Annotated in this window: 501 protein-coding genes, 2 tRNA genes and 31 pseudogenes (2 of these 534 running past the window's edge); 199 read left to right on the plus strand and 335 right to left on the minus strand. The window is 49.8% G+C overall.

Annotated elements, in window-relative coordinates; genetic code table 11:
• The 3 genes in view from MKQ70_RS21320 to MKQ70_RS21330 are tightly spaced (at most 24 nt apart) and all read left to right on the plus strand, a layout consistent with a single transcriptional unit that may run on beyond the window.
• Window positions 1–715 carry the 3' portion of a DUF4843 domain-containing protein gene (locus tag MKQ70_RS21320; RefSeq protein ID WP_248074212.1) on the plus strand. 179 nt of this gene lie to the left of the window's left edge, so the window shows 715 of its 894 coding nt (coding positions 180–894); its start codon lies beyond the left edge, outside the window; it ends in the stop codon at window positions 713–715.
• Window positions 716–739: 24 nt separating this feature from the next.
• Window positions 740–1,288, plus strand: a complete 549-nt coding sequence (locus MKQ70_RS21325) for a PKD-like family lipoprotein (protein WP_248074214.1) — start codon at window positions 740–742, stop codon at window positions 1,286–1,288.
• Window positions 1,273–2,286, plus strand: coding sequence for a hypothetical protein (locus MKQ70_RS21330; protein ID WP_248074216.1), 1,014 nt, complete (start codon window positions 1,273–1,275; stop codon window positions 2,284–2,286). Before MKQ70_RS21325 ends, MKQ70_RS21330 begins: the two co-directional genes overlap by 16 nt.
• Before the next feature lie 188 nt (window positions 2,287–2,474).
• On the opposite strand, the gene MKQ70_RS21335 is transcribed toward MKQ70_RS21330, so the two are convergent.
• Genes MKQ70_RS21335 through MKQ70_RS21345 form a run of 3 tightly spaced genes read right to left on the minus strand, consistent with a single transcriptional unit; the run spans window position 2,475 to window position 6,863 of the window.
• Window positions 2,475–3,779, minus strand: a complete 1,305-nt coding sequence (locus tag MKQ70_RS21335) for an amidohydrolase family protein (protein WP_248074218.1) — start codon at window positions 3,777–3,779, stop codon at window positions 2,475–2,477.
• 19 nt (window positions 3,780–3,798) lie between these two features.
• Window positions 3,799–5,652: an amidohydrolase gene (locus MKQ70_RS21340; RefSeq protein ID WP_248074220.1), complete on the minus strand. Its 1,854-nt coding sequence runs from the start codon at window positions 5,650–5,652 to the stop codon at window positions 3,799–3,801.
• Complete coding sequence (locus MKQ70_RS21345) at window positions 5,646–6,863, minus strand: amidohydrolase family protein (protein WP_248074222.1); 1,218 nt, start codon at window positions 6,861–6,863, stop codon at window positions 5,646–5,648. The genes MKQ70_RS21340 and MKQ70_RS21345 overlap by 7 nt, the downstream gene beginning before the upstream one ends.
• Before the next feature lie 142 nt (window positions 6,864–7,005).
• Here MKQ70_RS21345 and MKQ70_RS21350 point away from each other — a divergent pair, with 142 nt between their 5' ends.
• From MKQ70_RS21350 to MKQ70_RS21440, 19 genes are all read left to right on the plus strand, one after another.
• Window positions 7,006–7,353, plus strand: coding sequence for a hypothetical protein (locus MKQ70_RS21350; RefSeq protein WP_248074224.1), 348 nt, complete (start codon window positions 7,006–7,008; stop codon window positions 7,351–7,353).
• Window positions 7,354–7,517: 164 nt separating this feature from the next.
• A complete protein-coding gene (locus MKQ70_RS21355; protein WP_248074225.1) occupies window positions 7,518–8,093 on the plus strand; it encodes an RNA polymerase sigma factor in 576 nt (191 codons plus the stop codon).
• Between the two features lie 56 nt (window positions 8,094–8,149).
• Window positions 8,150–9,259: a FecR family protein gene (locus tag MKQ70_RS21360; RefSeq protein ID WP_248074227.1), complete on the plus strand. Its 1,110-nt coding sequence runs from the start codon at window positions 8,150–8,152 to the stop codon at window positions 9,257–9,259.
• Window positions 9,260–9,335: 76 nt separating this feature from the next.
• Entirely contained in the window at window positions 9,336–9,551 is a 216-nt protein-coding gene (locus MKQ70_RS21365; protein ID WP_248074229.1) for a hypothetical protein, read from the plus strand.
• 8 nt (window positions 9,552–9,559) lie between these two features.
• Window positions 9,560–10,306, plus strand: a complete 747-nt coding sequence (locus MKQ70_RS21370) for a carboxypeptidase-like regulatory domain-containing protein (RefSeq protein WP_248074231.1) — start codon at window positions 9,560–9,562, stop codon at window positions 10,304–10,306.
• A 5-nt stretch (window positions 10,307–10,311) separates the two neighbouring features.
• Complete coding sequence (locus MKQ70_RS21375) at window positions 10,312–11,937, plus strand: TonB-dependent receptor domain-containing protein (protein WP_248074233.1); 1,626 nt, start codon at window positions 10,312–10,314, stop codon at window positions 11,935–11,937.
• Window positions 11,828–12,571, plus strand: coding sequence for a SusC/RagA family TonB-linked outer membrane protein (locus MKQ70_RS21380; protein WP_248074234.1), 744 nt, complete (start codon window positions 11,828–11,830; stop codon window positions 12,569–12,571). Before MKQ70_RS21375 ends, MKQ70_RS21380 begins: the two co-directional genes overlap by 110 nt.
• Window positions 12,572–12,576: 5 nt before the next feature.
• Complete coding sequence (locus MKQ70_RS21385; protein WP_248074236.1) at window positions 12,577–12,966, plus strand: hypothetical protein; 390 nt, start codon at window positions 12,577–12,579, stop codon at window positions 12,964–12,966.
• Window positions 12,951–14,075, plus strand: coding sequence for a RagB/SusD family nutrient uptake outer membrane protein (locus MKQ70_RS21390; protein WP_248074237.1), 1,125 nt, complete (start codon window positions 12,951–12,953; stop codon window positions 14,073–14,075). The genes MKQ70_RS21385 and MKQ70_RS21390 overlap by 16 nt, the downstream gene beginning before the upstream one ends.
• 213 nt (window positions 14,076–14,288) lie before the next feature.
• Window positions 14,289–15,557 (plus strand): Gfo/Idh/MocA family oxidoreductase, encoded by a 1,269-nt coding sequence (locus MKQ70_RS21395; RefSeq protein WP_248074239.1) that lies wholly within the window; start codon window positions 14,289–14,291, stop codon window positions 15,555–15,557.
• Window positions 15,558–15,607: 50 nt separating this feature from the next.
• Complete coding sequence (locus tag MKQ70_RS21400) at window positions 15,608–15,814, plus strand: hypothetical protein (protein WP_248074240.1); 207 nt, start codon at window positions 15,608–15,610, stop codon at window positions 15,812–15,814.
• Window positions 15,789–16,061 (plus strand): hypothetical protein, encoded by a 273-nt coding sequence (locus MKQ70_RS21405; RefSeq protein WP_248074241.1) that lies wholly within the window; start codon window positions 15,789–15,791, stop codon window positions 16,059–16,061. Before MKQ70_RS21400 ends, MKQ70_RS21405 begins: the two co-directional genes overlap by 26 nt.
• The gene (locus tag MKQ70_RS21410) at window positions 16,061–17,206 is read left to right on the plus strand and encodes a HEAT repeat domain-containing protein (protein ID WP_504909772.1); all 1,146 of its coding nucleotides are present in this window, start codon (window positions 16,061–16,063) and stop codon (window positions 17,204–17,206) included. The genes MKQ70_RS21405 and MKQ70_RS21410 overlap by 1 nt, the downstream gene beginning before the upstream one ends.
• A gap of 26 nt (window positions 17,207–17,232) precedes the next feature.
• Window positions 17,233–17,574, plus strand: coding sequence for a hypothetical protein (locus tag MKQ70_RS21415; RefSeq protein ID WP_248074244.1), 342 nt, complete (start codon window positions 17,233–17,235; stop codon window positions 17,572–17,574).
• Window positions 17,493–18,947, plus strand: a complete 1,455-nt coding sequence (locus tag MKQ70_RS21420; protein ID WP_248074246.1) for a 3-keto-disaccharide hydrolase — start codon at window positions 17,493–17,495, stop codon at window positions 18,945–18,947. Before MKQ70_RS21415 ends, MKQ70_RS21420 begins: the two co-directional genes overlap by 82 nt.
• Before the next feature lie 103 nt (window positions 18,948–19,050).
• Window positions 19,051–19,902, plus strand: a complete 852-nt coding sequence (locus tag MKQ70_RS21425; protein WP_248074248.1) for a glycerate kinase type-2 family protein — start codon at window positions 19,051–19,053, stop codon at window positions 19,900–19,902.
• The gene (locus MKQ70_RS21430; protein WP_248074249.1) at window positions 19,845–20,294 is read left to right on the plus strand and encodes an MOFRL family protein; all 450 of its coding nucleotides are present in this window, start codon (window positions 19,845–19,847) and stop codon (window positions 20,292–20,294) included. The genes MKQ70_RS21425 and MKQ70_RS21430 overlap by 58 nt, the downstream gene beginning before the upstream one ends.
• Before the next feature lie 100 nt (window positions 20,295–20,394).
• Window positions 20,395–21,567, plus strand: coding sequence for a mannonate dehydratase (gene uxuA / locus MKQ70_RS21435; protein ID WP_248074251.1), 1,173 nt, complete (start codon window positions 20,395–20,397; stop codon window positions 21,565–21,567).
• Window positions 21,568–21,815: 248 nt separating this feature from the next.
• On the plus strand, window positions 21,816–22,124 hold the full coding sequence (locus MKQ70_RS21440) for a hypothetical protein (protein ID WP_248074252.1): 309 nt from the start codon (window positions 21,816–21,818) through the stop codon (window positions 22,122–22,124).
• Between the two features lie 132 nt (window positions 22,125–22,256).
• On the opposite strand, the gene MKQ70_RS21445 is transcribed toward MKQ70_RS21440, so the two are convergent.
• From MKQ70_RS21445 to MKQ70_RS21465, 5 genes are read right to left on the minus strand one after another with little or no spacing between them, the layout of a single operon-like run.
• Window positions 22,257–22,520, minus strand: a complete 264-nt coding sequence (locus tag MKQ70_RS21445) for a TolC family protein (protein WP_248074254.1) — start codon at window positions 22,518–22,520, stop codon at window positions 22,257–22,259.
• An 11-nt stretch (window positions 22,521–22,531) separates the two neighbouring features.
• On the minus strand, window positions 22,532–23,545 hold the full coding sequence (locus MKQ70_RS21450) for a TolC family protein (protein ID WP_248074255.1): 1,014 nt from the start codon (window positions 23,543–23,545) through the stop codon (window positions 22,532–22,534).
• A 25-nt stretch (window positions 23,546–23,570) separates the two neighbouring features.
• Window positions 23,571–24,875, minus strand: coding sequence for a DHA2 family efflux MFS transporter permease subunit (locus tag MKQ70_RS21455; RefSeq protein WP_248074257.1), 1,305 nt, complete (start codon window positions 24,873–24,875; stop codon window positions 23,571–23,573).
• A complete protein-coding gene (locus tag MKQ70_RS21460; protein ID WP_248074258.1) occupies window positions 24,815–25,150 on the minus strand; it encodes a hypothetical protein in 336 nt (111 codons plus the stop codon). Before MKQ70_RS21460 ends, MKQ70_RS21455 begins: the two co-directional genes overlap by 61 nt.
• Before the next feature lie 4 nt (window positions 25,151–25,154).
• Window positions 25,155–26,198, minus strand: a complete 1,044-nt coding sequence (locus MKQ70_RS21465) for an HlyD family secretion protein (protein WP_248074259.1) — start codon at window positions 26,196–26,198, stop codon at window positions 25,155–25,157.
• Between the two features lie 175 nt (window positions 26,199–26,373).
• Between MKQ70_RS21465 and MKQ70_RS21470 the strand changes: the two genes are divergently transcribed.
• The gene (locus tag MKQ70_RS21470; RefSeq protein ID WP_248074260.1) at window positions 26,374–26,688 is read left to right on the plus strand and encodes a hypothetical protein; all 315 of its coding nucleotides are present in this window, start codon (window positions 26,374–26,376) and stop codon (window positions 26,686–26,688) included.
• Window positions 26,689–26,941: 253 nt separating this feature from the next.
• On the opposite strand, the gene MKQ70_RS21475 is transcribed toward MKQ70_RS21470, so the two are convergent.
• A complete protein-coding gene (locus MKQ70_RS21475; protein WP_248074261.1) occupies window positions 26,942–29,587 on the minus strand; it encodes a CHAT domain-containing protein in 2,646 nt (881 codons plus the stop codon).
• A gap of 42 nt (window positions 29,588–29,629) precedes the next feature.
• A pseudogene (locus MKQ70_RS43305) lies at window positions 29,630–31,623 on the minus strand (PKD domain-containing protein).
• Between the two features lie 300 nt (window positions 31,624–31,923).
• On the opposite strand from MKQ70_RS43305, the gene MKQ70_RS21490 reads away from it, so the two are divergent.
• Both MKQ70_RS21490 and MKQ70_RS21495 read left to right on the plus strand, forming a co-directional pair.
• The gene (locus tag MKQ70_RS21490) at window positions 31,924–32,508 is read left to right on the plus strand and encodes an RNA polymerase sigma factor (RefSeq protein WP_248074264.1); all 585 of its coding nucleotides are present in this window, start codon (window positions 31,924–31,926) and stop codon (window positions 32,506–32,508) included.
• Window positions 32,505–33,044: an anti-sigma factor gene (locus MKQ70_RS21495; protein WP_248074266.1), complete on the plus strand. Its 540-nt coding sequence runs from the start codon at window positions 32,505–32,507 to the stop codon at window positions 33,042–33,044. The genes MKQ70_RS21490 and MKQ70_RS21495 overlap by 4 nt, the downstream gene beginning before the upstream one ends.
• Window positions 33,045–33,191: 147 nt before the next feature.
• Here the strand turns inward: MKQ70_RS21495 and MKQ70_RS41365 are convergent.
• The 10 genes and pseudogenes from MKQ70_RS41365 to MKQ70_RS21555 form a co-directional block, all read right to left on the minus strand.
• Window positions 33,192–34,519 (minus strand): annotated as a pseudogene (locus MKQ70_RS41365) (glucoamylase family protein).
• 66 nt (window positions 34,520–34,585) lie between these two features.
• Window positions 34,586–36,091 carry a RagB/SusD family nutrient uptake outer membrane protein gene (locus MKQ70_RS21510; RefSeq protein WP_248074269.1) on the minus strand — a complete coding sequence of 502 codons (1,506 nt, stop codon included), beginning with the start codon at window positions 36,089–36,091 and terminating at the stop codon, window positions 34,586–34,588.
• A 69-nt stretch (window positions 36,092–36,160) separates the two neighbouring features.
• Window positions 36,161–38,689 (minus strand): SusC/RagA family TonB-linked outer membrane protein, encoded by a 2,529-nt coding sequence (locus MKQ70_RS21515; RefSeq protein ID WP_248074272.1) that lies wholly within the window; start codon window positions 38,687–38,689, stop codon window positions 36,161–36,163.
• Between the two features lie 47 nt (window positions 38,690–38,736).
• Window positions 38,737–39,111, minus strand: a complete 375-nt coding sequence (locus MKQ70_RS21520) for a carboxypeptidase-like regulatory domain-containing protein (RefSeq protein ID WP_248074274.1) — start codon at window positions 39,109–39,111, stop codon at window positions 38,737–38,739.
• A gap of 274 nt (window positions 39,112–39,385) precedes the next feature.
• Window positions 39,386–41,647: a family 20 glycosylhydrolase gene (locus MKQ70_RS21525; protein ID WP_248074276.1), complete on the minus strand. Its 2,262-nt coding sequence runs from the start codon at window positions 41,645–41,647 to the stop codon at window positions 39,386–39,388.
• A gap of 106 nt (window positions 41,648–41,753) precedes the next feature.
• A pseudogene (locus MKQ70_RS21530) lies at window positions 41,754–42,913 on the minus strand (alpha-L-fucosidase).
• A complete protein-coding gene (locus MKQ70_RS21540) occupies window positions 42,801–43,118 on the minus strand; it encodes an alpha-L-fucosidase (RefSeq protein ID WP_248074281.1) in 318 nt (105 codons plus the stop codon). Before MKQ70_RS21540 ends, MKQ70_RS21530 begins: the two are co-directional and overlap by 113 nt.
• Before the next feature lie 157 nt (window positions 43,119–43,275).
• The gene (locus MKQ70_RS21545; RefSeq protein ID WP_248074282.1) at window positions 43,276–43,704 is read right to left on the minus strand and encodes a hypothetical protein; all 429 of its coding nucleotides are present in this window, start codon (window positions 43,702–43,704) and stop codon (window positions 43,276–43,278) included.
• Window positions 43,689–45,380 (minus strand): alpha-galactosidase, encoded by a 1,692-nt coding sequence (locus MKQ70_RS21550; RefSeq protein WP_248074283.1) that lies wholly within the window; start codon window positions 45,378–45,380, stop codon window positions 43,689–43,691. The genes MKQ70_RS21545 and MKQ70_RS21550 overlap by 16 nt, the downstream gene beginning before the upstream one ends.
• 55 nt (window positions 45,381–45,435) lie before the next feature.
• Window positions 45,436–46,857 carry an alpha-L-fucosidase gene (locus tag MKQ70_RS21555; RefSeq protein ID WP_248074285.1) on the minus strand — a complete coding sequence of 474 codons (1,422 nt, stop codon included), beginning with the start codon at window positions 46,855–46,857 and terminating at the stop codon, window positions 45,436–45,438.
• Between the two features lie 560 nt (window positions 46,858–47,417).
• Between MKQ70_RS21555 and MKQ70_RS21560 the strand changes: the two genes are divergently transcribed.
• The 6 genes from MKQ70_RS21560 to MKQ70_RS21585 all read left to right on the plus strand — a co-directional run bounded on the left by MKQ70_RS21560 (window position 47,418) and on the right by MKQ70_RS21585 (window position 50,823).
• A complete protein-coding gene (locus MKQ70_RS21560) occupies window positions 47,418–47,903 on the plus strand; it encodes a LacI family DNA-binding transcriptional regulator (RefSeq protein WP_248074286.1) in 486 nt (161 codons plus the stop codon).
• Entirely contained in the window at window positions 47,900–48,241 is a 342-nt protein-coding gene (locus tag MKQ70_RS21565; RefSeq protein WP_248074288.1) for a substrate-binding domain-containing protein, read from the plus strand. Before MKQ70_RS21560 ends, MKQ70_RS21565 begins: the two co-directional genes overlap by 4 nt.
• Before the next feature lie 19 nt (window positions 48,242–48,260).
• Window positions 48,261–48,422: a hypothetical protein gene (locus tag MKQ70_RS21570; RefSeq protein WP_248074290.1), complete on the plus strand. Its 162-nt coding sequence runs from the start codon at window positions 48,261–48,263 to the stop codon at window positions 48,420–48,422.
• Window positions 48,423–49,023: 601 nt separating this feature from the next.
• Window positions 49,024–49,386, plus strand: coding sequence for a GIY-YIG nuclease family protein (locus tag MKQ70_RS21575; protein WP_248074292.1), 363 nt, complete (start codon window positions 49,024–49,026; stop codon window positions 49,384–49,386).
• 608 nt (window positions 49,387–49,994) lie between these two features.
• Complete coding sequence (locus MKQ70_RS21580) at window positions 49,995–50,249, plus strand: HTH domain-containing protein (RefSeq protein WP_248074293.1); 255 nt, start codon at window positions 49,995–49,997, stop codon at window positions 50,247–50,249.
• A gap of 367 nt (window positions 50,250–50,616) precedes the next feature.
• The gene (locus MKQ70_RS21585; protein ID WP_248074295.1) at window positions 50,617–50,823 is read left to right on the plus strand and encodes a hypothetical protein; all 207 of its coding nucleotides are present in this window, start codon (window positions 50,617–50,619) and stop codon (window positions 50,821–50,823) included.
• A 235-nt stretch (window positions 50,824–51,058) separates the two neighbouring features.
• Here the strand turns inward: MKQ70_RS21585 and MKQ70_RS21590 are convergent, their stop codons facing one another.
• The 5 genes from MKQ70_RS21590 to MKQ70_RS21610 are packed head-to-tail and all read right to left on the minus strand — an operon-like array spanning window position 51,059 to window position 54,342.
• Window positions 51,059–51,601 (minus strand): c-type cytochrome, encoded by a 543-nt coding sequence (locus tag MKQ70_RS21590; protein ID WP_248074297.1) that lies wholly within the window; start codon window positions 51,599–51,601, stop codon window positions 51,059–51,061.
• Window positions 51,591–51,995, minus strand: a complete 405-nt coding sequence (locus MKQ70_RS21595) for an SCO family protein (RefSeq protein ID WP_308199113.1) — start codon at window positions 51,993–51,995, stop codon at window positions 51,591–51,593. Before MKQ70_RS21595 ends, MKQ70_RS21590 begins: the two co-directional genes overlap by 11 nt.
• A 28-nt stretch (window positions 51,996–52,023) precedes the next feature.
• Window positions 52,024–52,194, minus strand: a complete 171-nt coding sequence (locus tag MKQ70_RS21600) for a hypothetical protein (protein WP_248074301.1) — start codon at window positions 52,192–52,194, stop codon at window positions 52,024–52,026.
• 22 nt (window positions 52,195–52,216) lie between these two features.
• Window positions 52,217–53,887, minus strand: coding sequence for a cbb3-type cytochrome c oxidase subunit I (locus tag MKQ70_RS21605; RefSeq protein ID WP_248074303.1), 1,671 nt, complete (start codon window positions 53,885–53,887; stop codon window positions 52,217–52,219).
• 5 nt (window positions 53,888–53,892) lie between these two features.
• On the minus strand, window positions 53,893–54,342 hold the full coding sequence (locus MKQ70_RS21610; RefSeq protein WP_248074305.1) for a cytochrome c oxidase subunit II: 450 nt from the start codon (window positions 54,340–54,342) through the stop codon (window positions 53,893–53,895).
• A 283-nt stretch (window positions 54,343–54,625) separates the two neighbouring features.
• Here MKQ70_RS21610 and MKQ70_RS21615 point away from each other — a divergent pair, with 283 nt between their 5' ends.
• From MKQ70_RS21615 to MKQ70_RS21625, 3 genes are read left to right on the plus strand one after another with little or no spacing between them, the layout of a single operon-like run.
• The gene (locus MKQ70_RS21615) at window positions 54,626–55,792 is read left to right on the plus strand and encodes a PAS domain S-box protein (RefSeq protein WP_248074307.1); all 1,167 of its coding nucleotides are present in this window, start codon (window positions 54,626–54,628) and stop codon (window positions 55,790–55,792) included.
• The gene (locus MKQ70_RS21620; RefSeq protein ID WP_248074309.1) at window positions 55,789–56,181 is read left to right on the plus strand and encodes a sensor histidine kinase; all 393 of its coding nucleotides are present in this window, start codon (window positions 55,789–55,791) and stop codon (window positions 56,179–56,181) included. The genes MKQ70_RS21615 and MKQ70_RS21620 overlap by 4 nt, the downstream gene beginning before the upstream one ends.
• Window positions 56,182–56,187: 6 nt before the next feature.
• On the plus strand, window positions 56,188–57,249 hold the full coding sequence (locus tag MKQ70_RS21625; protein ID WP_248074311.1) for a response regulator: 1,062 nt from the start codon (window positions 56,188–56,190) through the stop codon (window positions 57,247–57,249).
• Here the strand turns inward: MKQ70_RS21625 and MKQ70_RS39105 are convergent.
• From MKQ70_RS39105 to bglX, 11 genes and pseudogenes are all read right to left on the minus strand, one after another.
• Complete coding sequence (locus tag MKQ70_RS39105) at window positions 57,246–57,722, minus strand: SusD/RagB family nutrient-binding outer membrane lipoprotein (RefSeq protein WP_282456643.1); 477 nt, start codon at window positions 57,720–57,722, stop codon at window positions 57,246–57,248. The genes MKQ70_RS21625 and MKQ70_RS39105 overlap by 4 nt on opposite strands.
• A complete protein-coding gene (locus tag MKQ70_RS21630; protein ID WP_282456644.1) occupies window positions 57,698–58,699 on the minus strand; it encodes a SusD/RagB family nutrient-binding outer membrane lipoprotein in 1,002 nt (333 codons plus the stop codon). The genes MKQ70_RS39105 and MKQ70_RS21630 overlap by 25 nt, the downstream gene beginning before the upstream one ends.
• A gap of 9 nt (window positions 58,700–58,708) precedes the next feature.
• A complete protein-coding gene (locus MKQ70_RS21635) occupies window positions 58,709–59,269 on the minus strand; it encodes a hypothetical protein (protein ID WP_248074313.1) in 561 nt (186 codons plus the stop codon).
• On the minus strand, window positions 59,266–60,000 hold the full coding sequence (locus MKQ70_RS21640; protein WP_248074315.1) for a TonB-dependent receptor domain-containing protein: 735 nt from the start codon (window positions 59,998–60,000) through the stop codon (window positions 59,266–59,268). The genes MKQ70_RS21635 and MKQ70_RS21640 overlap by 4 nt, the downstream gene beginning before the upstream one ends.
• Window positions 60,001–60,016: 16 nt before the next feature.
• Window positions 60,017–60,289 (minus strand): hypothetical protein, encoded by a 273-nt coding sequence (locus MKQ70_RS21645; RefSeq protein WP_248074317.1) that lies wholly within the window; start codon window positions 60,287–60,289, stop codon window positions 60,017–60,019.
• On the minus strand, window positions 60,286–61,971 hold the full coding sequence (locus MKQ70_RS21650) for a TonB-dependent receptor plug domain-containing protein (RefSeq protein WP_248074318.1): 1,686 nt from the start codon (window positions 61,969–61,971) through the stop codon (window positions 60,286–60,288). Before MKQ70_RS21650 ends, MKQ70_RS21645 begins: the two co-directional genes overlap by 4 nt.
• 101 nt (window positions 61,972–62,072) lie before the next feature.
• On the minus strand, window positions 62,073–62,450 hold the full coding sequence (locus MKQ70_RS41370) for a DUF4974 domain-containing protein (RefSeq protein ID WP_372490133.1): 378 nt from the start codon (window positions 62,448–62,450) through the stop codon (window positions 62,073–62,075).
• A gap of 27 nt (window positions 62,451–62,477) precedes the next feature.
• Window positions 62,478–62,869 (minus strand): annotated as a pseudogene (locus tag MKQ70_RS41375) (FecR family protein); the annotation flags it as partial.
• Window positions 62,870–63,055: 186 nt separating this feature from the next.
• Entirely contained in the window at window positions 63,056–63,670 is a 615-nt protein-coding gene (locus tag MKQ70_RS21665; protein ID WP_248074323.1) for an RNA polymerase sigma factor, read from the minus strand.
• A 365-nt stretch (window positions 63,671–64,035) separates the two neighbouring features.
• Window positions 64,036–64,220: pseudogene (locus MKQ70_RS41380) on the minus strand (fibronectin type III-like domain-contianing protein); the annotation flags it as partial.
• A gap of 44 nt (window positions 64,221–64,264) precedes the next feature.
• Window positions 64,265–66,214, minus strand: coding sequence for a beta-glucosidase BglX (gene bglX / locus MKQ70_RS21675; RefSeq protein WP_248074324.1), 1,950 nt, complete (start codon window positions 66,212–66,214; stop codon window positions 64,265–64,267).
• 94 nt (window positions 66,215–66,308) lie between these two features.
• Here bglX and MKQ70_RS41385 point away from each other — a divergent pair, with 94 nt between their 5' ends.
• Window positions 66,309–66,551, plus strand: coding sequence for a hypothetical protein (locus MKQ70_RS41385; RefSeq protein WP_248074325.1), 243 nt, complete (start codon window positions 66,309–66,311; stop codon window positions 66,549–66,551).
• A complete protein-coding gene (locus MKQ70_RS21685; protein ID WP_248081551.1) occupies window positions 66,533–67,213 on the plus strand; it encodes a bestrophin family protein in 681 nt (226 codons plus the stop codon). Before MKQ70_RS41385 ends, MKQ70_RS21685 begins: the two co-directional genes overlap by 19 nt.
• 2 nt (window positions 67,214–67,215) lie before the next feature.
• Here MKQ70_RS21685 and MKQ70_RS21690 read toward each other — a convergent pair whose 3' ends face one another.
• From MKQ70_RS21690 to MKQ70_RS39135, 11 genes are all read right to left on the minus strand, one after another.
• On the minus strand, window positions 67,216–68,610 hold the full coding sequence (locus tag MKQ70_RS21690) for a sialate O-acetylesterase (protein ID WP_248074326.1): 1,395 nt from the start codon (window positions 68,608–68,610) through the stop codon (window positions 67,216–67,218).
• Between the two features lie 129 nt (window positions 68,611–68,739).
• On the minus strand, window positions 68,740–69,576 hold the full coding sequence (locus tag MKQ70_RS21695; protein WP_248074327.1) for an alpha/beta hydrolase fold domain-containing protein: 837 nt from the start codon (window positions 69,574–69,576) through the stop codon (window positions 68,740–68,742).
• 43 nt (window positions 69,577–69,619) lie between these two features.
• Window positions 69,620–70,804, minus strand: a complete 1,185-nt coding sequence (locus MKQ70_RS21700; protein WP_248074328.1) for a n-acyl-d-glucosamine 2-epimerase — start codon at window positions 70,802–70,804, stop codon at window positions 69,620–69,622.
• Window positions 70,801–71,733: a DUF4434 domain-containing protein gene (locus MKQ70_RS21705; RefSeq protein ID WP_248074329.1), complete on the minus strand. Its 933-nt coding sequence runs from the start codon at window positions 71,731–71,733 to the stop codon at window positions 70,801–70,803. The genes MKQ70_RS21700 and MKQ70_RS21705 overlap by 4 nt, the downstream gene beginning before the upstream one ends.
• Window positions 71,730–72,398 (minus strand): GDSL-type esterase/lipase family protein, encoded by a 669-nt coding sequence (locus tag MKQ70_RS21710; protein WP_248074331.1) that lies wholly within the window; start codon window positions 72,396–72,398, stop codon window positions 71,730–71,732. The genes MKQ70_RS21705 and MKQ70_RS21710 overlap by 4 nt, the downstream gene beginning before the upstream one ends.
• Window positions 72,395–73,021 carry an SLC5/6 family protein gene (locus tag MKQ70_RS21715; RefSeq protein ID WP_248074332.1) on the minus strand — a complete coding sequence of 209 codons (627 nt, stop codon included), beginning with the start codon at window positions 73,019–73,021 and terminating at the stop codon, window positions 72,395–72,397. Before MKQ70_RS21715 ends, MKQ70_RS21710 begins: the two co-directional genes overlap by 4 nt.
• A 38-nt stretch (window positions 73,022–73,059) precedes the next feature.
• Window positions 73,060–74,244, minus strand: coding sequence for a sodium:solute symporter family transporter (locus tag MKQ70_RS21720; RefSeq protein ID WP_248074333.1), 1,185 nt, complete (start codon window positions 74,242–74,244; stop codon window positions 73,060–73,062).
• 24 nt (window positions 74,245–74,268) lie between these two features.
• The gene (locus tag MKQ70_RS21725; RefSeq protein WP_248074334.1) at window positions 74,269–75,591 is read right to left on the minus strand and encodes a DUF5009 domain-containing protein; all 1,323 of its coding nucleotides are present in this window, start codon (window positions 75,589–75,591) and stop codon (window positions 74,269–74,271) included.
• Entirely contained in the window at window positions 75,591–76,187 is a 597-nt protein-coding gene (locus tag MKQ70_RS39125) for an FAD-dependent oxidoreductase (RefSeq protein ID WP_308199115.1), read from the minus strand. The genes MKQ70_RS21725 and MKQ70_RS39125 overlap by 1 nt, the downstream gene beginning before the upstream one ends.
• 11 nt (window positions 76,188–76,198) lie before the next feature.
• Entirely contained in the window at window positions 76,199–76,867 is a 669-nt protein-coding gene (locus MKQ70_RS39130) for an FAD-dependent oxidoreductase (protein ID WP_282456645.1), read from the minus strand.
• Window positions 76,798–77,427, minus strand: a complete 630-nt coding sequence (locus tag MKQ70_RS39135; protein ID WP_282456646.1) for an FAD-dependent oxidoreductase — start codon at window positions 77,425–77,427, stop codon at window positions 76,798–76,800. The genes MKQ70_RS39130 and MKQ70_RS39135 overlap by 70 nt, the downstream gene beginning before the upstream one ends.
• 770 nt (window positions 77,428–78,197) lie before the next feature.
• Between MKQ70_RS39135 and MKQ70_RS21735 the strand changes: the two genes are divergently transcribed.
• The gene (locus MKQ70_RS21735; protein ID WP_248074335.1) at window positions 78,198–79,226 is read left to right on the plus strand and encodes an ROK family protein; all 1,029 of its coding nucleotides are present in this window, start codon (window positions 78,198–78,200) and stop codon (window positions 79,224–79,226) included.
• A gap of 1 nt (window position 79,227) precedes the next feature.
• Here the strand turns inward: MKQ70_RS21735 and MKQ70_RS21740 are convergent, their stop codons facing one another.
• From MKQ70_RS21740 to MKQ70_RS21765, 6 genes are all read right to left on the minus strand, one after another.
• Window positions 79,228–80,487, minus strand: a complete 1,260-nt coding sequence (locus tag MKQ70_RS21740) for a hypothetical protein (protein ID WP_248074336.1) — start codon at window positions 80,485–80,487, stop codon at window positions 79,228–79,230.
• Window positions 80,448–81,056 (minus strand): hypothetical protein, encoded by a 609-nt coding sequence (locus MKQ70_RS21745; RefSeq protein WP_248074337.1) that lies wholly within the window; start codon window positions 81,054–81,056, stop codon window positions 80,448–80,450. Before MKQ70_RS21745 ends, MKQ70_RS21740 begins: the two co-directional genes overlap by 40 nt.
• A 161-nt stretch (window positions 81,057–81,217) precedes the next feature.
• On the minus strand, window positions 81,218–81,397 hold the full coding sequence (locus tag MKQ70_RS21750; RefSeq protein ID WP_248074338.1) for a hypothetical protein: 180 nt from the start codon (window positions 81,395–81,397) through the stop codon (window positions 81,218–81,220).
• A gap of 49 nt (window positions 81,398–81,446) precedes the next feature.
• Entirely contained in the window at window positions 81,447–82,340 is an 894-nt protein-coding gene (locus MKQ70_RS21755) for a DUF5009 domain-containing protein (RefSeq protein WP_308199513.1), read from the minus strand.
• A gap of 132 nt (window positions 82,341–82,472) precedes the next feature.
• A complete protein-coding gene (locus MKQ70_RS21760) occupies window positions 82,473–83,150 on the minus strand; it encodes an energy transducer TonB (protein ID WP_248074341.1) in 678 nt (225 codons plus the stop codon).
• A complete protein-coding gene (locus tag MKQ70_RS21765; protein ID WP_248074343.1) occupies window positions 83,147–83,311 on the minus strand; it encodes a hypothetical protein in 165 nt (54 codons plus the stop codon). Before MKQ70_RS21765 ends, MKQ70_RS21760 begins: the two co-directional genes overlap by 4 nt.
• Before the next feature lie 218 nt (window positions 83,312–83,529).
• Between MKQ70_RS21765 and MKQ70_RS39140 the strand changes: the two genes are divergently transcribed.
• Window positions 83,530–83,883, plus strand: coding sequence for a dihydrofolate reductase family protein (locus tag MKQ70_RS39140; protein WP_282456647.1), 354 nt, complete (start codon window positions 83,530–83,532; stop codon window positions 83,881–83,883).
• Between the two features lie 41 nt (window positions 83,884–83,924).
• Complete coding sequence (locus MKQ70_RS39145) at window positions 83,925–84,137, plus strand: dihydrofolate reductase family protein (protein WP_308199117.1); 213 nt, start codon at window positions 83,925–83,927, stop codon at window positions 84,135–84,137.
• A 40-nt stretch (window positions 84,138–84,177) separates the two neighbouring features.
• Here MKQ70_RS39145 and MKQ70_RS39150 read toward each other — a convergent pair whose 3' ends face one another.
• The 16 genes from MKQ70_RS39150 to MKQ70_RS21830 all read right to left on the minus strand — a co-directional run bounded on the left by MKQ70_RS39150 (window position 84,178) and on the right by MKQ70_RS21830 (window position 93,940).
• A complete protein-coding gene (locus tag MKQ70_RS39150; RefSeq protein ID WP_282457523.1) occupies window positions 84,178–84,486 on the minus strand; it encodes a 6-phosphogluconolactonase in 309 nt (102 codons plus the stop codon).
• A complete protein-coding gene (locus tag MKQ70_RS39155) occupies window positions 84,414–84,728 on the minus strand; it encodes a 6-phosphogluconolactonase (protein ID WP_282456648.1) in 315 nt (104 codons plus the stop codon). The genes MKQ70_RS39150 and MKQ70_RS39155 overlap by 73 nt, the downstream gene beginning before the upstream one ends.
• Complete coding sequence (locus MKQ70_RS21780; protein ID WP_248074345.1) at window positions 84,725–84,901, minus strand: hypothetical protein; 177 nt, start codon at window positions 84,899–84,901, stop codon at window positions 84,725–84,727. The genes MKQ70_RS39155 and MKQ70_RS21780 overlap by 4 nt, the downstream gene beginning before the upstream one ends.
• 54 nt (window positions 84,902–84,955) lie before the next feature.
• The gene (locus MKQ70_RS21785; RefSeq protein ID WP_248074347.1) at window positions 84,956–85,231 is read right to left on the minus strand and encodes a hypothetical protein; all 276 of its coding nucleotides are present in this window, start codon (window positions 85,229–85,231) and stop codon (window positions 84,956–84,958) included.
• Window positions 85,188–86,192, minus strand: a complete 1,005-nt coding sequence (gene zwf / locus MKQ70_RS21790; protein ID WP_282456649.1) for a glucose-6-phosphate dehydrogenase — start codon at window positions 86,190–86,192, stop codon at window positions 85,188–85,190. Before zwf ends, MKQ70_RS21785 begins: the two co-directional genes overlap by 44 nt.
• A gap of 11 nt (window positions 86,193–86,203) precedes the next feature.
• A complete protein-coding gene (locus MKQ70_RS39160) occupies window positions 86,204–86,464 on the minus strand; it encodes a hypothetical protein (RefSeq protein WP_282456651.1) in 261 nt (86 codons plus the stop codon).
• A gap of 20 nt (window positions 86,465–86,484) precedes the next feature.
• Window positions 86,485–87,144 (minus strand): NADP(+)-dependent, decarboxylating phosphogluconate dehydrogenase, encoded by a 660-nt coding sequence (locus tag MKQ70_RS39165; protein ID WP_282456653.1) that lies wholly within the window; start codon window positions 87,142–87,144, stop codon window positions 86,485–86,487.
• Entirely contained in the window at window positions 87,075–87,728 is a 654-nt protein-coding gene (locus MKQ70_RS39170; protein ID WP_308199119.1) for an NAD(P)-binding domain-containing protein, read from the minus strand. The genes MKQ70_RS39165 and MKQ70_RS39170 overlap by 70 nt, the downstream gene beginning before the upstream one ends.
• Window positions 87,695–87,937 carry an NAD(P)-binding domain-containing protein gene (locus MKQ70_RS41390; protein WP_308199120.1) on the minus strand — a complete coding sequence of 81 codons (243 nt, stop codon included), beginning with the start codon at window positions 87,935–87,937 and terminating at the stop codon, window positions 87,695–87,697. Before MKQ70_RS41390 ends, MKQ70_RS39170 begins: the two co-directional genes overlap by 34 nt.
• 107 nt (window positions 87,938–88,044) lie before the next feature.
• Complete coding sequence (locus tag MKQ70_RS21800) at window positions 88,045–88,554, minus strand: nucleotidyltransferase (protein WP_248074348.1); 510 nt, start codon at window positions 88,552–88,554, stop codon at window positions 88,045–88,047.
• Between the two features lie 221 nt (window positions 88,555–88,775).
• Window positions 88,776–89,927, minus strand: coding sequence for a methionine aminotransferase (locus MKQ70_RS21805; protein ID WP_248074350.1), 1,152 nt, complete (start codon window positions 89,925–89,927; stop codon window positions 88,776–88,778).
• Between the two features lie 63 nt (window positions 89,928–89,990).
• Window positions 89,991–90,482 carry a S1 RNA-binding domain-containing protein gene (locus MKQ70_RS21810; protein WP_248081553.1) on the minus strand — a complete coding sequence of 164 codons (492 nt, stop codon included), beginning with the start codon at window positions 90,480–90,482 and terminating at the stop codon, window positions 89,991–89,993.
• Entirely contained in the window at window positions 90,482–90,823 is a 342-nt protein-coding gene (locus MKQ70_RS21815; RefSeq protein WP_248074352.1) for a S1-like domain-containing RNA-binding protein, read from the minus strand. Before MKQ70_RS21815 ends, MKQ70_RS21810 begins: the two co-directional genes overlap by 1 nt.
• Window positions 90,807–91,727: an SAM hydrolase/SAM-dependent halogenase family protein gene (locus MKQ70_RS21820; protein ID WP_248074355.1), complete on the minus strand. Its 921-nt coding sequence runs from the start codon at window positions 91,725–91,727 to the stop codon at window positions 90,807–90,809. The genes MKQ70_RS21815 and MKQ70_RS21820 overlap by 17 nt, the downstream gene beginning before the upstream one ends.
• A complete protein-coding gene (locus MKQ70_RS21825; RefSeq protein WP_248074356.1) occupies window positions 91,724–93,010 on the minus strand; it encodes an MFS transporter in 1,287 nt (428 codons plus the stop codon). Before MKQ70_RS21825 ends, MKQ70_RS21820 begins: the two co-directional genes overlap by 4 nt.
• A 33-nt stretch (window positions 93,011–93,043) precedes the next feature.
• On the minus strand, window positions 93,044–93,940 hold the full coding sequence (locus MKQ70_RS21830; RefSeq protein ID WP_248074358.1) for an aldo/keto reductase: 897 nt from the start codon (window positions 93,938–93,940) through the stop codon (window positions 93,044–93,046).
• Window positions 93,941–94,587: 647 nt separating this feature from the next.
• Here MKQ70_RS21830 and MKQ70_RS21835 point away from each other — a divergent pair.
• Window positions 94,588–95,610, plus strand: a complete 1,023-nt coding sequence (locus MKQ70_RS21835; protein ID WP_248074360.1) for a transposase — start codon at window positions 94,588–94,590, stop codon at window positions 95,608–95,610.
• 91 nt (window positions 95,611–95,701) lie between these two features.
• Here MKQ70_RS21835 and MKQ70_RS21840 read toward each other — a convergent pair whose 3' ends face one another.
• The 22 genes and pseudogenes from MKQ70_RS21840 to MKQ70_RS21935 form a co-directional block, all read right to left on the minus strand.
• Complete coding sequence (locus MKQ70_RS21840) at window positions 95,702–96,226, minus strand: endonuclease/exonuclease/phosphatase family protein (protein WP_372490134.1); 525 nt, start codon at window positions 96,224–96,226, stop codon at window positions 95,702–95,704.
• Window positions 96,227–96,231: 5 nt separating this feature from the next.
• Window positions 96,232–96,501 (minus strand): endonuclease/exonuclease/phosphatase family protein, encoded by a 270-nt coding sequence (locus MKQ70_RS21845; protein WP_248074364.1) that lies wholly within the window; start codon window positions 96,499–96,501, stop codon window positions 96,232–96,234.
• A gap of 14 nt (window positions 96,502–96,515) precedes the next feature.
• Entirely contained in the window at window positions 96,516–98,114 is a 1,599-nt protein-coding gene (locus MKQ70_RS21850) for a hypothetical protein (RefSeq protein ID WP_248074365.1), read from the minus strand.
• A gap of 10 nt (window positions 98,115–98,124) precedes the next feature.
• Entirely contained in the window at window positions 98,125–98,556 is a 432-nt protein-coding gene (locus MKQ70_RS21855) for an endonuclease/exonuclease/phosphatase family protein (RefSeq protein WP_248074367.1), read from the minus strand.
• Window positions 98,499–98,999 carry an endonuclease/exonuclease/phosphatase family protein gene (locus MKQ70_RS21860; RefSeq protein ID WP_248074368.1) on the minus strand — a complete coding sequence of 167 codons (501 nt, stop codon included), beginning with the start codon at window positions 98,997–98,999 and terminating at the stop codon, window positions 98,499–98,501. Before MKQ70_RS21860 ends, MKQ70_RS21855 begins: the two co-directional genes overlap by 58 nt.
• Window positions 98,996–99,202 carry a RagB/SusD family nutrient uptake outer membrane protein gene (locus tag MKQ70_RS39180; protein WP_308199121.1) on the minus strand — a complete coding sequence of 69 codons (207 nt, stop codon included), beginning with the start codon at window positions 99,200–99,202 and terminating at the stop codon, window positions 98,996–98,998. The genes MKQ70_RS21860 and MKQ70_RS39180 overlap by 4 nt, the downstream gene beginning before the upstream one ends.
• Window positions 99,181–100,758, minus strand: a complete 1,578-nt coding sequence (locus tag MKQ70_RS21865; protein ID WP_282456655.1) for a RagB/SusD family nutrient uptake outer membrane protein — start codon at window positions 100,756–100,758, stop codon at window positions 99,181–99,183. Before MKQ70_RS21865 ends, MKQ70_RS39180 begins: the two co-directional genes overlap by 22 nt.
• Window positions 100,759–100,768: 10 nt before the next feature.
• Complete coding sequence (locus MKQ70_RS21870; protein WP_308199514.1) at window positions 100,769–103,708, minus strand: SusC/RagA family TonB-linked outer membrane protein; 2,940 nt, start codon at window positions 103,706–103,708, stop codon at window positions 100,769–100,771.
• A complete protein-coding gene (locus MKQ70_RS21875) occupies window positions 103,663–104,010 on the minus strand; it encodes a carboxypeptidase-like regulatory domain-containing protein (RefSeq protein WP_248074370.1) in 348 nt (115 codons plus the stop codon). The genes MKQ70_RS21870 and MKQ70_RS21875 overlap by 46 nt, the downstream gene beginning before the upstream one ends.
• Before the next feature lie 131 nt (window positions 104,011–104,141).
• A complete protein-coding gene (locus MKQ70_RS21880; protein ID WP_248074372.1) occupies window positions 104,142–104,462 on the minus strand; it encodes a DUF4974 domain-containing protein in 321 nt (106 codons plus the stop codon).
• Window positions 104,438–104,695, minus strand: coding sequence for a FecR family protein (locus tag MKQ70_RS21885; protein ID WP_248074374.1), 258 nt, complete (start codon window positions 104,693–104,695; stop codon window positions 104,438–104,440). Before MKQ70_RS21885 ends, MKQ70_RS21880 begins: the two co-directional genes overlap by 25 nt.
• Window positions 104,676–105,158: a FecR family protein gene (locus tag MKQ70_RS21890; RefSeq protein ID WP_248074376.1), complete on the minus strand. Its 483-nt coding sequence runs from the start codon at window positions 105,156–105,158 to the stop codon at window positions 104,676–104,678. Before MKQ70_RS21890 ends, MKQ70_RS21885 begins: the two co-directional genes overlap by 20 nt.
• A gap of 11 nt (window positions 105,159–105,169) precedes the next feature.
• Window positions 105,170–105,721, minus strand: a complete 552-nt coding sequence (locus MKQ70_RS21895; RefSeq protein ID WP_248074378.1) for a sigma-70 family RNA polymerase sigma factor — start codon at window positions 105,719–105,721, stop codon at window positions 105,170–105,172.
• A gap of 330 nt (window positions 105,722–106,051) precedes the next feature.
• Window positions 106,052–106,534, minus strand: a complete 483-nt coding sequence (locus tag MKQ70_RS21900) for a discoidin domain-containing protein (protein WP_504909776.1) — start codon at window positions 106,532–106,534, stop codon at window positions 106,052–106,054.
• A gap of 45 nt (window positions 106,535–106,579) precedes the next feature.
• Window positions 106,580–107,772: pseudogene (locus MKQ70_RS39185) on the minus strand (glycoside hydrolase family 127 protein); the annotation flags it as partial.
• On the minus strand, window positions 107,699–108,436 hold the full coding sequence (locus MKQ70_RS39190) for a beta-L-arabinofuranosidase domain-containing protein (protein ID WP_282456657.1): 738 nt from the start codon (window positions 108,434–108,436) through the stop codon (window positions 107,699–107,701). The pseudogene MKQ70_RS39185 and the gene MKQ70_RS39190, both read right to left, overlap by 74 nt.
• 161 nt (window positions 108,437–108,597) lie before the next feature.
• Window positions 108,598–110,634, minus strand: a complete 2,037-nt coding sequence (locus MKQ70_RS21910) for a T9SS type B sorting domain-containing protein (RefSeq protein ID WP_248074381.1) — start codon at window positions 110,632–110,634, stop codon at window positions 108,598–108,600.
• 68 nt (window positions 110,635–110,702) lie between these two features.
• On the minus strand, window positions 110,703–112,034 hold the full coding sequence (locus MKQ70_RS41395; protein WP_248074383.1) for a T9SS type A sorting domain-containing protein: 1,332 nt from the start codon (window positions 112,032–112,034) through the stop codon (window positions 110,703–110,705).
• A gap of 265 nt (window positions 112,035–112,299) precedes the next feature.
• Window positions 112,300–112,998, minus strand: coding sequence for a hypothetical protein (locus MKQ70_RS21920; protein WP_248074385.1), 699 nt, complete (start codon window positions 112,996–112,998; stop codon window positions 112,300–112,302).
• A gap of 86 nt (window positions 112,999–113,084) precedes the next feature.
• The gene (locus MKQ70_RS21925) at window positions 113,085–114,203 is read right to left on the minus strand and encodes a hypothetical protein (RefSeq protein WP_248074386.1); all 1,119 of its coding nucleotides are present in this window, start codon (window positions 114,201–114,203) and stop codon (window positions 113,085–113,087) included.
• Between the two features lie 35 nt (window positions 114,204–114,238).
• Window positions 114,239–114,718: a phage tail-like protein gene (locus tag MKQ70_RS21930; RefSeq protein WP_248074387.1), complete on the minus strand. Its 480-nt coding sequence runs from the start codon at window positions 114,716–114,718 to the stop codon at window positions 114,239–114,241.
• Between the two features lie 113 nt (window positions 114,719–114,831).
• Complete coding sequence (locus MKQ70_RS21935) at window positions 114,832–116,724, minus strand: hypothetical protein (RefSeq protein WP_248074389.1); 1,893 nt, start codon at window positions 116,722–116,724, stop codon at window positions 114,832–114,834.
• A 521-nt stretch (window positions 116,725–117,245) separates the two neighbouring features.
• Between MKQ70_RS21935 and MKQ70_RS21940 the strand changes: the two genes are divergently transcribed.
• The 11 genes and pseudogenes from MKQ70_RS21940 to MKQ70_RS21985 all read left to right on the plus strand — a co-directional run bounded on the left by MKQ70_RS21940 (window position 117,246) and on the right by MKQ70_RS21985 (window position 123,514).
• A complete protein-coding gene (locus MKQ70_RS21940) occupies window positions 117,246–117,689 on the plus strand; it encodes a VOC family protein (protein ID WP_248074391.1) in 444 nt (147 codons plus the stop codon).
• A gap of 117 nt (window positions 117,690–117,806) precedes the next feature.
• Entirely contained in the window at window positions 117,807–118,109 is a 303-nt protein-coding gene (gene ureA / locus MKQ70_RS21945) for an urease subunit gamma (protein ID WP_248074393.1), read from the plus strand.
• An 84-nt stretch (window positions 118,110–118,193) separates the two neighbouring features.
• Window positions 118,194–118,498: pseudogene (gene ureB / locus MKQ70_RS21950) on the plus strand (urease subunit beta).
• Entirely contained in the window at window positions 118,495–119,289 is a 795-nt protein-coding gene (locus tag MKQ70_RS39200) for an urease subunit alpha (protein ID WP_282456659.1), read from the plus strand. Before ureB ends, MKQ70_RS39200 begins: the two are co-directional and overlap by 4 nt.
• A pseudogene (locus tag MKQ70_RS39210) lies at window positions 119,286–120,085 on the plus strand (urease subunit alpha). The gene MKQ70_RS39200 and the pseudogene MKQ70_RS39210 overlap by 4 nt, the downstream one beginning before the upstream one ends.
• A 138-nt stretch (window positions 120,086–120,223) precedes the next feature.
• Complete coding sequence (ureE, locus tag MKQ70_RS21960) at window positions 120,224–120,721, plus strand: urease accessory protein UreE (RefSeq protein ID WP_248074395.1); 498 nt, start codon at window positions 120,224–120,226, stop codon at window positions 120,719–120,721.
• The gene (locus MKQ70_RS21965; RefSeq protein WP_248074396.1) at window positions 120,718–121,383 is read left to right on the plus strand and encodes an urease accessory protein UreF; all 666 of its coding nucleotides are present in this window, start codon (window positions 120,718–120,720) and stop codon (window positions 121,381–121,383) included. Before ureE ends, MKQ70_RS21965 begins: the two co-directional genes overlap by 4 nt.
• 12 nt (window positions 121,384–121,395) lie before the next feature.
• A complete protein-coding gene (ureG, locus tag MKQ70_RS21970; RefSeq protein WP_282456661.1) occupies window positions 121,396–122,094 on the plus strand; it encodes an urease accessory protein UreG in 699 nt (232 codons plus the stop codon).
• A complete protein-coding gene (locus MKQ70_RS21975; protein ID WP_248074398.1) occupies window positions 122,012–122,821 on the plus strand; it encodes an urease accessory protein UreD in 810 nt (269 codons plus the stop codon). Before ureG ends, MKQ70_RS21975 begins: the two co-directional genes overlap by 83 nt.
• Complete coding sequence (locus tag MKQ70_RS21980) at window positions 122,811–123,290, plus strand: hypothetical protein (RefSeq protein ID WP_248074400.1); 480 nt, start codon at window positions 122,811–122,813, stop codon at window positions 123,288–123,290. The genes MKQ70_RS21975 and MKQ70_RS21980 overlap by 11 nt, the downstream gene beginning before the upstream one ends.
• The gene (locus MKQ70_RS21985; protein WP_248074402.1) at window positions 123,287–123,514 is read left to right on the plus strand and encodes a hypothetical protein; all 228 of its coding nucleotides are present in this window, start codon (window positions 123,287–123,289) and stop codon (window positions 123,512–123,514) included. Before MKQ70_RS21980 ends, MKQ70_RS21985 begins: the two co-directional genes overlap by 4 nt.
• A 46-nt stretch (window positions 123,515–123,560) precedes the next feature.
• Here MKQ70_RS21985 and MKQ70_RS21990 read toward each other — a convergent pair whose 3' ends face one another.
• The 9 genes from MKQ70_RS21990 to MKQ70_RS22025 all read right to left on the minus strand — a co-directional run bounded on the left by MKQ70_RS21990 (window position 123,561) and on the right by MKQ70_RS22025 (window position 134,891).
• Window positions 123,561–124,535, minus strand: a complete 975-nt coding sequence (locus MKQ70_RS21990) for a right-handed parallel beta-helix repeat-containing protein (protein WP_282457529.1) — start codon at window positions 124,533–124,535, stop codon at window positions 123,561–123,563.
• Window positions 124,536–124,552: 17 nt separating this feature from the next.
• Entirely contained in the window at window positions 124,553–125,092 is a 540-nt protein-coding gene (locus tag MKQ70_RS21995; protein ID WP_248074404.1) for a hypothetical protein, read from the minus strand.
• 69 nt (window positions 125,093–125,161) lie between these two features.
• Window positions 125,162–126,883 (minus strand): RagB/SusD family nutrient uptake outer membrane protein, encoded by a 1,722-nt coding sequence (locus tag MKQ70_RS22000; protein ID WP_248074406.1) that lies wholly within the window; start codon window positions 126,881–126,883, stop codon window positions 125,162–125,164.
• A 14-nt stretch (window positions 126,884–126,897) separates the two neighbouring features.
• Complete coding sequence (locus MKQ70_RS22005; protein WP_248074407.1) at window positions 126,898–127,194, minus strand: hypothetical protein; 297 nt, start codon at window positions 127,192–127,194, stop codon at window positions 126,898–126,900.
• A complete protein-coding gene (locus MKQ70_RS39215) occupies window positions 127,188–128,849 on the minus strand; it encodes a SusC/RagA family TonB-linked outer membrane protein (RefSeq protein WP_308199124.1) in 1,662 nt (553 codons plus the stop codon). Before MKQ70_RS39215 ends, MKQ70_RS22005 begins: the two co-directional genes overlap by 7 nt.
• A 38-nt stretch (window positions 128,850–128,887) precedes the next feature.
• Window positions 128,888–129,985, minus strand: a complete 1,098-nt coding sequence (locus MKQ70_RS39220; RefSeq protein WP_282456662.1) for a SusC/RagA family TonB-linked outer membrane protein — start codon at window positions 129,983–129,985, stop codon at window positions 128,888–128,890.
• Window positions 129,986–130,029: 44 nt separating this feature from the next.
• Entirely contained in the window at window positions 130,030–131,643 is a 1,614-nt protein-coding gene (locus tag MKQ70_RS22015; protein WP_248074408.1) for a RagB/SusD family nutrient uptake outer membrane protein, read from the minus strand.
• Between the two features lie 138 nt (window positions 131,644–131,781).
• The gene (locus MKQ70_RS22020) at window positions 131,782–134,259 is read right to left on the minus strand and encodes a SusC/RagA family TonB-linked outer membrane protein (protein WP_248074409.1); all 2,478 of its coding nucleotides are present in this window, start codon (window positions 134,257–134,259) and stop codon (window positions 131,782–131,784) included.
• Window positions 134,175–134,891 (minus strand): hypothetical protein, encoded by a 717-nt coding sequence (locus MKQ70_RS22025; protein ID WP_248074410.1) that lies wholly within the window; start codon window positions 134,889–134,891, stop codon window positions 134,175–134,177. The genes MKQ70_RS22020 and MKQ70_RS22025 overlap by 85 nt, the downstream gene beginning before the upstream one ends.
• Before the next feature lie 607 nt (window positions 134,892–135,498).
• Between MKQ70_RS22025 and MKQ70_RS22030 the strand changes: the two genes are divergently transcribed.
• The 6 genes and pseudogenes from MKQ70_RS22030 (at window position 135,499) to MKQ70_RS22055 (ending at window position 140,219) form a co-directional block, all read left to right on the plus strand.
• Window positions 135,499–135,804 carry a DUF1905 domain-containing protein gene (locus MKQ70_RS22030; protein ID WP_248074411.1) on the plus strand — a complete coding sequence of 102 codons (306 nt, stop codon included), beginning with the start codon at window positions 135,499–135,501 and terminating at the stop codon, window positions 135,802–135,804.
• The gene (locus MKQ70_RS22035; protein ID WP_248074412.1) at window positions 135,804–136,019 is read left to right on the plus strand and encodes a YdeI/OmpD-associated family protein; all 216 of its coding nucleotides are present in this window, start codon (window positions 135,804–135,806) and stop codon (window positions 136,017–136,019) included. The genes MKQ70_RS22030 and MKQ70_RS22035 overlap by 1 nt, the downstream gene beginning before the upstream one ends.
• 999 nt (window positions 136,020–137,018) lie before the next feature.
• A pseudogene (locus MKQ70_RS22040) lies at window positions 137,019–138,040 on the plus strand (IS110 family RNA-guided transposase).
• A gap of 125 nt (window positions 138,041–138,165) precedes the next feature.
• The gene (locus tag MKQ70_RS22045; protein ID WP_248074414.1) at window positions 138,166–138,324 is read left to right on the plus strand and encodes a hypothetical protein; all 159 of its coding nucleotides are present in this window, start codon (window positions 138,166–138,168) and stop codon (window positions 138,322–138,324) included.
• Window positions 138,321–139,250: a hypothetical protein gene (locus MKQ70_RS22050; RefSeq protein ID WP_248074415.1), complete on the plus strand. Its 930-nt coding sequence runs from the start codon at window positions 138,321–138,323 to the stop codon at window positions 139,248–139,250. Before MKQ70_RS22045 ends, MKQ70_RS22050 begins: the two co-directional genes overlap by 4 nt.
• Before the next feature lie 129 nt (window positions 139,251–139,379).
• A complete protein-coding gene (locus MKQ70_RS22055; protein ID WP_248074416.1) occupies window positions 139,380–140,219 on the plus strand; it encodes a hypothetical protein in 840 nt (279 codons plus the stop codon).
• Window positions 140,220–140,290: 71 nt separating this feature from the next.
• On the opposite strand, the gene MKQ70_RS39225 is transcribed toward MKQ70_RS22055, so the two are convergent.
• From MKQ70_RS39225 to MKQ70_RS22070, 4 genes and pseudogenes are all read right to left on the minus strand, one after another.
• Entirely contained in the window at window positions 140,291–140,782 is a 492-nt protein-coding gene (locus MKQ70_RS39225) for an alpha-L-rhamnosidase-related protein (RefSeq protein WP_308199126.1), read from the minus strand.
• Window positions 140,752–141,561 (minus strand): alpha-L-rhamnosidase-related protein, encoded by an 810-nt coding sequence (locus tag MKQ70_RS39230; protein ID WP_308199517.1) that lies wholly within the window; start codon window positions 141,559–141,561, stop codon window positions 140,752–140,754. The genes MKQ70_RS39225 and MKQ70_RS39230 overlap by 31 nt, the downstream gene beginning before the upstream one ends.
• A 57-nt stretch (window positions 141,562–141,618) precedes the next feature.
• Window positions 141,619–142,397, minus strand: a pseudogene (locus MKQ70_RS39235) (family 78 glycoside hydrolase catalytic domain); the annotation flags it as partial.
• Window positions 142,298–142,912, minus strand: a complete 615-nt coding sequence (locus tag MKQ70_RS22070) for a glycoside hydrolase family 78 protein (protein ID WP_248074417.1) — start codon at window positions 142,910–142,912, stop codon at window positions 142,298–142,300. The pseudogene MKQ70_RS39235 and the gene MKQ70_RS22070, both read right to left, overlap by 100 nt.
• 156 nt (window positions 142,913–143,068) lie before the next feature.
• Here MKQ70_RS22070 and MKQ70_RS22075 point away from each other — a divergent pair, with 156 nt between their 5' ends.
• Entirely contained in the window at window positions 143,069–143,266 is a 198-nt protein-coding gene (locus MKQ70_RS22075) for a hypothetical protein (RefSeq protein WP_248074419.1), read from the plus strand.
• Window positions 143,263–144,000: a helix-turn-helix domain-containing protein gene (locus MKQ70_RS22080; protein WP_248074421.1), complete on the plus strand. Its 738-nt coding sequence runs from the start codon at window positions 143,263–143,265 to the stop codon at window positions 143,998–144,000. Before MKQ70_RS22075 ends, MKQ70_RS22080 begins: the two co-directional genes overlap by 4 nt.
• Before the next feature lie 53 nt (window positions 144,001–144,053).
• Here the strand turns inward: MKQ70_RS22080 and MKQ70_RS22085 are convergent, their stop codons facing one another.
• The 9 genes from MKQ70_RS22085 to MKQ70_RS22125 all read right to left on the minus strand — a co-directional run bounded on the left by MKQ70_RS22085 (window position 144,054) and on the right by MKQ70_RS22125 (window position 155,175).
• On the minus strand, window positions 144,054–145,778 hold the full coding sequence (locus MKQ70_RS22085; RefSeq protein ID WP_248074423.1) for a RagB/SusD family nutrient uptake outer membrane protein: 1,725 nt from the start codon (window positions 145,776–145,778) through the stop codon (window positions 144,054–144,056).
• Between the two features lie 246 nt (window positions 145,779–146,024).
• Entirely contained in the window at window positions 146,025–148,274 is a 2,250-nt protein-coding gene (locus MKQ70_RS22090) for a SusC/RagA family TonB-linked outer membrane protein (protein WP_248074425.1), read from the minus strand.
• Window positions 148,274–148,612, minus strand: a complete 339-nt coding sequence (locus MKQ70_RS22095; protein ID WP_248074426.1) for a TonB-dependent receptor plug domain-containing protein — start codon at window positions 148,610–148,612, stop codon at window positions 148,274–148,276. The genes MKQ70_RS22090 and MKQ70_RS22095 overlap by 1 nt, the downstream gene beginning before the upstream one ends.
• A 20-nt stretch (window positions 148,613–148,632) precedes the next feature.
• On the minus strand, window positions 148,633–149,013 hold the full coding sequence (locus MKQ70_RS22100; protein WP_248074427.1) for a carboxypeptidase-like regulatory domain-containing protein: 381 nt from the start codon (window positions 149,011–149,013) through the stop codon (window positions 148,633–148,635).
• A 63-nt stretch (window positions 149,014–149,076) separates the two neighbouring features.
• Window positions 149,077–149,508 carry a discoidin domain-containing protein gene (locus MKQ70_RS22105; protein ID WP_248074428.1) on the minus strand — a complete coding sequence of 144 codons (432 nt, stop codon included), beginning with the start codon at window positions 149,506–149,508 and terminating at the stop codon, window positions 149,077–149,079.
• 889 nt (window positions 149,509–150,397) lie between these two features.
• On the minus strand, window positions 150,398–151,924 hold the full coding sequence (locus tag MKQ70_RS22110) for a RagB/SusD family nutrient uptake outer membrane protein (protein ID WP_248074429.1): 1,527 nt from the start codon (window positions 151,922–151,924) through the stop codon (window positions 150,398–150,400).
• A 19-nt stretch (window positions 151,925–151,943) separates the two neighbouring features.
• The gene (locus MKQ70_RS22115; RefSeq protein WP_248074430.1) at window positions 151,944–152,612 is read right to left on the minus strand and encodes a hypothetical protein; all 669 of its coding nucleotides are present in this window, start codon (window positions 152,610–152,612) and stop codon (window positions 151,944–151,946) included.
• 11 nt (window positions 152,613–152,623) lie between these two features.
• Window positions 152,624–154,825: a SusC/RagA family TonB-linked outer membrane protein gene (locus tag MKQ70_RS22120; protein WP_282457537.1), complete on the minus strand. Its 2,202-nt coding sequence runs from the start codon at window positions 154,823–154,825 to the stop codon at window positions 152,624–152,626.
• On the minus strand, window positions 154,822–155,175 hold the full coding sequence (locus tag MKQ70_RS22125) for a carboxypeptidase-like regulatory domain-containing protein (protein WP_248074431.1): 354 nt from the start codon (window positions 155,173–155,175) through the stop codon (window positions 154,822–154,824). The genes MKQ70_RS22120 and MKQ70_RS22125 overlap by 4 nt, the downstream gene beginning before the upstream one ends.
• Window positions 155,176–155,841: 666 nt before the next feature.
• Here MKQ70_RS22125 and mnmE point away from each other — a divergent pair.
• From mnmE to MKQ70_RS22185, 12 genes are all read left to right on the plus strand, one after another.
• Window positions 155,842–157,224 carry a tRNA uridine-5-carboxymethylaminomethyl(34) synthesis GTPase MnmE gene (gene mnmE / locus MKQ70_RS22130; protein ID WP_248074432.1) on the plus strand — a complete coding sequence of 461 codons (1,383 nt, stop codon included), beginning with the start codon at window positions 155,842–155,844 and terminating at the stop codon, window positions 157,222–157,224.
• Window positions 157,225–157,489: 265 nt separating this feature from the next.
• A complete protein-coding gene (locus MKQ70_RS22135) occupies window positions 157,490–157,885 on the plus strand; it encodes a helix-turn-helix transcriptional regulator (RefSeq protein ID WP_248074433.1) in 396 nt (131 codons plus the stop codon).
• Window positions 157,882–159,045: a tyrosine-type recombinase/integrase gene (locus MKQ70_RS22140; RefSeq protein ID WP_248074434.1), complete on the plus strand. Its 1,164-nt coding sequence runs from the start codon at window positions 157,882–157,884 to the stop codon at window positions 159,043–159,045. The genes MKQ70_RS22135 and MKQ70_RS22140 overlap by 4 nt, the downstream gene beginning before the upstream one ends.
• Window positions 159,046–159,049: 4 nt before the next feature.
• Window positions 159,050–159,316: a helix-turn-helix domain-containing protein gene (locus MKQ70_RS22145; RefSeq protein WP_248074435.1), complete on the plus strand. Its 267-nt coding sequence runs from the start codon at window positions 159,050–159,052 to the stop codon at window positions 159,314–159,316.
• A 116-nt stretch (window positions 159,317–159,432) separates the two neighbouring features.
• Window positions 159,433–159,762: a hypothetical protein gene (locus MKQ70_RS22150; RefSeq protein WP_248074436.1), complete on the plus strand. Its 330-nt coding sequence runs from the start codon at window positions 159,433–159,435 to the stop codon at window positions 159,760–159,762.
• Entirely contained in the window at window positions 159,689–160,315 is a 627-nt protein-coding gene (locus MKQ70_RS22155) for a hypothetical protein (protein ID WP_248074437.1), read from the plus strand. The genes MKQ70_RS22150 and MKQ70_RS22155 overlap by 74 nt, the downstream gene beginning before the upstream one ends.
• A gap of 218 nt (window positions 160,316–160,533) precedes the next feature.
• The gene (locus tag MKQ70_RS22160; protein ID WP_248074438.1) at window positions 160,534–160,854 is read left to right on the plus strand and encodes a helix-turn-helix transcriptional regulator; all 321 of its coding nucleotides are present in this window, start codon (window positions 160,534–160,536) and stop codon (window positions 160,852–160,854) included.
• Window positions 160,855–161,187: 333 nt separating this feature from the next.
• On the plus strand, window positions 161,188–161,811 hold the full coding sequence (locus MKQ70_RS22165; RefSeq protein WP_504909777.1) for a DUF8464 domain-containing protein: 624 nt from the start codon (window positions 161,188–161,190) through the stop codon (window positions 161,809–161,811).
• 30 nt (window positions 161,812–161,841) lie between these two features.
• Window positions 161,842–162,150, plus strand: a complete 309-nt coding sequence (locus tag MKQ70_RS22170) for a hypothetical protein (RefSeq protein WP_248074440.1) — start codon at window positions 161,842–161,844, stop codon at window positions 162,148–162,150.
• A gap of 170 nt (window positions 162,151–162,320) precedes the next feature.
• Window positions 162,321–162,629 carry a plasmid mobilization protein gene (locus MKQ70_RS22175; RefSeq protein ID WP_248081563.1) on the plus strand — a complete coding sequence of 103 codons (309 nt, stop codon included), beginning with the start codon at window positions 162,321–162,323 and terminating at the stop codon, window positions 162,627–162,629.
• The gene (locus tag MKQ70_RS22180) at window positions 162,619–163,566 is read left to right on the plus strand and encodes a relaxase/mobilization nuclease domain-containing protein (protein WP_248074441.1); all 948 of its coding nucleotides are present in this window, start codon (window positions 162,619–162,621) and stop codon (window positions 163,564–163,566) included. The genes MKQ70_RS22175 and MKQ70_RS22180 overlap by 11 nt, the downstream gene beginning before the upstream one ends.
• Before the next feature lie 11 nt (window positions 163,567–163,577).
• Window positions 163,578–164,147 carry a hypothetical protein gene (locus MKQ70_RS22185; RefSeq protein WP_248074442.1) on the plus strand — a complete coding sequence of 190 codons (570 nt, stop codon included), beginning with the start codon at window positions 163,578–163,580 and terminating at the stop codon, window positions 164,145–164,147.
• A 433-nt stretch (window positions 164,148–164,580) separates the two neighbouring features.
• On the opposite strand, the gene MKQ70_RS22190 is transcribed toward MKQ70_RS22185, so the two are convergent.
• Both MKQ70_RS22190 and MKQ70_RS22195 read right to left on the minus strand, forming a co-directional pair.
• Window positions 164,581–165,057 carry an antitoxin Xre/MbcA/ParS toxin-binding domain-containing protein gene (locus MKQ70_RS22190; protein WP_248074443.1) on the minus strand — a complete coding sequence of 159 codons (477 nt, stop codon included), beginning with the start codon at window positions 165,055–165,057 and terminating at the stop codon, window positions 164,581–164,583.
• A gap of 6 nt (window positions 165,058–165,063) precedes the next feature.
• Complete coding sequence (locus tag MKQ70_RS22195; protein ID WP_248074444.1) at window positions 165,064–165,282, minus strand: hypothetical protein; 219 nt, start codon at window positions 165,280–165,282, stop codon at window positions 165,064–165,066.
• 543 nt (window positions 165,283–165,825) lie between these two features.
• Here MKQ70_RS22195 and MKQ70_RS22200 point away from each other — a divergent pair.
• From MKQ70_RS22200 to catB, 11 genes and pseudogenes are all read left to right on the plus strand, one after another.
• Window positions 165,826–166,266 carry a helix-turn-helix domain-containing protein gene (locus tag MKQ70_RS22200; protein WP_248074445.1) on the plus strand — a complete coding sequence of 147 codons (441 nt, stop codon included), beginning with the start codon at window positions 165,826–165,828 and terminating at the stop codon, window positions 166,264–166,266.
• Window positions 166,267–166,396: 130 nt separating this feature from the next.
• Window positions 166,397–168,547 carry a PD-(D/E)XK nuclease domain-containing protein gene (locus MKQ70_RS22205; RefSeq protein WP_248074446.1) on the plus strand — a complete coding sequence of 717 codons (2,151 nt, stop codon included), beginning with the start codon at window positions 166,397–166,399 and terminating at the stop codon, window positions 168,545–168,547.
• Window positions 168,548–168,556: 9 nt separating this feature from the next.
• Entirely contained in the window at window positions 168,557–170,062 is a 1,506-nt protein-coding gene (locus tag MKQ70_RS22210) for an RNA-directed DNA polymerase (RefSeq protein ID WP_248074447.1), read from the plus strand.
• 32 nt (window positions 170,063–170,094) lie between these two features.
• On the plus strand, window positions 170,095–170,910 hold the full coding sequence (locus tag MKQ70_RS22215) for a hypothetical protein (RefSeq protein ID WP_248074448.1): 816 nt from the start codon (window positions 170,095–170,097) through the stop codon (window positions 170,908–170,910).
• Complete coding sequence (locus tag MKQ70_RS22220; RefSeq protein ID WP_248074449.1) at window positions 170,841–171,281, plus strand: hypothetical protein; 441 nt, start codon at window positions 170,841–170,843, stop codon at window positions 171,279–171,281. Before MKQ70_RS22215 ends, MKQ70_RS22220 begins: the two co-directional genes overlap by 70 nt.
• Window positions 171,242–171,721 carry a hypothetical protein gene (locus tag MKQ70_RS22225; RefSeq protein WP_248074450.1) on the plus strand — a complete coding sequence of 160 codons (480 nt, stop codon included), beginning with the start codon at window positions 171,242–171,244 and terminating at the stop codon, window positions 171,719–171,721. Before MKQ70_RS22220 ends, MKQ70_RS22225 begins: the two co-directional genes overlap by 40 nt.
• A gap of 131 nt (window positions 171,722–171,852) precedes the next feature.
• The gene (locus MKQ70_RS22230; RefSeq protein WP_248074451.1) at window positions 171,853–172,665 is read left to right on the plus strand and encodes a carbon-nitrogen hydrolase family protein; all 813 of its coding nucleotides are present in this window, start codon (window positions 171,853–171,855) and stop codon (window positions 172,663–172,665) included.
• 80 nt (window positions 172,666–172,745) lie between these two features.
• Complete coding sequence (locus MKQ70_RS22235; protein WP_248074452.1) at window positions 172,746–174,761, plus strand: NACHT domain-containing protein; 2,016 nt, start codon at window positions 172,746–172,748, stop codon at window positions 174,759–174,761.
• 104 nt (window positions 174,762–174,865) lie between these two features.
• Window positions 174,866–176,467 (plus strand): hypothetical protein, encoded by a 1,602-nt coding sequence (locus MKQ70_RS22240; RefSeq protein ID WP_248074453.1) that lies wholly within the window; start codon window positions 174,866–174,868, stop codon window positions 176,465–176,467.
• A 129-nt stretch (window positions 176,468–176,596) separates the two neighbouring features.
• Window positions 176,597–176,875 (plus strand): DUF6922 domain-containing protein, encoded by a 279-nt coding sequence (locus MKQ70_RS22245; RefSeq protein WP_248074454.1) that lies wholly within the window; start codon window positions 176,597–176,599, stop codon window positions 176,873–176,875.
• A gap of 663 nt (window positions 176,876–177,538) precedes the next feature.
• Window positions 177,539–178,164: pseudogene (gene catB / locus MKQ70_RS22250) on the plus strand (type B chloramphenicol O-acetyltransferase).
• A 135-nt stretch (window positions 178,165–178,299) separates the two neighbouring features.
• Here catB and MKQ70_RS22255 read toward each other — a convergent pair.
• Both MKQ70_RS22255 and MKQ70_RS22260 read right to left on the minus strand, forming a co-directional pair.
• Window positions 178,300–178,512 carry a hypothetical protein gene (locus MKQ70_RS22255; RefSeq protein ID WP_248074455.1) on the minus strand — a complete coding sequence of 71 codons (213 nt, stop codon included), beginning with the start codon at window positions 178,510–178,512 and terminating at the stop codon, window positions 178,300–178,302.
• A 7-nt stretch (window positions 178,513–178,519) separates the two neighbouring features.
• Complete coding sequence (locus MKQ70_RS22260) at window positions 178,520–179,014, minus strand: class I SAM-dependent methyltransferase (protein WP_248074456.1); 495 nt, start codon at window positions 179,012–179,014, stop codon at window positions 178,520–178,522.
• A gap of 228 nt (window positions 179,015–179,242) precedes the next feature.
• Between MKQ70_RS22260 and arr the strand changes: the two genes are divergently transcribed.
• Complete coding sequence (gene arr, locus MKQ70_RS22265; protein WP_248074457.1) at window positions 179,243–179,680, plus strand: NAD(+)--rifampin ADP-ribosyltransferase; 438 nt, start codon at window positions 179,243–179,245, stop codon at window positions 179,678–179,680.
• Between the two features lie 129 nt (window positions 179,681–179,809).
• On the opposite strand, the gene MKQ70_RS22270 is transcribed toward arr, so the two are convergent.
• The 7 genes from MKQ70_RS22270 to MKQ70_RS22300 form a co-directional block, all read right to left on the minus strand.
• Window positions 179,810–180,943: a beta-L-arabinofuranosidase domain-containing protein gene (locus tag MKQ70_RS22270; RefSeq protein WP_248074458.1), complete on the minus strand. Its 1,134-nt coding sequence runs from the start codon at window positions 180,941–180,943 to the stop codon at window positions 179,810–179,812.
• Window positions 180,856–181,806, minus strand: coding sequence for a beta-L-arabinofuranosidase domain-containing protein (locus tag MKQ70_RS22275; RefSeq protein ID WP_248074459.1), 951 nt, complete (start codon window positions 181,804–181,806; stop codon window positions 180,856–180,858). Before MKQ70_RS22275 ends, MKQ70_RS22270 begins: the two co-directional genes overlap by 88 nt.
• 126 nt (window positions 181,807–181,932) lie before the next feature.
• On the minus strand, window positions 181,933–182,994 hold the full coding sequence (locus MKQ70_RS22280) for a RagB/SusD family nutrient uptake outer membrane protein (RefSeq protein ID WP_248074460.1): 1,062 nt from the start codon (window positions 182,992–182,994) through the stop codon (window positions 181,933–181,935).
• A 65-nt stretch (window positions 182,995–183,059) separates the two neighbouring features.
• The gene (locus MKQ70_RS22285) at window positions 183,060–183,524 is read right to left on the minus strand and encodes a hypothetical protein (protein WP_248074461.1); all 465 of its coding nucleotides are present in this window, start codon (window positions 183,522–183,524) and stop codon (window positions 183,060–183,062) included.
• Between the two features lie 12 nt (window positions 183,525–183,536).
• Window positions 183,537–185,069 (minus strand): TonB-dependent receptor domain-containing protein, encoded by a 1,533-nt coding sequence (locus MKQ70_RS22290; protein ID WP_308199518.1) that lies wholly within the window; start codon window positions 185,067–185,069, stop codon window positions 183,537–183,539.
• Window positions 185,018–185,485, minus strand: a complete 468-nt coding sequence (locus MKQ70_RS22295; RefSeq protein WP_248074462.1) for a hypothetical protein — start codon at window positions 185,483–185,485, stop codon at window positions 185,018–185,020. The genes MKQ70_RS22290 and MKQ70_RS22295 overlap by 52 nt, the downstream gene beginning before the upstream one ends.
• Window positions 185,449–186,558 (minus strand): carboxypeptidase-like regulatory domain-containing protein, encoded by a 1,110-nt coding sequence (locus MKQ70_RS22300; protein WP_248074463.1) that lies wholly within the window; start codon window positions 186,556–186,558, stop codon window positions 185,449–185,451. The genes MKQ70_RS22295 and MKQ70_RS22300 overlap by 37 nt, the downstream gene beginning before the upstream one ends.
• Before the next feature lie 219 nt (window positions 186,559–186,777).
• On the opposite strand from MKQ70_RS22300, the gene MKQ70_RS22305 reads away from it, so the two are divergent.
• The 7 genes and pseudogenes from MKQ70_RS22305 (at window position 186,778) to MKQ70_RS22335 (ending at window position 190,800) form a co-directional block, all read left to right on the plus strand.
• Entirely contained in the window at window positions 186,778–187,590 is an 813-nt protein-coding gene (locus MKQ70_RS22305) for a ligand-binding sensor domain-containing protein (protein ID WP_248074464.1), read from the plus strand.
• Window positions 187,500–188,414, plus strand: coding sequence for a ligand-binding sensor domain-containing protein (locus tag MKQ70_RS22310; RefSeq protein ID WP_248074465.1), 915 nt, complete (start codon window positions 187,500–187,502; stop codon window positions 188,412–188,414). Before MKQ70_RS22305 ends, MKQ70_RS22310 begins: the two co-directional genes overlap by 91 nt.
• Before the next feature lie 23 nt (window positions 188,415–188,437).
• Window positions 188,438–189,301, plus strand: a complete 864-nt coding sequence (locus MKQ70_RS22315; protein WP_248074466.1) for a triple tyrosine motif-containing protein — start codon at window positions 188,438–188,440, stop codon at window positions 189,299–189,301.
• Window positions 189,255–189,877, plus strand: a pseudogene (locus MKQ70_RS22320) (sensor histidine kinase). The gene MKQ70_RS22315 and the pseudogene MKQ70_RS22320 overlap by 47 nt, the downstream one beginning before the upstream one ends.
• A gap of 7 nt (window positions 189,878–189,884) precedes the next feature.
• On the plus strand, window positions 189,885–190,286 hold the full coding sequence (locus tag MKQ70_RS22325) for a response regulator transcription factor (protein ID WP_248074468.1): 402 nt from the start codon (window positions 189,885–189,887) through the stop codon (window positions 190,284–190,286).
• A 14-nt stretch (window positions 190,287–190,300) separates the two neighbouring features.
• Entirely contained in the window at window positions 190,301–190,627 is a 327-nt protein-coding gene (locus tag MKQ70_RS22330) for an HTH domain-containing protein (RefSeq protein ID WP_248074469.1), read from the plus strand.
• Window positions 190,540–190,800 carry an AraC family transcriptional regulator gene (locus MKQ70_RS22335; RefSeq protein WP_248074470.1) on the plus strand — a complete coding sequence of 87 codons (261 nt, stop codon included), beginning with the start codon at window positions 190,540–190,542 and terminating at the stop codon, window positions 190,798–190,800. Before MKQ70_RS22330 ends, MKQ70_RS22335 begins: the two co-directional genes overlap by 88 nt.
• On the opposite strand, the gene MKQ70_RS22340 is transcribed toward MKQ70_RS22335, so the two are convergent.
• The 16 genes from MKQ70_RS22340 to MKQ70_RS22410 form a co-directional block, all read right to left on the minus strand.
• Window positions 190,732–191,946 (minus strand): DUF4091 domain-containing protein, encoded by a 1,215-nt coding sequence (locus tag MKQ70_RS22340; RefSeq protein ID WP_248074471.1) that lies wholly within the window; start codon window positions 191,944–191,946, stop codon window positions 190,732–190,734. The two genes, MKQ70_RS22335 and MKQ70_RS22340, sit on opposite strands and share 69 nt — an antisense overlap.
• Before the next feature lie 20 nt (window positions 191,947–191,966).
• Window positions 191,967–192,344 (minus strand): hypothetical protein, encoded by a 378-nt coding sequence (locus tag MKQ70_RS22345; RefSeq protein WP_248074472.1) that lies wholly within the window; start codon window positions 192,342–192,344, stop codon window positions 191,967–191,969.
• A 534-nt stretch (window positions 192,345–192,878) separates the two neighbouring features.
• The gene (locus MKQ70_RS22350; RefSeq protein ID WP_248074473.1) at window positions 192,879–194,060 is read right to left on the minus strand and encodes a TlpA family protein disulfide reductase; all 1,182 of its coding nucleotides are present in this window, start codon (window positions 194,058–194,060) and stop codon (window positions 192,879–192,881) included.
• Between the two features lie 217 nt (window positions 194,061–194,277).
• Complete coding sequence (locus MKQ70_RS22355; RefSeq protein ID WP_248074474.1) at window positions 194,278–195,300, minus strand: TlpA disulfide reductase family protein; 1,023 nt, start codon at window positions 195,298–195,300, stop codon at window positions 194,278–194,280.
• A 14-nt stretch (window positions 195,301–195,314) separates the two neighbouring features.
• The gene (locus MKQ70_RS41400) at window positions 195,315–196,292 is read right to left on the minus strand and encodes a RagB/SusD family nutrient uptake outer membrane protein (protein WP_248074475.1); all 978 of its coding nucleotides are present in this window, start codon (window positions 196,290–196,292) and stop codon (window positions 195,315–195,317) included.
• Window positions 196,289–196,840, minus strand: a complete 552-nt coding sequence (locus tag MKQ70_RS22365; RefSeq protein ID WP_248074476.1) for a RagB/SusD family nutrient uptake outer membrane protein — start codon at window positions 196,838–196,840, stop codon at window positions 196,289–196,291. Before MKQ70_RS22365 ends, MKQ70_RS41400 begins: the two co-directional genes overlap by 4 nt.
• Window positions 196,841–196,852: 12 nt before the next feature.
• Window positions 196,853–200,308 carry a SusC/RagA family TonB-linked outer membrane protein gene (locus tag MKQ70_RS22370; RefSeq protein WP_248081567.1) on the minus strand — a complete coding sequence of 1,152 codons (3,456 nt, stop codon included), beginning with the start codon at window positions 200,306–200,308 and terminating at the stop codon, window positions 196,853–196,855.
• 204 nt (window positions 200,309–200,512) lie between these two features.
• Complete coding sequence (locus MKQ70_RS22375) at window positions 200,513–201,262, minus strand: FecR family protein (RefSeq protein ID WP_248074477.1); 750 nt, start codon at window positions 201,260–201,262, stop codon at window positions 200,513–200,515.
• A 59-nt stretch (window positions 201,263–201,321) separates the two neighbouring features.
• Window positions 201,322–201,657 (minus strand): hypothetical protein, encoded by a 336-nt coding sequence (locus MKQ70_RS22380; RefSeq protein ID WP_248074478.1) that lies wholly within the window; start codon window positions 201,655–201,657, stop codon window positions 201,322–201,324.
• A 72-nt stretch (window positions 201,658–201,729) separates the two neighbouring features.
• A complete protein-coding gene (locus MKQ70_RS22385; RefSeq protein ID WP_248074479.1) occupies window positions 201,730–202,323 on the minus strand; it encodes an RNA polymerase sigma factor in 594 nt (197 codons plus the stop codon).
• A 102-nt stretch (window positions 202,324–202,425) separates the two neighbouring features.
• Window positions 202,426–202,512, minus strand: a complete 87-nt coding sequence (locus MKQ70_RS42545) for an energy transducer TonB (protein WP_372490135.1) — start codon at window positions 202,510–202,512, stop codon at window positions 202,426–202,428.
• 8 nt (window positions 202,513–202,520) lie between these two features.
• Window positions 202,521–203,264 (minus strand): energy transducer TonB, encoded by a 744-nt coding sequence (locus MKQ70_RS22390; protein ID WP_248074480.1) that lies wholly within the window; start codon window positions 203,262–203,264, stop codon window positions 202,521–202,523.
• A 37-nt stretch (window positions 203,265–203,301) separates the two neighbouring features.
• Entirely contained in the window at window positions 203,302–203,892 is a 591-nt protein-coding gene (locus MKQ70_RS22395; protein WP_248074481.1) for an ExbD/TolR family protein, read from the minus strand.
• Between the two features lie 133 nt (window positions 203,893–204,025).
• Window positions 204,026–204,520, minus strand: a complete 495-nt coding sequence (locus MKQ70_RS22400) for a biopolymer transporter ExbD (RefSeq protein ID WP_248074482.1) — start codon at window positions 204,518–204,520, stop codon at window positions 204,026–204,028.
• Between the two features lie 159 nt (window positions 204,521–204,679).
• Window positions 204,680–205,147: a MotA/TolQ/ExbB proton channel family protein gene (locus MKQ70_RS22405; protein WP_282457541.1), complete on the minus strand. Its 468-nt coding sequence runs from the start codon at window positions 205,145–205,147 to the stop codon at window positions 204,680–204,682.
• An 8-nt stretch (window positions 205,148–205,155) separates the two neighbouring features.
• Window positions 205,156–205,422: a hypothetical protein gene (locus MKQ70_RS22410; RefSeq protein ID WP_248074484.1), complete on the minus strand. Its 267-nt coding sequence runs from the start codon at window positions 205,420–205,422 to the stop codon at window positions 205,156–205,158.
• A gap of 832 nt (window positions 205,423–206,254) precedes the next feature.
• Between MKQ70_RS22410 and MKQ70_RS22415 the strand changes: the two genes are divergently transcribed.
• Complete coding sequence (locus MKQ70_RS22415) at window positions 206,255–208,822, plus strand: zinc-dependent metalloprotease (RefSeq protein WP_248074485.1); 2,568 nt, start codon at window positions 206,255–206,257, stop codon at window positions 208,820–208,822.
• A gap of 144 nt (window positions 208,823–208,966) precedes the next feature.
• Here MKQ70_RS22415 and MKQ70_RS22420 read toward each other — a convergent pair whose 3' ends face one another.
• Together MKQ70_RS22420 and MKQ70_RS22425 are read right to left on the minus strand one after the other, a co-directional pair.
• Window positions 208,967–209,446 (minus strand): diacylglycerol/lipid kinase family protein, encoded by a 480-nt coding sequence (locus tag MKQ70_RS22420; RefSeq protein WP_248074486.1) that lies wholly within the window; start codon window positions 209,444–209,446, stop codon window positions 208,967–208,969.
• A complete protein-coding gene (locus MKQ70_RS22425) occupies window positions 209,443–209,832 on the minus strand; it encodes a diacylglycerol kinase family protein (protein WP_248074487.1) in 390 nt (129 codons plus the stop codon). Before MKQ70_RS22425 ends, MKQ70_RS22420 begins: the two co-directional genes overlap by 4 nt.
• A 71-nt stretch (window positions 209,833–209,903) precedes the next feature.
• Here MKQ70_RS22425 and MKQ70_RS22430 point away from each other — a divergent pair, with 71 nt between their 5' ends.
• The 4 genes from MKQ70_RS22430 to MKQ70_RS22445 all read left to right on the plus strand — a co-directional run bounded on the left by MKQ70_RS22430 (window position 209,904) and on the right by MKQ70_RS22445 (window position 212,677).
• Window positions 209,904–210,935: a LacI family DNA-binding transcriptional regulator gene (locus MKQ70_RS22430; RefSeq protein ID WP_248074488.1), complete on the plus strand. Its 1,032-nt coding sequence runs from the start codon at window positions 209,904–209,906 to the stop codon at window positions 210,933–210,935.
• A gap of 62 nt (window positions 210,936–210,997) precedes the next feature.
• Window positions 210,998–211,513: a hypothetical protein gene (locus tag MKQ70_RS22435; protein ID WP_248074489.1), complete on the plus strand. Its 516-nt coding sequence runs from the start codon at window positions 210,998–211,000 to the stop codon at window positions 211,511–211,513.
• Entirely contained in the window at window positions 211,480–211,833 is a 354-nt protein-coding gene (locus MKQ70_RS22440) for a hypothetical protein (protein WP_248074490.1), read from the plus strand. The genes MKQ70_RS22435 and MKQ70_RS22440 overlap by 34 nt, the downstream gene beginning before the upstream one ends.
• Before the next feature lie 31 nt (window positions 211,834–211,864).
• Complete coding sequence (locus MKQ70_RS22445) at window positions 211,865–212,677, plus strand: hypothetical protein (protein ID WP_248074491.1); 813 nt, start codon at window positions 211,865–211,867, stop codon at window positions 212,675–212,677.
• A gap of 77 nt (window positions 212,678–212,754) precedes the next feature.
• Here the strand turns inward: MKQ70_RS22445 and MKQ70_RS22450 are convergent, their stop codons facing one another.
• The 5 genes from MKQ70_RS22450 to MKQ70_RS22470 all read right to left on the minus strand — a co-directional run bounded on the left by MKQ70_RS22450 (window position 212,755) and on the right by MKQ70_RS22470 (window position 216,704).
• Entirely contained in the window at window positions 212,755–214,191 is a 1,437-nt protein-coding gene (locus MKQ70_RS22450; protein WP_248074492.1) for an alpha-L-fucosidase, read from the minus strand.
• Between the two features lie 83 nt (window positions 214,192–214,274).
• Window positions 214,275–214,628 carry a glycoside hydrolase family 2 protein gene (locus MKQ70_RS22455; protein WP_248074493.1) on the minus strand — a complete coding sequence of 118 codons (354 nt, stop codon included), beginning with the start codon at window positions 214,626–214,628 and terminating at the stop codon, window positions 214,275–214,277.
• On the minus strand, window positions 214,562–215,128 hold the full coding sequence (locus tag MKQ70_RS22460) for a hypothetical protein (RefSeq protein ID WP_248074494.1): 567 nt from the start codon (window positions 215,126–215,128) through the stop codon (window positions 214,562–214,564). The genes MKQ70_RS22455 and MKQ70_RS22460 overlap by 67 nt, the downstream gene beginning before the upstream one ends.
• Window positions 215,125–216,006 carry a glycoside hydrolase family 2 protein gene (locus MKQ70_RS22465; protein WP_248074495.1) on the minus strand — a complete coding sequence of 294 codons (882 nt, stop codon included), beginning with the start codon at window positions 216,004–216,006 and terminating at the stop codon, window positions 215,125–215,127. Before MKQ70_RS22465 ends, MKQ70_RS22460 begins: the two co-directional genes overlap by 4 nt.
• Window positions 215,931–216,704 carry a glycosyl hydrolase 2 galactose-binding domain-containing protein gene (locus tag MKQ70_RS22470; protein WP_248074496.1) on the minus strand — a complete coding sequence of 258 codons (774 nt, stop codon included), beginning with the start codon at window positions 216,702–216,704 and terminating at the stop codon, window positions 215,931–215,933. The genes MKQ70_RS22465 and MKQ70_RS22470 overlap by 76 nt, the downstream gene beginning before the upstream one ends.
• A 125-nt stretch (window positions 216,705–216,829) precedes the next feature.
• Here MKQ70_RS22470 and MKQ70_RS22475 point away from each other — a divergent pair, with 125 nt between their 5' ends.
• The 3 genes from MKQ70_RS22475 to MKQ70_RS22485 all read left to right on the plus strand — a co-directional run bounded on the left by MKQ70_RS22475 (window position 216,830) and on the right by MKQ70_RS22485 (window position 218,380).
• On the plus strand, window positions 216,830–217,000 hold the full coding sequence (locus tag MKQ70_RS22475; RefSeq protein ID WP_248074497.1) for a DUF6728 family protein: 171 nt from the start codon (window positions 216,830–216,832) through the stop codon (window positions 216,998–217,000).
• Between the two features lie 358 nt (window positions 217,001–217,358).
• Window positions 217,359–217,610: an IS110 family transposase gene (locus MKQ70_RS22480; protein WP_248074498.1), complete on the plus strand. Its 252-nt coding sequence runs from the start codon at window positions 217,359–217,361 to the stop codon at window positions 217,608–217,610.
• A 2-nt stretch (window positions 217,611–217,612) separates the two neighbouring features.
• A complete protein-coding gene (locus MKQ70_RS22485) occupies window positions 217,613–218,380 on the plus strand; it encodes a transposase (protein WP_248065901.1) in 768 nt (255 codons plus the stop codon).
• Window positions 218,381–218,426: 46 nt separating this feature from the next.
• On the opposite strand, the gene lpxB is transcribed toward MKQ70_RS22485, so the two are convergent.
• The 11 genes and pseudogenes from lpxB to metG (MKQ70_RS22535) form a co-directional block, all read right to left on the minus strand.
• A complete protein-coding gene (gene lpxB / locus MKQ70_RS22490) occupies window positions 218,427–219,530 on the minus strand; it encodes a lipid-A-disaccharide synthase (protein ID WP_248074499.1) in 1,104 nt (367 codons plus the stop codon).
• A 15-nt stretch (window positions 219,531–219,545) separates the two neighbouring features.
• Window positions 219,546–219,878 (minus strand): hypothetical protein, encoded by a 333-nt coding sequence (locus tag MKQ70_RS22495; protein WP_248074500.1) that lies wholly within the window; start codon window positions 219,876–219,878, stop codon window positions 219,546–219,548.
• A complete protein-coding gene (gene surE / locus MKQ70_RS22500; RefSeq protein ID WP_248074501.1) occupies window positions 219,866–220,636 on the minus strand; it encodes a 5'/3'-nucleotidase SurE in 771 nt (256 codons plus the stop codon). Before surE ends, MKQ70_RS22495 begins: the two co-directional genes overlap by 13 nt.
• A 154-nt stretch (window positions 220,637–220,790) precedes the next feature.
• Window positions 220,791–221,570, minus strand: a complete 780-nt coding sequence (locus tag MKQ70_RS22505) for an ABC transporter permease (RefSeq protein ID WP_248074502.1) — start codon at window positions 221,568–221,570, stop codon at window positions 220,791–220,793.
• Between the two features lie 5 nt (window positions 221,571–221,575).
• Window positions 221,576–222,232 (minus strand): ABC transporter ATP-binding protein, encoded by a 657-nt coding sequence (locus MKQ70_RS39250; RefSeq protein ID WP_372490136.1) that lies wholly within the window; start codon window positions 222,230–222,232, stop codon window positions 221,576–221,578.
• Complete coding sequence (locus tag MKQ70_RS39255) at window positions 222,121–222,462, minus strand: ATP-binding cassette domain-containing protein (RefSeq protein ID WP_372490019.1); 342 nt, start codon at window positions 222,460–222,462, stop codon at window positions 222,121–222,123. Before MKQ70_RS39255 ends, MKQ70_RS39250 begins: the two co-directional genes overlap by 112 nt.
• Window positions 222,463–222,555: 93 nt before the next feature.
• Window positions 222,556–223,446 (minus strand): enoyl-CoA hydratase/isomerase family protein, encoded by an 891-nt coding sequence (locus MKQ70_RS22515; protein WP_248074503.1) that lies wholly within the window; start codon window positions 223,444–223,446, stop codon window positions 222,556–222,558.
• Window positions 223,447–223,517: 71 nt separating this feature from the next.
• Window positions 223,518–224,954 carry a 3-hydroxyacyl-CoA dehydrogenase family protein gene (locus tag MKQ70_RS22520; protein WP_248074504.1) on the minus strand — a complete coding sequence of 479 codons (1,437 nt, stop codon included), beginning with the start codon at window positions 224,952–224,954 and terminating at the stop codon, window positions 223,518–223,520.
• Window positions 224,955–225,120: 166 nt separating this feature from the next.
• On the minus strand, window positions 225,121–225,570 hold the full coding sequence (gene metG / locus MKQ70_RS22525) for a methionine--tRNA ligase subunit beta (protein WP_248074505.1): 450 nt from the start codon (window positions 225,568–225,570) through the stop codon (window positions 225,121–225,123).
• 17 nt (window positions 225,571–225,587) lie between these two features.
• Window positions 225,588–225,767 (minus strand): hypothetical protein, encoded by a 180-nt coding sequence (locus MKQ70_RS22530; RefSeq protein WP_248074506.1) that lies wholly within the window; start codon window positions 225,765–225,767, stop codon window positions 225,588–225,590.
• Between the two features lie 58 nt (window positions 225,768–225,825).
• Window positions 225,826–227,211, minus strand: a pseudogene (gene metG / locus MKQ70_RS22535) (methionine--tRNA ligase); the annotation flags it as partial.
• Between the two features lie 168 nt (window positions 227,212–227,379).
• On the opposite strand from metG (MKQ70_RS22535), the gene MKQ70_RS22545 reads away from it, so the two are divergent.
• Entirely contained in the window at window positions 227,380–227,910 is a 531-nt protein-coding gene (locus MKQ70_RS22545) for a S66 peptidase family protein (protein WP_248074508.1), read from the plus strand.
• A gap of 73 nt (window positions 227,911–227,983) precedes the next feature.
• Window positions 227,984–228,289: a hypothetical protein gene (locus MKQ70_RS22550; protein WP_248074509.1), complete on the plus strand. Its 306-nt coding sequence runs from the start codon at window positions 227,984–227,986 to the stop codon at window positions 228,287–228,289.
• A gap of 53 nt (window positions 228,290–228,342) precedes the next feature.
• On the opposite strand, the gene MKQ70_RS22555 is transcribed toward MKQ70_RS22550, so the two are convergent.
• The 6 genes from MKQ70_RS22555 to MKQ70_RS22580 all read right to left on the minus strand — a co-directional run bounded on the left by MKQ70_RS22555 (window position 228,343) and on the right by MKQ70_RS22580 (window position 232,122).
• Window positions 228,343–228,609 carry an alpha/beta hydrolase family protein gene (locus tag MKQ70_RS22555; RefSeq protein WP_248074510.1) on the minus strand — a complete coding sequence of 89 codons (267 nt, stop codon included), beginning with the start codon at window positions 228,607–228,609 and terminating at the stop codon, window positions 228,343–228,345.
• Window positions 228,603–229,157 carry an alpha/beta hydrolase gene (locus MKQ70_RS22560; protein WP_248074511.1) on the minus strand — a complete coding sequence of 185 codons (555 nt, stop codon included), beginning with the start codon at window positions 229,155–229,157 and terminating at the stop codon, window positions 228,603–228,605. The genes MKQ70_RS22555 and MKQ70_RS22560 overlap by 7 nt, the downstream gene beginning before the upstream one ends.
• Window positions 229,158–229,222: 65 nt before the next feature.
• Window positions 229,223–229,951: an alpha/beta hydrolase gene (locus MKQ70_RS22565; protein ID WP_248074512.1), complete on the minus strand. Its 729-nt coding sequence runs from the start codon at window positions 229,949–229,951 to the stop codon at window positions 229,223–229,225.
• Between the two features lie 5 nt (window positions 229,952–229,956).
• Window positions 229,957–230,757, minus strand: coding sequence for a HesA/MoeB/ThiF family protein (locus MKQ70_RS22570; RefSeq protein WP_308199519.1), 801 nt, complete (start codon window positions 230,755–230,757; stop codon window positions 229,957–229,959).
• 37 nt (window positions 230,758–230,794) lie between these two features.
• On the minus strand, window positions 230,795–231,568 hold the full coding sequence (locus tag MKQ70_RS22575; RefSeq protein ID WP_248074514.1) for a sensor histidine kinase: 774 nt from the start codon (window positions 231,566–231,568) through the stop codon (window positions 230,795–230,797).
• Window positions 231,565–232,122: a hypothetical protein gene (locus MKQ70_RS22580; RefSeq protein ID WP_248074515.1), complete on the minus strand. Its 558-nt coding sequence runs from the start codon at window positions 232,120–232,122 to the stop codon at window positions 231,565–231,567. The genes MKQ70_RS22575 and MKQ70_RS22580 overlap by 4 nt, the downstream gene beginning before the upstream one ends.
• Before the next feature lie 486 nt (window positions 232,123–232,608).
• Here MKQ70_RS22580 and MKQ70_RS22585 point away from each other — a divergent pair.
• Window positions 232,609–233,159, plus strand: a pseudogene (locus MKQ70_RS22585) (YqgE/AlgH family protein).
• Between the two features lie 319 nt (window positions 233,160–233,478).
• Here the strand turns inward: MKQ70_RS22585 and MKQ70_RS41405 are convergent.
• The 4 genes from MKQ70_RS41405 to MKQ70_RS43315 are packed head-to-tail and all read right to left on the minus strand — an operon-like array spanning window position 233,479 to window position 235,284.
• Complete coding sequence (locus MKQ70_RS41405) at window positions 233,479–233,790, minus strand: F0F1 ATP synthase subunit delta/epsilon (RefSeq protein ID WP_308199520.1); 312 nt, start codon at window positions 233,788–233,790, stop codon at window positions 233,479–233,481.
• Complete coding sequence (locus MKQ70_RS43310; protein ID WP_443657955.1) at window positions 233,787–234,098, minus strand: ATP synthase beta subunit C-terminal domain-containing protein; 312 nt, start codon at window positions 234,096–234,098, stop codon at window positions 233,787–233,789. Before MKQ70_RS43310 ends, MKQ70_RS41405 begins: the two co-directional genes overlap by 4 nt.
• 2 nt (window positions 234,099–234,100) lie before the next feature.
• A complete protein-coding gene (gene atpD, locus MKQ70_RS22595) occupies window positions 234,101–235,168 on the minus strand; it encodes a F0F1 ATP synthase subunit beta (RefSeq protein WP_308199521.1) in 1,068 nt (355 codons plus the stop codon).
• Window positions 235,075–235,284 (minus strand): hypothetical protein, encoded by a 210-nt coding sequence (locus MKQ70_RS43315; protein WP_282456668.1) that lies wholly within the window; start codon window positions 235,282–235,284, stop codon window positions 235,075–235,077. The genes atpD and MKQ70_RS43315 overlap by 94 nt, the downstream gene beginning before the upstream one ends.
• Window positions 235,285–235,640: 356 nt before the next feature.
• Here MKQ70_RS43315 and MKQ70_RS22600 point away from each other — a divergent pair, with 356 nt between their 5' ends.
• Window positions 235,641–236,771, plus strand: coding sequence for a purple acid phosphatase family protein (locus MKQ70_RS22600; RefSeq protein WP_248074516.1), 1,131 nt, complete (start codon window positions 235,641–235,643; stop codon window positions 236,769–236,771).
• Between the two features lie 153 nt (window positions 236,772–236,924).
• Here the strand turns inward: MKQ70_RS22600 and MKQ70_RS22605 are convergent, their stop codons facing one another.
• Entirely contained in the window at window positions 236,925–237,449 is a 525-nt protein-coding gene (locus MKQ70_RS22605; protein WP_248074517.1) for a GNAT family N-acetyltransferase, read from the minus strand.
• Window positions 237,450–237,512: 63 nt separating this feature from the next.
• Between MKQ70_RS22605 and MKQ70_RS22610 the strand changes: the two genes are divergently transcribed.
• The gene (locus MKQ70_RS22610; RefSeq protein WP_248074518.1) at window positions 237,513–237,989 is read left to right on the plus strand and encodes a DUF4920 domain-containing protein; all 477 of its coding nucleotides are present in this window, start codon (window positions 237,513–237,515) and stop codon (window positions 237,987–237,989) included.
• Window positions 237,990–238,045: 56 nt separating this feature from the next.
• On the opposite strand, the gene MKQ70_RS22615 is transcribed toward MKQ70_RS22610, so the two are convergent.
• The 4 genes from MKQ70_RS22615 to MKQ70_RS22630 all read right to left on the minus strand — a co-directional run bounded on the left by MKQ70_RS22615 (window position 238,046) and on the right by MKQ70_RS22630 (window position 242,865).
• Entirely contained in the window at window positions 238,046–238,654 is a 609-nt protein-coding gene (locus tag MKQ70_RS22615) for a hypothetical protein (RefSeq protein WP_248074519.1), read from the minus strand.
• 81 nt (window positions 238,655–238,735) lie between these two features.
• Window positions 238,736–240,220 carry a TolC family protein gene (locus MKQ70_RS22620; RefSeq protein WP_248074520.1) on the minus strand — a complete coding sequence of 495 codons (1,485 nt, stop codon included), beginning with the start codon at window positions 240,218–240,220 and terminating at the stop codon, window positions 238,736–238,738.
• Window positions 240,202–241,587 carry an ABC transporter permease gene (locus MKQ70_RS22625; protein ID WP_248074521.1) on the minus strand — a complete coding sequence of 462 codons (1,386 nt, stop codon included), beginning with the start codon at window positions 241,585–241,587 and terminating at the stop codon, window positions 240,202–240,204. The genes MKQ70_RS22620 and MKQ70_RS22625 overlap by 19 nt, the downstream gene beginning before the upstream one ends.
• A 24-nt stretch (window positions 241,588–241,611) precedes the next feature.
• Window positions 241,612–242,865, minus strand: coding sequence for an efflux RND transporter periplasmic adaptor subunit (locus MKQ70_RS22630; protein ID WP_248074522.1), 1,254 nt, complete (start codon window positions 242,863–242,865; stop codon window positions 241,612–241,614).
• Between the two features lie 296 nt (window positions 242,866–243,161).
• On the opposite strand from MKQ70_RS22630, the gene MKQ70_RS22635 reads away from it, so the two are divergent.
• The 11 genes and pseudogenes from MKQ70_RS22635 to MKQ70_RS22690 all read left to right on the plus strand — a co-directional run bounded on the left by MKQ70_RS22635 (window position 243,162) and on the right by MKQ70_RS22690 (window position 252,387).
• Window positions 243,162–244,310, plus strand: a complete 1,149-nt coding sequence (locus MKQ70_RS22635) for a DNA polymerase III subunit gamma/tau (protein ID WP_248074523.1) — start codon at window positions 243,162–243,164, stop codon at window positions 244,308–244,310.
• Window positions 244,311–244,348: 38 nt separating this feature from the next.
• Complete coding sequence (locus MKQ70_RS22640) at window positions 244,349–245,038, plus strand: DUF8439 domain-containing protein (protein ID WP_248074524.1); 690 nt, start codon at window positions 244,349–244,351, stop codon at window positions 245,036–245,038.
• Window positions 245,039–245,121: 83 nt separating this feature from the next.
• Window positions 245,122–246,192: a biotin/lipoyl-containing protein gene (locus MKQ70_RS22645; protein WP_248074525.1), complete on the plus strand. Its 1,071-nt coding sequence runs from the start codon at window positions 245,122–245,124 to the stop codon at window positions 246,190–246,192.
• Between the two features lie 2 nt (window positions 246,193–246,194).
• Window positions 246,195–246,779, plus strand: coding sequence for a 2-oxo acid dehydrogenase subunit E2 (locus MKQ70_RS22650; RefSeq protein WP_248074526.1), 585 nt, complete (start codon window positions 246,195–246,197; stop codon window positions 246,777–246,779).
• 79 nt (window positions 246,780–246,858) lie between these two features.
• Entirely contained in the window at window positions 246,859–247,359 is a 501-nt protein-coding gene (locus tag MKQ70_RS22655) for a hypothetical protein (RefSeq protein ID WP_248074527.1), read from the plus strand.
• Window positions 247,360–247,551: 192 nt separating this feature from the next.
• A pseudogene (locus tag MKQ70_RS41410) lies at window positions 247,552–248,915 on the plus strand (flotillin family protein).
• Between the two features lie 231 nt (window positions 248,916–249,146).
• A complete protein-coding gene (locus tag MKQ70_RS22670) occupies window positions 249,147–249,533 on the plus strand; it encodes a VOC family protein (protein ID WP_248074530.1) in 387 nt (128 codons plus the stop codon).
• A 310-nt stretch (window positions 249,534–249,843) separates the two neighbouring features.
• Complete coding sequence (locus tag MKQ70_RS22675) at window positions 249,844–250,350, plus strand: GbsR/MarR family transcriptional regulator (RefSeq protein ID WP_248074531.1); 507 nt, start codon at window positions 249,844–249,846, stop codon at window positions 250,348–250,350.
• Between the two features lie 62 nt (window positions 250,351–250,412).
• The gene (locus tag MKQ70_RS22680) at window positions 250,413–251,354 is read left to right on the plus strand and encodes a TIGR01777 family oxidoreductase (protein WP_248074532.1); all 942 of its coding nucleotides are present in this window, start codon (window positions 250,413–250,415) and stop codon (window positions 251,352–251,354) included.
• Window positions 251,355–251,364: 10 nt separating this feature from the next.
• Complete coding sequence (locus MKQ70_RS22685) at window positions 251,365–251,733, plus strand: CoA-binding protein (protein ID WP_248074533.1); 369 nt, start codon at window positions 251,365–251,367, stop codon at window positions 251,731–251,733.
• 183 nt (window positions 251,734–251,916) lie between these two features.
• Window positions 251,917–252,387, plus strand: coding sequence for a ribonuclease H-like YkuK family protein (locus MKQ70_RS22690; protein WP_248074534.1), 471 nt, complete (start codon window positions 251,917–251,919; stop codon window positions 252,385–252,387).
• Between the two features lie 70 nt (window positions 252,388–252,457).
• Here the strand turns inward: MKQ70_RS22690 and yihA are convergent, their stop codons facing one another.
• A complete protein-coding gene (yihA, locus tag MKQ70_RS22695; RefSeq protein ID WP_248074535.1) occupies window positions 252,458–253,066 on the minus strand; it encodes a ribosome biogenesis GTP-binding protein YihA/YsxC in 609 nt (202 codons plus the stop codon).
• 93 nt (window positions 253,067–253,159) lie between these two features.
• On the opposite strand from yihA, the gene ubiE reads away from it, so the two are divergent.
• The 8 genes and pseudogenes from ubiE (at window position 253,160) to MKQ70_RS22735 (ending at window position 259,137) form a co-directional block, all read left to right on the plus strand.
• Window positions 253,160–253,906 (plus strand): bifunctional demethylmenaquinone methyltransferase/2-methoxy-6-polyprenyl-1,4-benzoquinol methylase UbiE, encoded by a 747-nt coding sequence (ubiE, locus tag MKQ70_RS22700; RefSeq protein ID WP_248074536.1) that lies wholly within the window; start codon window positions 253,160–253,162, stop codon window positions 253,904–253,906.
• A 50-nt stretch (window positions 253,907–253,956) separates the two neighbouring features.
• Window positions 253,957–254,379 carry an outer membrane beta-barrel protein gene (locus MKQ70_RS22705; RefSeq protein ID WP_248074537.1) on the plus strand — a complete coding sequence of 141 codons (423 nt, stop codon included), beginning with the start codon at window positions 253,957–253,959 and terminating at the stop codon, window positions 254,377–254,379.
• Between the two features lie 22 nt (window positions 254,380–254,401).
• Window positions 254,402–254,572 carry a hypothetical protein gene (locus MKQ70_RS22710; RefSeq protein ID WP_248074538.1) on the plus strand — a complete coding sequence of 57 codons (171 nt, stop codon included), beginning with the start codon at window positions 254,402–254,404 and terminating at the stop codon, window positions 254,570–254,572.
• A 36-nt stretch (window positions 254,573–254,608) separates the two neighbouring features.
• Window positions 254,609–254,986: an amidohydrolase family protein gene (locus MKQ70_RS22715; RefSeq protein WP_248074539.1), complete on the plus strand. Its 378-nt coding sequence runs from the start codon at window positions 254,609–254,611 to the stop codon at window positions 254,984–254,986.
• Window positions 254,977–255,951, plus strand: coding sequence for an amidohydrolase family protein (locus MKQ70_RS22720; protein WP_248074540.1), 975 nt, complete (start codon window positions 254,977–254,979; stop codon window positions 255,949–255,951). Before MKQ70_RS22715 ends, MKQ70_RS22720 begins: the two co-directional genes overlap by 10 nt.
• Window positions 255,952–256,083: 132 nt before the next feature.
• The gene (locus MKQ70_RS22725) at window positions 256,084–256,539 is read left to right on the plus strand and encodes a hypothetical protein (protein WP_248074541.1); all 456 of its coding nucleotides are present in this window, start codon (window positions 256,084–256,086) and stop codon (window positions 256,537–256,539) included.
• A 344-nt stretch (window positions 256,540–256,883) separates the two neighbouring features.
• Window positions 256,884–257,416 (plus strand): annotated as a pseudogene (locus tag MKQ70_RS22730) (MutS-related protein).
• 176 nt (window positions 257,417–257,592) lie between these two features.
• Complete coding sequence (locus tag MKQ70_RS22735) at window positions 257,593–259,137, plus strand: YifB family Mg chelatase-like AAA ATPase (protein WP_248074542.1); 1,545 nt, start codon at window positions 257,593–257,595, stop codon at window positions 259,135–259,137.
• An 816-nt stretch (window positions 259,138–259,953) separates the two neighbouring features.
• On the opposite strand, the gene MKQ70_RS22740 is transcribed toward MKQ70_RS22735, so the two are convergent.
• From MKQ70_RS22740 to MKQ70_RS22750, 3 genes are read right to left on the minus strand one after another with little or no spacing between them, the layout of a single operon-like run.
• Entirely contained in the window at window positions 259,954–260,946 is a 993-nt protein-coding gene (locus MKQ70_RS22740) for a translation factor GTPase family protein (RefSeq protein ID WP_248074543.1), read from the minus strand.
• Window positions 260,943–261,299: a hypothetical protein gene (locus MKQ70_RS22745; RefSeq protein WP_248074544.1), complete on the minus strand. Its 357-nt coding sequence runs from the start codon at window positions 261,297–261,299 to the stop codon at window positions 260,943–260,945. Before MKQ70_RS22745 ends, MKQ70_RS22740 begins: the two co-directional genes overlap by 4 nt.
• Window positions 261,268–261,999, minus strand: coding sequence for a GTP-binding protein (locus MKQ70_RS22750; protein ID WP_248074545.1), 732 nt, complete (start codon window positions 261,997–261,999; stop codon window positions 261,268–261,270). Before MKQ70_RS22750 ends, MKQ70_RS22745 begins: the two co-directional genes overlap by 32 nt.
• Before the next feature lie 563 nt (window positions 262,000–262,562).
• Between MKQ70_RS22750 and MKQ70_RS41415 the strand changes: the two genes are divergently transcribed.
• Both MKQ70_RS41415 and MKQ70_RS22760 read left to right on the plus strand, forming a co-directional pair.
• Complete coding sequence (locus MKQ70_RS41415; RefSeq protein WP_248074546.1) at window positions 262,563–264,065, plus strand: ABC transporter ATP-binding protein; 1,503 nt, start codon at window positions 262,563–262,565, stop codon at window positions 264,063–264,065.
• Window positions 264,066–264,149: 84 nt separating this feature from the next.
• Window positions 264,150–264,566 (plus strand): DUF983 domain-containing protein, encoded by a 417-nt coding sequence (locus MKQ70_RS22760; RefSeq protein ID WP_248074547.1) that lies wholly within the window; start codon window positions 264,150–264,152, stop codon window positions 264,564–264,566.
• Window positions 264,567–264,864: 298 nt separating this feature from the next.
• On the opposite strand, the gene MKQ70_RS22765 is transcribed toward MKQ70_RS22760, so the two are convergent.
• From MKQ70_RS22765 to MKQ70_RS22830, 15 genes are all read right to left on the minus strand, one after another.
• The gene (locus MKQ70_RS22765) at window positions 264,865–267,297 is read right to left on the minus strand and encodes a TonB-dependent receptor (protein WP_248074548.1); all 2,433 of its coding nucleotides are present in this window, start codon (window positions 267,295–267,297) and stop codon (window positions 264,865–264,867) included.
• A gap of 84 nt (window positions 267,298–267,381) precedes the next feature.
• Window positions 267,382–267,723, minus strand: a complete 342-nt coding sequence (locus MKQ70_RS22770; protein ID WP_248074549.1) for a hypothetical protein — start codon at window positions 267,721–267,723, stop codon at window positions 267,382–267,384.
• A gap of 167 nt (window positions 267,724–267,890) precedes the next feature.
• Entirely contained in the window at window positions 267,891–268,235 is a 345-nt protein-coding gene (locus MKQ70_RS22775; protein ID WP_248074550.1) for a T9SS type A sorting domain-containing protein, read from the minus strand.
• Window positions 268,229–269,326 carry a DUF1501 domain-containing protein gene (locus MKQ70_RS22780; protein ID WP_248074551.1) on the minus strand — a complete coding sequence of 366 codons (1,098 nt, stop codon included), beginning with the start codon at window positions 269,324–269,326 and terminating at the stop codon, window positions 268,229–268,231. Before MKQ70_RS22780 ends, MKQ70_RS22775 begins: the two co-directional genes overlap by 7 nt.
• Before the next feature lie 167 nt (window positions 269,327–269,493).
• The gene (locus MKQ70_RS22785) at window positions 269,494–270,762 is read right to left on the minus strand and encodes a DUF1800 domain-containing protein (protein WP_248081572.1); all 1,269 of its coding nucleotides are present in this window, start codon (window positions 270,760–270,762) and stop codon (window positions 269,494–269,496) included.
• A complete protein-coding gene (locus MKQ70_RS22790; RefSeq protein ID WP_248074552.1) occupies window positions 270,762–271,091 on the minus strand; it encodes a hypothetical protein in 330 nt (109 codons plus the stop codon). Before MKQ70_RS22790 ends, MKQ70_RS22785 begins: the two co-directional genes overlap by 1 nt.
• A gap of 311 nt (window positions 271,092–271,402) precedes the next feature.
• Complete coding sequence (locus MKQ70_RS39285) at window positions 271,403–271,948, minus strand: thiolase family protein (protein WP_308199522.1); 546 nt, start codon at window positions 271,946–271,948, stop codon at window positions 271,403–271,405.
• Window positions 271,942–272,577, minus strand: coding sequence for a thiolase family protein (locus MKQ70_RS39290; protein ID WP_282456671.1), 636 nt, complete (start codon window positions 272,575–272,577; stop codon window positions 271,942–271,944). Before MKQ70_RS39290 ends, MKQ70_RS39285 begins: the two co-directional genes overlap by 7 nt.
• A gap of 102 nt (window positions 272,578–272,679) precedes the next feature.
• Window positions 272,680–273,438, minus strand: coding sequence for a DUF4249 family protein (locus tag MKQ70_RS22800; protein ID WP_248074553.1), 759 nt, complete (start codon window positions 273,436–273,438; stop codon window positions 272,680–272,682).
• A 14-nt stretch (window positions 273,439–273,452) separates the two neighbouring features.
• Window positions 273,453–275,561 (minus strand): TonB-dependent receptor plug domain-containing protein, encoded by a 2,109-nt coding sequence (locus MKQ70_RS22805; RefSeq protein WP_248074554.1) that lies wholly within the window; start codon window positions 275,559–275,561, stop codon window positions 273,453–273,455.
• Between the two features lie 65 nt (window positions 275,562–275,626).
• Window positions 275,627–276,097 (minus strand): STN and carboxypeptidase regulatory-like domain-containing protein, encoded by a 471-nt coding sequence (locus tag MKQ70_RS22810; protein ID WP_248074555.1) that lies wholly within the window; start codon window positions 276,095–276,097, stop codon window positions 275,627–275,629.
• Between the two features lie 24 nt (window positions 276,098–276,121).
• Window positions 276,122–276,457, minus strand: coding sequence for a DUF4974 domain-containing protein (locus MKQ70_RS22815; RefSeq protein ID WP_248074556.1), 336 nt, complete (start codon window positions 276,455–276,457; stop codon window positions 276,122–276,124).
• 130 nt (window positions 276,458–276,587) lie between these two features.
• Complete coding sequence (locus tag MKQ70_RS22820; RefSeq protein ID WP_248074557.1) at window positions 276,588–276,758, minus strand: FecR domain-containing protein; 171 nt, start codon at window positions 276,756–276,758, stop codon at window positions 276,588–276,590.
• Window positions 276,752–277,009 carry a hypothetical protein gene (locus MKQ70_RS22825; RefSeq protein WP_248074558.1) on the minus strand — a complete coding sequence of 86 codons (258 nt, stop codon included), beginning with the start codon at window positions 277,007–277,009 and terminating at the stop codon, window positions 276,752–276,754. The genes MKQ70_RS22820 and MKQ70_RS22825 overlap by 7 nt, the downstream gene beginning before the upstream one ends.
• Window positions 277,010–277,149: 140 nt before the next feature.
• A complete protein-coding gene (locus MKQ70_RS22830; protein ID WP_248074559.1) occupies window positions 277,150–277,668 on the minus strand; it encodes an RNA polymerase sigma-70 factor in 519 nt (172 codons plus the stop codon).
• A 98-nt stretch (window positions 277,669–277,766) separates the two neighbouring features.
• On the opposite strand from MKQ70_RS22830, the gene MKQ70_RS42555 reads away from it, so the two are divergent.
• From MKQ70_RS42555 to MKQ70_RS22855, 9 genes are all read left to right on the plus strand, one after another.
• Entirely contained in the window at window positions 277,767–278,234 is a 468-nt protein-coding gene (locus MKQ70_RS42555; protein WP_372490020.1) for a dihydroorotate dehydrogenase, read from the plus strand.
• The gene (locus MKQ70_RS42560) at window positions 278,158–278,691 is read left to right on the plus strand and encodes a dihydroorotate dehydrogenase (RefSeq protein ID WP_372490021.1); all 534 of its coding nucleotides are present in this window, start codon (window positions 278,158–278,160) and stop codon (window positions 278,689–278,691) included. The genes MKQ70_RS42555 and MKQ70_RS42560 overlap by 77 nt, the downstream gene beginning before the upstream one ends.
• A gap of 35 nt (window positions 278,692–278,726) precedes the next feature.
• Window positions 278,727–278,855 (plus strand): hypothetical protein, encoded by a 129-nt coding sequence (locus MKQ70_RS39295; RefSeq protein ID WP_282457556.1) that lies wholly within the window; start codon window positions 278,727–278,729, stop codon window positions 278,853–278,855.
• The gene (locus MKQ70_RS22840) at window positions 278,840–279,613 is read left to right on the plus strand and encodes a TerC family protein (protein WP_248074560.1); all 774 of its coding nucleotides are present in this window, start codon (window positions 278,840–278,842) and stop codon (window positions 279,611–279,613) included. Before MKQ70_RS39295 ends, MKQ70_RS22840 begins: the two co-directional genes overlap by 16 nt.
• Before the next feature lie 291 nt (window positions 279,614–279,904).
• Window positions 279,905–280,129, plus strand: a complete 225-nt coding sequence (locus MKQ70_RS39300; protein WP_282456673.1) for a F0F1 ATP synthase subunit gamma — start codon at window positions 279,905–279,907, stop codon at window positions 280,127–280,129.
• Between the two features lie 14 nt (window positions 280,130–280,143).
• Window positions 280,144–280,302 (plus strand): F0F1 ATP synthase subunit gamma, encoded by a 159-nt coding sequence (locus MKQ70_RS39305; protein WP_308199133.1) that lies wholly within the window; start codon window positions 280,144–280,146, stop codon window positions 280,300–280,302.
• Window positions 280,303–280,315: 13 nt separating this feature from the next.
• Entirely contained in the window at window positions 280,316–280,789 is a 474-nt protein-coding gene (locus tag MKQ70_RS39310; RefSeq protein ID WP_308199134.1) for a F0F1 ATP synthase subunit gamma, read from the plus strand.
• A 135-nt stretch (window positions 280,790–280,924) separates the two neighbouring features.
• Window positions 280,925–281,455: an SMC-Scp complex subunit ScpB gene (scpB, locus tag MKQ70_RS22850; RefSeq protein WP_248074561.1), complete on the plus strand. Its 531-nt coding sequence runs from the start codon at window positions 280,925–280,927 to the stop codon at window positions 281,453–281,455.
• Window positions 281,456–281,478: 23 nt separating this feature from the next.
• Window positions 281,479–282,078: a hypothetical protein gene (locus MKQ70_RS22855; protein ID WP_248074562.1), complete on the plus strand. Its 600-nt coding sequence runs from the start codon at window positions 281,479–281,481 to the stop codon at window positions 282,076–282,078.
• Window positions 282,079–282,130: 52 nt separating this feature from the next.
• On the opposite strand, the gene MKQ70_RS22860 is transcribed toward MKQ70_RS22855, so the two are convergent.
• Complete coding sequence (locus tag MKQ70_RS22860) at window positions 282,131–282,973, minus strand: endonuclease/exonuclease/phosphatase family protein (RefSeq protein ID WP_248074563.1); 843 nt, start codon at window positions 282,971–282,973, stop codon at window positions 282,131–282,133.
• Between the two features lie 124 nt (window positions 282,974–283,097).
• Here MKQ70_RS22860 and MKQ70_RS22865 point away from each other — a divergent pair, with 124 nt between their 5' ends.
• From MKQ70_RS22865 to MKQ70_RS22880, 4 genes are read left to right on the plus strand one after another with little or no spacing between them, the layout of a single operon-like run.
• A complete protein-coding gene (locus MKQ70_RS22865) occupies window positions 283,098–283,244 on the plus strand; it encodes a lysophospholipid acyltransferase family protein (protein ID WP_248074564.1) in 147 nt (48 codons plus the stop codon).
• The gene (locus tag MKQ70_RS22870) at window positions 283,241–283,492 is read left to right on the plus strand and encodes a lysophospholipid acyltransferase family protein (RefSeq protein WP_248074565.1); all 252 of its coding nucleotides are present in this window, start codon (window positions 283,241–283,243) and stop codon (window positions 283,490–283,492) included. Before MKQ70_RS22865 ends, MKQ70_RS22870 begins: the two co-directional genes overlap by 4 nt.
• Window positions 283,408–284,004: a 1-acyl-sn-glycerol-3-phosphate acyltransferase gene (locus MKQ70_RS42565; RefSeq protein ID WP_372490022.1), complete on the plus strand. Its 597-nt coding sequence runs from the start codon at window positions 283,408–283,410 to the stop codon at window positions 284,002–284,004. Before MKQ70_RS22870 ends, MKQ70_RS42565 begins: the two co-directional genes overlap by 85 nt.
• The gene (locus MKQ70_RS22880; RefSeq protein WP_248074567.1) at window positions 283,904–284,257 is read left to right on the plus strand and encodes a hypothetical protein; all 354 of its coding nucleotides are present in this window, start codon (window positions 283,904–283,906) and stop codon (window positions 284,255–284,257) included. Before MKQ70_RS42565 ends, MKQ70_RS22880 begins: the two co-directional genes overlap by 101 nt.
• A 38-nt stretch (window positions 284,258–284,295) precedes the next feature.
• On the opposite strand, the gene MKQ70_RS22885 is transcribed toward MKQ70_RS22880, so the two are convergent.
• The 9 genes and pseudogenes from MKQ70_RS22885 to MKQ70_RS22930 all read right to left on the minus strand — a co-directional run bounded on the left by MKQ70_RS22885 (window position 284,296) and on the right by MKQ70_RS22930 (window position 291,802).
• Window positions 284,296–284,664 carry a VOC family protein gene (locus MKQ70_RS22885; RefSeq protein ID WP_248074568.1) on the minus strand — a complete coding sequence of 123 codons (369 nt, stop codon included), beginning with the start codon at window positions 284,662–284,664 and terminating at the stop codon, window positions 284,296–284,298.
• Between the two features lie 5 nt (window positions 284,665–284,669).
• The gene (locus MKQ70_RS22890; protein WP_248074569.1) at window positions 284,670–285,368 is read right to left on the minus strand and encodes a VOC family protein; all 699 of its coding nucleotides are present in this window, start codon (window positions 285,366–285,368) and stop codon (window positions 284,670–284,672) included.
• A 27-nt stretch (window positions 285,369–285,395) separates the two neighbouring features.
• On the minus strand, window positions 285,396–286,193 hold the full coding sequence (locus tag MKQ70_RS22895; protein WP_248074570.1) for an SDR family oxidoreductase: 798 nt from the start codon (window positions 286,191–286,193) through the stop codon (window positions 285,396–285,398).
• Window positions 286,194–286,268: 75 nt separating this feature from the next.
• Window positions 286,269–286,859: a 3-keto-disaccharide hydrolase gene (locus tag MKQ70_RS22900; RefSeq protein ID WP_248074571.1), complete on the minus strand. Its 591-nt coding sequence runs from the start codon at window positions 286,857–286,859 to the stop codon at window positions 286,269–286,271.
• 97 nt (window positions 286,860–286,956) lie between these two features.
• Window positions 286,957–288,518 (minus strand): annotated as a pseudogene (gene rny / locus MKQ70_RS22905) (ribonuclease Y).
• A 150-nt stretch (window positions 288,519–288,668) separates the two neighbouring features.
• Entirely contained in the window at window positions 288,669–288,962 is a 294-nt protein-coding gene (locus MKQ70_RS22915; RefSeq protein WP_248074574.1) for a cell division protein ZapA, read from the minus strand.
• A gap of 84 nt (window positions 288,963–289,046) precedes the next feature.
• Window positions 289,047–289,349, minus strand: coding sequence for a hypothetical protein (locus MKQ70_RS22920; RefSeq protein ID WP_248074575.1), 303 nt, complete (start codon window positions 289,347–289,349; stop codon window positions 289,047–289,049).
• Window positions 289,350–289,352: 3 nt separating this feature from the next.
• Window positions 289,353–291,464: a phenylalanine--tRNA ligase subunit beta gene (gene pheT / locus MKQ70_RS22925; protein WP_248081574.1), complete on the minus strand. Its 2,112-nt coding sequence runs from the start codon at window positions 291,462–291,464 to the stop codon at window positions 289,353–289,355.
• Window positions 291,461–291,802 carry a hypothetical protein gene (locus tag MKQ70_RS22930; RefSeq protein WP_282456674.1) on the minus strand — a complete coding sequence of 114 codons (342 nt, stop codon included), beginning with the start codon at window positions 291,800–291,802 and terminating at the stop codon, window positions 291,461–291,463. Before MKQ70_RS22930 ends, pheT begins: the two co-directional genes overlap by 4 nt.
• A gap of 517 nt (window positions 291,803–292,319) precedes the next feature.
• Between MKQ70_RS22930 and MKQ70_RS22935 the strand changes: the two genes are divergently transcribed.
• From MKQ70_RS22935 to MKQ70_RS22950, 4 genes are all read left to right on the plus strand, one after another.
• Complete coding sequence (locus MKQ70_RS22935) at window positions 292,320–292,874, plus strand: replicative DNA helicase (protein ID WP_248074576.1); 555 nt, start codon at window positions 292,320–292,322, stop codon at window positions 292,872–292,874.
• Window positions 292,868–293,896, plus strand: coding sequence for a replicative DNA helicase (locus MKQ70_RS22940; protein WP_248081576.1), 1,029 nt, complete (start codon window positions 292,868–292,870; stop codon window positions 293,894–293,896). Before MKQ70_RS22935 ends, MKQ70_RS22940 begins: the two co-directional genes overlap by 7 nt.
• Window positions 293,897–293,978: 82 nt before the next feature.
• Window positions 293,979–295,331 carry an MATE family efflux transporter gene (locus MKQ70_RS22945; RefSeq protein ID WP_248074577.1) on the plus strand — a complete coding sequence of 451 codons (1,353 nt, stop codon included), beginning with the start codon at window positions 293,979–293,981 and terminating at the stop codon, window positions 295,329–295,331.
• Between the two features lie 9 nt (window positions 295,332–295,340).
• Window positions 295,341–296,042, plus strand: a complete 702-nt coding sequence (locus MKQ70_RS22950; RefSeq protein ID WP_248074578.1) for an RsmE family RNA methyltransferase — start codon at window positions 295,341–295,343, stop codon at window positions 296,040–296,042.
• Between the two features lie 96 nt (window positions 296,043–296,138).
• Here MKQ70_RS22950 and MKQ70_RS22955 read toward each other — a convergent pair whose 3' ends face one another.
• The 6 genes from MKQ70_RS22955 to MKQ70_RS22980 all read right to left on the minus strand — a co-directional run bounded on the left by MKQ70_RS22955 (window position 296,139) and on the right by MKQ70_RS22980 (window position 300,910).
• Window positions 296,139–297,143 (minus strand): helix-turn-helix transcriptional regulator, encoded by a 1,005-nt coding sequence (locus MKQ70_RS22955; RefSeq protein ID WP_248074579.1) that lies wholly within the window; start codon window positions 297,141–297,143, stop codon window positions 296,139–296,141.
• 135 nt (window positions 297,144–297,278) lie between these two features.
• Entirely contained in the window at window positions 297,279–298,418 is a 1,140-nt protein-coding gene (locus tag MKQ70_RS22960) for a FecR family protein (RefSeq protein ID WP_248074580.1), read from the minus strand.
• Between the two features lie 309 nt (window positions 298,419–298,727).
• Window positions 298,728–299,012, minus strand: coding sequence for a sigma factor-like helix-turn-helix DNA-binding protein (locus MKQ70_RS22965; RefSeq protein WP_248074581.1), 285 nt, complete (start codon window positions 299,010–299,012; stop codon window positions 298,728–298,730).
• Window positions 299,013–299,017: 5 nt separating this feature from the next.
• Window positions 299,018–299,266, minus strand: coding sequence for an RNA polymerase sigma factor (locus MKQ70_RS22970; RefSeq protein ID WP_248074582.1), 249 nt, complete (start codon window positions 299,264–299,266; stop codon window positions 299,018–299,020).
• Window positions 299,267–299,955: 689 nt separating this feature from the next.
• A complete protein-coding gene (locus MKQ70_RS22975; protein ID WP_248074583.1) occupies window positions 299,956–300,450 on the minus strand; it encodes a hypothetical protein in 495 nt (164 codons plus the stop codon).
• A gap of 208 nt (window positions 300,451–300,658) precedes the next feature.
• Entirely contained in the window at window positions 300,659–300,910 is a 252-nt protein-coding gene (locus MKQ70_RS22980) for a hypothetical protein (protein ID WP_248074584.1), read from the minus strand.
• A gap of 316 nt (window positions 300,911–301,226) precedes the next feature.
• Here MKQ70_RS22980 and MKQ70_RS22985 point away from each other — a divergent pair, with 316 nt between their 5' ends.
• From MKQ70_RS22985 to MKQ70_RS23010, 8 genes and pseudogenes are all read left to right on the plus strand, one after another.
• Window positions 301,227–302,489: a TonB-dependent receptor plug domain-containing protein gene (locus tag MKQ70_RS22985; RefSeq protein WP_248074585.1), complete on the plus strand. Its 1,263-nt coding sequence runs from the start codon at window positions 301,227–301,229 to the stop codon at window positions 302,487–302,489.
• Between the two features lie 648 nt (window positions 302,490–303,137).
• Window positions 303,138–303,569 carry a TonB-dependent receptor gene (locus MKQ70_RS22990; RefSeq protein WP_248074586.1) on the plus strand — a complete coding sequence of 144 codons (432 nt, stop codon included), beginning with the start codon at window positions 303,138–303,140 and terminating at the stop codon, window positions 303,567–303,569.
• A complete protein-coding gene (locus MKQ70_RS22995; protein ID WP_248074587.1) occupies window positions 303,530–304,468 on the plus strand; it encodes a SusC/RagA family TonB-linked outer membrane protein in 939 nt (312 codons plus the stop codon). Before MKQ70_RS22990 ends, MKQ70_RS22995 begins: the two co-directional genes overlap by 40 nt.
• Window positions 304,469–304,482: 14 nt before the next feature.
• The gene (locus tag MKQ70_RS43870; protein ID WP_248074588.1) at window positions 304,483–305,034 is read left to right on the plus strand and encodes a RagB/SusD family nutrient uptake outer membrane protein; all 552 of its coding nucleotides are present in this window, start codon (window positions 304,483–304,485) and stop codon (window positions 305,032–305,034) included.
• A gap of 26 nt (window positions 305,035–305,060) precedes the next feature.
• A complete protein-coding gene (locus MKQ70_RS43875) occupies window positions 305,061–305,417 on the plus strand; it encodes a hypothetical protein (protein WP_504909781.1) in 357 nt (118 codons plus the stop codon).
• A 10-nt stretch (window positions 305,418–305,427) separates the two neighbouring features.
• Window positions 305,428–305,778 (plus strand): annotated as a pseudogene (locus tag MKQ70_RS23005) (RagB/SusD family nutrient uptake outer membrane protein); the annotation flags it as partial.
• Window positions 305,779–305,825: 47 nt separating this feature from the next.
• Window positions 305,826–305,912 (plus strand): RagB/SusD family nutrient uptake outer membrane protein, encoded by an 87-nt coding sequence (locus MKQ70_RS42575; protein ID WP_372490138.1) that lies wholly within the window; start codon window positions 305,826–305,828, stop codon window positions 305,910–305,912.
• 213 nt (window positions 305,913–306,125) lie between these two features.
• Window positions 306,126–307,301: pseudogene (locus MKQ70_RS23010) on the plus strand (TlpA family protein disulfide reductase); the annotation flags it as partial.
• A 58-nt stretch (window positions 307,302–307,359) separates the two neighbouring features.
• Here MKQ70_RS23010 and MKQ70_RS23015 read toward each other — a convergent pair.
• The 8 genes from MKQ70_RS23015 to MKQ70_RS23050 all read right to left on the minus strand — a co-directional run bounded on the left by MKQ70_RS23015 (window position 307,360) and on the right by MKQ70_RS23050 (window position 314,191).
• Window positions 307,360–307,599 carry a DUF6520 family protein gene (locus MKQ70_RS23015; protein ID WP_248074590.1) on the minus strand — a complete coding sequence of 80 codons (240 nt, stop codon included), beginning with the start codon at window positions 307,597–307,599 and terminating at the stop codon, window positions 307,360–307,362.
• A gap of 267 nt (window positions 307,600–307,866) precedes the next feature.
• Window positions 307,867–308,181, minus strand: a complete 315-nt coding sequence (locus MKQ70_RS42580) for a MauE/DoxX family redox-associated membrane protein (protein ID WP_372490023.1) — start codon at window positions 308,179–308,181, stop codon at window positions 307,867–307,869.
• A 28-nt stretch (window positions 308,182–308,209) separates the two neighbouring features.
• The gene (locus MKQ70_RS23025) at window positions 308,210–308,950 is read right to left on the minus strand and encodes a hypothetical protein (RefSeq protein WP_248074592.1); all 741 of its coding nucleotides are present in this window, start codon (window positions 308,948–308,950) and stop codon (window positions 308,210–308,212) included.
• Between the two features lie 153 nt (window positions 308,951–309,103).
• Window positions 309,104–309,517 (minus strand): hypothetical protein, encoded by a 414-nt coding sequence (locus MKQ70_RS23030; protein WP_248074593.1) that lies wholly within the window; start codon window positions 309,515–309,517, stop codon window positions 309,104–309,106.
• Between the two features lie 90 nt (window positions 309,518–309,607).
• Complete coding sequence (locus MKQ70_RS23035; RefSeq protein WP_248074594.1) at window positions 309,608–310,210, minus strand: hypothetical protein; 603 nt, start codon at window positions 310,208–310,210, stop codon at window positions 309,608–309,610.
• A 2-nt stretch (window positions 310,211–310,212) separates the two neighbouring features.
• Window positions 310,213–311,319, minus strand: coding sequence for an NAD(P)-binding protein (locus tag MKQ70_RS23040; protein ID WP_248074595.1), 1,107 nt, complete (start codon window positions 311,317–311,319; stop codon window positions 310,213–310,215).
• 296 nt (window positions 311,320–311,615) lie between these two features.
• On the minus strand, window positions 311,616–312,602 hold the full coding sequence (locus MKQ70_RS23045) for a helix-turn-helix domain-containing protein (protein WP_248074596.1): 987 nt from the start codon (window positions 312,600–312,602) through the stop codon (window positions 311,616–311,618).
• 230 nt (window positions 312,603–312,832) lie between these two features.
• Window positions 312,833–314,191: a 3-keto-disaccharide hydrolase gene (locus MKQ70_RS23050; protein ID WP_248074597.1), complete on the minus strand. Its 1,359-nt coding sequence runs from the start codon at window positions 314,189–314,191 to the stop codon at window positions 312,833–312,835.
• Window positions 314,192–314,504: 313 nt separating this feature from the next.
• On the opposite strand from MKQ70_RS23050, the pseudogene MKQ70_RS23055 reads away from it, so the two are divergent.
• A pseudogene (locus MKQ70_RS23055) lies at window positions 314,505–315,028 on the plus strand (DJ-1/PfpI family protein).
• A gap of 68 nt (window positions 315,029–315,096) precedes the next feature.
• Here the strand turns inward: MKQ70_RS23055 and MKQ70_RS23060 are convergent.
• From MKQ70_RS23060 to MKQ70_RS23085, 6 genes are all read right to left on the minus strand, one after another.
• Window positions 315,097–315,264, minus strand: a complete 168-nt coding sequence (locus MKQ70_RS23060; RefSeq protein WP_248074598.1) for a hypothetical protein — start codon at window positions 315,262–315,264, stop codon at window positions 315,097–315,099.
• Window positions 315,264–315,566, minus strand: a complete 303-nt coding sequence (locus MKQ70_RS23065) for a hypothetical protein (RefSeq protein ID WP_248074599.1) — start codon at window positions 315,564–315,566, stop codon at window positions 315,264–315,266. Before MKQ70_RS23065 ends, MKQ70_RS23060 begins: the two co-directional genes overlap by 1 nt.
• 23 nt (window positions 315,567–315,589) lie before the next feature.
• Entirely contained in the window at window positions 315,590–316,465 is an 876-nt protein-coding gene (locus MKQ70_RS23070; protein ID WP_248074600.1) for an alkaline phosphatase family protein, read from the minus strand.
• 22 nt (window positions 316,466–316,487) lie between these two features.
• Window positions 316,488–317,081 carry a hypothetical protein gene (locus tag MKQ70_RS23075; protein ID WP_248074601.1) on the minus strand — a complete coding sequence of 198 codons (594 nt, stop codon included), beginning with the start codon at window positions 317,079–317,081 and terminating at the stop codon, window positions 316,488–316,490.
• Window positions 317,066–317,695: a metabolite traffic protein EboE gene (gene eboE / locus MKQ70_RS23080; RefSeq protein ID WP_248074602.1), complete on the minus strand. Its 630-nt coding sequence runs from the start codon at window positions 317,693–317,695 to the stop codon at window positions 317,066–317,068. The genes MKQ70_RS23075 and eboE overlap by 16 nt, the downstream gene beginning before the upstream one ends.
• Before the next feature lie 87 nt (window positions 317,696–317,782).
• The gene (locus MKQ70_RS23085; RefSeq protein WP_248074603.1) at window positions 317,783–318,937 is read right to left on the minus strand and encodes a 3-dehydroquinate synthase; all 1,155 of its coding nucleotides are present in this window, start codon (window positions 318,935–318,937) and stop codon (window positions 317,783–317,785) included.
• A gap of 706 nt (window positions 318,938–319,643) precedes the next feature.
• On the opposite strand from MKQ70_RS23085, the gene MKQ70_RS23090 reads away from it, so the two are divergent.
• Genes MKQ70_RS23090 through MKQ70_RS23100 form a run of 3 tightly spaced genes read left to right on the plus strand, consistent with a single transcriptional unit; the run spans window position 319,644 to window position 322,248 of the window.
• Window positions 319,644–320,477 (plus strand): tetratricopeptide repeat protein, encoded by an 834-nt coding sequence (locus MKQ70_RS23090; protein ID WP_248074604.1) that lies wholly within the window; start codon window positions 319,644–319,646, stop codon window positions 320,475–320,477.
• Window positions 320,465–321,613, plus strand: a complete 1,149-nt coding sequence (locus tag MKQ70_RS23095) for a sensor histidine kinase (protein ID WP_248074605.1) — start codon at window positions 320,465–320,467, stop codon at window positions 321,611–321,613. Before MKQ70_RS23090 ends, MKQ70_RS23095 begins: the two co-directional genes overlap by 13 nt.
• The gene (locus tag MKQ70_RS23100; protein ID WP_248074606.1) at window positions 321,610–322,248 is read left to right on the plus strand and encodes a response regulator; all 639 of its coding nucleotides are present in this window, start codon (window positions 321,610–321,612) and stop codon (window positions 322,246–322,248) included. Before MKQ70_RS23095 ends, MKQ70_RS23100 begins: the two co-directional genes overlap by 4 nt.
• Before the next feature lie 60 nt (window positions 322,249–322,308).
• Here MKQ70_RS23100 and eboC read toward each other — a convergent pair whose 3' ends face one another.
• Genes eboC through MKQ70_RS23115 form a run of 3 tightly spaced genes read right to left on the minus strand, consistent with a single transcriptional unit; the run spans window position 322,309 to window position 324,896 of the window.
• Window positions 322,309–323,238 carry a UbiA-like protein EboC gene (gene eboC / locus MKQ70_RS23105; RefSeq protein ID WP_248074607.1) on the minus strand — a complete coding sequence of 310 codons (930 nt, stop codon included), beginning with the start codon at window positions 323,236–323,238 and terminating at the stop codon, window positions 322,309–322,311.
• Between the two features lie 17 nt (window positions 323,239–323,255).
• On the minus strand, window positions 323,256–324,242 hold the full coding sequence (locus tag MKQ70_RS23110) for a TatD family hydrolase (RefSeq protein ID WP_248074608.1): 987 nt from the start codon (window positions 324,240–324,242) through the stop codon (window positions 323,256–323,258).
• 39 nt (window positions 324,243–324,281) lie between these two features.
• Complete coding sequence (locus tag MKQ70_RS23115) at window positions 324,282–324,896, minus strand: EboA domain-containing protein (protein WP_248074609.1); 615 nt, start codon at window positions 324,894–324,896, stop codon at window positions 324,282–324,284.
• 927 nt (window positions 324,897–325,823) lie between these two features.
• Between MKQ70_RS23115 and MKQ70_RS23120 the strand changes: the two genes are divergently transcribed.
• The 3 genes from MKQ70_RS23120 to MKQ70_RS23130 all read left to right on the plus strand — a co-directional run bounded on the left by MKQ70_RS23120 (window position 325,824) and on the right by MKQ70_RS23130 (window position 327,198).
• On the plus strand, window positions 325,824–326,207 hold the full coding sequence (locus MKQ70_RS23120; RefSeq protein WP_282456675.1) for a transmembrane 220 family protein: 384 nt from the start codon (window positions 325,824–325,826) through the stop codon (window positions 326,205–326,207).
• Between the two features lie 107 nt (window positions 326,208–326,314).
• On the plus strand, window positions 326,315–326,923 hold the full coding sequence (locus MKQ70_RS23125; RefSeq protein ID WP_248074611.1) for a hypothetical protein: 609 nt from the start codon (window positions 326,315–326,317) through the stop codon (window positions 326,921–326,923).
• Complete coding sequence (locus tag MKQ70_RS23130) at window positions 326,920–327,198, plus strand: hypothetical protein (protein WP_248074612.1); 279 nt, start codon at window positions 326,920–326,922, stop codon at window positions 327,196–327,198. Before MKQ70_RS23125 ends, MKQ70_RS23130 begins: the two co-directional genes overlap by 4 nt.
• A 59-nt stretch (window positions 327,199–327,257) precedes the next feature.
• Here MKQ70_RS23130 and MKQ70_RS23135 read toward each other — a convergent pair whose 3' ends face one another.
• The 8 genes and pseudogenes from MKQ70_RS23135 to MKQ70_RS23165 form a co-directional block, all read right to left on the minus strand.
• Window positions 327,258–328,493 carry a glycoside hydrolase family 88 protein gene (locus tag MKQ70_RS23135; RefSeq protein ID WP_248074613.1) on the minus strand — a complete coding sequence of 412 codons (1,236 nt, stop codon included), beginning with the start codon at window positions 328,491–328,493 and terminating at the stop codon, window positions 327,258–327,260.
• Window positions 328,494–328,677: 184 nt separating this feature from the next.
• Window positions 328,678–329,409: a DUF5017 domain-containing protein gene (locus MKQ70_RS23140; RefSeq protein ID WP_248074614.1), complete on the minus strand. Its 732-nt coding sequence runs from the start codon at window positions 329,407–329,409 to the stop codon at window positions 328,678–328,680.
• A gap of 22 nt (window positions 329,410–329,431) precedes the next feature.
• Window positions 329,432–330,661: a RagB/SusD family nutrient uptake outer membrane protein gene (locus MKQ70_RS23145; protein WP_248074615.1), complete on the minus strand. Its 1,230-nt coding sequence runs from the start codon at window positions 330,659–330,661 to the stop codon at window positions 329,432–329,434.
• A gap of 1 nt (window position 330,662) precedes the next feature.
• Complete coding sequence (locus tag MKQ70_RS23150) at window positions 330,663–331,457, minus strand: RagB/SusD family nutrient uptake outer membrane protein (protein ID WP_248074616.1); 795 nt, start codon at window positions 331,455–331,457, stop codon at window positions 330,663–330,665.
• A gap of 10 nt (window positions 331,458–331,467) precedes the next feature.
• Window positions 331,468–333,102 (minus strand): annotated as a pseudogene (locus MKQ70_RS23155) (SusC/RagA family TonB-linked outer membrane protein); the annotation flags it as partial.
• A 159-nt stretch (window positions 333,103–333,261) separates the two neighbouring features.
• Entirely contained in the window at window positions 333,262–333,864 is a 603-nt protein-coding gene (locus MKQ70_RS23160; RefSeq protein ID WP_248074617.1) for a hypothetical protein, read from the minus strand.
• 87 nt (window positions 333,865–333,951) lie between these two features.
• Window positions 333,952–334,092 (minus strand): annotated as a pseudogene (locus MKQ70_RS42585) (TonB-dependent receptor plug domain-containing protein); the annotation flags it as partial.
• Window positions 334,083–334,658 carry a carboxypeptidase-like regulatory domain-containing protein gene (locus tag MKQ70_RS23165; RefSeq protein WP_308199139.1) on the minus strand — a complete coding sequence of 192 codons (576 nt, stop codon included), beginning with the start codon at window positions 334,656–334,658 and terminating at the stop codon, window positions 334,083–334,085. The pseudogene MKQ70_RS42585 and the gene MKQ70_RS23165, both read right to left, overlap by 10 nt.
• A gap of 251 nt (window positions 334,659–334,909) precedes the next feature.
• On the opposite strand from MKQ70_RS23165, the gene MKQ70_RS23170 reads away from it, so the two are divergent.
• From MKQ70_RS23170 to MKQ70_RS23190, 5 genes are all read left to right on the plus strand, one after another.
• Complete coding sequence (locus MKQ70_RS23170; RefSeq protein ID WP_248074619.1) at window positions 334,910–335,344, plus strand: ligand-binding sensor domain-containing protein; 435 nt, start codon at window positions 334,910–334,912, stop codon at window positions 335,342–335,344.
• 11 nt (window positions 335,345–335,355) lie between these two features.
• The gene (locus tag MKQ70_RS23175) at window positions 335,356–335,955 is read left to right on the plus strand and encodes a ligand-binding sensor domain-containing protein (protein WP_248074620.1); all 600 of its coding nucleotides are present in this window, start codon (window positions 335,356–335,358) and stop codon (window positions 335,953–335,955) included.
• Window positions 335,952–338,807, plus strand: coding sequence for a hybrid sensor histidine kinase/response regulator transcription factor (locus MKQ70_RS23180; protein ID WP_248074621.1), 2,856 nt, complete (start codon window positions 335,952–335,954; stop codon window positions 338,805–338,807). Before MKQ70_RS23175 ends, MKQ70_RS23180 begins: the two co-directional genes overlap by 4 nt.
• Before the next feature lie 76 nt (window positions 338,808–338,883).
• The gene (locus tag MKQ70_RS23185; protein ID WP_248074622.1) at window positions 338,884–339,792 is read left to right on the plus strand and encodes a hypothetical protein; all 909 of its coding nucleotides are present in this window, start codon (window positions 338,884–338,886) and stop codon (window positions 339,790–339,792) included.
• Between the two features lie 79 nt (window positions 339,793–339,871).
• Complete coding sequence (locus MKQ70_RS23190) at window positions 339,872–340,879, plus strand: polysaccharide lyase family 8 super-sandwich domain-containing protein (RefSeq protein WP_248074623.1); 1,008 nt, start codon at window positions 339,872–339,874, stop codon at window positions 340,877–340,879.
• 63 nt (window positions 340,880–340,942) lie between these two features.
• On the opposite strand, the gene MKQ70_RS23195 is transcribed toward MKQ70_RS23190, so the two are convergent.
• The 10 genes and pseudogenes from MKQ70_RS23195 to MKQ70_RS23240 all read right to left on the minus strand — a co-directional run bounded on the left by MKQ70_RS23195 (window position 340,943) and on the right by MKQ70_RS23240 (window position 350,080).
• Complete coding sequence (locus MKQ70_RS23195; protein WP_248074624.1) at window positions 340,943–341,995, minus strand: c-type cytochrome; 1,053 nt, start codon at window positions 341,993–341,995, stop codon at window positions 340,943–340,945.
• A 32-nt stretch (window positions 341,996–342,027) separates the two neighbouring features.
• A complete protein-coding gene (locus MKQ70_RS23200) occupies window positions 342,028–343,521 on the minus strand; it encodes a PQQ-dependent sugar dehydrogenase (RefSeq protein ID WP_372490139.1) in 1,494 nt (497 codons plus the stop codon).
• Between the two features lie 174 nt (window positions 343,522–343,695).
• Window positions 343,696–344,360 (minus strand): annotated as a pseudogene (locus MKQ70_RS23205) (ThuA domain-containing protein); the annotation flags it as partial.
• Window positions 344,361–344,384: 24 nt separating this feature from the next.
• A complete protein-coding gene (locus MKQ70_RS23210; RefSeq protein WP_248074627.1) occupies window positions 344,385–345,125 on the minus strand; it encodes a ThuA domain-containing protein in 741 nt (246 codons plus the stop codon).
• Window positions 345,126–345,241: 116 nt separating this feature from the next.
• Window positions 345,242–345,964 (minus strand): 3-keto-disaccharide hydrolase, encoded by a 723-nt coding sequence (locus tag MKQ70_RS23215; protein WP_248074628.1) that lies wholly within the window; start codon window positions 345,962–345,964, stop codon window positions 345,242–345,244.
• Window positions 345,965–346,053: 89 nt separating this feature from the next.
• Complete coding sequence (locus tag MKQ70_RS23220) at window positions 346,054–346,449, minus strand: c-type cytochrome (RefSeq protein ID WP_248074629.1); 396 nt, start codon at window positions 346,447–346,449, stop codon at window positions 346,054–346,056.
• A gap of 104 nt (window positions 346,450–346,553) precedes the next feature.
• Window positions 346,554–347,606, minus strand: coding sequence for a sugar phosphate isomerase/epimerase family protein (locus MKQ70_RS23225; protein ID WP_248074630.1), 1,053 nt, complete (start codon window positions 347,604–347,606; stop codon window positions 346,554–346,556).
• A 161-nt stretch (window positions 347,607–347,767) separates the two neighbouring features.
• The gene (locus tag MKQ70_RS23230; protein WP_248074631.1) at window positions 347,768–348,784 is read right to left on the minus strand and encodes a Gfo/Idh/MocA family protein; all 1,017 of its coding nucleotides are present in this window, start codon (window positions 348,782–348,784) and stop codon (window positions 347,768–347,770) included.
• A 19-nt stretch (window positions 348,785–348,803) separates the two neighbouring features.
• Entirely contained in the window at window positions 348,804–349,574 is a 771-nt protein-coding gene (locus tag MKQ70_RS23235; RefSeq protein ID WP_248074632.1) for an MFS transporter, read from the minus strand.
• 5 nt (window positions 349,575–349,579) lie between these two features.
• On the minus strand, window positions 349,580–350,080 hold the full coding sequence (locus tag MKQ70_RS23240; protein WP_248074633.1) for an MFS transporter: 501 nt from the start codon (window positions 350,078–350,080) through the stop codon (window positions 349,580–349,582).
• 519 nt (window positions 350,081–350,599) lie between these two features.
• On the opposite strand from MKQ70_RS23240, the gene MKQ70_RS23245 reads away from it, so the two are divergent.
• From MKQ70_RS23245 to MKQ70_RS23270, 6 genes are all read left to right on the plus strand, one after another.
• Window positions 350,600–350,938, plus strand: a complete 339-nt coding sequence (locus tag MKQ70_RS23245; RefSeq protein ID WP_248074634.1) for a hypothetical protein — start codon at window positions 350,600–350,602, stop codon at window positions 350,936–350,938.
• A 177-nt stretch (window positions 350,939–351,115) separates the two neighbouring features.
• Complete coding sequence (gene secA, locus MKQ70_RS23250; protein ID WP_282456677.1) at window positions 351,116–353,626, plus strand: preprotein translocase subunit SecA; 2,511 nt, start codon at window positions 351,116–351,118, stop codon at window positions 353,624–353,626.
• On the plus strand, window positions 353,617–354,438 hold the full coding sequence (locus MKQ70_RS39315) for an SEC-C metal-binding domain-containing protein (protein ID WP_308199142.1): 822 nt from the start codon (window positions 353,617–353,619) through the stop codon (window positions 354,436–354,438). The genes secA and MKQ70_RS39315 overlap by 10 nt, the downstream gene beginning before the upstream one ends.
• Entirely contained in the window at window positions 354,438–355,106 is a 669-nt protein-coding gene (gene deoC / locus MKQ70_RS23260; protein ID WP_248074635.1) for a deoxyribose-phosphate aldolase, read from the plus strand. The genes MKQ70_RS39315 and deoC overlap by 1 nt, the downstream gene beginning before the upstream one ends.
• Before the next feature lie 11 nt (window positions 355,107–355,117).
• Window positions 355,118–355,564 carry an SPOR domain-containing protein gene (locus MKQ70_RS23265; RefSeq protein WP_248074636.1) on the plus strand — a complete coding sequence of 149 codons (447 nt, stop codon included), beginning with the start codon at window positions 355,118–355,120 and terminating at the stop codon, window positions 355,562–355,564.
• A complete protein-coding gene (locus tag MKQ70_RS23270; RefSeq protein ID WP_248074637.1) occupies window positions 355,548–356,723 on the plus strand; it encodes a M20 metallopeptidase family protein in 1,176 nt (391 codons plus the stop codon). Before MKQ70_RS23265 ends, MKQ70_RS23270 begins: the two co-directional genes overlap by 17 nt.
• 123 nt (window positions 356,724–356,846) lie before the next feature.
• Here MKQ70_RS23270 and MKQ70_RS23275 read toward each other — a convergent pair whose 3' ends face one another.
• The 9 genes from MKQ70_RS23275 to glyA form a co-directional block, all read right to left on the minus strand.
• Window positions 356,847–357,629 (minus strand): TlpA family protein disulfide reductase, encoded by a 783-nt coding sequence (locus MKQ70_RS23275; protein WP_248074638.1) that lies wholly within the window; start codon window positions 357,627–357,629, stop codon window positions 356,847–356,849.
• Between the two features lie 199 nt (window positions 357,630–357,828).
• Window positions 357,829–358,119, minus strand: coding sequence for a hypothetical protein (locus tag MKQ70_RS23280; protein WP_248074639.1), 291 nt, complete (start codon window positions 358,117–358,119; stop codon window positions 357,829–357,831).
• Complete coding sequence (locus tag MKQ70_RS23285) at window positions 358,116–358,301, minus strand: hypothetical protein (protein ID WP_248074640.1); 186 nt, start codon at window positions 358,299–358,301, stop codon at window positions 358,116–358,118. The genes MKQ70_RS23280 and MKQ70_RS23285 overlap by 4 nt, the downstream gene beginning before the upstream one ends.
• A 22-nt stretch (window positions 358,302–358,323) precedes the next feature.
• Window positions 358,324–359,079, minus strand: a complete 756-nt coding sequence (locus tag MKQ70_RS23290) for a GIN domain-containing protein (RefSeq protein WP_248074641.1) — start codon at window positions 359,077–359,079, stop codon at window positions 358,324–358,326.
• 2 nt (window positions 359,080–359,081) lie between these two features.
• On the minus strand, window positions 359,082–359,459 hold the full coding sequence (locus MKQ70_RS23295; RefSeq protein ID WP_248074642.1) for a GntR family transcriptional regulator: 378 nt from the start codon (window positions 359,457–359,459) through the stop codon (window positions 359,082–359,084).
• A gap of 7 nt (window positions 359,460–359,466) precedes the next feature.
• The gene (locus MKQ70_RS23300) at window positions 359,467–360,327 is read right to left on the minus strand and encodes a hypothetical protein (protein ID WP_248074643.1); all 861 of its coding nucleotides are present in this window, start codon (window positions 360,325–360,327) and stop codon (window positions 359,467–359,469) included.
• A gap of 9 nt (window positions 360,328–360,336) precedes the next feature.
• Window positions 360,337–360,768 carry an ATP-binding cassette domain-containing protein gene (locus MKQ70_RS23305; RefSeq protein WP_248074644.1) on the minus strand — a complete coding sequence of 144 codons (432 nt, stop codon included), beginning with the start codon at window positions 360,766–360,768 and terminating at the stop codon, window positions 360,337–360,339.
• The gene (locus MKQ70_RS23310; RefSeq protein ID WP_248074645.1) at window positions 360,765–361,172 is read right to left on the minus strand and encodes an ATP-binding cassette domain-containing protein; all 408 of its coding nucleotides are present in this window, start codon (window positions 361,170–361,172) and stop codon (window positions 360,765–360,767) included. Before MKQ70_RS23310 ends, MKQ70_RS23305 begins: the two co-directional genes overlap by 4 nt.
• A gap of 270 nt (window positions 361,173–361,442) precedes the next feature.
• Entirely contained in the window at window positions 361,443–362,615 is a 1,173-nt protein-coding gene (gene glyA / locus MKQ70_RS23315; protein WP_282456679.1) for a serine hydroxymethyltransferase, read from the minus strand.
• A gap of 317 nt (window positions 362,616–362,932) precedes the next feature.
• Between glyA and MKQ70_RS23320 the strand changes: the two genes are divergently transcribed.
• Window positions 362,933–363,925 carry a sugar phosphate nucleotidyltransferase gene (locus MKQ70_RS23320; protein ID WP_248074646.1) on the plus strand — a complete coding sequence of 331 codons (993 nt, stop codon included), beginning with the start codon at window positions 362,933–362,935 and terminating at the stop codon, window positions 363,923–363,925.
• Between the two features lie 69 nt (window positions 363,926–363,994).
• Window positions 363,995–364,936: an NAD(P)H-dependent flavin oxidoreductase gene (locus MKQ70_RS23325; protein WP_248074648.1), complete on the plus strand. Its 942-nt coding sequence runs from the start codon at window positions 363,995–363,997 to the stop codon at window positions 364,934–364,936.
• Between the two features lie 89 nt (window positions 364,937–365,025).
• Here MKQ70_RS23325 and MKQ70_RS23330 read toward each other — a convergent pair whose 3' ends face one another.
• The 13 genes from MKQ70_RS23330 to MKQ70_RS23390 all read right to left on the minus strand — a co-directional run bounded on the left by MKQ70_RS23330 (window position 365,026) and on the right by MKQ70_RS23390 (window position 375,384).
• Complete coding sequence (locus tag MKQ70_RS23330; protein ID WP_248074649.1) at window positions 365,026–365,643, minus strand: peroxiredoxin family protein; 618 nt, start codon at window positions 365,641–365,643, stop codon at window positions 365,026–365,028.
• On the minus strand, window positions 365,592–365,819 hold the full coding sequence (locus MKQ70_RS23335) for a hypothetical protein (protein ID WP_248074651.1): 228 nt from the start codon (window positions 365,817–365,819) through the stop codon (window positions 365,592–365,594). Before MKQ70_RS23335 ends, MKQ70_RS23330 begins: the two co-directional genes overlap by 52 nt.
• A 32-nt stretch (window positions 365,820–365,851) precedes the next feature.
• Window positions 365,852–366,166 carry a DUF4369 domain-containing protein gene (locus tag MKQ70_RS23340; protein WP_248074653.1) on the minus strand — a complete coding sequence of 105 codons (315 nt, stop codon included), beginning with the start codon at window positions 366,164–366,166 and terminating at the stop codon, window positions 365,852–365,854.
• 27 nt (window positions 366,167–366,193) lie between these two features.
• On the minus strand, window positions 366,194–367,210 hold the full coding sequence (locus tag MKQ70_RS23345) for a hypothetical protein (protein ID WP_248074655.1): 1,017 nt from the start codon (window positions 367,208–367,210) through the stop codon (window positions 366,194–366,196).
• A complete protein-coding gene (locus MKQ70_RS23350; RefSeq protein WP_248074657.1) occupies window positions 367,210–367,602 on the minus strand; it encodes a PKD-like family lipoprotein in 393 nt (130 codons plus the stop codon). Before MKQ70_RS23350 ends, MKQ70_RS23345 begins: the two co-directional genes overlap by 1 nt.
• Before the next feature lie 18 nt (window positions 367,603–367,620).
• Window positions 367,621–368,466 carry a DUF4843 domain-containing protein gene (locus MKQ70_RS23355; protein WP_248074658.1) on the minus strand — a complete coding sequence of 282 codons (846 nt, stop codon included), beginning with the start codon at window positions 368,464–368,466 and terminating at the stop codon, window positions 367,621–367,623.
• A gap of 14 nt (window positions 368,467–368,480) precedes the next feature.
• Entirely contained in the window at window positions 368,481–368,657 is a 177-nt protein-coding gene (locus MKQ70_RS23360) for a hypothetical protein (protein WP_248074660.1), read from the minus strand.
• Window positions 368,658–368,728: 71 nt separating this feature from the next.
• Window positions 368,729–369,520, minus strand: coding sequence for a hypothetical protein (locus tag MKQ70_RS23365; RefSeq protein WP_248074662.1), 792 nt, complete (start codon window positions 369,518–369,520; stop codon window positions 368,729–368,731).
• Between the two features lie 50 nt (window positions 369,521–369,570).
• Complete coding sequence (locus tag MKQ70_RS23370) at window positions 369,571–369,951, minus strand: RagB/SusD family nutrient uptake outer membrane protein (RefSeq protein WP_248074664.1); 381 nt, start codon at window positions 369,949–369,951, stop codon at window positions 369,571–369,573.
• Window positions 369,952–369,962: 11 nt separating this feature from the next.
• Complete coding sequence (locus MKQ70_RS23375) at window positions 369,963–371,699, minus strand: TonB-dependent receptor domain-containing protein (RefSeq protein ID WP_248074666.1); 1,737 nt, start codon at window positions 371,697–371,699, stop codon at window positions 369,963–369,965.
• Window positions 371,700–371,704: 5 nt separating this feature from the next.
• Window positions 371,705–373,477: a carboxypeptidase-like regulatory domain-containing protein gene (locus tag MKQ70_RS23380; protein ID WP_248074668.1), complete on the minus strand. Its 1,773-nt coding sequence runs from the start codon at window positions 373,475–373,477 to the stop codon at window positions 371,705–371,707.
• Window positions 373,478–373,661: 184 nt separating this feature from the next.
• Entirely contained in the window at window positions 373,662–374,711 is a 1,050-nt protein-coding gene (locus MKQ70_RS23385) for a FecR family protein (RefSeq protein ID WP_248074670.1), read from the minus strand.
• 91 nt (window positions 374,712–374,802) lie between these two features.
• Window positions 374,803–375,384, minus strand: a complete 582-nt coding sequence (locus MKQ70_RS23390; RefSeq protein ID WP_248074673.1) for an RNA polymerase sigma factor — start codon at window positions 375,382–375,384, stop codon at window positions 374,803–374,805.
• 163 nt (window positions 375,385–375,547) lie between these two features.
• On the opposite strand from MKQ70_RS23390, the gene MKQ70_RS39320 reads away from it, so the two are divergent.
• The 11 genes from MKQ70_RS39320 (at window position 375,548) to MKQ70_RS23440 (ending at window position 383,542) form a co-directional block, all read left to right on the plus strand.
• Window positions 375,548–375,676 carry a hypothetical protein gene (locus tag MKQ70_RS39320; RefSeq protein ID WP_282456680.1) on the plus strand — a complete coding sequence of 43 codons (129 nt, stop codon included), beginning with the start codon at window positions 375,548–375,550 and terminating at the stop codon, window positions 375,674–375,676.
• Window positions 375,677–375,723: 47 nt separating this feature from the next.
• Window positions 375,724–376,425 (plus strand): MBL fold metallo-hydrolase, encoded by a 702-nt coding sequence (locus MKQ70_RS23395; RefSeq protein ID WP_372490024.1) that lies wholly within the window; start codon window positions 375,724–375,726, stop codon window positions 376,423–376,425.
• 46 nt (window positions 376,426–376,471) lie between these two features.
• The gene (locus MKQ70_RS23400; RefSeq protein ID WP_248074675.1) at window positions 376,472–377,359 is read left to right on the plus strand and encodes an AraC family transcriptional regulator; all 888 of its coding nucleotides are present in this window, start codon (window positions 376,472–376,474) and stop codon (window positions 377,357–377,359) included.
• Between the two features lie 109 nt (window positions 377,360–377,468).
• On the plus strand, window positions 377,469–377,879 hold the full coding sequence (locus MKQ70_RS23405) for a hypothetical protein (protein ID WP_248074677.1): 411 nt from the start codon (window positions 377,469–377,471) through the stop codon (window positions 377,877–377,879).
• A gap of 2 nt (window positions 377,880–377,881) precedes the next feature.
• Window positions 377,882–378,187 (plus strand): DUF3817 domain-containing protein, encoded by a 306-nt coding sequence (locus MKQ70_RS23410; protein ID WP_248074678.1) that lies wholly within the window; start codon window positions 377,882–377,884, stop codon window positions 378,185–378,187.
• A 615-nt stretch (window positions 378,188–378,802) separates the two neighbouring features.
• The gene (locus MKQ70_RS23415) at window positions 378,803–379,162 is read left to right on the plus strand and encodes a carboxypeptidase-like regulatory domain-containing protein (protein ID WP_248074680.1); all 360 of its coding nucleotides are present in this window, start codon (window positions 378,803–378,805) and stop codon (window positions 379,160–379,162) included.
• Between the two features lie 41 nt (window positions 379,163–379,203).
• Window positions 379,204–380,769, plus strand: coding sequence for a SusC/RagA family TonB-linked outer membrane protein (locus MKQ70_RS23420; protein ID WP_248074682.1), 1,566 nt, complete (start codon window positions 379,204–379,206; stop codon window positions 380,767–380,769).
• A gap of 29 nt (window positions 380,770–380,798) precedes the next feature.
• Complete coding sequence (locus MKQ70_RS23425) at window positions 380,799–381,464, plus strand: TonB-dependent receptor domain-containing protein (RefSeq protein WP_248081584.1); 666 nt, start codon at window positions 380,799–380,801, stop codon at window positions 381,462–381,464.
• A 188-nt stretch (window positions 381,465–381,652) separates the two neighbouring features.
• Window positions 381,653–381,805 (plus strand): hypothetical protein, encoded by a 153-nt coding sequence (locus tag MKQ70_RS23430; protein ID WP_248074683.1) that lies wholly within the window; start codon window positions 381,653–381,655, stop codon window positions 381,803–381,805.
• The gene (locus tag MKQ70_RS23435; RefSeq protein ID WP_248074685.1) at window positions 381,771–382,076 is read left to right on the plus strand and encodes a hypothetical protein; all 306 of its coding nucleotides are present in this window, start codon (window positions 381,771–381,773) and stop codon (window positions 382,074–382,076) included. Before MKQ70_RS23430 ends, MKQ70_RS23435 begins: the two co-directional genes overlap by 35 nt.
• Entirely contained in the window at window positions 382,073–383,542 is a 1,470-nt protein-coding gene (locus MKQ70_RS23440) for a RagB/SusD family nutrient uptake outer membrane protein (protein ID WP_248074688.1), read from the plus strand. Before MKQ70_RS23435 ends, MKQ70_RS23440 begins: the two co-directional genes overlap by 4 nt.
• A gap of 58 nt (window positions 383,543–383,600) precedes the next feature.
• Here the strand turns inward: MKQ70_RS23440 and MKQ70_RS23445 are convergent, their stop codons facing one another.
• From MKQ70_RS23445 to dnaA, 5 genes and pseudogenes are all read right to left on the minus strand, one after another.
• Entirely contained in the window at window positions 383,601–383,801 is a 201-nt protein-coding gene (locus tag MKQ70_RS23445) for a hypothetical protein (RefSeq protein WP_248074690.1), read from the minus strand.
• Window positions 383,802–383,857: 56 nt separating this feature from the next.
• Window positions 383,858–384,574, minus strand: a complete 717-nt coding sequence (locus MKQ70_RS23450) for a terpene synthase family protein (RefSeq protein WP_248074692.1) — start codon at window positions 384,572–384,574, stop codon at window positions 383,858–383,860.
• Window positions 384,575–384,755: 181 nt separating this feature from the next.
• Window positions 384,756–384,830 (minus strand) — tRNA-Pro (locus MKQ70_RS23455).
• Window positions 384,831–384,850: 20 nt separating this feature from the next.
• Window positions 384,851–384,939 (minus strand) — tRNA-Ser (locus MKQ70_RS23460).
• Window positions 384,940–385,075: 136 nt separating this feature from the next.
• A pseudogene (dnaA, locus tag MKQ70_RS23465) lies at window positions 385,076–386,508 on the minus strand (chromosomal replication initiator protein DnaA).
• A gap of 601 nt (window positions 386,509–387,109) precedes the next feature.
• Between dnaA and MKQ70_RS41420 the strand changes: the two are divergent.
• The 10 genes and pseudogenes from MKQ70_RS41420 to MKQ70_RS23520 form a co-directional block, all read left to right on the plus strand.
• A pseudogene (locus MKQ70_RS41420) lies at window positions 387,110–387,220 on the plus strand (DUF3127 domain-containing protein); the annotation flags it as partial.
• A 28-nt stretch (window positions 387,221–387,248) separates the two neighbouring features.
• Window positions 387,249–387,596 carry a hypothetical protein gene (locus MKQ70_RS41425; protein WP_248081888.1) on the plus strand — a complete coding sequence of 116 codons (348 nt, stop codon included), beginning with the start codon at window positions 387,249–387,251 and terminating at the stop codon, window positions 387,594–387,596.
• Between the two features lie 24 nt (window positions 387,597–387,620).
• Window positions 387,621–388,277 (plus strand): FAD-binding protein, encoded by a 657-nt coding sequence (locus MKQ70_RS23485; protein ID WP_248074699.1) that lies wholly within the window; start codon window positions 387,621–387,623, stop codon window positions 388,275–388,277.
• Complete coding sequence (locus tag MKQ70_RS23490) at window positions 388,223–389,188, plus strand: NAD(P)/FAD-dependent oxidoreductase (protein WP_248074700.1); 966 nt, start codon at window positions 388,223–388,225, stop codon at window positions 389,186–389,188. Before MKQ70_RS23485 ends, MKQ70_RS23490 begins: the two co-directional genes overlap by 55 nt.
• Window positions 389,189–389,269: 81 nt before the next feature.
• Window positions 389,270–390,175, plus strand: a complete 906-nt coding sequence (locus MKQ70_RS23495; protein WP_248074701.1) for an ABC transporter ATP-binding protein — start codon at window positions 389,270–389,272, stop codon at window positions 390,173–390,175.
• A gap of 122 nt (window positions 390,176–390,297) precedes the next feature.
• On the plus strand, window positions 390,298–391,488 hold the full coding sequence (locus MKQ70_RS23500; RefSeq protein ID WP_248074702.1) for an ABC transporter permease: 1,191 nt from the start codon (window positions 390,298–390,300) through the stop codon (window positions 391,486–391,488).
• Between the two features lie 479 nt (window positions 391,489–391,967).
• Window positions 391,968–392,360 carry an acyl-CoA thioesterase gene (locus MKQ70_RS23505; protein ID WP_248074703.1) on the plus strand — a complete coding sequence of 131 codons (393 nt, stop codon included), beginning with the start codon at window positions 391,968–391,970 and terminating at the stop codon, window positions 392,358–392,360.
• A gap of 126 nt (window positions 392,361–392,486) precedes the next feature.
• On the plus strand, window positions 392,487–393,197 hold the full coding sequence (locus MKQ70_RS23510; RefSeq protein WP_248074704.1) for an RNA ligase family protein: 711 nt from the start codon (window positions 392,487–392,489) through the stop codon (window positions 393,195–393,197).
• Window positions 393,181–394,290 carry an AAA family ATPase gene (locus MKQ70_RS23515; RefSeq protein ID WP_248074705.1) on the plus strand — a complete coding sequence of 370 codons (1,110 nt, stop codon included), beginning with the start codon at window positions 393,181–393,183 and terminating at the stop codon, window positions 394,288–394,290. The genes MKQ70_RS23510 and MKQ70_RS23515 overlap by 17 nt, the downstream gene beginning before the upstream one ends.
• Window positions 394,291–394,534: 244 nt before the next feature.
• Window positions 394,535–395,479 (plus strand): mechanosensitive ion channel family protein, encoded by a 945-nt coding sequence (locus MKQ70_RS23520; protein ID WP_248074706.1) that lies wholly within the window; start codon window positions 394,535–394,537, stop codon window positions 395,477–395,479.
• A 3-nt stretch (window positions 395,480–395,482) separates the two neighbouring features.
• On the opposite strand, the gene MKQ70_RS23525 is transcribed toward MKQ70_RS23520, so the two are convergent.
• The 4 genes and pseudogenes from MKQ70_RS23525 to MKQ70_RS41435 form a co-directional block, all read right to left on the minus strand.
• Complete coding sequence (locus tag MKQ70_RS23525; protein WP_248074707.1) at window positions 395,483–396,064, minus strand: hypothetical protein; 582 nt, start codon at window positions 396,062–396,064, stop codon at window positions 395,483–395,485.
• 154 nt (window positions 396,065–396,218) lie between these two features.
• Window positions 396,219–396,926: a dipeptidase PepE gene (gene pepE / locus MKQ70_RS23530; RefSeq protein WP_248074708.1), complete on the minus strand. Its 708-nt coding sequence runs from the start codon at window positions 396,924–396,926 to the stop codon at window positions 396,219–396,221.
• Between the two features lie 6 nt (window positions 396,927–396,932).
• Window positions 396,933–397,603: pseudogene (locus MKQ70_RS41430) on the minus strand (tRNA dihydrouridine synthase).
• A 94-nt stretch (window positions 397,604–397,697) separates the two neighbouring features.
• A complete protein-coding gene (locus tag MKQ70_RS41435; RefSeq protein WP_308199144.1) occupies window positions 397,698–397,967 on the minus strand; it encodes a tRNA-dihydrouridine synthase in 270 nt (89 codons plus the stop codon).
• A gap of 231 nt (window positions 397,968–398,198) precedes the next feature.
• Here MKQ70_RS41435 and MKQ70_RS23540 point away from each other — a divergent pair, with 231 nt between their 5' ends.
• Window positions 398,199–398,798 (plus strand): alpha-L-arabinofuranosidase family protein, encoded by a 600-nt coding sequence (locus MKQ70_RS23540; protein WP_248074709.1) that lies wholly within the window; start codon window positions 398,199–398,201, stop codon window positions 398,796–398,798.
• Complete coding sequence (locus MKQ70_RS41440) at window positions 398,762–399,691, plus strand: alpha-L-arabinofuranosidase C-terminal domain-containing protein (RefSeq protein WP_248074711.1); 930 nt, start codon at window positions 398,762–398,764, stop codon at window positions 399,689–399,691. Before MKQ70_RS23540 ends, MKQ70_RS41440 begins: the two co-directional genes overlap by 37 nt.
• Before the next feature lie 115 nt (window positions 399,692–399,806).
• Here MKQ70_RS41440 and MKQ70_RS23550 read toward each other — a convergent pair whose 3' ends face one another.
• From MKQ70_RS23550 to MKQ70_RS23560, 3 genes are read right to left on the minus strand one after another with little or no spacing between them, the layout of a single operon-like run.
• Window positions 399,807–400,208 carry a hypothetical protein gene (locus MKQ70_RS23550; RefSeq protein WP_248074712.1) on the minus strand — a complete coding sequence of 134 codons (402 nt, stop codon included), beginning with the start codon at window positions 400,206–400,208 and terminating at the stop codon, window positions 399,807–399,809.
• Window positions 400,209–400,218: 10 nt separating this feature from the next.
• Entirely contained in the window at window positions 400,219–400,752 is a 534-nt protein-coding gene (locus tag MKQ70_RS23555) for a YceI family protein (protein ID WP_248074713.1), read from the minus strand.
• Between the two features lie 20 nt (window positions 400,753–400,772).
• The gene (locus MKQ70_RS23560; RefSeq protein WP_248074714.1) at window positions 400,773–401,342 is read right to left on the minus strand and encodes a YceI family protein; all 570 of its coding nucleotides are present in this window, start codon (window positions 401,340–401,342) and stop codon (window positions 400,773–400,775) included.
• 246 nt (window positions 401,343–401,588) lie between these two features.
• Between MKQ70_RS23560 and MKQ70_RS23565 the strand changes: the two genes are divergently transcribed.
• Window positions 401,589–401,870 carry a winged helix-turn-helix transcriptional regulator gene (locus tag MKQ70_RS23565; protein WP_248074715.1) on the plus strand — a complete coding sequence of 94 codons (282 nt, stop codon included), beginning with the start codon at window positions 401,589–401,591 and terminating at the stop codon, window positions 401,868–401,870.
• A gap of 290 nt (window positions 401,871–402,160) precedes the next feature.
• Here the strand turns inward: MKQ70_RS23565 and MKQ70_RS23575 are convergent.
• A pseudogene (locus MKQ70_RS23575) lies at window positions 402,161–404,316 on the minus strand (M13 family metallopeptidase).
• Between MKQ70_RS23575 and MKQ70_RS23580 the strand changes: the two are divergent.
• Window positions 404,310–404,744 (plus strand): hypothetical protein, encoded by a 435-nt coding sequence (locus tag MKQ70_RS23580; RefSeq protein WP_248074716.1) that lies wholly within the window; start codon window positions 404,310–404,312, stop codon window positions 404,742–404,744. The pseudogene MKQ70_RS23575 and the gene MKQ70_RS23580 sit on opposite strands and share 7 nt — an antisense overlap.
• A 28-nt stretch (window positions 404,745–404,772) precedes the next feature.
• On the opposite strand, the pseudogene MKQ70_RS42590 reads toward MKQ70_RS23580, so the two are convergent.
• Window positions 404,773–404,841, minus strand: a pseudogene (locus MKQ70_RS42590) (PEP-CTERM sorting domain-containing protein); the annotation flags it as partial.
• Between the two features lie 25 nt (window positions 404,842–404,866).
• Between MKQ70_RS42590 and MKQ70_RS23585 the strand changes: the two are divergent.
• Complete coding sequence (locus MKQ70_RS23585) at window positions 404,867–406,138, plus strand: replication-associated recombination protein A (protein ID WP_248074717.1); 1,272 nt, start codon at window positions 404,867–404,869, stop codon at window positions 406,136–406,138.
• On the opposite strand, the gene MKQ70_RS23590 is transcribed toward MKQ70_RS23585, so the two are convergent.
• The 7 genes from MKQ70_RS23590 to MKQ70_RS23620 all read right to left on the minus strand — a co-directional run bounded on the left by MKQ70_RS23590 (window position 406,132) and on the right by MKQ70_RS23620 (window position 415,702).
• Window positions 406,132–406,266: a hypothetical protein gene (locus MKQ70_RS23590; protein WP_248074718.1), complete on the minus strand. Its 135-nt coding sequence runs from the start codon at window positions 406,264–406,266 to the stop codon at window positions 406,132–406,134. The two genes, MKQ70_RS23585 and MKQ70_RS23590, sit on opposite strands and share 7 nt — an antisense overlap.
• Complete coding sequence (locus MKQ70_RS23595) at window positions 406,263–407,468, minus strand: penicillin-binding protein 1C (RefSeq protein WP_248074719.1); 1,206 nt, start codon at window positions 407,466–407,468, stop codon at window positions 406,263–406,265. Before MKQ70_RS23595 ends, MKQ70_RS23590 begins: the two co-directional genes overlap by 4 nt.
• Window positions 407,469–407,490: 22 nt before the next feature.
• Window positions 407,491–408,471, minus strand: a complete 981-nt coding sequence (locus MKQ70_RS23600; protein WP_248074721.1) for a transglycosylase domain-containing protein — start codon at window positions 408,469–408,471, stop codon at window positions 407,491–407,493.
• A gap of 108 nt (window positions 408,472–408,579) precedes the next feature.
• Window positions 408,580–410,874, minus strand: a complete 2,295-nt coding sequence (locus tag MKQ70_RS23605; protein WP_248074722.1) for an alpha-2-macroglobulin family protein — start codon at window positions 410,872–410,874, stop codon at window positions 408,580–408,582.
• Window positions 410,859–413,468: an alpha-2-macroglobulin family protein gene (locus tag MKQ70_RS23610; protein ID WP_248074724.1), complete on the minus strand. Its 2,610-nt coding sequence runs from the start codon at window positions 413,466–413,468 to the stop codon at window positions 410,859–410,861. Before MKQ70_RS23610 ends, MKQ70_RS23605 begins: the two co-directional genes overlap by 16 nt.
• Window positions 413,469–413,485: 17 nt before the next feature.
• Entirely contained in the window at window positions 413,486–414,145 is a 660-nt protein-coding gene (locus MKQ70_RS23615) for a hypothetical protein (protein ID WP_248074725.1), read from the minus strand.
• Window positions 414,146–414,211: 66 nt separating this feature from the next.
• The gene (locus MKQ70_RS23620; protein WP_248074727.1) at window positions 414,212–415,702 is read right to left on the minus strand and encodes an ATP-binding cassette domain-containing protein; all 1,491 of its coding nucleotides are present in this window, start codon (window positions 415,700–415,702) and stop codon (window positions 414,212–414,214) included.
• 111 nt (window positions 415,703–415,813) lie between these two features.
• Between MKQ70_RS23620 and MKQ70_RS23625 the strand changes: the two genes are divergently transcribed.
• Both MKQ70_RS23625 and MKQ70_RS42595 read left to right on the plus strand, forming a co-directional pair.
• Window positions 415,814–416,167 (plus strand): GNAT family N-acetyltransferase, encoded by a 354-nt coding sequence (locus MKQ70_RS23625; protein ID WP_248074729.1) that lies wholly within the window; start codon window positions 415,814–415,816, stop codon window positions 416,165–416,167.
• Window positions 416,164–416,256 carry a GNAT family N-acetyltransferase gene (locus MKQ70_RS42595; RefSeq protein ID WP_372490140.1) on the plus strand — a complete coding sequence of 31 codons (93 nt, stop codon included), beginning with the start codon at window positions 416,164–416,166 and terminating at the stop codon, window positions 416,254–416,256. The genes MKQ70_RS23625 and MKQ70_RS42595 overlap by 4 nt, the downstream gene beginning before the upstream one ends.
• Before the next feature lie 38 nt (window positions 416,257–416,294).
• Here the strand turns inward: MKQ70_RS42595 and MKQ70_RS23630 are convergent, their stop codons facing one another.
• The 47 genes and pseudogenes from MKQ70_RS23630 to MKQ70_RS23840 form a co-directional block, all read right to left on the minus strand.
• The gene (locus MKQ70_RS23630; RefSeq protein ID WP_248074731.1) at window positions 416,295–417,014 is read right to left on the minus strand and encodes a DUF6048 family protein; all 720 of its coding nucleotides are present in this window, start codon (window positions 417,012–417,014) and stop codon (window positions 416,295–416,297) included.
• Window positions 416,986–417,321 carry a DUF6452 family protein gene (locus tag MKQ70_RS23635; protein WP_248074732.1) on the minus strand — a complete coding sequence of 112 codons (336 nt, stop codon included), beginning with the start codon at window positions 417,319–417,321 and terminating at the stop codon, window positions 416,986–416,988. The genes MKQ70_RS23630 and MKQ70_RS23635 overlap by 29 nt, the downstream gene beginning before the upstream one ends.
• Window positions 417,291–417,473, minus strand: coding sequence for a hypothetical protein (locus tag MKQ70_RS23640; RefSeq protein ID WP_248074733.1), 183 nt, complete (start codon window positions 417,471–417,473; stop codon window positions 417,291–417,293). Before MKQ70_RS23640 ends, MKQ70_RS23635 begins: the two co-directional genes overlap by 31 nt.
• A 26-nt stretch (window positions 417,474–417,499) precedes the next feature.
• Window positions 417,500–420,377 (minus strand): annotated as a pseudogene (uvrA, locus tag MKQ70_RS42600) (excinuclease ABC subunit UvrA).
• Window positions 420,378–420,513: 136 nt separating this feature from the next.
• Window positions 420,514–420,648 (minus strand): hypothetical protein, encoded by a 135-nt coding sequence (locus tag MKQ70_RS39335; RefSeq protein ID WP_282456683.1) that lies wholly within the window; start codon window positions 420,646–420,648, stop codon window positions 420,514–420,516.
• On the minus strand, window positions 420,638–421,888 hold the full coding sequence (locus MKQ70_RS23660; protein WP_248074737.1) for a purple acid phosphatase family protein: 1,251 nt from the start codon (window positions 421,886–421,888) through the stop codon (window positions 420,638–420,640). The genes MKQ70_RS39335 and MKQ70_RS23660 overlap by 11 nt, the downstream gene beginning before the upstream one ends.
• A gap of 24 nt (window positions 421,889–421,912) precedes the next feature.
• Complete coding sequence (locus MKQ70_RS23665; protein ID WP_248074738.1) at window positions 421,913–423,739, minus strand: TonB-dependent receptor domain-containing protein; 1,827 nt, start codon at window positions 423,737–423,739, stop codon at window positions 421,913–421,915.
• A complete protein-coding gene (locus tag MKQ70_RS23670; protein WP_248074739.1) occupies window positions 423,670–424,938 on the minus strand; it encodes a TonB-dependent receptor in 1,269 nt (422 codons plus the stop codon). Before MKQ70_RS23670 ends, MKQ70_RS23665 begins: the two co-directional genes overlap by 70 nt.
• 10 nt (window positions 424,939–424,948) lie before the next feature.
• Window positions 424,949–425,941, minus strand: coding sequence for a FecR family protein (locus MKQ70_RS23675; RefSeq protein WP_248074741.1), 993 nt, complete (start codon window positions 425,939–425,941; stop codon window positions 424,949–424,951).
• On the minus strand, window positions 425,941–426,156 hold the full coding sequence (locus MKQ70_RS42605) for an RNA polymerase sigma factor (RefSeq protein WP_372490141.1): 216 nt from the start codon (window positions 426,154–426,156) through the stop codon (window positions 425,941–425,943). Before MKQ70_RS42605 ends, MKQ70_RS23675 begins: the two co-directional genes overlap by 1 nt.
• Complete coding sequence (locus tag MKQ70_RS23680) at window positions 426,153–426,503, minus strand: sigma factor (RefSeq protein ID WP_248074742.1); 351 nt, start codon at window positions 426,501–426,503, stop codon at window positions 426,153–426,155. Before MKQ70_RS23680 ends, MKQ70_RS42605 begins: the two co-directional genes overlap by 4 nt.
• 259 nt (window positions 426,504–426,762) lie before the next feature.
• On the minus strand, window positions 426,763–427,401 hold the full coding sequence (locus tag MKQ70_RS23685) for a RagB/SusD family nutrient uptake outer membrane protein (protein ID WP_248074744.1): 639 nt from the start codon (window positions 427,399–427,401) through the stop codon (window positions 426,763–426,765).
• Window positions 427,292–428,359 (minus strand): RagB/SusD family nutrient uptake outer membrane protein, encoded by a 1,068-nt coding sequence (locus tag MKQ70_RS23690; RefSeq protein ID WP_248074746.1) that lies wholly within the window; start codon window positions 428,357–428,359, stop codon window positions 427,292–427,294. The genes MKQ70_RS23685 and MKQ70_RS23690 overlap by 110 nt, the downstream gene beginning before the upstream one ends.
• A gap of 23 nt (window positions 428,360–428,382) precedes the next feature.
• Window positions 428,383–429,345 carry a SusC/RagA family TonB-linked outer membrane protein gene (locus tag MKQ70_RS23695; protein WP_248074748.1) on the minus strand — a complete coding sequence of 321 codons (963 nt, stop codon included), beginning with the start codon at window positions 429,343–429,345 and terminating at the stop codon, window positions 428,383–428,385.
• Window positions 429,312–430,484, minus strand: a complete 1,173-nt coding sequence (locus MKQ70_RS23700) for a SusC/RagA family TonB-linked outer membrane protein (RefSeq protein WP_248074750.1) — start codon at window positions 430,482–430,484, stop codon at window positions 429,312–429,314. The genes MKQ70_RS23695 and MKQ70_RS23700 overlap by 34 nt, the downstream gene beginning before the upstream one ends.
• Window positions 430,484–431,182, minus strand: a complete 699-nt coding sequence (locus MKQ70_RS23705; RefSeq protein WP_248074751.1) for a TonB-dependent receptor plug domain-containing protein — start codon at window positions 431,180–431,182, stop codon at window positions 430,484–430,486. The genes MKQ70_RS23700 and MKQ70_RS23705 overlap by 1 nt, the downstream gene beginning before the upstream one ends.
• On the minus strand, window positions 431,182–431,574 hold the full coding sequence (locus tag MKQ70_RS23710; protein WP_248074752.1) for an STN domain-containing protein: 393 nt from the start codon (window positions 431,572–431,574) through the stop codon (window positions 431,182–431,184). Before MKQ70_RS23710 ends, MKQ70_RS23705 begins: the two co-directional genes overlap by 1 nt.
• Window positions 431,575–431,811: 237 nt before the next feature.
• On the minus strand, window positions 431,812–432,957 hold the full coding sequence (locus MKQ70_RS23715) for a FecR family protein (protein WP_248074753.1): 1,146 nt from the start codon (window positions 432,955–432,957) through the stop codon (window positions 431,812–431,814).
• 76 nt (window positions 432,958–433,033) lie between these two features.
• Complete coding sequence (locus tag MKQ70_RS23720; RefSeq protein ID WP_248074754.1) at window positions 433,034–433,624, minus strand: RNA polymerase sigma factor; 591 nt, start codon at window positions 433,622–433,624, stop codon at window positions 433,034–433,036.
• Window positions 433,625–433,858: 234 nt separating this feature from the next.
• The gene (locus MKQ70_RS23725; protein WP_248074755.1) at window positions 433,859–434,644 is read right to left on the minus strand and encodes a hypothetical protein; all 786 of its coding nucleotides are present in this window, start codon (window positions 434,642–434,644) and stop codon (window positions 433,859–433,861) included.
• A gap of 239 nt (window positions 434,645–434,883) precedes the next feature.
• The gene (gene fabF / locus MKQ70_RS23730) at window positions 434,884–436,146 is read right to left on the minus strand and encodes a beta-ketoacyl-ACP synthase II (protein WP_248074756.1); all 1,263 of its coding nucleotides are present in this window, start codon (window positions 436,144–436,146) and stop codon (window positions 434,884–434,886) included.
• A 169-nt stretch (window positions 436,147–436,315) separates the two neighbouring features.
• Window positions 436,316–437,269 (minus strand): MBOAT family O-acyltransferase, encoded by a 954-nt coding sequence (locus MKQ70_RS23735; protein WP_248074758.1) that lies wholly within the window; start codon window positions 437,267–437,269, stop codon window positions 436,316–436,318.
• The gene (locus MKQ70_RS23740) at window positions 437,187–437,804 is read right to left on the minus strand and encodes an MBOAT family O-acyltransferase (protein WP_248074760.1); all 618 of its coding nucleotides are present in this window, start codon (window positions 437,802–437,804) and stop codon (window positions 437,187–437,189) included. The genes MKQ70_RS23735 and MKQ70_RS23740 overlap by 83 nt, the downstream gene beginning before the upstream one ends.
• Before the next feature lie 6 nt (window positions 437,805–437,810).
• A complete protein-coding gene (locus tag MKQ70_RS23745; protein WP_248074761.1) occupies window positions 437,811–438,074 on the minus strand; it encodes an SGNH/GDSL hydrolase family protein in 264 nt (87 codons plus the stop codon).
• Window positions 438,071–438,565 (minus strand): GDSL-type esterase/lipase family protein, encoded by a 495-nt coding sequence (locus MKQ70_RS23750; RefSeq protein WP_248081588.1) that lies wholly within the window; start codon window positions 438,563–438,565, stop codon window positions 438,071–438,073. Before MKQ70_RS23750 ends, MKQ70_RS23745 begins: the two co-directional genes overlap by 4 nt.
• Window positions 438,558–439,067 (minus strand): hypothetical protein, encoded by a 510-nt coding sequence (locus tag MKQ70_RS23755; protein ID WP_248074762.1) that lies wholly within the window; start codon window positions 439,065–439,067, stop codon window positions 438,558–438,560. Before MKQ70_RS23755 ends, MKQ70_RS23750 begins: the two co-directional genes overlap by 8 nt.
• A complete protein-coding gene (locus MKQ70_RS23760; protein WP_248074763.1) occupies window positions 439,045–440,436 on the minus strand; it encodes a GDSL-type esterase/lipase family protein in 1,392 nt (463 codons plus the stop codon). Before MKQ70_RS23760 ends, MKQ70_RS23755 begins: the two co-directional genes overlap by 23 nt.
• 77 nt (window positions 440,437–440,513) lie before the next feature.
• On the minus strand, window positions 440,514–441,035 hold the full coding sequence (locus MKQ70_RS23765) for a glucosaminidase domain-containing protein (RefSeq protein WP_248074764.1): 522 nt from the start codon (window positions 441,033–441,035) through the stop codon (window positions 440,514–440,516).
• A 681-nt stretch (window positions 441,036–441,716) separates the two neighbouring features.
• Window positions 441,717–442,097, minus strand: coding sequence for an amino acid--tRNA ligase-related protein (locus MKQ70_RS43320; protein WP_308199147.1), 381 nt, complete (start codon window positions 442,095–442,097; stop codon window positions 441,717–441,719).
• A complete protein-coding gene (locus MKQ70_RS43325; protein WP_443657560.1) occupies window positions 442,094–442,813 on the minus strand; it encodes an amino acid--tRNA ligase-related protein in 720 nt (239 codons plus the stop codon). Before MKQ70_RS43325 ends, MKQ70_RS43320 begins: the two co-directional genes overlap by 4 nt.
• Window positions 442,761–443,252, minus strand: coding sequence for an amino acid--tRNA ligase-related protein (locus MKQ70_RS43330; protein WP_443657562.1), 492 nt, complete (start codon window positions 443,250–443,252; stop codon window positions 442,761–442,763). The genes MKQ70_RS43325 and MKQ70_RS43330 overlap by 53 nt, the downstream gene beginning before the upstream one ends.
• A complete protein-coding gene (locus MKQ70_RS43335) occupies window positions 443,249–443,461 on the minus strand; it encodes an OB-fold nucleic acid binding domain-containing protein (RefSeq protein WP_248074765.1) in 213 nt (70 codons plus the stop codon). The genes MKQ70_RS43330 and MKQ70_RS43335 overlap by 4 nt, the downstream gene beginning before the upstream one ends.
• 85 nt (window positions 443,462–443,546) lie before the next feature.
• Window positions 443,547–444,596 carry an NAD(P)/FAD-dependent oxidoreductase gene (locus tag MKQ70_RS23780; protein WP_248074766.1) on the minus strand — a complete coding sequence of 350 codons (1,050 nt, stop codon included), beginning with the start codon at window positions 444,594–444,596 and terminating at the stop codon, window positions 443,547–443,549.
• A gap of 184 nt (window positions 444,597–444,780) precedes the next feature.
• Window positions 444,781–445,044: an alpha-2-macroglobulin family protein gene (locus tag MKQ70_RS23785; protein WP_248074768.1), complete on the minus strand. Its 264-nt coding sequence runs from the start codon at window positions 445,042–445,044 to the stop codon at window positions 444,781–444,783.
• A 9-nt stretch (window positions 445,045–445,053) separates the two neighbouring features.
• Window positions 445,054–447,102 (minus strand): alpha-2-macroglobulin family protein, encoded by a 2,049-nt coding sequence (locus tag MKQ70_RS23790; RefSeq protein ID WP_248074770.1) that lies wholly within the window; start codon window positions 447,100–447,102, stop codon window positions 445,054–445,056.
• Between the two features lie 20 nt (window positions 447,103–447,122).
• Window positions 447,123–449,450, minus strand: a complete 2,328-nt coding sequence (locus tag MKQ70_RS23795; protein ID WP_248074771.1) for an MG2 domain-containing protein — start codon at window positions 449,448–449,450, stop codon at window positions 447,123–447,125.
• Between the two features lie 160 nt (window positions 449,451–449,610).
• Window positions 449,611–450,675, minus strand: coding sequence for a hypothetical protein (locus tag MKQ70_RS23800; protein WP_248074773.1), 1,065 nt, complete (start codon window positions 450,673–450,675; stop codon window positions 449,611–449,613).
• Between the two features lie 186 nt (window positions 450,676–450,861).
• Window positions 450,862–451,302 carry a hypothetical protein gene (locus MKQ70_RS43340; protein WP_443657959.1) on the minus strand — a complete coding sequence of 147 codons (441 nt, stop codon included), beginning with the start codon at window positions 451,300–451,302 and terminating at the stop codon, window positions 450,862–450,864.
• 116 nt (window positions 451,303–451,418) lie between these two features.
• Window positions 451,419–451,610, minus strand: a pseudogene (locus MKQ70_RS43345) (succinate--CoA ligase subunit alpha); the annotation flags it as partial.
• A complete protein-coding gene (locus tag MKQ70_RS43350; RefSeq protein ID WP_282456684.1) occupies window positions 451,579–451,740 on the minus strand; it encodes a hypothetical protein in 162 nt (53 codons plus the stop codon). The pseudogene MKQ70_RS43345 and the gene MKQ70_RS43350, both read right to left, overlap by 32 nt.
• An 85-nt stretch (window positions 451,741–451,825) precedes the next feature.
• Window positions 451,826–452,230, minus strand: coding sequence for an ATP-binding cassette domain-containing protein (locus tag MKQ70_RS23810; protein ID WP_248074775.1), 405 nt, complete (start codon window positions 452,228–452,230; stop codon window positions 451,826–451,828).
• Window positions 452,231–452,384: 154 nt separating this feature from the next.
• Window positions 452,385–452,663 (minus strand): ATP-binding cassette domain-containing protein, encoded by a 279-nt coding sequence (locus MKQ70_RS23815; RefSeq protein WP_248074776.1) that lies wholly within the window; start codon window positions 452,661–452,663, stop codon window positions 452,385–452,387.
• 14 nt (window positions 452,664–452,677) lie between these two features.
• A pseudogene (locus tag MKQ70_RS42615) lies at window positions 452,678–452,972 on the minus strand (MlaE family ABC transporter permease).
• Window positions 452,973–453,004: 32 nt separating this feature from the next.
• Window positions 453,005–453,220, minus strand: coding sequence for an ABC transporter permease (locus MKQ70_RS23825; protein WP_282457575.1), 216 nt, complete (start codon window positions 453,218–453,220; stop codon window positions 453,005–453,007).
• Window positions 453,221–453,243: 23 nt separating this feature from the next.
• Window positions 453,244–453,417 (minus strand): ABC transporter permease family protein, encoded by a 174-nt coding sequence (locus MKQ70_RS23830; protein WP_244842438.1) that lies wholly within the window; start codon window positions 453,415–453,417, stop codon window positions 453,244–453,246.
• A 95-nt stretch (window positions 453,418–453,512) separates the two neighbouring features.
• Window positions 453,513–454,544 carry a hypothetical protein gene (locus MKQ70_RS23835; protein WP_248074778.1) on the minus strand — a complete coding sequence of 344 codons (1,032 nt, stop codon included), beginning with the start codon at window positions 454,542–454,544 and terminating at the stop codon, window positions 453,513–453,515.
• Window positions 454,545–454,647: 103 nt separating this feature from the next.
• Window positions 454,648–456,960: an NADP-dependent malic enzyme gene (locus MKQ70_RS23840; protein ID WP_248074780.1), complete on the minus strand. Its 2,313-nt coding sequence runs from the start codon at window positions 456,958–456,960 to the stop codon at window positions 454,648–454,650.
• A 110-nt stretch (window positions 456,961–457,070) separates the two neighbouring features.
• Here MKQ70_RS23840 and MKQ70_RS23845 point away from each other — a divergent pair, with 110 nt between their 5' ends.
• Both MKQ70_RS23845 and MKQ70_RS23850 read left to right on the plus strand, forming a co-directional pair.
• A complete protein-coding gene (locus tag MKQ70_RS23845; protein ID WP_248074781.1) occupies window positions 457,071–457,520 on the plus strand; it encodes a DUF4293 domain-containing protein in 450 nt (149 codons plus the stop codon).
• 23 nt (window positions 457,521–457,543) lie between these two features.
• Window positions 457,544–457,777 carry a hypothetical protein gene (locus tag MKQ70_RS23850; protein ID WP_248074783.1) on the plus strand — a complete coding sequence of 78 codons (234 nt, stop codon included), beginning with the start codon at window positions 457,544–457,546 and terminating at the stop codon, window positions 457,775–457,777.
• A 5-nt stretch (window positions 457,778–457,782) separates the two neighbouring features.
• Here MKQ70_RS23850 and MKQ70_RS23855 read toward each other — a convergent pair whose 3' ends face one another.
• Both MKQ70_RS23855 and MKQ70_RS23860 read right to left on the minus strand, forming a co-directional pair.
• Window positions 457,783–458,106 (minus strand): hypothetical protein, encoded by a 324-nt coding sequence (locus tag MKQ70_RS23855; RefSeq protein WP_248074785.1) that lies wholly within the window; start codon window positions 458,104–458,106, stop codon window positions 457,783–457,785.
• On the minus strand, window positions 458,106–458,273 hold the 3' portion of the coding sequence (locus tag MKQ70_RS23860) for a hypothetical protein (protein WP_248074787.1). It continues 87 nt past the right edge of the window; the window shows 168 of its 255 coding nt (coding positions 88–255); its start codon lies beyond the right edge, outside the window; its stop codon occupies window positions 458,106–458,108. Before MKQ70_RS23860 ends, MKQ70_RS23855 begins: the two co-directional genes overlap by 1 nt.

The following is a 458,273-nucleotide window of genomic DNA, read 5'->3' on the forward strand; positions in this document are numbered from 1 at the left end:
CAAATCGGATACCGCCATGAACTTCGCGGCTTCTAAAATGGATGCCGCCCTCAACGACACCATGTGGGGCAACTTCGGCCTGTTCTACTCCGACGATGCCACCGCCTGCGAATTCATGATGCCGTTCCGCATTACCGGCGATACTTCCGCCGTTGACCGTAAATTCAAACTCCGCGTAATCGATACAGCTACTAATACGCCCGCAGCCGATTTCAGCATCGATCCGGAAAAATGTATCGTGAAAGCCGGTAAAACAGAAGCGCTTATCCCCATCAGCTTCAAACGTACCCAGGCCATGAAATCCGCCTACCAGTACGTAACCGTGGAGCTGGAAGCAGGCTTTGACTTTTCTGTGGAGTATAACCAGTACCTGATCTCCGGCAAGAACTTTAAGAATACGCTGCGCCGCACTTTCGGCATGTTGGACCAATACCCCGCGCCTACCTGGTGGAGGGGCAACAACAGCTATGGCGCCAGCATGTTCGGCAAGTTCTCCAAAACGAAATTCCTGCATATGGTAGATTACTTCGGCATTCCTGAAGATGGCTGGTCAGGCCTCGCAGTAGCACAGGTTTCCGGGTATGCGCAGTTATTTAATTGTCACCTGAAAAGAATGATTACTGCTGGAACGCCTGTGATGGACAAAGATGATCTCACGGGGGAAGTAACGCAGATGTCTGCCGGTACCAGCGCTTCTTCCGTTTGTGATCTCTAGTTTTTAACTGTTTAATTTATCTGCATGAAAAAGAATAACCTGTTATATATCATATGCACGCTGGCAGTGGGCATGTGTTCTCTAAACGCCTGCTACAAGCCCACGACCAATTACGACTTTCACGACATCAACGAAATACGCGTAGACTCTTTTGGTTCCTACCTGGAAGTAGTGCAATTCGATACGCTCACCGTTACTCCGCACATCACAGCTTCCATGGACCCGTCTGTGCTCGACGATACTACCCGCTATACCTATGAATGGCTCGCCGGCAAACCTGGTGTTACCTATACTGCGCACCAGCTGGGCAACAAACGCAACCTGAAAGTAAGACTCAACATTCCCGTTGGTTCTTACCGCCTGTATTTTACCATGAAGGACAAATTAACCGGCCAGATCGCGAACATGCGCAGCGTGCGCCTGGATGTTACGAGCAAAACCTTCGAAGGCTGGCTTATCCTGTCCGACGTACAGGGTAACGCCGCCCTTGATTTCGTGAACTGGAATTCGAACGGCACCAAAACGATTGTGCGCAATCTGCTCGACAACTCCCCGATTTGCCCAAGCCGCTGAAAGGTCCGCGCAATGTGGCCTACGTGTATTGCCCGAACCCGAACATCGTGCCCACGCCTACCCACAACGCATCTGCCGGTACGCTCGACCGCGAATGGATTTACGTGACCACCGACCAGGGTGCATGGAAGTTTCGCAACGATTATCTTACTACACAATGGCGCTGGAACTCCTTCCGCGAGTGCCTGTTCCCGGTAGACAGCAGCAGCTTTAAACCGGCGTTCTTCGGTACCAACTCCGGCGGTTACGCCACCAACGGCAACCTGTTGATGACCATGCCCAACGGCGACATCTACGAAAGGACCTGGACAGCCTGGTACGTGATCAAAAGCAACCAGGTACAGGGCGAGGCAAACTCATTCCGCGCAGCGCCATTCATTGGCAAATATTATACATCTAGCGGTAACACCGTGCTATTCGATATGGATAAAAAACGTTTCGTACGCACCTCGCCCGGCTCGTTCTTCTGCACCATCATTCCTAATCCCGCTACCGATCCGAAATTCGATTTCAGCAATGTGGGCATGGATATGTTATACATGCGTACATCACCGTACGGACTTACGTTCGCGGTCATGAAAGACGCTGCCGGCGACATATGGCTGCTCACTTTCGATGCGCGCAGTACCGTGGTGCAGGACAAAAAAGTGAAACTGACTGGTACCGACATCAAGCTGGCAGAAGCATTTACTGTAGATAAAAACTATGGTACGCTCTTTTACAAAGTAGGCAACAAGCTGTACGCCACGCACAAAGACCTGCCAGATGTGAGCTATGAAATCCTGAACACCGGCAGCCGGCAGATCTCGTTCGTAGACCAGCACATCTTTACTATTAACCGCGGTCAGGGCGCGAATGGCGGCTATATTAACGGTGGTGCTGCCACGCCGGGCAATCCGCAGGATTACGTGGCCAACTACCGGCGATCGGCACCTACGATCCTGCCGATCCCAAAACTACCGGTAAACTGGAACTTTATTACCCTACCGATTTCATGAACGGCCATGCCGCCCTCACCAAAAAGGATGAATACGGCGGATTCGGAAAAATCGTGAGCGTATCGTTCCGCGAAAGACCAACCAACTAAATGCAAAAAAGCCACCCGCAATACCGGGTGGCTTTTTCTTTGAGCGAGCTCCTACAGCGCTTTTCAGTCGCCGTTGATCACACTTTCAGCAGCAAACCGCTACTGAAGGTTATACTTATGTTTATAACGCTCGTACAATTGTTTATGCTTGTTATCCAGGCTGATTTCTCTTCCCTGGATGTAGGCTTTTACCACGTGGTTCGTTTTCATGTCCGGGACGTCGCCAAGGCTTACTACGATGTTGGCGTCCTTGCCCACTTCCAGTGTACCGGTTTTATCGGCGATACCCAGGATTTTTGCGGCGTTAAGTGTTACGGCGCTCAACGCTTCTTCCTTGCTAAGTCCATAAGCGGCAGCGGTACCAGCCAGGAACGGCAGGTTACGTTGTTGCCAGAAGCCTTCATTGCTCAGGCAAAACAGTACACCTGCTTTCTGCAGCTGTGCGGCGGTTTTATAGGGCTGATCCACGTCGTCGTCCTGCGTTACAGGAAGGGCGTGCGGCTGACCTAATACTACCGGTACATTGTTTTGTTTCAGCAGGTCGGCCACCAGCCAGGAATCTGCGCCCCCAACGATCACCACATCAAACCCAAACTCTTTGGCCAAATCCATACCTACCAGGATTTCCTTTACCAGGTCGCAGTGAATGAATAACTTCTGTTTTTTGTCAAACAGCCCCTTTACGGCTTCGTATTTCAGGTTCGTTTCGGCGTGTTTGTCGAGGCTCAGGTAAGCCTTTGCATCACGGAAAAACGCTTTTACCGTTTCAATACGGTCCAGGGCGGCCTTTACCGGGTCGGGGCCGGCGTTGGGCAAACCGCTGGGACCGAACGCGCTGGTACGCGCCATCAGTCGCGGCATAAAGAAATGCAGGCCGTTGTCGGTTTTATAAGCCGCATCTTCCCAGTTCCGGGCATCGAGCTGTACCACGGAGGAACTGCCTGTGATCATACCGCCCTGCGGTACGGTTTGCGCCAGCAGCACACCGTTGGAACGGAGCGTGTTGATCACCTTGGAATCGGTGTTATACGATATCAGCGAACGGATGGAAGGATTGATCACACCTACTTCATCATAGTCGTTCGTAGAGCGAACGGCTTCCACTTCCGTGAGCCCCAGGTTACTATCCGGGACGATCAGTCCGGGGAATATATGTTGCCCTTTTACGTCGAACACTTTAACTCCATCCTGTGGGATGGGCACATTAGCGCCAACGGCAATGATTTTACCGTTTTCAAAGGCGATGGTACCGTCTTGCACCACCTGTCCGTTACCCACGTGAATAGTGGCATGCGTCAGGTAAATGCGGCCTTGCTGGGCCGGGGCCGGGTATACCGTTTCCTGCGCCTTCAGCTGACCGGCGGCGAAAGTGAGGCCCATGATATATAAGAATACTTTTTTCATTGGTCTTCGTTGTTTGCGTTTACAATTCGGCTTTGCTGTCGCTCAGGATATGGTGTACGTGACCGGCCTGCAGATCTTCGCAATGATAGATCTCTTCGCGGGTGGGTGTTGGGCGCTGTGTCGGAGCGCCTTTCTTTTTATCACCGAGCATTTTGCCAATCAGGCGGGCCCTTTCTTCTGCAATGCGGGTGCGCAGTTGTTTATCCTGCTCCCGATCGAAGTACACGATACCGTCTACGATCGTTTTTTCCGCCATCGTGTAAATGCTTAGCGGGTGTTCGTTCCACAATACCAGGTCGGCATCTTTGCCCACTTTGATACTGCCGGTTTTATCGGCAATATGCAGCAGTTTGGCCGGGTTGAGGGTCACCATTTTCAATGCGGCTTCTTCGTCCATATCACCATAAGTAATGCTCTTGGCAGCTTCCTGGTTCAGGCGACGGGCCATTTCGGCATCATCAGAGTTGATGGCCGTGGTCACCCCTACGCGCTGCATGATGTTCGCATTATAGGGGATCGCATCCTGCACTTCCATTTTATACGCCCACCAGTCAGCGAACGTAGAACCGCCGGCGCCGTGCTCCTTCATCTTATCAGCTACTTTATAACCTTCGAGAATGTGCGTAAATGTGTTGATCTTAAAACCAAAACGGTCGGCTGTTTTCAGCAGCATGTTAATTTCGCTCTGCACGTAAGAGTGACAGGTGATGAAACGTTTCTTATTGAGAATTTCCACCAGTGCGTCCAGTTCCAGGTCGCGGCGTTTACCGGCGCCCTGTTTTTCATAGTCTCTCGCGCGTGTAAATGCATCGGCCAACACCTGCTCTACGCCCATACGGGTTTGTGGGAAACGGGTGGTCTGGCTTTCGCCCCAGTTAGATTGTTTTACGTTTTCGCCCAACGCAAATTTGATGAACTGGTCGGAGCCTGCGTATTTCAGCTCTTCTGCATTTGCACCCCAACGCAGCTTGATCAGCTGCGATTGGCCACCGATCGTATTGGCGGAACCATGCAGCAGATGCGAAGCAGTTACACCGCCGCTCAGCTGTCGGTAAATGTTCACATCGTCCGGGTTCACTACATCGGCTATCCGTACTTCGGAAGTAACTGACTGTGTACCTTCATTCACCCCGCGCGAAATCGCAATGTGCGAGTGTTCGTCGATGATACCTGCCGTCAGGTGTTTACCCGTTCCGTCAATCACCCTGGCACCGCCGGCGCTCAGGTTCTTGCCGATTTGTGCGATCTTGCCGCCGCGTACCAGTACGTCTGTATTTTCGAGTTTACCTTCTTTCTCGTTGGTCCAGACGGTAGCATTTTTGATGAGGATCACCTCCTGTTTCGGCGCGGTTTCCCAGCCATACCCTACAAACGGATAGTATACCGATCCGAGTTGCAGCGCTTCTTTCTTTTTCGCAGAATCAGATTTGGCCGCAAGTGGTTTGGAAAGTGCAGCTGTCCAGGTTACGGCCCTATCGGTGGTGTCCAGCCCGGTACCGCTCCAGCCTCCCTGACCGATAATACCGCTCAGGCGCAACTGTCCGCCGTCGCCTTTCTTCAGCGGAAGGCTCAGTTTTACCAGTTGCCCGGTTAAAGTGATTTTACCGTTTAGCGTATCTTTCTGCAAGACAGATACAGCGGGCGCTGCAGCCGTTCCTTTCACTTCTATATTTAAACGCTGGCCATTGGTGAGCGTAAGCGCGTAAGTACCGCGAACATCGCTCCAGCCATCGTTTTTAATTTCGTAGCGGTTACCTTGTACCCAGTTCTGGTAAATCACGGTGTTTTCTCCGAAGATAGGGCCGGAGGTTACCAGGAAGTTTGCCAGTTTGCCGGCATCGAGGCAGCCTACCTTATCGCTGATCTTCAGCAATGAAGCAGGCGTTTGGGTGAGCGCTTCAGGGCGCGTTTCTCTGTAAGACCATATTCGATAGCTTTACGTACCGCGGCGAGAAAGGTTTTTACATCACGCAGATCGGCGCTGGTGAGGGCGAAGGGAATGTTTGCTTTTTCAAACACTCCGGGTTCGGTGGGAGCAAGTTCCCAATGCTTCATATCGGCCAGGGCCACGAAACGTGCGTCGTTAGGGTCTTCCATGTCCATAGCGACCGGGAAGTTCAGGCCCAGGATGAAAGCAGCTTTCGTAGCGGCCATCTCTTTTACGCGCTGGTACTCATTGTTACCCGACTTAATAATAAACTGTACCCCGAATTCGTCACCTATTTTATCGGCACGTAACACGTTCCATTTATCGTTGGCTTCAAATATCTGCGGATATTGCTGATTATCGTTCCAGGCCTTCAGGCTCAGGTTCACCCCTTCCTTGACGGGAGCGGTTTTATACCATTGCGCATCGAGAAAGGACTGGCGGAGCAGCGCAATGCTGCCCATCAGCGAGCTAGGATAGTCCTGGGTAGACGTTCCTTTATCAAAAGAAAGATGATTGGATGCTTTTTCCTTTACGATCACTTTGTTTTCGCGATCGTTAGCCAGTGTTACCACCACACCTGTGCCGCGGGCAATGCCATCGGCCTGGTGCGAGAGTACGGTGCCAAAGCCCTGTTCACGCAGGTTCTTCGCCTTTTCTTCGTTTACCGCGAAAAGATCCACGGCATTCACTTCGCTCCTGATGGCCTGGTTCCAGCCATAGGCCCCTTTGGTATTGGAAATAAACTGCGGGGCGCCATCGCGGCCGCGGAAACCGCCTGCGCGCGTGGGCGTGTTCATCCCGTAGTCGCTATAAATATCAACAAAAGAAGGATAAATGTACTTCCCCTGGCAGTCGATCACCACGGCATCCTTCGGAACGGCAGCCCCGGCGCCCGCGGCGACGATTTTACCGTCGCGGATGACCAGGGTGGCGTTTTGAAGGGTGGTTTGCGCGTCTTTTACTAATGTGGCGTGGGTAAAGGCGTAACAGGCCTCCCGGGGTTCAGACAAACCGTTCACCGGAAAAGTTACCTGCGCCTGCGCTGCGCCGGCCAGTAACAGGCCGCACAGCCCCAGCGCCAGCCGGGCAATAGACCGCTGACCGCTCCCGAACGGAAGACGGTTCTTCTCATAAAATAAAGGTCCAGCTTTCATGCAGTTATAATTGTTTATTTAGATTTTGATGATAAGTCGGCAGCAAATAGGCATAAAGTGTTAAATTTAGTAAAACATTAAGCGTAACGCCTAACGTTTAAGTAATAAATTTTACGAATGGTATAAAGCAAATACAGGTTTTATGAAAAACAAGTACTATCCGGGACTCCTTGCCGCCATTATCCTCGTATTATCCTCCCTGCCGGGCTTTGCGCAGGACACTTCCAAAGGCCGCTGGAGCGCCAGCGCCAAGGCCGATAAACTCAGCGAAAAGATAGATAAGGAACTGCACCTCAGTAAGGAACAGGACAAACAGATTCACGCCATTAACCAGGACATCAGCCTGCGCCGCGATGCGATCAAGCGCGATACTACTATCAGTAAAAAACAAAACTGGCTGCGATCAACACCACGGATACAGAACGCAGTCAACGCTTTAAGACAGTACTCACCCCCACCCAGTATAAAAAGTGGAATGATTGGGAAATGAAGAAGAAAGAGAAACTGGAAGCCAAAATGGATAAAAAACAGGAAAAGAAGCTGGCCAAACAACAATCATGATACAGCCGCCCCTAGTTACATGTTAATTTTACTTTACCCGCTTGCAATTGTGAGGCCTTTTTATTTATATTGTCTGACAATCACGATGGATCTATGTTGGAGCTGTTCCGCGACGATGCTGTATTATGGCGTGGAGTTATCCGGGGCGAACAAGAAGCATTCCGCCAGCTGTACGAGGCTTACGCGGACCTTCTGTACGCCCATGGTCTCCGTTACATGAGCGATGCGGCCACTGTCAAAGACTGCATCCATGACCTTTTTATTGATCTGCATACTTACCACGCCTCCCTGGCGCCGGAAGTAAACATCCGCTTTTACCTGCTTCGCTCTTTCCGCCGCAAATTACATGCGGCCGCCAATAAAGCGTCCGGGAACATCGACCTGGCAGCTAACTTCCAGCTTACTTTTACAGATGATATAGAAAAGATGCTTATCCGCGGCGAGCAGGAGCGGGAAACCGTACAATTGCTGGTACGGAAACTGAACGAGCTGCCTGCCCGACAAAAAGAACTCATCTACCTGAAATTCCACTGCGACCTGGAATATGAAGAAATTGCCGTACTGATGGGCATTTCCACCGCTACCTGCCGCACTCTTTCCTACCGCGCCATCAAACAATTACGGGAAGAAATGGCCGGCGCTCCCCTCTCCCTGCTCAGCCTTTTTTAATGGGTACTCCACTTTTTTAAAAAATAGTTTGATTTCAGCGTCTATAAAAGCATCGTTTGTTGCTCTTTATTGTAAACCGCTTCTATGCAGCGCAAAAACAACAACTGGCATGGCTGAAAAAACTATTGGGTCTGCGCGACGCAGACAGCAGCCAGTTATTGTCAATACTTTCCGCTGCGGGTAACGAAAAGCTGCCGGAGGATGAAAAAGCCGCATTATGGACGCGCATCGAAGCAGGCATGAAACAGCCTGTAAAAAGACGCATCCGGCCGATGTTCTGGAAAGCAGCGGCCGCGGTGATCCTGACCGCCGGAGCCACCTGGCTGTTATGGCCTTCTTCGCCAACGCAACAGGCACTCGTAGCCTATGCCATGAGCCTGCCGGCCGACAGCAACCTCACCGAAACCCAACTGTCACTGGGCGCGCAACGCAACATATTGCTCCCCGGCAAACAAACACAACTGCGGTACTCGGACAGCGGAGCGGTACAATCGGGCGATGCGCGGTATGTACAGGATAACCAGCACGCCTTTAATACATTGAACGTGCCTTTCGGCCGCATTGCAAAGGTAACCCTGCAGGATGGTACCCAGGTATGGCTCAACGCCGGCTCCCGGCTGGTATACCCGGCCACCTTCTCCAACCACGCGAGAGAGGTCTATGTTAGCGGCGAAGCTTATTTTGAAGTGGCCGCCAACAATGCACAACCTTTTAAAGTTTATACCGGCGATGTGACCGTTAACGTACTTGGCACCAGTTTTAACGTAAGTGCCTACGAACAGGAAGCACAGGCCATCACCCTGGTAGCCGGCAAAGTGAATGTGGAAGCGGGCGCCACGCAAGTGACACTTACACCGGGCGAGCAGGTCAGTTATGCTGCACAACAACAGCCCAACAAAATAAGCGGGACTAATACAGATGCATATACGTCATGGAAAGATGGGATCATTATTGCAGATCATACGCCACTGCATGCGATACTTAAAAAACTATCGCGCTATTACAACCATACAATCATTGTAAACGGCCAGTCCGGCGGAGATACTTTCTCCGGTCGCCTGGATCTGCAAAAGAGTCTGGACGAGGTACTGAATACCATCGGCCAGACGACAGACATGGACATCAACCGGCAGGCGGGACGAATCATTTTAGAAAGTAAACGCTAATCAGTACACATATCAACCAATTACGGCAGTCGATACTGCCGGCGGGATTGCTATTTCATGTTAAAAATAAAAAGCTATGAACAAAATTTACGCGCGTAAAAGTCGGCTCTTTTTCGCCCTGCTGACGGGCTGCAGCCTGCTGTTCGTTACCGCCCGCGCCGCCACGCAGTCAGACGACATCAGCGTGAGCGTAAAAGACGTGAGTCTTGCCGAGCTATTCAAGAAAATACAGTCGCAAAGCAAATGGCTCATCTTTTATAAGGATGAAGCCGTAGCCCGCGAAAAAAGGTAACGCTGTACATGGTGGAGAAGCCGATAGCAACAGTGTTGGACAAAGCCCTCGCCAACACTGCGCTCACTTATAAAATATCCGGCAACCAGGTATCTATCGTTACCGACCCCGATAAAAGCACGGGCCCGCTCCGCGAGGAAAACGATACGCTGATGACCATCAAAGGCCGCATTTTCGATTCGCACGAGCCGCCTACCGGCCTGCCAGGTGTTACTATACAGGTAAAGAACAGCCGCAACGGCGTGCTGGGCGACCCGGATGGCTACTTCAGCATTAAAGCGAAAAAGAATGACGTACTGCTTTTTACGTTGATGGGATATAAAAGTGAAGAATATCTCGTTACCAAATCAAATAGTAACCTCATTATCGCTTTAAAAGATAATGTAGCAAAACTGGATGAAGTCGTGGTAACAGGCTTGAGCGAGCAGCAGAAAAAGCATATCGCCAGCTCGTTAAGCACGCTCGATATTGGTTCGCAGATTGCCGGAAAACCGGTAACGAAGTTATCCCAGGCATTGCAGGGTGGCATTACTGGCATCAACGTATCGCAGGGATCGGGTTTACCCGGTGGCGATGCAGCCATGGTAAAGATCCGCGGCCTCAGCACCATTACCACCAATTCTGACCCGCTGGTATTGGTAGATGGCGTTCCCATGGACATGAACAATATTGACCCGGTAACGGTAGAAAGTGTGACAGTACTGAAGACGCCGCCGCTGCCGCCAGCTATGGATCCAGGGGCGCCAATGGGGTAATCGTTGTGACCACCAAACGTGGTACACCCGGAAAGGTGAGCGTGATGTACGACGGATATTACGGCTATCAAAGTCCGTCTTACTTGTCATCACTCGTCAATGCACCCAACTACATGCGCTTGTATAATGAAGCACTGGTAAACGATAACAAACCTACCATTTTTCCAGATTCGGTGATTGCCAATACGGAGTCGGGCGTTGACCCAATCAAATATCCGGACACAGACTGGCAGGATGTGATTGTATCGAAGTATTCACCGATCACGAGCCATTCGCTGTCTGTATCCGGCGGCAATAACGTGGCGCGCTTTGCCTTTACCGGTAACTATTTATACCAGGACGGTATGATCCCCGTCACCTGGTCAAAGCGACTGAACCTGCGCGCCAACACCTCCATCACCCTCAGTAAAAATTTTCTCGTGAACCTGGACATGGCCACCATCCGCCTGCAGCGCAGGGAGCCTGGTAGGCCGAGCGGCAGCGGCGGTAACCGCATGCTGGAAGATGTGTTCCGCGTACCACCCACTATCCTGCCCAAATACCCGGATAAAAATGGTTCGGAAATTTACGGGCAGTATGTAGACATCGTGAATCCACTGGCCTATGCGGAGAAAGGTGGGTACCGGCAGTGGCTGAGCGATATGGCCAGTATCAACATACAACCAAAATGGGAACTGTTTCCCGGTTTCAACCTGAAGGGACAATTCAGCTACCGCGTGAACAGCGATGTAGTCAATGAACGCCGCGACAACTTTAACTTTTTCGATTACTATACCGAAAAATTAACGCGTACCTGGTCTGTAAGCCGCGTGAATACGCCTTCCCGCTCTTCCTACTACTTTCTTGCCGGTAATGCCGACTATACTTTTACCCGCAATAATCACTACTTCTATGCAATGGCAGGTTACTCCATGGAGCAGACCAACGCGGAAGGATGGGATGTATTTTCCATGGTATCGGGTTATGCAAAGCTGAACTATTCTTATGATGATAAATACCTGCTGGAAGCCACGGTGCGTGCAGACGGGTCCTCCCGCTTCGGTCCGGGTAACAAGTTTGGCTATTTCCCCTCGGCAGCCGTGGGCTGGAATGTGCACAAAGAAGCATTCCTGGCAGACAGCCGCGTGATCAACAACCTGAAACTGCGTGCCAGTTATGGCTTGCTTGGCAACGAAAACATCGGCTATTATAAATACCAGACGCTGATCAACGCAACAACCGGCCTGGAAGAAATTAACGGTAACGCAAATATCAGCTGGGAAACCGTGAACATGCTGGACATCGGTTTTGACCTCGGCCTGTTCCCCGGCAACCGCCTGGAACTAACGTTCGACTACTACAACAAAATCACCAACGACCTGATTATTACGCCGCCCATCTCTTATGTGGCCGGTCTGGCCAAGGTTCCGGTGAACGCAGGAAAAGTAAAAAACAACGGCTGGGAACTGGCGATCAACTATACGGAGAAACTGGGAAAAGACCTGTCGCTGACTTTGCGGCCGGGTGTATGGTACAACAAGAATGAAATCCACGGAACTGGTGGGTGGCCCCTATGTTACCGCTTCTACGAACAGCATGTACAGCTACGCACAAAAAGTAGGCTACAACATCAGCGCCATCTACGGTTATAAAACAGATGGACTGTTGCAGGCCAGCGACTTTGCGGCAGACGGCACACCGCTGATACCGGTGATCAGCAAAGCACAACCCGGCGACATTAAATACGTGGATTTCAACAACGATAAAATTATTGACGGTAACGACCAGACCATTATCGGTAATGCTGTTCCCAAACTGAACTTCTCCGCAGATATCGCGGTGCGTTATAAAAACTTTGACCTGGAAGTACTGTTGCAGGGAACGGGACAGAGCGATGCAGTATTACTCGGCATGCTGGCCAACCCGCTGGACATGAGCTTCGATGGCGGTATTCCCACGACTTACTACTCGACCCGCTACTGGCAGCCAACACGTACAGACGCCCGTTTTCCGCGCATCACAACCTCGCCGGCAAACAGTAAACTCACCTCCGACTTCTGGTTCGAGAATGCAGCTTACATGCGCATTAAATTCGCGCAATTTGGCTACAACCTCGCATCAAATAGTTTAAAAAGAGTAGGCATCAGCAACATCCGGTTGTACCTGAATGCTCAAAACCCGTACACATTCTCTTCCTTAAAAATCATGGATCCCGAATCGAGGGGAAACCAGTGGACGTACCCGGTGATGCAGATGTACACGATAGGCGCTAACGTTAAATTCTAAGCAACATGAAAAAGAATCTTCTCTATATATTGACAGGAATAATGGTAGCCGCCACCTTCGGCAGCTGCGAAAAATTCCTGACGCATGATAGTCCCACCGGCGTATCCGACGACCTCTGGTGGAAAACCGAAGCTAATGCGACCAACGCATTAGGTACCGTATATGCAGGTATGCCCGATGGCACCAAAGGCCGTAACGTCATGCTGGTATCGAGCCTGAGTGATGAAACCGTGGCCCGCCAGGATTCCCGCGGTGCTTACGAACTATATGGCAAAGGTTTGCAGGATGCCAACTGGGGTGTGGCACTTACGATCTGGCAGGACGATTACATTGACATCCGCCGTGCCTGCCGTTTCTGGAGAACGTGGATGGTTGCTTTATGGACAGTGCCCTGAAAGCACGCTATAAATATGAAGCCCGTGCGCTGCGTGCCTATTACCATATGGAACTGTTGCTCTATTTCGGTGGTATTCCTATTGTTACCAAGTCGTTACCGCAGGCCGAAAACCTGCAGGCGCGTAATACAGAGCAGGAAGTGTATGATTTTATCCGCAGCGAACTGCTCGAATGCGGCGAAAACCTGCCTGCCGAATATACCAACGCGGAAGCCTGGCGCATCAATGCCGGCGCGTGTTACGCATTCCTGATGCGCATGGCGATGTTTTACCGCAAGTACGATGTAGCCCGCGATGCTGCGAAGAAAGTGATCGACCTGAATGTATTCCAGCTGTATAAGGCCAGCAATCCGGCAAACAGTTATACCGACCTTTTCAGTTACAACGGGGAATTGAACAAGGAACGCATCTTCTTCCGCGACGGTGGCTCCAGCACCGCCTGGACGACCTTCGTACCGCAGGGCATCGGTGGTAAAACGGTGACTTCGCCTACTATCAACGTGGTGAACAACTACGAAACCAAACAAGGCAAATCCATTTATGAACTGGGACCGGATTCACTGGCTATTTATATGAAGGACCCGTTGTACAAAAACAACCGCGATCCGCGTATGACGGCCTCTATCCTGTTTCCCGGGCAGAAATTCATTGACAACAACTACGTACTGCAACCGTTTTTAGCCGATCCGGCGAACCAGGACCAGCTGGGCATTCAAAACTCCACAGCCACCGGCTTCTGGATAAAAAAATATGTAGATGCGAAAGACAGGAACGCGAAGGGCGGTACGCTTGACTTCATGTTCATCCGTTATGCGGAGGTGCTGCTCAGTTACGCCGAAGCGCTGATCGAAAACAACGAATGGCAGCACCCTGACGTGGTAAAGTACATCAACGAAGTACGCAGCCGCGCGCAGATGCCGCCGGTGGACGTAACCGTATACAACAACCAGGCTATGCTGCGCAAACTGATCCGCCGCGAAAGACAGGCGGAACTGGCCTTTGAAGGACAGCGGTTTTTCGACATCCGTCGATGGGAAATTCTGGACAGCGTGATGAACGGACAGGTATACGGCGCCTACAACACGGCAACCAATACCCAGTGCCGGTAGAGATCCGCTCCTGCGACATTCAGCGCGACGTACGTTTCCCCATTCCATTAGCCGAAACACTTTCTAATAAAAACCTGAAACAGAATCCTTTTTACTAAGGTGTAAAAAACAGGGATAAAGGGTAAACAGCCGGGGAAAGATAATTGTATCTTGTTCCCGGGTTGTTTGCCCTTTATTGTGCTTTCTATTTCCACATCTTTTTCAAACTAATCGATGGAAACTAAAACTAATCACTCCAGGAGATCTTTCCTGAAAAACTCGCTGGGGGCCGTTGCGGCATTTACCATTGTGCCACGCCACGTATTGGGGCGGGGGTATATTGCACCCAGCGATCAATTAACCAAAGGCATTATCGGTGTTGGATCGATGGGCCGCGGACACATTAAATATGCCGGTACCCGGGTAGTGGCTATTTGTGATGTAGACAAAGGCCATCTCAAGACTGCCCTCGGCATGCTGGAAAAAGGCGTTAAAACATTTTCCGATTACCGGGAACTGATCCAGCTGCCGGAAGTAGACATCGTACACATTGCCACGCCGCCCCACTGGCACGGTATTATGGCAGCCGATGCCGCGCGCGCCGGCAAGGACATCTGGTGCGAGAAACCCATGACCCGTACCATCGGCGAAGGCAAACGCGTAATGGAAGCCGTACAACAACACGGCCGCATTTTCCGCCTCAACACCTGGTTCCGTTTCGAAGACCGTTTTTACGGCATGGGCACTACCGTAAAGCCCATCCGCAAACTGGTGGAAAGCGGCCTGCTGGGATGGCCGCTGAAAGTAACCGTTGGCAAACACACCGGGTTCGACTGGAAGTTTTACTGGGTGGGCAAAACCAATCTGCCTACGCAAAGCGTGCCCGCAGACCTGGACTACGATATGTGGTTAGGACCCGCGCCTTATCGTCCCTACACCTCACACCGCGTACACCAGACCTTCCGTGGTTACTGGGATTATGATGGCGGTGGCCTGGGCGACATGGGCCAGCACTACCTCGACCCTGTTCAATATATCCTGGGAAAAGATGACGAGAGCCCTGTTTCGGTAGAAGTGGATGCCCCGCAGCAACACCCGGACGCAGTAGGCACCTGGAGAAGGATCACCTACACCTATGCCGATGGCTGCCAGATCATCCTGGATGGTGAAGGCACAGATGATAAAGCGGCGTACATCGAAGGGCCAAAAGGCAAACTGTACCCGGGCTTTAAATCCGATATTCCCGAGCTGGAAAAGAAACTGGCTGCGTTCCCAGATCCGCAACCGCAGATGACGGACTTTGTCGCCGCCGTAAAAGGTCGCCACAAGTTTGCACTGAACGAGTCGAACGGACACCGCTCCGCTACTATTGTAAATATGGGCAAGATCGCTTTACAGCTCGGCCGCTCCCTGAAGTTCGACCCCATTAAACAGGAGTTTGTGGGCGACGAAGGCGCCAACCGGTTGATTGATCAGCCGATGCGCGGTCCCTGGACGATTTAACAGCTATCTACCCACTTCTATTCCATCAAGATGAAAAAATATTCCTTTATATGATAGCAGGTTGCCTCGCCGCGGGCAGCCTGAAAGCACAGGCGCCTAAAGATCAGCGCGCACTGAGCACCCGTATCGCGGACCTGCTGCAGCAATTGCCCTCGGCAGGGAAAGACCGGCTGAATGCTAACATGCAGGAGATCAGCGCTGGGCGAACCGGGCATCACCGAACTGGTAACGATGCTGTCGCCCGAAGGCAAAGGTGACAATACGCGCCTGCAATACGCGATCGGCGGTTATGCCGGTTATATTATGCAGCCGGGCAAAGAACAGGAACGCGCTGCTGCAGTGCGCGCTTACACGAAAGCGCTGCCAAAGTTATCGAACGATGAGCTGCGCGACTTCCTGATCGGACAGTTGCAACTGATCGGCAACGACGAGGCGGTGGCACCTTTATCCACCTACTTAAAAAGCGAACGCCTGGCGGATCCGCTGCGCGTGCACTGGCAGTAATTAACACCCCTGCCGCTCAAAAGGCGCTAGTAGATGCATTAGCCTCCGCGAAAGGCAAAACGCTTGTTACCCTGGCAGAAGCCCTGGGCGATTGCCGTAGTGCCGCTGCTGTAACAGAACTCAACAAGTTGGCCACCAGCAATAATCAGCAACTCCGCAAAGTAGCCCTGTATTCCCTGGCACGGATCGGCGCCCCCGAATCGGCGGATATACTGGCAATGCAGGCAGCACAAAGCGGATATACATTCGACTATACGAATGCTACGGCATCCTATTTGTCTTACCTCCAAAAAACCGCGGACATTAAACGCTTGCAGGAATTATGGCGTACCACGAACAAACCGGGGCAGGTGCACACGCACACTGCTGCCTTTACGTTACTGGCCACGTTGCAACCGGATAAAAACAAACTGCGTTTCCCGACAGAATTGACGCATGCCAATGCACAATACCGTGCAGCCGCAATGAAGGTGGCGGCTAACTACAAAACAGACGAGTACGTAGAGCTGTACACCTTTATCTATAAAAAGGCGAACACGGATGTTAAAGCAGGCCTCCTGTCATTACTTGCCGCCACCGGCAATAAAGCGGCCATCCCCGTTATTACAGCAGCTATTAAAGACAAGGCGGTGCAGCTCCCTGCTATTGAAGCAGCGGGCCGTACGGGCGACGGCACAGTGGTACCCGCATTACTCGACGCCATGAAAAGCAATGACACCATTGTCATTGATGCGGCGAAACAGGCATTAATGACGATCAAAAGCGAGCAACTGCCATCACAGGTAGCAGCGGCGTTACCGGCAGCGACACCAGCTGCACAGGTGGCATTGATCAACGTATTAGGTGCACGCAGAGCGGGGGCACAGGTGCCGGCGATATGGCCTTTGCTGAAAAGCAACGATGCGAAAGTGAGCAAAGCAGCTTACCAGGCAGTAGCCGTTTCGGCAGATGCATCGCAATTGCCACAGTTGTTTGCGGCCCTGGCCGAAATAACCGCACCCGGCCAGCAACTGACCGGTATACAGCGTGGTATCGCAAACGCTTTAGCTACCACCCCTCAAAATGAAGCGGTAACACGCGTAGCGGCAGAAATGAAAAAGCGCCGGCCGACAGGCGCGGTAACTACCTGCCCATCTTATCGCTGATCGGCGGTAAAGAGGCGTTGAACATCGTGATCGATGCCTACCGAAGCGGTGGCACCAAACCAGGTGCCCTGGCTGCCCTGGCCACCTGGAAAGATGGTTCCGCGATCTACCCGCTGATTGAAGTAATGCGTAAAGACCAGGATGGTGCAATAGTGATAGATGGTACGATCAACATGATCAGTACTTCCGGCTGGACCGCCGAACAGAAGTTCCTTGCCCTTCGTGAAATCATGGAGCTGACTAAGACCAATGCACAGCGAAGTAAAATACTGAAGGAAATTGATAAGTGCAAAACCTTCCCGGCATTGATCTTTGCCGGTCAATACTGGATAACAATGCACTGCAGGCGGATGCAGCGAACGTGGTGATGGATATTGCATTGTCCAATAAAAACTTTAACGGCGCTAACGTGAAAGCGATGTTGGAAAAGGCTTCCAAACTGCTGAAAGGTGGCGATGCCGATTACCAGCGTGAAGCTATCCGCAAACACCTGGCGGAAATGCCTGCCGGTGAAGGTCCTGTAGCGATCTTTAACGGTAAAGACCTCAGCGGCTGGAAAGGGCTGGTGGGTAACCCCATCACCCGGGCTAAAATGACGCCGAAACAACTGGCCGCTGCACAGCAAAAAGCAGATAGCGCAATGGTTAGCGGCTGGAGTGCAAAAGATGGACTGCTCGTGTTTAACGGCCACGGCGACAACCTTTGCACCACCAAACCTTATGGCGATTTCGAGATGTTCGTCGACTGGAAAATCACGCCGGAAGGCGATGCGGGTATTTACCTGCGTGGCACGCCACAGGTGCAGATCTGGGACACATCACGTGTGAGCGTGGGTGCACAGGTAGGTTCCGGCGGATTGTACAATAACCAGAAGAATCCTTCCAAACCGCTGAAGGTAGCAGACAATGCCATCGGGGAATGGAACAACTTCCACATCATCATGCAGGGCGATCGCGTAACCGTATACCTCAATGGCGTACTGGTGACCGATAATACCATCCTCGAAAACTACTGGGACCGCAACCTGCCCATCTTCCCCGAAGAACAGCTGGAGTTGCAGGCGCACGGTACCTATGTAGCTTACCGCGACATCTACGTACGCGAGCTGCCCCGGCCAAAACCGTATTCGCTGACCGCGCAGGAAAAACGCGATGGTTATGAAATACTGTTTGACGGTACGAACATGCATAAATGGACAGGTAATACCACCGATTATGTAATGGAGAACGGCGACATGGTGATTTATCCTAAGAACGGCGGCAAAGGCAACCTGTATACTAAAAAGGAATACGCCAATTTCATCTACCGTTTCGAGTTCCAATTAACGCCCGGCGCCAACAACGGCCTCGGTATCCGTACACCGATGGAGGGCGACGCGGCCTACGTGGGGATGGAATTACAGATACTGGACAACGAAGCAGAGATTTATAAGAAACTGCAACCTTATCAGTATCATGGCTCTGTATACGGCATCATTCCCGCAAAGCGTGGTTACCTCAAACCTGTAGGTGAATGGAATTACGAAGAAGTAATTGCCGACGGCAACCGCATCAAAGTAATCCTGAACGGCACTGTGATTCTCGATGGCGATATTGCCGAAGCGAGCAAGAACAACACCGAACCCGCTGACCATAAGAAACATCCGGGCCTGCTGAACAAAAGCGGCCATATTGGTTTCCTCGGTCATGGTGCGGAGGTGCGTTTCAGAAATATCCGCATCAAAGAATTGCCGTCAAAGTAAAATAGATTAACTTAGTAGGAACGGGCTCGCTTTTTTGCGGGCCCGTTTTTTTTGGAGGTGTATACATGGCATTCAGGCTAACATATTCTTTTTACCTTTAACCATGCACCACGCCATCGCCATCTTCCACGCCGCCATCGCAGCCGTTCAACCGCAACGGATCATACCGCAATACATCCAATGGCGAAACGGCTTATTCATCAATAATAAACCTGTGCCGCTGAAAGGCCGCCTGTTCCTCGCAGCCGCCGGTAAAGCCGCCGCTGCCATGGCATTGGAAACAGAGCGCGTGATCGGCCCGCACCTCACTGCCGGACTGGCAATCACCAAACACGAACATGGTCTGCCGTTACAGTATTGCCGCCTGATAGAAGCCGGCCACCCCCTGCCGGATGAGCACAGTGTGGAAGCCGCGGAGGCATTGCAATCCATGTTGCAAAACCTGCAGCAGGAAGATGTGGTCATCTGCCTGTTATCCGGTGGCGCATCGGCTTTGGTGACCGACCTCCCGGATAATATGGATCTGCATCAGCTGCGGGATATCTCCGATCAGTTGATTAAAAGCGGTGCGGATATACAGGAGATCAATACGATTCGTAAACACCTGTCGCGCATCAAGGGCGGCGGACTGGCCCACATCGTGTACCCGGCGCGGTTATATGTGATCGTATTATCGGATGTGGTGGGCGACCGGTTGGACGTAATCGCCTCCGGGCCGGCGGCGCCGGATACCTCTACCCTGGCCGATGCGCAGCACATTGCGCAGCAATATGGGCTACTACAGCTGCCTTTACACGAAACACCGAAACCCGGTGATCCCATCTTCACCAACGTGGAACACCTGTTAGCCGGCTCAAATGACTTGGCACTGCAAGCAGCGCAACAAAAGCGGAAGCCATGGGCTATCATGCCCATATCCTCACCGCCGCGGCTACCGGAAGTACAGAAACGTTAAGTAGCGAGCTGTTGCGAACGGCCATGGAGTACAATGGCCCACTACCCGCCTGTTTGTTAATGGGCGGCGAAAGTACCGTTATTGTAAAAGGTACGGGCAAAGGTGGCCGGAATCAGCAATTCGCGTTACAGGCGGGGCTAAAACTGCGACAGCCGAACATTACGATTCTTTCCGGCGGTACCGATGGCACAGACGGTCCCACCGATGCAGCGGGCGCAATGGTGAACATGGAAATTATGAACGAAGCCGCAGCGATGGGTAAAAATGCCCGGGAGGCATTATCCAACAACGACGCCTACACCTTTTTCGACGGTACAAAAGGGCTTATACGCACCGGTCCTACGCAAACGAACGTGATGGATATCATGCTGGCGCTGATCACAGACAGATGACCGGTTTCCTGCTTTTTCGGGGCAAGACCTTGGTATTATCAGTTTTGATCCTATTTTTGGGGTTTAAAGCCTTTTTTAAAGCGTTAAACTGTTTTTTAGCATGTTGAGAATGGAACAAACCTGGCGCTGGTTCGGCCCCAACGATCCCGTAAGCCTCGCAGATATAAGACAGGCGGGAGCGACTGGTATCGTGACCGCGCTGCACCATATCCCTAACGGAACCGTATGGACGAAAGAAGAAATAACCAAACGTAAGGACGAGATTGAAGCCGCCGGGCTTACCTGGTCGGTAGTGGAAAGCATTCCGGTACACGAGGAAATTAAAACCCAGACCGGTCGTTTTAAAGAACACATTAAAACTTACCAGCAGAGCATCCGCAACCTCGCGGCCTGCGGCATTTATACTGTTACGTACAACTTTATGCCCGTATTGGACTGGACGCGCACCGACCTCGCCTACGAGGTGGAAGATGGTTCCAAAGCGCTGCGGTTCGATAAGGCCGCCTTCATGGCTTTCGACCTGTTCATGTTACAAAGGCCGGGTGCGGAAAATGATTATCCCGAAGAGGAAATTTCCCGCGCCAAAGAACTGTTCGACAGTATGACGGACGAGGACAAAACCAAACTGCAACGCAATATCATCGCCGGCTTACCGGGTTCCGAAGAAAGCTTTACGCTCCAGGAATTCCAGCAGGCGCTCGATAAATATAAAGACATTGACGCCATCAAGTTGAAACTGCACCTCTTTTACTTCCTGCAACAGATTGTGCCGGTAGCGGAAGAAGTGGGCGTTAAACTGGCGATCCATCCGGACGATCCTCCCTTCCCGATCCTGGGCCTGCCCCGCGTGGTAAGCACCGAACAGGATGCGCGCGAGTTACTGGCAACGATCATATCGCCCGCCAACGGCCTGTGTTTCTGCACCGGTTCCTACGGCGTACGGCCCGATAACGACCTGCCGGGTATGGTAGAACGCCTGGGTGATCACATCCACTTTATCCACCTGCGCTCCACCAAACGCGATGCGCTGGGCAACTTTTACGAAGCCAACCACCTCGAAGGCGATGTGGACATGTATGCCGTGATAAAAGCCATCGTACAAACCATGCAACGCCGCGCCGTATCCATCCCGATGCGCCCGGACCATGGCCACCAGATGCTGGACGACCTGCACAAAAAGACCAACCCTGGCTACAGCGCCATCGGCCGTTTGCGCGGACTGGCAGAATTACGCGGCCTGGAACTGGGCATTGTACGCAACTTATCGAAGTAAAGAATACCGCATAAAAAGAAAGGCTGACCAGTTGATGGTCAGCCTTTCTTTTTTATTTAACCGGCAGCGACCCAGGACAAGACCTCGCGTAAGCATCTTTAGACCATTCTTCGTTCATCCTAGGTTCATCCTAGGTTCAAGCTAGGCTCAACTTAGGTACACGAACCTATCATTAACGAACGATTAACGAACAATCAACGAAGGATAAACGTAGTATGCTTAAACCATCAAAAAACCTTTCATATACTATGGCTATATCCACGAATGTATTGTTGCTGGGACTCTCCGGTTCTATTGCCGACCAGCTTACGGTGAAAAACTACAATGGCAAGGCAGTGGTCTCCAAAAAGGTGGGACCGCGCGTAAAGCCGGCTACGGAAAAGCAGGAAGACAATGAAGATTTGTTTAAAGTGGCCAACGAAGTGGTGAAGGAACGCTACGCCGATTTGCAGAAGCGCTATGAGGCGCAAATGAGGTTGAAGGTACCGCCGGGCCGGTCGTTGTACCGAGCCATGTTGAAGGAGTTTTATAAGAAAGAGGCGGCGGAGTATAAATAGTTTGCCCGATGGGATTTAGGCTGAAGTGAGTGACCAACGGCAGCCGGGGGAAGCAACCGCTGTTGGCCAAAAAAGAAGAAGCCCCGGCTAAAAAAGCCGGGGCCATAAAACACACTACGAAAACAAAACAACCTATTTCCAGAATTGATTGCCGTTCAGATGTAACAACTCCAAGCTAGAGATCGACAGCTGATATTGATATTGGATTTTAGACAATTGGGCTTCCAGTAGGGAAGTTTGCGCATTCTGCAGGTCGAGGTAAGTGATCACCCCGTTTTTGTAGCGGGACTGCGCCAGTTGCACGGCCCTGTCAGCCTGACGGAGCAACACGTCTGCTGTCTGCAGTTTTTCGCGGCTGGTCTGGATGTCGGAGTTTTGTTGAGCCACTTCCTTCATCACATTATCTTTTACGCCGGCGGTATTCCATTTGGCGGCTTCCAGTTGTTTGGAGGCGATGCTTTCCGGAGTTTGTTGCGTTTGCCATTATAGATAGGAATGGCGAGGCTTACACCAGCATTATAGTTCCATTTCGGCGTGTTCACATCCGGCAGGAAACCATTTTTAACGCCGGTACCAGCGTCCAGGTACAGTGAAGGGGTGAAATCACGTTTTACGGATTTCAGTTCCATTTCTGCTACCCTTTCTTTTTCCAGCGACGTTTTAATAGCGGCATTCTCGCTCAGTGTAGTGCTGTCGGCCATCACCTGCTGCGGGGTGGCGGGCCAGCTGAAATCGGCCTTAATACCGCTCTGATCGGCCACACCGGTGAGGTACTGCAAATTGGCTACCTGGCGTTCCAGCTGGTTGCGGTACTCAATTTTACGGTTGCGGTAGTTCTCCAGTTTCACCTGGGTGTTCAGCAGTTCAAGGTCGATCGCGTCGCCGTTTTTCAAACGTTGCTGTACAATCTTTTCAGTTTCTTCCAGCAGTTTGATATTAGCGTCCTGCACATCGATGTTATTGCGCAGGTAAGCGATGTTCAGGTATACCGCTGCCACCTGGTAAGCCAGTTGTTCTTTGGCTTCATCGGTTTGCATGCTCAGCAGGTTTTGCTGCGCCTGTGAGCGGGCTATTTCACTGCCGCTTTTACCAAAATCGAGCAGCAACTGACGGCCGCTGATGTTAGCATTCACATTTTCAGAAGGGAACGGTTGAAAGGCAGCACCGCCAAAATCCAGTTTAGGAGCGGGATACAGATGCGTATAAGACACATTGCCTTGCACCTGCGGCATGCGTTGCGTTTTAGTAAGATCCGTCTGATCGGCGGCAATACGTTGCTGTGTTTGCAGCGCCTTGATCTGTTTGTAATGCTCGAACGACTGGTTCACCAGCTGTTGCAGATCTGCCGGCGTTTGCTGCGCATGCAGTGCGGCAAAGCCAGTACCGGCAAGCATCAATATGGAAAGAAATATCTTTTTCATTTGTTTTAATCTTTAAGATCACTTGTTAGTGTGCATGTTCTGCGGCTTCTTTCATGGCGGCCGCGCTCACGCTTTTCTTTTTCACAAAAAACATGATGGGCAGGATGCACACGAAGAAAATGCCTACAATCCTGAATGCATCGAGATAAGTGAGAATGTACGCGTGTTTTTCAACGGTATTGTTGAGCATACCCCAGGCAGCTTTCATGGCGTCGATGGCGTTGACGCCTTTGGCCATTAAAGCATTGGCGTACTGGTTTACGCGTTCCATCGCCGTTGGATTGTCTGCATTTACATATGTGCGCAACTGATCGCGGTGAAGTGCGAAGTTATTGGCCACGTATGTGTTCATGTAAGCGATACCGAACGCACCGCCCAACTGGCGGAGCATGTTGTTAATCGCGATACCATGCGGCATTTCGTGCGGCTTCAATCCGGATACGGCCTGGTTGGTCAGCGGTACGCTTAATGTAGCGGAGCCTAAACCACGCAGCATCAGCGGCCAGAAGAAGAAGGCCACGCCGGCTTCGGAGCTGGCAGAAGACATCCAGAAACAGAAGATCGCGAACATCATGAAACCGGCGGTGATCAGGTATTTCGGCGGCACACCGCGTTGTATCTGTTTACCAACGATCGGCATCGCTACCGCTGCGAGCAATGCACCCGGCAGCAACGATTCGCCCGTCAGCACCGCGGTATAGCCCATTACACGCTGCATCCACACCGGGTATACGAACATCGAACAGTAAATACCCATCCCCATCACAAACGTGAGTACCGTAGTAATGGCCAGCGTCCGGTTCTTGAGTACCTTGAGGTGAATGGCCGGGTGATCCGTTGTTAACTCCCACCACAGGAAGGTGATAAACGATACGAAGGTAACGATTGTTAACACCACGATGTGTTTGGCCTGGAACCAGTCTTCCGACTGCCCTTTCTCGAGGATGTACTGCAAAGAGCCCACCCAGGTCATAAGCGTTAGAATGCCGATGTAGTCGATCTTGATGGCCTTCCGGTCGATATTGTATTCGTGTGGCTGCTTGTCAATGTAGTTAAACACGAGGAAAGCGGCGATAATACCCACGGGTACGTTGATATCGAAGATCAGCGACCAGTGGAAATTTTCCACGATATAACCACCTAAAGTGGGACCGATGGTAGGGCCGATAATTACACCCATCCCGAAAATGGCCGAAGCCGTTGGTCTTTCGCTGACTTCGAACGTATCGAAGAGGATCGACTGGGACGTAGAAAGTAAGGCGCCACCACCTATGCCCTGTATGAAGCGATATGCCACAAGTTCCCAGAGAGAGTGTGCATTACCGCACATGAAGGAGGATACCGTGAATATAATGATGGAAAAAAGTAGTAGTTCTTCCGGCCGAAATAACTGGCCAGGAAGCCTGTCATCGGGATAACGATCACGTTCGCAATTGCGTAGGCGGTCACTATCCGGGACGCATCTTCAATAGTAGCCCCAAGGTTACCACTGATCTGCGAAAGGGCCACGTTCACAATCGTAGTGTCTATCAGCTCCAGCATGGTAGCTGATATCACCGTTGCAACGATGATCCATTTTTTGAAACCTTTGGGTTTAAGTGACATACTATTAATGTTTTATAGCTACTTCTACACTGAGACCGGCGCGGAGTTTAGCCGCATATTTGTCTGCATCTTCGAGCAGGATCTTCACAGGCACGCGCTGTACGATCTTTACGAAGTTGCCGGTCGCATTATCGGGAGGCAGCAGTGAGAATTTAGCGCCGGTAGCCTGGGAAATCTCCATTACTTTACCGATCAGTTTGTCGGGGTAGCCGTCGATTTCAACCTCCGCTTCCTGGCCAAGCTGGATGTTGGGGATTTGCGTTTCCTTGAAGTTGGCAACTACATAGAAACCATTGCCATCGATCACGGTAAACAGGTTCTGACCCGCCTGTACGAACTGACCTGCTTCGATCGGCTTTTTACCGATTTTACCATTGGCAGGAGCCAGGATGTGGGTATAGGTCAGCTTGAGGGCCGCCTGGTCCACCGCCGCTTTTTTGCTGGCGAGGATAGCTTCCGCCTGTTTGATTTTGCTGGCGGCTACAGAAATGCCGGCCTTAGACAGTTCGATCTGGTCCAGGGCAGCCTGGTACGTTTTATCGTTGGTCAGGGAGTTCGCTTTGGTATCGTCGAGCTGACGGTTGGTGATGGCTTGGTCGTTAAACAAGGCCTGGTCACGGCGGAGGTCGGCGGTAGATTTATCTTTCTTAACTAAAGCTACCTGCGCATTGGTCTGCGACATTTTCAGGGTAGCGCTGGCGTTGGTCATGGATGCCTTCGCTGTTTCGAGGTCTGCTTCCGCCTGTGCGTAGTCCGCCTGGGCTTGTTGCAACGCAATTTTATACTCTTCGTCGTCAATTACCACCAGGGTATCACCTCTTTTAACGGCACCGTAATCCCGGATATTCAGGGATTTGATGTAACCGGCCACGCGGGCGATTACAGGGGCAGCATGCCCTTCGATCTGGGCGTTGTCCGTGGTTTCGTGGTGCCTGGCGTACATCCAGGTTTTAACGCCGTAAATCGCGCCAACTACCAGGATTCCGATAAATACGATGCGCATGATCAATTTCCCTTTACGGGGAGTCGCATTGTTTGCTGTTTCCATTGTGCTTAAATTTCTGTGTGTGTGTTTTGAGAACACAAAAGTAAACCTAGTTTACCAATTGGACAAACTAGTTGACTATATTTTAATTTAATTTTAATTTTGTGGTGGACAGGGCACTTCTTATGTTGCGCTGCCAAATGGTAAATAGTATATTGACAAATGATAAGGAGGAATTATGGCATCAACCCGCGATGAAAAGTTACAGGCAATGATTTCCCGGCGCAGCAAGTCGCTGATTAAGCTGGTGAGCCTGGTAAAAAAGGACATGGAGATCAAGCTCATGGAGCGCCTGCATTCGCTTGGTTATGAGAACTTTAAGATGGGCGACATGGTTTGCCTCGCGAACGTACAGCTGGATGGCACCATTAACAACGAGCTGGCTAAAAAGGCGAAGATTACCAAGCAGGCTATGAGTAAGGTCGTAAAAACCTGGAGAACGAGGGTTACATCTACACCCGTAAGCACGAAACAGACAACAGGGCATCGGTAATTTATCTCACGGACCGGGGTAAAGACACGGCGATCGCCGCATCAGAATGCATGTGGGAAGTGCAGGCCAACTATACCGAAATCATCGGTGAGGATAATGCAGAAAAACTCCGGGAAATACTGACGAAACTGTTGACCGGACTGGATATGAAACCATAACTGACACAACATTCCCGTTATTCCGCCCTTTGCTTCAACCTGTCGTTATTTTATGATAAATGCACCGTACATGCGTTGTACGGGAGGGGGATGTTTTACCCCCGCCTGCGGAAAATGAACCACCACGACAACCCACCTGCCAATAGCGATAACGCGATCGCTTCGATCCACAACCTGGTATGATGGCCCCGGGCCGGTAAAATCACCACGGGATGATGATGCCCTGCATAGGTGAGTGCCGACCAGTAATAAGGAAGATTTAATAATTGACTTCCATGATCCTGCAACAGCCAGTCGGTCTTCGCATCGTGCAGGGCCTGCAATGGGCTTTCGGAAGATGAGAGCCGTTCATAGAAACGGCCGGTAATAGCCGCCCCGGCTTCATCGTGCACATTCCAGAGCCCGGCCACAATACCGCCTGCGCCGGAAGCGGCAAACTCCCTGGCCAGGCTGATAATGCCCTCTCCCTCGGCCAACATGCCATCGCCGGTACGGCAGGCGCTCAACACCACCAGGCGCGGATGAAATTGAACGCCATATAACTCGAAAAGGAAGAATTGCCCGTCTGCCAGCTCAAGCAATGGCAGGTTGCCCTGTAACGCCGCGTGGGTACCCAGGTGCAGGACCGCGGCTTTTGGAAAACCACTGCGGAAATTAGCCAGCGAGGCCTCCTTTTCGCGGAAGAAGTCACCTTTCGCCACATTGCTCACCGCCTTAAACTCCTCTTCCACCGCGGGAATGGGCGGCCCGTTCTTCGTGCCGCGCGCAATGAAATAACCGGTTACGCCCGCCATACCACTATCCGGCTGCTGCTGTTGCTGCTGCCAGGTTTCTAAAGAGTAAGCCAGTCCGATCGGTATTTGATGCAACAAATACGGCCAGCGCGATACGTTGGGAATGTAGTGCCTGTCGGTTACCAGCGCGTCGAAAGGCAGGTAGCCCAACCAGCCATCGGGGATTACGAGGCAGCGCTTTGCCACGACCGGCTTCTGCCAAAGTTGTTGATACAGTTGATAGGCCGATTTGTAATACTGGTCCGGTGCATTCACCATGGCCTGCGGGCCATTGCGGAAATACGTGGTGACGAAATCTTTTACCTGTTGTTGCACCCGCGCGCCGCTGTCTAATCGTTGCAGGTGCTGAATGCCTTTATTATTAAAGTCGATGATAAAGATAAAACGGTTACCGGCGAAGAATTCCTTTACTGCGGTGCCTTCCGGCAAGTCTGCCAGCGGCAGCCGCTTTGCACGTTGGTAAAGCATCGGGTATTTTACTTTGATCTTATCCTGCAGGAGCGATAACTCGTAGGCGACCTCTTTTTGCTCGGGACTGCTGCTACGTCCGGCCAGCGCGGCTTCCCGCTCATAGTAGGCTATCGCCTGCTGCAATTGCCGTTGCCTCACGAGCAGCGAATCTTTGGATTGCAGGCGGCTGTATTGAAGATTTGTCCACAATTCCTCCATCAGCGTTTGCGACTTTGTCATTTCAGCTATGTCCAGTAAAGTCATGGCATATGCGTTGTCATGTGTTTGCCGGTACAAATCGAACGCCAGCTCCATCGCCGTTTCTGCACGGCCGCGGCTTTGTTGTTGATGCAACATCCGGGTAGCGCGGCTGAAAAACTCCCTTCTCAATCTTCGTTCTACCATAAACGTGCGCAGCATGTATTGCAACGCCTGCTCCTTTTGCCCCTGTTGCAATAACGCACGGGCCTTGCCCTCCAGGCCATCTATCAACATAAACTCACCATACAGGCTGGCGGAATCGGGTAACTGGCCCGCTACATACGATGGCAGTAACAAGGCTAACGCCTGGTCGAATTGCCGCATCGCCGGCGCGAACTGCGACAACTGTAAGTAACTGTTACCCGTCTTCACCATCAACCGTGCACGCTCCCGTTTGCGGCCGCGGTCCAATACCTGTAACGCCTTTTGATAAGCTGCCAGCGCTTGCTGCGGCTGGTGTTCGCTATCTGCAATATCGCCCGACACCTGGTAGGCGGAGCTTAACCAATACTTTGTGTTCTCCTCGGGACGCGCGGTCGTTAATACCTTGATGGCCTGCTGCACCTGCTGTTTCGCACTATCGGCATGATGTGTTTCGTGAAAGATGGCCGCCAGTGTGGCATGCAATAATCCTGCGATACTGCTACCCGCGGGAGCGCTTTGCAAGCCGGACCGCGCGTAACGTTTGGCCTCTTCGTACTGCTCCTGCATCTGTGCGGCTACGGCCATATTACTACAGGCGCCCGCGATAGCACGATCGTCTTTACGTTCACGGGCAATGCGCAGGCTTTTATCATGAATGAACTGTGCACGTTCATAATCGCCTAACCGGGTGTAATTATTACCCAGCGGCATGAGGATAAACTCGGCCACGTCCGTGCCCGGCAGCGGATCGTCATAATAGTAACGGTACGCGGTTTCGTAAGCCTGTATAGAAGGAATGATGTGGCCGGTGTAAAGTTGATAATACCCCTGGTAAGTATGCAGATCGAGCCAGGCGAGGCGTTCGTCGGGATTACGCGGCGTACGCCAGGCGGCCGATTGCGTGGCCATGAGGAAAGGCAGGCGTTGAGCGGGTTGTTTTACGGCGTAATCCATACGGGCGTAAAGCCATTCTTCCAGGTTATCCTGTTGTTGAAAGTCTGCCAGCTGTCGTTGCAAGGCAAGGCTGTCCTGCCCCGATACCGGGAAAGCATACACGCAGCAAAGCAGCAACAACAGATGACGGATATACATGTATTAATCTTTAACCCGCCGGGCGGCAATGGTTAAAGATAACTAAAATCTCCATGTAGCATACAGGAACAAGTATTGGTGCGTGCCTTCGAAATAATAGTAATACCGCGCACCAAAAGCCGGTCCCACCCGCGCCAAACCGAGGTTGATATCCGCGAAAGCCGCACCGTTATGTGCTTCGAACTTTCGTTTCGTCGCCGGCGCATCATATTGTGCCTCCACCGTTTTGGGATCGTTTACCCCGGATTCACGCAGGGTGGCCACCTTACGCTCATACTCACTGGAAGTGGTCGTTATGCTCCAGGAAGCACCAGCGCCTACGCCTACAAAACGGTTCAGATTATAACGGAGGTGTAGCGGTACTACATCCAGCAATGTGGCGGATTTAACCGTGTAATAGCGATCGCCCGTAGCCACGTAACGGCGCTGGTTCACCACCGTATCGTACTGGCGGTTATCCGAACGGGTGGGGATCGTTTGTTGTTGCCGGACATTAAAATAAATCTCCGGCTGAAAATAAGGCCGGTAGGGTGAGTATTGTGAAACAGCGACGCCGAGCACCATATCCTTCGTTTGCCGGCTCACACTATCCTTCGCGTAACCAATTCTATATCCGGCCATCCCGATAAGCGATATCCCCGGCAGCCAGCGGCCCACCGAGCGGTTGGTGATCACGGGTTTATTGCGGTCGAATATGATGCTGGCCTGACTCTTAAACGGCAGCTTTTTTAATTCTTTCTGAAAACGGATACGGTACCTGATAAAGCCTTTGGTAGAATCCGCGTCGTTTACGCCTTCCTGCTGCATGCCGGGCAGGTAAATATTGCGGAATACGAAGAACACACTATCTCGGCGGATAATCGTATCGAGGCAACTCTGTCCCTCATACGCGCTATCGCACATCACACATTTGGGCGAGTAGTCTACGATCTCTATCGTTTCGGAATTTAACCGTGAAGGCACGGTAATACCCACCTGCACCCGTTTCGCCGGCCCTTTACCGGTATTCTGGAACTGCACATTGTAGGTTAACTCTTTACTTTTTCTGATGAAGCGATAGTTGAGCAGCTTGTTGCGCAGGCGCATCCTGTTAGGATCGTGCGAAGCAACGATCTGCATTTCCATATCGAATTTCTCCGGGGAAGCGCAATATCGTCGGGTACAAAAATGGCGCTGATCGTGACCGTTGCATTTGTATCCTTAATCATTTCCGGCGTAGTGCGTAAGGTGAGGAAGAGAAACTGCTCCTGCCCTTTCTCCAGTTCCTCAAAACGCCAGGCGGCCTGCTCCCGGAACAGCGCCTGCGTTTGCGACAACATGGTTGTAAATTCCGTTTTGCGTGCGGGATCGGCTAATATATTCGCTGCGGGGCCATTCACGGCATACACTTCCTGCTGCTCCAGTTCTGCCGCCGGCAACATAGCTAACAGCGAATCCATACCGGTCTTTTTCTCGCGGTGATGGGTACGCGCATCTTCCAGTTTAAAATTATCGCGCTTAAATTCCTTTTCATTATAAAAGACCAGCAGCGAGCCGCTCGCTTTTGCCACCTTACTTTCCAGCGGATTACGATATCCGAGGATAGCCACCATATCTTCACCCGGACGTGGCATGCGGTTGATCTTCATTTCCACTACCCCGCCGTTTTTAAAGAAGCCCGATCCATTACCGGCATCGGCGACCATGCCCTTGGTTTTCACCTTCACCCGACGGGGTTTGCTGGTCGGCGGCCTTCCGTCATCATAGTTATTCGTGGCCCACAGGCGCAGGTGATAGTCGCCGGTATCTTTATAATAGTGAATGGGATCTTTTTCAAAGCTGAAGGTACCATCGCCAAACTCCCAGTAATAGGTATAAAACGGCGCGGGCGCACCTGCTATCTTCCTCAAAGGACGCAGTGTTGCTTTCATACTGGCTTTATTATCCACCTGTTCCACGTCAATTTTCGCGGGCAGCGTATCCGAAGGTAATTGCGCACGCACCTGCTGCACGCAGCTCAAGGATATGAAGAGGGATAGTATACGGAGGTACGACATACTGCCGGGGATTTTGAGTTAAAATAATACATTTCCGCGAAATAATCCTACTGCCGGAAAAAGGGAAACACCGGCGCATGGCCGGTTTCCCTTTATTTATTACCCTGTGACTATGTTAATTACTGGCCTTTCCCTAATCATATTCAATCCCAGCAGCAACATAATGCAACTGAAAAAAGTAAATCCTATCAGTTCCATATGCGAGAATGTTTGTTACAGGATCATATCAATGGTTGCGGGGAAATGTTACCCCCTTTTTATAAAAAGGTTTATCTATCTTCGCCGGATAGATTTTGGCCGATGTCAGTTCCCAAAACAATACACGAAGATCAGCATTACCTGCAGGCGCTCGTTGACAACGACACACTGGTAATAGGCGAGATTTACCGGCGGTTTTCCCCGCGGGTAAGGCAGTTTATTGAGCAGAACAATGGTTCCGCCGATGATGCGGCGGATATTTTCCAGGAGGCGCTGGTAGACATTTACAACCAGGTACGCTTTAAAGACCTCGTCCTCACTTGTCCTTTTGAACCTTTTTTATTGTTGATATGTAAAAGAAAATGGCTGAACGAGCTAAAGAAAAAAGGCCGTAAGGGGGTAACAATTGATATAGACGAGCAATTTAATATTGGCGAAGATACTTTCCGCCAGGCAGAACTTTCCTGGACCGAAGGCGAAAAAGCAAAACTGTTCCGTACCATGTTCCTTAAACTGGGCGAGCGCTGTCAGCAAATCATCAGCCTGTCGCTGAGCGATAAATCGCAGGAAGAAGTAGCCGCTTTGCTGGGAGTAACGTACGGTTACCTGCGCAAAAAGAAATCGGAGTGCATGGCCACGCTCATTGCTTCCGTTAACGACAATCTCTCTAAATGGGGACTGAAATGAATGCTTTAGATCACGAACTGATAGACCTTTATTTAGCCGGCGAAATGGACGGTGAAGCACTGCAGCAGTTCGAACAACGGCTGTCGAGCGAACCTTCATTGCGCAAAGCCTCGGATACACAGCGCGAGCTGATTGTATCGCTGCGCCGCGACCTGTACCCCGATGCCAACCAGGCCGCTTTCCTGCGCACGCTGGAAAAACACCGTCACGATATTACGCACATCCCGCACATGAAAGCGCAGCGTGTACCCGGTTGGGTTATTGCAGCAGCTTCTGTTGCGGCCATCATTGCGGGCACGTTATTCCTTTCGCCCTGGCAGAAAAATCTATATAAAGAATTTGTTTCCATCAGCATGAACGCTCCCGTAGAACGTGGCGCCAACGAGCGCGCCGAACTACAGGAAGCCGCAGCCCTGTTCAACGACAGTGAATACGCGGCCGCCATCCCCTGCTGGACCGTGCACTGGCAGCAGACTCCACCGATGCGTATGCCCGCTTCTACCGCGGCGTTTCGTTACTCGAAATCAATAAAATAAAAGAGGCACGCATCGATCTGAAACAGATATACGAAGGCAACTCACTGTTCAAGTATGATGGTGCGTTTTACATGGCGCTCACCTACCTGAAAAGCGACGACAAAGTGCAATGCCGCACCTGGCTGAACAAAATACCCGCGGACGCGGCTAATTACCAGCGGGCGCAGCACCTCCCGGAGGCGCTGTAGGCTTGCCGGGCCAGGTAAAGTTTAAGCGCTGCAGCCCACGTTGCACGTCGGGTTCGCGCATAAACAGTTTCCATAACAAGCCACTGCGGTAGTTTTCGATCATCACGACAATAGGTCCCTGGTCAATAGCGAGGTATTGATTATCGTACCAATTATGGGTTTCGGAAAAGGCATCGTAGAAGCCGTAGGTGCCCCATATCTTTCCCCTAAATCATAGTAAAAGTGTTTTAAGGCCTCCATGGAATATTCGGGTGTGTAAGGAAAGGCCGATAAGGCGGCCGTGGGTGTAATAACCCCAAGGTCATTGGTAGGCGAATGCGCATTGTAAAACTCATGGTTATCGCTGGCCGTGAGCCCCCAGCAGTTAGCGCCGTAGCCTTTATACTTCTTCGGGTTCTCGATACAGTACTGGCGGTTAATCAACGTATGATTCACATTCTGCTCCCAATAATCTGCATACTGATCTTTTAACCCACGAGGGTCCAGCCCGAGGAAAGAGTAATGGGTAAAGAACAGCGGCCCGCCATAATCGAATCCCAGCGGCAGTTTAATACCGTAAAACGAGCGACCGTTATAAAAGAAATTACTCATGGCCCAGCCACGATGATACGCATGCGGCGATATCGCGAAGTTGGGTGATGAGGCCGCGAGCACATAGGCAATCAGGCATTCGTTGTAGCCTTTGATCTGGTGATTCATGGCCCAGCCGTTATTGGGCGACCAGTGCCAGTACAATACTTCCTGTCCGTCGCGGGTATACCAGTTCCATTCCGCATCATTCCACAGCCAGGTGATACGGCTGCGGAGTTCTTCTTCCTTCGGTGTTTTACGGTCAAAGTATTGCCGTACGGTTAACAATCCACGGAACATAAACGCACTTTCCACCACATCGCCGCCGTCATCTTTACGGCCAAAAGGAATTGTTTGGCCTGTAGCGCCGTTCATCCAGTGCGGCCAGATGCCGTGATAATGGTTCGCCTTCTCCGGGAACTTCACGATTTTCAGGAGCCTGTCCAGCCCCTGCTCCCGTGTAATAAACTTACGTTCTATGCCCACGAGAATAGCCATCACCCCGAAGCCGGAACCGCCGATGGTCACCACTTCCGGGGTGGGCGTACGTTCGGGCGCCAGTCCGGATACGGGATGCGCGAACTTCCAGAAGTAATCGAAGGTGCGTTGCTGTACCAGCGTGAGTAATGCGGAATCGCTTAACGTGGCGGGCCGTTTCTGTGCGAAAACATGCAGGCTGCACAACAAGCCCATGCAGATCAAAATATACCTGTTCATATCTTTTAGGTTGATAAAATGGCCGCACCGTGGCCGGCGCAGCCATTTCAATATAACAAAGCCAAATCAATTATACCCGTTATTCTGTCCCAGCCGGTTACCACTCAGCTCGCGCTGATCTTCGGGAATGGGAAACAGTTCATGTTTACCGTCCTGGAATGCCTTGCCGGCAGCGCGCATGATTACACCCGCGCGGCCCTGGCGTACAATGTCAAAGAAACGATCGCACTCCATCGCCAGTTCTACCCGGCGTTCGTCCCATATTTTTGTACGCAGCGTCGCCTGTGTGCCGGTGAAATTACCCAGCCCCGCACGCCGCCGCACCATGTTCAGTTTATTCTGCGCTTCGGCGATATTGCCTAACTCATTGGCCGCTTCGGCATAAATAAGCAATACATCGCTGTACCGCAGCACCCGGTGGTTTTTAGGCATGCGGTCCGGCACACCGCAATAGGGCTCCTGAGTGCGACTGTGATATGCTTTATAGTTGTAACGGTCGTTCTCCACCGAATCGCGCCCGGGAATGCGGAAGCCGTCCCACAACACCGTACCACCTGCCGGTACGGTAATGATCGTTGCCGCGGCGCGTTTGTCGCCCACCTCGTATGCAGCAACCAGATTAGCCGATGGATTATTGAAACCGAAGCCGAGGTCCGTCCACCCGCGTTTTCCACCCGCACGCGGGCCCTGGCACACAGAATAGATATTGATCGCGGCGTTACAGGCAGCGTTAACGCCGGTTTGCACTTCAAATAACGATTCGGAAGAATTAGCGCCGGCTACCCGCCAGATGTTAGCGTAGTTAGACAAGGTATCGTACAAGCCGGAATTGATCACCGCCTGCGACATATCGAACGCGCCCTGCCAGTTTTTACGATAGAGGTACACTTTCGCCAGCAGCCCCTGTGCAGCGCCTTTCGTTGCACGACCTACCTGCGTAGCGCCTTTCAGCGGCAGGTTGTTCACGGCAAACGTGAGGTCTTCTATGATCATATTGTAAATCGTATCTACCGAAGCCCGCGTCTGGAACTGATCAGAATTGGCTTCATCTGCATTCGGCACGCGATCTATTTTAGGTACGCCGCCAAAAAAACGCACGAGATTGAAATAGAAATGCGCCCGCAGGAAACGTACTTCGCCGAGCAGGGCGTTCTTTTTCGCATCATCGAGCGGACTTAAAGGAATTTTATCCAATGCCTGGTTAGCACGTGCAATGGCCTGGTAGTGACCCTTCCACACATTGCTCACTACGCCGTTGCGGGAATCGAGCGTAAAATTATCAATATCCTTCGCGGCCTGGTAATCATCCGGCGTGCTGCCTTTATCCGCGTTATCAGAGGCAATTTCCGTCATGATAATAAACTGGAAGCTGTTGATATCGGGTTCGAATCCGCCTATCCACATAATGTTATACACCCCGTTCACGAGGTCCTGTGCGGCATTGGGATTGTTCCTGATCTCTTCCTCCGTAACCGCTCCCTGCGGCGCAATGTTCAGGAATTTTTTACCACAACCGGTAGCGAGAGCGGCCAGCGTCAGCGTATATAGTGTAAGTCGAAAGTTCCTTTTCATGATCATGGGTTTTAAAATGTAACATTTACGCCGAATGCATACGTCCTGGTAGTGGGATATGCGTTTAACTCAATACCTGATTCGAGCGGACTGCCGGGCAACTCCGGACTGAAGCCGCTGAAACGTTTCAGGGTAAACAAATTCTGCGAGGTGAGGTAAAAACAGGTTGCTCATACGCATGCGTTCCAGCGTGGCTTTCGGCAACGTGTAACCGATGGTCAGGTTATTCAACCTGAAAAAACTACCGGACTCCACGAAGTAATCCGATGCGGGCGTATTGCCTTCTATCAGCCGCGGATCACTGTTGGAAGGCCTGTCGGCCCGCCAGCGATGATCAGCGTAATCGGATTCAATATTATCCGTTACCTGGTAGCGGAACGCTTTTTTACCATTGTACACCTTGTTGCCGGCATTACCGTAGAAGTCTGCCGAAAAATCCCAGCTCTGATAATTAAACCCAAGATTAATACCATAATACATTTTAGGCTGGTAAGAACCTACGAAATACTTATCTGCCGAAGTGATCGAGCCATCACCATCTTTATCCCTGTACTTGAGATCACCGGGCTGGGCGTTCGGCTGTATCACTATGCCATCTTTATTCTTGTAGTTATCTATTTCTTCCTGGGTCTGGAAGATGCCATCGGTGCGGTATACGTAGAAGCTGCCGATCGGCTCACCATTATCAGTAAGGGTGGTAGACCCCTGCTGTCCTACACCACCGCGTGGCAGCGGCTGGCCGGCATTAAGCCCCGTTACTTTATTCTTATTAAAGGTGATATTACCGCCGATCGTATAACTCACATCTTCGCTGATATTATCTTTCCACTGCGCGGTAAACTCCCAGCCTTTGTTGGTAAAGGAGCCTGCATTCGTTACATACTCATTATCAGGATCACCGAGAATGCCGGGCAGTTTTACGAGCACCAGCGCATCGATGGTACGTTTGTCGTAGTAGTTGATCTCACCGGTGAGGCGGCGGCCCAGGGTGGAGAACTCCAGCCCGAAGTCATATTCTTCGGTAGTTTCCCAACGCAGGTTGGCGTTTTTAATATCACTGATGGCGGAACCGAGTACGAGACCATTGTCGAACACATATGGTACACCGGTATTGGCGGTAACGATGTAGGAATTGGACGCAATATTATCGTTACCAATACGGCCCCAGCTGGCGCGGAGTTTCAGGAAGTCGAACGCGCCTTTATCTTTCATAAAAGATTCTTCGGACAACACCCAGCCCAAACCTGCGGCCGGGAACCAGCCTACGCGGTTATTCTCCGGGAACCGCGAAGATGCATCGCGGCGGATGGAAGCAGATACTAAATATCTGTCCGCAAAAGCATAATTAACACGCCCTAACACCGACGCACGCGCATATTTGTCACCGCCACCGTTATTGGTGGAAGTATTGGGATCGCCGGTGACGAGGTACCACTGATCGCGCGTGGGCGGTACGCCCCGACGCACCCCTTCTACATAATCGCTGCTGTATTTCTGGGCCGTATAGCCGCCCAGCAGTGTAAGGCGATGCTTGCCGAACAACTCCTCATATGTGGCCGTATTATCCCACAACCAGTTTGTCACATTCTCCTTTCGCCCGGTGAGGGTGCTGAGGTCGTTGCGCTGGTTACCACCGGTTTCTATAAAAGTGACGGCATCATTCAGATAAGCATAATTATACACGCGCCGGGTGTAAAAGCTCTGGTCTACACTAAAGGCAGAGCGCAGCTTCAGCGATTTGATCGGCGAGTATTCCAGGTAAGCCGTACCCTGCAAACGTGTTTCGGCGGCGCGGTTATTCACCTTATCAATATTAAGAATGGGATTACCCACATTGCCAAACGCGGAGGTGTTACCATACTTGCCATCTACCTTACCAGGCACCACCGGTGCGGCGCGATAGGCGTTGTTGAAGATGGCGCCGTTATCAATGGTATCGGAGTTGGCGCGCATAAAGGAAAACTGCGTACCAAATTTCAATTCTTTAGTAAGATTGAATTCGTTATTCGAGCGGATCGAAAAGCGGTCGTATTTGTTGCCGATCACGATACCTTCATCGTAGAGGTAGCCGACGTTGAAGTAGTAAGTCATTTTTTCACTGCCGCCGCCCACGCTGATGTTGTGACTATGTTGCAGCGCATTGCGGAGCACCTCATCAAACCAATCTGTGTTGGTATTGCCGGAGGGAATAACCGTACCGGGCGACACCTCTGTTAAAAAGCCGGTGTACTGCGACCTGTTCGCCATCTTCACCAGGTTGGACGCCTGGCGGAAACCTATGTTGCCCGCGTAACTCACTTCCATTTTACCCGAGCGGCCTTTCTTCGTAGTGATAATAATTACGCCATTGGCAGCGCGCACCCCGTAAATAGCGGAGGCGGCCGCATCCTTCAGTACATCCATCGATACGATATCGCTGGTACTGATGTTGCGGATATCGCTGGTAAAAACGCCATCTACCACGTACAGCGGTTCCGCGCCTGCGAGCATACTTCCCGTACCGCGTATGCGTACCAACGGTTGCGAACCGGGGCCGCCATAGTTGATGATTTGCACACCAGCCAACTTACCTTGTGCTCCCTGCGTGGCCGTCAACACAGGTTGTTTAGCCAGTTCCTTCCCCTGGATATTGGCTACGGAGCCCGTCAGGTCTTTTTACGCTGGGTGCCATAGCCCACGACAACTACCTGTTCCAGCTGACTGGAAGATACTTTGAGCGTAACATTGATTTCGGTTTGTGTGCCTACGGCGATCTCCTGCGGATCGTAGCCGAGATAAGTGATGGCGAGAACGGCCGTGCTGCCCGGAACGGTCAGCGTATACGTGCCATCTGCCCCGGTGACTGTGCCGGTGTTGGTGTCTTTAACCCTTACGGTAACGCCTACCAGCGGCGTGCCGTCCGTGTCCACCACACGGCCTTTCACAGGTACGGACTGCGCCGTACCGACTACTGAAAGGTGTAGCAACAGCAATAGCAGCAGGGTACAAACGGAGTGTTTTGTTGTAACATTGAAGTGCATAACGATCGATTTATCGCGTTTAAAGAAAAAACTGCGTAGTAGGGGTATGGGGAAATATAAGACGTGAAGCGCGCGGAACGGATGCGCAGCAGTGTTCTATTGCCGGTCTTTCTTCGGGTAAATTGGAGTCATTTGTTTTTGGGTACTGCCGTTTTTCGTCCGTGGTATTACATGGTTTCTTATAAACTGAAGTTACAGAATTATCGCCGAATGACGAAAGAAAGGCCGGAACAACAGCTGTTCCGGCCCTTAAACAAGTAATATCAGCAAGTTTTTATCGGAATAAAACTTCATTCGGCACGGCTTGTTTCGGTACACCCGGACCCTCATACAATACTTTCAGGTATTCGGCCTGGTAAGTATCATAATAGTAGATAATGAAAGGATGATAACCCGCTTTGAGGGCTACCTGTCCGTACGCCTCCTGTTGCGGGTGCGTGCCTTCATTGTCGACGATCAATTTATCGCCGATGAACATCGCGCTGCCATCGCTGGATTGCAGGTAGAAAGTATATACACCATCTTTCGCGGCATAAAAATGCCCTTCGAAACTTACACCAAAGCTATTATCCTTAAACTGGTCGGGCAGCTCGAAATGGGTTACCCAGCCCTGCCTGAGGGCAGCGGCGGTTTTAAGCGCCTTTATGCTGTTCGCGTCTTCGTAATATTTGTAGAACATGCCCTGTATCACCACTTCGGGCTTTACACCGGCCAGCAGGGGCTGTTTACTCACGCGGATGGTTTTCACCTGGCTGAGGCGGCCATCGGGCAGTATTTCACGGGCATTCACTACGGCGTCGCGGGTAAAGGAAAGGCCATTTTTATACAGCAACGAACGTTTATCCGGCTCCGTGAGATCGGTGGTATAACGGATCTCCCCGTCTTTATGCGGCGCCTGCAGGTTGATCCGGATGGAATCGGTAAATACGTAGTTGGACAATTTGCTCACCACATCGGGTTTGCGGTAGTTAATGTTGTTTTTGTCGAGCCAGGGATAATAAGCGGACATACGGCTGGTGAAGTCGCCAAAGTCTTTCTGAGCGGGGACCGTCCACGCATTTTCGGCCAGTGCGAACAGGCGGGGGAACGTGCGGTACTGGATATCGGCCAGTGTTTGGGTTTGCTCTGTCCACAGGTTAGCCTGCAAGCCGAGCACCATGCTTTTCTGGTAATCGTTAAAGTCGCTGAGGCTATTATCGAAGTTGTAAAGATCTTCGAGATACAGGCGGGTGCCAAAACCTATCGGCTCAAAACCTTTGCCCTGGGGATAGTCGAAATACGACAGGTTTTTCGGGGAGATGATCACCTTATGCCCTTCCGAAGCCGACTGCATCGCGGGCTTCAGTCCGCGCCAGGCCATCACCGTGGCGTCGGGACTTAATCCGCCTTCCCGGATCTCGTCCCAGCCGATCAGCTTTTTATTTTTTGCCTGCAACATCTTTTCTATCCTTTTGATAAAGTAAGATTGCAGATCGTGTTCGTTGTGCAACCCCTCGTCCTTGATACGCTGCTGGCATTTGGGACATACGGCCCACTTGTCTTTCGGCGCCTCATCTCCGCCAATATGGATATACGGCGCGGGAAACAGCCCTGCTACTTCCGTCAGCACATCATCAATAAACTGGAAAGATTTTTCATTACCCGCGCAATAGATGTACTCGCGGAACTTGGGGCCTCCACCGGTAGGCAGCACTTTCGGAAAACCGTCGAAACAGGCCAGTTCAGGATAAGGCACCATGGCAGACAATGCATGCGCCGGCATCTCAATTTCCGGGATCACCGTAATGTACCGCTCGGCCGCATAAGCCACGATCTCTTTCACATCGGCCTGGGTATAAAAACCGCCATACTTCGCGGGCTCTCCTTCCCTGGAAGGCTCCTGGTTGCGCCAGGCCGTACCGAGCCTGTCTGGCCGGAAACCACCCACGGAAGTCAGTTTCGGATATTTCTTTATTTCGATCCTCCAGCCCTCATCATCAACGAGGTGCCAGTGGAAAGTGTTCATTTTCAATAAGGCCAGGTAGTCGATGTACTGCTTCACCACTTCCTTCGGGAAATAGTGGCGCGATACATCGAGCATAAACCCGCGCCATTCGAACTGCGGACGGTCGTAGATGGCTACGCCGCGCAGACTGTTGCCTTCGGCAATGGCGAGTTGACGCAGCGACTGTATACCGTGAAATAAACCCGCGGGTTTGGCAGCTAAGAGGCTTACACCATCGGCACCCACGTTCAGGGTGTACCCTTCTTCCCCCAAAGAGTCCACCGGTTCCAGGGCCAGTGTAATAGCACCTTTGGCGGCAGTGGCCGCAACGGGAACGGCTTTGCCGGTTTCCTGCTTCAGGATGTTAGACAGGTAGGCGGACAGGTTTTTCAAATCGGGTGAGGCGGTGGCTGGCACCACGATAGTGGCTGCGCCCAGGTTAAAGTTGCCGGCCGACGGCTTTACGGACAACGGTTTCGGGATAATCGATTGCGCGGCCGCAGACTGTGCAACGGTGGCAGCGACCAGCAATCCCAATAGGTTTTTCTTCATATAGCTAAAGTATAAAATATTTTCATCATATTAATAAAAGAAAAGACGCCTGTCCGGGCAGCCGCTATCGGCTTGGGGGCAGGCGTCGTATGTAAGTGGTTCAATACTAATCTTGTAAAATCAACTCGATCACGGGCACCTCCGGGTTCGGTTTCAACACCGGCAGGCTGAGACTTACATCTTTAGACACATCCTGGTCCGTCCAGCGGTTAGAGGGCGTACCCATTTTAATCTCGGAGCCATCATGCAGGAACTGCGCATACTTTATTTTGCCCTTGTACCCGGGCAGGATAAAACTTTGCAGCGGATAATCGAGCAAATGCACGTACAGGCGTTTGGTGGTAGGATTGTACGTGAGCAGGGTATTATCTGGCCGTTTAAAAGTTTCCGGCGCCTGCGTACAACCATAAATCGCACGGCTGTTAAACTTCATCCAATCCCCCATCGACTTCAGCGATTGCTGCGCACGTTCATCGAACATGCCGCGGGCAGTTGGCCCCACGTTCAATAACAGGTTACCACCTTTACTCACCGATTCTGCCAGCAGTACGATCAGCTGTTTGGCGTCTTTCCAGGTTGTTTCATCGCGATAATAACCCCAGCTGCCGGAAAAGGTCTGGCAGGTTTCCCAGGCAATACGTTTGCCATTCAGCGTAGGCCAGCCCGGCACCTTTACCTGTTCGGGTGTCTGGAAATCCCGGGCATCATCGTACTCCTTCAGATCGAGGCGATCGTTTACCAGTATCTGGGGCTGCAGTTTGCGCACCATTTTAATAAGGTCAACGGAGTTCCAGTCTTCATGCCCTTTACCGTTTTTACCGGGGAAAGAGAAGTCCAGCCACAGGATGTCGATCTTACCATAGTTGCTCATCAGCTCGCGCACCTGGTTATGCAGGTAGGTGCGGTATTTAGCCATATCTTTCCCCTGGTTGAGGCGGTCGTATTCGGCATCATCCTTCGCCCGTTGCGGGTGATTACGGTCAATGGTGTAATCCGGGTGATGCCAGTCGATCAACGAATAATAGAAGCCCACCTTTAACCCTTCCGCGCGGAAAGCGTCCGGTATTCCTTAACAAGGTCGCGTTTGGCAGCTGTTTTCGTAGCCTTATAATCCGTGAACTTAGAGTCGAACAGGCAGAAACCTTCATGGTGTTTAGTGGTGAGCACCGCATATTTCATCCCGGCAGCCTTTGCCATCTTCGCCCATTCCCCTGGGGTCGTAAAGATCGGGATTGAAATTATCGAAGTACTTCTGGTAATCGGCATCGGTAATCATCTCGCGGTTTTTGATCCACTCGTGGCGGGCGGGCAGGGCATATAAACCCCAGTGAATGAACATACCGAAGCGGTCGTTGGTCCACCAGGCCATGCGTTTTTCCTTTTGCTCGGGTGTTTCGGAGAAGAGCTTTTTCTCCTGGGCGGAAGCTGCTGTACTAACGAGCAGCAGCAGCCATACATAGATCCGTTTCATAACGTGCAGTTTGGGTTTAAGGTTGATAACGCAAATTAGCAATCGGTTGCATTAAAGACTCATGCTATTTTACCGGTCATTAGCGGTATTTGAGCAATAAAGCGGTCAGTCGGATGGTTCAGTGATGGTTGGGTGATGGTTCAGTGACGGTTCGGTACTACTCCAAGACGAGCCATGTATACCCTTGCGCAGGCAGGGTCACCTTTACCCGCACGCCATAATCACGGTCTGTAACATAGGTTTGGGGCTTACCCTCCCGTTCGCGGATCGCCACTGTTTTATGCAGACCGGTATAGTAAACGGGGAGTGTAATCTCCCGCGTAATCGTCTCTCTTAAAGGATTGTACAACATCGCCAGTCCCTTCTGCTCACCATCCGGCTGCACGTGAAGGATACCATCCCAGTCGCGGCCGTCGGCGCGGCGAAGGTGGATGATGTCTGCATTCAGGACGGGCCGGTACTTTTTATACCAGTTGATGACTTGCCGGACGAGCAGCTTCGTACTATCCGTATCGTACAGGCGGGGACCGCGGTAACAGGCCTGGATGCCGGCGCCATAGTACTGCATCATTAGTTTTTCATACATATCGCGGTGTTCATGCAAGGGTTCGATCGTAGCGGCTGCTCCCCCCCCTGGTACTGCGACAGGGGTACAAAACCCCAGCCCATGGCCGGCGTCTTTTCCCAGGTACCGTCATAAATGTTCTGGCGGTTAAGGATCAACTGTTCGGCGCGCGGTAAAGAGAAATTCACTTCGCGATAGCCGAGCGCGATCTTATGCGTCCCATCGAGGAAGTACCAGTCCGGCGCGTTAATATACACGCCAGCTTCGCTGATGCGGCGATAAAAAGCCTTTTGCAACTCCATCTGGGCCCACTGCGAATCATCCAGACCGCGATGGCCGGGGTGTGTGGTGGATGCACAAATATCGCCGGGGTACGGACCATCGTTCTCAAAAATATCGAAGCCGGTAGTCTTAATAAAGTATTCGATCTTTTGCAGGTAAGCCATCCCCCATTTACTACCGAGGCAGGGCGCATGGCCGAAGAAAGCGCCGCCCGGCTTCCCGGTTTTGGGATCAATCACATCATCTTCATCGCTGATGCGGCGGCTCGAAAACAGGGAGTAGCCGCCCAGCAGGATCCCTTTCGCATGCGCATAATCCGCCAGCTGTTTAAACTTATTGATGTTCGCCGCAGCCGTATCTTCCATGTTCAGCCCGCTGCCAAAACTGAGGATCACGCCCTCGTAGCCCGTTGCCGCGCATTGATCTACAATACCCCTTACTTTTTCCGGATCGGTGCTGACCAGGTGCATGAAGATCGGGTTACGCGTAGTCCACGGTGCAATGGTGCGGTACAGGCGCCGTTGCGCCAAACCATTGCGCTCCCGGTCGTAGCTATCCAGCAGCAGTTCGTTGGTGCGTATCGACGTAAAAACACTGTCGTTCGCCAAAGCGCGATGGATACCGCGGTCGGCGTATACCTCGAGCAGACAGGGCGTCGTCAGGTTGTAATTCACCTGCGAAGTATAAGTACTATCAGCGTTCCAGTGCGTGGTCTGGTCGCTGAGACTTGCCTTCATCGCATTGTTAAACGCATAATTACTTTCCACGTATAATTGATGCGGCACTTTCATTTGCTTCAGCCCGCCTACTACCGCGGACTCCTCTTCGGTTGCCGCCAGTATTTCGTTCACCACCTGGTTTACCATCAATGTTTTACCACTGCGGTTTTCAATACTCAGCCACTTGCAAAGTGCGGGTATCCCGTCATACAATTCATAATGAACTTTAACCGTAATGCCCGCCAGCCCGGGATGCCGGTAAGTAAACTCCAGTTCGCGGCCTTTCGGCTGCTGCCTTGTTTTTACATAAGCGGTCAAAGGTTTTTCCAGGTGAGATACATATACAAAATCATCCGGGCCGCGCTGTAACTGACCAAGCCATTCGGGCAACAGGTAAGCCTTCTGGCGTTGGCCAGAGAGTCCGCCTACATTATAGGTGCGACCATCCAGCGTGACCCTGGCTTCGGGTTGTATGGCGCGGAGCAGCTGATCGCCGTTGCTGACGTTACGGTAGTCGGTACACGCCGCGTTGGGCTGCAGTACGAAACTGCGGCTCAACAGGCCGTTGGTGAGGGTGAGCTGCTGCCCGGTCACCTTCACCGTAGCTGTGTACCCACGATTATCGATCAGCCAGTCTTTACGCTGCGCAGTAACCGTCAGTGACAGCAACAGCAGGAAGGAAGTCAGTTGTTTCATCGTACTAAATATAAAAAACGCCCCCGATATTTGCTGTCGGGGGCGGTCGCTATCATCAGGTCAATGCATCTTTATATTGCTTCGAATTATCACCACCACTGGTTTCGATAATGATCACCGGAGGTGTTGCAAACAGTTTACCCGGCAATGTCAGCTGGTATTGATCCTTCGCCACTTCCTTTACAGTCACCGGTTTGCCGCCCTCTTTAAAGTAGGCTTTCACGATCGTGGTTTTAGCCGGAACCTTTATTTTTAAGACACCGCTGACAGGCACATTAAAGACGATCGCGTTCACTTTGCTTTCTTTCCCCCTGCGCGTAAAGTAGCCCCAATCCTGCTTATCCCAGCCGGCATAGTCACAGCCTACAATCGCGTCGCTGTTTTTGGCCATCCATTTACCAATATAATCAGCAATGTTGTGTTCCTCTTTACGGAACGTACCGTCGCCACCCGGACCAAAGTTCAGCAGGAAGTTACCGCCCATAGAAGTGGTGTGCACCAGCATCTCGAGCAGTTCAACCGGCGTTTTAACGTGACTGATGCTCCAGTCTTTATGATAGCCCCATTGGTTCTCGGGCACTGTCATACACGCCTCCCAGTCCCACTGCGTCACCTTAAGTTCAGTAGCCGGTGGCAAACGGCGTTCGTAGCCGCTTTCATAGTCCCCCATTAACTTACCATTACTATCGCGGTGGCGTGCGCCCAGGTCATCGGCGCGCAGGCGGCTGTTGACCACTACACCGGGACGAATTTTCTTGAGCATCATCTCCATTTCATAAGTCCATTTGCCATTCTTTTTGATGGAATTATCCCAGGTGCCGTCAAACCAGAAACCTTTGACTGTCGGGTAGTTCTCCGCCAGTTCGCGGAGCTGGTTCTCTTCGAACTTCAGCAGGCGCACCATGGCCATACTATCCGCTTCGGACTTAATATCGTAGCGCCAGTCGGGGTGATGCCAGTCTAGCACGGAGTAATAAAAATTAACGTCGATGCCTTCGGCGTTATAAGCATCTACCAGCTCCTTTAAAATATCTTTCTTATAAGGTGTGTTGGCGATATTGAACTCAGTAAACTTACTCGGGAACAGGCAAAAACCTTCGTGGTGTTTGGTAGTGATGGTCATGTATTTCACACCCATTCCTTTCGCCATTTTCGCCCAGGCTTTCGCATTAAAACCTTTCGGGTTGAACTGGTACATAAGCGAATCCCAGGTAGTGGTGGGAATACGGGCGCTGGACTTCAGGAACTCGGCGGCATAGTTGTATGTCTTACCGTTCCACACGCCACCCGGAATGGCATAGAGGCCCCAGTGGATGAATTGCCCAAACCGGTTGCTCCGCCACTTCTGCATGGCTTCATCGGTACGTTTACCTTCATATTGGGCGCCATACTTCAGTGGAATGGGCGCGGCATTCTTTTGCGCGAAAACGGTTTGCGCCAGCAATAAGCAGGCGATCAAAAAGCTGTTTTTGAACATTTCGTAATTATTTATTGTGTTTCGTTAAGCCGCTGTGCGGCGCAATGGTATGCTAATAATAGATCACGCGAACAAAATACATCAATGCGTTCAAATAAGTGGCCATACTGGATGAGCGGTGCAGTGTAACATAGATCAAAAAGTACCCGGCGTAAATAGAATGAAGCCACCGCCTGGACAAGCAGCTGCGATTGATGTGACTACTCTTATGTGAACCTTTTACATACGGATTTGCCGTATCAATAACTTTAACTGATGCAAGATACAGGTGTTTGCATCACTGCTACAATAGCCATGCACGTATTGCGTGGGCAGACCGTTGGAAACACGCGACTACATCGATATACCAAATTTTTCCGCCGGGATAATTCCCGTTAAAAAAACATCGGAAAGGGTTAATATCTGATACAAAACAATAAAAAAGTGATAGTCAATACTATTTAAAAGCAGGATCAAGCAGGGGCGTGCTGCTAACGCTTTAGCGGAAGCAGGAAAAAAGTTTAGGAACACTGCGAAATTGATACTATTTTGGTAACTCACTTCTTACAATATTGTGATCTATGGAAAAGAAGGCACCCACCATCAAAGAGATGGCGCGCACGCTTGGCATATCCGTGTCTGCCGTATCCAAAGCGCTGAATAACCATCCCAGTATAGGGCTGTACACAAAAGAGCGGGTAGAGCGGCTTGCCCAGAAGCTGAATTATGTGCCCAACCAGGCAGCTATTTACTTCAAACAAAAAAAGACCTGCACCATCGGCGTTATTCTGCCACACCTCACTGACCACTTTTACACGAACATCCTTTGCGGCGCTGAAATTGAAGCGATGAAAAACCATTACAACCTCATCATGTGCCAGTCGTACGATTCATTGAGCCGCGAAAAAGAGCTGGTGGCGTTTATGCAGAAAAACCGGGTGGACGGCGTGCTGGTTGCGGCGAGCAAAGAGACCGTCAACTTTAACCACTTCCGGCATTGGAGTCGTGGAACATTCCGGTGGTGCACATGGCGCGGCAACCGCGGCACCACGACTGTTACTGTGTGATCAGCAATGTGCGCGACGGTGCGCAGCAGGCCGTGAATTACTTTATCGAACATGGTCACCGGCGCATTGCGCACCTGAACGGACCTGAAACAATGACTACGAGCCGCGAGCGGCACAGCGGTTACCCGGATGCACATCGCGCACACCAATTGCCGATTCACCCGGAACTGATCAAACACACTGACTTTAGTCGTGATCGCAACAAAGCCATCATCGACAGCTGGATGCAGCAGGATGAATTCCCGACGGCGATACTCGCGTTTAAAGACCTGATCGTGTTAGAGATCATGTCGCTGTTAAAACAATACTATCCTGATAAAAAGACCAGGTGCAGGTAATCGGCTTGGTAATCACCAGTTGCTGCAGTACATGGATCATCCGCCCTGCGCATCTATCGAGGAGCAGCCGGCGATGATTGGCGGGAAGGCAACGAGCTTATTATTAACACTGATGCAGCTTCCGGACGAGAAGCCATCGTACCATACCATCGCGCTCGATTGCAACCTTGTAAAGTATTAACAAGTAATTTACGATACGCAGCGTAAAAATTCAGTTATATATCAGTAGGTTAGAAGAAAATACCTCGCCTCACCCAAACATTAATTAACAATAAATTAACAAATAGATATTAGCATTTAGATTAACTTGTGGTTCTACTTTATAAATTTCACTGCATTTACATGAATACCTGAAACAGCCATCTACGCGATGGCTTTTTTTGCCTTCACTTCAGGATGATATCATACCAATTCAAAAAACTTTAGGGTCATTATAGGCTATCTACCGGTTAACAATCGATTAACAAACCCATGCGGCAATTATCTGTATTATTGTTTGCCGGTTCGCCGGCAACATGCTGTTCTCCAAGTTAACTATTACATTATTGCAACCATTCGCTGCCGGCAGATGGTTGCTTTTTTGGCGAGCCCGCTGCAATGTAATAGCGTAGTGGCTGAAGAGCGAAACTATTAACCGTTATACCCGTACATACTGATATCAACCAAATGAACTGCCGGTAACCGGCATAAGGCGACACTGCAAAGAGAGGGTCACAACAATTTTTTGAAGCAAGATAGCAGTCTGCCGCCCCGTACTTAGCGAAGGCAAAACTTACAATAGCATGCAAATCAACATCCGAAAGGAAATGACCTATGGCTCAAACGACAAGGCTATACCAGCATTTGCCCGCCACTTTTATGTGTATATCATGACGGACGAGGCACACTCCCTCCTGTTTGTGGGACTGACCAACAACCTGTTCCGCGATGTGCAGCTGCACCGCAACGGACAAATGGAAGGATTGCCGCAGGATAAACGTATGCATAAACTGGTATACCTCGAGTATCACGAAGAACTTTCAGAAGGCATCTGGCGCAGAAATGAAATATTCAACGATACGCTGATCAACCAGGTAAGCCTGATCGTACAGGCTAACCCCGCCTGGGAAGATCTTACGCCAGGACTGGAAGAACCGGTTCAGTAGAAGGCTGTTTACGACTGCGAAGGTGTTGCAGGCTGTTTGTGTAATTTCAGCAGGTGAAATCAAAACGCAGCAGCCAATATTAAGCGAGATTAAAAAAAAGGTGGCCGCATAAAAGGCCGCGTCTATATTATAAAAGCTTGAGACAAAAACACGCCGGGTTAACTGTATACAAGGCTGCATTAAATAGTAGTGAACACGTTACGTGTCTGATCGCTGAATACAGGTAACCGGCCGCATATTTTTATGAAGTTAGTAACCCATATTCCATTAACCGCGGGGTTGTCGCACAAACAGCCCATGGCTCCCATTTGCAAAACACAGTTCCATCATACAATGCATTGTTTTTTTCACCCCGTTTATCCGCAATGCGCCTATGCGTGCTGCAGATATTCATTTTAAAAGGACACACATGACACATCGTAAACTTCATCCGAAATGTAACCCGGCCTATAATGGACCACCGGCCACTGACAGTATGTACAAAATGATCTTCCATCACCAGCAACCGATGCGCCTTACGTGCCTGTTACCAGTCGCACCGCGTTTTATCGAGGTAGATCCGGGCGTTATGACAAAACTATTTTTAGACCATTATTAACCCCCTTTATATGCCCAAGCGTTATTTCGACAGACTCCAGACGATCGATTACCTGATCCGAATCAAAGGCACCGGCAAACCGGCGCAATTGGCCAAACGGCTCCGCATTTCTGAACGTACCTTGTACGAATTCCTCAAAATGATGAGAGAACTCGGTGCGCCCATTGAATACGACCGTTATAAGGAAAGTTATTACTATTCCGAAAAAGGCGGATTCAGCATCCAGTTTAATAAAACTGTAGGGGCCGTAAGCGTTACGCCATAACAGGCCCCGCTTATATTTCTTTTTATATTACTGCAAGGGCAGGCAACCCCTGCTCTTGCAGTGTTAACCCGCATGTCGTTAACAAACGTTTAACGCCAAATAACTCGATATACGCGTTACTTTACAACCGTTACAACACACCCCGATTTAGCCTTTGAATGTGCATAGTGCAGGCTTCCACCGCCTGTTATTCAAATTACTTTACTTACACAAACGTCTGCGGCCGGCAACGGACCGGAGCCTCTAATATTTATGTTCATGTATAGCAATCCGATTGGAATTACCCCCAAAAAAGCGTGCATTACTGTGTAAGAAAAAGGCAGGTGACCTGCCTTTTTCCACGCTTCTGTTTATTAAATCCTTTTCTATGAATTCACAGCATCCGAGGACCGAACTTCACATTGCACATACCCGGCAGGAATTAAACGCGGTATTGCAGCAATTAGTGGATAGGCTGCAGGCCGGCAACCAGGACTTCATCTGCTACACCGGCGAACCGGACAGCTTCCTGCTGGAGTTAAAATGTATTCCTTTCCACCTGCGGCGCAATGAAAATATTTACCCGGAAAATTAGTTTACAAACAATCTATGATGCGAATATGCAAGCGGGCTCTATTCCGGAGTCCGCCTGTGTTTATGAGGAAAAATTATAAAAAACGCGGCGCGGGTAAATACCCGCGCCGTTCTTATTGGTCACATGTTTGACTAAAATATATACACAATGTCAGAACTTTTCCAAGCACTGGTATGGGTAGAAACCCATACCCCATTAATAGCCACGGAAGCCGCGGCTAACGTTTAAGCATAAACTATTTATCATTTTGCATTTCCCGCTCCACGTCTTTCACACGCACCATCATCAACATCACCAGCACCAACAGGGCTACCACGGCAATAAAGCCGGTAATGTAACCGTAGTCGCTCAGCATCAGCGGGCGGTACGCCAGCGGCCTTACCCCTGGCTTGTAAGTTATCACATCCACATTGCCGGCTGTAGCCGTCTTTGTTTCTGATTTAATATATTCCACCAGGCTTGCCACCTGGTCGGCCGTAATGTCCCGGTGATCGGGCATAGGCGTATTATTAAATTCCGCGAACAGCGCCTGCGCATCTTTATCTCCGCTGGAAATCAGTGACTGGGAAGATTGCACAAACTTCGTGATCCACTCCATGCTGCGACGGTCGCCTACACCGGCGAGTGCCGGGCCTACCACGCGCTTGTTGATGTTATGACAGGCGGCGCAACGGCCTTTGAAAATAAGCGCACCTTCTTCTTTGGAGGGCGGGGCAGCTGCGTAACCCTGTACGGCCAATCCCATCAGCAGCAGTAAATACCATATTTTACGGTTCATTTCTAAGTTGTTTAAGGTCGTGAATAAGCTCGTCTACCTGGTTAGCATTGGTGCCTTCGTAATATCCGCGCACCCTGCCCTGCTTGTCCAGCAGCACCAGCTGGTCGCTGTGAATAAAATCGGTCGGGCCGCCATCGCCCTCTGAAGCAGTAAGGTGGTAAGCGTTACGCGCCAGGCGGTACAGCGCGGGCTTATCGCCCGTCAGCAGCTGCCAGCGAATGCCGTAGCGTTTCGCGTAATCCCGCAGCACCTCCGGTTGGTCGTGTGCCGGATCAACTGTAAACGACAGCATCTGTATTTCTTTATCACCCCCGAAAGCCTCCTGCACGCGCAATAATTGCCTGGTCATTTTGGGGCATATTACCGGGCAACTGGTAAAGAAGAAGTTACCCACGGTAACACGCTGGTATTGGTTACGGTAATTAAAAAGGCTGCGCGTGCTGATCGATGAAAACGTAAGCGGAATCGAACTGCACCTGGCTGTACACCGGCAACCGGCCCAACCTGCTTTCGTAGGTCCGCACGCCCAGCCAGGCGGTAAGCGGCAGTACGAGCACCAGCATCGTCCATAATCCTATTTTATTACGTTTCATATGACTAGTTTTTAGGTTGATATTAAAGTCCGGGTAACGGGTTGTGCGGCAGGTGCGGCGGAGCGCCGGGACCGCTATTGCTTAACACATCTACCAGGGCAGGAACATAAGCGATGAGAATGATTACGATCATCACAATGATCCAGGGCCTGAAACCATTGAACAAAGGCACCATTTTTTCATCATGATAAGCCTCGCTCACCGGCAGGTCCAGTCCCGCTGTTTCGGCCTTTTTACCGAAGAAGGTGCCGAAGAACACCACGAAGTACAGCATACCGGCGATAAACATGATGGTACCACCAGCCAGCGCCAACATCGTGGAAGGTACCCACTGCGGCGTGTACAGTTCGTGTTGCGGGTTCAGGTAGGTCATACCCAGGTTGGTGCGGCGCGGTTCACCCATCAATCCTCCCCACATCAAACCGAAAGAAAAAATCAGTACCCCAACCATCCATAGATATGGAATGATCACATTTATTTTCGGCATAAATATTTTACGGCCGCGTAAGGTAGCGATCAGGTGAAGGCTCATCGCGATCATGGCGAGAAACACAGGTCCCGCTACGGTCATATGGAAGTGGCCGGGCAAAAAGGCCGTATTGTGTACCACGTTATTCAGTGCATAACTGGAGTTCACGATACCGGTAAAGCCACCGAAGATGAACAGGATCAGTCCCGCGATCATATACCCAAAGAGATAACGGTTGCTATCGAGGTAAGGCAGTTTGCCAAACCAGCCCAGCAGGCCTTTCGCGCCACGCTGGCGGCCGGCATATTCCAGGGAAGCTGACAAAGTAAACGCCGTAATAAAACTCGGGATCGCTACGCCGAAAGTCAGAATGGTAGATAACCATTTAGTAGTGCTGCTGATGTTCGGATCGCTGAACTGGTGGTGTACACCAACGGGTACAGACAGCAGCAGGAATCCAAACAGCGCAATACGGCCGGCCAGATCAGAGTACAGTTTACCACCGGCCAGTTTCGGCAACATAGTATAGAACATAATGTAAGCCGGCAACAGCCAGAAGTACACCAGGGCGTGCCCAAAGAACCAGAAAAGCGTACGCGCCAGGGTTACATTTACGGTTGGGTTCCAACCCATTGCCCAGGGCAGCAGCAGTACCAGTACTTCATAAGCAACGGCTAATGTACACACGAACCAGATGATGAAGTTGACCAGGGTGCCCAGTACCGCCAGCGGCACTTTCACGCCGGGATTTTCTCTCTTCCATTCGCGGTAGATGCGCAGCCAGTCGAACAAAGGTATCCGGGAACCAACGATGAGCAGGGCAGTACCGAGGTAAAAACAGGGGTGTCCTTTCAGCGGCGGATAAAATGTATACAACACAGAGGCTTTACCGGCCAGGATAGCCCAGGCAGCCATCAACGTACCGAACACCATAAGACCAAGGGATAACCAGGACAGTTGTTTATTCGGTTCTTTCTTCATGTAAAAGAGCATCGTAGCGTGACCGAAAGCCACGGCAAAAAACGTAGTGAGCACGATCGCATTGATCACACCGTGTGCGGTGAGGCCCCGGTAGTAATCCAGTTTTACCGCGGAACTCTGGTGAATTACCCCGGCGCGGTAAACCACCTGCATGAGGCCATGGTAAATGCCGAGTATAAGTAAGGTAATCGGAACGAACAACTCTATGATGATCACATTCCGTAATGAACGACTAACATTCATATCAATCAAGGTTTAGGAAAATCAACAATAATTTCTGCCTGCATATTCTGGTGGCCCGTACCACAGTACTCATGACAGGTAATTTTGTACACGCCCGGCTCGGGGAACTTCACGGTAGTTTTGGAAATACCACCGTAAACGGCCATCATGTTCACATTGCGCTCGGCGATGTTAAACCCGTGCACCACATCTTTGGAGGTCACATAGAAGTCTACCTCGCTGCCCGGAGGCACGGTAATGGATGCGGGTTCAAAACTCCACATCTGCGCCACGGCGAATACCTGGTAGGTTTTAGCGTCGATTTTAGTGACCCGGGGCTCGGTGTAGGCCTTGTCGTAAGGAATACATTCTGTTACCCACCTTCTTTTTGCCGGTAACATACAGTATGCAAAAAGGAAGACTACGATGAGCAGCCCGGAGATCCGTAATACTTTTATTTCGAATTTATCCAGCATAAAAAGATGAGTTTAAGCGCGTTCAAGCATGATATTGTAGATGTAAAACCAGATGCCTACACACAGCAGTGCCAGCAGGATAAAGAAGGCAATGCTTCCTTTTGGTGTAAATTTTTCAGTCTCTTGATTCATGGTGACAGGATTTATCACAAAACTACCTGTCCCCCGCCGCCCCCACATGAGTGACATAACCGTGACGCATGAGAGTCATCAAAGACAGAAATGACTTAAGTCAGGTTCCGGTCCCCGACATTTGTTAACTTGCGGCATATATTAATATCACATGTTTCGTTTCGGGCAGCAGCAAATAATGGCCATTGCAGTATTTATACTGATCATTGCCACCTACCTACTGGTATGGCGGCCGGACTATAATTTCTTTGACGGCGGGTTGATGACGGCCATTTTGCTCACCATGTTCGTTAAAAGAGACGCCGCTACTCACTGGATGGGCGCCGCCGCCATTATCGTGGTGATCGTGATCGCCTGCCTGCCCCACCGCAACCCAGACTATGCCGAGGTATTCATCGAACACTTCTTCTCCCTGATATTAGTCGTGAGCACGACCCTGCTTACTTTATTCGTAAAAAGGCTGTACCGCACGCTGGAAGCCGATGAAAATCAGCTGGACGCGCTGTTCCGCAACGCCACCGAAGGCATCCTGCTTACCAACAGCAAAGGCCGCATCGTATTGGCCAATCCCGAAGTGGAAAGGCTGTTCGGCTATTCCGCGGCCGAACTGCTGGGAAAGGACATTGAGGTACTGATCCCGAAACGATATGCACATTCACATGTACAGGACCGTAACAAGTACATGGCTCATCCCGTTTCCCGGCCTATGGGGCACGGGTTTAACCTGTTCGGACTGCGGAAAGACGGGAGCGAGTTCCCCGTGGAAGTGAGCCTGAGCCACTTCCGCCAGGCTTCTGAAGACTTTGTACTCGCTTTTGTCATTGACATCACCACCCGTAAAAAAGCGGAAGATGAGCAACTGCAACAACAGAAACAACTGGAGCATATGGCGGAAGAAATGCACCTGCTGAACCAGGAACTGGAACGCAAGGTCGAGTCGCGCACCAACAACCTGCACGAAGCCATGAAGCAGCTGGAATCGTCGCAAACAGAACTGCAGGACGCCCTGTACAAGGAAAAAGAACTGGGCGAAATCAAATCCCGCTTTGTGTCGATGGCCTCGCACGAGTTTCGCACCCCGCTCAGCGCTATTCTTTCTTCTGCCGCACTGATCAACAAATACACCACCACCGGCGACCAGGAAAAGCGCGAGAAACACGTGCACAAAATCCGCGAATCGGTAAAACACCTCAACGAGCTGTTGGAAGACTTCCTCTCCCTGGGAAGAATTGAGGAAGGCAAAGTGCAAACAACTGCTTCGTTCTGGACCTGCAAACTTTTATCACCGAAACGGCGGAGGAAGTACAGGGACTATTGAAACCCGGGCAGGTATTACACCGGCAACTGCGTGGCACCACAGGATTTGTTACCGACAAACGCCTTCTTAAACATATATTCGTAAACCTGCTCACCAATGCTTCCAAGTTTTCGCCGGCCGATACGCCGATCGAATGGCGCATATGGGCGGAAGACGGCCGTATATTCGCAGCCGTTACCGACAAAGGCATGGGCATACCGGACGAAGACAAACCTTACCTGTTCAGCAGCTTTTTCCGCGCGCGGAACGTTACGAACATACAGGGAACCGGCCTTGGCCTCCATATTGTGAAAAGATATGTAGACATGCTGGAGGGCGATATTGAAGTAGACAGCCGCCACGGCGAAGGCACCACGATCCGACTTAGTTTTCCAAACCATACAACGTAAGCACCAATGGCCACGATTTTAGTAGTAGACGACCACCAGGACATCCGTGAAAATGTAGCAGAAATACTTTCCCTCGCCGGTTACCAGGCACTGGAAGCAGAAAACGGTAAACGTGCTTTGGAGATAGCCCGTACGCAAAAGCCAGACCTCATCGTGTGCGATATCATGATGCCCGAACTCGACGGCTACGGCGTACTACACCTCATGCGTAAAAACGTGGACACGGAACACATTCCCTTTATTTTCCTGACAGCCAAAACAGAGCGCAGTGATTTCCGCAAGGGCATGGAAATGGGGGCCGACGATTACATAACGAAGCCTTTTGAAGACGTGGAACTGCTTACCGCCGTGGAAACCCGGCTAAAAAAGCAACAGCTGTTACAGGAAAAACTGAATGCAGCGGAAAAGCAATCCGTTACCGCCATCCTGCAGGAATGGCAACAGTCGGGGCTTTTACAGCTGGACATGGATCATTACCATACCATTGCACTCACGAAAAAACAACCGGTTTACCGCGAAGGAAAATATCCGCAGTACCTCTATTTTGTAAAAAGCGGCAAGGTAAAAACCTACCGTCAGAATGACGACGGTAAAGAATATATCACCAACTTATACAGCGCCGGCGACTACTTTGGCTATGTGGCATTAATTGAAGATCATATTTATGATGAAAATGCCGAAGCGCTGGAAAACTCGGAAATCGTACAGATACCGAAAGATATTTTCCTGCAGCAACTGCTCAACGATATCCGCGCAGCCCGTGTATTCATCCGCCACATTGCCCTCGATGTAAAGGAGAAAGAAGACCGTTTGTTGCAACTCGCCTACGACTCGCTCCGGAAACGCGTAGCCAGCGGCCTGGTAGCCATCCACGACAAACTGCACCGTGAACAGGGTCCGGATGCGCTGATAGAGTTATCGCGTGATGACATTGCTCATTATGTGGGAACAGCGACGGAATCTCTCATCCGCACACTGAGCGACTTTAAATCAGAGAAGCTGATAGAAATGCAGGGCACCCGCATCCGCATTCTGCAGGCCGAGCAATTGCGCCGTTTACTTTATTAGCCACATACGGGTGGTTTGTTCATCGCCCCCATCTGTGTTGTCGCTTTGTTATACTCAATGGAGTTATTGAGAATTTCACTGAGCGGATACATGTAACGTAATGGAATACTGCGCTGTGCGGCGAGCGGTCCCGGTGTGAACGAAGGATATCCCGTACGGCGCTGGTCCATCCAGCCCTCCGCCCCTACAAACAATTGTGCCAGCCATTTCTGATGGATCAACTGGCGAAGCGTACCATCGTATTTTACAAGGGACTGCCCGTTATAAGTAACGGTAGGTGCCGTTACGTTATAATAGTTCATCGATTGGCGAATGCCCTCGTAATAGCAACTTTCCGCGGTCAACCCAGGTACGGCGATCTTGCCGGCCTGCAAACCTTCCGCCAGGATAAAATACATTTCCCAGCTCCCGATCAGCATAGCTTTGAACTGATCGTCCGCAGCGCGGTTCATCGCTGGTGCGAAGCGCGACATGCAATTATTCCCCCATTATATTGTGCTGGTTGTGAAATAGCGTTGGGCACACCTACATAATCGTTTTTATCTACCGTGGCGCTGGCCTTGTCCTCCACCTTATCGATCCACACCGCCAGGCGGGGATCTTTGCAGGCTAGCAGCATATCCACCAGTTCCTTCGCCGGTTTACGCTTATCAAATTCATCATAACCAAATGCCTGGTCGCTGCCGGGCCAGCTGTTTTCGATACTGGTGCCGAGGTATTTAACAGACGCATTGTATTCCGGCGCATCGATCAGCGGGTAACGCACCGGATCATTGAGCATGCTTTGCATGTCGGACCAGGCAGGCGGGTAGTTTTTCGAACAACGCAGCAGCATGCGCAAACGCAGCGTATTTGCGAAGCGGCGCCATTTCATCACATCACCGTTAAACAGCACATCATATTCTGCATCAATAACCGGCAACGTTCCCATGAGCGCCTCGTTACAGGCTTTTAACTCTTTCATGATATCAGGATAAATGTTCTCCTGTTTATCAAAAGCAGGATGAATATTATCGTTGTAACGCGCTTCAAGCGCCTGTGAATAAGGGACATCGCCCCACAGGTCGGTGAGCCAGGCGTAGTTAAAAGCGCGTAATATGCGGGCGAGTACTACATATTGAGGTTGATGGTGTTGCTCTGCCTGACCGGCCATTAAGCGGATCGTCATCAGCCGTGTATAGTTGGGGGTCCAGTCGCGCGGTCCCCAGGCGAATTTATCCATCGTTTCGTTGCGCACCATCGTTACATAACGCGCAGCAGAGGCGGGATGTTTGTATATAGACTCCTCCTGGTAAGCATAAGCAGTGCGGGTAATGGCGGTAGATAATAAATACACCGCGTCCACATCCTCTTTGGCGCCAGGATCCGTATTGATATCATCAAAGTTTTTCGTGCAGCCTGTAAATAACAGGCAGCTCAGCAAACACAGTATGAGCGGTCTTGCGATCATGCTTAAAAGTTAATATCCAGCTTCAGGCCGTACGAGCGGATCGCCGGTAACGTCCGGTATTGATGCCGAGGTTATACCTTCCCCGGAAATTTTATTCGATGTTTCAGGATCGTAACCATTGCCGGCGGCCGTCCAGCTGAACAGGTTACGCGCAGTAAATGTTACGCCCGCCCGCTCCACAAAGCGGAACGGGGTTTTCCAGCTATAACCCAGCGATAATTCACGCAGCTTCACATAGGTGGCGCTGTATGAATTGCGCGCAGGGTAATCCCAATAATAGTTCGGATAGTACGATTCCGGGCCGATCACTACGTCATTCTTCCGAAACGTACCGTCGGGGTTCTGAATCCAGCCATCGAGTAACATGCCATCGTTACGTGGGCGGCCCTGGTCATCGGTCCAGGCGATGCCACCTTTATCCGCACCACGACCAGCCAGCGTATTTACTACGCGGCCGTCGGATTGCAGGTTGTTCGCTGTATAAGAATAAAACACGCCACCCTGGCGGTAATCGACCAGGAAATCAAGGTCAAATCCACGCCAGTTAAAGCTATTGGAGAATCCCATCATAAAGTTGGGATTATAGTTGCCATAGTATTGGAAGTTATCACCCAGCAATTGGTATTCGCCGTTATCGGATAACCAGGCCTCGCCCTTATGGGGGCCATCGGGAAGCAGCCGGTATACTTCTCCGTACATACTGCCCATGCGCCCCCCACGCGGGCGAGCACTTTGGTCCACTCGCCACCGGAGAGGTAAATTTCGCCTTCGAGCAATTCGGGCGCGAGGGAAATTACCTTTTCGCGGCTTAAGGTATAGTTCACGATCGTATGCCAGGTGAGCAAACCTTTCACCGGTGTGCCGGTTAGCTGTACCTCAATACCCGATGTACGGATGTTGCCTGCATTGATGATTTTCTCCGTTACACCGGAAGAACTGGCGGTAGGAATGGGAATAATCTGGTTGCGGTTGGCGTTGCGGTAATAACTCACATCTACCCCTAACCTGTTGTGGAAAAACCGAAGGTCTGCACCCACTTCCAGCGAAGTGCTGATTTCAGGTTTCAGTTTATTATTCTTCATGAGCGTTTCCATATCGGCGCGTTTAATATCGCCCCAATCGGCCAGGAAGGAGAAAGTATTATACAGATTATAGGGATCGGTATCCTTCCCCACCTGCGCCACATTGGCCCGCAGCTTCGCATAACTAAGCGCGCCGCCCGGATCCAGGTGCAGCAGTTCGGACAAGATAGCCGATACAGATATTGCAGGGTACAGGAAGGAGCGATGACTTGCGGGCAAAGTGCTCGACCAGTCGTTACGCGCCGATACATCTACAAAAACGAACGGCCATATGCGAGCTGCCCGCTTGCATAAAGGCTGTTAATTCTTTTCCGGTAGAAAAAGGATCATACTGTATGCTTCCCGGCACGCCGTTGGTGATCGTATAAAGGCCGGGAATTTCCAGGTTGTTGGCGGTCACCGTATTACCACGATTGCGCCTGTCCATACGGTTGCCACCTGCGGAGAGTGAGAGCGACCAATTAACATCCAGGTCCCTGTTATACGCCAGCAGGAAATCTGAATTCATCTCCCTGAAAAAATATCGCCTGTGCTGTAATACCCGTTCGGATAATTGATTGTACTGAACGGTTTGCGGCTCTGGCGGCTCTCCACATATTGATCTACACCAGTACGCAACATCAGTTTCAGGTGATCGAAAATACGGTAGTGGAGTTGTGCCATGCCATTGGTACGGTTACGCGTGAATGCGTTCGTTTGCTCGTACGCCACGAAATACGGATTATCCACCCGTGGCCGGCCGCTATTCATATCCTGCACCTGCGAAAACTGTTCACGCCCCTCGCGTCCCGGTTTCCAGTAGTTCCGCAGCTGGCGAACATCTACGTTTGGCGTAGTAGTATATAAAGTGTTGATCACGCCATAACGATCGCCACTGAAGCGATTATCACTGCCGGCAGTCGTGTACATTAGGCTCACATTTACATTTACATCGGGCGTTACTTTGTAACCAGCAGAAAGATTCACCGATGTTTTGTGCATCTCCGTATTGGGAATCACGCCCAGGTTATGCATATCCGTATAAGATAACCGGAAGTGGCCGCGTATACCGGGACCGCTTTCCACGGCGATATTGTTGCTGTATGTTTGTCCCGTGCGAAAGAAATCGCGGACGCGATCGGGGTACGCCACCCAATCGAGCGGCACCAGGTTGCCATTGGCATCCTTCGGACTATTCCACTGAATACGTTTGGAGCCATCGTTCAACTTTGGTCCCCAGGATCCCTCGCCGTACGTATCGTTGGCATACAGATCGCTGCCGGCGCCAAACTCATTCTGGAACTTCGGAAACTGCCAGGCGCGGTCGAACATCACCGCGGAACTTACACTTATCCCTAATCCTTTCCTGGAACCGGCGCCGCTTTTCGTGGTGATGAGGATAACACCGTTGCCGGCGCGCGTGCCGTACAAAGCAGCCGCACCGGCACCTTTGAGCACGGTTACCTCCGCAATATCATCTGTATTGATATCACCAATGATGTTACCATAATCTACGTTGCCGCCAATGCTGGCACCCGCCTGTACAGGGATGCCGTCGATCACGAACAGCGGCTGATCATTACCGGCCAGCGAAGACTCTCCCCGAATTACGATGAATGCGGAGGACGCGGGATCCGGGCTCATGGAGCGGATTTGTACGCCGGGTATTTTGGCGGATAGCGCATTTATGAGGTTGGGAGTTTTAACCGTATTTACTTCTTTATTGGACAACGTGGTGACCGCATAACCTACTGAACGTTGCGCACGGGAGAGCCCCAGCGCCGTTACCACTACGGGGCCAAGGTGCATCGTATCGTGTGCCGCCACCTGTACCGGCTGCATATTGACAGGTGCAGCCTTGCGGGGAGCGGCATGAATAATCACCTGCCGCCCTTCGGCGGTAAAGCCAAATGGCTTGTCTTTAAACAAATCCAACAAAATCTCCTGTAGTGGTCGATTCCGGTAAGTGTGCGCATTAACACGGTAGCGCGCCAGTTCGGCGCCGTCATAGACAAAAGCAATCCCGGAGGCTTTTTCAAGTCTCATGATGGCAACATCCAATTTTTCCCGGCCAATAACTACCGTTATGCCGGTTTGCTGCTGTTGCGCCCATGTAAATAATGGCGACAGCAGCCCCATCCCAAGGAGGGTTGCAAAGCACACCAGCACGCATCGCTGCCTGCGCACATGGTTGCGTTCAGTTACGGGCATAGGTATCCCTGTTTGATGATTAAGTTAATTGTCTACAAGCAAAACCGGAGAGGCTGTGGCCTCCCTGAACTAATAAATCACAAAAACGAAAACGTGGCTTTTTACTCGAATACGGTGTAATTATTACCTTCTCTGCTAAACTTATTCCCATTCACGAGGCAAAGGGAGCGCAGGATTTCATCAGGCGTTTGAGCATAACTGAAACGTCCTGTAATGCGCAAACCCGCCAATTGTTCACTTTTAAAATTGATCTCTATGGCATAATAGTCTTCCAACTCGGCAGCAATTAAAGCAAACGGCTGCTGCCGGAAAACCATTTCTCCATTTTTCCAGGCGCCGCGCATGGCGGCATCCGGGATATCTTTGACTACGTAATCCTTATTATCCACTTTCACCAGTTCTCTTCCCGCGGCCAGTACTTCCTTTTCGCCGGAAGCTGTGGCCACCTGAACTTTGCCCGACAGTACACTTACGGCCATGTCTTTCCGGCTTTCGTAGCGGCGAACGTTAAACGAGGTGCCCAGTACGCGCGTCACACAATCTCCCGAAGTAAGCGTAAAAGGCCTTTTATGATCTTCCGCCACTTCCGGAATGCTTCGCCGTTTAATAGCGCCACTGTACGTTCACTGGAGGCGAAGTGCTGCGGGTAACTGATGGTACTGCCGGCTTTCAGCCATACTTTCGTACCATCATCGAGTGTAAGGTGTAATATTTTTCCTGCTTTCGCAGTGACGGTGTCCCATGTTTGCACGGCTGCCAGCAACTGCGGCAAGCGATGCTCATTGAATTCCCACCAGTTCATGGATGTTATTATCAAACCGAAAATCCCGGCAGCTACCGCTGCCTGCCACCAGATGCGGCGTCGCACGGTACGCGGGCCGGCAGGCTCCATGCCCATCGCTGCGCCTTCCCAAACCTCTGCTTTTACAGCTGCACGATCGGCGTCACTGATCAGGGAATCGCTGGTTACGTCAATATTCAATTGCTCGTACCATTCATCCACCAGTTGTCGTTCTTCTTCCGTGCAGGTGTTCTTCAGATACCTGTCCAGTATGTGTCTATCCGGTATTCCCACATTCACATTTTATAGTGTCTCAGTCAAAAAGCTGGTCAAGATCGGCGCCACCACCATTAAGGGCGCCAATGTGTCTTCATAATGTACTACTGTTTGCCGCAATCGCTTCAAAGCAGATGTAAGCTGATTCTTCACTGTTTGTTCGCTCAGCCGCAGCGATCGTGCAATATCCTGCACGCTCAAAAACTGCTGCCGGCTCATCCGGTATATTTCCTGCATCCGGGCCGGCATTCGCTGCACTTCTGCCTCCAGCAACCACGCTACTTCTTTTGCCTGCACCTTATGCAACCCACCAATGTGTTCCGCCTGTTTAGGGCGATAAGACCTCGATCCCGCAATCCGAGAAACGGAAGCGCGAAAGTGACTGATGATCCGGATTTTTAAAGCGGAATATAACAAAGTGCTGAAACAGCCCTCCAACTGCAACATATGCCGTTGGTTCCACAACCTGATAAACAGTTCCTGGGTACAATCCATGGCGTCTGCATCATTTCCTGTTTTACGGGTAGCCTCCAGCAGGGCGGCCTGCCAGTAACGGTCGAACAATTCGGCGAACGCAAGTTCGTCGTTGCCGGTTACACGGCTCCATAAAATTTCATCAGGAATATGATATAGGTCATTCATAAGAAACAGGCTGCAAACTAACATTCACACTTTGCTGCAAGCATTTCAGATATTCGGTATAGCTATAATTCTCTAATGGTGTAATCCTGCTGCACTACTATGATGAATGTTCAAGATGTGTAAAAATAGATGAATGCGCCGGAAACACAAAGGGATACACGAATTTTTACTACAATAGTTTGATATCAAAACAATAGCTATATGTATTTAGTGTCAATACAACATCAATTCATATGCAATAAATTTTCATCAGAAGAAAAATTTAATCAGCGCGACAATGAAAACCGGCCCTCCAGCACGTCGCGGCTGTTGCCGCCGACAAATATTTTGTAGTCCCCGCCTTCCGTACGTTTCTTCAAATCGCTGTGGTAAAAGGCTAGTTCCGATGCTTTAACATCGAATCGTACCACCCGGCTTTCCCCCTTTTTCAGTAAGATTTTTTAAACCCGATCAGTTCTTTCACGGGACGGGTAACGCTGCCCACAAGGTCCTGCACGTACAACTGCACCACTTCTTCACCATCATAGTTACCGGTGTTCGTCACCTTCACGTTTACCGCTAAACTGCCGGTCGACGAGAGTTTAGGCCCATTCGTCAGTTCCGCGTAAGTGAATTGCGTGTAACTGAGGCCGTAACCAAAGGGATATAAGGGGGTATTGGGCGCATCCGGTATTTGGAAGTGTATTTGTTATTGGGATCGATAGGACGGCCTGTATGTTTATAGTTATAATATAACGGTATCTGTCCTGCGTTGCGGGGAAACGTCATCGTGAGTTTACCGGCGGGATTGTAATCGCCGAATAATACATCTGCAATTGCCGGCCCGGCCTGCGTGCCGAGGAACCAGGTTTCCAGGATGGCCGGCACATTTGCATCTTCCCATTCCAATGTAAGCGGGCGACCATTCATTAACACGAGCACCGGGGGTTTGCCGGTGGCCAGCACCTCTTTTAATAACTGACGCTGATTGGCCGGAATACCAATATCCGTCCGGCTGGCTGCCTCGCCTGCCATACCCTGCGATTCGCCGAGCGCCATGATCACCACATCGGCATTACGCGCCAGGGCCACCGCATCGCTGCGTAGCTTCGCGGCGTTGGCAGTATCGGCCGGCTCCAGCGGCCGGTAGTTCAGCAGCTTTCGCAACATCGCCGTATCGTCCGTGATGTAGGCGCCGGGGGCGTAGGTAAGCTGCACCTTATTACCGAGCTTCGTTTTCAGCGCCTGCAACAATCCGGTAGCTTTTTGCCAGTCGCCGGCCGCCGACCAGTTGCCAATGATATCGCGCTGGTTATCGGCCAAAGGTCCTATCACCACGATGCGGCCCTGTTGTTGCAAAGGCAGCACTTTATTGTTTTTGAGCAGCACGATACTGCGCATCGCAATATCTTTCGCCGCCTGCAAATGTTCCGGGTTCATAATCACCTGTTTCGCCTTTACGGAATCGCAGTACAGGTAAGGATCTTTAAATAGCCCGAGGTTGTATTTAGCTTCCAGCACGCGGTATACCGCTTCGTCAATTGTTTTCAGGTTGATTTTTTTGTCACGCAGCAACTTCGCCAGTTGTGTGGAGAACACGCTGCCCTGCATATCCATGTCTACCCCGGCATTGAGCGCCAGCGCACCGGCTTCGTATTCATTGGCGGCTACGCCGTGGTTAATCATTTCGTTGATGGCCGTATAATCCGTTACGACAAATCCTTTAAAGCCCCACTCCTTCCGCAGCAGATCGGTGAGCAGCCATTTATTACCGGTGGCAGGCACCCCGTCTATTTCATTAAAAGAAGTCATAGCAGTAGCCGCGCCGGCATCCACGGCGGCTTTGTAAGGAGGCAGGTAGGTTTCGAACATGCGGATGCGGCTCATGTCAACAGTGTTATAATCACGCCCGGCTTCTATGGCGCCGTACAGGGCGAAGTGCTTTACACATGCCAATACCACATCTGCCGAAGGCGTATAGGTATTTTTATAATTGCGACCGTTCTGGTAACCTTCCACTTTAGCGCGGGCCACCCATTCGCCGAAGCGCGTATCTTCCCCCACACCTTCCGCCACCCTTCCCCAACGCGGATCACGGGCAACATCCACCATGGGCGAATAGGTCCAGTGCAAACCATCCGCGGCAGCTTCCACGGCCGCGATGCGGGCGCTCTTTTTCATCAGCTCCAGATCCCAGGTACAGGCTTCCCCTAATGGAATAGGAAAAATGGTTTTGTGACCGTGGATCACGTCGTACCCGAACAGGAGCGGGATTTTCAGCCGGGTTTTCATCGCAATGTCCTGCAATTGCCGGGTAAACTGGGGCGTATAGGCGTTAAAGATGGCGCCGCAGCGGCCGGCCTGTATATCGTTGATATAATCTTCCTTCATAAAAGGCCCGGTCTGGTCCATAAAGCTCGTCAGCAGGTTCAACTGCCCGATCTTCTCTTCTATTGTCATCTTTGCGATCAGCCCGTTGAGGAATTGTGTTTTGGTCTGTTGCGCCTGTGCTATGGTGGAGCACAGCATCGCTACGGCCAGCAGGATATGTTTGGGGAGTTGCATATTGGTTTGATTTTGGGGGATAAACAGGTCGTGGATAAAGTTACGCTTTTTTGAACCCTGCGGCGCTAACGTTGTTTTTTATTAAATTGAGCATATGCTGCTGAAACAAAACCTGAGTCTTTATCGAATCCTCAAAATCACGTGGCAGATCGATCTGCTGATGATTGCTTCCTGCACTGCCGCTTATTACGTTGATACCCTGGTCCTCAAAAACTGGCATCTCCCGGGCACTTTTCCCGCGCTGATGGGCACGGCCATTGCCTTTTTATCGGCTTCAGTAATAATGAAGCATACAGCCGCTGGTGGGAGGCGCGGACTATCTGGGGCGGACTGGTGAACGACTCCCGCTCTCGGGCCCGGGCGCTGATGGCTTACAGTCACCCCGCCGATTACAAAGGCATCAGTCAGCAGGAAGAAAAAATGATTAAACGGCACCTGGCCTTTTTATACGCACTGAAGGCATCGCTCCGCCGGAAACAGGACGGTCTCTATGAAAAATATTTGTGCGAAGATGAACGCAACCAGGTAAAAGCCTTTACAAATATCCCCAATGCCATCCTCGACATCCAAGCCCGCGAACTCCAACTGCTGCAGGACATGAACTACATCGACGGGTTTAAATTCCTCCACCTCAACGGCGTGCTCACCAACTTTACAGACGGGATGGGCAAATCAGAAAGAATCAACAACACGGTATTTCCCACCACTTACGTATACTTCACGAGACTTTTCATCTGGATGCTGGTGATCCTGGTCACCATGGCGCTGTCCAGCGAGTTAGGGCCTTCATCTATATTTTTGGGATGGATTATCGGGTTTGTATTTCATACTACCCATATTAACGGCATGAGCCTGATGAACCCTTTTGAGTTTATTCCTTCAGGCGTTCCGTTGGACAGCATCACCCGTACTATCGAGATCAATTTACTCGAAGGGCTGGGCGAAAAGTTCGTCCCAGCCCCTATAGCCCCCGAGCGCGGAGGTGAGTATATTTTATAAGATTACCAGCTATCGGTGCGGAAAGGCACTACCGGCAAACCTTCTTTGCTGAACAGGTTGCCAATGCCGCCATTGGTAAATCCGAAACGCACGGCCACCGGTGTTTTCACCTGCGGATTAGAGACGATGATGGTATTACCTTTGATTTTTACAGTGGTGGCTTTCACAAAGTTTTTGTCTTCGCCGGCAATATATATTTCCTGTGCATCGCCGCCTTTGGTGATCAAGCCGGTTTCCGCATCTTTAAAAGATACGATGGCTTTGCCTTTTTCCACGGTCAGGTTTTCGTACGTGGGGTATTTATAAGGCGTGGTCGTTTTGCCGTAAGTTTTGGCCATGGCCAGTCCGGCAAGACGGTAACCCACATCTTTTTTATTCTTGGGGTGAATGTCTTTTACATTATCCACCAGGTCGGATACAACCACCATACCGCTGTTCGGTGTAAGTGCCAGCGTTTGACGCTGCTGATCGCGCAGCAATGCACCGTTGATATTGTCGGTACCGTAACCGGAGTAAGGCGCTATCTGCACGAAGTAAAAGGGAAATTCTCTTTTAAATGACTTACGCCATTCGCCGATCATGCGGCTGAACAGTTTGGCATAGGTTGCATTGGTACCCACATTCGATTCGCCCTGGTACCAAATGGCGCCGGAAATATCGTAGGGGGCGATGGGCGCAATCATGGCGTTATACAAGTAACCCGGTTCGCGCGGCCAGCTTTTGTTGGGTTGCAGTTTGTCTGCCGCGGCTTTCAGATCGGCTTCCCCGTTAACGGCGGCTTCCGGCGTCCACACTTCGGCGGGAGTACCGCCCCAGTTGGAATTAACCAGCCCAACGGGCGCGTTCAGGTCTCTGTGTAAGGTTTTGCCAAAGAAGTAACCCACCGCGCTGAACGATTGTAACGATTTGGCATCGCACTCTACCCACCGCGCTTTCACATCGTCCTGCACCGTGCCGGATGTAGTTTTAGGAATATTAAAGAAGCGGATTTTAGGATTGGCGCTGTTAGGCAGCTCGTCGAGGATGTCCTTCAGTTTATTATTACCGCTCCATTCCATGTTGGATTGACCGGAACATACCCACACTTCGCCGATCAGCACATCTTCCACTTTTACAGTGGTCCAGCCCTGGAAAGTAATGCTGTAAGGACCGCCGGCAGCCGGCGTTTTCACATCGATCGACCATTTAGCATATTGGTTGGCCACAGCCGTGTCTATCTTATCCGTCCAGGAGCATTTGACAGCGATCCTTTCGTTGGGATTGCCCCAGCCCCAGAGTGTAGCCGTGCTGTTTTGTTTCAGCACCATTTTATCAGATATAATTGCCGGCAGGCGTACGTCGGCGTGGGCAGCAAAACTGCCGCAGATCAACAAAAAGAAAGGGAGAAACTTTTTCATTTGGGTGGTGGAATTTGTTTAGTACCGAAGGACAATATAATAGATTTCCCGGCGCCATGCAACCTACTGCCTCACCCACTCCGCCTCAAACCTGCCACCATTAACCTTCCCAATAAACGTTTCAATCTCCTAATAATGCGTAAACATATACCAGGAAATCTCATGCCCCTTGCCCGCAAACGAGTAGAACAAAGCCGGCATCCCCAACGCTTTCGCCTTCTCAAAGATCGGCTGCGCGCCGAAGAACATCATCCAGCCGGGCTGTGTAGCGTTACAAAAGCGATGTGGCGCGGTACCGAATGGTACCAGCTGATCGTTATCACCATGCAGCAAGAGGAGTGGTATAAAATTATCTTTTCTGATACAATTTAAATCGATGTGTGCCCCCGCAAAGGCCATAGCGCCGGCGAAGCGGTAGTCTTTGTAAAAAGCGTACCGTTTGGCGTCTGCTTTTTCAAAAGGATTGAATACGAGATGCAGGATGGCTTCCGCACCGGCGCTGCTGCCTGAGATGTACAGCTTCTTCGGATCTACCCCGAGCTCCTTTGCATGTTCTACAATATACTGACCGGCATCCGCCGCATCTTCCACCGCGATACGAATGGCTTTCAGTTTCTCGGGTGTGGGAATGTTACAACCAAAGCCTACCCCTTTTAAGTACAGGCGGTACGACATTACAAACACTTTAAAGCCGCGTGCAGCAAGGCTATCGCCGAACATTTTCTGATTCTCCGGATGGCCGCTTTCAAAACCGCCGCCGTGCATGAACAGTACACTCATGCCATTCGCCTTCTTTGGCGTGTAGATATCCGGTATTGCACCGTGTCTTTTACGGCGTAGGTTACACGTTTGTCCTGCGCCGTAGTAGCCAGGGCCGGGAGCAACAGGACCAGCATCAAAAGTTTCCGCATCATCATTAAATTTAAAAAAATACCCGGGAAAGTCGAGTTCCCCGGGTCTCTCCATTTTAAAATCAACATTTGCACAAAGCAAGTAGAAGAAAAAATATTTACAGGACTGGCTGCACTTTCGGCGTCAGCACTGGTTTTTCTAATGTTTTCCATACCTGGAACAAACCGCGCGGTACGTGGAAACAGCCTTTCCACTTACCCCCTTTCAGCGGCAGCAACACTTCGCCCTGGCGGTTCAGGTAACCGTACCACTCCATATATTGCGGGTCGCGGAAACGGGACCAGGTATATTCATGCACTTTGTCGAACCAGTTTTTACAGGCTTCGCTGCCGGTAAGCTGGTACCCCTTGGCGAGGCATACGAGCGTTTCCATATGCACCCACCAGAGTTTTTGGTCCCACTCCAGTTGCTGCGGGGGATGGCCTTTGATATCCAGGAAGTAAAAGATGCCTCCGTATTGTTTGTCCCAACCATATTCCAGCGTACGTAAGGCAATGTCCAGCGCGCGCTCGATCAACCGCTGGTCGCCGATGCGTACAGCCAGGTCCATAATGAACCACATCGCTTCAATAGCGTGACCGGGATTAAGCAGGCGCCCTTCGAAGGTATCGGAGAAACTGCCGTCCAGTTCCACGTTTTCCAGAATGAGACCTTCCTCTTTATGATAAAACACATCCATCACCTCGTGCAATACTTCCGGGATGAACTTGTTGACCATATCGCTACCCAGGATGTGTTCCAGTTCGAGCGACAGGTTACAGAGGATCATCGGCAGTGCGAAGTTTTTCAGGTTGCGTGTACCAGGGTATGCTTTGCTGTACTTGCCTTTTGGGTTATCGCGACGGCTCACGATGTTTTCGAAAGTGTATTTCGCAAGGTCGTGGTAACGCATATCCGGCATGGCTTTGTACAACGCGCCGAAGCCCATGGCCGCAAAGCAGTCGGAAAAAATATTGTAAGGTTGCACCAGGGGCTGCCCCTGCTGGTTCACCGCGAAATAGAAATTGCCGTTATCATCGTGTCCGTGCTTTTCCAGAAAGCGGGCGCCATGCAGGGCCATATCCAGCCACTCGGGACGTTTTTCCACTTCATTATACAGCATGGAAAACATCCACACTTCACGGCCTTGCAGCCAGATGAATTTATCGGTATCGAACACGTTGCCGAAACGGTCCAGGCAGGTGAGGAAGCCACCATGAGCTTCATCCTTGGAGTGTTTCAGCCAGAAGGGCATCACATTGTTCAGCAGTTCGTTTTTGTACTGCTCGGCGTATTGTTTCATAATGACTGTATGTATTCTTTGTAACGGTTATAAAGATGGCCGGCCTGCAGGTAAGCGCTTTGCGGGCTCATAAAATGGGAAAACTCGAACGTAATGGCTTTATCATACCCCGCTTTGCGCGCAGCCTCCAACTTTAACCGAAGCTTTTCGAACTTGATCGGTAAAAACTTAATAGGCATGTCGCGGTCGAATGATTCGGCATTGGTCCAGCATTGCAGGCCAAAGCGATCGGCCATTTTTTTATTGACAGCGAAAAATTCTTCCAGCTGGTGATAGTCGATATGCCCATCCTGGAAGGCCACCGCATCTACCGCACCGCGCACCCCTTCAAATATCTCACTCCATTCTTTTTCGTGTTCTTCCACCGAAACAGCGTCCGCTTTCGTTAATTGACCGGAGGCCGCCATCACTGCTTTTTTACCATCAATCCAGGGAGAAATAAAAGTGGGCAGGTTGTTGCTCACCTGTTTGCATTGCAGCCCCAGTGTGCGGAACGCATCGGTCGCGCCTTTCGTGCGGCGGCTGATTTCCATACTCAGGTACCAGCCTTTGAAACTTTTATAGTGCCCATACTGGCTCCACACCTCGTCAATCACGTAACGGTTGGCGTCTATTTCGCCCTGCATATCACCGCTGTCCCAATAATGACCACTGTCATACAGACCGAAATAAAAGTTCATACCGTGTTTATCGGCCAGTTCGAGGTACATTTTTACCAGGTCTACCGGCGGCTCGTAACAGCCGAACTGCTTTTGTAGATAAGCAGAAGGGTACGTGATAAAACGGCGGTAGCCGCTACGGATCATGATCACCGTATCGATGCCCACCGCTTTCATATGTGCGAAATCGCGGTCCCATTCTTCTCGCCCCCAATTCTGGTGCGGAATATCATGACTGATTTCATCCAGGAAAGTTCCTGTTATTCTCATCTTAAATACTTTTTTTGCTGTTTCAAATAATCGACCCATTTGATGTATGCCGTTGCCTGTAAGTGCAAACCATCTGTGGTGGCGGCGCTGTCGAGCTGACCGCCGGCCGTCGCAAATACCCTGTGCAGGTCTACATACGTCACCTTATACTGTGCAGCAATGGATTGCAGTTGCATGTTCAGGGCGCGGATCTTTTCGTTCGTCACTTCCTTATAGATCGCCTGCAACAGCTTTTCATTTACCGGCAGCACGCTTTGCAGGTATAACTTTGTTTTGGGAGAGGTGGTAACAATGCGTTCCACGATCTCCTTATAACTATTGGCGATCACGTTTACGGCGTGACCGCGTTTCATATCATTGACGCCGATCAGCAGGAACACCTGCGCGGGTTTGGAAGACAGCACTTCGTCGAGCCGGGCTTTCACTCCGTAGGTTACATCGCCGCTGATACCGCGGTTAATCACGTTTTTGCCGGGCATCAGCTCCTGCCACTCCCCCGCTTCCGTGATGCTGTTGCCGAGAAAAACGATTTCGCTTTTCCGGTCGGGCATCTGGCGGAAGTACGCGAGGCGCTGCCGGTAGTGGCTGTTATTATAACTGGTGTCTGCCTGTTGCGCCTGTACAGCGAAAGGCAGGCAACACATCAACATGAACAATTTTCTCATACCTGCTCTGCTTTTGCGGGCACGACCGCGTCGGCTTCGTGCAGCCTGTTCCACCAGAATTTCTTGAGCAGGAACGTGGTCACAAAGAAGACAGCCGCCCAGGCCAGCATCTTATAATTTTCGCGGATCATGAAGTAAATCGGGATCACCACCTGCGCCATCTGCCAAACGATACCTGTCACGATGTTGAACATATCGCGGCTAAAATCTTTATTCGGCACGAACGACGGATCTTCCGCCATCACTTCGCGTTTGATCGGGCCCCAGAAACCCCATGGGCGTGTTTGACGATAGAATTCCTTTACCGCTTCCCTGTTTTCCAGTGGCGTAATAAACGTGCCGATGATACAACCAATGAACGACACCAGCAGGATCAGCGGGAATACGTAGATGTCCACGATATCCGGGAAGTAGAATAATTTAATGGTGGAACCCAGTAAACCGAACAGCATGCCGTAGAAATACCCCATACCTGTAAAGCGCCACCAGATCCACTTCAGTACGTTTGATGCCGCATAACCGCCGTACAGTGCCGAAGTAATCCACAACGTAAGTTTGGTGAGCGAAGCAGCGTTAAAGCCAAATACGATGCCCACCATCACCAGGCACAAAGAAGAAACCACGCTCAGGCGGATATACTTTTTATTGGAGGCGTTCGGGTTTACATATTTTTGTAGATATCATTCACGATATAGGCCGGCGCCGCATTCACGAACGCGGAGAACGTACCCATGAAGGAGGCGAGCAGACCGGCCAGCAGTAAACCTTTCAAACCGGCAGGCACGAACTGCGAAATCGCCATCGGCAATACTTTTTCGAAATCGATATCGCCACCCAGCTGCGGGCCGATATACACCAGCGCGAGTACTGCGAAAGCGGCTACCATGAGATAACGCGGCATGTACATTACGAGAATGGTGCTTGCACTCATCTTGGCAGCGTCGCTGGGTTTGCGGGTAGAGAGTACGCGCTGCATGTCGTAACTCGGCACCGGACCGGCCAGTGAAGCGAAGATGCCTTTGAACAACATCATCATAAATAACAAACCGAACAGCCCGAAACCATCACTTTCTATTTTCTTATTCACACCGGGAACAGTGGTCTGGCTCCAATCCAGGTTAAGGTTCCAGCCGAACAGCAGTTCATTCCAGCCCTTGGGCACCACGGCGTTGATTTGTTCTGCCGTTACGGCATTGTAAGCAATGAAACCGATCACGAACGCACAAATCGTCATAATGAAAAACTGCAGCACTTCCGTGGCCACCACGCTGTACATACCACCTTTCATGGTGTACATGGTGGTGAGAATGCAAAGAATCAACGCGTAACTTCTTTCAGATGAAAGTTGATACCCGAAAATATTAGCAGATAAATCCCAGGGTAAAATAGAGGTGCTGAATTTGCCGATGCCTTCGAAGAAATACGCAATAAAACCGATCACGCTCACGACGGCAAAAATCACGATGATGATATGCGATAGCCGCGCACCCTTGCCATCGCCGAAGCGGAAGGTAATCCACTGTGCGCCGGTCATCGTATTCGATCTCCGCATCCAGATGGCCAGGTAAACGAATACGAACACCTGGTTCCAAACGGGCCACAGCCAGGGAATCCAGGCGCTTTTGAGACCATAAATAAACAGGATGCTCACCGTCCACATAGTGCCCGAAATATCGAACATACCGGAAGCGTTGCTCAGACCGAGGTAATACCACTTCATGCTGTTACCGCCAAGGAAGTAGGATTGCAGGTCTTTGCTCGCCTTTTTCGAGATGTAAAATCCCAACAGGATCATGCCTGCGATGTAGGCAATAATGATGCTGATATCTAATAAACTTAACGACATTGGATCTATAAAATGGTTGATAAATTATGTTTTCCAGAACCACTTCCTTTTTACGAAGAAGAGGGTGATGAGCGATACCACGCCCGTAAAAACGATGCCGCGCATAAAGCCGCCCAAAGCGTTTACCGACAAGGCATCCAGCCAGCGCATGCCGCCCGTGAGCAACAGTAACGGGATCAATATTAAATTACCTGCGGTGTAAGCTACCATCGGATTTTTACCGTTGCCGGCAAAAAAGTTGAACAGCTTTTTACCGTAGCCATAATATTCGAATATCGAAAACGACAGCAGCAGCAGGAAGGCCAGTCCGCCCGTTACAAAATAATAACTGTACGTGGATGGATCTTTTTTAATGCCACCTTCGTAGGCTTCGAATGCCAGTCCTAATAATAATAAGTAAATGCCGCTGTGCAGGTATTTTTTAAAAAAGGTGGATGACAGTCTTCTACTTAATAAAAAGACACATAAAGCAACGGTGATACCCAGGTTAATCAGCAATTCGCGTGTATACAATCCCCATAACTGCACACCGATCAGCGCCAGGCAAACCACGGCCACGGTGATCCACTGCGACTTCCCTTCGGGGGACGCCTCTTCGGATTTCTGCAACAGCCACTCACCGGCAAACGTGCCGGGAATGATGATGAACAAGTATTTTAAGAAATAGAAAGTATACATCCACGGCGCCGGCGACCAGTTGAACAGCGCGTTATTCCAGGTTCCTTCCGTTTTCCCGGCCAGGAAAACCGCCATGATAAAGGGCAGTATTCCCAACCGTAATAAAGGTTGATGGCGCGTAGCCCACCAGATCAACGATCCAAAGAACGCCATATTCGCGAGTACCATGATGATGATATCGTTCTTCTTTACATCGAAACCGGTAAAATAAAGAAACAACACGGCCAGGGCAAAGGCCACCACTTTGATGACAATGCCCTGCCGGATGTACATAAAACACAATAACACAAAACAGCCCATCGACAACAAATACGACCAGGGGCCTTCTCCAATATTTTTAGACCGTGCGTGTACGGTAAACAGTGCAAAGAATACCAGCAGCAAGTAGCGCTGTAAAATGTAACCAAACGTTTTATACCAGCGATCCTGCTCCACGCGCTTATGCAAAGCCAATGGCAAAGCCGCGCCCATCGAAAACAGGAAGAATGGGAACACCAGGTCTACCCAGGTAATGCCCGGCAGGTTCGGATCAAATACGTGGAACGGCGGCGGCACACGGGCATGAAACATCCACGCGGGCAGTACGCGCCCGAAGGCGATGCTGCCGGAAAGTACCATCGCCAGTATAGCGAGTCCTCTTAATGCGTCTAAACTGTTGCTGCGTTCCATTATTTTACCCGGTTGCCTTTGATGTTGATCGGTTGATGAAAAGGATCGAGGATGCTGTCTATTTTCACCGCCAGCTGCCGGCGTGTGATCGGTTCAAACTTATCGATGCCGTCTGCCGCGATCTCCTCCTGTCCTTTATAGACCGCCAGCAAGCGAATGGCTGCTTCCACGGTGATAGGTTTACCGGTAATGTGGTAGCTGCTGAGGCGGGCGCTGCGTCCCCAGGCTTGTAAGGCCGTTACCAGCTCCCGGTCGGTGATGGTGCTATCGGGGTAGAACCATGTTTGATTGGCCCATTTATACGGTACACCATGACCTTTGAGGATGCCGGTTACGCCGACACGTTGAATGGCGGCGAACTCCGGGTCCGTTGGTTTCACATCGATGTATGGTAACAGGTAGGCTTTTGATTTTAACAGTTGTTCCTGCACGGCGCGCACGCCAACTTTTGCAGGTGTTACATTGCGGTGTGCGCTCAGCGCAGCCAGTACACCGGCCGCCTGTCCCGTCAGCAGCACACAGGGTTGTAAACGCGTAGTGCCGTTCACTACATTGCTTACGGAAATACCTTTCTCTGCAACGATCAGACCTTGCACGGTTTGCGGGATCATGACACCCAGGGGCACGCCGTATGAGGGTACCGGGTAAAACTCCGGTGTTGCGGGGCTTCCTTCCGGTTCTTTTTATGATGATGGTCGATAGGATAATCGCCCACACTGATCGCGGTGCGGTACAGCGGGTCACCATAATTATACGGATCATCGATATGGCGCATGGTGAAGCGTACCAATCCTTTTACACGACGGCCTTCGCGATGGTACGGAATCAGCGGCAATTTATCCGCCGTTGGATATTCATCATCGGCAAGCCCCAGGTTTTTATACCCCAGTTCATGTTGAATAAAGTAAAGAAAACGGAACGTGGTGGCTTTCGCTTTTTCCAGTTCTTTGTTCCGTTGCGCCTCGTTCATTTCCACGATGTTGAGATACGTATCGTTGCCGTACTTGGGCCAGTTCAGGAGATATTTATTGTTGGGAAGTTTTGCGTACTCCAGCATTTTTGCCGCGTCCACGGTGGGTTTTTCGCGGCTGGTATCATGGCAGAAAGAGGTATTGGAACAGTCGAATTCCTTCGGATCGTAGTTCGCCGGCCGCGTGATCGTTTTATCGGTACCTGCGCCATAATCTTTAATAATAGCAGCGTAGGTCAGGTCCTGTACGATTTTATTGGTTTGGGTGATCCCCACCTTTTCGCCGGTGATGCTACCGGCTTCCATGCCAGGTCATAAGCCGCACCGGCTTTGGCGAACACATCGCCCAACTCGGTACCGTCGATGACCACGCGGGCAGTTACCCTTAGTGATTCGCCTTTCGCGCCACGAAAGGTGGCGCCGGTAACACGGTTGCCGGTTTTATGCACCGATACCAGCTGGTAATTGTATAATACCTTTAAGTTAGCTTCAGCGGCGGCCATACTTTTCAGTATGCTGTCCGCTACGCGCGGCTCAAACTGCGTGTTGCTCACCCAACCGGTTTCCACTTTTTCCGGACCGCCATACACGGCATATATTTTCTCCCGAAACTCGTTCCAGAGACCGGAAGGCAGGTTGTGGTTACCATCAATCGCCGAAACACCTGCCGCGGAGAGCATACCACCTAACCAGGGCGTGCTTTCCACTATAATAGTGCCGGCACCCAGGCGGGCAGACTGTATACCGGCTGCTGTGCCGCCAGTGCCGCCGCCGACTACCAGTACGGCAGTGGTCAGTTGCTGTTGAGCGGCTGCCGTAAGGCAGCAACAGGTAAAAAGGAGGGAAATGATATATTTCTTATTCATGACGTTCTTTTGGTTGATACTTGAAACGTGGTATTTTTCAAGGAATTCCTCACCCGTTTCGAGATAATTCCTGTATTCAATGAGGCCATTGCTATTTTGACGTCGTCCAGCCTCATGCTAATGGAAAACGATCATGTTCACTACAAAGCTGTTCTCACTTCCAACATAGCCATCGTTACCCCAAATGAGGCCGATCCCTTTAAGATCATGGCCCTTCTCCCTTTAACATAGGCCGTCCCCACTCCCAACAGCATCATCCTCCCTTTAAACAGCAATGTCCTCACAAAAAGTAGCAATCTTTATAAAACAGGCCCTAAAGCTGAAGGCTAAATAAGAATATTTTTACTAAACTCAAAGTACTTTTTAATTTTTTTAAAACTAGTATAAAATTATCGTTGTCTATTGCAAAAGTCATCCTTATCTTTAATTGCCTTTTGAACATTTATTGGAAGCAGATCCGTTTGACCTGTTTAATAACTATCTGATTATCTGCACTTTCTATTTCACTGCAAACTTTGTTTTTAATATTTTTAAAAAGGTGAGATATTTGCCTAATTCATTTCACATTGTATGACTGCCAAGCAGACTTTCTTTGACGAGCTTACCAATGATGTTGCGGGAGGCGTAGCCTATAAAAACCTGTACCTCAAAAAAAAGATTATCGCTTTTTTGCCAACAACGGTAACGCTACCATTGCCGACCTCAGTAAAGAGCTCAACTCCAGCGCCCCCAAGGTAACCAACCTGCTTAACGACCTTATCGCCGACGGCATGGTGCAGGACTACGGTAAAATAGATTCCACCGGCGGCAGGCGGCCCAATCTTTATGGTCTCGCCCCCGAATCCGGATTTTTCGTGGGGGTGGAGGTTAAACACAACCATGTAAATATTGGCCTGCTCGATTTTAAAAAGAACCTGGTAAAACACGCTGAACGCGTTCCTTACAAGTTAGCGAATACACAAGCGTCCCTCGATGAACTGTGTCATATTATTACGCATTTCATACAGGGATACCCTTCCGCAAAGGATAAAATCCTCGGTTGCGGCGTTAACCTGTCCGGCCGTATTAATTATGCTACGGGGTACAGCTACAGTTTCTTTTATTTTGATGAAGACCCACTGAGCCACGTTATTGAACAGCGCATCGGCATTCGCACTTATCTTGAAAATGACTCGCGGGCCATGGCTTACGGGGAGTTCAGCAACGGGGTTGTCAATGAAGAAAAAAATGTACTCTTCGTGAATCTCGATCATGGTATTGGTTTGGGCATCCTGATCAACGGGCAGCTTTACTACGGTAAATCCGGCTTCGCGGGAGAATTCGGGCATATTCCCTTCTTCAATAATGAAATCATTTGCCATTGTGGTAAAAAAGGTTGCCTCGAAACCGAAGCATCCGGCCAGGCATTGGTACGCATCTTCCGGGAAAGGCTGGCAGAAGGCGCCTCTTCCGTGATCACCCGTAAACATAAAAATCCCGACGACGTTACGCTGGAAGACATCATCCACGCCGCCATCAACGACGATGTACTGGCCATTGAACTGATCGCGGAAATTGGGGAAAAGCTGGGCCGCGGTATTGCCCTGCTCATCAACCTGTTCAATCCCGAACTGGTAATCCTCGGCGGCAGCCTCAGCTCCACCGGCGATTACATCCGGCTGCCCATCAAAAGTGCGATCAATAAATATTCTTTAAGTCTCGTTAACAACGACACCCAACTCAAAATATCCAAACTTGGCGAAAAAGCCGGTATGATGGGCGCCTGCCTCCTCGTCCGCAACAAGCTGCTGACGTTCTGATTTATCTGAAAGGTAAAAATGAAGGAGCGCGGATACCGAAGATATCAAACCGGAAATCCGTGATTGTAGTGATCTCAAAGAAAATAGGTCCCATGCCCGGCGGCCGTTTGGGATAATAGTTAGCAGATATCTTCAAGGTATTTAAAGACAAGTTCTCATTCCGGATGCGGCAACCTGCGGCTACACCGGCGTATAGCGGGTTATCAAAGATATCATTGCTCTTTTCCGTTAGCTGCGAAAGCTGCAGCGCGGCGAAATAGTTGAATTTAAAGCCAAAGAATTTCCAGGGACTGTAATACACCGTTTCTGACCGGAAGTTCAGCCGGTCGTAACCATTTACCCGGGTATCGCGGAAGCCCCATACCCCGTACTCCATGTTCACATTCAGCGGTTTGTACAAATCGGGATTGGGCACACCTAAGTAATCGCCATATAAAAACTGGCGGAAGCGATGCCGGCCGTTAGGATTGATCATTTTACTGATATACTCAACACGCCCGTGCAATACCGCATCGCGCGAAGTACCGCCTTCCCAGAAGCTGCCGGCTTCGGCCTGCACACTCAGCAGCCCTTCCAGTTTGGTGACCCAAAACTTCTGAATGCCGGCGCCCGAATAATACCGCCGCCTGCCGGTCCAGTTTTCCCATCCGCCTGATATATTGGCGTTAAAGCCATAGGGAATATCCTCCGTACGACCGAACCCGAAGAAGTGGTGCGATTTCAGGAACTCCTGTTTAAACAATACCAGCGAGGCAAGGTAGTAATGCCGGTGGTTGTACACCGGGTCTTCCTTAAAAACTTCCTGGTCGGGACGTTTATCGAAAAAGAGGTTCTGGTAACGGAAGGTAAGCGCCAGGTTCGGGCAATCGAGGTGCGTACCGTGTTTGCCCCGGCGGTTAACGATGTTGTAGCCGGCCCATACGTCCATCAGCTTATAACTATAGTCGCGGAACACACTGTCCGGGTAACCGCGGATGTTCATGGACCATTTACGTGCCAGCTGCAAACCGCCTGCCACGCGGGCGGATGTTCGGTATAGCGGGCGGTTTACGTTGATATAATACGAACCTTCATACACATTCGTATCCAGCGGCTGGTTATTATTTAAAGTAGAATAACCGATAGAGGCGTCGATAAAAGTTCCAAGAATGTTGTATTTGGTATACCGCGCTTCCGAGCCCCACTGCGGCGTCCAGGTATTATGCCACTGCGTGCCGAGCATCAGGCCCTGCCCGGCCCCCAGGAGGTTGTTGTTGTACACGCGGGCCTCGAAATCCTGGGGGTAAGGGCCGACAGGTCAAAGCTGTATTCGAATACGTCGCGGGTCACCACCAGTACATCTACCGAATCCTCTATGCCCTCGAGCGGAAGCACGTAAATACGGGCATCACTGAAGAACGGGCGGCTACGGAGGTAACGCTCGTTATCGGCGAACTCATAAGCATTAATGGTATCTTTCTCCCGGAAGAAAAGCGACTGCCGTATCATCCACTCCTGCGAATGTATATGCAGGCGGTTGGCGAACTTGAGCAGTTTCATGTTGGTAGTGAACGTGGTATCCGTAATGTTTTTCGGACCAAATACATCTACCTGTTTATAATAGATATTGCGCACGGCTTTACCCGTGTAGGGCGTGAATTGTCGCTCGCTTTTAACAAGAATGCTGTCGTTGGACAATGGCTCTGTCCTGTCGCGATTCATGCGTTTAATCATCGAATCGCGATAGCTGCGGCTGCGAAGGGAGTCCATATACCGATTCACCGAGCGAAACCAGCCCTGTTTGGGCGTGCGCACGGAATCGGCCTGCGCCTGTGCGAATAATGGTAACAAGAGCAGAATAATGTAACAGCCGATGTAGGGAAAAATATGTCTGTCTGGTCTAATCTTCAAAATAACCTCACTAAAGCCTATAGACAACATTACAAATTTCCGACCAATAAACCCGTTTTTAAACAGACAATCATCCCCGGCCCCATTACATGACAATCTGCCTACAATTGCAGGCGGATCCCGATCCGGTTCAGCAGCTTCACCAGCCCCATCATGGCCAGCGCGAATAAAACGCAGTAGCCTGCGCCCGGTAGTCCCGTACGCCACTCGTGGGGCCACAGGCTCAGGCCCAGCAATCCGGTGATACCATATACAATGGCTGGCAAAATATACGTCAGCAATGGATTGGCCGCGGCGGGACGGAGGAAACCGGTCCAGCGGTTGTAACCTTTACATCGGTGAGCCAGTATACGGCGGTGAACAGGATGCAGCAGCTGGCAGCGCTGTAGAAGGCCCAGCTGGGGTTGCCCATATTTTGGAGATGGTATAGTACGGGCGGAGCACCCACGCGGCTACCAGCAGGGCGGCGGTGAACAGCGCGACCCAAACATAGGGCTGCTTCGTCTTTCCATCAAAATAAAACTGGGATAGCAGTAACCCGCACAAGGCAATGCCCGAATGTACCGCATGCCCGCTCTGATCACTCATCCAGCCACCCCACTTTCCGCCGAAGATGAAAAACAGGAGCGACAGCACCAAAGCACTGGCGATCCCGATCTTGTTGCCGTTGGTGGCGATGTACACCAGGCAGGTCACCAGGTAGGCCCAACCTATCAGCCCTAAAATACCCCACCAGTGAATTTGCATGCCGTGCGCGTCTTCGCCACCCCGGTAGATGTACGCCAGCACCGCTAATCCCAACGCTCCCAATATTCTTAATATCCAGGCATATTTAAATTTATAAACGTTCCAGACGAGGATCACACAGGCGTAAAAGCTCAGCGACCAGTACACGCGGCGCATACCCGTAGCTTCCGCATTGAAATCACTTTCGGCATTTACCATGAAGAGGCCGAGCACCAGTAAACCCAGCGTACGAAACCCGATGTGCAATAATATCTTGCCCATACTATCTCCTTTGCCCATACGATTTTTAATGGCAAAGGGGATAGACATGCCCACAATAAAGAGAAACGCGGGAAATACAACATCTACAAAAGTCATGGCATCCGCATCGGCAGGCATGTGTTTGGCCCATTGCGGGATGTTGCGAATGCCGGACAGTTCGTTGACGAAAATCATCACGAGGATGGTAATCCCTCGCATCGCATCGATCGACAGGATGCGCCGGGGGCAGTAAGTTCACACATGTTTTGACGTGGCTTGGTTGATACTTACCCCAATATAAATAAAAAGCGCCGCGATTACAAGGGTAATGCGCGGCGCTGTGTTTATCTATCCTAATGAATGTAAAAACTATTGCTGCTCCATCTGGAACCGGATCGGAAGGTTAAACTGCACGCGCACCGGACGGGAATTCTGTTTACCAGGTTTCCATTTCGGCATCTTGTTTACCACACGGATAGCCTCTTCTTCCAGGCCGCCGCCTTTACGGGCGCCCACGGTTTTGATATCGGAAATGTCACCATCCGTACCCACCACGAAGGTGATAAAAACAGTGCCTTCAATTCCCTGTTCGCTGGCGAGGTGCGGATAACGCATGTTGTTGCGTAAGAATTTATTCAACGCTTCTTCACCACCGGGGAACTGCGGCATGATTTCCACGAAGGTTTCTATTCTATCTTTTTCCGGCATGGGCGGTGGCGTTACAACACCATCGCCTTTACCCAAACCCTCTATACCAGGATCGGCATTTGCGCCTTCCGCACCGTCACGATTCATCACACCGATTGATTTTTTAGGATCAAGATCTTCCATCCTAGGCGGTTCTTCAGACGGATCCACCGGTTTATCTGTCACCTGGAAGGCGGTAAACTTCTGGGTGGCTGTCTGCGCCGGTGGCTCTACACGTGCAGGCGGAGGCGGTGTTACCATTGGTTTTTCTTCCGGTATCTCTACATGCTCTAATACTACTTCTTTTGCTATCCTGGGTTTTTCCACTACACCAGCCGCACGCAAATTACTACTGATCAAATATCCACCGATAAAAAGTGCAGCAATAGATGCCGTACCAATAACGGAGTTACGCACTCTTTTTCATAACTCACGCGATGCTCATACGCACCGTAACTTTTATTGCGTCCGTCGAAAAGGATATCGAGGAAGTTCTGGGAGGTGATTTTAGTTGCGTTCATGATAAAAGTGTTTGACAGGAAGATGTGCGCTTAAATATTTTTCCATAGGGTTTTCATCGATATTTATTTTTATGGAAAAAATTAATGGATGCATCTTCCGCGTCTGTAGCGGATTACAGCAAACAGCCCTGTCGCATCTCCCCTTCATTATGTCATGATCCTACCCCTCTTTTTTAATGCAGCTTAGGTAGATTTGTTATCATTAAAACATGATCGTTATGAGAAAGATAATTGTAACCACCTTTATTACGATGGACGGCATCATGCAGGCGCCGGGCGGCCCCGAAGAAGATACTTCCAATCATTTCAAATATGGCGGATGGATGTTCAGCTTTTCGGACGATGTTACCAACAAGGCCATGCAACAGCTCATGTCCGAACCGTTCGACCTGTTGCTCGGCCGCCGCACCTACGAGATTTTTTCGGGCTACTGGCCACATCATGCAGATAATCCGATCGGCGAATTGTTCAACCGCATCAACAAGTATGTAGTAGCTACTACGCCATTAGATACATCGTGGAATAATTCAATTTTGATTAATGAAGATGTAGCAAAAAAATCCGCCAGATAAAAGCACAGGAAGGGCCGGCATTACTGGTCCACGGCAGCAGTGTGCTCATTCAAACGCTGCTCGCGCACGACCTCATCGACGAGCTGCATACGTGGACAAACCCCATCACACTCGGCGATGGCAAACGTTTATTCCAACCCGGTATTCCGCCGCAGCGCTGGAAAGTAAAAGATACTATTGTTTCAGGAACGGGGGTAATTATTGCGAAGTATGTGCGGGATGGTGAGGTGCCATTCGGGACGGTTGGAGAATAGATAAAAAGCCCGGTTGCACATGGTACAACCGGGAGTAAGTTTACACCTGCAGCGCCGAAGCCGCCGCTTCGTCAATAAACCAATGCAGTTCACCCTCTGTAGGTTTAATCACCTGCGAAGGATAGGTATCCGGTTTAAATTCACCTTCAATCACCCCCTGCAGCGTTAAGGCTTTACCGTTACCGGTGGCCAGGAACACTACAGCAGCCGCGTTGTTCACCACGGGCGCGGTTAAGGTAATGCGGTACATATCCCGGGCATCCGGGAAGAAGGCTTTTACCCATGCTTTTTTCTCGTGCACCACTTCTGTGCCAGGGAACAGCGATAAGGTATGACCGTCGTCGCCCATGCCGAGCAGCACCAGGTCAAAGCTTTTTCATTGCGTTTAAAGAATTGCTGCAACACGAGTTCGTACTCCTTTGCAGCTGCTTCCGGTTCAATATCGGTGCGCATGACGTGGATGTTATCTTCGGGTACGCCCACTTTATAGAGCAGGGTGTCGCAGGCCATTTTGGCGTTATTGCGGTCGTCGGTGAAGGGCACCGCTCTTTCATCTCCCCAGAAGAAATGAACCCTGTTCCAGGGAATCATTTGCACATAGGGCTCTTTCGCCAGCAGGGTGTACAGCAGTTTGGGCGTGCTGCCCCGGAAAGTACGAAAGTGAATATTTCCTTGTCCTGCAAGGTTTGCAGGATGTAGTTGCAGGTCCAGGCGGCGAGGTTTTCGCTCAGTTGGGTCGCGTCTTTGGCGATGTGCAGTTCCATAATGAATAAAATGAAAACCGGCAGGCGTAATGCCTGCCGGTAGAATAATAAGGTTTATTTGTTCGGCGGCAGGTTGATCCATGCGTGGCCGTCGCGGGCAATGAGGGCTTCCGCATCTTCCGGTCCCCAGCTATTCGGCGAATAGTTAGGGAAATCGGTGGGTACGCGGGCTTCCCATGCATCGAGGATGGGCATGATCACCTTCCAGGCGGCTTCCACCTGGTCGGCGCGCATGAACAGCGTGGCGTCGCCTTCCATTACGTCGAGCAGCAGTGTTTCGTACGCTTCAGGCGCATGTTCGCCGGCGGCATCGTCGTAATTGAAGATCATGTTCACCGGGTCCAGGGTCATCGTCTGGCCAGGGCGTTTCGCCCTGGAAGCGGATACGGATATCCATTTCGGGCTGAATGCTGATGGTCAGCCGGTTGCTCCTCCAGGTTTCGGCGGCTTCCGCAGGGAAAGCATATGCCGGTGCGGGACGGAACTGGATGGTGATATGGGTCGCTTTCTGGTTCAGGTATTTACCGGTTCTTACATAGAACGGCACGCCCTGCCAGCGCCAGTTATCAATATAAAATTTAACGGCAGCATAAGTTTCGGTGCCGGATTCGGGATTAACGCCTTTCTCCTCGCGGTAGCCGGGCACTTCTTTCCCTTTGATCCAACCCGCGCCGTACTGGCCGCGTACCGCGCTTTCATGCACTTCTTCCTTTTTAATAGGACGAATGGCGTGCAGCACGTCTACTTTTTTATTACGCACTTCGTTCGCATCGAAGTTCACCGGCACTTCCATGGCCACCATACATAACAACTGCAGGATGTGGTTCTGCACCATGTCGCGCAAAGCACCTGAGCCTTCGTAGTAACCTCCACGGCCTTCCAGGCCCACGCTTTCTGCTGCCGTGATCTGTACATGCTCGATGTACTGGCGGTTCCAGAGCGGCTCGAACAGCGCATTGGCGAAACGCAGCGCCAGGATGTTCTGTACGGTTTCTTTACCCAGGTAGTGGTCGATGCGGAAAATCTGTTCTTCTTTATAAATGCTGCCCAGCAACGTGTTCAGTTCAAGCGCGCTTTTCAGGTCGTGACCGAAAGGCTTCTCTACTACGATGCGGGTAGCATGTGTGTCTTTGCAAAGATTGAGTTTACCCAGCTTTACCGCGATATCGGGTACCAGCTGCGGCGCAACGGCCAGGTAGAAAATCACGTTCGGATGTACACCAAACTCTTTTTCCTTCTCCTCTACCAGTTCCGTAATCTTATGATACGATGTTTCGTCGCCTGCATCCATCTGCAGGTAGCTTACGTGATCAAAGAACTCCCGGTAGTGACCATTCTCCTCTCCCTTACGCGGGAGAACTTCTGGATACCTTCCAGCAGGTGCTTACGAAAATCTTCATCGTTGTAAGGGCTGCGGCCAATACCGGCGATGGCGAATTGCTCAGGCATCCATTCGTCCAGGAATAAGTTGAACAGTGCAGGCGTCAGCTTTCTTAAGTTCAGGTCGCCGCTACCACCGAAAATGAACAGTACCGAGGCAGGGGGACGTTTATGATGTTGCATATCAGATTATAAGTCTATGGTTATTGCCATTCTGTGTGAAAAGTGCCGGGCATATCTATACGCTGATAGGTATGTGCGCCAAAGTAGTCGCGCTGCGCCTGTACCATATTGGTAGGCAGTCGCTCGCTACGGTAAGCATCGAAGTACGACAGGGCAGACATGAACGCAGCTGCCGGCAGCCCGGTTTTAGCCGCTTCAGTTACTACAGAGCGCAGGTTACCTTCGGTTTGTTGCAACAGCCTGGCCACTTCTCCATCTAATAACAAATTAGGTAGCGAAGGGTTCTGCTGGTACGCGGTATAGAACAGCGGCAGCAAACCTGAACGGATGATACAACCCGCTCTCCATACCCTTACCGCTTCCGGCAGGGAAATATCCATCTGCAGCTCTTTGGAAGCTACCTGCAACATGGCCAGGCCCTGTGCATAACAGATAATGGTAGAGAACATCAGCGCATCGTGCACCTGTTTGATGAATGCTTCCTGGTCAACGGATACTTTGCCGGTGGAAGTCTGATACAACGCAGCCGCCTGTGTTCTTTCTTCTTTTAAGGAAGATATATTACGCAGCGCTACTGCGGCATCGATTACCGTTACAGGCAGTGGCAGGTTCAGGGCATCCTGGGATGTCCATTTACCGGTACCTTTTGAGCCGGCCTGGTCGGATATTTTGTCCAGCAATTCGCCGGAACCTTTATCATCTTTTTGCAGGAAGATATCGCGGGTGATTTCGGGAGAAAGGATTGGTTTTGTCCTTCGTTCCATTTGGCGAATACTTCGTGCAGCTGCTGGTTGGTTAAGCCGGCGCCCTGGCGGAGCATATTATAGCTTTCGCTGATCAGCTGCATGATGGCATATTCAATGCCGTTGTGCACCATTTTCACGAAGTGACCCGCTGCGCCTTTACCGAGGTAACCAACACAGGGGCTGTCGCCTACCTTTGCGGCAACGGCTTCGAGCATAGGTTGTACGTGGCGGTAGGCTTCTTCGTCACCGCCGGGCATAATGCTCGGACCAGTGCGGGCGCCTTTTTCGCCACCGGAAACGCCCATCCCCATAAAGTGGAGGCCTTTTTCCTTACAGTATTCCACGCGGCGCAGGGTATCTTTCCAATAAGAGTTACCGCCATCGATCACCACATCGCCCTTCTCGAGCAGGGGCAGCAGCGATTCGATTACATCGTCTACCGGCTTACCTGCAGGCACGAGCATCATGATTTTGCGGGGTGATTTTAACAGTTGCACCATGGCGGCAAGGTCGGCCACGCCCTTAACGGTGGTACCGGGGTAGCTGACTGTTCAAGGGCGCCTGTCTTTTGCTGGTCCTTATCGAATCCAATCACAGAAAACCCATGATCGGCCATGTTTAACAGGAAGTTTCTTCCCATTACACCGAGCCCGATCATTCCAAAGTCAAATGAGCTATTTGTCATATATGCTAAGATGTGGTAAAATGAAGGTGTAAATTTAGGCATTTATAGCAAAAGCGGTTGGCCTAAATACGAGTGTTAAAGTTACGTGACAAAAGTCAGGGAAGGTTGTACAAATGGAGGGCTGGGTTGTACAATTTACCCGGGAGCTATTACTCGGCGGGAGGCTCGCCATAAAACGCGCTGTCCTCTTCAAGTATGTTTTTGATTTTCTCGAGTTCATCAATATCATAACGATCTTTGGGACGATTTGCTGCTTTTTTAGCCTGGAGCAGGTGATTGATATGCAGGAACGGAACCGACACGCCATCTATATCTGCCACCGAAGCATATTTATAACAATCCTCAAAAGTCTCATTCTCAAGCCCCTTAAGAGAGGTCATAATATCGAGCCGCATGCCGTTATTGAGCGTAAAGTCAGTCCAACCGGGTACGAACTGCAACGTTTCCAACGTTGCAAAATCCCCCAGCCCATCTTCCTTAAATGCTTTACGCAGACGTACACGATTTTCAGGTGTGTCTTCCAGCCAAATATCAATATCATCAGTTACACGTTGAAAACCATGTAAGTTAGTGGCCACTCCACCTACCATGATGTAACGAACGCCCTGTTCGTTCATACACTTCCAGAAGTGCATCATTTCCTGACTAAAAGCATCCATTAGTTTATGTTCTTGTCTTTAGGCCAGGGTTTATGGGTAATTTTGCTCTCCGGAACATCATTCCGGTCTGCATCAATCGCGTCATCACGAGAAAACGCTCCTTATGCGACCGCTTTAATGCGGCGCGAAGCAAGTCCATAGATGCTTTATCAAAATCTGGCTTGCGCTCCATATCGGGGTGGTTTGCACTTTCCATGTTCCAAATTTACCAAAAACGTTGATTATATCCTCCTCAACCGCTCCGCCGCCTGCTCCAGCGTAGCCCGCCGTTTCGCAAAGCAGAAACGTATCACCTTGTCATCCTTCCCATCCTGGTAAAATGCCGATACGGGAATTGTAGCCACGCCAAACTCTTTTGTGACACGGATCGCGAAGTCTTTATCGCTCTCATCCGAAATGCCGTGGTATTGCATCAGCTGGAAGTAACTGCCCGTACAGGGCAAAGGCGTGAAACGGGTTTCTTTCATCAGGTCTAAGAAATAGTCTCTTTTCTTTTGAAAGAAATCGGGGAGCGTGAGGTAGTGTTCGGGGAACTGCAGGTAATCGGCCAAGCCATGTTGCATCGGTGTATTCACCGAAAAACACAGGTACTGGTGCACTTTCCGGTATTCGCTCATCAGGTGGGCGGGAGCAATGCAATAGCCCATTTTCCAGCCGGTAACGTGAAATACTTTGCCGAACGAGAACGTCACAAAGCTGCGCTGCAGCAGGTTGGGATAGCGTAACACGCTTTCGTGCTGCGCACCATCGTACACGAGGTGCTCGTATACTTCGTCGGATATTACCAGCAGGTTGTGCGCCTCGGCGAGCTGCTCCAGTTGTTGCAGGTCGGATGCTTTTAATACGCTGCCTGTAGGGTTATGCGGCGAGTTAATAATGATCATTTTCGTACGTGCGGTCACTTTAGCGCGCACCAGCTCCCAGTCAATGTGGTAATCGGGAAACTGTAAAGGAATGCGTACCGGCACGCCACCATTGACCAATATGTTAGGAATGTAACTGTCGTAAGCCGGTTCAAATACGATCACTTCGTCGCCCGGACCAATACAGGTCGCAATGGCGGTGAAGATGGCATAAGTACCGCCGGGGGTAACGGTGACCTCTGTATCCGGGTTGATACTGGTACTGTACAGGCGCTGTACTTTGCCGGCGATAGCCTCGCGGAGTTGCGGCAGACCGGGCATAGGTGCATACTGGTTATTACCGCGCTGCATGGCGGCATTCACCATGTCTTTTAATTCAAGGCTGCAGTCAAAATCCGGGAAGCCCTGCGAAAGGTTGATCGCTTTGTGTTCTGCGGCCAGGGCAGACATCACAGAAAAGATAGTCGTGCCGGTGCTGGGCAGTTTGCTATTGATATGGTAAGTAGTCAACTTAAATGCTATTTGAGCATCTAATGTACAATACCATCCATTGATTTTTATCTAAAAAAGCGGCTATTCCTCCAGCAGTTTGATCCCTGTTTGGGTGAAAACGATCTTCTGCTGCTTGTATAGGTTACCCGTCGTCATTTTGAAGGTCTTTTTGCTCATGCCGAAAAAGGAATAGATTTCTTCGGGATCGGATTTATCGTGGTAAGGGAGATAACCATCGTTTTCCCGCAACAGGCGCAGGATTTTACCGGCTTCGTCCTCTACTCTTTCATAGCCGCGTTTGCCGAGCACTACGTCTATTTTGTTTTCGTCCTTGATGGTTTTAATAAAACCCTGCAGTTTATCGCCGATGTCTACCTGCTTAAACACCTCGTTCGAGTGCAGCACACCGGTATGTTTATTATTGATGATTACCTGGTAGCCCAGGTCGTCGCGGCGGTAAATGATGAGGTCAACGGGGTCGAGTTCCTTCACGGTAAGTTCCTCGTTGCTAAGGTACTGGTCAATTTTCTCGGTAGCGGCTACACGGCCGGTCATCTCATCGATATAGATCATCACCGGTACTCCTGCCCTGCAATCATTTTCGACAATTGCTGCGACTGTGCCACGAAGATGTCCTTCATCAGCCCCCAGTCTAGGAAAGCACCCTGACCGGTAACGCTCACGGCCTTCAGCAACAGGATGTCGCCTACTTTACCCAAAGCCTTCTGCGTGGTAGCGATCAGGCGGTTTTCAGAATCGTGGTAAAGAAATACTTCCAGCTCGTCGCCTACCTTCGTACCACGGGGCACAAAGCGCTTGGGAAGCAGTATTTCCTCTCCCATGGCGTCCATATAAACACCGAAATCTGTTTCTTTCTTTACTCTGAGAAAATTATAGTCACCTACCTTGATCATCGCGCAAAGGTAGGATTTTCTTTACATCCACCTTCCAATCGGGACCGCTGTACACTTTATATTTTGCCGAGAAATCGCCCATATTGATGGCAAACGACAATTGCAGGAGGCTGTTCAGGTAGGCCAGCGCCGCTCCGGACGGTACCGCGGAAAAGGTATTGGCAAAGGGAATGGTATCGTGATAAACAAGCGAATCGCCCCGTAGCATCGCCACGTCCAGCAGATCGCCGGCCTTTACGCCAAGCTGGTTAAAAGTACTGTCGTCGATGTTCGTCCACACATTACCATACTGTACATCGAGAATGGGAATACCGCCAGACAATGCCCCCGCCTTGAATTGCGGTCCATTAAAGGGAATCCGCACCACCTCCGCCGGCAACACCGGGCCAACCGATTCAAAGGAGATTACGCCGGCTGCAAGTCGCGCGCCGGTAAAGGCGTACACATCGCGCCCATGAAAGGTGTATGACTTTCCAGATCCTTTCCGGCGGTTCACAGCTTCATCAATTTCACGCACTTCGGCAATGCCGAGGGAATTAGCTACAAGGGTAAGCGTACCATTATCGGGCGTCACAAAGTAATGCCCGCTTTTTGTTTTTAACACTACCGACTTCCGCTCCGACCCTACCCCGGGATCCACCACAGAAACGAACACCGTACCGGCGGGCCAGTAACGCGCTGTTTGTTCCAGGCGGTAGGCAGCTTCCCATATATTGTACGCGGGAATTTCATGCGTCAGATCAAATATGGCCAGGTTGGGCGAAATGCTGTAAGCCACACCTTTCATTGCCGATACGGCCCCGTCCTTCAACCCGAAATCGGTCTGGAAGACCAATGCAGGATGGGTTTGCGGTTTGCAGGCAAACAGGAAGAGGACAAAACACAAAACAGGAACAAGCCTCATGGGGTATTGTTTTCTTTATCTATCCAGGATGTACGTTTGGAATCTTTCACCACAGTATACACCAGCAACGATATAAAGATACAAACCGTTACGTACCAATAGTACAACGATTCGCGGCCAATGTCTTTAAAGTAAAGGGCCAGCATCTCGGCTGTACCGCCGAAAATGGCAACGGTCAATGCGTATGGCAGCCCCACCCCAAGTGCACGCACTTCGGCGGGAAACATTTCTGCTTTTACCACGGCATTGATGGCGGTATACCCGCTCACAATTACCAGTGCGCCAAGAATTAAGAAGAAAGCTGCGGCTTCGGTGTTAGCATGGCTCAACGCCGTTAAGATCGGCACTGTTAACAGGCTGCCAAATACGCCAAAGCCTATCAGCAGCGGCTTGCGCCCTATCTTGTCCGACAACCAGCCGAACAGCGGTTGCATACCGGCATATATCAGCATGAGGAAGAATGTCAACTGCGTGGCCCTGTCTTTTGTAAGGTGCACCGTGTTCACGAGAAACTTCTGCATGTACGTGGTATAGGTATAAAACGCGATGGTACCGCCCAAAGTGAGCCCCACCACCGTTAACACCGCGCGGGGATGTTTTTTCAACATCAATCGTAAGGTACCGCGTTCTTTCTTCTTATCTATGCTGACAGATTCCTCCATATTCCGGCGCATGTAAAGCGCAACGAAGGCCAGCAGCGCACCAATGAAGAACGGGATGCGCCAGCCCCACAGCTCCAGCTGCTCCGGCGTCAGGAATATTTTCTGCAACAGCATTTGCACCCCAAGGGCCGTTAATTGCCCGCCAATGAGCGTTACATATTGAAAGCTGGAGTAAAACCCGCGCCGGTGCGATTCCGCCACTTCGCTCAGGTAGGTGGCGGACGTTCCATATTCACCACCAACGCTCAGTCCCTGTAGTAAGCGCGCCAGCAGCAACAGTACCGGGGCGGCCAGACCAATCTGCTGATATGTGGGGGTACAGGCGATGATCAGCGAGCCGAACGACATTAACATGACGGATAAGGTCATGGCGGCTTTGCGGCCGGTGCGGTCGGCGATGCGGCCAAATATCCAGCCGCCGATCGGGCGCATGAGGAAACCTACCGCAAAGATGGCGGCTGCATTCAGCTGCTGGGCGGTCTGGTTGCCTTTAGGGAAAAAGGACGGGGCAAAGTATAGGGAGAAAGCGGTGTAGGCGTACCAGTCGTACCACTCAACGAGGTTACCGACGGAGCCGGACACAATCGCTTTTAAACGGGCGCGTGTAGATTGTAAGGTCATGCAGGATAAAAATTGCGCCCAAAAGTAAGCATCCTAACGGTGCTGATCGTACAAATTAATCCGGATGGCCTGGCGGAGGATGTCCATTTCGCTGTCTTTCAGCGGGGGCGTGCCGGGCGTGCCTGCCGCCTCTTCCAGTTGTTCACGGGTGCGGATACCAACAACCGCGGCAGATATCGCCGGGTTTTGCAGGACGAAGCGCAGGGCGGTTTGTGCGGGTACACGCTCCGCACCGGACAGGGCAGCGACCTGCTTGGCGGCGGTTGCCACATCCAGGAGGTTGTAGTTGAGGTACTCGGCTGGTGGTTTGCCGGCCAGGAGGCCTTTAGCGACCCCACCGCGGGCCAGTACACCAACGTTCTGCTCCAGTAACAGGGGCAGGCAGAATTCCTCCGGCCGCCTGTCCAGCAAGCTATACTGCATCATCACGCTCACAATGTTCGACTTGCGCAGGTACTCGCGGATCACATTCGGCCGGATCGAGGAAATACCGTAGTGGCGGATTTTCCCCTGCTGCTTCAACAGTTCAAAAGCATCAATAGACTCTTCTATGGGATCGTCTACCGTACCACCGTGCAGCTGGTACAGGTCGATGTAGTCGGTTTGCAGCCGGCGGAGACTGTCTTCCACCGCAGTCACGATATACTCCTTACGCGGGTTCCAGTCCCAGCCACTACCATCGGGGCGCCACTGGTTGCCCACTTTGGTGGCGATGATCACGTCCTGGCGTTTGCCCCGGAGGGCCTTGCCGAGAGATGCTTCATTCCGGCCGTGATCATAGAGGTCCGCGGTATCGAAAAAGTTAATACCCAGTTCTATGGCCCGGCTCACGAGCGTGGCATTGGCGGCATCGTCGCCGTTAAGCGACATACATCCAAACGCGATTTCGCTGATGCGGAGGTCCGATTTGCCAAGTATGTTATAGTTCATATTGGTGATTGGGAATTTACATATCAAACTTAACACTTATTTGGCTAATTATCAATGGTTAGTGGAGGGAGGTGTAAACCTTAATTCGGATTATTGAAACCTGGGTGTAAACCTATTTCAGGACGCGACATCCTTCGGGCATCTTTATACCATCCTAGGTTCATCCTAGGTTCATCCTAGGTTCAAGGTAGGTTCAACCTAGGTTCATGAACCTATGTTAAACGAAGGATTAACGAAGTATAAACGAAGCATCAACGAAGGATGTTTAAAGGATGGTATAACCCTCCATATGGGATCAATAGAGAGAGAAAGTTGAAGGGAGTGACCTTTAGGTTTGTGAAAAGAAACAAAAGAGAAGATATTATTACTATTACTACTATAACTTTTTCTTTTTTGGTTCTTTTTTCTTTTTGTGAATTAACACGCAGATTGTGGATAACTGTAAGGTCAACCGGACTACGGCAGGCACTTTTAGAGTGACAAGGGTAAAACCCAGGTTGTGTTTTAATCCTGCCGTAGCCTGGTTTGAACAAAACCCAAATAGAAAATAAACGTAGAGCTTATTAAAGGTCTAGGGAAAGTTCAAACTGGTTGATCTCACTGGCTTTATTCATGGATCTTCGCGGGTCCCAAAAGAAACAAAACCAATGAGTGTAAAATTCGTTCATTTTGCCGGAATAGATGTATCCAAGAGCAAAATAGATATCTGTGTGTTGCTGTCAGGTGATGTAAAGTACCCCTACAGCAACTGTTTTGAACAAAGTAACAAAGGGTTTGCTGACATGAAAAAGTGGCTTCGTAGTCTGATGGGCGGCACTATCAAAAAGTTATTGATCTGTATTGAGAATACAGGGCATTATAATGAGGCCGTTGTTCATTACCCGGACAGCCAGCAAATAGCCGTGAGTCTGGAAAATGCCGCTAATATCAAAAGGAGCATCCGCGATATCCGTAAGAAAAGCGATCCCAAAGATGCATTAGACATCGCTCGTTATGCTAAGCATCATAGTGATGAGTTGCAGCTATGGAAAAAACCCATATCAGTAATCACCACACTTAAGCAACTACTGGCACAGCGTCGGAGATTACTGAGTGTATTAAAGGCCCTCAAACAGCCATTGGAAGAGAAAGCCTTCTATGACTGGAGTGGCGTTCCTAAAACCACACCATACACAGCGGGCATACAGGGCCTTGAACTCGATCTTAAACGAATCAATGAGGACATCGCCCAACTGGTTAAGGAGGACGCCCAAATGCGCCGTCAGGTCAGCTTGATCACCAGCGTTCCTTCTGTAGGGCCTATCACCGCTTATCACCTCATCTGCTACACCGATGGATTTAAGCAAGTGAAATCGGGCAAACAGCTAGGTAGTTATTGTGGCGTTGTTCCATTTGAACGACGAAGCGGCAGCAGCGTGCGAAAGCCTGCCAGGGTCAGTCATTTAGCTAATAGAGTGCTTAAAAGCCTCCTGCACATGTGTGCCCTGACAGCCACCAAAATGAAAAACAGCTTTGGGGATTATTTTCGGAGAAAAATAGCCGAAGGAAAACACAAGATGCTCGTTATAAACGCTTTAAGAAACAAAATCGTCCTAACTATAACAGCCGTTGTACAAAAACAGACGAGGTTCGATAAAAATTATATCTACCAAAATTTGCAAAAACCATAGAAAACACAACGGCGGCTGGGGAAAGGGGTTCAGCTGGTGCAATAATTAAAAAGCCGCCCTATTCGGAGCGGCTTTTTATGTTAGTAAGCTATCACAGCTTTATAGCCAAGGTGATCGGAACCGTAGGCATATTCAGTGAGTACCTGCTCCGACACCAGCTTAAAGCCGCTGGTTTTAGGGAAAAGGATATAGTCGATCCGTCGTTTCGGGTTGATGTTCGGGATGGTCGGGCCTTTTTGCGCGCTGGCATCCGTGAAAAAGTAAAGAGAGACTGCATACCGGCCTTGTCGTCCGTGGCGTTGAAGTCGCCGCCGATGAGCAGCGGGGCATCCAGGTCGCTTCCGAGTTTAAGGATGGCGTCGGATTGCAGTTTGCGGTTTTCCTCTTTCGTCACATCTAGATGGGTACTGGCAAACCAGGCGCTTTTACCGCCGGGCAGCTGCACACGGGCCATGGCCACCACCCTGTCTTCGCCCGTAAAGCCCGCCACTTTCGGGAGTACGAACGTACGGGTTTCTTTCAGGGGGTATTTTGATAAGATGCCTACGCCATAGGCGCCACCTTCGTAGGGAATGGCGCGGCCGTAGTAATAGTGCATGCCCAGTTTATCGGCCAGTGTTTTTAATTGAAACTCTTTATGAGCGCGCGCAGCGTTACGCTATCGAGTTCCTGCAAAGCCACGAGACTGGCCCCGCTACGACGGATAGCCGCAGCTACGGTATCGATATTGATCACGTCTTTTGCTTCAGATGGCGGGTTAAAGTGATGTACGTTGTAGGTAACCACCGTTACCTCGCGGGCGGCGGCCGGCCCGGAAGTCGTGTTCCGGGCACTGTTGCAGCCTGCCATGATCATCAACATGACGGAATGAAAAAGAATCGTTCTTGTCATTGGAACATAGATTGTTATGGATAAGTTAGTGTAGATACGCTGTTGTATTTTGTACGGCTGTCGTCCGCAGGCGCTTTCACCTCCAGGATTACGTTCACTGTACCATTGACTACGGAGTATTCCTTCACGGTTACGATACCAAACACCTCGTTATTGGTAGGCGTCCGGGAGCCCCAGCCGATCACAAAACCCTGCCCAACGGCCAGTGCATTCACGAAGCGGCGGTTGGTAGTGGATACGTTGTAGTTTTCACCACCGGATGCCACCGGTGCTTTTACCTTATTGTTGATATAATCCGTCAGTTCTCCATCCCACTGAATGGCATTGAACGTAGCAGGTGTCAGGCTCGGACGGGCAGTGGTCACCAAGGTGTACGTGGCTGTACTGAAACCGTTCATGTAAGGTCCCATGGCGCTCAGGTACGCGGCGCCGGCATTGAACGCGGCGGCCGAAGTAATGCGGATATCGCTGGCAGTGTGTTTATACAGCAGGAAATCCAGCCACAGCTGGTTACTCACCGCTGAGGCCTGATCAAACATATGCGGCGCTTTATACATCGAGAACCAGTTAGTTTTACCGGGTCCAATATCCGTTGTCAATTTGATATCCGTTAAGTGCACCAGCTTATTAAACACGCGATCTACCACAAACTCCGTCTGCGTAGTTTTACCGCCTTCGTTATGCCCGCTGATACGAACGGCCTGTATGCCGTTTGCACCCTGGTAGTTTACACTGAATGTGAATTCATCTTTCGGATTACCAATGGTGATAGGCGTTTCCGCACCATACACATTATTGGTTTTGAGTGCATACGTGAGGGTAGACATCGCAGAACCCGAGAATACGGTGCCGGACAAAGTATTGCTGACACCCGCGTATACTACCGGTATTTTTGTTTGATTCGCATCCAGCGCGATATTCACCGCATCGTCTACCACCGTGCCAATTTTAAATGTATCCACCGCGGTACCGTTATAGCTGTTCTTTGCTTTTAATACGATAGCGCTCATGTTTTTCACTACGGTTACCGTGGCGGTGAAAGCCATATCCTTCGGATTGGTAATGGTAATGGGCGATTCGGCGGATGCCTTGCCATCTACGATCGACTGGTAGGTAAGCGCGGTCACATCGTGTTGAGAGGTAAAGCTGGCTTCTACTTTCAGTTGTTTGTTCTCGAATACAGAGGCGCGGAACTTCACATTGTCTTTAAATGCGAGCACCGGTGTGAGGCGAACATTTTTAGGAACGATGTGCTTTTCGCTGTTCTTAAAGTTTTTATCAAAAGTGATGATCACCATCTCCACCATGTTCTGCGGCACCTTGAACGTAATGTTTTGTTCCAGTGACTGCGGGTAGTCGGTTTTATCGATGTACACCGGTGTGCCGGTGGCAGTACCGTTAGCGCTTTGGGTGATGAAATAGTAAGCCAGGCGGCGCACGCCCGCAGGCGCCTTGATGCTTACGGGTACGGTCACTTCCTCTCCTACGTTCAGGTTTTCTACCTCGTCAAAGCCGGCGCCCAGTGTAATGACAGGCCCCGCCAGGTTTTCGTCGTCTTTGTTGCAAGCCAGTAAGGACAGGCAACAGGCGATGAACAGTATGTATCTTTTCATGATCGTTCGTTTATCTGTTAAACTTTAATTCCGCCATTACGGGGAAGTGGTCCGATGCGACGCGCTCCGGGATAACGGTATGCGACATTACACTGAATGCCGAAGCGGGGCGGTAAGCCAGGTGATCGATAACCACGGTCGGGTTCTGCGCGCTGGATGTATTAGTACAGGTACCATCGCGACAGGTGCGCGTAAACACGGCATCAAACACCTTGAAAAAATCGGTAGCAGACAGGTTTTCGTTGAAGTCACCGCCGATGAGGATACGGCCATTCACTTTCGTGAGCTGGTTAATGACCTCGTTTACCTGCGCCAGGCGACCGCCGGCACCCGTGTGTTGCAGATGGGTTACCGCCAGCGTTAAGGAATCTACACCCGGTAAATCTACCATCGCCACACCAAGTACGCGCTGCTCGTCCGTTTCGTTCGCTTTCGGCAGCATGTATTTTTATTGGCTTTCAGCGGGTATTTGCTGAGGATAGCCACACCATACAACCCGCGCATGTAAGAGATAGAAGAGTAAAAAGAAAAGTTCATCTTCAGCTTACCCGCCAGTTCGGCCGCCATATCGCCGGTGTAACCGTTACGGTTAGTACCCTTGTCCACTTCCTGCAGGAACACGATATCGGGATTGGCCGTTGCGATCACGTTCGCGATGGCGTTGATATCCACGGTACCGGGTGCGCCGGGAGGATTGGCCGCGTGGATATTGTACGTCATGTATTTGAGCGATGTCAATTTTGCTGCTGCATCATTGTTACCGCCGTAGGTGGCGTCGCCATTGCCCAGCTCCAGGTAGGTAGCAGGCCCTGTCGGCATATAAGGATCTTTATTGCAGGCGAGCAGGAAAAAGCCGGCCAGTGCAAATAATGCGAATTTCATCATTTCCAGTAAGGGTTTTGTTTGAGTTGCGGATTCAACGTCAGGTCCTGCGTAGGCAGTGGCCACAGGTAGTCGCGCAGCGGATCAAAGGTTTTTACTGCGCCCGGGTTGGTGAGTACATTACCACGGGTGCCGTTCGACAGGTTGTCTACCGGGATCTGGTAAGGACCGGTATCCGGCGGTTTTACACCGGAATAGATTTCCACGTCGTTTTTACCATTACGGTCCAGGTCGTAAAAGCCGGGACGGGGAAGTACATCCCCATGAAAGGTGCGGTCAGTAACTGGCCCTCTTTCCAGCGCATGATATCGTCCCAGCGGAAATTGCTTTCCATCACCAGCTCGATACGGCGCTCTCTCCTGATTTCGAGGATGAGGCCTTTATTAGCGCCGTTTACCTGTGTATACAGGTTGGCCTGGTAAGGATCGGGATTTGCGTTGGCTGCTGCCATGTTCAGGTTAGGCATGCCTACGCGGTCGCGCAGTAATTTGATAGACAGGTCGATATCGGTCTGTGTGATCGTACCCAGTTCGGCCTTGGCCTCTGCATAGTTCAGCAGGGTTTCACCGAAACGGAATATCACCATATCATTTACAGACTGGCTGTTACCGTCGTACGCCGTAACATTCATCCATTTTGTAGGCTGGTAACCGGTCATAGACGCGAAGAAGTCTGGCGCCAGTTGCTCGGTACCGCCAATACGCGTGTAACCCGGGGTGCGGATCGTTTGCGCCAGGCGTGGATCGCGGTTCTGTACTTCTGCGAAGAACTGCAGCGTGTCATAACCCGGAATATCCGTGAAACGGCTGCCATCTGCCATCAGGTAACTGTTTATCAAACGTTTTTCCAAACCTGGTTTACCCTGTGAACGGGCCGTTAAATAGAACTGCAGGTTGTGCTTCAACCCCAACTCGTTGGAATAACGGCGGCCGAGGATCACCTCATCAGACACACCATCCAACTTGAGCGTAGCAAATAAGTCCTGGTAAGGTTTTTTGGTTGGACCATCCACCTTTGTATATACTTTATACACACCGCTCTGCATCAGCTGCTCGGAAGCAGACACACATTCGTTCAGCCATTTGTCAGCATCGGGCAGTTCCATATCTGTATGGTACTTTCTCCAGGTGCCTTCATATAAACAGATGCGTGATTTAAGCGCCAGCGCGGTCCATTTGGTCACACGCTCCACACTCTTCGCGGCATCCAGTTTTTCGATGGCGAAGTTGATGTCGGCCAGTACAGAATCCATAACCAACGTACGCGGATCACGCGCCTTGTAAAGATTAGCCGCATCATTGGTTTCGATCACCACGTTATAAAACGGTACATCGCTGTAGTACTGTACTTTCTGGAAGTAGAAATAAGCACGGAAGAAACGGGCGAGGCCGAGATACTTATCACGTACGGCCGCATCGCGGTAGTTCTTTGCATTTTCGCTGTTCAGCAAAAAGTTGATAGCACGCAGGTTGGAAAAGCTCCACCGGCCGTCCGTCAGCGGGATTAACCGCGAGCCGGCGATTTCACGATCAACAGAGGATTTCGCCACGTTATCGGCACTTTCGCTGTACAGGTAATCCGCGCCGGGGAAAAAGGTATAAAACTGGTTGGTATACGCTTTAAAATCGGCTTCGGTGGTAAAGAATGTCGGTGGCGACACGGAGGCCGTCGGGTAGCGCTCCAGGAAATCTTTTCCGCAGGATGAGAAGATGGCCGCTACTGCGAGCATCCCTATCACTTTCATATTTTTCATACTCATCATGGCTACTGTTTTAGAAGGTAACGTCAAAGCCAAAGGCATAAGTTTTAGAGAATGGGTACACACGACCGTCGATGTTCGCCATAGCCTGTTCGGGATCGATGTACTTGGTGCGCAGTTTCGTCCAGGTCCACATGTTTTCGCCGCTCACAAATACGCGGAAGCGCTGAATTTTCGCCATCCTGGTAAGGCGCGCGGGCAATGTATAACCGAGCGACAGGTTCTTCAGGCGCAGGTAGGCCAGGTTCTGCATGTAGCGGTTATTCGTGGCACGCAACTCGTTATTCGCATTCAATGCTACGTAAGCGAGGAGGTTCGGGAAATAGGCGTTCCTGTTAGTAGCGGAATACACATCTTTCTCAAAATCTTCCGGGATAAAGGAGAAGTACGGACGGGAATAAGGGCCCCAGAAACGGTCGGCATTGTTGCCCGGGTACCAGTCCATTTTACCCAAACCCCGGAAGAAGGCGGAGATATCGATGTTGTTCCAGCTTGCATCCATGTTAAAAGAATACTGGTAGCGCGGCGTAGAGTTACCTACTACACGCTGGTCACCGGGGTTAGCCAGTGAGCTGCCGTTACCGTTGGTAATCTTGCCGTCACCGTCCAGATCTACCCAGCGAAGGTCGCCTGCACGCAGCGGTATATTATTATCCACGCGCATTTTATTCAACCATGTTTGGTCAACAGGATATGTTTTTGCCTCCGCATCGGTTTTAAAGAAACCATCTGTTACGTAACCCCAGATCTCACCGATATCTTTACCCACGTACAAACCAGTGATCAGTGCGGGAGAGTTCTCGTTGTTCACCACTTTGGTAATGCGGGAGCGTGCGTCGGACAGTACACCGCCGACGTGATAACGGAACGTTTTACCGGCTACCGGGAACTGGTCGCGCCAGTCGAACGTGAGCTCAAAACCTTCTGTACGCAGCGAAGCCGCGTTCACGACCGGTTCGGTTGCACCGAATACATCGGGCAGTACGATACCGTTGGTGAGTATATTGCTGGTGTTGCGGATGTAACGGTCGAAGCTCGCCGTTAAACGGTTTTTCAGGAAACCAACGTCCACACCAATGTTATAAGAAGTTACTTTTTCCCAGGTTAAACTGCCGGAAACCGGTGCAGGTGCGCCATAGTATTTAGCCAGTTCGCCATCCAGCAGGTAAGAAGCGGTACCCGGCGCCATCGTGGAAATGTACGGATAAGCACCGCCGATGGACTGGTTACCCAGTGAACCGTAAGATCCACGCAACTTCAATTCACTTACCAGGTTATTGCTTTTCAGGGGCAGGAAGAAGTTTTCCTCACTTACACGCCATCCCGCAGAAACCGAGGGGAAGAAACCCCAGCGATCTCCTTTAGGGAAGCGGGAGGAACCGTCGAAACGACCATTAGCCTCCACGAGGTATTTGCTCTTATAATCGTAGGTAAAGCGGTAGAACATACCCATGAGCGCCGTTTCGCTGCTGCCGCCCAATACGGTTTGTTCACCCGTTCCCAGGTTCAGGTCGTTCAGGTCTTCGGAAGAAATATTCATCCGCGCAGCGGTAATCTTTTTAGGGCGATTCAGTTCCTGGTTATAACCCAGGATCAGTTTCGCATTGTGTACTTTGGCGAATGTTTTCGCGTAGTCCGCATACACGTTCGCTACATGCACCTGGTTGAACTGCTGTGACTCCGTCAGCTTGTCCGTGCTGTATTTCGGGGTCATCGTTACCACGCCGGGGTACAGTGAATAGTAAGCCGGCGCCGCACGATAGAAGTTCGGATCGGTGTACATATTGTAGCTGTAGTTCGCGGTAATGTTCAGGTCTTTAATCGGCGTGATCACCATTTCATTGATGGAGGTCAGTTCCAGTTTACGGTCAACGCCCTTGCTGTTGCCGTTAATAAGCATCGCGAAAATACCATCGCCGATATCATAGGCGTTCAAACCCGAAATATAGGATGCGGTACCATCAGGATTGTAAGGAGCGTAAGCAGGGGATGCGTGCACGTTGATATGCGTAAAGTTGGCCGTACCACCACCCTCGCGGCCGTAGTATTGATAATTGGAATGATATACGTTGGTATTGGACGTCACCTTCAGCCAGGGATACAGCTGTGCACTTACCTTGGCGCGTACTGTTTTAGAGCTGTACTTGTCGGTCTGCACCCGCATGATACCGTCTTTCGCTTTCAGGTTACCATTGATCATGAAGTTCACTTTATCATTACCACCGCTCAGCGTTAAGTTATGCGTTTGCATCGGCTGCCATTTGGTGAACATGATATCCCACCAGTCGTAGTTACCATAATACACATATTGATCGCGGCCATTACGGTTCTGTACCGTTACCCAGGGCCGGGAAGGATCTTCTGTTTTATCGTTACGACGGGCCAGCAATTCTTCATAATCCCGTTCTGTATAACCGGAATAACCGCCGATGTAGTACAGGGAGCGGTCCATCAGGCTCATCCAGTCATAACCTTTGGTCATGAAGTTAGTGCTGACTGTAGGCGTAGATACGGCAAAAGAGTTATTGTAACGCACCACTGTTTTACCGGACTTGCCGCTTTTGGTGGTTACGAGTATCACACCAAACGAACCGCGCGCACCATAGATAGCGGCGGAGGCAGCATCTTTCAGAATAGAAATACTTTCTACTTCCTCCGGGTTGAGGCGGTCCATGGTACCGGGAATACCATCAATGAGTACCAGCGGACCACTGGACACGGCGCCACCGTTACTACCGTCGATAGACGTAACACCACGGATGTTCAATGAACCCATCTGACCGGGTGTACCACTGGCAACACGAATATTCAGGTTAGGCATGGCTCCCTGCAGGAGCGACGACATATTGGTCTGCGGGCGATCGCGCAGTTCATCACCGGAAATCTGGTTTACCGCACCGGTAAGGTTTACCTTTTTTGGGTACCATACCCTACGACCACAACTTCGCTCAATTTAGATTCATCGATCGCGAGACTTACCATCACGGTATTCGGTACGCCATATTTCAGCACGTAACCGGTAACGGAGCGTTTCTGGTAACCAAAGGACGAAAAGTCGAAGCTATAAGCCCCTTCCACCGGCATGTTGGCGAAGCTGAAGCGGCCCAGCGTGTCAGAAATAGCAGGATAGGATTTTTTAGACTCGGAGTTACGCGCCAGTACGGATACAAAGGGCAAAGGTTTGCCGGCATCGTCCGTTACCACCCCTTCAATAGTGGCTTTTTGGTCCTGCGCGAAAACTCCCGTCGTTAGCACTAATAATAGGGAAAGGCAAAAGAGCCCGGCCCGACGTGGTAGCGTTGTGAACATAACAGCAGTTTGAGTTTTTAAAGAAACACAACTGGATTACGTTTTACAAATCGCGTTGCCCCTAATCGTTTTTAAAATTATTTGGAGATGATGTAGACTGTTTCACTTACCGCTTTCACTTTCAGGCGGTTAGCGAGACAAATATTTTCCAGGATTTTGCCGACCGGCAGCCTGGCGTCTACGGATACGAAGGTATTGGAGAAGATGGCCGCATCGGTCGGATAGCGGATTTCCACTTTATAATGTTCGGCGAGGTAATCGAACACTTCGCCCAGGGAAGTATTTTCGAAACTCAGGTAAGTGCTGCTGCGTACGGGTTCGGGCAGCTTCTTCACTTTAATACCGGGTTTGGTCACGTTCAGCGCCACCGGTTTCAATGGCAGTCCGTCGATATCCACCGGGATAAATCTTTTTCTGCAGACAGGTACGCGACACTTTCACCCGGCGCCGGGTACACAGGTGTGGCCATACTGGCGGTATCGCGCACACGCACTTTACCTTCGTACAGGTGCACGAACACCTGCGGCGCATGCCCGGCCAGCCGGAAACGGGTACCCAGTGCAGTTACCGCAATATCGCGGCAATACACTGTCAGCGGGCGGCTATCGTCCTTAAATACGGAACTCGGCATCGCCGGTTAATTGAATATCGCGCGCAGTAACGTTGTAGTCGCCTGCATAATGCAGTTCACTTTTTGGTTGCAGCACTACGGCCGAACCGTCGGGCAGTTGTATGCGCTGCGGACCGGCAGTTGTATTCGTATGATCGAACGCCAGCGACGGGGCAGGCTGATGATTGTTGGCGAGGAAGAAAAACGCGCCGCCACAAATACAGAGCAGCAGTATCACCCCCACGCCTTTATATAACAACTGCGCGCGCCGGGTTTTACGTACGGAGGCGTTGTACACCGGGCGGTAACTATCTCCGGGAATGTCTTTATTACGACCGGCATTACCGGAGTCGAGGTACTGTTTCCATTCATTTTCATCCAGATAATCGTCCAGGCTCACGGCTTTATCCCGGAGCTGGCGGTCGAGTGCGGCCAGGTCCTTCGCTTTTTGCGCTTCGTCTGTATGGAGGTGATGATCTTTCATGAAAATGCCGGTTACAGCATTACAAGATTAGCAAATATTATCAATATACAACTGAAAAAAGGCCGGATGAAACGCAGGGCAAGGGTCAGATGATTCTCCACTGTTTTAGGGGAAATGGATAAAATTTCTGCGATTTCACTATTGCTGCGGCAATGCAAACGACTCAGTTCGAATACCTCACGACGTTTGGGAGGCAACAGCTCCAGTAACTTAGCGAGGCGATTTTTCACGTCGTTGCAGTTCACGGTATCCATTACATGATCGGTAGCCACGGCCGGTAAAGGCATGGCAGCATAATGCTTTTCGCGCACCTGTATTTTGCGCAATTCATCTATCAGCGTGGTTTTAGCCATACGAAAAAGCTGTATGGCTATATCCATATTGGGGTCTAAGTGATGGCGGTAACGCCAAAGTTTGATAAATGTGAGTTGTACCACTTCTCTCGCTACAAAATCCGATGCAATCTTCCGGAGCAGAAAACTGTATAAGGGAAAGCGGTACTCAACGAAGATGCTTTCAAATGCCGTCTCACTATTATTTCTCAGTTCAGATACCCTGTCCATTTTAAACAACCGTTTAAAAAGTTAAAACCGCGATAAAATTATAAAAGAGGTGAGGAAATCGTTCATTCTGGTTGATATGATAACCTTAAAATAATAAATACCCGGGAATTTCCTAAATATCTGAAGAAAAGGATAGGAATTAAACGCCGTTCGGCTGGAGGAATGCACACAGCCTGGTAAATTTCCGTTCCAATTTGCGCGTAACAGTTGCTGTTTACCATCGCCTGCCGACCTCAAGCATACGCTTCCCCTGTCTAAAACTAAACGACGGCACCAAAAAAGGAAAGGGCCGCGCAAAAGCACAGCCCTTTCATCTTTACAGGAATAGCGTTACCCCTTTACTTTCCACTCCATAATACCGGAAGCATGTTCCTTCGGCAAACGTACTTCCAAACGTAGTGCAGAAGTTTCCACCGGATCAAAATCAAGGGTATTGAATTTATCTTTTTCGCTCGGGTAAGCGGTTTTAGCTTTTACTTCTTTCCATTCGCCCTGGGCGTCTTTGTACAACACTTTCCAGGAAGCCGGTACACGGCAACCGCCCCAGGGGCTGTCATCAAACCAATATACTTCCACACCGGAAACTTTGGACGACTTTTCAAAGTCATACTGCACCCACTGCGTGGTGTCTTTCATCGGCCACCAATGGTAGTATGGGATGCTGGCATCATGCGAATTAGCCGGCTCCAGCTGATCGTTCAGCGAACGAATGGCTTTATTGCGCAGCGACCCGGACACTTTGCTTTTAGAAGCGATGGTCGCAGGCTTTAAAGGCACCATGCCGCCCGGTTTATCTGCCACCCATACGGTCATATCGCCGGTACCGCGGTTCGCCCAGGCGTAGTAGGGAATAGCGGTCACCGTAGCTTCTTTGTCCACTACCTTATTTTCTGCATTGATCTCCTGTGTGAGCGCAGCGGTTTTCACTACGTTCAGACCATTGAGCAGCTGTCCGTCATATGTTACAGTAGCGGGATTGCTTTCGTTCAGTAACAGGTGACGCACTTCGATATTGTTATTGTCAGGCCATTCGAGCAGTACACGATGGGACCGCGTTGCAGCGCCGCTTTGTTCAGATCGGCTTTCACTTTATCGTCGGCTTTCACATAACGTACGTCCATCGGGAAGTCTACGCTGATCTTATCCCCTTTTTTCCAGCTTCTTTTAATGATGGCGTAGCCATTTTCGACCTTTACATCGGCTTTTTTACCGTTTACAGAGATGGTGTAGGCTTTCTTTTCAGGCGTAGCGTAGTTGTACAGGCCACCAGGCAGCGGCGCATCACTCAGCCAGGCCGGTACGCGCACCGCTACATCGAAAGTAGCCGCTTTAGCAGGATCCACATCGAACTCAATTTTACCGTTCCATGGATACGCTGTATGCTGGGCCAGTTTCACTTTATTTTTTCCCAGGTTGATATCTGCGTTGCTCTGGATATAAAGGTTCACATAAATGCGGTCCTTACCCGTAGCATACATATAGCCGGGCACAGAAGGAATGAAACGGCATACGTTACTCGGACAACAGGCACAACCAAACCATTCGCTGCGGGCGTGCTGTCCCATTGATTCCAGCGGGTTCGGATAAAAGAAGCGGTCGCCTTTTGCCGATACGCCGGAAATCATACCGTTATATAAAACCTGTTCCAACACGTCGTAATATTTAGAATCGCCATGCAGCAGGAACAAACGGTAGTTCCAGTAAATGTTACCGATAGAGGCGCAGGTTTCATTGTACGCACTCATGTTCGGAAGGGAATAATCCGGGCCAAAACCCTCGTGACCACCTTCTGCACCAATGCCGCCGGTGAGGTACAATTTATGATCTACCACATCGTGCCAGATGGTATCAATGGCGTGAATGTAGGCCTTGTCGCCGGTGAGCGCCGCCACGTCCGCCATGCCACTATACATGTAAGTAGCGCGTACAGCGTGTCCAACAGCTTTCGTTTGCTCCGTTACCGGTTGCTGCGACTGGCTATACTCGCTGCCCCCTTGCGGATGTCCAGGAAATATTTGGCAAGGTCCGGTATTTCTTATTGTTAGTGGCACGGTACAGTTTTACCAGGCCCATTTCAATGATCTGGTGACCGGGATAGTATTTCAATCCGCCTACCACGAAATCTTTGTATACCAGGTCGGCGTTTTTAGTCGCCACATCCAGCAAAGACCGTTTGCCGGTTGCCTGGAAGTGCGCTACTGCCGCTTCATACAGGTGACCGCTGTTGTACAGCTCGTGGCTCAGGTCGGGATCTTTTTCCCAGCGCTGTTTACCTACCCACGCATGCAGTCGGCCGGAATCTTTTGCGATGGTGCGGTTGGTAAAAAGGTAACCATCGGGCTCCTGTGCTTTGGTGATATAGTAGATCAGCGTATCGAGCTGTGCTTCCAGTTGCTTATCGGGATATGTTTGCAAAGAATAGCTGGCGCCTTCCAATATTTTGTAGATATCTGTGTCGTCAAACGGATATTCGGTCAAAAATTTGCCTTTCTTCAGTTTGCCCGCGATCAGGAAATTATCGACACGACCAGTCTTATAGCACTGTTCCAGCGCAATAGGAATCGTCACTTTGTAATTGCGCATAATGCGGGGCGCCCAGAAATCGTCCGTTACTTTCACGGCCGTAAAGGGCACTGGCTTAATGGGATAATCCTGCGCAAAAGCGACGGAACCCAACACCGACAACATTATTGTCAGTACGACAATTATTCTCATACTCAAAAAAATTTTCTTTTTGTTCATAGCAGATGATAAAAGTATTCGAATGTTACGGCATAGGCAAACCGTATTTTAACCATTAAAGACCAGAATTTAGTCTATTCGGTACAATTGGCAAAAAAGACGGTGGAATGGTAAAGTGTTTTACATACGCTTGACTATCTGAGTAATACGGTCGTTCCCTTTAAAAAGAACTTCTCCCCTGTTTCTTTATTGGTGTACCGCAGCATCCAGGCGTAGGTGCCTACGTCGGCCTTCCGCCCGTTGATGGTGCCGTCCCATTTGTCGGTCCAGCTCGTGGAATGAAACACCTCGTTGCCGGAGCGGTTAAAAACGCGGAAATCGAGGTCTTTTGTTTTATAACCATTCAGCGGGTATAAAAAGTCATTCTGCCCGTCGCCATTAGGCGTAAACGCGGTGGGCACATCGGTGTGGCAACTGTTCACCAGTGTCAGGAAATGCGTGGCGGTATCCGGGCAATTATAATCATTTTCGGTGATGAGCAGCACGGGCACCAGGCGCTCGCGGGCGGTCCGGTCCGTGTAAGTTTGCGGCCAGGGTTCTTTCTGGTCACTGGTTTTACCGTTACCAAATTCCCAGCGGTAGCTGATGATATTCCCCGTACTCAGGTTTTTGAACATACCGAGGTCGGCAGGACATAAAATATTGTTCACGATGCTGAATTCGGCAGACTGGTAATTGGCGAACGTGAGGGTCTGGTAGGCCGTGTCGTAACACAGGCCGTTGCTCACGGCCAGTACCACCTCTTTGGACGCGCCGTCTTTGAATTCGATCGTCGGGTTTTGAAGGGAATTATCCAACTCCCCATCTACAAACCAGCGCCAGCTGTTGGTGAAATTATTCCCGTCGTGGAAGAAGCCGGCAGCATTACCGGTGCAGGCCAGCGAGAGATTGTATGTAAAATCAGCCTTCACCGGCGGCAGGGTATTAAAGTTTTCGGAACCTCCCGGTGGTGTTTCAACATGACATTCACTGACAAGCACGTTGCCATCGGAGCCGCGTTGCAGGGTAACGGTGAACGCCGCCGCCATATCGGCCGCACGGTTAAGGTGCAATATAATTTCTTTCGTAAGACCATCGCTGCAGGCAGTTGTGGTAGCGCCGGTAATCCAAACGGCCGGGTTGCCCGTCAGCATAAAATCACTGCCATCAGCCGCCACCGATGAGCAGCGGATGTTATCCCGGAATACCACGCGCAATTGTGTGGGCGAACAGGCTATCGGGGCCAGACTATCATACGGCACATGCTGGTAATTGTCCACGAATACATTGACGCTTGTACCTACGGCAATGCCACTGCCGCAGATATCCAGGATGGTATTTCCATCCGAACCGGTTTGCACCTGCACCGTGTGGTTGCCTGGCGCCAGCGGCTGATCGAGTTGCAACACTACCGAATCCATATCGAACCCGGAACATACGGAAGTTGCGCCTGTGATCACCGCTCCGCCGCCGGGGAGTATAAAATCCGAGCCATCTGCCGCCAGGGTGGCGCAGCGCATTTTCTTATTCAGTTTTACAGTGATGGTGTAAGGGCCGCAGCGATATGCACTGCTTTTAATATTCGGTGTAAGCGTGTCCGTGATACTGGCAGATCCACCTTTAAACTCCAGCTTATAACCGGTTTGCGTGGGCGTAAAGTGACTAACGAGCAGCAGGTACTCATGCCCCTCTATCAAAGTGGGCATTTTGCTGTAAAGCGACTTGCCAGGCCCTTCACACACATTCACATTCGTGCCGGCGGCCGATGCCCCTGTTTCGCCGGACTCGCCGGACCAGTTACAGGCCACGAACATTTTATTATCGCGTTTATATACGTCGTTTACGTCTTTGCCGGTAACATCCCAGAGTTGCCAGTCATAGTCGTCGGTTAATTGATTGGGAGTGATAACGAAGCCGAGGGTCCCGGCTTTAAAGCAGGTGAATTTATACCAGTAAGGGAAACGGTCATCGAGCCGGATATCGCCGCAATTAGCGCCATATACACGGTTGCCGCCGCAAGAAGGCACGGACGCCTGCGCAAAAACCTGCGTACCACATACCGGGAAAGCGGTAGAAGGATTCTGACCAATATTGGTACAGGGATTGCCGGGCGGGTCTGGCACCTGGCCCTGCCCCATAGCAGAAAGGCCATAAAGGCAGATGAGGAGGCACAGGCAAATAAGTCTAAGCATGGGCAAAAAGAAGTTGTTTCCGGTTACTATCGCTAACTAAAGTAGCAATAATAACCGGAAAAAACCAACTACTTCAGCACCAACACTTTATTTCGGTAAACGATGCGTTTGCTGCTCTCTTCATACAATACCACGAAGTAAGTGGCGGCTGCAATATTCGTTACTTCGATAGAAGCTTCTGATCTTACACGGTATTCACGGATCACTTGCCCCCATACGTTGGTCAGGTGCAGGATCATCGGTGTACGGTAGCCCAGCACTTTGATCTTGAACTGGCCATAGTTCGGATTCGGGAAGATCTCTACCTTTTTGTTCGGCGGCACGGCGCGTATTTCCGAGAATTCGCTGTTACCGTTGCGTAACACCGCTCTTACACGGTAATAACTCCAGCCATCGAAACTATTGGGATCGAGAAAATAATAATTAATAAAAACACGGCTGTTGCCATTGACGGCGGCCGATTTCACCTGCGTTACCGGGGTGTATGCTGTTTCATGTTCCAGCATGCGCTCCAGTACAAAGTGCGACACATTGCGTTCGTACCCGGTGGTCCAGAAGGTTTCCACCAGCCCGTCGGATATACGCTGCGCCATGAAGCGGAGGAACATTACCTGTTTACCGGGTATTGTTTTGTGGGTAGACTTCATGAAATATTCATTATTCCCCACCGCTTTAATGTCGGATTGCGTGTGCATGGTAGCGCTGCTGCTTACGCCATTAGCCGAAAGATCGCCGTCGGCAACCGCCAGCTGCTGGAATGGTAATTCCTCCCACTTATTGTTGATGAAACGGTTGATAATACTGTTGTCGCGGTTAGCTGCATACTCGGGCAGCTCGATTGACTTCATGTGCTGAAACGTGAGATTTGCGCCGGTGCCGCCACCGTTCAAACGACCAATGTTCCAGGTTTTGTATACAAAAGTATCCAGCAGTGCGTTGCCGGATGTGGCAGCAACAAATACGTTATCGAACACCCGTGCGCGGAAATCGTCCGGTGCGCCGGTATGTTCTACGGCTACCGGCGAATAGCTGGTCGCATCGGTGCCGATGGGAAATACCACTTTGCCGGAGCTGTTTCCTACTTTTTCGCGCACCAGAAAACCGCCGGCGGCATTGGCGCCGGTTACAACGAATGCATTTTCCCTGTAACCGGTAATGCTGCCGGGATTCCCATCCCCCACTACCAGGTTCCAGCCGCTGAGATAAATGTTGCCGGAATTAAAATGAAGGTTGGTCCTGATTTTAGTATCATTCAAATCGCCTAACTCTATACCGCTGTCATTATCCACCATAAGGTTCGGAAAACTTGCGCCGCTGGCGGAAGCCAGGTTATATCCACCGAAAAGCAATTGCCGGCCGATAGTGGTATTTACCGGGTTATTGCCGGCAAAACGGAACACACCGCCGGCGCCCGTGCCATTTGTAAGGGTGGCGGCAGCGCCGTTGGTCCATTGGTGTCCGAAGAAGTAGAGCGTGGAGCCTGAGTTTGAGCCCAGCAGGCCATCATTGCGGGTATCTGGTAAAAACTTACCGGTAATATCCCCGTCAGGGCCACTTTACCACCAGCAGGAATGTAAATCCCCTGCTGGGCGGAAGCGCTTATCACTCCTAAAAGAGCAAATATTACTGGTAAAATTCTTTTCATAATCTGATCTAACTGTGCGTTTAAAAAACGCCATTATCAACATAAGACACTCTCGCCCACTTCGTACCAACCGACATTAATTTGATAATTACAGCGCTATTGCCGTATGAAGTTTGAAAACCCGGGGTTTCACCGCTTGCAAATGACAGGATGAGATTACCGCTTACGCCACCGGTATAGTCTTTAATGATCGTATAAATCCTACCCGGGCAGGTGCTGGCGGAAGGGACGGTGACCGTGATATTGGCGGTACCGCTGCCAGTGCGCCTTACCACCAGCGTGTTGATAGATTCGGTAAGCGTGGTGTTACTATTTACGATAGTGAGTGTTTCAGCGATCGACCCATTTACCTGCATGGTACTGTTCGGCGCGTTCGTACCTACACCTAACCGCTTATTGGTATTGTTCCAGAACAACCGGGAAGCATCCTGCATTACTTCGGAACTCGCATCGGTGGTTTTACCGCCGAAAGGAATAGCCCCCACATCAATATTGGTATTACCGTGTACCAATACCACCTTGTACCATGGGTTATCTGCATTGCTCGTCAGCGTAGCGGTATTGCCACCCCACTCCTTAACCGCCAGTGTACTCTTATCAAAATAAAGTTGGGTCGTATAACCACCACCGCGGAAAGAGAGCACGTTCCAGGAGTAAGCACCGGTGCCGGCCGGACCGTTTGTTACTGTGCCGGTTACAGGACTGGCCCATATTTTCATGCGGGAAAATGCATCCGGAGCGTCGGCCTGGCTGATATCGTTATTGGCCAGCGTGCCGTAAGTGGCGCCGCCGGAAAGGTCATCCCCTAATTCCCGGTACTGGTGGATGTATTGTATTTGTATACCTGCCCGTTTGTTGGCGTGGCAGACACGATACTTCTACCCTGGAATTTATTCGCATTCCACAATGCGTTATTGGCATCGGCCGATAATTGACCCGAAGTATTGAGCAACATGTTAGCGCCAAGCGATACTTCCTGTACATCGCCGGTACCGGTACTGTAGCGGCCAAGAAGACGCTGCGTGGAAACATCCTGCATTTTTGCGAAAGTTACAGCATCGTCGGTGATGGTGGTAGCTATCGTACCAGTGGAACTCGTTCCTGTTATTGGCCCCGTAAGACTAATCGACCCGGAAGCATCCGCGGCCGGAGCCCATAACGTACCGTTCCATTTTAATACCTGCCCGTTGGTTGGGGCTGTAGTAGCGATATCGCGGCCCTGCAACTCGTTAGCATTCCATAAAGCAGTAGTGTTGGCGGCAGACAATACACCGCCGGTCGACAGTGACATCGTCGTTCCCAGCGAAATTTCCTGCGCCGTACCAGCTGTGGTAGCATAACGACCGAGTAAACGGGAACCCGTTACATCCTGCATTTTCGCGTATGTCACTGCTTTATTGCTGATGGTGGTCGAAATGGTGCCTGTACCCGTGCCGGTAATATCATCCTGCAAAGTGATCGAACCACCAGCATCTGCCCCAGGTGCCCATGCGGAGCCATTCCATTTCAATACCTGCCCGTTTGTTGGAGCAGTATTATTCACATCGCGGCCCTGCAGTTGATTGGCATTCCACAATGCAGAAGTATTGGCAGCAGACAGCACACTGGTACCGGCATTTAGCGTAAGTCCCGCGCCGATGGAGATCGGCGCCACTACGGCATTGCCCGTCTGCGAGTTGCCCATCAGTGTTTGCCCGGGCATCTGTTGAATTTTCACATACTGCACCGCGCCATCCCGGATGTACGCTGTTACTTCGCCATTACCCGTTGCGATAATAGAGCCCGTAAGGGATGTAATACCGCTGGCCTGCGCCGGCGTCCACGAACTGGTAGTACTGTTGTATTTCAACACATCGCCATTGGCCGGGGCCGTAGTGGCAACATCTGCACCCTGTAATTTATTGGCGTTCCATAAAGCAGACATGTTATTTGCAGACAGAACACCTGAAGTATTGAGCGTTAAGTTTGAACCAAGTTGAATTTCTGGATAGCACCCGTAGCCGGGCTATAACGGCCCAGGAGCCGTTGCGTATTGATGTTCTGCATTTTTGCGAACGTCACCGCCTGGTTGGCAATGGTAGTAGTAATCGCACCAGTACCTGTAGCACTCACATCACCCGAAATAGAAGTGGCACTAAAATCACCTACCTTTTGCCAGATACCGAAACGCTTGACATACATAGCATTTTCGGCGGCATCAGTAACATACACCAACATACCGTTGGGTGCATTAAAAAGTTTTCCTCCGGATGTAATCTCGGCCTTCAGCACACGTGGAAGCAGCAGGCCCTGGTTAGGGCTGTTTAATTCAAGTACAGCGTCTTGTCTGAGAACGCTGGGGTTATCGCCCAGCTTTAATTGCTGCGCGGAAGCACGTGCGGATAAAAAACCACAAAGCCCGATAATGACACTGGAACGGGCTACCGACGATAAACGCATATAAATAGAAGTTGCAAGTTAGGGAATGGCGAAAACGCCGCGCCGCAACGCATCAAAATAAAGAAGAACAGCAGGAGCATTTGTACAACAAGTCTCCTGCTGTTCTCCATCAATTATTTCCTGATGATGAACCAGTTGGTTCCGTCAGATTGCAGGGTAATGAAAGTCCAGTCGTTGTAGATGGTTACGCTTGGACCACCATCGATCAGCGCACTGCCGGCAGGTGTAATTACTACTTCGTTGTCGATACCACCGTTACCGATCTTTTTGATCGTGTATACACGCCCGTTAACCGGAGCAGGTAAACCGATAGCGATATCTTTGGTGCTGGCGTCTACCAGTACAGTATTATCCAGGTCGTTCAGCGTGTAAGCGTCGTCAACAGTTTTGATGGCGAGCGACATAGAACCAGCTACCTGGAGGGTAGAGTTAGGAGCCGCTGAAGTACCAATGGCTAAGTTGTTGGTAAAGCTTTTGTTACCGGCGAAAGACTGCGCGCTGGTAGAAACCACACCGCGAACCTCTGCACCCGCAACGCCATTAGCGTTCGGCAGGTTGAAGTTGACCAGTTTGTTGGTCGCATCAACAGAAATATTGAAGTCGGTGCCGGTAGTAGCCGTGCCGAAAGTTACATCCGGACCGGCAGTAAAAGTACCGTTGGCGCCGATCCTGTTAACACCGTTTTCCAGGGAAGCGATGTCGACAGCACGTGATTCTACCAGGCCGCTCGCACCCTGCAGGAGGAATTTATAAGGGCCTGTAGCCGCAGTTGGATCCACCGCGTTCAGCGTTAAAGCACCGGCAATTTCAGTGGCGTTGTTCAACATCGTTGCACCGGTAACTTCTAAGCCAGCGCTGGCTGTTACTTTAGCAGCGAATGTTTTAGCACCACCAAACGTTTGTGCGTCGACAGACACACCACCCGGCCTTGTTGCATCGGCAGGGTGCAGGGTCAGTTCATTATTATCAGCACCACCAATAGAAAGACCGTTTGCGTCGGAAGCTGTAGAGAATGCGTTAACGGTCAGTTGTTTCTGAGCGTCCTGCAGTTTCTGCCAGTCAGCCAGGGTGATCAGACCACGGTTAACACCAGCACCAATTGTGGGAATGTTAAAGGTGTGTACGCCAGCTACAGAAGCGATGTTGAAATCGTTACCAGTAGAACCAGTTACCAAAGTCTGATCTGCTTCTGTTGAGCCATTCATGGTAGAAATAGCATTATTGAAAGCAGCAGCAGACATTTTGCGACGGTTCACCACGCCTGTCGTTGGGTCAATTACCAATACATCTACATAAGTTGTGTTATCCGCAAGACCGCTCATGTTTACCGCACCGGTAGCAGACAAACCTGCAGTAGTAGTGGTACCGGTAACAGTAGCATTAGTTCCTACAGACAATACATTAGTCGTAGTTGTACCGGAAACAGTGGCAGAACCCGCGGTTACTGCACCTGTGATCCCGGCAGAAGCTGCGCTGATAGCGCCGGAGATCAGGGCATTACCGTCGATGTTGGCATTGCCGGCAACGTTAAAAATTTCTGTAGGTGTGATGGAACCAATGCTTACGCGACCGGTAGCGTCGATAGCCATACGTTCTACATTGTCAGTCCTGAACAGCAAGGCGGCTGCGTTGGTGGAACCAAAGAATTCACCGGCGCCTACTACGTTACCATTGCGGCTCCAGTTGGAGTTTGACTCGTCGAGCAATGCCATTCTTACCCAGGCGCCATTTTTACGCAGGTACAATACCTGGTCCTGGTTAGTAGCATTTTCTACTACCACGATCATACCATCGGGAGCGGCATTTAACGGAGCGCTCGTAAGCATGCCCGGTTGTACACGCGGCAGTAACAGACCCTGACGGTCACTTTCCAATTCGAGTACGGAAGCTTTGTTGATAACATAAGGCCGGTCGCCTATTTTCATTTGCGCTTGCAGGTTGGAAGCGGCGAGGACAAGTCCGGACGCGAAGAGCACGCGTACGGCAGTACGTAAAGGATTATTCATAGTAATAGGATAAATAGGTATATAATATATTATCAGTTCACATTATCGTATAATCGGGAATAGCAATAGGATGATCAAAAACCAAGGGTTCAGGAAATCGGGATAGTCTCGGTGCTGCTCAGTGCTTTGCCCCTGCTTTTCAGGACCATGCTCGTTTAAGTGTCTTTTAAAAATTTCAAATCCTAGAAAACCATCGAACTCTTACATACAACAAATGTATAATATTAATTTTATTTATCAAATGTTTAAACATGTTTTTTTATCCCGATCTGGCAAATTACTTAAAAATGAGTAGGGTTAAACTGCGGCAAAATTGCGCTATTGTGTGATAATCAAGCGATGACAAATTTTAAGGAGTACAGTTAAAAATAATCGCGCACCGTCGCATTGGCATCGGGCTTTTGTAGCACTGCCGGCAGCGGCGTTGGAACGTAAAACGAAAAGCATCGTTGTATTGACTGCTTTATGCCAAAAGAAAGATAGTATCTTCTTAAACAGTCTTTTTGTATCTTTTCGATGTTATGAAAAAATATGCTTTCCTCCTCGCCCTCCTGTCCGCCACGCTCACCGGCATGGCGCAGAAAAAACCGGTATTGAACCACATTGCGCTGTCGGTGTATGATCTCGGTAAAGCCACCGCATTTTACCGCGATATCATGCACATCGACACCATCCCGGAGCCGTTTCACGATGGTAAACATACCTGGTTCCGGATCAGTGAGCAAAGTCAGCTCCACCTGATCCAGAACGCCAAGGCGATCACGCAGCACGACAAAAACAGTCATATTTGCTTTTCTGTTCCGTCCGTGGAAGGATTGATCGACCTGCTCGACAAACACCAGATTTATTATGAAAACTGGGCCGGCGAGCCTAAAACCGTCACCAAACGGGTGGATGGTGTAAAACAGATTTATTTGAAAGATCCGGATGGTTACTGGATAGAAATCAATGATGATAAATATTAGAAATACGAAATGACGAAGCAAAATAGCTTCGTCATTTTCATTTAACAGCACTTTTTACCCGCTTTTTCTACTTTTCCTATCTTAAGCAAAGAAAATCAACATATAAAATAAATCATCATGCACTTAACACCGAGGGAATCGGAAAAACTGCTTTTGTTCCTTGCAGGCGAACTGGCGGCTAAAAGGAAGGCACGTGGGCTAAAGTTAAATTACCCGGAGGCCGTGGCGTACATCAGCAGCCATTTGCAGGAGGCCGCCCGTGACGGGAAGAGCGTAGCGGAACTGATGCAATATGGCGCTACGGTACTGCACCGTGATGAGGTGATGGAAGGAGTGCCCGAAATGATCCATGAAATCCAGATAGAAGCCACTTTTCCGGACGGCACCAAACTGGTGACCGTTCACCATCCTATCCGTTAACGCAAATTACTTGCTCATGATACCAGGAGAGTATTTTTAAGGCCCGGCGACATTATCGCCAATGAGGGCAGGCCCACCGTAAAGCTGCAGGTAGTAAATACCGGCGACCGCCCCGTGCAAATCGGCTCTCATTTCCATTTTTTGAAGTGAATAAGATGATGGACTTCGACCGCGAAAAGGCCTTCGGGATGCGGCTGAATGTTCCATCCGGCAACGCAGTACGGTTTGAACCCGGCGAAACAAAAGAAGTGGAACTGGTGGCCTTCGGCGGCCATCGCAAAGCCATCGGTTTTTCGAACCTGGCTAATGGCGACACTACTACGCCTGCGGCGAAAGAGCAAGCCATGGAAAAAGTAAGCGCCCAACACTTTAAAAACACGACCACATGAGCCTGAAGATATCCAAAGCAAAATATGCCGGCATGTACGGCCCCACTGTGGGCGACCGCGTACGGCTGGCCGATACGGACCTCATCATCGAAATTGAAAAGGATTATAACGTATACGGCGACGAATGCAAATTCGGTGGCGGTAAAAGTGTACGCGATGGTATGGCGCAATCCAGTACCGCACTGCGCGCAGAAGGTGTGCTGGACTTCCTCATCACCAATGTGATCATTATTGACCATTGGGGTATTGTGAAGGCAGATATCGGCATTAAAGACGGAAAGATCGTGGGCATTGGCCAGGCGGGCAATCCCGATACAATGGACGGCGTGCATCCAAATATGATCATTGGCGCCGCCACCGAAGTACATAATGGCAGCAACCTGATTGCGACCGCCGGTGGCATCGACACGCATATTCATTTTATTTGCCCACAACAGATCGACCATGCACTGTTCAGCGGCATCACCACCATGATCGGCGGCGGCACAGGGCCTGCCGATGGTACCAGTGCCACCACCGTAACGCCGGGCAAATGGAACATCATGCGCATGCTACAGGCGGCCGAAGCATACCCGATGAACCTCGGCTTCTTCGGAAAAGGCAACTGCTCTACCGAAGGTCCGCTCGTAGAACAGATCGAAGCCGGCGCGCTGGGCCTCAAGATACATGAAGACTGGGGCAGCACCCCCGCCGTTATCGACGCTGCACTCACGGTAGCTGATAAAATGGATGTGCAGATCGCCATTCACACCGATACGCTGAACGAAGGCGGATTCTGGAAGACACGATGAACGCCATCAATGGCCGCGTGATTCACACCTTTCACACCGAAGGCGCGGGCGGTGGTCACGCACCGGACATTATACGCGCGGCACAGTATCCGAACGTATTACCTGCCTCCACGAATCCAACCCGTCCTTATACCGTAAATACCATCGACGAACACCTCGACATGCTGATGGTATGTCACCACCGGATAAACGGGTGCCCGAAGACGTAGCCTTCGCAGATTCACGAATCCGGCCGGAGACCATCGCCGCGGAAGACATCCTCCACGACATGGGCGTTTTCAGCATCATGAGCTCCGACTCGCAGGCCATGGGCCGTGTAAGTGAAGTGATCACGCGCACCTGGCAAACAGCGGATAAGATGAAGAAACAGCGTGGCGCATTACCGGAAGATGAGGGCAAAGACAATGATAACCTCCGCGTAAAACGTTACGTTGCCAAATACACGATCAACGCCGCTATAGCCCAGGGCATCGCCAAACACGTTGGTTCTATTGAACCGGGCAAACTGGCGGACATCGTTTTGTGGAAACCGATGTTCTTCGGGGTAAAACCAGAAATGATCCTCAAAGGCGGCATGATTACCGCCAGCCGCATGGGCGATCCGAATGCATCCATCCCAACGCCGCAACCAGTGATCTACCGGCATATGTTTGGTGCACACGGTAAAGCAGCATTGCATAGCAGCGTTACGTTCGTATCGCAGGCAGGCATCAACAATAATATTGCAGCGGAATATGGGTTACAGAAAACACTGTTGCCGGTGAGCGACTGCCGCAACATTGGCAAAAAGACCTGATCCATAATGATAAGACACCTGAAATATCGGTGAACCCCGAGAATTACGAGGTGAAAGTAGACGGTGTTAAAATCACCTGCGAGCCTGCTAAAGAAGTAGCACTGGCGCAAAGGTATTTCCTCTTTTAAAGAAAAGTATATGTTGATCCGTGAGAAAGTAGGCCACCTGTCGGGCATAAATACCGGCGGACGGCAAATAGACGAACTGCACATCGAATGGTTCGACGCGGCTAAACGCATACAACGCCTTCGTTCGATAAGCGGCCGCGAAATAGCGATCAAGTTTTTGCAGGAAGGCCAGCGGCTCGAACAGGGAGATATATTATATATGGACGATGACCATATCATCGCCGTACACATTTTACCCTGCGAAGCCATTGTTATCCGGCCGAAAGACATGTTGGAAATGGGCACGGTATGTTATGAGATCGGCAACAAACATCTTCCCATTTTTTTACAGGAGGAAGCGGTATTGATTCCTTATGAAGAACCGCTGTTCCGTTGGCTGCAGGCCGCAGGATTCGCTCCTGTAAAGGAAGAGCGGCAGTTGAAGAATATGTTGAAGTCGAACGTGACGCCGCACAATCACGGTGGCAGCACGTTATTTTCTAAAATCATGAACCTGGCATCCAAATGAGTGCACACTACCTGGGCAGCCTGCTGCACCTCTCCGACCCTACGTTACCCATTGGCGGTTATACGCATTCCGCCGGACTGGAAACCTACGTACAACAGGGGATCGTGCACGATGTAGTCACTGCGGAAGCATTTGTGCGCAACATGCTGCAGTATAACCTTCAATACAACGACGGAGCCTTCGTACACTTCGCCTACCAGGCAGCCGCGCAAAACGATGTGCAGCGGCTGAAGCAATTGGATGAGGAATGTACGGCCCTCAAAACGCCGAAAGAAATCCGCATCGCCAGCCAGAAACTGGGGTTAAGGTTGATGAAGATCTTCAGCCGGCAACAATCTTTTGAACTGGTAAAGCAACTAACCGCTTTGCACTACTGTATCGCATTCGGCATGTATGCCTGCCTGCTCGGCATCCCGGAGGAAGAAGCGCTGCTCTCTTTTTACTACAATGCAGCCGTAGGCATGGTGACGAATAACGTAAAGTTAGTGCCGCTTGGGCAGCTCGACGGACAAGATATTCTGTTTCGCTTACAGCCACTACTGAACGAACTGGCGACAGCCACCATGCAGGCAGACGAAACCATGACGGGGCTTTGCAATACCGGGTTCGATATCCGTTGCATGCAGCACGAGCAGTTGTATTCACGGTTATACATGTCATAATATCAAACTAACATGGAAAGAAATTATATAAAGATAGGTGTGGCCGGTCCGGTGGGTTCCGGTAAAACGGCCCTGATAGAACGGCTTTCGCGCCATATGACGGCGGATTACAGTATTGGTGTGATCACCAATGATATTTATACAAAGGAAGATGCGGAATTCCTGACGCGTAATAGCCTGCTGCCTGCCGAAAGGATCATTGGCGTGGAAACAGGTGGCTGTCCGCATACGGCGATCCGCGAAGACGCCAGCATGAACCTGGAAGCGGTGGACGAAATGGCCGAACGCTTCCCGGATGTGCAGATCATTTTTATTGAAAGCGGCGGCGACAATCTCTCCGCTACTTTTAGTCCCGACCTGGCAGACGTGACCATCTTCGTAATCGATGTAGCGGAAGGTGATAAAATCCCGCGGAAAGGCGGCCCCGGCATCACCCGCTCCGATTTATTGGTCATCAACAAGATTGACCTCGCGCCTTACGTGCATGCCGACCTCGGCGTGATGGACCGCGACGCGCGCAAAATGCGTGGTGAAAGGCCATTCCTGTTCACCAACCTGATGAGCCTCGAGGGCCTGGACCAAGTCATTACCGGATTAAAAAACATGCACTGCTGGAAGGCGCCGAAGGATGATCAACGAGCTGAAAATATCGACCGGCGTGCGGAACGGCAAAACTTACCTGAAGGAAAGTTTCTATACCCGCCCTTTTAAACTGGCGGACGTAGGACTTGATCGCCATGACCCCGCGCTGTACCTGACGCTGATGAGTTCATCGCCCGGCATCCTGGATGGTGATGTGTACGACCTGCAATTACACCTGGCAGCCGGTTCTAAACTGCAACTGCAAACACAATCGTACCAGCGTATTTTCCAGATGGAACAGGAAGCGCGGCAAAGTATGCAGGTAACGATGGATGAAGGCGCTATGCTTTCGTACATCCCACATCCGCTGGTGCCGCATAAGGATGCCGTGTTCCGGGCGCACAATAAAATATTCCTGGGCGCCAACTGCAGGCTACTCTGGGGCGAAATCGTTACCTGCGGACGAAAACTTTCAGGAGAAGTGTTTCAGTTCAGACTGCTGAAAAACCTGACGGAGATTTACCTGGATGGCGGCCTGTTCCTGAAAGACAACCAGCTGATGGCCCCCGGCCTTATTCCGCCGGACGCCATGGGACAACTGGAAGGCTTTACCCACCAGGCCACTTTTATTTATGTTGATACAACCCCGGGCGCCGATTTGTACGAAACCAACATCCGGGCACTGGTGCCGGACAATGTTGTTTTCGGCGTAACCAGGGCCGCAGGCCCCGCCGTAGTAGCGAGAATGCTGGCGCAGGGCGGCGAACAGTTATACGACTGTCTTCAACACATAGCCGCCGCTATCTGGACAGGGGAGATCATTCAACTTACACAAGATATTACACATGAACGCTGAAATCGTAGCTATCGCCATCGCAGCCATCGGTGTCAGTTGCCTGCACACCGTTACCGGCCCCGACCACTATGTACCATTTATTGCCCTCTCCAAAGCCCGGAACTGGTCTGTCAGCCGCACCGTCGGATGGACGCTCATCTGCGGGCTCGGACATGTGGGCAGCTCCATTGCATTGGGGGCAATAGGCGTGGCATTGGGCTGGCAGTTAAAAAGACTAACCGGCCTCGAAGATGTTCGTGGCGGCATCGCCGCCTGGGCGTTGCTGATCTTCGGTGCGCTATATTTCCTGTATGGCATCCGGCAGGCCTACTTAAACCGCCCCCACAAACACTTCGACGTGTACGATGACAACGCTGTATACGTATATGAGCACAAACACGGCGAATCACCTGTATATCCGCAACAGCGCACCAAAGTAACACCCGGATACTGTTCATCATTTTTGTACTGGGCCCCTGCGAGCCGATGATTCCCCTGCTTACTTCGCAGGCGGTACAGCAGTCGGCATCCGGCGTGTTGTTTATTGCAGGGGTATTCACATTGTTTACATTGATCACCATGGTAGGTATGGTATTGCTGGGGTATTACGGGTTATCGTTTTTACAGAACGGGAAAATGGAAAGATACATGCACGCCATTGGCGGGGCCAGTATCACGATATGCGGCGCGGGGATGGTGTTCTGGGAATGGTAGCCACAAATAGCGCGCCCGATCAATAATGACCGGGCGCGTTACTATTTTAAAACTCATGTACCCCAATATCCACCGCTTTCCCCACCGGCACTTTATTTCCAAAGAAATCTTTCGTTGCCTCACGTACAAGCGGTCTTCCTTTATTCGCTGCCGGCGTTGCTGGTTTCAGCTTTAATCCCTTCAACACTTCCCAACCAGGGTTACCGCCCCATACCACCGACTGAAAAAGCGGATCGCCGGCTACCGCATGCGGATCTTCCGAAGCAATGGTATGTTTTCCGTAGTAAAGATTGTTATCGTAATATATGCGGGTGGCCTTCGCCGCCTGGTAATCCATTGGCATCAACGCGTAAAAAATGTTATTAGCGAACAGTGTACTGTCCGGGTAACCATGCCAGTTATCGAACGCCACCAGCGAGCTGTCAATGCCCGCTTCGCGTTGCGGAACGATCACCACGTTATTGTAAATCTGCGTATTGCGCGCCGGACCGGGTAAATGGATCACCGGGGAAAAACCGGCGTGTTTACCGGTGGTACGCAATCCATCATTAATGCTGATGTTATAGCGTACGATCGTTCCGGTATTACCTGCACTGGTCGGCATCTTCTGGCTGCCGTCGTCGCACACAAGCAGGAAACCGCCTTCATTATCGTGGCTGTAATTATACTGGATCAGCGTATTGCGGCAGTTCCAGTCGGAGTCAAAGCCCTGACCGTCCCAGGGCGCCTTATGATCGCTTACTTCATTGTATTGTATAACGGTATTGTCGCAGCTCCAGGGCCAGATGCCAGCCGCCGCCTCACTGTCCGGCAACAACCGCGGGCAGTCACGCATAACATTATGGGTGATCAGGGCGCCATCGCAGCCAATAGGAACAATACCATCGCCGGGAACACCCTCCAACAGGTTGTTCCGGACGATCACCCGCAGGCTCGGAAACCAGTCGGTCCGGGACCAATGCCCGGCAAATGTGATCCCATTACGATGTGTATTCCGGATCGTACATTTCTCGATGATCAGTTCATCAAAGCGCGATTTTACATTACGTCCCCCGCCTGCACCATGATGCCGGCACCGGCGCCGCCGGCTTTTAAAAGACTTCCGTTCACGTCGTGTACGTCCAGTTCCGACAAAATAATATGATGCAACGTGCCGGTATCACGCGCCTGTACCAGCACGCCGTTACGGCCCGACTGCCGTTCCTGGCCGGTATTGGAGATGTCGAGGTGTCGGATTTCCCAATATTCCACATTATACAAATGCAAGGTCGCCGGCATAATGCCATTGCCCTGTATGCGCGGTTTATATCCTTCGCCATACTTGTCCACCGTAATGGGCTGCGCGGCGGTGCCGCTTCCCTGCAGTTTCAGCTTACCTTCAAATATGCGCCCGGCACGGAACAGCAGTTTATCTCCCGCACGAAACACCTGTGCATTTACCCGGGCCAGGGTTTTCCAGGCTTGTTTTTCTGATAGTCCCGTAGCCGCATCGTTTCCGTTGATCGCATCAACATAATAAGTAGCGCCCTGCGCCTGTAGCACCACGCCCAAAAAACATAAGAGCAAAAAATACTTCATCTGCAAAAGATACAAAAAAAAGCCCCCTGCCAAAACAAACTGGCAGGGGACAAATGATCTGTTTAAAAATTAATACCCGGGATTCTGTTTCAGCTTATCCATTTTCCTTGTTTCGGAATAAGGGATGGGCAACAGATAGTTCGCTTCCCTGAAACCATGGCGGCGCACGGAAGGTACCACTTCATAGGTGTACGGATTCGTTGCCATGCTTATTTTCATACGCAGGTTAAATCCATTGTTCACTGCCATCGCGATCTTCCAGCGACGAATATCGTCCCAGCGATGATCTTCAAAAGCCAGTTCAATTCTTCTTTCATTCTGAATCACTGTACGCATTTCCGCCTGTGTCATGTTGGCTTTCAGGCCATAAAGGCCGTCGGTACCCGCATCAATGCCAGCACGCAAGCGGATCGCTTTCAGCTGGTCGTACGCCTGGGCAGTCTGACCGGCTTCATTCAGCGCTTCGGCATATCCGAGCACCACTTCCGCATAACGCATCAGCGGCCAGCCCCTTTCGGTGTTAAAGCTGGAGTTCTGCGAAATGTTCTCATCACACATTTTACGGGAATAATAACCGGTGGCGTTATCGTTAAAACCATCCGGGTTGTTATCGTTGGATGTGTTCACTTTCTGTTTGGAAGCGCCGGTCGCGTTGTAATACAGCGCGTCGTTATGAATGATGGTATACTTGAAACGGGGGTCCCTGTTGGCGTACGGATTGGTCGCCACATAACCGGAACCGGCTTCATTGTACAGTTTACCATTTTTCATCGGGAAGGCCATTACCAGGTTATGTGTGGGCATACTGGTTTTGGAACCACCGCGGCTTGGCGGGTTATAGAAACCTTCGAAGTCCTTGTTCGTCGGGCGGTTAAACAGGAAAATCATTTCCGGCTTAAACTCGGGCGCCAGCACCCGTTTCAGGAAAACAAAGTAGAAACCGTAACCGGGCGCGGTGGTATTATCTGTATACAGATCATAGTAACCGGCGTCCATCACTGCTTTGGCAGCATCTGCCGCCGTTTGCCAGCGGGCTGCGCTGAACTCAGGGTAGCTGATAATTTTACGCAGTTCCGGATCGTTTGTTTCACCGCCGCCGTTAAACAGCGGGCTCGCAGCATATAACAACACACGGGCTTTCAGCGCCAGCGCTGCTCCACGTGTTACACGGCCGTAATCCTGCTCACCATATTCAGACGGCGCGGGCAATATGCCTGCTGCTGCATCCAGTTCGCTCACTACATAATTCACCGTTTCTTCGAACGTAGCGCGGCCGATGTTCGGGATCTCGTTCAGCGTAAATACGGTATCCCCTACCAGCGGTACGCCGCCGAAAGTAGCGAGCAATTCGTGGTAAAACCAGGCGCGCAGGAAACGGGCTTCGCCGGCCATACGTGCTTTTAGTGGGGCAGACAGCGGGCCGTTCGGCAGTTTTTTCAGAAAGAGATTTACCCTCCTGATATTGGCGTACGGTGTGCTCCAGAAATCGCCAGGCACGTTACTCGGGCTCACGGAACCGTTGTACAGGATCACCGCCTGGTTGGTAGGGCTCGACAGATTATACTCTGCGTCATCTGTTGAATATTCTGTTTGCGCACCGCGGCCCTTCACAAAACTGAACGGCGCATCGGAGTAAATACGGGAAAGGAAAGCGATGGTCTGCGCACTGTCCGAAAACACGGCATCTTCGGTCAAACCTACATCCACCTTGTTATCCAGGAAGTCGGATGCCTTTTGACAGGCGCCCAGACCGAGAATAGCGGCTATAGCTAAATAATGTATCTTTTTCATACTTCTGATTCCTTTTAGAATGTTACACTAAGACCCAGGTTAATAATGCGCTGCGGCGGATAAGCCACACGGTCGGTCGCGGAGCTGATCTCCGGATCGAACTCGTAACGCTTGTTCACTTTGGACCATGTAATCAGGTTGTTGCCATTCGCGTACGTGCGCACATCGGATAAACCGATCCTTTTCACCCATCTGTCGGGCAACCCATAACTCAGCTCAATATTCCGGAGGCGGATAAAGTCGCCACGCACAAACCAGAAAGTAGAAGGATAACTGTTCGGTGCATTCACACCCGGATCGAGCGTCAGCAACGGGTAGCGGGCATTGTCGCCCAGTTCAGGCGTCCATGAGTAACGGTGCAGGTCTTGCAGGTTGGACGAAAACGCCGGATAGATTCGGACACACCGCGTACATTGAAGTTCGCCGACCCCCGGAACAATACCATGAACGAAAGGCTCTTGTAATTCAGGCCCAGTTGAAAACCGTAAGTGGTATTGGGCAGGTTCGGATACTCGGTATAAGATTTATCAAATTCGTTGATAATACCATCGCCGTTCAGGTCTGCGTATTTCAGGTCACCGGGACGAGCAGCCACCGGGGGTTTGGGACTGGCGTCGATATCGGCTTTATCCTGGTAAAACCCGATCCATTTATAAGTAGAGATCTGGCCGATGCTATGTCCTGTTTGTTGCAGCCAGGGATACAGCGCAGCCGGTTCGTCCATTTCCAGGATTTTGTTTTTCGCAAAAGAATAAATACCTCTTACGTTAAAGGAAAAGTCTTTGGTAAAATTACCGCGGCCCACCAGTTCCAGCTCATACCCTTTGTTGCTCACGATACCAAAGTTGGTTGGTGGGAGGCTCTGGCCAAAAATGGCAGAAATGCCGCCCCTGTTGGTGATAATATCATAACGGCGGTTATTGAAGTAATCCCCGGTAAAGGTGATTTTTCCTTTCAGGAATTCCAGTTCCAGGCCGATATCTGCTTTTCTTTCTTTTTCCCAGCTGATATCGAAGTTAGGCAGCGTACCTTCCACCACGCCGGTATAACCATTGTGCTGGTAACCGAAGGATGTCTGCCCGCCAGCGCCGTTACCAGAGCTGTACACCTGGCGGTAATAGTAGCTGAAGTTACCGATACGGTCGTTACCAACCACACCATAAGAACCACGGATCTTCATGTGCGAAACGACTTTCTTTAACGGTTCAAAGAAAGCCTCCTCAGACACGTTCCAGCCACCGGACACCGCCGGGAAGAAACCGTAACGTTTGCCTTCCACGAACAGGTCGGAACCGTTGTACGCTGAGTTGAACTGGACCAGGTATTTGTCTTTATAATCATACCCCACTCTTGCTGTTAAGCCGCGGAAGTTGTTGGGTACGTAGTTGTAATCCGCATTATTGTTCTGCGCGATATTGGTGCTCTGGTTAAACAACGCCATACCATATACGTGGTGCTTTTCACCAAATGTGCGGTCGTATTCCAGGAAGCCCTGCAGGTTTAATTTACGCGTGGTATTACCGGCACTGTAGTTCACGAAGAAACGGCGGATACGGTAAATATTCGGATCGCGCGAGGTATAAGTTGCTGTAGCCGGATCATACATGAATGACGGGAACTGGTCGCGGTTTACGTTGCGGGAGTTGGTCTGGGAAGAAGCGTAAGACAAGGTACCTCTCAACTGCAGGCCCTTCGTAATGAAATCCAGTTTCTGCGTAGCGCTCGTCACCAGGTTCATGTTATTCTCGAAGTCGCGGTTGTAACCGTAATAACTCATCCTGCCCACTACGTTGTTCACGTTATAACTGCTACCCTGCTCCAGCTGCCATTTGCTGTAGCCAAAGGAGCCATCCGGGTTGTAGATATTGTAGGCGAAAGGCGACAAGGTGCGGAAGCTGGAATAATCGTAAAACAGGTCGTTATAACTGAACGGACTGCCCACCTGCGGACGGTTGATCTGTCCCACGTTACCAAACAGGTCGAAACGTGCGGTCAGCGTGTTCGTTACCGGATGTCCAGGTTAGAACGATAGTTATAACGTTTGTGATAGAAGTTATTATCTACCGGTTCGCCGGCGGTGTAGTGTTTCAGCATACCGTCCTGGAACAGGTAACCGAGCGACACGAAGTATTTTACTTTTTCGGTACCGCCGCTTACATCGAGGTTGCTGCGGAGTTGCTTGGAGAAATCTTTGAACAGTACTTCTTTCCAGTTCACATCCGGGTGACCGATCGGATCATCGCCGGTGCGCCAGTGTTCGAGGTCTTCGTCGGTAAAGCGCGGCGCAAGACCATCATTTTTCCGGGCGAGGTTGTACAGTTTGGCGGTTTCGTAAGCGCCCAGGTATTTCGGGATACGGGTAGGCTGTGACAGCGAACCTTCGTTACGGAATACAATTTTAGGCGGACCGATCTTACCCCTGCGGGTGGTTACCACCATTACACCGTTCGCACCTTTAACACCATATACCGCGGTGGTAGAGGCATCTTTCAGTACAGTCACGGACTCTACTTCGTTCGGATCGAGACGCGCAAACTGCTCGTACGAGAACTCGATATCATCCACCATGATGAGTGGCGTGTTCACACCGTTGTACGAGCTCTGGCCACGGATATAGAAATCCGCGCCATCTGCCCCTGGACGACCGGAACGTTGCTGCGAGTAGAAGCCGGGGAGTTTACCGGTGAGTGAGTTTTGCATACTGGCCGAAGGGTTCTGACGGATCTCGTCGCCGCTGATTACGCTGGCAGCGCCGGTTACCGTCAGTTTGCGTTGTTTGCCGTAACCCAGTACTACCACTTCTCCCAATGCCTTGGGATCGGCTTCAATGGTGAGGTTCATAACGCCACCGGTTACGGTTACTTCTTTAGTGAGATACCCTACACCTTTTAACACCAGCGTATTACTGGTACCGCGAAGGGTCACTTTGAACTGCCCGTCCACATCGGTGATGGCGCCATTGGTAGGCACACCTTTTTCGATAACGGTGAGGCCGATCACCGGACCGTCTTTATCTTTTACCACGCCAGACACCTGCTGTTGAGCCATGGCGGCGCCTGCGCCCAGCAGCAAGATGGTAAGGAGGTATAAAAATCTTTTCATATCGTAAGCTTTTGTATAATCAGTTTTAAATAACAGCGTAGACACTACCAGCCCTCGTTCTGAATCAGTGCGAGGTTTCTCGCGGTTTCATCATAGGGAATAGGCAGATGATATAACCTGTCGCTGAACCGCAATGTATTAGCGACAAATTTTTCATACGTGAAAGTACCGTTGGCCTGTTTGGTGATTTTCATACCGTACACGGGTCCATTCAACACCTGGCCGGCTAATTTCCAGCGGCGCAGATCCCAGAAACGATGCTCCTCAAAAGCCAGTTCGATGCGGCGTTCGTTGCGGATCAGCTCACGCACATAGTCCTGCGTGGCAGCGCCCGCGGCCCTGATACCGAAACGGTTATTGGCACCCGCAGCAATACCTGCCCTGCGGCGCACTGTAATCACTTCTGCCACTGCATCTTCTGTACGGCCTAACTCGTTCAAAGCTTCGGCGTTGGCGAGCAGCACCTCCGCATAACGGAACAGTGCGAAGTTGTGGCTCTGGTTCGTATAAGTGGTGTTGTTGGTAAAGTCGGCCATGAACTTGCGTGCATAGTAACCCGTACGGGTTTGCACCGCGATGCCGCCGGGTTTGTCCCTGCCGCCTTCGAAGGTTTCGATAATACGGCTCAGCCAACGCTGGCCATTATAAAAGATAGTCAGGTTTAAACGGGGATCCCGGTTAGCATAAGGATTGGCTGCTGAGTAACCGGAACCGGCTTCTGTGATCGCCAGGCCGTTGTTCATCGGGAACGCATCCACCAAATCCTGCGTAGGGCTGGTCCAACCGTTGCTCGCAGTCGGTGCGGCGTATCCCATTGGTGCATTATTCGTTTCAATCTGGGTATTATTGCCGGATTGTTTCGCGAAAATCACATCCTTATTTTTCTTCGTCGTAAACGTTTGCTGGAACGTAACGCCGGTGAGCGTATAGTAGTTCAGCGCCTTCAGCTCCGCCACGGCGTCCACAACTTTCTGCCAGCGGGTAGCGTCGTAAGAAGGGTAGCCGGTCAGCGCTTTTCTTTCGGGAGATGTTTCCAGTCCGCCACCATTAAAGAGCGGGCTGGCGCCATACAGGTAAGCACGTACTTTTAGTGCAAGCGCGGCGCCTTTGGCGGCACGGCCCCATTCGTTGTCCGGGTAAGCTGCAGCATCTGTTTCCAGTCGCATGCTGTCTTTAATCGCATCACATTCGGATACGATATAGTTCAACGTTTGCTCAAAAGTATTACGCGGGATCTGCAGGTTGTCGGATGGCCTGAACAGTGTATCACCGATCAGCGGTACGCCGCCGTAGCGTTTCAGCAGTTCAAAGTAAAACAGCGCGCGAAGAAAGCGGGCTTCCGATTTCCAGTATTTGATCACTTCCGCTTTACCCGGTACCCGGTCAATGTTGCGGAGGAAAATATTCGCACGGCGGATGCCTGCATAACTTGCGCCCCAATATGGATCAGGATTGTTATTCAGGCTCACCCTGCCGTTGGTATAGTTTTCAATCGCTGCGTTCGGGCGCGATGGAATGGCATCGCCGGAAGCGGCATCCAGATAGTCGCCGGTACCGTTGGTGGCGCCAATGCGGTTAAAGCCGCTGGGAACGTACGAATATACGTCGTTCAGCACCCAGGCGGCGATGGTAGCGTTTTTATCGCCCGCGTCCCACACCAGGTCGTCCAGATCCAGTCGCGTGGCTCTGTTTCCACGGGCTTACAGGATGTCCAGGTTGTCAGCATGCCTAACACAAAGAGGCAAATCTTAGCATTGCTGTTCATATTATAAATGTCTTTTTGTGTGTTGATGTAATTACAGTTTGATATTGATACCCATGTTCATCATCTTCTGCACCGGGTAGGCGCTGTACAATGCTTCGGGATCAAGATCGCCCAGGTTGGAGAAGGTGAGCAGGTTCATACCACCCACGAAAATTCTCGCGGAACTTAACTTGATGCGGTTCATTACGGAAGCCGGGATCGAATAACCGATTTCCAGGTTCTTCAGGCGCAGGTAATCGCCACGACGCATCCAGTAAGAAGAAGCTACTTTGTTATTTACGTTGGTGCCAACGCTCAAACGCGGATAAGTAGCCGTAGCGGCCGTTTCGGGCGTCCAGCGGCCCAGGTGCTGTTTAAACGCGTTACCGGGCAACGATCCGCTTGCGGAATAGAACTCGTAGTAGAAGTTATTGTTGTTCAGGTTGTAATCCCTGTTCGCCACGCCCTGCAGCAAAGCGGAGAAGTCAAATCCCTTCCAGTTGGCGCCCAGGCTGAAGCCATAAGTGATCACCGGTTTCTGCACACCGATCGGTGCAATGTCAAACAGGTCTATCACACCATCACCATTGATATCTTTATACTTGATATCACCAGCCTGCGCAACATATCCCTGTACGGTCGGCGAAGATTTTGCTTCGGCATCCGACTGGAACAGCCCATCTGCAATGTAACCGAAGGGCTGACCGATCATGCGGCCGGTACGCTCCATCCAGGGATAAGGGCGAAACTCTTCATCATTGAACTGCATCACGGTATTTAACATACCGCCATTCATGCGGATGTAGTAAGAAAAGTCTTTGATCTTGTCTGACCAGGCCAGGCTGATGTCCGCACCGCTGTAACGGTAACGGCCGATGTTTTCTTCGGGATAAGTATTACCGAGCATGCTGGGGTTTTTACCTTTCACCATCAGCAGGTCGTAAAACTTATTATCATATACTTCGCCGGTGAAACCGAGCCGGTTGTTAAACAGGCTACCCTGTATACCTACGTTGAACTTCTTCGCTTTTTCATACGTGATGTTCACGTTGGCCAGCGGCTGCTCCACCATGGATAACACGCTACCTGCGCTGGTACCGAAGAAAACGTTCGGACCATCGAAGTAACGCTGGATGTAGGAGAAGTAACCGGGGCTGTCCCAACCTGTTCTGCCGTAAGAAGCATACAGTTTCAAAGCGGACACGAAGTTCACTTCATCCATGAACTTTTCGCGGTCGAGGTTCCAGGCCAGACCTACAGCCGGCATGGTGCCTATTTTGTAACTACCGTTCGGAGGATAGCGGTTGGAGCCGCTGATACCGAGGGTACCTTCCAGTACATATTTCTGTTTGTAGTTGTACGCCACGCGCGCCGCACCGCCAATGTAAGTGAGCGGCAGGTCGCTGTCCACTGTACGGGTGTCGTTGTTCACGAGTACCAGCACGTCAACACCATGCTTATCGCGGAACACCCGGTTGTAGCCGAGTGAACCTTCTGTGTACACGGAGCGGGTAGTGAGTGAAATGCTGGGACTATTACCCATCGCCGTAAACGTACCATATTGCTGGTAAGAAGTATCACCGGTGGGTGAAATATTCATGCGGTACGATAACTGGCTTTTCTGACGGGTAATCCACTGGTTTACGGCGGAATAATAGCCCACCTTACCCCGGATCCAGAGGCCCGGGGTAATTTCATCGAGCGTACGTTTGAGGTACATGTCCGCCACGATATCGCGTTTGTAAAGATTGCGGTAACCGCTGCCGGCGGTGTACATCCATAAGTTGTTCGGGTATTGATTGGTGCCGCCGAACGTACCGTTCGGGTTCAGTACCGGGTACGCGTTCTGCGGGGTGTTCATTACACCGCTTACGATCTGCGGACTCGTAATACCAGGTTCGTTTACCATCCAGATCCTGCCCAACAGGTTAATGCCGGTGGTTATTTTAGACGTAACGTTGATGTCTACATTGGAGCGGATCACATACGTTTTAGATTCTGTATTGGTGCTATAGGTGTTACTGTCCAGCGTTTTCATGATGCCCGTGAGATTCAGGTGCTCGAGCGCCACGAAGTAGCGCGCATACTTATTACCGCCGCGAATATTCAGGGTGTAACGGTCGAAGCGGGAGTTTTTACGCAGCACCGCATCGCGCCAGTTTACGTCCGGGTGCGTGTAGGGACTGGAATGATCTTTATACTTCTGCAGATCATCAGCCGTATACACCGGTGCCAGACCATCGTTGATGCGCGCTTCGTTGTACAAACGCGAGTAGTCGTACGCGTTAAGCGGCTCGGCCTGACCCAGCGGCTGCTGGATACCCGTTTGCGCGGTGAACGAAATCGCCTGCCTGGCAGGTGTACCTTTACGGGTTGTCACGAGCAGCGCACCGTTGGAACCACGCACACCCAGCATCGAAGTGGCCAGCGCGTCTTTCAGCAGGGTTACTGACTCAATTTCTTCCAGGTCGAAAGAAGTAATGTCGCGCACCACACCATCCACCAGTACCAATGGCGAACGGCCGCGCACTGGAACGATACCTCATCGTAACCAGGCTGACCCGATGACTGATTGGTTTGCAGTCCGGCAAACTGTCCTACCAAAGCATTTTTAAGAGAAGTCACATTCATACGGGCGATATCGTCCGTATACACTGCCTGCGTGGAAGCGGCGGTGAGGTGTGGTTGCGCGGCAACGCCGTACAGGAGCCGCACCGGTTTGGTACGTTGCAGCGCCGGGTTACGGCTGCTGATCACAAAACGAAGCGATGCTTCGTCGCCCAGCACAAAAGTGGAGAGCAGCGCTTTGCCGAAGCTAACATCAACGGCATCGCCCTTTGCTCCATTCAGTTTAAAATTACCAGCTTCGTCTGATTGGGCTACGTAGCCGGAGCGTCGCACTTTGAGTGTGGCAAAGGCGACCGGCGCGTCCTTGTCATCGGTCAGAACGCCTCCGTAAAATTTAAGCGAGTCTTCCCGGACAGACAGCACAACGCGGTCAGCGCCTGCAACGGCGCGTTCCGCTGCAAATGCCCCGGCATAACAGCGATGCCCATCGCTGATATGAGGAAGAATCGGTAAGGAACAGTTTTTTGTAAAAACAGCTTCATAGTGGCACGTGGTATTATTAAATGATGGATTTTTGTTGGTACTGCCGGGCATACCGCTCCCTAATCCCCAAACACAAGTCTGATGACAATACTCCCAGGCAAGGAATTCAGTTTTTTTATGTTCTTAAATACTCAATGAGGCAGCGCACGGAGATCGTTCATAACGTGACTTTATTACCCGGAACAACTAACAACTGGCTGTTCTCCCCATTTTTTTTGCTTGGATTTTTTCCTGTTTTAATGTTTACATGTTGGTTTCCGGCCCGAGGTGGGCACGGACCTTCCGTTACTTTACATCTTGCAATCGATTTACGTTATGCGTTTACTATCCGATGTTTCCCAGTTATAGTTGATGATCCATTTTTAGTCTGATGATCAGTAAGTTTTAGTGAAATTTATGATGTTCTATTGCAATCGATTTGATACTTGTTCGTGGAATGCCGCTTTGCATTGCTTAGCGGCAGATTTTGGTTGTAAAAAGGACACTTATTCTTCCCTTTCTATGCGTTCAAGATACGCATTTTTTAACATAACGTTGACGTTTTTCAACCGAATGCAAAAATTTTATAAGATTCTTATCTTGAGTCACTTGCTTAATCGATAAAGTACGTCCATGCGGGATTACAGCGTAAAAAATGGTAAGTTTAAGCACTGAAATTATGATCAGATTTACCACCACCATTCAACAAGCTGAGCAGCAGGGACACCAGACGGGCTGGACCTTCGTGATCATCCCCGCGGAGCTCGCGCTCAAGCTCCAGTCGGGCAAACAATCATTTAAAGTACGCGGCCTGCTGGACGAATATGCCATTAAAGCCGTTTCGCTGTTGCCGGTAGGTGGCGGCGACTTTATGATGCCCCTGAATGCCGGAATGCGAAAGGGCATCGGTAAACGAAAAGGCGCCAAACTGACCCTTCAGCTGGAAGTAGACGACCGGTGCCGCCGGTTACCTGCCCCGAGTTGATGGACTGCACGGATGACGACCCTGAGGCGCTGGCATTTTTTAACTCCCTTACCCGTTCCCACCGGGAGTATTTTATAAAATGGATAGAAAGCGCCAAAACCGAGCAAACCCGCTCGAAGCGGATCGCGCAAACGGTCACCGGCCTGTCCCGGAAGTTTGATTACGGCGCCACGATCCGGTATTTCCGGGACCGGAAAGACGAGTTGGGGTATTAGGGAAAGGGCAGGCAAAGGGCAGTTAAAGGGCAGGCAAAGGGCCTGGGTGGCTTTCAGCAAGCTTTTCAGACGCTTTTTTCCGGAGATGCCTGCTTTTACTATGGTTTCGGGGAGGTGCATTTGAGGGATGCTTACTGTTTTCAGGTTGGACCTGCTTACGATCCTAAGCCCGCCTTACTGGCGGTAGCTGAAACCTTACTGTTTCAGGCAGACACCTTACCGGACGGTAGCCGAAACCCTTCTGTTTCAGGCTGGTTCATCTTAGGACCGTAAGACGATCCTAAGACCATCCTTACTGAATAGTAACTAAAACCTTGCTGTTTCAGAGAGGATCAGTTACATTTTAGTTACAGTTAGTTACAATCGTCTTAGGATCCTCTTAGGATAGTGCTGCCGTTTACCACCAACAGATGGGTTTGCCAATTACCACCTTCTATTGACGATCCTTCCCCCATCCTTCGGTCATCCTTCGGTGTTGTTCGGTCGGGACGCGGCTTTGACATACTTTAACCGAAGGATCACCGGGGATCATCGAAGGATTATAGAGGTTTTACCATTTTCACCCTCACTTTGAAGCGCTTTCACCACAATTTTGGACTGCTTTCACCACCACCTGCCTGTTTGGATGATGCCCGTTGGCTACTTTTGAATAGTGATACTGCCGCTGAAGGGAGTGACCTTTAGGTTTGTGAAAAGAAACAAAAGAGAAGATATTATTACTATTACTACTATAACTTTTTCTTTTTGGTTCTTTTTTCTTTTTGTGAATTAACACGCAGATTGTGGATAACTGTAAGGTCAACCGGACTACGGCAGGCACTTTTAGAGTGACAAGGGTAAAACCCAGGTTGTGTTTTAATCCTGCCGTAGCCTGGTTTGAACAAAACCCAAATAGAAAATAAACGTAGAGCTTATTAAAGGTCTAGGGAAAGTTCAAACTGGTTGATCTCACTGGCTTTATTCATGGATCTTCGCGGGTCCCCAAAAGAAACAAAACCAATGAGTGTAAAATTCGTTCATTTTGCCGGAATAGATGTATCCAAGAGCAAAATAGATATCTGTGTGCTGCTGTCAGGTGATGTAAAGTACCCCTACAGCAACTGCTTTGAACAAAGCAATAAAGGATTTGCTGACATGAAAAAGTGGCTTCGCAGTCTGATGGGCAACGCTATCAAAAAGTTATTGATCTGTATTGAGAATACAGGGCATTATAATGAGGCCGTTGTTCATTACCTGGACAGCCAGCAAATAGCCGTGAGTCTGGAAAATGCCGCTAATATCAAAAGGAGCATCCGCGATATCCGTAAGAAAAGCGATCCCAAAGATGCATTAGACATCGCTCGTTATGCTAAGCATCATAGTGATGAGTTGCAGCTATGGAAAAAACCCATATCAGTAATCACCACACTTAAGCAACTACTGGCACAGCGTCGGAGATTACTGAGTGTATTAAAGGCCCTCAAACAGCCATTGGAAGAGAAAGCCTTCTATGACTGGAGTGGCGTTCCTAAAACCACAGCATACACAGCGGGCATACAGGGCCTTGAACTCGATCTTAAACGAATCAATGAGGACATCGCCCAACTGGTTAAGGAGGACGCCCAAATGCGCCGTCAGGTCAGCTTGATCACCAGCGTTCCTTCTGTAGGGCCTATCACCGCTTATCACCTCATCTGCTACACCGATGGATTTAAGCAAGTGAAATCGGGCAAACAGCTAGGTAGTTATTGTGCGTTGTTCCATTTGAACGACGAAGCGGCAGCAGCGTGCGAAAGCCTGCCAGGGTCAGTCATTTAGCTAATAGAGTGCTTAAAAGCCTCCTGCACATGTGTGCCCTGACAGCCACCAAAATGAAAAACAGCTTTGGGGATTATTTTCGGAGAAAAATAGCCGAAGGAAAACACAAGATGCTTGTTATAAACGCTTTAAGAAACAAAATCGTCCTAACTATAACAGCCGTTGTACAAAAACAGACGAGGTTCGATAAAAATTATATCTACCAAAATTTGCAAAAACCATAGAAAACACAACGGCGGCTGAGGAGAGAGATTCGGCTGGCTCCCCAATAATCCCCCTGCTTTGTCCGTTTTAATGGCAGAATATTGCCTAAATTAGAGCAGGGCAATTACCATATAAAAGCAAAGCAATGAAAAGGATTTTAGCACTCGTATTATTGATCGTTCCCCTACTGGCCGGCGCACAAGCGAAACTCAGCCCGCAGATCATTGAAGATTTTTCACAGAAAGCGGCTGCGCGTTACCTGTTGCCCAACGACTCCTGTTTGGGTTTATTACCGAACAGATGAGCCGTAGCGGTGCGGGCGGACTGGAAATTGATAAAACGATGACCGAGCTGCAGAAAGACCCGACGGCGCTGGACGCTACGCTGAAGTTCCTGTACCAGTACAGCAACGGCAACCGCCAGACCCTCATCGCCAACCTGCGTGCGATGGACATTCAATCTAATTATGTATTTCCGATCGCTACGTATACAGTAAATAAGAACAAAGACCAGCTGAAAGCACTGCTGGACGAAAAGCCTGGTGTTACTTTTACACTGCCGCGTCGTGTGAGCGCACCGGTGGTAGCCGCAGCGCCAACAACAGCAACGCCCGCCGCTACCGGCGCTACTGAAACTGCCACGACCACGGCTCCATCCACAGGGGAAACACCTGCCGCTGCGTTAACACCCGCTACCCCGGCAGCCGGCGACGGCATCAACTGGGAAGTACGCGACCTGTTTAAGCTAAGCACGCCTAAACAACTGGTCGATATGTACGGCAAGGAAAATGTGGCCGTACGCAACGCAACGGATTTTGCAGGCAACGATCTGGGTAAAGCGTATTATGTGTTCCCGGACACCGATAACGAACTCGAAATACTCTTCGCCGGCGATACCGGTAAAATCGTTTCTTTTACCCGCGAGAACTCTCAATGGAAATCGCCGTTCGGTATTAAAGTGGGCGATCCGATTGAGAAACTGGTAAAAATGAACGGCCGCGATTTCCGGTTCAATGCATTTGAATGGGATAACGGTGGCGTAGTAGAAAACTGGCAGGGTGGGCAACTGGACAAAAAAGGGGTGTACATTTTGCTGAAGGCCGTTCGTTCCGGCGACTCCAAATTGTACGACCAGGTGATTGGCGACAAAACATTATCGAGCGGAAACAGTACGGTAAAAAAGATTGGTGTGGTAGTGGAGAAGGTGATGTTCCGCACCGGTGGTATTTAACTTTCAAACTGTTTATATAGAAGAAGGCGGCTGCGTTTGCAGTCGCCTTTTTTATGTTGAACGACAAGCAACCCAATTCCCGCATCCCGCCGTATACAATCCAGATACTCAACCTCAAACTATCTGGACATGCAAAAATTGCTGCAAAAATTGATCGCCGTAATGGCGCCGGGACTGCTATGTGTATCCTGTTCGAAAAACGAAGCACCGCCGAAAGACACCGCGAACGTAATGGTGAAAACCACGGCCACGTTAGGTAAAGTGCTGGCCGATTCGAAAGGAATGACGCTGTATTATTTTACACGCGATACGTCCGACAACTCGGTATGTACCGGCGGGTGCGCCGCCACCTGGCCGCCGTTTTACGTGGAAAACCTGAAAGCGGATACATCGCTCGTAGCCGCCGACTTCGCCACCATCACACGTACGGATGGCGCGAAGCAAACCACCTACAAAGGATGGCCATTGTATTATTACAAAGACGACGCCACCAGCACCGATGTAAAAGGGGAAAACGTCAACCAGGTCTGGTTCGTCGCCAAATCGGATTATTCCATTGCCCTGATGAACAACCAGCTAACCGGGCACAATGGCAAACAGTACACCAGTGCGTACGTAGAGGGGCAGGAAGTGGTACAATACTTTACAGATGCGTATGGCCGCACCCTGTACAGTTTTAAAAACGACCGTTCGAAGAAAAACAATTTCACGAAAGAAGACTTCTCAAATAATGCCGTATGGCCGATTTATGAGACAGGGACGTTGAAGAGTTTACCGTCTACACTTACTGCAAGTGACTTTGCAATTATCGATGTGTTTGGAAAGAAGCAACTCACCTATAAAGGCTGGCCGCTATATTACTTTGGCCAGGATGCGCAGGTGAAGGGTAAAAACAAGGGCATCAGTTTTCCGACGCCCGGGGTATGGCCGATTGTGAATCAGAACTCGGCGGTTGCGCCCGCACAGTAGTATTAAAAGGGGAAAGCGTTTTTGCTTTCCCCTTTCTAATTATTTCATTTCGAACAGATGTTTGCCCGACGTTACTTTATACTCCTTTGCGAGTGCAACCTCCGCGCCATTTTTATATAGTTTTTACCCGCTGGTACCTCCAATCTTATGGTACCGGTTGAATTCGCAGGAATAACCGCGGTATAGGTAACACCGTCGCCGGTACGTTTCCAGGAAGACTGAATCAACCCGTAAGGACCTTCATGCTCTGCATCAAAGTGATCGAGGCCGGCCACAAAATGCGGTTCGAGCAGTACATCGCTGAAGCCCGGCGCTGCTTCGTTCGGCAGGATGCCGCCAACACCTTTATATAACCATGCGCCGATTTCGCCGAACATGATGTGGTTGCGGGACAGATCGGATTTCGCATGCGGGTCCCAGTTTTCATATAATGTAGTAGCACCCGATTTGATCCAATATCCCCATGAAGGGAAATCTTCCTGCGCGGCCACTTTGTAAGCAATATCTGCATAACCGTTTTCGCTCAATGCGTTCAGGATGCTTTTGGTGCCGAGCAGTCCCACATCCGGTGGAAGTTATCCTGCGCTACACGTTTCGCTAAATTAGCGGCTACCCGGGCCTTCATATCCTCCGGAACAAGTCCCCAGTAAAGGGCGGAACTCAATTCGGTCTGCACACCTTGTCCATAGATCGCGGTTGCGCGGTCAAGGTATTTCTGGTTGAAAGCAGTTTTGATCTTTGCAGCCAATGCACTGTACTTCTCTGCATCCGCAGTTTTACCGAGCAGTTGCGCGGTGCGGGTCAGGATCATTACATCTTTATAATAGAAACAGGAGGAAGTAAACTCCACCGGCGTTTTGGATTTTACCGGCACCCAGTCGCCCAGCCCCCAGGTAGTAAGCACATTCGGACTGATCTCCGTGATATGATCCACGTATTTTTTAATGTTATCGTAACAGTCGGTCAGCAGCTTTTTATCACCATAAAACAAATAAATATTCCAGGGAATGATGGCAATGGTGCTCGTCCAATCCGGGCCATTGCCCCAGTCGTATCCCCAGCCGCCGGTGGGAATAATGGAAGGTAACACGCCATTCGGCTGCTGCTCGTCGCGGTGATCTGCCAGCCACTTTTCGTATACGGTAATGCCATCAAAACTGAACAGGCCTGTTTCGCTGGCGATGTGCGCGTCACCCGTCCAGCCGTTCTTTTCGCGTTGCGGACAGTCGGTCGGATAGCCGAACAGGTTAGAGAGATAGGAATTGTTGGTAGCCCACCATATCTTATTAATCATATCGCTGGAGGACCGGACCTTGCCGGCCACGGGCACTGCGCTGTGCATGAAGTAGCCGGTCAGACTTTCCTTCGTCAGCTTCACCGGGCGGCTGCTCGTTACTTCCACGTATTGAAATCCTTTGTAGTTGAAGCGCGGCATGAAGGTCTCCTCTCCTTTTCCCCCAGGATAAAAATATCTGTCTGGAAAGGATCGGTATCATCCTTTGGACGATAATGCACAATGATATTCGCCAGATCCGCCCGACCGCTCTTATCGAGATCTTCGGAGTGTTTCAGGCGGATTATAGTGCCCGCGGGGCCGCTCACTTTAATTTTGCTTACCCCTGAAATAGTGCGGCCAAGATCGTATAGCCAGGTCGTATCATTAAACTGGCGGATCGATGCTGCAGGAATTGTTTCCACATTTTCCACCGGGTGCATGGCCTGCGCGACAATATTATTGGATGGCGCCTGGCGGGCGATCACCGGTTTCCATTGCGCATCGTTGAACTTCACCGTAGCCCAACCCGGCTGCTCCAGGCGGGCGTCGTAATGTTCTGCCGTATAAATACTATTAAATACCACGGGGCTCAGGGCAGTTTTCCAATCGTTACCGGACTTGATCACTTCTTCCGAGCCATCGGTATACGTTATCCGCAAATCAAAACAAAACGCCGGGCGCGCACGCCAGGGGGCATTATGAAAGTTCCACACCGCGGTTGACTGGTGATTATACCAACCATTGCCCAACAATACGCCAATAGCGTTATTACCGGCTTTGAGTTGCGGCGTAACGTCGTAGGTCACATACAGGTTGCGGCGGTCGAAACGGGTGTACATAGGGTCCAGGCGGTGGTTCCCGGTCTTTTGTCCATTAATGTACAATTCATATAACCCGGCCACAGCGATATAAGCCCGTGCCGAACGGATTTTTTTTTTGCATGGAATGCCTTGCGGAAATAGGCCGCCGGTTTCAGGTCGCGGTCACCGGTATCGCTGATCCACTGCCCCTGCCAGCGATTGCCCATCATACCGGTTTCAAAAGTGGCCAGTGGAGATACGGATGCCTTGCCATCCTGGTCCCATATCTCTACCTTCCACCAGTATTTGGTAAAAGGCTGCAAAGATTCGCCTTCGTAACTGGCCAGGACGGCAGCAGCGTTTACTTTGCCGCTTTCCCAGCGAAGACTTTTACCAGCTGCATCGTTGTACACGGAGAGCTTATAAGCTGTTTGCAATGCGCCAGGACGATCATCATTCACCTTCCAGGTAAAACGTGGCTGCGCCGCGTCTAATCCTATGGGATTGACGAGGTACTCGCATTTGAGGCCAACAGGCCCGGCGGCACGCAGCGTTGTCAGCGAAAAAGCCGACAGCAATGCGGCCAGCAGCAGGTTACGGTAGTTGAATCGCTTCATTTGTCTGATTAACATATTACAAGAGTACCACAATAAGGCATATTCCCCTTAATACACCTCATTTTTTTTATGAATGGCGGGCCGTACCATATTTTTCGTAAATTTCGAGAGACGTGAATGTAAAACCCGGGCAACAACCAAACCATTACCTTGTTTATGCCGCGCAAAAACTATCTACAGAAAATCGACCTGACACCGGCCGACCAGCTGCAAACGCTGGTAGAGAACCGTCGGACCTTCAACCTCCGCAACTGCGAGCTGAACATCTTCGAGAGTTATGAACAGGCATGGGCATTGCCGCTCACCTTTTCCGATTTCATTATTACCAGCATGATCCGGGGAAAAAAGTCATGAAACTTTTTGACGATCCGGCATTCGATTACCTGCCCGGCGAAACCGTTATTGTGCCGGCGCGGGAAACGATGCTCATCGATTTCCCCGAGGCGAGGCGCGATAATCCCACGCAGTGCATGGCGCTGGCGGTAGATGCTGGATATATCAGCGACACAATGAGTTATCTTAATGACTATTACAATGGCGTGCCGGACGAGCGGACAAACTGGGAATTGAAGTATTCCCAATACCATTTTTATAATAATACTGACATATCGGACCTGATTAACAAGATCATCAAAGTATGCAGCAGTTCCGATCTTGCTAAAAACATTTACGCTGACTTAGCCCTGAAAGAGTTGCTGATCCGCCTGGTACAGAACCAGCGGCTGGAACGCACAGCACTTGAGCAGGAAACGAACAGCAATCGCAGCAGGTTGCACTTCATCCTTCATTATATAAAAGAAAACCTTTCGGAAAAGATAACGGTGGAGGAACTATGCCGCCAATCTTACCTGAGCCGCAATATGTTCTTTAAATGGTTTAAGGAGCAGGCGGGTATCAGCCCGCTGGAGTACATCAACATAGAGAGAGTAAAACTGGCTAAAAAACTGCTGGGTGAAGGACGGCACGACATCCGCTCCGTAAGCGAAATATGCGGGTTTAACGATGTGAACTACTTTACCCGTGTGTTCAGGAAGATAGAAGGCATTACGCCGGGAGGCTACCGGGAACAGGTGGTCCGTTACCAATAAAGAAAAAGGCGCCTCTTGCGAAGCGCCTTTTCTTTATTGATAGATATAAGTTGTTACCAACCCGGGTTCTGCACAACATTCTTGTTCACCAGCACCTCGTCATTCGGGATCGGGAACAGATAGTCGCGTTCTTTGCGGAATACACGCTGCTGGATGATGGTGGGCGTATAGAACGCGGCGCCATTGCCAGTCATGTTCATACCGTAGATCGGTGCGTTGTTGGTCACTTCAGCAATTTTCCAACGGCGGGTATCGAAGAAGCGAACCGTTTCGAACGCCAGCTCTACCCTTCTTTCCGCACGGATCGCAGCACGCATCGCATCCTGATCGGCAGGGGCGGGAAGACCAGCACCACCGTAGATGGCAACACCTGCACGGGTACGGATCTCATTCAGGTATTTCAGGATATCTGCATTACCAGGATCACTTTCGTTCAGGGCTTCTGCATAGTCCAGGTAAACCTGTGCCAGGCGGAACAGCGGAGAGCCACGCTCAGTTTCCGTTTGCGGCACCGCTTTTCTTACGATATAACCGGTAGGAGATACGTCGGAAGTACTCTGGCTTCTGCCTGAGTTACCGGCAAACTCCATATTGGTGACGATATTGCTGCCATACAGCCAGTAGCTGTTATTGTAAGTGATACCCACATAAAAACGGGGCTCACGGTCGATCCACTGGTTGTAAGTAGTTCTGGATGACGGATCGTACGGGGCTTTGAAGCTGTTGAAACCTGTTGCAACGTAGCCAGACAGCGGATCAGTGATCGGACGACCGTTTTTCATGAAGTACGCGTCTACCATCGCCTGGGTAGCACCCAGTGCACCTGCACCCTGCTGGTCTGCTGCCAGACCTACGTGTTTGGGTGTACGGTCGTAACGCAGGTAGCTGCCGGTTTTGGAACGGGCAAAGATCCACTCTTTGTTCCACTCGGTAGTGTGTACGTTACGGCAAGACAGGTAGGCTGCCATGAACGGATCTGAATTTGTTTCTTTATACAACGCGTAGTCGGTACGGTTGATAGTAAATTCATCGATGAAATCCTTCGCTGCTTTCGCTGCTCTTGCCCATTTAGCCACATCGTAAGTGGTGTTCAGCAATGGTGTTCCATCAATATTTTTGAAGTCGGAGTAGGCAGTGTTACCGTTCCACAAAGGGCTTGCGGCCAACATGAGGGCCTGCTCTTTAAATACAGCACAAGCGCCTTTAGTAATACGACCAATTTCACCGTTCCATGGAGTATAGTTCAGGTTGGCCGAAGCTGCATCCAATTCGCTCACGATGTATTCGATACATGTATCGATGGGAGAACGGGCTTCTTTCAGGTTGCCTACATCTACACCCGGATCGATCAGGTTGTCGTGCGTAATTACCACCGGGCCGTAGGTACGAACCAGGAAGAAGTAATACATCGCGCGCAGTGCACGTGCTTCTGCTTTGAAAGAAATCTTTACAGACTCCGGAACTTCCAGTGCATTCGCGCTGTCTATCTTACTCATGAAGTAAGTCGCATTGCGGATCCCTCTGTAGTAGTTGTTCCACCAGTTGTTGATAGCACCGTCGGTTTTAGCCCAGGTGCTGGAGTTCAGCTGCGTGCTGTACGGGAAGCTCCAGTTGTACACCGCTTCGTCGGACGCACCAACAAATACGCCGGACTGGTTGGTGTTCGTGTAACGCTCCTGGTTTTCGCTGGGAAGATAGGAGTAAACGTTTGCGAGAAACTTATCTGTATTTGCCCTGGATTTGAAGATGTCATCAACAGTAAGTACATCATCAGGCACCTGGTCCGGTACTTTGAACAGGACGAAATGCCTATTGCCAAAGCAGCTGTAAGTATGAAGAATATTTTTTCATTTGAATTTTTTTATCGGTTCATTATCAACACATGATTAGGAAATAGCCTTCGGCAGTCTGCTAGAAGTTAGCTTGTGCGCCGATGCTGAAAGTCCTAACGTTCGGATACCTCGTACCGTTACCGGTGTTCAGCTCAGGATCCCACAGTTTAAACTTGCTCCAGTACAGGAGGTTTACACCCGGAAGTATACCCTTGCGCTCTTCATCTTCAGGCTTTTTGCCACTGTTTTAGGCAGGTTGTAACCCAGGTCCACAGTTTTCAGACGAATGAAACTGATGTCTTTTACCCACCATGAGGAAGTGTAAGAGTTCATCTTATTCACCGCAGCGCCATAACCTAAGCGGGGGTAGAATGCGTGTGGATTGGGATTCTCCTCTGTCCACCTGTCTTCTGCCTGCCAGAAAAGGTTGCTCCTTTCAGGACCGGTGCTGTTGTTGAATGGAATAACACCGTCGCCGTTGATCAGCCTGTCTGCACCATTCACGCCCCGGAAGAACGCGCCGGCATAAAACTGTTTCCAGCTAACGTTGAAACCGAAACCGTAAACGAAGTTCGGAACGTCGCCATTACCGATACGGGTAATGTCGTTTGCGTCGATGATATTGTCGCCGTTCAGGTCTTTATACTTAATGTCGCCCGGACGGGTAGCACCGAGTGAGGACTGGTTCGGGCTCTTGTCGATTTCTGCCTGATCTGTGAACAGTTTCTCCGCTACATAACCGAAGTAAGACAGGTAGTTTACACCTTTTCTTTCCATGTAGTCATAAGGTTGAGGGGGCATGTCGTTATCGATTACCTTATCCTTGTTGTAAGAGAAAGTACCGCGGAAATCGATGTTCAGATCTTTACCGATATTGATCGGGTTCAGGGTGATGGTTCCATCGATACCTTTGTTTTCGATGATACCGAAGTTACCCCATGGATCGCTGTTCAGACCAACGTAACCGGGCAGTGATTGCCTTTGCAGGAATACGCCGCTACGTCTTTCTTTAAACACGTCTGTTACAACGGTCAGTTTGTCGCGGAACAGGTTGAATTCCAGACCCAGATCCTGTTTGTGTGATTTCGCCCAGGTGATATCTGTACCGTAGCTGTCGATGTTGGTACCACCGAATGAAGTGGTCTGTGTACCGGAACCGAATTTGTAACCACCAGCGCCGGTGTTAACAATGGTCAGGAAGCCGAAGCGACGGTTACCACCGCTGCCATCACCTACAAAACCATCAGAGTAACGTACTTTCAGGAAGGACACTACATCTTTCAGCGGCTCGAAGAAGTCTTCGTTAGACACTACCCAACCCACACCGAATGCAGGGAAGAAACCGTATTTCTTACCAGGCAGGAAGTTTTCGGAACCGTTGAAGCCGAAGTTCACCTCACCAAAGTATTTGTCTTTATAAGAATAAGTACCCCTTGCGGCCACACCTCTGTTACGGAAAGGCAGTGAGCTTGTAACGCTACCAGCGAATGCTTCTACCCTTTCGCGCTGGTTGAACAGCATCATACCAGTTACGTTATGTGCGGAACCCCATTGCTTGGTGTAGTTCAGGCCAGCCTCAAAGTAGTTAGCCCTGCGGCCGTTGTTTTCCCTGGAGTAAGCCAGATCGTTAGTTCCCTGGGAAATCAGCTTCAGGTTCATGTCGCCGTTATCCAGGTAAGGTACTACCCTGTTCAACAGGTAAGTACTGCGGTTGCGGGTACGACCGATCGTGTGGCTGTTGAATGCATCGAAAGAATACATTACGCTGGCGCTCAAACCAGGTACCCAGAATTTCAGGTCCTGTGTCAGGCGGGCATTAGAATAAATCTGGTTGCCGAATACGTTGCGGTAACCAGTCTGTGTAACCTGCGCATACGGGTTTGGCTGTGCGCCCGCGGAACTAACGCCCGGAACGATACCACCCGGATACATGATCGGGTACAATACCGGGTTGGTCTGCATTACGTTGGCGAATGCTTCTTCCGGATTAATACCAGGCAGGTTGGTTTGTGTTACATAACCCTGAACACCCAATTCGAATTTGGTCGTTTTGGTCCAGTCCATGGAAACGTTGGTAGTGAAGTTGTAACGACGGAAGCGGGTGCTTGCATCGTAGCTTTGGAGTGCATCTGTATTCAGCAGGCTCTCCTCTTCGTAGTAAGCCAGTGAAGTGTAATAGTTAGCGAAGTCGGAGCCACCACGTGCGCTGAAGTTAGCGCGACGGTTCATGGCAGTGTTGCCGAACAGGGCTTCCATCCAGTCTACATCAGGATACAAATAAGGATCTTCCTGTTTGATAGTACCGTTGATGTAGTTGTTGGAATACTCAGGTTTCATACCGGAGTTCACCTGCGCTTCGTTACGGAGTTTCATGTAGCTAACGCCGTCCATCAGTTCTGGCACCTTGGTGAAAGCGGTAATCCCCTGGTTGTAGTTAAACATCAGGTTAGGTCTACCAGGTACACCCTTTTAGTATTGATGAGGATTACACCATTTGCACCAGCCACACCGTATACGGCAGTGGCAGCAGCATCTTTCAGGATAGTGAAAGAAGAAATGTCTTCCGGATCAAATGCGTTCAGGTCACGACCCTGTACACCGTCTACTACGATCAATGGAGATGCGGAGTTACCGGAACCATTGAAAGTAGAAATACCCCTGATCCACACGTCGGCGGAGTTGGAGCCCGGCATACCGGAACGCTGAACACCTACCAGACCGGCGATTCTACCAGCCAGGGCGGCGCTCAGGTTAGCCACAGGCGTTTTGATGTCTTCCACTTTAACGGAAGACTGTGCGCCTACGAGCGATATCTTTTTTGCTCACCGAAACCTACTACTACCACCTCATTGAGGGAGTTATTGGTAGCTGCCAGGGTGATTTCAAAATGGATGATGTTGCTGATAGTGAAGTTGAACGGTTCATAACCGATCATTCTTGCAGAAAGGCTGTCGCCTCTTTTAGCGTTTATTTCAAATGTACCATCTTCTTTAGTGGTGGTACCCGCTCTGGTGGAAAGATTGACGATCGTAACGCCGGGCATGGCTGCCTTCAGTTCATCTTTCACGGCACCCGTGATTTTGATGACAGCGTCTTGCGCGAGTACGTTCATGGTTACCAGCAACCCTGCGAGGAGCATGGTGCAGGCAACGAGAAACTTACTGAATGTAGTTCGAAGCATAGTTGAAGTGTTGAAGAGATTAAGTTGTTACTGCAGCTGTGATTAACAGTACGAATGACTTTACTAAGACTGAGGCTTACCGAAGATGCGGAACTCGGCCAGTTGGAAACGCTGATCACCATTGTGTTTGGTGATGTACAGGCGATAGTACTTGTACAACTCCGTGTTGGTGAACTCGTAACGGTTGGTCTTTTTCCTGTCGGTAAATACCTGATCAACGCGGGTATCCACGTCTACCCAGGTAATCCTGTCTTTAGAACCACGCAGTGTCCAGTTTTTAGGATCGCGTGAGACAGCATCGTTACCGGACGTCAGCTCGTAAGCGTCGATAGCCTGCGAAGCCAGCAGGTTCAACTCGATCCACATCGTGTCGCGATAGGGATTTGTCAGGTACTTGGATCCCAGGTCATTGTCGACCACTTTCGGAGATCCTTCGCCGGCGTTTCTGCCACCTTCGTTTTCGACATTAACAGAGAGTACGCCAAGATCTGTCATATCCACCTGCTCAATAGGGCTAGGCGGCAGCAGCTCATAGGTGCGCTCCTCTTTTTGTCGCAGCTGGCCAGTACTAACAGCAACATGCCCGGGAAGAACACGGTGTTAACTTTGGTTGATTTGAACATCATCATATCACGTTGTTTTTGTCTTTTAGATTAATGCAAAGCAATTGCCTGGGCGCGCGCAGGACACGCAACCCCGGTACAGGTAAAGCAATAACGCAAAATCGATTTAGCGATTTGCTATATGTATCTCTATTCCGTTTTCATACGTATAAAGGGTTCGGCCAGGCCGGTTCCACTGGTTGAGTTGATTATTGAACTATTGCATCTGGCATAGGTTACGCCTAATTTCCTGGATTTGACCGCTAAATCGATTTTGCTTTATTGCATAAAAAAGTTAGCGATTCAGCTTCTGTTACCCTATGATTTGGTTAGTAAAACAATAATACAATCTTCTTAGTAGTCAATTTTCTTTTTCTCCGTTGACATGTTTTCTCTTGCTTACCAGTTGAACGGCACAACGTTTACGGCTACGACCATACGCAATCCCTAACGTGTACGCTCTTTTCACGATTTAAAGATCGATAATTATTTGTTAAAATTCCAACTGCGCCGACTATTTTTTTATAAAAATTTTGCTTTCATCAACTTTTATCTAGGTTTAGCTGCCCTAAAACATACATCTTTTATTTTCTTATTTTGATGATTAAATCCCTTTACCAGCAAGCATATCCGGCGAAGGCTCCTACCGTCCCGCCAGGAAAAATCTTTTCATGTATTTGCTAAACCCCGCAGTTTTCCAGACCACTCATCATTTGTTAATGAAAAAAATCCCGGACCACGAAGGCCCGGGAACTTGTGTACTAAATCAAAATATGAGTGTACTATTCTAATGCTGTATTATAGTCGGTTTCTTTCTGAGGAACTTTCCATGTCCATTTGTTGTTGGCGCTCGGCTCAATTTTCACAGCCAGCGAGCTCAGGAAGTTACCACCTGCCGCATATGCTTTACGGTCAATTGGATCTCCCCAGCGCTTCATATCGAACCAGTCGAAACCTTCGCCCCACAGCTCGATGTTGCGGTAAGTTTTGATTTCGTTCAGCAGCGCAGTGCCGGTTGTAGTACAGTTGTAGCTGGCGTCGCGACCGGAAGTTCTGTTCAGCGCGTTCATCACCGCCTGTATTTCTGTAGCCGGTTTGGTCTGGAAGTATTTGGCCTCTGCTTCGATCAGGTACATTTCTGAAGAACGGAAGTGGTTCAGGTTACCAACACCCGGGATATCGTTCGCTTTGATTTTGAACTGCATATACGCAAACGGTGTAGCATTGCTCTGCAGTGCAGGGAACAGGCTGAACGCTCTTGCCTTCAGCTCCGTACCAGCAACACCGGTAGAAGTGGTGTATGTATAGTTCAACGGGTCCAGGAACAGGCCTTTACGGATATCTGTAGCGGGAATCTTGTTAAACAGCTCGCGGCTGATACATTTAGGTGTGGTTCTTACAGCAGATCCGCTTGAGTTGTAAGCAATGTAAGCGAAGTAAGAATAGAAATACAGGGTTTCATCGGTAGCACCGTAGCTGCTCCAGATCCATTCCTGGTTAGGTGTGGCAAAACCTGCCCTGTACTCTGTATTCGTCATCAGCGGATAACCGGTTCTTGCTTTTACCGCCATTGCTTCGGCAGTAGGGTAATCCTGGCGGGTAATGGCCGCACGGGCATAGATAGCGTAAGCTACGTTGATGTTCATTTCGTAATTAGCCGTCCTGGTCTTAGCAGATTTAGTATACAGGTCAATAGCCTGGTCCAGATCCGTGTAAACCTGCGCATACGTTTGTGCGAGGGTAGCCAGTGGTGCATCGCCGGTAGACTCATCCAGCCTCAGGATTACACCATTAGTAGTACCATTGTTGGAATCAGCCCAACGGTTGCCATAAAGCTGCGCCAGCATCGTATAAGCATAAGCCCTGTAAGTGAGTGCCTGCGCTTTAATGAACTGACGTTCTGCTTCAGTACCGGCAGCCGCATCAATTTTTGTAATGATGGTGTTGGCGTTGCCGATAATTTTATAGTAGTAATACCAGGGATAGTAGCAGTAAATGCTGGTGATATTCTCGTTATAAGTACCATTGATGATTACTGCCCAGCCAGACAGGTTCACGTAAAAGTTGTTGCCGGGATAGTTACCATAGTACATTTTGATGGTGCCCTCACCATTGAAGCCTTGTGAGCTCAGGTATTGCTGGGTCATCATTTTAGCCAGACCGTTAATCGCCAGTTTCGCGTTGGCAGTTGTCTCAAACACCGTTCCGGCGCTCACTTCGCCCGTAGGCTTGGTATCCAGGTAATCTTTACCGCAGGACGCCGCCAGCAGAGAGAAAGACAATAAACCTATACTTAATATTTTATTCATCGCTTAAGTTCTTTATTTGTTATAAACCAATGTTAACACCGAAGGACATTACACGAGGCGTTACGAACGCGCTCACGCTTCTGCCGTTGAACTGCTGTTGGGGGTTCATACCCTGCAGTTTGGTGAAAGTAGCCAGGTTCTCAACGCTCAGGTTGAAGCGTACGGAATTAAAGTCGATCTTTCTTAACAGTGCCTGTGGCATGGTGTAGCTCAGACCTACGTTTTTGATCACGAAGTAAGAACCATCCTGCAGGAAGCGGGAAGACATTGCGTTGCTGTAAATGCTCTTAGAGAAATCTACAACAGGTACGCCACCAGCTTTGATGCGGTTGGGAGATGTTTCGGTCATGCCTTCAGGAACGCCGTTCCATGCTTTCAGCAGATCGCTGTGCAGGTTGCCAACGGAACCGGACATAGACATCAGGCCCAGATAAGAATCGTCGTATGTTTTACCACCCTGTGCATAAGTGAATACACCGGAGAGTGTCAGGTTCTTCCAGGTAAGACCGGTAGAGAAGCTACCATATACATTGGGTATAGCTGTACCCGCCCAGTCGCGTTTAGCATAAGTATGGTAAGTCGTATAGTTCGTACCATTGATGTTTACCAGGTATTTCTGCCAGTCGCCGCTGGTGTTGCTCGGATCGTATTTCTCGTTGTCCGGAACATACAGTGCGCTGCCGGTCATCTGATCAACTCCTACGAACTGGTAAGTAAAGAAGTCATAGATACCATGACCTTCCGGTATTTGTAGTTACCGTTGATGATACCGTCTACACGGTTCTGCTCAGGCAGTTTAACGATTTCGTTTTTCATCCAGGTAGCGTTCGCACCTACATTCCATCTCCAGTCTTTGTTGCGGATTACATCCACATCCACCGTCAGCTCGAAACCTTTGTTAGATACAGAACCGAGGTTTTTGGTGATAACTGCTTCAGCAGCAGAAGAAGATGTTGCGCCTGCAGACAATGGCAGGTTTACGTTGAACAACAGGTTACGGGAACGTTTGTCGAAGTATTCTGCAGTAAAGTTAACACGGTCGTACACGCGGGCTTCCAAAGCGGCTGAGATAGACGCGGTGGTTTCCCATTTCATGTTCAGTGATTCCAGCTGGCTTTTGTACAGTGCGGCCAGGTTCGCGTTCTGGTCGATGTTGTACAGCGCCATGTAACCATAACGGCCCGCGCTCGCATCGTTACCTACTTCACCGTAAGACACACGCAGTTTCGCATAGTCTACGATTTTAGTAGCCGGCAGGAAGAAGTTTTCTTTAGACAACAACCAGCTACCACCGATTGACCAGAAGTTACCCCAGCGTACATCCTGTGCAAACCTGGAAGAACCATCTCTCCTCATTGAACCTTCCACAAAGTATTTATTGTCGAAGTTATAACGGGCGCGGCCCAGGTAGCTTTCAGAACGGTAGTTATCTTCCTGATCGGTCAGCGACGTAATGGAAGTAAAGTTCACCAGACTGTATTCGTTGGCGAAAGTTTCTTTTGTTTTATAACCATACAGCTCTACGATGTTCTCATAGTAGTTTTCGTGGCCTACCATTACATCTACATTATGTGAGCCATAAGACTTACCCCAGTTCAACAATTGCTGAGCGGTGTAGTTTTTATAACGGTAGTTATCGCGTGAAGCACGGCCCTGGCCGGCGCCATCACCGATTTTAGCATTGCTGTAGGTAGCGTTGTCGCTGTTGCGTACGTTCAGATCGCCTTTCACCGTAAAGGTGAAATCCTTCAGGAAACGCAGGTCAAGGTATAACTGACCGCTGAGGGTGTTACGTACAACCTTGTCTTTGTTCAGCTGGTTTTCCCAGATTGTATGGCGCCCCACCAGCTGGTTACGGGTGGTAGAACCTTCGTCGAATTGTTTTTCACCGTCTACAGTCAACACGTATTCACCAGTTGTTTTATCATGCAGGTGTACCGGGTAAATCGGCGCGATGCTTCTTGCATAGTTGAACGGGCTCACGATAGAACCAGCGGAACCTGTACCGCCGGGCGAGTTGTTAGAGTTCTGGTGTGAACCGGCTACGTTAAAGCCGTATTTCAACCACTCTTTCGCCTGGATATCGGCATTGATCCTACCTGTGAAACGTTTGTAGTCTGAAGTTTTGAGGTAACCTTTTTCATCGAGGTAACCCACAGAGTAATAAAGATTGCTCTTTTTACCGGAAGCGCGGCCACTCAGGGAGTAATCCTGGCGATAGCCCATTCTCTCCAGCTGGTCGAACCAGTTGAGATCATCGCGGTAACCATTCAGAATTTGTGCATCAGCCACCATTTTACCGTTCGCATCGAACAGCTGGTCGGCCGGTTTATCAAAAATGTTCAGGAATAAATAATCAGAAACGAGGCTGGAAGTAGCTTTCGCGTTCGCAGCAGCATCGGTTGGATAAGTTGTGGGATTGGTTGAACGCAGGAAGTTGCGGTAACCTTGCCACATGGTTTCCATGAAATCTTTCTGGTTCAAAGTTTTATATTCTTTGATACCGCGGCTGTATACACCCTGGTTCACCACTACGTTCATGCTGCCATCGTTGCCTTTAGCCGCTTTCTTAGTAGAGATGATAATTACACCGTTGGCTGCTTTACTACCGTACAATGCGGAAGAAGCCGCATCTTTCAGCACAGAAACAGACTCGATATCGTTAGGGTTGATATCGGAAATGTTACCTGCAAACAGCACACCGTCGATTACATAGAGCGGGGAGTTCACACCGTTTACAGAAGAAAAACCACGGATGCGGATAGAGGGCTCGGAGCCCGGCTGGCCAGTGGTATTGTTTACCTGGATACCGGCCGCGCTACCTTCCAGTACGCCGAGGGCGTTGGTAATAGGACGTTTCTCGATATCTTTCGCAGTAACGGAAGTTACGGCGCCGGTCAGCGATTCTTTTTCGCTTTACCAAATGCTACCACCACTACTTCGTTCAGATCGCCGGTTTGTGAGTTGAGTGAAATGCTCAAAGTACCGCCGGGGCCAACTTTTACGGTCTTTTCACCAAAGCCGATAGAGCGGAAAATGAGTTCTTTGCCTTCGGGAACTGTCAGGGTAAAATTACCATTGGCATCCGTTTGCGTACCGGTGTTGGTACCTTTGATGATCACCGAGGTTCCCGGGATACCAGTGCCATCGTTGGCATCGGTAACCTTGCCCTTCACCTGTTTGTTCTGGGCATATGCTACTGTAACCTGTAGCACCGTCATTAGAAATAGACCAAGCAATTTTTGCCTCATGTAGATTTTGATTTAGATTTTAGAACTATAGATGTTGGAAACCCATAAACAAAGACTTGTACCAGGAAGAAAAGGATATACGCTTCCGTTACGCCAGTAGGAATCCTGACGATCTAAATTAAAACGGAGATAGGGAGAGCTACCAGTAGCATACTACAGGCATTTTATACTCACATTTTGTTCAAAAGAAATACTACACTCATAGATATTTTCGGCTTAGCGCCGGCTCTCATAAACAAATCCCTAAAAAATTTGGCGTAAAACGATCTAAACTCTGGTTTGCAAAATGATTCGCTCACTAACAGTTTTTACGACAGTTCTGTTTTTTGCTCACTCATTAATTGTCACTCATAAACTCATAAAATAGAAGGACAGGTATACTGTTTTGCTTCCCATAAACTTTCTCTCATAAACAAATGTCCCGGTGGTGGAGGACCGCTGCGTTAAAATTTTGTTGTATGCTATAACCACCGAAACAAAAATCGTAAATTTTATTATTAATCCCATCAATTTTTTACAAAAACTTTAGCATTTGATAACATTTACATCTTTTGTGTAACATTCATTATTTTTTTATTGATTTATTTTTTGCTTAATCTATAGGATTAGTAGAGCATGCGAAAACTGCGTCGATTATAGTAATTTTGCCCATTCATTCCAAGCGATATGATAGGAAAACTGGCAGGGCATCATGACACAATCGTAGCAGTGGCTACCGCTCCCGGCATTGGCGCCATCGCGGTAATACGGCTAAGTGGCGGCGACGCGATCGCCATTACCAACAAACTTTTTACTGGTAAAGATTTACGTGAAGCAGCCGGACATACGCTGCATTTCGGTGTATTGATGCATCCGCAAACGGGTAAGGCGATAGACGAAGTAGTAGTGAGCATTTTCCGCGCACCCCGCTCCTACACCGGCGAAGAGGTAACAGAAATCTCCTGTCACGGTTCGCCCTACATACAACAACAGATCATAGACGCCTGCATTTTCTGCGGCGCGCGCCTGGCGAAGCCGGGAGAGTTTACCCAGCGCGCATTTCTCAATGGCAAGCTGGATCTTACACAAGCTGAATCCGTAGCCGATCTGATCGCGAGCAACACGGCGGCTTCGCATCAAACGGCGATGCAGCAGATGCGCGGTGGCTTTTCACGTGAGCTGAAAGCATTACGCGAACAGCTGATCCGTTTCTCGGCACTCATCGAACTGGAACTTGATTTTAGCCAGGAAGATGTGGAGTTTGCAGACAGAACGCAGTTTTACGAACTTGTAACTGCGGCTACAGGTGTGGTGAAACACCTTATAGACTCATTCAGCGCAGGCAACGTAATAAAGAATGGTGTTAACACCGCAATTATCGGTAAACCCAATGCCGGCAAATCTACATTGCTCAATACGCTGCTCAATGAAAACCGCGCTATTGTAAGCGATATTGCCGGTACCACACGCGACACCATCGAAGAAATACTGAACATTAAAGGCATTCTCTTCAGGTTGATAGATACGGCCGGCATTCGGGAAAGTGTTGATGCGATAGAAAGCATCGGCGTGCAAAAATCACTTGAGAAAATGCGCGAAGCAGGACTGGTGATTTATCTTTTTGATGTGCAACAATACTCCGCAGCAGACCTCCAGCGACAGGTAGATATGTTCACATCCGAAAATATCAACTACCTGCTGGTGGGTAATAAAACAGACCTGGCGCCGGAAGCAGTGGCTAAGTTTGCAGAGATCCCTAACATATTTTTCATCTCTGCACGGCAGCATAACCACATCGACCAGCTTAAAGATGCGCTGGTGGATAAAGTAATGAGCGGCAGTATCAATACGGAAGATACCGTGGTGACCAACTCCCGGCACTATGCGGCGTTGCAGGAGGTACTGCGGTCGCTACTGGATGTGCGGGCGGGCATGGACAATGGACTGCCGGGGGATTTGCTGGCACTGGATATCAGGAGGTGCCTCCATTATATTTCCGAGATTACCGGGGATATAACAAATGAGGATAGATTAGATTATATATTTTCGAAGTTTTGTATCGGGAAGTAGACGCTTGTTTTTAATTGCTTTAAATTTTCTTTGTTTATCTAACGTAATGTATACCAGTAGGGCAATCCAGCGGATTGCCCTTTTTGTTCCTGTTTTATTTTGCTCGTGTTTTGAAAAGGCTTAGTATTGTTTTGAGATGAAACAGTACAAAACGTGATGGGGAGATAAGGAGAAGTTGTCAGTATAAGGCAGTATTTGGCGGTTATTGACACTTCGCGTCTTTCCCGGTCAGTTTTGCCTATTTCGAACACTTAACTTTTTGTCCATGAGCAGCAACCAACGGATCAAGAAAGTCTGCGAGCATTGCAACGAGATCTTCATCGCGCAAAAAGCGACGACGAAGTATTGTTCGTTGATCTGCGCGCAACGGAATTACAAGTTGCGGGAGAAGCGGGAACGGTTGAAGAAGGTGGAGGCCCCGGCAGTTGTAGACAGTTCGCCGCCCGTTGAAAAAGTTGGCGCGGTGAAGGCGGAAGCTCCGGCGGGGATGGGAGACCTGATCACTATCCAGCAACTGGCCCAGGTCACCAACCTCAGCGAGCGGACGCTTTTCCGGCTGATCAAAGACCCGGAGTTTCCGAAGATCAGGATCGGGCGGAACCTATTGTTCCACCGGGAAACGGTTATTCAATTCATCGTTCGTAAATACAGTACGGTATGAGAGGAAAACTGAGATCGACGGAACTGAAGAGCGGGCGGCTCAGCCTGTATATTGACTACTTCCCGGCCGTGTGGAACCCGCAGAAAAAAGCGTACACGCGGCGCGAGAAGCTGGGGCTGTACCTGTACAAGAACCCGGTGACTTCCTTACAGAAGAAGGAGAACAGCCTTTGCATGGAGATCGCGGAGAAGATCTATCTCAAACGGATGAACGCATTGATGCTGGAGGCTAACGGGCTTTTCAACCAGGACGCGCTGGAGGCGGACTTCTATACATATGCCCTCAACTTCATCCGCGCAAAGCAGCGGGAGAAGGTAGATACCATGCATTACGAAACGGCGATCAAATACCTTAAGAAATTCGTTGGGGATCATTTCCGTTTCCGGCACCTCGACGAAGAATTTCTCAAGAAGTTCAAAGCCTTTCTGCTTTCGACGACTTCACTGAAATCGGAGAAGGTCAAACTCAATCAGAACTCCGCCGCTTCCTACTACGATAAATTTGCGCTGATCGTGCAGACGGCGTTTCGCGACAAGTATTTGCAGGAGGATTATACGCTCCGGGTGCCGCGTATCAGCAACGTCGATTCGCCGCGCGAGATCATCGACGACGAGGAATTGCAGCTCCTGCTGGATAACCCCTGCGAGGACGAGCTCGTTTATCGTTCGTCCCTGTTCGCGCTGATGACGGGGTTCCGGTTCAGTGCGCTGCGGATTCTCAAATGGGGCGACCTTCACTATTCCAACGGGCAGGAAGCACGGTACTTTCACATCATCGATCCCAAGCCGGAGCGGTCATTCAAGCATTACGTCAGCCAGCAGGCCGTCGATTTGTTGGGGCCGCGCGGGGAGAAGGATGCGCTGGTCTTTCCCGACCTGAATTACAGCCGCACCCGGACGAAGCTGAAGGAGTGGTTTTCGAGCGTGGGGATGAAGGACAAGGCCAAATTTCACAACTGGCGGCATAAATACGCCACCAGCCTGATCGAGAAGGGCGAAGATATTTATGTCGTTAGCAAGATGCTCAACCATAAGCACGTCAAGACCACGCAGATCTACGCGCAGGTGCCCGACTCAAACCGGGTGAAGGCGGCGATGAAGCTCAACTATAACCTTAAACCGAAACCGAATGATGACGCAGGAATTGGAACAGCGGATTGAAAACATGGAGGCGGACATCCGGGAGATGAAGGCCATGTTGTCTGAACTGGTGGAAGTGGCCCGCGGTACGGGACAGCCTCCGCAGGAGGAACACATTATGTCGGCCAGGGAGGTCGCGGACTTCCTCCGGATCGATGTGAGCCTCGTGTATAGTAAATGTTCCCGTGGAGAACTGCCGTACTCCAAGCTAGGAAAGCATTACATTCCGCAAATCCGACATCCTGCAATGCATGAAGCAATACGACAAAGGGAGCGGCATTTCCGTCGATGATTACGTGACCCGCTACCTCCAAGACAACCAGCTCCGTGGTTAACCCGGTGGCCGTTTGCCCCTGACGGCCGATTTTCGTATATTCATACATCATATCCCCCGAAAAACCTTACACCATGACCCACCTCGATGATGTTAAGGATGTGCCGTTCTATGTGCGTATTAAGGAAACCAACGCATTTATAAGGGACGTGCCTTATGACGACCAAAAGAAGCAGGCTTTCACGATCGGACGTGATTTCGAAAAACTGGCGCATTTCGCCCTGCACAATCACTATTGTCTTTCCTTTCTCAAGTGTCCTTATAAATTCCACCTCGAAACCTTCCTGTTGCATTTTCATTGGTTCAACCGGTATTTGTACTTCAATCTCCGTGGATTCGATTTGGATCATCCAGATATTCCCGGCGTTGGAAAAGTTGCAGACCTATCAGCTCCGTTTCCTTGAACAGGAGTTGAATGAGTTTCCCCACGCCTATCAATACGACCTGAAATCCGCCGACTATTATCAGCAATGGGCGTTGTTGAAGAAAACCAACTTCCTGAAATGCGACGAATTCCGGAAGATCATGGAGATCGACGGGGCGCAACGGGCGAGAATGCTTTCCCACGTCCAGGCCCTACTGTCCGACCGTGGAACCGTGCCGGAACCCATCATCACTGAACCTAAACCCGCGAAGCGGCAACGGGAAGCCAGTCAATATAATTACTTAAAGTTATCCGACGACCTGGCGGCGAGCCAGCAAAACGAGGTGATCCAAGGGCTTTATGAATTATTTACGCCGCATTTTCGGGAAGCAAAGGAGTTTGAGGATTTCCGGAAAGCTTTCCGCGAAGGTGGGGCGCCGGTGATAGAACTTTTGCGGAACGAGCTGGCGGATCAGCAATATTACTGGGTGATATTCCGGGAACTCAAGCAGCACGGGTTGGTCGTTACATGGGATGTTATCGACCGGATGGTCCATATTATGATGGTGCAGGAAAAAACTTGCTGGTTTTAATGGGATCAATACCTCCATTGAGGGGCAGAAAGAGCGGAAGGCCCGCCGGGCGGTGGAGCCTGTTATTCATCTGATAGACAGTTATTTAGTGAAAAGGAAGGGCAAGTGAACTGCGTCTTTTTTCAAATCATTTGCTGGTTTTTCTGTTCGTTGCTGCTATTTGCCTTATTCCAGTGCGCCCCGGTTGCAATTTGCCCATGAAACAAAAAAAATGGATTATGAGTCAATTGCATTTTGTGGGATTGAGCCTGGACGAGGCCCGGCTTTTCATCGAGTCCATCGTGATCGCTTGTTTGAAGAACTGTTTCCCGGCCCCGAAAGTCTCGGAAACGCCGTTGTCCATTCGTGATGCGTGTAAGTTCCCGGGCGTGTCCAAACCGACGCTCCGGAAGTACGTGGAAGCGGCGGTCGTCCGCCGGCATGACCTCGGTCCACGGAAAAAGGTATTTTACCGGTCGGAGCTGGAGGAGGACATTAAGCGCCTGCGTTTCCACGGCAGCGAATCCCCTTTACTTGAATCAGAAAAACAACCGTTATGAGCGAAAACATTGAAGACGTGAAGAAGCTTGACCTGGTGGAGTTCCTCGCTTCGCTAGGATTCACACCCGAGCGGAAGAACGAGCGGGAAGCTGGTATCTGTCGCCCTTGCGGTCGGAGAAGACGGCTTCTTTCAAAGTGGACCGGCACAAGAACGTATGGTTCGATTTTGGTGAATGGGTTGGAGGAACGATCATCGATTTGGGAATGGCGTTATACAAATGTGATATTCCTACCTTCCTGGCTAAATTCGATGATGAATTTTCCTTTCATGGTCAAATTGGGCTACACCATCCTGCCCCGGCCGCGATTTCCAATGAGGAGCAAAAATATCCATCCGCGATACGCGCCCGATCTCTGCCCCGGCGTTAGCCGCCTATCTCAACGGCCGTGGTATTTCTCTTGAAATGGCGAATAGATATTGCCGGGAGGTCATTTATAGGTTGGACAACCGGAATTATTATGCGATCGGTTTTGAGAATGACAAAGGTGGTTTTGAGTTGCGGAATGCCCAAATCAAATTGAGCAATTCTCCGAAAGCGACTACATTCATACCTGTTGACTCGCCGGCACTACGGGTATTTGAGGGTTGTTTTGATTTCCTTACTTTCAAAATGCTACAGGAACGTTTCGACCTTTCTCCATCAAATTTCCTCATCCTGAACACAGTCGCTTTCCTTCGGGAGAGTCTGCCGCTTATCCGCCAGTATTCCTCCGTAACCTTGTATCTCGATCACGATGCAGCAGGTCGACGGGCAACAGAACAAGTTATCCAAGAGCATCCGGCTGCGTGTGATGGAAGCGCATTTTATGATGGAGCGAAGGATCTGAATGAATGGTTCGTGTCGGTCTATCCCAAAATTTCGGATGCGCGACAACTGGCCCGGGAACTCCAGCGGAAATTTCCCGGTGACGACAACTCCAACCAACTCCGGAATCCCGGCCGGAGAATCCGCTGATCTATTCTTTTAGCTCAAAAATTTATTGACATGGCAGAACTGCGTAAGAAGCTGCTGTCGCTGGCTAGCGGCAGGCAGGTGAGATTGTATGGCAGTAGCATTGCGATTTCCAAAGGACTGGAGATTGGGGAAGGCTGCGCGCCGAATATTTTTTCCTTCTCCGGCACCGAAGGGCCCAACGATCCCGACGGGAAAGTGATCAACGTTCACAACCTGTCCGCCAATGATCTGGAGGAGATCGCGGATTATAACATCCAGTTGTGGATGAACCTGAAGGCCAATCTGCGCCGCCACGGCGTCGAGAATCCGAAGGTTTTCAACCACGATGCGATCCGGTAACGGCGGCCGTGTGTTTTTGCCTCACCGTGGCGGATATTGGAATTGCAAGCGGTGTTTTCGGATGCCGAAAACCGCTTGCCCCTTGCTCCCGTTGGTCGCAAGGGGGATTTTTGAACCGGATAATTGTGCACGATGGGCGATAGTAAAAAGGTGGACGGCCGCGATTGCCGGTGATAAGAGAAAGAAGGGTCAGCATACGGCTCACCGATGCGGAGTTCTATATTTTGACGCGAAAGTCCCGGGAAGCAGGAACAAACCTGGCGCAATTTATCCGGGACGCCGTGATAAAAGGAAGGATAATCGCACGGCCGCAGCTTAAAGACCACACCTTTTTTCGGGAGGTGATCGGTATTTCTACAAACCTGAACCAGGTTGCCCGGGCGGTGAACCGGCAAGGAATTCTTCCGCTGTACACCAAGCTGGCGGACATTATCGCCTTCTTCGATGGGCAAATAAAGCGGTTGCGGGATGATCAGTAAGGTAATCAGCAGCGCCAGTTTCCGGCGGACCTGCCAGTACGTGTTGGGAAAAGACGGGGCGTATGTCTTGTCCGCAGATGGAATCCGGGATCATTGCCCACGATTGATGGCGGACGATTTCGAGGCGCAGGCCGAGCTTCGCCGGACGATTTCCCGGCCCTGTTTTCATGCCGTCCTTAGTTTTCCTCCGGGCGAAAAGGTGAGGGATGAATTGATGGGAGAACTGGCCAGGAATTACCTGAACAGGATCGGGATGGTCGAAACCCAGTTCGCAATCATCCGCCACACCGACACCGAGCACCCACATGTTCACATTATCGCCAACCGGGTCAACTTCCGGGGCAAGGCTATATCCGATAGCATAATCGGCAGGCGAGCGAAAGCAGCCGCCCAGGAACTGACCCGGGGTTTCGGTTTACGGCCAGCAGAAAAGAAGGATATCTCCTGTATACAGATCAACGCCATGAGCCAGCCGGAGCAAGTCCGGTACCGGATTTATTCCGCCATCACCAGCAGCCTTAAGGGATGTTCCAACCTGGACGAATTGGCGCGGCGGCTGAAAGTGAGGGGCGTTGAAACGGTGATCAAGTTCCGCAGCGGTACGCGCGAGCCGCAGGGGATCAGCTTTAAGGTCGGGGATTTTTGTTTCAAGGGGAGTGCTGTTGACCGGAGGTTTTCCCTTGCCAACCTTCAGAAAGCTATGGCATCCCAACAGCGTATTTCTCAGGAATCTAGAAATAGCCCCCGGTTGATTCTCCTTAAGCGATCCTCCTCCGGGTTTTCTTTTGTTAAGGAAATGCCTGTAAAAGAAGTAACGTCTGTCTTCACGGGCATACTGGAGGAGTTGTTTAAACCGGAGTATGTCAATAATCAAATCCCGTATGAACTGTTGCAGGAGGCCAGGAAGAAAAAGAAACGTAATGGTTTAAGTCGTTAAAATAGTATGTCATGGATGAAATGTTTGTGAATATAATGTCGAAGGATCTGCATGAGATCCGGGAGGATATGGGGCGACAGACTGGGGTGATTTCGGAGATCAAAACCGCGATGACAAAGGTGGAAGTCATGGATCGTACCGCCAATTCATTGCTGAAAAGCCTCGAAACGTCTTCCCTCGATGTGGGGCGATTATCGCAGGAAATTAGAGGAGTGCGGGGACTTGTGGCGCAGCTCCGGCATGATTTGGCGAAGCCGTTGCAGCAGGAGCATCACCACCATTTTCCCAAAATTTTGTGGGCGGCTTTCGCTTTGCTGATCGGATTTTCGGTTGCCGTAGGTGGTTGGTTTCAATCTTCCCGAGCGGGAAAAGAGTATAGGGATGCAGATACCCAAATTCGTTATCTGCGCCTTTTGCCGGAGGACTCGCTTTATTCCGCCTTGATGCGAGCGGAGAAATTGGTGAAATCCGATCCGGAAAATGTAAGGGATAGTGTTCTCCAGGTTGAAGAAGACCGGGAGCGGTATTGGCAAATGGTTCGGGAAGCGGAAAGACTAAGGAAAAAGGGATATGGCCGCTGACCTAAATACAGGGGAGTATCTTGGTTATAGTGATTTCTTTAAATAGGGGATGGCGGGGATTGATGAGGTAATTTAACTGGTGCTGCCAATGAAGGGAGGGGAATGCTGCCACGAGGGCTTTCCTATCTTGGAGGAATTGCCGCGCCTTGGCGCCAGGACTCCCACTGAATATTCCGCTAGTCGGGTCTAATATAGCCTCATCGTGAATCGTGGAAATCCAACAATGATCCGGTAGCCGAAATTCGAGGAAACAGAGATTAGGGGACAGTTTTCCCAGCGTTCGATGCCCGCAGCTTTCCAGAATTGCGGATGCGACAGAATCGAAAGCGCAAAAGAAGGGGTGCTTCCCATTCGAAACGCATCCAAGCAGCGGGTTATATTCCAGTTGGAATGCAAGGTCTTTATGAGCGAGGCGGTAGAGTTTCATGTTGTTTTAGAATTGTCCGATACATAAGCGATGGAGTCTTGACCTTACTTCAAGTAAGCCGGGATGGGTATGCAGGATGTCGATCGGGCGCTGATCCAGTAAGGTTTCGTTGGGAGTGGTGAGCCATTCGAGCAGTAGTTCGTGTTCACCGAATACATCCAGACCGTAGCAATACAGTTCCAGCAGAATGGCGATCCGGTCACTCATCATCCGGCTGAACGACTGGTCTAATTTCCGGAGGAAAAGGGTACGGGTAGTTACTCCCATCATGGCAGCGAGTGTGTCATAATCGAATTTTAGTACTTCCTTCAGGCAAACGAATTGCCTTTTGGTTATTCCCGCGCGGATGATCTTTTCCCGCTCGATGAAGGACGAGTTTCGATAATAACTTATGAAGTCTTCCGGGTGATCGGGGATTTGGCGCTCAGTTTTTAGGGGACGGCCGCGGCGGCGGGGCTCCTCTTGAATAGGTGTTTCTTCCATAATCAGTTATTTAGCGATTTTGCGGCGAAGCTCGTCGGCCATTTCCCAGCCGATTCCTTTGATAGTTTCCAGTTCTATCGGGCTGAAGTTGGCCGGGCTTTTCTGTTTTCGCTGGAAAGTGGATTTCTTCCAGGCCAGTTCCTTACAGACCCGTTTCCGGAATTTATCCTCCAGGTCTTTGAAATACTGCGATACCGATTTCAGTTCGTTTTTCTTGTTTGTCATATAGCGTCGGATTAATACGATGGATCTAATTTCAGATGGAGGTGGCTTTAATAATGACAGTTATTGGGATCTCCCAATGTTTTTCATCTCTGGAATAGGAGCTCACCGCCGTTGAACGGGAGGCGGGAGATGGGAAGGGCGGGCGAAAACAAGTCCCGGCTACCGGTGATGTAGATGGTGATATGGGAGATTCCTAGTGGGAGGAGAAGCCTGGCTAACTCCTCTACCTTTTCCTTGATGTAGGCGGATTTTTGCATAAGGCCGGTTTTTTAGGGGTTGGGGTACCGGCGCACAAAAAAAAGGCGCGGAACTCAACCTGTCGCCTGGGACCCCTAGGAGGGTGTGGGACGAGCAAGAAGAGCCCACGCCGAGACGTGAGCTTCCTCCTTCCTCTCATCCCTATTGAATTTCCTAGGTTCCCAGGTGAGATTCAGAAGCAGCTACTAATATCTTAGGTCTGCAAATTAATCGAAATTACTGTTTTTTTCATTTGTAGTAAAATTTTACTACAAAATTATTTTTGTATTCTAAGACTTTTCAATTATGAAAAGTCTTAGAATAAGAAAAGTGTCTCTTGGCGAAAAAATAAAGGTTGTTAGAAAGTCTCGTAAATTAAGTCTACGAAAACTTGCGGCGATTGCTGACATGGAGCATAGTCATATAAATCTTATCGAAAAGGGGGAAGTTAGCCCTTCAATTGCTGTAATGGAGGTCTTGGCCGAGGCTTTAGACATCTCGTTGACTGACTTATATAGCGTAGGTTTGGCCACATTGACGGATATTGAAAATGATATTATTAGAATATCTAAGGAAAAGCGCGTTCAATTGAAGATAACGCAAAGTGAATTGTCCGAAAAGCTAGGGGCCACTAAAGAATTTGTATCTGACATTGAAAATGGCCAACTAGGTATATGTTATGGCATTCGCCATCTAGAGGCAATGGCACGGGTATTTAAATGCAATTTGACGGATTTGTTGCCATAAAGATACTTCGTATTGATATGTTTCTTAAATTTAATTTATAGTTGTTTAATATTAAATTATAGCTAAATACGCCCCTTCCATATCTCCACGAAAAGCCCCAAATTTTATAACAATCAAAATTATTCTAAAAATGAGAGGTGGAGAAACTGCAGTTAAAACCGGAGCAGACGGAGAAACAATCATGGAAAATTTCCTGAAAATAGTGGGCTGGAACCCTTTAGTCAAAAATGCCCAGTTTGTTTGCAACAACGGTTTGAGACATAAACATGTATCAAAGGGAGAACGTACGACTCATAACATTGATGGATTCTTTTCCTATGAAAACCCACTGAATCATGGATATCTAGATGTAGTTCTATGTTCCTCAAAGCACAATTTGGATGAATACTCTTCTAAGAGTAATGTCTTTTCATTTTTACAAGAAATGGCGGATGCAATAGAATGCGCACCTGATGATTTTAATCTTTCACCATCATTTACAACTAATAAAGAAATCGTCTATAAGGGAGTAATATTCTGGATTTCTTCTGATCCGGATGAAGCAAAGGTCAGCATAATTGATAGAGTAAGTGATGATTTGTTGGAAGATGAAAATTTAGTCATGCCTAAATTGAAGGCAAGAAATTATGATAGCATATTTTTAATTGATAATAGGAAGGCTTCTTTTGTCTTCAGCGCGATTAGTACTGCACAAACACTTTTTCCAGGCAACTCAATTAAGTTCTTATATCCACATACAGGAAGGAATAATGATACGGATGAAGTCATGGTCGCAGGCGAAATAATGCCTATTCAGTATATCAATTCATCTATCCTACCAATAGTAATTGATGGAGACACAGTTTCAATATTGCTTTTCTGCGACGAGCCATTCAATCGGAATTCCCTGAGTAAAATAATATGGTTCGCACATAAGATTTGCGGGCTTGCTAATTCTATAACAATATTTTTTAATGATTATCATGCTACGAGACATGAAAACGAGGTGAATTTTGTTAAGCAATCATTTAAGGATCAGTCATTTACAAAGAAAATTACGGTACGTAGAATTCGAAATTTTGACTTTGTAACTTTAAGAGAATCAGAAGTAATAACCAACGAGGCAAGTACAAGAGCAACTTTAAAACTTCAAAAGGTGAAGTCTAGCTCAATTGAGGATAATCTAGAAAGAATTTTGCCTTTTGGAGAAATGATGCGACCAATTATTGATTCTACAGCCCTTAGTGATAAAGATATTCGATCCTTTCTAACAAGAAAAGGTATTTATCTAGGTAAAACGGTGAAGGCAGAAACAGTCCCTCTTTTGTCTACGTTATTACTGTCGCCTCAAGAAGTAGACGTTCTAAAGTATATGCTGAAAGTAAAAGAGGATAAAGTAAAATCAGTTCCTAGAAGTGCAAGGCTAGTGAAGGAAATTGAAAGTATTTCAAAAATAAGCTCTACAATTTATAGAAACCTCGATGGGCATTTGCCATCAAACTGTAGGTTGCTAGAAATGCCCCATTTTGAGGATGTTGGCGAGGATGCATTAAGGGTGCAATTTAGAATTGAGAAGACAAATACAACCAAAGATCTGATAACCGGCCAGCAAATAAATGATGCAGCATTATATTTTGAGCTAAGGGATGGCGATCTGAATGTACGTATGGATTACACATCGAAAGAATCTTATAAGTATGTAAGTTCGGTATTTAAGAATGTTGAAAAGGGGCTAATCGAAAATAATTTAATTGAATCCGAGTTTTTATCAATAAAGTTTGGATCGTTTTCAGGAAATACCGAGAGGATCAATTTCTTATTGGGATTTCTGCAAACAGATGCCACGCCATTTTTCCCGTTCTTTCAAAATGCTCAGTTAGAGTATATTGTATTTAAGCCAGATAATTCAATAACAAATGGGATGCCAGCCGATTTGTACTCACTAAAGGATAAGGTCTCAGAGCTTAGGATTGGAGGGAGTGAATTAGATACAATTCATTACTTCAATCCGGAATACAAAATGTCTCTGTTGATGGAAAGTGTGAAAATAGCGTATAAATTTAATCATGCAAGCCATACAGGCAATTGTGTTGTTCAATTGGAATTTAGGAATGGCTTAACTGAACCTTCGGCAGAGTTGCAATGTAACCTTGAGATTCGAAAAGGAAGAGGAAGTAGAGGCGTAAATGTCGAATCAGTACGTAAAGGACTTTTGGAAAGAATGAACAGAATTATTAAGGATCAGTTTCAGAGATCAGTAATTAAAGAGCATATAGAATTGGGTGATAAGCTGAGCCACTAATTAATCGCTATGCCAAATTTATTTGAACAATTTTTAGATAGAGAAAACTTTTATTTTGCTTTCAAGAAGCTCAACTATATTTTGAAGCAATGTAATGAGTGGTACAATCCGATTGAATTAAGTGCATATGAAGCCTGCCTTGCAAGTAGAATTCCAGAGTTGAGGAATAAAATTGAAAGCGGGGAGTATTTTCCGTCGCCGATTCAATTATTGCCATTTCCTAAAACCAACGGTAGTTCAGGCGAAAGAATACGCCACTACTTTAAAGTTAGTCTTGATGATCAACTTGTGTGGATAGCACTTATAAATGTGCTAGGTGAGAAGTTAGAATCTGTAATGCCGGATTGGAGTTATGGCAATAGGCTTTATCGACCAATTTGGTTTGAAGATGGAGGTGATTCTGGAAAGATGTTGCGCCAAGTTGGTAGTGTTCATAATACGTCAAAGCACCTGTATCGAACATGGAATCAAGCATGGCCATTGTATCGACGACATATCTCAATGACAATCAAAGCTATGTCCCAAGGCACTTCTTCTCAAACATCTAGTTTTGATGATGTAAAAGAAGAGGAAATATATGAGCTCGAGAAGGGGTGGATAAAGAAAAAATATTTGTCAGGTCAATATTGGGATAACGACACGCCTTTAGAACGTTTGTTTTGGATTGGAATAGACTTCAAGAACTTTTTTCCATCTATACATACTAGAAAGATTGTAGAGTTTTTTCGCGAAATACTCAAGGATAGAAATGACGTAGATGAGTTATTAGAATTAGTTTCAAGATTGCTTTTATTTCAAGTCGATGAAAGAGGCTGGGGTACTGAAAATCTAATTAGTTTAAAGGTAGTTAAATCTAGCGAAGACCTTTTTTACAAAGGAATTCCGACTGGACTGATCGTTGCTGGAGTACTGGCAAACGTAGCTATGTACGGGATTGATAAAGAAGTTTCAAAGTGGATTGATGCGAACCGAAAGGTAGCGGTTTTTAGGTATGTCGATGATCATGTAGTTTTAGGAAAGTCATGGGAGGCGTTAAATGAATTTTTCATCTTTTATCGGGGATTGTTACAGAGCTTTGGAATTGGAATTGAAATTCAGGAGGAAAAGTTAAGTCCTGCGGATGCTTTCAGAGAGGGCGAAATGGATCCTGATAAGAAGGATGATTTTTCGATAGATGTGGAGTTTCCAGAGCCGCTTATGACACAGACATTAGAGAAAGTATCCATGCTTAATGAGGAAGACTTTGAACTTTCGACTAATGAGGAGTTGGAAAAAGTGCAAGTTGATCTAGAGCAGTTCCTGATTTCTAATTTTCCTGATTCCGAGATGAGGAAAGATACGAGAATGGCATTTGCGGCTGGAAGATTGGCACAAATGGCAAATTTCATAAATCCAGATTTCAGGAGGCTGGATTTTTCTTTGCCTGACAATTTTCAAGAAGCCAGGGACCTTGCATTGAGTTTGTTGAATGAGGAGTTGAAAAAGAGAGAGCCAAGCAAAAAAAAGCAATTTTAGCGCCGGAAGAAATAGATAAAGCTATTTCTGAATTGCAGGATTTGAGATTTTCAGAGGAGCTTTCAATTTATAAGAAACGAGTAAATAGAATTGAAAAGTTAATATTAAAGGCAATCAAGGAGAATCCTGACAAGATAAAGCTTTGGAAAAGAGGAGTGCAATTTTTGTTAAATACGGGTTCAAGCAACTTAGATCAATTGTTTAACATTGCGGAGAAAGTCCCACTTCACGTATTAAGCTATACTTTTCTAAAATGTTATTTATTGCTTTGTATACAAAATTCTTTTGTTTCTGCAATTAACGTATTGATTTCTGAAAGGCTTTCTTTTTGGCAAGACTATAAATGTCGGAGATTCTGTTTAGGCGTATTGAATTTAGATATTACAAAAGTTAAGCGAGAAGATCCTCCAAATGGCAATTTTCCATTTGAAACTGAAACTATTCATTTTTTCGAGAGTTCAAGGCAGGCGTTCTTTACATTGCTGGGTGAAGAACCTCAGGATTTCCTAAGAAATGATAACTTGTCAATTGTTAAAGAGATCCGAAAACTTGCCGATCGTGGACATAAATTAGAGCTTAATGAGGAAGAATTATGGTATGTTTTGAATAATATACCTGAGCAAGTTAGAAAGGCCTACTGGATTGAGAATTATCGATCTCAAAGTCTGAGTAAGCCTATCACTTGGAATATTTTATCACTATATCCTGGAGAAATAGATGTGGTTAAATGGCGACAAATATTTAAGTCGAATATCACAGCTAAAAACCGTGTCCATGAATGGAGTTTAAAGAACGAGGCGGCTTTTTATTCGATGCTTTTGAAACGGTTCGCGAGTTTGTTAATTTAAAAACTCCCATCTATCAGAAATTGAGTAAAGTTTTTGAGCGAGATTTATCAAGTTATCTTACGTTAGATCAGTGGATAGGTCGATGTATTGAAATGACTTCTGTTCACAAAGGTAATTGGGTTGATCCTAGGTTGTCGGAATGGACGGCAATTGAAATAATAATACAGATTAGTGAGTGTATTATGGAAAGTATGGACTCATATAAGCGAATTAAGCAGAAGACTGAGAAATTTGATAGATCAATATTTAAAACAAGCCATAGAGAGTATTTTAATATACATCCAGCCAATTATTTGGTGCCAAAAATATGGCTTGAGAATTCATTTCTTACTTGGGGAAATGGAAGAATCGTATTAGGAAGAATAGATTAAAATTAGCGGATGCGGATGAGATGCTTAATGACTTTAGGTATATACCGGTTTCAAGTATGTGGGGAACAAATCCAGTTAATAATTTATTTGGGAATGCAGAATTATTAACCATTATTGGTCTAACCGTATTACTTACAAAGCTATTGTCTAAGAACTTTACTTGGCCAACCACAAGCAATAAACTGCTTTTTATTGATGAAGTATTTACAAGAAGTGCTCAAGCACTTGAGTTTGAAACAGTGTCATCAGATACAAGGATATTAATCAGTCATATTTTTTCAAAAACAGATATTGATTATTTTAACGGGAATATAGGGATTCAATTGAACACGGGGAAGTCAATAAATGGAATTTCGGAATTTGTTGAGCAATTGAAAGTTGTTAGGAAGAATCTTGAAAGGTATCAGGTGTCGGGTGATCAAAGGGGGCAAGGCAGTTAGTGAAAATTGACATTGCTGTGCTAACAAAGGTAAATAATAATTTTAGCAGGAACTATGAACGATAAACTCAAGATTGGGTTAATTCAGCCGGTAGTTGATCCAAATGTTTGTTGGGAACAAAGCCGTACGACTTGAATCTGTCTCCATTGGTCGCAGATAGGGTCTGGCAAGAGATACTTTCCGGAATTAATCAAATCATGGCTAATGGAGCTAAGCCTCAGATTATCCTTATTCCGGAACTGCATTTGCCGTTGAATAGAGTTTCAAATATAAAGAACATAAGTAAGCGACACAATGTAATGATAATTTCTGGAATTGATTTTTTGCTTCACCCTTCCTTACCAAATAGAATTAGGAACAGAGGAATTTTGACATTGCCAAATAGCTGGGGAGATCTGTCACTTAGATCAACGCAATTGACGAGTTTCTATTTTGGTAAGTCATATTTTACTTATATGGAAAGGGAGATGTTTGCTAACCTGAAACATGGCAAGTCTTCTGAATTTTCTGAAGGGAATATGCTAATATTTCAAAGCGCGGATATTGGTAACTTTGGATTGATGATATGTTCTGATATTTTTGATATTGAAAGAATATTGCTTTATCAAGGAAGAATACATCATCTTTTCATTATTTCTCTAAATAAAGATTTGAATAGTTATTTACATATGGCGGAGGCACTTGCGAGAATGATTTATTGCAATGTGGTTATTTGTAATACTGGATTTTATGGTGGGTCTATCGTTATTTCTCCCTATCAGGATAGCAATGAACGGACAATTTACAGATATCAAGGTCAAAGAATGCAAAATTCCCAAGTAGTAGATTTGCCAGTAAATCAACTGGATATTGCTCAAGCGTTCGATTTTGCAAATGACAAGAAACAGGCAGGAATTATATTTAAGGCAAGTCCGCCTGGCTATTCTAAGAAAAATGCATTATAAATGGTTCAGAAAGTAGTCTATAATATCATTTAGAGTGAGTTGTTTAAGTTCATATTGAAACCACGGTGAATATTTGCGAAATGTATTCTACTTCGACTTTACTACAGGGAATGGATGGTACAGCGTTTGAAAAATTTTGTGACCCAGTGTTGAGAAAGTTGGTTCCCGAATTAGCGAATTACATTCCAACCGGGATAAATGATGGTGGGAAAACTATAAAATCATTGGTAGATGGTTTTTGCTTTGTTGGTAAGAATCATATGGCGACTGTTCATATTACTACTACTGGTATTAAAGATCTCGCGACTAAATGGCTATATGATGGCGATGCCCCATCGATGACTAAAGGTGATTTAATCAAAGGTATAGGTCAAGCTAAAGAGATTCATAAGGCTTCTCCTGATTTCAAATTTAGCATTTATTTAGTTCATAACTGTAGGGTTGATGATCGGTTACATCTTAAAGTTAAACAGTACAATACTGAAAGTTTTATAAACGTAATAATATTAGAACAGAGGGACTTTGTTCCTTTTTTGGACCACGACCCAGAAGGACAATATCTTCGGCAAAAATTTTTAGGAATTAATGCGGATCGGCTTTCATCTTCATTGTTGAAAGATATTTTATTGATTAATATTGAAAGGTATGGCCGTGAGAATTATTTAAGCGAGGCCAGCTTAGCCAATGTGCCAAGGCAAGAGAGGGTTAAGGAGCAACTCACTGCCTCTGCCAAGACCATTAATTTATTAACTGGTGAATCAGGTTTTGGGAAGAGCGCATTTTGTTATATGATTTTGCGCTCCGTATTAAGGGAAGGCCGGGTGGCTTATAGAGTTGATCCATCTATCATTGAAAAAGCTGTTTCTCTGGAGGATGCAATAAGTCAACAAATATTAGTTGATCGAGCAACGACCTATTTGCATGAAAATGATATCAGGACTCTATTCAAAAATTCGTTAATAGTAGTTGACGATATTAATAAGTACCCAAGTTGTGTCGCAATTCTTGATAAGTTAATTTCATGGAATAATAGAAGGGTTGAAGGGAATATAGTAATACTTTGTCCAGTTTGGCCACGTAACTTGGAATCGATTCAAAACAAAGAAAAGAAAAAGGATTACTACAGCGTTATTTCGCTTGAACGGTTTTCGTTTAACGATTGTAAATTAATTATCGAACAAAGAACTAACAAAGATATTCCAGTTATAACAGAGCAGGAAAAGCACTCATTAATATTCGGGACTGGTTTTGATCCATTATTGCTGGATCTTAGCTTGCAACTAATGATTAGCACGAAGGGTTTTTCGGAACGACTGTCGGAGAAGGCAATTGAAAATTATTATACTGATATTGTTCATCGTATACATGATCTGCATCAAATACCTGTTTACTTAATAAATCGTGCACTGGCATCGTTTGGTAGAGAAATGCTAAGGCAGAGGAAGTTGAATCCGCATTTAGATGATATGGAAAGTTGGTTGGGCTCTGAAAGTAAAGAGTATAAAATTTTACTTCAAATAGCTGAACAACATAAACTTTTTTCCTTTGATGAAACTGGCAGTTGCTTTTTTAGGCATGAGCGCATAAGAGACTTTCTTTTGGCAAAAGCTGCCGAAGTTCTATTCGGGAATGTAGTCGACAATCAGGACGTATTAGGGGAACCTTTTTTTGCTGAGATAATCGGTGCCGCGATCGCGAATCTAAATATTCCTAAGGAAACGATAGTGTGGTTGATCAATGCAAATCCTTTGTCGATATTTATATCACTTAAATACCTTTCGGATGATACATCTAAGTTTCAGCGTGAAATCACACTTGAGGTAATTGAGGAATGGAGCGCTTCCATATCTCAGAATTTCATTCCCAAGTCGGTTACGGATAGTATTTCAAATAGCCTAATGGGCTTTGATGTTAAAGAAATCGCCAGAGTAACAAATGGATTTCCGCGTAGCCCTGAGTTGCACCTGGCAAGGTTTAGAAATGGCGAATGGGTTCAGGGATTGCATTTTTTTTTTCAAGTATTAGATATTTTTATCCAGAAGAGCCTACGTATTGGTGGAACACAATACTTGCACATGTTAAGGCAAAATACTTAAATGAAATAGTTGAAAGCCTCCGGTTATATTTGCCTGCTGGAATAACCAATGAGGGCTTATTTCATGCTTATACATTAGCAGGATTTATTGAAATTAATACGTATATGGACCAACTTGTGAAGAGTTGGACAAGAAATGCAAGTCCTGCGAATTATGTGGCGTATTTATGGGCGATACTAAAATGTTTTTCTGAAAGTGATCGTGATATTCTTAAGAGTGCTTTATCGTATTGGTCTACTATCTCAGAGAAGGAACGTAGTCGCCCTACTAATAACTTTATTCATGGAAGAACCATTGATAATCAAATTAAATTTTTGCACTGGAACTTTTCCGATGAGCAGCTTCGAATATTGTTAGAATTAAGTGAAGATCGAGATTTGCATGGTATATTATCATTGCTTTTTGCATATGTAGATCATCCTGTTGCATTTAGAGTTGTGTTGAATGTTGAAATGGAGAGGGATACATCATTTCCTAGGTTTGAAGAATGGGATGGTCGATGGGATTTTAAAAGAACTAATTATAGACTGAGTAATGCATCTCTTCAATATTTGTTACAAGAATTTTCTGATTTAAGCATATTACCTACACGTAGGTATATCGCCTGGCGATATTGGACAGGGAATCAGGATGAAATTGTTGTATTGGGACAATTGCAACAAATCGTCGATAAAAACGATTCGCTGTTTGAAGAATCTATTTTTTGGCGTCTTAGTCACGGTGATATTACTGTTGCACAAGAGGTGAAAATAGTCATTGGCGATAAGCCTTGGGTGGTAAGTTCTTTGGATTATATCTGGACAGAGGAAGTAAAGACATTCTTTAGTCAGTGGTTTGCTGAGCGCATACGAAATGGTAATTTTTCGGAATTAACATACGGCTTAGAATTACTCTCAAATCTTGATAATAATGAGGCGTCACAAATGTTAATAGCACATTGGGAAAAGCTTAGGCTTCATAGCAGATCAATTTTAACAGCATTATTTCTTTCAACACCGGAGACGATTAGATTGGCAGATTTAGAAATAAAAAGATTGGGATTTGAGCCAGGAAAGGATATGCCAATATTTTATTATGGAAATTTATATGGTCAATATTATTCGAAGGACGATCTACCGGAAGATATTAAGGAAAGATTATTGCTGCTGGTTGAGCATTTTCGGTATATGTATTTGCACTATGGCGTGAAACGTGAGGGGCGGCCTGAGCGCCTAACTAGAGAGAAACTGGAATGTTTGATTCCTTATCTCTCGCTTTTTGATAGCCATTCAAATTATCAGTTAGCTCTAAAGTGTTTGAGTATTGGGGCTGTAGATTTATGTTTTGAAAAATTCTATCCAGAGATAAAGGAAGCTGGTTTGAGAAATAGAATCCGGTTGTCTCCGAAAGAGCTCGATTTGGAGACAGTTTCAAAGTATCGCGAATTGGAGAACAATAAGACGGTATATATGGACTTTTTCATAGAACAGATAGAAAAATCGGAAATAAATGATGAGATACTATTTTCTTCTCTGAAGTCATTTTCGAAGTCTTACCATACGGCAAAAGCATTTTATATAGTTGCCGTAATTTTGGAAAGCCTGGGAAAAAGGATGCATATTGAAATATTAGAAGATTTTTGTCTAGATAATGAGCAAGATAGGATGAACGTAGAATTTTGGAAAGCGAATGCAATTTTTGCAATTAAGAGAAGAAGTTTAAATTGAGTGTAAGTTTAGCCACTCAAGACGAAATTTATATTCAATTACATTGCAAGTATAGATGTAAATCCCGTGCAAGGTTGTTTTTGTGTCAGCGAAGAAAGTTGCTTCGACGAATATAATTAACTGAGAATTGTGAACAAAGCAGCAAGCATATCGTCGATTTTTCCAAAACACCTTTTTTGGGATGTAAAAGTCGAGCAATTAGAGCCTGAAAGGGATCAGGAACTTATTATTCCGCGCGCTTTATACATGACAAACGAAAAGTCCTTTGACGACGATATTTCGAGGTTGGAAATCGTTTATTCTAGCGATGAAATCGTCAGGAACCTTAAATCCACCAAAGAAAAAATCAGCAGCCGAGTTTTTGAAATGGTGGCCCACCGATACAATATTCCTCCCTTCCATACTTAAAGACTTCCAGGTCAGCCTTGGTCAACCAAAGCTCGAACCGGTCCGCCTAGGTTGTTTCACTATTTTAACCTTAATTTCCCTTGCCGAGTCGGTCTTTTCGGGAAGGATCGAACTGGTTCCTCGAGACATGGTTTACGGTTTTGAGTGGTTAAAATCTTCCGGGAAGATCAATTTCCGAAGATTTTATGAACCGTTCGTAAAGCCGGGATTAAGTAAAGATTAAATCCCATGTAATTGTAATTCAATCAATTACCCATTCTGTATCGGGAAGTAAACCGCTCAAATAACAGCAAACAACAATAGATAACTGCACAAAAAAGGTCTATCAGTCTGCGTCTTAGCGGATCGACAGCCCCTGTAGAGAATGCTTTTTGTCAAAAAGTATTCTCCGGGGAAGATAGGCTCGTCAAGGAGCTAGAGATTGGAACCGAGAGTGACCATATTCTATATTTAAAAAAGCTGGGAACCTTTCAAATAAATATTAAGCTAATCAAGCGTGTTAGTAAAATTACACCTCCTTCAGCTTTGATCGCTATGTTGATTCAGGGCTACGAAACTGAAATTAATTCTTATATCGTCAATTAACGATATAATCATAGCAGATGTAACCACCACCTTTCGTTTTTATACCTTTGCACGATCCGAACGCTATAAAGCATTAAAATGGAAAATTTTTTCGAGAGTCCCTTTAAGGGCAAAATAATAAAGGATCACATTAAGAACCCGAATATAATTGCGGGTAAATATTCCTACTATTCCGGTTACTACCACGGTCATTCTTTTGATGATTGCGCTAGATATCTCATGCCCGACCAAAATGATATAGACAAGCTCATTATCGGTTCATTTTGTTCTATAGGCAGCGGTGCCAGCTTCATTATGGCCGGAAACCAAGGACACAGGCACGATTGGATATCAACGTTCCCATTCTTTTACATGTCTGAAGTGGAACATTTTAAGAACGCAATCGACGGATTCGCAAGATCAGGAGATACTGTTATAGGAAATGATGTGTGGATTGGAACCGAAGCCATGATTATGCCCGGTATTACGATTGGAGATGGCTCCGTAATTGGCAGTAGAGCCTTGGTAACCCGGAACGTTGCGCCTTATGATATCGTCGGGGAAATCCGGCAAAACGGATTAAGCGACGATTTTCAGAGGATCATATTGATAAGCTCACAGAAATGCAGTGGTGGAATTGGGATGAAGCTTTGTTGAGAAACGCGATGCCATTGCTTTGTAATAGCAACATTGATGCCCTATATGATTTTTTTAAGCATTCCTAAAATGTGGGAGAGATTCAGTAGTTCTATTACAAGCCCGCAACGAAATAGGAACATAATCCAAATTTAGGTCTTCCCAATAAGATATCCGGCAGCACATTGATATGGCTGTTGATGCTGGCTCACCTGAAATGATACTCAGCATATTTTCTTTACAGCACTGATGCACATAAACGCGGGAAATTCGTTCAGCTCCCTGTAATGCTTGGGATCAAGTTTTTCAAATTCACTGACCGGCTTGGGCTCCACCAGTTCACGGAGATAAAACCCATTGGCGGTAAAGGGCGTGATACATTCCTGTAGCGGTCTCCTGAAACTGTTCATCTCGATCTTTTGCCAAAACCGCTCCACGTTGCCTTTACGTGCTCCACGGCAAAATATTGTTTCGAGGTGAAATAGGTATACTCAAAAAAGGATGCTCAATTGAAATGACGACCACTCCATCTGGCTTTAGTACGCGATGGAACTCCCTAATGGTATTATTCCAGTCTTCTACATAATGCATCGCAAGTGCGCAGAGGACCACGTCGCAAGAGCTGCTTTCTATCATCTCCATTGGTTGGGCAAGGTCATGGACAAAGAACTGTCCGTTGCTGCCATTCCTTTCCCTTGCCAGCTGTACCATTTTGGGACTGAGATCGAAGCCGATCACCCCTGCTCCCTTACCGATCAGTATCTCTGCATACTTGCCCGGACCGCAGGCCGCATCAAGGACAACTTTGCCCACCACCTCCGGCAGCAACCGCAAGGTATTGGGACGGTCATAATACGCATTGTGCGGCTTATGATCGATAAGCTCGTTATATTTTTCGGCCATCGCCTCATAGGCGGCCAGTATATCTTCTTTAACCATACTGCCGGCTAAGTTACAAAATCGCTTTTTACCTTGACCGGGGGTATAGAGATCCGTTTTCGTATAGGCGCTGGTTTTGGTATATTTGGACGAGCGTTATTTATTGCGGGCGGCAATCTATCCGAATAGTTCGGCTCGCTTATTTGATATTTGTCCTTAAAAAGCATATAATTAATTGGTTATCATTTTTAATTCCTGCATCGGGAAATATCCCCTAAAAAAACACGAATGGAAAAAGCAATAAAACCGGATAATATCGCCAGTCACAACCCATTTGCCCAGACCTACTTTCATGGAACGAAGGCGGACTTAAAAACCGGGGACCTGATATCTCCGGGGTTTCAATGCAATTATGCGGACCGGAAACTCAGTCACGTTTACGTTGCTGCGACGTTGACTGCGGCTATCTGGGGCGCTGAACTTGCGCTTGGCGAAGGATGTCAAAGGATTTACCTGGTCGAGGCGACTGGTGAGGTGGAGGACGACCCGAACGTAACCGATAAAAAGTTTCCCGGAAACCCTACGATGTCTTACCGCTCAGTACATCCTTTCAGGGTAATCGGCGAGGTCACAGTATGGACGCCGCATTCGCCGGAGCAGGTTAAGGCGATGAAGGATGGTCTGAAGAAACTTTCAGAACAGGGAGTAAACGTAATTATCGATTGATGGATATTCTGTCGACCTAGTGGATGACCAGGCGGCTGAAAAGCGGATAGGAACTGTTTATGTCCCCAGCAATCATTATTTCATACAGATGGAAATACAAAGGCTGGAGTCTTCCCCAGCCTTTATAATTTATCGGTTCACTACAGGAAACTGCGATATCCGCAAATTTGTACACCCATAAGGCACCAGTTCAATTTCCTCCTCCTGCGCCGCCGATTCAAAGCGGTAGGTGATGCTGAAAGGCAATGGCCCTGCCATCTCATTATATAACTGCCAGGACGGAATTCTCCGCGCCCTGGTTTTAATCACTACAGGTGCATTCTCCAGGTTCCAGGGATACACAGCCTTCGCAGTTTTCTTTTCGAAACGATATTGCTCCTCCATTTTTTCACGCGGCGTTTGTATCAGCCCGTAATTCCATGGGGTTGTCGGACGAATTTCATAAAACTCTTCGCCGCCGTAATTGGATGGATAACCGGGATTCTTCACCAGTTTTTTATCCTCTCCTATCTTTAATGCATATACAAGCGGGCCGCGTTCTACCGACATCGAATTTTCCAGCCACGTGTTGCGATAAATGTGCATAGGAAGCCTCAATTCGACCACATCGCCATCTTTCCACTCCCGTTTGATATTAACCACCTGGTCGCCTTCCGAAGTGGACCATGGCTGGCCATTAATTTTTATGGTTGCATTTTTACACCATGCGGGTATGCGCAAATGTAGCGGGAACAATATGCTACCCCCTTTTTTATTCGTGTTGAAAACGAAACGCACATCTTCATTAAAAGGATAATTCGTTTCCTCTTTAAAGCTTACGGGCTTGCCGCTAATTGTCGTATTTACTTCACTGGCACCATATACGAGCGCCGCGAGACCACCGTCTGCGGTAGCATACCAGAGATTTTGAACAAACTTCGGCCAGCCCTGGTGCATATTCGCGGTACAGCACGGGAAGCCGGTTAACAACCCGTAGCAAACGTCCGTACCATCGTGATTGGTTTCGAAGTTCCGCATCTTATGTGTAGCCATTACCTGGTTCGCCTGCTGGAAATACTGGCGCGTCATAAAATCGTCCGAAGCCTGCGCCGGTAAAGCATTAAAGGCAATCTTCTCGAGGTGATCCGCGAACGCAACCTGGCCGGTGATTTCAAGCATGCTCTCCAGGGAGAACATCATTTCCACCGCGGAACAAAATTCTGAGCCCTGCGTGGGATTGTTGCCGTGCAGGGTTTCATCGCCCCCGTAAAGGCCGTGTGCCATACCGTTGAACTTACGGAGATCGGCAAAACCGGTTTTAATAGCCTCCGGTATTGCGGCTCGGGATGGCGTTGATAGTAGATCATCGGCTCTTTAAAGCCCTGCGCAAGGTTTACACAGTGAATACTGCCTTGCGTGGCGAGCAGTTTCCGATCGAGGAAAGCAGTAGTATAATCAAAGGTCTGCTTATGTAGCAGGTCGCCAAGTTCCAGCAGGAATTCATCACCGGTAATGTTGTACAACCAGTAAACTAGCATGAGATTGTCGCCGCCCCGGTACTTCGCCCAGAACGTCCAGTTGTCAAGGGGTTTACCGGGCAGTTCTTTAAGTTGATAACGGAAGTAGTTGGTCATTAGTTTGATAACGCGCTGATCCCCCGTGGCGGAGTAATATTGTTTCAGCACTTTCAGCATCACCATCTTAGGCCACCAGTCGCGACTATTATCGCGCTGCACGCCGGGCTCAGGACCATAATCTTTCGAAGGACCAAAATAACCATCGGCCTGCTGACTATTGATCGTCCACTCGACCCAGGGCTTTGTTTTAGCAATGAGTTCCTTGTCGCCCAGGATGTAAGCCAGTGGCAGCAAACCATCGAGCCAGTAAGGCCCACGCTCCCACTGATCACCGTCGCCACCCAGCCATCCGTTGCGATTGCCCATCACAGCGGGGTATAAGCGATCGAGCTGACCGGTGGCCCCGGTCTTCTGGCGTACCAACATTTCCTTTAGCCAACCGCTGGGTTTAATGGCGCCCAGGGGCAGCTCGCGGTAAGGATTCTGCCGCAGCGGTGCGCGATGTTCCGTAGGAAGACGATCACCATTCTTTTTTCCTGTGCCATTACCGGCAGTACGCCGGCCAGACAAACGGCGACCAACATGCTCTTTAATCTCATAATCTCTAATTTAATAAACTCATATTAAAAAGTATACGGGGCTTCCGCAAGAGTGCGGACCCCGTATACCTAAAAAAACAAAAACAGCGATCCGTATCTATTTTAATTTCGGGTTGGCGTTCACCGCTACCTGCGGTATCATAAACACGGACCTGTCGGCCCCCTGCGGCTTGTGCGACAACCAGCTTTTGGTGGTAAACACGCCAAAACGGATGTTGTCCCTGCGGCGTTGTGCTTCCCAGGCAAATTCCCATCCCAGCTCGTCCATAAAACCACCGTAATGTACCACCTCGGTATTGCCAGCGTCCACCATCATGTAGTTTTCTATGTAACCATACTGGTAGCGCGTGTTGCCGGTGAGTGTTGCCGGGCTAACCGTGGCTGCTGCCGGGTCTGCAAAGTTGCGGCGGCGCACGTTCGATACGATAGTAGCTGCTCCGTCTGCATCACCGGTACGCATCATACATTCAGCTTTCATCATCAGCACCTGTGCATAGCGAAAGAAAGGAAAATCATTACTCAGATCGAAACGGGCGCCGATCTTTATTTCAAACTTATTCATGCGATAGCCCTGTGCTTCACCGGTGAACAGACCGTCCGGCAGGTCTTTCGTGAATACCAGGTTTTGTCCGGCGAGATCATAAGAGCCTTTCAGCGGCGTGACACCATCGAGCGCAAACTGCTGCCCCATCAGCCAGGTATCGGCCAGGCGCTTATCATTGGTGCTATACGTGTTGATAAATTGCGGCACGCCCATCGCGGAACCGGAACCCCACGGCGTTATCTGCATCGCGCGTTTGTCGCGGAGCGCGGCATGCCATGAAAACATATCGACGAAAAAGCCGCCGCCCCGGTTTTCATCGAAAGGAATGGCAAACACGATTTCCGGCGAGTTCTCATTCTGCGTTTTGAACACATCGCGATAATTCCCTTCCAAGCTATACTTTCCGCTACCGATGATGTCGTTGCATTGTGTTATGCACTCAGCCCACTTATCCTCGCCTGCATATACTTTTGCATTGAGGTAAACGTTTGCCAGCAGGGCCTTTGCAGCCCATTTGTTAAAGCGGCCATGCATTGCAGTGCCCGTCATTTCGTTCAGGCCAGGTATCACTTCCGTTATTTCGGTAACGATAAAATTGTAGATGTCTTTCCGCAAAGCTTTATCCGGCAATGCGGTGCCGGTGGTCGTTACAAGCGGGGCGTCGCCAAAATTATCGCAGATCAGCCAGTAGAAAAAGCACGGGCGGCCCTCATTTCCGCAACCAGCGCTTCCTTTGTCACGCCGGCGGGCGGAGGTATTTTACCCGATTCCAGTTGAGAGATAACGCGGTTCGAGTTGGTAACGCCGCGGTACAAAACGTTCCACATGTTCAGCAGCTGCGGGTTTTCCGAATTCCAGGTATGCAGGTGCAGCCGTTTAAAAATGCCGCCATCGTCCCAACCGGAAGGGTTGGCGGGCATCACCAGTTCGTCGGAAGTCGTTTCCTGCACCATGTAAAAATTAGTATGGCCGAAAAGACTGCGCATATTAGCATACACGATGCCCATTGCCGCCAGTGCGTTGTCGTAAGTATAGTTTTGCTCCGTCACGTCGGAATACACGATCTCATCCAGATTGCTGTTGCAGGCCCCCAATACCGTCGGAACAAAGGCCAGTGCCAGGATATATTTCTTCATGCGTTTCATGATCAATGTCGGTTAAAAGGTGAAAGATGCGCCAAGCGTGTAAGTAGTGGTGGCAGGATAGCGGGTCCTGTCATCGAAGCCCGGCGTTAACCCGGTTACTCCCACTTCAGGATCAATGCCAGAATACTTCGTAATCGTGGCCAGGTTGGAGCCCGATACATATACCCGTAATCCCCTTACTGCTACATTTTTTAGTTTGATGTTATACCCTACCGTCACGTTGTCTATTTTCCAGTAGTCGCCATCTTCAATGTAATAACTAAGGTAATTCAACGACTGATCGTCCGCCAGGGCACGTTTTCCGTATACTTTATCGTAGGCGGAAGTAAGCAGGTTGCCGCGTGTGAGCATAACCGGCGCAGCATAAAACATACGCGGCGTATTCAGTATCTGGAAGCCGAAAGCCCCGCGCATCGTCACATTCAGATCGAAATTCTTGTAACTAACAGTGTTATTGAAGTTGAGGTAATGCTTCGGCAAACCGTTGCCAATGATCTTCTTATCATCAGCCTGCTGCTGTGCAATTGGTTTTGCGTTGCCATCTTTCCCTTCTATTACCCAATAACCATTTTCATCGATATCGATGGATTTAAATCCCCAGAAATTGCCGATCGGCTGCCCGATCTGGATGCGCGAAACCGCCTGTTGTATAGGCTCTTCTGTTGTACCCGCATCAAAATAACCCGCTGCCAGCTGAAAGTTTTTATCGGAGAGTGAGCAGCAGTTATTTTTATTGGTTGAATAGTTGACAGATGTATTCCATTTAAAATCCTTATGATCTATCGCCGCTACGTTTACCTGGAATTCTATTCCTTTATTCTCCATAGATGCCGCATTGGCGCGGATCGTGTTGTAGAGATAAGGCGGCGTTGGCACGGAATAATCAAGCAACAGATCGCGGGTAGTACGTTTGTACAAATCGATCGAACCCGTTACGCGATTGTTCCACAGGCCATAGTCAAGGCCAATGTTGGCTTCTTCCTTCTTCTCCCAGCGCAGATCCGGGTTGGCATTCGTAGATGGATTGATGGCCTGCACCCATTGTCCGTTTACAAGAATGTAGGTATCGAAATTCAGGCGGTTCAGCGACATATACGGATCGTTGGGCTCTGTACCCGTAATACCATAACCACCACGCAGCTTTAATGCACTAATACCCTTCACACCATCCATAAAGCCTTCGTTCCGGATGTTCCACCCGGCAGATACAGCGGGGAAGTTGCCGTACTTATTGTTCACGCCAAACTTCGAAGAACCTTCGCGGCGGATGCTCGCCATCAACAAATATTTATTCTGAAAGCTATAGTTCAGGCGAAAGAAATAGCCAATCAACTTATTACTACTTTGATAAGAATTCTGGGGCGCCTCGCCGCGCGCCAGGGCTAAGCCAGCACCAATGTTGTTGTAGGAGAAATCATCCGTGGGAAAGTCCCAGTTCTGCATCCAGTAATCCTGGTAGTTGGTCTGCCGCCAGCTGTAGCCGCCCAACACCGTTAAGTCATGTTCCTTAAAACTGCGCTGGTAGTTGGCCGTAAGCTCCAGCAGATCTTCCTGTGAACGTGTGGTACCACGGGAAGCGTAACCATTGCGGCCGTCGCGGAGAGTGGAGTAATGTTTTTGCTTTCATAATACCCGCGAACGCTGTTGTCGAGGTTGCGCGAGCCCAGCAGCATAATATCCAGCCCCTTTATCGGGGAGTAAGTGAGGGTGCCGATCGTGCGAAAATTGGTGTTCTCGTTTTTACCGTTTGTTTCCATCAGCAATGAAACCGGGTTTGCGTAGGCAGTTTTATCCGTATGCTCTGTCCAGTTGCCATTTTCATCTTTAACAGGATCGGTTGGATTATAAGTAAGCCCGTTGCGATACACATCGCCGCGGTACGCGCCGCCGTCGGAGCCAGAGAAATAGGTTTGCTGGTAGCCGCTCAGGTTGGCATTGAGGCGGAGTTTACCATTAAACATGCGATGATTGACTTCAATGCGGGGATAAAGAATTTTATTGTCCGACCGCAACACCAGTCCCTCCATACTACGATAATTGAGGTTGGCGATATAACTGGTATTTTTGATCCGCCGCGCAGGCTAACGTTGTATACCTGCGAAATGGGCGTACGGGTAATTTCATCCAGCCAGTTGGTGGTGGCGCCGTAATCGTATGCCCCTGGCTTGCCCTGCGCTACCAGTTGGCGGTACTGCGCGGCATTCATAAAATCTAGTTTACGCGTAATACGCTGCGCGGTTACATACGTATTCACATCGATGGTGGCGGGCATTTCCCCACTTACTTTCCGCGTGGTAATGAGTATGACGCCATTGGTGCCACGGGTGCCATAAATAGCGGCGGCAGAACCGTCTTTTAATACGTCTACCGATTCAATGTCCTCCGGCGCTACCGTGGTCAGCGTGCCCGGTACGCCGTCGATCAGCACCAGCGGTGAAGTTCCGGAGGTAATCGTTGTGATGCCCCGCAGGTTAATCTGCGCAGTGGAGGTGGGGTTAGCGTCTGGTGTGATGACATTGAGGCCGGCCACTTTACCGCGCACCAGCTGCGCAGCATCCTGTACGGCGCCCTTCACAAAATTTTCGGACTTCACACTTGCGATGGCGGTGGTTACCCGTTCTCTTTTCTGCGTACCGTAACCTACCACCACCACTGCATTAAGCGAAGTTTCAGTTGCAAGCAGTTTTACGTTTACAGTAGTGCGGCCGCCCACAGAAACTTCCTGCGCGGTAAATCCAATATAACTGAATACCAGTGTAGACGATTCAACCGGCACGGTAATACTGTATTTCCCGGTGGCGTCTGTTACCACCCCGGTATTTTGGCCTTTCACTTTTACGCCCACACCCGGCAATGGCGTACCCGACTCGTCGGTTACCGTTCCGGATATTTTTGCCTGCTGTAAAGGAGCGCCGGCAACTGTTGCGTAATCCCTCCCCACGGCTGTTGCGGGAATGGAAAAGATGGCCAGTGGCAGAAAGGTGGCGCCCACCATTCGTACCCAACTGGCCTGAAGAAGAAAGCTTCTTTTCATAACGGTCAGCTATTTTATAAATAAAAGGATGTTACGCATGGCATAACATGCGTGAATGCGGTATTGCTATTTTGGTTGTCTGCAACACGCTTCGCGGGCCCGGAGAAGCGAAATCAAAATAACACGATTAAAAAATGCCGGGCTTAACACTCCGTATCATAATTCTTTCAATTTGTATCAACCCCGCATTTTGCCCCTCTTTTAGTTATTTTTGAAGAGATGAGATATGGCCTTATAGTATTACTGGCACTGTGTTTCGCTGCCACAGGCAATTGCCAGCCTGTGTATTTCCGGCATTACCAGGTGGAAGACGGGTTGCCGAACAATACGGTGTTCTCCGTTTTCCAGGACAGCCGCGGCTTCATGTGGTTTGGCACCAAGGAAGGTTTGTGCCGGTTTGATGGCAGCGCATTCCGGGCTTTTAATATGCCTAAAGGCGACCGGGAGTTTGTATACTGCGTGGCAGAAGGTATTCATCATACTTTATGGACAGGCACAAGAAAAGGCCTGTATGAGTTTGATCCACGCACGGAAACGTTTACCGCCCGCGCAGCAGCCCAGCAGGGCGAAGTACTCGACGTGATCGCCGGCCGGCAGGGAAAAGTGTGGTTCACCGCTAACCTGAAACTGCATTGTTACGATGAACGCAGTCAAACTACAAGGGGTTACCAGTCAAACATATCGGCCATTGGCCAGGGACAAGACAGCAGCATATGGGCAAGTTCAATTAATGGATATTTGTTCCGGTACAATGCGGCGAGCGACAGTTTTCACTGTGTAAACCGCGGTCAGCCTGCACTCGCAGGTACCGTTAACCGGATTTACTGTACACCTTCCGGGGGCGTACTGGTTGGTACCATCAGGGGCTTTTCCTTTTTGATCCGGCTACCGGCGATTATCGGCCGCTATTGGGCCAGCCGCTACAGGAGAAATCGGTGTACGTGCGAGACATCCTGCACTACAGTGCCAACGAATACTGGATCGCGAGCGAATCGGGCATTCATAGCATCAACCTGGAAAATGGAACAATAAAAGCCCTTCAACAAAAGGATTCGGACCCTTACTCGCTTTCGGACAATGCGGCTTACACGCTGTTCCGTGACCGGGAAGGTGGCATCTGGTGCGGCACTTACTTTGGCGGGGTAAATTATTATCACGACCGGCACAGCTACTTCCGGAAATACTTTCGCGACGACAGCCAGTATAGTTTAAGCGGCAAAGCCGTCCGCGAAATATGTGCAGATAACAGCGGCAACCTGTGGATCGGCACCGAAGACGCCGGCCTGAACAAACTTGATCCCCGCACCGGGAAGGTTAGCCGTTATGCTTTCCCCGCCGTTGTATCGTCCACTAATATCCACGCATTGCTGGCCGATGGAAATGAGTTATGGGTCGGCACCTTTCAACAGGGCCTGGATGTACTGGACCTTCGCACGGGCAAACGCCTGCGGCACTACAATGCCGATCCGCAGCGAAACGGCCTGCCATCTAATTTTATCATATCTGCCTGCAAAACGAAAAAGGGAGAAGTATTACTGGGCACCAGTCAGGGAGTGTACCGCTACCACCGGGCCAGCCAACGCTTTGAGCCGGCGCCGGGCTTTCCGGAGCACATATACGTTTTCAGCTTGTACGAAGACAGGGCTGGCTGTGTTTGGGCAGGAACCATCGGAAATGGGCTGTATTACCATCAACCCGGAACAGGTGTAAAAGGAAACATGCGCTACGACCCGAACAACAGCAATGGCATCAGCAGCAATAGTATTTGTGGCATATTCGAAGACAGCCGGCGCCAACTCTGGATATCCACCGAGGGGGCGGACTTTGCAGACTGGACAGCAGCAGACGACAACTGAGTCGATATAATACTACCGTTGGTTTGCCCAGCGATATGATTTACAAAGTACTTGAAGACAGTTCAAAAAGACTATGGATCAGCACTTCGCGCGGACTTGCCCTGCACGATCCTGCTACCGGTGACTGGAAGGTATACACCAAATCACATGGCCTGCTCACCGACCAGTTTAACTATAATTCCGGGTACTGCGACAACAGCGGCGTTCTATACTTTGGCAGTGTAAAGGGATTGGTCAGCTTCCGGCCCGATGCGATGTTGCCGGAGAACAGCAATCCGCCCGTATATATTACCAGCTTCCAGGTAAACAACCGGGAACTGGCGGCCAACAGCGAAAAGCTGCGGCATTCCATCACTTTTTCGGACACCGTTTATCTCAACTACGACCAATCTTCGTTTGCGATCGGGTTTGCCGCGCTTACTTATATTTCGGCCGACATGACGCAATATGCTTACCGGCTCGACGGACTTGACAAGAACTGGAATTACCTGCCTGCCAACCGCAAAGTATATTTCACCGATCTGTCTCCAGGCGATTACCTCTTCCGGGTAAAAGCAGCCAACAGCGCGGAAACACGTTTACTTGTGCGCATTATGCCGCCGTGGTGGCGCAGCCTGCCTGCTTACCTTACCTACGCCGTATTTACAATACTGCTAATCTATGCGTTGATACACGCTTATCATCACAGGCAACGAATACGTCATCAACGCAAGCTGGCCATTTTTGAACAACAAAAAGAGAAAGAGATTTACAAAGCCAAGATTGAATTTTTCACAAACGTGGCGCATGAAATCCGCACGCCGCTTACATTAATCAAAGGTCCGCTCGAAATGGTCATAGATGAAGTGGGGGAAAATCCGGCCGTTAAAAAAGCCTGCAGAATATAGAACGCAATACCGAACGGTTGGTGGCGCTTACGGGGCAACTGCTGGACTTCCGGAAAACCGAGCACCAGGACTTCAGTTTGAGTTTTGTAGAAGCGGATGTAACGCATCTCGTTCAGGAAAACTACCGGCGTTTTCGGCAACAGCGCAACAAAAACTGCTTTCTTTTAATATTGATTTACCGGATGAGCGCTTCAAGGCTTTTGTCGATGTGGAAGCGTTTCATAAAATCATCAGCAATTTAATAAGCAATGCACTGAAATACGCAGCCACCCGGGCGGTGATAACGGTAGAGCTACCGGATGAACAGGGTAAATTCCGTATTAAAGTGGCTAACGATGGTCCGCTGATCCCCTGGCAGCTGCGGAAAAAATATTTGAACCATTTTTCCGTATACAGGCGATGGAACAACCCGGATCGGGTATTGGTCTGCCGCTTGCACGCGCGCTGGCACAGCTTCACAGTGGTACGCTCCGGCTTTGCGAAACAGAGGGGCAGATGAACACTTTTGAACTGGTGCTGCCCGTCCACCAGCAAATTGAATTCAAATTTAGCTCTGCACAGGAGCAATCAATATAATTCCACGATGAAACCAACTATACTCCTGGTCGACGATAACAAAGAAATCCTTGAATTCATTGAAGAAATTCTTGGAGAAGAATACCATTTGATGAAAAGCCAGCATGGTAACCAGGCGCTGGATATACTGGCTTCCACATCGGTGCAACTTATTATTAGTGATGTGATGATGCCCGTCATGGACGGTTTCGAGTTCTGCCGGCGCATCAAATCAAATCTCGAACATTGCCACATTCCGGTGATCCTGCTTACAGCCAAAAACACACTTGTTTCGAGGATTGAAGGGCTGGAACTGGGCGCAGACGCCTATATCGAAAAACCCTTCTCGCCCAGGCACCTGAAAGCGCAGGTGGCCAACCTGATCACCAACCGGGAATGCTGCGGGAATATTTTGTCAACTCGCCGCTGATTCACATTAAAACGATGGCCAGCGGCAAAGCGGATGAACTATTCCTCGGGCATCTGAATGATATCATCCTGCAAAACCTGGACAATGCGCAGCTGGATGGAGAATTTCTCGCAGAATCGCTGAACATGAGCCGACCAACGCTCTACCGGAAAATAAAAACCATTTCAAACCTTACCGTACATGAATTAATCAACCTGGCGAGACTAAAAAAGCAGCAGCGTTACTTGCAGAAGGAAAATTCCGGGTATTCGAGGTGTCGAACATTACCGGCTTTAGCTCACCCAATCATTTTAACCGGATTTTTTCGAAGCAGTTTAACATGTCACCAACGAGTTTTATGAAGATGCATGCCGAAGGCAAAAATCATAGCCGCGCAAGCGACTTACTTAAAAAAGATGGCCGGCAGCTTACAACTGCCGGCCATCTTTCAACAATAATAATTCCACTACAATTCATTCAATGCCCGCTTCGCTTCGCGCAACATATCGGCCGCGGGCACCTCTTTCAATTTTGATATTTGAAATGTTTTAAGCAATTCCTCGACCTTTGCACCATGGGAAGCACGCAGTAAACGTAACTTCTCGTAATCCTGGATTCCTTCTATCAGTCGCTCAAAGCGGATAGATGTAGCCGCACCGGGATATACAAAGTAGGTATCACCGGCCGACCAGGTCCCGAAGCGGCTGTCTGTCAGCGGTGTTGCGGGCCAGCAGTTATATGCCCAGCGCAGGTAGCCATCGAGATGTTGAGCGGCGGCGTACCAGCCCAGCCATGTGGCTTCAGCGGGCGGCGAAAAGGTGAAAGTATTAGGAAATCCTTCTACACAACAAGTGTAATAGGTCGTAATCTGACCCGCTGCTTTCCTTTGCTGCCGTATATCTTCTTCAAAAAACTCTCCCGAGCCGATACAATAGTCAAATAATTCCTTCGACAGTTCACGGTGATAGCTGCCTGCCAGTGAAATTTTAAAATCCTTATCAGCGGAGCGAACCAGCGCAATTGCCTTCCGCATGTCGGCAAGCGGACGTTCGTCCATCGCAATCGCTGTTTTACCGAACCAACCCTTTTGCTTCAGATGTTCGGCAAAATCGGCCAGCATCGGACGCCAATGTGCGTTGTAGGCATCGGTGCCGGTAGCCGCGATCAGCACTGTATCTTTACCGAACGTTTCATCATAATAATAAAATTTGTTGTTCCAGGGCACCATGCTGTAACAGTTAACCACCTTGCCAATCCCCATTTCCTGCATGAACGTTACCCACTGGTCAAATATGGTATAGTCGTATTGCCAGCTCCCATCCTTCTTTTTCACCCAACGGATCATGGACTGGTAGATGTCATACGTTTGCCCGCGCCAGGGATCGTGAATCATGCTCACGGTCACAGCTTTTTGTCCGGCCGCCGCCAACATGCGCATATACGGCTTCATTGCTTCCAGGTGTGCACGTGACCATGGTTTTACGTTATGCACCCTGGCAATGGAAAACGGATTTTGCCACAGATCAAGATGAAACTGCCATTCGGCCGGCGGGGGCAACACCCGATCACTCACGGCGACGCGCAGGGTGAGTGGATACGTTTTGTCATCGATCACGATATGAATTTTTTTATACCAGGTACCGGTAGGTGCATTCCTCGGTATTTGGATGCTCAGCCACACCGCTTGCGTGTTACCGGCATTTACTTTTTATAAGGGAGACTAAATACCGGGTCTGCCACGATCACCGAATCCGCTTTGCCAATGGGTAATGTACCACAGCCGCCGCCATCCTTGTTTAACCCGTCAGACATCACGTAGTCCACAAAACCGGCTTTGATCGCGGGATCGCCGGGTTGTATACGTAGCTTGTTAATGGCTTTATCGCTGTACACCAGCACCTGCGCGTTCAGCTTCTCTCCTTTCCAGGCGCGGAGCGTCATTGTTTCGCTCAATCCGGACGGTGCTTGTTCTCGCGGGTAGCGCGTATCTGTATTTCCAAAACCAACTTGGACCTGTTGCGCGGAAGCCTGTAACAACAACAGCTGGCAAACAAAAAGGGCGGTTAATCGATAGATCACGGGAGTATTTTTTTGATAAGTGATCTTAAAGATAATATTTTTTTTTCCGGCATTATAGTGAGATGATCGCGCACCCATTTGCGTTCCCACCAGAACCAATCCGGCAACTTTGTGTCGTTACCGGCCAGTGAATGAAGAAAGATGCTCAAAATATATTTCTCAACGTCTCTTGTAGTAGTGTCGCATCAACCCGCTCCACTCCTTGTAAGCCTTCTTAGAACATTCGGGGGATTAAGTTAGGAAATTAATTTTTTTTTTTTGAAAAACCGGGGTTGACTGTAGTACCATACCTAGCCACGCCCCATTGTTCAAGTTATTTTTCCCGACGGCGCGGCCAACTTACAGACGGGAATCAAAATATCACCATCTGTTTTTGCCATCTTACAACGTATAATTTACATCTGAGGTTCATCTTTACCATCTTAAAACACCGCATAATCATCTTACAACTCCTCATCGCCTTCTGACTACGACGTACCGCGATCTTACAGCTTCGCTTTACAATATTCAGTGCCGGATCATTGTGAATTTATTTTATTGAAATGAAGTTATATATCGGCAATTGCTTTTTTGCTTTGTTACTTTTACTCCGTACCGGGCCATGTTCTGCACCATCAGCTCCCAGGTGAGTGTGCCTATCTCCATATTTATGCTCACAGGATACTTCTTTTCCTCATTCACGATCGCGGGCATACTATACTGCTCCGCCAATAATTTGCCCATTGCAGCCACAGGATGATTATCAATATACAATTTGTTAGGCGCCATGTTAGTACTGGAACTATTGGCATTAACAGGTTTGTGCGCATACAGCAAAGCAGTATCGATTACTTCCAGCAAAATCACTTCACGGATCTCTTCGCTTTCGGTATATTGAAGTTGTAGCGATTGCATCAGCTTTTCCAGCATTGGCCGCTGCCCGGGCTGCGATGTATTCCTGTAGCAAAAAGTAACGAACTTGTCACGTAGCTGGTCTGGCAGCGCAACCTGCTCCAACCCTACTTCCAACGCATTGGCGACGATCAGGCGCAGCTCCCTGTTCACTACCGCAACCGCGAAACCTCCCGGAACCGGGTGTGTTCCGGAAATGCCGGGCGCTTCGTTTCCCAAAGGCTGTATTTGAAAATAGGCCGTTTGGGACTTATCCTCTATTATCTTCAGATAGGCACTCCACAACGAATCGTAATACCGGGTGGCGGCTGCCCGCACGTCAGCAAGGGGCTTCGGCGGTGTAACGGGTTGATGACGCAGAAACTCCAGCAGCATATCTTGCGTTAAACTTGCTGCATGTCCAGCCCACTTTACTTCCCGCTGTTCATCCAGCAACACGCAAAAAGGTATCGCCGTTACCTGGTAGTCATTTAAAGAAGTATGAGTGGTGTCGGAGACTACGGCAGTGGCAAAAGGCAGCTTCGCCAGTGTTTCACGGATTTTAGCCGCCGGTTCATCACTGATCGATACAAACTGTAGGTTCTTATCCGCAGCATGCGCCCGCACAAGGTCGTTCATGTGCGGTACCGCAGCCAGGCAAGGTTTGCACCAGGTGGCCCAAAAGTCAACTACTAATAATTTATCTTGTAATGATGAATCTGCAGGAACATTACTGATCCAATTGGTAATGGTAAGCGGCGGCGCCTTTTCGCCAGTTTTAATTTGCGCTATGGCTTTCGTAGCGGCAAACAGGCAAAGTACAAAGGTCAGGGAACGGGTTAGCATATCGGGCTAATGATTTAATATAATAAAGGAGAAACTAAAGAAAACCTTATCGTCTTTCTATTACAGATAACAAAATATTACTTATTCGCAAAACATCCAATTTATCACGCCAACGAGGTTAACTAGATAACCCCGACACGCATACTGGTACTAACAAACAACTTCAGGGTCCATACAAAAAAGAGGCGTGCCGTTATCATCAGCACGCCTCTTTTATTTACTTCAACACCTCCGCCAGCTTGGCTTCCAGCTCTTCTCCGCGTAAATTTCGCGCGATGATCTTTCCCTGTGGATCAATCAGGTAATTCTGCGGAATCGCCTGTACATTATACATATCCGACGCTTTTTCCTCTCCCAGGTCGATTACCTGCGCCCAGGTGAGTTTATCTTCTGCAATGGCATTGGTCCACGCGGTACGGCCACGTTCCACGTCCAGCGAAACACCCAGCACTTCAAAATTCTTCGTGCGGTATTTCTCATAAGCCTTTACCAAGTACGGATTTTCGGCGCGGCAAGGTTTGCACCAGGATGCCCAGAAGTCGAGCAGCACATATTTACCGCGATAATCAGTAAGACTGATCGATTTCCCCTGCGGATCGGTTTTGGTGAACACCGGCGCCAGTTGGCCAATATCGCTTTTCTTCAGCCTGGCAATGGTAGCGCCCATGGCCTGGCCCTGCGCTGTATTTTTCACGGCGACGGCAAGCGTATTATACAGCGGTTCGAGGTCGCTTGCTGCGGGTTGAAAACCGCCGTAATCAATAATCGCATTAAGGCTTACCACGCTGTTCGGGTGTGACTTCACAAAATCTGCGATAGCGGCTTTACGGTCGGCTTCCATGTTTTCATCCTTCTCACCGCGTGATGGTGCCAGCTGCGCTTTCAGTTGCGCATATGCAGTATTCACCTCACCGCCTTTCACCGTAGCAGTTCTGAGTGCATCCCTGCCTTTCACTTCAATATTTCCCTTTTCAAGATAAAGGGTCAGCATATCGCGGCCGCCAGCCAGCATTAAATAGGCAGATATGGGTTCGGCCACGCTGCCTTTCAGTGTAAACGCACCCTGCGTAATTACCGCTGAATCTTTCTGTTGCTTTTTATTAACGGCGTATGACAAATATACTTTTCCGGAAGGGATAGCTTCCAATTTGCCTTTAATCGTAAACGGCTGTTGTGCGCAAAGCGCTGCCGGCACCATCAGCAAAGCCCCGATGGCAGTAGTTTTCATTATCTTTTTCATGTCGATGTATTTACTTAATTAAAAGGACGCTCGTCCATGGGTATGCCCCATTGCGGATTGAATTTTAAAACACCATTCGGGATCGGCAGCACGAACAATGGTGCATCTATCGCGCTTTCGAATGTTTCGCTGCCCAACTTGTGCGTGATCCTGGTACGGCCCCATGGTTTATCCGGCTCCAGGCAAAAACGCTTCAGGTCCATAAAGCGTTTGATGTGGCCCAGCGGCAACTCGCGGCGACGCTCGTCCAGCACGAGTTTAATTACTTCGTCCTGCGTGGCGGGTTGCACCAGGTCGGGCGTGCCGGTCACAAAACGATAACGGCGCAACAGGTTCACATCGGCCATTGCCTCTGCGGTTTTATTCGTGCGTGCATACGCTTCGGCACGCATCAGCAGCAATTCAGGATACGTAAAGCCGGAAGTCATCTGGAAGCGCGGCAGGTTATTAGTCAGTGCGCCGCGGTAGTATTGTACCCTTGGACCATCATCGTACACCGTGCCGTTATACGTGGTTTTATAACCGGCATTTGTAATCAGGTAAAACTTGTAACGCAGGTCCTTCGTAGCATCGAAGAGGGAAATAAACTCATCCGAAGGATAAGACTGCGCACGTCCCACATTCGCGTCGGTAGCGCGGAAGAATAATATCTCGCGGCTGGAGGGCAGGTTGATTTTACTATCCGGACTTACGATCGAACTGGATAAGGGATTGCCCGGAGGCGCGTAGGTAAGACTGTTGAAATTATAAATGAGATTGTCCGTTCCTTTCGCTGCGGCGGCTGTCCAGGCAAGGTTAGCATAATACGCCACGCTGTCGTATTTACGGGTGAATAGGTGGTAGTAAGCCAGCATCGCCTGCGTAGCTACCTTATTCGGCCGCGAGGGATAATTGGTTACTGCCGGGATATGCGCCAAGCCAATGTGCAGGTCATTCAACACTTTCGTAAATACTTCTTCCTGGGTAGATAAATCCGGCATTTTGGCATTCACGTCCGGGTCGGTGAGGTAAGGGATGGTTTTCGTACTGTTGTTCCCCCGGGTTTATACACCGGCCCAAACACCAGCGTCGTGTGAAAGTAAGCCCAGGCACGGTTAACATATGCCTGCGCCAGTACCGCATCGGCCTGTGTGGCATTCTCCGTTGTTCGGGCTGCATTTACGCCTGCGATCACGTTGTTAAAAAACTTCATGGAACGGTAAGTCCCCCATTCCCAGAAGTAATCGGCCGACGTGGGATTACGGAAAGGCGCCCGGTAAATGTAAGCGTAATAGTTATCGATATTGGTATTGTTATTCGCCTTGTAATACACTTTACCAATGCCTTCCGACAAGGTTACGTTGTCAGTCATATACCCCAGCATGCTGCCGGAATTATTATTTAGGAAAGGATATTTTACGATATCCTCATTATCCAGCAGGTGATCGAAATCTGCAATAGTAGAGGGGATCAGTTTACCCTTGGGCTTTACGTCCGGGAACTTGCTGCAGGCGGTGAGCGACAGGCCCGCGGCTATAGTGAGGAAGAATATTTTTCGCATGTTCATTTGCTTTTAAAAGTTTACGCGCAGTCCCAAATACAATTCCGGCATGGGACGGAAGGGTGTATATCCCAGTTCCGCATTCGTGGGATCGCTGGCATTCATTTCATATGCCTCCGGATCTCGTTTATCGCTGTTGGCGGCCAGCAGCAACAGGTTGCGGCCCATCAATGTAAGGCTGGCATTGCTCATGCCCGCTTTGCGCAGCAGTTTACGATCAAAGTTATAGGTAAGCGAAGCATCCCGCAGCTTCACATAGTTGGCGCTTTCCACGAACGTATTGGAATAGGGAAAATTAAACATGTCGTTAGAAAAAGAAGCCAGCTTCGGATAAATCGCCGTCTTCTCATCACCCGGCTGCTTCCATCGTTTGCCCACATCCGCGTGTTGAATGCCGTAACCATCGTATACATATTTGCGCATCACCGCGCCGGTTTTCGCCAGCAACATAAATGATAACTGGAAGTTCTTGTAGATAAACGTATTCGTAAGACTATACGCCATTTTAGGGCGCAGTGTTCCGCTGAACACCACATCCTGCACCTGCAGCGCACCTGCGGAAATCGGTTCGTTCTTACTGTTCAGGTATAAAGCATTCCCGTTGTTGTCGATGCCCGCGGCACGGTAGCTGAATAAGGCATTAGAAGGATATCCTTCTTTGTTGATGGAATATGTTGTCAGTGAATTTGCATACAGGTAATTGGCGTTATAGCGCATCACCTTGTTGCGGTTGTAGCCTATTGTACCTAACACATGCCAGGTAAACTCTTTTTGCTTCAGCACATTACCGTCCAGGGTTACTTCGAGGCCATTATTGTTAATGCTGCCCACATTCTGAATAAGGCTGGTGTAACCAATGGTAGGGTCTACCGCGTTAGTAGCCAGCAGCGAGCCGCTGCGGCGCAGGTAGTAATCTACCGACATATTCACCCGCTTGAAAAATGACATATCCACGCCTACGTTCGTAGTAGCGGTCTTTTCCCATCGAAGCGATCTGTTAGGCGCGGAGCTGATGCGGTACGAAATATCACCTGTCAGGTTCGAATATTGATCAGGCGCAATAATCAGGAACGGACCGGCGGAGAGGGAAATATTTCCATTGATGCCGAATGAACCTCTTACATACAATTTGTTCAACCAGGACACATCATAAAATTGCTCGTTCGATATTTTATACGTGCCGCCTGCCGACCACAAAGGTTTGTAGCGGAACCGCGGATCGGTACCAAAGAAATTCGTCTGGTCGAGGCGAATACTGCCGCTTAGTAAATAACGGCGATCGTATTCATAAGAAGCATTTGCATACCAGGATACGAAACGATTGTCGCGGAACTCCATCGCTCCGATGTTTACCGTAGAAGCAGGTTTACCGATAGTACTGATCATATCGGCATTGTACAAACCGGCATTGTAATCCGCATAGTTAAACGTAGCGAAGGTACCCGACTGGTCATTATATCCGAAGCGGGTGGGATAAGCATTAAAGTCGCGCACGTCGCGGGTTATTTCACTGCCCGCCAGTGCAATGATGCTATGCACTCCAAACTCGCGCTGGTAATTCAGTTGCGCACGTAATGTATATGCCTGGTTTACATTCCGCGACTCGTTCAACATATCGCCATCGGGAATGTAATGCTTCTCGGGATTGGAAACAGAGGTACCACCATTGTAAGCCAACCGCATGCGGAAGGAATTGGCGCTGGAAATAGAGCGGGTAAATGCATTGCCGCGTGTCCAGCTGCCGCCGGCATCAAGGGTAAGGCCGCGGGCCAGCGCAATATTCAGGCCTCCGGTGAAACGCACCTGCAGGTTTTGCGTACGGGAAGTTTCCAAGGCCATATCTTCCAACGGATTGTAATTCGTTGGCTTCATCCCGGAAAAGGTAGCAAAGCGACCTGCCAGTTTCGGGTTGATGGAAAACACATCCGCATACCGGCCTGTTGCGGGATCTACCACGAGGTCGTAAGGGTGAAGATAAGATGTTGGATAATAATTCAGCAAGTCATTCAGTTTCCTGACAGGCGATTTTCCGGTGCTGTAGTTCACGTTGGTGAGCAAACGAACACTTAGCCAGCGCGCAGGCTTCCAGTCGTTGCGCACGTCGGCGATCAGCCGGTTATCGCTGGTGTAAAGCATATTACCACGGTTGGAGATAAACTTTACCGTCGCAGCCGCCTGGTTTTTATCGCTGCCACCCGAGAGTGAAATATTATGTTGTTGTGTTAGTTGATCGCGGAACAGGTAATCCTGTAACTGCCCGATACCATCGTTCTTTTTCAGTTGTTCTATTTCCGCATCCACGTCCGCCGCACTTTTCAGTCCGCGCGCTTTCGCGACCAGCAAGTAATTGACCCGGGAAATGTACATGTTATTGTCATAGTAAAATCCAGGCGTGATAGGATCCTGGTTGAACAGGTCTACTTCCGCTTCCACATAATCCTTCGCACTCGATCTTCTTAAGAAAGAAAGATCCGGCGCCTGTGTCACCCCGAACGATCCGTTGTACCCCACATTCAACGCACCTTTGCGGCCTGCTTTCGTGGTAATGACGATCACCCCGTTCGAGGAGCGCGCACCATAAATGGAAGCAGCGACCCCGTCCTTCAACACCGTTACGCTTTCTATATTGTCGATGTTCAGTGTTTCCAGGCCGCCGCTCAGCGGATAACCGTCCACGATCACCAGCGGCGCCGTTTCCGCGTTAAACGTCGATACACCGCGAATTTCAAGGTTACCATCATTTTTCAACATCATACCAGCCACCTGTCCTTCGAGGGCCGCCTTCAGGTCGGGACGCAGTTTATTTTCGAGCTGTTTTGCCGTTACTATGGAGAAGGCGCCGGTTGCACGTTCACGTGGAATACTCTGGTAACCAGTGTTCACGGTGACGGCAATACCGGACATCGTGGTACTTTCGGGATACAGGGTAATCATCAGCGGCGCATTGCTTTTTACGCGGTGTTCGAGCGAACGGTATCCCACGAAAGAAATCAGGAGTACGTCATTCGCATCGGCCTGAATGCTGAATTGTCCGGCAGCATTACTCACCGTAGAAATATCTTTTCCTTTTATACGGATGGTGGCCCCTGCCAACGGTGTTCCCAGCGAATCCAGCACCACGCCGGAAATGGGCATAAACACCGGTGCTACCGCCACTGGAGGCGACATGGCCGACTGTTTCTTTTTGATGAAAATGGTCTGTTTCTCTACCGTGTATTCCATCGACTGGTCCTTTAATATCATGGTGAGAAAGCCTTCCAACGGCATATTTTTCACCGCTACGGATACAGGTTTGGCATCTTTCAGCAACTGTTTGCTTACAAATACCACGTTACCTGTTTGCCGCTCTATCTCTGTAAAAACCTTTTCCAGGCTTACATTGCGGCCGGTAAACGTAACCTGTTGCGCATAGGAATTAGCCGATAATTGCAGACAGCATCCCAATAAAAGCAGAAAGGTCAGTCGCATCACACGCACAATTTTGGTTGAACACCGGGAACGCGCCAAACGTAGCGCCGCAGTGCCGGTTGGCCGGACATGCGGGTCCCGGTTACGAAAAGTTTTAAAAAACATACTTTTGTAACGGTTTTGGTTGATTAAGAAAAAGCATCGCCTGAACTACCGCCGCTTCGTGTTCCAGACGGAGCGGCTTCGTTTTATTTAATGACCGTGTTATGGCAACACGACCAGTTTTTTTCCATTCTCCTCTATTTTAAAGTTGATACCCGCACCTTCGAGTCCTTTTAACACCTCCGACAGCGTAAGGTTACGTCCCATTTTGCCCCAGAACTCTCGCGGGGCAATTGTTCCACGGTATTCAATATCGATATCGTACCACCTTGACAACTGCCGCATCACTTCTTTCAGCTCCATATTGTGAAAGTTAAACAAGCCGTTTTTCCAGGCCATTACCTGGTCCACGTCGGCCGGCACTACCCGGATGTTATCGCTTACCTGCGCCTGTTGTCCCGGTTGTAATATTGTCCCCGTATCGCCGCTTTTCACCTTCACCGCGCCCTGTACCAGCGTCGTTTGTATGTTCTTTTCATCGCTATAGGCATTTATATTGAAGCGGGTGCCGAGCACCTGTACGTTCACCTGCTCATTCACTTTTACCCGGAAGGGCTGGTCGGCATTTCGGGCCACTTCCATGTACACCTCGCCGGTTACTTCCACCAAACGTTCCTTACCCGGAAACGCCGTGGGAAAACGGATAGAAGACGCAGCGTTCAACCACACCTCCGTACCATCCGGCAATTGCAGCTGAAACTGCCCGCCACGGGGTGTTTGCAGCGTGTTGTAACTTACGGCGCTCGCATTGCCGTACAACAACCGCCCGCCCTGTTGTCGCACCACGGTGCCATTCCGCGAAAGGTCGCGGGCGCCGGTACTGTCCAGCGTTACCACCTGGCCGTCAGCCATGGTAAGCGTGGCTTTGTTGCTACCGGGACGGGCATCGCTAACAACAGCTATGGGTGGCGCTACCTTAGCTGGGCGCCATTGGAACAGCGCAACTCCGGCCAGCAATAATACCGCTGCGGCGGCGCTCCAGTAAGGCCACAGGCGGCGTACGCGTTTTGCGGGACCGCCATCGGTTCGTCCATACGCAGCACCGCATCCACGAGGTGATCCCACTCCGCACGCTGGTAGGCGGGCAGTTCACCGGGCAGCGGACGCTCCGCCAGCGCAGCCGCTATCTGCGCCGCCGATGCGGGGTCGTCGCGCAGCAATTGCTGCAGCGCTTCGTATGCGGCCGTTTTGTCGTCCTGCGACCATAACTGCTGTAACAGTTGTTCAATATGCGATGGATGGTTCAAGATGTTATCGTTTATGGGTAATGACAAGCGCATCCCTATACAACAGATGCGCGGGAAAAGCATTGGTACCAATCAACCTGAAAAAAATTTATACCACCCAATACCACAACAGGAGCAGGGGCAGGAACACGCCATGTTGCTCCAGGTAATCACGGATGCTTTTAGGGCGCGTGTGAGTGTATTTTTCACGGTTTGTACAGAGAGGTGCAGCTGCTCCGCGATCTCCGCGATTTTAAGTCCGTCGCGTCGACTAAGCAGGTAAATACGCTTTGCCTGTGGTGACAGTGCGGACACGGCTTCATTTACCAGGCGCGATGTTTCGCGGAATTCCAGTTGCCAGTTTTCATCGGCGGTGGATTCCCCGGCGGTGAGCTGGTTGCGGCGGCGCACTTCGGCTTTGCGGAGGTAGCCAAAACAATCGTGAAACGTGATGCGTAAAATCCAGGAGCGGGGATTTTCGATCTCCGGCAGCTTATCGCGGGAAAGCCAGATTTTGAAAAACACGTCCTGTAAAATATCGCCAATAATGTGTTCGGTGGAAGTGAGTTTGAAGATTAACGGCCGCAAGATGGGTGCATAGCGGTGAAACAGTTCACGGAAAGCGGCTTCATCGCCACCCGCAATCTGCAGGAAAAGTATTTTTTCAGTATCTGGTGTGTTGTGCATCCCCGCTCCGCTACAAAATGATTTGGTTGATTCGTGGGGCTAAAATAAAAAATCCTCACCAGTTTTACCCGGTGAGGATTTATATCTTTCAAGTGTATAGTACTACTCTTGCAAAGTAAAGCGGATCGGCAGGTTAAACTGTACAGATACCTGGCGGCCGTTTTGTTTACCCGGCTTCCAGGTTGGCATCCCGCGTACTACGCGGATTGCTTCTTCTTCCAGGCCACCACCTTTTTGGCGCCTACAGTTTTCACGTCCTTGATTTTACCTTCAGAGTCCACTACGAAGGTTACGAATACGGTACCGGAGATACCATTTTCCGTAGCCAGGTGAGGATAGCGGATGTTTTTGCTGAGGTATTTATTAAGGGCTTCCTCGCCACCAGGGAAGGAAGGCGGTTGCTCTACGAAGGTAAAGATCTCTTCTTTCGGAGGAGGCGGCGGAGCTTCTACTACACCTGTACCTTTACTATCGCTCAGCAGTCCTGGGTCGATACCGTTTACATCACCTTCCGCAGTTTTGGTACTTACCGCTTTATCCTTGATCTCTTCCAGTTTCGGAGGTTCTTCTTCAGCTTTCACCTCTTCATCTTTTTTGATCACGGGCGGAGTAAACTGCACCGATGGTTTCACCGGGGGTGGTGGTGCCGGGGGCGGCGGAGGTGGCGGAGGTGTTTTGGGATCTTCCGGTGGAATTTCCAGGTCCTCCAGCTTAATCTCCTCAACCTTAGGCTTTTTGCTTACGTCGTTATCTCGGGCGTTCAGATTACTGTAAATCAGATAGCTACCGAAAATCAACAAAGCCAGCGACGCGGTTCCAATGATGGAATTCCGCACGCGCTTCTCATACGCCCTTCTCAGGTCGTATGCACCGTATTCCTTGTTCCTCTGATCAAAGAGGATGTCAAGAAAGTCGGACTTTAAGATCTTAGCTGAATCCATTGCTTGTTAATTTATGGATGCAAATAAATTGCGTTAATTATTTAATGCCGTTCGCGGTTTCTGTGGACTGAATCCAGGTTTTATCCTGGTCGGTAATATCTACAGTTGCATATTTCTGAATGCGGTTGATCGCCATTTCGTCGAGGATATCCACGAAATTCTGATAAACTGCACCATCGTCGGCTTTGATCATAACAACCACATCTTCGGGTTGTCCTTTAGCGTTGCGCAGTTGAGCTACTTCATCCCTCTTCCTGATAATCACGTCACGAATGCCGCCTTTATTAGCAAAAGAGGTCGCCTGGAAGAAATCCGGATTAGAAGAAGCGTTCGGATCCTGCGCAAGACCTTCGTAGTAGTAAACCTGGTTCTTTTTGCCAAGCAGAATGGTCAGAGCGGTGCTTTCTTTCACCTTGTTCTTCTCCTCCTCATTCTCTGTATCCTTGGGCATTATCAGATCCATAGTCTTAGGCTTCGCCATAGTGGTGGTGAGCATGAAGAAGGTGATCAGGAGGAACCCAAGATCCACCATCGGGGTCATGTCCACACGGGTAGAGAGCTTCTTCGATTTCGTCCCACCGTGTTTCTTACCTTTACCGCCACTACTGCTGGTATCCATTTCAGCCATGGTAACTTCGTTTTTGGTTTTGTAAATAACCGTTAACCCGTCCCGGTTAACCAGTGATTTTAGTCCTTGTTCTCTTCGTTGTAAAGTGCAGCAGCAGATCCTGCAGGTGCGGCTTCCAAGTTAGTAACAAGATTCAGCTTCTGGATCTTCTTCTCTTTAAAGGTATCGAGCACTTTTTGATTACCGGGTAAGGCGTTTGGTTATCGGCCTTAATACAGTATTTCAATTTGTTCGAGTTACCTTCTATTGCAGCCTGGGCAGTCCTGCCGTACTCCAGCCAAACACCGAGTTCGTTGTTGGCAGAGTCCAACGGGATACCTTTTTGCTGCGTTTTCTGCTCATCCGGCGTCATCTCCAGTGTCCTTTTCAGGTCTTTAATATCGGTACCATAGCTGGAACCCAGTATAAAAGCTGTTTTCTGGGGCTCGGTCAGGCCAAGCTTATAAGATTCGTCCAGATCAGAGATCAGCTTCTGCCTTTTCTTCTGACCGTCGATGCTGAAAAACACCCTGCCATCTTTATCGATCGTGATCAACATCACATCGGCATCCGGCAGTAAGGAGGTGTTAATAGATGACGGAGTTACCACCACTACCGGCTCGTCCGGCTTAAACTTGGTAGCCAGCATGAAAAAGTCAAAAGCAGGAAGGCTACGTCACACATCGCTGTCATATCAATAGCGGTGCTCTTCCTCGGCATTTTAATTTTAGGCATGTTACTCCTTTTTGTTGGTTACTTTAATTAAGATTCAAATCCTCACGAATTCCACACAAAAATTCTAAGAAAATTATTTGTGGTTAGCCGCGAAGCTCTGAGTCAAAGTAAAACCAGACTCGTCAATAGCATAAGTGATGCTGTCGATATTGGTAGTAAAGTAGTTATACATGATGATCGCAATAGCGGAAGTACCGATACCCAACGCAGTGTTGATCAGGGCCTCAGAGATACCCAACGCCAGTGCGGAAGAATCCGGAGCACCACCTGAAGCAGACATCGCGGAGAACGCCTTGATCATACCCAGTACCGTACCGAACAGACCAACCAGGGTTGCAACCGAAGCGATAGTGGACAGGAATACCAGGTTTTTTTCCATCATTGGCAGTTCCAGGGAAGTAGTTTCTTCAATTTCGTTTTTGATGCTGAGAATTTTCTGATCAGTATCCAGATCAGTGTTGTTGATCATTTCTTTGTACTTTTTCAGACCAGCTTTCAGTACGTTACCTACAGAACCTTTCTGTTTGTCACACTCAGCCAGGGCAGCATCTACGTTTTTGTTAGCAGGTGGTACTGAACTTTTCTTACCAGCTCAGCGCCGCTGAATTTACCTTTTGCTTTAGACAGGTACAGGAAACGCTCGATCACGAAAGTTAAACATACCAGCAGGATAGAAATCAGGATAGGCACGATTACACCACCTTTGTGCACTGTACCGAACCATTTAGCAATACCCTCTTCAACCGGGTGGTTGTCAGGGTTGTTGCCCCTGGAAGTTCGCAGGATTACCCAGTACGAACATGTAAAAACAAACACCTATTACAATGCAGATCGGCACAGCCAACACGGCAAACAGGTTTGAAGACTTCTTAGGTTGATGAGAGGATGTTTTCGCAGTAGCTGCAGTCACAGTTGCTTTAGTCTCAGCCATGTTGATTGAATTTTTAGTGTTAAAAATTAAACTGTTTGTTTTGTTAGTAATTAATTAAAAATCAGTGATTCGCAAAGTTATACGGTTACCCTAAAAAAACAAGTGTCACTCAAAAAATCTCCCAAAATTTAACTCACCGTCGAAAGCCCTGCTGGCAGGGCGTTTCATTCACTTACACATTTTTATGAGCAAACACTTAGATTATTATACTGTATATGGCAACCAACCCTCCTTCGGGTACCCATCGTTTTCCATGACGTAGGAATCGATTGATAATTTTCAAAGTTGGACGCACAATTTAAGAAAATTATCAAATGTTCCAACAGAAATTTTGTTTTTCCCATATTTAGTCTTTTTAGGCCATCAAAGCCCGACTGTATTGTAATGTACGATTTTTATCCACATCCCGGCTTTCCCGTTTATCCTTAAAAATGTCTATCTGACCTTTTTTTGTGCTGCCGTCCCCTCCAAAACCCCTCTGCCATAACCGGGCGCATCCCATCCACCGCTTCCCCTATGGCATTGCCCCTTCTTTTTTCCATTCTTAACAAGTTTTCCCACGTTTATGGAATTTCCCGATAAGTTAACGCTTTATCCCTTTATTTGCACCCGGCTTGCACCCAACCATTATTTAAATTGCTATGCCTGCCAATCAACCACGAACAAAATCAAACAATCATTAATACCAGATCAAACATGCATCTAAAGGGCAGATTTGTGAAGGCCGTTACCGGAGTATTATGCGCTACCTGCATATTTACGGTAAACGCCGAAGCACAAAGAAAAAAGAAACAGGAAGAAAAGCCTTCCGCTCCCGCACAAACCGCTCCGCGAAGGGATTCTACAGTACGACCTATGATGGGCCCCGGTAATGCCGGCGCTCCTCCCAAAGCAGCTCCCAAAAAGTTTGGCGAGTTCATCACAGCGAAAGCAGTTGCCGACTCCGGCCTGTTCAACGTCTACAAACAAGACGACCGCTTCATGTTCGAAATCCCCGACGCCCTGCTCGGCCGCGATATTCTCGTGGTGAACAGGGTTACCCGTGCCGCAGCCGATGGCCGCGCAGGCATGAGCGGTTACGCCGGCGACCAGATCAACGAAAACGTGATCCGCTTCGAAAAAGGTCCCAACAACCGCATCTTCCTCAAGAATATTTCCTTCTCCGAAAGGTCGAAAGACAGTTCCATGCCAATGTACACCGCAGTGATGAACTCGAACCTGCAACCCATCGTTGCTTCGTTCGACATCAAAGCGTTTTCTAAAGGCAACAATGGTTCCATCATCGATATGACGGAATACATCGCCGGTGATAACGATATCCTGTTCTTCGACTCCCGCATGAAAAATTCTTTCAGACTGGGTAGTGTGCAACAAGATAAATCGTACATCGTAGACGTGAAATCGTACCCGATGAATACGGAAATCCGCACCGTGAAAACGTACGGCAAATCCGGCGGCGCAGCTATGCCCGGCATGCCTCCCGCTGGCGGCGGCGCAGCTACCCTGGAGCTCAACAGCTCTATCGTACTGCTTCCTGCCAAACCTATGGAGCCGCGCTACTTCGATCCCCGCGTAGGTTACTTCGCTACCGGTTATACCGACTTCGACGCAGATCCGCAAGGCGTGAAAAGAATCGCCATGATTACGCGCTGGAGACTCGAACCTAAAGACGAAGACCGTGCAAAATGGTTGAAAGGCGAACTGGTAGAACCTAAAAAGCCGATCATCTATTATATCGATCCCGCTACGCCTAAAAAGTGGATACCCTACCTGATTGCCGGCGTTAACGACTGGCAGGTGGCCTTCGAGCAGGCCGGTTTCAAAAACGCTATCGTAGCTAAACTGGCGCCGACCAAAGCAGAAGATTCTACCTGGAGCCTCGAGGACGCCCGCTACTCTGCGATCGTTTACAAACCTTCCGATGTTCCAAACGCCAGCGGTCCTCACGTACATGATCCCCGCTCCGGCGAAATCCTCGAAACGCACATCAACTGGTACCACAACGTTATGCACCTGCTGCGTAACTGGTACATGGTACAGGCGTCTCCAAACGATCCCCGCGCACGCTCACTGCAGTTCAGCGATGAGCTGATGGGTGAACTGATCCGCTTTGTATCCAGCCACGAAGTAGGCCACACCCTGGGTCTGCGCCACAACTTCGGCTCCAGCTCCGCTTTCCCTGTTGAAAAACTGCGTGATAAGGAATGGGTAAAAGCAAACGGCCACGCTCCTTCCATCATGGACTACGCGCGCTTTAACTACGTGGCGCAACCTGGCGACGGTATCGTTGGCGCCGATCTGTATCCCCGTATCAACTTCTACGATAAATGGGCCATCGAGTGGGGCTATAAGGTAGTTCCCGGCGCCAAAACCGCAGAAGAAGAAACACCGATCCTGAACCAATGGGTGATTAACCGCCTGAAGGACAAAAAATACTGGTTCGGTACTGAAAGCAACCCGGACGACCCGCGTTCCCAGAACGAAGACCTCGGCGACAACGCGATGAAAGCCGGTGCTTATGGTATCAAAAACCTGCAGTACATCATCCCGAACCTGCTTACCTGGACGAAAGCACCTAATGAAGGTTATGCAGACCTGAACGAAGTGTACAACGAAGTGGTAGGTCAGTTCTTCCGCTACATGGGCCACGCGGCAAAAAACATCGCCGGTGTGTACGAAACGCCTAAAACTTCCGAGCAGCCTGGCGCCGTGTACGAAATCGTACCGAAAGCCACGCAGAAAGAAGCAGTAGCCTTCCTGCAGGCGCAGCTGTTCACCACGCCTAAATGGTTGATCAACACAGATATCCTGAGCCGCATCAACGGTAACGCAGCCACCATCATCGGCCAGCGCCGGGAACTGATCCTCAACAGGCTGTTGAGCACTACCACCCTGAACAAACTGGTAAATGCACAAACCAACTACGGCGCCAAAGCGTACCCGATCGACGAGTACCTGAACGACCTGAAACGCGGAATCTTCAAAGAGGTTGCTGCCGGACAGAAAATCGATGTATACCGTCGTAACCTGCAGAAAATGTACGTAACGTACGCCATCAACGTGATCAAACCGCCGGTAAGCACTGCTTCCGCAGGTCAGATGATGATGGGTGGCCCCGCTCCTATCAATCCTGAGAAAAGCGACATCTCCAGCGTTGGCCGTGCTCACCTGATCGCCCTCCGCAGCGAACTGCGCGCAGGTGCAGGTAACGGTGATGCGATGAGCCGCTACCACATACAGGACCTGATCGAGCGTATCAACGTTGCGCTGGATCCTAAATCCTAGTAAGGTTTCAACATAATTGTAGAAGAGGGCTGGCCTGCGGGTCGGCCCTTTTTCTTTTGCGACCGGCTTTGATATCTTTCTTCAGCCGCCGTTGAAAGCATGGTGGAGAGGTAGAGAAGAAAGTGAAGATCATACAGTTGACTGTCAGCCACGAAACCGGTACTTGCAAGGCGCAATCACGATATGAAAATCCTTGCCTTTGCCGTACTCCCCATCCAGGTGCATATCCAGCGGCGCGGGAGAGGCGATGCGAATACTGTGCGTGCGCAGGGAGGAAATGAACGGCACCGTTTCGTGGTGGCCGAGCCGCACTCTTCGCAGGTTAAACAGCCGGTCGCGCAGGGTAGTTTCGCGGAAGAACGTCACGTCCAGTTTGGTATCGGCCAGGTCGGCCTCCGGCGCTACGTGAAAGCCGCCGCCATACGACACGCCATTTGCGATCGTGATCATGAAGTAATAGCCATTAAAGGCCGAGGTATCGGTGGTCACGCTCAGGTATCGCTCTTTATAAGAAAACAACAACGGCAGCACTTTGGCAATGTACGCCAACCGGCCGGACAGCCAGCTGCCCTTCTTCATCATTTTCACTACCCGCCCGTCGAACCCAAGTCCTACGCCATTCAAAAAAATGCGATCGTTGCAAACACCCGCATCCAGCCAGCGTACCTTGCCTTCGATGGCCAGGCGCAATTGCTCCCCGGACCCAGCCGTGCACCATGCAGGGCATAGGCAAAGTCATTACCATTGCCTGCGCTGATCAGACTTATCGGGATGATGATATCGCGGAAGTGGTTGGCCACGTAGTTGAGCGTACCATCGCCGCCAATGACCATCAGATCGGTGAAGGTGCCCAGTGAAGCGGGTAATTCCCGGTCGAACACCGTGTACAGTATGCCTTGCTGTTCAAATGTATGACGCACCTGCTGCAATAAGCCGTACATCGCGCCGGAACCGGCAGCGGGATTGCCATAAATGGCGAAGTTGCGGGGATTCGTGTCTGGCGTAAACATGGGGGAAACGGGGCTGCCTGTTAAAGTTAAGGATAAATTCACTAATATAGCTGCCGAATCAAGCCTCCAATGTGAAAGAACGTAACAACACCAATAAGATAACGATCTACGACATCGCGAATGCGCTTAACCTCTCCGCTTCCACGGTATCGAGAGCTTTGCAGAACAATCCCCTGATCAACGAGGAAACGAGGGAAAAGGTGCAGCTGATGGCTGCTGAAATGGGTTACGTACCCAACTGGATCGCCTCCAGCCTGCGTAAAAAGCGGTCGAACATCATAGGCCTCATTGTGCCCCGCACTTCCATGTACTTCCAGTCACAGGCTATCAGCGGCATCCAGCATGCCGCCCATAAATACGGTTTTAGCATCGTGATTGGCCAATCTGACGAAACCGTTGCCATGGAAAAGGAACTGGTGCACACCTTCTACTCTTTGAGGGTAGACGGATTGCTTGCCGTATCCTCGATGTTTACCACCAACTTCGACCACTTTAATCCTTTTATCAAGAATAACATCCCCCTGGTATTTTATGACCGGGTGCCGGAAGATTTTTCGGGCTACACAATTACCGGCGACGATTTCAAAGGCGGCTTCACGGCCACCGAACATCTTATTCAGCAGGGTTGCAAACGGATCGCGCACTTCTCGGGTCAGCTCACGTGTAACCTTTACCAGCAAAGGCTTGCCGGCTACAAGTCTGCCCTTGAAAAATACAACATCCCGTTTAATGATCAACTGGTTTACACCCACAACCTTACCCTGGACGCGGCGCTGCAGGCCAGCAAAGAAATACTTTCCGGCGACCAGGTGCCGGACGGCCTCTTTTCCGCCAACGACATGTCGGCCGTAGGCTTCATACAGGAAGCCCGCCGCCGCAACATTGCGGTACCCGAGCAAATCAAGGTAGTGGGTTATTCGAATGACCTGTCGTCGCGCATTATCAGCCCCTCACTCACTACAGTTGAACAGTCGGGTTACAAAATGGGCGAAAAGGCCATAGAAACCCTGGTACAGCTTATTAACAAGGACGAGAAGACCAGGATCACTAAAAACTACGTATTTGAAGTAGAATTGATCCAACGGGACTCTACCCGCAAATAACGGTTCAACTGTAACATTTTGGTACAGAAGGCCGTCTGATAGTAAAGCCTACAATATACATTATGAAACCTTTTTCACTCCTGTGCCTGGCCGCGGCAGCATGCCTGATAAGCGCCTGTTCGCAAACCATGCACTTCTATGTTCCCAGTGCCGTGAATGCCCCGCTCCTCAAAGAACAACATGATGTGCGCGGACTCGTATCCCTCAACTCGGCCCAGATTGCCTATGCGCCCACCGACCACTTCGGCGTAATGGTCAACGGCCAGTTCGTATACAATCGCGACTGGTATTATGGCGGCGCTGACGACTACCGTGACTATTCCGGCGACGAAGACGTGGTAGACCGCGACGTACGTGGCGGTACCGTAGAAATGGGCGCCGGTTATTTCACTACACTGGACAGTAAAAAGCGGGCGGTATTTGAGATATACGGCGGTGTTGGTACCGGGAAATTCCGGACGCTGGACGATAACTATTACCAACTCATGGATGATAACGTGTCTAAAAAAGATTTCGCCATCAGCACCCGGCTAACCAAGTTTTTGTGCAACCGTCTATTGGTCTTTCGCATAAAGTGATCGATGTGGCCTTTACCCCGCGCTTTACCCTGGCACGCTTTCACAGCATGAGTTATGGCGCGCGCGCACTGGAAAACGAACCAGGCCGCATGGCGGACGTTCGTTCGCTGGAAAACAGCTGGATACCTTTTATGGAACCGACTGTTACCTTTCGCGTTGGCTACAAGTATATAAAGTACAGCATGCAGCTGACCATCTCGCAGGCGCTGCGCGATGAGTATTACTCAGAGACCAACGTATCCGATTACTTCCAACGTGCGGCCTTCAATGTGGGCGCTTCCTTCAACTTCGGCCGCTGGCTGAACGAATCCAGACGATAAACATTTCGCATATGAAACAACGCTTCTCCAGTTGCCTGTTAGCCGGTATGGCTTTATTCAGCGCCTGTTCGGACACCATGCATGTTTATGTACCCAACACCGTGAACGCCCCGTTGCTGCAGGAAAAAATGAAGTAAAAGGCAGCCTGTCCCTCAGCAACTACCGGGTAGCTTACGGCGTTACAGATCATTTTGGGTTGATGGCGAACGGGCAATACCTCGTACGTCCCGTGAATTCCCAGAACAGCAAGGGCGACCAGGGCATTTACGATGCAGACGCCCGTGGCGGCCTGTTCGAAGTGGGCGCCGGTTATTTTAATCGCTTTGGCCGGTCCCGCAGCAAGTCCAAAGTATTTGAAGTGTATGGCGGTTATGGCCGCGGAGGATTCCGCACCACCGCTTATAACTTTTATTTCGCCCCGGATTCCGGCACGAATAACCGCCGCGATTATCGCGTGTCCAGCAAATTTGACAAGTTTTTTGTGCAACCGGGCTTCGGGATCACACATAAAGTAGTAGAGTTTTCAGTCGCGAGCCGTTTCTCACTGCTGCATTTCAACGACATCGGCTTTGCCAGCAAAGCCACGGAGGACGATCAATTTGAAAGAGAGCAGCTGATGCGCTTCGACAATAAATGGGTAGGCACCTGGGAACCCGCAGTCACCTTCAAAGTTGGCTACAAGTATGTCCGCTTTATGACCCAGCTTTCCTTCTGTGTGCCGTTCGACAGACTGCCGGATGCAGATGGTTCCGTGGATAATGACTATGGTTACTATTTCCAGCCGGTATCCGTGAATCTCGGCGTGGCGTTTAATTTTGCGAAGTGGCTGAATGATGTTCGGTAAATGAACAAACTAATCACGCTATAAATGGAAGAGACCATCCCGTCCCGGATGGCCTCCTTCGTATAGTCAGTTATCGCTTACCCTATTTTAATGGCTACAGCGTGCTTAAAAGCCTGTTTACGGGCACTTGCCGGCAGGGATACCGTCACCTGGTCGCCGGCAGCTTTCCATGACAGGTTGCCTTTACTCCCCAGCAAGCCAAGTTTCGTACCTTTCTTCACGTTCACGCCTTTGAAGCTGATCTTAGCCGGCAGCTCCTCGTTTTCATCCAGCTGGTAGATGGCATAGATGGCGCCATTATTTTTCTTCTGCGTGAAACATACCTTCCCGTCTTTGTACGGCGCTACGGCACGGGTACCGTAAATCGCATCACCATTGGTTTTCATCCAGGCGCCCAGTTGCTCCATGGTAGTGTAAGCCGCATCGTGCCATTCACCGTCCGGGCCGGGGCCTACATTCAGCAGGTAGTTGCCGCCTTTGGCCACAATATCCACCAGGTTATGAATCAGCGTGTTTACCGGTTTGTATACATCGTTGGGGACATATGACCAGGAAGCTCCCATGGTCATACAGGTTTCCCAGGGATAGTCCAGCGGCTTGTCGGGGATCTGCTGCTCGGGTGTACGGTAGTTCTCGTACGGACCGTGCACGCTGCGATCTACCACGATGAGCCCCGGTTGCTTCTGGCGCGCCATTTTAGTGATGCCTGCCATATCAATATCCTGGTCCTGCGCCGGTGTTTTGTTCCACGACAAGGATTCTTTGTTATGCGCATTCAGCGGGCGTACCCAGCCACCGTCCAGCCACAGGATCTCTACCTTGCCGTAGTCGCTCATCAACTCCTGTATCTGGTTGTAGGTAAAGTCTTTGAACTGTTTCCACCTTTCAGGATACTTCGCGATCTCGTAGTTAACGTTCCTGTCTTTTGGCGGAAAGTAAGGCCACCAGTAGTACTCGGTATGCCAGTCCGGTTTGGAATAGTAGGCGCCGATGTGGATGCCTTCGTTACGGAAAGCGGTAAACACCTCCTTGGTTACGTTGGCGCGCGGGTTCTTGCTGAAAGGCACGTTTGCCGCGGTAACGCGATAGTCTGTCTGTTTTGTATCGAACATACAGAAACCATCGTGGTGTTTGGTAGTGAAGATCATGTATTGCATACCCGCGCCTTTGGCCGCTTTCGCCCATCTTTCAGGATTAAAGCGCGACGGGTTGAAGGTGCTGGCGAGCGCTTCATATTTCTTTACATATTCGTAGTAGGGAATACCGGCCGGGCTGCGTTGTGTCCAGCCTTCATCTTCGGGACAAAGACTCGAGGACTCCACAATGCCCCATTGGGAATACGTGCCCCAGTGCATGATAAGGCCCAACTTCCAGTCCTGCCACTCTTCGAGTTTCTGCGCGGCGGCGGGGTCTTTTTCCGGCACATAGCCAATTGGCTCCTGTGCCTTCACGCCGGCAAGGGATAGCAGGCCGAAGCAGCCAGCCATTAAAAATGTTTTGATCATCGTTTTCATGTTCTACTGTTTATCCGTGTCCCACAGGGTGTACACCTTCAGGCCGTCCCTTACCTGCTGCAGGCTTTTGTTGGTGGTGAGTTTCACTGTTTTTTCTCATCCGGGACCATATCGAAATAGTTGTCGCCAAAGTGCGATGTGTTGTCGCTGTCCGGGAACAGGAAAACGTTTTTCGCGAGCTTTGTGGTGTGCAGCGTTACACTGATCACCCCGTTGCTTTCGCTTACTTCGGTGCGGATGCACGGATCTGCAAGCGCCAGCGATTTCGGTTTGGCAAAGTAAAATACATTATCGCCTGCAAACTGGCCGTTCTTTAACAATTTCGTGTAGAATATTACCCGGGAAGTGTCTGCGTCCTTCAACAATGCGGTTACCGCAATGCTATGTTGTACCGCACTGCTGTTCGCTTTCGCAGTGATGTTCGTTTTCTGTTCCACAACACTTTGCCGCCGAGGTCCATCAGCGTGGCTTCCAGTTGTAGCTTTTCTTCTTTCAGTTGATCCGATACCACGTAAGTATTCAGCTGCCCTTTTTCTATCACGTTTGATACCGTTACCTGTTCAAACGCCTTCTTTGCAAAATAATGCAACGCTTTCCAGCGGCCGTAATAATCGATGCCCGACCAGGATGCCGCCGGCCAACAATCGTTTACCTGCCAGTACAAAGTACCCATACAATACGGCATAGCCCTGCGATGCGCTTCAATCGCTATTTTAATCCCTTCTGCCTGCAATACGTGGTTTACATATAAGAAAGATGCAAAGCTCGCCGGCTCCTTGTAATAATACAACATATAAGTGCGGATCGCCGCATTGCCGCGCGTGGTGCTGCGCTGATGCGCCTGCATCACAAAGGAGTTAATATTGTAATCGCTTTCATTCGCAAACCGGCGCACGCTGTGCAGGTCGGGGAACGACTGAAAACCATATTCGCTCATAAAGCGCGGGATCTTTGTCTGGAATGCTTCAAACCATTCCATACCATGCCATACGCCCCAGTAATGATTATCACCTTTGGTAAAATCTTCAGGCTTGCCCCAGTTGCTGATGGGGAAGACGGGAAGTAGAACCGTTCCGGATCGTTGGTGGTTACCGCTGCGGGTAATACTTCTTTAAAGAGTTGATCGTAGCCTTTCAGCAGTTTGTTCCAGTTTTCATCGGTATATCCGTAACTGTCTTTCCAACCCCAGTTATTGATCGCCACACCAATTTCGTTATTACCACACCACAACGCCAGCGAAGCATGCGGACGCAAACGCTGAATATTGTATGTCGCTTCTTCTTTTACCTGCTGCAGAAAATCGCTATCCGAAGGATAGAGCGAGCAGGCGAACATGAAGTCCTGCCACACCAGGATGCCGTTTTCATCGGCGAGATCGTAGAAGATATCGTTCTCATAAATGCCCCCGCCCCACACGCGCACCATATTGAAATTTGCTTCTTTCATATCGGCGAACAGCTTGTGATAACGGGCATCGGTCACGCGCGGCAGGAAGTTGTCCTGCGGAATATAGTTGGCGCCTTTCATAAACACGGGCACACCGTTTACTTTCACGAAAAAGCTCTCGCCCTGCGCATCGGGCTTGTTCACCACTTCCAGCGTGCGCAGGCCTATACGTTGAGTTTGGGTAGACAAGGTGTCTTTACCCTCCAGCAAACTTACCTGTACATTGTACAGCTTTTGTGTGCCTAACCCATTCGGCCACCAGCGCTGCGGGCTGGCAATATCAAACGGCAGGTTTACGGGGTGTTTACCGGCAGCCAGGTCCAGGTCGATGGATTTATCTTTAAACGCGTTGTCCGGACTGTGCACCACGAAACGGAATTTACCGCCTTGCTGTACATCAATCGTGGCTGTGGCGGACAGCGATGCCTTTTATCATTCAGCTGCAATTGCTTTACCCACAAGGTTTCCTGCACCGCTTTGCCGTGCGCCTCCAGGTAAATGGGCCGCCAGATGCCGGCGGTCACAAAGCGTGGGCCCCAGTCCCAACCGTAGTGGTAGGGCGCTTTGCGGGCGTATACGCTTAACGGAATATCCATTTGGTCGTTACCGGCGGGATATAGAAATCCATCGCGTAAAAACTTCGGCATGTCGTGTTTAATCGCACTTTTAAATACGATGCGGATCCTGTTATTACCCGCCCTCAACAACTGCTTTACGGCCACTTTGCGGGCCACGAACATGTTCTGCGATTGTAATACCGGCTGATCGTTGACGAATACTTCTGCGTAGGTGTCCAGCCCCTCCGCCACCAGGTCAACACCGGTTTGGGCAACGGTTTCGGCAGATATGTTCACGGTAGTGCGATATTCCCAGTCGAGTTTATCGAGCCATTGCAATCCCTTTTCATTCGTACCGAAATAAGGATCAGGAATCTGTTTATTGGCAATAAGATCAGTATGTACACTACCCGGCACAGTGGCTGGCAGCCATTTTTGATCATCGAGGCGACGGAATTCCCAGCCGCTTTGTAATGGGATGCGCTGCGTCTGCGCGAGGAGGGTGTTCACTGTCCCTGTCATCAAAAAGATCAAAACCGCCGATCTGATCAAAATAAGCCTGCTCTTCATGGAAAATCTTTGCATAAAAATGGTCAAATAATCCCTGGTAGCCAAATTTGGAGGATATTTGTGGTATGAAAAGTATTTTCCAGCAGATACTCCGCTACCTCTATATCGGCAAAAAAGATCCGAGCGCGCCCAAAACGCGTTACACCGCCATGATGCATGGCATGAACCGGATTTCCATCCTGTTGTTTTTGGTGGCGCTGGTGATTGTGATTGTACGGTTGATCAGGCGGCATTAACAGGGGAATAAAGCAACAGCCGCCGAAGTGAGTGACCTTTAGGTTTGTGAAAAGAAACAAAAGAGAAGATATTATTACTATTACTACTATAACTTTTTCTTTTTTGGTTCTTTTTTCTTTTTGTGAATTAACACGCAGATTGTGGATAACTGTAAGGTCAACCGGACTACGGCAGGCACTTTTAGAGTGACAAGGGTAAAACCCAGGTTGTGTTTTAATCCTGCCGTAGCCTGGTTTGAACAAAACCCAAATAGAAAATAAACGTAGAGCTTATTAAAGGTCTAGGGAAAGTTCAAACTGGTTGATCTCACTGGCTTTATTCATGGATCTTCGCGGGTCCCCAAAAGAAACAAAACCAATGAGTGTAAAATTCGTTCATTTTGCCGGAATAGATGTATCCAAGAGCAAAATAGATATCTGTGTGCTGCTGTCAGGTGATGTAAAGTACCCCTACAGCAACTGCTTTGAACAAAGCAATAAAGGATTTGCTGACATGAAAAAGTGGCTTCGCAGTCTGATGGGCAACGCTATCAAAAAGTTATTGATCTGTATTGAGAATACAGGGCATTATAATGAGGCCGTTGTTCATTACCGGACAGCCAGCAAATAGCCGTGAGTCTGGAAAATGCCGCTAATATCAAAAGGAGCATCCGCGATATCCGTAAGAAAAGCGATCCCAAAGATGCATTAGACATCGCTCGTTATGCTAAGCATCATAGTGATGAGTTGCAGCTATGGAAAAAACCCATATCAGTAATCACCACACTTAAGCAACTACTGGCACAGCGTCGGAGATTACTGAGTGTATTAAAGGCCCTCAAACAGCCATTGGAAGAGAAAGCCTTCTATGACTGGAGTGGCGTTCCTAAAACCACAGCATACACAGCGGGCATACAGGGCCTTGAACTCGATCTTAAACGAATCAATGAGGACATCGCCCAACTGGTTAAGGAGGACGCCCAAATGCGCCGTCAGGTCAGCTTGATCACCAGCGTTCCTTCTGTAGGGCCTATCACCGCTTATCACCTCATCTGCTACACCGATGGATTTAAGCAAGTGAAATCGGGCAAACAGCTAGGTAGTTATTGTGGCGTTGTTCCATTTGAACGACGAAGCGGCAGCAGCGTGCGAAAGCCTGCCAGGGTCAGTCATTTAGCTAATAGAGTGCTTAAAAGCCTCCTGCACATGTGTGCCCTGACAGCCACCAAAATGAAAAACAGCTTTGGGGATTATTTTCGGAGAAAAATAGCCGAAGGAAAACACAAGATGCTTGTTATAAACGCTTTAAGAAACAAAATCGTCCTAACTATAACAGCCGTTGTACAAAAACAGACGAGGTTCGATAAAAATTATATCTACCAAAATTTGCAAAAACCATAGAAAACACAGCGGCGGCTGAAAAGTATTACTACTGTTAAGTTCAATATTACTTCAACATTCCCTCAATCGCCTCCGCCGCCCGGCGCGAAGCATTGCCCTCGCCCAGCAAGGTCCACAGCGCTGCGTAGTCCGCCTTCATTTGTTGTTGTTTGTGCTCGTCTTTCAGCAGCAGCGTTAATTCCCTGAGCAGGTTTTCTTCAGTGAGGTCGTGCTGGATCAGCTCCTTCACCACGGGTTTATCCATGATGAGGTTTACCAGCGAAATGTATTTTACTTTGATGAGGCGCCTGGCCACAAAGTAGGATATGGAACTGCCTTTGTAACATACTACCTCCGGCACCCCGAACAGCGCGGTTTCCAGTGTGGCGGTGCCCGAAGTGACCAGGGCTGCGCGGGACTGCATCAGCAGGGAATAAGTCTGGCCTTTTACAAGCGACACGTTCGGGTACGCGGCTACAAAGCTGTTGATAAATGCATCGTCGAGACTCGGGGCCTGTGCCACCACGAACTGGTACTCGGGAAAGTAGCGCGCCATGGTGAGCATGATCGGCAGTTTCATTTTTACTTCCTGTTTGCGGCTGCCGGGCAGCAGGGCAATTACAGGTTTGTCGGAAAACGGCTTGGCCGGCGGCTGCTGGCGGGCTTCTTTCACCACCTCGATTAGCGGATGGCCCACGTATTCCACTTCATACTGCCATTTATCGCGGTAATAATCTTTTTCAAAAGGAAGAATGACCAGCATCTTGTCTACGGTCTGCCGGATCTTTTTCACGCGACCTTCTTTCCATGCCCATACCTGCGGAGAGATATAGAAAGCCACTTTGATCCCCTGCTCTTTGGCCCATTCAGCAATGCGCAGGTTAAAACCGGGATAGTCGATCAATACGAGAATATCCGGCTTGTAAGCCAGGATATCGTTTTTGCAGAAGTCCAGGTTTTTAAGAATCGTACGCAGGTTCATCGCTACTTCGATGAAGCCCATAAAGGCGAGCTCGCGGTAGTGTTTCACCACTTTGCCACCCGCCTGTTCCATCATATCGCCGCCCCAGCAACGAATATCGGCAGCATTATCCAACTGCTTCAATTGTTTGATGAGGTTACTGCCATGCAAATCTCCCGAAGCCTCACCGGCGATAATGTAGTATTTCATGCTGCTGATCCTTTCCTAAAAAATGAGTTTGAGCAGCAAGATAACGATTGCGTACAACATGGTAACGAGGAAAATACCTTTGGCGGTAACGTCGCGTCGCTTGCGGGTATACAGGTAAAACACCACGCCGTTCAGCAATAACGATATACTGATGAACTTCGGCAGCAAAAAGCGGTTGGCGCCAAGCAGCCGGAAAAACTCGGTAAACGATATACCCTTGGGGGCAAAAGCCAGTGCATAATACAGCAGCATGCCCACTACGGGGGTAAGGAGGCCGAGGACGACACCCAGTATCAGGTTGTCGCGTTTCAGGATGGTATTGATGGGATTATTGGTCAGCATTTCCATTCGGATATGAGTTGTTGCTTTAGTTTATAGTCGGTTAAATCGTACTGCACCGGCACCAGCGACGAATACCCGTTCTCCAGCGCCCACACATCCGTATCTTCGCCATTGTCCAGGTTACGGAACTCGCCCGTAAGCCAGTAATATTTTTTGCTATGCGGATCTATTCTTTCTTCAAACTCCTCTACCCATTTGGCATTTGCCTGACGGCAGATGCGGAGACCTTTATAATCCTGGCTGTCTATCACCGGTATATTCACATTGAATAACGTTCCTTCGGGAAGTTTGGTATTGATCATCTTTGCCGTCACTTCATGCGCTACCTGTTGCGGCAGCGTAAAATCGGCATCGTAGCGGTAATCAAGATAAGAAAACCCGACTGAGGGCACACCTTCCAAAGCTGCTTCCATAGCGGCAGACATGGTACCGGAGTAAATAATATTAATCGAATGATTGGCGCCGTGGTTGATGCCGCTTACGCAGATGTCCGGCCGGCGGTGCAGTATTTTCGCACGGGCCAGTTTTACACAATCTACGGGTGTGCCGGAGCACTGCCAGGCTTCAATGCCTTCGAACAGGTCTACCTGGTCCAGGCGCAACGGCGTACCGATAGTAATAGCGTGACCTTTGCCCGACTGGGGACTGTCCGGCGCTACCACCACTACCCTGCCAAGGGATTTCACTGCATTTACCAGCGCCCGGATGCCGGGGGCGGTAATACCATCATCGTTGGTGACTAATATGGTTATTTCCTCTTTCACGATCGCTATCAGGGTTTAGACAACAAATTTAACCTCCGTGGGCTAGAATCGGAAATAATAAATGTTAAATAAAAAAATATTGTGTAATAAGATGAAAAAAGGGCAGAGAGCTGAAATATCGCCTGCTGCCCCTGTTATTTCTTATACGTAATTATTAAAGGTCTGCCCTGCTCAGTTTACGGGAAGTGAAGTAAGTAAGGAGCGCAATAAAGACCAGTGTGGCGATGATGTATACGGATGAACCGTACAGCGACACATTACGCGCCGCTTTGCCGAGAATGGTCGGGAAAGGGATCAATTCATCGGTAGCCTGCATGGGCATCAGCGTGATCAGTGAAATATCGTAACGTTTGCCCAGGAACACCAGCATCTGCTCGCCGCCCATAACGTAGGCCATAAAAATTACGATAGTGAAACCGGCGCGTTTGATCAGTACGCCAAGCAGCAGGGCCAGCGAAAGCACCAGCAGGGTCTGACCGAAGAAATACCACATGTAGGAAAAATCTTCGAAAGAAATGCTGTTCTGACCATACATCAACCCGAGAATAAGACCGAAGATCACCGCGCAAACCAGCGAGAATACGCTCAGCGCTACCACCCAGAACAATTTCGAGATGATAAAATCCCTTCTTGACCAGCCATCGATGATATTCTGGCGGTGGGTTTTAAACGTAAACTCGTTGGTAACAAGAATAATGACCAGGAACCCGGGGAATATAATGGCGTAATTCCCAAAGATGGCCATCATTTGCCATACCGTAGGAAAGTCGTACACACTGGTAATAAAACCTTTGGATTGCTTCACCATTTCGCCGGTAATTTCAGCAGCGCCGAAGTTCACCCCGAAAAAGGAAACGAACGTTAGTCCGATAAGGACCCAGAAGGTGCGGTAACTTTTTACCTTTAACCATTCTGTTCTGAAAATATGTAACATAGTGATTAGGCTTTGGTGATTTCGAAGAACGCTGCTTCCAGGCTTTTCTTACGGATGATGAGATGGTTGAGCTTCACGCCTTTTTCGAAGCACCAGGCGTTTATATCTTCGGCGGTAGTGCCGTTATTAAAGCTCACCTGCAAAAACTCCTTGCCGGCTACAATATTCGCCAGGTCCGGGTGCGCGGCAATCACCGACTGCAAATGTTCCAGGTTGGCAGCGCCTACTTCTATGAAGTCTTCGCGGCTGATCACTTCATTTACCGCACCGGACATCAGCAGTTTTCCTTTCATGATGATGGCTACGTGGTCGCAAACCTTCTCTACTTCATCGAGTAAATGGCTGGCCATGATCACGGTTTTACCCGCGGCCGCCAGCGACTTGATCAGGTTACGTACTTCGGCAATCCCTTCGGGATCCAGTCCGTTGGTAGGCTCGTCCAGCACCAGTACGCCGGGGTCGCCAAGCAGCGCGGCGGCAATAGCCAGGCGTTGCTTCATACCCAGTGAAAAGGTTTTGAACTTGGAATGCTGACGCTCCAGGAGGCCGGCTATTTTGAGCACACGGGGAATATCCTCTTCACTGTGGCCTTTGATGGCGGCGGCGATGCGGAGATTCTCGTAAGCAGAGAGATAATGGTAAAAGTTAGGCGTCTCGAGCAGGGTACCCATTTTTTGCGGGCATCAGAGTTGGGTTCGCCGTCAAACAAGGTAAAAGTGCCGCTGTCGGCATTCAGGATGTTGGTCACAATGCCGAGCAGGGTGGTTTTACCACTACCGTTCGGACCAAGGATACCAAACACGCTGCCCGCCGGCACGTCGAACGACACGCCGTTCAATGCCTGTATGCGGCCGTAGCTTTTGGAGATGTTGTGAAGGGATAGAATTGACACAGTGATTTAATTTTAGATAAATGTATGGCGGATAATGCAAAACGGGGTGTTTGATTGACCAACACCCCGTTTTGCTATACTAAATATAATATTTTAATTCCGTAAAGGTTTGCCTGTTTTCAGCATGTGCTGCAACCTTTCAAGTGTTTTACGCTCACCGCAGAGGCTCAGGAATGCCTCCCGCTCCAGGTCCAGCAGGTATTGCTCGCTCACCAATGCCGGCTCGCTCAGGTCGCCGCCGCACATCACGTATGCCAGTTTACCCGCGATCTTCGCATCGTGCTCGGATATGTAGTTACCGGTCTTCATACCATTCACACCGGCCAACATGGCCCCGAGCCCACCGCGGCCCAGCACTTTTACGTCGGTGCGTTCCTGCGGACGGGTATAGCCATCCGCTGCAATATCGATCACACTGCGCTTCGCATCGGCGATCACTCGGCTCTGGTTCATGCTGATCTCATCGTGGCCACGGCGAAGAATACCCAGGTCAAAGGCTTCATGTGCAGAGGTACTCACTTTCGCGGTCGCAATGGTCAGGTAACGTTCCTGTAAAATGTTATTCTCTACCAGCCCTTCCCGGAATTCGTCGGAAGCACGCAGTGCCATTTCTTTGGTACCGCCACCTCCGGGAATAAGGCCTACACCAAATTCCACCAGGCCAATATAGCTTTCGGCAGCCGCCTGCACTTTATCTGCATGCAGGCTCATTTCGCAGCCACCACCCAGTGTTAAGCCATGCGGTGCTACTACTACCGGAACAGAAGAGTAACGTAAACGCATAGTGGTACGCTGGAACAGGCGCACCGCCATATCCAGCTCATCATACTCCTGCTCTGCCGCGAACATGAAAATCATACCCACGTTGGCGCCCGCGGAAAACACCGCGCCGTCGTTGCCGATCACCAGTCCCTGGAAATCTTTTTCGGCGCGGTCTACTGCTTTGTGAATGCCTTCGAGCACTTCGCCGCCGATCGTGTTCATCTTGGTTTTCCAGTCGAGGCAGGCTACACCATCGCCGAGGTCGTACAGACTGCAGGCCGAGTTTTTCCAGATTACATGGCCGGAGCGGTTTTCCAGGATGATGAAATTGTCGGTACCGGGGATCGCTTCGTATTGTTGCGATACCGGCTGTAATAGTATTGTTTACCGTTATCAACCTTGTAAAATTTATTGATGCCTTTGGCCAGCATATCCTTTACCCATTGGGCGGCGGTGAGTCCTTTGGCTTCAATGAGTTTGATGCCGTTTTCCACGCCCAGCAGGTCCCAGGTTTCGAAAGCGCCGATCTCCCAGCCGAAACCGGCTTTCATGGCGTCGTCTACCTTATAGAGATCATCTGCAATTTCGGGAATGCGGTTGCTGATATACGAAAACAGGTAGGCATGAAACGCCTGGTAGAATTGCCCGGCTTTATCGGTGCCGGCGGCTACCATGCGGATGCGCTGTTTCAGATCATCGATGGGTTTGGCGGCCTCGATGCTGCCAAACTTCGCTTTCTGGCGCGGACCATACTCCATGGTTTTCAGGTCGAGGGTAAGAATTTCTTTACCGCCGTCGCCTTTTGTTTTCTTGTAGAAACCCTGACCGGTTTTATCGCCCAGCCATTTGTTGTCTACTATCTTTTGCAGGAAAGATGGAATCGTAAAGATCGCTTTCGCTTCATCGTCCGGACAGTTCTGCGCTACCCCTACCGCCACTTTCACCAGCGTATCGATACCTACTACGTCGGCCGTGCGGAACGTAGCCGATTTCGGGCGGCCGATCACCGGGCCGGTCAATGCATCGATTTCATCCACATTTAAGCCCATTTCTTCCATGATATGAAAGATGGCCATGATGGAGAAAACACCTACCCGGTTGGCGATGAACGCCGGTGTATCTTTGGCCAGTACCGTGGTTTTACCGAGGTACAGGTCGCCATACTCCATGAGGAATTCCACGATCGAAGGATCGGTATGCGGGGTGGGGATAATTTCGAGTAAACGCAAATACCGCGGCGGGTTAAAGAAGTGTGTGCCGCAGAAATGCTTTTGAAAATCTTCGCTCCTGCCCTCCGTCATCAGATGAATGGGAATGCCGGAAGTATTGGAAGTGATGAGGGTGCCCGGTTTGCGGTATTGTTCCACCTGCTCGAACACACTGCGTTTGATATCGAGATTTTCCACCACTACTTCAATGATCCAGTCGACGCCGGCAATATCTTTCATATTGTCCGTAAAGTTGCCGGTTTTGATCAGCTTCGCCACATCTTTCGTGAACACCGGCGAGGGGTTGGATTTCAACGCCGCCTGCAACGCATCGTTCACGATCCTGTTTTTAACGGCCGGATGTTCCGTGGTTAACCCTTTTGCCTTCTCCGCGTCATTCGGTTCTTTGGGCGCAATATCCAGCAACAATACCTTAACACCTATACCTGCAAAGTGGCAGGCAATCCTCGATCCCATTACACCTGATCCCAGTACTGCTACTTTATTGATTCTTCTTTGCATGTTTTTCCTGCTTTTATGCGGTTATGTTTGAAGTAGTGGAATAATAAATGAATTTAGCATTTTTTGCCGTTCGTACGTCAATCGGTGGGCCGAAACTTTCCGGCGCCTAAATAAAACGGCCCCCATGTTTCCATGGAGGCCGTTTTCTATTGCTATTGAAGTATGATCAGCTTACACCGCTGCCTGGCGCTACCGCTTCGGCCGGGTTTACAAATACCAGTTTGCCATCTTTATCTTCCGCCATCAGGATCATGCCACGGCTTTCGATACCGCGCATTTTACGGGGTGCGAGGTTGGCTACCAGTGTTACCTGTTTGCCTACGATGTCTTCTGGTTTATAATGCATCGCAATGCCCGAAACCACGGTGCGTTGTTCGCTGCCGAGATCCACCGTCAGCTTCAGCAGTTTGTCTGCTTTCTCTACTTTTTCGGCTGCGGTGATGGTGCCTACTTTCAGTTCCAGTTTGGCGAAGTCGTCGTACTGGATTTCGGGTTTGGCGGGAGTTTCGGTTTCAACCGGCTGAACGGTTTCCGTTGTTGGCGCAACCGTTCCGGCTGCCGCGGCAGCGGTTGCCATCGCTTCCGCTCTCTTAGCTTCTAGTTTTTCTACTTCCACTTTAACTTGTTCGTCTTCTATTTTTTGAATAACAATTCCGGTGCACGCAAGGAGTAACCGACGCTTAGCAGCTTCATGCTGCCCGCGTTTTTCCACTCTAATATCTTATCGACTACTTTCAACATATGGCAGATTTTCTGCGCTGTGAAAGGAATGAAAGGATTTGAGAAAATGGCCAGATTAGCCGTTAACTGCAAACGTGCAGGCAGTTGTCAATCTGCTTCTGCACTTCCGGATTCTCCTCCAGTTTCTTCGCTACGATCCGGGCTCCCGCTCCTGCAAATAACGGTTACCTTCACGCGCCACGTTCATCATCTCTGCCTGCGCTTCGCGGAAACGATAGCTCTCCAGCGATTCGGTGATTTTCTGCTTCGCAGACTGCAGCATTGCGATGATCGCATCATCTTTATCGTCTTTGATATCTGCATGAAACGGGGGCACTTTGCCTCCGCACAATTTATGCATCAACACCATGGTACGATTCACGAAGTTGCCAAAAATGGCCACCAGTTCTCCGTTATTTCTTGCCTGAAAGTCTTTCCAGGTAAAATCGTTGTCTTTCGTTTCCGGCGCAGTGGCGCAGAGTACATAACGCAACACGTCCTGCTGATCGGGGAAGTCGCGCACATATTCATCCACCCAAACGGCCCAGTTACGGGAAGTGGAAATTTTTTCACCTTCCAGATTAAGGAACTCGTTAGCCGGCACGTTTTCCGGCAGCACAAAACCACCATGCGCATGTAACATGGACGGGAAAATGATACAGTGGAAAACGATATTATCCTTACCGATAAAATGAACAAGCTTGGTATCTTCCTGACACCAATACTTTTCCCAATCCGGCGTTAATTCTTTGGTGGCAGAAATATAGCCAATCGGCGCATCGAACCACACATAAAGCACTTTACCTTCCGCATCGGGCAACGGCACTTTGATCCCCCAGCTACTATCGCGCGTCATCGCACGGCTTTGCAGTCCGGTATCGATCCAGCTCTTACATTGACCGTATACGTTATTTTTCCACTCTTTATGCCCTTCTATCAACCATTCTTTCAACCATGGTTCATAGTTGGCAAGCGGCATGTACCAATGCTCCGTTTTGCGTTTTACGGGAACGGCGTCACTGAGCGCAGAGCGCGGGTTGATCAGCTCTTCAGGGCTTAACGTAGTGCCACAAACTTCGCACTGGTCGCCATAAGCACGATCGTTGCCGCAATTGGGGCAAGTACCAACGATATAGCGATCCGCCAGGAAGACGTTCTTTATTTCATCATAATATTGCTCACTCTCCTTCTTTTCAAACAAGCCCTTATCATACATGTTTGTAAAGAACGCAGCCGCCGTTTCATGATGGATCTCGCGCGAGGTGCGCGAAAAATATCGAAGCTGATACCCATCGCCGCGAAACTATCGCGTATGATCGCGTAATATTTGTCTACAATGTCCTGCGGGGTCACCCCTTCCTTCATCGCCTTAATGGTGATGGGAACGCCGTGTTCGTCCGTGCCGCCGATAAATTTCACGTCGGCCCCGGTTGCCCGCAGGTAACGTACATATATATCCGAAGGCAGGTAGCAGCCGGCCAGGTGCCCGATGTGCACGGGACCATTGGCGTAAGGCAGCGCCGCGGTAATCAGATATCTGTTAAACTGTTTCATCCGTACTATTTTGTCTTTTATTCCGGTGGAAAATGGGGCGTGGGTGAATTATATTTAATCCTGCACGATTCATTTTTCCGTTTTGAAATATTGCTTATACTTGTTGGCAATATTATCAATTAATCAGCAAAGGTAACTAAAGCACTTAAGAATGATAAAAATTCCACCATATCTCAAAAAAGGTGACCTGATCGGCATTACCTGTTCCAGCAGCAAAATGGAGCTTCACCAGGCCGAATATGCCGCCGGTGTGCTGGAATCGTGGGGATACCGGGTACACCTCGGCATCACGGTAGGCACCAGTTTTCACAACTTTTCCGCACCCGACGAGCTGCGCCTCGAAGAACTGCAGGACATGCTCGACGACCCCGAAATCAAAGCTATCTTCTTTGGCCGCGGTGGCTATGGCATGATCTGTATTATCGACCGCCTCGATTTTACCCGCTTCCGCAAAAATCCAAAATGGCTGATCGGTTACAGCGATGTAACGGTACTGCATGCACACGTGCACCAGAAATTGGGCATCGCCAGCATGCACGCCATGATGAGCAGCGGCATCACCATTGCCACCCGGGAAAACCAGTATGTACAGAGTCTCCGCCTGGCCATCGCCGGCAAATCCTATAAATACAGCTTCGGCCCGCACCCCTCGACCGCCCCGGCACCGCCACGGGTGAACTGATCGGGGGTAACCTCACTATGCTGGCAGCCGTATCCGGTTCCCCTCCCAGCCCGACACCAAAGGCAAAATACTGGTGCTGGAAGATATCGGGGAATACCGCTACAGCGTCGACCGCATGATGTACAACCTGAAACGCGCCGGTTGGCTCGATAAACTGGCCGGACTGGTCGTAGGCAGCTTTACCGAGGCCCGCGAAACGGATACGCCTTTCGGCCAAACGGAGAACGAAATTATCCTTAACCTGGTAAAGGAATATGATTACCCGGTGTGCTTCAATTTCCCGGTGGGTCACCAGGAACAGAACTATGCCCTTAAACTGGGCCTGAAGCACGAGCTGAAGGTGAGCGGCAAGCAGTGCACCCTTAAACAGCTGAAATAATTCATCAACCTATAAAAAAGCCCGGGCCACCAACATGGCCCGGGCTTTTGCATTTAGTTATGTAAGAGCGAATCCATTTTTTGATTATACACCGGGTACTTCGCCAGGTTATTATGCTCCCCGCCCGGGATGGTCACATATTCATCTTCCGGCTTCAGCAGCGGCTTCAGCTTCTCCGATGAGCCCTGGGGCACCACCCAGTCGTCTGTTCCGTGAAAAATGGCCACAGGAGCCTTTATGTCGCGGATATACTCGTAGGTGGGAAATTTAAAATTCATGATATAGTCGTAGGGGTATACCGGTGCAAATTGCTTTACCACGTCGGGCAGACTGTAATACGGTGTTTCAGGATCAGCTGTTTACAATCGCGGACAGAGGCCAGCTGGGCGGCTACGCCGGTACCCAGTGACTTGCCGTAGATTACGATCTGCCAGGGCGCGAAACGAACGCGGGCCACCTTGTACATCTGCAGCGCATCGTCATAAAAAGTCTGTTCCTTCAGTTTACCGGTGCTTTTCCCGAAGCTGCGGTAGTCCATCATGAGTACATCGTACTGGTTGCGGCGGAAAACGTCCCGGTATTTTACATATTTCTCCACGTTTTGCCCGTTACCATGAAAGTACAACACCATGCCACGCGGCTTATCGGCCTTGAACAACACGGCACTGATGGTTTCTTTCTTATTGATGCGGATGAGCAGTTCTTCGAAGGGTACGTCAAATTTATACTGGTAATTGGCCGGCAATACGACGGGATGGAAAATGAGTTTTTCCTGTATTACCCACAGCAGTGCGCCAACGGCCAGGTAAATGGCCATCGTCCAAAGCATGAGCTTTTTCCAGGAAATTTTCTGTAATAATGATTTCATAGCTGTTTTACGCTTGCAAAATATCCCTGATAAAGGCATGATACTCCGGGAAACCCGGCAGGTTGTTATGTCCGCCCCCATGAATCCTGATCAGCGTGATCATATGCGTTCAGGGCCTGCAGGTGTTCGCTGTGCCGGATAGGGATGAGCCGGTCTTTAGTACCATGAATAATATAAGTATGGCATTTAACCTTCGGTATCCACAGGTCGGTGCGCAGGTGGTAACGGAGTACCCAGCGCAGGGGCAGCAGGGGTAAAAAGCGTTTGACCACCCGGGCAAAGCTGTAATACGGCGCGTCGAGGATCAGGTAGCGCGGGTTGTTGTCACTCGCCACCTTAGCTGCAAAACCGCTGCCGATACTTCTGCCGTACACCAGTATACAATGCTCCGGCTGCGAAGCCCTGAGCGTATCGTACACGAACTGCGCATCTTTCAGTAAATCCTGCTCCGTTCGTTTACCCGTGCTTTTGCCAAACCCGCGGTAATCTATCATCACCACATCGTACCCGTACCGGGTAAAGTCGCGGGCAAACTTGCCCCATCCTTTAATACTCCGGCTGTTTCCGTGAAAGTACAGCAGGGTGCCCCTGGGTTTGTCTACGATGAAGTGCAGTCCGTTTAAACGCACACCCGGTGCCACCTCGTAGAACAATTCCTCGAAAGGCTGATCGTACTTAAAGGCAAAATCGGGGTGCAGTTTCTCGGGCTTAAAGATGAAAACTTCCTGTACCAGGTAAGCAATCAGCACCAGCGCGAGGTAACCGGCAATGATGTAAATCACCGTAGGGTTCATTCCCCTTAAGTTACGGAAAATCTAGTCTTCCACGTCGGGCACGATCTCCATCCCGTACTCCTCCGCCGTGAGCAGGCCTTTTCCTGCGTTTCGGCAATGATGGCGGCATCGGGCGTGGTATCGGTAATATGATATTGCTGATGCAAAAAGTCGAAGTGATGAAGTTTATCGAGCCCCGGCACTTCCAGCAGGTGACGCAGCACGCTGTTCACCACCTGCAGGGCGGCGGCGCCGTGTGTAACGCTCAGTGCGCCCGCGTCGAAGTTGCGGTATTCGTCGATCTGATTACGCATGCAGCGGTAGCTGGCGCTTTTAGATCCGTTTGCCTGCGGAATATTGAAGCCGCCCCACCAGGCCACCCAATTGTGTACTTCCGCGATCACGAAGGGTTTGTCGCCAGCCATGCAGCCGTCGTTAACCACGAGGTGCGTCGGCTGGTGCTGCGAGCAGTCGATCACGAGGTCAAATTCGCGGATCACCGCCAGTACGTTTTCCGGCTTTACCTGTATGAGAAAAGGATAATGTTTGGTGAAAGGATTAAAAGCCCACATTCTGCTGGAGGCCATTTTCGCCTTATGTTTGCGGATGTCCTGGATCTGGAACAGCGGGGTGCGGGCAAGGTCCTCCTCGTTCAGCACGCCATAATCCGCTATACCGATTACGCCTACACCGGCCGCACTTAAATGCTGTAAAACCGTGGCACCCAAACCGCCACAGCCAATGACGAGGATGCGGGTATTCTTTATTTTCTCCTGCATACTCAGCCCCACGCCGGGTACGGCAATGGAATACTTAAAACGCAGCAGCTCTTTCGTTTAATGCCATTTCTTCTTTATGTTGATATTAGTCCTGCGGAAACTCGAGTGTAAACTTACTGCCTTTCCCCAGTGTACTTTCTACTTTAATTTTTCCTTTGTGCGCGTCTACAATGGCTTTCACGTAAGAAAGCCCCAGGCCAAAGCCTTTCACGTTATGCAGGTTGCCTGTATGGGCGCGGTAAAACTTCTCGAACACACGCGATACCGTGTCGCGGCTCATCCCGATACCATTATCGGCAATCGTGATGACCAGGGCTTTACGGGTATTGACAGTATGGATTTTAATTTCCAGGTTGGTTTTCGAATACTTGATGGCGTTATCCAGCAGGTTAAAGATCACGTTGCCGAAGTGCACCTCATCCACCTTTAAGATGGGCTGGATCGCCTGTAGCTGCAAGTCTACCCGGCCGTTTTTGCTATCGAGCTGCAATTGCAGGTTTTCTACGGTGCGGGTAATCAGCTGGTGCACATCGATCACCTGGAGGTTGAGGGAAATTTCTTCCTTTTCCATGAGGGCCGATTGCAGGATCGTTTCCACCTGTTTATTCATGCGCTTGTTCTCCTCCTTGATCATGCTGGAAAACTGCCGTATTTTATCGGGATTGCCGATCACCTTTTCATTGCCGATGGCGTCGATGGCCAGTGATATGGTGGCTAACGGCGTTTTCAGCTCGTGTGTCATATTATTGATGAAATCGGACTTTACTTCCGATAACTTCTTCTGGTTCAGCAGGGTGCGGATGGTCAGCGTAAAGGCCATGATGATGATGGTCGTAAACAGGATACTGCCAACGATCATGAAACCCGGTATTTAAAAATATAGGGGCTCTGTTCCGGAATAATCACCTGCAACGCCTCCGGCGCCATAAGGGTAGGCACCTGCATATCTGTCAGCAGCACGCCGTATACATGATAGCTGTTGGTATCCAGCACGGTGGCATTGTACACGATCTTTTCAAAACCCGACGATTTCAGCTGGTAACTGCTTTCACCCATCACGGCAAACTCAAAATCAGTCGTTATTTTATTATTAGCCATGGCCCTGCGCAGCAAGCCTGCCACTTCGTCAGCCGTAAAACGGGCGCTCACCGATTCAAAGATGGGTGCAAGGTCGCGCTGGATGCGGATACCGCGGGAGTCGATCACCGTCTGGTCCATACGCAGCGCTTTATACGGGTGGTTCATCATAGAGCGGGCCACGGTATCCATTACCCGGATCATGCGCTGGTCGCGCTCTTCGCGCTTTATCACGGCGGCATTACGGATCCAGCTCACCTGGATGTAAATAATACCGGCCAGTGACAGGGTGATGAGCACTACGATCAGGGGAAAAGTTTTCTTTAAAGGCAACATGCTTACAGGTGAATATTTTTAAATATAGCCAATCATTCTGACCGGGACGATCTACAATTTGTTAAAAATCAAGCTACAAGCGTCAATCTGACAAGGTTGGCCACTGGTGGGACTTTACCCGCTTTTTGTTTGCTATAGCAACAATGATACAAAATTAAAGCGCGGAAAGACGCATCCATGCTGTTTCTACGAAAACACTATCACTTTAACGTAACTTTAACGCAAAATTTACGTCAGAATTCCCTCCACTTTACCTAACTTTGCCCTATCAAACTGGTACTAAATTTGATAATGAAGTATTGGTTGATTAATAAGAATTTAAAATTTCTACATACATCGACGTGGATTCGTTCCATAAGCGATTTAGATTTTGGTTGATAAAATGGTAAGGGGGTTGTCTAGCCTCCTTCTTTTTTTTTATATACCCCACCCATTCTCCCCTCAAATAATTAAATTTGAATCAGACGCAAGCAAAAAATTTAGTGTATGGTTCAGTTAGCGCCTGGGATATTATTGATTGCGGACCCTTTTTTAAAAGATCCGAATTTTGCCCGCTCCGTGATACTGTTGTGCGAACACCGGGAGAAAGGAAGCTTCGGCTTTGTGGTCAACAAGTTGTTCGAGCAGAAGCTGGACGAACTTATTCCCGACATTATTACGCCCAACATTCCCGTTTACAACGGCGGTCCTGTGCAGCAGGACACGATCCACTTTGTGCACCAGGTGCCCGGGCTGATCGAAGACGGTTTTGAAATTGTGCCCGGCATTTATTGGGGTGGGCGGTTCGACATGGCGGTATCTCTCATCAATTCGGGGAAAATAGACCTCAGCCAGATCAAATTCTTTTAGGCTATTCGGGCTGGAGCAGTGGGCAGCTGGAAGCAGAGTTCAAAGAAAAAAGCTGGATCCTGTCGCAGGTGACCGCACCGCTGGTGTTCCGTGAAAACGAGCAGGAAATCTGGAAGGCCGCCCTCAAAAACCTGGGCCAGTCATTTGCCATGATGGCCAACTTCCCTTCTGACCCCTCATTGAACTGATCTGTAGTAAAATGAACAGGAATGAACAACCCGTAATGCTTTTTATTGGGTTACCTTACGCATGCCATCCTTGTTAAGCAAACCGAGCCCCTCACCGGGCCGTTGCAGCCAATTTTCAACCGTTTATTCAAAGTATTTCAGGGTTTCGTCGTTACGCGTGGCAATGGCCTCATAGCGGCCAGCCATCGTGTATCTGTGACCAGGAAACTCCGCTGGCAATCTTACCGGCCGGATTTCGACATTAGATTAATGGATTGAACAAAAAGGGCCGGGTAATCCTACCCGGCCCTTACTTATCTGCTAGTCTGCGATATTTTACTTACCTGGCGTCGCCCACAATACCTTCTACCAGTACGGTAGCTTTGTTGTTAAGCACTTCCACAAAACCACCTTCCACTATAAACTGTTCGGTAGTATGTGTTTTATCCGCCAACACCTTCACTTTGCCTTTACCCAGCGCTGCGATCAGCGGGGCGTGTTTTTCCAGGATCTCGAAAGAACCGTCGACGCCCGGCAGCTGTACGCCAAATACTTCGCCAGTATAAAGCTTTTTTCCGGTGTTAATATTTCTAATAACATGATTGAGTGTGTTGGGTGATTGGATACTTGTTAACCTTCGGGATGCGCTTATTTAGCAGCATCCATCAGTTTCTTACCTTTTTCGATGGCGTCTTCGATAGTACCCACCAGGTTGAATGCTGCTTCAGGCCACTCGTCCACTTCACCGTCCATGATCATGTTAAAACCTTTGATGGTATCTTCGATCGGAACCAGTACACCTTTCAGACCAGTGAACTGCTCTGCCACGTGGAAAGGCTGTGACAGGAAGCGCTGAACTTTACGGGCGCGTGATACGGTTTGTTTATCTTCCTCGCTCAACTCGTCCATACCCAGGATGGCGATGATGTCCTGCAGTTCTTTATAGCGCTGGAGGATCATTTTCACCCTTTGTGCACAGTTGTAGTGTGCGTCGCCGATGATGCTCGGAGACAGGATACGGGAAGTAGAATCCGGGGATCCACCGCGGGGTAAATACCAAGGTCGGCGATTTTACGGCTCAATACCGTTGTCGCGTCAAGGTGGGAGAAAGTTGTTGCCGGAGCCGGATCGGTCAAGTCATCCGCAGGTACATATACCGCCTGTACGGAGGTAATGGAACCGTTTTTAGTGGATGTGATACGTTCCTGCATCAGGCCCATTTCAGTAGCCAGGGTTGGCTGGTAACCTACCGCAGAAGGCATACGGCCTAACAGCGCGGATACTTCGGAACCTGCCTGGGTGAAACGGAAGATGTTATCTACGAAGAAGAGGATGTCTTTACCACCACCCGCTGTACCGTCGCCATCGCGGAAGTACTCAGCGATTGTCAGACCAGACAGGGCAACACGTGCACGTGCGCCGGGGGGCTCGTTCATCTGACCGAAGATGAAGGTAGCCTGTGATTGTTTCAGACCCTCTTTATCTACGGAAGACAGATCCCATCCGCCTTCTTCCATGGAATGTTTGAATTTATCGCCGTATTTAACGATACCCGCCTCGATCATCTCACGCATCAGGTCGTTACCTTCACGGGTACGCTCACCTACACCCGCAAATACGGACAGGCCTTCGTAACCTTTAGCGATGTTGTTGATCAGCTCCCGGATCAATACGGTTTTACCTACACCCGCACCACCGAACAGACCGATTTTACCACCTTTTGCGTAAGGCTCGATCAGGTCGATTACCTTAATACCGGTGAACAGTACTTCTGTATCGGTTGCGAGGTCTTCGAAACGGGGAGGCTGACGGTGAATGGGGTAACCATTGCTGGCGTCGATGTCACCAAGACCGTCGATCGCTTCACCTACCACATTGAACAAACGTCCTTTGATCTGGTCGCCAACAGGCATTTTGATGGGGGCGCCTTTGTCTGCTACAGCCATGCCACGTACCAGGCCGTCTGTGGAGTCCATTGCCACGGTGCGAACGCTGTCCTCACCCAGGTGTTGCTGAACTTCCAGGACCAGTTTCTGGCCATTGTCACGTGTAATTTCAGGGCGTTGTAGATTTCGGGCAATTTTCCTTCAAAATGCACGTCCACTACGGGACCGATGATTTGTTTGATCTTACCTGTGTTAGGCATATTAATCGAGATTTATAGTGCGGTTTTATGAAATTTTGCGCAAAGGTAAGGGTTAGAAACAGAAATTCAAAAACCGCGGCAATCCCTTAGCTACAATTTTTTACACTTCTTTTCCTCCCTATGAAAAACCTGATAAAAGTCAGGCAATATAGCGCGTAATATTTATTTAACCGCCCTTTTATCACAAATAGGGGGAAATAAAATGACAGCCGTATTATTTTGGAGCACCTGATCCTTAATCACATATAAAAGATCTATCAAATGAAGAAGAACACCTTGCATCGTCGTGATTTCCTGGGCAACCTTTCCAAAGCGGGCATCCCGGGGCGGTTGGCCTGGGCGTAGCCCCAGCTGCTTTGGCCGGCGCCGAAACACCGATCGCCCCCGCGGACCACGTCTTTACCACCAAACCTTACCTCCAGTGCCCCACGCCCACTTCCATGACCATCATGTGGATGACCGCCAAACCCTGCTATAGCTGCTGGGTAATGTATGGCCAAAACGGGCAACTCGACCAAAAAGCCCACCATCTTACGGACGGGATGGTGGAAGCCTACGAGCAGCTGAACAAAATCAGCCTCGAAGGACTCAAACCAGGCACCACTTACAGCTATAAGGTTATGTCGAAGGAAATTACCGCGTTCCAGCCCTATAAGCTGACTTACGGCGAAACCATCGAAAGCGACACGTACACCTTCACCACACCTGCCCTGAACCCAAAGGAGGTAAGCTGGCTGGTGCTGAACGACATCCACGACCGGCCACAATCGTTCGGACCGCTGATCGGGATGAATAAGGACGAGCATTTTGACTACCTGTTCCTGAACGGCGACATGTTCGATTACCAGACAGATGAACAGCAGATCATAGACCACCTGCTGACGCCGCTCGGCGAGGCATGCACCACGGTAAAACCCTTTATTTTCGTGCGCGGCAACCACGAAACCCGTGGTAAGTACAGGATGCACCTGCACGAATACTTCGATAACCCCGAGCACCGCAATTACTTCCAGTACACCTGGGGACCGGTACATTTCACGGTACTGGACACCGGGGAGGACAAACCCGATGACACCCCGGTGTACGCCGGCATCGTGGATTTTGACAGCTACCGCAGCCAGCAGGCCGAATGGCTGAAGCGCGTAGTGGCCTCACCGGCGTTTAAGAAGGCGAAGTTCCGCGTCGTGATGATGCACATTCCGCACTACCACTCCGGCGACTGGCACGGCACGCTCGACTGCCGCGCCAAGTTCGGGCCCATTTTTGAACAGGCGAAAATAGATCTGCTCATCAGTGGGCACACCCACCAATACGGCGTATATGCCCCACAGACCGACCACAGCTATCATATCGTAATCGGCGGCGGCCCCAAAGAGGGCAACCGGACACTAATTAAGGTAAAAGCTACACAAACGGAGCTGAATCTCAGGATGTTAAAGGATGACGGCAGCGAAGCAGGGAAAGTGCAGATAAAGACGAAAAGATAGCAGGATGGTAAGACGATCGTAACTGAATTGTAACTAACTGTAACTAAAATGTAGCTAATCTATAGGGGAATCAGTTAGGATTCAGTTACGATCCTCTTAGGATCGTCTTAGGATGTAGTCAGGCCGATAAAGCATGGGATAATATAATTATTATTACTCATAAGGCCTGCAGACATACACCCGGGTATGCAACTCCGAGCGGATGCGTTTAAACACTTCCCGGCCATCACCCATGTTTTTGTACATGAGCATCATATCGATGGGTTGCTCCCCCTGTCGGTATGGCGGCTGCTGGTACGGATAAGGAAACACACGGAAACCGGCCCGGCTGTAAAAACGGATGCGGCGCTCCGCGTCGGGGGTGTCCGGCAGTTCAACTTCCAGTACCAGCGAGTGAAACGTTTCGCAGAAGAGGGCCATTACCCGGGAGCCGATACCGCCACCGCGAACATTTGGCAGTATCGCAAAATGCTCGATGTACGTGTAGCCATTGAGCGGCCAGTAGAACAGGAAACCGATAAACCCGCCGTCGGATAACAGCAATGATAATTTCAGGTGACCATCGGCCAGAAGTTGCAGCTGCGGCTCCCAATCGCGGCGTTCGGCGTGGGGAAAAGAGGCTTCAAACAACTCCCGCACGTACGGCGCGGCTTCGGTAACAGGCTGTAATGTGAGCATACTGCTAAGATAATATACTCCTTCTGAAGATTCCCTATCTTTGGAGTCGAATAAAACATCAATATGAGAAAAATATTATGCCTGATAGCCGCGGGTGTATTGAGCTCCGCCGCCCTGTTCGCCCAGGACAAAATTGCGCCCGCCAAACCCGGCGCATCCTATGGCGCCCCCACTTCGGCCGGCAATGCCATTAAAATGCCCGAACTGGAAACCAAATTAAAAACAGATTCAGTATACAGTGGTAAAGTCGAAGGTACTGTGGTGGAAGTTTGCAAAAAGAAAGGCTGCTTCATGAAAGTAACCCGCGCCGACGGCGACCCGGTGATGGTGCGCTTCAAAGACTACGGCTTCTTTATGCCACAGAACATTGTTGGTAAAACGGTAGTGATGAGTGGTGTGGCGTCTGTAAAAGAAACATCGGTAGAGCGCCTGAAACACTATGCCGAAGACGCCGGCAAAAGCAAAGAAGAAATTGGGAAAATCACCGAACCTAAAACAGACATCGTGTTTATGGCCGATGGTGTGGTAGTGGTAAAATAATTTTCCATTCAGCTGATAACTAAAAATGGCGCCGTGTTATACGACGCCATTTTTAGTTATTGCAGGTTGGTGCAAAGAAACGGATCGGGATCGCCCGGCGTTACTTTTTTATCTTTAGACCAGCACAGGTTCATGGCCTGGCTGGTAATACTTTTCAGTTTCACTTCCACCTTGGTGCCTTTGCGGCTGTTACTCGCTTTCACGGTACCTTTTCCTTTCGCTGCGATATTACGCACGGTGTATTCTTCCGTCTTAAAAACCTGCCCCTTATTACGTAAATATTGCACGGTTACCACCACATTGTCCACCGGGTACTCGCTCTGGTTTTGTACGATGATATCCAGGTCCTTGATACCACCCAGAAAGCCAGTGCGGTAATCGTCGGTGGATACCGAAATGAACTGTTTCCAATTATGACGATAATAGGTGCGCTGGTCCACGAACTGGTCGGCCTGGTGCTGGATCATATCTTTACGATCGGCGATTTGCCTGGCGGTACCGGAGGTCATGTCCAGGTTGGCGCGTAGGTCGCGGTTTTCGCGGAGCAGGCGTTCATTTTCGCGGTAAAGTGTTTTGGCGCGGCGGTTCTCGCGGCAGGAATTGATGCCGAAGATGCCTACCAGTAAGGCGGATATGGTGTAGATGAGAATTTGCTTTCCGTTCATAATAGAGAGGGGAAAGAAAAAATGATGCCATTTTGTGGGGAGACGGCATAAAAAAGCCGCTCGCAAGAGCAGCCTTTTTCCTTATTCTTCGAATTGATAAAGAATTCTATCATTCTTTTCAAAGTCGTACAACGTTAACACCCTCACCGTGTAATAAGCGTTCCAGAACGACCGCAGGGCGCCGATATACCCCTGGCTGGCCTGGTTCTTTTCCTGCTGTGCGAGGTTAAGGTCCGTAATCGAAATCTTGCCGATCAGGTAGCGCTGCTTCGTGATTTCATAACGCTGTTGCGCAATGGTATCGGCTTTGGCGGCGCTGGCCAGCTGTTTCTTCTGGATGTTAAATAACTGCGTTTGTAAAAACACTTCCTGCTCAAACTGGCGTTCCTGTTGCTGTACGTCGATTTCCACGAGTTCGGCATTGGCTTTCGCCTGCTTTACGCGGTAGCGCGAGCGGCCCCAGTCTACGATGGGGATGGATACACCCACCTGCAGCAACTGGTTTTGTTGCAGCGCGCGGCCCGCGTACACATCTTTAATAGTAGCGCCGTTCTGGCTCTGACCGAGGTTGGCCGATAGATTAAATTGGTAACCGTTGTTGCCCCGGGCTTCGGCTACATCCCGTTCTGCCTGGATGCGGCGGCGGCGGAATTCGAGCACCACCTGCCGGTTGTTGCTCGCTTCACTTACAGCCCGCTCCATCAACACCTCGAACTGTGGCACCGTGGCAGGTGCAATGATGTCGATGTTCGCATCTTTGGGCATGTTCAAAAAGCGCGTCAGCTCGCGGTATGCCATCTGCTTGTCGATCTGCGCCCGCTCCAGTTGCGTTCTGGCGTTCAGCAAACTCAGTTCGATCTGCAGCAGTTCATTCTCCGCGATCTTACCGAGTTCGTAGCGGCCTTTGGAGATGTTGTACAGCGTATCGGTGTTGGATACGTTGTCCTGCAAAATCACTTCGTTCTGGCGCGCGGTAAGCGCATCGAAAAAGTAGGATGAGGCTTCCAGCGCGGCGCGTTCCAGGTCCTCCACATACCGGCGGGTACTTTCTTCATACATCAATGGATTGATCTTCTTTTCCCATTTATATGGGTTGTAAAGAATCATCGGTTGTGAATAGCGGATGGAGAAGGGGGTCGACAGGAAACTCACCGTATCGGGACGAAACAAGTCGTTCCGCTGCAGGTTTGTTTCCAGTGAAAAAGTACCGCCTGTAAATGGTACGATCTGGTCTAACGACAAACCAGCGCTGGTATAAGAGAAATAACTTTTGTTGAAAGCGTAACTGCCGTCGGGCTGACGGATGCTTGAAATATTGCCCAGAAAACTACTCGTGTTATCCGCTGTGAGCCGCAGTTGCGGCCGCCTGTTCGCCACGTAGTAACGAAACGAATACAAACTGTTTAATGCATTACTGCGTGCACGGTAATACGATGGCGAACCTTTCTGTGCCTGGTCAATAACGCCGGAGAGCGACAGCATCTGCTGCGCGTGGCCTGCCACACCCAGCAGCAGCGCCACTAATAATATGGAAATAATTTTCATGATCAGGTGTGTCTTAAACATTCGATAGGGTTCTGATTAGCGGCCTTACGCGCTGGCGATATACCGAAGATGAGTCCCACGGAAGAGGCCAGCACAAAGGATAGGAAGATGGAGATACCGGAGATGAGCGTGCGGATATCCGCCAGTTTATCTACCAGGTAAGCGCCCATCACACCCAGGATGATGCCGATGATGCCACCGCAAAGACTGATCAGCACTGCTTCGAACAAAAACTGCATCACGATGTCGCGCTTCTGCGCACCCAACGCCATACGGATACCGATTTCCTTGGTACGCTCCAACACGGATGCGAGCATGATGTTCATAATACCTATACCGCCCACCAGCAGCGAGATGCCGGCGATAGCGCTCAATACAATATTGAACACATCCTTCGTTTTCTGTTGTTGCTTCAGGAGTTCTTCAGGGATCGTCATTTCAAAATCGATCATATCGCTGTGCCTGCGTTTAAGCATGCGGTTGATAACGCCGGCGGTTTCGCCGAGCGGCGCGCCGTCTTTTACCTTTACGACCAGCTGGTCCAGCTGATGTTGTGTTTTGGCATTGGCGCTCATCCTGGCCAGTTCCTCATCCGAAATATAATACCCTTGCGGCATGGAGTTCGCCACGGCCGGGTTCTTATAACGGATCAACATGGTGCGGATCGGGATGTAAATATCCATGTTATAATCGCGGATACCAAGGTTCGATTTCGTAGCGTCGCTGATGTACTTTTCCTCCGTTACCCCCACTACTTTCAACCACTGCGCGCCGCATTTGATCGTTTTGCCAACGGGATCTTCGGTGAGAAAAAACCTGCGCTTTACACCGCTGCCGATAATACATACCGCCTCGCCACTTTCACGATGATTGGGATTGAACATACTGCCGGACGAAAGGCCGATATTGTTGATGTCGAAAAACGCCGGTTCAATACCCGCCATTTTCAACTTGCCGCTTTTACCGCGATAAATAATATCCTGGTCCAGCAGCATTTCGGGGCTGATGGTTTCCACGGAAGAAAGGGTGTTACGGATGTTTTGCGCATCAGCCAGCGTGAGGCCGCGGCTGAAGCGCTTCTTGCCCTGGTCCTGCGGCTGCTTGTCTTTATTATCGCTCTCTTCAGCCGACTGCGCGCCCGAAGGTTCGCTGCCATCTTTATTCCCTTCCTGTTTTGGTTTGATAACAATATTATTCACCCCTACCAGTTTCATCTGGTTAAGGATTTCCTCCTTTGCGCCCTTACCGATGGCGAGCATCGCGATCACCGCTCCCACACCGAAGATGATGCCGAGTGCGGTCAGGAACGACCGCAGGCGGTTAGCGGCCAGCGAGTCGAGCGCGATGTTGAGGTTATTAAAGTTCCGGGTTCCCCACAATTTTTGCATGCATGGTTCTTTTAAGAGTGAAAGCTACAGACGTTTTATTTTCTGGTCTTTGGCGCTTGCCGGCTCGGCCAGCAATACCTCGTCGCCTTCCTCCAGGCCTTTGTCCACGATCACGGTTTCGTCATTGGCTTTACCCAGCTTTACTTCACGTTTCTGAATCGCTGCGCCGCTTTTGTGGTATACGAAGCTTACGTCTTTGCCATTTTCCTTTTCGGAGAACACAGCTTCGAGGGGAATGAGTAACTTGTTGGGAATTTCGTTGATGAGAATATTGTTTGCGGTGGTCATCCCCGGCTTCAGGATAGAATCTACCTTATTGAGCCGGATCATTACCTCGAATACTTTGGCATTGGAACCAGGACGGTTCTCACCGATGTTGGCCACTGACTTTACAATGCCCTCCAGTTTTACTTCCGGGAATGCATCGAGACTGATCCCGACTTTCTGGTCCTTTTTGATCTTGCTTACATCTACCTCGTTGATGTATGTCTTAGACAACATGCTGGACAAATCGGGCAACATGGCCAGGCGGGGATCCCAGGGACGAACGCTGGAGCCGGTTTTCTTTTTACCATTATAATCGTTGATGTATACGAGCAGGCCGTTTTTAGGGGCTTTGATCTCGAAGCGGCCGCGCAGGTCGTTCAGGTCGTTGATCTGCATCTGGTAGCGGGATACTACCGCCGTTGCCTGCTGCATTTTGGAGGCAGCCTGCCGTTGTTTCAGGAGATTGTTCTCCTCCATTTGCTTCAGGTCACGTTCCGCTTTTTCCAGGTCGATTTCCGCCTGGCGGATGGTGGCAGGCGGTTCGTATTTACTGAGCTGGAGCGCGAGGCGTTTTTGTTCCATCTGGAACTTCAGGTTGGTGATGCCATCGCGGGCTTCGCGCATGGAGAGCGCGGTGTCCAGCGCGGTTTGCGCTACCGTGGCAGCGGCGCGATCAAGTTCGGCCTGCCATTCCCGGATCTTTTTATTCACCAGCGTGGGATCCAGCGAGGCGATGCGGTCGCCGGCTTTCACGAATGTGCCTTCCGGCACCATGTCCTGGATCTTGATATCCTCGTAAATCTGGTTCGATTGGAGGTCGGACGGACCGTTAATGTACTCGGTGTTTTCCGCCATCAACTCACCTGGACTTACCACCACATCGCGGAAATTCGATTTTGCGGCTTTGACGGACACTCCTTCGGCGACCGTTTTATTGCCCCAAACCACATATGCAACAATCGCGGAGAGGCCAAGTAATGCGGCAATGAGCCACCATTTTTTCTTCAACATAGGTTAAACAGCAGTGATGTGTGATGAATGGAATTAATATTTAGTAAGTATGACGATAAATAAGTAACTGCACAGGGACCAGATGCGTCGGGTTCAATATTCCATAAAAGTAGCCGCCACAATTCTAACGATTTGTTAATTGTGCCTAACGGGTCATAAACGATGATAAACTCATCCTTATTATTTGTAAAGCCAAAAATACCAGGCAGATAGCTACAAGATAAACATAGCGGAAGGTGGAAGTTTTTTCTTAACAATATTGTGCTTAATTTCGACATTTGCAGTGCAGTTAGCTTATGGAAAATTTCATCGTTTCGGCAAGGAAGTACCGTCCTCAGAATTTCTCGACAGTAGTGGGGCAGGCCCACATTACCACGACATTAAAGAATGCGATACGCAACAGTCAGCTGGCGCACGCATTCCTGTTCTGCGGTCCGCGTGGCGTGGGTAAAACCACCTGCGCACGTATCCTGGCCAAAACCATTAACTGCGAAACACCGCTGGCAGACGGCGAAGCCTGTAACAGCTGCCAGAGCTGCCAATCCTTTAATGATGGTGCATCCTTTAATATCCACGAGCTGGATGCCGCATCCAACAACTCTGTAGATGATATCCGTACCCTGGTGGAACAGGTGCGATTCGCACCACAGGCAGGTAAATACAAGATATATATCATCGATGAGGTCCACATGCTCAGTTCTTCGGCCTTTAACGCCTTCCTGAAAACGCTGGAGGAACCGCCCTCCTACGCGATCTTCATCCTGGCCACCACCGAAAAACACAAGATCCTTCCCACGATCCTGAGCCGATGCCAGATTTTCGATTTCAAACGCATTACCATACAGGACACCGTTGACCACCTGAAAGAAATATGCGACAAAGAGCATATCTCCGCCGAAGGCGACGCCCTGCACCTCATTGCGCAAAAAACCGATGGTTGTATGCGCGACTCGCTGAGTACACTTGACAAGATAGTAAGTTTCACTGCGGGGCAACTGACATACCAGAATACCCTGGAGCACCTGAACATCCTCGACTACGATTATTTCTTTAAGGTGATGGATAGTGTGCTGCAGCAGGATATTGCCGGCGCACTGCTCATCTTCGATGAAATTTTGCAGAAAGGTTTCGAAGGCGACAACTTCCTGGGCGGCTGGGCAGAGTTTTTGCGAAACCTCCTGGTGTGCAAAGACGAGAAAGTGCTGCACCTGATGGAAGTATCAGCTAACCTGAAAGACCGCTACAAACAGCTGTCCGGTAAGGTGAGCCCGCAATACCTGGTAACGGCCCTGCACCTGCTGAACGAAACGGAGATCAACTACCGCATGGCACGCAACAAGCGTTTGCATGTGGAGATGGCGCTGATCAAGCTCTGTTACCTGCAGCAGGCCGTGAACCTGGTGAGCAACGACCAGAACGGCGAGGTATTAAAAAAACTTAACTAACCAGGCGGCGGCAGCCGCAGCGCCTGCGCGCCCCCTTTATGGTGGCCGCTTCGGGCAAATTAGTAGCAGCTGCCCCCGGCGATGTGCCGGTAGCGCCGGAGCCGCGCCCGTCAAATGGCGGCAGTCCGGCCACGGCGCCCAAACTCACGATAGAAAAGGGTGTTACACCGCCGCCGGCCACTACGGCACGGCCAACCGTAACTCCTACCCCCATCAGCAAACCCGCGGCAACCGCGGCGCCAGCTACCACTACGGCGGCGGCCGGCGGCATCAAACTGACGGGACTTGCAGCCATGAAGGCGGCACTGGCGGCGAAGCAGAGCGCCGAGGTGGTAACGAGCGTTCCGGTTACATTGGGAGCATTGTCAGTGTACTGGGAAGAATTTATCGATGTGTACCGCCAGGCGAAACGTACCAGCGTGGTCAGTAACCTGCAGCTGGCCGAAATACAGCTGCCCGACCCGCAGGAGATCGCCCTTATCAGCCGCAACATCGTAATGCTGCGCTTCCCGGAGGAAGAAAAACTGGCGATATCAGAATTTTTCAAACAGAAATTCAGAAATAAAGACCTCACCGTTACCCTTTTGCTGGACGAAAGCAAGCAGCAGGAAGAAGTGGACGCGGGTCCCCAGCGACTGTCCAGCAAAGAACAATACATTAAAATGCTGGAAAAATACCCGCTGATCAAAGAACTGAAGGACAGCCTGGGCATGGAACTTGATTTTTAGCGCATTTTTAAACACAGAACCACTCTTACGTTGCGTTTTTGCGCAAAAACTTGTAGGTTTGGGCAAAATTTTGAAGAAACACTATGGCAGAAGTTATCAGAATGCCCCTCTTGAGCGACACAATGACCGAAGGGGTGATTGCGGAATGGCATAAGAAAGTAGGAGACACCGTTAAATCCGACGACGTTATTGCTGAAGTGGAGACGGATAAAGCCACCATGGAAGTAATGGGTTATGCGGATGGTACCATCCTGTATATCGGCGTTGAGAAAGGCAAAGCGGCTAAAGTGAATGATATCATTGCCATTGTGGGTAAACCGGGCGAGGATTACAAATCCCTGCTGGAAGGTGGCGCACCTGCTGCTCCTGCAAAAGAAGCCGCCCCGGCGAAAGCCGAAGCCCCTGCCGCGGAAGCTGCTCCCGCCCCTAAAGCTGACGACGCTGCCGTAGCCGAAGCGCTGAAAAATGCTACAGTCATCCGCATGCCGCTGCTCAGCGACACCATGACGGAAGGCAAAATTGTAGCCTGGAATAAAAAAATAGGCGACACCGTTAAATCTGACGATGTGCTGGCCGAAGTAGAAACCGACAAAGCCACTATGGAGGTGATCGGTTATGCAGACGGCACCCTGCTGTATGTAGGTGTTAAAGAGGGTGAAGCTGCCAAAGTAAACGGCATTATCGCCATCGTGGGTAAACAGGGTACTAACGTAGATGCGATCCTCGCTGCCGAAAAAGGTGGAGGAAGCGCGCCTGCCACTAAACCTGCCGAACAGCAAAGCGCTCCGGCTGCCAATGCTGCTCCCGCCGCCACCGCCGCACCTGCAGAAGCTCCTGCTTCCAGCAACGAAGGTGGCCGTATAAAAATTTCTCCCCTTGCTAAGAAATTAGCTGCAGATAAAGGTATCGATATCAACCAGGTGACCGGTTCCGGTGACAATGGCCGTATCGTTAAAAAAGACGTTGACAGCTTTGTACCAGCCGCGAAGTCCGCACCAGCCGCTACTGCCGCCGCATCCGGCGGCGCTGCTCCGCAAGCGGCTCCATTCGTTCCCGGACAGGAATCGTTCGAAGATATCCCGGTTACACAGATGCGCGGCGTAATTGCCAAACGCCGGGCGAAAGCAAATTCACCGCACCTGAGTTCTACCTGACCATGGAAATTAACATGGACGAGGCCATGAAAAACAGGGAAGCACTGAATAAAGTTTCTCCGGTAAAGATCTCCTTCAATGATATGGTGATCAAAGCCGCAGCGATGGCGCTCCGTCAGCATCCTTACGTAAACAGCAGCTGGCAGGGCAACACCATCCGCATGAACCAACACGTTCACATCGGTTCTGCCGTGGCGGTAGACGAAGGACTGATCGTTCCGACCATCCGCTTCGCTGATCAGAAAACACTGAGCCAGATTGCAGCCGACGCAAAAGTGCTGTACGATAAAGCTAAAAACAAAAAACTGCAGCCGAACGAATTCAGCGGCAGCACCTTCACCGTATCCAACCTGGGTATGATGGGCATCGATCACTTCACGGCCATCATCAACCAGCCTAACTCTGCGATCCTTGCCGTAGGCGGTATCAAAGAAGTAGTGGTAGCAGATAAAGGTCAGTTCAAAGTGACCAATATCATGAAGGTAACCCTCACCTGCGACCACCGTACTGTTGACGGAGCGGTTGGCGCGAAATTCCTGGTAACCTTAAAAGGTTTCCTTGAAAATCCGGTTACAATGCTCGTTTAGAAGCATTTACATATTTACCTGAGTAAAAGCGCAGTTTACACTGCGCTTTTTTATACTATATTGGGGAAAATCTTTATCCATGTACCTGTTACTCGACGCAAATGCCTGGTGGGCGGCTTTAGCGCCATTCGAAAAAATCTATTGGGTGGTGACCATCGTTTTCACCCTGTTATTCCTCTTACATATGGGCGTGAGCCTGCTTGGCGGCGAACACGATGGCGCCATCGGCGATGCGGACGATGCTATTTCCGGCGACGACGGCATCGGTTTCCAGTTCTTCACCCTGAAGAATATGCTGGCATTTTTTACCATCCTGGGCTGGACCGGACTGGCCTGCATCAACTCAGGCATGAGCACCTTTGCGACCATAGCCGTTTCTGTTATATGCGGCCTGATCATGATGGTTATTATGTCTGCCCTCTTCTATTATACGAGCAAACTTTCTCATAGCGGCACCATGGACCTGAAAAACGCCGTGGGCAAAACCGGCGAAGTATACCTGACCATCCCCGGCCGCCGCAGCGGTACGGGCAAAGTGCACATCCGGTGCAGGGCGGCATGCGGGAACTCGATGCGCTGACGGACGACTTTTCCGACTTACCCAGCCACAGCCGCATCCGTGTACAGCAAACACTGAACGATGGCGTATTACTGGTAACTAAATCCTGATACAACAACCGACTATCCCTTTTAAAAAAATCACCACTATATGCAGTACACAGCCATTGCGATACTACTGGGCGTAGTATTTGTTTTCGTCTTTATTTATGCGATGTTCCGACGCTACAAACGTTGTCCGTCCGACCGCATCCTCGTTGTTTATGGTAAAGTAGGTTCCAATGCCGACGGTAACCTGAGCGCGAAATGTATCCACGGTGGTGCGGCTTTTATCTGGCCCATCATCCAGGATTACGCTTTTATGGACCTTACACCTACTTCCATTGAAGTAAACCTGACCAACGCACTGAGTAAACAGAATATCCGTATCGACGTGCCCTCCCGCTTTACTGTGGCCATTTCTACCGAACCGGCGGTAATGACCAATGCGGCTGAGCGCCTGCTGGGCTTACAACGTCCGCAAATACACGATCTGGCAAAAGATATCATCTTTGGCCAGCTCCGCCTGGTTGTAGCTACTATGGACATCGAGGAAATCAACAGCAACCGTGACAAATTCCTGTCGAACGTGGCCGCGAACGTGGAAGCCGAACTGAAAAAATCGGCCTGAAACTGATCAACGTGAACCTCACAGACATCAAGGACGAAAGCGGTTACATTGAGGCACTGGGTAAAGAGGCCGCTGCAAAAGCCATCAACGAAGCTAAAAAGAGCGTGGCCGAGCAGGAAAAAATCGGTGAGATCGGTAAAGCAGAAGCCAACAAAGAAAAAGACATCAAGATCGCCGAAACCATGCGCGATAGAGATACCAGCATTGCCAGCGCCAACAAAGACAAGGAAATCCTGATCGCGGGCGCGCAGCGTGATGAAAGCATCGGTAAAATCGAAGCAGAAAGAGACACCCGTATTAAATCGGCCGAGGCTAACTCCACGGCGATCCAGGGCGAGAACGCCGCTAAAATCCAGGTGGCGCAATCAGAAGCGAACCGTCGTGAACGGGAGGCAGAATCGTTGAAACAAGCGATGGCGGCAGAGAAAGTACAGGCGGCGAAAGCACTGGAAGAATCTTACCTGGCGGAACAGAAAGCGGAAGCCGCGCGTGCCGCAAGAGAGCGCTCTACACAGGAAGCCAACATCGTGGTAGCGGCCGAAATCCAAAAACAAAAAGCCATCATCGAAGCCCAGGCCGAAGCGGAAAAAATCCGTCAGAAAGCGAAAGGTGAAGCGGATGCGATTTTCCTGAAAATGGAAGCGGAAGCGAAAGGTATGTTCGAAATCCTGACTAAACAGGCAGAAGGTATGAACCGCGTGGTACAGGCGGCCGGCAATAACAGCAAAGACGCAGCCCTGCTGCTGATTGCGGACAAACTGCCGGAACTGGTACGCATGCAGACCGAAGCGATCAAAAACATCAAGATCGACAAGGTTACCGTTTGGGAAGGTGGCACTGCAAATGGCGATGGCAAAGGCTCTACGGCGAATTTCATCAGTGGTTTATATAAATCCGTTCCCCGTTAAAAGACATCTTTAATATGGCGGGTATGGATTTACCGGAGTTCTGGGCAAACCCAAATCTGAAACGGCGAACGACGCCACGGCTGAAGTTATCAAATAATACAGCTGCTCACTTAATATTTAAGGGCTGGCCTCAAAAAGGGCCGGCCCTTAAATATTTTAGCACCGGACCCTTCCTTTTCCTGTTTTAATTAGTATATTTAGTACACCCCTTCAAAACATCTGCTACCAAACATGCAATTACCCAAAAACGCCGTCAGCTGGTTTGAGATTCCCGTGAACGATTTTAACAGGGCTAAGAAATTTTATGCTGCCATTTTCGAATGTGAGATGCCAGAAATGGAACTGGGTGCGGACCGCCTTGCGCTTTTTCCGTACGATGCGGAACGTGGCGTGGGAGGCGCCATTGCGCAGGGACCTGATTACCTGCCGAGCCAGCGGGGAAGCCTGATTTACCTGAACGCCGGTAACGACCTCTCCCCTGTTCTGAACCGTGTGCCCGCTGCGGGCGGCAAAATAGAACTGGATAAAAAACCCGTATCCGACCAACAGGACATGGGCTATTACGCCATTTTCCAGGATACGGAAGGTAACCGGGTAGCGCTGCACTCGCCCAATTAGCGCCCAACTACTCCCTTTTTTCAGCACCGGCCGCAGGCTGAAAGCCACGCTTTTTATTGTACTTTCTTAACATTTTACGCCGTTCCGCTTCCCAAAAGTGAATTTACAACAGGTATCAATGTAGTCACACCCCAGCAGACCTATATAGTAGTCATTGCTGAAACCTACTCAGTGTACAGCTTCCGGGAGATCACCCGTTCGTATTACTATGACCCCTTAAAACGACAGTCGCTCCAACTTAAATTGATATTTTTTCAACTTTCTTTCAAATTCTTTTGAAAGTTCGGAAACATAGCCATAAATTTGGGCCATGAAATTCACTGATGCAAAAGCACAATTTATTCAGGCCTGGGGTTCTTTAGGCGCACAATGGGGCATTAACCGCACCATGGCGCAGATTCACGCCCTCCTGCTCATCGCGCCCAATGCACTGAGTGCGGACGAGATCATGGAGGAACTGAACATATCCCGTGGCAATACGAATATGAATGTGCGGGAGCTCATCAACTGGGGCATCGTGGATAAAGTACTGGTACCAGGCGAACGCAAAGAGTATTTTTCTGCGGAGAAAGACATCTGGAAAGTAGGGACGGCCATCGCCCGCGAACGTAAAAAGCGCGAGCTGGACCCGATCTTAAAAGTGCTGAACGCATTACAGAGCGTGGAAGGCGACCAGAAAGACAAACACGTAAAGGCTTTCCGCGACGCTATTTCCAACATCAACCGTTTTGCGCAGCAGACCGATGCTACACTGAACGCATTCATTAAAGCGGAGGAAAACTGGTTCTACAGCACATTGCTGAAAGTTTTCAAGTAATATTTTTTTATACCGATATTTCATTTTTTTCTGAAAGTTCAGAACACTAACATCCCTTCAACATGAAAAATAAAAAGATTGTTATAGCAGGCGGCACGGGGTTTATCGGCGAAGCGTTGGTTCACTTTTTTGGAACGGATAACGAGGTGGTGGTATTAAGCAGGAGCGGCAGCCGCAAACTCCCGGCCCGTTACGTTACCTGGAACGGCGAAACCCTCAGCGGCTGGGAACAAGAGCTGGATGGGGCAGACCTGCTTATTAACCTGGCGGGTAAAAGCGTGAATTGCCGTTATACCGAAAGTAACAAAGCCGCCATTTTCGCCAGCAGGGTCAATAGCACCACAATACTGGGAGAGGCGGTGAAACATGCTGCCAATCCGCCCAAACTTTGGATCAATACGGCTTCTGCAACAATTTACCGGCATGCGGAAGATCGTCCGCAAGACGAATTTACCGGCGAGATGCACAACGACTTTTCTGTACAGGTGTGTAAACTGTGGGAAAAGACCTTTTTTGAGCAGGATACGCCCGGCACCCGCAAAGTAGCGCTGCGTACGGCGATTACCCTTGGCCCTAACGGCGGTGTGATGGCACCTTTCCTGAACCTCGTAAAATTTGGACTGGGTGGCCGGCAAGGCAAAGGGAGTCAAATGTTTAGCTGGGTGCACGTGGAGGACTTCTGCAGGCTGACAAACTGGCTTTTTGAAACCGAAACAGCGCAAGGTGTGTACAACTGCGCGGCTCCCCAACCTGTTACCAATGAAACATTTATGCGTACTTTACGCCAGGTGGCCGGCCACAAGATCGGGCTGCCTGCGCCGGAATGGCTGCTGCGGATGGGCGCGGTGTTGATCGGTACGGAAATTGAACTGATAATCAAAAGCCGCTGGGTGGTGCCGGCCCGCTTGCAGCAGGAAGGTTTCCGCTTCCGGTATGCGCAACTGGCACCCGCACTGGAAGCTATTGTGAACGAGCTGCCCCGCCGGCGTTATCATTTGTTTTAATTTTGAAGATATGAAAGCACCGAAACTTACTGTTGTTATAGGCGCATCGCCCAACCCGGACCGTTACAGCTTTTTGGCCGTAAACCGCCTGCGGGCCTACAATCACCCGGTGGTAGCCATCGGTAAAAAGGAAGGCGACATCAACGGTACGCCGGTAACGGCCGAACATCCGTCGCTGGAAAACGTAGATACAGTAACGTTATACATGAACCCTTTGCGGCAGCAGGAATACTATCAATACATCTTAAGCCTGCACCCTAAACGCATCATTTTTAATCCGGGTACCGAAAACCCCGAACTGGAAGCCATGGCGCAGCAGCAGGGCATTGAAACGCTGGAAGCCTGCACCCTGGTAATGCTGGGCACGGGCCAGTACTAAAACTTAATGCTCCCTTTACATCACCACTTTAAATTTTTCGTATATTCGGTTTAGCGAAATCAGCATCCATTGCCGTCCCGCAACCCGAACCAATAGTTGTTAGCCCAGACCCATCAGCAAGGCCAAAGACCAATAGACAGGCATACCCAACCCGCGCTTATTCACCCATTTAATATAATCATTATGAAGTGGAGACGATTCAACGGGGAGTCCATTAACCTGCCCATTAAGGACGAAGTAAGGCAAGCCATCGTACGCGAAACCCGGCATTTCAAACTCAAAGTATGTATCGGTACCGACTCGCAGGTGAAGGGTGCTGAAACGGAGTTTGCGACCGTGATCGTGTTTTTACGTGAAGGCCACGGTGGCTTTATGTTCATTCACAATGAAAAAACCCGCGATGTGTATTCCATTAAGGAGCGCATGCTGGTAGAAGTAGCCAAGAGCATTGAAATTGCGTACGAACTTTGCGACCTGTTCACCGAATACGATGTAGACATGGAAGTACATGCAGACATCAACACGAATCCGCAATTCAAAAGCAACCTGGCATTAAGAGAAGCGATGGGCTACATCCCGGGCATGGGCTTCGCGTTTAAAGCCAAGCCGGAAGCCTTTGCCAGCAGTTGCTGCGCTAACAAGATCGTAAACTAAGGCGCGCCCGGCGCATCAACCCCAAAAGCGAATTATTGGTGTGAAACCGCACCAGGCGCCATTGTCGCCCCTATGCAAGCCCCTGGAAACGTTCGTTCAACTCGTCTACAAAGTCGAGGATCTTTTCTCTTCCCATTTTTTTGACGGTAGAGGTAACATAGTGTGCAGGCAGAAATTCCCAGTTTTCGCGCAGTTTATTGAGGAAAGCCTTTACGTTACGGCTTACTTCCAGTTGGGTTGACTTATCTGCCTTCGTAAACACGAGGCTGAACGGGATCTGCCACTCTCCCAGCTGGTTAACAAATTCGATATCGATGGCCTGTGGCTCGTGCCTGCTGTCTATCAGCACAAACACATTCACCAGGTTCGTGCGCTTACGGAGATAATTTTCAATCATCTGGCTCCATTGCCTGCGTTGCGATTGCGACACTTTTGCGAAGCCATAACCCGGCAAATCGACCAGGTACCAGTTTTTATTGATGATAAAATGATTGATCAGCTGGGTTTTACCCGGCGTTCCCGAAGTTTTGGCCAGCTTTTCATGGTTGGCCAGCATATTGATCAGGGAAGATTTTCCCACGTTAGACCGGCCGATAAATGCATATTCCGGCAGGTCGGGTTTAGGACATTTCTCCCAGTCGGGGTTGCTGATGAGGTATTCTGCTGATTTGATAACCATTTCTATATTCTTTGTTTAAAAAATTAGGTCCCTGCTGACAGGAACACCTGAAGGAACATCTTCCGAAAACGTTTTTAGCTAACTTTGCTGCCTATGGCAGATACCGAGACAGTTCAGAAAGTGATTCCTTTCAAGGAGTCAAAATTAAGCAAGAAGGAGCAGATAGCGAGCATGTTTGACCAGATCGCGTTCAGGTACGACTTCCTGAACCACTTCATGTCGCTGGGCATCGACAAAATCTGGCGTAAGATTGCCTTAAAAAAGCTGAAAGACATTCAGCCCAAAACCATTCTCGACGTGGCTACCGGCACCGGCGACCTGGCAATTGCGGCCAATAAAATGCTTCACCCTGAAAAGATTACCGGTATCGACATTTCCGCAGGCATGCTGGAGCTGGGCCGCCAGAAGATCCAAAAGCTCGGTCTGAGCGACAAGATCACCCTTGAGCTGGGCGATAGCGAAACAATAAGTTTCCCCGATGCAACGTTTGATGCCATAACAGTTGCCTTCGGCGTGCGTAACTTCGAAAACCTGAAACAAGGGTTGGGCGAAATGCGCCGCGTATTGAAACCGGGCGGAAAAGTGGTGATCCTGGAATTTTCCAATCCTACCGTATTCCCTGTTAAACAGCTGTATAATTTTTATTTCCGCTACATCACGCCCCTGATCGGGAAATATGTAGCTAAAAGCGAAGCCGCCTACAGTTACCTTCCCGATTCGGTAAAAGCTTTCCCACAGGGCAAGGCCATGGTAAGTATCCTGGAAGAACTTGGCTATCAGTCCGTTACATGCAAAACACTAACTTTCGGCATATGTTCCGTTTATTGCGCTTCCCGATAGGGTTGCTTATCCTGTGTTTAACCTATTTACCGTCAAATGCGCAGCTGAACATGGAAGAACATGATCAAAAGCCCTATTATTTCGGTATTACGCTAGCCTCTAACCAGTCGAACTTCAAACTATACCATTCCGACCGCTTTTTGAACCAGGACACCGTAATGGTGATAGAGCCACTGAAAACCATTGGTTTTAACCTGGGCCTGCTGGCTAACCTGCGCCTGAACAAGCGGTTCGATCTGCGCTTTAACCCGCAGCTGGTATTTGCTTCCAAAAACCTGTATTATAAAGAGCAGTTTCCTTCCGCGGAAACCACGAAAAATATTGAATCCATCCTGCTGAGCTTCCCCGTTCAGATCAAATTCAAGTCGGACCGTATCCGGAACATGCGCGTATACACGATTGCGGGTATGAAATACGATTATGACTGGCCTCCAACGCGCGGGCACGCCGGGCGGAGGATCTCGTCAAGGTAAAAAAGGAGATTACGGGTATGAAGTGGGGGCAGGCTTCGAATTTTACTTCCAGAGCTTCATATTTGCCCCGGAATTCAAGATCAGTAATGGCTTGGGCGATGTACACGTACGCGACCAGAACCTGCGTTACTCCAACAACATGGGCGAGCTGAAAAGCCGTATGATCGTATTTTCCATTCACCTCGAAGGCTGATTTTGCTGATGCCGCACAAGGGTTTACCTTTGCGCCATGCAGAATTATTTGATCAGGAACATTGCGGTTGTAAACGAAGGCCGCACGCAGGTACAGGACGTACTGCTCCGCAACGGCCGCATCGAAAAGCTGGCCCCGCAAATCAACGAAAAAGGCAATTACACCGAGATCAACGGCGAGGGGAAACACTTGCTGCCGGGCGCTATCGACGACCAGGTGCACTTCCGCGAGCCGGGGCTGACGCATAAGGCCAATATCCACTCCGAGGCGCGCGCTGCTGTGGCCGGCGGTACCACCACTTTCATGGAAATGCCCAACACCAAGCCAGAAGCTATTACCCAGGAAAGACTGGAGGACAAATATACCATTGCCGCTAACACCTCTCTCGCCAACTACTCTTTTTCATGGGTGTAAGCAACGACAATGCGGAAGAAGTACTGCGCACCAACGAAAAGAAAGACCGCGTTTGCGGGGTGAAAATATTCATGGGCTCTTCTACCGGTAATATGCTGGTGGACAACTTCGTAACCCTGAATAAGATTTTTTCCGGTACCGAACTGCTGATTGCCACACATTGCGAGGACGAGAAGATCATCCGCGATAATATGGAGCAGTTTAAACGGAATAAGGGCGATAACCTGACGGCGGCCGACCATCCGCTGATCCGCAACGAGGAAGCATGTTTCGAGTCTTCTTTTACTGCTATACAGCTGGCAAAGAAGTACGATAGCAGGCTGCACATCCTCCACATCTCTACCGAAAAAGAATTACAACTATTTTCCAATATGCTGCCGCTGGCGGAAAAGCGCATCACTGCTGAAGTATGTGTACATCACCTGTGGTTCAGCGCCGATGATTATGCACAGTACGGCAACCTCATCAAGTGTAATCCGGCCATTAAAGCGCCGAAACACCGCGAAGCATTATGGAAAGCGCTGAACGATGACCGCACGGACATCATCGCCACCGATCACGCGCCACATACCTGGGATGAAAAACAGCAGGCCTACCTGCAGTCACCTTCCGGTGTACCACTGGTACAACATTCGGTGCTGATGATGTTGGAAGCCGTGAAACAGGGGCGTATGACCATCGAAAAGATGGTAGCGAAAATGAGCCATGCACCGGCCATCTGTTTCCAGATAAAAGAAAGAGGCTACGTGCGTGAGGGCTATTTTGCCGACGTGGTGATCGCCGACCTGAACGCAGCAACCAAAGTGAGCAAAGAGAATATCTATTACCACTGCGGATGGAGCCCGTTTGAAGGACAAACGTTTAACTCGGCGATTACACACACCTTCGTCAACGGCCACCTGGCTTACGAAAACGGTGTGTTTAACGAAAGCGAAAGAGGTCGGCGCATTACCTTCGCCAGATAATTCAATGGTGGCTGCCTTACCGGGCAGCCACTTCTTTATGGAAAAAACCGCTATCCGCATCTTCCTTCCCACAAGCATGGAAGCCCTTTATTTTTCTGCCTGTAAACTGTAAATTCACCAAAAACTAAGCGAATGGAACTGGACAAAACGACCTACCTTGACCTCTCCATCTTTAACCGGGACGAAGAGTTCTCACTCCTGCACAAACTGGATTTTACAAGCACTGCCGGTGGACGGGAATACTTACGCAGTCTGTTCGCGAACCCGTTGAAAGATTTGAAAGCGATCGGCGAGCGCCAGGCGATGTTAAAGTTCATCCTGGAACAGGATACCCAGTGGCCCACCCAGATTTCCAATGGTACCATCGTGGTGATAGAGAACTACCTGAACGCGGAAATAGATCCCATTTCAAGCAATGCGGGGCTTGGGCTCGTGGTGAGCGCTACGGTGATGAAAACCATTTACGCGCCGGACTTCGGCTTTGTTCGATTTTCATTTACGCAGCTGCTGAACCTGTTGCGCGGATTTAAACACTGGCCAACCTGTATAACAAAGACACTACGCCCGCTGTGTTACGCATCCTGGTAGACCGTGCGGCGCATCTGCTGCGCCAGCGAGAGTTTGATGACATCATATCGCTGGATGATGAAGGCAAATTGAACTACATCCAGATACTCCGTTACGACAGCATCATTCGCCGCAAGCATAAAAAAATATTATGGGAACTCACGGAACTGTATACACGCCTTGATGCGTATTACAGCATGGCGATGGCCGTACGCCGTTTCGACCTGAAGTTTCCCACGTTCCGCGAGGGCAATGACCCCTACATTGACGTGAAAGGATTATACCACATCATTCTGCCGCAACCGGTGGCGTACGACATGACGTTTGACAAGCGCCGCAACTTCCTGTTTCTCACCGGCGCGAACATGGCAGGAAAAACGACCTTTATCAAGGCTGTTGGCGTAGCCACATTCCTGGCTCACCTGGGCATGGGCGTGCCGGCACAGGAGATGGAGCTGAGTTTCTTCCACGGCATTTTGTCGAACATCCGGTGCAGGACAATATCTTCAAAGGCGAAAGCTACTTCTACAGCGAGGTACAGCGCATCAAAAACGCAATCATCAAAATCAGCGACGGCAAAAACTGGTTGATACTGGTGGATGAAATGTTTAAGGGCACGAATGTGGAAGATGCGAAAAACTGTTCCCTTGCAGTGATCCGCGGATTACTGCATAACAAATATTCGCTGTTTATCTTATCGACCCACCTCTATGAGATTGCGGATGAATTGCAGAAAGAGGAGAAAATTATTTTCAAATACTTTGAGAGCGAGGTAGTCGATGATACCCTTTATTTCACGTACCAATTGAAAGACGGTATTGCGAAGGAGAAGATAGGATACCTGATCCTGAAGCGGGAGAAGGTATTAGACCTGCTGGAGGGAATGAAAGAAAATTAACTTTTTTAAACGGATGCTGCTCCCAGCATCCGTTTTTTTTCACCTACATAAAAATGAACAATTTCTCAGTTTCACTATAAATGTTCTCAGAATTCAGGTATATATACCACCATGTTTTTACGTTGATTTTCGTATTTGACAAACTGCTACTTTCGCTCTAACAAATCAACCATTGTATGTTAATCAAAACCTACGGGAGCGCCGTATTCGGTATAGATGCGATTACTGTATCCATAGAGGTGAATGTGATGCAGGGAACAAAATTTTACATGGTCGGCTTACCAGATAATGCAGTAAAGGAAAGCCAGTACCGGGTGGAATCAGTGATCAAAAATATCGGTTTCCGGATGCCGCGGTTACGCACCATTGTAAACCTCGCTCCGGCGGCGCTCCGTAAGGTTGGTGCGGCATATGATCTGCCGATCGCACTTGGCATTATTGCTGCTTCTAAACAAATAGAATTAAAGGATAACCCGGAACAGTACGTCATCATGGGCGAACTGTCGCTGGACGGCAGCCTTAAGCCCATACGCGGCGCCCTCCCCATGGCATTGCAGGCGCGAAAGGAAGGATTCAAAGGCTTTATCCTGCCGCAGCAAAACGCCCGGGAAGCGGCTATGATTACGCAGCTGGATGTATATGGCGTACGGGACATCGGTGAGGTACTGGATTTTTTCCAGGGCTATAAAAAACTGGAAGCAACGGTGGTACAAACCCGTGAAGAGTTTTTCGCCACACAATACGATTTCGATATCGATTTTTCGGATGTAAAAGGCCAGCAGAATGTTAAACGTGCGTTAGAGATTGCCGCCGCCGGCGGACACAATGTAATTATGATTGGTCCGCCAGGTGCTGGCAAAACGATGCTTGCGCACAGAATGCCTACGATCCTTCCGCCATTAAGTTTACAGGAGGCATTGGAAACGACCCGCATCCACTCTGTTGCAGGTAAACTGCCTGTCGAGGCTACTCTGGTATCCCGCCGCCCCTTCCGTTCGCCACATCACACGATCAGTGACGTAGCGTTGGTAGGTGGCGGTGGTGGTATCCCTCAGCCGGGCGAAATATCGCTGGCGCATAACGGCGTCCTTTTCCTTGATGAGTTACCGGAATTTAAGCGCAGTGCGCTGGAAGTGATGCGGCAGCCTTTGGAGGAGCGTAAGGTGACGATTTCGCGCGCCCGCATGGCTGTTGAATTCCCTGCCGGGGTGATGCTGCTTTGTTCTATGAATTCGTGTCCCTGCGGCTTCTTTGGCCAGATTGGGAAAACCTGTTCATGTCCGCCTACCCTGGTGCGAAAATACTTTTCCAGGATTTCCGGGCCATTGCTGGACCGTATAGACCTGCATGTAGAGGTAACGCCGGTGGTGCTGTCAGAGGTGTTGTCCGGACAGGGGGCCGAGCCGAGTGCGATGATCCGGGAACGGGTGATGGCGGCGCGGCGGTTGCAGGCAGTGCGTTTCCAACAGGAGGCCGCCGTTTACAACAATGCCCAGATGAGCAGTAAATTACTCCGGGCCAACTGCCACCTGGATGAAGCAGGCGGCCGGCTCCTCAAAAGTGCCATGCAACGCCTGAACTTGTCGGCCCGCGCATACGACCGCATCCTTAAAGTAAGCCGAACCGTGGCAGACCTGGAAGGCAGTGCCCACATCCTCGCGCCGCATGTTGCTACGGCGGTGCAGTATCGCAGTCTGGACAGGCAACAATGGAACGTATAAAATGACGCATAACCTATAGCCAACTTCCATGCTAAAAAGACAAGTCCCTCCACGACAAACACTTAGCATTTGACACCACTTTACACCGCTGGTTAAATGGTTGTTAACAGACATCCTTATCCTCCATTCACCAAATAATTTCCGCATTTCACCTGGTTACACTTGACAGGCGTCCTTATGAACTTATCTTTGCATCAGGTTTTTCATAGGATATGGTTAAAATAACTGAAGGCGGTATTCTTACCGCCTTTTTCTTTGCCCATACACCAGCCGCTGGTTAAATTCAAGTTAACAGCTCCAACTCCACTACGTTCACCAACTATTTCTGCACGTTCACCCATTTACACTTTACATCATCATTCGTACTCCTATCTTTGCATCAGGTTTTTCATAGGATATGGTTAAAATAACTGAAGGCGGTATTCTTACCGCCTTTTTCTTTGCCCATATACCAGCCGCTGGTTAAATTCAAGTTAACAGCTCCAACTCCACTACGTTCACCAACTATTTCTGCACGTTCACCCATTTACACTTTACATCATCATTCGTACTCCTATCTTTGCATCAGGTTTTTCATAGGATATGGTTAAAATAACTGAAGGCGGTATTCTTACCGCCTTTTTCTTTGCCCATACACCAGCCGCTGGTTAAATTCAAGTTAACAACTCCAACTCCACTACGTTTACCAACTATTTCTGCACGTTCACCCATTTGCACTTTACATCATCATTCGTACTCCTATCTTTGCATCAGGTTTTTCATAGGATATGGTTAAAATAACTGAAGGCGGTATTCTTACCGCCTTTTTCTTTGCCTCTACACGAACTGTGCTTCTACCTTCTTATAATCTTCACTCAATTTTTTCTGTATATCTGCCGGCACTGGTGCATACTCGGCAAACACGGCCTTTACTTTAGCACGTCCCTGCGTCACATTACGCAAAGCAGCGAACAGTTTATCCAATTCCGCCTGCGGCGTACGCGCTTTAATTACCTGGTAGCCGTTTTCACTATCCATTCCCGTAATTAAACTGCGATGGCTCTGCAACTCGCTCATAATATCGCCCATCATCGTATCGGGGGCAACGGCCTCCAGGTCGAAAACGGGTTCCAGTAATTGGGGAGCGGCCTGGTAAAACGCGTCCCTGAAGGCCATCATGCCAGCGATTTTAAAAGAGATATCATTACTGTCGACCGGGTGCATTTTGCCATCGTACACACTTACGCGTATATCCCGTACGTACGAACCGGTCAGTGGTCCTTCCTGCATTTTCTCCATGATGCCTTTCAAAATGGAAGGAAGAAAGCGGTTATCGATCGCGCCGCCTACGATGCAGTTGTTAAACACCAGCTTACCACCCCAGGTAAGTGCAATTTCTTCGCTTTCGCGGACAGGGAACTCTTTAAGTGGGGCCATTCCGTCGACATAAGGTTCAATTTTGATAAATACCTCACCGAACTGGCCTGCGCCGCCGGACTGCTTCTTATGCCGGTACGATGCCTGCGCCTGTTTCTGAATGGTTTCGCGGTACGGGATACGCGCCGGCACATAATCGACCTGCATATTGTACACGTGCTCCAGCCGCCAGCGCGTTACCGCCAGGTGCAGATCGCCCTGACCGTGCAGAATCACCTGCTTCAGTTCGCGGTTGTACTCAATTTCCAGGGTGGGGTCTTCCATATGAATTTCCGCCAGCACCTCGCTGAGTTTTTCATCATCGGACTTCTTCTTTGCCACAATGGCCGCGCGTACCTTCGGTGATGGGAAATGCAGCGGCGCCACCTGCCAGTTGGCCGCTTTATCGTTCAATGTATGGTTGGTGAAAGTATTTTTAATTTGAGCGTGCAGCCAATATCCCCTGCGCGCAGTTTGTCCACAGCATTTCTGTTACGGCCGTCTGCAATGAACAGCTGGTTCAGCCGTTCGCCGGTATCGCCCTTTTCGTTATGTAGTTCCATCCCCGCCTTTACCTCGCCGCTCATCACCTTGAAGAAAGATAACCGGCCAATATGAGGCTCCAAAAGGGTTTTAAACACGAACAGGCTCGTGGCCCCAGAAGGATCGCATTTAATCTCCCGTCCCTCTTCCGACGTTTCCGGCGGCATGTCCACCGCAGAGGGCGCCACATTATCAATAAACCCCATCAACCGGCCACCGCCCATGTTGTTTTTCGCACTCAGGCAAAACACCGGGAACACGGTGTTTCATCATCCCAATTTTTAACCCTTCGCGCAGTTCATCTTCATCAAGGCTCCCCTTTTCAAAAAACTGTTCCATCAGTGCATCATCATTTTCCGCGGCTTTCTCTACCAATTCGTTGTGCAAACGTGCCGTGGTTTCCGTTTCTTCTTCGGGAATGGGCAGTTTCTCCGGTTTGCCACCCGTTGCCGGAAACCGGTACATGGTCATTTTTAGCAGGTCGATGATGGCATTAAAGCCGATCCCCTGGTTTACCGGGTACTGCATGACGGTAACGGCCGCCCCAAACGATTGCCTGGCCTGGTCCACCGACTGCTGAAAGTTCGCCTTTTCGCCGTCGAGGTGGTTTATGCCGATAATAGTGGGTTTCCGGTAGCGGTCTACGTAGTCCCATATCTGTTCGGTGCCCACTTCCACCCCATACTCGGCATTCAGCAGCAGCAGCGCGGTATCGCACACACGTACGGAAGCGGTAACTTCGCCGACGAAGTCTTCCAGCCCCGGCGTATCAATAATGTTGATTTTATAGTCGCGCCACTCCGTGTGCAGGGTGGTCGCATACACGGAATTGCCGCGCTCATGCTCAATATCATGGTAGTCGCTGATGGTGTTGCGCTCCTCTACGGAACCGCGTTTGGAAATGATACCGGCCTCGAAGAGCATGGCTTCGGCGAGGGTCGTTTTACCGCTCTTGGCGGCGCCAATGAGTACAATGTTTTTACGTGTTTTTCATCATACATTTTCATAACGTGCAGATTTATAAGGTGGGTGGATGGAGAGGGCCGCGTATAGTGAGGAGGATGCCAGATGTGCTGCGTGTAAGCCCGGTGCTGTGTTACTGTTAAGTTACGATTTTTATGGCTTCCGTTAACCATCCGGTAACATAGCCCCAGATTAGTTGTGGCAACATTTATTGCGTAGGCTTTTTCCCTACCTTTGCCCAATGCGACTCTTGCTCTCTTATCTCAAAAATTACAAGTGGCTGATTGTTTTAGCGTTGTTGCTGGCCACTATTAACCAGGTATTCTCCCTCCTCGATCCGCTGATCTTCGGCCAGATCGTTGACAAATTTGCCTCTCATCCTGCCACCCAAGCGCCGGCCGACGTAAAACCACCGGTGGCGCGCAGTCAGCACGATTACCTGTTGGGTATAGGACTCCTGCTTTTAGCCTCTATCGGTGTAGCCATGGTGTCCGAGGATCGCGAAGGCGTTCCAGGATTATTTCGTGAACGTGATTATCCAGAAATTCGGCGCCAAAGTGTATACGGACGGTCTCCGCCACTCGCTCCGCCTGCCCTACCAGCAGTTCGAAGACCAGCGTAGCGGCGAAACCCTTGCTATACTGACCAAAGTGCGGATCGACACTGAAAAGTTCATTACCATGTTCATTAACGTGCTGTTCACCTCCCTGGTGGGTATCGTGTTTGTGATGATCTATGCGTTTAAAGTACACTGGACGCTCGTTCCGGTATATTTTATCGGCAGCATCCTGTTGGGCATGGTGATCAGCCTTCTTTCCCGGAAGATCAAAACGATCCAGAAAACGATCGTGAAAGAAACAACCATGTTGGCCGGCGCCACCACGGAATCATTGCGTAACATCGAACTGGTGAAAAGCCTTGGGCTTACGCACCAGGAAATCCGCCGCCTGAACAGTACCACGATGAAGATCCTGATGCTGGAGCTGAAAAAGGTGCGCAGTGTGCGATCGATCAATTTCGTACAGGGAACTTTCGTGAACCTGCTGCGTTCGGCCATCCTGTTCCTGCTGCTGTACATGCTGTATGGCGATACGGCTTCCCTCGGACAGCTATTTACGTTACAGTTGTACTCCTTTTTCATCTTCGGGCCGATGCAGGAGTTGGGCAATATCATTCTTGCCTATCGCGAAACGCAGGTTTCCTTAGCTAATTTTGAAAAGATTCTGCAAACACCGGTAGAAGCAACGCCGGACGACCCGGTGAAGATTTCGGCGATCAGTGAACTGGCATTTAAAAATGTTGGCTTTAAGCACTTAACGGCGAAAACAAAGGCACTAGACGATATTACGTTTACCGTGCGCACCGGCGAAAGCATTGCGTTCGTTGGACCATCCGGCTCCGGTAAAACCACGCTGGTAAAGTTGCTCGTCGGCCTGTATAAACCAATGGAAGGAAACCTCTATTACAACAATATTGAAACCAACCAGGTAGATATTGAAGAACTCCGCCACCAGATTGGTTTTGTAACGCAGGACACACAGTTGTTCTCAGGTACTATCAAAGAGAACCTGCTTTTCGTAAATCCGCGCGCTACCGATGAACAGATCATGGACGCGCTTACCAAAGCTTCGGCCTTCAGCCTGCTTGCAAGAGCGGAAAACGGGCTTGACACGGTGATTGGCGAAGGCGGCATCAAAATATCAGGAGGAGAAAAACAAAGGCTGTCTATCGCCCGTGCATTGCTCCGCCATCCTCGCCTGCTGGTGTTCGACGAAGCTACCTCCGCGCTGGATTCGCTCACAGAGGAACAGATTACACAAACGGTGCGCAATGTAACGGCATCCAAGGAGCACATTACGGTAATGATCGCTCACCGCCTGTCGACCATTATGCACGCCGACCGCATATATGTACTGGAAAAAGGCCGTATCGTGGAAACCGGCGACCACTACTCGCTGCTGGCCGAAAAAGGCCTGTATTACGCGATGTGGCGCCAGCAGATCGGTGAAAAAAGGATGATACGGTAGCCGCCGCGAAATAAACGCTTCGTGGTATAAAAGATGAGGAATATCATATACCTCCATCAGCTAAAATTTTAACTTTGCATCACCATGAACAAAAGACCCAACTATTTTTTAAGCCTGCTGCAGATGAAATGCCCGCGCTGCCGGAAAGGTCACATGTTTCGTACGCGCAATCCTTTCCACTGGAAGTTTTCGCATATCTTCGACATGCACGACAACTGCCCGGTATGCGGACAAAAATTTGAACTGGAAACAGGCTTCTGGTTTGGTACCGGTTATGTAAGTTATGCGCTGGCGGTCGCTTTGTCCGTATTCAACCTCATCTGGTTCTGGGTTATCTTCGGAATTACCTGGAAAGATAATAGCATTATGACCTGGCTCATCGTGAACGGCGCTATCCTGTTACTGGTACAGCCCTGGCTGATGCGCATCTCCCGCGTTATATACCTTTACTTCTTCGTGTATTTCGACGACGAAACAATAAATCTACCGGAAGAAAAATAAACTTACCGACTATACGACAAAAGATCAAGGGCCGTGAAAACGGCCCTTTTCTCTTTTCATCCAAAATCTGAGCAGTATGTCAGATCTATCTTAAATATCGTTATGTGATTAGTATAATGTCGAGAAGTAGGTTCGAGCCAGATTAGTTAACACAGACAGGGATGATAAAGTATGATGCGTAAAACGGGTGACCAAAGATATAAATTTCATTTTTTAATTTTCCGACATATTTATCTGTGGAAATAAAAGGGGGAAACAGCCTTAACACCATCCCCCCTTTCTATAAGTCACTTTTTCTTTACTTAAACTCCAACGGTATCGACACTTTCACACTAAAGTTGCGCCCCATGCCATATACGCCGGTACGGCCCGTTACCACGTTCTCTCCCGCGTATTTCAGGCGGTTGAGGTGGTTCTGGTAAGCCTCGTCTGTGATATTGTTCGCCGCTACATGCAATGCAAACAACGTCCTGTTGTTTTTGTTCACGAACTCGGCACCAACACCCGCATTCAGCAATGCGTAACCGCCGGTAACGGTTTCGGTATTGTATGCACTGAATACGTTTTTCTGGTCGAAGAACTTATCTAGCTGAACCTTTGCGTAGATATTACGTACGCCTTTACCATTCTTCCGGAAGTCGCCACGCAGTTCAGAAAGCCAGCGCAACGGTGGAATGGTGGGCAGGTATTTCGTTGAATCATTTCCGTTAGCAAGCCTTGCTTCTACCCATGACAATGAGTTCTCGAAGTGCAGCCAGTGAATGGGGTGTGGATGGATATCAATGGTGATTTCTCCGCCGTAAAGGTAAGCACGGCCCTGCTGGTACTGGAACGCTGCATAGCCGTCTTCATTTTCCGCTACAGGAATGGAGTCCTGACCATCTGCGCCCAGCAGTTTGCGGGAATATATGTAGTTGTTGATGTTGTTATAAAACGCATTCACGCCCAGGGTAATGTGCTCGGTGGCCAATTCCACCCCCGCATCTACCTGGGTGCTTACTTCCGCCTTGAGATTGTTATTGCCGTATTCGTAACGGATCGTGCCTTCGTGCACACCGTTCGCAGACAGCTCTGCAATGTTGGGCGCGCGGAAACCGCGGGCTACATTCAATTTCAGCGTCAATTTGTCGGACGCGGCGTAACTAAGCCCCACACTACCGGATACATTGGAGAAGTCGCGCTCAAACGCCCCGAAGCGGGTGATACCGCCGGTAACCGGACTTGGCACTGGTTTTTCGTTCCCGTCGAGGTACAACGCATCGGATTTCAACTGTCGGTAATCGAAGCGCAGGCCGCCCGCTACGGTCAGTTTACCAAAGGTTTTACGCGTCAGGGCGAATACACCGGCATCGAACAGGTTATAGGAAGGAATCAGGAATTCTGAACCATGATTGCTGTTCTGTTGCTGCATGCCGTTAATACCTACCGTGGTTTGCCAACCGTCCATATCGGCCAGGAAGTATTTGAAGCCGTAGTTGAAGGTTTTTAGTTTGAAGTACAGCGCCACATCGTCCGGGGCTAACACATTTTCATATTCGCGGCGCTTGTTCACCTGGTAACCGAGGTTTACTGCTACCCTGCTGCCATTGGCGAAGTAGAAGCTGTTATCCCACACCAGTTTCTGGTGGTCAATGCGTTGTTTCGGGAACAGCGGATGATACGATTTAAAATCATCGCTATTGGCCGCTACTTCTTCCACATTTCCATTATCATTAACGGGTTTGATGAATTTACCGTTCTCATCCCGCTCCCCTTCAACCAGTCCGGGTTCCAGGCTATACGAAGAAAACGACAGGCGGGAATAGCCCCAGCTTTTATTCAGGCCGATGCCGGCGCCGTAGTTCGTGTTACGGAACTTCGAGTTCAGTACATAATCATCATATTTATTTTTATAATCGTGCGCCATTTTCCGGGTGCCGTACAGTTTCCAGGAAAAACCGTTCTGGTTGCCCGCAATATTGGCGTGATAGCCGAACAGGCCGTTATTGCTCTGGTAGTTGGCGTCGATACCGCCGCGGATGGTACCCATTGGCACGGGCATGTCTGAAATAATATTCACCACGCCGGCCAGCGCATCCGAGCCATACATCAGTGATGCCGGACCTTTCAGTATCTCAATTTTATTTACGTTGTAATCGTCCACTTCCAGACCGTGTTCGTCGCCCCACTGCTGACCTTCCTGGCGAACTTCATCGTTCACCACTACCACGCGGTTGTAACCAAGGCCACGGATAAAGGGTTTGGAAATCGCCGGCCCGGTAGACACCTGGCTTACACCGGGCAATTGCGCAATCGCATCTACCAGGTTGGAAGAAACCGTACGATCGAGGAAGTCTTTGCGGACAATGCTGATCGGTGTTGGGTTCTGGCGCAATTGTGTGGCCACGTTCACACCGGTTACCACCACTTCATTTTGTTCTGTTACCGAAGCGCTCAATATAAAATTGCGGCTCGTGTTGCCTTTGATCACAATCTGTTCGGTAATGGCCGCATGGCCAATGTAACGCACCTCCACCAGGAAGCGGCCCTGCGGCAGGTGTTTCACGGTGTAATTACCCTGTGCATCCGCTACGGCCCCGATCTTTAAATCGGGCAAGTAGATGGTAGCGCCGGGTAACGGCCCCTGCGTATCTTTATCGGTTACGGTGCCGGTAAGGGTGTTATCCTGTCCGGGTAATTCATCGGCAAACACCTTGAAAGGCAGTATAAAAAGCAGGCTTATTGCCAGCATGCGAAAGTAATTCATGCTAAAACACAAACTGAGTTGAATAAATAAAATAACTACACCGGCTTCCGGGGAAACCGCATCTTTTGTTTACATCAGGTTTGTGGTGGACGGGGGCGCCCGCAGAGAGAAGAAGTAGGGAGTAACACTAATGGTCGTTACAGGTAACGAGGCGGTAACCACGCGAAATTGAACAGGAATACATTCCAGGAAAACTTCGTGCGGCGGCAGGTAGGTATCTACCTCCCACTGGAGCCATTCACAGTGGCGGTGCTTTTCAGAAACGGAGAGTTTGCCGTCCCGCGCTGCCGGCGCCTCGTCGAAAGTATCTTCGTGGCCGGCAAAATGGTGCAGGAAGTCCCCGGGCGTAATATACAAGCTGAATACGCCCAGCATCAACAATACTCCTATTTTCCGCATTAATCTTCGCACCTGTGTCGAGTTTCACGGCAAAGATAGGAAAGTATTGCAACAAAGTTGCAGGGGGAAGTATTTAACGGAAGTGCGTAGCCAATTGAGCGGGCAATAATCTGGTTTTCAATAACATAAAGATCGATGGCCAGAAAAGTGCGTAGCCAATTGAGGCGGTAAAACAGTTTTTACCGCACCTTCAACATCGTCCTTACCTGCTGTGTCGTCCCATTCTGGAACCGGGCATAGTAAATCCCCGTTGGCAACATGGTAGCATCAAATTCGATAGTGTATTTACCTGCGACTACCACTTTATCAAGTGGCGTAGCCAGGAGACGGCCCATCGTATCAAACACCTGTATTAACGTGTGCCCGCCGGTGGTTTCGTACGAGATGACGGTTTTAGTCGTAAACGGATTGGGATAGTTGGTAATGAGGTTGGTGCCGGCGTTCTGGTTTACATCGGGAATGCTGGTCACGGTACTGCAGGCCAGGCTGTTCACCAGCGGTAATTGCTGGTAGTCTTTCAGCATGATGGTATCCAGCGCTTCTTTTTTACGCAGAACCACTGCTCCAGCACCGAGGCGTACACAGAACGAAAATCGTATTGCATAGGCACGTTATCGTTCACATTGGCCGTTCCCGGCATATCCGGTGTATTACCCAGTACCCCCGGGTTAATATAATCGCCGAACAGGATCATCGGGGCCGCGGCGCCGTGGTCCGTACCCATACTGCCGTTCGATTTAATACGACGGCCGAATTCGGAAAAGGTCATGCCTATCACGCGCTGCGATACTTTCAGGCCTTTGAGATCGGCCATGAACTCGCCTATGGCGTTTGATAAATTACCCAGCAGGTTCGCGTGCGAACCGGTAGAAGTGTCCCCGGAGTTGGTCTGGCTCGCATGCGTATCGAAACCGCCAATGCTCACCATATACAGCCGGGTTTTTAACCCGCCGGCGATGAGGCGCGACACGATCTTCAGCTGCTGCGAAATAGAGGTGTTACTGTATGCGCCCTGGCTGGTTACCTTACCGGCAGCCAGCTTAATCGCGTCTGCATATTTGTTGGATTGTTTCGCGATCATGCGGATGTACTTGAGCTCTTTACCTGCCTTGGTATTGGGCACATCGTCCTCTTTACCTTCCAGCAGGTCGTAAAAACTGTTCGTACTGGTTATCGCCATGCCCGCGTTGGTCACTGGTCCCTGGAACGCCGGCGATACGATCGAACCGATCTGGATGGCCAGCGGGTCGGGCATTTCGGCGTTGGGAAAACCAACAGGATAGTTAGGATATTCGGTTTGCAGGTAACGGCCGCCCCAGCCGGTAGTGATCACTTTATCGGCATCCGAACCGGTGAGCCAAATGTCGGTAGCACGGAAGTGCGAGAAGTTCGGCGAAGGATAACCCACACTTTGTACCACACACACTTTCCCTTGATTGTAGAGCGCCTGCAGTTTGGTCATCGAAGGGTGAATTTTCACTTTCTTCATATTGACCAGCTCCAGTGCTTTGCCCTCTGCAATCGCAATGTTGGAGCGGGCATTCACGTAACCGGAATATTTATCGATGGGAATCACCATGTTCAGACCGTCGTTACCGCCGGTCATCTGGATCATTACCAATACGTGATCATTATTGGTAGCAGCCCCTGCAGGGCATTCAGCAAAGGCGAAGCGCCAAATGCCTTAACGGAGAACCCATTGATAAACGACGGCAGAATAGCAGCCGGCGCGGTATATTTAAAAAATCTCTTCTTTTCATAAGGGCTTTTCAAAAAAGGTGATCAGGATAATTGGTATTCGGATAAGTCCATGATGTATTTGTAAAAAGACTGCAATCGTCTTAATACGATATCTCTGTTCATCGCGTTCGTCTTATCCACCATGTAGGCATTCCAGGCGTTGGTCCAGTAATAGTCCATGTCTTCGTCCGATAGTAAAATCTTGCGCAGGGCTTCTTTTACGTCCGCCTTTACGTCCATCCTATGTAACAGACTAAGAGACTCATCTCTTAACTGGATAGGATCTTCAGGCGCGCTTAGCGATTCGGCGTAAGCCAAAGGATCTATCTCTATATGGCCGCCGCGGGTAATGCCCGAAGTGATCATCTGGTCGCTATACATATTACGTTTGGGGTAAGTATCCGTATTGATCCACAACTCATGGAACTGCGGTTCCCGGAAGTAAGCCTCCCAGCCAGATACGAGCGGCGGATCGCCGATGTTCTGCTGCTGGTTGGCGGCTGCTCCCTGCACGGCGCTCCAGGTGCCATATGCATTCACATAGTCGGTCACACCATCCGGGAACTTCACGCCAAACTCACGGCAAAGCCCTACGGAAAAGTCGATCGGGCTTTTGATGAGACAGGACATGTTTAAGGGATCGTAAAAATGTTCGCTTTTGAAAAGTGCGGAGAGTAAAGGTTTTATCTCATAATTACTTGCTCTGAAAATATCTGCTAATGGTGTGATCACATTGGTTTCCGTGGCTTCATCGATGTCGTAGTACACGAAGAAACGATAGAACTTGCGGGCAATGAACTTCGCTACTTCCTGCTGCTGGAAAATGATGCCCAGCATATCGTCCAGCTCCCTGGTGCCATCCGCGCCGGTACGGCCGGAAATCACCCTGTTACCGAAAAATGCCGAGAACTGTTTGTTCTCTATATCGTGTTTGGTAGGATCAAAAAAGGAAGTAATAGTAGTTGGATTGATGCGATAACCAGTGAGCACGCGCGCACCGGCCCTTACATCTTCCTCGGTATACTGCGAGGCCGGGCCTTTACCGCAGGTAAACAGCTCAAACAGCTCACGGGCGTAGTTTTCATCCGCCGCGCTTTTTTCATTGAGATAACCGTTCAGGTATACCAGCATCCCGGGATCCAGCGTCACGGCTTTTGTCAGGTCTTTGAAGTTGCCCAGTGCGCCCGCGCGCAACATGGTGTTGTGTTTGTATACATAACGCGCATCCTTGATCGTAGAAGCTTCCGTAGCAAAATGGTTGTGCCAGAAGAGCGTCATCTTTTCGCGGATGCTGCGCGGCTGGCTGACCATCAAACCAACCCACCAGGCTTTAAAGAAAGGCGGCGCGCATTCTCCAGATCGTCCATTTCCACCAGCGGCGGCGCGGTTACCCACACAGCACCTAACGGGATGTCCGCATCGGCTTCGTCGGCCTGGTAATTATTCACGGGAGGTGCGGGCGTTACGTCCGCAAAGTTAAGCAGCGCATCTACCGCAGCACTCATCGACATGCCTTCAAAATATTTCACGTCCGGCACGGCGGCGCCAAACATGGCTCTTTTAAGAAGATGAACGACCTGCGGCGTTTTCCACTCCCCTGTGTAGGGAGCAATACCGGAAAGCGTACGGGCAGCTTTCACAGGCGCCTTTTATTGCGGGATGGGGCGAATGTTATAAAACTTCTGCGATCCATGAGATACGGTTAGGGTTGATGATGGTTTTTCCAGCAACCAAATTAGCAAATTCTTTAATTCAATTGTATTATTTTATATAATTCAGGAAAATAGATGGTATTGGGACTGGATTTGAGCGAATTAGCGACGATTACATCTAAAGGTTTTCCAATTTTATATAAACACTGCGTAAACGCAGGTTCCCGGTAGTTTATTGCGGTCTTCTAAAAAAATGCCGGCACTATGGCCGGCATCGGAAATTTATCTAAATCAATTTGTTAGAACCGTTCTATTACCCCGGCAATACCCTGACCGCCGCCTACGCAGGCTGTTACGATCCCATACTTTTTGCCCAGGCGTTTCAGATCGCCCAGCTGCTGGATGGTGAGTTTAGCACCGGTACAGCCCAGCGGATGCCCCAGGGCAATAGCGCCACCGTTGACATTCACTTTCTCCGGGTCCATGTTCAGTTCGCGGATTACTGCTACTGCCTGTGATGCAAAAGCTTCATTCAGCTCCACCAGGTCAATGTCATTGAGGGTTTTACCGGCCCTGGCCAGCGCTTTCGGCACAGCGGCTACAGGACCAATGCCCATGATGCGGGGATGTACACCGGCGGAAACGCAGGATACCAGGCGACCGATCGGTTCTATTCCCAGTTCTTTCACCATTTGCCCGCTCATTACTACCACAAAGGCAGCACCGTCGGAGGTTTGGGAAGAGTTACCGGCGGTAACCGATCCACCGGCTGCAAACACAGGCTTCAGTTTGCTGAGCGCCTCTATCGACGTGTCGGCGCGCGGGCCTTCATCTGTGTCTACGATATAATTACGTTGCTGTTTTTTCCTTTTTCATCAAGATAGATTTCTTCTACGTTGATGGGCAGAATACCTTCTTTAAAATGCCCGTTCTGGATCGCGTTGATCGCACGCTGGTGTGAGCGGAGCGAGAATTCGTCCTGCTGCTCGCGCGTTATGCTGAACTCTTTGGCCACCGCTTCGGCGGTCAGTCCCATGCTGAGGTAGTAGTCGGGCGTGGTACTGGTCACCGTGTAGTTCGGAACGGTTTTCCAGCCGGCAACGGGCACCAGGCTCATACTTTCGGTACCGCCGGCAATGATGCAGTCGGCCATACCGCTCTGTATTTTGGCGGTGGCGATGGCAATGGTTTCGAGCCCGGAGGCGCAATAACGGTTCACCGTCATGCCTGGCACTTCAATGCCCAAAGCACGTACGGAAATCAGGCGGCCTATCTGCAATCCCTGCTCCGCTTCGGGCACGGCATTGCCTACAATTAAATCATCTACGCGATTAGGCTCCAGTTGCGGAACGGATTTTAACAATCCGCTGATCACATCCACGGCCAGGTCGTCCGGGCGATAAAACCTGAACCCGCCGCGCTTCGATTTGGTAACGGCGGTCCTGAAACCAGCTACGATATATGCGTCCTGCATGACTCACTATTTTGTTCTAACCAAATTTAAGGTTTCTCCATCAATTTGCGGTAAACGGAATGTGTATCGCGTTGATGCCCGCCACTATGCCATATCCTCCTGTTACATTGCTGTATACTTTTGATGGATCGATGAGAAAGTTGGGGTTGTTATCGATCTGTATTTCAAGGGTTTTAAGGTAGTTGTAGGCAGCCGGTAAGACTGTTCACCTCCAGCCGGAATTGATCGCCGGCGGGCAATGCTTTCGCGGTTTGCATGATCATCGTTACCTCCTCGGCCGTTGAAACGCTCGTCACCGATAATGTTCGTTTTCACATAACCGGTACCGATCACGTTGATAAATTCATTGTTGTAAGATGGATCGAAACGTGCGCCCAGGAAAGTATCCGCCCGCACATGGAAAATGCGGATCCGGTAATACTCCGCCAGTGCTGTACGATCTTTCACTACGAACTGGATGCGGCTGCCGCTGCCAAATGCTTTCACGGAAGCTACTACAGGCTTTTGCGGCAGACTGTCTTCCCCCACCACCGGCACCAGCTCCTGGTAAGCCGCCTTTACTACATACTGGCTGCCATATTTCAGGGGCTGCGCCGACACAAAATATCCTGCACCATTAATGACCTGCCTGCTCACATTCATGGGCACCCCGTTTTCCAGCAACTCCACACTGGCTCCTGACAGTTCCTCGAATTTACTGGCGCCGGCGCGGGCACTGCGGGTCACGCGGATGTAGGCCGGACTATCCGCCTGCATCAACGTGTTGACCACCATTTTATCACCGTCGTAGGGCACTGCAATGTCTGCCTTCTGCATGCAGGAGGGCAGCAAAGCGATCATCAACCCGATAAAAATATCCACTTCATCATCCTTGCCTATTTTAATCGTAATGAAAATGTAATGCTTGGCAAAACCGGCAGCAGTGTGATCTGCGTTAGTTCACGCTGGCCCGTTTTTTCGTTCATCTGATAAAAATAAGAGTACGCGTTTTTCTGATTATACGCATTGTATACGCTCATGTTCAGCGAATAGGCGAACAGCCTGCGTTCCCAGGAATAAGTAGCGCTCAGGTCCAGCCGGTGCTGCGTTCGCATACGCAGCGTGTTGCGATCGCCTACGTAATCAACTTCTGAGGGCTCTTTACTATCGTTAGGCCGCGGATCGTACGGCGAGCCGCCTGTTACCGGTTCATAACTCGCCTTCGCCAATGTTACCGGCGTGCCGGAAGAAAATTCCCAGTTGGCGGATACTTCCCAACGATTATTAAATCGATGCGACAACATTAATTCCAGGTCATGCGGGCGATCATACTTATAAGGAAACAACCGGCCATTATTCACCGACGCAAAACTGCGCGTAGAGCGGGAAAGCGTATATCCCGCAGACGCCTGCGTCTTCCCTGATTTCTTTTGCACCAGCAATTCTACGCCCATTGCCCGCCCATAACCGGCAATTACTTTTTCATCCCAGTTCTTCGTGGCCGATTGAAAAATACCGATCTGCTCTTCGTATTCGATCACATTTTGCATGGTTTTAAAATATCCTTCTATAGACAGTTCATATTGTTTATCGGTCGTGGTTTTCGCCAGCCCGACAGCCACCTGGTTGGAGCTCTGCGGCTTTACTTTCGCGGTTACCGGCACCCACAGATCCGTAGGCAGGAACACGCTGTTATTTGTAAGCAAATGAATATACTGTACCATCCTGGTAAACGTCATCTTAAACGCCCAGTTGTGCGGCAGCATGTAACGGAAGCCCAGCCGCGGTTGTACGGAATGGTACCATTCGGGGAATATCAAAAACGTAGATATATGCAACCCCAGGTTCAGGTGCAGCGAATCGCTGATGCGCCAATCGTCTTCTCCATATACAGACAGCTCCAGCCCGCCCGGTTGCTGCTTATTATAAGCCGTATCGTAAATGTTATTTTCTTCGCTCTGAAATTGGGTGATGCCCGGTTCAAAAACGTGATACGTTCCGGTAAGACCAAAGCGTATCGCATGGTTCGGATGCGGGCGGTAATCGAAATCAAATTTCAACGAGCCATTTTGTGTGCGCGAATAGTACTTCCCGAACAGGTTATCTTTCTCCGCTACTTTATATGATTCGTATTTGTAACGGTAATCTGTTACGAAAAAGAATTGCGAAAAGCTGGTAGTAAGATTAGAGAATAAACGCGGGCTGAACAGGTGATTCCAGCGGATGGAATAAATCTGGTTCCCCCAGCCCAACCGGTAGTTGAGCGATTCGTTGTAACGCGGGGCGCCGAGGTCGTCCAGCGGTGTTTTGTTCGTCAGCAGGCTCATATTATCCTGCCCGCCATAAGCACTCAGGAACAACCGGTCTTTCGGCGAAAAGATGTGATTCACTTTCAGGTTCACGTCATAGAAATAGGCGTCAAATTCGTCATCCTCGCCCAGGCTGATTTCATTGTTGATAAACCGGAGACTCGATATATCCAATGGCGTGCGGCGGGCGGTGAGTACAAATGACGTGCGGTTTTTCCAGAGCGGGCCTTCCACCACGACCTTGCTGGACAATAATCCGGCAGACGCTTCAAAATGATACTTATGCATATCGCCATCGCGCAGCGACACATCGGCGACGGAGGATAAACGACCGCCGTAACGCGCGGGGAACGCGCCCTTATAGAGATCTACATTTTTAACGAGATCGGGATTGAATACCGAATAAATACCGAACAGGTGCGAAGGATTGTATACCGGCGTACCATCGAGCAACATCAGGTTCTGATCCGGGCTGCCGCCGCGTACATTGAGCCCGGTAACGCCCTCACGGCCGCCGTTCACCCCGGGCATGGTCATCATCGCACGCATCACATCTTCTTCCCCCAACAACTTTGGCATTGCCTTTACCTGGGCCAGCGGGATGCTTACGCGGCTCATTTGCGTCTGGTCCTGCAGTTTAGGCGCAGGTTCGGTGATTTCCACCTGCTTTAAGGTATTGGAGGGATTCAGCTGCACTTTTACCTGCCGAGTACTTTTGTCTTTCAGACGAATAAAAACAGGTTCGTAACCAACGTAAGTTGCTACCAGCGTGAGCGTGTCTTTTTCGTCGTAAGACTGTAAAACCCGTACTGGTTGGTCACTGTGCCTACATGCAACTGCGGTGAATATATCGTTACCCCGATCAACTTTTCGCCGGTAATCGCATCTTCTATATAACCGCTGATGGTGCGCTGTTCTTTCTTTTTAGGCGTAAGTACGATCTGTTCGCCGATGCGTTCATACTCCACGCCGTTCTCGTCGAACACGGCTTCCATTAATTTTTTCAGGGGTTGATTCTTTACATCCACATCCACGAGCTGCGACATCCGCACAATATCGCGGCTATAGGAAAAGCTGATGCCATAAGCTTTTTCGAGCCGACGGCACACTTCGGAGAGGGGTTGTTGTTTTACGGAGATCGTGACGCGTGTGCGCCAGTTCCAGGCCCATGACTGCAACGGACAATACAGCAAAAGCATTCCCAACAGCAGTTTCCTGGCGAGCGGTTTCATTATAAGGCTTTAGTTATAGCGGTTTTATTCTATGATATATATTCCTGGGGCTTTTTCTCTGATAGACACGTCCATTGTACGGGCGAGTGTGGTCACGATATTATCAATGGTATCGTTACTGAAATTCGTGTCGATCGACTTTTTCAGCACGGCCTCGTTTTTCACTTCAAACTTCACGTTGTATACGGCTTCCACGGTTTCCAGTACCGACGACAGCGGGGCGTCCACAAATGCCAGTTCCCGCATTTCCACGTTCACCACATTGTCTACGATCATGGGCTTCATATTGGGCTTAGGTTGATGGAGCAGCATGCCGGGCGTCATCACCAGGCTTTTCTGCTCTTTTTTATTCATCACCATAATTTTACCACTGGTTACATGAATATCCGGGGCCTGTTGTCCCGGAAGTCGATCGTAAACTGCGTTCCCAGCACCCGCACTACCATATCCTCGTTCATCCGTACCTCAAACGGATGTGCTGCATCATCTGTTACATCAAAAAGGCTTTTCCTTTCAGGAACACCGTTCTTTCCTTTTTCCCGAAGTCCGCGGCAACACGTAACTCGGAGGCGCTGTCGAGCCTCACCTTACTCCCATCGGGCAGTGTTTGTTCCTGCAGACCGTTGAGCACCAGTTCCGGTGTATTTTCTTTTGTTACCACGTTCCACAAACCACGCCGGAGGCCACCACGGCTAATATTGCGGCCGCCCACGCCCAGGTGCGCTTTTTACGCGGGGGCATCTCCAGCACCTTCGCCTCGGGCTGAATGGTGTGGAGCAGTCTTTGCCAGGAGGCTTCCGTATCCACGGCGGCCGCGATTGGCATTGGCGCCAGCATTTTACGCACCCCGTCCAGCACCGCCTCATTGGCTGCGCTGTCTTGTCGCCAGGTATCTACCCACTGCCGCTCCACGGCATCCGCTTCATTGAGCAGATACTTGCAGAGTAGTGTATAGAGCGCCTCGTCGGGATGCAATTCGTTCATGTAAACAGTGTACCTTTTATATATGACGCTTCAGGATAAATTTACCCCTATGCGCCGGTTTAACTTTTTTAAGACAGCCAGTACAATAAAACCAACGGCAGGTATTCCTTCAGTTCGCCATGCAGGATTTTCAGGGCTTTCCCCATCTGGTTCTCCACGGTTTTTATAGAAATATCCATCACGGTGGCAATTTCGGCGTATTTCAGGTGTTGCTGGCGGCTGAGCACAAATACCTCGCGGCAGCGTTCCGGCAGCTTTTCCAGGGCCTGGTGTAACATGCGCTCCAACTCCCGGGCCTGTACGTTGTTTTCGGCGGTGGCGTTTTGCAGCTGGCCAAAATCGGTTTCTTTGCCGCTGCGCACCTGCTGCTTGCGCCACTGGCTAATGGCGGTGTTACGAATGGCAGTAAACAGGTAAGATTTTACGGAACCCGTGATGGCAATGCTGCCGCGTTTTTCCCATAACTGGGTAAACACGATCTGCACAACCTCCTCGGCATTCAGCGGATCCCCTATGTAATGGGTAGCGAAGGCGAGACAGTGCGGGTGATGTTCCTTAAATATCTTTTCAAATTCCCGTAACTCCATGGTGCGATTAACGAAGGCAAATGTAAACTGCCCCGGGCAATTATCAAGGCCAACCGGCGAATAATAGTAAATATTGGTGAAAGCTCATATATAAGGATATGGGCCGATCCTTTATCTTTGCACCACGCATGTACGGATTAATTAAAAAAATACTCTTCGGCTTTCCTCCTGAAAGCATTCACCACGGCGTAATGCGTGGTTTAAAGGTAATCAACGGTCTTCCGTTCGGGAAAAACGTGCTGGGCGCTTTCTGCCGCCCGGACAATACCGGTCTTCAGAAAGAAGTGTTCGGACTGACCTTCAGCAACCCTGTAGGATTGGCTGCCGGCTTCGATAAAGACGCCAAATATATTGACGAACTGAGCCAGCTGGGCTTCGGATTTGTGGAAATTGGCACGGTGACGCCGGTGGCACAACCCGGCAACGAGCAACCCCGCCTGTTTCGCCTGCCGGCCGATGGTGCGCTCATTAACCGGATGGGCTTTAATAATGAAGGCGCCAAAGCCGCGGCCAAAAAGGCTGCAGCTGCGGAAGTCGAACATCATCGTAGGAGGCAACATCGGTAAAAATAAACTGACGCCGAACGAGGATGCCGTAAGCGACTACGAAAAGTGTTTCCATGCGCTGTACGACAGTGTAGACTACTTCGTGGTAAACGTAAGTTCGCCCAATACCCCGGGTTTGCGTGCCCTACAGGAAAAGGAGCCGCTGAAACAGCTGCTGCACCACCTGCAAACTATTAATGCACTGAAACCCAAAGCCAAACCGATCCTGTTGAAAATTGCGCCGGACTTAACCCAGGAGCAATTGGACGACATCATAGAAATTGTGCACGAAACCAAACTGGCGGGCATCGTAGCCACCAATACCACCATCAGCCGCGAAGGACTTAATACCCCAGCCGCAGAACTGGAAAAGATCGGGATGGGCGGACTGAGCGGGCTGCCGGTAAAGGAAAAAGCGACGGAAGTGATCCGGTACATTCACCGTAAATCGGGGGCAATATCCCGATTATTGCTGTAGGCGGCATTTTTACTGCGGCAGATGCGCAGGAAAAACTGGACGCGGGCGCGGCGCTGGTACAGGTATACACCGGGTTTATCTACGAAGGACCCGCCATCGTAAAAAAATCTGTTCGGGACTCAGCAAGTAAAACAACACCCAATAAATCATGGAACAATTCCTGACGGCTGATGCAATCATCAGCCTGTTTACCCCGGTGCTCATGGAAGTAGTACTGGGTATCGACAACGTAATTTTCGTGTCCATTGTCATGAACCGCCTGCCGGTGGAAAAACGGCTGTCGGCCCGCCGCATCTGGATGTTTACCGGTATCGGCGTACGGGTGATCCTGTTGCTGTGCATCGGGTACATTGTACGGGCCGTGCATCCATTATTTACCATTGGCGGACACGGCTTCAGCCTCCGCGACCTCATCATGCTGGGTGGCGGTTTGTTCCTGCTCATCAAAACCACGATGGAAATTCACCACAAACTGGAAGGTGAGGAAGAAGCTACCCTGCAGCAGGGCGCTGCCGGCGGCACGGCCAAACTGGGACCGATCATCGGGCAAATCATCCTGATCGACACCGTGTTTTCGTTCGATAGTATCATTACGGCCGTAGGTTTGGCTAAACACGTACCGATTATGATCGTTGCGGTTATTATCGCCATGTTCGTGATGTTCCTTTTCGCGCCTAAAATCAGCAATTTCATCCACAAACACCCGACGTTCAAAATGCTGGCCCTGTCGTTCCTGGTGATGGTAGGCGTAGTATTGATCGTAGAGGGCTGGAGTGCCGAGGCTGCCCACGATATGCACTTGAAGAACTATGTATATTTCGCGATGGCCTTCTCCTTCCTGGTAGAGCTCCTTAACATGAAGATGCGCAAGAACACCAAAAAGCCGGTGGAACTGCGTGAGCCGAAGATTGATAACGAATAACTTATAGCAGCCCGGTTGTGAGACCGGGCTTTTTTATGGTAGCAAGCGCTGGTTCTTTACTGGGCCGCAGTTGTGTCACTCCCTTCAGCGGCAGTAAATACCTCTGCTACAGGCATTCCCCCATACTGGCGAAAAGTTGGATGGGGTGTTCGGCGCTCGTCTTATGGTAAAATAACATCAGCCCGGTGGAAAAATTAAACCGTCGCCGGTATTTCCGAATTACCCCTTGTTTACTTACCTTTGCACCCGAAAAAGAGGGGCCCGCCCTTTTATATAAATTCATCATATTATATGTCTGGACAGCTTAAAGAAGTTCGCAACCGTATAAAATCTGTACAATCTACCCAGCAGATCACGAAAGCCATGAAAATGGTGAGCGCTGCAAAACTGCGCCGCGCGCAGGACGCCATTCTGCAAATGCGCCCTTATGCGGTAAAACTGCAGGAAATGCTGCAAAACATCGTGAGCAACACCGAAGGTGACCGGAACTGGATCTGGCAGCAGAAAGGCCGGTAACCAATGTACTGATCGTGGTAGTTACCTCGGACAGGGGACTTTGCGGTGCTTACAACTCCAACATTATCAAGCTGGCCAAACAACTGATCCGCGAAAAATACAGCGAGCAATACTCTAAAGGCAACGTAACCATTCTACCCATCGGCAAAAAAAGGTTTCGAAGCGTTTTCTAAAGCCGGTTACAACGTGATTTCCAGCCACTGGAACATTTTCTCCGGTCTGTCTTTCGACTCCGTTAAATCTGCCGCGGCGGTTGCCATGGAAGGTTATGTAAACGAGCAGTTCGATGCAGTGGAACTCGTATACAGCCAGTTCCGCAACGCAGCTACCCAGGTGTTTACCACCGAACAGTTCCTGCCCGTAGCGAAAGTGGAGAATACTGCCAGCAAAGGTATCAAAGCCGACTACATCTTCGAACCGGAGAAAGAGGTGCTGATTGCCGAGCTGATGCCGAAAATTCTGAACACGCAGTTCTTCAAGGCCGTACTGGACGGCCAGGCTTCTGAGCATGGCGCCCGTATGACTGCGATGGATAAAGCATCAGAGAACGCTGCTGAAATCCTCCGCACCCTGAAGATTTCCTACAACCGCGCCCGTCAGGCTGCGATCACTACGGAGCTGACCGAGATCGTGAGCGGTGCAGCTGCGCTGGTGGGTTAATCTTATGCACAAAAAATCAACAGCATTTTTTTTATATTTTTCGAATCAGGTCAAAGACTGTATTTTCGGTCTTTGACTTTTTTTCTTTAAGCCGGGGACGCAGGTTCCCGGGCCATTCAAAGTACAAGAACCGATATGGAAATCTCCCAGCTCATCCCCCATGTGGAAGCCCTGATTTTTGCTGCCGACCGTCCACTCCCGGCGGCGGACATACTCGAACTGCTCAATAATGCGCTGGCTTTTTTGGAAGACCGTGCCTCACAGGAGCAGGTGGATACCGCCATTGAAGCTATCATGGAAAAATATCACTCCGAGTTCTATGCCTTTGAAGTGCGGGAAAGCGGTGGCGGATACCAGTTCCTGACCAAACGTAATTACTACCAGACCGTTGCACAGCTCAACGGTGAAAAATACCTGAAACGACTTTCTACCGCCGCCCTCGAAACCCTTTCGATCATTGCCTACCGGCAGCCAATCTCCAAAGGTGAAATCGAACATATCCGCGGCGTGAGTACGGACTATTCCATCACCAAACTGCTGGAAAAGGAGCTGATCATCATTTCCGGCCGCAGCGAGGATTTACCCGGCAAACCATTGCTCTACAAAACCTCCAAAGCCTTTATGGACTACTTCGGCATCAATTCCCCGCCGATCTGCCTAAACTGAAAGAGGTATTTGAAGAAGAATTGGTGCAGCCTACCCTGATGGACCAGGCCGAAGACAGCCCTACCACCCTCGCTCCCATCGATACCGAGGAACAACTGGAAGCGGACGGCCACTTTATCGTATCCGAGAGTGGAGAACTGACCGAAACCACGACCCTGATGATCGACGATAGTGTAACGCCGCACTACGAACCTTCTGACGAAGGGGAGAGTGAGGAAGGACCTGCCGGACTGGAGGCTTCATCGGAAGTGGTGGAGGAAGAGAACGATGCCGATGAAGGGGACACTACGTATACGACTTATACCGACGAAAATGGCGATGTCATTGAAAAATGGCTCACTGTTCGGGAAGATGGTGTAAGTATAGAAAGAATTGCGATACATTCCGAGGAAGACGATCCGATGTACTTAGAAGAATTAGAAGCGGCGAAGGCGGCAGGTGAAGCGGAAGAAGGTGATGACTCCGAAGAAGAAGATGAGGACGAAGTGGAAGAAGGTGAAGACGAAGTGGAAGATGACGATGACGACGAGGAAGAAGACGATGAAGAAGACGAAGAAGACGAAGATGACGATGAAGAAGACGAAGACGACGACAAAGACAGTAATGATTCGAAACAATCATAAAAAAAAAGCCCCGGGAGATCCTCCCGGGGTTTTCCCTTTCTATCACTAAGAATTATTTCTTCAGTTGCAGTACCGTCATCACAGGAAAGTGATCAGACGGAAATTTACCCTGATAAGTATCCGTCAGAATCCCCCATTTAGAAGCCGTAAACTGCGGTGTTATGAAGATATGATCAATCACCCCTTCGGCATCCAGATCCCGGCCAAAACCATTGTAAGATGAGTTCAGCGCATACGGCACTTTCACTGCTGTTATCGCATCTTTTACCTGGCTGGAAGCCGCTAGCAATTTATAAGGCTCGCTCTCACGACGTGCATTGAAATCGCCGGTCAGGATAGCGGGTTGTTTGCCAGCGATAGCGGCGATTTTAGCGAGGATCAATTTGCTGCTTTCGCGGCGGGCTACTTTGCCCTGGTGATCGTAGTGTACGTTAAAGAAGTAGAAACTTTTCTTCGTTTTAACATCTTCAAGACGTACCCAGGAGCAGATGCGGTTACAGCAGGTAGCATCCCAGCCGAGGCCTGGTTTATCAGGTGTTTCAGACAACCAGAAGTCACCTTTATCCAGCAGTTTGAATTTATCTTTTTTGAAGAAGATAGCAGAATGCTCACCGGCATCCTTCCCATCGTCGCGGCCTTTACCATAATAGGTGTAACCGGGCAGGGCAGACGCCACGTCATCCAGCTGGTTCTTCAGCGCTTCCTGCGTGCCGAAAATATCGAAATCATGAAAGCGGATCAGGGCCGATACCGCCTGCCTGCGGTCTTTCCACAGGTTTCCGGAATCCTTCGGGTTATCGTACCGGAGGTTGAAAGTCGCCACATTCATTTGCTGGGCGTTGGTTTGCTGCATACCGGCAGCTACCAGGAACAAAGCAATCAGTAAGTTCTTCATGTCTTAAAGATATAACGGCAATATTAAACACAGGTTAACTCTTTGCTGAACGGTAGACCCCACGGCCACCAGGCAGCAAATGACGGATTTTGATTATCTTGCGGGGCACTTTTTAACTAAGACTTTGTTATACAAATACGCTAAATATACCTGCCGAACCGCGTTGCAGATTTTCAGCAACCGCCTGCACCTGCGCGGTTACGACTTTACGCAGCTGAAAGGCCCTTTATTGCTGGCAGTAAATCACTCCGGCTCGTTCTGGACGCAATGATCCTCGGCGCCCTGTTCAACCGCGACATGCATTTCCTGGCCCGCGGCGACGCGTTCCGGAAACCCACCGCCCGCAAGCTGCTGGAGGCATTGCACAACATCCCCATCTTTCGCATCAGTGAAGGCAAGGAAAATATGGGACAAAACGACGAGACCTTTGAGCGTTGCCGGAGATTTTCCGTAAAAATGGGATTGTACTCATTTTCGCCGAAGGCATCTGTATACAGGAATGGAAACTGCGCCCGTTGAAAAAAGGTACGGCCCGCATGGCCATCAGCGCCTGGGAAGACGCCGGCACCAAAGACCTCACGATATTGCCGATCGGCGTTAACTACAGTTCTTTTAAAGATTTCAACAGCAGCATCTATATAAATGTGGGCGCGCCCATCAGTGCTAAAACGGTCGAAGCCGCCAAAGGTATGGTGAATCCGTTACAGGTAAACCGCGTACTCACGGAAAGCATGGAAGACCGGTCTTCCACTTCCCGAATGAGGACGCCACCTATGCGGCTACTTATGCCGCCATGTTGTACAACGCTCCCACGGCCGATAAAGATGTGCTGCACGCCATGGGCGCCAAGCTGCAACAAACACCTAAAGAACGTTTATCCTTCTTCAATACACCCGGTCACAAAGCCATTGCCGGAACGGCGGACAATTATTGTTCTCTTTCCTGAGCGCGCTGGTACTGGCTGTCCCCGCGCTGGCCGGCTTCCTGATCAATGCTCCGTTCTACTACCCCATCCGCAACTTTGCCCGTAAGAAAACGGCGCGTACGGTATTCTTCGGCTCTGTTTTTTTAGGCTTGCTGATGATCGCGTATCCTGTATATGCATTGCTGATTTCCGCGCTGTCCTGCATCTGGCTGGGGCCGTGGGGATTACTCGGAATTATTGCCATGCCGGTGTTAGGCTGGACGGTGGGTAAGTTCCGCGATGCCTGGTGGAGGTTGATGAATTATGGAAAGTTGAAGGCGGAGGATAGGAACTATTTGAGAAGTCTCTTTTCTAAATAGATAAAAAAGCATCGCTCACCGCGATGCTTTTTTATAAGTTATTTCACTTTACTCCACGCCATACACCCGATCATCCAGTTCGGCAGCGGCTTTTGCACCTTACGTTTCGTGAGGTCCGGGAACCAGCCGATCTTTTTCAGGATGGGTACTTTGTGTGTTTCTACCAGTTCGATATATGTGCCATCGGGATCCTCTAAATAAGCGAAACGACCTGCGGCCTGGCCCATGGAAAATGAGTCGGCGCTGTCGATCGTGAAAGGGAAACCGGCGGCGGCGGCCTGGTTTTTCAGGGTGGCCATGTCAATCACATCGAAGCAGAGGTGAATGAAGCCTAAGTCGCCCCAGTAGCGGCCCTCGAATATTTTGTTGGGCTTACGCTCCGGGCATTGCACCAGTTCAATTTCCACCCCACCTAACAGGCGGCTGAAGGCGCCGTTCTCTTTGCGCGTTTGCGCAGGAGTACGCGACGGTATTGCTGCCCGGCATATTCCGGCTGCGGGATGTCTTTGAAAGTGCCTGTCACATCATATATCACCTCGTTGATGCCGAGTACATCGCGGTACAGCTTCAGGGCTTTATCGATATCGCTTACGCCGATCACTGCGCCGTAAACACCGCCCACCGCGTGCGTGGGAGCGGGATCGCGAAACCAGTCGTGGCCTTCTACGATGTTAAAGTAGTTGCCCTGCGGATCGGTAAGCCAGAAATGGCGGCTGCCGTGCGCGCTTTCCACGATAGCGGATACGGTGGCGTTTTCGGCCAGGTAAAAGCGGTGTGCGGCATCAATGTCGTTGCATTTGATCTTGGCAGCAAAGGTGCCGAGGTCGCCGAAGGCTACAGCGAAATCGGCCGGAACAGGCGTTCTGCTCACATATTGCCAAACTTCCATTCCACCGCCACCGGCGATATTCAGGGTCAGCAATGCGTGACGGGAATGTACCTTACCGCCGGTATAGATGGTCATCAAAGGCGCATCGGCTTTATCATCAAATACCAATACTTCCATCCCCAGGAATTTTTTGTACCAGAACTTGGCCGTCTGCAAATCTTTAACGCCTACACCGATCTGTTGCACACCGGTGATACATTCCGAAAAAGCAGTTTGTGACATGTAATTGTTTTATTTAAGGATATACAGTTATTGTTTCATGCCGGCATTGTGCGCAATCTTGTAAAACAAGTTCGGCAGCACCCGTTTAATGGCCAGCAGGATCTTTTCTTCTTTTGCTATTTTGATGAGTTTCTTTTTCTTCTCGGCCGCCCGCAGAATGATCTGCGCACATTTATCGGCCGGAATACCGTTTTTCTGTCCGTCGTCCATCTTGCCGTGCTTTTCACCGCTACCGGTTAAGGCTGATAAGGAGATAGGCGTGTTGATGCGGCCGGGACATACGATCAGCGTATGTAAATCTTTCACCGGCTGCTCGGTCTGGAAGGTTTCGAAAAAGCCATGCAACGCATGTTTCGCGGCGGAGTAAGCCGACCGCATCGGGAAGCCCATCAAACCGGCCATACTGCTCATGACGATGATGTGCCCGTGTCCCTGCTTTACGAAATGAGGCAACAGGGCTTTGGTCATATATACGGTGGAGAAGAAATTAATTTCCATGATATCGCGATCCACTTCGGCAGCGGTTTCGGTCACCAACGAACGTTGGCTCACCCCTGCGTTGTTGATCAGCACGTCCAGTCCGCCGAACAGCGTTAATGCTTCCGCCGCTTTAGCGGGAATGAGTTCGCTGTTTTTTAAGTCGAAGCAGAGGAGTTGGCAGTGTTGCGTGTATTGCAGGCACTCCGCCTGTACTTCAGCCAGCACCTCGGCGCGGCGCGCCACCAGGATCAGCTTTGCCTGCTGCCTGGCCAGCTCGAGGGCCAATGCTTTACCGATGCCAGAGCTGGCGCCGGTAATCAGGACTATCTTATTCGAAAAATACATCGCGGCAAGTTAGCATCTTTTTTAAAATAAAACCGCCCCGTTACGGGGCGGCTCATCATCCTTATTTCAGTTCTTTTACGTATATAAATTTCTCCATTTCACCTTGATGCCTCCGCCGGAGTGAATCTGTAAGGCGATTTGTCCGTCTGACCCGCCGATCTTCGCATCATCCAGCGTAATCATTTCCTGGCCGTTGAGGATCGTGGTAACGTTGTTACCTTTTACTTTCACGGTCATCTTGTTCCATTCGCCCATTTTCAGCGCTTTGTCCTTTTCGGGAGCGGGTTTAATGAGCCATCCGCGACCGTAAGATTCGTAAATGCCGCCGGTAGACATACCCGGAGGTGCCACTTCGGCCTGCCAGCCGGTGATCTTGGTGCCTTCGATAGAGGAATGGAAAAACACGCCGCTGTTGCCATTGGCTTCCTGTTTAAATTCTACGGTCAGTTCAAAGTCTTTGAATTTTTTGTCGGTGGCGAGGTAGCCGTATTCTTTATCCGGTCCGCTTTCGCAGATCAGCTCTCCTTTTTCCACGTACCATTTTTCGGTACCGTATACCTGCCATCCTTTGAGATCTTTTCCGTTAAAGAGCGATTGTTTCTTCTGGGCCTGCAGGCTTCCACAACACAGCATAACGGCTGCGCATAGCAATGACGTGAGTTTCATAACAAATAGTGTTTTTGGAGGAAGTAAGATAATCAATCTTAACAAAAAAGGCGCTCCAAATGAAGCGCCTTTGCTGATATAAATGTAAGGTTAGGTATTATCTTGCTACGTTCACCGCTCTTCTCTCGCGAATCACCGTTACTTTGATCTGACCGGGATACTGCATCTCGGTCTGGATTTTTGTAGCGATCTCGAAAGAAAGGCGATCGGCGTCGTTGTCGGTTACTTTGTCGCTTTCTACGATTACGCGCAGTTCGCGGCCGGCCTGGATGGCATATGCTTTTTCCACACCGTCGTATGCAGTAGCGAGGTTTTCCAGGTCTTTGATACGCTGGAGGTAGCTCTGCATAATCTCGCGGCGTGCACCCGGGCGGGCGCCGGAGATGGCATCACATGCCTGGATGATCGGGGAAATAACATAAGCCATTTCCATTTCGTCGTGGTGCGCGCCGATGGCGTTTACGACCGCCGGGTGCTCACCGTATTTTTCTGCGAGTTTCGCACCGAGGAGGGCGTGGCTCAGCTCCGTTTCTTCATCAGGCACTTTACCAATATCGTGCAGCAGACCTGCGCGTTTGGCGAGTTTCGGATTCAGGCCCAGTTCAGCCGCCATGATACCGCAAAGGTTCGCGGTTTCTTTGGAGTGCATCAGCAGGTTCTGACCATAAGAGGAACGGAAACGCATTTTACCTACCAGGCGTACCAGTTCTTTATGCAGACCGTGGATGCCCAGTTCGATTACCGTTCTTTCACCGATTTCCATTACCTGCTCTTCGAGCTGGCGTTTGGTTTTTTCTACGACTTCTTCGATACGTGCAGGGTGAATACGACCATCCTGTACCAGGCGTTGCAGGGAGAGGCGGGCGATTTCGCGGCGTAATGGGTCGAAGGAAGAGAGTACAATTGCTTCCGGGGTGTCGTCAACGATCAGGTCTACACCGGTTGCGGCTTCGATAGCGCGGATGTTACGGCCTTCACGGCCAATGATCTGACCTTTGATTTCGTCGCTTTCCAGGTTAAACACCGTGATGGCGTTTTCGATGGTCTGCTCGGCGGCAGTACGCTGGATGGACTGTATGATGATTTTCTTAGCTTCTTTGTTGGCTTTGGATTTCGCTTCTTCCACGATATCCTGGATGTGTGCCAGGGCGGTGGAGCGTGCTTCTTCCTTCAGGCTCTCGATGAGCTGGTTGCGGGCTTCTTCGGCAGTAAGACCAGCTACCTTTTCGAGGCGGCGGATGTGTTCTTCCTGGTGCTTTTCCAGTTCGGAACGTTTAATGTTGACCGTTTCAATCTGGCGGGACAGGTTTTCCCTGATCGCTTCGTTTTCGGCTACCTGTTTCTGCAGTTGCTCGTTCTTTTGGTTCAGGCCCTGCTCTTTCTGCTTGATGCGGTTTTCGCCTTCACTGATTTTCTGGTTACGCTGCAACACCTCTTTCTCATATTCTGCTTTCAGCTGGATGAACTTTTCTTTGGCTTCCAGCATGCGGTCCTTTTAATGGTTTCCGCTTTTATCTCTGCTTCTGTCACGATTTTTTTCGCTTCCAGTTCTGCTTCGTCTATTTTATGTTGGGTACTTTTCGCGAAGATTAACTTTCCAAGCCCGATCCCGGCTCCCAGCGCCACTACTGCGGCTATTAATATATATGTGATCTCCATTTATGGTGTTTTTAGATTGTTTTTAAGATTGATTTCTCCCTTACTGCTGCTGCTTTCCAGCGCAAGGCGAGTGGCCATAAGACCGCGCGAAAATACAAAAATTTAGCAGCAAACCGCCAGAGAATGAATAATTTACGGCTATTCGATGGGCTATTTCAGTCCTTCATTCAACAGATTTTCAAGATGTTGCAACTTCTCGGACAGGAAGGGGGCCACGCTGGCCTGGGCTTTACCGCCACTGGTAACGGGGTGGGTGGCGTACATAATTAGCGCCATGGCTATATAATCCTGAATATCTTTCCCGGCAAATGCCGTCCTGAATTCCACGATTTTTTCGTTTACCTCCTTCATAATGCGGCGCACATCTTCCTCCTCCTCCGGCCTGATCTTGATGCGGTAAGCCCGGTCGGCTACCACAATGTTAACGGGTATCAGCTGCTCCATGTTTCAATTTTACCTACAAGTAGATTGTCCTTGTCTGTACAATATTAACATTTTAGACCAAATTGCAAAGCAAAATCGCGTAAATCACGAATTCAGCATGGCAATACAACGGTCAATTTCGCCGATGTAATCGTTAATCTTCCGGCGGATTTCCTTTTTAAACTCCTCGTCTTCACTGGTGGGCGCCCCCTGCGTAACACTGGCGATTTTGGCCAGCTTCAGCTTATTCTCCAGATTATCAATGGTTTTCTGGCACAGCGCCAGCTCCCGCTCCTTGGAATCTATTTCCTGGTGCAGGAGTTCATTGTCGGACTGCACCTGCTGCAGTTTTTTCAGCAGCAGGTGCGTCTTTTCTTCAATGCGTTGTATGTGCTGTTCCAGTTCCATATATTATTTACGGATCTCAGCCGCGAGCTGCGACTCGAATGCCTTTATCAGCTTATTCATCACACCATCCACATCCTTGTCTGTCAACGTTTTCTGCGGGTCCTGGAAGGTGAAGCTTACGGCGTAAGACTTCTTATTCGCCCCCAGTTTCTCACTTTCGAACACATCAAACAGGTTGATCTGTTGCAGCAGGGATGATTTTACGCCTTTGGCAGCTTCTTCCACGGAGGCGAACTTCACGGATTTGTCCAGTACCAGCGCCAGGTCGCGGCGAACGGCAGGGAACTTCGGAATTTCTACGTAGAAGCGGTCTGCTTTCCGCAGTAATTTAATCACTTCCTCCCAATAAATATCAGCATACCAAACAGTCTGCTTAATATCAAAGGTTTTTAACCGCTGTGGCGCCACGCTGCCCATCACCCCTACTACCTTATTGCCCACTTTCAGTTCGAAACCGGGAGCCAGGTTAGTGACGGTCGCTTCCGCGAGTTGGGTCAGGCTGATGCCGAGCTGACGGAATATGTTGAGTACGAATCCTTTCAGGAAATAAAAGTCCACCTTCTGCGACTTATGCATCCAGTTTTCGGGGAGTTTGTCGCCGGTGAGGTAAATCACTAGGTGCTCTTTCTCCTCGTAGTTACCCACGGCAATCTGTTTGTACGTTTTACCGGTTTCGAAGAACAACAGGTTGTCGTTTTTGCGGTTCAGGTTGTAGGCAACACTTTCGAGGCCGGTTTCCAGCATCGAAGGACGCATGGTATCCAGCTCGGCGCTGAGGTTGTTCAACATTTTCACCAGCCCTTCCTGCGTAGCGGCATCGTAGTACTGGCTGTTGGTGATGGAGTTGGTGAAAATCTCCATAAAACCGTTGGACGCCAGGTAGTTCGATACCTTTTCGCGGATACGCTCTTTGTCCGGGCGCGGCTGAACGCTGGGCGCCACGGTAATAGCGGTGGGGATCATGATATTATCCAGGCCGTCGATGCGCATTACTTCTTCCACGATATCAGCGGGAATGGAGATATCGGGTTTGGAGAAGGGAACTGTGACAGTGGCTCCTGCATCATCAGCAGAGACTATTTCGAAACCAAGGCTGGTTAAAATGTTCAGGATTTTTTCCACGGGATAGGCGTTGCCGCTCAGTTTGTGGACGTAGGCGTATGTGAACGTTACCTCGGTTTTCGGTTTCGGGTAAGGGTACACGTCGGTTACGGCGGAAGAAATAGTACCGTCCCCCAGCTCTGCGATCAAAGTGGCTGCACGCTCCAGCACGTTTACCACGTTGCTGATGTCTACCCCTTTCTCGAAACGGGTAGCCGCATCCGTGCGCAAACCATGGCGAACGGACGTGGCGCGGGTAGTACCGGGTGCAAACCAGGCACTTTCCAGGAATATTTCAGTAGTTTGATCGGTTACGCCGGATCTAGCGCCGCCGAACACACCGGCAATACACATGGGCTCACCATTGCCATTGCAGATCATGAGGTCGCGGGCATCCAGTTTGCGCTCTTTATCATCTAAAGTGATGAAAGGAGTGCCCTGGGGCAGGTTCTTCACAATTACCTTATCGCCGGTAATGGCCGCCGCATCAAATGCGTGCAGGGGCTGACCGGTTTCATGCAGCACGAAATTCGTAATGTCTACTATATTATTAATAGGACGAACGCCGATGGCCTGTAAACGATGTTTCAGCCAGTCGGGCGACTCCCCAACTTTAATACCGCTGATGGATACGCCGCTGTACCGGGGACAGTCGGCCGTGTTTTCCACTTCTACCGTGATTTTATTACCGGCAGGGAAGGCCACTACGTCGCGGGGCGTGGCTACTTCGGCCAGCTTATGACCGAAAGTGGCGCCTGCGGGCCAGGCGGCCGGCAGTACGATCTTATATTTATCCGTTTCTTCTGCGTTGTTCAACCAGGCGCACACGTCGCGGGCTACGCCCATGTGGCTCATGGCGTCCATACGGTTGGGAGTGAGGCCAATTTCGTATACGCGGTCCTGTATAGGTTTGAAGATATCGCGTGCGGGCGTGCCCGGTACCAGGGCGGGGTCGAGGACGAGGATGCCGTCGTGGCTTTCGCCAAGGCCGATTTCATCTTCGGCGCAGATCATGCCGTTACTTTCTTCGCCGCGGATCTTTGCTTTTTCATGGTCAACGGATCGCCGTTCACCGGGTATATCGTAGCGCCGATGGGGGCCACCACTACCTTTTGGCCAACGGCCACGTTAGGGGCGCCGCAAACGATCGCCAGCGGCTCGTCGCCGCCAATATTTACTTTGGTCAGGCGCAGTTTATCCGCGTTGGGATGTTTTTCAACATGTAACACCTCTCCTATCACCAGTCCTTCGAGACTGCCTTTGATGCTTTCGAAGGCTTCCGGGCTTTCCACTTCCAGGCCTATGGCCGTAAGAATGACAGAAAGTTGTTCGGGAGCAGGTTTTACCGGCAAATATTCACATAACCAATTGTACGAGATTGTCATTTGTAGTTGTCTGTATACAGGCGAGTTAGCTCCCGCTGCTGTTTAAAATTTTTGATAATCGATGTAAAGTCGCATCTTTGCGCCCCTTTGTAAGCACTCTGTTGCCGCGTAAAGTTAACAAATATGCTTTTGCGGCCCAGCGTTTTTAGTGAGCGATTTCGTAAAATTCTTTTTGCACAGAAATTGTTTATAAGGACATTTGCAAAGGGGATTACTGCCGCTTTTTGTGGATAATAATATACTCAATGGTGGATAACCCGCGTTTTACTGTGGTATAGCTTGTGCATTAGGCACGAATAACTTTAGTCCCGGAGCTTCCGTGATTAAATGAAAAAAGCGACTACCTTAGACAACCCGGCTCCAAAAAATTTACAATTTGATAATTGTGCCACTATTGAAAAACAGATCAGTGCAATTGTAAAACACCACAAGCAGCGGACTACAGTAACCAACTTTATTAACACATTTTAAGCCCACGCGATAAATGGACGTCAATCTTAAGAAGGATAGGAATTTCAGGAAGAAGCCATCGGTAGACCTTTCCACAATGGTTTACGGTAAAATACCGCCACAGTCCAAAGAGCTGGAGGAAGCGGTGTTGGGCGCCCTGATGCTGGAGAAGGGTGCATTTGACACGGTGATCGAGATCCTGAAGCCCGACTGTTTTTACGTGGATGCGCACCAGCGCATTTTCTCGGCTATGCTCCGGCTGGCGGGAAAATCTATGCCGGTGGATATCCTGACCGTGGTAGAGGAACTGAAGTCATCGGGCGAACTGGAGCAGGTAGGCGGCCCCTTTTATGTGACGCGGCTCACCAATATGGTGGTATCGTCGGCCAACATCGAGGCACACGCCCGTATCGTACTGCAGAAATTCATCCAGCGTGAGCTGATCCGCATTTCGGGAGAAATTCTTTCCGAATCCTATGAAGATACGGCCGACGTGTTTGACCTGCTGGACTCCGCAGAATCCAAACTTTTGAGATCACCAATAACCACCTTCGCAAGAACTACGACTCCATCGATAAAATACTGGTAAACACCATTAAACGTATCGAGGACCTGCGTAACAAGGGTGAGGAAATGACGGGCGTACCTTCGGGCTTCCCGACGCTGGATAAAATCACTTACGGATGGCAACCTACGGATCTGATCATCCTGGCTGCACGTCCCGCGGTAGGTAAAACCGCCTTTGCGTTGAACCTTGCCCGTAATGCGGCATTGCACCCAACGCACGGCAAAGGCTCGGCAATCTTCTCTTTGGAGATGTCTAACGGCCAGCTGGTACAACGTATCCTCGCGGCAGAGGCGGAGATCAAACTGGAAAAAATTACCCGTGGCAAACTCGATGAAACCGAGATGCGCATCCTGATGACGCGCGGTATCGAACGACTGGCGAAAGCGCCGATCTTCATCGACGACACCCCTTCCCTGAATATCTTCGAGCTGCGTGCAAAATGCCGCAGGCTGGTACATAACAGCGGTGTTGGTATCGTGATCATTGACTACCTGCAGCTGATGAGCGGCAGCGCCGATGGCAAGAACAGCAACCGTGAGCAGGAGATCTCGAAAATCTCCCGTGACTTAAAAGGTATGGCGAAGGAGTTACACGTACCGGTGATCGCACTGTCGCAGTTGAGCCGTGACGTAGAGAAGCGAAAGGACGGCAACAAGATGCCCCAGCTGAGTGACCTTCGTGAATCGGGTGCGATCGAGCAGGATGCGGACATGGTATTGTTCCTTTACCGCCCTGAATACTACGAGATCACCACGAACGAAATGGGCGAATCCAACAAAGGTGAAACCCACGTGCGTATAGCCAAACACCGTAACGGTCAGCTCGACACCGTAAAACTGAGAGCGGTACTGGAATTCCAGCGCTTTGAAGATGATGGTCCGGTAGACGGTTTCGGCGGTGGCGCACCAGGCGGCGGAGGAGGCAACTCTTTTGCAGGCATGCGTGGCAACCCGAACGATGAAGCGAAGCTGTACATACAGAAGGGCTCCAAAATGAATGATATGGATTTCGAAGATGAATCCTTTGGCGATGCGCCGTTCTAGTTGAACGTAACACGATATTATGCAGCCAGCATCTTCACAAAGGATGCTGGCTTTTTTTTATGTAGATTTTTATGAGAAGACAATGAAACAGATTTATCAAAAATACCGGGAACATTACCGGGACAATTTTTACTTAGCTTACCCGATCGTTATCTCCCAATTAGGCCACACGCTTGTAGGTCTCTCGGACAGCCTCATCATCGGCCATACCGGCAAGGTGCCGCTGGCGGCCGTATCGCTGGGCAACAGCATGTTCACCACCTTCCTGGTGTGCGGCATTGGCATATCGTATGGTCTTACCCCGCTGATCGCGCAGGCGAACGGCCGGGGCGACAAGCAAAGCTGCGGACACCTGCTGGGCAATAGTTTGCTGGTGAACATCGTCACCGGCATCCTGTTATGCGGTATCATTTTAGGCTGCGCACACTTTATTGGTTATATGGGACAGGAAGCCGGCGTAGCCGCACAGGCCAAACCGTTCCTGATTTTCCTGGCCATATCGATGCTGCCGCTGATGGTGTTTATGACCTTCAAACAATTTGCGGAAGGACTGGGTTTCACGAAACAGGCGATGAACATCAGCATTATTGGTAACCTGCTGAACATTGCCATTGGCGTAACGCTGGTATTCGGTTTATTCGGCGCGCCGAAAATGGGCGTGCTGGGTGTGGGTATTGCTACACTGACGGACAGGATCATCATGGGCATCACCATGGCCTGGTACGTACTGCGTGCAAAGCATTTTAAACCTTATCTCGACACTTTCCGTTCCGGCGGCTACAAGTGGCCTACTATTAAAAAGATCACCGGCATTGGCGCCCCTGTCGCTTTACAGGGCGTGTTTGAAGTGAGCGCCTTCGGTGGTGCGGCAATTCTCGTGGGCTGGATTGGTGCGGCGGAACTGGCCGCGCACCAGATCGCGATTTCGCTGGCATCGATGACGTACATGATGGCGAGCGGTATATCTTCCGCGGCAGGCATCCGCAGTGGTAATAATTTGGGGAAGAAGAATTTCTTCGGCCTGCGTTTAAGCGCGATTGCCAGTTATCATATGGTGATCGTGATGATGAGCATTACAGCGATCTTGTTTTTGGCATTCTGCAATGTACTGCCCAGGTTTTATATCAGCGACCCGGGTGTAATCGCCATCGCCGCACAACTGATCGTGATCGCCGCCTTCTTCCAGCTATTTGATGGTACGCAGGTGGTTGGTCTGGGTGTGTTACGCGGCCTCGGCGACGTGCGCCTGCCGACGATCATTACGTTCCTGGCTTATTGGGTGCTGGGTCTGCCGATTGCGTGGCTGCTGGGCTTTACGTTGAAGTTTGGCGTACAGGGTGTCTGGTGGGGTTTATCTCTTGGGTTGATGGTAGCGTCTGTGCTGTTGTTCTTCCGCTTTCACTATAAAACTAAAAAACTGGAAGCCACCGCTTAACTTTGCCGCATGCATATCTTTTACGCCAAAGGGCTCACTGCCGCGCAACCACTGTATACGATGGACGAACCCACGTCCAAATACTGCATCCGGGTGCTGCGCATGGAGAAAGGAAACAAGGTGTTGCTGGCCGACGGGCTGGGCAACAAGTACGAGGCTGCTATTGTGGACGATAACCGCAAGAAGTGCGTATTGTCCGTTGCTTCGGTGACTGTTATGCCAGCACCACCCTGTTCCTTACACATCGCGATCGCGTTTACCAAAAACGTATCGCGCATGGAGTGGTTTTTGGAAAAGGCGGTGGAGATTGGCGTAACACATATTACACCTTTGCTGACGGCGCGTACGGAGCGCGAGAAGTTTAAGGCGGAACGGTTTGAGAATATATTGGTGTCGGCGATGTTGCAGTCGCAGCAGTTCTATATACCTGTTTTAGCTGAACCCACTTCGTTTGATAAAGTAGTTGGCGTTCCGTTTAGTCAGCGATTTATAGCGCATTGTTTGCCGGAGCGTAAAACACATTTGCTGGATGCTGCGAAGCCTGGCGCTGATGCGATGATATTGATCGGGCCGGAAGGGGATTTTTCTCCGGAGGAAATTGCGGTGGCGTTGGCGGCGGGGTTTGAGCCGGTGTCGTTGGGGAATACGCGGTTAAGGACGGAGACGGCGGGGATGGTTGCAGCGACGTTACTGGCAGGGGTGAACAGGTAAAAATGCCCGGTGCAGATGCACCAGGCGTATCACCAAACAATTATTATCTCTAAAATTCAATCACTCCTTTATCGTCCACTCGTGACGAAAATACTTTTACCTGATTTCATGTAATTCATCGGGCCATAGATCATAGCATGCTACGAATGCGGCGGTGAACTCGTGCACATCCGTGTAACCGCACTGGCGGGCGATGTACGTTTCGTTCAGGCGCTGGTCTGCCGGATAACGGCGGATGAGGGCGAAGGCAGCTTCCATGCGGCAGTGCGTAATGATTTCTTCCGCGCGGAGGAAGTAGTTGCCGACGAATACGCTGTTGATGGCGTCGGCGTTTACGCCGGCTTCGAGTATGAGCTGCTCCATATCGAGGCCGCGGGCGGCTTTTTGGATGATGTAGTTGAGCTGACGGCGGGCGACACGCATTGGTTCGCTGAGGTCCGGTAGCAACAGGTGACTGTTGTCCGGGAGTAAGCATTGTTTGGCGTACTGGCGGAACAGGGCGATGCACACCGGGCGTAAATATATTTGCGCGATGGCCGGTTCGTAGCGGCAATAGCGGATGAGGTCGAGGAAGTAATGTGTTACGGGCGTCATTCTTACGGGTACGGTATTGAGTACACCGCAGTTTCTTTCGGCCAGGCGATCGATGATGGGCTGTAGGTCTTTGTAGCTTTTCGATAACATCCAGAGTTGTTCTTTGGTGATATCGAGGTGCATGCACACGTAATCCCTGTAGCTGGGTAAAAATTCCGCATCGTGCGGGGCCATGTTTAATTCCACGCCGAACATCTCCTCTTCTACCAGCGGGACGTTTTGTATGCCGGACAAGGTAGCGTCTACATTGTTTTGCAGCATGAAGAACAGGGATACTGTTTCGCGCTTCGGCATGGGAAATACGGCCTGTTTGCGGTTAACGATGAATACGTGGTACTGGATTTTGAATTCTCGTGCTTCGATCAATTGAGAAAGGAGTTCGCCCCATTCATATAACTGATAAAGCGGGATGGTGGGTGCAATGCGATAATGTTCCAACGAGGGCGGAAAGATACCGGGCACTCCATTTGGCATGGGTGAACGCGGATCTGTAGGAAAGAGCATCATATTAAAGGGTTTGAGAGGCGCTATTGGCGCAAGATTGGTTTACTAAATTCTATCTGCAAGAAAGAAAATATGGTGCGCAGGAAACGAGACCAACGTTACACTCATTAAGATCCCGCCCCCGCGGCCATATAATCATTACCAAAGTGTAGTTGTGCCGTCCTTAGTATCATGTTTGATGCCGCTGGTTACTTCCAGCGTACGGAGAAAATCATCCAGCGGTTCTTTTTTGAAGATGGTGCCGGTAAATCTTTCCGTTTTAATACCCGATCTTTTAAAGACCACTTTCACCCCGTACCATCTTTCCAACACGGCTGCAACTTCTCCCAGCTGTGTATTGTCTAAATGATACTGTCCTTTCATCCACAGGAGGTCATCTTCATTGAGCGCTGCTTTTCGCATGCCTTTGTCGACCTCGTACGTAACTGCCTCTCCTGGCTTGAGGCGGAGTTGCTCAACCCCTGAAGTAAAAGCAACCGCGCCTTCTACCAGGGAGACCTTCACTGACTGTTGTGCATAGTTGTTAAGGTTAAAGGCTGTACCTAAAACCCTGACTTCACCTAGATCAGATTTCACTATAAAAGGTTGATGCTCTTTTTTCGCGATTTTAAAATAGGCCTCGCCTTTCAGGCGGACTTCTCTCGTATCTCCCTTAAACTTAAAAGGGAATTCTAAGGAAGAAGCAGAGTTGAGAAACACTTCGGAGCCATCGGCCAGTACCAGGTGGTAATCCATGCCTACGGGCACCCAGAGTTTATTCATTCCCGATGCATCCACTTCATCGGGCGCCCGGAAGCTGAGTGTTTTTCCTCTGTTCGTCAGCTTCGCGCCATCTATCTCCCACTCTTCTTGTGTTCCAACGTTTACTGATTGTCCGCCCGCTGTGGTGAGCAGCAACTGCGATGTGTTGCTATTCACACTGGCGGTTGGATGAATATTTTTTGCGGTCGTTTCTACCTGCTGCATTTGCGGCAGCAGCCGAACAACGAATGTTATCAAAATAGCAGCGCAGGCAGCGGTCAGTATCCACCTGATACCGCGCTTACGTTTTTTTTTAGACCAGACATCGTTCATCACACGATCGTAACTCTCTTCTTCCGTCCATCCGGCCATGGCTGGCGATTCATCAAAAGCTATCACTTCCTTTCTCAACTGTTGGAATTCTTCCTGCAAGTCCGGATCTGCATCCATGACCCTTTGAAGTTCCAAATCATCTTCCAGCCCGATTAAGCCAAACAATTTCAGTTTCATCAACTGGGTTATCTTTTCCTTTTCCATAACACTTACACCTGGGTGTATAAATAAGAGTTGGAAGAGGATTGTTTCGGGTGAGGCGAAGATGCATTATTTCTCCTCGTTCCGGCTTTACCCCGGTCTGCAGGTAAAGGAATTTCCTTACCCGGACACGATCCCTTTTGGGGCTTCCTTTTACATAGATGCTTACCCGGGAAGTTATGGGTGAGCTCCCTCACAATTTTCCCTGGTAGATGGGGTGGCAGGCTCATTTAACCAGGTGTTGATTGAAATATGCTGGAACCGGCGATGGTCAATTAAATGGGTGGCAGGATTTGTTTCATTTAAAAGAATCTACCTTAACTCCAACATGCGTTTGCGCAGCACTTTCGTGGCTACGGCTAAATGCGTTTTCACCGTGTTGTCGGACAGCTCCATTTCCAGGGCCACTTCCTTACGGCGAAGATCTGCTTCCATATACAACTGCGCGGCGCGGGCCGGTTGTTTGGGCAGTGTGTCGAGCGCGCGGTAAAAGGCTTCCCTTACCTCGCGGCCTTCCCCGGGGATCACGTTGGTGATCAGGTCCTGGAAAGACTTGTAATGCTCCAGTGACTTTTCGCGGTACTTTTTCCTTTTCATGATCATCATGCAGGAATAGCGTACAGATTTGTACAAGTAACCTCCCACATTATCGCGTATGCGTTTGTAATGCTTTTTGAAGAAGAAGTCGACAAAAAATCGTGAACAATATCTTTGGCATCTTCCTCATCTCCTACAAGACGGCAGGCTTCGAATACCAGGATTTTGGCGTAACGGTTATACAGCAATTGCTGCGCGAGCTGATCGTCCTTCTGCATGGAATACAAAAGCAGCTCCTCATCCACATGGCTCATAAATCGATGTTTAACCAGGTTGTGTGGTAAAGGTTTTGGCTGATTTTGCCAGCTAAATTGCGGGATTGATGTTTCGGTCTTTACGCTAATTGGGAGGTGTGGATTTTTGTATCGATATTGGGTGATCGATGAAGTAAATGTAACGAAAATTTATTTCTGACAAATTAAAATTTTGGCTGTTACAACATCAATGTGTGTCGAAGTAACACTTGTTAATGACGGCGTTACTTTATTTGAGGAGGGCTTCACATTTTTTGAGGACGGCCTCACTTTATTTGAGAATATCCTCACTTTTTTGAGGGAATTCCTTAAAAAAAAGTGAGGTAATTACGGTTTGCGGTGAGGGCATTACTGGTTGAAGGGAAGTGCGCCTCGCTGCGGGTGAGGGCGTTCTCACTGCAGGTAAGGCGGATGCTACCTGGAGTGAGGCTGGCCTATGTCGGAACACGCCCGTCCTTGCTTTGAACATACCTGTGCTCACTGGCAGTGAGGACGGCCTTAGTGCGGGATGGATCGGCCTCACCCGGGATAGTAATTGCCTCACTTTTTTATGCATTATTTCACACAAAAACGCCCGACAACTCAAGGCCGCCGGACGTGTATACTGAGGGAGAAAAACGACTGTTTTAAATAGCCGGCAGCAGCAGGCCGCCGGCATGTTTCTATATGGGTAAGGAGAGAAAAGACGATTAGTTGTTGGTAACCTCTTCTTCGGCGGGATCTTCCGCGCGGGCGCCTTTCTTAAAGTAGATGGAAATATCGTCCGAAATGGTTTTAGCGTCAGGAACATTCCGGTCGGCCGCACGTTTTACGGTGTCGAAATACTCCAGGGCTGATTTGTAAAATTCACTGCCTACTTTCATATAGGTGTCTTCCAGCGCTTCGTAGAAAGACGTAGTGGCCATCATGATCCGGCTGATTTCTTCGCGTCCCTTCCTGTCGATGTCCATATCGGCGAGCGTTACGCCGATGGGAATAAACTGGGGATGGGATTGCACGTACTCAAATACTTTGTAAACGAACTCTATGGTGCGGGTGCCCAGCTTGGGAAGGCCGCGCCTGTCTTCTTTTGTGAGTGGAGTAAGGAAGGGTTTTAACAACTCGTGACATTCTTTCATGTTTGCGAGCACTTTTGAGGTTACATCAGCGGGAATTTCCGCATTAAACAAATTCAGATTTTTCATAATCGTGGGTTTGGGTGAAAAATGCAATTTTGGGCGCACAATGTGGCGCGGGGCACAATCAAATCTCCTAGTCACAAACGGAGTTCTATCGCACTTTTGAGTGTTAGTTTCTCATTATAAGATTATTGGAATCACTTTTAGGGTTAGGTTGGGGTAAAAATTGCGTAGTTATACGCAACAGCCTGTCGTTTTGCGACTTTCGAGGGGGTTATAAATCCATATCCAGGATGTCGAGCAGGTCGTTCATAGCGTCGTCATCCAGTGTTAGCAGTGTGCCGTTTTCTTTTGCCTCTCCAAAGCGGGCCATTAACAGGGAGATGAATATCTCTGCTTTTTCGGGGCCGTGGCTTGCGGTGACTTGTTCTCTCAGCATGTCCATTTTATGGACGAGGGAGAGGTCCAGGACGTTGGATTCGCTTTGGTATTGTTCTTCGGGTGTTTGTTCTGGTTGTTGTTGCATGTTTTATGTTTTTAGTTTTTGTGTTGAGCTAAACTGGAGATACCCTGTTTCGGATGAAGGTATGGGTTTGTTTGATTGTGGAAAAATCATTTTTTGAATTATCTCCCCTTTCAAAAAAATCACAACCAATTAATACAAAAACCCCAACCCACCACTCTTTAATTAGAAGACAATCCACAAAACGCTTCATCCACAATTAACCAGGCTGCAATAAACCATTCCGAAAAACCACCTTTCTCCAATATAGCCGGACAGTTCCGCATACTCCATTCAGCGGACGGAAGACAAAGTATACAGGCATCTTAAAAGCGAACTTATGATGAAGATCTACACTTCCCAAAAGCACCGGCTATCCCGTTGGCTATTTGCCATATTGCTGGTCTTAAATCCATTCTATTTAACAAAAGCACAAGCTAAGAACAGCATTAATATTAATGACAGGCCCATCTCCGCCGCACTGCGAGAAGTGGAGAGGCGAACCGGTGAGCGGTTCAACTTCATGAATAGCCTGCTTGGAAATGACGAGCGGGTGAGTGTTAGCCTGACAGACGCCACTACAGAAGAAATGCTTTCCGCGATACTCCGGAACAAGCCGGAGATTGGGTGGATGCGGACGAAGAGTACGATTACATTATATAGGAAAGGTGTTGACGTTTTGGAAGAAACGGAACCTACAGTGTCAGGGATTATTACGGATTCGTTGAATACTCCGCTGGCGGGGGTGTCGATTACGAATAAGCGGACGAATGCCAGGAAGACGACTGGGGCTGATGGGCGGTTTACGATTAGTGGGGTGAAGGGGGATGTTCTGCAGGTGACTTCGATTGGGTTTAATTCGGACAGTTATATTATTAAGGACGATGGCAGGATTGTGATAAGGATGCAAGCCTCGATGAATGCACTGCAGGAGACGGTGGTGAAGGGGTATTATGCGGTGAGTAAGGAGTTAAATACGGGGAATGTGGGGGTGTTGAAGGCGGCTGATATTGCGAAACAGCCGGTGGGGGATCCGATGATGGCATTGATTGGAAGGATACCGGGTGTGAGCGTGGTTCAGACGTCTGGTGTGCCGGGAGCTACTCCGACTATTAACATTAGAGGTTTTAACAGCACTAATGGAACAAACCCGTACTACATTGTTGACGGCGTTCCATTCGACGATCAAAATCTCTCAAGAACTAATAATGCCGCGGGCAATGCCACTAGTCCATTTCTAAGCATACGACCTGAAGATATTGAGCGAATTGAAATATTGAAAGACGCAGATGCTACCGCAATATATGGAAGCAGAGGAGCAAACGGAGTTATTATCATCACGACCAAAAAAGGAACAAAAGGAGACACTAAAATAGACATCATTGCTAATAGAGGTTACGGCCGCGCAAAACGACGATTGAAACTAATGAACACTCAACAATATCTTGAGATGCGACTTGAGGCTTTCAAAAACGACAGTGCTACGCCCGGCGCTAACGATCATGATATCAACGGGAACTGGGGGATAAAAATCAATACACTGATTGGCAAGATATTCTCATCGGAGGAACTGCCGATATATATAATGGATCTATATCCGTGACTGGGGGAATGCCAACACTCAGTTTAAAGCAGGGGGAACCTATCGTAAAGAAGGCACTGTATTCCCGGAAACTATTACAATGAAATCATATCGGGTAGCCTTCGAGTTTCAAACATTAGCTCAGACCGTCGACTAAGTAGCGATTTCTCACTAATCTATAGTAAAAACTTAAACTGCCTCCCTATTTCCGACTTCACAAATGATATTTTCATTGCGCCCAATGCCCCAAAAATATACAACGCAGACGGATCTCTCAATTTCGCTAACTCAACATTCGGCAATCCAATTGCAACAACTAGGAGTTCGTCTACAAATGTAACTTACAATGTAAATGGCAGTGCAGTCATCTCCTATCGCATAATTGACAATTTAAAAACCAGCATCAATCTAGGATACAACAAGCGCGATTTTGAAGACGAAAACATCATCCCATTCAGCTCCTTTGATCCGGCAATATCAAATCCCGAAACACGCCGAGAAAGTTCATCGGGAACAGGTATAATAAAATCTTGGATAGCAGAACCTCAATTATCATATCAATTATTTTTTAACAACCATAAAATAGATCTTCTATTCGGCGCAACATTGCAAGAGAATCTCACCAATAAAACTTATAGGTCATCAAGAGGATTCTCTAGCGACGCCAACATGAAAAACCCGGCAACGGCAACATCAACCACCTTCTCTGTAAGTGAAGTGCAATATAAATACGCCGCTATTTTTGCACGAGCCGGATACAACTTAGCTGACAAATACCTTCTGAACTTAACAGGAAGACGAGATGGAAGTAGCAGATTTGGTCCAGGTAGACAGTTTGGCATGTTCGGTGCAGTCGGTGCAGCATGGATATTTTCCAAGGAAAAATTTATCAAACACAACGCTCGCTTTCTCAGTTTCGGAAAACTCAGGGGCAGCATCGGAACTACAGGGAATGACCAAATCCAAGACTATGGGTACCTTAGCGCCTACACAACGACCGGCAATCAGTATCAAGGTATACCTGGACTGTATCCGGGAACATTAGACAATCCAAACTACGGTTGGGAAACTATAAAAAAATCGAGGCTGCTCTGGAATTAGGCTTCTGGGAAGATCGACTTTTATTCAATATTAGCTTATACAAAAACAGGACTGACAACCAACTAGTTGGATACCCTCTTAGCTCGGCAACAGGCTTCACCTCCATTCGAGCAAATCTGCCGGCCGTCATCGACAATAAGGGAATCGAGTTTGAGATTATTAGCACAAATGTCAAAACAAAAAAATTCGAGTGGACATCAAACGCAAACCTGGCAATCAACCGCAACAAGTTAGTGGCTTATCCAGATATTGAAACTTCATCATTTGCCACACGCTATGTCGTAGGCATGCCTCTAAGAATTTTATTCTTATATAAATTAACTGGAATTGACCCTCAGCAAGGAATTTATACATTCTTTGATAAAGACAAGAATGGAACGATCAGCCCAGCAGCTGACAAAATTCCATTCCTTAGACAACAAATATTTGCAGGAGGAATGAATCATTCACTTTCTTACAAAAACTTTAGCGTAGACCTGTTCGTCCAGTTTGTGAATGAGCCAGGACTTTTGATCCCATATCGTGTCTACCCGGGATCCTTTAGCGAAAACGGCTTAAACCAACCCGTTGAAGTTCTCGACAGATGGCAAAAACCCGGAGACAATTCGAAATTTCAAAAATACTCTCAACTATTAAACGTCACCCGGAACGTCGCCGCTCAATACACTGAGAGCAACGCCATTATCGCCGATGCCTCTTTCATACGGCTGAAAAACTTATCCATTTCATGGAGCACTCCTTCTCAATGGCGACAAAGGCGAATCCCCAATATAAGATTGTTTGTACAAGGACAAAACCTCTTAACTTTTACCAAGTACAGTGGATTAGATCCGGAGTCTCAGGGGAACTTCCTTCCTCCGCTACAAACAGTGAACACAGGAATCCAAATTACACTATAGCTAAAAAACTCATCATGAATAAGATAAAAACAAATCTACTTACCTTCGTGTTAATAGCATCTCTATCAAGCTGTGTCGAGTTTCTTGAGGTACCAACCCCAAGTCACCTTACTTTAAGTGAAGATGTATTTTCATCTGAACAAGCAGTAAATGCAGCTGCATTACATATGTATACCAGCATGTTAGGCTCAGCCTCTATACAGTATGTTTCCAGCTTGTATCCTGCATTATCCGCCGACGAATTCAATCACTCTTCCACCACTACGGAAGCTGTGGAGATGTACAAGAATGCGCTAACCCCTAATAACCCTGCCATACAACCAATCTGGCAAAACGCTTATAAAATAATTTATGAGGCAAACAATTTGATTGAAGGTTTGTCGACGTCGACACACATATCAGAAGCCATCAAAAAACAACTCATCGGAGAATCACTCTTCGTCAGAGCATATTGGCACTTAAATCTAACGAATTTATTCGGCGACATTCCGATTATCACAACTACTGACTATCTAATAAATAACGTTAAAAAACGAGACAGTGTCAAAAAGTTTACAATCAAATAATTGAGGATTTGACGCTAGCCAAGGATATGCTAAATGAGCTTTACGTTACTAGCAAATCAACAACGACTGGCCCCGACAGAGTGAGACCTAACAAATACGCAGCCCTAGCTTTACTGTCAAGGGTGTATCTATATTCCGGCAACTACCAATTAGCAGTGCAAACAGCGAGCGAAATAATAAACCGGAAGGACCTTTACGACACCACACAACTAGACAAAATTTTCCTAGTAAATAGCAAAGAAAGCATCTTTCAACTAATGACTCTTACGCCAAACAGCGCAGGCACGAACGCGCCAGAAGGACGTTTTTATTCTAACAACGAAGCCATCAACAGGAACACTCAACACCGCATTCTTAAGCGAAAGTCTACTAAGTGCATTTGAAAAGGGTGATATGAGAAAAGAAAAATGGATTGGAAAATACACCGATCCATCCACAAGTACGACGTACTATTACCCATTCAAATACAAAACTAGAACATCTACTAGCCCTATAGAGTACTCAACACTTCTACGGCTTGCCGAAATATACCTAATTCGAGCAGAAGCCAATACTCAGCTTGGAGATTTGGACGCGGGTACTAAGGACCTTAATTTAATAAGAAAAAGAGCTGGACTGAACGGCATTGAAACACTTTTGTCTCCAATTACAGAAAAAAACCTGACTGTTGCAATTCTTCACGAAAGGCAGGTAGAACTATTTGGTGAGCTTGGACATCGCTGGATCGATTTAAAAAGGACAAATATGATTGACGATGTGATGACAGCCGAGGCTGTTAAAAAAGGGTCGACTTGGAGAAACGATGCAAAAATTGGCCCATTCCACAAGTTGAAATTGATAAGAACAATAAACTAAGTCAAAATCCAGGTTATAATTAAAGAACAATATTTGCAACTCCATAACTCTCTTTAAATGAGAACAATACTTACAGCATCACTAATTATAATTCATTTTTTAAAAGCCAATGGTCAATCATCAAAGCAGACATTTCCAAGAGTCGGAGACCGCGTACCATCTTATACATTCACCGGTGTAAAAAACTTCGTATCGGATACCGTGAACACTCGTTCTGATAGAAAAAATGGTTAGTTCTTGACTTCTGGTCCCACCTTTGTTCGGGATGCATTAAAAGTTTTCCCAAAATGGATAGTTTAGCCCGTATTTTCTCTCAAAATGTGGATATAATTATGATAGGAGCACATGCAAGCACCTACGAAAGTTACTCTGAAACTAGACTTTTAATTGAAGATAAGGTAAAGAAAAAGAAACTATCATTCCCATATGCGCTTGACAGTTTATGCATAAAAAAATTCGCCATTCGAGGAGTACCTTACATATTAGTGATAAATCCAGAAGGAAAAATAGTGGCAAAAACAATATCGATAGACTCAACCCAACTCTCTGACTTTATTAACAAAAGAGAAGTTCGATATCGATACGCAATATCTAATGGAGAGAGAAGCAGCTATGCTGACTACAATCGAAAACGTTTAACTTTAACGACAGGAAAAATGTCAAATGGAGGCTACGATACTGCATTTTTATTCAGATCTCTGTTGTCAGAATCAACACTTGAAATGCCGGACTTTGGCATTGTGGGCTTTGACACACATACCAACTCAAGATCTTCCGAGTTGTTTGGCCTAACAGTGGACGAAATGATTAAGGTTGCATGCACCGGTCAACCAGCATGGGACATTTTAGACAGCGTAAACAGCAAAATATATCCAAAAATAATATATGACAGTACGTCTTCAGTTATAAACAAACTCTTGGCATCAAACAAACGCTACACTTACAGTCTTACACTTCCAAACGAAGAAAAAGCCATTCGGGATCGGTTAAAAATCCTCCTATCGACGATTTGCGCCACTTGGGAAATCGCTGTAAGTCTAGAACAAAAAAAAATGCCGGTTTACACAATTACGGTAATAGATGAAAAATTACTATTAAAACACAAAAGCAAAAAAAACGATTACACCGTTAAAAAAATAGGTATTTCAGATGGATTCAAATCCCACAACATCTCTATTGAAAAGCTGGTTGCATATAGCAACCTACAAAACTTGATAAGAGACAATACTATACATTCAATCCAGATTCCCATTGTAAACGATACTGAAATAAATTACAATCTGGACATTGAATTCCGCGCAGACTTGGAGGACTATGGATCAGTAAAAACGATGTTAAAAAGCATAGGCTTGGACATATCAAAATCTTTAAAGGAAATGACCTGTATTACGGTAAGAGACGCAGAAGATTAACTTAAAGATGAAAGTGGCATGCTTGGCGATTTACCAAGCATGCCAAGAATACAAAAAATTAGAATTTCAATTGCCTATAAGAACCACCACCTAAATCCTCGTAAACATTGTAAATTGTTTGGTATTTACATGTTACTCCAGTTTCAGTGCACTGTGGCGCACTAGAAGTAATCGGCAGATAACCTTGATCAGGAACATAGTAAACATAATCTATGTTGTTTACTCTTGTGGTAGCAAATGCAGCAGCGGCAGCAACAACTAATGCTCCGGCGGCAAAGAAAAATTTAATCCTTTTCATGTTTGCTTATTTAGTAGTTAAAAAAACGCCTACTCTTTCTGAGGTTTTCGGCTCCGCCTCTATCTAATTGCAAAAAAGATCCCTTTTATAATCTTACCAAAACAGTCATCAAATGCACTTAACTTCTAATACTACTTCCCCAAACGTTTTAACCTCATATTTTTGCTACCTGTCTAAATTTCAATAAATGTAACCTCAATGCTGTTATTGATATACCAAAAAAAAAAATATTAAAAATCAGATGCTGCGGCCAAGAAAGATATCTAATCATCCCCCACAAGCGCAAGGCCAATATGAGTTAAACGACATTACGTATATAACATACAGCGTGAAGAAAGACATTAAAACTACTGCACCTATCAATCCGACCCTGCGCCCCCTTTCCGAAATTATTAAAATAGCAAAAAGGATTTCTGACGCAGGTATTAAAATCGACAAAAAATATTTCCTAGGCTCCAGTATTGGCTGTCGTCCCAAATCCTCGACAAATGTTTCGTAGTAAATTATTTTATTCAACGCCACGTATATGAAGAGGAAAAAAATTAAAAAGCAACAGACTTCCAAAATATTTTTGCGTTTCATAGTATTTTCTATTTTTCATCAATAACTTTTAAAAAACCTGCTTCATTGAAATATCTTTTTCAGCATTCATCTCACAACTCACCCAAATCAGCAAATGCTGCGAAATCAGTATGGTAGCAAAAACAAGAACAATAAATACTGATACCTGATAACGCAAAACGACTGGGGCGGAAAAGATGCTAAAGAAAATATTTGCGAGTAGAAATATACAAAACAACCGTAGCCACTTACTCATCGCTCGTTCACCATCTTTCTTAAACACAACATTTCCAAGCAGGGCAATAACAAACAATGTTACTGTAACTGAATAAAATATCGATGTATATTTCACAAAATAGAAGCTTCTAGAATAGTAGCGTAGTTTGGGGCTATTGTACTCAAAAAATGATTGTACAACTTTTGGTACAGAATCAGCCCCCATATTGTACTTACTTAAGAATTCGGCTGGCGGAACATATGACAACAAAGCATTTTGTTTTAAGAAGTATCTAAAAAAATCTCCCGGATGGGACCGTATTAAATAGGACCCATAATCCGCATATACTAAACTATGATTTGCATATCTCTTAAAGTCTGGAGTAATTGTATCCATAGCAGCCGACTGTTTGAGATATCTCGGCAAAGGCCCCATCCACATATAATAAATCCCCAACATTGAATCTGGTCTACTCTTCAACTTATTCAACGAATCAAACTCCTTCCTCACCACCCTATCCAACTCCCTAAACCTCTCCGGCAAATTCTTCTCCGGAGGCAAATGCGAATACATATACAACGCATTCGCCGCCAACTGCCACCCCCAAACGCCGACAACATCCTACGCCCCGTCAACTCCTTATACTTATTAGTCGTATGCCAAACAACCCCACCAACCAAAAGCAGCGACAACGCAAACCCAGCAATACGAGTCCTCCACGAATACTTAGAAATAAAAAAACGCAACAAGAGAAACAAACGGATAATACAACGCATTATGCCTTACCACAAAACACAACACCAACAACACCGCATGCGCCCAAATCAACCGCCGATCCGCCACATACAACATCCCGACAAGGCTACTCAACCACAATAAACTCAACCCCGTAAACAACGTATCTGCCGAAACATAATTACTCATAAACAACAACAGAGGATTAAACACCGCAAACGCCATCAAGATGTATAACACCACCCGCCCCGGCTTCAAAAAATACATCAACGTAAATATGAAACAGAATATCGCCGCCTCCAGGAACAAATACTGAAACAACACCAGCGCCAGATCCGAATGCGTAAATGCACTAAACACCCGCAAAAACTTCGAATACCCCACCGGCCACGTACTAATATCCACGGTTACTGATCGCCGCCCCTATGTATGAATACGAATCCGGCATAAAGTTGGGATAGGGATACATGAACTTAAAAATCACAAACTGTGCAATCAGGAAAAACGCAGAGAGCCAAAGCAGTTTTTGTGAAGCGGCGTCTTAAAAACAAACGACGAAAACGTATCATAAACAGGCTGCGAGACAACTTCGGAAGATTTCTCCTCATGATACTCCTGCTCCGTATTAATCTCCCACAAATTCTCCTTCGACGTAATCCCAAGTATCACATTATCCACCGCCACCATCGCCGTCAGCATACTATGATCGGTGTTATTATATTTATGCATGCCGTTACGGCCCACCAAAAACAGGTTGCCAAACTGGCTCACATAATCTTTCACCACATCGAACCGGTCGTAAGTGCCGAAGTAGGCAGGATATGTTTTTTCCATCCGCTGTACTGTTATATCCAGCACATCTTCCGCACTTGCCAGTCCGATTTTTTCCAATTCCCGTATAGCTAGTTGTTTAATGGCTTCGTTGTGTTGCTGCCAGAAGTCGTCTGTTTTATTACAGAAGTATTCCAGGCCAATCCAGGTAGTGGTCGGGTCGTTCACCATGTACGGGCCCCAGTTGTTGTAAATCTGGATGCGGCCCACTTTCACGCCCTTGTCCTGGATGTAGATCCAGCTGTCTTTCAGCTTCTCCGGCGGCATGCTCATTTTTTGAGCAGCACACCCACGTTCACGAAATCGCGGTACATTAAACCGGCTGCTACTTCCTGAACATCTGCTGGTACTTTCGAGGAGTCCATGCCGGCTACCAGTTCCTGCACCGGCATAGTGGAGAAGAAGTAATCGCCCTTCCAACTGCTGGCCAGGCCGCTTTCGCTGTTAACGGTAACCACTGTTGTGATGTCGTTATCGGTGGCATAAATCTTTTGAACATCTTCATAATGGTAGATCTGTCCACCCATCTCTTTCACCTGGCGGGCTACTTCTTCCCACATTTGACCGGCTCCCATTGCGGGGTAGAGAAACTGTTCTATCAGGCTGGTTTCGGTCCCTTTCTGGCCGATTTCGCTTTTTTTAGTTTTGTTCACGATGGCTTTCACCGCGTGCTGTATCGCCTTACTGATCGATACGCCTTTAATTCTTTGGGCGCCCCACTCCGCTGAGATTTTTTCGCAGGATATGCCCCATACCTTTTCGGTATAGTCTTTAAAAAATGTCAGGTACAACTCCCGGCCAAAACGGTTGATTAAAAAGTCCTGTAAACTCGCTTCGTTTTTGATCGGGAACAAACGGGCGCGCAGGTACGAAAACATGATCTTCGTAGTACGCCATGCACCCAGTTTGGCGAGTGTGTCTATAGATAATTGTATCGGGTAGGTAAAAAATCTTCTTAAGAAGTAAATACGCGTCAGCCGTTCTATCACCAGCATCATTTTGCTTTTGTCCTCACCAGCTGCGCTGCCACCGGGTATTTCCCGGGTTTTATTTTGATAAGATATATTGATATTATCTTCTGTTTTTTCCAGCGGCATCATCTTCATCCACCATTCCATTACTCTATCGCTCTTGGAAAAAAACCGGTGCGGCCCCATATCCATGCGGTTCCCTTTGTAGTTCACCGTTTTGGAAATACCACCAATGTCGCCGGATTTCTCCAGGATCACGGGTATAATATCTGTACGTGTTAAAAGTTCATACGCGGCAGTTAATCCGGCCGGGCCGGCGCCTATGATAATCGCTGTTCTTTTATTGGGCACGCCGGTACCACCGGGCATGACGGGGCTTTCTGCAAGTGTTCCTAAACCTGGCATAATCATGGGCTTGATGGATAAACAAATAGATTCCCTGTGCGCCAAGTGGCGTCACGTGTGAGCTGGATCAACAGATGCTTTCCTTTCTTTGGATTTGGCTACTTGTGTCTTGTCTTGCTGGCTAAATTATTCGACGATACTTTTCCTGGGTATGAGTGACAAAAAGAACATGGGAGTCAGTTTATAGTTAACAACTCGTCGTGCGTTTCATAGCAATCAACAATACAAAGATGCGGCAAGTAAATCATTTCTTATGAAGACAAACGGGGCAATAGTGTGTACTTTCAGCTCAATTTTTATATCCCTAACCACATGGCCCTGAACTCACCCGGGGTTTTGCTGTACATCCGCTTAAACGCCCTGCTGAAGCCACTTCTGTCACTATAACCCAGTTCGTCGGCCACGTCATCTACCGTCAGTTTTCGCTCTTTCAGCAGGTTCCCTGCTTTCAGCATGCACTGGCGGTCTACGAAGCCGGGTAAGGTTACGCCCTGCAGTGTTTTAAACTTGCGTTTAAGGGTGCTTTCGCTCATATTATAATGCTTCGCAAACCACGCAATGGTATGTTTGCCGGCATTGGGATTATTGATGATTTCCTGGCGGATGTTTTCGATGGTATCCTGGTAAACAGAAGCGGACAACTCAGGGGCATATTTAGGAGCATTCAAAGCGGTTTTATATCGGAACAGTAAACTGCCGATGGTGTTCAGCAACAGCGCTTCCAGGTAATCGCCCGTGGTTTGCGCGTTACGGATAATTTTGAGCAGGCGGTGTACGGACTTGTCCATCGCAACGGGCATTAACCGCATACCGGTTTTGCTCTGTGTCTCGTACATGTGCATCAGCTGTAACATTTCAGGGTGCTGCCCTACCTGCTCGGCAATGAGCAGCGGGTCCAGTTCAAAGTGCAGCGACTCGTAAGTGCCCGGTTCTAACTGCAGTCTGAACACTTCTGAGGGCACATAAAACATGCTGTAATGCAACGGCTCCATCTCCACGGTATGCAAACCATGTACGTTGCCCACCAACCTGCCGATAGTACCAAATTGCAGCGCTATGGAAGATTTGGGCAGTTGCAGGTAAACAGTGTCCGGGTGCTTCATCACGAAGCGGACAATCTTTACGCTGAACTGGTCCGTTACAAATGTTTGTAATAACGCGTGGCCGGAACTGAGTTTTAAACAAGCAGCATTCATCCAGCAGCTACGCGAACTTTCAAACCAGGCCGGGATTGGCGCAATCTCCGCCGGCACGGATAAATCGGGATTACAGAACAATTTCATATGAGGGCTATTTAGACGAAATGAAATAAAATCTTTGTCTGTAGCCAGTTTGCAAGTACACCTGAGTAGATCCAATACGCTAAATTAATACGCACGACTGTTTTATCTCAGCGGAGCGTATGAATTTCAAGCTGTTACTACTCCGCAGTGGAGGGATGGGAAGGGGTAAAGAAACATCCCGAAGAATCGGGATGACTTGAAAAACAGTGAACAATGAAATAGTTAGATCACTATTTCAAACTCTTTATTTTAATGCTTTTATAACTAACGTTGTCTCCATGGTCTTGCAGCAAAATGTGTCCTTCTTTAGCCACTCCAAAGGTATCTAACCATTTGGCGTATTTGCTGCGTGCCACCAGCGCTTTATAAATATTATCGCCGCGGGTATAGCTAACCACTTTATGGCCGTTCAGCCAGTGCTCCACACGGTTGTCAGGATATACTACTACCCTGCCATGATTCCATTCGCCGATCTTTTTGTGAGAGTTAGTGAATTTATATGCCGGAATCAGGTCGTAAAGTGACCCGAGGGTTCGGTTTCCTGCTGCTCCAAGTTTGGCGTCCGGGTGTTTATCGTTGTCGAGTATCTGAAATTCAAGGCCTATCGCAGATCCGGTATTCTTCTCGCTTTCCGTCACAAAATATTTTACGCCACTGTTGGCGCCATCAGTCAATTTGAAATCAAACTCCGGGTCAAACGCACCGAACTGTTCGTCGGTCACAATATCGCCACCGTTCGTGGACTCTGCGCCGCCCGAAGATAATACATTAAGCGTTCCATCTTTAATTTCCCAGCCTTTTTCTGGAAATTTATCTTTGTAAGCCCCTCTCCATCCGCGGTTCGTGCTGCCGTCCCACAGCAGGCGGTATCCGTTCAACTTTTCTTGTGCTGAAATATTGTTAGCGATATTGTTCACCACGTAAATGGAATCGTACGGCGCATACTGGCTTGCAGCAGGTTTTTCCATAATACGTACATTTCTCCAACGGATGGTTTTACCCGCATCTTCCGCTTTACCGATAGAGTGCACCTGCAGGGCAATAAAGCCGGTAGGCAGCGAGGTATCCACCACGTGACCAGCCGGTACGCCATTAATAAAGGTGCGGATCTCCGAACCACGGCACTCGATACGGTATTTGTTCCAGTCGGCTTTCTTGTAAGCGCGCTGTGCCACAGGGTTTAGGTCCAGCGGGTACAGCCAGCCACGGCGGCCTTCTTCGTAAATGCCCCCGCTCCAGCGGCGGTCAGATGGGTCAATTTCCATCTGGTAACCGAATACGCGGCCGTTCTGGTACTCCGGCCAGCTCTGGCTGCGGAACTGGATGCCCGAGTTCAGGTCCTGGTCCAGTTTGTACTCCAGCTCCAGGATAAAATCGCCGTAGTTCTTCTCCGTCGCCAGGAAGGAATTAGGCGTTTTGTCGACCGTAGTGCCGATAATTTCATTGTTTTTAACGGTATAGGTGGCTTTGCCGCCCAGCTGTTTCCAGCCTTTCAGATCTTTGCCGTTAAACAGCTGCTGCCATTTGCCCTGGCCGGATGCGAAGCCAATGCTGAGCAACGCTGCGCCTAAAAGAATTGTCTTTTTCATACGTAACTGCCTGCGCCGTCCAAACGGGCCTTTAGTGCGGCTGCAGATAATTTTTATCATTTTAGATAACCTGGAAATTGTTGGCAGTGCCCGTGTGCCCCTTTCTCTTTTATATGTTGATACTGTTGAGTTTATTTCGCGGAATGATACGTTTCCGCAACGAATATAGGTCAATTTGCAATCGTTTGCAATACCGGTCATCACAAGTAAAGTTTCATTACCTTCAAGGATCATTTAACCCTAAATTTTATTCCCCATGGCACAAAAGAAGATACTGTTCCTGACAGGTGATTATGCCGAAGATTATGAAACAATGGTCCCTTTCCAGATGTTGCAGATGGTAGGGCACGTTGTGCATGCAGTTTGTCCCGGCAAAGCCGCCGGCGAAAAGGTGATCACCGCCATTCATGATTTTGAGGGAGAGCAGACCTACAGCGAAAAGCGCGGTCATTATTTTGTACTGAACACGAGTTTTTCAGACGTGCAGTTTTCGGAGTACGACGCCCTGGTGCTTACCGGCGGCCGCGCCCCGAATACCTCCGCCTCGATCACAAGGTGCTGGAGATGACACGGCACTTCGCCCATCATAACAAGCCCATCGCGGCCATTTGCCACGGTATCCAGATCCTCACCGCGGCCGATGTAGTGCGTGGGCGCAAGCTGACCGCTTATCCCGCGGTGGCGCCCGAGGTAACCATGGCGGGCGGGCATTATGAATCGGTGAATGTATATGAAGCGGTAACGGACGGCAACCTGGTAACGGCGCCAGCATGGCCGGCGCATCCGTTATGGATGGCAGCGTTTTTGAAGGTGCTGGGAACGGAGATTACTTTGTAATAACGGCAATGCAAAGCGCGCACACGAGGGTTGCTTCGCCAGCGCGTCGCAATGACGTAATAGAAGGACTATTCCCCCATCAACGCCCGCCAAATCACATCATACACCTGCGTTGCCTCCACCTCCCGATCCCCCGTACTCCGCGGCGTAATCAGTACAGGATGGAACTGCGCAGGTGTACCCACGCTCCCGTGTGAACCTTTTATCAAAGTAGCGTCCAGCGGAATTACGTTCATCAGGTAACGGAAGCCGAGTTTTTTTTTAATAATTTGAAGCCCGCTTTCAGTTTCACCAGCGGATCGGCCGGGTTCATGAACATCTCCACCGGGTCGTAACCAGGTTTGCGGTGTATGTCTACGATGCGCGCGAAGTCCGGTGCGCGGGCATCATCTAACCAATAGTAATAGGTAAACCAACTTTGCTGATCGGCGATGAGTACAAAGTCGCCCGAACGGCGATGATGGATGTGGTGTTTGCGTTTGCCCTCCCGGTCCAGTACCTCCGCAACGCCCGGCACGTTTTCTAGAATGCTGCGCACCTTTTTGCACACCGACGGATCATTCACGTACACATGCGACACTGGTGATCGCTCACCGCGAAAGCCTTGGAGGCGCCGGCATCCAGCAATTCGGTGCCACGTTCTTCGCGCACAGCTATCAGTCCCTCCTGCCGCAGGATGCGGTTGATGTGGATAGGCTGACTCACATCTGTAATACCATATTCAGAAAGGAAAATAATCTGTGCGCCTTGTCCCTCGTAGTACTCCACGAGTTGTTTGCACACCCCATCTACTTCTCCCAATTCTTTACTGATTTTGGTAAAGTCGTTCCCGAATTTCTGCAGGCAGTAATCCAGGTGCGGCAGGTAAATTAGCGTTAATGTCGGGTTGTAGAGTTTATCGGTTTCAATGGATGCATCCGCAATCCATTGGGTAGATTTTATATTGGCGCCCGGTCCCCAGAACTGGAACAACGGGAACGTGCCGAGCTTCTCCTGCAAATGATCGCGTAACGATGCGGGATGCGCGTAACAGTCGGGCGCCTTGCGGCCATCGGACAGGTATTGCGGACGCGGCGTTACGGAGTAATCGGCAGAAGAATACATATTGTACCACCAGAACATTTTGCTTACCGTAAAGGTCGGATCCATGCGACGCGCGCGGTCCCAGATCTTTTCAGACTGCACCAGGTGGTTCGATTGTTTCCAGAATTTGATTTCGGCGTCTTCATGATCGTACCAGCCGTTGCCCACGATGCCGTGTTCGGCCGGCCACTCGCCGGTGATGTAAGTACTTTGTACGGCGGTAGTAACGGCCGGCAGCATAGGTTGAATGGTGTTCAGATGGTGTTTCCGGACATACTGTTCAAGGAAAGGCGTGTGTTTGCCAATCAGCGAAGAAGATAATCCTACAACATCTATAACTACAGTTTTTCTCATCGGATAGGCGCTTGCTACTAAATTACGATTCCAATTGTTGCAACACCCATTTCATTTCGCGGGCAATGGACTGGTCCATCTCCAGCTTTAATGAAGGGTGTAATACTTCCCAGGTATATGTTTCTATTTCGAGATGTTGTGTAAAGGGCTTGCCCACCTGCCTGGCCAGCACACGCGAAATGTCTTCGCGGGTAGAGGTGAGTGCGCCGAAGTCAGTGCGGAACACGGGCACATGGAAGTGTGCGCGCCATTCCTCCACCTCCGGGTTTTGCGCATCGGCCAGCGCCTCCGGCAAGTCGGGGTAATGCACCAGTTTGTTGTTCGTTTGCCGGCCAATTACCTGGTGCAGGTATACTGCTTCGTTAAATGTTTTAAAATTGTCCACCACATCCGCACGCTGCGCGCCTTTACCCAACACACCTTTCAGCGCCGCACTGATCTGCACTTTACCCGTTTTTAACCCGTAAAAATGCATTCTTTCCAGCACCACCAAAGGATCCTCATACATCACCGCAAAGTGGCACACGTCGTAACACAATTGAATATGCGATTTGATGATCTTCACCGCTTCATCATCCGATACCGAAAATTTCTCCGCGATCACGGGCACACCCATTGCCGGAGATATTGGAAATACCAGTCGATGTACTCCTTCGAATTCTCGAGCATGCCATCCGGCTCCGGCTCAATATCGAGGTGCATCAACGGGCCGCCGCTACGGTGTATGCGCACCAGTTGCTCCAACACCTGCAACATATTCAGCGTTGCGGTTTCGATCACGTTAGACTTTTCTTCCTCGTTTTTCGCCCAGTATTTATATGAAAGCGGGTTGGTGGAAATGCCGCCCTCCATGCCCTCCGGCAGCAAAGCCGCCAGGATGCGGAAAAGGCGGATCGTGTATTGCACGCGGTCGGCGGTGGTCCAGTCCGGCGCATGCACCATATCTTTCACTTTAACATGATGAAATCCCCCGTACGGAAAGCCATTCATGGTAAATACATAACAGTCTTGTTCTTTCAGCCATTGTTTAAATTCCGAAAGGTGTTCTTCTTTCGAAAGTTCAAGGCTCGCCAAGTTAGCCAGCCGCAGGCCGATGCCAAATGGTTTATTGGGCGACACCTGCGCTTTAACGGACGGAACGTACCGCTTCAGCTGCGCAAAATGGTCCGGCCAGCTTTCGCCGGCGTGGATATTAGTACAATAGGTGAGGTGTCCATGAAACGTTTGCATCTCTGTTGTTTTGCGTTCTTGTATTAAGCTAAATTGCGGCGACAGCCTCCCAGGGCATCGCGGCTAACAAACAACAAGGCAGGATGATTACCAATTATCACGCAGCATGGTCATTGCCCGCTGCAACAGGTCCGTATCCATTACATGCACTTCCTCTCCCCTGCCAATGGCCCTCAGTAAAGAAATCGTCAACTGTCCGCCGAGGTGTTCGCGGAACTCTTCCAGGCCAGCCACCACACCGGGGTTATCTTCGTCTTCATCTGCTTCCAGCAGCGGGTGGTATAACGGCAACCTTAATTGTTTCAGCAGGTTGATAATACGCAGCAACTCATCTTCACTTAACCAACCCAGCAGGAACGAATACACGCTGTCCAGTGCAATGCCGATGGATACCGCTTCGCCATGGCGAAGCTCAAAATCAGACAGCTGCTCCAGTTTGTGCGCGCTCCAGTGGCCAAAGTCCAGCGGCCGCGAACTGCCGCTCTCGAACGGATCGCCGGCGCCACCTATGTGCGCCATATGCAGGGCCGCACAACGGTAAATCAGCTGCTGCATGGCCGGCAAATCGCCCATAGACAACTTTGTTGCATTGGCTTCCATCCATTCAAAGAAACCGGCGTCTTTGATCAGCGCCACTTTCACCGCTTCCGTCATACCCGAACGCCAGTCGCGCTCGTGCAGCGTTGTCAGGAAAAAGGCATCATTAAATACGGCCACCGGTGGTGCAAACGAACCCAAAAAGTTCTTTTTGCCATGGTAGTTAATACCATTTTTCACCCCTACGCCGCTATCGTTTTGCGACAGTACGGTGGTAGGAATGCGAATATGTTTTACGCCCCGGTGCGACACTGCCGCTACGTAACCTACCAGGTCCAGCACAGAGCCGCCCCCGATACCGATCACGTAGGAGTGACGATCGATCGCGTATTTCTCCAATTCATTAATAAGCCAGTAGAATAACTGAAGGTCGTTTTTGGCCGCCTCCCCCGGCACCACCACGATATCCTGCACCAGCTCAAAATTGTCGAGCTGCTCGCAATACGCAGTGATCTGCTCCTGCAGGTAGCCATGTTTTGCTGTAACCCCTTCATCGATAATGAAAAGCAGCTTTTTCCGGATTCCCTCGGCTGCCTGCGCCTCCAGAAAATCAGCGAATGTGCTGTTGGAAGAATCAAAAATCTTTTCTGTAAAGAATACCCTGTACTCGAATTTTACACTGAATGATTGCTGAATATAAGCCATGACAATAACTCCAACCCCTCTTTATAGGTAATTAAATGTAGGGATAAAATTACAAAAACGGGGTTGTCCGGCGTAATATTTACACCTGCGGTAAACGGAAGCTCCGGGCGGCTTTAAAAAAAAAAAAATAAAGGCTTGCAGACGCAAGCCTTATCCGACTTTTGATAGAGTTTGGCCTTCTATCTATATGCAGCTTCTTTTTGGGGTCAGGGTCAACGGATGAATTTCACCAAACTACTTGTGTATCCGGGGTTAATGGATGCTTTCGGGGTTAATGGATGCATTGGGGGTCAATGGACGCTTTGGGGCAATGGACGCTTTGGGGCAATGGACGTATTTGGGGGTCGTGAATGTAAAAAATCTGTTAAAAAATGTCGTTGCTGCGGGCTGTTTTTCAATTTCTTATCGATGAGGTCAACCTTCCTTTTTCAGCCTTCTCCAAGTATCAATTGAAGAATTACAGCAACGACATGTCAAAAATGGTGGTTGAACTGTCAGACTGTTTACCTGTCCTGTTTACGGTCCGTTTTTGTTCTTACCATATCCTTGAATGATGATGCAAAAATAAGCTGGGCGCGGTTTGCGTTTGTTAGCGGAATTACCGAATTTTACGACTCCGTATTACTACGGAGGACGATTAACGGTAACCCCATGCGCAACAGCTAATATGAAATTGCTCAATAAATCTTTTTTGTTATTTGGGTGGATGTATCTGCCCATCCTTATTGCCAGCCACGTTCACGGGCAGTCTACACGTTATCGCGACAGCCTGCTGCGTATTATCCAGCGTAACCAGCAGGATACGGCCATGGTCAATACTTGTTACCGCTACGCGGAAAGTCTGCCCAACGGCATGATCGACTCCGCCATGTTTTACCTGAACAAGGGACGAGCAGTGGCAAAGCAGATCAACTACCTGAAGGGCGTGGCCGCTTACGCCTCATTATACATCCCGCACCTGCACGCCAAAGGCGATTACCAGCAGGCGCTGGCGCTTACCGAAGAAGCCCTCGCCATCTACCAGCAATTGAAAGATGAGCCCAATATGATCAAAGCCTACAACAACGTAGGCAGCGAACAGCAAAGCCTGGGCAACTTCAAAATCGCGGCCTCCAACTACCTCACGGCGCTGGAACTGGCGGAAAAACTGAAAGACAACCAGATGCGCCGCCTGCTCTATAATAACCTGTCATCCGTGTTTATGAGCCTCGACGAAACACAGCGAAGCCTCGAATACGCCAACCGCGGCTACGAACTGGCCCGGCAGCTGAACGATAAATTCAGCATGGCCTCCAGCCTCATCAACGTAGCAGCCGCGGAAGCACAACTTGGACACTACAATCAATCTTTCGAAAAATACCACGAGGTGATCGCGCTCGGCAAACAGCTGAACGATATGACCATCATCCTCGACGGACTGCTCAACCTCGCCAGCATCGATTCGGAGAAAGGACGCAACCAGCAGGCGCTGGATCTTTTTATGAAGCCCGCAATATCACCGACACGTTCCAGGCGCCTGAGCACCGCATGTACGCGCTGATGGGACTCAGCACCACGCTGCACCAGATGAAGCGTTACCAGGAAGCAGACGACTTCCTGCAGCAAACCATCGCACTGGGCAAAGCCATCAATGCGGGATACGAACTGAGGATCACGTACAAAGTAGCAGCAGAAAACAAGGAAGCGCTGAATCAACTGGGCGCCGCACTCGCATTCCGCAAACTCTACGAAACGCTCAACGATTCGCTGATGAGCGACGATACCCGCAAGCACGTGATGCAGCAGGAAATCATTTCGCAAACCGCCATCAAGGATAAAGACCTGGCAGAAAAAAAACTGACGATCACGCAAAAGGAACAACAGTTACAGGCAAAAAATAAATGGCTGATCATCATCGGGCTGATCATGGCGCTGTTATTCGTGGTGGCCGGTATATTCTTCATGAAGTTCCGGTACCGTCAAAAACTGCATATCCAACGACTGCAAACCCTGCGCAAGGAAAAGGAAGTACAGCTGCTCGAGTCGTTTATCCAGGGCGAAGAGCGCGAACGTACGCGTATCTCCAAAGACCTGCACGACAGCGTAGGCGGCATGTTATCGGCCGTAAAAATGCATTTCTCCGCCATCCGCCAGGAATCGGAGTCGCTGCGCGAATCGCCCGCTTTCGGGCATGCACTCGGTCTGCTCGATGAAGCCGTGGGCGAAGTGCGCAAAACCGCGCACAACCTCATGCCGGAGATGCTCACGCGTTACGGACTGGCCGAAGCATTACAGATTTTCTGCAAAAACATCAGCCATGCGCAAACATTGCAGATCAGTTTTTACGGCACCGGGAATATCAGGCGATTTAAGCCTAACTTTGAGCTGTCCGTTTACCGGATTGTACAGGAGTTAGTAAACAATATCATCAAACACTCCCGCGCCACGTCAGCCCTGGTGCAGCTTAGCCAGCACGGACAACTGCTCACCATTACGGTAGAAGATAACGGAGTAGGATTTGATCAGCAATCGACCGGCAAAAACGGCATGGGCCTCAACAGCCTGCAATCGCGCATCCGCGCGCTTAACGGCAGCCTGGAAATAGAAGCCGCCACCGGACAGGGAACCACCGCTTATATAGAGTTTGACACCGAAAGACTGGAAGTAGAAGTAACCGAACAAAATCAACTATCATGAAGATTAAAATCGCCATTGTAGACGACCACCTGCTGGTCATTAACGGACTTAAAACAATGCTGGCGCCTTACCAGCATATCGAGATCGTATTCGATACCCAGGACGGCAACAAACTATTGGACGAACTGGACCTGTATAAACCGGATGTAGTGCTGCTGGACATCCAGATGCCCGAAATCGACGGCATGGAATTGTGCCGCAAGGTGCACAAGGTGTCGCCGGAAACAGGCATCATCGCCCTCACGAACTTCACCGAATCGCATTATATCAAACAAATGCTGCGCAACGGCGCCGCAGGTTACCTGCTCAAAAACACCGATCAACCCACGCTGTTAAAAGCCATTGAAACCGTGTACAATGGCCAGCAGTACCTTGACGAATCTATTAAAAGCAGCCTGCTCAACGAGATCATTACCGGTCAAAAACGTACGCCGTACGAGATTCCCCTCACCCGCCGTGAAAGTGAAATCCTGAAGTTGATTGCGGAGGAGTATACGAACCAGCAGATCGCGGAAAAGCTTTTTATCAGTCTTCGTACGGTGGAAACGCACCGACTGAATTTAACACAGAAACTGGCGGTGAAGAATACGGCCGGGTTAGTGAAGGAGGCGATGAAGCGGGGGTTATTGGATTAATAAAAAAAAGCGTTCACTATCCCATAGCGAACGCTTTTTTATACAAGAACATCTAAACAATCACGTCACCGCAAACGCCTTCCCCAGCCCGATCGACACCGGCAGCAACGCCAATATGATCAATCCCGGTACAACACCTGCAAACGCAGTAGCCCAAGCTGCATTCATCACGATTAACGCAATAATGCCACCTTTTACGGACTTGCCGATATTTGGACCAGTTGGTTCTTTCATCGCTTTCAGCAACGGTTTATAAATTAAAAAGGAAAACAGCGCCACGAACGGCAACGCTTCCACGATGCGGTGCTGCATGGCCGCTATGCCCAGTATTGTTAAACAAACGATGCCATACATCAGCGCCGCTGTTTTCAGCGGGCCGGTTTTGCCACCGTGTACTTCATCACGGCTGATCATGGTGATAGCGCCGATATAAAGTACGGGCACCAGGGCCAGCCAGCCGAATTGCAGCAGGGCATCGTCGCCGGTGATGCTCATACCAAGCAGCAGGTTAAGGCCGCGGCAAATGCCCATATTGATCGGGCCGAGCACGTCCCGGTGTTTGCCCCATTTGTTATAAATCAACGCGGCTGCTGCCGTCAGCAGCGCCGGGAACCCCGCGGTAGGGTTTACCGTAAAAGCCGCCAGCACGCCGATAGAGAGCAGGTAAATGCCCAGTATCACCGCCTGCGTTTTGGATACGATGCCGCTGGGAATAGGACGCTCGGGGCGCTCGGTACTATCCAGCTGGGCGTCAAAAACATCATTAAATACCACGCCGCCACCATACAGTCCGCAGGTGGCGAGCGCCAGGCAAAGCACCGGCAGCAGCCAATCGGCCGTAAAGGTGTGCGGCACCTGCCAGAAGCCGGAGATAGCGATGCCCGCCAGGATATCGGCTACTGCTGTAACGATATTTGCAGGTCGCATCAGGCGCAGGTATCCCAATAACTTATTACCAATGTAACTCACTCCTAAATCAGGGTTTTTCATTGTTTTAACAACATCGCCTACCGTATAATGGTGGCGTTTTTATCCACGCGCGGTGCCTGACCGCCACGCAGCACGCTGCTGCCATTGTACTTAAGATTCTGGTCAATTTGTTTCACTGTCTCAAATTCACTGACGTCAATCTGCCCGCTTTGTGCGAAAGCGTCAATCGCATTCTGGTAACATACCAGTTCAATATCTTTTGTGCTGACACCTCTTTCCAACATCAACGCCGCGGTTTTAGGCACTGCCAGCGGATCGCTGATGCCCCAGTCGGCGGCCGAGTTGATCATGATACGCTCGCTGCCATATTGTTTCACGATTTCCACCATCCTTTCATTTCCCATTTTGGTAAATGGATAAATGGTGAAAGCCGCCCAGAAACCACGGTCGAGCACCTCTTTCACCGTTTCCTCGTTGTTGTGGTCCACGATCACCATACCCGGGTTTAATCCGTGTTCGATGGCAATGTCCATACTGCGGGTAGTACCCTGTTTTTTATCGCGGTGTGGTGTGTGTATCTGCACCGGCAACATCGCCTCTTTCGCCAGCTCCAGCTGCGCACGGTAGTATTTATCTTCTGCCGGCGTCTGGTCATCAAAGCCGATTTCACCTACACCCACTACACCCTCTTTATAGATAAAGAGGGGAAGAATTTCCATCACCTGTTCGGCCAGGCGCTCGTTATTGGCTTCTTTCGAATTAAGGCCGATGGTGCAGTAATGTTTAATACCAAACTGCGAGGAGCGGAATCGTTCCCAGCCGATAAGACTGTTGAAGTAATCGCGGAAAGTATCGACACCGGTGCGTGGCTGGCCCAGCCAGAAGGCGGGCTCAATGATTGCTGCCACACCAGCATCCGCCATGGCCTGGTAGTCGTCAGTAGTCCGGGAGGTCATGTGCACATGCGGATCGAAGAAACGCATGCCTTTGATTTTCTCCATGAATATAGGGTTGGCGTTAATTGGCGCCAGGTCTTTTTCAGTAAGTTCGTGACTGCAACACATAATTCAAGTAGTTTCTAAGTCGTTTGCCAGGCAAACCAATCAATTCAATTTCGCGGTAATTACATCCCAGTTTAAGATATCCCCGTCAATCTCTGCTTTTAACGCGGGATCTTGCAACAACAGTTCCCGGGCCGGCGCAAAGTTGGCGTGCGCACAAGCCAGGGCGGCTGCTTCTCTTTCGATAGTCTGTTCAGAGTTCCACACTCTTTTTATATCATTAAACGACGTTTCATTTACGAAGGGCGCCACCAGTCGCCACAACATCGGGTTCACCGTCCGGCCTGCTGCCCAGCGCTCGTGCGCGTAATCGACCAGCACAGCGGCTAAGGTAGCGTTGGCCCGTTGATCGAGACCAATGATGCGGCCCACGGGTTTGTCGGTAAAGATGGCTTTCAGTACCAGCTGGTTCCAGGCAGCTTCGCTTAAGTGCTGCGCCGGATATGGATTGTTCAGCATAATGGCTTCGAGCACGGTGCCAATGTTGGAGCGGATACCTTCTGCAGTGCGCAATGTCCATGCTTCGGGAAATGCGAGCAGCGGCAGCGCGCTGTACAATGCGGCGAGTTCGTTCATCTCCGCTGTATCGAACAAGGTTTCTATATGTTTAATGTACGCCGGTTTATCGGTAGCAGGCAATTGCAACAACCACCACACACGCGCCACCCTATCTGCCGGCCAACCTTTAATGGTAAAGCCAGTCTCCGCATCTTCCGGTGAATGATCGATTTACCAACGAATCTTGATATCGCCGAAAAGGTAAGATTATACTGCTGCATCGCCCCCGTCTGCCGCCACACTTCCTCCCGCTGACGCAGCCACTCTTCAGCCTTTGGGCCGGCTGTTGCTGTAATAGCTCCGTACAGCAGTGCACTCATTCTATCCTTATCATAAACATAATCCATGCACGCCTTAATTTAAATTGGTCATTGAGTTAATATCCGACTAAAAACAGCCTTATCTGTACGCTTGCTAAGTTAACTTAAGTTTAGAAAAGATGGGGCAAAAAATACGTGGATAGCTCTATGGACGGACGATTGGCGGCACCCAACAGCGACCTCAACACTTCATCACATGAACGTGGGAGAAAAACTCTGATACTTTAATAACATAGGTTATGAGGCATTCTCACGGGATCAAATCAAGATAAAAAAGTATCAACATTGGATAAATTTGGAAAAGTCTGGCGGGCAAGGGATGTGGTATAAAATAAAAGAGAGGCACAAGTGCCTCTCCTTCCGCCATTCTAAAACCTGATTAGTAACCAGGATAATTTTAAGCCGATCTTAACCTTACGGTTAGGTCTGCTAACAATTTTAACACGGCGATTTATGTGTAAATCTCTTTGTTGGTATACTTTTGCTTGCAGTAAATATCTGAAAAACGCAGTTCACTAACTGTTGTTTGCTGATGCAATATAATCAAAAAGACAAATATCGCGCTCACCTGAACGTATCATCTCCTCAAAACAAAGTCAAATAGTCTAGTACCTCGTGCTCTAATATAGTGCAAACTTACGAATTGTTTTTATCGTTTTTACGTAAGTTTACGCCCTGTTTCAAAATTTAATATCATTCTAATCTTATGAAGGTCTTCAACATATTTTTTACTTTAATATTTATTCTGTTCGCAGCCTTGCAATACAACGATCCTGATCCATGGTTGTGGATGCCCATCTATGGTTATGGCGCACTCATGTGCGGACTGGCGGCTACGGATCGTTATTACAGGGGCGCTTACCTGTCGGGCATCTTCCTGTACCTGGTATATGCCAGTTATCTATTTTTCACAAAAGATGGTGTGGTAGATTGGGCAACTAATCATGATGCTCAGAACATCGCCGAAACCATGAAAGCAGAGAAACCATGGATCGAAGATACCCGTGAATTTTTCGGATTGCTGATCCTTATCATCGCACTGCTCATTAACTACATTTACGCCGGTCGCCGGCAACACGCCAAAGTGTAGTAATAATATGATAATTCCGGGGAGCGTTGCTTCCCGGGATTTTTTTGCCCACGCGGTTAAACTTTTCGCCTCATCACGCAGTCTCTTTAACAACCAATGCGTTTTTTATGATGATGCGATATTTCTCCACCCTACTCGTTGCCGGCCTGTTTACCGCCACTGCAACCTCCGCGCAGGACGCCGAAGCAACCGGCCTGCCCGGCGATAATTTTAGCCTGGACGGCGCGCTGGACCTGTTCAAAAAAGCCGCTTCGCCCGAAGCATTTGAGCAGGCGCTCAATACGGAATCTAACAAGGTAAACAATCTCGACCTGAATGGCGATGGCGATATTGACTATATCCGCGTCATCAACAAAAAGGAAAATAATACACAGATATTTATTCTTCAGGCGCTAGTGTCATCTACCGAAAGCCAGGACATTGCGGTGATCGAACTGGAAAGAACAGGTGACAAACAAGCCGTGATCCAGATCGTGGGTGATGAAGATATTTTTGGAGAAGAAACGATCGTGGAGCCCGAAGATGAAGGCGTGGCTTTCAACGACTTCCCGCTAAACCGCTATGGCAGCCATAATGGGCCAAGCCCAGACGCGGTGATCGTAAATGTATGGGGGTGGCCTGCTGTACGTTTCGTATATGCGCCGGCTTACACATTATGGGTATCGCCCGGAGCTGGGCCGCCCGCCCGGTATGGTTCCGCCCATGGCGCCCCATGACCTGGGCCGTATACCGCCCCTACCGCTACCATTATCATCCGCATTATGTAGTGGTGCACACCCGCCGCGTGGTGGCGGCACCGCGCATCTATCGCCCGGTACGTGTTACGTCGGTCACCGTGCATACCAACAATGTTGCGAAGGTTACGCATTATCGAAGCACCCGCAACGGCAGCGCAGTAAGAACTACTAAACGCACCACCACCGTAGAAGGAAGGAATGGCCGCAAGGCAAGCCGGACCACCACCACACACGTTAAAAGAAAAAGAAGATAAGCGTTCATAAAAAGGGCTGACCATGACGGTCAGCCCTTCGTTCTTGGACACATAATTCACTATAAAGTACGCTGGTAGCGTTGCAGTGCTTCCAGGAAGTAGTAGTCGGCATACACCAGTGGCACATCGATTTCGCCATTATGCGGAATGCTGCCCACACAATGTTTGATCATGAAGTTGCCATTTGCGCCCAGGTCTGCGCGGTAAGCAGGACCCGCCAGTGAGCGCAGCATCTTTTTACCCGCTTCGCGGTATTTGTCGCCTTTCGTCTTACCTACATAATCACTTAGTTCGAATAAAGCAGAAGCTACGATAGCTGCAGCAGATGCATCCCTGTATTTCTCCCGCACTTTGGTAGCATTGGAACGCACGCCCGGTGTATAGCCGGTTTGCTGTACGTTGAAGTCCCAGTAAGGCACCATGTCCGCAGGCAGATTTTTGTTATTCAGGAACCAGTCGGCCATACCTTCGGCAGTTTTCAGGAAACGTTTGTCTTTCGTTTCGCGGTACACCATCGTAAATCCATAAATACCCCATGCCTGTCCGCGTGACCAGGTAGAGTTATCGGCATATCCCTGTGCTGTTTCGCGGGCCAGTACTTTACCATTCGTGGTATCGTAACATACTACGTGATAAGAGCTGTAATCCTTGCGGATCTGGTTCTTCATCGCGGTCTCTGCATGTTTAATGGCAATGTCACGGAAAGTGTTATCACCGGAAGCTTTGGAGGCGAAGAACAATAACTCCAGGTTCATCATGTTATCGATGATCACGGGAAAATAGTACATCTGTTCTCCATGCCATGTTTTAAACGCGTTCCACGATTTGATGCTGCCTGTCACCGGGTTAAACCTCGTGCTCAACGATTTCGCGGACTGTATCAATATGTCTTTATATTCCTGCTTGCCGGTAATGCGGTAGGCATTGCCATAACTGCAATACACCATAAAACCGAGGTCGTGGTGTTTAGTGAAATCTTTCAGCGGCTCCAGTTTCTCGGTCCACTTCGTGGCTTCCGCCAGCAGTTGTGGATCTTTGGTGCCTTCGTATGCATACCACAGGCTGCCGGGGAAAAATCCCGGTGTCCAGTCGTACATATTGGTCGTTGTCATTTTGCCCGCTTTGTCCGTAGTGCGCGGAAAAGCGAGGGCGTCGCGGGTTTCAGTATCCTTCAGCATGTTCTTCAGCTGCGTTTGCGCGTAGCCAAAGTTATCGCTGATGAATTCTTTTTCTTTCCTGTCGCCGCCGAATGCGAGCAGGCTGGCTGCAGCCAGGATACAGAGCAATGGTTTCATGTTGTTTATGGTATCACTTTAATAACTAATTGTCTTACTACAGATTTGCTTTCGTCCACGGAGTGGTTAAACGCAACAAAGGTGGCTTTGTACACGCCTGGGGTAGTGTAGGTGTACATATATTCTTCCCTGTCGGGGTCTACGATACTTTTGATGCCGGTGCTTACATCCGGCGGTATGCGGCCTACGCGCAGCGGTTTGGTGATGATCCAGCTCGTTTTGGTAGCCGCATTGGCGTCGCCGCCGGTAAGCGCCAGGCTGCTGGCACCGGGGTTCCAGCGGGCGTTGCCGGATTCCAGATGTCGGAGTAACGTGTCCAGTAGGCCACATCGTCCGCCAGCGTGCTTAACGGCACTGTGCGATCGGCCAGTACGTTACTCACGGTCCAGTTCGTGATGGTCCACGTACGCTGTGTACTGCCTGTTACGCCACTATACTTCAGCGCAATGAATAGCGAGTCCTCCGCACCGGTTACAAGATCGGTAAGATCTACCGCGCCTGTGTTCACCAGTGTAGCACTGGTGGCAAGCGGTGTACGGGAGGTGATGTCCGTCCATGGCGCATTAACCACCGCAGCAGAATCAGCGGTATTCAGTTTACTGATCGCCAGCACTTTTAAGGTATTCGCCTGGTTGCCATATTGCGCGGTCGAGGAAAAAGACAGGATGACTTTACCCAGCAGTTTACTCGGGGCCCGGCTTTCATAACGCTTGCCTACTTCGCCCGAATAAAAGGCAATGTTGGCAGCGCTGCCGGCAAATTGAAACTTCGTGGTGTCGCCTACGCGGTACGTAAAGGTGTCCGCTACGAGCAGCGTGCGGTCCAGCGACACGTTGAACGACGGCGCATCTACTTTAATTTCCTTAGAGCAGGATGCAGCAGCGAAAGCACATATGATTAGGAGATATCGTTTCATCTTCATAAGTTTTAAACAGCTGTTACCAGCCTGGATTTTGTTTCAGTTCGTGGTTCAGGTTCAGTTCGTAGGTAGGTATGGGAAGCAATACGTGTCTTGCGGATACGTTACGTACACCGGCCAGCCCGTTCACATTACCGGTAGCGGTAACGCTGGCGCCATTTCCGGTGGCATACACCGCAAATTCGGCCATATCGTTAACGAAGTTGCCCCAGCGGATCAGGTCTGCTTTGCGCAATGCTTCGAAACATAATTCACGCATACGTTCATCACGGATCGCCAGTTGAAAACCTGCTTTGTCCAGACCGGCCGTCAGCATATATTCATTACCGCTGGTGATGGTGGCTGTAGCGGTTGCCGCAATACCTGCATAGGCAAATACAGCACCTGTTACCGCAGCTGCAGATGAACCGGAAGTATGTGTTGGTGGTGTAGTCGTAGAAGTACCTGCCGTTGTCACCGTGTACAAGCGACCGCCATTCGTGATCTGTGTACCGGTGTTGTAAGTTACGCCCGGCGTCCAGAAGGTACCAATAACCACGGTGGGCGCCGATGTGTAATAAGAACCCGCGGTAAGCGCGCCAGGACTGCTCAGGTAAATGCCGCTTACGCCGCCGCTGGTGATCACCGCTGTGCCCGTAGCGCCATTGCCGCCACCGCCGGAGATCGTTACTGTTGGCGCAGTCGTATAACCACTTCCCGCAGTAGTGACGGTGATTGATTTAACGACGTTGCCGTTCATTAAACCATATGCCCTCCTTCTAACTTCATTAATGTATTGATAAGCATTACCCGGACCGTTCTCCTGGTTCTCCGCTTCCGCACGCATCAGCAACACATCCGAATACCGGATCACCGGCCAGTTGATGTTATAGGTACCACCCACACCATTGGTATTGCGGATCGATTGCGGGGCCAGTTCGCGACGGAACTTGCCAGCACACATCATCCAGGGAGAAGTACGGGCTGTTTTTACACGGGGCGTACCGCTGTAAATGTAGTTCGCACAGTTCCAGTCGCGGCGAATGTCTAACGATGATTTATTCGGTGTTGCCGTACTGGCCGCATCTACCTGGTAGGAATCATACAGTTTGCGGGTTACCCACACCCAGGCAGCTGAAGAATAAGAGCTGGTATCAGCCGCTACGATGGCAGATTGTATACCTACAAAGTTGCCGATATCGTTACCGCTCTTGTTCGCCACACCTGGCGCAGCGCCTTGCGAACCCAGCTCCCAGATGCTTTCCTTCACATCATACTGATCGCGGGAAAGATTTGTGAATACGGCGGTAGTCCGGGTTCAACGCATGCAAACCGGAAGTGATCACTTTATCGCAATAGGTAATTACGTCTTTATATTTTGATACATCGCGTTGCGGATAACCTGCCCAATAGATATACACGCGCGCCAGTACTGCCTGCACCGCCGTAAGCGTTACCACATCGTTGTAACCCACTTTAGCCACGGTATAGTCTTTCAATAATACCTCCGCTTCTTTCATATCTTTTTCCACCTGCTCGTACACCTGTTTCTGGGTGGCCGCCGGGAAATTTACTTCGTTGATCGCCAGCGTTCTTAACACAAGCGGTACATCACCGTAGTTGCTCGTCAGCAGGAAATAATAGTAACCGCGCAGAAAAAGCGCCTGCCCTTTGATGATGTTGCGGCGGGCAGAATCCATGGTTGGTTTATTGATATTTTCCAGTAAAGAGTTGATGTTGCGGATGCCTACGTAACAGCTCTTCCAGATGCCGGCCACGTACGTTTGCGATGCGTCGTAGTTGTAACGCAGGCCGCGGGTATCGCCGTCCGCCGTGCGGTTAGACATAACTTCATCCGTTGTCGTGGTGAAGTTGAAACCCATCACCTGGCCGTATAATTCAGAGCGCATCAGGTTACTGTATACGCCGTTGAGCGCCTGCTGCAACTGTGCTTCCGTTTCGTAATAGTTCGTGGAAGAATAGAAGTCGGATGGTTTTGTATCGAGGAATTTATTACAGGAGCTGAACCCTGCCAGAGCTATTGCTAATATCCAAATGCGTTTCATGTTCTTCAGTTTAGAGGGTTACGTTTATGCCGGCCACATAAGACAGTGAGTGCGGGTACACCGCATAGTCGAAGCCAGGCGTAAGGTTGCCGTCCCTGCCCGATACTTCGGGATCAGTGCCCGAGTACCTTGACCAGGTGTACAGGTTCTGCGCGGAAGTATGGATCCTGATGTTCTTGATCTTCGCTCGTTTCAGTATCGCCACGGGTACATTGTAACCCAGCGAAACCGTCCGCAGTTTCAGGTAAGAGCCATCTTCTACCACGCGGGAAGAGTAGGCCGCGTTGCCCATGCCACCGGCACGGAACATGGTGTTGCTCGGATTCGTTGGCGTCCAGCGGTTCGCATAACTCGCCATCTGGTTCAGGTTAGGATTGTTCACCAAACCACCTTCGAACACGTAACGGTTGCCGTTGATCAGATCATTGCCGTAAGACCACTGGAACAAGACGTTCAGATCAAAGTTATTATACACGAAGTTGTTGCTGAAACCACCGGTATGTTTCGGCAGACCGCTGCCGATAATGGTAAGGTCCTGGTTGTTCACCTGCAGATCGCCATTCAGGTCTTTGTACTTTATATCACCCGGACGGATCGCTGTACGCGCAGCACCGTTGGTTGCCACATCGGCCTTCAGTAAATAAGTACCGTTGGGCATCAGGTCAAAATCGGAGTATTGATACACACCATCAAACTGCAACCCGTACATTTCGCCCATCGGACGGCCCTTTACAGAGATGTAAGGAAACAGGCTGGAATAAGTGGTATTGAAGAAAGTACCGTTACCGGAAAGGATGGATGTTTGTCCCTCGGTGAGTTCCAGTATTTTATTCCTGTTAAAGCTGATATTAAAGTTGCTGCTCCAGTTGAAGTTTTTCTTCTCCACGATCACACCTACTACGGTAAATTCCAATCCCCTGTTCTGCAGTTTACCAATGTTCTTCAAACCAAATCCGCTCTCTACACCAATACCGTAGGGCAGCGCCGCGTTCAGCAGCAGGTCGCGCGTGGTACGGTGATAAGCGTCTATCGTTACAGACAGGCGGCTGGTGCGGAAGAAGGCGAGATCCAGCCCGATATTCGTTTGTTCATTGGTTTCCCATTGCAGGTTAGGGTTGCCGGCTGATTGGATATAAGAACCAATGCTCAGCGGCGCGTTGCCGGCAGAATACCAGAAGTTGCGGCTGGTCAGTTGCAGCTGCGGCAGGTAAGCAAAATCACCTACGCGGTTGTTACCCGAAGCACCATAACCTACACGTAATTTACCGTCAGACAACACGCGCAACGATTTCATGAAAGGCTCTGAGCTGAAGCGCCATGCCGCGGAAGCCGCGGGAAAGTATCCCCATCTTTTGCCGGGTGCGAATTTAGAAGAACCATCCGCACGCATGGAAGCAGAAAATAAATACCTCGACTGATAATCGTAATTCACGCGGGCAACCATGGAGGCCATGGACCAGGAAGAAGCGGAAGATATAAGCGTGGTGTTAGCCGCTGGCGCCAGGTCTATCCCATCCAATCCTAATTCTTCATTCGGGATCTGGGTGGCTGATAATCTGCGGGTAGCGGATTTGTTACCCTGCGCCTCGAACAGTGCGAGCGCGGTAAAGTTGTGTACTTTGTTCCAGCGCTTGCGGTAATTTAATCCCGCCTCTGTTCTCCGGTGGAAGCCGGGCGAAACTCTATTAAACCGTTTACGCCGTTAGAATTCCATTTACTGCCCGATTGTGTTTTGGAGTTGTTAAATACATCCAGTTCGCGGTTCCAAACGTTGATACCACCGGCTACGCGCAGCGTCAGGTCTTTAATAATACCATACTCGATACGCGTTGGCGTTCAGTACGTGTTCTTTATTCAGCGTCAGCTGGTTTTGTATATGTTGATAAGGGTTCACGCGATAATCCTGGTTGTTGGCCAGCTCGTTCCCCGGATCGTAAAATTCATCCAGCAGATTTACCGCACTGTCGCGGCCCGAAATACTGGTGGTGGGGCGGAAACCCCAAACGGAATACAAAGTGGTGGCAGAAGCATAGAAGTTGGTGGCCGAAATCGGCGTGCCATATGCTTCGCTGTACGCGTAGTTCGCATTTAATCCAACTTTCAGTTTGTCACTTACCGTCTGGTCCAGCGAAAACCGGCCCTGGTAACGTTTAAAACCGCTGTTAATGATAATCCCTTTCTGGTTATTGAAGTTGCCCGACAACGAATAGCGCGTTTTGTCAGAGCCGCCTCTCACCGCAATATCGTGGTTCTGGTTCTGCCCTACACGGAACACGTAATCCTGCATGTCTAGTGTTTCTACGTTTTTGTAATCGTCCAGCGTAACACCTTTGGCGAGGTATACGGAGTCATAGATGGCTGGATTAATGTCGCCCACATAGCGTACAAACTCATAGGCATCCATCATTTTTTGTTTCTGCGGATTTTGCTGCCAGCCGTAGTAAGCATTGTATGTTACCTGCGGCGCACCATTTTTTCCCTTTTTCGTGGTGATAAGGATGACCCCGTTCGCGCCACGTGCCCCGTAGATCGCGGTAGCCGAAGCATCTTTCAGGATGTCGATAGACTCGATATCTGCCGGGCTGATGGCATTCGCGTTGGCGTTTTCCGTAGGGAAACCGTCGATTACGTACAGCGGGGAGTTATCTGGGTAATAGAGCCGGAACCACGGATCGTGATATTGGCGACAGCACCCGGCTGCCCGTCCGCGCTGGCCACTACCACACCGGCAACACGGCCGGCCAGTGCCTCGTCGAACGATTTCACCGGCGCCTTGGCAAAGTCATTCATGTTCACACTGCCCACGGCGCCTGTCAGGTCCTTCCGGCTTTGAGTAGCGTAACCCACCACGACCACATCGCTCAGGTTACCGATCTTTTCTTTTAGTTTAACGGTGTACTCGGTGCGGTTATCTACTTTCACCTCGATGTTCTCGAAGCCGATGTAGGTAAACACGAGCGTGGCGCCAGGCGCTACTGAAATAGTAAACCGGCCCTGGTCATTGGTGGCGGCCCCGGTTTTGTCATTTTTTACCGTGACGGTAACGCCTGGTAAAAGCGTCCCTTTGTCATCGCGCACGGTTCCGGAAACCGTTTTCTTCTGCCCAAAAAGGAAGAGTGGGAATAGTAGCATCCATAAACTCCCCAATAAAACTTTTGCAGCATACCGGGACATTGGCATCTCCATTTTCGTATTCATCATAATTTGTGGAATTGATGATCTGGTTGATTTTCTCTTACCTGCAATTATGTAAATCTCCCGCAAACTCCGGGTCGACAATCGTAAATGATTGGGGTGAATTTTATAAATCACCTGCAAACAACTGATTATCAGACCAATAAAATACAGCGTTTACCGAAATTTCCGCCCTTTTTTCTGACCAATGCTTATATTGGGGAATGATTTTACGGCGAATGTTCCAGGTATGCCTGCTATTAGCGGTCGCTTTTCCTATGAAAAGCCGGTCGCAGCATGCTACCTTTCAACACCTCACCGTAGAAAACGGCCTCTCCCATAATGCCGTGTTAGCCATTACCCAGGATCGCCAGGGATTTTTATGGCTGGGCACCCGGTACGGTCTCAGCCGGTACGACGGGCAGCGGTTCAAAATTTACCGGAACATACCGGGCGACACCACCTCCCTCCCGGATAACCAGGTGGTATCATTATATATAGACAGGCAAAAGCAGATGTGGGTAGGTACCACGTCCGGGCTCTGTAAATACGATCCGGTGACCGGGAAGTTCCGCCGCGTAATACTGCATCCTGGTTCGCAAACCAATATCAACTGCATTTATGAAGACCGCCAGGGCCGTTTCTGGTTTGGCGGGAATAACGGCCTGTATATGGTGGACGGCCGGGCGTACACAAATTACAACCACCACTGATCGCTGGCTGGGTGGTGCGCACGTTGTACGAAGATAAATCGGGCGCCCTGTGGATCGGGTCAAATACCGGTCTTTCCCGGATTAAAGGCAACGACACGATCACCTACCGGCAGGAAAACGGGCTGGCCATGAACTTCATCACCGCCATTAATGAAGATCCTTCCGGTAAACTGTGGATCGGCACCCAGACCGCCGGTATTAATATATATGACCCGGCCACAGAGAAATTCAGTCAGCTCGTAGCGCCGGGCATTGTTAATAATATTGTACGCCGCATCGTACGCGACCGGCAGGGACAAATGTGGGTGGGCACCCAGGAGGGCCTGAGCATCATCGACCCGGTGACGATGCAGCAAACGGCATATCAGCACGAATCGGGGAACATATCCAGCCTTAGCCAGAACTCCATTCATAGTTTATTTGAAGATGATAACGGCTCCATGTGGCTGGGCACCTACTTCGGCGGCGTAAATATGGCTTACCGGTACGGCGGCGCGTTCACCACCTGGCAAAATGTGCCGCGGCTGAACGGCATCAGCAACAACGTGATCAGTAACATGATAGAGGATGAAAAAAGAACCTCTGGATCGGTACAGAAGGCGGTGGCTTGAATTACTTCAACCGGCAAACCGGCAAATTCACCTGGTATAAACACGACTCTAAAAAACCGGGCAGCCTCGGCTCCAACCTGGTAAAGGTGGTATATGAGGATAAGGCGCACAATATCTGGGTGGGCACCCATGGCGGCGGACTTAACCTGTTGTTACCCAATGGCTCGTTCCGCCGCAGCTTTTACAGCGCCGGCGATCCTGCTACTTTTTCCCGGGAAATTACGGCCATGCTCGAAGACCGGAAAGGCCGCTTCTGGGTAGGCGCCAACGATCGCCTGCACCTGATGCACCGCTACGGCAACGAATTGGTCAAAGAAAAGGACTCCATTATTAAAGGCATGGACGACCGCGTGTCTATCCGCGCGCTGATGGAAGATGCACAGGGGCGCATCTGGATCGGCACGATCTCCGGTATTTATGTATTAACCGGCGACTCGCTGCGTTTACTGCAAGGCGGATATGTAAACGCTATCCGGGAAGATTCGCGGCGGCAGGTGTGGGTAAGCATGTATTACGGCGGGCTCATTCGCTACAACGACCAGCTCAAGAAAATACAACACTATACAGAGAAGGACGGCTTGCCCAACAGCAATGTGCTGGGCATGCTGGAAGATAGTAAACACGCACTGTGGGTGAGCACCGATAACGGACTGGTAAAGTTCGATCCCGCCAGTAACGCATTACAGGTATTCACCGTCAGCGATGGCATTGCGGGCAATGTGTTCAATTATAATTCTTTCTTGAAAGATAGTAATGGTGAATTGCTTTTCGGCGGATACAACGGCATCACAAGTTTTTACCCGGAAAGAATCATCACCAATACCAACAAGGCGCCCATCCGTTTTACAGGACTGCGTTTGTTTAACAATCCCGTGGGTATTCACCAGGAAGACGGGCTGCTGGAGCAGGATATGGCCTACACACAGGCACTCCGGTTCCGCCCCGACCAGGAAGTATTTACCCTGGAATTTGCCCTGCTTAATTTTGTAAAGAGCAATAAAAACCGCTACGCTTACCGCCTCGAAGGCGCGGATCGCGACTGGATAGAAACATCGACCCCGGCGGTCACTTATACCAACTTGTCCTCCGGCGATTATGTATTTCATGTAAAAGCCGCCAACAACGACGGCGTGTGGAGCGATCCCGTAAGCCTGGAAATTACCATACTGCCCCCGTTCTGGCGTACCTGGTGGGCCTATTGCCTGTACGCCATTGTACTGGCGTTACTGTTCACGGGCATCTCCCGCTTCTTTTTCCTCCGCGCTTTATTACGTAAGGAAGAAGAGCTGCACCAGGTAAAACTGAATTTCTTCACCCACGTATCGCACGAAATCCGCACGCACCTTACGCTGTTGATGGCGCCGGTAGAGCGGATACTGGAAGGGAAAAAGGAAGACGGCGGTGCATTATCACAGTTAAGAGCGAATGCAGACCGATTGTTAAAACTGGTGAGTGAGTTGATGGATTTCCGGAAAGCGGAAAGCGGCCATTTAAAACTACAGGTACGCAAGCAGGACTTAATTCCTTTCCTGGACAGCATTTATGCCAGTTACCGCGAGCAGTCGCTGGACAGGAACATCAGCATCAGTTTTACGCACGATACGGAAAGCGCGCCGCTGTACTTCGATCCCGAACAGCTGGAAAAGGTGTTCTTCAACCTGTTGGGCAATGCATTTAAGTTTACCCCGGAAGGTGGCCGTATCCAGCTGCATGTAGGTCGTGCGAAAAATGCCGTGGTGATCACCGTTACTGATAACGGCCGCGGTATTGCGGAAGCGCATCTCGATAATATCTTTTCCAACTTTTTCCAGGTACAGGACCATGGCGTGCAGAATACCGGCTATGGCATCGGCCTGGCGCTGTCCAAACACATCGTGGAGCAGCATAAGGGTACACTCGATGTAAACAGTGGAAACGGCAGCACTTCCTTTACTGTAACATTGCTCGAAGGCCGCCAGCATTTCGAAGGTACGCAGCACGTGATCGACGGGCCGGCTGTAGCTTACGAAACAGCCCTTCCCATCGCGGAATTCAGCGATGAGGGCGATACAGCCGTAGCGGCCAGCGATCCCACTTTCACTATTCATATTGTGGAAGACAACCCGGAACTGCGGGCACTGGTGCGCCAGGTGTTCCAGCAGCAATACCGTATCCTCGAAAGTCCGAACGGCGCCGAAGGTTTGTCGCTGGCCACAGCGCAGCTGCCCGACCTCGTGATCAGCGATGTCATGATGCCCGACATGGACGGGCTGCAGCTTTGCCAGGCACTGAAAACCGACGAGCGCACCAGTCATATTCCGGTTGTACTGCTCACGGCTAAAAGCTCGCAGGCCGACCAGGTGAGCGGCCTCGAAACCGGCGCCGATTTGTATCTCACCAAACCTTTCAGCAGTAAAGTGCTGTCACTGAACGTGCGCAACCTGCTCGCCTCCCGCGAAAAGCTGCGCGAGCGCCTGGCCAAACAATTACAGGCCGCCGAACCCGCACCGCTGGCCGCCGTGGAAGAAACATTGCCCAACAGCGTAGACACCGCCTTCCTCGAAAAAGTGATGGCGCTGGTGGACGAACTCATGGACGATCCCGACTTCGGGGTAGATATGCTCTCGAAAAAGGTAGCCATGAGCCAGCCCGTGTTGTATAAAAAACTGAAGGCGCTCACGAACATGTCTGTCAATGATTTTATCAAGTCGCTAAGGCTGAAGAAAGCGGCGGAACTGTTGCGATCGCGGCAGCATACGGTATACCAGGTGTCGTATATGGTGGGCTACAGCGACAGCAAGTATTTCAGCCGCGAGTTCCGGAAACAGTTCGGTAAAACGCCGACGGAATTTGCCGGGCAGCCGGATTTATAAATTTCTCCCCTTTTAGTTGGAAAAATCCCCCTGCGCACGGCGCGTGGCGGTTATTTTTGTAAGCATGTACACTGTTATGAAAAAGCTCCTCTTCGGATTATTGCTTTGCTATGCCGCCAGCGCCTCCGCGCAATCGGAATATGCCGTTATCCTCGACCGCATCCGCACCGATATGATACCCGACGCCGCCGGCACCGCCCGGCAGGATAAAACCATCGCCAGTACCGTGATGTCGCAACAGGGAGATGGATCCTGGGCGGACGTGGATTATGGCAAAGACACACGCGACTTTGAGGCCGGCACCCACCTCAACCGGATCAAAACATTCGCGCAGGCATATGTAAATCCTGCCAGCAGCTTTCATCAGCAGGCGCCGGTGATGAATGCCATCACTAAAGGACTGCAATACTGGAATACAAAAGATCCGCAAAGCTGGAACTGGTACCACAACCAGATTTTTAGTCCGCAGCACCTCGGCGAAATTCTCATCCTCCTGGAAAAAACCAATATAGATGCCGGCCTTCGTAGCCGCCTGCTCAAACAAATGGAACGCGGCGATCCGCGCAAATGGACCGGTGCGAACAAACTCGATATTGCCGCACATTATATCTACCGCGCCTGCCTCACGGCCAACGACACCCTTATGCGACTTGGCGTTAACGAAGCATTTTATCCTATTTTCTTAACCAGGGAAGAAGGCATTCAGCACGATTACGGCTACCAACAACATGGCCCACAACTATACATTTACGGTTACGGCTCCGTGTTCGTTGACGGCGAAACCCGGATAGCGTATTATCTCCGCGGCACCTCATATGCACTAGCCGGCGACAAGCTGAACATCTTCAGTAACTTCGTCCGCAATACGTATTTGAAGGCCGCCCGCGGTAGCGCTATCGATTGGGGAACGATGGGCAGGAGCATCAGTCGCCCGAACGCGATGCGGACAGGCGGCTCCGCCAACCTCGTTACTCAAAGCCCTTGATCCCGCGCATGCGCCAGACTACGACGCAGCCATTGCCCGCAACACCGGCAAACAACCCGCCGCATATAACATTGCGCCCATGCATACCCAATTCTGGAAATCAGATTACACCCTGCACCACCGTGCGGCGTACTGCTTCGGCGTGCATACAACATCTACCCGCACCGCGAAACAGGAAAACGGCAATGATGAAAACCTGAAAGGTTATTACCTTTCCGACGGGTCTACCTTTATCAGCAGCAATGGCGGCGAGTACCTGAACATATCGCCGGTATGGGACTGGAGCATGATTCCCGGTGTAACGGCGCCATACTTAAAAGAACTCCCGATCCGGAAAGCATGGGGTTTTAATTTCGGCACCACCACCTTCAGCGGGGGCGTGTCCGATTCCCTGTACGGCGCAGCGGCGCTGGACTTTAACGATTACAATACCCGCATCCGTAAAGCCTGGTTCTTTTTCGACGACGAAGTAGTATGCCTCGGTGCAGGCCTCAGCTCCACCGCCGGTGAAAATATTTACACCACCGTTAACCAGTGTTTGCAGCAAGGCAAAGTGCGCACCAGCGGCGGCAAACAACTGCAGTGGCTTACACACGACGGCATCAGTTACTACTTCCCCGCCGCCGACGCACGTTACAGCACCGAAAAACAAACCGGCGACTGGTACAGCATCAACAAAAACGGCACAAAAGAAACACAGGAAAAAGAAGTATTCAAACTTTGGATAGATCATGGCAAACAGCCGGCAGATAAGGGTTACGTGTACTACGTAATTCCCGGTAAAAACATGGATCAATACGATACGAAGGCGGTACGTGTGTTACAGAATAGCGCGGATATACAGGCAGTACTGCATACAAAACTCAACATCCTGCAAGTAGTATTTTACAAAGCCGGCACATTCAAAAACGGCGATATCAGTATCACAGTGGATCGCGGTTGTGTGCTGATGGTACGGGATAATGTGCTATCTATCGCAGATCCGGCGCAATCGGAATTGCCGGTGCAGGTGGTGTTGCAGCAGCAGCGCATCAACTGCGTGCTGCCGAAGGGGCCTTATGCGGGGGCACAGCGTTCATCAATTTAAAGTAACATAAAAGAAGAAGCCGGCCACTCACGCAGCCGGCTTTTTTCTTTTTATCCATACAAGTTATTTCGACAGCAATTTAAAGCTATACAACAACACCGCCGATTTCTGCGCGGGGTCCTGTGCTTTCACCACCAGGTAAAGGTTGCGACGTTTAGGATCGGTAACCGCCGGGAAGCTGATCAAAGCCCTATTGGCTTTACCTCCCGCAGCGCCGGGACCAATCACGGTTTCGCCCAGCTTGGTGCCGGTTGCATTATCGAGGTGTGCTTCCACGACATAACCGCTGGTCATCGTAGAATCCTGCACCATAAAGGTTAATTCGATGCCGTTTACTTCGTTCAGGTCAAGGTTATTGTACGCGAGCCATGCCTGTTTGGAGGGCAGCGCAAAACGTTTGCCTTCTACTTCGAGCGAAGCAATGCCATTGCTTGCGTCCGACTGTTCGGCAATGAACTGCGGGTTGCGCAGTTCTACACTCGCAGTGCCGGTAATCGGACGAATGCCCGCACCGCCTTTATCGGTATAGCTGGCCACGAGGTAGAAAATACCTTTCTCTTTAAACTCGGCGCCGGACAGCGGATCTACGCTACCCGTCATTGCCAGCGATGGCGCCTGTTGCACGCCGCCAGCGATAGACATGATCCATTCCACGATCTGTTTGGCTTCGCCGGTGGTGATGGTCGGGTGGGCAGACATGGCCGTTTCGCCCCATACACCGCCACCGCCTTTGATGATCTTCTGCGACAGGTAATCCATCGCTTTCGGATCGCCTTTATACTTTTCGCTTACCTGTTTAAAGGAGGGGCCGATCGACTTCTCATCCACCTTGTGGCAGGACTTACAATCGCCGGATTCCACCATGTTTTTACCGGCAATGGCGCCGGAGATTACCTGGTGCCCCTGTGGCATGGCGGCTTTATCTTTTCCTTCCACATACATCGATTTGATGTACACGTTCGCCATATCGAGCGTACCGCTTGTACTGCTGCCATCTTCCTTATCGTTGATAACTACACTGTAGTTCACCTTTTTACCAGGGAAGTAGAACATGCTGTTACCTGACACGCTTACTTTCACGTCCGGCGTTTCGTTGCCGGCGTATACAGAGATCATATTACTCTGCGTACGCAAACCTTTATCGTCGATTACCTCGACGGATACGAGGTACTCACCTCCTGGCTATACGTAAACTCGGCTTCGGGCTCTTTGGTTTCTTTCTTATTGCCGTTGCCGAAATTCCATACGTACGTTACCGGGTCGCCGTCCGCATCGCGCGAACCGCTGGCGCTGGCTTTTACCGTGAAAGGCAAACCGCCGGTGATTTTATCGATGCTTAGTTTGGCCACCGGCGCGCGATTGCCGCCATTGTAATCGATACGTACCAGTCCTGCGTCTGGGTTTTTAGAGAACCACCCGCTGCCGTATTCCAATACGTACAGGCGACCATCCGGCCCCATCTCCATGTCGATCGGCGCATGGAATTTAGCAGAAGGCATAAAACGCTCCATTTTGCTATAATTGCCATCTTTGTCCAGTGTTACCACCATGATCCAGTTACGGATCCAGTCATAGATGAACAGTTTGCCGTTATAGTAGTCGGGTAACCGGGTTTCCTTCGGATACAGGTCGCTGTAAAATACCGGGCCAGCTTCCGCATTACGGCCACCGGCGCCAACGAGCGGGAATTCATCCGACTTACCATAAGGATACCAGATGAAGGCCTTTTGTGCCGGGGGCAATTCTTTTAAACCCGTATTGTTACGCGAGTTATTTATCGGTTTGGCGGGATCCCAGGCGGGGCCGCTTTCACCTGTTTCGTAGTTGAACTGGCGATACGGTTTGTTGTCGGCAATGAACAGCGGATAGCCATAGTTACCCGGCTTTTTCGCCTGGTTTATTTCATCGTAACCACGGGGGCCACGCTCCGGAACATCCGCGGAAGCATCGGGACCCACTTCTCCCCAGTAGAGATAACTGTTTTTCTGGTCAACAGAAATACGGTAAGGATTACGGGTACCCATCACATAAATCTCGGGTTTAGTATTAGGCGTCCCTTTTTTAAACAGGTTACCATCCGGTATTTCATAGCTGCCATCTTCCTTTACCCTGATACGCAGAATTTTACCACGCAGGTCGTTCGTATTGGCGGCGCTTCTGCGGCCATCGTACTGCAGGTGGCCGGGACGGTCATCCGTTGGGCCAAAGCTCTTGCTGGTATAGGGCTGATTGGGTTCGTCGAACGGCGTCGTGTTATCGCCGGTGGAGAGGTACAACAGCTTATCGGGACCAAACGCAATGGAACCGCCGGTATGACAGCAGATCTGGCGCTGGGAATAAAACTGGAGGATGGTTTTCTCTGATGCCATATCCAGCTGGTTGTTTTCGAACTTGAAGCGGGACAAACGGTTTACAGAAGTATCTGCGGGAGAGTAGAACACGTATACAAAATGATTCTTTGCATAATCCGGATCGGCTTGTATGCCCAGCACACCTTCTTCCGCATTCACACCTTCCACACTGGTTTTGTGGTACACGTTCAGGAAACCCACCTGTGATAATGCCTTGGTAGCACTGTTATAAAACAGGATCTCGCCGCGGCGTTGTGCAATGAGGATATCGAGATTCGGCAGGATGGTCATTTCCGTTGGCTCGAAGAACTCGCCGCTGGCCAGTACCTGGCGGGAGAAGCGGTCTTCGCTCGGTACGCGGGTCGCTTTTGCTTTGGAGTAGTCCAGTACGGGATTATCGCCGATAGCGTACTTGATACCGCCGAGCAGGTGTTTCAGGAATTCGGGTTCTGTATAAGATTCTTCCGTATGTCCCAGGCCGGTGTAAAACGCGCGGCCGCCGTCGAAGTTGTGATACCAGGCAATAGGATGATCATCGTTCATATTACCGCCGGTGTAGCTTTTTCGTCGAGCTTCATCAGCACGCTGGTAGCTTTGTTCAGCTTCTTGTAATTGTACCATTCGTCGGTATGTTCCCATACAGCGGGTAAATCTTTCGTCGCTGCAAAATTCTTATCGATGATGTTGATTTTGGCTTTGTGCACACCCGGTGGATGACTTTCAAAATAACCACCTACCAGTTCGCCATACCAGCCCCAGTCATATTCCGTATCGGCTGCTGCGTGTATGCCAACAAAACCGCCACCGGACTGGATGTACCGTTCAAAATCGGCTTCCTGGAAGTTATTCAGCACATCGCCGGTAGTAGATAAAAAGATGACCGCGGCATATTGCGCCAGCGAATCCTCGTTGATCTTGTCGGCGTTTTCTGTCGTATCTACCAAAAACCCGTTTTCCTTGCCCAGCTTTTGAATAGCTGCAATACCGGCAGGGATGGAGGCATGACGGAAGCCTTTTGTTTTGCTGAACACCAGCACGCGGGGCTGGCCTTCGCGCGTTTTTTTACAGCCTGCAATAAAGGCGGCGGTAAACGCCAGCAGGGTGAGTAAAACGACACTTCGAATCTTCATAACGATTAATCAGTTTAAGTGAGTTTATTTTTTCTTCGGGAAGTGTTTGCCCATGGCATATTGTAAACCGCCAAGCACATGTTGCAGGAAGGCGGGTTCTTCATAAGACGCTTTTGTATGGCCCAGCTCCGTGTAAAATGTGCGGCCGCCATCGTACTCGCGATACCAGCTCATCGGGTGGTCGCCATTGTTTTTGCCGCCCTGGTAAGTGCTTTCATCTATCTTGATAAGCACCTTAAGGCCCGGCACAATACTTTTAAAATTGTACCATTCATCTTTGCGGATCCAGTCGTTGGGTAAATGTTTGGTGGAAGGATGATTGTGATCTACCACTTTCAGCGTGGCGGTTTGCTGCGCGGGGTGACTGAGAAAATAGGCGCCTACCAGCTGGTTGTACCAGGGCCAGTCGTATTCTGTATCGGTAGCCGCGTGTATGCCTACGAAGCTGCCTCCTTTGCGGATGTACTGCTCCATGGCTGCCTGCTGTGCGTCGTTCAATATATCGCCGGTAGTGCTCAGGAACACGATGGACGCGTACTGCTTCAGGTTATCGTAAGTGAATTTGCCGGCATCTTCCGTTGTATCCACCGCAAAACCATTGTCGGCGCCCAGTTTCAGCATCGCCAGTTTGCCCACGGGGATGGCATCGTGCCGGAAGCCTGCCGTTTTGGAAAATACCAGCACTTTAGGCTTTGCTTTCTTCTTTGCATTCGCCACACCAACCATAGCGACGAGGGCCAACAACAGGAGCGTCCATTTTTTCATCGTGTACATGTTATAAAGTAAGGAATATGATCAAAAACAGGTGTCCCCTGGGGATATGAATTCACCACAGAGGACACTCAAGTTTCTACGCTATTGCATGAATATGTTTGCGACTACTAGAGTACGCGGATCTTCAGGTTTTTGTACCACACCTTGTCGCCGTGGTCCTGCAGTGCGATCTTGCCTTTTGCATATTCGCCGAAACCCTTCCAGGTTTTGAATTTACTGTTATTCAGCAGCTCCTGCCACTCGGGCGTACCCATGGTGGTTTCTGCTGTTTTATTACCGTTCAGGAACAGCTGGATCTTACCATCTTTCTTTACGATTCTCGCGGTGTTCCACTCGCCTACGGGTTTAGCGTAAAACTTGGGGGCAGCGATCATATCGTACAGTTCACCTGAATTGTGTTTTTTGTTTTTACCGTCCGGGTGGCCGGCGTCGTCGATCACCTGCATTTCGGGACCGGTAGAATAGGTAGCGCCGTACTTTTTGTCTTCGTTTACGCCGAACATTACACCGCTGTTACCATTAGGTGCAATTTTCCAGTCGTACACGAGTTCAAAGTTTTCGTAATCCGCATCGGTTACGAGGTCGCCGCCGGATGCGCCGTTTTTCTTAGCATCGGTGTCCGGGAACAGTGCGCCGTCCTGAACGGTCCAGGCCGGAGTACTGCCTTCTTTAGCGTGGAACTGGTGCCATCCGCTAAGGGTTTTGCCGTCGAACAACAGCTGCCAGCCTTCTTTCTTTTCTTTCTTGCTTAAGCCGGCGCCGTTCTGGGCTACTGCGCATGAGCTGATCATGATGCAGGCCGCCATGGCGGAGAATACGATACGTTTCATAAGAGCATGTGCTTTTTAAAAATAATACTTCGTTCCGGGTTCCCGGAACATTCAGCCATGACGTGTTTTATAAAGGCGTTACCGGCAACTTATTTACCGGTAGAAAGGATGTACTTCGCCATCTCTTTTGCATCTTCCACGGAAACATCCGGGTGTGGCGTCATTGGAACTTCGCCCCAGTTGCCGGTGCCTCCTTTGATTATTTTGTCTGCCAGCATCGCGATGTTCTCTTCGGTGGCAGGATATTTTTTCGCTACATCGATGTAAGCGGGGCCGATCAGCTTCAACTCCACCTTGTGGCAGGTGAGGCAGTCTTTCGCGGCAATCAGTTCTTCGCCTTTAGACACCTTTACTTCTGCAGGTGCTTCGTTAGCGCTGATTTTCACTTCATCCTCTTTTTTTTTCTCTTCTTTTTTTTCACCACCGCCACAGGCTGCGATAAACAACGCGCTGATAAAGAGCGGCGCTAAAAGTTGCTTCTTCATGTTGATCGTAAATTTTTTGTCTTCCTTATTTTTAACAGGCCGGGGAAATTACACATTAAATTCAAAACCTGCCAAATCTTTATATAAGCGAGAAAGCGCCGGGGTTAAATCCCCAGCACTTTCTTGTTAAAAGCTTCATCAGAGCCGGTTCCGGCGAAATCGTCGAAAGCCTTCTCCGTTACACGAATGATGTGGTCCTGGATAAAAGGAGCCCCTTCCCTGGCGCCATCTTCCGGGTGCTTCATGCAGCACTCCCACTCCATTACGGCCCAGCCGCTGAAGTTGTATTGGGTCAGCTTGCTGAAAACAGCCTTGAAATCCACCTGACCGTCGCCCAGTGAGCGGAAACGGCCCGGACGGTCGATCCATGACTGGTAACCGCCGTACACGCCCGAACGGCCTGTAGCATTAAATTCCGCATCTTTCACATGGAACATGCGGATTTTTTCGTGGTAAATATCGATGTACTCCAGATAATCGAGGCACTGTAATACAAAGTGGCTTGGATCGTACAACAAACAAGCGCGGTTGTGGTTGCCGGTAGCCTCCAGGAAACGCTCGTAGCTGATGCCGTCATGTAAGTCCTCACCCGGGTGAATCTCATAACAAAGGTCCACGCCATTGGCATCATACTCGTTCAGGATCGGCAGCCAGCGGTCCGCCAGTTCTTTAAAACCGGTTTCCACCAGTCCCGCCGGCCTTTGCGGCCAGGGGTATACCGTGTGCCAGAGCAGCGCGCCGCTGAAAGTGGCCGCCGCGTTCAGGCCCAGGTTGTTGCTGGCTTTAGCCGCCAGTTTCAGCTGGTCTACCGCCCATTCGGTACGGGCCTTCGGGTTGCCGCGCAGTGCTTCGGGCGCAAACCCGTCGAACAGCTCGTTGTAGGCAGGATGTACCGCTACCAGCTGGCCCTGTAAGTGGGTGGACAGCTCCGTAATTTCCATACCGGCTTCTTTTACGATCCCCGCCAGTTCATCCGCATAGGTTTTACTTTCCGCGGCCTTTTTCAGGTCGATGAGGCGACTGTCCCAGGTAGGGATCTGTACACCTTTAAAACCCAGTCCGGCAGACCATTTACAGATATCTTTCAGGTTATTGAACGGCGCCTTGTCGTCTACGAACTGCGCCAGGAAAATACCAGGACCTTTAATCGTTTTCATAATACCGCTCCCTCTTTTTTAGATTTCGAATTTCGTCCATTTCTGCTCGCTGGCGGAAGATTTCACGACAGTGTCGATGAAGGCCATGCCGCGGATACCTTCTTCCACACCCGGAATATCCGGGGCTTCTGCTACCGGTGTGTTACCGTCGATGCGGGCGCTTACCTGCAGGGCAAAGTTGCGGTACAGGTTGGCAAATGCCTCCGGTATCCTTCGGGGTGACCACCCGGTGTGCGGGTATTATGAACGGTGTAGCTGGAAAGGTTGCCGAAACCGGTACCCTGGCGGTAGATTTCAGTCGGCCTGTCGAGCCATTTTACGAGGAGGGTGTTGGGTTCGTGCTGTGCCCATTCGATACCGCCTTTTTCGCCGTAAACACGGATTTTCAGCGCATTTTCTTCACCGGCAGCTACCTGCGATGCCATGAGCACACCGGCGGCGCCATTATCGAATTTCAGGAGCACGGCGCCGTCATCGTCCAGCGCGCGGCCGTCTACCATAATATTAAGATCAGCGCACAGCTTATCCACTTTAGCGCCGGAAATATATTCTGCCAGGTTAAAAGCGTGGGTACCGATGTCGCCGAAAGCGCCGCTTTTGCCGCTGCGTTTGGGATCTGTACGCCAGGCTGCCTGTGCGTTACCTTCCCGCTCACTCAGTTTGCTGAGCCAGCCCTGCGGATATTCTACCCATACTTTGCGGATTTTACCAAGCTGGCCTTCTGCCACCATCTGGCGGGCCTGTTTCACCATCGGGTAACCGGTGTAGGTGTGCGTGAGCAGTAACAGCTGGCCGGTTTTGGCCACCTGTTCCTTCAGCGCTTTGGCTTCGTCCAGGTTCAGGGTGATAGGCTTTTCCACAACTACGTGAAAACCTTTCTCCAGCGCCATCATCGCAGGCTCAAAGTGTGCGAAGTTGGGGGTTACGATCGTAATAAAATCCAGTCTGTCTTCCGTGCGTGCTGCTTCCTTTTCCAACATGGTTTTGTAGTCGGTGTAGGTGCGGTCCTCGTCGAGGAACAACATTTTACCTGAGTCTACAGCCACTTCCGGGTTTACGCTCAGCGCACCGGCTTTTACTTCTATCAATCCGTCCATGTTGGCGGCGAGTCTGTGCACGGCACCGATGAAAGCGTCTTTACCGCCTCCGATCATGCCCATTCTTAATTTACGGTTCATATCTCTTGATTCAACGTTTTTATGCGGTTTGCAAATTCGGCTTTTGACGGCCTCTCATATAAAACACCAGCCCTGTAAAGGCGGCGACTAAAATAACAGGAATAATTAACGTAGCATTAATGATTTCCGGTCCGGCTACGGCCTGTGCCTGTGCAAAAGCGGCTGCTTCGGGTGTTCCGGCCGCTGCGCCGCGGTAGTCTCCAAGGCTGGCGCCGGCCGGTAAGTTACGGGCAATAATGTTATCATAATAGGAGCCCATAAAACTCATGTACACCGACACGGCAAACATGCCCGCACCTCCGACAAGATTCATACCCAAAGCGCCTGACTTAGGCACATTTTCAGATACAAAACCGATCATCGTAGGCCAGAAGTACGTTACGCCGATGCCGAAAATGATCGCGGCCACAAAAATAAGATTCCCGCTCACATGGCCCAGCATGTAAAGGCCAACGGCGGAAAAAATGGCGGATGCCAGCAATACGCCGGCAGGTGCTATGCGGTGGATCAGCGGACCGGCAAACGCACGTCCGAGGGTTTGTACACCCGCCGTGAGCGCCAGTATCAGGATCGCATTTTCCGTTACATTTTTCAGCAATACATCTATCCATTGACCGGTAAATAACTCGGTAATGGCCGTGCCGAACATCATGATAAAGATAAAAATAAACAATGGCGAACCAAGCGCCCGGTACATTTCCCCGTCGCTTACCCCTGCCGCAACGCGTTCTGTTACCGGCATTTCGAGCTTGAGGAACAGGTATCCGTAAATGAGCGTAGGAATGATCATGGTGCCTACCTGCCAAACATAACCAAGTCCCGGTATTTGCTGAACAGGAACACGATGAGCGTGCCCACCACAATACCGCCGGGGAACCAGAGATGGAAGTGGCTCAGCTTCGTGGTTTTATTGTCCGGGTAAATACTGGCTACCAGCGGATTACAGGCAGCTTCCACGGTGCCGTTGGCCATGCCGATGAACAGGGTGGAAATAAACAGGCTCCAGAACCCGTTGGCGAAAATAGTGAGTACAATACCCAGCAGGTGCAGCACAAAAGCGGCCATCAGCAGGCGTTTCATGCCAATGGCATCCACAATGAACCCACCGATTACCACGGCCAGCGGGAAACCCCAGAACGCAGTGGCGGCAATAACGCTCAGCTGGCTGACGTTGAGGTCGAATTTCACCCCAAGCTCGCCCAGTATACCGGCGCGAATGCCAAAGGAAAGCGAGGTGACAAGAAGGGCCAGGCAGCTGGCAACGAATAACTTAGAAGGCTCTATTGGCTTTTTCATAACGTGTGCCGATGTTTTTTTGGGTTGATTGAAAAAGGAAACTTTTAAATATATAAAATCCTTTTTCATTTTTCCGGCATTTTCTCCGGGCTCAGCCGCAGCGATCACTCTCTTCAAGCAGCTTTTTCCCCTGACCGGCAATGCAAAAATACACCGCCGGAACGGCGGAAAATTGTCCAGAACGGAGAAAAAGTTGTCCGGATCAGAGAAAATGTGCGATGGAGGAATTTCACAAATAGCTGATCCTAAGAGGATTATAAGAGGATTGTAACTAACTGTAACTAAAACATAGCTGAATAGCGCTAAAACACTGGGGTTTCAGTTAGGTTTTAGTTAGGATCCAGTTAGGATGGTCTTAGGATCACAACGGCGGCCGAATAGTATACCCTTAGCTGGTAAAAAAATTGCTACCTTAGCGCCAGTAATGAAACCGACCCTCATACTTTACATCGCCATCGGCGCCTTCTTTTGCCCGCCTGTGCCTCCCAGACACAGGCCGAGCTGATAGAAGCCACCTGCATGCGGGTACTTGAAAGTATTGAGCGGGGCGACTTTGAAACGTTCCGGCGCCTGCAGGGACAGGGCGAAAAAGGCGCTTTCGACCAGTTTATTACCTACTACCGGCAGCATCACCTGCATAAAAGCAAGCTCGTTCTCCGCAAAACCGCGAAAGACGGCGAACGGGTGCAATTGCATTTCCTCCAGGGAAGCGATGCCGACATCACGAAAACAGACCTTCTTCTTTATGCAGCAGCGCCTTCGCCTTACAACGTCAGTCGATGTAACGGTGCGCTTGAACAGTCCGGGCATTACCGGAACTCCCCTACCCGTGCCGGTCCCGGCGCTCTCCAATCCTAGTTGGGCTGCATTTTGTCAGACCAGCACGCTACCGCCAGCGCCAGGTGCCATCATGGCATAATATTATTTCCGCGCACAATATTTGACTGCGGGAAGGAATGCATAGAAATGCTGTATATTGGCGCTTCGGCAAAAAAGTATAATAATAATTGATTCATACGTAACTAATCATCAAACATGTTAGGTTTTTTAGCAAAGCTTTTCGGAGGAAATAAGTCTGATCGCGACATCAAGACCATCCTTCCATTAGTGAAACAAGTAAACGAGGAATACGAGAAACTGAAAACCCTGCCTATAGACGACCTCAGAAACAAAACCGTCGAATTCCGCGAAAGGATCAAGGAACATCTTTCCGGGGTTGACGCAGAGATAGCGGAGAAAAAAGCGTCGGCAGACAGTCACGAAGATGTATCTGTAAAAGATGCGATTTACCGTGAAATTGACGAGCTGGTAAAAGCCCGCGACAAACAGATCGAAGAAGTACTGGAATCGCTGCTGCCGGAGGCATTTGCTACGGTGAAGGCTACTGCTTACCAGCTTTCCAACAATCCTAATATCGAAGTAACTGCCACAGAACTGGACCGTCAGCTGGCGGTACGTCGTGATTACATCACCATCAGCGGCGATAAAGCTACCTGGAAAAACAGCTGGATGGCCGCAGGTAACGAAGTGACCTGGAACATGGTGCATTATGATGTACAGTTGATCGGTGGCGCCGTATTGCACAGCGGCAAGATTGCGGAAATGGCGACAGGTGAAGGTAAAACCCTGGTATCTACGCTGCCCGCTTACCTGAACGCACTGGCAGGCGAAGGTGTACACATCGTTACGGTGAATGACTACCTGGCGCGTCGTGACTCCGAGTGGAACGGACCGCTGTTCGAATTCCTGGGTATCACTGTTGACTGTATCGACAAACACCAGCCGCACAGCCCTGAGCGCCGCAACGCTTACCTGGCAAACATCACCTACGGTACCAACAACGAATTCGGCTTCGACTACCTGCGCGACAACATGGTGCACAGTCCCGAAGAAATGGTGCAACGTAAACACCACTTTGCCATGGTGGATGAGGTGGACTCCGTACTGATCGATGACGCGCGTACACCGCTGATCATCTCCGGCCCTATTCCCCGCGGTGAGGAACAGGAGTTCCATATCCTGAAACCACGCATCCAGGCGCTGGTAGAAGCACAAAAGAAAGTAACCACACAATACCTGATTGAAGCGAAAAAGCTGATCGCAGAAGGTAAAGACGATCCCAAATCCGGTGGTCTGGCCCTGATGCGCGCATGGCGCGGTTTACCGAAAAGCACGGCGCTGATCAAATACCTGAGCGAACCCGGTATTAAAGTGCTGCAGCAAAAAGCAGAGAACTATTACATTGCCGACCACCAGCGCGAAATGCCGAAAGTGGACCAGGAACTGTATTTCTATATTGATGAGAAAAATAACAGCGTAGACCTGACCGAAAAAGGTATTGCGCTGATCACCGGCAGCGGTGAAGATCCGCACTTCTTCGTGATGCCCGATGTGGGCGCACAGCTGGCTGAGATCGAAAACACCGATCTGCCCGCGGAAGAAAAGCTGCAACGTAAAGATGCGCTGCTGCAGGACTTCGCACAGAAATCCGACCGCATCCACTCTGTACAGCAGCTGCTGAAAGCCTACACCCTGTTTGACCGCGACGTGGAATACATCGTGGACGGCGGTAAAGTAAAGATCGTAGATGAGCAAACCGGTCGTGTACTCGATGGCCGCCGTTACTCCGACGGTCTGCACCAGGCGATTGAAGCGAAAGAAAACGTGAAAGTGGAAGCTGCCACCCAAACCTTTGCTACCATTACCTTACAGAACTACTTCCGTATGTACCACAAACTGGCCGGTATGACCGGTACGGCCACCACGGAAGCGGGCGAGTTCTGGCAGATTTACAAACTGGACGTGGTAACCATCCCGACCAACCTGCCGATCACGCGTAAGGACAGCGAAGACCTGGTATACAAAACTAAACGTGACAAATACAGGGCCGTCATCGAAGAGGTGAAAAAACTGCAGGCGGCCGGCCGCCCGGTGCTGGTAGGTACCACTTCCGTAGAGGTATCCGAGTTGCTGGGTAAAATGCTGACCTTCGAAAAAATCCCTCACAACGTACTGAACGCCAAACAACACGCCCGTGAGGCGCAGATCGTGCAGGAAGCAGGTTTGCCCGGCGCGGTGACCATCGCCACAAACATGGCCGGTCGTGGTACGGATATTAAACTGGGCCCCGGCGTAAAAGAAGCGGGTGGCCTGGCCATTATCGGTACGGAGCGTCACGAAAGCCGCCGTGTAGACCGCCAGCTGCGTGGTCGTGCAGGCCGCCAGGGCGATCCCGGTACTTCACAGTTCTTTGTATCGCTCGAAGATGACCTGATGCGCATGTTCGGTTCCGACCGTATAGCATCGCTGATGGACCGCATGGGTTATAAAGAAGGCGAGGTAATCCAGCACAGCATGATTACCCGTTCTATCGAAAGAGCGCAGAAGAAAGTAGAGGAAAATAACTTTGGTATCCGTAAACGCCTGCTGGAATACGATGACGTAATGAACAAGCAGCGTACGGTGATTTACGCCAAACGTAACCACGCCCTGTTCGGCGAGCGCCGGCGATCGACATCGACAACGCCTTCTTCGACGTGGCGCTGAACATGGTCACCAACCACCGTGTAACCGGCGACTATGAAGCGTTTAAACTGGACGCTATCATGGTGTTCGCGGTAGACACTTCTATCTCTGAAGAAGAATTTACCAAAGACCCGGTGAACAACGTGGCCGAAAAATTATACGGCGAAGCCATTCATTCCTACAACCGCAAAACCACCGAGATCGCCAACAATATGATGCCGGTGATCAAACAACTGTTTGCGGAAAGAGGCCATATGATCGAAAACATTTCTGTTCCGTTTACCGACGGCCGCAAAGGCATTAATGTACTGGCAGGACTGAAAAAGATCGTGGATACCGAAGGTAAAGAAACCATCGGCGCGCTGGAACGCAGCATTACCCTGGCTTTGATTGACGAGGCATGGAAAGAGCACCTGCGCCAGATGGACGACCTGAAACAATCGGTACAGAGTGCCGTATACGAGCAAAAAGATCCGTTGCTGATCTATAAGTTCGAGGCATTCAACCTGTTTAAACAAATGGATGGTGAAACCAGCCGCGAAATCGTTGGCTTCCTGTGTAAAGCCGGCATCCCGATGCAGGAGCAGGAGGAAGACCAGATCCGCGAAGGTCATGAAGAAAAGACCGACATGAGCAAAATGCGCGCTACGCACCAGGGGTTCGATGAGCCCCAGGCTGCCGGTCACGCACAACCGCAACAGCAGGAGTACGTTTCTACCGAAGAAGATGTACGTCCCGACCCGGTTCGTGTAGGCCCCAAAGTAGGCCGTAACGACCCCTGCCCCTGCGGTAGCGGTAAAAAATTCAAACAGTGCCATGGTAAAGACCTTTAATGGACCGAATGAACATTAACAGTTATATAGACCACACCGTATTGAAGCCGGTAACCACACTGGCAGACATCAAAAAAATATGCATGGAAGCGGTAGAGTACGGCTTTGCGGCCGTATGTATACCGCCTCCATTCGTAAAAATAGCCGCCGACATGATGAGCAGCACGCACATCAAAGTGGCTACGGTAACCGGCTTCCCCTTTGGCTACTCGGCCATAGAAGCGAAAGTAGCGGAAACCGTGCTTGCTATTATAGACGGCGCTCATGAAATAGACATGGTGGCTAACCTGCTGGCCATCCGCAATGGCGACTGGGCTTATCTCGAAAAAGAAATAAGTACCATTCTCCCCCTTGTGAGAAGTAAAGGCAAGGTGCTGAAAGTGATCATCGAAAGTGGCATATTATTGGAGGAAGAGATCCTGAAATGCTGCGAAATTTACGGCCGTTACGGGGTAGACTTCGTGAAAACCTCGACAGGTTACGCCGAAAAGGGCGCCAGCGTGGAAGCGGTAAAGCTGATGCGTGCGAACTTGCCGGCCAATATAAAAATCAAGGCCAGCGGCGGGATTAAAACCTACGAATTCGCCAAAGCACTGATAGACGCCGGGGCCGACCGTTTAGGTTGCAGCGCCAGTGTAGACATCGTGAAGCAGGCAAATGCCATCTGAAACTGAATAACATGTATAAATTACTATCCCTGGCTGCCCTCTTTCTTCTTTCGGCAGCAGGCCTTAAAGCACAGGATAATACAGTTGCCGATAATACCGGCTCTGTAAAGGTTGTGAAAGACAGCCGTATTGACGTGCTGGTTAGAAAACAGATTTACATCAACACCCTTGCTATCCGCAACACCCGGGGCTTTCGTGTACAGGTAATCACCACCAACAAACGCAACGAAGCCAATGATGCCAAAGCCAGGGCCATGCAGTTGTTCCCGGAACACCGCGCTTACATTGATTACCAGGCGCCTTATTTCAAAGTGCGCATCGGTGATTTCAGAACCCGCGAGGAAGCTACGGAACTGCGCAACAAGTTATCTAACCAGTTTGCAGCGGGCGTTTTTGTGGTACCCACCATCATTAACGTAACGCCCGATAAAGAATTCATCAATGAAGAACAGAATTAAGGAACTCGCCGCGGCGTATGCGGGCGACCTTATAGCCGTAAGGCAACATTTACACGCGCATCCCGAATTATCTTTCCAGGAACATGAAACTTCGGCATTCATCCAGCGTAAACTGGATGAATTTGGCGTTAAGTACCAGGCTGGCGTAGCCGGAACAGGCATCGTGGCGTTGATAGAAGGGAAGAACCCGGCTAAAAAGGTCATTGCGCTCCGCGGCGATATCGATGCGCTGCCGATCGTGGAGGCCAACGACGTTCCCTACAAATCGCAAAATGAGGGCATTATGCACGCCTGCGGGCACGACGTGCACACATCGGTGGTACTGGGCGCTGCGCGCATCCTGCAGCAGTTAAAAGACGAATTTGAGGGTACGGTGAAAATTCTTTTCCAACCCGGGGAAGAAAAGCATCCTGGCGGAGCCAGTCTTATGATCCGCGACGGTGCGCTCGAAAACCCTACACCTGATGCCATCCTGGGTTTGCATGTACATCCCAATATGGAAGTAGGAAAACTTGGCTTCCGCGGTGGCAAGTACATGGCAAGCGCCGATGAAATTTACATCACTATTAAAGGTAAAGGCGGTCACGCTGCCGCACCGCACCTCACGGCAGATACGATCCTGATCGCATCACACCTGGTGGTGAGCCTGCAGCAGATCATCAGCCGTAATAATAATCCCTTCTCCCCTTCCGTATTATCTATCTGCGCCTTTAATGGCGGCCACACCACCAACGTGATTCCCAGCGAGGTAAAACTAATGGGCACCTTCAGGGCCATGGACGAAGTATGGCGCTTTAAAGCACATGAACTTATTTACCGCCAGGCCCGCGAACTGGTACATGCCATGGGCGCCGAAATCGATATCGATATATTGGTAGGTTACCCCGTGGTAGATAACAACGAAGAAGTAACCGCCAAAGCACGCGGCTTTGCGGAGGAGTATATGGGCAAGGACAATGTGGAGGACACCGAGCTGCGTATGGGCGCGGAGGATTTTGCATTTTACTCCCAGGTGATACCTGCCTGCTTCTTCCGCTTAGGTACGGCCAATATAGCAGCCGGCATTACCTCGGGTGTGCATACTCCTACGTTCAACGTAGACGAACGCGCCATCGAGATAGGCATGGGCACCATGGCTTACCTGGCCACACAATTCTAAATAAACTTATCCAGGGAAAGGGGACGCCGGCATCCGGCATCCCCCTTTTATATAAAAAAAACCGGCTATGAGAACACAGCCGGTTATTGTGATGATCTATATTATTGCTTTACATACTTAGGTCTATTTTGAGGCCGTCAACTTGCCCAACGCTTTATCAAGGGTGTTGTTTTCCGTCCTGTCCAACTCCGATAGCCTCGGTGCATTATTGTCAAGAATGATGCCATTCTCATCAATAAGAAAGTAATGTGGGATGCCGTTTACGCCGTAATTATCCAGTACGTCGCTGCGGCGCCCGTCGGCCGCATGCAGGTTCACGCCGTCCATCTTGTATTTTGCCAGTGTTTCCTTCCATTTCTCCGGTTTGGCATCTGCACAGATCGTTACAAAAACGACCGGTTTGTCTTTATAACGGGCATGTATCTTTGCCGCATATCCTTCAATATCACCGATACAGGGGCCGCAGTATACGCCCCAGAAGTCGAGGTACACCAGTTTACCTTTAAAATCATCGAGACTGACCAGCTTTCCTTTTTCATCTTTCAGGCTGATGGCGGGGGCTTTTACACCGGGCTTCACGCGCAACATGCGTTGCCTGAAAGCAATGAGCGAGTCGCGGTATTCGGGAACGATCGCTTCTTTCATAAACAGTGCATATACAGCATCTACGCGGTCGAAGGGATCGTTGCGGTAAGCCACCATCAACGCATTTACTACTGCCCAGTCGCGCAGCGCCGCAAGATCAAAAGTGGCCATGGCATTGTGAAAATCACGCATTGCAGGATTGAACGGTAAAAAGCCCGGTGATGTGTAACGGCTGTCGGAATAGGATATCCCGTTGTTTAGTACCCGCTCCATACGTACCACATCGTCAAGATAATTACGATAGGTGGAAGAAACCAGCAAAGCGCGTTCACTCGGCGTTTTATGGGCGTTGGGGGCGGCAGGTACGACCGTTTAAAGTCTTCATCCGCCAACGCAGGATCGGCCACCAGCGGAAATTTATCGATCGATGCCTTCCGCTTTTGGGCGGTAAGGTATTGATAATACTTGTCTGTAATAATCTTGTCCGTATTCGGGGTAAAAGGACTGCTGAAAATGATCTTCAGTTCCGGTTATAGAGGGCTGTGATCTGCGCGGCAATGGCGGTATCGGACGGCATGGTTCTATAATACCCCTGCTCCATCGCTATATAGCGGTATGTCATCGTGTCCAGCCGGCGCATGAGATCTATTTCCTGCTGACGCGAGGGTACATTACTTTTTATCTTCAGCGAAGCATTCAACCGGTTGTTATCCCAGGTCATCGTGAGCGTGTCGCCGGGCAACACAAACTGGCGGAACATGGAATCTTTCAATATAATACCCAGGTCCTGCATGCCGGTAATGGGCATCACGAGCTGGAAGTTGCCTTTGCATCTACCGGTATGCCTTTAGGCTGGAAGTCGAACATGGTAGAGTGGCCGATCTCGAAGAAATCTTCCTTAAAATTATCGGCATGTCCGCGGAGCACGAAGTGTTGCTGGGCATAGGCCGGTCCGCACATGGCGAGCGTGGCTGCCAGGAGTAAACGTTTCATATATCGGGTGTTAGAATGGTGGCTATTTGTGCATGGCCTGCAGGGCCTTGTTCAGTTTTAAAGCGTTACCGGTGAGGGTGATGGTGGCGGAACTATCTACCTGTCCGGCCTCCAGCTTGCCCCCAAACGAGGTGGGTACGATCATGCCACTGCCGCTGTCCAGGTTGTACCGGGTAACATCAGGACCGTCGTTTCCGCCGGGGAGGGTAATACCCGAATGCGCGGTGGCGGCTATATCCAGTACCGGGAACTTCATATTGGCCATATTCACCTCCGAGTTGCTGGCCTTCAGGTGAAAAGTATCGGCACCCTGGAAATTCGCGAGGTAATATTTGCCCGTCGCCAGTGCTACATTATCGAGCGATGGCGCCGTAATGCGCACCGCGACATTCGTTACCGTAAATCCGTCTACCATAAATTCAGACTCCATGGTAACGTACAGCGTGTCGCCCGCTTGCCGCACTTTTACATAAGACATGTAATACTGGCTAATTTCTACCGCGTACGCAGCATCCCTTTCGATCGTTACGGGCAGGTGGTACCAGAACGCTGCTTCCTGCTGTGCAGCCTTATGCTCCACCTTCAGCGCACCATCCGCCACCACATACTTAAACGGGCGATAGTCAAAACGGTTCATCGTACTTTCAGCCGTGGTGTAATGGTCGGTGGTGGCCACCTTCCCTTCGAGGAAATCCGTGGCCAGCAAGCGGTTGTACAGGAACAAACCAGCGGGAAACATCGCTGCAAAAACGACTAAAAGAATATTGCTCTTTTTCATGATTACTGGTTTTGCTGTTTAGCTGCGCGGAAGGCATCGTAGCGACTTTTCAATTGGTCGAGCTCAATACCCAGCAGGTGCATTTTGTGAAAAAATACCGGGAGCTCTTCGGTGAGGAATTGTTCCCTTCGGAGGTCCGCCAGTTTGGTGAGGGCGGCCGGACTAACAAAATAGCCCATGCCGCGGCGGGTATAAATGATTTCCTGCAACTGCAGGTGTTCGTAAGCACGCATGATGGTATTAGGATTTACTTCCAGCGTTACGGCCAGCTCCCTTACGGAAGGCACTTTGCCATCTGGCAACAGCTGCCCGAGCTGGATGCGGTCACATACGTAATCCGCAATCTGGAGATATATGGCTTGTGATTGATTGAATTGCATAGCAGTACTATAATTGCTGTTCTTTAAGCCGGAGCCATACGATATAAAGCACCAGGATTACACTCGTCAATACAAAACCGTTAAACAGTATAAACGACCGGGTTGAGAGCGTGGTGCGCACGTATACCGTTCGTCGCGGGGTATAACTGTCCTCCCCAACCTTTACATCCAGTTGGAAGGTGGCGTCGCCCAGCGGATTGGAATTATCCAGTTTTGCGGCTATTATTTCGCGGCCGTACATCTTTACCTCTTCGGTAAGCGCGGGCTTTTCCGTGCCGATCATTTTCTTGAGCAGCGGTTGTGACAGTGCGGAACCGACAATCGCGATACAAATAAGCAGGCCGGCAGATATTAAAAATACATAACGACGGAAGCTCAGCGTAATTAATAACACTACTCCCTGTGCCAGCCAATAGAATATCAGGATAGAGAACAGGTCGGAAGCGGCTACATTTTTCAGTTGAAAACGGCTGGCATGATACTTCATCTCCACCAATCTGGCGATGTAGAAATTACCGGCGAACAACAGTGCATAAACAACCGGGAAAAGCACCAGGCCGTATACCAGGGCCACGGCCAGCTTCTCTGTAGCGGAAGCGGGCGTCATCAACGTAAAAATAGCCTCCGATTTATGCTGGAAACGATTTAACAACCCTGAAGAAAAGATAGTGCCGCATAACAATAGACCCAGGATAAACATAACGCCTACCGCAGCACTATCAAGTCCATAGTCGGCCGTAAACACCGTCAGCAGCATCAGGAATTGCAGTAACAGGCCCATGACGAGTATGCCTAACAGGTACAGCCGGCGTTCTTCTATCCACTGCTTTCGGAATAAGAGCTGAAATCTTTTGAATGAACTATTCATAGTACGGAATTAGGCGTGAAATAATGAAAGCAGCTGTTGCTTTTCAGTCATCAGCGCGTTGAAGAAAATTTCCATATCGATGCGGGACGGGGTACCGGTGCGGTTAGGCGTAACCGTTACATAACCTTTCAGCGCCCCTTCGTAATAAATCGGCCTTTCCCCTTCCTCCAGCGTCATCTGCTGGCGGAACAGCAATTTGTCCGATATCTCGTCTACCGACGCGTTCAGCAACATCTGTTGTTCGTCCAGCACCAGGATGTGGTCAATAAGATTATCCAGGTCTTTCACCTGGTGGGTGCTCATGATCATAAGTTGATCGTCCTGCAGCGTACCGGCGATCACTTTGCGAAACTGGCGTTTGGAGGGAATGTCAAGACCATTGGTGGGTTCGTCCGGGAGCAACAGCTTTGCACGGGTAGCCAGGGCAAAACTGATCATCACCTTTTTGCCTGTCCAAAACTGAGCCCGGCCAGTCCTGCATCGGCGGATACTTCGAACAGTTCGAGGTAATTGTAAAAGGCGGGCTTGTCGAATGTTGGATAAAAGGCGGCATCTACGGCAACCAGTTGGGCAATGGTGATGTTAGGCACCTGGAAAGTTTCTGGCAGGATAAATACCTGTTGCAGGAAGGCCGGCTTACGCTGCCCGGGATTATAGCCCAGGACGTCGATGCTGCCTGCCTTGGGGAACAGGAGGCCGCAGATGATGTGCATCAGGCTGCTTTTTCCGGCGCCGTTACGTCCGAGCAGGCCGTAAATGCGGCCGGGCTGGAGTGCCAGGTTAACCTCATCCAGTACGGGTGCACCTTTCCGGTAGTGAAAACTCAGGTGGTTAAGGGAAATCATTTATATTGGCTTTAGGTTACTGTACTAGTTTGCTAGTACAGTGTAAAGGTAGCAATAAAATTGATTGTGCAAAGTTTTTTTGGGAATCAGCTGTGAAGGGAGATCGTCTATGGATCCTATATGCATCCTATAAGGGGTACCAATACCGGCTTGAGTTTCCGGCGACGAGCATATAGGATGCATATAGGATCCATATAGGATCTATAATGGGAGTAATAAAAAAAGCCGGCTTCCAAAAGAAACCGGCTTCGATAACATAACGCGTACAACCTACATTTCGGGGTACAGCGGGAATTGTTTCATGAACTCGTTCACCTCACCGCGCACTTTCGCGATGGTGGTTTCGTTGTCGGCGTCCATCAGCAGGCGGTCGATCCACTCTACGATATTGCTCATGTGGTCTTCTTTCAGGCCGCGGGTAGTGATCGCGGGCACACCTACACGAATACCGGAGGTAACGAAAGGAGATTTATCATCGAACGGCACCATGTTTTTGTTCACGGTGATGTCGGCTTTCACGAGCACCTGCTCGGCTTTTTTACCGGAGATATTCTTGTTGCGCAGGTCGATGAGGATCAGGTGGTTGTCGGTACCGCCGGATACCATCTGGTAACCTTTGGCCATAAACGCTTTCGCGAAGGCTTGTGAGTTACGCAGCATTTGTTTGGCGTAAGCATCGTACTCGTCGGTCAGGATCTCGAAGAAAGATACCGCTTTGGCCGCGATCACGTGTTCGAGCGGACCGCCCTGGATACCGGGGAATACAGCGGTATCGAGCAGAGAGCTCATCATGCGGATTTCGCCTTTCGGGGTTTTGAGACCGAATGGGTTCTCGAAATCTTTACCCAGCATGATCATACCGCCACGGGGACCGCGCAGTGTTTTATGAGTAGTAGTGGTAACAAAATGGCAATGTGCGAACGGGGAGTTCAGCAGACCTTTCGCGATCAGGCCGGCAGGGTGTGCGATATCGGCCAGTACGAAGGCGCCAACTTTATCGGCGATCTCGCGGATGCGTTTGTAATCCCAGTCACGGCTGTAGGCAGATGCACCACAGATGATCAGTTTGGGTCTTTCGGCGAGGGCTACCTGCTCCATTACATCGTATTCAACCAGGCCGGTTTCTTTGTTCACACCGTAAAACAGCGGCTGGTACAATTTACCGGAGAAGTTTACAGACGAACCGTGTGTCAGGTGACCGCCCATGCTGAGGTCCAGGCCCAGGATTTTATCGCCGGACTGGAGGATAGCCAGCATTACAGCTGCGTTGGCCTGTGCGCCGGAGTGAGGCTGAACGTTGGCATATTCCACACCAAAGATCTGTTTAGCCCTGTCGATGGCCAGCTGTTCGCTGAGGTCCACCACTTCACAACCGCCGTAGTACCTGCGACCAGGATATCCTTCTGCGTACTTGTTGGTCATCACATTACCCATGGCCTGCATTACCGGAGGCTGGTAAAGTTCTCAGAAGCAATCAGTTCAATGCCATGGCGCTGTCTTTCCAGTTCTGGCTAATGATATCGAATATTTGCTGGTCTCTTTGCATGCTGCTAAAATTTGCCGCAAAATTAACAAGTATTTATTTCAAATGCTAATCTTTCAAATACAGCCTGCTGGCCTTTTTCACATGAGGATATTTTCCATATATTACAACCCTTTACCGCCGGGCAAAAGCAGTAATTCAGCAATTTATAGTAATTTGGGCCGGATTTCGAACAGAGAGTCATTAAGGCGCCAAGTCAGTATAATCTAAATCATCAATGAAAGCAATCATACCGGTAGCCGGAGCTGGCACCAAGCTCCGACCGCATACATATACGCAACCTAAAGCCCTTATTCCCTTAGCTGGCAAAACCATTCTCAGTATTATCATAGACCAGCTGGTGGAAGCAGGTATCTCGGAATTCGTGTTCGTGGTCGGCTACCTGGGCGAAAAGATCCAGCACTACGTAGAAAAGAAATATCCCACGCTTACCTGCCACTTTGTACAGCAGAACAGCCGCGAAGGCACCGGACACGCCATCCTGCTCACCCGCGAAGTTGTTGGCACCGACGAAATCCTTATCGTGCTCGGCGATACCATCGTAGAAACCGACCTGAAGGAAATTATCGCCGCCCCCGTATCGCAATTGTGTGTAAAGAAAGTGGACGATCCCCGCAACTTCGGCGTAGCCGAGATGCTGGACAGCGGTAACATTTCCCGCGTAGTGGAGAAGCCACAAATACCTAAATCGAACCTCGCCCTGGTGGGCGTATATAAAATACGCGAAACGGCACAGCTGTACAGCTGCCTGGAAGATAACTACCAGCGACAGATCAAGTCGCACGACGAGTTTCAGCTTACAGATGCGCTGGAATGCATGATCCAGCACGGCGTGAAGTTCAACGCATTCAAAGTGGCCAACTGGTTCGACTGCGGCCGTAAAGACACGCTGCTCGACACCAACGCCACCCTGCTCAAAAAATACAAGGCCGCCAACAACCCGGTACTTCCTTACGAAAATACCATCATCATTCCTCCCGTGAGCATTGGTGAAGGCTGCAATATCAAAAACTCCATCATCGGTCCCAATGTGGCCATTGGCGATAACACGGTGGTGAGTTATTCTATCGTAAAAGACTCCATCATCGGTTCTTTCAGCAACCTGTACGAAGTAGTACTGAAGTCGTCGCTGATAGGCAGCGACGCCAACATCCGCGGCCTTAGCCAGAGCCTTAACATCGGCGATAATACAGAAATCGATCTCGGATAAATCCCTGCCTTAAATGCATTGAAGGACCGCTTCGTTGTACGAAGCGGTCCTTTTTCGTTACATTTAAAGATGAACAACCGTATCACCCAACTCTTTCATATCGACTACCCGATCATCCAGGCCGGCATGATCTGGGCCAGCGGCTGGCGACTGGCCAGCGCGGTCAGCAACGCCGGAGGACTGGGCCTGCTGGGCGCGGGCAGCATGTATCCGCATGTATTACGCGAGCACATCCAAAAATGTAAGGCAGCTACCGATAAACCATTTGGTGTAAACCTGCCCCTCCTTTACCCGGACATCGATCAACATATACAGATCATACAGGAAGAAGGTGTAAAGATCGTTTTCACCTCTGCGGGCAATCCCAAAACCTGGACGCCGGTACTTAAGGCCGCAGGCATCACGGTGGTACACGTAGTTTCCAGCTCCAAATTCGCACTTAAAAGCCAGGATGCAGGGGTAGATGCCGTGGTGGCCGAAGGCTTCGAAGCCGGCGGTCATAATGGCCGCGAAGAAACTACCACTATGGTACTGATACCGGCCGTGCGCGATGCCATACACATTCCATTAATCGCCGCAGGCGGTATAGGCGACGGCCGGGCTATGGCCGCTGCATTTGCATTGGGCGCCGAAGGGGTGCAGGTAGGCAGCCGCTTCGTAGCTACGCCCGAGGCTTCTTCGCATATCAACTTTAAGCAAGCCGTAGTACAAGCGCAGGAAGGCGACACCCTCTTGTCGATGAAAAAGCTCACACCTGTGCGCCTACTGAAGAACGACTTTTATGAGGCGGTACGCGAAGCGGAAGCCGGCGGCGCTACGCCGGAAGCATTACAAACGTTGCTGGGCAGGGGGCGCGCGAAGAAAGGAATGTTCGAGGGAGCGCTCGAAGAGGGGGAGCTGGAAATCGGGCAGGTAAGCGCTTTGGTCAAAGACATTCGCCCGGCAGCGCAGGTGGTGCAGGAAATATGGGAAGGATTCCTCCAAACCAGCAAGCGACTCAGCACATTATAAATAAGAAAAGCCTCGCAGCATGACGCTGCAAGGCTTTCTCAGGGTTCTCTAAATGGCTTTGTTGTTTTTTTTTTGCGATGAATCTAAACTCAATTGGAGATCACCTCTTCTAATTTCTTCTGCAATTCCTCACCACGAAGGTTCTTCGCAATTATTTTGCCGGTCGGGTCTATCAGGTAATTAGTAGGCACGCCGCGTACGCCGTACATGCGCGCTACGTTGTTATCCCAGTACTTCAGGTCGGATACGTGGGTCCATGCGCTCAGCCCATCCTGTTCGATCGCTTTCAGCCAGGCCGCTTTGTTGCCTTCTTTATCCAGCGACACGCTCAGCACCGTAAAGTTTTTATCCTTAAACTGGTTGAACGCTTTTACGACAAACGGGTTCTCCTGGCGGCAAGGCCCGCACCAGCTGGCCCAGAAGTCGAGTAAAATATACTTACCACGGAAGTCGGACAACTTTACCGGTTTGTCATTTACATCGTTCTGTGTAAAGTCCGGCGCCTGTTTACCTTCTATCAACGCCTTTTCTTTATTCATTGCTTCCGCAAATTCACGACCAGCGGGTGTCATGCGCAGCTCGTCGCTCAAACTGCTGAACAGCGGTTCAATTACCGTCATGTCCATATTGTTCATCACCGACACTTCCTTCAATGCTACGAGACTAAAGAAAGAAGATGGATTTTCCTGTATGAACTTCGCCTGCAATGCTTTCTTTTCATTGATAGCAGCGCGGAAACGGGCATCCAGTTTTTACGGAATTCCTCCTCCCCTTTCTGCTCATCCGGCACCGCGTTAAAATCGCGATTAATACCGGCCATGGCAGAATCGAATGCGGAGATGTACGCTTTGTAACGATCGTACTCCTTGTTCAGCGGCGACACTACTTTCGCATCATCCAGCCGCGTTACACCTGCTATACTGATGTTGCCGGGTTCCGGTACAGCAGGTGCCTGTCCATGTTCATCATGCCCTGCGCACCCATGCCTTCACCGGTGTGGTCCAGCACCATCATGGCCAGCACGGGAGCTTTCACCGTACCCTTAAACTGGAATGTCCCGTTCTTCAGCACTACCGAATCCAGGGTAGACACGCCATTTTCTCTTTTATCGAGATAAGCCTTTACAGGAGCATTCAGTTTGCCGATCTTTCCTTTTATCACAAACGCTTTTTCCTGTGCGAAAGTTATCGCGGGAAGAGCGCATAACGCGGTGATCACCAGTCGTCTCATTTGCTTCATTTAATTTTGTTGTAATAGCTATTCACGTACAGCCACATCTTTCGGGCTGCCCGGTATTCCCTCTATCTTTTTGATGAAAGCACCATTGCGGCCGGTGCTGATATCGAGATAAGTCACCGTACCCTCGGTACCTACCAGCATCAGGTCGCCATTGTTCAGCACTTTGATCATGGTGACTGTTTTACCGCCAAAGTCGGTGGCCAGCTGCCTGATCTCATCGTTGAGCGGATTGTAGCGATAAATTTTATCATCCGCACTGAAGTAGAAATCTTTCTCGATACCTTTCGCCCATACCGTATTGGCTTTAATGCGGCCATTCAGCGGAGAGGTACGTGCCTTACGGGCGCGGAAAATATCGGAGCTGTTAAAGTTTACACTGAAGTACAGTTCTTTGATTTTTATTCCCGCACTGTCCATAAACGCATACATATCATCATCCGTAAAACGTTCCATGTGCACCAGGCTCATTTTTAAGTTTTTCGGGTTGAAGAGGGAGTCGCGTACGGTGTACGTTGTATCGATGTAAGATCTGCCGGCGAAACGAATAAAGGCCTGGCGGGTATTGTCATAACCCAGGATGTACGACTGCGCTTCGGTCATATTATCGAGCACCATCGGGCCTACATTGTAACGACCATTCACGGGTGCGCCGAGGAAACCAAAATAAGTGGCGAAAGGAGCAGTTTCAAAAGCACCGAAATAAATCTTATTGTTGATTATGGCCATCAGCGTACCGTCGTTCAGCACTTTAAAGTTTCCATTATCGAAGCTCTCGGGCGGACCAAAGAAGAAATCTTTCAGGAAACGGGTACGGCGAAGCGTGGCAACATCCAGCTGCACGGCGCCGGTCTTATAAGTAAGCCAGTAGGAAGAAATAGCACCGTTGTTGTAATACAGACTGCGCATTACGTTGATCTGCTGCGCATTCGGCGGCAGGTCTTCTCCGTTCATCGCTTTATACAAATCAGCCTGCAAAGAACCATCCACCTTTACAAAAGAAAAGTGAGACTTATCTGCGCTGGAGCTCAGCACCATCAGCCCTTTGGTAAACTCTGTATTACCCGGATACCGAAGTTGTAGAAGTATTTCATACCATTGGAACTATCGGTCAGGATCATCAATGCAGGATAATACTTTGCACCCAGACCAAATACCATGCGCAGCGATTTACCATCGTACTCGTACGACCTCATTTCGTCAGACACCATGATTTTCCAGTGGCAGGAGTAGTTGGCTTTACCGGAGGCCAGTTTCACTTCCGGCGTGATGATAAGACTATCGCCTACCATGGCCTGAAACGTACTGTCTACCAGTTTTAACACCACAGGATCCGGCACCTCTTTGTAATCGTAATCGCCGAGATCGCGGGAGCAGGCTGCCATCAAAAGCAATGCACCTGCCGCTATAAACATTGATAATTTCTTCATGAAAAATGATTTGATTGATTACATGGCCGGGATAACCCTGTTACCCGATTCGTCCATAAAATAATAAGTGTTGTCGGCCGTATTCAGCTGGTAGGTGTACTTCGTAGACGGATTACCTTTGCTGTAAAACTCCTTCTTCGTAGCACTTATCGTTTCGAGTACATAACCTTCATCCTTATGCGTATCTATCCACAGCTGCGCATCTCTCAGGAAGCCCGCGAACACGCGGCCGTACGTGAGCACCAGCGGCGTTACCTGCCAATCCTGGTTAGTTTCCGGCAGCGAAGTAGCCTTCGTGCTGATGTAAAACAGTTCGTGGCGTACACGGGAATAAGAACCGAGCATGCTGCCCCAAACATCCCACCAGATGGGTTTCACCAGCTGGTTAGAGAATATCACTTTCGCCGTATCCCAACCTTTCTGATTGGCGCCGAAGTCTGCAGACTCCACCAACTTCAGTTTCAAACGTACCGCACCTGTTTTCAAAGCAGGATCAGTATTTAAAAGAATGATAGGCACTTTCTGCTTGCCGGAATCCGCCGGCAGGATATATTCTGCTTTCAGTGCTTCATAGTGTTTACCGGCAACGGCGGTGGTAGCCGAATCGATTACGCCCAGTTTAAACACGCGGTTTACCGACTGGCGGATGCCGGATATACGCACCGGCAGCCATACCGTATCCGAGGCTTTATCCGGGAACAGTGCGAACGAAAACGTAACGCTGTCCGTGCGCACATTGGTTACCGGGTTTACAAAATCAAAATAAATATTATCGGGCGAGGTATAAACCTGCTCCTGGTCGGACTTCTTACAGGAGAAGCAACATACGCTGCATATCAAAACCAGTGTTAAAAGATGTTTCATCTTACTTAATATTTTTACCTGTTACCGTATGCAATTTCATCATCAGGGAAAGGAAGCACGAACTTGTCGCGACCCGCCGGAATTACCACACCGGATTGTCCGGGGAAGCTCATGTTCAGGCGTTTGTACATGTACCAGATCTGCCCCTCGCCAAAAAATTCCTTGCGCGCTTCTTTCACGAGTTCGGCCATGAATACCGTTTTAGATGGATCATTCAGTTCCGTACCTATACCGCGGTTAAAGCGTACATCATTAAAGTACTTCAGGCTTTTGCCGCATCCTTGTCGAATGTAGCTTCCGCAGCGATGTAATACATCTCGCTCAGGCGAATGCAGGGCACCATTAAAGGATGCAGATTATCGTCCTGTCTTTTATACTTATCTACCTGCATAAAAGAACCGGCGGAACCCGCTGTTTCTGTAAACCATTGCTTGTAACGGTTATCGTCGCCACCTGCGCCACCTGTTTCGTACACGGTACGGCTTTCAGCAGGAGAAATGTAGAGGCTCTGCCCTTCACCACGACGATAAATATCATTGAGCCTGTCTCTCAGGAAACCGGGACCGGCCAGGCCGAAAATCAGTTCTTTATACAGGATCCTGTCGCGCAGCGTTTCATCAGCATTCACAAAATCCACCTTTTTGGTCCAGGGGAATTTCTGCGAATTGATTACTTCCTCCGCATATTTCAGCGCATTTTCCTTATCTCCCTTATACAGACTTACACGAGCCATCAGCGCGGTTACCGCGTAGTAATTCATGCGGTGGCGACGGTTCTGAATAAACATATCGTTACCCTGTACCTCGGTAGAAGAATCGGTAGCGAACTCGTAGCCCACTTTGTATCCTTCGGCAAGAATCGGATCGTATTCGCGGAGTAAATTGCGGGCTTCCTGCAGGTCGAGCATTACAGAGTCTACCACCCCTTTCACGGTATTGATCTTAGACACCTTATTGCTGAACGCTGTTACATAGGGAACACCTTTTTCACCGGCGCCGGTTAAATAAGACGGCGCAAACAAACGGAGCGCGTCGAAGTGACAGTAAGCGCGCATGGCGAGTGCTTCACCTTTTACCAGTGCGTGTGTGCGCGGCGTTAGCAGCGTTACCTTTTATCAACATAAGAAAGTACAATATTGGCGTTGGCAATTACATTGTAAAGCCCCTCCCATATATCGTCGCGGCGATCCATGAAAGTGCTGTTCTTAAAGTTGAACAACATGGTTTCACGGTAATTCCAGCCGTTTTGGTAGCCGATGGAGTAGTTCTGCGACAATACTTCCGGGATACCGGCAATCATTTCGCGACCATACAGATTTTCGATTACTGCGCGGCTGTATAAACCGTTGATCGCATCTTTGAAACCATCTTCCTTGCTGAACAGTACTTCCTGCTCCACTTCGGACTCCGGCCGCACATCCAGCCATTTCTTACAGGACGTAAGCGCAACGGCTGCTGTTATTATGAGAATATAATATCTTTTCATCTTAAATCTTTTTAGAACCTGGTTGAAAGTGCGAACGTAAAGTTCCTTGCAAACGGATAATCGATACCTCTTTCTGCTTTGATGCTGGACCAGTAAGCCAGGTCGTTCATCGTAATGGAGCAGCGCAGACTTTTTACTTTCAGCCTGGAGTAGAAGCTCTGTGGCGCATCATAAGATAAATAAACCGACTTCAGCTCCACACGATTTTCGTCCTGGATAAAGCGGGAAGTGGTGCGGGTTTCGTCCCTGTTCGCGATGTCTTTATAGAACGTTACGTCGCCGGGTTTCTTCCAGCGCTGGCTCATCGCCCTTGAATCTACGTTGAACCATGGGTTCGCATTCTCTACGCGGTCGAGCAGCGTCTGGTTGTAGTAGTCACCACCAAACTTGGTGTAAAAACTCACTTCCAGCATAAAGTTGCCCCATACCACATTACCGCCGAAGTAACCGTCCATGAACGGTGTTGAGTTGCCTACCGCTACGGTGTTACGTACATCATATTCATAGGTGCGTTTGCCATCGAGCGTCAGGAATACTTCACGGCCGTTCTCCGGGTCGATGCCCAAAGACCTTACTGCATAATAAGTGTAAACAGATTCACCTTCCTTATAACGCAGCAGTGGCACAGAGCGCAGCTCATCCTTCTCATTCTGTTGCTTATCTACTTCGTCGTTATAGGCTTTTAACGCGTCGGAGATTTTGGTGATCTCGTTGCGGTTGTGGGTAAAGCTACCGTTCAGGTTTACAGAAAAGTTACGCTTGCGGATCACATTGGCGCGCAGGTTTACTTCCCAACCCTCGTTCACCATTTCACCCATATTTTCCTTATAAGAATTGAAACCGGTGGATGGCGGCGTGTTTACGTCGGCCAGCAGGTCTTTGGTATGCTTATAATAATAACGGGGAGAAAAATAAACGCGGTCCTTGAACAGGCCGATCTCTGCACCGAGGTCGTAGTTATTGGTACGCTGCCATTTGAGCGAAGAGTTACCATAAGCAGTAAACACAGCGCCCACGCCGGTAGAATACCAGTCACCCGTATAATAACTGTAAGTAGTGTTGGATAAATAAGCAGGGAAGTTTACGTCGCCCGTTAAACCCGTAGTGGCACGCAATTTCAACTGGCTTACGAACGTATTGCGCAGGAATTCTTCGTTGTGCAGGTTCCAGCCCAGACCGTAAGACCAGAAAGTAGCCATCCTTGACTCAGAACCGAATTTGGAAGAACCGTCCGTACGCAGGGTTGCATCCATCAGGAAGCGGTTCTGGTAAGAGTAGTTCAGCGTACCGAACCAGCCAGCCAGTCTTTCTTCCGTTTTATCGCCCCCTGGCGCCTTATCTGCATACTTACGCGCGAAATTGATGCCGGTGAAACGATCGTTCGTAAAGCCGATCGCCTCGATAGATTTGCGGTCGCTCTTACGCATCTGCATACTGCTACCGAGCGCCACGTTGAAATTACTTTTACCCAACGTTTTGTTGTAGTTCAGCGTCAGGTTACCGTCCATCTGCGTTTCGTTCATCGCGTCGAAATTATACTGACCACGATCTTTCAGATCATTGCCGGTTTTATCATAAAACGCGTTGCTCAGTGGAGAAGCAAACTTGTTGGCTTCTGTGGTTCTCTTCGTTAAGCTGATATTACCCAGCACTTTTAAAGCAGGGGAGATATTATACTCTGCCGAAAAGTTATCGATAAACTCGAGATATTCGATCTTATTGAAATTACCAATCTGGCCTTCCCACATAGGGTTCAGGGTGGTCGCCTTTTTAGCAGCGTTCCCGTTGCTGGCATCGCGGTAGTTCCGGTGTCTGCTTCACGGATCAGGCGGCCCATGGAATCTTTCAGCGGATAGTACGGGTTCATGTTCACAAAAGTGGAGAAGGAGCCGTACGGTGATTCCGTTCCTTTTACCTGTGAGATATTAAAGTTGTTGCGGAACATGATCCTGTTATTATCCAGGTTGTACGACAACTGCGTGCCCAGGCTGTAACGGTCACGGCCAGAGCCTTTCATCACGCCTTTGTTCGTCTGGTAACGGGCATCCACACCGTAACGGATGGCTTTTGAACCGCCCTGTACAGAGATGGAATGTTTGTGACCGAGATCATTGGAAATGGGTTGGGCCAGCCAGTAAGTGTTTACGCCGGACAGGATGTTTTTGTATTTGCTGTAATAGATCTCCTGTAACTTATCTGCATCGTCCACACCATTTTCGGTATAGAGTCCGGCCAGTTTCTCATACTCCAGTTTATCTTTTCCTTTCAGCACGCTGTAGGCAGAGAGATCCGGCGTATTCAGGTTCATCTCATAGTTATAGAATACCTGCAGCTGTCCTTCCGGTGGTGCTTTGGTGATGAACACCAGTACACCGTTGGAACCGCGGGAACCGTAAACTGCTGTAGCCGCCGCATCTTTCAACAGGGTCACCGAGGCAATACGGTTAATGTCCAGGTCCCAGATGGTTTGCAGACCAACCTGGTAACCATCGAGCATAAACATCGGCATGTTGGTTACTGTCGCCATCTGGTTGCGGCTCAGGGTTACATTGTTCCCTGCGGGCAACGCGGTAGAACCACGCATGTTGATGTTGGGCAGCTGGTTGGGGTTAGAACCTGCCAGGTTATTCTCCACCAGTTTGAACGAAGGATCAAACGACTGGATACTCTGGAGGATGTTCTGACTATTAAACCGTTTTAGCTCATCGCCCGTAATAGTGAGGGCCGAGCCTGTATAATTATTTTTATCGATCTTCTGGTAACCGGTGATCACCACGTCTTTCATGGACTGGATATCATTTTCCAGCTTCACGTTGAGGGCGATGTTGCGGGTAAGCGTATACTCGAATGGCTTGTAGCCGATCATGCGGAACACGACTACAGCATTTTCGCGCACGTTGGTCAGTATGTATTTACCTTCATTATTGGTAGTCATACCGGTGCTGGTGCCCTTTATAAACACAGATGCGCCGGGGATAGGAGCGCCCGCGGCATCGGTAACCGTACCTGAAATGGTGTATACCTTCACCTGTTGCAGCAGGTGGTCGGGAACGGGCGGAAAGCTGATGGCTGTCTGCGGAGCGCCTACGGGGCGTAAATCACCGCTGCGCGCCGGTACAGGTTGTACGGGAGCGACAGGTTGCAGCTTTTCTCTTTTGTAAATGATGTAATGGTCGGAAGCCGCTTCTTCAGCTTCGAGGCCCAGTGGCTCGAGGAACTTGTTCAGGTAGTCGATCAATTTTACAGAAGCAGCTTTGGCGGCAGGTGTTTCTGCACTAATGCCGTTAACAGTGTTGCCCGTGTAGTTGATCTTCACTTTGTACTTGTGCTCCATGTCGGCCAGTACAGCTTTCAGCGGAGGGCCCTGCTTAAAGTTCATGGCAATATCATTTTGCCTGAAAGTAGCGGCCAGCGTGAAATTGTGGCGGACATTGGCCGCAGCCTGCGCCGTGGTAAACGTTCCCAGCTGCATGAGCAGGGCAAGGGCGACCCCTCCTTTGACGCAACCGGCGTTGAATTCTGCCATAGCTTTAGATTTAGGTTGGTGGTTGTTTTTACAGTTGTTACGATAAGTCATCTTTGCATTTAACTTAAGATTCCCTGAACTTTTTACTACATACTTAGAGGCAAGGCATAGCCTGTCCGCTCTTTACGCGGAAACTCTAAAAAAGGCTATATCGATGTTAATACTTGGTTCTTACGCTGATGTTCTATTGCTGGCTAATCTCGTACACGCCATCTCCTGTTTTACTGATCTTGATCTCGAATGACCTGGATAATGTTTTAAAGAACACATCAATATTGTCCATCGGGATGCTACCCGTAAATGTTTGCCCGTTAAGGGCTGTGTCCTGGAGGCTAATAACGACGCCCATATTGTCGTGCAGTGATTTGATGACGTCCGCGACCGGTGTGTCATGAAAGGTCAGCACATTGGTGCGCCAGGATGAGTATTCTTCCGGGTTTACGCGTTTTGCGGCCAGTTCGGCTGTGGCAGCGGAATACACGATCATATCGCCCGGTTTCATGGTAATAGGTTGATGTTGATGCGAAGCAGGCACCTTATCGCCATTCAGCTTCAGCTTTACCACACCATTATTTAAGACCACCTGGGTTTTTACCCGGCGGGTATTCACATTAAACTCTGTACCCACCACCTGTATGTCTACATCATTTGTGTGCACGACAAACTGCTGGTTATTGCTTTTGTGCATTACGCTGAAAAAGGCTTCGCCGGTTACCCACACTTCGCGGGCAACATCGTTGCTCCATTCCTTTTCATAACTGATGGTGGAATTTACGTTCAGCCGCACTACCGAATTATCGGGCAGTACGATCGTTTTCATTTCTCCCATGGCAGTGGAAAAGGTTTCCTTTTTGCCGGGATACAGGAAAAATGTGGCGATCAGTATGCCAACGAAAGCAGCGGCGTAGGCCACCCAGCGGTAATTACGCTTTGCGGGTTGCGGTGTACCGGGCATTTGCACTACCCGTGCACCCTGTGTTTCGCTGTTGCCGGTATCAATTGTATGTTGAATGCGGTTCCATACCTGGGCCTCGTCGCTGGCCGAAGCCTGCGTGCCGGTATTGGCCATCAGCTCAGGATAGCCCGGGCCTCTAAAGCACGTTCCCGCACACCGATTTTTTTCCTCCATCCACGTTTCCCAAAACGTGGCGGCGGCTTCATCCTGCTCCAACACCCACATACGAAAAGACGGGTGCTCCAAAAATTCTTCGATGGTATAGTCCCTGAACGTCATTATTGATACTTATCTATACAAAGAGAGAAATGGTTGATTTCTTAGCGTGTTTTCTTAAATATTTTTGAACTTCTAATCAACTTAAAATGAGTTAGTTAGAAAGCAGTATAATCGCCAGTAGCAATAACTGGTCGCTGTTTTTCTTTAAAAAGTTAAGTGCTTTGGAAAGTAATACGTAGGTAGAATTAACGCTGAGCGACATGATCGCGGCTGTTTCCTTGGTGTCGAAGCCTTCGTAGTAACGCAGGTAAAGAATTTCCTGCTGGCGGCGCGGCAGCTTGGTCATTACAGCGGCCAGTTTGCGGCGGCGCTCCTGGTCGGCCTGGCGACCGATCATCACTTCTTCGTGCGAACCGGTGAACTGAATACCCGCAGCGTCGCCATCGAACAGCTGCTGTAGTAAACCTTTCCGGGCCAGGCTCGAAATCCTGCGTTTCAGGCTGGCCATCAAGTAATACTTAATATTATCAGTAACAGATAAACGCGCCCTTCCCAGCCAGATGCTCACGAACAAATCGTGAATGCAATCCTTCACCAGGCTTTCGTCCGGGTTAAACCGGGCGCCATAATTAAAAAGGGAATGGAAATAGCGGCTGTATATGAAAGCAAGGGCATCCTTGTCACCTTCAATTACTTTGGTCCAAAGCTCTTTATCATTCAGGCTGCCGTACAATTCGTCCGGGTTTAAAATTTGGTCGTTTTTGTTTGCGGTATTATAATTCAAGCCCTCTAAAGATAGGAACACCTTGATTAGTATCCAACTAATCTGATAGACAAAAGCCGGGAATACTTCTCACATTCACGCCATTCAACATATGATTTGTACCTTTATCCTGATGAAACTCACGATCAGCGGCTATTCTACCGCACTTTTCGCCACCTGGTACTTTATTGACGAACTGGGAATTTTACTGGATGCCGGCGACGGCCTCACCTCCTCGCTGCTGCAAAAAGCCGGAAAGTAACGCATGCTTTCATTTCTCATGCCGACCGCGATCATTTAACCGGACTGGTGCAATTCAACCAGCTGAACGCACGCGAAGGCTATCCCATTATCCACTACCCGGCCAGCAGCCTGTCGTTCCCTTTCATGGCCGACTTTACACAGCGCTTCGATCCACATACCGGCGGTACGCGCTGGCGCGCCGTTACCCCGCGCGACGAAATAAAAGTGAAGGACGATATACTTGTACAACCGTTCCGCAACAGTCATGTCCCCGCGCCGGAAAACACACGGAAGAGCCTCGGTTATAAGATATTTCAAACCAAACGTAAGCTGAAACCCGAACTGGCCGGCCTGTCCGGCGAGCAGATCCGTCAATATGCAATTGAACACGGTAAAGAAAGCACCAGCACGGAAGTGCGCACCAACCTGCTCACCTACTCCGGCGACACGCCGGTAGAAGATCCTGCCCGGTACGATGGCGCGAAAATCCTTATCCATGAAGCCACCTTCCTCGGCGACGATGGCGACCTCCACACCAACAGTCACCGCAATAAACACAGTCGCCTCGAAGCCGTAATAGACATGGTAAGCGGCATTCATATAGAAAAACTGATGCTCGGACATTTCTCGTCGCGATACTCCGCCGAAGAAATTGACCGTGACATACAATATTTGTGCAACAAGTACGCCATCAACATACCTGTATATCGCATTTTACCTGGCCAAACGGCGTTCGATATTTTGAACGGCCAGCCGGTAAACAGGTAACACCTGCCGGGCTGGCCGTTGCCCGGTCAGCAAAACTATCGGCGTAATGCACATTAAAACCTACGCTCCCAGAGCGTTTACCGAAAAATTCATGCCGTCGGCGGAACTGCAGCAGCAACTGAAAGGACTGCCCGGCCCCTTTTTTATCATCCGCCTGGAAGAGATGTATTACCGGCTGCAGCAAGCCGTGCCACCATCGCGCAGCCCGACGCACAGCTGCCTGTTTGTTACGTCCGGCTGTGCTAACATGCGCATCGGTGACCAGTCGTACAGCGCTGCTCCGCAACAGTTGCTGTTCGTGCCCGCGGGCGCTGTTTTTTCTTTTGATACAAATGACGAGGTAACAGGATATATCATCAACTTTTCCGAAACACTGTTTACCGGCAAACTCTTTAACCACACCGTGCTGCGCGAGTTCAGTTTCCTTCGCTTATGGGGCGAACTGCTGATTGAGCCGAACGCAACATCGGCCGCATTTATCCGCCAGCTGCTCGAACGTTTGCTGGAAGAGTTCAATACACACGCCTTACAGCGCCCCGACCTCATCCAATCTTACTGCAGCGCGCTGTTGTGCGAAGTGCGGCATGCGGGCGAGCCGCCTGCAATACCGGCGCAAACAGGAGCGGCACAAATTACAGCGCGGTTCCGCGAGTTGCTGTTCAGCCATTTAAAAACCTGCCGATTAGCTTCTGACTATGCAGCACGGCTCCACGTATCGCCCAACCACCTGAATAAATCCGTAAAGGCGATGACGGGCAAATCGGTGAACCGGTGTATTCATGAAGCCATTGTATTACAGGCGAAGGCATTGCTGAGCCAGGGCAGTTTCCCGATCAGCGAGGTCGCCGCCGAGGTGGGATTGGAAGATCCATCTTACTTTGCCCGGCTGTTCCGGCAGTACGATGGACTTACCCCAGCGCCTTCCGCCGGATGATTGAAAAGTCCGGATCAACGCCGGGGATGTCCTAGTTACAGCGCGGGTTCCGTTACAGCTTTGCAAGATGTATCCATATTTACTATTTGCACATTCGGGATTGCGGTGGATGGTGGTGATAAGCCTGGTGCTGGCGATCTTCGCCGGTATACGCGGATTGCTCGGCCATCGTGCTTTTACCCCGCGCATCAACACGTTGCGGCACATCACGGCCACCATTGCACACCTGCAATTGATGGTGGGCTTTACCCTTTACTTTAAGAGTCCCATCGTTGCCTATTTCCGCTCGCATACACACGACACCGCGTACGCCTTTTTCGGCTGGATACACATCCTGCTGATGACGATTGCCGTCGTACTGATCACCATAGGATCGTCGGCAGCCAAACGAGCACAGGACGATCGTCACAAATACCTGGTGATGACTGCGTGGTTCGCAATAGCGGCGGTAGTTATTTTCATTGCGGTGCCCTGGCCGTTTTCTCCGCTGGCGCAGCGTCCTTACCTCAGAATTATATAATCATGTTACAACTGCTCAAAACAAAAATCGGAAGGCTGCGTATTATCAGCTTCCTCGAAGGTATTTCTTTGCTAGTGCTCGTGTTTATTGCGGTGCCCCTGAAATACGGATGGAATGATCCCACTTGGGTAAAGGCAATAGGGCCGGTACACGGCGCATTGTTTCTTTTATTTATCCTGAATACGATCAGTGTGGGTGTGGAGTATCGATGGAAGTTCCGCGATACTACATGGAAGGTTTTGCTGGCGTGTATTATTCCCTTTGGAACTTTTTATGTGGATAGTAGAATATTGAGGAGATATCAATAGCTGTTGAAGGAATGCTTATTGATAATATCTTCTTTAGAAAATACTAATAGCTGTTGCAGGAATGCAGTAACACCGGTACACTGCATTCCCCTGTATTTCATTCACTGCTCCCGTGTAGCAGTCGCCTCCTACCCCAAACAGATATACGTTACAACATCTTTTCATCACAAGCAAACACCCCACTGCGGCGACTCCACGCCCAAACCGCCGATTATAAAATTATCTACCCGATCGCTTTGTTTCCATAAAATAAATCCTAATTTTATGCCGGTATGAATAACTTCCCCAGTCGATAGCTAAATCGATTTTTTAGAGAAGTCCACGTGAAAAGATAATATCAACTGAGAAAAAACCTAAGACTCGCGAAGATCGGCCGCCCCAGGCGATGATATTAATGATGTTCTATTAATAACCAAAAATCAAATTGCTCATGAAATTCACAGCGATCATCCCACTTTTCCTCGATAGCTAAATCGATTTAATATTTAGCTATTTCTGTATGCCATAGAACGAATCATCACTCGTTCAGGAAAATCTTTTGCTGCGATGGCCCAACCATCGTAGTGGGATTGTTATGCCCGCACTCAACACCTATTCATCACAAATTCAGCGACTATGAAAAGAATGACTACACTTTATCCCCGGTTGCTCCTGTGCCTGCTGCTACAGCTGTGCGCAGTCGCCGCCTTTTCCCAGACGCGCCCGGTAACGGGACGTGTGGTAGACAGCATCGGTCAGGCCCTGCCCGGTGTGACCATCCAGGCCAAGGGCACCACCATCGGCACGCAAACACAGCCTGATGGTTCCTTTGCCTTTAACGTACCCGACAACATCAAGGTGCTCGTTTTCTCAATGGTAGGATTCCGCACCACCGAAGCGCCGATTACTGCCGGAGGCATGACGGTAAGTCTCAAAGCCAACTCCAGCGCCCTGCAGGACGTGGTGATCGTAGGTTACGGTACGCAGAAAAAGTAACAGTAACCGGCGCCATATCGTCCGTTGCCACAAAAGAACTGTTGCAAAGTCCCGTGTCGAACCTGACGAACGCCCTGGCAGGCCGGCTGCCCGGACTCATCACCACACAGCGTTCGGGCGAACCGGGCGTAGATGCGTCTACGTTATACATCCGCGGTATCGCCACCACCGGTACGGCTACGCCGCTCATCATCGTGGATGGCGTGGAACGTCCAATCGACTATGTAGATCCGAACGACATCGCCACGTTCAGTATCCTGAAAGATGCGGCTTCCACCGCGGTATTCGGCATGCGCGGTGCGAATGGCGTAGTACTGGTGACCACCAAACGCGGTAGCGTAGGCGCGCCTTCCGTAAGCCTTACATTACAGGGTGGCTACCAGGAAGCCAACAAAATGCCGAAATACCTCGGCTCCTACGACTATGCCCGCCTGCGCAACGAAGCCGTGAAAAACGACAACCCGAACGCCACCATGCCGTTCTCCAACGAACAGCTGGAAGGCTTTAAAAATGGTACACTTCCGAACACGGACTATTACGACTTCATCATGCAGGCATCGCCGCAGAGCTCTGCCAACCTGAATATTTCAGGTGGCGCCCCGAACGTGCGCTATTATATTTCTGCCGGCTACAGCCGCTATGCGGGTAACTACAAATATGTAAAAGACAACCCCGAGGGCAACAATACCAACTCTATTCAAAGCAGGTATAACCTGCGCGCAAACGTAGACGTAGACATTACCAAAACGACGCTGGTAAGCGTAGACATTGCGGGATTGCTGGCGGCCAGGAATGCGCCGAACACCTCCGCGGCCACTATTATGAACCTGGCGAACAGGCTTCCACCCACTAACCCAATCTTCAATCCGAATAAATCGTTGTTTGGTACCGGCACCTATACGCAAAACATTTATGGCGAAGTAACCAACAAAGGCTACCAGGTGTATTACAACAGCACCATCCAGGGTACCTTCTCCGCCCGCCAGAAACTTGATTTCTGGGTGAAGGGTTTATCAGTAAGAGGCGCTATTTCGTTTGACAATACCTTTCTGCCATTCACTACCTACGGCCGCAACTACGCTGTATTTATGCCGTTATATAACGCACAGGGACAAATTACCGGGTACCAGCAAACAGGCGCGGACACCAAGATCGACCCTAACGGTTCGCTCAGCTACCGCGATCATAACCGCCGTACTTACGGCGAGGTATCCATCAACTATGACAGGAGCTTTGGCAAACATGCCGTTACAGGTATGATCATGGGCAACCGTCAGAAAGATGTGATCCAGTCGCGCATTCCTTACGCGAAACAATCACTGATGGCCAGGGCTACCTACAACTACGACCTGCGTTATTTGTTCGAAGTAAGTGCGGCCTACCACGGTTCAGAGAACTTCCCGAAAGGACAACGCTATGGTTTGTTCCCGGCAGTATCGGCGGGCTGGGTAGCTTCTGAAGAAAGCTTCCTCAAAGGCAATCAAACCCTCAGTTATTTGAAACTGCGTGGCTCTTACGGCGAAGTAGGTAACGACCAGGGGGCGACCGTTTCCTGTGGTTTACTTCATGGGCCGGTGCGACACAGTACTATTTTGGAACGAGTGTAACGCAGGCAAATGGCTGGGCGCAGGGCGCTATCGGCAACCCGAACGTTACCTGGGAGCGTGGCAGGAAAGGCAACGTAGGTATCGAAACAAAATTCTGGGGTGATGCATTTGGCTTTACCGCCGACTTCTTCCACGAAAAAAGGTCTGATATCCTCTCCGGCAGAAACACACTCACAGATGTTTATGGCCAGAGCGTTAAGCAACAGAACATAGGCGTGGTGGTAAACAGAGGGTTTGATTTTGAGATCGTTCACCAGAAACGTTTCGGCAAATTCAACTACTCGCTTAAGCCCAACGTAACATTTGCCCGTAATAAAATTCTTGAGTATGATGAGCAGCCACGCGCTTATCCATGGATGCGCCGTACCGGTCACCCCGTGGGTACTAAGTTTGGTCTGCTGTACGATGGCCTGTTCATCGACGCCGCCGATATCAGCAAACGGCCGCAACAACGTTTCTCCGGCACCGTATATCCCGGCGATATCAAATACAAAGACCTTAACAACGATAACGTAGTAGATGCGTTTGACGAAACAGTAATTGGTTATTCCCGCACACCGGAACTGATGTACGGCGCGGTAATACAGGCGGGCTGGAATGGTATTGATGTAACGATGTTGTTCGGGGAGCCGCGCGTGCAGATGTACGCCTGGACAACGAAGCAGCTTATGAATTCTTCCAGGAAGGAAAAGTAAAACCTTTCCACCTGAACCGCTGGACGCCTGAAACCGCTGCCACTGCAATTTATCCAAGACTGCACTACGGTAAAAACGAAAACAACCACCGGTCATCCGACTTCTGGGTAAGAAGCGCCGCTTACACCCGCCTCAAAAATGCGGAAATCGGCTACACCTTCCCACGAGCGCTCGTGAACCGCTGGAAAATGAAAGGCGCCCGCGTGTACGCCAACGGCACCAACCTGATTACCTGGGATAAATTATCCGACTTCGACGTGGATCCGGAAACCGGCGATGGCAATGCCGCCATGTACCCGATACAGCGTGTGTTCAACTTCGGCATCAACGTTAGCTTCTAATTCTAAAACGCATCAACATGAAAAAACTATCTTTTATAAAATACTAACGGGTATACTGTTTGCGGGTACGCTCAGTTCCTGCGAGAAGGGCTTCCTCGACCGGGCGGCCACCAACCAGCAGCAGGACAAAGACATCTTTTCGAACTTTACGGTCACCGACCAGGTGGTGAACAACCTGTACTCCCGCACACCGCGTGTGCTGCGTTATGTAGGCGGAAACTCCATGCTGTCATCAGCCACCGATGAATCAAAAGATGCATCTACCGGATGAATACCTTTCGTTTTAATAACGGTTCCTGGTCGGGCAACGATAACCCGATCGGCAACTCATGGCGCGATTGTTATGTGGCGATCAGGCAGGCAAATTCCATCCTGGAAGGGATCGCGAAGTACAACACGCCCGATGATCCGAACAACCCCGGCTCTTTACAAAGAAGAAGGGGCGAAGTGTTTTTCCTGCGCGCGTATTTCCTGGCCGAGCTGATGAAGCAATTCGGCGGCGTGCTGATTATCACCAAAACCATCGAGATCAACGACCTGGTAACGCTGAACGGCGCGCGCAGCACGTACGACAGTTGCCTGGCGCAGGTGATCAAAGATTGCGACTCCGCTTATAACCTGTTGCCTGCCATCAACGAAAACCACAACGTCGGCAGGATAACGAAAGGGGTAACATTGGCCCTCAAATCGAGAATGACGCTGTATGCCGCCAGCCCACTCTGGGCCATTGCAGGCAAAACCAGTTACATGGGGAATATTACGCCAGATAAAACGGCGTCCGACCCAGACAAATGGGCCGCTGCCGCAGCAGCTGCGAAAGCTGTGCTGGATTTCAAAGCAGACGGCGCGCCGGTATATGTGCTGGAACCTACGCTGGCAGCGCGACAGGAAATCTTCCTGTCCAAAGCGCTCACCAGTAAAGAAGTAATCTGGATGCGTATGCGCGACGATGACCGGGGACTTGATCAATATATGTTCCCCTTCGGAAGCTCCGGCTGGTCGGGTGCTTCACCTTCACAAAACCTGGCTGGTGATTATGAAATGCTGGCCACCAGCTTAGTCCCTGCTGCACCAGGATCAGGTTACGATCCCGCCAATCCTTTTGTAGGACGTGATCCGCGGTTTTACACAGACATCCTGTACAACCAGGCCACCTTAAAAGGCCGCAAGCTCGAGTACTGGTCTAAGACAGATGTATGGCCTGTGGGCAAAGATGAAATGAGCACTGCCACAGACCATAGCCGTACCGGTTATACCATGCGTAAGCTCATTAACCCCGAAGCAACTATTGGTCAGAGTTCGCGCCAGATACACGGTATCGTGTACCGCCTCGCAGAATTTTACCTGAACTACGCGGAAGCACAAAATGAGGTACTTCCCGCGCCCGATCAGAGCGTGTATGACGCCATTAACGCGGTGCGCAGCAGGGCGGGCGTAAAACCCTTCATTGTAGGCTCTATGACCAAAGAGCAAATGCGCGATGCCGTGCGTCATGAAAGAAGGATTGAACTGGCGTTTGAAGGGCACCGCTTCTGGGATGTTCGTCGCTGGAAAATTGCAGCCGAAACAGAACCGGTGTTATGGGGGATGAAGACGACGAGGAATGCAGATGGTTCGTTTACATATGAAGTGGTGAAGGTAGAGGACAGGCCGTTTGCGCCAAGAATGTATATGATACCGATTACGCAGGATGAAACGTTGCGTAATCCGAATCTGAAGCAGAATCCGGAATGGTAATTTATTGATAGCTTGTCACAAAGCGAAAGGTCCTGCTCTTTTGTGGAGCGGGACCTTTTTATGTAATAATCTCCCGCATATCGGACACCGCGTGGCCTCCCGTGGTATACCGCCCCGTATAATTCAATGTCCAATCCAGGTAACCGCTGATCATAAACTGAAGGTTTGCCACATAATCTTGAACAACCAGGTTATATACGCCGAAATCCGGAAGACTGTCAGATAATTCCATCAACCGGTCAACATCGCTGTCATGCATACTCAAAACACTTAAAGCTGCCTCCGTGGAAGAACATTGTTGAACATGCCCGGTAATTAGCACGGAATTGAGCACGTCCATATTCTTTCTTTCCTCGTCAACAGAAAAAGATCATTGCACCATATGAGAATTCTGCAAACCAGCAATTCAATTTCCCGGATCACGGGATGCCCGATCACTGAATCTGGAAGCTGCCCGGCCGTTATTACTTCCGCAAGGTTGGTCATAATATCAACATTTACGGACCGAAGCCTGATATCGAGATAAGTATTCATGTCAGGATAGATTCCGCTGCTTCGATAATGCGATTCCTCCGCCAGTCCGGAGAAGTAAGAGGCAAGACTTTTACAGAAGCGTTTTTCCAACCACTCCTTCCCTGCAATTGCAAGCAATTGTTCCCGCATCTCCGGAAGGGCATTTAACAAAGGAGTTTCAACCGCCGGTTTATTGCCCAGCAACACTCGTAATGCTGCGTCCCCGATTTCCTCAATAACCGCCGGCGCGCTCCATTCAAACTTATCGTCGACCGCAAAAGTCCACATAAAAACACGGCATATTGCTTCCAAATGAGTGCGTCCTGCTTTAGGGAAAATACAACCGGCACAGTACCCGATATGGGTATTTCGATACTTATCTCTGGCCTTTTCCGAAAGAAACGAATAGTTATCAGCTATCAACGTGATAATATCATTATCCATTTCGGCAGCATGGGGATTTCTCTCTGCGGAAAACGGGTAACGTACCTGAACACGGGGATTAAATGGCAACATCATCAAAATACTTTTGGGCTATGAAAGAATGATTGCTTTTACAGTTAGCATACAACGATACAGCCTTCATCAAGCAACATTGAAATATTCAGAGAGAAGATACGGATAATGATGTGACATTATTTCGCGGGATAATTAACTAAAACGAAAAAAGTCACCAGCAGGCTGATGACTTTTTCTTTAGTCGGGATGGCAAGATTCGAACTTGCGACCTCCTGCTCCCAAAGCAGGCGCGATAACCGGACTACGCTACATCCCGAACTTAATTCCGGTGTTCAGCGGTGAGGGAGGGATTCGAACCCTCGGTACAGTTTGACCCGTACGCCGGTTTAGCAAACCGGTCCTTTCGGCCACTCAGGCACCTCACCGTAACCCGTTTGAAGGGGATGCAAAAATAGGAATATTTTGTAAAACTCCAAAAGTGATTTCACTTTTTTAAAATAAAAATGCCGGAAGCATTTTCCGGCATTCAAAGATCTTGTTTTTTCAGCGGTATAATCGGTGCTACATGGCCGCCAGCTGTACTTTCTGCTGCAGTTCCACTACACTATCTCTAAAAGTGTTATCGGTATCCATAAGGTCTTTCACTGTCTGGCAAGAGTGTATCACGGTAGTGTGATCACGTCCGCCGAAATGCTCGCCGATGGTTTTAAGCGAGTTTTTGGTAAATGATTTCGCCAGGTACATGGTAATCTGACGAGCCTGTACAATCTCACGTTTACGCGTTTTCTGCAGGAGTTTGTCGTACGGTACATCAAAGTATTCGCACACCATCTTCTGAATGCTGTCGATCGTGATTTCTTTAGAAGATGTTTTCACGAAAGACTTCAATACGCGCTTGGCCAGCTCCAGGTCAATTTCCTTGCGGTTGAGCGACGATTGCGCCAACAGGGAAATAAGTGCGCCTTCCAGTTCGCGTACATTGCTCTGGATGTTGTATGCTACATATTTGATTACTTCCTTCGGCATTTCCAGTCCATCGTTACGCATTTTCATCTCGAGGATTTCCATACGTGTTTCGAAGTCGGGCAGCTGAATATCTGCACTGAGGCCCCAACGGAAGCGGCTGAGCAAACGCTCCTGCACACCGTCCAGGTCTTTCGGCGGCTTATCGGAAGTAAGGATCAGTTGTTTGCCGCTTTGGTGCAGGTGGTTAAAGATGGCGAAGAACGCATCCTGTGACTTTTCTGCGCGGGCAAAAAACTGTATATCGTCAACGATCAGTACATCGATGAGCTGATAGAAGTGAATGAAGTCGTTAATTATATTGTTCTTCGAGTGATCGATGAACTGGTTGATAAACTTTTCGGCGCTCACATACAACACCGCTTTATTCGGTGCCTGACGCTTTACTTCGTTACCAATAGCCTGAGCAAGGTGTGTTTTCCCCAAACCAACACCGCCATATATTACCAGCGGGTTAAAAGAAGTACCTCCAGGTTTGTCGCTCACCGTTTTACCGGCACGACGCGCCACGCGGTTTGAATCGCCTTCGATAAACATTTCGAAGGTATAATTCGGATTCAGCTGCGAATCGATCTGCACACGTTTAATACCGGAATCACGAACGGATTCTTGACCGGGTTCTGGATCGTCAGCGGAAAATCTACTTCACTATCTTTTTGAGGTTTGGAAAACTGCGTTGGCATGTTCACAGTCTTCGGATGCTGGTGGGGTGTTCCATTCTCCACTACTATTCGGTACTCCAGCCGCGCTTCTTTTCCCAATTCACGCTTTATTGTTTTCCCTAATAAACCTACATAGTGCTCTTCGAGATATTCGTAAAAAAACTGACTTGGTACCTGGATGGTTAAAACATTGTTCTCAAGCTTGATAGGTTTTATTGGTTCAAACCATGTTTTAAACGGCTGCCACTCCACTATATCCCTGATTATATTCAGACACCTTTCCCAAACTTGTTCGCAAGTTTTATTCATTTAGTAAAAAATAATTATTCGTTTATTAATTAGGGTGTTCTCGAATACAAACTTTTCAACGTAGGCTGTTGAAAAATTATTGACAGGATGACGAATATCTGTAGAAAATGTTGAAAAAAAAATTTATCTAACCTTGTTTATTAATCAACAATTACAGAGTGTCATACACTGCGGCCCCCTTCTTACCATTCCTCTGAAACCTACTTCCAGTCGACGTTTCAGCCCTTCAGGATGCTAAACCCGATGCTAAATTATACACACATCATTCACAATCACTTCCATACATTAATTACATCTTTTACTACTTTACTATACCCTTACAGGTAAAATAACATTGCCCAGTACAGTCACCGCTTCAGCTCCCTCCCGAACCACTTCATAAAGGTCCATTTTTGGGGGCCAATAGTATACCCTTAGTTACCGGGGCGGCAAAGGTCGTGTAATTTTGGAAGGATGCAAGCGTTTTGTGTAATAACTTGTGGAAAAATTTATTTTCTGCTGACGAAAGCGAATGACTTATCTTTGGGCGCACTGAACTTTTTAAATCAATTTTGCTATGAGTTTTGAAATTACCGGAAAGCTGGTTGTAAAGTATAATACAATGCAACGCAGCGAAACGTTTAAGACGAGAGAATTTGTGATCGAGAAATCCGACGACATCAACGGCCGTATCATCACTAACTATATAAAGTTCCGGGCAGTTCAGGACAGGACAGCGATAGTTGACCGTTTTAACGAAGGTGAAACGGTTAAGGTTTATTTTAATATCAGGTACCCGCTGGGAAAAAGACGGCAAGGTAAACTACATCACCAACCTGGACGCATGGCGTATGGAAGCAATGATGCAGGACGCAGGCACAGGTGGCGACCGCATGCCGGACTATAACGCCCCCAGGCGCCCTCCTTCAACGGTGGCGGCGGCGACGATCTCCCGTTCTAATCCGAAAGACGATTCTCTCTATACAAGCCGTACCAAACCAGGTGCGGCTTTTCTTATTATATACAGATACCGCACCCAACCATACAACTCCCCGCCAGTCTGTCAGCCCCACTGTCATACGTTATGCTTATCTTTGCCCCTGTTTTAGGATAAATACCTAACCGGCTACATCATGATACAACAGGTTTCTCTTAAAGTGCTTCCGCAGGAAGCCTTTTCCGATACAGCAATCACCAAACACGCAGCCACTTCGCTCGGCGTAAAATCTAAAGACATTATCGGCTTCCACCTGCTGAAACGATCTATCGACGCACGCTCGCGGCAACAGGTATATTATGTACTGACCCTGCAGGTGTTCGTGAACGAACCGTTTCATGACAGACCGCACCTCAGCTTCCGCTACGATGCGCTTAAGATAAACGCTCCGGCAGCCATTATTATTGGCGCCGGCCCGGCAGGACTCTTCGCCGCATTGCGAATGATAGAACTGGGTATTAAACCCATTGTACTCGAACGCGGCAAAGACGTGCGCAGCCGCCGCCGCGACCTGGCCAGCCTGAACAAAACAGGCGTCGTAAACCCCGATTCCAACTACTGCTTCGGGGAAGGCGGCGCGGGTACCTACTCCGATGGCAAGCTTTACACCCGGTCCAACAAACGCGGCGACATCAACCGCATCCTGCATATCTTTTGTCATTTCGGCGCCACAGAAAAATCCTGTACGACGCTCATCCACATATCGGCACCAACAAACTTCCACACATTATCACCGCCATGCGAGAACAAATCGAAGCCTGCGGCGGTGAAGTGCACTTCGAACAAAAGGTGAACGATTTCCTGATCAGCAATAATGCCATTACCGGTGTAACAACCACCGCCGGCAACGCTTATCATGCAACACAGGTGGTACTGGCAACTGGCCACTCCGCACGCGACATTTTCCAATTACTACATCACCGCCAGGTATTAATAGAGGCAAAACCCTTTGCGCTCGGAGTTCGCGTAGAACATCCGCAATGGTTGATCGACATGGCGCAGTATCACTGCACTCATCGTGGAGAGTTTTTGCCCCCGGCGAGTTATAGCCTGGTAGAACAGGTAGAGGGCCGGGGCGTATTTTCTTTCTGCATGTGCCCGGGTGGCATCATCGCGCCAGCCGCCACCGATCCGGGTGAGCTCGTGGTGAACGGCTGGTCGCCTTCCAAACGCGACAATCCCTTCGCCAACTCAGGCATGGTGGTAACGGTAGATGAATCTGATTTTGCGCCTTTCGCCAAGCACGGTGCTCTTGCGGCCATGTACTTCCAGCAACATGTTGAACGCAACGCATTCAAGGCAGGCGGTGGCAACTTTGTAGCCCCTGCGCAACGCATGACCGACTTCGTGGAAAAGCGCGTATCGGCCTCCTTACCCGAATGCTCCTACATTCCCGGCGTAAACAGTGCCGACCTGCGCACGGTATTGCCCCCGGCCGTACACAAACGCCTGGCCGGCGCATTCAAAGCCTTCGGCAAAAAGATGAAGAACTACTATACGTCGGAAGCCATCCTGGTGGCCACGGAGTCACGTACTTCGTCTCCCGTACGCATCCCCCGCGATAATGACACACTGATGCATCCGCAGATTAAAGGCCTGTACCCTTGTGGCGAAGGCGCCGGCTATGCGGGAGGAATTGTATCTGCCGCCATGGACGGGGAAAGGATTGCCGAAGCTATTGCGGCAATGTCCCGGGTGGGTTGATACCGACAAAACCCGGGTTTGTGTAACTTTTGCTTGCAACGCCGCCAATAATCCCGTAATTTAAGATGCTTAATTACTGCTATGAACCTACTCGACATTCAGCATCTGAAAAAGTACTATGCTACGCACAAAGCGGTTGATGATGTGAGCTTCTCCATTCCCCAGGGCAGCATCTTTGGCTTATTGGGACCGAACGGCGCAGGCAAAACGACCCTGCTGCGCATGATCACCGGTATCTTTTATCCTGATGAAGGACAAATTTTGTTTGATGGGAAAAAATTTGACCCCGCTAACGACGTGCGGCACATCGGCTACATGCCCGAAGAGCGCGGCCTGTACAAAAAAATGAAAGTTGGCGAACAGGTAAAATACCTCGCCAGGCTTAAAGGACTGTCCGAAAAGGAAGCCCGTCAAAAGATAGATTATTGGTTTACCAGGTTTGAAATCACTTCCTGGTATAATAAGAAAGTGGAAGAACTCAGTAAAGGGATGGGACAAAAGGTACAGTTCATCTCTACCATTCTTCATGAACCCAAGCTTCTGATTCTCGACGAGCCCTTCTCCGGCCTCGATCCCATTAATTCTCATTTAATACAGGAAGAGATCTTTGAGCTCAGCCGCAAAGGAACAACGATCATATTTTCTACGCACCGCATGGAACAGGTGGAAGAAATCTGCGATCATATTGTATTGGTGAACAGCGGCAAGAAAATCCTGGATGGCGCGGTTAAACAGATCAAACAGGACTTCAAGAAAAATGAATATCGTGTGGGGGTAGGACAAATGCCCAACCCTGCGCAGATGGCGACGCATCACTTCTCCATCATCAAAACACATGATCATGCCTATACGGTAAAGATCAATGAAGACAGCAAGACGAATGATATTCTCTCCCACTTCATCCGTCACGATATTCCTATCACTTACTTTGAAGAATTACTTCCGACGATTAATGAAGTGTTCATCGAAAGAGTAAAGGCTCACTAACCAAAATCTATCGCTATGAATAAAATATGGCTTATTATCAAGCGTGAATATATTACGCGGGTACGTAAAAAAGCGTTCCTGCTCACCACCCTGCTCGTACCGGTATTTTTGCCGCTACGGTAGTGATCCCCGTACTCATCGCCAGGTCGGGCAACTCCGAAAAACGAGTGGCCGTTGTGGACGACAGTCACCTCTTTCGGGACAAACTGGCCGACTACGATAAAGTACATTTCAAATTTCTGGAGGCCGAAACCGACACGCTCAAGCGCTCGTACCGCGATCTTGGTTACGATGGCCTGCTGCACATCCCAAAACTGGACATTGAACGTCCGGGCGGCATAACCTACTATAGCCAGGGACAAATGAACATCGGCATGAAATCGCAGCTCGAACGCCGGCTTTCAGAATTGATCGAGGAGCAACGCATGCAGGCAGCCGGTATCGACAAAGACAAGTTAAAAGATATCCGCACCAGTATCGACATTATTAACCGCACCGGTAAAGAAGAAAGAGAGGGCAGCGCCAAAGTATCTGCGGCCGTAGGGTATGTTTGTGGATTTATCATTTACATTGTACTCCTGGTTTTCGGCATGTCGGTTATGCGCGGCGTGATGGAAGAAAAAGTAAGCCGCATTGCCGAAGTGGTAATGTCCAGCGTAAAACCCTTCCAGCTGATGATGGGCAAGATATTCGGCATCGCCGCGGTGGGCCTTACGCAATTTATTATATGGGTGTTGCTGATCTTCTTTATTTACCAGGGTATTTTCCTTTTCATTTCTCCTGGCGAAATACAAAGTGCACAGGCGATGCAGGGTGGCATGGGCGCCGGCGCCAGCCAGGAAATGGCGCGCAACATCCGGTATATCGCCGGTAGCATTAATTGGTTCATGATCATTAGCTGTTTCCTTTTTTATTTCGTGGGCGGATATTTATTATACGCTTCGCTGTTCGCCGCGGTAGGCAGCCTGGTAAATGAAGACCCGAACGATATACAGGGACTCACCTTCCCTATTACAGTGCCTATTATCATCGCGATCGTGATCATGATCAGCGCGGTAACAGATCCTACCAGCCAGTTGGCGGTCTGGGGCAGTATTATCCCACTCACCTCGCCGGTGGTAATGATGGCGCGTATACCTTATGGTGTACCGGACACGGTTCCCATCTGGCAACTGGCGCTCTCCATGCTGTTGCTGGTAGGCGGGTTCCTGCTCACTACCCGGATTGCCGGCAAAATTTACCGGACGGGCATTTTGCTGTACGGTAAAAAAGTGACGATGAAAGAAGTCGTAAAATGGATCGGCAGAAAATGATCCGCTAACACTTTTATATAAATCCTCCGCTATACCGCGGGGGATTTTTTTTGACGTTTCGCCGCATCTGAATATCAGCTCAGCATATTACCCCATCAGTTAAGCCCGCTTAAGTAGTAACCCCTAGCAACAGCGCAACCAATTGCACTATTTTGTGGCCGCTGTTAACCAATACCATGCTTTTAACTTACGTCAAAAAATACAGCTATTAAGTCATGAAATATTTTATGTTGACAGGGGCTGCCTGGTTCTGCTGGTAGTTGCATCTTGCTAAAAGCCCTCAAAAGCCGGAGCGCCAGGCCTTTGCATGTTCACAATTTTCCGGCCGGATAAAAGATAGACCCGAACGACAGTACACCTACACCGACTAAAGCACCACTGTTTGTGACAACAAGGGGCCGGCGCACAAATGCCGGCCCTCCCCATTTTATGATATTTGCAGCATTTGCATTAATTTTCCGCGGGCAAAACCGAAGCACATGAACTTTTATACGCGTAAATGGGTAAAACCACAGGACCTCAATGCACACGGCACTTTGTTCGGGGGCAGCCTGCTGGCCTGGATTGACGAAGAAGCAGCCATTTACACGATCATACAACTGGGCACCAACAGCGTGGTGACCAAATACATGTCCGAAATCAACTTCATTAACTCTGCCCGCCAGGGTGATATCGTGGAGCTGGGTATTAAAGCCACCCACTTTGGTCGTACTTCTCTGACCTTAACCTGCCAGGTACGAAATAAAATCACCCAAAAAACAATTCTTACCATTGATAAGATCGTTTTTGTGAGCGTGGACGAAAACGGACAGCCCTTTCCCCACGGCAGGACGGAAATTACTTATACCGACGAACGTTTACGGGAAGATTAACTATCTTTGCGTCCATAACATTATAAAGCCTTGGGCCGTGTAATTGCATTCACATATCAGCATTAAGCGAACCGCTCCATCTTCCGGAGCGGCTGTGATTGTATTGTTTAATCTAAACGTTATTACATGGCTATTTCTCAAAAATATGGCCGTACGTATCATTACCCGTTTTCGCCCGGCACAACGAGCGACGACCGGATAAGGCACGACTATTGGCCACTGATATCCGGCATTCCCCAGCTGGTGCATACCGAAAAACTGGACGGCGAAAACAATTGCCTGTCCCGCTACGGTGTATTTGCCCGTTCGCATGCCGCGCCCACCACATCGGCGTGGACCGGCCATCTGCGGCAATTCTGGAACCAGGTTAAAAATGACTTGGGCCACCTGGAAGTGTTTCTCGAAAACCTGTATGCGGTGCATTCACTGGCATATACCAGGTTGGAGCATCACTATTATGTATTCGCCATCCGCGAGCACGACCGCTGGCTGAGCTGGGAAGAAACAAAGTTTTACGCCGCCATGCTGGATTTACCCGTGGCGCCGGAAATAAAACTGTTTTCCACACCGGCCGACCGAACCACCTTTGAACAGGAAGTGCTGTCCATCGTAGCCGGCCCCGGCGCCTTTGCACCGGTTGATGTGACTACCGGCAAACCTTCGGTTATGGAAGGTATTGTAACGCGTAACACCGGAAGTTACCCGGTACACACGTTCGCAGAAAATGTATTTAAATATGTTCGTAAAGGGCATGTTAAAACCGACCAGCACTGGACGCGTAACTGGAAACGCGCGGCGCTGTTAAATGAAGGAGGTACTTATGTGGACACTCACTGATAATAAAGACTGGGCGGCACTCGAAGCACAGTTCAGCTGGGTAAACGACATGCAACACGTGCCACAGGATCCCGTGCACCATGCAGAGGGCAATGTGGCCATTCACACCCGGATGGTGTTGGAGGCGTTGCAACAACAGGAGGCCTGGCAGACTTTATCCCCTCAGGAGCAGGAAATCCTTTGGGCATCGGCACTGCTGCACGATGTGGAAAAGCGAAGCACCACCGAAACCGGGCCCGATGGCAGCATTTCGGCACATGGCCATGCGCGTAAAGGCGCCGCCACGGCCAGGCAACTGTTGTACCGTGAACATCCCACACCATTCGCCATCCGCGAAATGATTTACGGGTTGGTGCGACATCACAGCCTGCCGCTGTGGCTACTGGAACGTCGCGATCCGTTGAAAGAACTGGTGAGCGCCAGCCTCGAAGTAAACACACAATGGCTGGCGTTGTTAGCGCGCGCTGATGTAATTGGCCGCATCTGCCATGATAAAGCCGACCTGCTATACCGGATTGATTGCTTCGAGGAGTTTTGTAAAGAGCATGACAGCTGGGGAACGGAGCGGCCGTTTGCCGGTAACTACGCGCGGTTTCATTATTTGCATCACCCCAATACGCATGTGGATTACGTGCCGTATGAGCAGCCGGTAATAGAAGTGGTGCTCATGAGCGGCCTGCCCGGCGCGGGCAAAGACACGTTCGTTAAAAAGCATTACCACGACTGGCCCGTGATTTCATTGGATGATATCCGCGAATCACAAGGCATACATACGGCCGATAAAAGCGGGAATGGCCAGGTGGTACAGGCAGCAAAAGAAAAGGCGCGCGAATACTTGCGCAGGCAACAGCGTTTCGTCTGGAACGCCACCAATACCACGCGGCAAATGCGCGCGCAACTGATCAGCCTGTTCCTGCAATATAAGGCGGCTGTAAAAATTATTTATGTAGAAGCCCCTTATAAGCAGTTACTTGCCCAGAACAAAAGCCGCGAGGCCGTTGTACCTGCTAATATAATGGACAAACTGGCCCGCAAACTTGAAGTGCCCGCCCGCTGGGAGGCACACGAGGTAATATACCACCCATTTTACTAAACAATAAAACAGTCCGGCCCAAAGCTGGACTGTTTTTTGTGGCTATAGGCCTTTTTAATGAATAAAACTGACGGCCGATGTGGACAAACCTGGAAAACTACTTTGACAAATTACCGCCCGTATTCTGGAACCTGCTGTTGGCCGCGATGGCCGTTCTGGCAGGATTTATCTTCAAAATTATCATCACCTTTTTTCGCGGATCTATGCCAAACGTAGTACACAGTTTTCTTTATTTTACTCCATATTGGCGCGTCTCGGCAGGCCACTGAATTTCTTCCTGCCCATCTTCATCTTTAATCTGGTGTTACCATTGATGCGCCTGACGCCGCGCGCGGAACTGGTACTCGACCGAATGGCCGGTATATTGATCGTGATTGCTTTTGCCTTTATGTTGATAGGCATCGTGAAAATTGCGGAGGACTACATCACCAGCATTTACGATCTTTCCAAAACCGATAATTTAAAAGAAAGAAAAATCCGTACGCAACTGCAGTTCGTGCGCAAATTTATCATCTCCTTAATTGTAATACTCGCTGTCTGCGCAATTTTACTGAGTTTCCCAAACCTCCGCAAGGTAGGTACCGGTCTGCTGACCAGTGTTGGTATCGGCGGTATCATTATAGGTTTTGCGGCGCAACGTTCGCTGGCTAATTTTCTCGCGGGTTTGCAAATTGCGTTTACCCAACCGATGCGCATCGACGATGTATTGATTGTAGAAGGTGAATGGGGCAGGGTGGAAGAAATTACGCTCACCTACGTAGTGCTGGCTATCTGGGATAAAAGAAGGTTGATCCTGCCTATCAATTATTTTATAGAGAAACCATTTCAGAACTGGACCCGCAACAGCGCGGATTTGCTCGGCACCGTTTTCATCTATTTAGATTATACTGCCCCGATAGATGCTATCAGGGAAGAATACAGCCGGCTGTTAAAAGCAAATCAGTTGTGGGACGGTAATGTAAACGTGGTGCAGATCACCGACGCAAAAGAAAGAGTAATAGAAGTAAGGATGCTGATGAGTGCTTCCACATCGGGACGTGCATTCGATCTGCGTTGTTACATTCGCGAGAATATAATTAGTTTTATTCAGAAAAATCACCCGGATGCGCTGCCTAAAACCCGCGCCATTGTTGAAGATAAAACCTTCAAGGGGGAGATTGGCGGCAAAACAGTTGCGCCCATTCAATAAAAATCAAACCGCCTTCAAAGTATTAACTTTTACTTCTACCGGAACAAACGTGGTGCAGTCGTTGCGGAAATCGTCGTGGTAAGCCAGTACGATGCCTGCACCACCGATAGCGGCATATTGTTTCACTACATTGAATACACGCGCGGCTCCTTCCGGTGCGAGCCCAGACAGATCAATGATCACGCGGTTAGACCAGGAAAGCGCTGTGTATAATGCCACCAGTTTTCGTTCCGGCCCCTCTAACGAACTGAGTTTATCGTCGGAATAAACATCACCTGCATCATATACGGATGCAGCCAGGCGGTTCGCCGGGCTCGCATATTTGCGGATATAATCCTTTACAGTAACGGGTTTGAATAAACGGCCCATCAGTGACTGATGCGGTTCTTCCACATACATGAAGGGTGCATCCGTTTTCACTTCGGTATCGGTAGCGGCCAGTATTGCGTCCAGGGCCATTTTACGGGCCTCGCCGGAAACATCCCGGGCATCGGGCAGGTACACCACTGCAACTTCACCATCGGATACGGAAAACGACGGCATGAAAATATTGCCGGAACGCTGTTCTTTTATAGTTACTAACATAGGGATCGGTTAAAGCTAAATTATTCGCTGCATTATTAGTGACCGTGAAGTTCGCAAAAAATACTCCAATATCGCAGCCGCTGATCCATTTTTAACAATAGCTTCCACCCCTGGAAGCATTTTTCCAGGAAATCCCCCAAACGTGTTAATTGATTTAAAGTGATTGCAGCGAACTGCCTGCAGGCAATTCATATGGCGTCTTGCCCGCCGTGAAAATACGGGCCGGTTGCGAACCTTCCAGGGTGATAACGTTCCCCTTTACACGAATCCAGCTGCCCTCGCGAAGACCAACTACCGGAATGCCGTGTTGGGTATGAAATTCTTTGATACGGGTTTCGCGGGTTTCGCCCATGTGCGCTATGCCAGGAATGGGATCCTGGTAGTGAGGATTGAGATTGAAGGGCACCAGTCCCATAGTATCGAAGCTGGGCGGATAAACAATAGGCATATCGTTGGTGGTTTGCATGTTAATGCCACCAATATTACTGCCAGCGCTGGCCCCCATGTACGGCACACCACCTTCCACGGCAGCTTTCAGCTCGTTCATCAGGCCCTGCTCATGTAATTGCTTCACCAGCAGGAACGTATTGCCGCCACCGGTAAAAAATCCCTTCGCGGCGCGGATGGCCGCTGCCGGATCGGGATAGGTGTGCAGGCCGGTTACTTTAATTCCTAACGCTTCGAAAGCTCCTGCCGCACGGGCCGTATACTCCTCGTGCGAAATGCCGCCGGGGCGGGCAAAAGGCACGAAGATAATTTCGGTGATGCCGGAAAATAATTCGTTGATAACAGGCGTCAGGTATTGCAGATAGGCTTCTCCAAATAAGGTGGAGGTGCTGGCCAGCACGATGTTTTTATTCATATCCGTTTAAACCGGGCATTTTTCGTGATAGTTAATCAGTTCGATGGGCGACTGCTCGATCGGCACGCCGTCGTATACGGTGAGCACCTCGTCCAGCACCGCTTCCACTTCTTCCGGTGTTTTTAAGATCACCAGCCTGTTGCGGAATTCCTTGATGTTCGGCAACCCTTTCAGGTAGCTGGAGTAGTGGCGGCGCATTTCATTGATGCCAACGATCGGGCCTTTCCATTCTACCGATTTGCGGAGGTGGGTTTTGCACACCGATACGCGCTCCTGCAGGGTTGGTCCCGCCATTACTTCGCCGGTTTGTACAAAGTGTTTGATTTCCCGGAAAATCCAGGGATACCCGATAGCAGCGCGGCCGATCATGATGCCGTCTACGCCATAGCGGTTTTTATATTCCAGCGCCTTCTGCGGACTGTCGATATCGCCATTTCCGAAGATGGGTATGTTGATGCGTGGGTTATTTTTTACTTTACCGATGAGTGTCCAGTCTGCCTCGCCCTTATACATCTGTGCACGGGTACGTCCGTGGATGGAAAGGGCCTTGATGCCCACGTCCCGAGACGCTCGGCTACCTCTTCAATATTTTTGCTGGCATCATCCCAGCCTAAACGGGTTTTGACCGTTACGGGCAGCTTGGTGGCTTTTACGCAGGCTGCGGTCAGACGGACCATCAGGTCGATATCCTTGAGTACGCCGGCGCCAGCACCACGGCAGGCCACCTTTTTACCGGGCACCCGAAGTTGATATCCAGCAGGTCAGGGTTGGTTACATCCACAATACGCGATGCCATGGCGGGCTTTCTTCGTCGCCGCCGAAAATCTGTATGCCGATCGGGCGCTCATAATCGAAAATATCCAGCTTTTTCCGGCTTTTGATGGCGTCACGGATCAGTCCCTCGCTGGAAATGAACTCCGTATACATGAGGTCGGCCCCGTTTTCCTTACACACGGCACGGAACGGCGGGTCGCTTACATCCTCCATGGGCGCCAGCAACAGCGGAAAATCGGGCAGCACGATATTGTCAATCTTAACCATATATGATCCTTCAGGGGGCAAAGATAATCCAAATTTGGGAGATGCCGTTTCACCTGCCTTTCCCTAAGAAAACCACGGAAAAAGTACGGGATACGATCGAGACGGGATCCGGGTAATCATCTGAAGGGAATAACCAACGGGGGTCTGAGAAAAGATATATCGCCGGTCAACCAAAAAATACTTGTCAACCCGACATTTATTATTATTTTTCTGACAAACTTACCAAACGTTATGAAAAGAACGATACTCCTGGCGATTGCCATGGCGGGCGTCCTCTCCTCCTATGCCCAGGCCCGGTTACTGGTGAATGCGCATGCACCCAAAGAAACCATCAGCAAACACATTTATGGTCACTTTTCGGAACACCTGGGTCGTTGTATTTACGACGGTTTTTGGGTGGCCGACTCCATGCAGGTAAATAAAAAAGACCGCATCCGGCTGGATGTGGTGGAAGCCCTGAAAAAGATCAAGGTGCCCAACCTCCGCTGGCCCGGCGGCTGTTTTGCCGACGAATATCATTGGCGCGACGGGATCGGCCCACGCGAGAACCGCCCGAAAATGATCAATTCATCATGGGGTAACGTGACCGAAGACAACAGCTTTGGCACCCACGAGTTCCCGGAGCTGTGCAGCCTTATTGGTTGCGATCCGTACATCAGCGCCAATGTGGGTAGCGGCACAGTACAGGAAATGAACAACTGGGTAGAATACCTGAATTTCGACGGACTGAGCCCGCTGACAGACCTACGCAGGAAAAATGGCCGTGATAAGCCCTGGGGCGTGCAGTTCTGGGGGTGGGTAACGAAAGCTGGGGCTGCGGCGGTAATATGACGCCGGAGTACTATGCAGGCGAATACCGTCGTTACGCCACCTTCTGTAAAAATTATCCCGGTGCGCGGCTGAAAAAGATCGCTTCCGGTGCGAACAGCAATGATTACCGCTGGACCGAAGTACTGATGCGCGACATTCCACTGGGCCAGATGTGGGGCATTTCGCTGCATCATTATACGATTCCTAAAAACTGGGGCGATAAAGGCTCCGCCACGCAGTTCGATGAACGCGAATACTTCTCGGCGCTGAAAAGCTGCCTGGAAATGGAAAACCTCATCAATCGCCATTCCACCATCATGGACAAATACGACCCAAATAAACGCGTTGCCCTCGTGGTAGACGAATGGGGCATCTGGACAAACGTGGAGCCCGGTACCAACGGCGCCTTCCTGTATCAGCAAAACAGTATGCGAGACGCGATTATTGCAGGTACTACGCTCAATATTTTTAACAACCATGCCGACCGTGTAAAAATGGCGGAACTGGCGCAAACGGTAAATGTGCTGCAGGCGGTAATCCTTACGAAAGGTCGCCAGATGTTACTGACACCTACCTACCACATTTTTGACCTGTACAAAGTGCACCAGGACGCGAAACTGTTGCCGGTACAGTTGTCGGCACCCGACTATGGCACCGGTAATGATAAACTGTCTGCGGTAAACGCATCTGCATCGCAGGATGCATCGGGCGCTATCCATATTTCCTTTGTCAATATTGATCCGAATAAAGAAGTGACGATCCGCACAGCATTGAGCGGCGCAACCTGGAAAACCATCACCGGCCAGGTGCTGACTTCAGGCAGGTTCACGGACATCAATACCTTTGAGAAACCGGATGCGATCGTGCCGGCAGTATTTAAAGGCGCGAAAAAGAGGGAGATGAACTGGTGGTAACGCTACCGAAGTTATCAGTAGTAGTATTGGAGTTGAAATAGTAACCATATCAACATAAGAAAAAAGCCCGCTCCTTGATTGGAACGGGCTTTTTTATATCATATACCTTTTCAGATTACGCTTCGGGCGCTGATTTAAAGAACAGCGGCTTCAGGGTGTACCAGCCCAGCGCAGGGAAAAAGTGCATCGGGATCGTAAGACCGAGGAATAACTCGGGCATTTCGATGTCCAATGGCAGCCTGTGCGAGATGGGGCCTAAAAGCGAAGCGAAAGTAAGAATGGTAAAAATCAGATTGAATACTGGTTCTGTCCGTTGTTTCAACAGTTTATGCAGGAGCCAGTAACCAATAGCCGCCAGCAATGTACCGCCGATACAGGTGATGAACATGCCCGCGGTAGTAACTACCGTCGGAAATTCGCCCGCTGTATTTTCGGCGTATAACTTGGCATATACCATAGAGGCTACACCTGCGAGTACACCGGAAAGAATTGCCAGCAACAAAAGTTTCTTAAACATGCACTAAAATTTATTTGGTAACAGGAACAGATACTTCCAGTTTGATGTCGTTAGACACATCGCCACCGGCTTCGCCGATTTTGAATTCGGTGCGGTTTACCGTAAACGTACCTGCAAATACACCGCCATTGCCTGCTTTCTTAAACGTGAAAGGCAGCGTGATGGCCTTCTTAACACCATGCATCTCGAGTGTGCCTTGTGCCTGGTAACCGGCGCCTGCTTTTACAATTTTAGAGGAAGTAAAGGTAATGTTCGGATATTTACCTGCATCGAACCAATCGGTGCCTTTGGCGTGTTTGTTCATCATCGCGTTGCCGGTATTGATGGAGGCAACGGGAATAGTAACGTTGAATTTAGAAGCGTTGAGGTTATTCTCGTCAAAGCTGATCGTACCCTTAAGCTCTTTGAATATACCTGCTGCTTCCCCTGCCGTAAACTTAACGGAATAACCGCCGGCAATCTTCCAATCTATCCCCGCTACCGGTTTGAAGGCGCTGGCCGCTACCGCGATCACGAGCGCTACTGCATAAAATAACCTCTTCATAAATTCTTTGTTTTTAAAAATTAGCCTTTAATGAACTCGGTGTCGGCTTCGATTTTAACTACATCGCTCAGCATCGCTTCGGGCATACCGGGAGCAACACCAAAATCAGAACGTTTGAAAGAACCGGTTACTTTGAAACCAGCGATTTCTTTTTTGTTCATCGGGTGAGTAGCAGTACCAACCAGTTCAGCTTTCAGTACAACGGGTTTAGTAACACCGTGGAAAGTCAGCTCACCAGCTACATCATAAGTTTTAGCACCCGTTTTTTTGAAGGTAGTGCTTTTAAAAGCAATCGCGTTGTATTTAGTAGCATCCAGCATGTCTTCTTTCTGAAGGTGTGCATCACGCTGAGCATTATCGGTGTTGATGTTGGCAACTTCCGCTTTGATTTCGATGGTGGCATCGGTGAAATCAGCTTTGGAAGAAGTAATGGTAGCGTCGGTATTTTTGAAAGAACCATGGAATTCGTTAACACCATAGTGTACCAGGCTGAAGCCTACGCGTGAGTGTGCGGCATCCAGTTTCCAGGTTTGTGCAAAAGCGGATACGGAAAAAATCAAGCCTGCTGCAATAAATGTAATCTTCTTCATTTTCGTTTTTTAAAATTTAGGTAGTGTGAATAATTGTAAATTTAGTTACCTTTAGTAACTCAAAGCTATTTAATAACTCGATTACCACCAAGAAGGAACTGAACTAAACCTTGGTATCATGATAGTAACTAATACTGAAAATCAAGAACTTACAATCGAAAATAAAATTGACAAAGTTTTCGATATGGAGCATTGCGAAAGTGCGTTATGCCCGATTAAAGACGTGCTGGCGCATCTTGGCGATAAGTGGTCCATCTTTACCATCCGGCGTTAGGCCAGGTAAAGGTGGCCCGGTTTAACGAACTTAAAAAGCAGGTAACCGGTATTTCCCAGCGCATGCTCACTGTTACCCTCCGCTCGCTGGAGGAAAATGGCCTGGTATCGCGTCAACTGTTCCCGGAAATACCTCCGCGGGTGGAGTATACGCTTACTTCCTCTCGGCCACAGCTTATTGGGACAGATGCTGCAATTGTCCGAATGGGCCGTGTTGCACCGCGACGAAATAGAAGACGCCAGGAAAAGCTTTAAAGAAAAGAAGCTGGTTTTCTGATATCATAAGCTGGTTCCAAGGTTTTTCCTTCCCGAAAACATCACTGCATATTACGGCAACGGCGTGTCGCAGGTTGCCCGTACGAGGCGTATCTGATACTTTTTCACGCTGCCAACCAACTGTTTACGCCTCATCATATCCCAAATATAACGAGTTTGGGAATTACAACATGCACCTGCGCACAAATACCAAACAACATCCATGATATTTACATAAAAAGAAAAGGCCTGCCTTATACGGCGGGCCTTTTCGTAAGGTTATTTTTTTCTTACCAGATCACTACACGCTGTGCTTCCGGCAATACCATTTTATCGCCAGGTTTGCAACCCCATGCATCCGAAAACTCGGCCAAGTGCGGTAACGGACCATTGATCCTCTCGCGGGCGGGAGAGTGCGGATCGGTCTGGATCTGGTTGCGCAGCGCCGCCTCAGTTATGTTGGCGTGCCAAACCTGCGCCCAGCCCAGGAAGAAGCGTTGTTTCCAGGTATATCCCTCAATCGGTGCAGGTTCGCCCTTACCTTCGAATGATTTTTTCAGTGCATAGTAAGCCAGCGTAAGGCCACCCAGGTCCGCGATGTTTTCGCCGATGGTGAGCGCACCGTTTACTTTAAAGCCAGGCAGTACTTCAATACCGCTGAAGTAGTTGATGTATTTGGCCGACAGCGAATCAAAGTTTTTGCGGTCGTCTTCTGTCCACCAGTTCTGGAGGTTACCCTCTGCATCGAACTGCGACCCCGGTCATCGAAGCCGTGTGAAAACTCATGGCCGATTACCGCGATGATACCGCCGTAGTTGATAGCGTCATCCGCATCGGGATTGAAGAACGGCGGCTGCAGGATACCTGCGGGGAACACTACTTCGTTGTTCAGCGGGTTGTAGTACGCGTTTACCGTCTGCGGCGTCATCAGCCATTCCTGTTTGTCTACCGGTTTACCGATTTTTTCCACCGCTTCTTTATGGCGGTACATGGCAGCATTCACGACGTTTTCCACCAGTTTACCTGGTTGGATATCGATGGTGGAATAGTCTTTCCATTTATCGGGATAACCAATTTTGTAGGTGAAGGCTGCGAGCTTTTTGTGCGCCATTTTCTTGGTATCGTCGCTCATCCAGGTCAGCTGATCTACGCGCTGACCATATACGGCACGCACGTTTTCGATCATTTCTGATACTTTCTGTTTAGATGATTCGGGGAAGTATTTTTTTGCGAACAGTTTGCCCAGCGGCATGCCCATGACACCGTCGGTAGAGCGGATAGCACGGTCTACGCGGGGACGCTGCGCTTTGGTGCCGCGCATAACGGTCGCGAAAAAGCGGAAGTTTTCGTCGTCCAGCTGTTTGGGCAGGAAGCCGGCGAAATGCGTCAGCAGCTGCCAGCGGCTCCAGGTTTTCAGCGTTTCGATCGGTGTGCTTTTCAACAGGGCGTTCGTGTTTTGCAGGTACGCCTTGTTCTGGATGATCACCGAATCGGATTTAATTCCCTGCACGCTGGCAAAGATATTCCAATCGAAATCCGGCATCAGCTGGTTCAGTTCCCCGTAAGCTGCTTTGTTATAGGTTTTAACCGGGTCGCGCAGTTCCACGTTGGTGAGTTGCAGTTTCGCCAGTTTGTTTTCAAATTCAAGTACGGTTTTACCGGCATTTGCATCTTTGAAACCAGCCAGCCTGAACATTTTGTCCACGTGTTGTACAAATTCCTGGCGAACTTTCTCCGTGGCTTCGTCAGTGCGGTCGTAATAACTTCTTTCACCAAGGCTCAGTCCATCCTGCCCCTGGTACAGTGCGTTTACCTTACTGTTTTTCAGATCGCCTTCCACACCCAGTCCGGCTACAGTAGAGATGCCAAAAGGCTGCATTTCACCCGATACTTTTACCCAGTCTTTCAGGGTTTTGATCCCGGCGATTTTAGCCAGATACGGCTGCAGTGGCGTCATCCCACGCTTTTCAATGGCAGCGGAATCTAAAAATGATTTGTAATAATCGGCGATCTGTTGTTCTTCGGTACCCTTTTTGAAACCAGTTTTACCAATAATTTCGAAGATGATACCTTTTAAACGTACTTCTTTGTTTTCCTTGTCCAGCACGTTAAACGCGCCCCACCGGCTGTCGGTGCCGGGCATAGGATTGTTCTTTTTCCAGTTGTTGTTGGCAAAGCCGTCGAAATCGGAGCAGGGCGACACGCCTTTATCAATCGACGTCATGTCGAAGGCGGGCGCCTTTTGTTGTGCGTGACTGGCTATTGGGGACAAGCCGGCGGCCAACGCTGTTGTAACGGTTAGAATTTTCTTATACATGAAGTTCAGGTTTATTGCCGCTAAAGGTATGGAAAATCCCGTTCCGCTAACCGCGGCCATGCGCCGCTTGAAAATTTCGTACGTTTGCAGGATCATTTTTGTAGACAAACAGCTAAAAAAATATGACATTTCCGCTTGGCCTCTTCCGCTTCCTGACGATATTCAACCTTGTTGTACTGGGTTTGTTCGCCGTAATATTTGTGGCTTCATTGCCAGCAACGGGCGTCAGCGCGTTATTTGGAATTTTGTTGCTTACACCTGCACTGCTGCATCAACGCCGCTGCCTCGTGCTGCAACGCCACTTCCGCCAGCCCGGCCTGCCAGTAAACGCCGCTTTGCCAATGGCCATCAACCTGAGTTCAATCGGAGCATTTATCTGGGCCATCCTGGTATTATGGGAGGTGGCTAACTTCTTCCGTACCGACCCCGCCATGTTCCAGACGTTTATCAACAATACAGTCAACAGTGCACCCGATCCTGAGCAAAAGGCTATGATGCAGCGCATTGCGTATCCAACAATGCGCGCCGGCGCCATCTTTTTGGCATTCACGGCCTGAGCATTGTGCTCAATTGTATTGTATCCGTTCAATATTCCCGCCGCCTGCGCGCCGAACTGCCCGATGAAGAAAGCAGTGTTGACAGCAACGACGACGGTTCATTTTAACCACTACAGATAAAGATGCAACATTCCTCCATACCGTTGGCGGAACGACTTCGTCCCGCCACCCTGGCCGACCTCGTTGGACAGGAACATCTTACCGGGCAGGGTAGCATCCTGCGCAGAGCCCTGGAACAGGGTAAAATCCCGTCTATGATCCTCTGGGGTCCTCCGGGTGTGGGCAAAACCACCATTGCGAACATTGTAGCACATACCCTGAACGTACCCTTCTACACACTCAGTGCCATTGCCGCTGGTGTAAAGGAAGTGCGCGAAGTAATTGAAACTGCCAAACACCAAAGTCATGCGGTGTTGTTCATTGACGAGATTCATCGTTTTAATAAATCGCAGCAGGATGCGTTGCTGGGCGCCGTGGAAAAGGGTATTATCACCCTCATAGGCGCCACTACCGAAAATCCTTCGTTTGAAGTGAATGCGGCATTGCTGTCCCGCAGCCAGGTATATGTGCTGAAAGGTTTGGGCGAAGAGCAGCTTCATCAACTCCTGGCGCAAGCCATGGAAAAGGACGAGTGGCTTAAAAGTCTCCATATCGAACTAAAGGAAACGGAGGCGATGTTTAACATCTCCGGCGGCGATGCACGTAAATTGCTCAACCTGTTCGAACTGGTGGTCCAGTCACTCGGCCACGAAGACCCCATCGTGATCACGAATGAAAAAGTAATGGAGATCGCGCAACAGCGTGTAGCCATTTACGATAAGTCCGGCGAACAGCATTATGATATTATATCGGCCTTTATTAAATCCATCCGCGGCAGCGATCCGAATGGCGCGGTATACTGGCTGGCGCGCATGATCGCCGGTGGAGAAGATGTGAAGTTCATCGCGCGGCGGCTATTGATCCTTGCCTCTGAAGATATCGGCAACGCCAATCCCAATGCGCTGCTGCTGGCAACAAGTACTTTCCAGGCAGTAAGCATGATCGGCTACCCGGAGTCGCGGATCATTTTGTCGCAATGCGTAACGTACCTGGCTTCTTCGCCTAAGAGTAATGCATCGTACGAGGCCATCAACAAGGCACAATCAATGGTATCACAAAGAGGCGACCTGCCCGTGCCGATGCACATCCGCAACGCACCTACCAAGCTGATGAAACAACAGGGGTACGGCGAGGGTTACAAATATTCCCACAGCTACGAAAATAATTTTTCCGCACAGGAATATTTGCCTGAAGCTATTGCCGGCACTAAGTTTTACAATCCCGGTAACAACCAGCGGGAAGATGAATTACGGCGTTACCTGAAAAATCTCTGGAAAGATAAATACGGTTACTGATCCTTTTCTTTGCTCAGAATTTCAAATGCCACCTGCACCTGCTCGCCACTTTCGTCAACCAGTGTAAGCGTGTGTTTACCCGGTGCGGGCCTCACCGCCAGCTGATGGAAGTTTTCGGTGGTGTTCACAAATGTATTATCCGGTGCCAGAATATTTTCGCTTCGCGGTTGCGGTGCGTGGCGCGAAATACGGTTTCACCACGGCTGCCATCCAGTTCCAGCGGCACATAAATGCGGGCATTGGGTCTTGGGTAGATGAGCTCCATTGAATGCCCGGGCTCTTCGGCGTTATCACAGCCCGGTTTAAAAGGTGGTAAAGGTTGATATAAGTGTTTACTGCGGTAATAAAATTCCATCGCGGGCGGTAACACGAACCAGCTTTTATGCTGCATTTGCTCCGGCAATTCACAGGCGGCGGTTACGCGGTATTGCCCGGTCGGATCAAGATGTATAAGCTGGTGGTACGGACAAACTGCCGAACGCAATCCCGCAGCCGGAACAAGCATCGAATCCACTTCTTCACAATACTGTCCTGCCCTGTAGCCGCTCTGCCGGCACACATCGATCATTTTCATTTTGGAGGATGGCATATCAAACCAACCCGAAGTACGCAGCTGCCTGAATATTTCAAACATCACCGGCGCCGCGGTAGACACGCCAATCAGTCCCGGGCGGCCTTCACCATCAGTATTTCCCACCCACACACCGACAACGAATTGTGGCGTTACACCAATCGCCCATCCATCCCTGAAACCGAAACTGGTGCCCGTTTTCCAGGCCACACGTTGTGAAGAGGAGAACTGTTGCCACAACATCTCTTCCCCCGGCCGCATTACATCTTCCATTGCCTGAAAGGTGTACCAGATAGCCGCGGCGTCCAGCACACCATACGGACTTAATTTATGTTGCGATGGTCTTGTTTCCCGCAGCCGGTAGCCCGGTGCATGATAATCATCTTCATCATATTTACCATCGTTCTGTTCCATATGCAGTAGCGTACGCGCCATACTCGCATACACGCCGCTCAGCTCCCAGAGCGTTACACCGCCGCCACCGAGTATCATCGACAATCCATAATGACTGGCAGGCTTCGAAAACGTGGTGATTCCCAATCGCTTTAATAAAGAATGAAAACGCTGAAAACGGTATTGCTGCAACATGCGCACCGCCGGAATATTCAGCGACCGTGAAAGCGCTCTGCTGGCCGGCACTGCGCCGTCGTAATCAAGGTCGAAGTTCTGCGGTGAATAGCCCGCTATCTGTGTAGGAATATCAGGGATCAGCGCATTGGGTAGTAATTGTCCGTCGCTCATCATTGCCGCATACAGCAAAGGTTTCAACGTACTGCCGGGACTACGCAATCCCCTGGATCACATCTACATAACTTTCCAGTTCGTTATTGGTGGGCGAATACACATTGCCCACATAAGCGAGTGCATTGCCCGTTTCCACATCCAGCACAATGGCCGCGGCATTATTAATCCCATTTGCCCGGAAGCCCACATGGTGGCGGGCGAGAATGTCGGTTACGTTTCTTTGCAGCGGCCCGTCAAGCGAGCTTCTTACGCGCGTATCTCCATCTTTCCCGCGTTGCTGCTGGCGGAACAGGTCCAGCAGATGCGGCGCCAGTTGCGGCAGTGCCAGCGGCTCGTCCGGAATAGGCTCCAGCTTTGCCAGCGCACAGGCAGTACTGTCAAGTTTGCCGGCCTCCCGCAATTTCTCGAGCAATGCATTTCGTTTATTCAGTAACGTATTCCGGTTACGCCCAGGATGCACCAAAGCCGGACTATTCGGCAACACCGCAAGTGCCGCCATTTCGCCCCAGGAAAGTTGCGAAGGCTTGCGCCCGTAATAGCGCCAGGATGCGGCTTCCAGTCCCACCACATTGCCGCCGAACGGCGCATTGGCTGCGTATAAAGAAAGAATTGTCTTTTTAGAATAGCGAAACTCGAGCCGCGTAGCCATCAACGTTTCCACCATCTTTTGCCAGAGGTTACGCGGTTTGTTGCGGTACAGGCGAATCACCTGCATCGTTATGGTACTGCCGCCGCTCACCACCTTGCGGCCACCGATATTCTGTTTTACGGCCCGACCCATGGCTATCGGGTCTACGCCCCAGTGATGATAGAAACGTTTGTCTTCATAGGTAGTGATACAGGCCGCAAACTTTTCCGGCACGTCTTTATCGCCCGGAAACCGCCACTGGCCATCATTGGCAATAGCAGCGCTCAGCAACTCGCCGTTGCTGTCTTCCACCACATAAGATGTGGGCGTGACAAAAAGTTTACGCGGCAGGCAGAAATAGTAGGCAATCAGTAACAGGCCCACTATCATCAGCCGCCATTTTCTTTTTATCACCCATCGTTTCAGTCGTTCCTTCATATCTCATGTAAAAGCCCGTCGCTTGGGAACGACGGGCCTTTTATCTTTTACTGATGTTGATTATTTGGTCACTTCCACCCACTTGCCCGGCACAAACGCGTGTATGTTATTGTCATACATCGCTTCGGCCGCGGTAGCCGGAAGGTAATACCTTCCGGTGTACGCCGCATTCAGCAGCACCTGGTAAGTAACGGTTTTAGATTCTTCCAGGTTGAAGTATGTATACACCCGGTCATCGCGAATGTCCTGGTAAGTATAGGGCGACACGCGCACCGCGCTGTCATTGCCCATCAGGCGGGTGTTAATGATCTCCCAACCGGACGGGAATACCTGTGTAAGCGCCATCTGCTCATAGTAACCACGTTTACCGGGATTACGCAGCGTAACGGTCGCTACAAAGTCTGTTCCCTGACGCAGGATTGTCGGATCTATCGCTTTACCTGCACGGGTTTTGTACTCCACGTTCATCGCAAGTATTTCCGGATCGTTGGATGCATAAGGGTTTTCACCGGCTGCTGGCTGACCTTCGAGAATCAGTCGTACGAACAGCAAACCTTTACTACGATTCGTTACAGCGGCATTGCCTTCCGCAGTACCACGGAACGTCACAGGTACCTGCGCTACATAAGTTGCGCTATTCAGGTTACCGGATGTTCCGTTCAGCTGATAAGAAGCGCTCATCGTGCTCCCCGGTTTGTTATCACCACAGTATTTAGCGATCGCGATCAATGCATATGCTGTAGTCTGCGTGCTGTACCAGCTGTCTTTCGACAATTCTGCCGCCACCTGGCGTAACAAGGTACCGGCCGCGCTGCGCTGCTTCATCAATGTTAATACTTCCAGGATCATCGCACGGTCACGGAGATCGGAGCCGAACGTACCGCCCAGTTGTTTGTAAGGTTTCACTTCTGTACCGAGACCCTTAATCAAAGCGTTTGCCGCTTCGGGTTGACCAGCCAGCTGGTAAGCTGCTGCCAGTCGCCATTTTGCAGGCACCGACAAATACTGGAATTCCTTCAGGCGGTTCATGGCGCCCATTTCCGGTGATTTGGCGAGGGCGAGCAGGTACAACCTGTATGACTGGTCAAGGTCTGCGCCGTAGAAATTATTGGAGTTCACCGTCCACGCTACCGCTTTATTCTTCTGGTATTTTTTCCATTGGTCCAGGAAGCCCGCAGGCAGTGCGTATCCGCGTTGCTGCGCCTCCAGCATAAAGTGGCCGGCATAGTTCGTGCCCCACTCGTCCGACTCGGATGCGCCAGGCCAGTACCCCAGGCCGCCGTCCGACAGCTGGAAGGTTTTTAACCGGCTGATACCTGCCTTTATGTTTTTATCAATTTCCGCCTGTCTGTTCGGCGACAATTCTGTGATCGACGACAGGAACAATTGCGGAAACACCGAAGAAGTGGTTTGCTCCACGCAGCCATGCGGATATTGAATCAGGTAATTCATGCGTTTACCCAGGTTCAATGGTGGAATAGAAGATACTTCCAGCACACCGGTATTGGTGCCCGCCATACCCACTGGTGTATAATTGGTATTCCAGGTTTGTCCCGGTTCAACCGCCGCTTCGATCACATTGCTGATATACGGGTTAGGGTTGCGTACAACGAGTTCCACGGTTTCTTCCGCCTTCTCTTTACCACTGGTAGCCGTAAACGTTACTTTGCCAACACCTGCCTGTGGCCTTACCTGCACATCAAAATAAACTAACTGCTCACCCGGTTTATCAAACGTAACTGTTTTTGTACGTTCTCCCACCACGTCAAATAATGCATTAGGCGCGATGGTCACATTTACGGTGCGCACATGTGGTTCGAGACCAAATACAGTAACAGGCACCTGCGCTGTTTCGGTCGGCCCGAGTACACGCGGCATTGACGTGAGGATCATCAGCGGTTTCTTCACCGCCACTGCCTTTTCCGCACGACCATAAGCACCTTCATAGCCTGCCACCACCATGGCTTTCACAGATCCGATATAGGGTGGCAGCTGGAATTCGTGGGTTTGCTTTTCACCTTTCTTCAGGTGGAAGGGCCCCATAAATTTAACAACTGGCTTAAAGCGGTTAGCTTTGGCGGCGCTGGCATTTTTATTCAGCCCCTCGTCACCACCAATGCTCAGGATGCGTTCGAGGTTGGCTCCGTAAGCGCCGATCACATAATCGAACAGGTCCCAGGTTTTAACACCAAGCGCTTCGCGGGCATAAAACGCACCGTGCGGATCAGGCGTTTTAAATCGCGTAAGGTCCAGCAGGCCTTCGTCCACAATCGCAATGGTATAAGTCATGGCTTTGCCTTTCGCTTCACCAACTGTAATACTTGCTTTCTCTTCCGGTTTTAACTTATCCGCCATTTTGATGGTGGGCTCCGGATCGTTGCCGGGTTCTCTACCAGGATAGGCACCGTGCCATACATGCGGATCGGCAGGTCATTCGCGGTTTGCGCGTGTGGCTGCAACAGGCTTACGTTCACATACACGTTCGGCGCCATGGTTTCATCGGCCTTAAACGTATGGATCGTTTGTCCCTTTGTTGTTTTGATCCATTCCGTTTTCAACACCTTGCTGCCAGATTCGATGCTCACCAATGCGCGGCCGCCTTCGGAGCTTGGGATGGTGAGTGTAACGTTTTCGCCAACTTTGTATACGCTTTTGTTAGCGCTGAAAACAAGCATTGCCGCTTCGGCAGGATTCTCCTTGCCCATGCGGTTGGCCCAATCCGGCCAGTCGATGTACACCGACTTAGATGCCGCGTGGCCGCTTTCTTTATCTTTCACGCGCAACACGTAACGGCCCCAGTCGGGTTGATTAATACGCAGGTTGTAAGTGCCCTTACCCGCTACGATCGTTACGTCCTGCTTCCCTAAAAACTGGTTGTAGCTATCATTGAAAAAGTTGGAGTAGTCTGCTTCATTTTCGTCCCACCACCATCTCCATCTTTCTTTATAAAGACTAACCTCCACGGTACGTGTGCCGGACACCGGGTTACCATTATCATCCACGTTCGCAATGCTCACCGCATGATCGCGGCCCGTTACCAGCATTCCCGTCAGCCTGTCGCCTTCCGGTATACGCAGACCAACATAGCTTTTAAATACATGATAGGGCATTGAAAAATGGTCGATGCTGAAGTCACCGCCCGGTTCAAATACCTTCACTTCAAAGTTGGCATTCAACACACCTGGCGCCTGCTTTTCCACATTCAGATTAGCCGTTAAAGGCGCGCTGCCGGATTCACCAAGGCTGCCTTCAAAGATGGTTTTGTTTTCTACGGCAAAGCGGGATACGATATCATCAAAACTATATCCATCGAACTTTTTAAAGGTGGTATTACCTGAAGTAAGCGAGATATCCACTTTAGCCTTCAGGTTCTGCGCCGTAGCACCAAACAGCCACATGGCACTGATGGTACCGGTGCTTCCTTTCGTCAGCGATTCGCGGCCGAAGTCCACATTAATTTTCAGGCGATTCGGCTTCACCGTTTCCACCCGCACGTTTTTGGTAAACGTGGCGCCACCAACTTTCACCTTGGCTACATAGCTACCGGTAATCGCTTCCGATTCTGTAAACGTGTGGAATTTATAAAACCCATCCACCGAAGTATTCTGCGTTAAACGCCGGTACAACTGGCCTTTCGGGTTATACAACTCCATCGTTACGGGGTGATTGTCCGGCAGTTTATTGTCTTTATCCTCCAATACGAAAGTGAGGAACAAAGAGTCGCCCGGCCGCCATACACCGCGTTCACCATAAATAAATCCTTTGATGCCGCTCTGCACTTCCTCCCCTTTTACGTCGAAACGGCTCAATGGCAATGAGCTGCCATCGTCCAGTTTCAGGTAACCCCTTTCCGCATCTTTTCTAGCGACGAGCAGGTAGGGTTTTCTTTTCAGTTGCAGACTCGCGAAACCATCGCCGTCGCTCTTTCCTTTTTCCAGCACGATGCCCCGGTAATCGAGCAGCTCCAGCTCCACGCCGCTCAAAGGTTTAGCGTCGCGAATATCGGTGGCTACCACCAGCATGCTGTTGTCGTTACCACGCTTCGCAATGAGGCCCAGGTTAGATGACAGGATATTGCGGGAAGCCCATTTGTTCTTGTTATAATAAGAGTTGGAACAAGGACTTTCACGGGATGACCAGTCGTAACCATAAGGATAATAGCTATCGTAACGGCTCCAGAACTCATCGTCATCATCTATTTTTTCTCCGTAATAATCACCTTCTCCTTCCTCCTCATCGCTATCGCTGCCTTGCACTTCTTTGCCACTGCAACCCGCCAATGAATAAGATTTGCGAAAACCGAGCGTAACGCGGTAAATCGCGCCGGGCTCGCTGCGCAGCATTTTCTCCAGGTCAATGTTAAAACGGTTTTTACGATGCAGGTTCAGCGAGCGGTCGAGGTCGAGCCGCACTGTTTTTTGCACAACAGGTGTACCCACGCGTCTTAATTCATTGTCCCCGCTCAGGCTGTTCCGTTGCAGGTATTGCGGAATATTCTTTTCGTATATTTTGATAACGGTTACATCCACGGCGTTCAGGTTCACGGCATCGAAGGGCAGCACCAGCTTGCCGGACGAAGGCATGATTACGCCATTACCAGGAATGCTCACCGAAGGCTGCCTGTTCTCGAAGGCAACCCGCATACTAACGGACTGGGGCAAACGCTGATCGTTCACGTTGAGGATGCCCTCATTCACCGCCAGGTTATACTGTCCTTCCACATGCTCCGGCATATAGATTTTCACTTCGCTGCCTTCTACCGCGAACCGCAGATCGCTCACACCGGCAATGCCCAGCATACCGTCGAGGCTCTGCGAAGCGTTCAGCGGGTCGGAGAACTGCACCAGCAGGTATTGCTCCGGTTCGTACACCGGGCGCACGTCCAGCACTTTAAAATCGCCGATGGCCGGCACTTTCAGGTTGCGGGCGCCTTCTGTGCTGATCGACAACGGCTTACCGTTCCAGCTTAATTGCAGATCGTTCGCGCTGTTCGTTCTCGGAATATTACCGATGGTAAATTTATGTTCGCGCCCCGCCGGGTTATGTTGCCAGGTAATGGCCAGCCGTTTCCCTGGTACTGGTTCGTTAATATTTTTTCAATGTTCTGCGGATCTTCCACGTCAGCCGTGTACAATACACCGCTCAGGCTCATCCTGTCCAGCGAGGTGTTGCCCCAGGCTTTCAAGCCCTGGTCTTCCACCGAAAACGCCGGTTTAATTACCTCGAAATCGAAGTCAAACGACGATAGATCTTTAGGCACATCTTTGATAACCTTGCCCAATTTGAAGGTCGCTTTGTAAGCCTTACCGGGCGCCATGTTCTCGTTTGGCCGGAATTCGATGGTCGAAGCATCTACCCAATATGCCTTTCCTTTTATTGCAGGAGAGAAATCGAACAAATCGGAGCTTACTTCCTCGTTCGCCGCATGCGGTTCACTGCTGGGACCTGCCAGCTGAATACGAATGGGACTCTGTTTGGAAATAATACCGGTCGTATATGCTTCTACGTATTTCGCAAAAGCAGGATCAATAACTTTCCGGGCACTGCGGCAAGCAAAGAGAAAAAGAAGCGCAGCCATACACAGTACGAGTGCGGAGAGCACCGTCTTGAATTGTTTTGGGTACATGGACCTAGGTTTTTAGGACTTGAATAATTAAAGGTAATTAATAATTGCATGTGGCAAAAAGAACGTTTATGCCATTCTCCCTTTCTGCAGGCGGATGAATTTATCTACGCAGGCAGGCAGTTCTTCTTCGTAATGGGTCACATATATCATCGTTACGAAAAGATGGCTGCATAAGGTTTCCAGAATATGTTTGAAGTGCGCCTTTTGCTGGGCATCTAGGCCCTGACATGGCTCGTCAAGGATAAGCAATGGCGGATTCTTTACCAATGCCCGCGCCAGCAAAGTCAGGCGTTGCGCGCTGTCTGGCACACCTTTAAACGGCGCTGCCCCATATTGGCCAATACCCAGCACCTCCATCCAACCGCGGGCCGTCTGTAGCTGTTCCGGCGTGCATGCTTTTACGTAACCAATGGTATCGTGGAAGCCTGAGCCAGCCACCTGCTCACAAGTTGCGCTGGAATTAAAGTATTGATGCAGCTCGGGCGATACAAACCCGATCCGCTTTTTAATATCCCAAATGCTTTCGCCGCTGCCACGCTTACGGTCGAACAACACAATTTTGTTAGCATACCCTTGCGGGTTGTCGGCATTAATCAGGCTTAATAAGGTAGATTTACCGGCACCGTTCGGGCCAGACAATGCCCATTTATCACCGGCCTTTACTTCCCAGTTGATACCGTCGAGGATAACATTGCCGCCATACTGTACATGCACGTTCTCCATCCGTACCATATATTCAAAGTCTGGATACTTTGGAACATCGGCTACCAGCGCGGCAATGCGGTCAGCATCCATGCTAAACTCCGCTTCATGAACAACCGGGCGGGGACGGGCCATAAACGCCTCACGGGTATACGTTCCCGCAATGCCGCCTTCTTCCAGTTCCAGTACATGGGTAATGGAAGATGGGATCTCGGTATAGGAGGTTACCAGTATCACGGTAGTACCCGTGGCCACCACGCGGTCAACGATATCCGGGAAGTTCCTGCGCGCCTGTACATCCAGGCCCACAAAGGGGTTATCGAGCAGCAGGAACTGCGGCTTTTTCAGCAGGGCTTTGGCAATCATCGTCCGGCGGGTCTCCCCGTTCGAAAGTTTGATCACCTCTTTGTCCAGCAGCGGCGTCAGGTTCAGGGCATCCAGCACGCTGTCTGCCTCCGCCCCGTTCTCAAACAGGTACTCACGTACGGTAAGCGAATCTTCCGAATCGGAACTATTAAAGCGTTGCTGGTAGTAAAAGTCGCCCGCCATGTTGGAGCGGTTGCGGAATTCGTGGTGGCTGGACACCTGCGCAATCAGGTTCCGGTAGGTAAAGTAAGGATCGCTAATCGTATGCGCAGCAGCATAATCATCATAAAAATGATGACGGATACTCCCATTGATCACGTTAAACTTGCCCAAAATGGTTTGCAACAGGGCGGTTTTACCCGAGCCTGCCGGTCCCACGATGGCCCACTGCTCCCCTTTATTTACCTCCCAGCTCAGGTTGGTGAACAGGGTTTTATCCAGGTATCTTACGGTAATATGTGCTAACGAAATGAATCGCTGGTCTGCCATGGTTCCACTACTATTGGTCTACAAAGTTTAAAATTGGGAAAATTAGCGGGATAACAAAAGCCTTCCTTCATAAATTTGTCCTAAACTTGGGACTTATTACCTTTTGTGCATATGAAATGGATCAAGAAAACGTTCGCGGAACTGAGCACCGCCGAACTGTACGACATCCTGGCGCTGCGAAGCGCGGTGTTTGTAGTGGAGCAGCATTGCAACTACCGGGACATGGACTACAACGACCAGAAAGCCCACCATCTTATGGGATTTGATGAACAGGGCCGCCTGTCTGCCTACACCCGCCTGTTCCCCGCCGGCGTTACGTTCGACATGGCCTCCATTGGCCGCGTACTCACTGCCGCGCATGCACGGGGAACCGGCGCAGGTAAGGAGTTAATGCAGGCCAGCATCGACGCGGTAGAAAAACATGGGGAAAAGGACCGATCAAGATTGGCGCGCAGCTTTACCTGAAGCGGTTTTACGAATCGTTTGGATTTGTAAAGGCGAGTGAGATGTATTATGAGGATGATATCGAACATATTAAAATGATCCGGCAATAAGTAAAAAGGCTGCCATCGCCGGCAGCCTTTCAATATGGTTACTTTCTCGTTTTTATCTCCATCACTTTCGTATGCACCTTATATAAAGGAATAAAGTACGACACGTTATACATCACATCGAACTGGTTCCCCTTGTTCCCTTTACCATAACCCGGAATCACCAGCGCCGGAAAATCCCGGTTAGCCAGCCCCTTGTTCAGCAAAATACGGTCACGCAAGCTCCAGCCCATGTAAAAGTTCCTGAACACCTCTGCGCGGATGCCGATCAGTAACTCCACCCAATGCGCGGTAGCATTGGTTTTAGGATAACTGGAACTATAATCTCCCCAAATGGGATCATGCACGGTGTAAGTAGGAATATCGTAACTGAAAGCAGCAAACCCGTAACGGGCGCCTACATAGATGATGTTCTTTTCTCCCGGGTCCCGCTTTTTCAGCAGGTTGTAGTCCACCCCCAGCGTAACGGATGCTCCGTTGCCTTTATAGGAGTAGTTACTGTCAGTATGAGAGGTATTATTATAACTTAATTCTCCCGCGAAGTACAGGTTGCGGCTGTATTGCGCGTCGGCGGCGACCGTTACATCGGTACGGTACGGCTGAAAGTACTTGAGGGCAAAGCGGGTAATGTCCACGCCCAGGCGGAGGCCGCCCTGTATTTCCACCGGTTTGTAAGTGGTATCCTTAATCGCCTGCGCGCCGGCAGTGCCGGCGGCGGTCAGCAAAAGGAGACTAAAAAAACAGCGTAAGCGTAGTTGCATTGTCCGTAGTTACTTGCGTTGAATTGATGACGACCGAATCGATCTCGTTATATGTGCTAAAGATAGTATCAATGTTAAAATAATTCACAAATCCACAGCCGGCGGAAATGAAATGCGGCACCCGCTTGTAACGGAACGTAATCGTATCCGCCCCACTGGTACTGGTCGCCTTCAGGTAAAACCGGGACGAGTCCGCCAGACCGTTCAGCGGCAGCTGTACACCACGATAACCCGCCTGGCGGGCTAACAGCGTATCATTATCTATCGCAAAGATGGTCAGCGACGGCAGCACAGAGTCGCGTACCACGTCGTTTCGTCCGGAGGTATCCGGTATTTGAAGCTCACGCCGGCAAAAGTATCTGTTTTGGAATTACAGACTTTTGTTTCATCATCGCAGGCAGTAAACCCAATTACCACCAGCGCCATAACGGCCAGCGCTTTTTGCAGCGTTTTCTTCATGAGGCAATATTAATAAAAAGCCGGCATTAACGTTTTAACTCCAGTTTAAGGAACTTGGCCGTGTGGCTTTCTTTACACTTGATCAATTCCTCGGGTGTACCGGTGCAGAGGATCTGCCCACCGCCCTCGCCGCCTTCGGGGCCAAGGTCTACGAGGTAATCCGCCGTTTTGATCACGTCCAGGTTATGTTCGATCACCAGTACGGTATTGCCGCGGTCTACCAGCTTGTTCAACACGCCCAACAGGAGCTGAATGTCCGGAAGTGCAGCCCCGTAGTGGGTTCATCGAGGATGTAAATGGTTTTGCCGGTATCTTTCTTGGAAAGTTCGGTAGACAGCTTTACACGTTGCGCCTCGCCCCCGCTGAGAGTTACAGCACTTTGTCCCAGGGTAATGTACCCTAAGCCCACATCCTGCAGGGTTTTAATTTTGCGGTAGATGTAAGGTACGGGTTGGAAAAACTCCACAGCCTCGTCCACCGTCATGTCCAGCATATCGGAAATGGATTTTCCTTTATAACGGATCTCTAATGTTTCGCGGTTGTAGCGGCGGCCATTACATTTTTCGCAGTGTACGAACACATCGGGCAAAAAGTTCATTTCGATGGTGCGTACGCCGGCGCCTTCACAAACATCGCAGCGGCCACCTTTCACATTAAAAGAGAAACGGCCGGCATTGTACCCGCGGATCTTGGCTTCGGGCACGGCAGCCAGCAGCGTGCGGATATCGGTAAAGAACCCGCAATAGGTCGCCGGGTTACTGCGCGGTGTGCGGCCGATCGGCGACTGGTCTATTTCAATTACTTTATCGATGTGCTCCAATCCTTTGATGCTTTTGTACGGCATCGGCACCTGCTTGCTGTCGTACGCATGTTTGGAAAGGATCGGGTACAGTGTTTCGTTGATGAGGGTCGATTTGCCGCTGCCGGAAACACCGGTCACGCAAATAAACGTGCCGAGTGGCAGGACGAGGTCCACGTTTTTCAGGTTATTGCCGTTAGCCCCTTTCAGCTCCAGCTTTTTGCCATTGCCTTTGCGGCGCACAGGCACTTCGCCAGTTTCGTGCAAACCTTTCAGGTAGCCTGCCGTGGGCGTATCCAGCTTTAGCACATCGGCGGGAATGCCCTGTGCTACGATACGGCCGCCGTGTTTACCGGCGCCCGGACCAATATCGATCAGGTAATCGGCGTGCAGCATGATGTCTTTATCGTGCTCAACCACAATTACCGTATTGCCCATTTCTTTCAGGTTGCGCAATGCATCGATGAGCCGCATGTTATCGCGCTGGTGCAAACCAATGCTCGGCTCATCCGGGATGTACGTAATGCCCATCAGCTGGGAGCCTATCTGCGTAGCCAGGCGGATACGCTGTGATTCGCCACCGCTCAACGTACGGGTAGCGCGGTTCAGGGTCAGGTACGTAAGCCCTACGTCCAGCAAAAAGCCGGTACGTTCGCGGATCTCTTTCAGGATATCTTTGGCGATAACGTTCTGTTTCTTATCCAGTCGTTTTTCAAGGTCCCTAAACCAAACCGCCATTTTATCCAGGTTCATATTCCCGATCTCGGAAATATTTTTACCATCTATCTTGAAGTAGAGACTTTCCTTTCTTAAACGGCTGCCGTTACATTCCGGGCAAGCGCTGAGCTGCATGAACCCTTCGGCCCAGCTGCGCACGTGTTCGGAAGAGGTGTCGTTAAAATACCGTCTTACCATGTTCACCACGCCCTCGTATTCGGAATTCACCATGGTAGCCGCTGCATCCTCATCATCCCCTACTTCCACTTCCAGCTTACCATTTTCATCGCCGAACAACACGAGGTTCAGGGCTTTTTCCGGTAAGGATGAAATAGGGGCGGTGAGGGAAAATTTATGTTTGCGCGCAAGTGTCTGTATCTGCTTAAAGGAAAAGCTGTCGCGGGATTCGCCTAATGGAACGATACCGCCGTCCGTAATGGATTTCGAACGGTCCGGGATCACATCGTCCATATTGATCTGGTAAATGGTACCAGGCCTTTGCAACGCGGGCACGCACCATACGGCGAGTTAAACGAAAACGTATTTGGCGAAGGCTCTTCGTATGACAGGCCCGTTTCCTCACACATCAGCTGGCGGCTGTACTGCATCAATTTGCCGGAGTCGTTGTCCATCACGAACATCAGACCCTTACCCATCGTCAGCGCCTTCTGCACGCTCTGGCTCATGCGCACCCGCGCATCTTCCATTACCTGCAGCCGGTCTATCACCAGCTCGATGTCGTGGATCTTGTAACGATCTACCTGCATACGTTCCTTCAGGTCCTGTATTTCGCCATCCACACGCACTTTCACGTAGCCCTGTTTACGCACCTGCTCAAACAATTCGCGGTAGTGACCTTTACGGCCACGCACCAGCGGCGCCAGCACCACGATCTTCTTTTTGTTCGCAGTGCGGAACAGGTGTTCCATGATCTCCTCTTCGGAGAAACGGGTCATCTGTTTGCCGGTATTGTAAGAGTAAGCCGTGCCTACACGGGCGTAGAGCAGGCGGAGAAAGTCGTATATCTCGGTGATCGTCCCCACGGTAGAGCGGGGATTTTTATTCGTTGTTTTCTGCTCAATGGAAATCACCGGGGAAAGACCCGTGATCTTATCCACATCGGGACGTTCCATATCGCCGATGAACTGGCGGGCGTAGGCGGAAAAGCTTTCCATGTAACGGCGCTGTCCTTCCGCATAAATGGTATCAAAGGCCAGGGAAGATTTTCCGCTGCCACTGATGCCGGTAATTACAACCAGTTTATTCTTGGGGATCCTGATGTCCAGGTTTTTAAGATTGTGCTCGCGGGCGCCATAAACTTCTATCTGTTCATCGCTGTTAATTACCGGAGCTATCTCTGCTTTTTGACTATTCTTTTGCTTTGCCATAACATTCCTCGAAACCAAAGTACTAAGTTACGGTAAAGCAGGGAGAAAGCAATTTTCGCGGGCGGTGGTAAACAGCAAAAAAACACCCTGCTGCCCGGCATGCGGGCAACAGGGTGAAAAACAGGCAGATAGATATTTATTTTGATGATTTCTGCTGATGCTCCTGCACCTTTTTCTGATACCCTTCCTGCTGTGCCGGCGTCAACTCTTCTATGTAAGAAGGCGGCAGGTCCAGCATTTCGCGATTGGCCGGCGCCTTGTCAATCAGCACGTTCCCGGATTTTTTTCTTCTCGAGATCAAAGGCATCGTACAGCTCGCCGGTAACGGTGAAGGATTGATAGCGCAGCAAATTTTCTTCTACATTCACCACCTGGTAAAACTGGGTATTAGCCCCCGCGCGTTGCTGCCAGCCGTCCAACGCCGGCACATACTGTTTCGGACCGCTTACGGAAGTCAGGTATACCGGCCCTGTTAGGCTGATCTTTTTGCCGCGGGCCGACTGTTCGCCGATACCACGACCATAAGTATGATCATGTCCTGTCAGCACCAGGTCCACATGATACTTCTCGAACAACGGGCGCAACGCGTCGCGGAGCGATTTGTTGTCGCGGCCCTCTTTGGACGAAAACACCGGGTGATGCATGGTGACTACGGTCCAGCGGTTGGGGTTGTTTTTCAGCAGCTCCTCCAGCCAGGCCATCTGACTTACGCTATCGGCTTTGTTCAGCAAGAATGATTGAGAACAGATGGAAATAATACGCATTTGCTGATAATCCACATGATAGGCGCGCTCCTCCAGTCCATGGGGACCATTTTCCGGGAAGGCGAAAATCGGGCGCCACAGTTTAGTCACCGTAAGCGTACGATTCTCATCGCGGTAGTACTCGTGGTTACCGGGTGTTGCGATCGTAGGCATCATCCCGTAAATCCAGCCACCTGCGTAAAAGAACTCTCCCCATTCGCTGTCCACGTTCGTGCGGTTGCAAAGGTCGCCGGCATGCATCATGAAACGGGCATGCGGATCGTGTGCATAAGCTGCGCGGATGGCGCGGCTCCACAAACTTTTATGATCGTTTTGCGCATCTCCCAAATAGATAAAAGAAAAAGGCGTAAAGCCCCGCGAAGCTGTTTTAAAATGCAGCCACTCGCTCCAGTTGCGGCCGTCGCCTACGCGGTACATGTACGCGGTGGCAGGTTGCAAACCGGTAAAGTTCACCGTATGGTAATGAGCAGTGGCGCCGGGCAGTTGCAGTAATTGCGTAGCGGCATCAAACACTTTTGGCGTCACTTCGCGCGATGGATGCGGCGAAGCGGGTTTCAGTTCCGCAATGCCCTTCGCGGTCAGCGAATCGGTGCGCCAGGTCACGGCCTGCGTGGTGGCGGGTTCACCGGCAAAGGTGAGGATTATGCGATCCGGCACCGGCGTAGCCGGGAACAGCGGAGCTATTTCCTGCGCTTGTATAACTGCGGGCAACAGGACGCCCAACCATAACATCGTCTTTTTCATCATCTGGTATCGTATCAATCTAAAAAATTAAAAACGGAAGCTCACCCCTGCACTGCCCCACCAGCCATCTACATAAGTATTCAGCGGATAGTTTTTGCTGCCAAAGTAGTCGCTGCGTTTCGCGCGGGTCAGGTTGCTCAGGTTCAATGTCAACTTAAAGTGTTTGCCGATTTGTTGAGAAGCGGAGAAGTCCAGCTGCGTACGGCCCTGTTCATGTTCATCGAAACGCGCTTCATCACCCACTTCGGTCAGGTAGCTGGCGAAAAAGTAGGAAGATACGCGGCCGGAGAATCCATATTTCTCATACGTAAGCGATACGTTACCCACATGCGGACGCATTTCCGGCATAGCGATTTTACGCGCAGTTTCCACTGTGGGTGTAGTCAGCTCAGACTGGATATAAGTGTAGTTGGTATAGATACCGAAACCGTTCAGGAAACCGGGCAGGAACGTGAATTGCTGCTGCCAGGCCACTTCAAAGCCATACAGTTTACCACGGCCGCCATTTGTTTTTGTGTTGATGCGATAGCCATCGAATTCGCCACCTTTCTGCTCATACGAATAATCGAACAGCACTTTATCAACATCCTTATAAAACACGCCACCGCTCAGCAAACCGATCGACTGGAAATAGTGCTCGCCCAGGAGGTCGTAGTTGATCGCAGGTTCTTCCACCAGGCCGGGATTACCCTGGTTGATGCGCTTTCTTCTTTTCTCAATTTCCTGCCAGGGCACAAGATCGTAGTAGTTTGGACGGGAAAGCGAACGGGTAACAGCAGCCCGAAGGTTGGTGCGGTTGCTGATCTTATACTTCAGGTTCAGGGAAGGATAGAAACCCGCAAAGGAGTTACCATTATCGATTTTAGTAGTAGAAATGTACGTACCGGTTTCATCGAGCAATACCTGGTTGCCTTTATAGTCGAACGAAGTACGCTCGAAACGTACACCAGCCACAAGATCCAGCTTATTCGTTTTCAGAGTACCCATTACATACGCAGCCATCATGTCTTCCTTACCCTCGTAGGAATCCGGATCGGTGTTCTGGCGCGTGTAAGTAGGATCATCCGAAAATTCACCTTTGTTCGCCTGGAAGTATTGCTCCATGCGCTCCGTTTCAGGAAAGCCATTCAGGTTCATGAAGTCGTTCAGGAAGTTGTCTCTTTTGTAGCCAGACATGAACTCCGACAAGGTAAATGCATCTTCGGATGCCAGCAATACGTGGTTATAGTAGTTGCGGAAACGTTCGTTGGTTTTGTAACGGTAACGGCCACCGAATTTCAGATCGATCCTGTTTTCGTTCCCGAGTTTAAACTCGCGGATCGCGTTAAAGGAAGCCTGCGCATCCTTATCGTCCACGCGCTCGTGACGGTTAATGTAGTTACGCGTCGTGTATTTAGACATGTCTGAAGCATCGGCGCCATCGTACGTCAGCACCGGCTGCGAAGGATCGGCGAGGTTGATGCGGGCAGACTGGTCACCGAGGTTAAACGAAGCATTCCAGTATTTAGGCTGATCATACAAACCTTTATTCAGGTTGATATCATAAGCAATTTTCATTTTACCGGCAAGGGATTTACCTCCGAAGTTCAGGGTAAAGATATCGCGGTGATAATCGCGCCAGCGGCCATCGCGGTAAATGGTGATATCGGAAGCCCGGTCCGCGCTGTTCCATTCTCCAATGCTGTTACCAACACTGCCCGAATACTGGAACTCATAGTATTTGTTATAGATCACACGCAGGTACAGATTCGTGTTTTTACCCGCATCATAATTCAGGTCGATGTTTAAACCGAGGTTTTTACGATCAATTTTAAATGTTTCGTAAGTAATGCTTTCCGGCTTACGTGTATCCACACCTCCGAGTTCATAATCATCATAAGAAATATCGATACGGTCCTGCCGCGGGTGCTCTGAAAATAGCTCGCGCTCAGCAGGTAGCCGAATTTATTTTTCTTGCGACCGTAGGAAGCCGACAGGTCATAATTCGCTTTCTCCGTAAGACCGTTATAACCTACCAGCACCTTGCCCGCCAGTGCCGGCTTTTCGTCCTGCGCACTTTTCGTGATGATATTGATCACACCACCGGTAGCATCCGCATCACGGTCTGGTGTAAGGGTTTTGATAATTTCGATGGCTTCCACGGTGTTGGACAATACACCGTTCAGGTCCGTGGTACGGGACTGTGTTTCGGTAGCAGGTACACGGTTGCCGTTCATGTTTACGGCATTACGGGTCGGATCGAGGCCACGGATAATCACATCACGCGCTACACCATAGCTGTAACCTACCGCCACCCCGGGTACTCGTTGCAATGATTCGGCCACCGTGTTATCCGGGAACTTTTCAATCTGCTCGGCAGACAATACATACTTGATGTTATCCGCATTGCGCATGGAAGTCAGCGCCTTCACCTCACCACGGCGGATACCCGAAATCGTTACGCCGCCCAATGCTTTGGTGAGCGATTCCAGCTTAAACGACACCTGCATGGTTTCGCCGCTGCCTACTGTTACCTGCTTTTCGGCAGTACCGAAACCAATGTAACCGGTAACGATCGTATATGTACCGGGACGAACATTCGCAATTAAATACACTCCGTCCTTATCGGCGGTGGCGCCCATTTCCGTACCCCGGATGCGCACAGTGGCATAAGGAAGCACCTGGTCCGCGGCATCGCGTACGGAGCCTTTCACCACACCATAACGCACCGGTTCGGGTTTACGCACGGCGGTGATGAACACTTTGTTCCCATGCAGCGCGGCTGCCAGGCTACGGCTGGGCAGCAGGCGATCGAGCACCTCGTTCAGCGGCGCATTGCTGACGGTTAAGCTCACCGGCGCGGCATGTTTAATATCATCTTCAAAATAGGTAAAGGCAAGGCCCGTATTCTCCTGCAGATTATTAATCGCTTCTTTCAGCGGGCGATTGCTGAGACGGAGCGACACTTTGTAGTCGTTTAGCTTCGACTGCGCCTGCAGTGCGCAACACGAAAACAGAAAGGCCAATAGGAATCCCGTACGCTTTAAGAAAGCGCAGGCTTGCAGTTGCTTCATATAAGGTTGTTTAAATTTTCTTTTTCAGATAGATAACACTATCGCGTATGATATAATCCACTTTATTTGCTACCCTCACGGCCTGCAGGATTTCCCGCAGCGAGGGTTTGGAAAACATGCTGGAAAAGCGCAATTGCTGGAGCTGCGCGTCCTGGAACACAACTTTTACATCGTAGTAATTCTCCAGCAGTCCCGCCACTTCTTTTAAAGGCGTGGCTTTAAAAACAATGCCACCGTTTTTTATGACAGCAGCTTCCTGGGCAGTAAAGCGCTTTACCTCCCAGCTGTCGTCTTTAGCCTGGTAGCGGAGCGACTGGTTCGGTATTAAAACGGCGAGCGACTGTGCAGTATCTGCCGACTCCTTCAGTACCTGCACTTTACCTTCTACGAGGCTTACGCACACTTCTTTATTATCATTGGCATTTATACTAAAAGCAGTACCCAGCACACGGGTGGTAATATCGCCCGCATGCACCAGGAATGGATCATTATTTTTCTTCACGCTGAAATAGCCTTCACCATGGAGGTACACTTCGCGCAAGCCACCGGCAAACTGGTTGGGAAAGCGAATGGTGCTCAGCGGAGATAATCGTACTGTGGAACCTTCCGGGAAGGTTACCGTGGTAAGCCTGCCTGTACCGGCTTTAATCTGTTGCCAGGTTACAGTTTGCGGCGCGGGCATCGGTTTCAGTCCCGACAAGTAAGCGGCAATGCCACAGCAAACGAACAATATAGCCGCCGCCTGCCAGTAAGGAAAACGTTTGACTTTCGCAGGCGCCGGCGTGGGTGTTTCGTGCAGGCGGGAAATGAACTGTAAGCGCTGCACGGTACGGGGATCGGCTTCCGCCGCCAGGAACGAAGGTTTCAGCTCCTCGTAAAGATTGCGGTAACGTTCCTGCGTGAGAAACAATTCGCGCCACTGCGCCTCCTGCTGCTCGTCCGCCTCACCGGCAAGTATGGCGTATACCAGCGTCCAGTCTATATGGTCCTGTGCTTGTTTCACTATGCTGAAAATTGGCCGGTTCGTTTTAATAATCCCTTAAAATGTTCTTTCAGCTTTTTGTTCGCCTTATGCAGCTGAAAATTCACGGTCCCTTCCGAAAGCTGTAACAGCTGCGCGATTTCAGCGGCATGATAACCCTGGAAGCGATGCAGCCGGAATATTTCGCGTTGCCGCGCCGTGAGCTGGCTCAGCGCCCGCTGTATGCCCTGTTCTATATCTTTGGATTCCGGTGGTCTACGGCATCCGTACTATGCTCATTGGCCACAGATTCGGTGAGAGTTTCCATCACCAACATCTTTTTCCGGAGGATATTGAATGTCGCATTCCGGGTGGCTACGTTCAGGTAGGCCTTCAGGCTGCTGGCGATTTCCAGCGTGGCGCGCTTCTGCCACAGGCTGTGCAGCACGTCGGCGGCGATTTCTTCGGCTTCCTCGCTGTTACTGTTGTAATAGAAAGCCACATTGGTGAGCTCTTTGTAATACTTTACAAACAGCACCTCAAATGCCTTGTGATCATCCTGCCGGATATATTCCCATAAAAGTTCATCTACATGCTGGCTCATAACCGGTATATCCCTGTTCACATAAAAAGACACATTTCGGCGGGGATTTTTATATGGGTGCGTGTTACCTTAAGGTTAACAAAGGGCTGGGGCTAAAAACAACGATGCCGCACCGCCCGAAGGCAGTACGGCATAACATGTTCTTCGATCCGTGTTGCTGGCGTGCATTAGCTTTCCGGCGCCGGCTACATGGAGAGAATTCTCGCCTGAAGGATTTCCGCGACCATCAACAAATTTCTCTTGATAAGGCCCCGTCCTGTTATTTCTTGTAATCCGGGTTCTGCTCCAGTTTCGCATCCTTATTCAGGTCGATCTCCGATTGTGGAATAGGTAGCAGGTTGTTGTGTGGCGCTATCGTAGGACCCGCCACCGGGTTGTATAACTTCGTCCGGTCTACCAGTTTGCCGGTACGCATCAGCGTCAGCCGCCGGTTCTCCTCACCCGTAAGCTCCCGCGCCCTTTCGTCCAGGATAAAGTCCAGCGTTACATTGGCGCCGGTAATATCATCTACGCCCGCACGACGCCGTACCTCGTTAATGCTGGCAGCGGCATCGTCCGTGTGCCCCTGCATCAGCTGGGCTTCGGCCTGCAACAGGTAGGTTTCCGCCAGGCGCATCATGATGCGGTCTTTGTAGGTATTGGTCACCAGCACATCGCTCGCTTCACTGTAATACCATTTAGTGTTGTGTGCGTACGCATTCTGCATGGTATCCAGGTTGCCCGTCAGCACCACCCGCTGGCCATATTTGGCGCTGGAAGGATTGTTATAATAGTAATAGCGACGAAGGTTATATGGTGAATTGCGCATATCTTTCGCTTCGTATAACTGGTACACCCACCAGTTGGTCGGACGGATACGCCCGATACCACGGCCGCCAAGAGAATCTGCCACCAGCATACCCGATACGTTTATAAAAAGGCACCCATTCGCGGCGGTGTTGATCACCGGTATTGTCGGCGGGCAGGCCGCCACCGTTTACCAGGTACTGCTGTTCCACTACCCAGATAGATTCGGTGTTGCCCTGGCTGCGGCGTTGATTGCCATACAGGAACATGTCATAAAACGCATCACCCGGCTGCGTTCTTTTGATACCATAACGGGTTTTTACCAGGGCAAACTGGTTACCGCCAATAATAGCCTTCGTCGCCAATTCGGCACTGTCGCCCTTACCGGCGCGCAGATATGCTTCGGCCAGCAGCTGGGAGGCCGCTGCCTGGTTAATACGGCCCTGCGACGCTACTTTCGTAATATCCGGCAGATAGGTCGTTGCGAATTTCAGGTCGCTGATCACAAGGTTAACTACCTCCTCCTTCGTTGCCCGTACAAAATCTGTCTTGGGGGCGCTCAGCGGCTCCGTTATAATAGGCACACCGCCGAAGAGCGTACCTAAAAAGTTATAGGCATAAGCGCGGAAGAAACTGGCCTCCGCCACGTACAAGTTACGCTGCGCCGCTGTAATAGTCGCTTTGGGAGCATACGCCGCCTGTATAATATTATTGGCGCCGTTAATCACGCGGTAACACCACTGCCAGCAATACTTCGAAGTAGCATCTTGCGGGATCAACTGTTTGTAATCCTGGAAAGGCGACATGTAAGCACCAACCACCTGGCCGCCCGAAGCGATGTCGGTGCCGATATTCAGCGCGGCCAGGCCCCCTTGTATACTGGAATAATCTGTACGAAAGGTGTTCTGTAATCCCGCGACAGCGGCTTTAAATCCATTTTCGTCGGTGATAGCTTCCACGGAGTAACCGGATTTATAATCCTCATCCAGGAAACTTTTCTTGCAGGAATTGAAGGTAGCGGCCACCATCAAAGCAGCGCATACACGATATATGATGGTTTGTTTTTTCATGTTGATGAGCTTTGAAATGATCATTATTGTAAACCGATATTCACGCCGAGAATGATGGTACGTACCTGCGGATAATAACCGCTTTCCTGTTGGGGAGCACGGGCAGAGGGATCCGCCTCGGGGTCCCAGCCGATCCAGTTGGTAAAGGTGGCCAGGTTACGGCCGCTCAGGAACACGTTCATGTTAGCAATTTTATAACGTTGCAAAGCCTCTTTCGGTAAGTTGTAACTCAGGGTTACATCTTTAATGCGGATGTAGGACGACGACACCGGATATTCGTACCCGCGCGGGTTCTGGAATGCCAGTGACGCATACTGGCTGTTTTTGTTCTGCGCCGTCCAGTAGGGCAAATCTGCCGGCAGGTTAATGCGGCCATTCTGATCACGGTTGTCGTAAATCGGGTTCGGCTTTAAACCACCCTGCGATGTTTGTAGAAATACATTCAGGGTAAAGTCGCGGTACGTAAAGGTGTTCGTTAACCCTGCAAGGTACTTCGGCAGTTGTGTGCCCAGGTAAGTGCGGTCAGCCGTGGATATTCCTTTTACGCCATCGAGGTCTGCAAACTTCAGGTAGCCGGGCTTCGCAGTGGCGTCGCTGGAGAAGTCCTCCCCTTCCTGCCACACACCTGTCTTCCTGTAATCATACACGGCATTCAGTGATTTACCAATAAACAGCTTGTTCCCGATATCATCTTTATTATCTCCATACAGGTCTACAATTTCATTCCTGTTGAAGGAGATATTAAAGTTGGTCGTCCAGCCGAAATTACGGCGGCGGATATTTTCGCTATTGATGCTGATCTCGAGTCCCTTATTTGCCGTTTTGCCCACGTTGTCCAGGATACTGGTGTACCCCGAAATCACAGGAATACTGCGGCTCAGCAACAAATCGTAAGTATTGGTTTTGTACACCTCGATGCTGCCGCTCAATCGTGAATCGAGCAGGCCGAAGTCTACCCCGAGGTTAAGCCCCTGGTGCTTTCCCAACGGAGATCTTTATTACCCATCGTGGATGGTGCAACGCCAATAGCGGTAACACCGTCATAGATGTAGGCAGATGTGGCAAACTGGCTGATGGTGCGATAAGGTGTAACACCCATATTACCGCTTAAACCATAACTGGCGCGCAGCTTCAGGTTGCTAACAGCGGTCACACTTTTCATAAAAGCTTCATTCGACAAATTCCAGCCTACCGCCACTGAGGGGAACGTGCCATATTTATTACCATCCCCAAAACCAGAGAAGCCATCGTGGCGTACGGTAGCGGTAAACAGGTAACGACTGTCGTAGTTGTAGTTCACCCGCGCCATCTGCGATACCAGCTGGCTCGCGCTGTTCGTGGAGGCCGTGAACTGGTTCTGCGCCGCGGAGAGATTGTGATACGTCAGCGCATCATTGATAAAAGTATTCGCGTTAGCAGTGGTAGATTTTGATCTTTCTTTCTGCGCACTGTACAGCAATGTTACGTCGAAATTATGCAGCTGAATTGTTTTAGTGTACGACAGGATATTCTCTACCAGCCAGTTTACGGACTCTGAATTCACAACACTGGCAGTACCTCTCAGGTCGCCCATATCGCGGCCGGTATATGATGCCGTGCCGCCGTTAATGAAGGCGCCGGATAAATTCAGTTTGTATTTTAATCCGCGGATAAAGGGCGACAATTCGAGATAGGTATTGCCACTTGCGTTGCGGCTGCGGTTCTGCTGGGGATTGTACAAACCAAGCAGCGGATTGGTGTACAGCGTTTCCGGGTTCATCGGGTAAATGGCGTATTTGCCATTGCTGCCGTACAAATCGCCATAAGGACTCATCACGCTGGCCATATACAGGTTCGCCTGTCCGCCATCATAATTATTATTCGTGAAAAACACATTGGTGCCGGATTTCAGCCACGGCGTAAGATTCGCGTCCAGGTTGCTGCGCAAAGAGAAGCGGTTATATTGATATCCTTTCAGCACGCCTGTTTCTTTAAAGTATCCACCGGAGAGGTAGTACTTAACGGCTTCGGTACCACCAGAGATATTTACTTCGTGGTTGCTGATAATCCCCTGCCGTGTAATTTCATCCATCCAGTTGACCGACTGCCCCTTTTCATAGTTCGCCTGCTCGGCGAGATTGGGCACTACCGGGGATTGGAAATACCCGATTGCGCCGCGTAATCCGCATACTTCTGCACATATTGGGCAGGACTCATCGGCTCCATGACGTTCCCGCGATTTTCGACACCCACGTAACCGCTGTAGCTGATAGCAGGCTTACCGGTTTTACCACGTTTGGTGGTGATGATCACCACGCCATTAGCGCCGCGCGCACCGTAGATCGCCGTGGCCGAAACATCTTTTAAAATATCAACCGAAGCAATATCAGAAGTAGGAATATCATTAAAGGAACCACCGAACGGCGCGCCATCAAGCACGATGAGCGGATTATTACTGGCGGTAATGGATTTTAGTCCGCGGATGTTGAAGGATGCCACTCTTCCCGGCGCGTTGCTGCCGGCAGCAATATTTACCCCGGCCACTACGCCCTGCATGGCCTGCAGTACGTTGGTAACAGGTAGTTTCGTAAACCTGCTGGCCGGGATCGACGATACCGACCCCGTTACATCACTCCGTTTGCGGGTACCATAACCGACGACCACTACCTGTTCCAGCTGTGCACGGTCCTCTTTCAACGTAACGTCGATCGCAGCACGTCTATTCACCGGTATCTTTTCCGTAGTGAAGCCCATGTAGCTGAACACCAGTGTTGCATTTACCGGTACGTTCTTCAATACGTACGTTCCCTGTGAACTTACGACCGTAGCCTGTTGCAGGCCCATCACCAATACCGTAGCCCCCGGCAGCGGGCCGCCTTTTCGTCACTCACTTTACCAGTAACGGTAATGAGTGTGTCCAGGGCGGCAGGAGCTGCAATAATGGGGCGTGATCTCGTAATGATCATATTGTGTTCCACGGTGTAACCAATCGGCTGGTTTTTCAAGGCTTCGTCAAGTACCTGCCGGATCGGCGCATTGTCGACGTTAATGGTAATAGGTGTAGTATTTTCAAGCAGTTTCTCCTTGTATACGATGGATACGCCCGTTTGGCGCGAAATCTCTTTAAACAGCCTGCCCAATGGCGCATTTCGCAACGACAGCGTCACATTTTGCGACACGCCTTTGGCACTAATATGTAAACAGGCGACCAGTAACAGAAATGCGGTCATTTTCATAACCAATACAATTTTGGCTGATAAAAACTTTGTGGCGCACAAAGTCTTACCACGAAAGCGTAAATTCATACTTTTGCAGTGTTTGGGAGATGCTGGAATGATGTTCTTCGCGGAATAGTTGTTTCATGGGTATCCCGAACTTTTAGGCAGGGAGTGTTACCAGCACTCCCTGTTTTTGTGTCCGGGCGTCCCCTCAGAACATAGATCTACATATTGACTTTTATTTCTTTGGTTGTGTTATAAAACGATCACTTTTCGCCCTTCGATACGGCACTCCACGCCGTTTACATGCAGGGCGCGCAATATATCCGACAGCGGAACGTGCCGGCTGATGCGGCCACCGAAGCTCTCGGTCTGGTTGCTTCCTTTATAAACTATCTCTACATCGTACCATCGTGCAATCTGTCGCATGAGCACGGGCAGTTCTACATTATCGAATTCGAAGAAACCTGTTTTCCAGGCAATGACTTTATCCAGGTCTACCGCCTGCACCGTTTGCGTCCCCTTTTCATAATGCACGAGCGCCTGGTAACCGGGCTTCAGCACATTTTGTGCGCTGGCGGCCACTACTTTCACCGCACCCTCCAACAACGTGGCTGCGCCGGCCTGTTCGTCCGGGTACGCCATCACGTTAAAACTGGTGCCTAACACCTGTACCTCCATGCCATTCGCTTTTACTTTAAATGGCCGGGTGCCCGGGGCTATTTCAAAATAGGCTTCGCCGCTCAGGGTGACGAGGCGTTCTTTACCGTTATAAGCCGTGGGAAATGTAATAGAAGATGCGGCATTCAGCCACACGCGGCTGCCATCGGGCAGTGTAAGCTGGTACTGACCGGCCTTGGGGGTGGTCAGCGTATTCATTACCGGTTCAGTGCGCTCAGCAGCTACATCATATTTGAGATGTCCCTTTTGTTGGTTGATGCCCGCACCAATGTTGCGGATAGCAGCGCTATCCAATTCCACGCGGGTGCCGTCGCCCAGGGTGAGTACGGCTTTGTCGCTGCCGGGTGCTACATCGTCCAATACGATAGCCTGCTGCGGCGCAGCGGGCTTGGGTGTCATCCAGCGATAAGCGCCTGCTGCGGCGAGCAGTAAAAAAGCGGCGGCGGCATAACGGAACCATGACCTGCGCAGTAATACCGGTTTACGTACCGGGCGTATCCGCTCCATAATCCGTTCCTGCATACGCACGCTCGCCTGGTGGCTAACATTTCCGGCAGCGGCCATAGACTGGTTAAACACATCGCGGCTGTGCGCTGCCAGGTCGCGCGTCAGCTCGTCGCTTTCCAGGTAGCTGAAAAGTTCCGAAGCCTCTTCGGGCGTGCAGGTACCGTCGGTGTACCTTTGCAATAATTGCCTGTAATACTGGGCATCCTGCTGCATAATTGGCGGCGCATTTTACACGCTACAGGAATAAGACAAAAAGTAAAGGGGTAAGGTGGGTCGGTCTTAAAAAAATTTAAATTTTCCCTGCCAGCAACACTGCGAAGAGTACAATATCGCCATTTTCGAAGAGGTATACTTTGAGAAACCGCATCGCATGCACCATGTGTTCTTTAACGGTATTGCGCGACAGGCCCGGGATCTCCGCTGCTTCCGCATAGGTTTTGCCTTCTTCGCGGCACAGCACAAACACTTTCTTCCGCTGCGGCGGCAACTGATCGATCGCGTGTTTTACCAGGCGCTCGTACTGCTGCAGCTTTTGCCCGCTGACAGTGGCATCGGGCAGGTCGTGACCCAGATGTTCCAATATCCGTTCGCGCTGTGCACGATCGCTGGCAATTTGTTTTAAACGATTGATGGCATGATTGCGGCTGGCGCGGTAGAGGTAGGAAGCAAAAGAACTGCTCACGTGAATGCGGCCGCGCAGTTCCCAGAGTTTTACAAATACATCCTGCACAAGGTCTTCGGCCAGGTCGGGCAGTTTTACGAAACGCAGCAAATAAGTGTATACACCGGCATGGTAACGGTTATATAATTCCGCGAAGGCCTCTTCGCTTCCCGCGGCAAAAAGTTTCACCAGTTCTTCTTCGGATGCGCTATTTCTCATTGTAAAACGTTTGCCGGCAACGGCAGGTCGATTTAGATGGTCTTTCCTGGAACATTAATATACAGGCATTCCCGGCTTACCTGTAATCACAGCGCGTCCTCACCCGCTGACGGCGGAGTCAAAAATAGGAAAATGTTGGGAAAATGCAGCTAAGGCTTACACTTCCAGTCTGTGTAGTAAGTGTGACTGGCGCCGCTGTTACTTACGGCCTGGTAGCTGGTTACGTAGCCGATGTTATTGACTACATGGTTGGAGTAATCTTTCCGTTCCACCCGGTAATTGCCGGACCATGACTCGGCCGAGCGGCGCAGATGATTGGGTGAAAGGTGCAGATACCCCAGTGATTCCAGCAGATCGAAGGTGATCATGGCGTCGCCGCGTTCCCTGGTCGTATACTACGCCTTTAACAGCAGAACGGGTATAATCATAGGTGTAGATCAACCGTAAACCGGTAGAATCGCGGTCGGCAATGGAAAGTACGTTGCCGTACTGATCGTAGCTGACTTTAAATGTTCCGCTCAGGTCGTTTCCCCAGGTGAATTTCACGAGGCGGCCGTTGGCGTCATATACATAATTGACCAGCAGGGAGAAGCCCGGCTGCCCGTCCGGTGTGGTCCTGAACAAACTTTGCGTTACCCGCCCTTTATTGTCAATCGTGGCCGACAACATCCGGTGCCCGTCCGAAGAACGTTCCAGGAACAGCTTATCGCCGCTGTGCAGTACTTTTAAATCGAAGTGACGGCCGTAATTGGCGGCTGTATTGCTTTGCAACACATACGGTTCCCCTGCCGCATTATATGTTTTGCGAAAAATATATGGATAACCATTGGCGATTTTCTCTGTACCGCTACCATTGCCCATCCCAAAACGCTCCGGTTCACACCGGACCATTGTTTCGGATGTATCAACCGCCACCACCGGCGCTAACTCCTCATCGGTCTTTTCGCAGGAAAACCCGTGCGAACACAATACTGCCAACAATACCACCCGTAGCATAATGCTTACGTTTTTTGGACTCATAATACAAATTGCATTAAGCAATAAATGATGCGAATAAATGGTGGAGATTCAAAAGATATGAGTTAACAGAAAGGGGCTTATAGTAATAGTTTAACAAAAATAGGCAACTTATGGTTGTCCGCGGTATAAGGGCTGTTATATTTTTCGATATAATATTTAAAATAGACTAATATCTTCTGGCCGAAAACAGAAAACCGGGCGCTATCAGCGCCCGGTTTTGCTATCAATTTAAGTACAATTTACTTTACAAACTTCTTGAACACCGCGATGGCATTGTGTCCGCCGAAACCAAAGGTATTGCTCATGGCTACATTGACCTCTTTAGGCTGCGCCTGTCCAATGGTCAGGTTAATGCCCTGCGGAACGTTAGGGTCCACGTTAGTGGTGTTGATGGTCGGCGGTACGATGCTGTCCGCAATTGCTTTTACACAAGCAATGGCTTCGATCGCACCGGCTGCGCCCAGCAGGTGACCGGTCATGGATTTGGTAGCGCTCACATTCAGTTTGGAAACGTGTTCGCCAAACAGGGTGTTGATCGCTTTCAGCTCGCTCAGGTCGCCCAGCGGGGTGGAGGTAGCATGCGCGTTGATGTAGTCAACGTCTGCCAGTGTCAGCTCTGCATCTTCCAGTGCCTGCTGCATACCCAGTCTTGCCCCAAGGCCTTCAGGGTGTGTAGCGGTCAGGTGGTAAGCATCAGCGGTCATGGCGCCGCCTACCATTTCGCCGTATATTGTTGCACCACGGGCAATGGCGTGGTCGTAATCTTCAAGAATCAGCGCACCAGCGCCTTCGCCCATTACGAAACCGTCGCGGTCTACGTCAAAGGGACGGGCAGCGCTGGTAGGATCGTCGTTGCGGGTAGAGAGGGCCTTGAGGGCATTGAAGCCTGCAATCCCCGCACGGGTTACAGGTGCTTCGGAACCACCTGCTATAATCATGTTCGCTTTACCGAGGCGAACATAGTTAAACGCATCTACAAGCGCACTATTAGAAGATGCACAGGCAGAAATGGTACAATAGTTAATACCCATCAGGCCATATTTCATCGCGATCTGACCGGCAGCGATGTCGGAAATCAGCCTGGGAATGAAGAAGGGATTGAACTTCGGTACAAAGTTAGCCTGTGCAAACTCGATGATCTGGTCTTCGAACGTTTGCATACCACCGTTACCGGAAGCCCAGATCACACCAAATTTGGTACGGTCGATTTTTTCCAGTTCTACATTGGCGCTTTTAATGGCTTCTTCAGCCACTACCATCGCATATTGAGTGAACAGGTCCATTTTGCGGGCCTCTTTCTTCTCAATAAAATCATCTATGTTCAAGCCTTTCAGCTCACAGGCGAATTTTGTTTTGAAGTCTGTAGTATCAAACCTGGTGATAGGTCCTGCACCACTTTTTCCGGCTTTCAGATTGTTCCAGAATGTATTAACGTCGTTACCAAGCGGCGTTATCGCTCCCAGGCCGGTAATCACTACTCTTCTCAGTGTAACAGTGCGCATATTGTTTTCTTTCAATAAGATTAAGAGCCGCAAATTTAGTCACTTATTGTTAAGATTATGCATATACATAAAGAAAAATATCTATGTCTTTAATTTTAATTTAATTCCTATAAAACAGCCATGGTTGGTCATTTCCGACCAACCATGAAATTCTTTATGAAAAATCATCCTAAAACTGAAGATAAATCGGGAGCATGACCTCGCTCGATTTCACCTGGGAAAGCACCCAGATGAACAGGACCATTACCGCTATGCTACCCCATAAAGGCAGTCTTGCCAGCCGCATTTCCATCTTCTCCCAGGTGAAATTCGGCATAAAATGAAGCACAAATCCCAATGCCATCAGGGAAAATACCATGGGGTAGTTCTTCAGTAATTGCACGAACAAATCGGGACGGAAGTCATAAGCTATTTGGTGCAACAGTGTTGCCGCCACATCAAAGTTGGGCGCATGGAAAAATATCCAGCAGAAACATACGAAGTGGAAAGTGAACAAGACACCGGCAATCTTTAACGCCCGGCGTTTTGCACCTGTCCATTTGTCCCAGCCCCGCGCCTTCATAAAATTGACGCGTGTTTTATCCAGCCCCAACATAATGCCGTGCAAACCGCCCCATACCATGAACGTCCAGTTGGCGCCATGCCAGAAACCACCGATCAGCATCGTCAGAAACTGGTTCAGGTACTGGCGGGCCTTGCCTTTACGGTTGCCGCCCAGTGGAATGTACAGGTAATCGCGCAGCCAGGACGACAGCGAAATATGCCAGCGGCGCCAGAATTCTGTAATGCTGGCGCTCTTATAAGGAGTGTCAAAGTTTTGCGGGATCTTGAAGCCGGTCCAGCGGGCAATGCCGATCGCCATATCTGAATAGCCGGAAAAGTCGCAGTAAATCACCAACGCATAGCCATATACCGCCAACAGGCACTCAACGCCCGTGTATCGGCTGGGATCATCAAATATATATCTTACAAAATTGCTGTTGATGAGATCTGACAATACCACCTTTTTAAACAGGCCGGCCAGTATCAGGTACATTCCTTTACCCAAATCTTCCGCATCCACATGGTAAGGTTTGTAAATCTGCGGGATAAAGTCGGCAGCCCGTACGATAGGGCCCATCATCAACTTGGGAAAGAAAAGAAAGGAAAAACACGTAATCCAGGAAGTTGGTGACCGGCGTAATTTCCTTCCGGTACACATCGATGGTATAGCTTAAGTTTTCAAAAGTGTAAAAGGAAATACCGATCGGCAGTATCAGTTTCAGCAACGGCACGTGCCCCTGTGCCACCTCGTTATATACCCCGATGAAGAAATCCGTGTATTTGAACAGGAACAACAGCCCCAGGTTAATAATAATACTGAAGATGAGCAGGCTTTTCCGCGTTCGCTGTTTTTCGCTCCGATGAATGGCATTCGAGAGGAAGAAGTCGACCACCGCAGCTACGATCACCAGTCCTACATACCAGCCACAGGCCTTGTAAAAGAAGTACAGGGAGAATAACGTAAATACCCACACGCGTCCGCGGATGCTGTTGCTCACCGCCTGGTAACAGACGAGGAACGCCGCGAAAAAGAAGATGAAGAAGGCGCTGTTGAAAAGTGCCGGCTCCTCCGGGTTATACAACACTTGCTTCAGGAGATTGTCCAGTGTGAACATGGCGAATTACAGGTTATGGTACTTTTTACATGCTTTGATGATGGCTTCCGATAATAATGTGCCCTGCAGGCGGTACCCGTTGGCGTTAAAGTGCAGATGATCGTTGCTCCAGCCGCTGCGGAAGCGGTCGTCACCAATCATCACACCGTAAAAGTCCCAGCAGGCCAGGCCATTATCTTTACAATAGTCGAGAATTTCGTTGCGCAGCACATTCACGTGCGGGTTGGTATGAAACCGGCTGCGGTAGTAGGTTTTGTACTTACCGTTCACTTTTTGCGGTAGGGCGTACGTACCGCTTTGCCCATACCGCTGGGCGGCGTGGTGAGCAGGAATACGGTTCCCTCGGGACAACTGTTGCGCAGCGTGGTAACGGCATTATCTATTTCTGCACGGAACTGCGCGGCGGAGATATACCCGAATGCCTCGTTGGTGCCGAGCGACAGGATCACCAGGTCCGGGTGCAGCCAGCGGGCCTGCACCTGCAGGCTCAGGTCCATATTATTGTAGTTGGAAAAGGTAGCGCCGTTTACACCGACGGTATGATACAGTAGTCCTTTATGACCATTGTGTAATACCGCACCATAAAACCGCGTGCCCTGTACACCCGACCAACGCAGGTTCAGGTTACTGGAGCCGTCCTGGAAACTGAGAGTGGCCAGGGACAGGCCGCTGGGTAATTGCTTTACGGGTGCATCGCCCAGGCTGCCGCCTTCATATAATACCTCCGCACTATCGAAGTTGCCCCCCGCATGGTCAGCGATAAGTCGGGCGAAGGCTGCTGCGTGTAAAGTACAATCCCACCCGGACCAGTATACATACTCGTTTTTCCACGACCCTGGCCGCCTGCCATCGCGAACTGCTCGTCCACCGCGGATCATCCGGCCCGTTAGTGCCCGCCACGTTGTAGGGGAATACAAAACCGCGACCGGCATTCCCAAACTGCTCCTGCAACCGTTCTGCTACCACACCGGGAAAGAAGCCGGCCTGCAGGTGCGAATCGCCGAGGTGCAATACGGATACTTCATCTACCTCGTTCACCTTCTCAAAAAACGGGCGCAGACTACTATCGTTCAACAACCGGTTGATCTCCGGCGCCACCTTCGGCGCAACGGCTGTTTTTGCCGGGGCTTTCGCTTTGGTAGTGGTTTTCGCCTTTGACTTAACCGGTGTTTTCTTTGTTGTTTTGCGTTGCGCCGTTACCGTTACTGCTCCAAAAACCAGCATCAGGCAGGCCGCCATTTTAATGATGCGCTTCCTGCTCATATTCATCCATAATAGCTTTATACAGCAGCCCTGCCACTTTGGAGGCGCCGCGGAAGTTAAAGTGCGTATAATCTTTGTTCGCCAGCGCGGTGTCGGACTCTACCCATTTTTTCATAGCGCCTTCGCCTCCCATCGCATGAAAGAGGTTCCAGTAGGCGAAACCGTATCTGCTGGCGATTTTCTGTTGTGTTTTTAAAAGCGCCTTTACACCGGGCGCGGTGACATACTCGCCGTCTTTACGGTACGACTTATCCGCGCAGCCGATTATAAGGATCGAGGTGTGAGGCAGGCGGCTGCGAAGGGAGTCCGCTACTTTGCTCATAGGCTTCTCGAACCAGTCGTAGTCGGTCAGTTCGGGCTTCCAAAGTACGTTGGCGCCATAGTGCAGTACGACCAGGTCGTACGGACGTACCCGTTGTACATCCTCCCACATATCGCGGGAGAGTTTGGCCAGTTCGATGCCGCTGATGCCGCGGAAAGAGAAGTTATCTACATATACACCACCGTCGCTTTCGAACGCAGCGCCGTATACGGGCAGCGATTCGTCGCCATTGAAGGTAAGCGTAACGTCCGGGCGGGCGGTATCGGCATAAAGGGTAATGGCGTTTAGCACTTCCCCGCCGGTGAGCGATACGCTCCGGTTGTTTACCTGGACGTTACCGGCCGCTTTGCCGTAAAGGATGCTCACCTCGTCGAAACGGTCCAGGTGCGGACGTTTTACGGGCGAATATTTTATCCAGCTGGAGCCGGCGGGAAAAAACGTATGCCCGGATAAGCCCAGCACAACGTTGGCTGGTGGTTCATTTTTATAACTGTAATCTGTCCAGTTCCGGGAAAAAGTATGTGTGATACTCGTTCTGAAAGATGCTACGACCGAAGTTGCCGGCACAAAACCTACACCGCTACCGCCAAAGTATTCCTGCAACTTTTCGCGCAGGTCCTGGGTAATGAGGTCGCCCTCGATCATAGAGTCGCCGAAGTAAGCGATGCGTACCTTTTTGCGTTTGCCGGCTTTGAGGTCGCGCAGGGCGGTCATGAAGTATTCGATACCAGCGGCGGAGTCGGCGGGTTTGGTAATGCCGTAATCCACGATGCCGTCGTAGGTGAGATAATTGCGGGGAGTGATCGTGGTAGTGGCCTGGGTAGTATCGCCGGGCTTCTTTACAACGGGTAATGCAGCAGGATCATCTTCTTCCGGCAGGGAAGAATCAATGGGTTGGTGCTTCAGCTCGGACAGGATGTCCAGTTTACGAAATTCGTACCCGCCAAACGAAAAGCTTTTGCCAGCGAGCGAGATAATAACCGGGCATCCCAGAGTGGCAGCTACAATGATGAGCGGGTAGGGATTTTTATTTCCTGTTGATGACATATGCAAAATAAGTTCTTAGGTAGTGGACATATCCAAAAACGGGTCTGGTTCTTTGGATATTGTTTCCGCGTACAAAACTATTCTTTTGCCAGTTTTAAATCGTCATCGAGTTCATACAATTTATAACGTTTAATCATCCCCGATACCCTGGTTATCCATATATCGCCCGCGCTGGAGTAACCGGAGTGCGACATTTTTTTGAGCCAGGCGGCGGTATCGGTCGTGCCTTTCAGCTGGGCGAACCATTTCTTTTTAGCGATCACTCTTGTAAAGTGTTCGTAAGAATCGGCGACGGATTTGTACTCCTTGTATTTGGACCTGTAGGTCGCATGTCGTTTGGCCAGGTTATTCTTGCCCACAATGCCGAAGTGGTTCTTCAGCATTTTTGCATTGCGGCTGGTGCCCATACCGGACTCCAGCATCGCTACGCCCATAATCACACTGGCCGGGATACCGGTTTCCTGCATCAGGGAAACGGCTACCGGGGAGTACTCTTTAATGTAAGCCTTGCCGGTCCTCGCTTGCGCATGCGCAAACAGGGAGCTGACACAAAGCCCGCCGATGAGTAAATTCCTTCTGATATGTTTTCGAAGACGCATCAAAGTTGACAAATTATAGGTTGTACCGGGGGCAATATTAAGACAAATTGCAGAAAAAACGGATATATATGACATGAAAATGTAATGATTTAACATTTTGCCGCTGTTCGGCCGGACATAAACGGATGGGTTACAGCCGGTTAGGGCAGTATGTTAAAAACAGGGAAGATTTCCACATTTAAAAAAATGATTACGGTTGAGACTGGTCAAAAAAGTGGTAAAGGAGACTGGATAAATTGGATTACCATGGGATAAGTCTGTCCGCAAGGGACGAGCCTGGCGAGTAATCCTCCGTAAGCTGTCAGGTCCTTCTACGTGTAAACCTTTACCCGGATTATTTAACAGGGGTGTAAACCTGGTTTAGGACGTGACAGGCGGTAGCACCGTTGCGCGATCGTTCAGACATACTAGGTTCATCCTAGGTTCATCCTAGGTTCAAGATAGGTTCGGGTTAGGTTCAGGAACCTAGCTTCAACCTAGGCACAACGAAGTATAAACGAACTATAAACGAAGGATGCAGCAGGGATGCTTATGGGGTCATTACAGCGGGGCTGAAGGGCGTAAAGGCGTTGAAGGGAGCGACGCAACGGCGGCTGGGAAGGGTTTTACGGCTGGTTGCCAAAAAAGAAAAGCGGACCACCTGCCGGTGATCCGCTTCCAATATGTACTTACTACCAAAGTCTATTTTTTCAATACCAGCTTGAGTTCGTCCAGTTGGGCCTGGTCGATTTCGCTGGGGGCATCGAGCATTACATCGCGGCCGGAGTTGTTTTTCGGGAAGGCGATGAAGTCGCGGATACTTTCTGAACCGCCGAGCAGGGAGCAAAGCCGGTCGAAACCAAAGGCGATGCCGCCGTGAGGAGGTGCACCGTACTCAAATGCGCCGAGCAGGAAACCGAATTTGTGGTTGGCTTCTTCGGGGCTCATACCCAGTGCGGCGAACATTTTTTCCTGCAGATCGCGCTGGTAAATACGGATAGAACCACCGCCGATCTCGGTGCCATTCAGCACGATATCGTAAGCATTGGCTTTAATGTCCGCGTATTTGCTCAGGTCGTTCATCCACTCGATCTGCTCCGGTTTAGGGAAGTGAACGGGTGGTGACGGGCTACCCAGCGGTTTTCTTCCTCCGCGTACTCGAACAGCGGGAAGTCGATCACCCACAGCGGAGCGTACACATTTTTGTCACGCAGGCCCAGGCGCTCGCCCATTTCGAGACGCAGTTCGCTCATGGCTTTGCGGGTACGTTCTTCTTTACCGGCCAGCACCAGGATCAGGTCACCGGGTTCGGCTTTCGCCAGTTCCACGAAACCTTTCAGTTTGGACTCGTCGAAAAATTTATCTACAGAGCTTTTCAGGCTGCCGTCGGCGCCGTAACGGATGTAGATGAGGCCACTCATGCCGATCTGCGGGCGTTTTACCCAGTCGGTGAGTTCGTCCAGCTGTTTACGGGTGTATTCGGCGCAACCTTTTGCGGCAATGGCCACTACCAGCTCTGCATCGTCGAACACTTTAAAACCGTTGCCCTTAGCGGCTTCGGTAAAGTCTACCAGTTTCATTTCGAAACGGATATCCGGTTTATCGTTGCCGTAATATTTCATGGCATCGTCCCAGGTCATGCGCGGAAACGCTTCGCTGAACTCGATTCCCTTAATTTCTTTGAAGATGTATTTGGTCATGCCCTCAAACGTATTGAGGATGTCTTCCTGCTCCACGAAGCTCATTTCACAGTCGATCTGCGTGAACTCGCTGCCTGTCCGCACGCAAATCCTCGTCACGGAAGCATTTTACCACCTGGTAGTAACGGTCGTAACCGCTCACCATCAGCAACTGCTTAAACGTTTGCGGGCTTTGCGGCAGGGCGTAGAACTGGTTGTCGTTCATACGGCTGGGCACCACGAAGTCGCGCGCGCCTTCCGGGGTAGATTTGATCAGGAACGGCGTTTCGATGTCCATAAAGCCTTTGCCATCGAGGTAGTTGCGGGCAGCGCGGTTCACGCGGTAGCGCAGTTCGATGTTTTGCTTTACGGCGTTGCGGCGCAGATCGAGGTAGCGGAATTTCATCCGCAGCTCGTCGCCACCATCGGTATCGTCCTGGATGGTGAAAGGGGGCGTTTTGGCGCCGTTGAGTATAGTATATTCTGTAGCGGTGATTTCGATTTCACCGGTGGGGATATTTTTATTTTTAGCGGTGCGTTCGGTCACAGTTCCTTTCACTGGATCACGAACTCGCGGCCCAGGGGCTGCTCATCGAGCTGGGCGCTCAGGGTTTCGCCCAGCAACAGTTGTGTGATGCCGTAGCGGTCGCGCAGGTCAACGAAGGTGATGCTGCCAAATTTTCTTACCGTCTGAATCCAGCCGGCCAGCGTAACCTGCTGACCAACATGCTCCATGCGCAATTCTCCGCAAGTGTGCGATCTATACATATACTTTGATTGTTCCTTTTAATATTGAGCCTGGCGGCGAAACCGTCAGGGCGTCAAATATACGGTTTGGTCCCCTTAATTTCTATCAGGGCGCGTTAAAATACCGTTTAATATCGGTTTCGGGCAGCATCGGCTGGCCTTTCACCAGGTTTTGCGCGAACATCCAGGCCAGGTAAGGCGCCAGGGAGCAACCTTTCGTGCCCAGGCCATTCAGCACCCCCAGCTGCGTTACTGTAGGGTGCAGGCCCACTGCCGGACGGCGGTTCTTCGTACTCGGACGGATGGCCGCTATATGCCCCTCTACGGTGTAGGGTATCTTTAACAGCTCTGCCACCGAGGCCTCCAGGGCTGCACGCTGATCATCGCCCGGCGTGGCGTCTTCAAAATCCCAGTCGAAGTTGGAACCAGCCCAGTACAGGTCGTCGCCCTGTGGCACAAGGGTAATGCTTTTCTTTATAATATGCTGGTTATCAAGTCCGGGCGCTTTAATCAGCAGCGCCTCGCCTTTATTAGGCAGGAATGGAATTTCGTTCAGATAATAGTTACCGGTAATATCGGCGCCTTCGCAGAAGATCACGTAATCGGCAGTGATATCGCCATATTTCAGGCAATCACCGTCCATCGCCAGCTGCATTACATCTACCTGCTCTTCGTGCAGGCAGCCCATTTCCTTCAGGCGGTTGCGCCAGGCGGGCAGCAGGGTACGCAGGTTCACCGTGGCGCCCTGCACCCTGGCGGTACCGAGGGGCTGGTGAAACAGATCGGCAGTAGCTTCGGCCGGCGCAGGCTTAAAGTAAGCGTTCTGCGGGGCAGTATTTTGTCTTTTGGCAAAGGCGTCGCGCATTTGCTCCGACGGCCATACGTGCAGTATGTCGCGTTCGGAAAAGCAGCTGATGCCCAGTTCCTTTTCCATTTTGCGGTAGGTTTCCACGGCAAAAGGATAAAAAGTATCGTACATCCAGGCCAGCTCAAACTTGCGGCCCGAAACGGGATTGATAATGCCCGCCGCTACACGCGAGGAGCTGTTAGGCTTTTCCACGTCAAATACGTGGACGCTTTTTCCTTCCTGCATCAGGAACCAGCTGAGCATGGTGCCTGCAATGCCTTGTCCTACAATGATAAAATCGGTCTGCATCCGGCAAAGGTGAGAAATTCTACCAAAAAGAAAAGCGGGTATGCATGACTACATACCCACTTTCTTTTATGTTGATGTGTTTATTCGGTTACCCTTACGGTAAGGCCCTCACTATGCGCACTAAACTCCGGCGCATACATGCTCTGCACCGTACTGATGCCATTGGAATAAGTACCCGTATGTGTTACAACACCGGGTACTCGAACACATAAGTGCCCGGCCGTATATCGGAGAAGAAGAAGTTGGTCGACGCATCTTTCGTGCTTTCGTAATACCCCGCCCCATCGCGCCAGCGGTAGCCGCTTAACACGTTTACCGGCTCAAAGCAGGCGGCGCGCAGGTCTTTGAGATGCAGGTATTCCATTTCCCTGTGCACTTTCATGATGATACGCACCGTTACTTTATCGCCCACCTTTAAGGTATTGCCGCCAGTGATTTTTGTGAGCACCGACCCTTTTTATCGGTGCGCTGTATGTACAGTTCCTTTTCCAGGGTAAGCGGGGTGGACGAAGCAGTAATTTTGTCCATATCCTCGGAAGTACTGCCAGTACAGGCCGCCCCATGCAGGCTGACCGTTACTGTTTTCCAGTTGCAGGGTTACGGCGCCCATATCGGCTGTTACTTCCTTGCCTTCGAAACGTTTGCGGAAATAACCGGTACCAGCTTCACGCTGCCCGTTGCGGGAATCGATCAACTGTTTGCCAAGTGTTATCCGCACCTGCTGTTCTTCACTCAGCCAGTTGTTACCGATCAGCAATGCATAACAGGCTTCTGAAGTGGCCTTGGTGGTGCTCCAGCTATTGGTCTGCTTATTTTTAAGCAACCATGTTTTAAGCGCGGTCACAAATGCACTGTCTTTCGTGACCTCATTAAACGCTTCTATCATTAATGACTGCGTTTCCACCGGCGCCTGATACCAGTAGTAACCCCCGCCCTCTTTCCAATACGCACCTTCACCGGGTGTTGCTACGGCATGTTCTTTTACAGCGATTAATATCTCCTTCGCTGTTTTCGTGTCGCCGTCGCGATACAACGCGAGTGCGGCCAACCCTTTGCTGTAGGTGTTATAATTGCTCCAGTTTGTTTTCAACTGTTTCAGGTAATACGCGTAGGCAGGTTTGCTGGCGGCGGGTATTACCCAGTCTTTATAGAAACTGCGCATGTATAAATGATATACCATCCCGTAATATGCGGAGCTTTTATTTTTAATGTCGCGCTGGTACTGTTCCAGGATTTGCTGATCGAGATAGTTCAATGCATCGTGCATCATCACTTTAATCTCTTCATCATTCTCCACTCCTGTAATGCCCAGTTGCCGCAGGTGTCCGAACCCGGAAGCAATGTATTGTGTGATGTAGTAACTGCCGGGCATCCCTTTAAACCAGGAGAAGGAACCATCGCTGTTTTGCAGTGACCTTAGTTTACCTTTTATCGAATTCATCGAGCGCTCCATCAGTGAGAGATCGAATAACAATGCCAGCCGACGGCGTTGTTCCTGTTCATTTTTCGCCTCCAGCACCCAGGGTGTTTCCTGTAATAAGGCTGAGCGGAGATCTTCGTTCAATTCCAGCTTGCCGGACATTCCCGTCGTATCGGCCTGCCATTTTTCGAATACCGTTTTAATACGTGGCGTACTGTTCATCACATGTGTTCCGATAGCATTGGCATAAAGGCGGTTGAAGCTCTGTTCCGCACACTCGTACGGGTACTCCATCAGGTAAGGCAATGATTTAATCGCATCCCATACCGGGTTCGCGGTAAACTCCACGGTTAACGCATGCTGTTGTAAACCTTCGATCGTATCGCTTTGCAGGAGCTTTTCCATTTTGAAGGTGACAGGTTGACTTCCCTGAACCGGCAGTGGCATTGTTTCGGTAACGAGTATGCGGTTGCTGAGTACAGGCAGCGCATTTTCTTCACCATCGCTGTAATTACCCGCTTCGGCAATTACACGGTACACCAGCGCATCGTTATATCCAAACGGTATTTGCAGCGGGAAACTCACCGCGGCACTTTGCTTTGCCTTTACCGTGAAATGCTGCACCGGAAAGATGTTCTGGAACCATCCGTCTACCGGCTGCATGGTAGTGGCATTCAGCAGTTCAAGCCGGGCATTGCCAATGAGTAGCGTATCGGCCAGACTGCTCACTTTCACGGTTAATTCGATCTTATCACCTTCGCGGAGGAAGCGTGGCGCGTTAGGTTGCACCATAAGTGTTTTTTGGGTAACAACGTTCGTTTCTGTGTATCCCACCTGCATGTCTTTGTTATGTGCCAGGGCCATGAATCGCCATTTGGTGAGCGCTTCCGGTGTGGTAAAACTAAAGGTAATGCTGCCCTTTGCATCGGTGCGTAATTGCGGAAGGAAGAAGGCTGTTTCGTTAAGATTTTTGCGGACGAGGGGAGTTGGTGTTGGGGTGGACGATGCCGGAGACGGCGGCGGTGCAGGAGCCAGCATTGCAGCTGAGAAATCGTCACTGGGCAAATCCCGTTGCTCTCTTATCACAACGCTGGTTGCCGCCCCGGTTACACTCCTTTTTGCTGTGCGCCATATCCGACTACCACCACTTCGTTAAGACTATCCTGCAGCGTGGATGTAGGCAAACCATACCCTTTGTTGTTAATCCGACCATCGGCCCTGCCAAGGTAATTCCATCCGAACCAGTTCAACTGCGCATCATAAAAAGGCTTCGTAAGCTGCTGGCTATTCGGCCGCAGGTTCCAACCCTGGCTGTAACCGGCCCCGAACCCGTCGTTGGACCATCGACTATATTGCCGGTAGGGCACACTCACAAAAGACGGTGTGGTCCAGTAATGCAGATACAGCTGATCGAGCGAGGCATCGTACATGGCCGCCAACATTTCAGCCGCCACCTTTTGTTGCTTTTCATCGCGGATATTGATTGTCCAGGTTTGCTTTTCACCCGGCTCCAGTTTACTACGGAAGGTGGCGAACCGGAGCCCCAGGACTGTATTATCCCACTGTACGGAGATATTGCGCCGGGTACTATACAGGCGGTTATCTTTTACAAAAACATAATCCACTTCCAGCCCATCACGGTCCTCGTTGGTCAGCGTGAATGCTGTACGTTTCTTCTCCTGCGAAAGATGCATCCAGTTAATGGTCTGTTTATTCCGCCGCGTCACCAGTTCCAGCACATTTACATGTTGGGCGGATGTGCCGATAGCCATGCTGACTTTTTCACCGGGCTTACCTGCCGTATTGTTCTGCGAACTCCATAAGTAAGCTGGTACCGTTATAGATGGCTTACTTTCATCTTCCAGCAGCTTTGTTGTTTTCTGGTATACAGTATCTCCACGCGCATCCACGCCGGCCAGTTCAAACAAGTATACACCATCTTTCCAGTCCTTCACATTTACTTTTATCAGACTGCCAATACTGTCATAACTTTTAGACCATACCTGCTCCGCACGGGGCCAGTTATCTTCTGTCAGCGCTGCTTTATAATGATCGTAGGGGAAGTACTTTTCAAACTCCTCCTGTGACATCACAAACTGGTCGGGCACCTGCCAGAGACGATCCCGTTTTATGGTTGCGGGCGGCTGCAGGCGGGTGATGCGCACGGTAACCGGTACGGCAATGCGATACCCGGCCAGGTTCTGCGTACCTGTCCACAACCGCACGGTATCTTTTGCGGCATCTTCCATTACCGATATTTGCGCCGCAACACCTTTGCGTGCCACGCTCACATATTGTTGTTCTTCCCTGGTTTCGCCGTTACGGTCGGTAACACCCGCATTTACCACGTAGGTCGCCATTTCCCTGCTACCCTGGTAACTGCCCGTATCGGTAGGAAAATGCAGGTAAAAATTACCGGCGCTGTCCGTAAACGTTTCTCCTTTCGCCACCAGTTCCTCCTGTTGCGCACCAGGCGCGATGCCACGCCCATAGTAGTTATACGTTCGCGGAAGCGTCACCTTATATTCCACCTGCGCACCGTCGACCACGGCGCCACTCAAGGCCGTAGCCGTACCTTTAAGGTGGATAGTATCTCCGGCGCGGTAATGAACCCTGATCGTATCAAACGCAATGGAAAACTTAGGGCGTTTATACTCTTCCACTTTTATTGAATGAACACGCCCTTCCTCTTCATCTTCGATTTGAAACTCACCGTTCAGGAGTCCTGTTGGTATTTTAAGGCTGCCCGCATAAGACCCGTACTCATTCGTTTTTACCTTGATGGAATCTACTTCATCGCCATTGGCATTCAATAGTGCGATGCGGCTTGTATAACTCGCTTTCAATTTATCTTTACCTGCCTTCGCCGCGTTATGTTCTGTAACAATGCCTTTGAAATACACTGTTTGACCAGGACGATAAATGCTTCTATCGGTGAAGAACCATGTTTTGACTTGTATATTATTTGGTGTCGATGTGGGTAGTCGCGGATAGAAGGCCGCGCTTCTCAATGTGTCGTCATCCTTGCTGATTACCAGTGACTCGTGCCAACCGAGTGGAACAGGTATTATCGCCATTCCCATCGTGTCGGTATATAATGTTTTTGCGCTTGTGGTGCACAATACTTTCGCCTTGGAAACGGGCTTTCCGCTTTCACGATCCACGACAAATACCTGGTTGCCGTTATGAAAATAAGCGAGCGAAGAAATGCTTGTTTCGTGGGAAGCCAGGCTGCTGGAGTCAAGTTCAAAAGAAATAGTGTTAGCCGCCAGGATGATGTACTGTCCCACCGGCAGCGCATCTATTTTCACTTCCGCCGAGTGACTGTTGTAATCAAGCGGATCGGGCACCGGCTGCGCCCAGGACCGGACGGACGGCTGTTCCCGCAGTAACTTCCAATTATCTTTATAGCTATAATTCCGGGCGGCCGCCATCGCTTTTTCAGTCCCGCTGTTAAACGGATAATGCGGAAGTGCACGGTATTTATATTCCTGTATTGAACATACGCCAGAAAAGGTTTACCCGGTAGGTTCACCTGGCCGGTTCGAAACGATAACGTAGGATTCGTAATACTTAACAGTAACCGTTCGCTGTTCACCGCCCCGCTTGTACCCGGGTAACGGGCGATCGCCTTTTGCAGTAAGCGATCACCGCTTCCAGTTTAACCTCCCGGTTGCCGTCATCCACGGTGCCATAAATGTATTGGGCCAGCAGGTAATATACCTCACCCTGTTCTGGTAAGCCATCATATTCCTTCAACATCCGTTCCAATGCCTGCTGGTACGCGCTGGTATTTCCTTCTTGCGGAATGGCATCGTTGGCCCGCACAAAACTGATGCGGGCAAGGTCGGCATGCAGTATTGCCTGTTTATTGCCGGTGGCCAGCTTAAAAGCAAGCACCTGCTGGTGCAGTTGCAGCGCTTCGTAGCTGAGCGTGGAAAGCGTATCGGGATTAGCGAACCTGGATTTAATAAAAGTGGCCACGGGGGCGTAGCCTGCTTTATCGCTAATATAGAACCGGGAACGGGCATTGTACGCCGATGATCCACCGGAGCTGTAGTAGGCCAGTGCACGGGAACTAAGCAGATCATACAGGGTGGGCTGCATGCTCCGGGTATTCTCTTCATTATAAAGAATATCGTCGTACCGTTTGATGTCGCGTTGTTGCAGCATCTTCACATCGGCCAGGGAGGCGTGGTATGCCTTGCTGATTTCGCTATGCAGCCGGTCGGCACCCCAGCTGTTCATATCGCGGGCTGTGTCTATATCGATCCGGGTGCGGTTTTGAATCTTATAACTGTTACGCTGCAGGAATTGCCAGAGCACCTCGCCTTTCATGCTGTATAAAATGGCCCTGGCAGCTGGTTTTGCTTTAGGGAGATTTTTATTGATAAGGGTAAGATAGTTATCAAAGTTTTCCCGGTCGATGTTTGACTGCATGCGTATTTGCAGCAACATGGCCTTTAACCAGTTTACTTCGCTGTCGTCTTTCAGCGCACGGGCGTAGATGATGTCCAGTTCCTTTAAGGCCGATTTAGGCTGTGATTTTTCATAGTACTTGTTAACCTCGGCCCAGTGGGCGTCGTAATTAAACTGCTGTGCGGCCAGCCGCAGGGTAAAAAGCAGGCAGGTAAGTACAATGGCCGGGCGATGAAGCATAATCAGGTTTTTATAGTAATGTAATGATTTTCCTATTGGGTGTATGATGACGAAAACGGGCAAATTGCATAACAAGATGCAGAAAAGAACGGCGGCGGCTGAGGAAAGGGTTATTGCCGGTAACCACATAAAAAAAAGAGAGGCGCATAAAGCACCTCTCTCACCATATTAAAAGAGCTGAATTTATCAGGCAGGAACACCTTTCAGTACTTCGGCCATTTTCTTGCCGAGGTCTGCCGGGCTGGCCACAACGTGTACGCCACATTCAGCCATGATTTTCATTTTCGCTGCTGCGGTATCGTCCGCACCACCGATGATGGCGCCGGCGTGACCCATGCGGCGGCCGGGAGGCGCTGTTTGGCCGGCGATGAAGCCAACCACGGGTTTAGTACCGTTTTCTTTGATCCAATGTGCTGCATCTGCTTCCATGCTACCGCCGATTTCGCCGATCATGATAATCGCGTCGGTTTCGGGATCGTTCATCAGCAGTTCCACCGCTTCTTTGGTGGGGGTACCGATGATCGGGTCGCCACCGATACCGATAGCAGTAGAAATACCGAGACCGGCTTTAACAACCTGGTCAGCGGCTTCATATGTGAGGGTACCGGATTTGGATACGATACCGATGCGTCCTTTTTGAAGATGAAGCCAGGCATGATACCTACTTTAGCTTCTTCCGCGGTGATTACACCGGGGCAGTTAGGCCCGATGAGGCGGGTATTTTTGCCCTGCAGGTAGTTTTTGGCTTTCACCATGTCCTGAACGGGGATACCTTCTGTAATACATACTACCAGCGCAATTCCGGCGTCGGCGGCTTCCATAATAGCATCTGCAGCAAAAGCGGGAGGTACAAAAATGATGGATACATCAGCCGCGGTAGCTTTAACCGCATCGGCCACGGTGTTAAATACCGGGCGCTCGGTGTTTGGAACCACCTTTACCGGGCGTTACGCCACCTACTACCTGTGTACCGTACTCAATCATCTGTGTAGCATGGAAGGTACCTTCAGTTCCGGTAAATCCCTGCACAATTACTTTGCTATGCTTATTAACTAAAACACTCATCGCGCTTGGTTTATTGATTAATTTATTTGAACTATTGAAAACAGCCGGACAAAAATAAGGAAAAGGAGATAAGAAATGGGGAAATTTAGGGTTTCCCCTCTTCGCCGGGTACGCTTCCGTCCGGACGCTGCTGGAGACGATCGCGCCAGTTTTTGTCCTTAAAAGTGTCCAACTGCCTCATTTCCTTGGCATCGCGGAGGAATTCGGAGGCGAAAATAAAGTCGTTCAGGCGCTTGTCTTTGCTGAATATGATTTCTTCGTTATTTCCCTCCCACTGTTTTTTACCCTCGAACATATACACGATATGATCGCCGCTTTCCATTACGGTATTCATGTCGTGGGTGTTGATTACGGTGGTAATATTGTATTCTACAGTAATATCTTCAATGAGTTGGTCGATTACCAGGGAGGTTTGCGGATCCAGGCCGGAGTTGGGTTCGTCGCAAAACAGGTACTTCGGGTTAAGCACGATGGCCCGGGCAATGCCCACCCTTTTTTCATACCACCGCTGATTTCCGCCGGATATTTGCGGCCGGCGTCTTTCAGGGCTACACGCTCCAGCACTTCCTGCACACGCCTCTTCTTTTCTTTGGAGCTGTCGCGCGTGAACATGTCCAAAGGAAACATAATATTTTCCTCTACGGTCATGGAATCAAACAGGGCTGAGCCCGGAACAGCATTCCTATTTCTTTACGGATCTCCTTACGCTGGTTGTTATCCATGGCCGAAAAGTTTTTCCCGCCATAACGGATTTCGCCGCTATCGACCTCCATGAGGCCTACCATACACTTCATCATCACGGTTTTGCCGCTTCCGCTGGCGCCGATGATGAGGTTCATCTTACCGGCTTCCATCGTAACGGATACATCCTTCAGGATCTCTTTATCGCCAAAACCTTTTTTTACATTGACCAGTTCTATCATGCTCGTCGGTATTTTTAGAGGAGTAAAGCCGTGAGGGCATAGTCGGCAATAAGAATGAGCACACAGCTAACCACAACGGCCGTGGTGCCCGCCTTGCCTATTTCAGGGCGCCACCCTGTACATTGTAGCCATAATAGGCCGGCACACTGGATATGATAAAGGCGAAGGTGAATGCTTTAGCGAGGGCAAAAAAGACGTTATAGGCTTTAAACTCTGGCGGAGGCCCTGTGTATATTCTTCGTTGGAGATGATACCCGCCATTACGCCAGCCGCCTTACCGCCCCAGATGCCGAGGAACCCGGCGAGCATTACGAGACAGGGGATGGTGATGAGGGCTGCCACTATTTTGGGCGCCAGCAGGTAACCTTTGTGTTGATGCCCATGATCTCCTGTGCGTCTATCTGTTCGGATACGCGCATGTTACCGAGCTCGGAGGCTATTTTAGAGCCAACCACCCCGGCCAGGATTACGCAGGTAAGCGTAGGGGCAAATTCAAGTATGATGGTATCCCGTACTACCTGTGCAATGGTCGCTTTGGGAATGATGGGACTTACCAGCTGATAAGCCGTTTGGAGCGTGGTTACGCCCCCATGAAAAGGGAGATGATAAAAACTATGCCGGTAGACCCTACGCCAATGTCGTTACACTGTTGCATGAACTCCTTCCAATACATCCGCATGTTTTCGGGCTTCGTGAACATGCCTTTCAACATCAGCACGTACTTACCAAAATGGTAGAAAAACTTAAACTCCATAACTGTTCAAAGATAGGAAAATCGGGTTACCCCGGTCAGTATTAATGGGAAAAATGTTCCCGCTGAGGGAGATGGCGCAAGTATTGGGCCAAGCCCTACCGCAAACTCTTCACCAGCAGCCGTTTCAAACTCCGCTCGATAATTTCCCCCATAGTGCGGCATTTTGCAAACACCGGGTCTTCGTAATGCAGGGCCAGTTCTTCCCCCAACTGTTGAATCTTTTCGGGGAAGGATACACGGTCAGACATGATCACATCCCGAAGGTCTTTGATGCGGTGGCGCTGTACCTTAATGCGGCGGGCAATCAGTGAACGTTCCTCCTGCTGGTATTGTTTTACGGTTTCCGCATTCAGGTGTTGCATGGCCAGCTCAACAAACACCCGGTTGTCTTTGAAGAACTGCGGCATATACAGGGTTTTCTTTCCCTCGTAAAACTGCTGGTCAAAGTCGATGGCGCGGATGCGGAACTGCACATCATCGAAATCGGGGGTAATATCAAACACGAAATTATAGGAGCGCATATCGCCCAGTAGCCGCACGAAACACCGCTCATTAAATTTCACGAATTCTTTTGCAATACGTTTCGGGTTAAATTCCGGCCGGTCGAGATAGTCGGTAATAAACTGGTCGCCGGGTACGCCGGCAATATGTTCTTCGATGAGCGTGTTACCATCTACCAGGAAGTTCATCCAGTAGGGACTGAGAATATGTTCCAGCTCCAGGCCATACAACCGCGAGGCATCGGCTATCTTAACATAGAAATAGTCATATACCTCGTTATAATTATTGACCACCTTTACCCGGAAGGGATGCGAGTTACCGAAGGTGCAATAATCAATCCGCTCGATGTGCAAATGCTCTTCCGCCGCCTGGTCGCCTCCTGCTTTAAAGATGGAGTATACCCGCTTAAGCCCCGCATGCAACTGCGCCACCATGTTTTGCGGGTACACCACGGTTTCCCACAAGGTGTCCTTGCCCTGTTTGTCGTATAACGGGAACCCATATTCGTAATACCGCAACTCTTCGTAGGATACTGGAAGTTTTATTTCCCGTTCATACAGCCGCAGGTAGTTCCTGAAAGCCGGGTTAAGCGGAAAGAATATCTTTTTCCGGGTGATGTCTTGCATGACCTGAAATTACGAAAAAGCCGGGAGCAAATGTCCCGGCCTTCGTTTATGCTGCTTTTGCAAGTGTTTCGTTGTCTTGTAGTCGCCCCTTCATTTCAGCGCCCTACTTCTTCTTTTTGACCTTTACGTCCTGCGGCTCATTCTGGCAGCATTTAGTCTGCGCATCCACCACAGCGATCAGCACCACGTTCACAATCTGGCGAACGGTACTTCCCAATTGCAGGATGTGTACCGGCTTCATCATGCCCAGCAACACGGGACCGATCGCATCGAAACCGGCTACTTCCTGCAACAGATTGTAGGCCACGTTACCAGCGGTCAGGTTCGGGAAGATGAGGGTATTGGTATCGCCTTCGATGAGTTCGGAGAAAGGATAGTTATCTTTCAGTATCTCTTTATTGAAGGCCATCGCCGCCTGGATTTCACCATCCACACACAGTTCCGGCTCCGCCTTTTTCACCAGTTCGCGCGCTTTGCTTACCAGCTGGGCTTCCGGCGTTTGACTGGAACCGAAGTTGGAGTAAGATACCATTGCAATTCTTGGTGTGATGTTAAACTGGCGCACTTCTTTAGCTACCATAAGGGTGATTTCCGCCAGTTCTTCCGCCGTGGGATTAAAGTTTACCGTGGTGTCGGCGAGGAACAGCGGACCGCGCTTCGTGTTGATGATATACATACCAGCCACACGCTTCACGCCCTCTTCCATACCGATTACCTGCAGGGCGGGACGGATCGTATCGGGGTATTTCCGGGTCAGGCCGGAAATCAGCGCATCCGCTTCTCCTGTTTCCACCATCATACAGCCGAAGTAGTTACGCTCGCGCATGATCTTTTTGGCTTCATACAGGTTAAAGCCTTTACGCTGGCGTTTTTTGAAGAACAGCTCACCAAAGTAGTGGCGTTTGTCCTGCATTTCATCGCTCTTCGGATCAATGATCTGGATGTCTTCGATATCGATGCCATTCTCTTCGGCCAGGCTGCGGATGCGTTTTTCGTTACCCAGCAGGATCGGGAAGGCGATGCCTTCGTCGTTCACTACCTGTGCGGCCTTGAGGATTTTCAGGTTGTCGGCTTCCGCAAACACTACGCGGCGCGGGTCTTTACGGGCTTTTGTGCCAATTACGCGGAACAGCTGGTTGTCCAGGCCCAAACGTTTGTTCAGCACATCTTTGTAAGCCTCCCAGTCGGTGATAGGCGCAGTAGCCACACCGCTGTCCATGGCGGCCTTTGCCACCGCAGGCGCTACAGTGCTTAACAGGCGTGGGTCCAGCGGTTTGGGGATAATATAATTCGGGCCGAAAACGAGGTTTTTCTCGTTATATGCCATGTTAACGATATCGGGCACCGCCGATTTGGCCAGTTCGGCCAGGGCGCGCACGGCGGCGAGCTTCATTTCTTCGTTGATCTGGGTGGCACGTACGTCCAGTGCTCCACGGAAGATATAGGGGAACCCCAGTACGTTGTTTACCTGGTTAGGGTAATCCGAACGGCCGGTAGCCATAATCACATCAGGACGGGCGCCGATAGCCACATCGTAGGGAATTTCCGGATCGGGGTTCGCCATGGCGAATACGATCGGGTGTTTGGCCATTGATTTCACCATATCTGCAGTTACCACGTTGCCTACAGAGAGGCCTACGAACACGTCGGCGCCCTTCAGTGCTTCGGTAAGGGTGGTTACTTTGGAAGAAGTGGCAAATACCTGCTTCATCGCATCCAGGTCGGTGCGGGCCTTGTTTAATACCCCGTCCTTATCGAACATGATGAAGTTTTCCGGCTTCGCACCAACGGCTACGTAGAGTTTTACGCAGGCCATGGCCGCTGCGCCGGCGCCGTTGATCACGAACTTTGTTTTTTCTATTTTCTTTTTAACGAGTTCCAGTGCGTTCAGCAGGGCAGCCGAGGAAATGATGGCCGTACCATGCTGGTCATCATGCATGATGGGTATTTTCAGCTCTTTGCGCAGGCGCTCTTCAATAGCGAAGCACTCCGGGCTTTTGATATCTTCGAGGTTGATGCCGCCGAAAGTAGGCTCCAGCGCTTTCACTACCTGAACAAATTCATCTACGTTGCGGCTGTTCAGCTCGATATCAAACACATCAATGTCCGCAAAAATTTTGAACAGTACGCCCTTGCCTTCCATCACCGGCTTGCTGGCCTCGGGGCCGATATCACCCAGGCCAAGCACCGCTGTACCATTGCTGATTACCGCTACCAGGTTGCCCTTGGCGGTGTATTTATAAACATTCTCCACATCTGCATGAATCTCCTTACAGGGTTCCGCTACGCCGGGAGAATAAGCGAGCGACAAGTCCCATTGTGTTTTGGTGTTCTTCGTAGGAATGACTTCTATCTTCCCTGGTTTACCATTAGCATGGTAATCCAGTGCATCCTGCTTGTTTAATTTTCTTGCCATAGATTCCTAATTGGGCGTGCAATATACGAAGTCTGGCACTACTGCCCGTAGAACGTTCGTGCAGGTTCGTAATATTTATTTACTTTTACATTATTAACTAATTGGAGATAATGATACAACGCATACAAAGCCTTTATCTTTTGCTGGCCGCCGCGGCGGGCGCAGCCACCTGGTTTTACAATCTTTGGAAAGCAACCGTGAATGCGGGTACCGCGAGTTTTGTAACCTATTTTAACGCGCAGTCCAGCTACCTGGTTTTTATTGTATATATGGTTATCGTAGCGCTTGCGCTGCTTTGCATATTTCTCTATAAGAACCGTAAACTGCAGTTCAGGCTTACCGTATTAAACGTTTTCCTGACAGCTGCGGCTATTGTGCTGCAGTATTTTAAGGTGCAGGATACCGCTAACCAGATCGTTGCAAGAGGTCAGCAGATTATATCTTCGTCGTATCTCCCGGCAGCTTTTCTGCCCGTGCTCATGCTCATCCTGTTGGTATTGGCGGCACGAGGTATTTACAAAGATGAGAAATTGATCAAGTCACTCGACCGCTTGAGGTAAAAAATGTTAATGATTGGTCAAAAGTGTTTATAAAAGCGCCTGGCAGAGATGCCGGGCGTTTTGCTTTAGCTGTCGGCCTGGAGTTTCCGGCGTACAAACGGTTTTTCAGCCTTGCGACGGGCCTTGCTGGTGGTAATTTCGTGCTCGCGGCGCCTTTCCACGAGTTTATACCAGTTTTGAGCTGGAATAACATTGTTGGAGTGGATTTCGAGCCGGAAGAAGATATAGTCTGGCGGATCGCGGCGTTCGTTGATTAACTGGCTCAGGAGGGTTTCATCGATACTGATTTCATCGGCGAAGACCTTTCGTTTTTTGTCCGGAGGTTGATGTATTCTTTCAGGTATGATCCGAAACCACATTCTTTGCGGTATACGCGCTCTTTGAGGCTTGCTTCAATTGTCAACCTAAGACGCAATACCCGCAATGACAAACGGTCTTCAGGAGTCATTTCCGCCTGAGACTTGGCGCGAGCCAGCCGCAATTGTTCATCAGCCTCCTGCCGCTCTTCCTCCGGGAGTTCAACAGGAAAAATATAGGCCTCCGCCAAATCTTTCAACCGCTCTTCTCTTGGTTGTCTCTTACTCATTATTTGTAAATTAGAATGAAATGACGTAAATGTTGCCCATCCAGATAAAGCCGCGGCCCTGCTTCTTTCATGCCGTAACGGTCCATGTAGTGATGGCGTAATATCGATTTAGGGACCAGGGAAATACAGGCTTCTTCTCCATAACACATCAACGCATGATCACAGGC

This window comes from Chitinophaga sedimenti, from assembly GCF_023156195.1.
In the GTDB taxonomy this organism is placed as follows: domain Bacteria; phylum Bacteroidota; class Bacteroidia; order Chitinophagales; family Chitinophagaceae; genus Chitinophaga; species Chitinophaga sedimenti.

Bases quoted from the DNA above. Each gene is read 5' to 3' on its own strand.
- MKQ70_RS21325 (WP_248074214.1), top strand. From the start codon at position 740: ATGAAAAAGAATAACCTGTTATATATCATATGCACGCTGGCAGTGGGC.
- MKQ70_RS21335 (WP_248074218.1), bottom strand. From the start codon at position 3,779: ATGAAAAAAGTATTCTTATATATCATGGGCCTCACTTTCGCCGCCGGT.
- MKQ70_RS21345 (WP_248074222.1), bottom strand. From the start codon at position 6,863: ATGAAAGCTGGACCTTTATTTTATGAGAAGAACCGTCTTCCGTTCGGG.
- MKQ70_RS21350 (WP_248074224.1), top strand. From the start codon at position 7,006: ATGAAAAACAAGTACTATCCGGGACTCCTTGCCGCCATTATCCTCGTA.
- MKQ70_RS21355 (WP_248074225.1), top strand. From the start codon at position 7,518: ATGTTGGAGCTGTTCCGCGACGATGCTGTATTATGGCGTGGAGTTATC.
- MKQ70_RS21365 (WP_248074229.1), top strand. From the start codon at position 9,336: ATGAACAAAATTTACGCGCGTAAAAGTCGGCTCTTTTTCGCCCTGCTG.
- MKQ70_RS21370 (WP_248074231.1), top strand. From the start codon at position 9,560: ATGGTGGAGAAGCCGATAGCAACAGTGTTGGACAAAGCCCTCGCCAAC.
- MKQ70_RS21380 (WP_248074234.1), top strand. From the start codon at position 11,828: ATGAAATCCACGGAACTGGTGGGTGGCCCCTATGTTACCGCTTCTACG.
- MKQ70_RS21385 (WP_248074236.1), top strand. From the start codon at position 12,577: ATGAAAAAGAATCTTCTCTATATATTGACAGGAATAATGGTAGCCGCC.
- MKQ70_RS21390 (WP_248074237.1), top strand. From the start codon at position 12,951: ATGGACAGTGCCCTGAAAGCACGCTATAAATATGAAGCCCGTGCGCTG.
- MKQ70_RS21395 (WP_248074239.1), top strand. From the start codon at position 14,289: ATGGAAACTAAAACTAATCACTCCAGGAGATCTTTCCTGAAAAACTCG.
- MKQ70_RS21400 (WP_248074240.1), top strand. From the start codon at position 15,608: ATGATAGCAGGTTGCCTCGCCGCGGGCAGCCTGAAAGCACAGGCGCCT.
- MKQ70_RS21405 (WP_248074241.1), top strand. From the start codon at position 15,789: ATGCTGTCGCCCGAAGGCAAAGGTGACAATACGCGCCTGCAATACGCG.
- MKQ70_RS21425 (WP_248074248.1), top strand. From the start codon at position 19,051: ATGCACCACGCCATCGCCATCTTCCACGCCGCCATCGCAGCCGTTCAA.
- MKQ70_RS21430 (WP_248074249.1), top strand. From the start codon at position 19,845: ATGGGCTATCATGCCCATATCCTCACCGCCGCGGCTACCGGAAGTACA.
- uxuA (WP_248074251.1), top strand. From the start codon at position 20,395: ATGTTGAGAATGGAACAAACCTGGCGCTGGTTCGGCCCCAACGATCCC.
- MKQ70_RS21440 (WP_248074252.1), top strand. From the start codon at position 21,816: ATGGCTATATCCACGAATGTATTGTTGCTGGGACTCTCCGGTTCTATT.
- MKQ70_RS21445 (WP_248074254.1), bottom strand. From the start codon at position 22,520: ATGAAGGAAGTGGCTCAACAAAACTCCGACATCCAGACCAGCCGCGAA.
- MKQ70_RS21450 (WP_248074255.1), bottom strand. From the start codon at position 23,545: ATGAAAAAGATATTTCTTTCCATATTGATGCTTGCCGGTACTGGCTTT.
- MKQ70_RS21455 (WP_248074257.1), bottom strand. From the start codon at position 24,875: ATGTGCGGTAATGCACACTCTCTCTGGGAACTTGTGGCATATCGCTTC.
- MKQ70_RS21460 (WP_248074258.1), bottom strand. From the start codon at position 25,150: ATGTCACTTAAACCCAAAGGTTTCAAAAAATGGATCATCGTTGCAACG.
- MKQ70_RS21465 (WP_248074259.1), bottom strand. From the start codon at position 26,198: ATGGAAACAGCAAACAATGCGACTCCCCGTAAAGGGAAATTGATCATG.
- MKQ70_RS21470 (WP_248074260.1), top strand. From the start codon at position 26,374: ATGGCATCAACCCGCGATGAAAAGTTACAGGCAATGATTTCCCGGCGC.
- MKQ70_RS21475 (WP_248074261.1), bottom strand. From the start codon at position 29,587: ATGTATATCCGTCATCTGTTGTTGCTGCTTTGCTGCGTGTATGCTTTC.
- MKQ70_RS21490 (WP_248074264.1), top strand. From the start codon at position 31,924: ATGTCAGTTCCCAAAACAATACACGAAGATCAGCATTACCTGCAGGCG.
- MKQ70_RS21495 (WP_248074266.1), top strand. From the start codon at position 32,505: ATGAATGCTTTAGATCACGAACTGATAGACCTTTATTTAGCCGGCGAA.
- MKQ70_RS21510 (WP_248074269.1), bottom strand. From the start codon at position 36,091: ATGAAAAGGAACTTTCGACTTACACTATATACGCTGACGCTGGCCGCT.
- MKQ70_RS21520 (WP_248074274.1), bottom strand. From the start codon at position 39,111: ATGCACTTCAATGTTACAACAAAACACTCCGTTTGTACCCTGCTGCTA.
- MKQ70_RS21525 (WP_248074276.1), bottom strand. From the start codon at position 41,647: ATGAAGAAAAACCTATTGGGATTGCTGGTCGCTGCCACCGTTGCACAG.
- MKQ70_RS21540 (WP_248074281.1), bottom strand. From the start codon at position 43,118: ATGAAACGGATCTATGTATGGCTGCTGCTGCTCGTTAGTACAGCAGCT.
- MKQ70_RS21545 (WP_248074282.1), bottom strand. From the start codon at position 43,704: ATGTATGAAAAACTAATGATGCAGTACTATGGCGCCGGCATCCAGGCC.
- MKQ70_RS21550 (WP_248074283.1), bottom strand. From the start codon at position 45,380: ATGAAACAACTGACTTCCTTCCTGCTGTTGCTGTCACTGACGGTTACT.
- MKQ70_RS21555 (WP_248074285.1), bottom strand. From the start codon at position 46,857: ATGTTCAAAAACAGCTTTTTGATCGCCTGCTTATTGCTGGCGCAAACC.
- MKQ70_RS21560 (WP_248074286.1), top strand. From the start codon at position 47,418: ATGGAAAAGAAGGCACCCACCATCAAAGAGATGGCGCGCACGCTTGGC.
- MKQ70_RS21575 (WP_248074292.1), top strand. From the start codon at position 49,024: ATGCAAATCAACATCCGAAAGGAAATGACCTATGGCTCAAACGACAAG.
- MKQ70_RS21580 (WP_248074293.1), top strand. From the start codon at position 49,995: ATGCCCAAGCGTTATTTCGACAGACTCCAGACGATCGATTACCTGATC.
- MKQ70_RS21585 (WP_248074295.1), top strand. From the start codon at position 50,617: ATGAATTCACAGCATCCGAGGACCGAACTTCACATTGCACATACCCGG.
- MKQ70_RS21590 (WP_248074297.1), bottom strand. From the start codon at position 51,601: ATGAACCGTAAAATATGGTATTTACTGCTGCTGATGGGATTGGCCGTA.
- MKQ70_RS21600 (WP_248074301.1), bottom strand. From the start codon at position 52,194: ATGAAACGTAATAAAATAGGATTATGGACGATGCTGGTGCTCGTACTG.
- MKQ70_RS21605 (WP_248074303.1), bottom strand. From the start codon at position 53,887: ATGAATGTTAGTCGTTCATTACGGAATGTGATCATCATAGAGTTGTTC.
- MKQ70_RS21610 (WP_248074305.1), bottom strand. From the start codon at position 54,342: ATGCTGGATAAATTCGAAATAAAAGTATTACGGATCTCCGGGCTGCTC.
- MKQ70_RS21615 (WP_248074307.1), top strand. From the start codon at position 54,626: ATGTTTCGTTTCGGGCAGCAGCAAATAATGGCCATTGCAGTATTTATA.
- MKQ70_RS21625 (WP_248074311.1), top strand. From the start codon at position 56,188: ATGGCCACGATTTTAGTAGTAGACGACCACCAGGACATCCGTGAAAAT.
- MKQ70_RS39105 (WP_282456643.1), bottom strand. From the start codon at position 57,722: ATGTCGCGCTTCGCACCAGCGATGAACCGCGCTGCGGACGATCAGTTC.
- MKQ70_RS21630 (WP_282456644.1), bottom strand. From the start codon at position 58,699: ATGATCGCAAGACCGCTCATACTGTGTTTGCTGAGCTGCCTGTTATTT.
- MKQ70_RS21635 (WP_248074313.1), bottom strand. From the start codon at position 59,269: ATGATGGGATTCTCCAATAGCTTTAACTGGCGTGGATTTGACCTTGAT.
- MKQ70_RS21645 (WP_248074317.1), bottom strand. From the start codon at position 60,289: ATGAATTCAGATTTCCTGCTGGCGTATAACAGGGACCTGGATGTTAAT.
- MKQ70_RS21650 (WP_248074318.1), bottom strand. From the start codon at position 61,971: ATGCCCGTAACTGAACGCAACCATGTGCGCAGGCAGCGATGCGTGCTG.
- MKQ70_RS41370 (WP_372490133.1), bottom strand. From the start codon at position 62,450: ATGGCCGTAAGTGTACTGTCGGGCAAAGTTCAGGTGGCCACAGCTTCC.
- MKQ70_RS21665 (WP_248074323.1), bottom strand. From the start codon at position 63,670: ATGAATGACCTATATCATATTCCTGATGAAATTTTATGGAGCCGTGTA.
- bglX (WP_248074324.1), bottom strand. From the start codon at position 66,214: ATGCAACTCCCCAAACATATCCTGCTGGCCGTAGCGATGCTGTGCTCC.
- MKQ70_RS41385 (WP_248074325.1), top strand. From the start codon at position 66,309: ATGCTGCTGAAACAAAACCTGAGTCTTTATCGAATCCTCAAAATCACG.
- MKQ70_RS21690 (WP_248074326.1), bottom strand. From the start codon at position 68,610: ATGAAAAAGTTTCTCCCTTTCTTTTTGTTGATCTGCGGCAGTTTTGCT.
- MKQ70_RS21695 (WP_248074327.1), bottom strand. From the start codon at position 69,576: ATGGAGAGACCCGGGGAACTCGACTTTCCCGGGTATTTTTTTAAATTT.
- MKQ70_RS21700 (WP_248074328.1), bottom strand. From the start codon at position 70,804: ATGAAACAATACGCCGAGCAGTACAAAAACGAACTGCTGAACAATGTG.
- MKQ70_RS21705 (WP_248074329.1), bottom strand. From the start codon at position 71,733: ATGAGAATAACAGGAACTTTCCTGGATGAAATCAGTCATGATATTCCG.
- MKQ70_RS21710 (WP_248074331.1), bottom strand. From the start codon at position 72,398: ATGAGAAAATTGTTCATGTTGATGTGTTGCCTGCCTTTCGCTGTACAG.
- MKQ70_RS21720 (WP_248074333.1), bottom strand. From the start codon at position 74,244: ATGTCGTTAAGTTTATTAGATATCAGCATCATTATTGCCTACATCGCA.
- MKQ70_RS21725 (WP_248074334.1), bottom strand. From the start codon at position 75,591: ATGGAACGCAGCAACAGTTTAGACGCATTAAGAGGACTCGCTATACTG.
- MKQ70_RS39130 (WP_282456645.1), bottom strand. From the start codon at position 76,867: ATGGAAGCCGGTAGCATCACCGGCGAAAAGGTGGGGATCACCCAAACC.
- MKQ70_RS39135 (WP_282456646.1), bottom strand. From the start codon at position 77,427: ATGAATAAGAAATATATCATTTCCCTCCTTTTTACCTGTTGCTGCCTT.
- MKQ70_RS21735 (WP_248074335.1), top strand. From the start codon at position 78,198: ATGGTGCAGGACTACGGTAAAATAGATTCCACCGGCGGCAGGCGGCCC.
- MKQ70_RS21765 (WP_248074343.1), bottom strand. From the start codon at position 83,311: ATGAACGCAACTAAAATCACCTCCCAGAACTTCCTCGATATCCTTTTC.
- MKQ70_RS39140 (WP_282456647.1), top strand. From the start codon at position 83,530: ATGAGAAAGATAATTGTAACCACCTTTATTACGATGGACGGCATCATG.
- MKQ70_RS39150 (WP_282457523.1), bottom strand. From the start codon at position 84,486: ATGGGCGACGACGGTCATACCTTATCGCTGTTCCCTGGCACAGAAGTG.
- MKQ70_RS39155 (WP_282456648.1), bottom strand. From the start codon at position 84,728: ATGATTCCCTGGAACAGGGTTCATTTCTTCTGGGGAGATGAAAGAGCG.
- MKQ70_RS21780 (WP_248074345.1), bottom strand. From the start codon at position 84,901: ATGGAACTGCACATCGCCAAAGACGCGACCCAACTGAGCGAAAACCTC.
- MKQ70_RS21785 (WP_248074347.1), bottom strand. From the start codon at position 85,231: ATGATCTTCAATTACGACGATGCCGCCGGCGAACATGCGCCTGAAGCG.
- zwf (WP_282456649.1), bottom strand. From the start codon at position 86,192: ATGGATGCAGGCGACGAAACATCGTATCATAAGATTACGGAACTGGTA.
- MKQ70_RS39160 (WP_282456651.1), bottom strand. From the start codon at position 86,464: ATGCAACATCATAAACGTCCCCCTGCCTCGGTACTGTTCATTTTCGGT.
- MKQ70_RS41390 (WP_308199120.1), bottom strand. From the start codon at position 87,937: ATGCCTAAATTTACACCTTCATTTTACCACATCTTAGCATATATGACA.
- MKQ70_RS21800 (WP_248074348.1), bottom strand. From the start codon at position 88,554: ATGGATGCTTTTAGTCAGGAAATGATGCACTTCTGGAAGTGTATGAAC.
- MKQ70_RS21810 (WP_248081553.1), bottom strand. From the start codon at position 90,482: ATGATCTATATCGATGAGATGACCGGCCGTGTAGCCGCTACCGAGAAA.
- MKQ70_RS21815 (WP_248074352.1), bottom strand. From the start codon at position 90,823: ATGATCAAGGTAGGTGACTATAATTTTCTCAGAGTAAAGAAAGAAACA.
- MKQ70_RS21820 (WP_248074355.1), bottom strand. From the start codon at position 91,727: ATGAGGCTTGTTCCTGTTTTGTGTTTTGTCCTCTTCCTGTTTGCCTGC.
- MKQ70_RS21825 (WP_248074356.1), bottom strand. From the start codon at position 93,010: ATGACCTTACAATCTACACGCGCCCGTTTAAAAGCGATTGTGTCCGGC.
- MKQ70_RS21830 (WP_248074358.1), bottom strand. From the start codon at position 93,940: ATGAACTATAACATACTTGGCAAATCGGACCTCCGCATCAGCGAAATC.
- MKQ70_RS21835 (WP_248074360.1), top strand. From the start codon at position 94,588: ATGAGTGTAAAATTCGTTCATTTTGCCGGAATAGATGTATCCAAGAGC.
- MKQ70_RS21845 (WP_248074364.1), bottom strand. From the start codon at position 96,501: ATGACAAGAACGATTCTTTTTCATTCCGTCATGTTGATGATCATGGCA.
- MKQ70_RS21850 (WP_248074365.1), bottom strand. From the start codon at position 98,114: ATGAAAAGATACATACTGTTCATCGCCTGTTGCCTGTCCTTACTGGCT.
- MKQ70_RS21855 (WP_248074367.1), bottom strand. From the start codon at position 98,556: ATGCTGCCGAAAGCGAACGAAACGGACGAGCAGCGCGTACTTGGTGTG.
- MKQ70_RS21860 (WP_248074368.1), bottom strand. From the start codon at position 98,999: ATGATGAAATTCGCATTATTTGCACTGGCCGGCTTTTTCCTGCTCGCC.
- MKQ70_RS21865 (WP_282456655.1), bottom strand. From the start codon at position 100,758: ATGATGAGTATGAAAAATATGAAAGTGATAGGGATGCTCGCAGTAGCG.
- MKQ70_RS21885 (WP_248074374.1), bottom strand. From the start codon at position 104,695: ATGCCGAGTTCCGTATTTAAGGACGATAGCCGCCCGCTGACAGTGTAT.
- MKQ70_RS21890 (WP_248074376.1), bottom strand. From the start codon at position 105,158: ATGAAAGATCATCACCTCCATACAGACGAAGCGCAAAAAGCGAAGGAC.
- MKQ70_RS21895 (WP_248074378.1), bottom strand. From the start codon at position 105,721: ATGGACAGGGTATCTGAACTGAGAAATAATAGTGAGACGGCATTTGAA.
- MKQ70_RS21900 (WP_504909776.1), bottom strand. From the start codon at position 106,534: ATGACCGTATGGGTGGCAGATAAACCGGGCGGCATGGTGCCTTTAAAG.
- MKQ70_RS39190 (WP_282456657.1), bottom strand. From the start codon at position 108,436: ATGAGAATAATTGTCGTACTGACAATAATGTTGTCGGTGTTGGGTTCC.
- MKQ70_RS21910 (WP_248074381.1), bottom strand. From the start codon at position 110,634: ATGCTTAGACTTATTTGCCTGTGCCTCCTCATCTGCCTTTATGGCCTT.
- MKQ70_RS21920 (WP_248074385.1), bottom strand. From the start codon at position 112,998: ATGAAAATATGGGCCAGTCCTGTAACCGGCACAGTAACAAACGGTCCG.
- MKQ70_RS21925 (WP_248074386.1), bottom strand. From the start codon at position 114,203: ATGTCTGCTTTATGGAACGCCAATAAATTACAGGGTGCAGATGTTGCC.
- MKQ70_RS21930 (WP_248074387.1), bottom strand. From the start codon at position 114,718: ATGCGTTTATCGTCGGTAGCCCGTTCCAGTGTCATTATCGGGCTTTGT.
- MKQ70_RS21935 (WP_248074389.1), bottom strand. From the start codon at position 116,724: ATGAATAATCCTTTACGTACTGCCGTACGCGTGCTCTTCGCGTCCGGA.
- MKQ70_RS21940 (WP_248074391.1), top strand. From the start codon at position 117,246: ATGAAAAAATATGCTTTCCTCCTCGCCCTCCTGTCCGCCACGCTCACC.
- ureA (WP_248074393.1), top strand. From the start codon at position 117,807: ATGCACTTAACACCGAGGGAATCGGAAAAACTGCTTTTGTTCCTTGCA.
- MKQ70_RS39200 (WP_282456659.1), top strand. From the start codon at position 118,495: ATGAGCCTGAAGATATCCAAAGCAAAATATGCCGGCATGTACGGCCCC.
- ureE (WP_248074395.1), top strand. From the start codon at position 120,224: ATGTTGATCCGTGAGAAAGTAGGCCACCTGTCGGGCATAAATACCGGC.
- MKQ70_RS21965 (WP_248074396.1), top strand. From the start codon at position 120,718: ATGAGTGCACACTACCTGGGCAGCCTGCTGCACCTCTCCGACCCTACG.
- ureG (WP_282456661.1), top strand. From the start codon at position 121,396: ATGGAAAGAAATTATATAAAGATAGGTGTGGCCGGTCCGGTGGGTTCC.
- MKQ70_RS21975 (WP_248074398.1), top strand. From the start codon at position 122,012: ATGATCAACGAGCTGAAAATATCGACCGGCGTGCGGAACGGCAAAACT.
- MKQ70_RS21980 (WP_248074400.1), top strand. From the start codon at position 122,811: ATGAACGCTGAAATCGTAGCTATCGCCATCGCAGCCATCGGTGTCAGT.
- MKQ70_RS21985 (WP_248074402.1), top strand. From the start codon at position 123,287: ATGATTCCCCTGCTTACTTCGCAGGCGGTACAGCAGTCGGCATCCGGC.
- MKQ70_RS21995 (WP_248074404.1), bottom strand. From the start codon at position 125,092: ATGAAGTATTTTTTGCTCTTATGTTTTTTGGGCGTGGTGCTACAGGCG.
- MKQ70_RS22000 (WP_248074406.1), bottom strand. From the start codon at position 126,883: ATGAAAAAGATACATTATTTAGCTATAGCCGCTATTCTCGGTCTGGGC.
- MKQ70_RS39220 (WP_282456662.1), bottom strand. From the start codon at position 129,985: ATGAAAAGATTTTTATACCTCCTTACCATCTTGCTGCTGGGCGCAGGC.
- MKQ70_RS22025 (WP_248074410.1), bottom strand. From the start codon at position 134,891: ATGCCCGGCAGTACCAACAAAAATCCATCATTTAATAATACCACGTGC.
- MKQ70_RS22030 (WP_248074411.1), top strand. From the start codon at position 135,499: ATGATCAGATTTACCACCACCATTCAACAAGCTGAGCAGCAGGGACAC.
- MKQ70_RS22035 (WP_248074412.1), top strand. From the start codon at position 135,804: ATGGACTGCACGGATGACGACCCTGAGGCGCTGGCATTTTTTAACTCC.
- MKQ70_RS22045 (WP_248074414.1), top strand. From the start codon at position 138,166: ATGAAAAGGATTTTAGCACTCGTATTATTGATCGTTCCCCTACTGGCC.
- MKQ70_RS22050 (WP_248074415.1), top strand. From the start codon at position 138,321: ATGAGCCGTAGCGGTGCGGGCGGACTGGAAATTGATAAAACGATGACC.
- MKQ70_RS22055 (WP_248074416.1), top strand. From the start codon at position 139,380: ATGCAAAAATTGCTGCAAAAATTGATCGCCGTAATGGCGCCGGGACTG.
- MKQ70_RS39230 (WP_308199517.1), bottom strand. From the start codon at position 141,561: ATGCACAGCGCAGTGCCCGTGGCCGGCAAGGTCCGGTCCTCCAGCGAT.
- MKQ70_RS22070 (WP_248074417.1), bottom strand. From the start codon at position 142,912: ATGAAGCGATTCAACTACCGTAACCTGCTGCTGGCCGCATTGCTGTCG.
- MKQ70_RS22075 (WP_248074419.1), top strand. From the start codon at position 143,069: ATGCCGCGCAAAAACTATCTACAGAAAATCGACCTGACACCGGCCGAC.
- MKQ70_RS22080 (WP_248074421.1), top strand. From the start codon at position 143,263: ATGAAACTTTTTGACGATCCGGCATTCGATTACCTGCCCGGCGAAACC.
- MKQ70_RS22090 (WP_248074425.1), bottom strand. From the start codon at position 148,274: ATGTTTAACTACAACCAGGGGATTACCGCTTTCACCAAGGTGCCAGAA.
- MKQ70_RS22100 (WP_248074427.1), bottom strand. From the start codon at position 149,013: ATGCTTCGAACTACATTCAGTAAGTTTCTCGTTGCCTGCACCATGCTC.
- MKQ70_RS22105 (WP_248074428.1), bottom strand. From the start codon at position 149,508: ATGACAGATCTTGGCGTACTCTCTGTTAATGTCGAAAACGAAGGTGGC.
- MKQ70_RS22110 (WP_248074429.1), bottom strand. From the start codon at position 151,924: ATGAATAAAATATTAAGTATAGGTTTATTGTCTTTCTCTCTGCTGGCG.
- MKQ70_RS22115 (WP_248074430.1), bottom strand. From the start codon at position 152,612: ATGACCGGCAGCGCACTGTATGTTCCGGACAACGAGAAATACGATCCG.
- MKQ70_RS22125 (WP_248074431.1), bottom strand. From the start codon at position 155,175: ATGAGGCAAAAATTGCTTGGTCTATTTCTAATGACGGTGCTACAGGTT.
- mnmE (WP_248074432.1), top strand. From the start codon at position 155,842: ATGATAGGAAAACTGGCAGGGCATCATGACACAATCGTAGCAGTGGCT.
- MKQ70_RS22135 (WP_248074433.1), top strand. From the start codon at position 157,490: ATGAGCAGCAACCAACGGATCAAGAAAGTCTGCGAGCATTGCAACGAG.
- MKQ70_RS22140 (WP_248074434.1), top strand. From the start codon at position 157,882: ATGAGAGGAAAACTGAGATCGACGGAACTGAAGAGCGGGCGGCTCAGC.
- MKQ70_RS22145 (WP_248074435.1), top strand. From the start codon at position 159,050: ATGGAGGCGGACATCCGGGAGATGAAGGCCATGTTGTCTGAACTGGTG.
- MKQ70_RS22150 (WP_248074436.1), top strand. From the start codon at position 159,433: ATGACCCACCTCGATGATGTTAAGGATGTGCCGTTCTATGTGCGTATT.
- MKQ70_RS22160 (WP_248074438.1), top strand. From the start codon at position 160,534: ATGAGTCAATTGCATTTTGTGGGATTGAGCCTGGACGAGGCCCGGCTT.
- MKQ70_RS22170 (WP_248074440.1), top strand. From the start codon at position 161,842: ATGGCAGAACTGCGTAAGAAGCTGCTGTCGCTGGCTAGCGGCAGGCAG.
- MKQ70_RS22180 (WP_248074441.1), top strand. From the start codon at position 162,619: ATGATCAGTAAGGTAATCAGCAGCGCCAGTTTCCGGCGGACCTGCCAG.
- MKQ70_RS22185 (WP_248074442.1), top strand. From the start codon at position 163,578: ATGGATGAAATGTTTGTGAATATAATGTCGAAGGATCTGCATGAGATC.
- MKQ70_RS22190 (WP_248074443.1), bottom strand. From the start codon at position 165,057: ATGGAAGAAACACCTATTCAAGAGGAGCCCCGCCGCCGCGGCCGTCCC.
- MKQ70_RS22195 (WP_248074444.1), bottom strand. From the start codon at position 165,282: ATGACAAACAAGAAAAACGAACTGAAATCGGTATCGCAGTATTTCAAA.
- MKQ70_RS22200 (WP_248074445.1), top strand. From the start codon at position 165,826: ATGAAAAGTCTTAGAATAAGAAAAGTGTCTCTTGGCGAAAAAATAAAG.
- MKQ70_RS22205 (WP_248074446.1), top strand. From the start codon at position 166,397: ATGAGAGGTGGAGAAACTGCAGTTAAAACCGGAGCAGACGGAGAAACA.
- MKQ70_RS22210 (WP_248074447.1), top strand. From the start codon at position 168,557: ATGCCAAATTTATTTGAACAATTTTTAGATAGAGAAAACTTTTATTTT.
- MKQ70_RS22220 (WP_248074449.1), top strand. From the start codon at position 170,841: ATGGAGTTTAAAGAACGAGGCGGCTTTTTATTCGATGCTTTTGAAACG.
- MKQ70_RS22235 (WP_248074452.1), top strand. From the start codon at position 172,746: ATGTATTCTACTTCGACTTTACTACAGGGAATGGATGGTACAGCGTTT.
- MKQ70_RS22240 (WP_248074453.1), top strand. From the start codon at position 174,866: ATGGACCAACTTGTGAAGAGTTGGACAAGAAATGCAAGTCCTGCGAAT.
- MKQ70_RS22260 (WP_248074456.1), bottom strand. From the start codon at position 179,014: ATGGTTAAAGAAGATATACTGGCCGCCTATGAGGCGATGGCCGAAAAA.
- arr (WP_248074457.1), top strand. From the start codon at position 179,243: ATGGAAAAAGCAATAAAACCGGATAATATCGCCAGTCACAACCCATTT.
- MKQ70_RS22270 (WP_248074458.1), bottom strand. From the start codon at position 180,943: ATGGCACACGGCCTTTACGGGGGCGATGAAACCCTGCACGGCAACAAT.
- MKQ70_RS22285 (WP_248074461.1), bottom strand. From the start codon at position 183,524: ATGAAACGCATGAAGAAATATATCCTGGCACTGGCCTTTGTTCCGACG.
- MKQ70_RS22295 (WP_248074462.1), bottom strand. From the start codon at position 185,485: ATGTTTAATGGTAAACTCCGCCTCAATGCCAACCTGAGCGGCTACCAG.
- MKQ70_RS22300 (WP_248074463.1), bottom strand. From the start codon at position 186,558: ATGAAAAGAAGCTTTCTTCTTCAGGCCAGTTGGGTACGAATGGTGGGC.
- MKQ70_RS22305 (WP_248074464.1), top strand. From the start codon at position 186,778: ATGAGATATGGCCTTATAGTATTACTGGCACTGTGTTTCGCTGCCACA.
- MKQ70_RS22325 (WP_248074468.1), top strand. From the start codon at position 189,885: ATGAAACCAACTATACTCCTGGTCGACGATAACAAAGAAATCCTTGAA.
- MKQ70_RS22330 (WP_248074469.1), top strand. From the start codon at position 190,301: ATGGCCAGCGGCAAAGCGGATGAACTATTCCTCGGGCATCTGAATGAT.
- MKQ70_RS22350 (WP_248074473.1), bottom strand. From the start codon at position 194,060: ATGCTAACCCGTTCCCTGACCTTTGTACTTTGCCTGTTTGCCGCTACG.
- MKQ70_RS22355 (WP_248074474.1), bottom strand. From the start codon at position 195,300: ATGAAAAAGATAATGAAAACTACTGCCATCGGGGCTTTGCTGATGGTG.
- MKQ70_RS22365 (WP_248074476.1), bottom strand. From the start codon at position 196,840: ATGCGAAAAATATTCTTCCTCACTATAGCCGCGGGCCTGTCGCTCACC.
- MKQ70_RS22370 (WP_248081567.1), bottom strand. From the start codon at position 200,308: ATGCGACTGACCTTTCTGCTTTTATTGGGATGCTGTCTGCAATTATCG.
- MKQ70_RS22375 (WP_248074477.1), bottom strand. From the start codon at position 201,262: ATGGCTGACGGCCAGGTGGTAACGCTGGACAGTACCGGCGCCCGCGAC.
- MKQ70_RS22385 (WP_248074479.1), bottom strand. From the start codon at position 202,323: ATGCACAACACACCAGATACTGAAAAAATACTTTTCCTGCAGATTGCG.
- MKQ70_RS42545 (WP_372490135.1), bottom strand. From the start codon at position 202,512: ATGCCAACCTGGAAGCCGGGTAAACAAAACGGCCGCCAGGTATCTGTA.
- MKQ70_RS22390 (WP_248074480.1), bottom strand. From the start codon at position 203,264: ATGGATTCAGCTAAGATCTTAAAGTCCGACTTTCTTGACATCCTCTTT.
- MKQ70_RS22395 (WP_248074481.1), bottom strand. From the start codon at position 203,892: ATGGCTGAAATGGATACCAGCAGTAGTGGCGGTAAAGGTAAGAAACAC.
- MKQ70_RS22400 (WP_248074482.1), bottom strand. From the start codon at position 204,520: ATGCTGGCTACCAAGTTTAAGCCGGACGAGCCGGTAGTGGTGGTAACT.
- MKQ70_RS22425 (WP_248074487.1), bottom strand. From the start codon at position 209,832: ATGTTTACGCCAGACACGAATCCCCGCAACTTCGCCATTTATGGCAAT.
- MKQ70_RS22435 (WP_248074489.1), top strand. From the start codon at position 210,998: ATGAAACCTTTTTCACTCCTGTGCCTGGCCGCGGCAGCATGCCTGATA.
- MKQ70_RS22450 (WP_248074492.1), bottom strand. From the start codon at position 214,191: ATGAAAACGATGATCAAAACATTTTTAATGGCTGGCTGCTTCGGCCTG.
- MKQ70_RS22460 (WP_248074494.1), bottom strand. From the start codon at position 215,128: ATGAGCGAATATGGTTTTCAGTCGTTCCCCGACCTGCACAGCGTGCGC.
- MKQ70_RS22475 (WP_248074497.1), top strand. From the start codon at position 216,830: ATGAAAAGTATTTTCCAGCAGATACTCCGCTACCTCTATATCGGCAAA.
- MKQ70_RS22480 (WP_248074498.1), top strand. From the start codon at position 217,359: ATGAGTGTAAAATTCGTTCATTTTGCCGGAATAGATGTATCCAAGAGC.
- lpxB (WP_248074499.1), bottom strand. From the start codon at position 219,530: ATGAAATACTACATTATCGCCGGTGAGGCTTCGGGAGATTTGCATGGC.
- MKQ70_RS22495 (WP_248074500.1), bottom strand. From the start codon at position 219,878: ATGGAAATGCTGACCAATAATCCCATCAATACCATCCTGAAACGCGAC.
- MKQ70_RS22505 (WP_248074502.1), bottom strand. From the start codon at position 221,570: ATGTTACATATTTTCAGAACAGAATGGTTAAAGGTAAAAAGTTACCGC.
- MKQ70_RS22515 (WP_248074503.1), bottom strand. From the start codon at position 223,446: ATGAACACGATCGGCGGCGAAGTGCTCGAAGGCATTCACAAAGCAGTA.
- MKQ70_RS22520 (WP_248074504.1), bottom strand. From the start codon at position 224,954: ATGCAAAGAAGAATCAATAAAGTAGCAGTACTGGGATCAGGTGTAATG.
- MKQ70_RS22545 (WP_248074508.1), top strand. From the start codon at position 227,380: ATGATAAAAATTCCACCATATCTCAAAAAAGGTGACCTGATCGGCATT.
- MKQ70_RS22560 (WP_248074511.1), bottom strand. From the start codon at position 229,157: ATGAAATCATTATTACAGAAAATTTCCTGGAAAAAGCTCATGCTTTGG.
- MKQ70_RS22565 (WP_248074512.1), bottom strand. From the start codon at position 229,951: ATGAACCCTACGGTGATTTACATCATTGCCGGTTACCTCGCGCTGGTG.
- MKQ70_RS22575 (WP_248074514.1), bottom strand. From the start codon at position 231,568: ATGATCGTTGGCAGTATCCTGTTTACGACCATCATCATCATGGCCTTT.
- MKQ70_RS22580 (WP_248074515.1), bottom strand. From the start codon at position 232,122: ATGTTGCCTTTAAAGAAAACTTTTCCCCTGATCGTAGTGCTCATCACC.
- MKQ70_RS43310 (WP_443657955.1), bottom strand. From the start codon at position 234,098: ATGATCCTCCAGCGCTATAAAGAACTGCAGGACATCATCGCCATCCTG.
- MKQ70_RS43315 (WP_282456668.1), bottom strand. From the start codon at position 235,284: ATGCCTAACACAGGTAAGATCAAACAAATCATCGGTCCCGTAGTGGAC.
- MKQ70_RS22605 (WP_248074517.1), bottom strand. From the start codon at position 237,449: ATGCTCACATTACAGCCTGTTACCGAAGCCGCGCCGTACGTGCGGGAG.
- MKQ70_RS22610 (WP_248074518.1), top strand. From the start codon at position 237,513: ATGAGAAAAATATTATGCCTGATAGCCGCGGGTGTATTGAGCTCCGCC.
- MKQ70_RS22615 (WP_248074519.1), bottom strand. From the start codon at position 238,654: ATGAACGGAAAGCAAATTCTCATCTACACCATATCCGCCTTACTGGTA.
- MKQ70_RS22620 (WP_248074520.1), bottom strand. From the start codon at position 240,220: ATGTTTAAGACACACCTGATCATGAAAATTATTTCCATATTATTAGTG.
- MKQ70_RS22625 (WP_248074521.1), bottom strand. From the start codon at position 241,587: ATGCAAAAATTGTGGGGAACCCGGAACTTTAATAACCTCAACATCGCG.
- MKQ70_RS22630 (WP_248074522.1), bottom strand. From the start codon at position 242,865: ATGTTGAAGAAAAAATGGTGGCTCATTGCCGCATTACTTGGCCTCTCC.
- MKQ70_RS22635 (WP_248074523.1), top strand. From the start codon at position 243,162: ATGGAAAATTTCATCGTTTCGGCAAGGAAGTACCGTCCTCAGAATTTC.
- MKQ70_RS22640 (WP_248074524.1), top strand. From the start codon at position 244,349: ATGGTGGCCGCTTCGGGCAAATTAGTAGCAGCTGCCCCCGGCGATGTG.
- MKQ70_RS22645 (WP_248074525.1), top strand. From the start codon at position 245,122: ATGGCAGAAGTTATCAGAATGCCCCTCTTGAGCGACACAATGACCGAA.
- MKQ70_RS22650 (WP_248074526.1), top strand. From the start codon at position 246,195: ATGGAAATTAACATGGACGAGGCCATGAAAAACAGGGAAGCACTGAAT.
- MKQ70_RS22655 (WP_248074527.1), top strand. From the start codon at position 246,859: ATGTACCTGTTACTCGACGCAAATGCCTGGTGGGCGGCTTTAGCGCCA.
- MKQ70_RS22670 (WP_248074530.1), top strand. From the start codon at position 249,147: ATGCAATTACCCAAAAACGCCGTCAGCTGGTTTGAGATTCCCGTGAAC.
- MKQ70_RS22675 (WP_248074531.1), top strand. From the start codon at position 249,844: ATGAAATTCACTGATGCAAAAGCACAATTTATTCAGGCCTGGGGTTCT.
- MKQ70_RS22680 (WP_248074532.1), top strand. From the start codon at position 250,413: ATGAAAAATAAAAAGATTGTTATAGCAGGCGGCACGGGGTTTATCGGC.
- MKQ70_RS22685 (WP_248074533.1), top strand. From the start codon at position 251,365: ATGAAAGCACCGAAACTTACTGTTGTTATAGGCGCATCGCCCAACCCG.
- MKQ70_RS22690 (WP_248074534.1), top strand. From the start codon at position 251,917: ATGAAGTGGAGACGATTCAACGGGGAGTCCATTAACCTGCCCATTAAG.
- yihA (WP_248074535.1), bottom strand. From the start codon at position 253,066: ATGGTTATCAAATCAGCAGAATACCTCATCAGCAACCCCGACTGGGAG.
- ubiE (WP_248074536.1), top strand. From the start codon at position 253,160: ATGGCAGATACCGAGACAGTTCAGAAAGTGATTCCTTTCAAGGAGTCA.
- MKQ70_RS22705 (WP_248074537.1), top strand. From the start codon at position 253,957: ATGGAAGAACATGATCAAAAGCCCTATTATTTCGGTATTACGCTAGCC.
- MKQ70_RS22715 (WP_248074539.1), top strand. From the start codon at position 254,609: ATGCAGAATTATTTGATCAGGAACATTGCGGTTGTAAACGAAGGCCGC.
- MKQ70_RS22720 (WP_248074540.1), top strand. From the start codon at position 254,977: ATGGGTGTAAGCAACGACAATGCGGAAGAAGTACTGCGCACCAACGAA.
- MKQ70_RS22725 (WP_248074541.1), top strand. From the start codon at position 256,084: ATGGAACTGGACAAAACGACCTACCTTGACCTCTCCATCTTTAACCGG.
- MKQ70_RS22735 (WP_248074542.1), top strand. From the start codon at position 257,593: ATGTTAATCAAAACCTACGGGAGCGCCGTATTCGGTATAGATGCGATT.
- MKQ70_RS22745 (WP_248074544.1), bottom strand. From the start codon at position 261,299: ATGGGCGGTGGCCGGTTGATGGGGTTTATTGATAATGTGGCGCCCTCT.
- MKQ70_RS22750 (WP_248074545.1), bottom strand. From the start codon at position 261,999: ATGCTCTTCGAGGCCGGTATCATTTCCAAACGCGGTTCCGTAGAGGAG.
- MKQ70_RS22760 (WP_248074547.1), top strand. From the start codon at position 264,150: ATGAACAAAAGACCCAACTATTTTTTAAGCCTGCTGCAGATGAAATGC.
- MKQ70_RS22765 (WP_248074548.1), bottom strand. From the start codon at position 267,297: ATGCTGGCAATAAGCCTGCTTTTTATACTGCCTTTCAAGGTGTTTGCC.
- MKQ70_RS22775 (WP_248074550.1), bottom strand. From the start codon at position 268,235: ATGCTGAAAGACTACCAGCAATTACCGCTGGTGAACAGCCTGGCCTGC.
- MKQ70_RS22780 (WP_248074551.1), bottom strand. From the start codon at position 269,326: ATGATCCAGATGACCGGCGGTAACGACGGTCTGAACATGGTGATTCCC.
- MKQ70_RS22785 (WP_248081572.1), bottom strand. From the start codon at position 270,762: ATGGTCAGCCAGCCGCGCAGCATCCGCGAAAAGATGACGCTCTTCTGG.
- MKQ70_RS39290 (WP_282456671.1), bottom strand. From the start codon at position 272,577: ATGCAGGACGCATATATCGTAGCTGGTTTCAGGACCGCCGTTACCAAA.
- MKQ70_RS22810 (WP_248074555.1), bottom strand. From the start codon at position 276,097: ATGAAACCGCTCGCCAGGAAACTGCTGTTGGGAATGCTTTTGCTGTAT.
- MKQ70_RS22815 (WP_248074556.1), bottom strand. From the start codon at position 276,457: ATGGTGATGAATAAAAAAGAGCAGAAAAGCCTGGTGATGACGCCCGGC.
- MKQ70_RS22830 (WP_248074559.1), bottom strand. From the start codon at position 277,668: ATGGAGTTACGGGAATTTGAAAAGATATTTAAGGAACATCACCCGCAC.
- MKQ70_RS42555 (WP_372490020.1), top strand. From the start codon at position 277,767: ATGGGCCGATCCTTTATCTTTGCACCACGCATGTACGGATTAATTAAA.
- MKQ70_RS42560 (WP_372490021.1), top strand. From the start codon at position 278,158: ATGAAGGCGCCAAAGCCGCGGCCAAAAAGGCTGCAGCTGCGGAAGTCG.
- MKQ70_RS22840 (WP_248074560.1), top strand. From the start codon at position 278,840: ATGGAACAATTCCTGACGGCTGATGCAATCATCAGCCTGTTTACCCCG.
- MKQ70_RS39300 (WP_282456673.1), top strand. From the start codon at position 279,905: ATGTCTGGACAGCTTAAAGAAGTTCGCAACCGTATAAAATCTGTACAA.
- scpB (WP_248074561.1), top strand. From the start codon at position 280,925: ATGGAAATCTCCCAGCTCATCCCCCATGTGGAAGCCCTGATTTTTGCT.
- MKQ70_RS22860 (WP_248074563.1), bottom strand. From the start codon at position 282,973: ATGAAGAACTTACTGATTGCTTTGTTCCTGGTAGCTGCCGGTATGCAG.
- MKQ70_RS22870 (WP_248074565.1), top strand. From the start codon at position 283,241: ATGATCCTCGGCGCCCTGTTCAACCGCGACATGCATTTCCTGGCCCGC.
- MKQ70_RS22890 (WP_248074569.1), bottom strand. From the start codon at position 285,368: ATGTCACAAACTGCTTTTTCGGAATGTATCACCGGTGTGCAACAGATC.
- MKQ70_RS22895 (WP_248074570.1), bottom strand. From the start codon at position 286,193: ATGTATTTTTCGAATAAGATAGTCCTGATTACCGGCGCCAGCTCTGGC.
- MKQ70_RS22900 (WP_248074571.1), bottom strand. From the start codon at position 286,859: ATGAAACTCACGTCATTGCTATGCGCAGCCGTTATGCTGTGTTGTGGA.
- MKQ70_RS22915 (WP_248074574.1), bottom strand. From the start codon at position 288,962: ATGGAGCAGCTGATACCCGTTAACATTGTGGTAGCCGACCGGGCTTAC.
- MKQ70_RS22920 (WP_248074575.1), bottom strand. From the start codon at position 289,349: ATGGAACTGGAACAGCACATACAACGCATTGAAGAAAAGACGCACCTG.
- pheT (WP_248081574.1), bottom strand. From the start codon at position 291,464: ATGATCTGCGCCGAAGATGAAATCGGCCTTGGCGAAAGCCACGACGGC.
- MKQ70_RS22935 (WP_248074576.1), top strand. From the start codon at position 292,320: ATGGACGTCAATCTTAAGAAGGATAGGAATTTCAGGAAGAAGCCATCG.
- MKQ70_RS22945 (WP_248074577.1), top strand. From the start codon at position 293,979: ATGAAACAGATTTATCAAAAATACCGGGAACATTACCGGGACAATTTT.
- MKQ70_RS22950 (WP_248074578.1), top strand. From the start codon at position 295,341: ATGCATATCTTTTACGCCAAAGGGCTCACTGCCGCGCAACCACTGTAT.
- MKQ70_RS22955 (WP_248074579.1), bottom strand. From the start codon at position 297,143: ATGATGCTCTTTCCTACAGATCCGCGTTCACCCATGCCAAATGGAGTG.
- MKQ70_RS22960 (WP_248074580.1), bottom strand. From the start codon at position 298,418: ATGGAAAAGGAAAAGATAACCCAGTTGATGAAACTGAAATTGTTTGGC.
- MKQ70_RS22965 (WP_248074581.1), bottom strand. From the start codon at position 299,012: ATGAAAAGGAAAAAGTACCGCGAAAAGTCACTGGAGCATTACAAGTCT.
- MKQ70_RS22970 (WP_248074582.1), bottom strand. From the start codon at position 299,266: ATGAGCCATGTGGATGAGGAGCTGCTTTTGTATTCCATGCAGAAGGAC.
- MKQ70_RS22975 (WP_248074583.1), bottom strand. From the start codon at position 300,450: ATGAAAAATCTGAATTTGTTTAATGCGGAAATTCCCGCTGATGTAACC.
- MKQ70_RS22980 (WP_248074584.1), bottom strand. From the start codon at position 300,910: ATGCAACAACAACCAGAACAAACACCCGAAGAACAATACCAAAGCGAA.
- MKQ70_RS22985 (WP_248074585.1), top strand. From the start codon at position 301,227: ATGATGAAGATCTACACTTCCCAAAAGCACCGGCTATCCCGTTGGCTA.
- MKQ70_RS22990 (WP_248074586.1), top strand. From the start codon at position 303,138: ATGAAAAACCCGGCAACGGCAACATCAACCACCTTCTCTGTAAGTGAA.
- MKQ70_RS43870 (WP_248074588.1), top strand. From the start codon at position 304,483: ATGAATAAGATAAAAACAAATCTACTTACCTTCGTGTTAATAGCATCT.
- MKQ70_RS43875 (WP_504909781.1), top strand. From the start codon at position 305,061: ATGCTAAATGAGCTTTACGTTACTAGCAAATCAACAACGACTGGCCCC.
- MKQ70_RS23015 (WP_248074590.1), bottom strand. From the start codon at position 307,599: ATGAAAAGGATTAAATTTTTCTTTGCCGCCGGAGCATTAGTTGTTGCT.
- MKQ70_RS42580 (WP_372490023.1), bottom strand. From the start codon at position 308,181: ATGAAACGCAAAAATATTTTGGAAGTCTGTTGCTTTTTAATTTTTTTC.
- MKQ70_RS23025 (WP_248074592.1), bottom strand. From the start codon at position 308,950: ATGTATTCGCATTTGCCTCCGGAGAAGAATTTGCCGGAGAGGTTTAGG.
- MKQ70_RS23035 (WP_248074594.1), bottom strand. From the start codon at position 310,210: ATGCCGCCGGAGAAGCTGAAAGACAGCTGGATCTACATCCAGGACAAG.
- MKQ70_RS23040 (WP_248074595.1), bottom strand. From the start codon at position 311,319: ATGCCAGGTTTAGGAACACTTGCAGAAAGCCCCGTCATGCCCGGTGGT.
- MKQ70_RS23045 (WP_248074596.1), bottom strand. From the start codon at position 312,602: ATGAAATTGTTCTGTAATCCCGATTTATCCGTGCCGGCGGAGATTGCG.
- MKQ70_RS23050 (WP_248074597.1), bottom strand. From the start codon at position 314,191: ATGAAAAAGACAATTCTTTTAGGCGCAGCGTTGCTCAGCATTGGCTTC.
- MKQ70_RS23060 (WP_248074598.1), bottom strand. From the start codon at position 315,264: ATGAACGTAATTCCGCTGGACGCTACTTTGATAAAAGGTTCACACGGG.
- MKQ70_RS23070 (WP_248074600.1), bottom strand. From the start codon at position 316,465: ATGAGAAAAACTGTAGTTATAGATGTTGTAGGATTATCTTCTTCGCTG.
- MKQ70_RS23075 (WP_248074601.1), bottom strand. From the start codon at position 317,081: ATGGGTGTGCCCGTGATCGCGGAGAAATTTTCGGTATCGGATGATGAA.
- eboE (WP_248074602.1), bottom strand. From the start codon at position 317,695: ATGCAAACGTTTCATGGACACCTCACCTATTGTACTAATATCCACGCC.
- MKQ70_RS23085 (WP_248074603.1), bottom strand. From the start codon at position 318,937: ATGGCTTATATTCAGCAATCATTCAGTGTAAAATTCGAGTACAGGGTA.
- MKQ70_RS23090 (WP_248074604.1), top strand. From the start codon at position 319,644: ATGTATCTGCCCATCCTTATTGCCAGCCACGTTCACGGGCAGTCTACA.
- MKQ70_RS23095 (WP_248074605.1), top strand. From the start codon at position 320,465: ATGTACGCGCTGATGGGACTCAGCACCACGCTGCACCAGATGAAGCGT.
- MKQ70_RS23100 (WP_248074606.1), top strand. From the start codon at position 321,610: ATGAAGATTAAAATCGCCATTGTAGACGACCACCTGCTGGTCATTAAC.
- eboC (WP_248074607.1), bottom strand. From the start codon at position 323,238: ATGAAAAACCCTGATTTAGGAGTGAGTTACATTGGTAATAAGTTATTG.
- MKQ70_RS23110 (WP_248074608.1), bottom strand. From the start codon at position 324,242: ATGTGTTGCAGTCACGAACTTACTGAAAAAGACCTGGCGCCAATTAAC.
- MKQ70_RS23120 (WP_282456675.1), top strand. From the start codon at position 325,824: ATGAAGGTCTTCAACATATTTTTTACTTTAATATTTATTCTGTTCGCA.
- MKQ70_RS23125 (WP_248074611.1), top strand. From the start codon at position 326,315: ATGATGATGCGATATTTCTCCACCCTACTCGTTGCCGGCCTGTTTACC.
- MKQ70_RS23130 (WP_248074612.1), top strand. From the start codon at position 326,920: ATGACCTGGGCCGTATACCGCCCCTACCGCTACCATTATCATCCGCAT.
- MKQ70_RS23135 (WP_248074613.1), bottom strand. From the start codon at position 328,493: ATGAAACCATTGCTCTGTATCCTGGCTGCAGCCAGCCTGCTCGCATTC.
- MKQ70_RS23140 (WP_248074614.1), bottom strand. From the start codon at position 329,409: ATGAAACGATATCTCCTAATCATATGTGCTTTCGCTGCTGCATCCTGC.
- MKQ70_RS23150 (WP_248074616.1), bottom strand. From the start codon at position 331,457: ATGAAACGCATTTGGATATTAGCAATAGCTCTGGCAGGGTTCAGCTCC.
- MKQ70_RS23160 (WP_248074617.1), bottom strand. From the start codon at position 333,864: ATGATGGATGCCTATGAGTTTGTACGCTATGTGGGCGACATTAATCCA.
- MKQ70_RS23165 (WP_308199139.1), bottom strand. From the start codon at position 334,658: ATGATGAATACGAAAATGGAGATGCCAATGTCCCGGTATGCTGCAAAA.
- MKQ70_RS23170 (WP_248074619.1), top strand. From the start codon at position 334,910: ATGAAAAGCCGGTCGCAGCATGCTACCTTTCAACACCTCACCGTAGAA.
- MKQ70_RS23185 (WP_248074622.1), top strand. From the start codon at position 338,884: ATGAAAAAGCTCCTCTTCGGATTATTGCTTTGCTATGCCGCCAGCGCC.
- MKQ70_RS23190 (WP_248074623.1), top strand. From the start codon at position 339,872: ATGCATACCCAATTCTGGAAATCAGATTACACCCTGCACCACCGTGCG.
- MKQ70_RS23195 (WP_248074624.1), bottom strand. From the start codon at position 341,995: ATGATCTCTGTATACGCCGGCAACGAAACGCCGGACGTGAAAGTAAGC.
- MKQ70_RS23200 (WP_372490139.1), bottom strand. From the start codon at position 343,521: ATGACCATCCTGCCGAATCTCGATATCCTCATTGCACAACGCCGCGGC.
- MKQ70_RS23210 (WP_248074627.1), bottom strand. From the start codon at position 345,125: ATGAAAAAATGGACGCTCCTGTTGTTGGCCCTCGTCGCTATGGTTGGT.
- MKQ70_RS23215 (WP_248074628.1), bottom strand. From the start codon at position 345,964: ATGAAACGTATCGTATTCTCCGCCATGGCGGCCTGCATCATGATCAGC.
- MKQ70_RS23220 (WP_248074629.1), bottom strand. From the start codon at position 346,449: ATGAAGAAGCAACTTTTAGCGCCGCTCTTTATCAGCGCGTTGTTTATC.
- MKQ70_RS23225 (WP_248074630.1), bottom strand. From the start codon at position 347,606: ATGAAAACGATTAAAGGTCCTGGTATTTTCCTGGCGCAGTTCGTAGAC.
- MKQ70_RS23230 (WP_248074631.1), bottom strand. From the start codon at position 348,784: ATGAACCGTAAATTAAGAATGGGCATGATCGGAGGCGGTAAAGACGCT.
- MKQ70_RS23235 (WP_248074632.1), bottom strand. From the start codon at position 349,574: ATGATCATTCCTACGCTCATTTACGGATACCTGTTCCTCAAGCTCGAA.
- MKQ70_RS23240 (WP_248074633.1), bottom strand. From the start codon at position 350,080: ATGAAAAAGCCAATAGAGCCTTCTAAGTTATTCGTTGCCAGCTGCCTG.
- MKQ70_RS23245 (WP_248074634.1), top strand. From the start codon at position 350,600: ATGCGGGTACTTGAAAGTATTGAGCGGGGCGACTTTGAAACGTTCCGG.
- secA (WP_282456677.1), top strand. From the start codon at position 351,116: ATGTTAGGTTTTTTAGCAAAGCTTTTCGGAGGAAATAAGTCTGATCGC.
- deoC (WP_248074635.1), top strand. From the start codon at position 354,438: ATGGACCGAATGAACATTAACAGTTATATAGACCACACCGTATTGAAG.
- MKQ70_RS23265 (WP_248074636.1), top strand. From the start codon at position 355,118: ATGTATAAATTACTATCCCTGGCTGCCCTCTTTCTTCTTTCGGCAGCA.
- MKQ70_RS23270 (WP_248074637.1), top strand. From the start codon at position 355,548: ATGAAGAACAGAATTAAGGAACTCGCCGCGGCGTATGCGGGCGACCTT.
- MKQ70_RS23285 (WP_248074640.1), bottom strand. From the start codon at position 358,301: ATGAAACGTTTACTCCTGGCAGCCACGCTCGCCATGTGCGGACCGGCC.
- MKQ70_RS23290 (WP_248074641.1), bottom strand. From the start codon at position 359,079: ATGAAAAAGAGCAATATTCTTTTAGTCGTTTTTGCAGCGATGTTTCCC.
- MKQ70_RS23295 (WP_248074642.1), bottom strand. From the start codon at position 359,459: ATGCAATTCAATCAATCACAAGCCATATATCTCCAGATTGCGGATTAC.
- MKQ70_RS23300 (WP_248074643.1), bottom strand. From the start codon at position 360,327: ATGAATAGTTCATTCAAAAGATTTCAGCTCTTATTCCGAAAGCAGTGG.
- MKQ70_RS23310 (WP_248074645.1), bottom strand. From the start codon at position 361,172: ATGATTTCCCTTAACCACCTGAGTTTTCACTACCGGAAAGGTGCACCC.
- glyA (WP_282456679.1), bottom strand. From the start codon at position 362,615: ATGCAGGCCATGGGTAATGTGATGACCAACAAGTACGCAGAAGGATAT.
- MKQ70_RS23320 (WP_248074646.1), top strand. From the start codon at position 362,933: ATGAAAGCAATCATACCGGTAGCCGGAGCTGGCACCAAGCTCCGACCG.
- MKQ70_RS23325 (WP_248074648.1), top strand. From the start codon at position 363,995: ATGAACAACCGTATCACCCAACTCTTTCATATCGACTACCCGATCATC.
- MKQ70_RS23340 (WP_248074653.1), bottom strand. From the start codon at position 366,166: ATGAGACGACTGGTGATCACCGCGTTATGCGCTCTTCCCGCGATAACT.
- MKQ70_RS23345 (WP_248074655.1), bottom strand. From the start codon at position 367,210: ATGGTGCTGAGCTCCAGCGCAGATAAGTCTCACTTTTCTTTTGTAAAG.
- MKQ70_RS23350 (WP_248074657.1), bottom strand. From the start codon at position 367,602: ATGAAGAAATTATCAATGTTTATAGCGGCAGGTGCATTGCTTTTGATG.
- MKQ70_RS23355 (WP_248074658.1), bottom strand. From the start codon at position 368,466: ATGAAACATCTTTTAACACTGGTTTTGATATGCAGCGTATGTTGCTTC.
- MKQ70_RS23360 (WP_248074660.1), bottom strand. From the start codon at position 368,657: ATGGCCGAACTCGTGAAAGAAGCGCGCAAGGAATTTTTTGGCGAGGGG.
- MKQ70_RS23365 (WP_248074662.1), bottom strand. From the start codon at position 369,520: ATGCGCGCTTACTGTCACTTCGACGCGCTCCGTTTGTTTGCGCCGTCT.
- MKQ70_RS23370 (WP_248074664.1), bottom strand. From the start codon at position 369,951: ATGAAAAGATATTATATTCTCATAATAACAGCAGCCGTTGCGCTTACG.
- MKQ70_RS23375 (WP_248074666.1), bottom strand. From the start codon at position 371,699: ATGTGGGAAGGCCAGATTGGTAATTTCAATAAGATCGAATATCTCGAG.
- MKQ70_RS23380 (WP_248074668.1), bottom strand. From the start codon at position 373,477: ATGGCAGAATTCAACGCCGGTTGCGTCAAAGGAGGGGTCGCCCTTGCC.
- MKQ70_RS23385 (WP_248074670.1), bottom strand. From the start codon at position 374,711: ATGACGTTCAGGGACTATACCATCGAAGAATTTTTGGAGCACCCGTCT.
- MKQ70_RS39320 (WP_282456680.1), top strand. From the start codon at position 375,548: ATGAAACTCACGATCAGCGGCTATTCTACCGCACTTTTCGCCACCTGG.
- MKQ70_RS23400 (WP_248074675.1), top strand. From the start codon at position 376,472: ATGCACATTAAAACCTACGCTCCCAGAGCGTTTACCGAAAAATTCATG.
- MKQ70_RS23405 (WP_248074677.1), top strand. From the start codon at position 377,469: ATGGTGGTGATAAGCCTGGTGCTGGCGATCTTCGCCGGTATACGCGGA.
- MKQ70_RS23410 (WP_248074678.1), top strand. From the start codon at position 377,882: ATGTTACAACTGCTCAAAACAAAAATCGGAAGGCTGCGTATTATCAGC.
- MKQ70_RS23415 (WP_248074680.1), top strand. From the start codon at position 378,803: ATGAAAAGAATGACTACACTTTATCCCCGGTTGCTCCTGTGCCTGCTG.
- MKQ70_RS23430 (WP_248074683.1), top strand. From the start codon at position 381,653: ATGAAAGGCGCCCGCGTGTACGCCAACGGCACCAACCTGATTACCTGG.
- MKQ70_RS23440 (WP_248074688.1), top strand. From the start codon at position 382,073: ATGAATACCTTTCGTTTTAATAACGGTTCCTGGTCGGGCAACGATAAC.
- MKQ70_RS23445 (WP_248074690.1), bottom strand. From the start codon at position 383,801: ATGCATGACAGCGATGTTGACCGGTTGATGGAATTATCTGACAGTCTT.
- MKQ70_RS23450 (WP_248074692.1), bottom strand. From the start codon at position 384,574: ATGATGTTGCCATTTAATCCCCGTGTTCAGGTACGTTACCCGTTTTCC.
- MKQ70_RS23485 (WP_248074699.1), top strand. From the start codon at position 387,621: ATGATACAACAGGTTTCTCTTAAAGTGCTTCCGCAGGAAGCCTTTTCC.
- MKQ70_RS23490 (WP_248074700.1), top strand. From the start codon at position 388,223: ATGCGAGAACAAATCGAAGCCTGCGGCGGTGAAGTGCACTTCGAACAA.
- MKQ70_RS23495 (WP_248074701.1), top strand. From the start codon at position 389,270: ATGAACCTACTCGACATTCAGCATCTGAAAAAGTACTATGCTACGCAC.
- MKQ70_RS23505 (WP_248074703.1), top strand. From the start codon at position 391,968: ATGAACTTTTATACGCGTAAATGGGTAAAACCACAGGACCTCAATGCA.
- MKQ70_RS23510 (WP_248074704.1), top strand. From the start codon at position 392,487: ATGGCTATTTCTCAAAAATATGGCCGTACGTATCATTACCCGTTTTCG.
- MKQ70_RS23515 (WP_248074705.1), top strand. From the start codon at position 393,181: ATGTGGACACTCACTGATAATAAAGACTGGGCGGCACTCGAAGCACAG.
- MKQ70_RS23525 (WP_248074707.1), bottom strand. From the start codon at position 396,064: ATGTTAGTAACTATAAAAGAACAGCGTTCCGGCAATATTTTCATGCCG.
- pepE (WP_248074708.1), bottom strand. From the start codon at position 396,926: ATGAATAAAAACATCGTGCTGGCCAGCACCTCCACCTTATTTGGAGAA.
- MKQ70_RS41435 (WP_308199144.1), bottom strand. From the start codon at position 397,967: ATGGTTAAGATTGACAATATCGTGCTGCCCGATTTTCCGCTGTTGCTG.
- MKQ70_RS23540 (WP_248074709.1), top strand. From the start codon at position 398,199: ATGAAAAGAACGATACTCCTGGCGATTGCCATGGCGGGCGTCCTCTCC.
- MKQ70_RS23550 (WP_248074712.1), bottom strand. From the start codon at position 400,208: ATGTTTAAGAAACTTTTGTTGCTGGCAATTCTTTCCGGTGTACTCGCA.
- MKQ70_RS23555 (WP_248074713.1), bottom strand. From the start codon at position 400,752: ATGAAGAGGTTATTTTATGCAGTAGCGCTCGTGATCGCGGTAGCGGCC.
- MKQ70_RS23560 (WP_248074714.1), bottom strand. From the start codon at position 401,342: ATGAAGAAGATTACATTTATTGCAGCAGGCTTGATTTTTTCCGTATCC.
- MKQ70_RS23580 (WP_248074716.1), top strand. From the start codon at position 404,310: ATGACATTTCCGCTTGGCCTCTTCCGCTTCCTGACGATATTCAACCTT.
- MKQ70_RS23585 (WP_248074717.1), top strand. From the start codon at position 404,867: ATGCAACATTCCTCCATACCGTTGGCGGAACGACTTCGTCCCGCCACC.
- MKQ70_RS23600 (WP_248074721.1), bottom strand. From the start codon at position 408,471: ATGATAGTGGGCCTGTTACTGATTGCCTACTATTTCTGCCTGCCGCGT.
- MKQ70_RS23605 (WP_248074722.1), bottom strand. From the start codon at position 410,874: ATGGCGGATAAGTTAAAACCGGAAGAGAAAGCAAGTATTACAGTTGGT.
- MKQ70_RS23615 (WP_248074725.1), bottom strand. From the start codon at position 414,145: ATGTACCCAAAACAATTCAAGACGGTGCTCTCCGCACTCGTACTGTGT.
- MKQ70_RS23620 (WP_248074727.1), bottom strand. From the start codon at position 415,702: ATGGCAGACCAGCGATTCATTTCGTTAGCACATATTACCGTAAGATAC.
- MKQ70_RS23625 (WP_248074729.1), top strand. From the start codon at position 415,814: ATGAAATGGATCAAGAAAACGTTCGCGGAACTGAGCACCGCCGAACTG.
- MKQ70_RS23630 (WP_248074731.1), bottom strand. From the start codon at position 417,014: ATGCAACTACGCTTACGCTGTTTTTTTAGTCTCCTTTTGCTGACCGCC.
- MKQ70_RS23640 (WP_248074733.1), bottom strand. From the start codon at position 417,473: ATGAAGAAAACGCTGCAAAAAGCGCTGGCCGTTATGGCGCTGGTGGTA.
- MKQ70_RS23660 (WP_248074737.1), bottom strand. From the start codon at position 421,888: ATGATGAAAAAGACGATGTTATGGTTGGGCGTCCTGTTGCCCGCAGTT.
- MKQ70_RS23670 (WP_248074739.1), bottom strand. From the start codon at position 424,938: ATGAAGCAACTGCAAGCCTGCGCTTTCTTAAAGCGTACGGGATTCCTA.
- MKQ70_RS23680 (WP_248074742.1), bottom strand. From the start codon at position 426,503: ATGAGCCAGCATGTAGATGAACTTTTATGGGAATATATCCGGCAGGAT.
- MKQ70_RS23685 (WP_248074744.1), bottom strand. From the start codon at position 427,401: ATGCTGGTGGCAGATTCTCTTGGCGGCCGTGGTATCGGGCGTATCCGT.
- MKQ70_RS23690 (WP_248074746.1), bottom strand. From the start codon at position 428,359: ATGAAAAAACAAACCATCATATATCGTGTATGCGCTGCTTTGATGGTG.
- MKQ70_RS23705 (WP_248074751.1), bottom strand. From the start codon at position 431,182: ATGGGCCTGCAACAGGCTACGGTCGTAAGTTCACAGGGAACGTACGTA.
- MKQ70_RS23710 (WP_248074752.1), bottom strand. From the start codon at position 431,574: ATGAAAATGACCGCATTTCTGTTACTGGTCGCCTGTTTACATATTAGT.
- MKQ70_RS23715 (WP_248074753.1), bottom strand. From the start codon at position 432,957: ATGCAGCAGGATGCCCAGTATTACAGGCAATTATTGCAAAGGTACACC.
- MKQ70_RS23720 (WP_248074754.1), bottom strand. From the start codon at position 433,624: ATGAGAAATAGCGCATCCGAAGAAGAACTGGTGAAACTTTTTGCCGCG.
- MKQ70_RS23725 (WP_248074755.1), bottom strand. From the start codon at position 434,644: ATGAGTCCAAAAAACGTAAGCATTATGCTACGGGTGGTATTGTTGGCA.
- fabF (WP_248074756.1), bottom strand. From the start codon at position 436,146: ATGCGCACTGTTACACTGAGAAGAGTAGTGATTACCGGCCTGGGAGCG.
- MKQ70_RS23735 (WP_248074758.1), bottom strand. From the start codon at position 437,269: ATGATGGGCCCTATCGTACGGGCTGCCGACTTTATCCCGCAGATTTAC.
- MKQ70_RS23740 (WP_248074760.1), bottom strand. From the start codon at position 437,804: ATGTTCACACTGGACAATCTCCTGAAGCAAGTGTTGTATAACCCGGAG.
- MKQ70_RS23755 (WP_248074762.1), bottom strand. From the start codon at position 439,067: ATGAGCAGGAAGCGCATCATTAAAATGGCGGCCTGCCTGATGCTGGTT.
- MKQ70_RS23760 (WP_248074763.1), bottom strand. From the start codon at position 440,436: ATGTCATCAACAGGAAATAAAAATCCCTACCCGCTCATCATTGTAGCT.
- MKQ70_RS23765 (WP_248074764.1), bottom strand. From the start codon at position 441,035: ATGCGTCTTCGAAAACATATCAGAAGGAATTTACTCATCGGCGGGCTT.
- MKQ70_RS43320 (WP_308199147.1), bottom strand. From the start codon at position 442,097: ATGAACGACCTGAGCAAATACGCGGACATTAAAGCCAATGCTTACGAT.
- MKQ70_RS43335 (WP_248074765.1), bottom strand. From the start codon at position 443,461: ATGTATAGATCGCACACTTGCGGAGAATTGCGCATGGAGCATGTTGGT.
- MKQ70_RS23780 (WP_248074766.1), bottom strand. From the start codon at position 444,596: ATGCAGACCGATTTTATCATTGTAGGACAAGGCATTGCAGGCACCATG.
- MKQ70_RS23795 (WP_248074771.1), bottom strand. From the start codon at position 449,450: ATGGCGGCCGCCCGGAATTATAGCTATAAAGATAATTGGAAGTTACTG.
- MKQ70_RS23800 (WP_248074773.1), bottom strand. From the start codon at position 450,675: ATGCTTCATCGCCCGGCCATTGTACTTACCTGCCTGCTTTTTACCCTG.
- MKQ70_RS43350 (WP_282456684.1), bottom strand. From the start codon at position 451,740: ATGAGTGTTTTAGTTAATAAGCATAGCAAAGTAATTGTGCAGGGATTT.
- MKQ70_RS23815 (WP_248074776.1), bottom strand. From the start codon at position 452,663: ATGATAGAACTGGTCAATGTAAAAAAAGGTTTTGGCGATAAAGAGATC.
- MKQ70_RS23830 (WP_244842438.1), bottom strand. From the start codon at position 453,417: ATGGAGTTTAAGTTTTTCTACCATTTTGGTAAGTACGTGCTGATGTTG.
- MKQ70_RS23835 (WP_248074778.1), bottom strand. From the start codon at position 454,544: ATGCAAGACATCACCCGGAAAAAGATATTCTTTCCGCTTAACCCGGCT.
- MKQ70_RS23840 (WP_248074780.1), bottom strand. From the start codon at position 456,960: ATGGCAAGAAAATTAAACAAGCAGGATGCACTGGATTACCATGCTAAT.
- MKQ70_RS23845 (WP_248074781.1), top strand. From the start codon at position 457,071: ATGATACAACGCATACAAAGCCTTTATCTTTTGCTGGCCGCCGCGGCG.
- MKQ70_RS23855 (WP_248074785.1), bottom strand. From the start codon at position 458,106: ATGAGTAAGAGACAACCAAGAGAAGAGCGGTTGAAAGATTTGGCGGAG.